The sequence below is a fragment of the Pseudomonas sp. Marseille-Q0931 genome (genome assembly GCF_940789645.1).
Taxonomy (GTDB): domain Bacteria; phylum Pseudomonadota; class Gammaproteobacteria; order Pseudomonadales; family Pseudomonadaceae; genus Aquipseudomonas.
This window is the reverse complement of sequence record NZ_CALNWT010000002.1, coordinates 170,952-581,467: the sequence shown is the minus strand read 5'-3', so window position 1 is coordinate 581,467 and position 410,516 is coordinate 170,952. Positions and strand designations below refer to the sequence as shown.

The following is a 410,516-nucleotide window of genomic DNA, read 5'->3' as shown; positions in this document are numbered from 1 at the left end:
CCGCCGCCACCATCGCCCCCGCCGCCCGAGTCGAAGCCCCCGTCACCGTATCCGGGGCTGGAATCCTGCCCGCTCAGGCCGCTTCTCCTGCTTTTACCCGCGCGTGACTTGGGCCTCGAGCGTTGCCACGAATAGATGCAGAACACCACGAATGCGATAGCGATCAGCGGCAGAATATCCATGCGTATTTCTCTCCATTGCGTGGCGATGGTCCTGGCGGCACTGGCCTGCTGATCTCGGACGCCTATCCAGCTAGAACCTCGCCGCTAGAGAGGCGTCCGAGTCGCCTACAGCGCACTTTCCGCAAGCGCCGGCACGGTGAACTGAAACTCCGAGCCCTTGCCCAGTTCGCTCTGGACGCCAATATGCCCGCCGTGGGCTTCCACGATGCCTTGGGTAATGTACAAACCAAGACCCGTCCCGGTGGGATTGCCATCCTTTGCCGTCCAGTAACGGTCGAACACATGAGGCAGGTGCTCCGTGGGGATGCCCTCGCCGGTATCGCGCACGGTGAATACGATGTCATCGCCGACAGATTTCGCGCGGACTCCGACCTGGCCCTGTCGCGGGGTGAACTTGATCGCATTGCCGATCAGGTTCGAGAGCACCTGAAACAGCCGCTCTGGATCAGCGTGAATGCGCAGATCAGGATCAGCCTCGAAGGAAATACTGATGTCCTTATCCAGCGCGAGTGGTGCGAGCAGCGATTGCGCTTCTTCGAACATGTGTCCGACATCGAGCTTTTGCGGGGTGATGGTATAGCGCCCGGCGTCGATCTTCGACGTATCGAGCAAATCCTCGAGCAGCGTATTCATCCGTCCGGCGGCCTGCTGCATGGTGTCGAGCGCGGTAGCGATGCGTCGCGACGTGTGCGGGCCGTCGGAGCTAAAGGTCTTTTGCATCATGCCGCAGAGCATCGAAATCACCGTCATGGGGTTTCTCAGGTCATGCGAGACCACGGCAACCAACTCGTCACGGGCACGCACCGCCTCCTGCTCGCGGCGTACTTGCCGGGCGAGGTCATGCTCCAGCGCCGAGCGGCGCAGGTCGTTGGCCGCAAACAAATCTCCCTGGCTCCATTTGGTTGAGATGCCGGCCATCTCGACCTTCCAAATTTCGAACGATGTGCGAGGCCGCAAGCGCAGGCCAGCATCGGAATTTTCCAGATCCATGGGTTTTCGCGGATCGCCGCTCCAGTTGATGCTTTCCTTCACCTCCGGCCGAAACCACAGAACGCCGTTATCCACCGGTTTGGGCAGGCTCATCGCCAATAGGCCGCTAGCCACTTGCGGATACTGCGCGGCGGGCGGATAGACAGCAGAAAGGCGATGACTGGAAAACACCGGCTCGCCCCTGTCCTGCAACCATTGGTACAACGCACGGATTTCCTGAGGCTCCGGGCAGTTGCCGTATCGGCGTAGCTGCTTGTCTTCGATGACTGCGACACCGCCAGCCCCCGTCAGCGCCATCAGCACCTCAGGTTGCGCTGCCAACCCATCGAAAACAGTCTGCGAAGAATCGATCATGGCCTGATTGAGCAGCCTCAGCGCATCGATCTTCGCTTCACGCTGACTGCTGATCTCCAGCGACTCCATGGCGCTGATCTGCAGCGACAGTACCTGGCCGATAGTCTGGCAGGCGCTACGCAGTTCATGCGGTACGTGCAACGGCTGTCGATTGCCGCAGCTGATCAGGCCCCAGAGTTTGTCGTCCTTGAGCAGGGAGATACTCATCGACGACAGCACCCCCATGTTCTTCATGTATTGGCAGTGAATCGGGGAAACGCTGCGCAGCGTGGCGAAGCTCAGGTCCAGCGGAGTCTGCGTATCGGGTCGCAGCTTCGGCACCAGTGGCACCGGTTGGTAATCGGCGTTGGGGATGATTCGCAGCCAATTGGTGCGATACAGCTCGCGAGCCTGTTCGGGGATGTCCGAGGCGGGGAAGAACAGGCCATTGAAGAGCTCCATCGACGGAGCGGAGGCTTCAGCGATTACCTGACCATGGCCCTCTTCCTCGAAGCGATAGATGAGCACCCGGTCATAACCGGTCATCGCCTGAATTTCCTTGACACTGATGTCGTACAGCTCCTGCAGCGTGCTCGCTTGTTGCAGGCGCTGGAGCATGCGTCCCAGGTTGGTGTTGAGCCCCGCGACGTTTCGCGGCTGGAAATTTTCCACGTGGATTTCCAGCTCCAGGATCAACACGCCCTGATGCCGATGCAGCAAGCCCTCGAATGTCGTGCCATTGATGTGAAAGTGAAGTGGCCCGGCGTCGGCGAACGCTGGCCGCATCAACGCCTCGCGTACTGCTTCGGCGTGGGCCTGGCCAATCAGCTTGTGTAACGGTTGGCCGATCAGTTCTTGCGGCGTGTGCGCCAGCAATGTTTCGACATTGGCGCTGATCTGGATGATCTCGAGATCCGGTTCGCTGAGTGTCAGCAGCAATCCATGAGGCTGGATCGCCCCGGGGAAGCGGATTGGCTCGTCGGCGCAGTTGGCCAGCAGTTCTTCGAAGGCCTCTTTGTTCTGCGGGGTCATATCAGTACCTCTCTGCGTTCGAGCCAGCGCTCGAAACAGGCGAATGTGGTCTGGGCCGCCATGACAACGGCTTCGCGCTCGTCCGTATCCAGGGATCGACTTCCCAGATACGTAATAAAACTGCGCCAGCGTCGCCCGGTTTCCGCGCCATAGATATCGAGGAACGCCGCTCCGTTGTCGGCGTTCAGGCCCAGTCGTGAAGCCATTTCCCGACGCAGGATTTGTCCACCGAGCGTGGCCCCTTCGAGCACATACAGAACGCCCAGGCAGGCAGGCCTGCAGCTTATTGCAGGCAATCTCTGGCAGATCGGCAAACGCTCGATGGCCTCGGCTGACAGGCCTAGGGCATGCAGGTCCTTGCACAGGGTCGGTGCCTTGAGGCGCGACACCAGGTCGAAATCGGCAGGTATCACGTCGCTATCGAGTAAGGCATTTTCAAGCGGCAGGTAGAAGCCGTAGTAGGCCTGCATCAGCCGTTGAAAGGCGTTTTTGTCGAGAAGGTCAGAGAAAAAGGGAAGCTGTTTTTCCAGACCGATGTGCAGTTTTGCAGTACCGGCCCGCAGATCCTGTAGCACCGGCAGCACAGGAACTTCGCGTGCCTTGGCTTGCATTTGGGACGCTCTTGTGAGGGCCGCGTGCGGCGGCCAATTTTAAGGAGAGCAGGGACTAACCCTATCACGCGAGGTGCCATACCCAAGCTAAAAACGGTTTATTCCAGATAAGCGGGGTGCTGGGTGGCCGAAGGCCAGCGCAGGTGTAAGCGCCATTGTGAGGTACAGCGACTGGCTGCAGAGTGGGTTCGAACGTCAGCCCACTGCTATCCGGACCGTTAAGCCGCGTAATGAGCCTAATTTCCGAGAGTCCTATATAAGCACGTCGTCGCACCGTGTGCTCAAGCGTGATTTCGCCGTGTGCGCCGGGCGCTGAGAATGAATGCACCAAGCGCCTGTTGGAAGAACCTAGTCCTTGCATCAGGCCTTGGTTCGAAGCGGGCATTCGCCCTCTCATATCCATGAGACAGCACCCATCGAAAAAAAGGGCCGAGGTTTTCACCTAGGCCCTTGTTTTCTATCTGGCGCATCCGGCGGGATTCGAACCCACGACCCCTGCCTTCGGAGGGCAGTACTCTATCCAGCTGAGCTACGGATGCGTTGCGGGGCGCAATCATACCCATGTCGGCGGTTAGCGTCCATTCTGCATGATCGTGCGTTATTTCGAACGAGCTTTACACTTTTTGACCCTTCGCAGCTGAGTCTCGCCAGTTTTTTAACGCTTCTTTCGTCAATTTTACCCTTTCGACTATTGCCCTTTAGCGTTGCCGCTCCTAGGATTCGTTTGAGATTTCAAACGGTGCGTTCGGTCATTCTGAACCCCCGCACGTTCAACGGCTCTGAATCCATTACCCAGGCTTCGCAAGGCCCGCCTTTCCAGCCTTGTGGGCTCTGCCCGTGACTTCAACGACTTTACCCCGGCGCCCGGGCGCCGGACTGAAGGAGACTGCCATGCAACTGAAAGACTCCCAGCTGCTGCGCCAACAGGCTTATATCGATGGCCAGTGGCTGGACGCCGACAGCGGTCAGACCATTGCCGTGAACAACCCGGCCACCGGTGAAATCATCGGCCATGTACCGAAGATGGGCCGCGCCGAAACCCGCCGCGCTATCGAAGCCGCCGATAAGGCGCTGCCGGCCTGGCGTGCGCTGACTGCCAAGGAGCGCGCCAACAAGCTGCGTCGCTGGTTCGAGTTGCTGATGGAGAACCAGGATGACCTCGGTCGCCTGATGACTCTGGAACAGGGCAAGCCGCTGGCCGAAGCCAAGGGCGAGATCGCCTATGCCGCCTCCTTTATCGAGTGGTTCGCCGAAGAAGCCAAGCGCGTCTACGGCGACGTGATTCCCGGCCACCAGCCGGACAAGCGCCTGTTCGTGATCAAGCAGCCGATCGGCGTCACCGCGGCCATCACCCCGTGGAACTTCCCCGCCGCGATGATCACCCGCAAGGCCGGCCCGGCACTGGCCGCCGGTTGCACCATGGTGATCAAGCCGGCTTCGCAGACGCCGTTCTCTGCCCTGGCCCTGGTCGAGCTGGCCGAGCGCGCGGGCATTCCGAAAGGTGTGCTGAGCGTGGTCACCGGCAGCGCCGGCGAGGTGGGTGGCGAGCTGACCAGCAACCCCATCGTGCGCAAGCTGTCCTTCACCGGCTCGACCGAGATCGGTCGCCAACTGATGGCCGAATGCGCCCAGGACATCAAGAAGGTGTCGCTGGAGTTGGGCGGTAACGCGCCGTTCATCGTCTTCGATGACGCCGACCTGGATGCCGCCGTCGAAGGTGCGCTGATCTCCAAGTACCGCAACAACGGCCAGACCTGCGTCTGCGCCAACCGTATCTACGTGCAGGATGGCGTCTACGATGCCTTCGCCGAGAAGCTGATCGCCGCTGTATCCAAGCTGAAGATCGGCAACGGTCTGGAAGATGGCACCACCACCGGTCCGCTGATCGACGAGAAGGCCGTGGCCAAGGTGCAGGAGCACATCGCCGACGCGGTGAACAAGGGCGCCAAACTGGCCCTGGGCGGCAAGCCGCATGCCCTGGGTGGCACCTTCTTCGAACCGACCATCCTGGTGGACGTGCCGAAAACCGCTGCCGTGGCCAAGGAAGAGACCTTCGGCCCGCTGGCGCCTCTGTTCCGCTTCAAGGACGAGGCCGAGGTGATTGCCATGGCCAACGATACCGAGTTCGGCCTGGCTTCCTATTTCTATGCCCGCGATCTGGGCCGCGTGTTCCGCGTGGCCGAGGCGCTGGAGTACGGCATGGTGGGCATCAACACCGGCCTGATCTCCAACGAAGTCGCGCCGTTCGGCGGTGTGAAGGCTTCCGGCCTGGGCCGCGAAGGCTCCAAGTACGGGATCGAGGACTACCTCGAGATCAAGTACATGTGCCTGGGCGGCATCTGATGCCAAGACGGGGCAAGGTGCGAAAGAGCGTGCGGCGTCCCGGTTGTAAGTCGTAAACCTATTGAGTTCCTTGCGGGCTCGGTTCAGTCGATCATCGCATGCTGGGCCGACCTCCCGCCGGGGACGACCTGAGGACACCATGAGCAAGACCAACGAATCTCTGCTGCAACGCCGTGCTGCCGCCGTACCGCGCGGCGTCGGCCAGATCCACCCGATCGTCGCCGAGCGCGCCGAGAACGCCACCGTATGGGACGTCGAAGGCCGCGAGTACATCGACTTCGCCGGTGGTATCGCCGTACTGAACACCGGCCACCTGCACCCGAAGGTGGTCGCTGCCGTTCAGGAGCAGTTGAGCAAGCTGACCCATACCTGCTTCCAGGTGCTGGCCTACGAGCCCTATATCGAGCTGTGCGAAGAAATCGCCAAGCGCGTACCGGGCGACTTCGCCAAGAAGACCCTGCTGGTCACCTCCGGCTCCGAAGCTGTCGAGAACGCCGTGAAGATCGCCCGCGCTGCTACCGGCCGTGCCGGCGTGATCGCCTTCACTGGCGCCTACCACGGCCGCACCATGATGACCCTGTCGCTGACCGGCAAGGTGTTACCGTACTCTGCCGGCATGGGCCTGATGCCGGCTGGCGTGTACCGCGCCCAGGCGCCGTGCCCGCTGCACGGCGTGAGCGAGGACGAGTCCATCGCCAGCATCGAGCGCATCTTCAAGAACGACGCGCAGCCGCAGGACATCGCCGCCATCATCATCGAGCCGGTGCAGGGCGAGGGTGGTTTCTACGTCAACTCTCCGGCCTTCATGCAGCGCCTGCGCGCCCTGTGCGACCAGCACGGCATCCTCCTGATCGCCGACGAAGTGCAGACCGGCGCCGGCCGTACCGGCAGCTTCTTCGCTACCGAGCAACTGGGCGTGGTGCCGGACCTGACCACCTTCGCCAAGTCCGTTGGCGGCGGCTTCCCGATCTCCGGCGTGTGCGGCAAGGCCGAGATCATGGACACCATCGCCCCCGGTGGCCTGGGCGGCACCTACGCCGGCAGCCCGATCGCCTGCGCCGCGGCCCTGGCCGTACTCAAGGTGTTCGACGAAGAGAACCTCCTGCAGCGCTCCAACGCCGTCGGCGAGACGCTCAAGGCGGGCCTCAAGACCATCGCCGAGAAGCACAAGGTGATCGGTGACGTGCGTGGCCTGGGTTCGATGGTCGCCATCGAGCTGTTCGAAGGCGGCGACCACAACAAGCCGGCTGCCGAGCTGGTGGGCAAGATCGTCGCCCGTGCGCGCGAGAAGGGCCTGATCCTGCTGTCGTGCGGCACCTACTACAACGTCATCCGCTTCCTGATGCCCGTCACCATTCCGGACGCGCAACTGGAAAAAGGCATCGCCATCGTCGCCGAGTGCTTCGACGAGCTGGCCTGAGCCGGACGCTAAGCACGTCTCGGCGTGCTGATAGAAAGACCCGCCCTGTGCGGTAATGCTGTTCAATTGTGCGCGATCAGTCCCCTCGCCCCTCTGGGGAGAGGGTTAGGGCGGGCCGCGTTCGGCGAGGGGTGCTGGCAGACTTGCGGCGTTTTCAGCCCTCTCCCCCAGCCCCTCTCCCATAAATGGGAGAGGGGAGCAAAGCGCGCACAACCTTAAGTGAACAGCATTACGCCCTGTGCGGGTCTTTTTTGCCTGAGCATTTATGATTGGTTGACGAGGTAAAATGATCGTTTTACCTTGGCCTTATGAATGTCGACGCCAAGCTTATATCCGTGGCCGAAGAGCTGTTCGACCGGCACGGCTTCAACGCAACCGGCATGGATCGCCTGGCGCAGGCGGCCGGGATGTCCAGCCGCACGTTGTACAAGCACGCGGGCAGCAAGAACGAGCTGATCGCGGCCGTGCTGATGACGCGTGGGCAGCGCTTCCTGCAGCGTCTGGAGTTGGACAACGTCGAGGCGTTGTTCGATGCACTGGCCAGCTGGATGGGCGAGGAGGGTGCGCGAGGCTGCCTGTTCCTGCGTGCTCAGGGCGAACTCGGCACGGCCCTGCCGGAGGTCACCGAGGTCGTGGCGGCGTACAAGGCGCGCTTCAGCGAGACGGTGCGGCGGATTCTCGCCCGTCAGTTGGGCACCAGCGCCGATGAGGAATTGGTCGAGCAGGTGGTCATTCTCTTCGAAGGCGCCACGGCCGCGGCCAGCTACCGCGGCCTGGCGGCTGTGGTCACGGCGGGTCGCGCGGCGACGCTGCTGGTCCTGCGGGGGCGGGTATGACCCGCGAATGGCGCCTCGGTGTCACGGGCTTCGGCCTGATAGCGGTGTGCTACGGCTTCGCCCGTTTCGCTTTCGGCCTGTTCCTGCCGCAGATCGATGCTGATCTCGACCTGCCGGACGCCGTTGGCGGCCTGATCGCCGGTGGCTCCTTTCTTGGCTACTGCCTCGCCATCGTCGTCGCTGCACAACTGACCGAGCGACTCGGCGCGCGTACCGTCGCCTTCGTTGCCGCATCGATCGCCATGCTCGGTATGCTCGGCATCGCCCTCGCACCATCGGCGTTGTGGCTCGCCGCTGCGGTGTTGCTCGCCGGTATGAGCACCGGCTTGGCTTCACCGCCCATGTCCGCCGCGGTGGCTGCGGTCGTCGAGCCGCAGCGCCAGGACAGCGCGAATACCCTGATCAATGCCGGCACCAGTGCAGGCGTGATTCTGTCCGGCCCGGTCGCACTGATGTTCGGCGCCGAGTGGCGGCTGGCCTACGGCGTGTTCGCAGCCGCGGCATGCGTGCTGGCGGTGCTGGCGGTTTTGCATGTGCCGCGTACCTCCGCGCCGCCTGTGCAGGCTCACGCGGGGGCGGCACTGTTCAGCGCCACCTTGAAGCGACTGGTAGTGGCGTCCCTGCTGATGGGCGCGGCCAGCACGGCCTTGTGGTCGTTCGGCAGCGAGATCGTGGCGCAGCGTCTGGGGTGGCAGAGCGCTGGGGCCGGATTGCTTTGGGTGGTGATCGGTGCCGCCGGGATCGCCGGTGCCGGGGCTGGGGCTCTGGTCGCCAGACTGGGCATCGACTGGGCGCACCGTCTGTGCCTGGCCGCGCTGGCGGCGGCCATCGTCCTGGTCGGTCTGGGGAGCGCGCCGGCCCTGACGCTGCTGGGCGGCGCAATGTTCGGCGCGGCTTACATCACCCTGAGCGGTATCTATCTGGTCTGGGGCGTGGCCGCATTGTCCGAGCGCCCCGCTACCGGGCTGACCATCGCCTTTCTCGGCATCGCCGTTGGCCAGACATTGGGCGCGCCGGTGTTCGGCGCTCTGGCGAGCTGGCTGAGCATGACGCATGCCGTCGTGCTATTTGCGCTGCTGGCATTGGCGGCGGGCGGCGTGCGTTCGGCTGTGGTCGAGAAGGTGTCAGTGCGCTGAAGCCCCCGCCGCGCAGAAAAAGACCCGCACAAGGCGGGTCGAAGGGTGACAAGCAACAACAGGATTCGGTGAGCCCGGAACCAGTCCGTAGGGCGAGGGGTCAGGTGCTTACTTGGGCTCGAAGATCACGTAGACCTTGCGGCAGGTTTCCAGCACTTCCCAGGTGCCGGAGAACCCGGCGGGAATCACGAAGCGGTCGCCGGCGCGTACGGTCTTGGCGTTGCCATCGGCATCACGCAGCACGGACACGCCCTGGAGGATTTCGCAGTACTCATGCTCGGTGTAGTTCACCGTCCACTGGCCCACTGCACCTTCCCAGATGCCGGTGCTGAACTGGCCGCAGGGGCTGCTGTAGTGGTTGCGTACGCTCTGCTCGGGGTCACCCTTGAGCACTTTCTCCGCTGCGGGGCAATAGTGTTCGGCGGCCGTGCCGGCCTGGGCGAAGTCGACGATCTGCTCGATGTTCATCTGGCTGTTCCGTGGGGCGGTGGCGTTGATCACGCGGCCAGCGGGGGCCGCGACGGTAGAGTCGTGGCGGCAGTCTATGTTTAAAAAAACGAACATGACAAGGGCTTTTCCCCGTCTATGTCAAAAATATTGAAAAGCCACAGCCCACTGGTTTAGTGTGGCGAGCAGGATTTGGCCAGCTAGCTGGCCTTGCAGAATTATTGACAGCGCGCGTCCCTGCGGGCGCCGCTTCCACCCATTGAGAGGATGCCGGAATGACTAGCCTGACTCGTAGCGACTGGGAACAGCGTGCCAAGACCCTGACCATCGAAACCCGTGCCTTCATCCACGGCGAATACCGCGCCGCCGAGTCCGGCGCCACCTTCGAGTGCATCAGCCCGGTCGACGGGCGTCTGCTCGGCCTGGTGGCCAGCTGTGATCAGGCCGACGCCGAGCTGGCGGTCAAGGACGCCCGCGCCGCCTTCGACTCCGGTGCGTGGTCACGTATGGCGCCGGCCCTGCGCAAGAAGGTCATGATCCGTTTCGCCGAGTTGATCGAGGAGCATGGACAGGAGCTGGCTCTGCTGGAAACCCTGGACATGGGCAAGCCGATCAGCGATTCGCTGAGCATCGACGTGAACAGCGCGGCCAATGCCATTCGCTGGAGCGGCGAGGCCATCGACAAGATCTATGACGAAGTCGCCGCCACGCCTCACGATCAGCTCGGTCTGGTCACCCGTGAGCCGGTGGGCGTGGTCGCCGCCATCGTGCCGTGGAATTTCCCGCTGCTGATGTCCTGCTGGAAGCTTGGCCCGGCGTTGGCCACCGGTAACTCGATCATCCTCAAGCCCTCCGAAAAGTCGCCGCTGACCGGCATCCGCATCGCCGAGCTGGCCATCGAGGCCGGCATCCCGGCCGGCGTGTTCAACGTGCTGCCGGGCTTCGGCCACACTGTGGGCAAGGCCCTGGCCCTGCACATGGACGTCGACACTCTGGTGTTCACCGGCTCGACCAAGATCGCCAAGCAACTGATGGTCTATGCCGGCGAGTCGAACATGAAGCGCGTCTGGCTGGAGGCTGGCGGCAAGAGCCCGAACATCGTCTTCGCTGACGCACCGGACCTGCAGGCCGCTGCCGAATCTGCCGCCAGTGCCATCGCTTTCAACCAGGGCGAGGTCTGCACCGCCGGTTCGCGCCTGCTTGTGGAGAACTCCATCAAGGACAAGTTCGTGCCCATGGTGGTCGAGGCGATCAAGGCCTGGAAGCCGGGCAACCCGCTGGACCCGGAGACCAACGTCGGTGCGCTGGTCGACACCACGCAGATGAACAATGTGCTGAATTACATCCAGGCCGGCCATGACGACGGCGCCAAGCTGGTGGCCGGTGGCAAGCGGGTGATGGAAGAGACTGGCGGCACCTACGTCGAGCCGACCATCTTCGACGGCGTGAGCAACGCCATGCGCATCGCCCAGGAAGAAATCTTCGGCCCGGTGCTGTCGGTGATCGGCTTCGATGATCAGGACGAGGCCATCGCCATCGCCAACGACACCGTCTACGGCCTGGCCGCTGCGGTGTGGACCGGCAACCTGTCGCGCGCCCACCTGGTGGGCAAGGCGCTGCGCGCCGGCAGCGTGTGGATCAATCAGTACGACGGCGGCGACATGACCGCGCCGTTCGGCGGCTTCAAGCAGTCCGGCAACGGTCGCGACAAGTCGCTGCACGCGTTCGACAAGTACACCGAGCTGAAGTCCACCTGGATCAAACTTTAAAGGTAGCGGGGCGATCTTCTGGTCGTCGGCCAGGTAATCGGCTCCCCTCTCCCATTTATGGGAGAGGGCTGGGGGAGAGGGCCGAGAACGCAACGAAACTGCCGGCTATCTCGCTCCCGAAACCTACGGCCGGGTTCCCGAGGAACCCGGCCGTTGTCTTTGCAGCGGCTCGTCAGCCAAGGAATTCATCAATGCGTTGGGGCACCTACTTCGCCGTCTGTGCGGCGGTCATCAGCATCGGCCTGGCGCTGGGCGTGACCATGCCGCTGGTGTCGCTGCGCCTGGAAAGCTGGGGCTACGACTCCTTCGCCATCGGCGTGATGGCCGCGACTCCAGCCGTCGGGGTGCTGCTCGGTGCCTTGCTGGCGGGACGCCTGGCGGCGCGCTTCGGCACCACGGTGCTGATGCAGCTATGCCTGCTGCTTGGCGCAGTGTCGGTGGCCGGGCTGGCGCTGGTACAGAACTATGCGGTCTGGGTGGGCCTACGCCTTTTCATCGGTGTGGCGCTGACCGTGGTGTTCATCCTGGGCGAAAGCTGGATCAACCAACTCGCCGTGGAGAAATGGCGCGGCCGTTTGGTGGCCCTGTACGGCACCGGCTATGCCCTCAGCCAGCTCAGCGGCCCCCTGCTGCTGACGGCGCTCGGCACGGCGACCGACCGGGGTTTCTGGACGGGCGTGTGCCTGCTGATCGGCGGCTCGCTGATCCTGATCGGGCGCAGCGGCGCGCCGCAGGTGGATGCACACAGCGCCTCCGGGCGCGGGCTGCTGGTGTTCTGCCGCAAGCTGCCGGCGATCGCCTGGGCAGTGATGCTGTTTGCCGCCTTCGAAGCGATGATGCTGACCCTGTTGCCGATCTACGGCCTGCGCCAGGGCTTCACTCAGGAAGTGGCGTTGTTCATGGTCAGCGTGGTGGTGGTCGGCGACGCGGTGCTGCAGCTGCCCATCGGCTGGCTGGCCGACCGCATGTCGCGGCAGTTGTTGTTCCGCGCCTGTGGCGTCGTGCTGCTGGTGTCCAGCCTGGCGATTCCACCGTTGCTGCAGACACCGATGATCTGGCCAGTGCTGGTGGCCTTTGGTGCCAGTGCCGGTGGCCTGTTCACCTTGTCGCTGATCATGATCGGCGAGCGTTATCGTGATGACGAACTGGTGCGCGCCAATGCCCATGTCGCTCAGTTGTGGGGGCTGGGCTGCCTGATCGGGCCACTCACCACAGGTGCCGTCAGCCAGTGGCTCAGCGGCCATGCGCTGCCGCTGATGATGGCTACTGGCGCTTTCGTGTTCATCATCCTGGCGAGCAAGCGCGGTGCCTTCAGCGAGATGGAAGCGGCGCGTTCCTGAACCGGCTCAGCGCCACTGCCCGAGATCCTGCGTGTGCTGCAGGTCAGCCTCTTCGATCAGCTCGGCGATGGTCGCACCGATCTGCTTCACCGCCGCTTCGATGGTCGTGCTCGGCGGTTCGGCGTAGTTCAGGCGGATGCAGTTACGGTACTTGCCGGCCGCCGAAAAGATGCTGCCCGGCGCGATCTGGATCTTGTGCGGCAGCAGCGCGCGATTGAGCTTCTGGCTGTCGAAGCCCTGCGGCATCTCCACCCATAGCATGAAGCTGCCCTGCGGTCGGCTGACCCGGGTGCCGGCCGGGAAATAGCGGCTGACCCAGTCCACCATCAGGTCGCGGCTGCGCAGGTACTGCGCGCGCATGCGTCTTAGGTGCGGTTCGTAATGCCCGTCCTTGAGGTATTCGGCCAGCGCCAGTTGCGGCAGCTGCGCGGTGCTGCCAGTGCCCAGGTACTTCATGTGCACCACCTGCTCCAGGTAGCGTCCCGGGGCGATCCAGCCGACCCGCAGACCCGGCGCCAGAGTCTTGGAGAAAGAGCTGCAGAACAGCACCCGACCATCCTCGTCGAACGACTTGATGCTGCGCGGTCGTGGGTAGCTGTAGGCGAGGTCGGCGTAGACGTCGTCCTCGATGATGGCTACATCGAAGCGCTGCGCCAGGGCCACCAGGGCGCGCTTGTTGGCGTCGGGCATGATGTAGCCAAGCGGGTTGTTGCAGTTCGGTGTGAGCTGGATGGCCTTGATCGGCCATTGCTCCAGAGCCATCTCCAGGGCATCGAGGCTGATCCCGGTGAGCGGGTCGGTAGGCAGTTCCAGCGCCTTCATGCCGAAGCCCTTGAGCGCCTGCATGACGCCATGGAAGCTCGGCGAGTCGACCGCGACGATGTCGCCGGGCTGGCAGATGGCGCGCACGGCAGCCGACAGGGCTTCGTGGCAACCAGTGGTGACCACCAGGTCTTCAGCAGCCACTCGGCAGCCGGAGTCGAGCATCAGCCGGGCGATCTGTTCGCGCAGGCGAATATCGCCGCGAATGCCGCCATAGGTGAGTACGTCCGGGTCCTGCCGGCGCGCCTGGCGCGACAGGTTGCGCAGCAGTGGCTTGAGCGTCGAGCCGCTGATGTCCGGACGGCCGCGGCCCAGCTGCAGCATGTCGTGCTGTGGCGAGCTGCTGATCAGTTCCAGCACGTGATCCCACTGCGAGACTTCCACGGGACGCTGTGCGGCTCGACTGATCTGCGGCAGGGCGGGCATTTGCCGGCCCACCGGCACGAAGTATCCGGACTTCGGTCGCGGCGCGGCCAGCCCCATGTCTTCGAGGTGGCGGTAGGCCTGCTGCACGGTGCTCAGGCTGACGCCGTGTTCCTGGCTCAGGCTGCGTATCGACGGCAGACGGTCGCCTGGGCGGTACAGTCCCTGCTCGATACGGGTGCCAAGCAGTTCGGCCAGATTCAAATAGAGCGTCATGACGGTCGTCCGCTTTGGTGCAGGGTGGGTTTGAACCAGTACAGTTCGCCTTGAGAAATCCCATTCAGGGGAAAAAACGGCGAATCTGTATGGAGTAAATAAGGATTTTTTGAATCTGTCATGTGTTTTCTAACTACGGCATGCTGACGTCCCATGACAGAAGGTAAGAGGGAGGCAGCCATGAGCGGATTCAGCAAGACAGATTTCGCGGCGGTGGGCGAGGATGTACAGGTAGCGCCACACAAGGATGAGGCCCGCTACTTCGGTCGCAACTGGCCGGCCTTCTGGCGGCGCCTGAGTACGCGCCGCGCGCTGCTCAAGCTCAGCGACCAGCAGCTGCGCGACATAGGCCTGAGCCGCGCCCAGGCCGAGCGCGAGGCGAGCCTGCCGTTCTGGAAGTTATAAGGACAGCTTCGCCGCGCGGCGCGCCCGTAGGAGCGGCTTCAGCCGCGATTTGTAGGCTTACAGCAACTCTTTAAGCCGGTGCCAGGCCATCCCCAGTGCTAGCAGCGGCGAGCGCAGGTGCTTGCCGCCGGGGAAGGTCATGTGCGGGACCTGGGCGAACAGGTCGAAGCCGCGGCTTGCCTGACCGGCGATGGCCTCGGCGAGCAGCTTGCCGGCCAGGTGCGTAGCATTGACGCCGTGCCCGGCATAGGCCTGGGCGTGGAACACGTTGGGCTGGTCCTTGAGTCGGCCGATCTGTGGCAGGCGGTTGGCACCGATGCCGATCATCCCGCCCCACTGGAAGTCGATACGCACGTTGGCCAGTTGCGGGAACACCTTGAGCATCTTCGGCCGCATGTAGGCGGCGATGTCGGCCGGATCGCGCCCGGAATAGTGGCAGGCACCACCGAACAGCAGGCGACGGTCGGCCGAGAGACGGTAGTAGTCGACGGTCACGCGCTGGTCGCACAGCGCCATGTTCTGCGGAATCAGCTGGCGCGCCTGCTCTTCGGAAAGGGGTTCGGTGGCGATGATGTAGCTGCCAGCCGGCAGCACCTTGCCACTCAGCGTCGGGTTGAGGCCGTTGATATAGGCATTGCAGGCCAGCACCAGGTACTTGGCGCGCACCTGGCCGTTGGCGGTATGTACGCGCACTTCGCTGCCATAGTCGATGCCGGTCACCGGTGAGTCTTCGAACAGCTGCACGCCCAGCGACTGGGCGGCTGCGGCTTCGCCGAGCGCCAGGTTGAGTGGGTGCAGGTGGCCCGAGCCCATGTCGATCATGGCGCCGTGGTAATTGTCGGAGCCGACCACCTCATGGATGCGCTCCTGCGGCACCATGCGCAGTTCGTGGCGATAACCGAGGCTTTCCAGCTCGGCCTTGTCCTCGGCGAAGCCGTCCATGTGCGCCGGCTTGTTGGCCAGGTCGCAATAGCCCCAGGTCAGGTCGCAGTCGATGCGAAACTGCTCGACGCGGCTGCGCACGATCTCCACGGCCTCCAGGCCCATCAGCTTGAACTGGCGCACGCCGTCCTTGCCGACCACCGATTCGAACTGCTCGACACCATGGCCGACGCCGCGAATCAGCTGCCCGCCGTTACGGCCGCTGGCGCCCCAGCCGATCTTGCGCGCCTCCAGTAACGCCACCAAGAGGCCCTTCTGGGCCAGCTCGATGGCCGTATTCAGGCCGCTGAACCCGCCACCGACGATGCACACATCCACCTGCCGTTCGCCGTCCAGCGGTGGGTAGGCCAACCCGCGATTGACGCTGGCGGCGTAATAGGAAACGGCATGCTGTGGACTGTGGACGGGCTGGTGAACGCGGGCGTTCATGTGCGAAATCCTGATTTTGTTGTGTGGAAAATTAAACGCAGCATAAGCGCGTGATTGTTATCACGCCAAGAGACAGGCAGAAAAAAAGCAGGCTGTCTTTTCTCATGGGGCTTTGGCCTGTTGCCGCTGAAGCGCCTCCCACAGTGCTGGGCCCTGGTGGGAGGGGCTTAGCCGCGACTTGAGGTGTCTGAGCGAATGACATTGCGGCGCCTGGCAGTAAACTTGCCGCCATCACCTAAGGATACCCAACGATGAGCTGCACCGACCGCAAGATCGACCATCTGCGCCGGCAGATTCCGCGCTTCGACTGTGTGCCCGGCTGCCACGACTGCTGCGGGCCGGTCACCGCGTCTTCGGAAGAATTGGCGCGCCTGCCGGTCAAGAGCGATGCCGAACATGACTCGGCGCTGGCCGAGTACAACTGCGTGCATCTGGGGCCGAACGGCTGTGAGGTGTATGACCAGCGCCCGCTGATCTGCCGCCTGTTCGGTACCACGCCGAACTTGCCATGTCCGCATGGTCGCGGACCGGAGCAGCCGATCGAGCCGGCAGTCGAACGTCAGGTACACCGCCTGATCGCCACGACGCGGCAGCGCTTGGTGTAGACGCAGCGGCATCTTCTGTGGGAGCGAATTCATTCGCGATCCTGGATGGTATGGCCCCGTTCAATCGCGAATAAATTCGCTCCTACAACGGCAATAGCTCACTTCGGCCCGGTAGGGCCTGGCTCTTCTTGATACCCCATGTGTCAGCGCTCGTCAGCTTGCAGGCGGAGCGTGGAGCGACCCTGTAGGAGCGATTTATTCGCGAATGAGGTTGGTACGGTATTGCGGCTGATCGCGAATAAATTCGCTCCCACAAATGGCAGTCGCTCATTCGGGCGCCGATAGGGCCTGGCTCGTCTTGATAGCCCATGTGTCAGCGTTCGTCAGCTTGCAGGCGGAGCGTGGAGCGACCCTGTAGGAGCGAATTCATTCGCGAATGAGGTTCGTACGGTACTGCGGCTGATCGCGAATAAATTCGCTCCTACAAATGGCATTCGCTCATTCGCTCATTCGGGCGCCGGTAGGGCCTGGCTCTTCTTGATAGCCCATGTGTCAGCGCTCGTCAGCTTGCAGGCGGAGCGTGGAGCGGCCCTGTAGGAGCGAATTTATTCGCGAATGAGGTTGGTACGGTATTGCGGCTGATCGCGAATAAATTCGCTCCTACAAATGGCATTCGCTCATTCGGGCGCCGGTAGGGCCTGGCTCTTCTTGATAGCCCATGTGTCAGCGCTCGTCAGCTTGCAGGCGGAGCGTGGAGCGACCCTGTGGGAGCGAATTCATTCGCGAATGAGGTTGGTACGGTGCTGCGGCTGATCGCGAGTGAATTCGCTCCTATGCGCACGGCATGCGCTTCACTCCGGCACCGGCAGCGCCAGGCTCTCCTTCACCTCTTCCATGACGATATAGCTCTTCGATTCGCGCACGTGCGGCAGCTTGAGCAGGATGTCGCCGAGCAGCTTGCGATAGCTGGCCATTTCGTTGATGCGCGCCTTCACCAGGTAGTCGAAGTCGCCGGACACCAGGTGGCATTCCAGCACGTGCGGCAGCTTGAGCACGGCGCGGCGGAATTCCTCGAAGGTATCGCCGGACTTGTAGTCCAGGCTGATTTCGACGAACACCAGCAGGCTGGCCTTGAGGTGCTGGGGGTTGAGGCGGGCGTGGTAGCCCATGATGATGCCTTCGCGCTCCAGGCGGCGTACGCGCTCGGTGCACGGCGTGGTCGATAGCCCCACGCGCTCGCCCAGTTCGGTGAAGCTGATGCGCCCATCCTCCTGCAGGATACGGAGGATGTTGCGGTCGATCTTGTCCAGTTCACGACGGCTTTGATGCTGGGTTCTCATGGGGAATCCGCCTCTGCAAAACGGCTTTTTGCCAAGAATTCTCGCCAAATATAGCCGTGTATATGGTGAAAAGCACTGCACGGCTCTTCCTATACTGCGCCCATCGACAACAATGGCCTGTAACGCACGCGCCTTGGGCGCGGCGGGGAGAAAAACATGCGTGTTCTGGTTCTCGGCAGCGGTGTGATTGGTACCGCCAGTGCTTACTACCTCGCCCGTCAGGGCTTCGAGGTGGTGGTGGTCGACCGCCAGGACGGCCCCGCCTTGGAAACCAGCTTCGCCAACGCCGGTCAGGTTTCCCCCGGCTATGCCTCGCCCTGGGCCGCCCCGGGCGTGCCGCTGAAAGCCATCAAGTGGCTTCTGCAGAAGCACGCTCCGCTGGCGATCAAGGCCACCGGTGACGTCGATCAGTACCTGTGGATGGCGCAGATGCTGCGCAACTGCACCGCCAGCCGCTACGCGATCAACAAGGAGCGCATGGTGCGCCTGTCCGAGTACAGCCGCGACTGCCTCGACGAGCTACGCGCGGAAACCGGCATCAGTTATGAAGGCCGTCAGCTCGGCACCACCCAGCTGTTCCGCACCCAGGCCCAGGTCGATGCTGCCGCCAAGGACATCGCCGTGCTGGAAGCCTCCGGCGTGCCGTTCGAGCTGCTCGACCGCGACGGCATTGCCCGCGTCGAGCCGGCCCTGGCCGGGGTCAAACACAAGCTGGCCGGTGCCCTGCGCCTGCCTAACGACCAGACTGGCGACTGCCAGATGTTCACCACCAAGCTGGCTGACATGGCCAAGGCGCTCGGTGTCGAGTTCCGTTTCGGCCAGAAGATCCAGCGTCTGGACGCCGTGGGCGACCGCATCAACGGCGTGTGGATCGACGGCAAGCTGGAAACCGCTGATCGCTACGTGCTCGCCCTCGGTAGCTACAGCCCGCAGCTGCTCAAGCCGCTGGGCGTGCGCGCGCCGGTATACCCGCTCAAGGGCTACTCGCTGACCGTACCGATCACCAACGTCGACATGGCGCCGACTTCGACCATTCTCGACGAGACCTACAAGGTCGCCATCACCCGGTTCGACGGCCGTATCCGCGTCGGCGGTATGGCCGAGATCGCCGGTTTCGATCTGTCGCTCAACCCGCGTCGTCGCGAAACCCTGGAGATGATCACTGCCGATCTTTACCCGCAAGGCGGCGATCTGCAGCGCGCCGATTTCTGGACTGGCTTGCGCCCGGCCACGCCCGACGGCACCCCGATCGTCGGCGCCACCGCTTTCCGCAACCTGTTCCTCAATACCGGCCACGGCACACTGGGCTGGACCATGGCCTGCGGTTCCGGACGTCTGCTCGCCGACCTGATGGCCAACAAGCGTCCGCAGATCAGCGCCGATGGCCTGGATATCTCGCGTTATTCGCGCAAGGCTCGCGAGGTGCACAGCGCACCGCAGCCGCTGCGCACCTGATAGGCTGCGCGGCCCGGAAAATCAAAGGAGATTCGCAGCATGTCGATCCAGCGCCTGCATGTGGCCAAACGCTACAGCGAAGTGGTGATCCACAACGGCACGATTTACCTAGCCGGCCAGTTGGCCGACGACTTCGGCGGTGACATCCGCGAGCAGACCCGCCAGACCCTGGCCAACATCGACAAGATGCTGGCCGAGGGTGGCAGCGACAAGAGCAAGATCCTCTCGCTGACCATCTTCCTCAAGGACATGGCCGACTACGATGGCCTCAACGCCGAGTACGACGCCTGGGTCGCCGACGGCCATGCACCGGCCCGCGCCTGCGTCGAGGCGAAGATGTACAAGCCCGAAGTGCTGGTGGAAATGTGCGTGGTGGCTGCCGTCTGAGGCAGTCACCGCAGTGAACAATTTTTGCGGCCCGCTATCCCTGGCGGCCGCCCTTACGGGCTGTCGCGGGGCGACGTCAAAATTTGTTCCAGACAATTTTTGTGTTGGCTTCTCGCCCGGCTCCCCCGCCGGGCTTTTTTTACACGTAGCCCGGATGCAATCCGGGGCTTTGGTAACGAGTCATCCCCGAATTCATCCTGGCTACGAAAAAACGATCGCCTCAGCGAAACGATTGAGAGATTACGAACCATGCGTCCTGCCCGTGCCCTTATCGACCTCGACGCCCTGCGTCACAACTACCAACTGGCCCGCGAGCTGAGCGGCGCCCGCGCCCTGGCCGTGGTCAAGGCCGATGCCTACGGGCATGGCGCGGTGCGTTGCGCGCAGGCGCTGGAGAGCGAGGCCGACGGCTTTGCCGTTGCCTGCATCGAAGAGGCGCTGGCGCTGCGCGAGGCCGGCATCCGGGCGCCGATCCTGCTGCTCGAAGGCTTTTTCGACGCCGACGAGCTGCCACTGATCGACCAGCATGATCTGTGGTGCGTGATTCACGCGCAGTGGCAGATCGAGGCCGTCGAGCAAGCCCGGTTGAGCAAGCCGCTGACCGTGTGGCTCAAGCTCGATAGCGGTATGCACCGCGTTGGCCTGCACCCGGGCGAGTACCAGGATGCCTACCGCCGCCTGCTGGCCAGCGGCAAGGTCAGCAAGATCGTGCTGATGAGCCACTTCGCACGTGCCGACGAACCCGAGTGCGCGCGTACCGCCGAGCAGCTGGCCGTGTTCCAGCAGGCGCGCGAAGGCCTGGCCGCCGAGGTCAGCTTGCGCAATTCGCCGGCCGTGCTCGGCTGGCCACAGCTATTTGAAAAGCAGGGGGCAAGCGACTGGGTGCGCCCCGGCATCCTGCTGTATGGCGCTACGCCTTTCGAGCAGGTTCAGGAGCAGGCCGCGCGTCTGCGTCCGGTGATGACCCTGGAGTCGAAGGTGATCAGCGTCCGCGAACTGCCGCCCGGCGAGCCCGTGGGCTACGGCGCGCGCTTCGTCTCCGAGCGGCCGACTCGCGTCGGTGTGGTCGCCATGGGCTATGCCGACGGCTATCCGCGCCACGCGCCGACCGGCACTCCGGTGATGGTCGACGGCCAGCCGACTCGCCTGATCGGCCGTGTGTCGATGGACATGCTCACCGTCGACCTCACCGATCTGCCACAGGCGGGCCTGGGCAGCCGTGTCGAGCTGTGGGGCAAGGAGGTGCTGGCGAGCGACGTGGCCATGGCTGCGGGCAGCATCCCCTATCAGATTTTCTGCAACCTGCGGCGGGTACCGCTGCTCTATCTCGGAGGTTGATTCGACCGGCTGTAGAAGAGCATGAACGCAAGTGTTGTAAATTCCGAACGCTATGCCATGATACGGACACTTTCCGTATCACTCCCAAAGGGGGACTCCAGCATTGGACGTCGGCGTTCGACTGCAATCGATTCGTAAGCTCAAAGGTCTTTCCCAGCGTGAACTCGCCAAGCGGGCGGGCGTTACCAACAGCACCATTTCCATGATCGAGAAGAACAGCGTGAGCCCCTCGATCAGCTCGCTGAAAAAAGTGCTGAGCGGTATTCCCATGTCACTGGTGGAATTCTTCTCCCTCGACATGGAGCAGGAGAACCAGATTCAGGTGGTCTACCGGGCCTCCGAGCTGACCGATATCTGCAGTGGCGCCATCACCATGAAGCTGATCGGCAAGGCTCATCCGAGTCGCGCCATTTCCTTCCTTGACGAGACCTACCCGGCCGGCACCGACACCGGTGACGAGATGTACGCCCATGAGGGCGAGGAGGCCGGCATGTTGGTCGAAGGCAGGCTGGAGCTGACCGTGGGCAACGAGGTGTTCATCCTCGAGCCGGGCGACAGCTACTACTTCGAGAGCAGCAAGCCGCACCGCTTTCGCAACCCGTTCGATGTACCGGCGCGCCTGATCAGCGCCACCACGCCGGCGAACTTCTGATCAATAACCCTGCGACAATATGGGTTGTTTCGGTGGGGCGCGCTTGCCGTTATACTGTCGCCCGCTCGCGAAACCGTGGCCGCGGGCGTGACTAGCCACGAAGAGGGTGTACCGTGAATCTGATGAAGAAAATGCTGGCAGTACCGGCTGCCGTATTGGCCCTGTGGGCAGTGACTGCTCAGGCCACGACCGATGAAGCCATTGCCGAGCGCCTCAAGCCTGTGGGCGAAGTGTGCATCATGGGTGAAGAGTGCAAGGGCGTCGAAGCCGTTGCCGCTACCGCCGGTGGTGGTGCACGTACCGCTGATGACATCATCGCCAAGCACTGCAACGCCTGCCATGGCGCTGGCGTACTGGGTGCACCGAAAATCGGTGACACCGCTGCCTGGAAAGAGCGCGCCGATCACCAGGGCGGTCTCGACGGCATCCTCGCCGCTGCCATCTCCGGTATCAACGCCATGCCGCCGAAAGGCACCTGCGCTGATTGCACCGATGAAGAGCTGCGCGAAGCCATCCAGAAGATGTCCGGTCTGTAAGACCCGCCGCTTCCTGAAAAACCGCCCTCCGGGCGGTTTTTTCGTTTAGAGCCTGTTCACGATCTCGCGAGCTAGAGCCATACAAGGCAAAAATAGGCGAGGAACGCTCGGAGTCGCGCTCGACTTTACGAGCTATAAATGAGCATTCCGAGCCTGTTTTTAACGCAGCAGGGCCGACGCGCAGCAGATCGTGAGCAGGCTCTTAAGGCGATGGCATGCAACCATGCCGGCATCCACGCAGTCCAAGCAGCATTCGTCACGGATGCCGCAAGGAGCGCCAGATGCCGCAGACCTGCACCATCGAGCAAGCCGTCGAACTCGTCCTGAGTGAAATCGACGGGCCGATTCACCTGGGCCTGCCGCTCGGCCTGGGCAAGCCCAATCGCTGGGTCAATGCGCTGTATGAGCGCGTGCGCAACCTGCCTGAGCGGCAACTGACCATCTACACCGCGCTGTGCCTGGCGCGCCCGCGTGCCGATCAGGATCTACAGCGGCGCTTTCTCGAGCCCTTCGTCGACCGGGTCTACGGCGATTACCCCGAGCTGGAATTTCTCGCCGACCTGCAGGCCGGCAGCCTGCCGGCCAACGTGCGTGTCGAGCAGTTCTTCTTCCAGCCCGGCAGCCTGCTCGAATGTGCGCCGGCGCAGCAGGATTACATCAGCAGCAACTACAGCCATGTCGCCCGCGACCTCAATACCAAGGGCCTGAACGTGGTCGCCCAGTACGTGGCGGCTGACACACGGCGGCCGGAGCATTTCAGCCTGAGCTGCAACCCGGACGTGACCCTGGACCTGCTGCCGCTGCTGGAGCGACGTCGCGCGGCGGGCGAAACCGTGCTCGGCATCGCCCAGATTCACAGCGACCTTCCGTACATGGTCGGCGATGCCCAGGTGCCACGCGACACCTTCGATATCCAGCTGCTCGAAGACGAGCGCAGCACGCTGTTCTCCACGCCGAACATGCCGGTGACGGTGCAGGATCACTGCATCGGCCTGTTCGCCAGTGCGCTGGTGCGCGATGGCGGCACCCTGCAGATCGGTATCGGTGCGATGGGCGATGCCCTGAGTGCTGCGCTGATCACTCGCCAGGCGGATAACGCCGGCTACCAGGCCCTGCTGCAGTCCCTGCATGGCGACGCCGGCTCGCTGCAGGCCAGCGCCGAGATTGGCGGTGTACTGCCGTTGCGCGAAGGGCTGTACGGCTGCAGTGAAATGTTCGTCAACGGTCTGCTGGCGCTGGCCGAAGCCGGCCTGGTGCGGCGCGCGGTCTACCCCGACGTCGAGGTGCAGCGCCTGGCCCTGGCCGGTGGTCTGGATGGGCAGGGCCGGCCGCACAGCATCCAGGCTCTGCTCGATGCCGGGCTGGCGCCACGGCTCGATGAGCACGGCCTGCAATGGTTGCAGCAGAGCGGTCTGCTGGCCGAGGAGGTGCGTTTCGAGAAGGGACTGCTGCGCCTGCCGGACGGCAGCCTGTTCGATGCCGATCTGGGCAATGCGCAGCTCCAGGCGAGCCTGCACCCCTTTCTTGGCAAGGCCCTGGGCGGCGCGGTGCTGCATGGCGGTTTCTTCCTCGGCCCGGCGGCCTTCTATGCGCGCCTGCGTGAGCTGGACGAGGCAATCAGGCAGCGCTTCGCCATGACCGGTATCCGCTACATCAATGAGCTGCATGGTCAGGAAGCGCTCAAGCGCCTGCAGCGCCGCGACGCGCGTTTCGTCAACACGGTGTTCACCATGACCCTGCTCGGCGCCGGGGTGGCCGATCAGTTGGAAGATGGTCGCGTACTGAGCGGTGTCGGCGGGCAGTACAACTTCGTCGCCCAGGCCCATGCGCTGGAGGATGCGCGCTCCATTCTGCTGTTGCGCAGCTGGCGCGAGTCGGGTGGGGAGGTCAGTTCCAACATCGTCTGGGAATATGGCCATACCACCATTCCCCGGCATCTGCGCGACATCGTGGTGACCGAATATGGCGTCGCCGACCTGCGCGGCAAGACCGATGCCCAGGTGATCGAGGCGCTGCTTGGCATCTGCGACTCGCGCTTTCAGGACGAGTTGATCGAGCAGGCGCAGCAGGCTGGCAAACTGCCGGCCGATTTTCGCCTCGATCAGCGCTTTGCCAACAACCTGCCCGAGCGTCTGCAGTTATTGCGCGAGCAGCATGCTGCATTGTTCGCCGAATACCCGTTGGGCAGCGATTTCAGCGCGGTGGAGCAGGACCTGGTGCGTGCGCTGAGCTGGCTCAAGAGCAAGCTGCGCCTGACCGAGGCGCTGGAGCTGGGTAAGGCCACGCTCGATGCGCCGGAGCCGGGTGCGTATCCCGAACACTTGCGGCGCATGAACCTGGAAGCGCCGGATGGCGTACGCGAGATCCTTTACCAGCGCTTGCTACTGGCGGGCCTGCAGGCCACCGCCGCGCCCTGAAGCGCGCGAGGCCGTGCACAGCCTTTAATCGAGGAAGCGCACCTGGCCGTTCTCCAGAGCGGCGACACGGGCCAGCGATTCGACGCGGTAGCCTTCGCTCTGCAGCAGGTTGCGGCCTTCCTGGAAGGACTTTTCGATGACGATGCCGATACCGGCAACCTGGGCGCCGGCCTGCTGGATCAGGTCGATCAGCGCCTTGGCGGCGTGGCCGTTGGCGAGGAAGTCGTCGATCACCAGCACCTTGTCAGCGGCGGTCAGGTGGCGGGCGGAAATGGCGATGGTGCTTTCGGTCTGCTTGGTGAAGGAGAACACCTTGGAAATCAGCAGATCGTCCTTGAGCGTCAGCGACTGGAACTTGCGCGCGAAGATCACCGGGATGCCCAGCTCCAGGCCGGCCATCACTGCCGGGGCGATGCCCGAGGCTTCGATGGTGACGATCTTGGTGATGCCCTGGCCGGCGAAACGCTGGGCGAACTCGTGGCCGATCTCCTGCATCAGGCGTGGATCGATCTGGTGGTTGAGAAAGGCGTCCACCTTGAGTACGTGCTCGGACAGCACGATGCCTTCGCTGCGAATCTTCTGTTTCAACGACTCCACGGTCGATCCTCTGGTTGAGCAGAAAAGCTGCGGATTTTCGCTCAAAACACCCCGGATTGTGTAGTGAAACCGGAGCCTGCCCGACAGTCGTAGCCAGTTGACCGCTCAGACAGGTTGTTGGCGCCGTAGCCCGGATGCAATCCGGGGGCGCTCAGCATGATTCCAGTGACAGGTATTGGGCGTGCCCGCTCATGCGCTCTTGTTCAGCCGCCGCAGAATGTCCCTGGGGATGCCGCAGGTATCCAGTGGCAGCTTCTCCGGCGCGGGCTCCAGGCCCAGCTCGTAGAGCCAGTTGAGGGCGTACTCGCGTAGCTGCTTGAGTTCGTAGGCCTGCCACTGCTGGCGAATCGGCGCGAAGGCTTCGATCTCGTAATCGAACGCGCGCAACGGTTTGCGCCCGGTCAGCGCGGCACTGAGCAGCGGGTGCGCATGCAGGTCGTCGAGGGTGAACAGGAACGACTCGCGCATGGCGATGCGCTGCGGTATGTCAAGGTTGGGCACCTGGCTGTAGCGGTCGGGATCGAGTTCGATCTGCTGGCGCTGTTCGCTGTGCTGATCCTCTGGCGACAGGCTCAGGACGCTGCCGCTTTCCAGGTCCAGCCAGTGTTCCTGCTGTTCGCGGCCATTGATCAGCTGTATCAGGGCATCGAGGTCGAGGGTGAAGGTACGCATGGTTGCAGCCCCTGTTTCTGAACGTGGTGTTCTTCTGACTGGCAAATATGAAGAGGGTGCCGGTGCCGAGTGCAAAGGGATAAGGTAACCGCCAAAACCAACTCCAGTGGGAGCGGACTTGTCCGCGAAGCTATTTCGGAGGAGCTGGTTGTTGAGTGTGGTCATTTTTCTATGGGGCAGGGTGGAAACCTTTTTCGCGGACAAGTCCGCTCCCACACAAGTCCGCTCCCACCCAAGCTCGCTCCACCCCAGCTCCCTCTCACACAAGTCCTTACCCACACAAATCTTCTGCTGTACCAGCCCAGCCCCGCCCCCTGCTTGGGAAGTGGGGTGTCTACAGCGAGCTGAGTCAGCGCTTGAGCATGGCGCGCATATTGGCCAGGGCGTCGTTGCCGCGTGCGGTCTTGACCTCCACGGGCGCCTCCTCCTGACCTTCCCAGACCAGGTCCTCCGGCGGCAGCTCGTCGAGGAAGCGACTCGGCGAGCATTCGATGATCTCGCCGTACTGCTTGCGCTTGGCGGCGAAGGTCAGCGCCAGGTTGCGCTTGGCGCGGGTGATGCCGACGTAGGCCAGGCGCCGCTCCTCCTCGATGGTGTCGGCCTCGATGCTGGAACGGTGCGGGAGGATCTCCTCCTCGAAGCCGATGATATACACCGAGGGGAATTCCAGGCCCTTGGAGGCGTGCATGGTCATCATCTGCACGCCCTCGGCGCCTTCTTCCTCTTCCTGCTGGCGCTCGAGCATGTCGCGCAGCACCAGCTTGCCGATGGCGTCCTCGATGGTCATGTCGCCGTCTTCGTCGCGCTCCAGGGTGCTTTTCAGCGCCTCGACGAGGAACCACACGTTGCCCATGCGCGCCTCGGCCACCTTATCGCTGGAGGCGTTCTGGCGCAGCCAGTTCTCGTAGTCGATGTCCATGACCATGCTGCGAATGGCGGCGATCGGGTCGTTCTGCGCGCACTCCTGGCGTACGCGATCCATCCATTTGGTGAAGCGCTGCAGGCGTTCGGTGAAGCGCGCGTCGAGGTGTTCGCCGAGGCCGATTTCGCCGGCAGCGGCGTACATGCTGATCTTGCGCTCGCTGGCGTAGTTGCCGAGCTTTTCCAGGGTGGTGGAGCCGATCTCGCGGCGCGGTACGTTGATCACCCGCAGGAAGGCGTTGTCATCGTCCGGGTTGACCAGCAGGCGGAAGTAGCTCATCAGGTCCTTCACTTCCTGACGGGCGAAGAAGCTGGTGCCGCCGGAGAGGCGATAGGGAATCTGGTGGTGCTGCAATTTCAGCTCCATCAGCTTGGCCTGGTAGTTGCCCCGATAGAGAATGGCGAAGTCGCTGTACGGGCGCTGGGTGCGCAGGTGTTCGGTGAGGATCTCCAGCGCCACGCGTTCGCACTCGGCGTCTTCGTTGCGGGTGCGGATCACACGAATCTCGTCGCCATGGCCCATCTCCGACCACAGCTGCTTTTCGAACACGTGCGGGTTGTTGGCGATCAGCACGTTGGCGCATTTGAGGATGCGGCTGGTGGAGCGGTAGTTCTGCTCCAGCATCACCACCTTCAGCGAGGGATAGTCCTCCTTCAGCAGCATCAGGTTTTCCGGGCGCGCGCCGCGCCAGGCGTAGATCGACTGGTCGTCGTCGCCGACCACGGTGAACTGGTTGCGCATGCCCACCAGCATTTTCACCAGCAGATACTGGCTGGCGTTGGTGTCCTGGTATTCGTCGACCAGCAGGTAGCGGATGCGGTTCTGCCACTTCTCCAGAATGTCCTGATGCTCCTGGAACAGCTTCACCGGCAGCAGGATCAGGTCGTTGAAGTCCACTGCGTTGTACGCCTTGAGCGTGCGTTGGTAGTGCAGGTAGACGATGGCTGCGGTCTGCTCCTTCGGCCCACGGGCATTGGCCAGCGCCTCGTCCGGCAGAATCAGGTCGTTCTTCCAGCTGTCGATCAGGTTCTTGATCTCGTCGGCACCGTCGTCGCCGGCGTACTCCTTCTGCATGATGTCGGTGAGCAGCGCTTTGATGTCGCCGTCATCGAAGATCGAGAAGCCGGGCTTGTAGCCCAGGCGCGCGTACTCCTTGCGGATGATGTTCATGCCCAGGTTGTGGAAGGTGGACACGGTCAGGCCGCGCGCTTCGCTGCCCTTGAGCAGCGTGCCGACGCGCTCCTTCATCTCGCGCGCGGCCTTGTTGGTGAAGGTCATGGCGACGATGTGCTGGGCGCGGATACCGCAGTTCTGCACCAGATGGGCGATCTTGCGCGTGATCACGCTGGTCTTGCCGGAGCCTGCGCCGGCGAGCACCAGAAGTGGGCCGCCGACATAGTTCACGGCCTCTTGTTGCCGGGGGTTCAGTCGGGACATGGGTTCGATCACAGAAAAATGGCCGCGCATTTTAACAGGCCTGGCAGCTTCTGCCGCGACCGTCCGGAACTGTGGCCTGGCGCACGTAATTGAAGCGTGGCGCGCTGGGTTATTCGAACGGATGCAGTACTCTGGTTCCACTTGCCGGTTTTTTGGCTATACCTCAGGATGTGCGTTCACTTTCACCCGGATGTGATTGATTAGACGTCGGTTAAGACGCGGGCAGGCGACACGATTCGCCATTATTCTTGATCATTTGGGGGAGGTCGCTTGTCCACGCTCGTCGAACCCATGCGCCTGGTTCTGCTGGCGGATTCGCCTGGCTGGGCCGAATCATTGCGCGAGCACCTGGCTGCCCTTGGCAGCTCCTCTGCGTTGATCACCGCACCGTCCTGGGAAGCGGCCAGCAACCTGTTCGATGATCACTCCAGTGGCCTGCTGCTGGCCACGCCTGAGCGCATCCCCGAGGCCGGTCAATGTCCGCTGCCGATGGTATTGCTGCTCGAAGACGAGCCCAGCGAGGAGCCGGCCGGTGTCAGCGACTGGTTGGTGCGTAGCAGTCTCAACCTCGATGTGTTGCGCCGCTGCCTGCGCTACGCGCGTGAGCAGGGCAATCTCAAGCACACCCTGCAACGTCTCGCCGAGCAGGACCCGCTGACCGGCATCGCCAACCGCCAGGGTTTCCAGACCCTGCTCGCTGCGCGCCTGGCCGAATGCGGTGGCCGCGGCCTGGTGCTGGGGCACCTCGACCTGGACAACTTCCGCCATGCCAACGATGCGCTGGGCTACCAGGGCGGTGATCGCCTGATCCTGCAGGTGGTGGCGCGCCTCAAGGGGCTGCTGCAGCCCTGCGACCAACTGGCCCGCCTGGGCAGCGACGAATTTGCCCTGCTGCTGGACGTACGCCGCGACCCGCAGCGCGTCGAGCGCCTGGCCGAGCGCGTCACCGAAGTGCTGGGCGAGCCCTACTGGGTCGACGGCGAGAGCCTGCTGATCGGTTGCAGCCTGGGGCTGGCCCATGCCCGCGCCGGGGAGGGCGCCGATCCGCTGCTGTGGCACGCACATATCGCCATGCAGCAGGCCAAGAGTCAGCAGGGCTGCGTGTTTCACGTCTATGACGAGCGCCTCAACCGCGGTGCGCGCAGCCAGGCCGATCTGGAGAGCGAGCTACGCCGCGCGCTGCGTCGGGACGAGCTGGAATTGCATTACCAGCCGCGGCTGTGCCTGGAAAGCGGGCGCATCGTCGGCCTGGAGGCGCTGGTGCGCTGGCAGCACGGCGAGCGCGGGCTGCTCTCGCCCAGTGAGTTCGTGCCGCTGGCCGAGGAAACCGGGCTGATCGTGCCGCTCGGTTACTGGGTCATCTCCCGCGCCTTGCGCGACATGCAGTGGCTGCGCGGGCGTGGCCTGCCGGCGCTGCATATGGCGATCAACCTGTCGTTCCGCCAGTTCCAGGACAGCCAGCTGCTGCCGACGCTCAGCCGCCTGATCGAAGAGCGTGGCATCGATGCGCAGTGGCTGGAATTCGAGCTGACCGAAACCGCAGTGATGCGCCGCAGCGATCAGGTGCAGCAGACCATGCTGGCGCTGGGACGGCTTGGCGTGCGTTTTTCGCTGGACGACTTCGGCACCGGTTTCTCGTCCTTCGTCCACCTCAACAGCCTGCCGATCACCCTGCTGAAAATCGACAAGAGTTTCGTTGGCGGCATGGGCGAACGGCCCGAGAACCGCCAACTGGTGCGGGCGATGATCAACCTGGCGCACAACCTCAACCTGGAAGTGGTGGCCGAGGGGGTTGAGAATATCGAGCAGCTCGACATGCTGCGCCAGTTCGGCTGCGATCAGGCGCAGGGTTATCTGATCAGCAAGGCCGTGCCGCTCACCGAGCTGGCGCGTTTTCTGGTGTTCGGCATGCGCCAGCCGCTGCTCGGCGGATCGTAACCCGTAGCCCGGATTGTATCCGGGCTACGACAGGCAGACCTCGCCCTCTACCCTGTTCGGCCGCTGCAGACGTGCCGTCTTCCATTGGAAACCCAGCACTAGACCGCTGGCCGTCGCCGCCAGGCCCGCGGCCAGCCCCCACCAGACGCCATGCGCGCCCCAACCCAGCGGGAAGGCCAGTAGCCAGGCCAGCGGCGCGCCGATGCACCAGTAGCCGGTCAGGCCGATCACCAGGGTGGTGCGGCCGTCGTTGAGCCCGCGGATCGCACCCATGGCGATGCTTTGCAGGCCGTCGAACAGCTCGAACCAGGCGGCGATCGCTAGCAGGCTCACGGCCAGGGTGACGATATCGGCGAACGCCGGGTCATGCTGATCGAGGAACAGGCCGATGATCCATTCCGGCAGCAGCCAGAACAGCAGGGCGAACAACAGCATCAGTGCTGCGCCCAGGCCCATGCCAAGGTGCCCGGCCAGGCGCGACAGGTGCAGGCGGTCGGCGCCGTAGTGCAAGCCGACGCGAAAGGTCACCGCGTAGGACAGGCCCTGCGGCACGATGAATGCCAGGGCAACCGTCTGCATGGCGATCTGATGGGCTGCCAGTTGCACGCTGCCCAGCGCACCCATGCACAGCGTGGCGAAGGTGAACAGCCCCTGCTCGGCGGCGTAGGTGCCGCCAATCGGCAGGCCTAAACGCAGCAGGGCGCGCATCTCGTCCCGCTGTGGGCGACCCAGGCCGCCTCGAAGCTTGTAAGCCTGGTAGGTCGGCGAGATCAGGATGTACAGCGCCAGAGCCAGGGCCATGGCGCTGCTGACCAGCGCGGTGGTCATGCCAATGCCGCTCAGGCCGAGGCTGGGCAGGCCGAACCAGCCCTTGATCAGCGCATAATTGATGACGAAGTTGGCGACCGTGCCGATGATGCTGATGGTCATCACCGGGCCGGGATGGCCGATGGCGCTGGTGAAGCCGCGCAGGGCCATGAAGCACAGGTAGCCAGGCAAGGCCAGCGACAGCGGGCGCAGAAATGCCATGGCCTGGCTGGCCGCTGTCGGGTCCTGGCCCAGGTGCGGCAGCAGCGGGCCCAGGCCGTTGAGGCACAGCGCGCTGACAACGCCCAGCAGCATCGCCAGCCACAGGCCATTGCGCAGCAGGCGGGTGACGCCGCTCGGGTCACCGGCACCATGGCGAATGGCGACCAGGCTGCCTACCGCGGCGATCACGCCGGTGCAGAAGATCGAGAAGATGAAATAGCAGGTGGCACCCAGCGCGCCGCCGGCCAACTGCTGCGGGCCGAGCATGGCCATCATCAGCGTGTCGGTGAAAATCATCAGCGCATGGGCCAGCTGTGCGGAGACCAGCGGGCCGGCCAGGCGCAGCAGCGCACCCAGCTCGTGACCAGGGGAGTTCTTCATGATGAGTAAAACTTCGGCAGGGTAAGCATCCCCGGGCTGTCGGGGGACGAGCAATGGCAGCTATTCTCTGGTTTGCAGCGACCATTCACAAAAGGAAAATAGCCATGCCAGGTATGACAAAAACTCATGGAATTGGACTGTGACCCGTCGCTTGCCGCCGCTGTACGCCCTGCGGGCCTTCGAGGCCGCTGCGCGCCATTCGTCCTTCACCCGCGCCGCCGAGGAACTGGCCATCACCCAAAGTGCGGTGAGCCGGCATATCCGCACGCTGGAGGATTACTTTGCCTGCCGCCTGTTCGAGCGCCGCGGCCGCAGCCTGCAACTGACCGATCCGGGCCGGGCCTTGCTGCCGGGGCTGAGCGATGGCTTCGATGCACTGGAGCGGGCCAGCGCCGCCCTGCGCGCCGACGATCAGGTGCTGCGCCTGAAGGCACCGTCGACCCTGACCATGCGCTGGCTGCTGGCGCGCCTGTCGCACTTTCGCCTGAGCAATGCGGACAGCGAAGTGCAACTGACCAGCGCCTGGATGGATGTGGACAAGGTCGACTTCCGCCACGAGCCCTTCGACTGCGCGGTGCTGCTTTCCGATGGCCAGTTTCCGGAAGATTGGGAAAGCGTGCTGCTGTTCGAGGAATGGCTGATCCCGGTCTGCGCAGCAGCCGATATCGCAGCCGGCCCCTGGTCTCTGGCACGTTTGCGGGCCGCCGAGCAACTGCACCCGACGCCGGACCGCCGCGACTGGCGGCGCTGGTTGCAGGCCACCGGCCTGGGGGAGCAGGTGCCACTGAAGACCGGCCAGCTGTTCGACATGCTCGAACTGGGCATCGTCGCCGCCGCCCGCGGATACGGCGTGTCCATCGGCGATCTGCTGATGGTGGCCGAGGACGTCAACGCCGGCCGGCTCGGTCTGCCCTGGCGCACCGCCGTCAGCAGCGGTGAGGGCTACTATCTGGTGTGGCCGCGCGGGCATCGTGCCGCCAGTCGTATCAACCGATTGTCGGATTACCTGCAGGATGAAGTCGCGCGGATGTGCCTGCCTGAGGTGTCAAGAGCTTGATTTTTTTCGGGTTTCACCGAGCGGTCGGTCACAGGTTGCAACCAGTGCCATCATTTTGAAATTGACCTAGAGATTTTGTCGGGTATCCTGCCGCGCCTCCTACTAAAGTCGTAGGACAACCCCCACAATTTCGCCGCCAGTTTAAGGGTGGCTCGAGGCTCTCCCATGCAATCGCCCCGGTCACGTATTGCCTTGCAACTGGCCACCGCGCTGGCCGTCGTGCTGGTCCTGCTTATCAGCGCCAGCACGCTGTTCGCCCTGCGTTCGCTGAACAACGCCAACCTTGTTACCCGCGAAGAACACCTGGCCAGCGAGGCGCGCTTGCTGGCCGACCAGCTGGACACCTTCCACAGCAGCCTGCGCGACAGTACCCAGCGCCTGGCGGGTCTGTTCGAGCGCCGTTTCTCCAGCGGCCTGAATGTCAGCAGCCAGCGCGTTGCGGTGGCGGGCGTGCAGGCGCCGGTGCTGTCCCTGGGTTCGGCGGCGTTGAACAACGACTTCACCCAGGTGGACGAGTTTCATGACCTGACTGCAGGCGTGGCGACCGTCTTCGTACGTGACGGCGACGATTTCATCCGTATCAGCACCTCTGTAACCAAGCCGGACGGCAGCCGCGCCATCGGTACCGTGCTGGACCGCAACGGCCCGGCCTACCCGAAGGTGGTCAGCGGCGACAGTTATGTGGGGCGCGCGTTTCTCTTCGGCCGTTTCTACATGACTCAGTACACCCCGGTGCGCGATGCCAGTGGCCGGGTTTTCGCGGTGCTGTTCGTCGGCTTCGACTACACCGACGCGCAGAACGCTCAGTTCGACAACCTCAAGCGCTTCCGCATCGGTGAAACCGGCTCCCTGGCTCTGCTCGACGATCAGGGATCCTGGCTGGTGCCGCCGGCCGGTGCTCGTCAGCCGGAGCAGGTCGCCGGCAAGCTGGCCAATGTGCTCGACGAGCCGGGCCGCGGCACCTTCTGGAGCGACGGTGTCGAGGAGTTCTTCAGCGTGGCCATGCCGTTCAGCGGCGGCCCCTGGCAGGTAGTGGCGAGCATGCCGCGCACGGAAATCCAGGCGGTGACCTGGCGCGTCGGCAGCCAACTGGCGGTCGGCAGCGCCATCACCCTGCTGTTGGCGGTGATCGCCGTGGTCTGGCTGCTGCGGCGCAAACTGCGCCCGCTGGGTGATCTGGTGCAGCAGGCGCAGGCGCTCGGCGCCGGCCATCTCGGCGCGCGCATGGCGCAGTCCAGCAACGATGAGATAGGCGAGCTGGCGGGCAGCTTCAACCGCATGGGCGAAGCGCTGGCGAGCATGGTGGCGGGCATTCGCAGCGCTGCCCAGGATGTCAGCGCCCGTTCGCAGGCCATGTCGACGCTGTCGCGTGATGCCTATCAGGGTATCGATCAGCAGTCCGGCGAGATCACCAGCATGGCCGGCGCGGTGGAGGAATTCAGCGCCACCTCACAGAACATCGCCGACAACATGCGCAGCACCGAGCGCCTGGCCAGCGACAACGCCCAGCAGACCCGCATCGGGCGCACTTCGATGGATCAGGCCTCCGAAGCGCTGGTGCAGATCGCCGAAGCCCTGGAGCAGACCTCGAGCGCAATCAACGGCCTCGGCCAGCGCTCCCAGGAAATCGGCGGCATCGTCAGCGTGATCACCTCGATTGCCGATCAGACCAACCTGCTGGCGCTCAACGCCGCCATCGAAGCCGCGCGTGCCGGTGAGCAGGGCCGCGGTTTCGCTGTGGTCGCCGACGAGGTACGTAACCTCGCCGGGCGTACTCGCGAGGCGACCAACGAGATTTCGACGATGATCGGCAGCATCCAGAGCGAGACCAGCAGCGCCATCGCCACCATGGAGCAGGGGCGCCAGCTGATGCAGGACGGCCTGGAGCGCAACGCCAAGGTGGCGGCTGCACTGGCGCAGATCAGCGAGCAGAGCGAGGCGGCGGGCGAGCAGTTCGCTGCGATCACCACCGCCACCAGCGAGCAGAGCAGCACTGCGACCGTGCTCAGCGCCAACCTGCAGAGCATCGCCCAGGCCAATGGCGAGCAGCGCGAAGTGGTGGCCAACCTGGCCGACACCGCCCTCGAGCTGGATCGCCTTGCCGCTCAGTTGCGCCAGGAAGTCGAGCGCTTTCGCTGATTCAGCCCGCGGCGGGGCGATACTGCAGCGCCTCGGCCAGATGCTCGCGGCTGATCGCCTGCTGCTCCGCCAGGTCGGCCAGTGTCCGCGCGACCTTGAGCACGCGGTGCGCGGCTCGTAGGGAAAGGCCCAGGCGTTCGCAGGCGTTTTCCAGCCACTGGCGATCGATATCGCTCAGGGCGCAGTGCTGGCGCAGGCCGGGCAGGTCGAGAAAGGCGTTGGCCACACCCTGGCGGCGCAACTGCCGCTCACGTGCCCGCGCCACCTTGGCTGCCGCCTGCGCAGTGCTCTCGCCATCCTGCGGCGGGGCATTCAAGGCTGTCGTTTCGCGGGCAACCGTCAGGTGCAGGTCTATACGGTCCAGCAGCGGCCCGGACAGCTTGGCGCGGTAGCGCTGGATCTGCTCTGGCGTACAGCGGCAGCGGTTGCTCGGGTCGCCGAGGTAACCGCACGGGCAGGGATTCATTGCCGCGACCAGCTGGAAACGCGCCGGGAAGCGCACCTTGTCACGCGCCCGGGCAATGACGATATGGCCACTTTCCAGCGGCTCGCGCAGCACCTCCAGTACCTTCCTGTCGAATTCCGGCAGCTCGTCCAAGAACAGCACGCCCTGGTGCGCCAGGGTGATTTCGCCGGGCTGTGGGCGGCTGCCGCCGCCGACCAGTGCCGGCCCGGAAGCGCTGTGGTGCGGGGTGCGAAAGGGCCTCTGCGGCCAGTGCTGCAGCGGCGTATGACTGGCCACCGAGTGGATTGCCGCGACCTGCAGCGCTTCGCGTTCGTCGAGCGGCGGCAGCAGGCCGGGAAGGCGGCTGGCCAGCAGCGTCTTGCCGGTGCCGGGCGGACCGCTGAGCAGCAGGTTATGCGAGCCCGCAGCGGCCACCAGCAGGGCGCGTTTGGCGGCCAGCTGACCCTGAACTTCGGCCAGGTCCGGGTAAGGCAGGCTCTGTCTGAGCAATCCCTGTGCAGCATAGGGTTCGAGTGGTGCGCTGCCGTTGAGGTGCGCAGCGATCTGCAGCAGATGCTCGACGGCGATCACCTTGAGCCCGGAGGCGAGGCTGGCCTCCTCGGCATTGGCCTGTGGCACCAACAGGGTGCGTCCGGCTTCACGCGCAGCCAGTGCGGCCGGCAGAACGCCCTGCACCGGACGTACAGCGCCGGATAGCGCCAGCTCACCCAGGCATTCGTATTCATCGAGCGACTGAGCCGGCACCTGACCGCTGGCGGCAAGAACGCCCAAGGCGATGGCGAGATCGAAACGGCCGCCGTCTTTCGGCAGGTCGGCCGGCGCCAGATTCAGGGTGATGCGCTTGCTAGGGAATTCGAAGGCGGCATTGAGGATGGCGCTGCGCACGCGGTCCTTGCTTTCCTTGACCGCGGTCTCGGGCAGGCCCACCAGCGTCAGCGAGGGCAGGCCGTTGGCCAGGTGCGCCTCGACGGTGACGGCCGGTGCTTCGACGCCGACCTGGGCGCGGCTGTGGACGATGGCCAGGGACATGATCTCTCCTTGATCAAGTAGGGTGCAGCGCCTGTAGGAACGGCTTCAGCCATGAAGCCTGTTCGCGGCTGAAGCCGCTCCTACAACATAACCTTAGTCTGCGGCGGTGAGCTTGGCTTCCAGTTCGGCGACCTTGGCTTCCAGCGCTTCCAGGCGGGCGCGGGTACGGGCCAATACCACCATCTGGCTGTCGAACTCTTCGCGGCTGACCAGCTCCAGCTTGCTGAAACCGCTTTGCAGCAGGGCTTTGAACTGGGCTTCCAGTTCGGCGCGCGGCAGCGGGCTGTCGCCGCTGAACAGGCGCGAGGCGTGGCTACTGAGGGTGTCGAGCAGGGCTTTCGGCGGCAGCATGATCAGGTTCCGTAAACAGACGGTCGGCAGTGTAGCACGCGACCTGAGGCGGGACGCCCCAGGCCAGGTTGCACGATTTTTGAGCATGACCCGAGGCGCTGCTGCACCAATCTTGTGCGGTTAGGGTGTGGGAATCGCCACGCGATATCGCGGGGCATGGGTAAGAGCTTGATAGGCAGTGCTTTTCCGGGAGATGGCAAGCTTTCTGCTTAGACCTCAACGACGCATGCACCGATGCAGTACCGGTGCGGCAGGCGAAGCGGGGAAGTGTTTCGTCGAGGGCGGTTGGTGGGTATCGACCAGGCCAGGCTGGAACGGTCGGTGCATTACAAAAGCCAGACACTGCGCTTAGACTTGAGCCGGGTTCGTAATTCCTGGGGCAAGTCCACCTTACACGGGAGAAAGTTTCATGAAGCTAGTCACTGCCATCATCAAGCCGTTCAAGCTCGACGACGTGCGCGAGTCGCTGTCGGAGATCGGCGTGCAGGGCATTACCGTCACCGAGGTCAAGGGCTTCGGCCGCCAGAAAGGCCATACCGAGCTGTATCGCGGTGCCGAGTACGTGGTCGACTTCCTGCCCAAGGTGAAGATCGACGTGGCCATCGCTGACGACCAGCTGGACCGCGTGATCGAGGCCATCACCAAGGCTGCCAACACCGGCAAGATCGGCGACGGCAAGATTTTCGTAGTCAACCTGGAACAGGCAATTCGTATCCGTACCGGCGAAACCGATACCGACGCGATCTAAGCAGCCTCCGAACCCCACGCCCCAGGAGTAAACCCCATGACTCTGCGAACTTTCGCAGGGCTAGGAGCCCTTTTGCCCTCGAATTCTGGCCATGCGCTGTATTCGAGGGCGAATGCCGGAGCTGGCGAGTCCTTCGCCGCTCTGCTGTGCCAGACCCTCTTCAGGTCTAGCGCTCGGCCTAGTGATGGGAATGCCTGGTCGCCTTACGGCGCAGGGGTTCCGGTGATCCAGAGCGAGCGTGGCAACGACCTGTAAAGCATGCGGAACGCGCCCAGAGCCAACCTGGACGTTTCAACCGAACAGCGCACAACGAAAGCGCCGGCAAGAGGTGAAAAATGGATAACACAGCATTGACTGCATTGCAGTACGGCTTCGATACGTTCTACTTTCTGATCTGTGGTGCCCTGGTGATGTGGATGGCAGCGGGCTTCGCCATGCTCGAATCCGGCCTGGTGCGCGCCAAGAACACCACCGAGATCCTGACCAAGAACATCGCCCTGTATGCCATCGCCAGCGTGATGTACCTGGTGATCGGCTACCACATCATGTACTCCAGCCCCGAGGGCGGCATCCTGCCGAGCCTGGGCTTCCTGATCGGCGACGAGAACAGCGTCGATGCGGTGCTCGCTGGCGGTGACGATGCGCCCTATTACTCGGCGCGCTCGGACTTCTTCTTCCAGATCGTCTTCGCTGCGACCTGCATGTCGGTGGTTTCCGGTGCGGTAGCCGAGCGCATGAAGCTGTGGGCCTTCCTCGCTTTCGCCGTGGTCATGACCGGCTTCATCTACCCGGTTCAGGGCTTCTGGAAATGGGGCTCGGGCTTCCTCAACGAAGCCGGTTTCCTCGACTTCGCCGGTTCCGGCGTGGTGCACATGGCGGGTGCTGCCGCTGCTCTGGCTGGCGTACTGCTGCTGGGCGCGCGCAAGGGTAAGTACGGCGCCAATGGCCAGGTCAACGCCATTCCGGGCGCCAACCTGCCACTGGCAACGCTCGGTACCTTCATCCTGTGGATGGGCTGGTTCGGCTTCAACGGTGGCTCGCAACTGAAGATGAGCACCATCGAGGATGCCAACGCCGTCGCCCAGGTGTTCGTCAATACCAACATGGCTGCCGCCGGTGGTCTGATCGCCGCGCTGGTTACCGCGCGTATCCTGTTCGGCAAGGCTGACCTGACCATGGCGCTCAACGGCGCGCTGGCCGGCCTGGTCGCCATCACTGCCGAACCGCTGACCCCGAGCGCCCTGCAGGCGACCCTGATCGGTGGCGTGGGCGGTGTGCTGGTGGTCTTCGCGATCCTCGGCCTGGACAAGATCAAGATCGACGACCCGGTCGGCGCCATCTCCGTGCACGGCGTGGTCGGTATCTGGGGCCTGTTGGCCGTGTGCCTGACCAATGGCGATGCCTCGCTGGGCGCCCAGCTGCTGGGTATCGTCTGCATCTTCGCCTGGGTGTTCATCGCCAGCCTGATCGTCTGGAGCATCATCAAGGCGGTGATCGGTCTACGCGTCAGCGAAGAAGAGGAATACGAGGGTGTGGATATCGCCGAGTGCGGTATGGAAGCCTACCCGGAGTTCACCGGCAAGAAGTAAGCTTCGCCGGAATGACAAGGGCGCCTTTTGGCGCCCTTTGTTTTTTCTGACAGCACGCTAGAATGCGCGCGCTGGAGCCATCGAGAGTGAGAAACGGCATGTGGCAGCAACGCATCATCAGCTTGCGTCCGCGTGAGCGAGGTTTTCATCTGGTGACCGAAGAGGTGCTGGCGAAATTGCCGGAACTGGCGCAGATGCGCGTCGGTCTGTTGCATCTGTGGCTGCAGCACACCTCGGCATCGTTGACGGTGAACGAGAACGCCGACCCCGCGGTGCGCCGCGATTTCGAGCGTTTCTTCAACCGCCTGGTGCCGCAGGGTGAAGCGGGATACGAACATGATTACGAAGGGCCGGACGATTTGCCGGCGCACTTCAAGGGCAGTTTGCTGGGCTTTCAGCTACAGCTGCCGATACAGCAGGGACGGCTGGCGCTGGGGACCTGGCAGGGTATCTATCTGGGCGAGCACCGCGATCATGGCGGCGCTCGGCAAGTGGTGGCGACCCTGCACGGCGAAACAATATGAATTTTTCCGGACGTGCGGTTGCACTTCGTACGGCTGGGCTATAACTAACCTGCTTTTCGCAAGTCATGAGGTTGAACATGAGCGACGAAGACCTGGAACAAGATGATCTGGAAGGGGCCGACGAGGACGATGGCGAGGAGCTGGCTGCCGCCGATGACGGTGACAGCAGCGATGACGAAGGCGGTGGCGAAGCCGTAACCAGCGGCAAGAAGAGCAAGGCCAAAGCCGTTGAAGTCGACGAGATGCCCAGCGTCGAAGCCAAGCAGAAAGAGCGCGATGCGCTGGCCAAGGCCATGGAAGAGTTCCTCTCCCGTGGCGGCAAGGTGCAGGAGGTGGAACCCAACGTGGTCGCCGACCCACCCAAGAAGCCCGACAGCAAATACGGCAGCCGCCCCATCTGAGGACGGCTCGCCGCAAGGAACCCGCCCCAGTGGCGGGTTTTTTGTGCCCGCCATCTCCGGCGGCGATTCGTACGTGCCGTCCGAGGTTCTTCCGGCAGCGACGAGGGGGCCGGCTGTTCAGTTAAGGTCGTGCGCTTCGCTTTGCTCCCCTCTCCCATTTATTGGGGGCACGCCTAGTGGAGAGGGGCTGGGGGAGAGGGTCGAACACCGCGCCAATCTGCCGGCTATCCGATCACTGAACAGCGAGTTGTGTCGTGAGTACCGACGCTGTACGCGGCTTGTACTCAGACCACTCTGCGAGTCAGCGTGTCCAGCTGCCCAGCAATGCCGGCAGCTCGGCCAGGCTGGCGATCTGCGCATCCGGCGTGGTTTCGCCCTTCCAGGGACGCCCTTGCGGGTTGAACCAGATCGCGCGCATGCCGGCCGCCTGCGCGCCGGCGATATCGTCGCTGGGGTGATCGCCAATATGCACGGCGCGCTCGGCGGCAATGCCACCGGCGCGGCTGAGCGCCTCGCGGAAGGGTTTCGGGTCAGGCTTGCCAACCCCAAGCTCTTCGGCGCACAGGGCGAAGCGAAAATACTCGGACAGACCGAGACGGCGTACATCGGCATTGCCATTGGTGATCACGCCGAGCATGAAGCGCTCAGCCAGTGCCTCCAGCGTCGGGTGCACCTCGGTGAACAGCGCCACCTGATGGCGGGCGCCGAGAAACACCTGGAATCCGGCCTCGGCCAGCGTTTGCGCCTCGCCGTGCGGGTAGCCGGCATCCTCCAGGGCGTGGAACAGAATGCGCCGGCGCAGCTCGCTGAGACGATGCTTGAGCATCGGTTCGGCTTCGAGCAGGCGGCTGCGCACGGCCCACAGGTGTTCCACCGGCACCGCGCCCAGGCGCGGCGCGTGCAGGGCCAGCCAGTTGCGCAGCGCCGCCTCGGCGTCCTGCATCACCGGCGTGACGTCCCACAGCGTGTCGTCGAGGTCGAAGGTGATCAGTTCAATGCTCATTCGGAACCGCCTTTGCGTTTGGCCCTGGGGTGGGCCTGGTCATAGACATGGGCCAGGTGCTGGAAATCCAGGTGGGTGTAGATCTGCGTGGTGGCGATGTCGGCGTGGCCGAGCAACTCCTGCACGGCGCGCAGGTCCTGCGAGGACTCCAGCATATGGCTGGCGAAGCTGTGGCGCAGCATGTGCGGATGCAGGTGCTGGCCAAGCTCGCGTACACCGGCCTGGCGCACGCGCAGCTGCACCGCACGCGGCCCGAGGCGGCGGCCCTGCTGGCTGATGAACACTGCCCCGTCGCCGGGGTTGGCCAGCTTGCGCAGGGGTAGCCACTGCTCCAGCGCCTGGCGCGCCAGGCTGCCGACCGGCAACTCGCGCACCTTGTTGCCTTTGCCGCGTACGCGCACCAGGCCGGCAGGCAGGTCAAGGCCATCGAGATCGAGCCCGACCAGCTCCGACAGGCGCAGCCCGGAGGAATAAAATAGCTCGAGCATGGCCTGATCGCGGCGGGCGATGAAGTCATCCTCGACCGCGCCGTCGAGCAGCTGCGCGCTGCGATCGGCGTCCAGCGTGCGCGGCAGGCGGCGTTCGCGTTTCGGCGGGCTGAGGCCGGTGGCCGGGTCGTGGCGGCACAGGCCTTCACGCAACAGATATTGATAGAGGCCGCGGGTGGCCGAGAGCAGGCGTGCCAGGCTGCGGCTGGACAGGCCCTGCTGATGCAGTCGGGCAACCAGGCGGCGCAGGTTGCGCGTATCCAGCTCGGCCCAGTCACTCAGGCCTTCGGCTTCGCAGAACGCCAGCACCTTGCCGAGATCACGGCGATAGCCGTCGAGGGTATGCACCGACACCTGGCGCTCGCGGCGCAGGTGTTCGAGGTAGGCATCGAGAGCAGCGGCAAGCTTCAAGCTTCAAGCTCCAAGTAAAAGCGTTCGGTCTGCCTGTTCTTGCGGCTTGTAGCTTGAAGCTTGTAGCTGCTTCTAACGTACCGACCGCAGCGGCGTGGCGAAGCTGGGCAGCACGCGCGCCAGGACTTCGGCGATATAGCCGAGGAACAGCGTACCGAGCGAGCTCTTGTAGTGCTGCGGATCGGCGCTGCCGATGGCGAGAACGCCGTGCAGGCCCTGATGGGTGAGGCTGACCACGGCCGCGGAACCGACTTGCGCCGCGTCGTCCTTGCCGAACAGGAACTCCAGCTCATGCGGGCGCAGCACGCCGCAGATGGTCTTGCCGCCGCTGAGCAGGCCGCCGACCTGTTGATGCGCTTCGGCCGAGCTGACCGAGCGACCGACCGGCAGCTTGTTGTCGCTGAACAGGATCAGGCCGACGAAGGGCACCTGGAACTCGTGGCGCAGGCTGTCTTCGACCACGCCGACCACTTCCTCGAGGCTGCCGGCATCGAGCAGGTCGAGCACCAGGCGGCGGGTCTTGTCGAATAGGCGGTCGTTGTCGCGAGCCACGTCCATCAACTGGCCGAGGCGGTGGCGCATCTCGATGTTGCGCTCGCGCAGCAGCTTGACCTGGCGCTCGACCAGCGACACGGCGTTGCCGGGCTGGTGCGGAATGCGCAGTTCGGGGATCAGTTCTTCATGGTCGATGAAGAACTCCGGGTGCAGGCGCAGATAGGCTGCGACCGTTTCCGAATCGAGCGGTTTGGGCGAATCCTGCTGGTCGGTCATAGGCGAACCTGTCCTTCGTATACGCGGGCAGCGGGCCCGGTCATCATAACCGGCTGACCTTCGCCTGCCCATTCGATGGACAGTTTGCCGCCCGGCAGCTCCAGTTGCACGGGCGAATCCATCCAGCCCTGGCGAATCGCCGCGACTGCTGCGGCGCAGGCGCCGGTGCCGCAGGCCTGGGTTTCCCCAGCGCCGCGCTCCCACACGCGCAGGCGCGCATGCTTGCGGTCGAGCACCTGAAGGAAGCCGACATTGACCCGCTGCGGGAAGCGCGGGTGATGTTCCAGCTTCGGCCCGAGCGTATGCACCGGGGCGTTGTCGACGCTGTCGACGCGCAGCACGGCGTGCGGGTTGCCCATCGACAGCGCGGCCAGTTCGACGCTCTGGCCGTCGACGTCGACGCGATAGCTCAGCGCGGCCTGTTCGGCCTGGAACGGCACCTGTTCCGGCTGCAGACGCGGGGCCCCCATGTCGACGCAGACCTGGCCGTCGTTCTGCACGCGCAGCTCGATGATGCCGCTCTTGGTCTCGACGCGAATGATCTTCTTGGTGGTCAGGCGCTTGTCCAGCACGAAGCGGGCGAAGCAGCGCGCACCGTTGCCGCATTGCTCCACTTCCGAACCGTCGGAATTGAAAATGCGGTAGCGGAAGTCGATATCCGGGTGGTTCGGTGGCTCGACGATCAAAAGCTGATCGAAACCGACGCCGGTGTGGCGATCGCCCCACTGCTTGGCGTGCTTGGGCTGCACGTGGGCATGCTGACTGATCAGGTCGAGGACCATGAAGTCATTACCCAGCCCGTGCATCTTGGTAAAGCGCAATAGCATGGCGTCGCCCTCAGGCCGGCAGCAGGCTTTCGCCGGCATAGAGCTCTTGGACGGTTTCGCGACGACGCACCTCGAAGGCCTGCTCGCCGTCCACCAGCACCTCGGCGGCGCGGCCGCGGGTGTTGTAGTTGGAGCTCATGACGAAACCGTAGGCACCGGCCGAGCGCACGGCCAGCAGGTCGCCTTCTTCCAGCACCAGCTGACGATCCTTGGCCAGGAAATCACCGGTTTCGCAGATCGGCCCGACCAGGTCGTAGTTGCGTGCTTCGCCTTCACGGGGCTGCACCGGCGACACCTCCATCCAGGCCTGGTACAGGGCCGGGCGGATCAGGTCGTTCATCGCCGCATCGATGATGGCGAAGTCCTTGTGTTCGGTGTGCTTGAGGTATTCCACCTGGGTCAGCAGCACGCCGCCATTGGCAACGATGAAGCGACCCGGCTCGAACACCAGCGACAGGTCGCGACCTGCCAGGCGCTTGCGCACGGCGGCGATGTAGTCGCCGGCCAACGGAGGTTGCTCGTCGCGGTATTGCACGCCGAGGCCGCCGCCCAGATCCAGATGCTTGATGACGATGCCGCGCGCGGCCAGCTTGTCGACCAGCAGCAACAGGCGATCGAGCGCATCGAGGAAGGGCTCGAGGGTGGTCAGCTGCGAGCCGATATGGCAGTCGACGCCGATCACTTCCAGGTTCGGCAGCTCGGCAGCGCGGGCGTAGACCGCCTCGGCCTGCTCGATGTCGATGCCGAACTTGTTTTCCTTGAGCCCGGTGGAAATGTACGGGTGAGTGCCGGCGTCCACGTCCGGGTTGACCCGCAGCGACACGGGCGCCTTGACGCCCAGTTCGGCGGCGACCTTCTGCAGGCGCTCCAGCTCGACGCTGGACTCGACGTTGAAGCAGTGCACGCCGACTTCCAGCGCGCGGCGCATGTCATCGCGGCTCTTGCCGACGCCGGAGAAGACGATACGGCTCGGCTCGCCACCGGCGGCCAGCACGCGCTCCAGCTCACCGCTGGAAACGATATCGAAGCCGGCACCGAGACGCGCCAGCACGTTGAGCACGCCGAGGTTGGAGTTGGCCTTGACCGCGAAGCAGACCAGGTGCGGCATGCCCGCCAGGGCGTCGGCATAGGCGCGGTACTGCCCTTCGATATGGGCGCGCGAATAGACGTAGGTGGGCGTGCCGAAGCGCTGGGCCAGCGCAGACAAGGCAACGCCTTCCGCGAACAGCTCGCCGTCGCGGTAGTTGAAGGCTTCCATGGGGCAGCTCCTGTCAGAGTTCGAAACGGTCTCGGCTGTTGCCAGCGTTTTCGTCGCCCGGCAGGTACAGCGGGCCTTTCTGACCGCAGCCGGCCAGCAGGCATACGGCGGCGAGGAGCGCGAGGGTCAGTCGCTTCATGGGACGGTCCTTGAAAATAAGCATGATTGCGCCGGAGTATACCGACCCCCCGCCACCTTGCCTATGCGCCCGGCGCCCGCCTGGCGGGGCGCCGGCTCGATTTGCGTCTGCATCTGGCGCGTGCGCCGAAGGCATTCGCGCCGGCTTGGGTTAGCATGCGCTGAGCAACGAGGAGCCAAGATGGACAATCCCGCGATTCTGGCCGGCTCGGTCTCGGTCGCCTACCTGCAAGGCCTGATCGAACACCTGCAGCGACAAGGGGTGGCCACCGAGGCGCTGCTCGCCCATATCCAGCTCAGCCCTGAAGCCTTGAGCCAGCGCGATCAACGCATTGCTGCCAGTGCCTATCTGACCTTGCTGGGTGAGGGTGTGCGCTTGACCGGCGATCAATATCTGGGCCTGCATCTGGGCGAGTCGGTGCGCCCGGGCTATTACGGCGTGCTCGGCTCCCTGATCATGAGCTGCGCCACCCTGGCCGACGCCCTGCATCGCCAGGCGCGCTACGCTTCGCTGGTCGGCAGTCTGGGGCGGGTCATACTCGATGACGAGCCCGTACGGCCCGGCTGCGAGCCGCTGGTCGCCCATCGCTGGGAGCCGTTGCTGGCGCAGCAGCAGCGTCAACTGAGTGAGGAAACCCTGGCCGGCTGGGTGAGCTTCGGGCGCTGGATCAGCGGCCTGGATATCTCCCCAACCGAGGTGCGCTTCCAGCATCCGGCGCCAGCCGATACCACGGAGCACGCGCGCATCTTCCGCTGCCCGGTGCTGTTCGATCAGCTCGACAATGCCCTGATCTTTCCCAGGCGTCTGCTGAGCGTGCCGCTGAACCAGGCGGATGCGCAGGTACGCGGGATGCTCGATGCCTACGCCGATCGCCTGCTCGCCGAACTCAACCAGGGCAGCAGCGTGCTCGACCGCGCGCGCCTGGAACTGGCGCGTCAGTTGCCGGAGCAGGGGCCGGATCTGGAGGCCATCGCCGCCGCCCTGGCCTTGAGCCCGCGGACCTTGCAACGGCGTCTGCGTGAGGGCGGGCTGTCGTTCAGCCAACTGGTCGACGAGACGCGCCAGCAACTGGTGCTGCATTACCTGCGCGACCCTGCGCTGGAACTGGCGGAGATCGCCTTTCTGGTGGGCTTCAGCGAGCCGGGCTCGCTGGCACGTGCATTTCGTCGCTGGACGGGAACGAGTCCGGGCGAGTACCGTCGCCACCTTTGTGCCCAGGCCGGTTAACCTGGCCTGGCATCTACCGCTAATTTCCATGCAGTCGCTGCATCTAGTGAGGACACCCCGATGAGCCTGAGCGAAGCCCGCTTTCACGACCTGGTCGATGCCACCCAGCAGGCGGTGGAGGACATCTTCGACGACAGCGGTCTGGACGTCGACCTGGAGAATAGCGCTGGTGTGCTGACGGTGCGTTTCGACAACGGCAGCCAGCTGATCTTCAGCCGCCAGGAGCCGATTCGTCAGCTGTGGCTAGCGGCCCGTTCCGGTGGCTTCCACTTCGATTACGACGAAGCCGAGGGTCGCTGGATCTGTGACACCAGCGACGAGCAACTGGGCGAGATGCTGGTGCGCATCACCCTCGAGCAGTGCGGCACCGAGCTGGAGTTCGATGAGCTCTGAGCCGAGCGAGGCGCCGCTGGCCTCGCCGTGCCGGCGCCAGTGCTGCCTGGACGAGCGCGACCAGTGTATGGGCTGCGGTCGCACCCTGCAGGAGATTCTTGACTGGGGCGCGGCCGATAATGCGCGGCGCCGCTCGATCTGCCAGGCCGCGCAGCAGCGTTTGCAACAACGCCAGCAAGGCCATTGACCCGCCAGTCTTGTTTATTTGTCCGGCTGTGTTAGGGTCGGTAAGACATTCAGTCGAACCCTGCCTTCGGGCGGGGTTTTGCTTTTTTATGGCTTACGCGAGGAGACCGCCCGGCATCATGAACAGCGCACCTACCATCACCATTACCCGCCTCGATCTGCAGCGTCTGGAGCGCCTGCTCGACAGCCTGGACGAGTTCGGGCCGGGCGCCGAGGCGCTGCAGGCCGAGCTGGATCGTGCCGAAGTGGTGGGGCACGACGAGGTGCCGGCAGGAGTGGTGACCATGAATTCGCGCGTGCACTGCCGCGAAGAGAGCAGCGGCAAGGATTACCACCTGACCCTGGTCTACCCGCAGGACGCCGGCGGCGATGGCAAGGTCAGCATCCTCGCGCCGGTCGGCAGCGCCCTGCTCGGCCTGTCTGTCGGCCAGCACATCGATTGGCCGGTTCCGGGCGGCAAGCAACTCAAGCTGACCCTGCTCGAAGTCGAATACCAGCCGGAAGCGGCCGGCGAATACGACCGCTAAACGGCCGTTCAGGCCGGCAGCGGCTCAGTTTTTGCCGGCCGGCATGCCGCCCCGCACTCCTGCAGATCGATGCTGCGCTCGAACAGGCGCTGCACCGCCGGTTGGTGGCTGACCGCGATCAGCGTGCAGTTCGGCAGGCGTTGGCGCAGCCGTTCGAGGAGTTGGCAGGCGGCCTTGTCATCGAGCTGGTTGGTGGCCTCGTCGAGGTAAAGCGTATCGGGCCGGTAGAGCAGGGCGCGGGCCAGCGCCAGGCGCTGCTGTTCGCCACCGGAGAGCTCCCGGCCCCATTCGGCTTCCCTGTCGAGCTTGTCGATCAGATGCTCGAGGCCCACATCCTTCAACACGCCGATCAGCTTGAGGCTGTTCGGGACCTGCGCTGCCGGATAGGCCAGCGCCTCGTCCAGACGGCCACTAGCCAGGTACGGCTTCTGCGGCAGCAACAGGCTGCGCCCTCCCGGTAACTGCCAGGTGCCACGGTGATGAGGCCAAAGGCCCATCAAAGTGCGAAGCAGCGTGGATTTGCCCAGCCCGCTGGCGCCGGCCAGGCGCAGCCATTCGCCGGGTTGCGCGTGCAGCGTCAGGCCGCACAGCAGCGCTTCGCCATTGGGGCGTAGGACGTCCAGGCCGCAGGTGTTGAGCGTGTCGCCACGGCTGAGTTCGACGGGTTCGAGCCGCTCCATGGCCTGCTGGAACTGGCCAAGGCGCTCCACCGTGGCGCTCCATTCCATCAGCGTGCGGTAGGAGAAGATGAACCAGCTCAGTGATTCGTATACCGCGCCGAAAGCCGTGCGGATCTGCATCAGCCCGCCAAGGGTGATGGTCTTGGCGAGAAAGGCCGGCAGCGCGATGAACACCGGAACGATCAATCTGACGCGTTCGTAGCCGACGGTGAATGTGCCGAGCTTCAGCTCCCGTTGCATCAGGCTCCGCCAGTTGTTGGCAATGGCGGAGAAACGCAGCCGCAGACCTTGCTGCTCGGCTTCCTCACCGCCATACAGGGCGATCTGTTCGGCATGGTCGCGCTTTCGCAGCAGATCGGTACGGAAGGCGGCTTCGCTGCGCTGTCGTTCATAGTTGAGACCATGCAGCGGACGGCCCAGCCAGTGCGTGACCAGGGTGCCAATCAGGGTGTAGATCACCACGGCCCAGACCAGGTAGCCATCGAGGGTCACGCTGTAATCGCCAAGCGTGAAGGTCTGCGTGCCGGAAAGCTGCCAGAGAACGCTGACGAACGCGCCGATCTGCATGGTGTTGATGAACAGCGAGACGACCAGGCCGACGGTCTTGTCCGACAGCAGATACGCGTCCTCGGCGATACGCTGATCGGGGTGGTCCGGTTCGCCGCTGAGGCCTAGGCGGTAGTAGCGGCGCTCACCAAGCCAGCGTTCGAGCAGGTAGTCGTTGAGGTGCTGGCGCCAGCGCAGGATGAGCGCCTTGGTGAGCCAGTTCTTCGAAACGATGACGGCGATCAGCGCCGCGATGGCCAGTGAGTAATCACCCATCAGGGTGAGCAAAGCGCCGCCATCGAAAGTCGCCAGGGTGTCGTAGAAACGCTTGCTCCAGGCGTTGATGTAGACATTGGCCTGGACGATGCCGATGCCCATGGCGAACACCAGGCCAAGCAGCGCCCAGCCCGGCCAGCCGGCGCGGCTGCCCCAGAATGGCCTGGCCAGCATGAAGAACATCCGCAGGGTTTTCACGAGTCGGCATCCTTGGGCAGCACCTGCATGCGCACTTCATTGGCCCGCGGGAACAGCTGGCGCGCCAGACGCTGCATGGGTTCGGGCTCTAGCGCGGCAGGCAATTGCCCTTGCTCGCTGAGGTAGCGCGGATCGCCCCAGGCGCGTTCGCTGAGAATCAGGCGGTGCAACTGGGTGGCGGGGTCTTTGCGGCGTTCGGCTTCCTTGCGCGCCAGGTCGTTGCGCAGGCCGGCAACGCGTTGCGCGGTTACCGCCTCCGGCAATGTGGCCAGGGTTTCCTGTGCCAGTTGCCAGAGTTCATCGGCTCGTTGTGGCGAGCTGCTGAAGTGCAGTTCGCTGTCGATGCGCTGATGATCGGCGCTCAATTCGGCCTCGAAGCGCAGGCGATAAATGCCGGTAGCGTCGCCGCGCAGGCGCTGCTTGAGCTGGGCATTGGCGATTTCACGCAGGGCTTTGATGCGCGCGGCATCGGCCGGGTTCCAGGCGTGGGGTTGGAAGCTGCTGGCATAGAGGGCCGCACGCGGCTCCATCGCGATAGCCAGCGTGGCCTGGCGCCGGCCCGGCTGGCGGGGAAGACTGGCATCGGGCAGCGGTTCGCCGCGCGGAATCGCGGCCAGGTACTGGCTGACCAGGGCGGTTAGTTCGGCTTCGCTCAGCTCGCCCATCAGGTAGTAGGTGACCGGGGCTGCAGCCTGACGCTGCCAGTCCGCTTCCACCTGCTCGCGTTTGAGCGTGGCCAGGGCCTGCGCGGTTGGCTGCTGCCAGTCGTTCTCACCTTGCTTGAGACGCCGCCAGGTGGCGTCCTGCTCGCTGCGCACATGGTCGCGCTGGCGCGACAGTTGGTCCCGCAGCGCCTCGATGCTTTCGCCATAGGCCTGGTCATCCAGGCTGCTGCGAACCTGACGTGCCTGATACAGCGCCAGCAGGCTGCGCACGTTTTTTACCTCAGCGCTGCCCTGAGCTTCCAGGCGGCTGGCGCCTTGCGCGAAGGACAGTTGCACACCCTCGCGTTTTTGCCAGGCGCTGAACTGTTCGTCGCTCCAGCCCTGCGGTGGGGTCTGCAACGCCAGCTGGTTGGCGATCTGCGCGCGCCAGGGCACGGCGCCTTCGTGCAGGAAGCCGGCAGTGGAGTCGACCCGCAGTTGTACCTTGCCGTCGGCCCCTGGGCGGCGCAACCACACCAGGCGGTCACCGTTGCTCAACTGCCAGTGCTCCACCTGCTCGGCGGCGAAGCTGCGCCGCTGCAGCACACGGCCGCCTGGCAGATCGCTGGTCAGCCGCGGAATTTCCACCTCGGCCTGAGCGACAGGCGGCAGCGGTGCAGCCAAATCCGCCCGCGCCATGGCCTGCCATTGCTGCAGCACAGTATCGGCGGTGGGCAGGTTCAGCTCCGTACCGCCAGGTGCACTGAGCTGCAACACCCGGTCCGGGCTGGCCAGCCAGCTGCGGATGCGCTGCTGCAGATCGTTCGCGCTGATGCTGTCCAGGCTGTCCAGGGCATTGCGGGCGATCACCGCGGGGTCCTGCAACACCCGCTCGGCAATGGTTGCATCGTTGAGTTGGCGTACCCAGCCATCGAAATCACGCGGGGCGGGATCATTCAGCATGCGTTCGGCGATCTGGCGAACGTCGTCTTTAGCCGTCTGCACATCTTGCTCATGCAGGGCGTGACGGTTGATCCGCTGCAGTTCACGCAGCAGGGTTTCCAGCGCTTGCGGGTGATGCTGGCCCTTGACCGAGGCGGCCACGGCCAGCACGCCGGTGCGCCGGCCGATCTGGGTCTTCACGGCGGTGAGGCTGCTGGCGGTATTCTCGTCCAGCGGCTGGCGGCGCAACTGGCGCGACAGCACGCTGAGGGCCAGGCGGTCGATCAGGCGTTCACGGCCGCCGGCCACGGTCTGCTCGCGGCTGTCGAGTTGCTGGAAGCGAAACAGCAGGGCCATCTGGTTGCTGCCGCTCTGACTGTCCTGCACGCGAAACACCTTGAGCTTGTCGTCCAGCGGCAGTTCCAGATACTCGCGGCTCGGCACCTGGCCGCGCTGAAACTTGGCGAAAGCCTGTTCGATCTGCGCGATCATCTGTTGCGGCTCGAAGTCGCCGACCACGTTAAGCACCATGTTGCCCGGCAGATACCAGCGTTGCTGGAAGGCCTGCAACGCGCTCAGCTGCGCCTGTTCGATGGCCTGGCGGTTGCCGATGGTGCGGTGCGCCGGGTAACGCGAACCGGTGCGTTGGGCCGCGGTGCGCTTGGCGTTCATACGCTGCGCCACGCCGAGGCCGCCGCGCCATTCCTCGATGACGATGGGGCGCTCGCGCTGCAGATCATCCGCTGTGAAGTCGGCGGCGAAAGCCATGGTCGCCAGGGTCTGCAGTGCCAGCTCCGTACTCTTGACGCCATTGGGCGGGCTGAGCAGGTACTGGGTTCGCTCGTAACTGGTCACCGCATTGAAGTGACGGCCTTGCTGCCACCCCGCCTTCAACAGGCGCTGGCGCGCGTCCAGCGTGTCGCCGCCATGGCTGTAGAACGCCAGGTGTTCGAGCATGTGGGCGACGCCGACCTGGTCGTCGGCCTCGTCCACCGAGCCGGCATGTACCGTCAGGCGCACATCCAGACGGCCCTTTTGTTCATCGAGGCGTATCAGGTTGTAGCGCAGGCCGTTGGGCAGCTCGCCGCGCGTGACGATGGGATGCCATTGCAGCGGCGCGTCGCCGTCGGGCAGGGAGGTGCAGGCACCGAGCAGCAGCGCTGCCAGTGCCGTGATCAGGATTTTCACGGGATGCATGGGCGCGCGCCTTATTAGAATTGGTAGCCGACTTCGAGCCAGTACTGGCGGCCGGTCTCGTAGCTGATGGTGCCGGCTCTGTCGCTGACGATGGTGTTGATCTTGTCGGTGACGTTGGTGATGTCGACCGCTACATAGGTCGACTGGGTGCCGCCAAGCGGCAGTGTCCACTTGATTCTGGTATCCCAGGTTGGCGCGGCGGGTACGCTGCCGACTTCGTAGTTCTCGTAGTCGGCGCCATCGATGGTGATGGTATCCGGGCTGGCGCGGAAAATCTGATCGTAGGGGCCGCGGTAGCGCAGGAAGTTGGTCCAGGTCAGGTTCAGCGCCGGGATGCTGGTCACCGTATTCAGGCGCACGGTCCACGGGCGGTTGAAGTTGTCGGCCGGCAGTTCGCTATAAGGCATGAGGCTGCCGTCGAAATAGACGTCGTCGTCCGCCAGGCGGCTTTCGTTGAGAGTGTTCTCGTAGCTGTTCTGCGCGCTGCGTGTGCGGTTCCAGTCCAGGCCCAACAGAAAGCTGGTCTGGGTGCCTGCGAACCTCAGGTTTTGCAGCGGGTTGACCGTCAGGGTGACGGTCTCGTTGCGGCTTTTTCCGGCATTGGTGTAGGTGTAGTAGTTGGCGATGCTGTCTGTGCCATCGCCCGCTTCCAGGCCAAGATAACTGGCACGGCTGCGCACTACCTGATCCTTGCCGTCGCGGTGCACGTACTTGAGTTCGAACTGCATGCCCAGCGCTTGCTGGGCGAAGCCGATCATCCATTCGTCGTCGTAGGGAATGTCGATCTTGCGGAAGCTGCTCTCATCGACGCCAAAGTTGGTCCAGGGGCCGAAGTCGCGGATGGTGTCGGTATTGGAGTTCAGGCGCGTGGCCCGCCAGCGCAGAGACTCACGGCCATCGGCGAGGCGGTATTTGAACAGGTTGCGCCCGTAGTAACGATTGGCGCCGACGGTCAGCACGCTGCGCTCGTCGCCGAAGAAGTCGTAGCTGGCCGCGAAGCGCGGCGCGATGGTCTTCCTGTCCATGTAGTTATCGGCGTCGAAGCGTACGCCAGGGCGCAGTTTGAGATTGCCGATCTGGATGTCGTCCTGCAGGTAGAGCGCATAGTCGATCTGTTCGGCTTCCACCTTTCCCGCTCTGACGTTGTTCAGCAGGCCAAAGTACTGGCGCTCGGGCTTGCCGGTGGCATCGACACTGACCGAGCAGTACTCCGTATCGAGCGTGCCACTGGCGGTGACGCAGCTGGTGCCAGCGGTCGCCGTGGTGCGCCTGAGCACCGAAGCGCCAAAGGCATCTTCCATCACTTCGTAAGATGCCTTCTGCCTGCGTACTTCCAGGCCAAACCCCAGCGTATGGGTCGCGGCCGCGAAGTTGAACGGATTGGCTACTATGTCCAGGTTGTACTCGAAGCCGGTTTGCCGCTGTTCGAGATCGCCCATGCCGCCTTCGACACTCGTGGAGCCAGCACCGCGCAGCGGGTTGCCCCAGTTCTTGTCCTGCGACCAGCGCCACTGCTTGTGAACGTTGCTGTCGGTGTCGCGCGAGCTTTGCACCATCTTGTAGGCGAGCTGATGGGTGTAGGTGAAGGTGTCGCCCGTCCAGACGGTTTTGAGGGCAGCGGTCTGGCCCCCCTGGTCGATTCGAAAACCGGAGTTTTTCTGGTTGTTCTTGAAAAAGGTGTTTTCAGCCGGCGCATCGACCAGGGTCAACGTCATGTCCAGACGGTCATGGGGCGTCCAGAATGCCTTGATCATCTTGTTGTCGATGTTGCGCTTCTGGTCCTTCTTGACCTGGTCGCCCGTGCTTTCAAAGCCTCCGTCGTAGGTATACAGCGGAATCTCGGAGTTCTTGCGCACGAAGCTGCCGAGCAGCCCGAAGTTATCGGTGACATGGCCTTCGAGCAGAACTCGGGTGGTGAGCTTCTTGAATTCCGGCTGGTTGGAGTAAGTGCTGGACTTGGCGAATTCCTCTTCGCTCATCTCGTCATGGTTGATGTGGTATTCGGTCCAGTCGGACTTGGTCATCTGCGCGGAAATCTTGCCATGGAAGTCGTGCGTCGGTCGGCGGGTGATCGCGTCGATGACGCCGCCGTTGAAGCGCCCGTACTTGGCCGAGACGTTGGAGTCGTAGACCCGCACCTCTTCAAGCAGGTCGGCGTCCAGAGCGATGCCGAAGGCGTTGCTGGGCAGGCCATAAGCGTTGTTTATGTCGTTACGCGAGCCACTGCTTGCCCCTGGGTCCAAGTCGTTGTTGATGCTGACGCCATCGACCATGAAGTTGTTCTGGTAGAACTTGGCCCCGTTGATGCTGATGTCCGCCGGGTTGATTTCGCCGGGTGTATTGGAGCTTTGCTGGGTGGTATCGAAGCGCACGCTGGGGTGCATCTTGAGCATGGTGGTCATGTCGCCATTGGCACCGGCGAAGTTCTCGATGGCGCGGCGGTCGATGACGGCTTCGCCCTGGTAGGCACTGTCTGATCTGCCCATCACCACCGAGTTGCTCAGTTCCAGCACATCGCTTTGTCTGTCGAGCTGATGGAAGCTCAGCAGCCCTTGCTCAAAGCTCCAGCCGATGTTGCTGCCGGTAAGCATTCGTTGCAGGGCCTGCTCAGCGCTCATCTGCCCTTTGACCTGGTTGCCATGCCGGCGTGCGAGCAGGTAAGGGTCGGCGCTGATCTGAATGCCACTTTGCTGGGCGAAGGCGATCAGCGCGTCGCCCAGGGGTTGGGCGGAAATGTCGAAGACATGCTGTTGCTGCAGCTGGACGCTCACGCTGTCATTGGCCAGCGCATGGCTGGTCGCCATAGGCAGGGCGCCACACTGGACCAGAATGCCCAGGCTGATGGCCCGAACCAGTTTCTGACGATGGATGGCGGGAGTTCCTTGCCGCTGCAACTGCTTGTCCATGTTTTCCCCGAACAGGCCAGAGGCCCAAATGAAAGCTAATGCGAATCTGTATCGATTCGAGTTCGAGGCAATGACGTTCCGGCGCGGGAAATTTTCAGAAATTTTTCAATTATTTTCGTATGAACGAAAAAGACGCCGCACGGAGCGGCTCAGGGCTGGCCTTCGACGATGCGCAACCAGCCGGTCCAGGTGCTGACCCGGCCCTGATAGGGTTGCACCACGGCGCGCAGGGCCGCGTCCGGATCGTTCAGGTCGTAGACGCCGGTAATGCGTTTCTCGCCGAGGGTTTCGTTGCGCAGAACCAGCTTGCCGGGTAGGTGAGGGCGCAGTTCGTCGAGCACGTCGGCAATCCGTGCATCGCGCGCTACCAGCTTGCCGTGCTGCCAGGCGGCGATCTGGCTGACCGGGAGCTTGTCGAGGCTCACTTCGTCATCGCTGCGCCAGCGTAACCGCTGTCCCGACTGCAGCGATTCCGCTATCAGGCTATCGTCCTGCGCGACGCGCACCGAGCCGTGCTGCACCGCCACGGCCAACTTACCGGGACGGATGGCGACGTTGAAGGCGGTGCCGGTGACGGTGATCTGCAACTGATCGGCATCGACGGTGAAGGGGCGGCTCTTGTCCGGCGCCACTTCGAAGAACGCCTGGCCGCTGAGCAGGCGGACTTCACGTCGATTGCCGTCGAACTCGACGGCAATTGCCGATTGGCTGTCCAGTTGTATGCGGCTGCCGTCGTCCAGCTCGATGCTGCGCTGCTCGCCGAGACCGGTGCGGTAGTCACTTTGGTAACTCAGGTAGGCGTCCGGCGCGATGAATACCACCAGGCAAGCAGCCAGCGAACCTGCGAGCAGGGCGGGCCAGCGGCGGCGACGCGAACGCAGCGGGCGCGCCGCCCGCGGGATTGCCGTTACTGGTGGCGCGACATCGGCAGGCACTTCGGTAGCTGCAGACTGAGCCATGCCGGTCAGCCGCCAGACCCGCTCGGCCTTGCGGTAGGCCTCGACATGGTTGGCATCGCTGGCCAGCCAGGCGGCCAGCTCGCTGCGCAACGCGGCATCCTCCGGGCGCTGCTGGATGCGCAGCAGCCAGTCCAGAGCGATGTGTCTGAGGTTGCCGGTCATGGTCGTTCCGGGGTGTCCTGAAAAGTGGGCAAGGGTCGCACAGTGGCGGCCATACGAGCAAAAGACGGATCAGCGCAGCGGATTTTCAGATCAGCCATTGGCCTGCTCCAGGCGGTCGGCGCAATGACACAGCGCCTGGTGCACCAACTGATGCGCCAGGCCGACTGAAATGTTCAGTGTCGCGGCGATGTGCTGCAAGGTGTGGCCTTCCAGGCGGTGCATTTCGAAGGCGCGCCGCACGCGTTCCGGCAGTTCGGCCAGGGCCGCATTGACGATGCGCAGCTCGTCGCTGCTGGCAGCCTGCTGCTCCGGCCCGGGCGTGTGGTCTGACAGTTCTTCGAGCAGGCGTTCGCCATCGGCCTGCTGGCGCTCGCTGGTCACCCGGCGGATCAGGTCGAAGGCGAGATTGCGAACGATGCGATAGAGATAACCGACCGGCTGGTTGATCGCTGCCTCTTGGTCGGCGCGGCCGTTGAAGCGCAGCCAGGCTTCCTGAACGACATCTTCGGCCTGGGCGCGGCAGCCGAGTATGGGGGCGGCGTAGTCTACCAATGCATTGCGATGGGCGAGGTAGAGGTCGAGTTTCGAGTTGGGTGATGAGGACACGATACGGGCTGCCGGCGGCTGCGGACATCGGGAGCGTCACAGCGAGCCGGCATCATATCTCTAATGAGAATCCTTATCAATAATGCATCTAAAGGGTTCGCAGCGCCTGGTTCAGAGCTTCTTCCAGGCTGGTCTTGAAGCGTAGGTAGTTCACCACCGAGGGGTGGCGGTCGCCTTGTACGGCGGACAGATCGAGGTCGGTGATGTAGCACGGGTAGCGCTCTTCGTCGCGGCGCTGGGCGAGGATATGGCGTGCCACGCTGGCGAACAGCGAGTCGCCGTATTCCAGTTCGGAAAACTCGCGATGGTTGCAGTACAGCGTGACATGGCGCTGGCGGCCGTCGCCCGGCTCGACGATGGCCTGCACATCGTAGAAGGGATGGCTGACCTGGGACTCGGGCGCCGGCCTTCGCTCGAGGCGCTGGGCGCGCAACGGCGCAGCCGGAAGCAACTGATAGTAAAGGATTTCCAGTGCCGGCGGGTTGTCGCTGCCATCGAGCGGCAGCATGGCGTTGCGCCGATACAGCAGCGACTGCAGAAAGCGCTGCAGCGGCGTGAGCAGGCTTTGCTCGTCACGAAACGGCAGGCGTCGGCGCCACAGGGCGTTGTGCTCGTCGAGCAGGGTCAGCTCGGCTTCGCCGCTGGTTTCGTGCAGGCGGTAGAACACCTGGATGCACTGTGGACGCCCCATGGGCAGGATCAGTGCCAAGTCGTCGCTATCGAGCGCATGGCGGTCCAGGCGCAGCGGGCTGTAGATGTCCTGTTCGGCGCCTAGGTGATCGAGCAGTGCGGGCAGATCGCCCAGCGCGGCATGGCTGACCTGGCCGGGCTTCAGTTGCAGCACGTGGTAATGCTGGCGCACCTGCACCAGGTAGCGCGATTGGCGACCTTCGGCGTAGCTTTCGAGCAGATCGCGCAGCAGCTCTTCGACCCGCTCGGCGATGGCCTGGGCACGATTGCGGCAATAGCAGCGCACGACCACCTTGGGTTGCGGGCCGCCCAGCGGCAGGCTGTTGAGCAGGTCGCGCAGGCAGTCGAGCAGCGCGTCCTGGCCGTCGTAGCGGCTGACCTGCAACTCGTTCCAGCTGTTGAGCACGATCTGGTCGAGGGTCAGCACCAGGTTCTCGCGGACTCCGGAATATCCCAGCGCATCGGTGCGCCCGGTGGTCATGTGCACGTTCATCTGGCTGTGCTGTTTGAGCGGGTCGACGCCGACATTGACCAGCAACAGCACTTCGCCGGGCACGCTGGCGCGCAGGAGGGCCGCCTCTTCCACGCTGGGCAGGGGCAACGGGAAGCTCTGCTGCAGGCTGCCGATCAGGTTGGACAGCTCGTACTCGGTGAGGTCGCTGGTGCCCGGGTGCAGCGACAGGCGCGTGCTGCTATCGATCACGCCGTTGCGATGGCACCAGGCAAGCAGCTCGATCAGTTCGCGCGAGCGCTTCAGCGGCGCGAAATCGGCCCACTCCTGAGCGCCCAGGCTGCCATTGAACAGCGCCCAGAGGTTTTCGTTCGGCGCCTCGGGGCTGGGATACTGGACCAGGGTCAGGGTGTCTTCGGCCAGGTCCGGGGCGATGCCGGGGTTGATGAACTCAACCTTGCCGGCCTTGCGCTCGAATGCGGCGTACAGACGTCTGCCCAGTACATTCAGGTCGCGATTGTTCAGCGAGCTGCCGGCCTGGGCGCTGCGGGCGAACTGCGAGAGGAAGCGGTAGCTGTAGGTCAGCTCGTTGACCAGCACACGCCGTTCGGCGGCGACCTGGCGCACCTTCCACTGGCTGCGGCTGTCGAGCACGCTGAGCTGGCGAGTCTGCCAGCCCCACTCGTCGGTCAGGCGTTCCAGTAACAGGCGCTGCCAGCTCTTGGTGCGACCGCGGGTCGGCGGGCGGCTGATCTTCTTGTTCACCTTGAGGTACAGGCAGCGGCGGATCAGCTCGAGCCTTTCCCGGTCGTCCCGTGCGCTGAGATATTCCTCCAGGCGGCGGTAGACGACGATATAGGGGTCGAGTTCGTCGAGGTCCAGGCGGCCTTCGAACACCGCCTGCTTGAAGCGCAGCGCCAGGCATTCGACCTTCGGGTGTTCGCTGGCGTAGACCTCGGTGAGCAGCAGCTTGAGCGCGGACTTGTAGGGCGACTCGATGCCCTTGTACAGCTGCCACATGCCCGCGCCGATGAATTCTTCCGGCGGGATGTGCGCCAGATGGCCAAGGTCGAGTACGTCTTCGGCGCGCACGAAACGCTTGCTCAGCAGAGTGCGGCAGTAGTCGTGATAGCGCGCCTCCTCGTAAACCGGCACCAGCCACCAGATCGGCGTGCGTCCGCCGAGCCAGATCGCGGTGCGGTAGAACTCGTCGAGCAGCAAGTAGTGTTGGGTGGTGCCGCAGTCGTCCGAGGTCAGCTGCGCCTCACGTGCGCCCTGGGTGAAGCGTTGCGGGTCGACCAGAAAGACATGCACTTCGGCGCCCTGGGTGGCGGCCCAGCTTTCCAGCTGGTCGCATTTTTTGCGCAGGTCCTGCAGCTCCTGCGCGGTGAGGTTGGGCGAGTGGCACAGCCACAGGTCCATGTCACTCTGCTCGGCTTGGGCCACGGTGCCCAGGCTGCCCATCAGGAACAGTCCATGCAACGGCGCAGCACCCTGGCCGCGACGCGGCTTGTAGACGAAGGAGCGGGTCAGGCGCTGCACTTCGGCCAGGCTCTCGTCGTCCGGCTCGAAACCGCTGAGGCCGGCCGGTGTGCTGGCCGAAACATAGCCGGGCAGCAGCGGATGGTTGACGTGCAACAGCAGCGGCAACAGCTTGAGAACCAGCTGCTGACGCGTGGACAGCGCTTCCATGGCCCGTTGCAGACGGCCTTGGTTGATCTGCAGAAAGCGCGCACGCAACTGTGCCAGCACCTTGCGGTCGATGCCGTCATCGATATCGGGGCGTATTTCCTGCGTGCGCGTCATGCTCGAACTCTACTGCGGGTGCGGCAAGCCTATCAGCGGCGTGCTCGCCAGTGCAGTGCCTTGACGCTATATCGCCCGCCGCGCCTTCCCCTTGAGGGCGGCCGGCGGGCAACCGAAATTAAGCGGAGGTGGTCTTGCGGGCCGAAAGAATGGTCAGCAGCGCCTGTGCATGTTCGGCAGCGTCGATGCCCAGGCTGGTCAGGTAGCCGCCATCGGCCTGGCTCACCAGGCCTTTTTCGTAGAGGCGAGTAATGGCGCCCTGTGCCTTGAATGAGGCGTTGTTGTGCACCTTGAGCCCTTCCTGATGGTTGTCCAGGTTGTACAGGGCGAGGATTTCCAGCTCGTCGATCAGGTCAGCGTCGAATGACTTCATGGTGACTCCGTCTTGTCGTTATGGCGCTCTTGCAGTGTAGAACCCTGTGGCGCGCTCTGCCTATCGGCGAGTTGCCTGGTTCAGCTTTCTTCCGGCAGCTCCGGTAGAGCGCGCAGGGCCTGTTCATACCAGGCGCCATCGAAGGGGCGATCCTCGCACAGCATGGCGTCGACTTCATGAGCCAGCACCAGCGCCATCAGCTCGAGAATCTCCTCGCGCTGGTAACCGACCAGCGTCAGCGTGTTGTACACCGCCTTGGCGGCAGCCGGTTCGCCACTTTCCAGCTGGTTCTCGATCGCCTGGATCAGGGTGGCTTCGGCGAAGTCTTCGTCTTCTTGCTCGTCGACAGTGCTCAAGGTGCAAATCCATGTCTTTGGAAAGAGTGTTCAGTTTGACAGCGTGGTTGCGTACTGGCCATGCGGAATACCTTGTGAATTATTGACTCCTATAATGTGGGAGTTGGTTTCGCATGTTGAGAATTATAAAAAAGCCGATTAGAGTCCATCGTCAGGAGAGACCTATGTCCCATAAAAACAACAACCAAGCACCCACTGGTGCCCAGGCGCTTTTCAGAGGGCTGGCTGTGATCGACGCCGTTGCCCAGGGGGCCAGCAGCCTCGCCGACATCGGTGCAATCATTGGCTGTACGCGCAGCACCACTCATCGCCTGATCACCGCTCTGGTGCAGGCAGGTCATTTGCGCGCCATTGGCGGTAGCGCTGGTGGCTATCAGCTTGGCCCAAAACTCATCGAACTCGGCTACAAGGCCCGCGCGCAGATGCCGCTGGCGAATGTGGCGCGCCCTCATCTGGAGGCCTTGGCACGGTTAACCCAGGACACCGTGCACCTGGGCGTGCGTGAGGACGGCGATGTGCTCTACATCGAGAAGCTACCGAGCAGTCGCGGTCTAGAAATGCGCTCGCGAATCGGCCTGCGCATGCCCCTGGCGCTGACGGGAATTGGTAAGTCGCTGATGCTCGACCTGACGGAAACGCAGTGGTTGGAGCTATACGAACAGGGCCTGCGACGTCGAGCCGGGCAGTCTGGCTTGCGTGAGGTTTTTACGCCTTGGGATGAGTTTCGCGAGCTGATGAACGGCTATGCCAAGGGCGGTTTCAGCCTCGACTTAGAAGAAAACGAGCTGGGCGTGCGCTGTGTCGCCGCGCCAGTTCGCGATGCCAGCGGGCAAATTGTCGCTGCGCTGAGTGTTGCCGGTGCCATCCCTTATATGCCGGAAGCACGTCTGCACGAATTGCGCCCGGACGTAACGGCTTGTGCCGTCGCCATTTCCCGAGAATTGGGTTGGAGTGCCTCATGACTGAACGCCACTCGCCGACGCTGATCGCCCTCGACTGGGGTACCTCATCGCTACGCGCTTATCTGCTCGGCGAAGACGGCCGGGTGCTGGCTTCGCAGAGTCGGCCGTGGGGCGTACAGCACACACCAGATGGCGATTTTGCCCGCGCTTATGAAGAGTTGATAGGTGACTGGCATCGCCAATGGCCTGAGCTGCCTGCGCTGGCGTGCGGCATGATTGGCAGCCGCCAGGGCTGGCGCGAGGTGCCCTACGCCGTATGCCCGGCTACGGCGAGCGACCTGGTGGATGGGTTGCTGGCTTTGCATACTGCCTGCGGCACGCTGCATCTGGTGCCCGGGGTGCTCGATGCAGGCGCGCTACCCGACGTGATTCGAGGTGAAGAAACCCAGGTCTTCGGTGCTTTGCAACTGGCCCCTGAACTAGGTGACGACGCCTTGCTGGTTTTGCCGGGTACCCACAGCAAATGGGTCACGGTGCGCGACGGCGCGATCAGCCACTTCGCGACCTATATGACAGGCGAGTTGTTCGCGGTCTTGCGTGACCATTCGATTCTTGGTCGCCCGGCCCGTGAGCAGGGAAGCGAGCGCAGCGACGCGGCTTTCATTGGCGGGCTCGATGCCGCTCGGCAGAGCGGCGCCGAAGGTATTTCCGGTCGTCTGTTCAGCACCCGCAGTCTTTTGCTCACCGACCGCCTGAGCGCGGGAGAGAGTTTGGATTATCTCTCTGGACTGCTGATTGGCGAGGAGCTGCGAAGCGTGCTCGCCAGTCTTGAGGGTGGCGCCTGTCCGCCGCTGGTGCTGATTGGCGATGCCCACCTGTGTGAGCGCTATCGATTGGCCCTGGCTCGCTTTGGCGTGGACTCCGTACGCATCCTGGAAAACGCCGGGGTCGTGGGGCTCTGGAACCTGGCCTGTGCCGCCTCTCTTGTCATCGCACCGCCTGTCGACGCTTCGAGGAGTGCCCAGCATGGATGATTCCTACCTGCAGCAATTGCCGCTGATCGCCATTCTGCGCGGTGTCACCCTTAAGGAGATCGTCCCCATAGGCTTGGCGCTCTATGAGGCAGGCTTTCGCTTGATCGAGATTCCACTGAATTCGCCGCAGCCATTGCAGAGCATCGGCTTGCTGGCGGCTGAACTGGGTGATCGCGCACTGATCGGAGCAGGCACCGTGCTCAGCACAGGGCAGGTGGAAGAGGTGGCGCAGGCTGGTGGGCGCTTGATCGTGTCGCCCAACTGCAACCCTGAAGTGATTCGCGCCACACGCCGCGCCGGGCTGTTCAGCTCGCCTGGGGTGGCCACACCGAGTGAAGGCTTCGCCGCGCTGGAGGCCGGTGCCCAGGTGCTCAAGCTGTTTCCCGCCGAGCAATTCAACCCGTCGATCATCAAAGCCTGGCGCGCGGTGTTCTCTCGTGACATCGCCCTGCTGCCGGTCGGCGGTATTACGCCAGCGGGTATGGCCGCGTACGTCCAAGCGGGTGCCAGCGGTTTCGGTCTTGGTTCGGCGTTGTACAAGCCGGGAATGAGCGTGGCCGAGGTCGGCGAGAACGCGGCAGCCTTCGTGTCGGCCTGGAGGGCAACGCAAAACTGATATTCGCTGCACCCAATCACCATGACAGCTGTACTCGACAATAATAAAAGGAGAGCTCGTTATGCTCATTAATCATGCACCCCGCATGTCACAGTCTTTCACCCTCGGCAAATTGCTGAGCCGCGCCGGTTGCAAACTGGCCGCACTCACCCTTGCACTGGGCTTGGCCATACCAGCGATGGCCGCCGAATGGCCAAGTCGTCCGGTGAGCATTATTGTGCCGGCTGGTGCTGGAGGCGGTTCCGATGGAACCGCGCGGATCCTGTCCAAGTACCTCAAACAGGAGCTGGGCCAGCAGTTCAATGTCATCAACCTGGGCCAGGGTGGTGGTGTGGTTGGCATTCAGAAGATCATCAGCTCCAAGGCCGACGGCTACACCTTGGGGATCCTGTTCAACTATGCCCACTACAAGGAGATGGGCCAGGCCGACTTCAAGGCTAGCGACTTCACGCCCATCGGCCAGTACAACTTCGACCTGGCCGGCTTCCAGGTCAAAACCGATTCGCCCTTCACCAACCTGCGCCAAGCGCTCGATGCGCTGAAGGCGGACCCCGCCAAATACACCATCGCCTGCGCCGGCGGTTGCGGAGGTTCCTGGCCGATGGCCGTGGCCGGGCTGCTGGATGCCTGGCAGGTCGACATGCAAAAAGTGCGCATGATTCCCGGCCAGGGCGCCGCTGCGGCGATGCAGGATCTGGCTGCTGGCGGTGTCGACTTTGTACCGTGCTCGTTACCCGAGGCCGACGCGCTGCTGCGCTCGGAAAAAGTACGCAGTCTCGCTGTATTCGGCTCCGAGCGTCAGGCCGCCTACCCGAATGTGCCGACCCTGAAAGAGGAAACTGGCCTGGATCTGGAACTGGGTTCGTTCCGTGCACTGGTGGCGCCTGCCGGCCTACCAGACGACATCAAGATCAGGCTCGAGACGACCCTGGAAAAAATCTACAACGACCCCGAATGGCGTAAGGAAATGGAAGATCGTGGCTTCCGTCCGCAGTGGCGCAACGCTGAGGCCTTCGGAGAGTACCTGGAACAGCACACCCGCGACGTTCAGTCTCTGATCGGCAAGCTCAATCCTTAACCGACACAGTGGCCGCCTATGCCTGTTAGGGGCCATTGCCGATCGACAGGAGCGCACAGTATGAAATTCAGCGATATCACTCTTGGGGTGAGCTTCACCCTGCTCGGGTTGGTTGTGTTGGTACACGGTCAGCAGATGAAAACTTCGCCGTTCTTCCAGTACGGCGCCGGCTTCTTTCCTTCGATCATCGGCAGCCTGTTGGCGGTCTGTGGGGTGATCCTGCTGATCAAGGGCATCCGCCTGACGCTGGTTCAGCAAGGCGGTTTCTGGCTGGTACAGGCCGGCCCCTGGATGTGTGATCGCGAGCGAGTGATCAATGTCGTGCTGGTGCCGCTGCTGGTGGTGGCGTTCATCGCGGCTATCGAAAGCGTCGGTTTTCCGCTGTGTAGCGTGTCGTTGGTGGGGTTGCTCTGTCAGCGCTTCAGCGGTCGTCCGTTGCTGTCCTGGGTGACCGCGGTGCTGGTTACGGTGTTTCTCTACCTGTTTTTCCAGCAGCTGATGAGCGTGCAATTGCCCATGGGCGTTCTCGCCAACTACCAGGGGCGCTGAGCGTGGACGCGATAATCAATGCTTTCGGTATGGTCATGACCTTCGAGGTCCTGGTGGTGATGATGATTGCCGCCTTGTACGGCCTTTTTGTCGGCGCCATTCCTGGGCTCACTGCCAGCATGGCGGTAGCGCTGATGGTGCCGGTGACCTTCTTCATGGACCCAGTGCCAGCGATTGCCGCCATCGTCACCATGGCCGCCATGGCGATCTTCTCCGGCGACCTTCCCGCCGTGTACATGCGCATGCCCGGTACGCCGGCATCCGCGGCCTACACCGAGCCCTGCCATGGCCTGTCGCAGCGAGGCCTGGGTGAGTATGCGCTAAGCATGAGTGCGGTCAGCTCGGCCATCGGCGGCAGCGTCGGCGTACTGGCGCTAGTCCTGTTCGCGCCATCCCTGGCCGAGTTCGCCCTCAACTTCAGTTCGTTCGAATATTTCTGGCTGGCCTGCATGGGCCTGACCGCCGCCATTGCGGTGTCTGACAGCTCGCCAGTCAAAGGTGCAGTGTCGCTGCTGCTCGGATTGCTGGTGGCAAGCGTGGGACTGGACCCTGTTTCCGGTGAGGCGCGGTTTACCTTCGGCAATGCTGACCTGCTCGGCGGTTTGGGTTTCATCCCGGTGATCATCGGTATGTTCGCCGTGGCGGAGATCCTGCGCTTCTGCACCCGTAACAGCCGCGCGGGCAACTCCCGGCAGGCCGCCCTGGTGCCTCAAAAGCCGATGCTGCTGCAGGCGCTGCGCGACATCTTCAAGTACAAGCTGGGTGTCGCCCGGGGGTCGTTCGTCGGTGTGCTGGTGGGCATTCTGCCTGGGGCCGGCGCCGACGTGGCGGCGTACATTTCCTATGCAATGTCCAAGCGCGCAGCGGCCCGGCGCACCACCTCGGATGAGATCAACATGGCCAAGATTGTTCCGGCTACCGCAGCTAACAACGCGGCAGTTGGTGGCAGTTTCATCCCGGCCACGGTGTTCGGGATTCCCGGAGATTCGCTGACCGCCATCGTCATCGGCGTGCTGTTCATGAAGGGCCTGAGTCCGGGCCCAACTATCTTTACCGAGAACGCCGACATGATCAGCGCGGTGTTCCTGGCGTTCCTGCTCGCCAACCTCATGCTGATTCCTTTCGGTTTTCTCGCCATCAAGCTGTTCAAGCGCGTGCTGCAGGTGCCGCAGAGCATCCTCATGCCGGTGATCCTGGCGTTCTCTATCGTCGGTGCCTTCGCCGTGGAAAACACCCTGTTCGCCATCGTCATCATTCTCGCCTTCGGCATCATCGGCTTCGTCATGGAAGAAAACGGTTTTCCACTGGCGCCAATGATCCTCGGCATCGTCCTCGGGCCGATGCTCGAGGAAACCTTCATCACCTCGATGATGCGCGCCCAAGGCGACCTGATGGTGTTCTTCGAACGCCCGGTGTCGCTGGCGCTCGCCATCATTACCCTGTCTCTGTGGCTGCTGCCGCTGCTGTTGCGCTTACTCAAACACCGCGCAGGCATTGCCCCGGAATCCCCTGCTCACCGTAAAGAGGAATGCACCCAATGACCTTCAACGACCTGCGCGGCAAGCGCGTTCTGATCACCGGCTCCACACAGGGTATCGGCTTAGCTACTGCGCGCGCCTTCGCCAAGCTTGGCGCCAACGTCGGCATCACCGCACGCAACTCGCCGGCCAACCTCGATTCGCTGCTCAGTGAGTTGTCAGCCGATGGCGGCCAGGCGGCGTTCTTCGCTGGCGATCTCGGTAAGACTGAAGCCTGCGTTGCCACGGTTGCGGCATTCGTCGAGCGTTTCGGCGGTATCGATGTATTGATCAACAACGCTGGGGCACTGCTGGAGCGCCGTGGCCTGGAGAGCATCGATGACGCCTTCTTCGATGCCATGACCGACGTCAACCTGCGTTCGGCGCTGATGTTCACCCGTGAGGCCATTCCCCATCTGCGCGCCTCGGCCAAAGCCAGCGGACAGAGCGCCGCAGTGATCACCACCGGCTCGATCGCCGCGCATGGCGGCGGTGGCCCCGGCGCTAGCCTCTATGCTGCGGCCAAAGCCTGGTTGCACAACATTCAGCGCAACTGGGTACGTGAATTTACCCCGGTCAATATCCGGTTCAACATCGTTTCGCCTGGCACCGTGGACACTGCCTTCCACGCCGATAAGGATGAGGCTGCGCGCGCAGCGGTCAGCACCACCATCCCGATGGGCCGCTTTGGCACCCCGGAGGAAATGGCGCCGTCTTATCTGTTCCTCGCTTCACACGCCTGCAGCGGCTACATCACCGGGCAGGTGCTCGATGTCAACGGTGGGCAGGCAATGCCATGAGTGCATCAGACCGATTCGCTCCCGGTGTACTGAGCTATGGCGCTCCTGTCGATTTGCAGCAGGCGCGACATATTGCTGCAGCGGCTGAGCGTGAAGCGTTGGCCAACGGCTGGCCGATGGTGATTGCAGTGGCTGACAGCGGTGGAAACCTGGTGCTGTTGCACAAACTCGATGAAGCGGCCCTGGGCAGCGTCGATATAGCGATCAAGAAGGCGTCCACTGCGGCGCTGTTCAAGCGCTCGACTAAGGGCTTCGAGGAAACTCTGGCAACTGGCGGCGCGGCACTACGCTTGCTGTCGATGCACAATGCCATTCTGCTTGAGGGTGGTGTGCCGCTGGTTCGGGATGGCGAGGTCATCGGCGCTATAGGCGTGTCAGGCATGCACCCGACCCAGGACGGGCAGGTGGCGCTGGCCGGCGCTGCAGCGCTGGGCTAATCACAGAGCCCGCGTGTACTACGCGGGCGTGTTTGCCCAGCAACGGTTGGCAATTGCCTGCAGATTTTCGTGGCTATTGAACAGCGCGGTCATCAGCTCGCAACAGATACGCGTGCCGATCAGGCCCTCGCCGGCCAGGCGGTAGCCGGCGTGCTCGCTCTGCAGGCGGGCTGAAGTGTTCGTAGAAGTCGATAGCCGCGGTGTTCCAATCCAGCACTGACTATTCAAGGCGGCCACCGCCAGTTAATGCAGCAGCGCGCCTTGCTGCTTCTGAAGCAGGCTCATTCGCAGGGTGCGCCGACGCCTTTCAGGCTGACTTCAAAATTGCAGGCGAAAACCTGAGTTAGCAGCTCGACTGCAAAGATTCGTATTGAGGGTGCGGTATTCTGCGATGAAGATCGGTTCGCCCTGGCTGCACATGTATCACCTTAGGCCAGAGGTGTTGCCCTAGCCAGACGCTGGCTTTCTCAGCCTGCGGCGAAGTCCAGCAAGGCCTGGCCGGTGAGGCGATAGGTGGTCCATTCGCTTTGCGGGCGGGCGCCGAAGGACTCGTAAAAGTCGATGGCGGGCGTATTCCAATCCAGCACCGACCATTCGAAGCGGCCGCAGCCGCGCACCACGGCCAATTGCGCCAGGTGGCGTAGCAACGTTTTGCCGGCGCCTAGGCCCCGTGCTTCGGGGCTGACGTAAAGATCTTCCAGATACAGACCGTGCTTGCCCAGCCAGGTGGAGTAGTTGAAGAAGTACACGGCGTAACCGATCGGCTCGCCGTTCAGTTCACAGATCAGCCCATGAGCAGTGCTGCCATCGGCAAACAGGCTGTCGCGGATCCCTGCGGCATCGGTCTTCACTTCGTGCTCGGCCTTTTCGTAGATGGCCAGGTCAGTGATGAAGCGCAGGATCAGCTCGGCGTCGTCAGGGGTGGCGGGGCGGATGTCTATAGGCATGGAAATGTCTCGTGGCAGCGTTCAGCTGTAAGTGACGGTCAGCCACGTCAGGGGCAGGCCAACCAGGCAGAGGAAGCCGAACGTTGCGACCCAGGCGCTGCGCGAACCCGAAGGGTCGGTCACGCGCAGCGGCAGATTCGGGTAGCGGCCCAGCGTCAAAAGTCGTAGTGCCAGCCAGCCGCTGGTGTAGAAGACGTAGCCGATTATGATTTCAAGCATGATCTCGGCGAGTAGCGCCAAGCCGCGCAACAATAATTCAGGCATGGGAACTCCTTTTCCCGTTTCTCGCCGAGCCGTGCTTAGCGGCTGGCCAGCAGTTCCCGGCCGCGTGCCACCGCCGCACGCACCTGAGCCGGTGCGGTGCCGCCGATGTGGTTGCGGGCGTTAACCGAGCCTTCCAGGGTCAGCACGGCGAACACGTCCTGCTCGATCTGGTCGCTGAACTGGCGCAGCTCGTCCAGGCTCATCTCGGCCAGGTCCTTGCCGCTGTCGACGCCGTACTTCACCGCGTGGCCAACGATTTCGTGGCAGTCGCGGAACGGCAGGCCTTTGCGCACCAGGTAGTCGGCCAGGTCGGTGGCGGTGGAGAAACCGCGCAGCGCCGCTTCACGCATGATGGCGTGCTTGGGTTTGATCGCCGGGATCATGTCGGCGAAGGCGCGCAGCGAATCGCGCAGGGTGTCGGCTGCGTCGAACAGCGGTTCCTTGTCTTCCTGGTTGTCCTTGTTGTAGGCCAGCGGCTGGCCTTTCATCAGGGTCAGCAGGCCGGTCAGGGCGCCGAACACGCGGCCGGTCTTGCCGCGCACCAGCTCGGGTACGTCGGGGTTCTTCTTCTGCGGCATGATCGAGCTGCCGGTGCAGAAACGATCCGGGAGGTCGATGAACTGGAACTGGGCGCTGGTCCACAGCACCAGTTCTTCGGAGAAGCGCGACAGGTGCATCATCGCCAGCGAGGCGGCGGCGCAGAATTCGATGGCGAAGTCGCGATCCGATACGCCGTCCAGGGAGTTGCCGCCCACGGCGTCGAAGCCCAGCAGTTCGGCAGTGATTTCACGCTGAATCGGGTAGGTGGTGCCGGCCAGCGCAGCGCTGCCCAGCGGCATGCGGTTGGTGCGCTTGCGGCAGTCGACCAGGCGCTCGTAGTCGCGCGACAGCATCTCGAACCAGGCCAGCAGATGGTGGCCGAAGGTCACCGGCTGGGCTGTCTGCAGGTGGGTGAAGCCGGGCATGATGGTCTCGGCTTCGCGCTCGGCCTGTTCCAGCAAGCCCTGCTGCAGGCGGGTGATTTCCGCCAGGATCAGGTCGATCTCGTCACGCAGCCACAGGCGGATGTCGGTGGCTACCTGATCGTTGCGCGAGCGGCCGGTGTGCAGCTTCTTGCCGGTCACGCCGATGCGGTCGGTCAGGCGCGCTTCGATGTTCATGTGCACGTCTTCCAGGTCGACGCGCCAGTCGAAGGTGCCAGCTTCGATCTCGCCCTGAATCTGCTTCAGGCCATCGATGATCGCATCGCGCTCGGCGTCGCTGAGCACGCCGACCTTGGCCAGCATGGTGGCGTGGGCGATGGAGCCCATGATGTCGTGGCGGTACAGGCGCTTGTCGAATTCGACCGAGGCGGTGAAGCGGGCGACGAAGGCGTCGACGGGCTCGCTGAAGCGGCCGCCCCAGGATTGGTTGGTTTTTTCGCTGCTCATGGTTCGGGCTCTGGATCGGGCTGACCTAATTGCTGGCCAGCATGGCGGACAAAGTGGGTCGATAATAGCAGGGTCGGCGGACGTTTCGCCGGGCCGCGTTCGCCGTCGGGCGGTCGCTGGCGTTGTCGGTTGCTTCACAATTTTGCGCTGAAGGCGGCATTTCGGTGCTTTATTTCGTCCGGCTGGAGCCGTCTCGCTTGCCGGCCCGCAAGGCGACACGGAAACTGCGTCGATGCACACACAATCGCTTGCCAAGAATAAATCCAACACCGCCATCGACGACTTTTTCGTCCCGGAACTGTGCCAGCCGGAAGCCCTGCTGAGCATGGTGCTGCTGGCCGAGCTGCTGGTACTGGTGCTGGTGCTCGCCGAACCGATGACGCCGGGCTTCGACTGGGTGCGCCTGGCCCTGACCTCGCTGTTCGTGCAATGGATCGTGCTGCTCTCGGCGGCCGTGCTATGTCGCCTGCGGCCGCTGCTGGCGCGTCTGCGTCCGGCGCTGGCGGGCGGCCTGTGCTGCGCTCTGGTGGTGCTGCTGACCCTGGGTTGCACGGCGGTGGCCGACTATTACGAACTCGGCGGGCCGCTGCCGCGCGCCGGCGAGGTGAATCTTTACCTGCGCCATGCGCTGATCAGCCTGATCATGTCCGCACTGCTGCTACGCTATTTTTATCTGCAGAGCCAATGGCGGCGGCAGGAGCAGGCCGAACTGCGCGCGCGCATCGAATCGTTGCAGGCGCGGATTCGTCCGCATTTCCTGTTCAACAGCCTCAACAGCATCGCCAGCCTGGTCACGCTCGACCCGTACAAGGCCGAGCAGGCGGTGCTGGATTTGTCCGATCTGTTTCGCGCCAGCCTGGCCAAGCCCGGCACGCTGGTTGCGTGGAAGGAGGAACTGGAACTGGCGAAACGTTATCTATCTATCGAGCACTATCGGCTCGGTGAGCGACTACAGTTGCAGTGGGAGGTCGAGGGTGTGCCGGAGGATCTGCCGATTCCCCAGCTGACCCTGCAGCCTCTTTTGGAGAATGCGCTGATCTATGGCATCGCGCCACGTATCGAAGGTGGCCTGGTGCGGGTTGAAGCGCATTACCAGGATGGTGTGTTCAGCTTGTGTGTCAGCAATCCGTATGAAGAGCGGGGCGAGCAGCACCCGTCGCGGGGAACGCAGCAAGCGCTGAGTAATATCGATGCGCGTCTGGCGGCACTTTTTGGCCCCCGCGCGAGTCTCAGCGTGGAGCGCCGTGACGGCCGTCACTACAGCTGTCTACGCTATCCTTGTGCGAGACTCACGCAGGAAGCCAGAGCAATATGAATGTCCTGATCGTCGATGACGAACCCCTTGCCCGTGAGCGCCTGAGCCGCATGGTCGGTGAGCTCGAGGGCTACCGGGTCCTGGAGCCCGCCGCCAGCAATGGCGAGGAAGCCCTGACCCTGATTGATAGCCTCAAGCCGGATGTGGTCCTGCTGGATATCCGCATGCCCGGGCTCGACGGCCTGCAGGTCGCCGCGAAACTCTGCGAGCGCGAAGCGCCGCCTGCGGTGATCTTCTGCACGGCGCACGACGAGTTCGCCCTGGAGGCCTTCCAGGTCAGCGCCGTTGGCTATCTGGTCAAACCGGTGCGGCCCGAGAGCCTCAACGAGGCCTTGAAAAAGGCCGAGCGGCCCAACCGCGTGCAACTGGCCGCCTTGACCCGCCCAGCCGCCGAGACCGGCGGTGGGCCGCGCACCCATATCAGCGCCCGCACCCGCAAGGGCATCGAGCTGATTCCGCTGGATCACGTGGTCTATTTCATCGCCGATCACAAGTACGTGACCCTGCGCCACGAGGGCGGCGAAGTGCTGCTGGACGAACCGCTCAAGGCGCTGGAAGACGAGTTCGGTGACCGTTTCGTGCGCATCCATCGCAATGCGCTGGTGGCGCGCGAGCGTATCGAACGCCTGCAGCGCACCCCGCTCGGGCATTTCCAGCTGTTCCTCAAGGGGCTGGAAGGCGATTCGCTGGTGGTCAGCCGCCGCCATGTGGCCGGCGTACGCAAGTTGATGCAGGCACTCTGACACTCTGAGCTGCGCGCCAGGGCGTCATCGCCTTCGCAGTGACCGACAAACCTGCGGCCTATGGCCGCCTGGCAGCGCCCGTAATGGGCGAGCCTGTTATGATTCGCGGCAATCCGTTTTCTGGAATTGCCCCATGTCCCGCGAAATCCGCATCGCCACCCGTAAGAGCGCCCTGGCCCTGTGGCAGGCCGAGTATGTCAAAGCCCGACTGGAACAGGCCCACCCTGGCCTGAAGGTCAGCCTGGTGCCCATGGTCAGCCGCGGCGACAAGTTGCTCGACGCGCCGCTGGCGAAAATTGGTGGCAAGGGGCTGTTCGTCAAGGAACTGGAAACCGCGTTGCTGGAAAACGAGGCCGACATCGCCGTGCACTCGATGAAAGACGTGCCGATGGATTTCCCCGAGGGGCTGGGCCTGTACTGCATCTGCGAGCGTGAAGACCCGCGTGACGCCTTCGTCTCCAACACCTACGACAGCCTCGATGCACTGCCGGCCGGCAGCGTGGTCGGCACCTCCAGCCTGCGTCGCCAGGCCCAGTTGCTGGCGCGCCGGCCCGATCTGAAAATCCAGTTCCTGCGCGGCAACGTCAACACCCGTCTGGCCAAGCTCGATGCCGGCGAATACGACGCCATCATCCTCGCCGCTGCCGGTCTGATCCGCCTGGGTTTCGAAGATCGCATCCGCAGCTCGATCAGCGCCGAAGACAGCCTGCCGGCCGGCGGCCAGGGCGCCGTGGGCATTGAGTGCCGCAGCGCCGACAGCGACGTGCATGCCCTGCTGGCGCCTCTGCATCACCGTGAGACTGCATTGCGCGTCACCGCCGAGCGGGCGCTGAACAAACACCTCAATGGCGGCTGCCAGGTGCCTATCGCCTGCTATGCCCTGCTCGAGAACGACCAGCTGTGGCTGCGCGGCCTGGTTGGCCAACCCGACGGAGGTCTGTTGCTGCGCGCCGAAGAGCGCGCCGCCAGCAGCGATGCCGAAGCGCTGGGCGTACGCGTGGCTGAGGCGCTCCTGGCGCAGGGTGCCGAGGCCATTCTCAAGGCCGTTTACGGTGAGGCCGGTCACCCTTGAGCGCCTGGCGCCTGTTGCTGACGCGTCCTGCCGAGGACTGTGCGGCGCTGGCGCAGACCCTGGCCGCCCAGGGAGTCGCCAGTCACTGCATGCCGCTGCTGGCCATCGAGGCGTTGGCCGAAACCGCTGAGCAGCGCAGCACCTTTGCCGAGCTGCAGCGCTATTGCGCGGTGATCGTGGTCAGCAAACCGGCCGCCAGGATTGGTCTGCAGCTATTGGCGCGACATGCGGCAGCAGTCGACCTGCCCTGGTTCAGTGTCGGCGCCGCCACTGCTGCGGTGCTCGCCGAGCAGGGCTTGCGTGTGTATTTTCCCGACTCTGGCGATGACAGCGAAGCGCTGCTCGCACTGCCGGCGCTGCACCAGGCTATCGCCACGACAGCTGCGCCGCGCGTACTGATCCTGCGTGGCGAAGGTGGCCGAGAATTTCTCGCCGAGCGCTTGCGCGGCCAAGGCGTGGCGGTCGACTATCTGCCACTGTATCGCCGTGTGCTGCCGCAGTACGCGCCGGGCGAGCTCGGCCTGTGCGTGCGAGCGGAACGCCTGAACGGCCTGGTTGTCAGCAGTGGACAGGGTTTCGAACATCTGCTGCAGCTGGCCGGCGATGACTGGCCGGCGTTGGCTCGGCTACCCTTGTTCGTACCCAGCCCGCGCGTTGCCGAGCAGGCGCGCCATGCGGGTGCGGAAATCGTTGTGGACTGTCGCGGCGCCAGTGCCGCGGCCTTGCAGGCAGCGCTGGAGCAGTTTCCGGCTGCCGCCCTCTAAAAGGACGGATACGTGAGCGAAGCATCCACCCCGAAGACGCCAGAAGAAAAACCGGCCAGCGAAGCCGTGAAAAGCACGCCAACAGCTCAACCTGCTCAGGCATCCCGCAGTGGCGGGGGCAGCGGCGTTGCCGCCTTGGCCTTGTTGATCGGCCTGGCAGGCGCTGGTGCTGGTGGCTGGAGCCTCTGGCAACTGCACGAAATGCAGGGCAGGGACCAGCAGCAGGCCGATGCTCTGCAGAGTACCCGCGACGACACTACGAAGAATTTGAAGGATCTGGGCCAGCGCCTGGATTCGCGTTTGGCTGACCTGCCCAGTGCAACCGAACTGGAGGAGCGCCGCCGCTTGCTGGCCAACCTGCAGAGCGACCAGCAGCGTTTGAGCCAGCGCCTGGAAAGCGTGCTTGATGGCAGCCGCCAGGATTGGCGCCTGGATGAGGCCGAGCACCTGCTGCGTCTGGCGACCTTGCGCTTGTCGGCGTTGCAGGATGTGGCCAGTGCCGAGGCGCTGGTGCTGGCGGCTGACGATATCCTCCGCGATCAGGACGATCCCGCCGCCTTCGCTGCCCGCGAGCAGCTCAGCCGCAGCCTGGAAGCGCTGCGCACTACGGAGCGACCGGATCGCGTCGGCCTATTCCTGCAACTGGGCGCCCTGCGTGAGCAGGCCGCCACGCTCAACCCGCTGGCGCCGACCCTCGAAGGGCAGGGCGACGTGCTCTCCGAGCTGGCGGCCGAGGGCGATGGCAGCGCCTGGTGGAGCGAGTGGGCGAAGAAGCTTTCCGACTACTTCCGTATCGAATTCGATGCCGATCGCAACGTGCGTCCGCTGCTCTCCGGGCAAAGCCTGTCGCAGGTTCGCCTGAGCCTGTCGCTGGCCCTGGAGCAGGCGCAGTGGGCCGCGCTGCATGGTCAGACCGGTGTGTACAAGCAGTCGCTGAAGCAGGCCGAGGACATTCTCGACGCGCACTTCAATCTGGATAATCCGGACAGTCGCGCCCTGCGCCAGCGCTTCAGCGAGCTGGCCGATGCCAGTATCGAGGTCAAGGTGCCGGATCTGAGCGAGTCGCTCGATGCATTGCAGGCCTACCTGCAACGCAAGCAGGCGCAACGTCGGCAGGGGGCCGCCGCGGCCGGGGAGGCGCAATGAAACGCCTGATCTGGCTTCTGTTATTGCTGGCCATCGCTGTCGGGCTCTACCTGCTCAGCCTGGCCATCGAGGCTGACCGCGGCTACGTGCTGTTCGCCTACAAGGGCTTCCGCTACCAGTCCGGCCTGTGGGCATTCCTGGGCCTGCTGGTGGTCGTGGTGGTGCTCTACTACCTGATCAAGTGGACGTTGCGTCTGTTGCTCAGCTCGACGCGGATGGCCAACCCCTGGTCGCGACTGCACCGCACTCGCCGTGTGCGCCAGGCCTCCGAGCAGGGCATGCTGGATCTCGCCGAAGGCCGCTGGGCACGCGCCCAACGCCAGCTGACCCGCGCCGCCGAGGCCGATAGCCAGCCGCTGATGTACTACCTTGGCGCTGCTCGGGCAGCCGGCAAGCTTGGTGAGCACGAACAGAGCGACGCACTGCTCGAGCGGGCGCTGAACAGGCAGCCGCAGGCCGAGCTGGCGATTGCCCTGACCCACGCCGAGCTGCAGCGCAAGCGCGGCGACAGCGACGCGGCGCTGGAAACCCTGCAGGCCATGCGTGAGCGCCATCCGGGCCATCATCTGGTGCTGCGCCAGTTGCAGCGTTTGTATCTGCAGCGCCAGGACTGGTCGGCGCTGCTCGGCCTGCTGCCGGAGTTGCGTAAGGAAAAGGCGCTACCCGCCGCAGAGCTCGACGAGCTGGAGCGCGAAACCTGGCGTGGGCGCCTGGCCGAAGTCGGCGAGCTTGGCTTGGCGCAGGGAGAAACTGCCCTGCAGCCCCTGAGCAAGGCCTGGAGCCAACTGTCGGCCAGCCTGCGCAACGAGCCTGAGCTGATCGCCACCTATGTTGAGCAGCTGCGCCGCCTGGGCGCACAGGAAGAAGCTGAGGAAGTGCTGCGCGGCGCGCTCAAACGAGGCTATGACAGCCGCCTGGCGCGTTTCTATGGCGTGCTGCGTGGCGCCGATCCGGCGCGTCAGCTGCAGACAGCCGAGCTCTGGCTCAAGCAGCATCCACAGGACCCGGCCCTGCTGCTGACCCTGGGCCGCCTGTGCCTGCAAAACCAGCTGTGGGGCAAGGCGCGCGACTACTTCGAGACCAGCCTCAAGCTCGAGCGTCACCCGGAAACCTGCGCCGAACTGGCGCGCCTGCTGGCGCAGTTGGGTGAACTGGAACGCAGCAACCAACTGCTGCTGGAAAGTCTCGGCCTGTTGCACCAGGGCCTGCCGTCGCTGCCGCAACCGCAGGGTGTCGCGGTCTGAATGGATGCGGCCGATTGCCGCGCTTGGCCATCCGTGCGGACGGAGGGGCGTTCCGGCATGATGAACAGCCTGTTATGAGCCGTGGGGCGCCTTGAAAGGCGCCCTCGCTTTCCTCTACCGTACGCCCTCGATTTCCCTTACGGAGCCACCATGCAATTGGCCAGTCCGCGTCCCCTGTTTTTCCTGGCATTCATCGGCTGCGTACTGCTGATGGCGGCTGCGCTGTACCTGGAGCATGTCGTCGGCCTGGAACCCTGCCCGATGTGCGTACTGCAGCGCATCTGCGTGATCCTGTTCGGCGTGGTCTGTCTGATCGCGGCGATCCATGGCCCAGGGCGTCTCGGTCGACGCATCTACGCCGTGGTGGCCTTGCTGTTCGCTGGCGCCGGTGCCGCCACCGCAGGTCGGCAGATCTGGCTGCAGAGCGTGCCTGCCGATCAGCTCGAAGCCTGTCTGCCGAGCCTCGAGTTCATGATGGAAGCCCTGCCCATGCAGGACATCGTGCGTCTGGTGTTCCAGGGCAGCGCAGACTGCGCCGAAGTGAAGTGGACGCTGTTCGGCATGAGCATTCCCGAGTGGAGCCTGCTCGGCTTCATCGGCATGCTGCTGTTCTGCCTGTTCCAGCTATTGCGCCGCAATTGAGCGTGTGAATCGCATGAAGCCACGGAGTTCGTGGCTTCTCGATTAAACGCCCGTATGAAAGTTTCTCGCGCCTATGCCTTGATGGTGTCTGCCAGCGGGCATAATCTGGCTCGCACGCACCGTCGGAAAAACGCCATTTTGCGGTTGCCTTTCCAAGAGCAAGCTTCGATTGACGGAAAATCGTCAGGAATGACTTTTAGCGTCGCGCAGCCAATGGTTCGAGGGATGGTCGCCAGGGATGGGGCCCTTAAAGAAAACGTCTCGGGAACGGGCGTATAACAGGCATTATCGATAAGGGAAACGAGGTTCATCATGCTCGAGAGTTGTCGGAACGCACAGGAACGTTGGGGCGGGGTTCACCAACTGATCGATCGCTGGCTGGGTGAGCGCCGCGAACTGGTGCTGGCCTATACCGCTCTGAATAAGGCGCCGCAGGCTCCAGCCATCAATTGCGAGTCGTTGCAGGGCTTCTGCGAGCTGCTGGTGGACTACGTCTCGGCCGGCCACTTCGAGGTCTACGAGCAGTTGACCAGCGAGGCCAAGGCCTTCAACGACCAGCGCGGCCTGGAACTGGCCAAGCAGATCTACCCGCGCATCGAAGCCATCACCGAGGTCGCGCTGGCCTTCAACGACCGCTGTGACAACGGCGACAGTCGTGACAACGCCTCGCTGGTGGTCGAGCTCAACCGCCTGGGACAGCTGTTGCACGAACGTTTCGAGCTGGAAGACTGCCTGATCGAGGTGCTGCACAACGCCCATCAGGAACAGGCTGCCGAAGCGATCTGACCGCTCGATGTCAAAAAGCCCGGTCTGAGTCCGTAATGCTGTTCAATTAAGGTTGCACACGATTGGCTCCCCTCTCCCATTTATGGGAGAGGGGCTGGGGGAGAGGGCAGAAGACTCCGCAAACTGCCAGTTTCCCCCCTCTCCCTAAGCATCTCCCTGGAGGGGCGAGGGGACTGATCGAGCTAGACCGTTTCTTAAGTGAACAGCATTCCGGATCTGAGTCCGGGCTTTTCATTGTGGATCAGGGCGGCGCTCAGTCGGCTACGTCCAGCAGGCGCAGGTCGAAGACCAGAGGCGCATGGGGCGGTATCAGATCGCCCGCGCCGTCTTCCCCATACGCCTGAGCTGATGGAATCACCAGGCGCCAGTGAGCGCCCTTCGGCATCTGCAGCAGTGCGCTGCGCCAGCCGGCGATCAGGCTGTCCAGACGAAACCACTGCGGTGTGCTGCTCTCGTCGAAGACGCTGCCATCGGCCAGCTCGCCGCGATAACTCACCTGCACTCGGCTGCGGGCAGTGGGCTTGGCTCCGCTGCCAGGTTTCAATTCGGTCACCAGCACGCCGTTGGCCAGCGCCCGCACGTTGGCGCGGCGACTCTCCTCGGCGAGAAAGCGCTGCTCGGCTTCGATGGCCTTGGCATGGCGTTGCGGCGAGGCTTCGATACGGGCTTCATGCTCATCGAGCAGTTGCTCGATACGGCTGGCTTCGAGCCGCAGCGGCTTACCCTCATAGGCCTGGCGCAAGCCTTCGAGCAGTTCGCTCAGCGGCAGGTCGGGCACCTCTTCATGCAGGCGTTCGCCGAGGCGCACACCGAGGCTATAAGCCAGGTCCTGCTGGTGCTGGTCGGCCTGCACACCCAGGCTGCAGCACAGCGCGAGTGTGGCGAGTACGGCGCGGCTCATGACGATCTCTCCCGATGAATGTGCCAGCGATTATGCCAGGCGCGCGATGCCCGTGCTGCGATCGCCAAAAGGCCTATGGCGGGGCGTCTCGCCTGCGTCTAGTATGGGCGCATCCACATCCGCCTGGAGGCGCGCCATGTCGGCCAAGAAGAAGTCCGTGACCACCCCGCTGCACCTGTTGCACCAACTGTCTGCCAGTCTGCTCGAACATCTGGAGAATGCTTGCTCGCAAGCGCTGATCGACGCCGAGAAACTGCTCGCCAAACTGGAGAAGCAGCGCGGCAAGGCTCAGGAGAAACTGCACAAGGCGCGCAGCAAGCTGCAGGACGCCGCCGTTGCCGGCAAGGCCAAGGCGCAAGCCAAGGCCAAGAATGCCGTCGCCGAGCTGGAGGAGCTGCTCGATGGGCTCAAGGCCAGCCAGAGCGAAACCCGTACCTACATCGCCCAGCTCAAGCGCGATGCTCAGGAAAGCCTGAAGCTGGCGCAGGGCGTTGGCAAAGTGAAGGAAGCCGCCGGCAAGGCGCTGGACGCACGTGAAGCCAAGGCCGCAGCGCCGGCAGCCAAGTCTGCCAGCAAGCCGGCCGTTGCAAAGAAACCCGCTGTCGCAAAAGCACCGGTGAACAAGGCCCCGACCAAACCCGCTACTGCCAAACCGGCCAGCAAACCAGCCGCCAAGCCGGTAGCGGCCAGCAAGTCGGCTGCCAAACCCGCGGTCGCCAGCAAGCCAGCGGCTAAACCTGCTGCCCGCAAGCCTGCAGCGGCTAAAACGGCCGCGCCCAAGGCTGCCGCCAAACCTGCTGCCGCCAAGCCGGCGGTCAAGCCTGCCGCAAAGCCAGCCGCCGCGAAAACGCCGGCGAAGCCAGCAGCGGCCAGTAAGCCAGCAGCCAAGCCAGCTACCACCAAACCCGTAGCGGCTAAACCTGCTGCGAAGCCCGCCGCCAAAGCCACGCCTGCCAAGCCTGCTGCTGCGAAGAAACCGGCTGCAGCGAAGAAGGCTCCGGCCAAGCCTGTAGCAGCCAAGCCAACTGCCGCGCCGGCAGCGCCAGCAGCTCCGGCTGCCCCGGCGACGCCCGCTGCGCCTACCGTAAGCAGCGGCAGCATCACCCCGAGCGCCTCCTAAGGCGGATTGACGGCGCCGCGCAGCACCTGCAGCGCGGCGCTGTCGTTTTCGGCCAGGCGAATCAGCCAGTCGTCTCTACCCGCCTCGCCAGGCCAGCTCTCGGTCACCGTCTGCAGCCGTTCGAGCAATACCCGCTCGGCCTGCAATTCCAGTTTCTTGATCTGTTCGCGCAAGGCCGCCAGCTCGGCATCTTCGCCTGCTGCCGTGCGCCAGTGGCGGCGTGTCTGGCGCAAGGGCGAGATCACCTCGCGCTGCCAGGGCGCGGCCACGTCCGTCAGGGCACGCAGACGTTCCTCCAGGCAGCGCACGCCGCGCTGCTGTAGCCAGGCGCCAGTCAGTAGCAGGCAAACGTCGCTGCCCGCGTCCTGCAGTTCCAGGCAGGCCTTTTCCACGCCTGGTCTGGCATAGAGTTCGAGGGCGAAATTCCACAGATCCTGCACGCGGCCTCCGGGGCGATTTGATAGACTCCGCGGCCATTATGATCCGACTCCAGAACCTCACTCTACAGCGTGGTCCGCAACGCCTGCTCGAAGGCGCCGAGCTGACCCTGCACGCCGGTCACAAGGCCGGTCTGATCGGTGCCAACGGCGCCGGTAAATCCAGCCTGTTCGCCCTGTTGCGCGGTGAGCTGACACCGGATGCCGGCGATTGCCTGCTGCCCGGCGACTGGCGTATCGCCCATATGCGCCAGGAGGTCGACAACCTCGAGCGGCTGGCCGTTGACTACGTGCTCGACGGCGATCACAACCTGCGCCGCGTGCAGGCCGAGTTGGCCGCAGCCGAGCAGAGCCACGACGGCGCCGCCATTGCCCGCCTGCACAGTGAACTGGACAGCGCCGACGGTTATACCGCCGATGCCCGCGCGCGCAAGCTGCTGGCTGGCCTGGGCTTCGAGAACGCGCAGATGGATCGCCGCGTCGGCGACTTCTCCGGTGGCTGGCGTATGCGCCTGAACCTGGCCCAGGCGTTGATGTGCCCGTCCGACCTGCTGCTGCTCGACGAGCCAACCAACCACCTGGATCTGGACGCGATTCTCTGGCTCGAAGGCTGGCTGCAGAGCTACCCGGGCACCTTGCTGCTGATCTCCCACGACCGTGATTTTCTCGACGCCGTGGTTGACCATGTTGCCCATGTCGAGCAGCGCAAGCTGAACCTGTATCGCGGCGGCTACACGGCCTTCGAACGCACTCGCGCCGAACGCCTGGCCCAGCAGCAACAGGCCTACGAAAAGCAGCAGGCGCAGCGCGCGCACATGAAAAAGTACATTGCCCGCTTCAAGGCTCAGGCGACCAAGGCCCGCCAGGCGCAGAGCCGGATCAAGGCGCTGGAGCGCATGGAAGAGTTGAGTGCGGCGCACGTCGACTCGCCCTTCGACTTCGTCTTCCGCGAGGCCGACAAGATATCCACGCCGCTGCTCAGCCTCAGCGAAGGCCGCCTCGGTTACGGTGACAAGACCATCCTGCAGCAGGTCAAGCTGAGCCTGGTGCCCGGCGCGCGCATTGGCCTGCTCGGCCCCAACGGCGCGGGCAAGTCGACGCTGATCAAGAACCTCTCGGCCGAGCTGCAGCCGCTGGCCGGCAGCCTGACCCGCGGCGAGAACCTAGTGATCGGCTATTTCGCCCAGCACCAGCTCGATGCCCTGGACGATAAGGCCAGCCCGCTGCTGCACCTGCAACGTATCGCACCGACCGAGCGTGAGCAGACACTGCGCGACTTTCTCGGTGGCTTCGATTTCCGTGGCGCACGTTGTGACGAGCCGGTGGTGAATTTCTCCGGTGGCGAAAAAGCGCGCCTGGCCCTGGCATTGATCGCCTGGGGCAAACCCAATCTGCTGCTGCTCGATGAACCGACCAACCACCTCGACCTGGAAATGCGCCTGGCGCTGACCATGGCCCTGCAGGAGTTCGCCGGCGCGGTGGTGGTGGTCTCGCACGACCGCCATCTGCTCAAGAGCACCACCGACGAATTCCTGCTGGTCGCCGATGGCCGTGTGGCGCCGTTCGACGGTGATCTCGATGATTACGCCCGCTGGCTGGTGGATTACCGTCAGCGCCAGGCACCGCCCAGCGCACCGGCCGAAGGCGCTGCGGACAAGACCGACAAGCGTGCCCAACGTCAGGCCGCCGCCGCGCTGCGCCAGCAACTTGCGCCGCACAAGAGGCAGGCCGAGAAGCTCGAGCAGGAGCTGGGCAAGGTGCAGGAAAAGCTCGCCGCGGTGGAAACCCAGTTGGGCGACAGCGGCCTGTACGAAGCCGCGCGCAAGGACGAACTGCGCCAGCGCCTGGCCGAACAGGCGCAGCTCAAGGCGCATGAAACCGAGTTGGAAGAGGCCTGGCTGCTGGCGCTGGAAACCCTGGAGGCGTTGCAGCAGCAACTGGAGGAAGCCGAGTAATGGAACAGATGGAACTGCTGATGGCCTGGCGCGAGCCGCTGATTCGTGCTGGCCAGGTACTGCTGATCATCCTGCTGGCATGGATCGCTCAGCGCATTCTCACTCGCGCCATCAGCCGCCTTGGCGCGCGCTACAGCCTGTTGCCGGCAGAAGTGTTGCAGCCGCTGCGCGGCCTGGTGCGCTGGCTGATCATGGGCAGCGCACTGCTCATGGTGCTGGAGCGCCTGGGCGTATCGGCGAACGTGCTGTGGACGGCGCTGACCGGGTTCACCGCTGTCGCCGCGGTGGCGTTCTTCGCCATCTGGAGCGTGCTGTCGAACATGTTCTGCGCGCTGCTGATCTTCACCATGGGCCCGTTTCGCCTGGGCGATACCGTCGAGGTCATCGACAGCGCCGACAAGCCGGGGGTGAAAGGGCGGGTGATCGCCATCAACCTGTTCTACACCACCTTGCAGGACCTCGACGAAAACGCCGCCGGCGCATTGTTGCAGGTGCCCAACAGCCTGTTCTTCCAGAAGTCGGTGCGCCGCTGGCGCTGAACGCGGGGGCAGGAGTAGGCTGTAGCGCTCTCTCCCTGATTTCCGCTTTTCGAGGTACGCATCATGGCACTGGAAACCTGGCTCGCTTTCTTCGTCGCCTGCTGGGTGATCAGTCTGTCGCCAGGTGCCGGTGCCGTGGCCTCGATGTCAGCCGGCATGCAGTACGGCTTCTGGCGCGGCTACTGGAACGCGCTCGGCCTGCAGCTCGGTCTGGCCCTGCAGATCGCCATCGTCGCTGCGGGTGTGGGCGCGATCCTGGCCACCTCGGCCCTGGCCTTCAGCCTGATCAAATGGTTCGGCGTGGCCTACCTGATGTTTCTCGCCTACAAGCAGTGGGTCGCCCTGCCCAGCGATCTGGATACCGGCGCGGCCGAGCGCCCCATTGGTCGGCCACTGACCCTGGTGCTGCGTGGTTTCCTGGTCAATTTCAGCAACCCCAAGGCGATCGTCTTCATGCTTGCGGTGCTGCCGCAGTTCATCAACCCGCATGCGCCGCTGGTGGGGCAGTACCTGGTGATGGGCGTGACCATGATCGCCGTGGATCTGATCGTCATGGCCGGCTACACCGGCCTCGCCTCACGCGTACTGCGCCTGCTGCGCACGCCGCGCCAGCAGCGGGTGATGAATCGCAGTTTCGCTGCGCTGTTCGCCGCCGCTGCCGGCCTGCTGGCCACGGTCAAGCGCGCCGCCGTCTGACACCCCGCGCTTGCCTAATCCCTTAGGAAACGGGCGGCGTTCTGCTTTATTCGCGTTTCGAGCCGGGCATGGAGCAGGCCTGATCGCGAATAAATTCGCTCCTACAAGGGCAAGATCTGCAGTGCGGAAGCGGGCTGGTAAGTTTGTTACCAAATATTTCATATTTTTCTTGTCTGTGCGGGCTCGTCCGGCAACAATTTAATGCCACCCATTCTCGTTTGGGATGCATTAATGATCCGCTTCCGTTCCCCCCTTTCCTGGCTGATGCTGCCACTGCTGGCCTGCCTCAGCTTTCTCGCCGTCGGCGAGCCCCTGGATGGCGCCGCCCAGGCGCTGCACCTGATTGGTTATATCGGTGCTGACTACCCTGCCACCGTTGCGGGCGGTCAGGTCGTCGATGCTGGCGAATACCAGGAGCAATTGGAGTTTCTCGATGTGCTGCAGGGCTTGATCGTCGCCCTGCCGGCTCAGGCCGGACGTGCCGAGCTGGAGCAGGGCGTGGCCGATCTGCGCCAGGCCGTTACCCTGCGCAGGCCCGGCGAAGAGGTTTCCAGCTCGGCACGCCAACTCGGCGCACGCCTGGCCGATCTTTATCAGGTGTCACTGGCGCCGGTACTGACGCCGGACCCTGAGCGTGGTGCGCCGCTCTACGCCCAGCACTGCTCGGTTTGCCATGGCGATAGCGGCCTGGGCGACGGGCCGGCCGGCATCGGTCTGGAGCCGCCACCGGCCAATCTGCGCGACGCCGCGCGCCTGGACCGGCTGAGCCTTTACGATCTCTACAACACCCTCGGCCTGGGCATCGAGGGCACCGATATGCCGGCCTTCGCTGACCAGCTTGACGACCGTCAGCGCTGGGATCTGGCTGTCTATATCGCCGGCTTCACCGCTGTGCCGGCGCAGGGCAAGGCACGTTTCGCCATGAGCGAGCTGGCCGGCCGCACGCCTGCCGAAATCGCCGCTGCTGGTGGCGATGTCGCCGCGTTCCGCGCCCAGCGCGCGCATCCGGTGCTGGAGCAGCGTGGCCCGCAACAGTTGATCGGCTACACCCGCGAAACCCTAGAGCGCAGCCTGCAGGCCTACCGCGATGGTGACCGCGAGCAGGCCTACGACCTTTCCGTCGGCGCCTACCTGGAAGGTTTCGAGTTGGTCGAAAGCGCCCTCGACAACCTCGATGCGGTGCAGCGCAAGACCACCGAGCGAGCCCTGATGGCCTACCGCCAGGCGCTGCAGGATAGCGCCGGCGTCGCGCAGGCGGCTCAGGCGCTGGAGCTAGCCAAGGTCGAGCTGGACGAGTCCGCCGCGCTGCTCGCCGATGGTGCCATGGACGGTAGCCTGAGTTTCTTCGCCAGCCTGCTGATTCTGCTGCGGGAGGGCCTGGAAGCCATTCTCGTGCTGGCGGCGATCCTTGCCTTTCTGCGTAACACCGGGCAGCAGCAGGCGGTGCGCAGCGTGCACATCGGCTGGGGCCTGGCGCTGCTCGCCGGGGTCGGCACCTGGGCGGTGGCAGCGTACGTGATCGACGTCAGCGGCGCCCAGCGTGAACTGCTCGAAGGTATCACCGCGCTGTTCGCCAGCGTGGTGCTGCTGTGGGTCGGCGTGTGGATGCACGACCGCCGCCATGCCGCGGCCTGGCAGGACTACATCAAGAGCAGCCTGGTCGGCGGCGGTGGCCGATTCGGCTTTGCCGTGCTGGCGTTCTTCTCGGTCTATCGCGAGCTGTTTGAAGTCATCCTGTTCTACGAAACCCTCTGGCTGCAGGCCGGCCCTGCCGGACACGGTGCCGTGCTGGCCGGCGCTGCCGCCGCGCTGGTGCTGCTGATCGGCCTGGCCTGGGTGATCCTGCGCGGCTCGCGCAAGCTGCCGCTGGCCACCTTCTTCGGCATCAATGCGGTGTTGCTGTGCGTGTTGTCCGTGGTCTTCGCCGGCCATGGCGTGGCCGCGCTGCAGGAAGCCGGCGTGCTCGGCACGCGTCCGGTGGCGTTCTTCGAGTTCGACTGGCTGGGCATTCACGCCGACGCCTGGAGCTTGTCCGCTCAGGGCCTGGCACTGGCTGGCATCGCGCTGCTGTATGGGCGCAGCCTGCTGGGCGAGCGTCGGCGTCTGGCTGAACAGGGCTGAAAGGGTGATTCGAGGGCGGTTTCACCGCCCTCGTTGCCTCATAGCGTGAACCGCTGCCACGACAGCGAGTCTCAGTGCACCTAGGCTGGTTCCAATTTCTTTGCCGAGTGCACGCATGTCTTCCTCGATCCATTCCACTCATTACGCCGACAGCCCTGATCTGGCGTTGGCTGCTCTGCGTCATCCCTCTCTGGAGCAGGCGCTGTCGGCAGCCTGCGCTCAACTGGCCGTGCGCGAAGCCTTTCTCGCGGCATTGCGCGACCCGGCCATCGGTCCGCAGCCAAGGTTGCTGCTGGCGGTTTCCGGTGCCGACCTGCAAGGTCAGCGGCGTTTGGCTGCGTTGGTCGCCGAGCTGCTGCCGGACGAGGTGGAGCTGGACCTGATCGAGCTGGCCGACGACAACCTGTCGCGTGCCGTACGCGAGCGCTGCGAGCCGTTCTATAAGTCCTGAGGCGTCCGCCTGCTGGCATACTGCACGCTGGTTTTTCTGCGGAAGTTGCTGCATGCGCGTATGGATCGACGCCGATGCCTGCCCTCGGGCGGCGCGGGATCAGGTGGTCAAGTTCGCCCTCAAGCGGGGTTTCGAGGTGGTGCTGGTGGCCGGGCAGGCCGTGGCCCGGCCGAATTTCGCCTGCGTGAAACTGATCGTGGTGCCCAGCGGGCCGGATGCGGCGGACGATCATCTGGTCGAGCATGCCGTGCCCGGTGAACTGGTGATCTGCAGTGACGTGCCGCTGGCCGACCGTCTGGTGAAGAAGGGTGTTGCCGCGCTCGACCCGCGTGGCCGCGAGTTCGACGAGCGCAACATGGGCGAGCGCCTGGCGGTACGCAACCTGTTCACCGACCTGCGCGAGCAGGGCCAGGTCGGCGGCGGTCAGGCGCCCTACTCGGAGAAGGATCGCCAGGCCTTCGCCAATGCGCTGGACCGCATCCTTACGCGTTTGAGTCGCTAGCCAGGCTACGCACCGCTTATGTGGGAGGCCCTTTAGCGGCGATCAAGGTGGCGCCAGTCGCGGCTGAAGCCCCTCCCACAATGTGCGTTGCCACTACCCGCACAGATAGGTGCCGGTGCCCACGGCCACCAGCACGTCTTCATCGTTATGCAGCTCCATGCGGATCACCGCCACCTTGTTGCCGGCGCGCAGCGGCATGGCCGTGGCGGTGAAGCGCTGGCCGCGTCCGGGGCGCAGGTAGTCGATGCGCAGGTCGATGGTGCCGAGTTTGGACAGCTTGCTCATGCGCTCGGCTGCCGGCAGGTGCTGGTGGTTGGCGAACGCGCCGATCAGCGCCATGGCGCCGCCGCATACATCGAGCAGGGAGGAGATCACGCCGCCGTGCAGGATGCCGTGGACGAAGTTGCCGATCAGCTCGGGTTTCATCGGCAGCTGCATGGTCACCTGCGCCTCGCTCAGTTCGGCGATCTCGATGCCGAGCAACTGGTTGAACGGGATGCGCTGGAAGAAGGCAGTCACCGCCTGTTGCAGGTCGGTGTCCAGGGTGAAGGGGGCTGACATGCGTGGTGGCTCCGTCGATCGGTACCTGTCACGCTGACGCAGCTTGAAAGCTTTGGCCAGAGGCAATGCCGGACTGCCTTGAGCAATGTCCGGATCGGCCTGTCACGTCGCTTTTTGTAGGCGCGAATTCATTCGCGATGTGCCTGGCATGACGCCTGCGACCTTCGCGGATGAATCCGCTCCTACCTCCCGCCTCGACTCAGTGGTGCGTCAGCTCCAGCACGCGGTCGACCATCTTGTTGATGCCCGATGCCGCTTCGGCGATGGATTTGGCGAGCATGTAGGCGGGCGTGGTCACCAGCTTGCGCTCGCTGTCTTCGATGATCTCGCTGACCTCGCACTCATGGTGCTCGGCGCCCATCTGGGTCAGGGCGGCGGCGGTGTCATGATCGCTGCCGATGGTGCAGACCACGCCGGCACCGAAGATCTTCGCCGCCAGTACCGGGGCGATGCACATCAGGCCGACCGGCTTGCCGGCATCGACGAACGCCTTGCAAGCCGCCAGCACGTCAGGCTGCACGGTGCAGCCGGCGCCGCTGGTGGCGAAGTCGGAGAGGTTCTTCGCTACGCCGAAGCCGCCGGGCAGGATCAGCGCGTCGAACTCTGCCATGTGCAGCAGCTTGACGTCCTTGATCTGGCCGCGGGCGATGCGCGCCGATTCCACCAGCACGTTGCGTGTTTCGTTCATCTCGTCGCCGCTGTAGTGATCGACCACGTGCAGCTGCGGCACGTTAGGGGCGAAACACTGGACTTCGGCACCACGCTGGTCGAGGCGCAGCAGGGTGATCACGCTTTCATGGATCTCGGCGCCATCGTAGACGCCACAGCCGGACAGAATCACTGCCACTTTCTTGCTCATGCTCGACTCCTGGTGAGGAAAGACGCGACCTTGAAACGGGCGCGGGTATTACCAATGCTGGGGTTGTCGCCAAATGCCACTCGGACTGTCATTTGCCGCCGCGAAGCCTGACGAAGCTGCGCATAGGATGAATAACAGCTCATTCCCGACACAAGTACAACGATATGGTGCAGTCATGAATTACGTTCTTTACGCAATGCCCTTCTTCTTCCTGCTGATCGGCCTGGAATTGCTCGCTGACCGCTGGCGCGGCATGCGCACCTATCGCCTGGCCGATGCCCTTAGCAGCATCAGTGCCGGCGTACTGTCCCAGGCCGCCGGGATTCTCACCAAGGTGGTCGTCCTGCTGACCTACGCCTTCGCCTGGGAGCAGCTGGCGCTGTTCGAGTTGTCCGAAAGCAGTCTCTGGGTATGGCTCTTCGCCTTCGTCTTCTACGATTTCTGCTACTACTGGAACCACCGCCTGGGCCATGAGCGCAATGTGCTCTGGGCCGCCCATGCGGTGCACCACCAGAGCGAGGACTACAACCTCTCCACCGCGTTACGGCAAACCAGCACCGGTTTCATCTTCGGCTGGATCTTCTATCTGCCGATGGCCGTGGTCGGTGTACCGCCGCTGGTCTTCCTCAGCGTTGCCGCCCTGAACCTGCTGTATCAGTTCTGGGTGCATACCCGGCATATCCCCAAACTGGGCTGGTTCGAGTGGCTGTTCATCACCCCGTCCAACCACCGCGTGCATCATGCACAGAATCCTATCTACATGGATCGCAATTACGGCGGTGTGTTCATTGTCTGGGATCGAATTTTTGGCACCTTCCAGGAGGAGCTCGACGAAGAACCGGTGGTCTTCGGCGTGACCGTGCCGCTGGCCAGCTGGAACCCGCTGTGGGCCAACCTGCAGGTCTACGCCGGGCTATGGAGTGATGCCAGGCGCGCCAGTTCCTGGTGGGACAAGCTGCGCATCTGGTTCATGCCTACCGGTTGGCGCCCGGCCGACGTCGCGGCGCGTTACCCGCAGGCCAAGGCGGACCTGAGCCATTTCCGCAAGTTCGAGGTACCGCTGGGGCGCGGCGCGCAGGTCTACGCGCTGCTGCAGTTCGTCTGCTACCTGCTGGCCGTCGTGTGGCTGCTGGCGCAGGGCGATGCGCTGGCCACCGGCGCCGTGCTGCTGGCCTGTCTGTGGATGGCCCTGGGCCTGTACAGCATCGGCATGTGGCTGGAGAACCGCAGCCATGCCTGGCGTCTGGAGTGCCTGCGTCTGGCGATCAACCTGCCGGCATTCTGGCTGGCCGGCGAACTCGGCATGCTGACGTTGGATGCCACCGCCTGGGCCTGGCTGATCGGCTACAGCCTAGTCAGCATGCTTGGATTGTGGCTGGTGCCGCGCGTAGGGCGGACCGGAACGCCGGCCGCTCGTAGCGAAGCGAACAGTCCGCACATTGGCGCATGACCTGATATCCACATGAGTCGTGAAGCTGCAGCGGCGTACTGCCTGCGGCGAGCGGATCGCCGCCCGGTACGCCCTACGCGCTGATGGGTATCTGGCTGGCGCGCGGCTCAGCCGCGCCGGCGCTGACGCCACCGGTATAGCCAGGCGAGGGAAAGCAGCAGCACCACGGCCGCGAGCAGGATGACCTGGTAGTTGCGCAGTTCTTCAAGCAGGCCGCCCATGGCATTGCCCAGGCTGTAGGCCAGCAGGCTGATGCCGCCGGCCCAGACACCGGCGCCGATGGCGTCGAGCAGCAGGTAGCGGCGCCAGGAATAGCCGGACAGGCCGATGGTGAGCGGCATCACCGTGCGCAGGCCGTAGAGAAAGCGAAAGCACAGCACCCACAGATCCGGGTAACGCTTGATAAGCGCGCTGGCACGTTCGCCCAGCGGTTGCCAGCGCGGTTTGCGTTCTAGCAGCGCGCGGCCGTGACGGCGGCCAAGGTAGTACCACAGCTGATCGCTGGCGAAGGTGCCGAGGAAGGCGCACAGCGCCACCCATTCGATCTCCAGTACGTTGCGCACGGCCATGTAGGCGGCCAGCAGCAGGGATACCTCACCTTCGAGGAAGGTGCCCAGTACCAATGCTGGGTAGCCGAACTGGCGGATCAGGTCTTGGAGCATACCGTGCGCCCGATGAGGAGGTGCTGAAGACTACTCTGTCCGCGAGGAAGCCGGAAGGTGGCGCGTCATGCCACAATGTGCGACTGGCTGTGCGACGTGCCGTCGCACGCGGTCATTTGATTGTCATCATTTGGTCATAATGCCCGCTTATAACCGTCACACTGGCCCGCCCGTGCGGGCTCTGGAGTCTGCCGTGAGCGTTACCCCCGCCAATCGTCTGTTCCCTGCCACCCGTCTGCGTCGCAATCGCCGCGATGATTTCTCTCGCCGCCTGGTGCGTGAGAATCGCCTGAGCGTCGATGATCTGATTCTGCCGGTGTTCGTCCTCGACGGCGAAAACCGCCGTGAAACCGTGCCGTCGATGCCGGGCGTCGAGCGCCTGTCCATCGACCTGCTACTCAAGGAAGCCGAGCACTGGGTCGAACTGGGCATTCCGGCGCTGGCGCTGTTCCCGGTCACGCCGCTGGAGAAGAAATCCCTCGACGGCGCCGAGGCCTGGAACCCGGACGGTATCGCCCAGCGCGCGATCCGCGCCCTGCGTGAGAAATTCCCCGAACTAGGGGTGATCAGTGACGTGGCGCTCGACCCCTTCACCACCCACGGTCAGGACGGCATCCTCGACGAATCCGGCTACGTGCAGAACGACATCACCGTCGATGCGCTGGTCAAGCAGGCGCTGTCGCATGCCGAGGCCGGTGCCCAGGTGGTGGCGCCGTCGGACATGATGGATGGCCGTGTGCAGGCGATCCGCGAGGCGCTGGAACTGGCCGACCACGTCAACGTGCGCATCATGGCCTACTCGGCCAAGTACGCCAGCGCCTACTACGGCCCGTTCCGCGATGCGGTGGGTTCGGCGGCCAACCTCGGCAAGGGCAACAAGCTCGGCTACCAGATGGACCCGGCCAACGGCAGCGAGGCGCTGCATGAAGTGGCGGCCGACCTGGCCGAAGGCGCCGACATGGTCATGGTCAAGCCCGGCATGCCCTATCTGGACATCCTCTGGCGGGTCAAGGATGCCTACAAGGTGCCGACCTTCGTCTATCAGGTCAGTGGCGAGTACGCCATGCACATGGCGGCGATCCAGAACGGCTGGCTGAGTGAGGCGGTCATACTGGAGTCACTCACCGCCTTCAAACGTGCCGGTGCCGATGGCATCCTCACCTATTTCGCCGTACGGGCGGCAGAACTGCTAAAACAAGAGCGATGACGCTCTCAGGAACCCAGCGATGAACAGCGAAGGACTCAACAGCGAAGTGCTCGACAATAACCCGCCTCCGGCCGAGGTGGTCGCCGAGACGCCAGTGGTGGAAACCCCGCCGCCGGCGCCGATTCCCAGCCTGGATGACAGCAGCCTGTACATCCACCGTGAACTGTCGCAGCTGCAGTTCAATATCCGGGTGCTGGAGCAGGCGCTGGACGAGTCCTATCCGCTGCTCGAACGCCTGAAGTTCCTGCTGATCTTCTCCAGCAACCTCGACGAGTTCTTCGAGATTCGCGTCGCCGGCCTGAAGAAACAGATCAATTTCGCCCGTGAACAGGCCGGCGCGGATGGCCTGCAGCCGCACCAGGCGCTGGCGCGCATCAGCGAGCTGGTGCACGAGCAGGTCGAGCGGCAGTACGCCATCCTCAATGACACCCTGTTCCCGGCGCTAGCCAAGCACAACATCAACTTCATCCGCCGGCGGTTCTGGACCACCAAGCTCAAGGCCTGGGTGCGCCGTTATTTCCGCGACGAGATCGCGCCGATCATCACCCCCATCGGCCTCGACCCGACGCACCCCTTCCCGCTGCTGGTGAACAAGAGCCTGAACTTCATCGTCGAGCTGGAAGGCGTCGATGCCTTCGGTCGCGATTCCGGTCTGGCCATCATCCCGGCGCCACGCCTGCTGCCGCGTATCATCAAGGTCCCGGAAGACGTCGGCGGCCCCGGCGACAACTACGTGTTCCTGTCGTCGATGATCCACGCCCACGCCGATGACCTGTTCCAGGGCATGAAGGTCAAGGGCTGCTACCAGTTCCGCCTGACCCGTAACGCCGACCTGTCGGTGGATACCGAGGACGTCGAAGACCTGGCCCGCGCCCTGCGCGGCGAGCTGTTCAGCCGTCGCTATGGCGATGCGGTGCGCCTGGAGGTGGTCGACACCTGCCCGAAACACCTACGCGATCACCTGCTCAAGCAATTCGGCCTGACCGAGAGCGAGTTGTACCAGGTCAACGGCCCGGTCAACCTGACCCGGCTGTTCAGCATCACCGGCCTGGATAACCACCCGGAGCTGCAGTACGCGCCGTTCACTCCGGTGATCCCCAAGCTGCTGCAGAACGCCGAGAACATCTTCAGCGTGGTCAGTAAGCAGGACATCCTCCTGCTGCACCCCTTCGAGTCCTTCACCCCGGTGGTCGACCTGTTGCGCCAGGCGGCGAAAGACCCGCACGTGCTGGCGATCAAGCAGACCCTGTATCGCTCCGGTGCCAACTCGGAGATCGTCGACGCGCTGGTGGAAGCCGCGCGTAACGGCAAGGAAGTCACCGCGGTGATCGAGCTGCGTGCGCGCTTCGACGAAGAGTCCAACCTGGCCCTGGCCAGCCGTCTGCAGGCTGCCGGTGCGGTGGTGATTTATGGCGTGGTTGGCTTCAAGACTCACGCCAAGATGATGCTGATCCTGCGCCGCGAGAACGGCGAGATCGTCCGCTATGCGCATTTGGGCACCGGCAACTACCACGCCGGCAACGCCAAGCTGTACACCGACTACAGCCTGCTCACCGCCGACGTGGCTCTGGGCGAGGACGTGTCGAAGCTGTTCAGCCAGCTGATTGGCATGGGCAAGACCCTGCGCATGAAGAAACTGCTGCACGCGCCCTTCACCCTGAAGAAGACCCTGCTCGACCTGATCGCCAAGGAAACCGCAGCTGCAGCCGAAGGCAAGCCGGCGCACATCATCGCCAAGTTCAACTCGCTGACTGACGCCAAGGTGATCCGCGCGCTGTACAAGGCCAGCCAGACCGGGGTGAAGATCGACCTCGTGGTGCGCGGCATGTGCTGCCTGCGTCCGGGCATCGCCGGGGTATCGCACAATATCCAGGTGCGTTCGATCATCGGCCGCTTCCTCGAGCACACGCGGGTGTTCTACTTCCTCAATGGCGGTGACGAGAAAATCTACCTGTCCAGCGCCGACTGGATGGAGCGCAACCTCGACAAGCGCGTGGAGACCTGCTTCCCGGTGGAGGGCAAGAAGCTCATCACCCGGGTGAAGAAGGAGCTGGAAAGCTACCTGACCGACAACACCCAGGCCTGGGTACTGCAGCCGGACGGCCGCTACCTGCGTCAGCAGCCCACCGGCAACCAGAACCCGCGCAGCGCACAGTCCGGCTTGCTGGAAAAGCTCACCGCCCCGGTCGTCGTTGCTCGTTAAAAGCGGCCGCTTGCGGCCTTCTGATGACCCTCTCCCGCTTGCGGGAGAGGGTGGCCGAAGGCCGGGAGAGGGTTGAGGCCGCGTGTTGAAGCTTTTGAAGACACTGCTTCCTGCGCCGATGAACGCCTGATCACTGGCGATCGGGCCGGGGCGCGGAGCGGGTGCCCGAAGGCCGGAAGAGGGCTGGGAAGGCCGCGGGCGATAGTTTGGATAACTGCTCCTGCGCCGTTGAGGGCTTGATCGCTAGCCCTCTCCCCCGGCCCCTCTCCCGCAAGCGGGAGAGGGGAGAAAGCAGCCCGGCCGCATGTTTCGTAGGGTGCGCTGCCCCCTACACCGATGTGCGGCCGCAGCCCCTTACCTCTCCAGGCACAGGGGTAACTGACAGCTTTGCGGTGTTCTCAGCCCTCTCCCGTGAATGGGAGAGGAGCAAGACCAGAGCCTTGCCTTCCGCCTTTTCCCGGATTGCATCCGGGCTACGCTATCCCTACAACCTTGCCCGCACCTGCTTCGGGCTGATGCCGAACGCACGCTTGAACGCCGTGGAGAAGTTGGCGGCGCTGCTGTAGCCGGCGATCCAGGCGGCCTGGCCGACACTCACGCCCTGACGCTCCAGCGCCTCGCGTGCCTGTTGCAGCTTGCGCTGGCGCTGATACTCGAACAGCGAGGTGCCCTTGGCCGCCTGGAACTGACGCTGCAGGGTGCTGGCGCAGCAGCCGACCTCGTGGGCGATATCTTCCAGTGACCAGCCATCGGCCTCGCCGCTGTGCAGCAGTTCCAGGGTGCGGCGGATGCGCTGGTGCTCGTGCGGGCGCAGATTCGGCACTGCCTGAGTCGGCTGCCGGGTCATCAGGCTCAGCGCTTCGCCGGCGATCTCCAGAGCACGGCTTTCCAGGTAAAGATTTTCCAGCAGGCGATTGCCGCAGCCGGGATGCAGTACCTGTTCGGCCAGCGTCAGCAGGCGTGGCGACGGTTGCCAGCGCAGTACATTGAGTGGCCGGTAATTGCCCTGCAGCAACGCCTTCAGCTGCGCCTGGCCATCGAAGCCGCTCGATTCGAACCACTCCGGCGCCAGGCTCACCGAGACCTTGCGGATACGTTGGCCGCGGCGCGCGCGACGGGCAAACAGCATCGGCTCGTTGAGCGCGATGGTCACTCCCTCGCCGGCAGCGCCGGATGCTCCGAAGGTGAAGGGCCGACCGTCGTAGCTGACCTCGCTGCGCCCCTGCAGGAAGAGGATGAAATTCAGGTGCGGGCGCGCTTCGGTCTGGGTGGCGAAGTCCTGCAGCTCCTGGCAGTCCGAGCAATGCAGCGACAGGCCGCTGCGCAGCCTGCGCCAGCTCAGGTGACCCTGGAACAGACGGTCACGCGTGCGCTCGCCGTCCACCAGGCGAATGCGTTCATCGGCCAGGTTGGCCAGTTCTGCGGCGCGGACGATGGGAGCGTGGCTGGTCATCGATGACACCTCTGCATGCCTCTGGCGCAAAGAACAAATCCCTGCGCACAAACCTCTTGTTACAAACAGGGTGGCAGACTACGCCTCGCTATTTATTGATGCAAATCATTCGCATTGAATGTTGTGCCGGCGCATCATGCCGTGCACATCGGGGAGGGGGCATGTACCTGCAAACGCGTCATCATTCACTCAAACCCTTGGCCATCGCCATGCTGCTGGTTGTGCCGGCATTGGCGGCGGCTGCCGAGGAGCCGTTGCAACTGCAGGCCACCGAGGTGCTTGGCACCGCGCAGGAGGAGCTCAAGCAGGCGCTCGGCGTATCGGTGATCACCGCCGAGGACATCCAGAAAGCACCACCGGCGAACGACATCGCCGAGATCATCCGCAAGCAGCCGGGCGTCAACCTGACCGGCAACAGCGGTTCAGGCGCGCGTGGCAACAACCGCCAGATCGATATCCGTGGCATGGGCCCGGAGAACACCCTGATCCTGATCGATGGTAAGCCGGTGAGTTCACGCAATGCCGTGCGCTATGGCTGGCGCGGTGACCGCGACACCCGCGGCGACACCAACTGGGTGCCGGCCGAGCAGATCGAGCGTATCGAAGTGCTGCGCGGCCCGGCCGCTGCGCGCTATGGCAGCGGCGCTGCGGGTGGTGTGGTCAACATCATCACCAAGCAGGCCGGCCTGGAGCATCACGGCAACCTCAGCCTGTACGCCAACATGCCGCAGCACAGCGAGGAAGGCGCCACCCGGCGTTTCAACTTCGGCCTCAGCGGCCCGCTGGCGGAGAACATTTCCTATCGCGTCTACGGCAACCTGAACAAGACCGACTCGGACGACGCGGACATCAACGAAGGCCGCGCCGTCAGCACCAGCAACGCCGCGCTGGCGGGCCGCGAAGGTGTGCGCAACCGCGATGTCGACGGCACTTTGAGCTGGCGCCTGGACGAATCGCAGACCCTCGACCTGCAGGCCGGCTTCAGTCGCCAGGGCAACATCTACACCGGCGACAGCATGAACAACCTGAGCAGCAACGCGGGGATCAACAGCGCGCGCGCCGATTGGATCGGCCGTGAAACCAATCGCATGCTGCGCAACACCTACGCCATCACCCATCACGGCGACTGGGACTTCGGTAGCACGCTGAACTACCTGCAATACGAGCGCACGCGCAACAACCGCCTCAAGGAAGGCCTGGCCGGCGGTCCCGAAGGTGCTATCAATGGTAACGAGTTCGGCACCATCGAACTGCAAAGTCTGACCGCGCACAGTGAAGTCAGCCTGCCGCTGACAGCCCTGTTCGAGCAGGTGTTGACCCTCGGCGCCGAGTGGAACGAGCAACGCATGGAGGATGGCGTGTCCGATCTCGCTGCGATCCAGAGCATCGGCTATCCGACTCGTTTCGCCGGCAACATCGCCATGCGCACCGCATCGCTGTTCGTCGAGGACAATATCGAACTGCGCCCGGGCACCATGCTCACGCCAGGGCTGCGCTACGACCACAACAGCATCAGCGGCAGCAACTGGAGCCCATCGCTCAACCTGTCGCATCGCCTGGACGATAACTTCACCCTCAAGGCCGGTATCGCCCGCGCCTACAAGGTACCCAACCTGTATCAGAGCAACCCGTCCTATGCGCTCTACAGTAACGGCATCGGTTGCTGGGATTTCGTCGCCGGAGGCCCGGGCTGCTTCCTGGTGGGCAACGAGAATCTTGAGGCGGAAACCAGCGTCAACAAGGAGCTTGGTCTGGAGTTCGAGTCTGGTGAATATCAGGCCAGCCTGACCTGGTTCCGCAACGATTACCGCGACAAGGTCGAGGCCGGCCGCGTTCCGGTCGGTACGGTGGACTTCACGCAGGGCAGCGCTACCCGAGTGGCCAACGTGTTCCAGTGGAGCAACATTCCGCGTGCGGTGGTCGAGGGCTTCGAGGGCAACCTGAAGATGCCGCTGGCAAGCAGCCTGAGCTGGAACACCAACTTCACCTGGATGCTGCAATCGAAGAACAAGGAGACCGGCGAGCCGCTGTCGATCATCCCCGAGTTCACCGTCAACTCGACGCTGGACTGGCAGGTCAGCGACCCGCTGTCGTTGCAGACCACAGTGACCTGGTATGGCCGGCAGACGCCGGGCAAGTACGACTATCAGGGCAACTTGCTGACGGGCGACGCGCGCCGCGAAATTTCGCCCTACGCCCTGGTCGGCATCGGTGGCAACTATGCCATCGACAAGAACTGGAGCCTCGGTGCCGGCATCAGCAACCTGTTCGACAAGCGCCTGTACCGCGAGGGCAATAGCCGCGAGGCCGGCGCCTACACCTACAACGAACCGGGGCGCACCTTTTACGCCAGCATCAGCACCAGCTTCTGAGAAGCTATTCACGATCAGCTGCGCGTCGGCGCTGCTGCGTTAAAAACAGGGCTCGGAATGCTCATGTGCTACAGCACAGTCGCCCGCGACTCCGACCGTTCCTCGCCTGTTTTTACGGGCCGCCGTCGGTATTGCATCGCTCTAGCTCGCAAGATCGTGAACAGCTTCTGAGCGGACGAGGGAGTGGTTCAAGCCACTCCCTCGCCCTTGCGACAACCACGACAAAAGCGGGCCCACCCGCCACCACCTGATGAGCCTTACTGCATGATTCGATTTCAAGGTAGCGCGAGCACCGCTTCGGCCTCGCTGTACATGACCAAGCTGTGCAAGCACTTTCGCCACAAGATCGCCGTGGAGTTCGACGAGCGCAGTGCCGATGCGCAATTTCCCTTTGGCCGCTGCCTGATGCACGCCGAAGCCGATGCGCTGCATTTCGACTGTCAGGCCGACGATGCCGAGGCTGCCGCGCGCATCCGTTTCGTCCTCGACGATCATCTGGTGCGTTTCGCCCGCAAGGAGGGCCTGGCGATCATATGGAGAGAAGAGGCCGACGATGAAAGCTAGCGTTGCCCTGTTCGTCCTGGCGCTGTGCGCGTCGCTCGGCGTAGCCGCCGAAAGCTGGCAGCCGGCGACGCTGGTGCAGGCCGAGATGCGCGAGCTGCAGTCGCGGCACACCGGGCGCAGCTATCGACTGTATCTGTCGAAACCACAAGGTGAGGCGCCGGCGCAGGGTTACCCGGTGGTCTATGTGCTCGATGCCGAGCTGTTCTTCCCGCTGCTGGCGCAGCAGGCGCTGATGTATACGCCGCACGCGGCGCGTGACGGGCGCGAGGCGGTGCTGGTGGTTGGCATCGGCTATCCGGGGGATGCGCCTTTCGACATTCCGGCGCGGGCCGAGGACTACACGCCGCCAGCGCCGAACCTCGGCGATAGCCATGCCCGCGAGGGCGGCGCCGAACGGTTTCTGGACTTCATCGAGGGTGAGGTCAAACCCCTGGTGGCGTCACACTACAAGATCGATACACGGCGCCAGACCCTGTTCGGCCACTCCTATGGCGGCCTGTTCACGCTCTACACCTTGCTGTCACGGCCACAGGCGTTCCAGCGCTACGTTGCTGCCAGCCCGTCGTTGTGGTGGCACCGGCGCTACGCCTTCGATCTGCTGGAGACCTTCGCCAGTCAGGAGCCGCGTCCAAACGTTCGCCTGATGCTCAGCGTCGGTGCGGCCGAGCAGCCGGCGGCCGATGCGCCGCTGCTTGATGCGCGACAAAAACACCTGGCCGAGCGGCGCATGGTCGATAACACTCGGGAATTTCAGCAGCGCCTCGGCGCGCTGGGCGTGAACGCGCAATTGCTGCTGACGCCTGGCGAGGATCACGCCGGCAACGCCTTCGTCAGCAGCCTGCAGGTGCTGGATTTCGCGCTGCAGCGCTAGGGCGGGTGATGGTCGGTTTCACCCGCCCTACGGTACTCCCGATCAACGCACGCTCAATGTCAGCCGGTAGGGTGCGCCGTGCGCACCGCCTGATCAGCGCACGCTCAGTGTCAGGTCGATGCGCTTGAGCCACTCGGCCTCGGCTTCGAAATCCGCCTGGGTCAGCGGGTTGGCCGCCAGCCAGCCTTCGGGGAAGACGATCTCCAGACTGTCGTCGCCGGCCTTGAACTGCACCTGTGGCATGTCCTGCGTACCGCGGATGTGATGGAACAGGATGGCGAAGCGCAGCAGCACGCACAGGCGCATCAGCTTGATGCCTTCCTCGCCGAAGTCGGCGAACTTGTCCTTGGGAATGTTGCGCCGGTGGCCGCGCACCAGCAGGGCGAGCATCTGCTGATCCTGGCGCGAGAAGCCGGCCAGGTCGGAGTGCTCGATCAGGTAGGCACCGTGCTTGTGGTACTGGTAGTGAGCGATATCCAGGCCCACCTCGTGCACCTTGGCGCCCCAGCTCAGCAGTTCGCGGTGCCAGATGTCGGTCAGCCCCCAGTCGCTGGCGACCTTGTCCAGTGCCGACAGCGCCTTGGCCTCGACCCGGGCGGCCTGGTCGGTATCGACGTGGTAGCGCTCCATGAACGCGGCGAGGGTGCGCTCGCGCACGTCCTCGTGCTGGTGACGGCCGAGCAGGTCGTATAGCACGCCTTCGCGTAGCGCGCCTTCGGAGTGGCTCATGCGCTGGATGTCGCAGGCATCGAAGATGGCTTCGAGAATCGCCAGGCCGGCGGGGAAGATGCTGCGACGGTCCGGCTTGATACCGTCGAGGTCGAGCTTGTCCACCTCGCCGAGCTTGAACAGCTTGCGCTTGAGCCAGGCCAGGCCCTCGACCGTGACCTCGCCATTGCCCAGGCCGGCGGCCTTGGTCGCCAGACCGATGGCCTTGATGGTGCCGGAGGCGCCGACGGCGTCCTCCCAGCCGAGACGGCGCAGGCCCTGTTCGATGCCCATCAGTTCCAGGCGGGCGGCGGTATAGGCCTGGGCATAACGCGCCGGGGTGATCTTGCCGTCCTTGAAGTAACGCTGGGTGAAACTGACGCAGCCCATCTGCAGGCTCTCGCGCAGCAGCGGCTCGAAGCGTTGGCCGATGATGAACTCGGTGCTGCCGCCGCCAATGTCGGCAACCAGGCGCTTGCCGGGGGTGTCAGCGATGCTGTGGGAGACGCCCAAGTAGATAAGGCGTGCTTCCTCGCGGCCGGAGATCACCTCGACCTGGTGGCCGAGAATCTCCTCGGCACGGCGGATGAACACCGCGCGATTGCGCGCTTCGCGCAGGGCGTTGGTGCCGACGATGCGCACAGCGCCTTCCGGCAGGCTGTTGCTGAACTGGGCGAAGCGGCGCAGACAGTCCAGGCCGCGTTGCATCGCTTCCTCGCTGAGCTGGCGCTCGTCATCCAGGCCTGCCGCCAGCTGGACCTTGTCGCCGATGCGCTCGAGAATGCGGATCTCGTGATTGTCGGCCTTGGCCAGCACCATATGGAAACTGTTCGAGCCCAGGTCGATGGCGGCGATCAGGGGAAAACTCTCGGCAGGGGCTTGGGGCATGATTGCGGCATCTCGTTCGATTTCCGCGCATCCTGCCACGACTGAGCGCATGAGCCAACGCATTCGGATGTCGCATGAAACTGGTCTAGACCTGTGGTTATCGCAGGTTCAGCACGCTCAGCGGCTGTTTCAGAGGCTGTTCGTCGCAGTTGTGACCCTCGCCGCCGCGGTCCACCACCAGGAAGCGTCCTGGGTGTTGCAGGCACAGCAGCGGGTGGTGCCAGGTGCCGCGGGCGTAGTTCACGCCCTGGTCTGGCGCACTGATGAACGCACGTATTTTCGACTCGTCCAGCTCACCGGGCGAAGCGACGACGATCAGCATGCGCCCGCCGTCCACCGGATAGAACGCCTGGCTTCCCAGCGGGTGGCGTTCGAGCATGCGGATGGCGATGGGCGCGTGCCAGGCCTTGCCCTCGAACAGGTTGACCAGGGTGCGCGGCGCCTCGCCGGCCAACTCCACCTGCGCCAGGTCGTGGTAGCGCGTGGTGGTCCCGGCGTTGATCGCGAAGGCTTCGGCGCCGGCCGTTTCGATTACCTCACCGAAGGGCGCGAAGGCCTCGCGGGTCAGCGGCTCGACCTGCAGCGGCAGCGGGGCTGGCGCGTTCACTGGTTCACCGAGCCGATGAAGTTGCGCAGCTCTTCGGTCTGCGGGGCAGCGAACAGGGCCTTCGGATCGCCGATCTCGTGCACCTTGCCCTGGTGCATGAACACCAGCTTGTCGCCGACTTCGCGGGCGAAGCGCATCTCGTGGGTGACCATGATCAGGGTCATGCCCTCGCTGGCCAGTTGCTTGACTACCGCCAGCACCTCGTTGACCAATTCCGGGTCGAGCGCCGAGGTGATCTCGTCGCACAGCAGCACCCTGGGCGACATGGCCAGGGCGCGGGCGATGGCCACGCGTTGCTGCTGGCCGCCGGACAGGCGCTCGGGGTAGGCGTCGAACTTCTCCGCCAGGCCGACGCGCTCGAGCATCTGCCGGGCGATCCGCTCGGCCTCGGCACGCGGGGTCTTCTTCACTACCTGCGGCGCGAGCATGACGTTCTCGCCGACGGTCAGGTGCGGGAACAGGTTGAACTGCTGGAACACCATGCCGACCTTCTGCCGCAGGCTGCGCAGGTCGGCGCGGGCGGCGTCGATGTACTCGCCGTCGACTTCGATCACGCCGTCGTTGATCGACTCCAGTCCGTTCAGGGTGCGCAGGAAGGTGCTCTTGCCCGAGCCGCTGCGGCCGATGATGGCGACCACTTCGCCTTCCTCGACCTTGAGGTCGATGCCCTTGAGCACATGGTTGTCGCCGTAATACTTGTGCAGGGCGGTGACGTTAAGCAGTGACATTCAGCCTCCTTTCCAGGCGGTATGCAGCGAGCGAGAGCGGGTAGCAGAGCAGGAAGTAACCGAGGGCGACGAAGCCGTAGACCATGAACGGCTCGAAGGTGGCGTTGGCCAGCATGCTGCCGGTCTTGGTCAGCTCGGTGAAACCGATGATCGAGGTCACTGCGGTGCCCTTGACCACCTGCACCGAGAAGCCGACGGTGGGCGCCACGGCGATGCGCAGCGCCTGTGGCAGCACCACATGGCGCAGGGTTTCCAGGCGGCTCATGGCCAGGCTCTCGGATGCCTCCCACTGGCCACGGCTGATCGACTCGACACAACCACGCCAGATTTCGGCGAGAAAGGCGCTGGTGAACAGCGTCAGCGCAGTGGCCGCAGCCAGCCAGGGCGACACGTCCACCCCGAGCAGGGCGATGCCGAAGAAAACCAGGAACAGCTGCATCAATAGCGGCGTGCCCTGGAACAGTTCGATATAGCCGCGGGCGAGCATGCGCGGCGCCGACAGTTGCGACAGTCGCGCCAGCAACACCAGCAAGCCGGTGATGCCGCCACAGACGAAGGCCACCAGCGACAGCAGCAGCGTCCACTGCAGGCCGGTGAGCAGATTGCGCAGGATGTCCCAGAGGGTGAAGTCCATCAGCGAGCCCCCATGATGAAGCGGCGGCCAATCCAGGCCAGCAGTTGGCGAACCAGGATGGCCATGAGCAGATACAGCGCCGTGGTCAGCAGGTAGGTCTCGAAGGCGCGGAAATTGCGCGACTGGATGAAGTTGGCGGCGAACGACAGCTCCTCGGTGGAGATCTGCGAGCACACTGCCGAACCCAGCATGACGATGATGATCTGGCTCGACAGCGCCGGCCACACCTTGCCCAGTGCCGGGCGCAGCACCACGTGGCGGAAGGTCTCGAAGCGGCTCATGGCCAGTGCGCTGGCGGCTTCGAGCTGGCCGTGCGGGATGGCCTGGATGCCGGCGCGGATGATCTCCGTGGAGTAGGCGCCGAGGTTGATCACCATGGCCAGCACCGCCGCTTCCCACTCGCTCAGGCGTACGCCGAGCGAGGGCAGGCCGAAGAAGATGAAGAACAGCTGAACGATGAACGGTGTGTTGCGGATCAGCTCCACATAGACGCCAAAAATCCGGTCGAACGGGCGGATGCGCCAGGCGCGCAGTATCGCCCCGACGATGCCGAGACCGACCCCCAGCAGGGTGCCGATCGCCGTCAGCGCGAGGGTGAAGGCCGCGCCCTGCAGCAGCAGGTCGCTGTGCTGCAGGACTGCGGCGAAATCGAACTGGTATGCCATGGCTCAGTTCCCCGCGCGGCTCAGAGGTCGGCCGGCAGCGGTTGCTTCAGCCACTTCTGGCTCAGTGCCTCGAGGCTGCCATCGGCCTTGGCGTCGGTAATGATGGCGTTGACCTTGTCCCGCAGCGCGGCCTGGTTCTTGTTCACGCCAACGTAAACCGGCGAATCCTTGAGCTTGATCTTCATGTTCGGCACACGCTTGGGGTTCTTCTCGGCGATGGCCACCATCACCACGTTGCCGCTGGCGATCAATTCGACCTGGCCGGAGAGGTAGGCGGCGATGGTCGAGTTGTTGTCCTCGAAGCGCTTGATGGTGGCGCCTTTCGGCGCGACGTTGCTCAGTTCGATGTCTTCGATGGAGCCGCGGGTGACGCTGATCGTCTTGCCGGCGAGGTCGTCGAGGCTGGCGATGGCGGCGTCTTCCGGGCCGAACACGCCGAGGTAGAAGGGCGCGTAGGCCGCGGCGAAATCAATCACCGCCTCACGCTCGGGGTTCTTGCCGAGGCTGGAGATCACCAGATCGACCTTGCCGGTGGTGAGGAAGGGGATGCGGTTGGTGCTGTTGACCGGGGTCAGCTCCAGTTTCACCGCCAGCTTGTCGGCCAGCAGCTGCGCGGTGTCGATATCCAGGCCGCGCGGTTTCATGTCCGGGCCGACCGAGCCGAACGGCGGGAAATCCTGCGGTACGGCAACTTTCAGTACGCCGGCCTTGCCGATGTCCTCCAGTGCATCGGCGTGAACGGTGCTGGCGCCGAAGGCCAGGGCGGCGAAGAGGGTACCTAGCAAGGTGCGGTGAAAGGTGCGCATGTCGAACTCCCGATCGATGAAGGAAAACTCAAGTGTTTTGCTTGGCTCATGCACTGCATCGCCTGTGCCAGGTTCAGGGAATTCAGGGCTCTCATCGCTACAGGCGAGTGACGATAAGGTCTTACTGGTCTGAACAGTTGGCATTGCTGACCAAATGGTCAGAAGCGCTCCTGTGCCATCTCGGTGCGTTCTCTGGTGAGCTGTGCCACAAGGGGGCGTCGCTTGCCTGGAGCGCTATTCAGGCCTTACAAAGGCGGCTTCACTGGACTGACCGGCCCGAACAGCCATGAATGCTTCTGCTCCCCGCGCGGTACCCGAGTACGCCCTGCAGGCGATCCGCCGTCTGATCGAGGAGGAAGGCTATCGTCCTGGCGATGCGCTGCCTTCGCAGCGCGATCTGTCCGAGCGCCTGGGTGTCAGCCGTGCCTCGCTGCGCGAGGCGCTGTCATCGCTTAGCGCGCTGGGCCTGGTCAGCGTGCAGGCCGGCAAGGGCGTATTCGTCCAGCAGGCGCCGAAAGTGGAGGGGGCCGGCGGTTTCGTCTGGCCGTTCGCCGCGCAGGTGTCGGCCGCCGATACCTTTCAGTTGCGCTTCGCTCTGGAGGGATTCGCCTGTGGCCTGGCTGCCGGGGTGATGACCGCCGAGGAGCTGGACATTCTCGAAGACAACGTCGAGCAGATGCGCCGTGAGCTGCGCGCTGGCGATTTCGCCCAGGCGACGCGCCTGGACTTCGAGTTCCACCAGCGCATCCTAGCTGCCAGCGGCAACCAGGCGATGTTCGCCCTGGTGACCTCCAGTGCGGACATCTTCCTGGAAAGCCAGAAGCTGCCGTTCATCCGACCGGAGCGGGCGATGGAAACCTGGCAGGAGCACCGCAAGATTCTCAAAGCCCTGGCCCGGCACGCCGCCGGCCCGGCGCAGAAGGCCATGCAGCAGCATATCCGCGCCGCTGCGCTGCGCACCGGCATCGCATTCGCCACACTTGGCGATTGAGGCGTACATTAGCGGCTATTGAAAGGCTCAATCGTCAGCGCCTTTCGGTGTCACTCAAGCCGGGCTATGATGGCGCCACTTTTTTTGCTTCCGAATATACGGAGACTCCTCATGAGCGAATTCATCACCAACGTCAGCGACGCCAGCTTCGACCAGGACGTCATCCAGGCTGAGGGTCCGGTTCTGGTCGACTACTGGGCTGAATGGTGCGGCCCGTGCAAGATGATTGCACCGGTGCTCGACGAGATCGCCAAGGAATACCAAGGCAAACTCAAGGTGTGCAAACTCAACATCGACGAGAATCAGGAAACCCCGCCGAAGTACGGCGTACGCGGTATCCCGACCCTGATGCTGTTCAAGAACGGCAATGTCGAAGCGACCAAGGTCGGCGCACTGTCCAAGTCGCAGCTGGCTGCATTCCTCGACAGCAACATCTGAGTCGAGTCGCACTGGAGAAGCCCCGCTAAATTGCGGGGTTTTTTCATTTTCGGGGCTAGACGCTGTTTTTTCACGGTGTTAAATTCGGCCTCGCTGCATCCTCCATGCAGCTCTCTGCATGCCGTCGCCGATTCATTCCTATACGAACTCGTTCGCGATCCTGTCGCCTTCTCTGCGGCGCGGCTTCTCAAGCTAACAGCTTTCTTCTCCTCTCGATGATCACGTCATTCCTATGAATCTGACCGAACTCAAGCAAAAGCCGATTGCCGAACTGCTGGACATGGCCGAACAGATGGGCCTGGAAAACATGGCCCGTTCGCGCAAGCAGGACATCATCTTCGCCCTGCTGAAAAAGCATGCCAAAAGCGGCGAGGAAATTTCCGGTGACGGCGTGCTGGAGATCCTCCAGGACGGTTTCGGCTTCCTGCGTAGCGCCGACTCCTCCTACCTGGCGGGCCCTGATGACATTTACGTCTCGCCCAGCCAGATCCGCCGTTTCAACCTGCGTACCGGTGACACCATCGTCGGCAAGATCCGTCCGCCGAAGGAAGGCGAGCGTTACTTCGCCCTGCTCAAGGTCGACAGCATCAACTTCGACCGCCCGGAAAACGCCAAGAACAAGATCCTGTTCGAGAACCTCACGCCGCTGTTCCCGAATCAGCGCCTGACCATGGAGGCCGGCAACGGCTCCACCGAGGACATCACCGGCCGTGTGATCGACCTCTGCGCGCCGATCGGCAAGGGCCAGCGCGGCCTGATCGTCGCCCCGCCGAAAGCGGGCAAGACCATCATGCTGCAGAACATCGCCTCGAACATCACGCGTAACAACCCGGAAGTGCACCTGATCGTTCTGCTGATCGACGAGCGCCCGGAAGAAGTGACCGAGATGCAGCGCACCGTGCGCGGCGAAGTGGTCGCCTCCACCTTCGACGAGCCGCCGACCCGCCACGTGCAGGTCGCCGAAATGGTGATCGAGAAGGCCAAGCGCCTGGTCGAGCACAAGAAGGATGTGGTCATTCTGCTCGACTCCATCACCCGTCTGGCGCGCGCCTACAACACCGTGATCCCGAGCTCCGGCAAGGTGCTCACCGGTGGTGTCGACGCCCACGCCCTGGAGAAGCCCAAGCGCTTCTTCGGCGCCGCGCGTAACATCGAGGAAGGCGGCAGCCTGACCATCCTCGCCACCGCGCTGATCGAAACCGGCTCGAAGATGGACGAGGTGATCTACGAGGAATTCAAGGGCACCGGCAACATGGAGCTGATCCTGGATCGCCGCGTGGCCGAGAAGCGCACCTTCCCAGCGATCAACATCAACAAGTCCGGCACCCGCCGCGAAGAGTTGCTGACCGGTGAGGAAGAGCTGTCGCGCATGTGGATTCTGCGCAAGCTGCTGCACCCGATGGATGAAATCGCGGCGATCGAGTTCCTGATCGACAAGCTGAAAGCGACCAAGACTAACGATGAGTTCTTCCTGTCGATGAAGCGCAAGTAAGACGTTGCGCTGTGCCACAAGGCCGGGGACACCCGTAATGTTGTTCACGTAAGAAAAGGTCGAACGCGATCAGTCCCCTCGCCCCTCCGGGGAGAGGGTTAGGGAGAGGGGAAAGCTGGCTGTTTTGCGGTGTTTCCGGCCCTCTCCCCCAGCCCCTCTCCCATACATGGGAGAGGGGAGCTAAATGCGTACAGCCTTAAGTGAACAGCATTCCGGGGAAACCCGGCCTTGTCGTTTCTGCGGCTTTCAAGCCTTCTGAAAGCCCGACTTCGGCGCTAAACTTTGCGGCCGACTCCTGCCTGTCCGACACGAGGCTCCTGCATGCAGTATCGCGACCTGCGCGACTTCATCCGTGAACTGGAAAAGCGCGGCGAACTCAAGCGCATCCAGACCCCGGTATCGCCCGTTCTGGAAATGACCGAAATCTGCGACCGCACCCTGCGCAAGGGCGGCCCGGCGCTGCTGTTCGAAAAACCAAGCGGCTTCGATGTGCCGGTACTCGGCAACCTGTTCGGCACGCCCAAGCGCGTGGCGCTGGGTATGGGCGCCGAGGATGTGTCCGAGCTGCGCGAGATCGGCAAGCTGCTGGCCTTTCTCAAGGAGCCGGAGCCGCCGAAGGGCCTCAAGGACGCCTGGAGCAAGCTGCCGATCTTCAAGAAGGTCATCTCCATGGCGCCCAAGGTGGTCAAGGACGCGCCCTGCCATGAAGTGATCGAGGAGGGCGATGATGTCGACCTGACCAAGCTGCCGATCCAGCATTGCTGGCCGGGCGACGTGGCGCCGCTGATCACCTGGGGCCTGACCATCACCAAGGGCCCTAACAAGGAGCGGCAGAACCTTGGCATCTATCGCCAGCAGGTGATCGGCCGCAACAAGGTGATCATGCGCTGGCTCAGCCATCGCGGCGGCGCGCTGGATTACCGCGAGTGGTGCCAGAAGCATCCGGACAAGCCTTACCCGGTGTGCGTCGCGCTGGGTGCTGACCCAGCGACCATTCTCGGCGCTGTGACGCCAGTGCCCGATACCCTCTCCGAATATGCCTTTGCCGGCCTGCTGCGTGGTCATCGCACCGAGCTGATCAAGGCTCGCGGCAGCGACCTGCAGGTGCCGGCCAGTGCCGAGATCGTCCTCGAGGGCGTGATCCATCCGGGCGAGACCGCGCCGGAAGGCCCCTACGGCGACCACACCGGCTACTACAACGAGGTCGACACCTTCCCGGTGTTCACCGTCGAGCGCATCACCCGGCGCCGCGATCCGATCTATCACAGCACCTACACCGGCCGCCCGCCGGATGAGCCGGCGATCCTCGGCGTGGCGCTGAACGAAGTGTTCGTGCCGATCCTGCAGAAGCAATTCCCCGAGATCACCGACTTCTATCTGCCGCCGGAAGGCTGCTCCTACCGCATGGCGGTGGTGACCATGAAGAAACAGTACCCGGGCCACGCCAAGCGCGTAATGCTCGGTGTCTGGTCGTTCCTGCGACAGTTCATGTACACCAAGTTCGTTATCGTCACCGACGACGATATCAACGCACGGGATTGGAATGACGTGATCTGGGCGATTACCACGCGCATGGACCCCAAGCGCGACACGGTGATGATCGACAACACACCGATCGACTACCTCGACTTCGCCTCGCCGATTTCCGGCCTGGGCTCGAAGATGGGCCTGGACGCCACCCACAAGTGGCCCGGCGAGACCAAGCGCGAGTGGGGCCGCGCCATCGAGAAGGATCCGGCCGTGGTGGCGCGTGTCGACGAGCTGTGGAGCGAGCTGGGAATCGATTGATGAATGTCACCCTGCAACCCTCCGGCATCACTCTCGCTTTGCAACCCGGCGAACGTATCCTCGATGGCGCCCGCCGTCTGGGCTACGACTGCCCGCAAAGCTGCCGCAATGGCAACTGCCATATCTGCGCCGCCTTGCTGGTAGAGGGACGGGTGCGGCAGAACGAGGTGGAACTGGATCATGGCGAGCTGTTCACCTGCCTCGCCGAGCCGCTGGAGGATTGCGTGCTGCACTGGGATGGCGTGCTGGCTCCGGGCGAGCTGCCGGTGCGCGAACTGAGCTGCCAGGTGATCGAATGCCTGGAGGTAGGTGGCGACGTATTCCGCGTGCGCCTGCGTACGCCTGCGGGCAAGGCGCCTCGCTACCATGCCGGGCAATACCTGCTGCTGCAGCGCCCCGATGGCGAGATGGCGGCCTTTTCCCTGGCCTCGGCGCCGCATGCCGGGCGTGAGCTGGAGCTGCATATCCTCGCCCGCGAGGACAGCAGCATCGCCCTGCTGGAGCAACTGCGCAGCACAGGCATCGCCCGGGTGCAAATGCCTTACGGGGACACCCACCTCGCCGACCTACCCAATGGCCCGCTGGTTCTGATCGCCGCCGGTACCGGCATGGGCCAGATGCACAGCCTGATCGAGCACTGCCGCGCTGCCGGTTTCGCCCACCCGGTACACCTGTACTGGGGCGCGCGTCGTCCTGAAGACTTCTATGAACTGCCGCATTGGGCCGAGTGGCAGCAGCTGGACAACCTGCACCTGCACCAGGTGGTCAGCGACCAGTGTGGCTGGCAGGGCCGTTGCGGCCTGCTGCACGAAGCGGTGCACGAAGACTTCCCCAACCTCAAGTCCCTGCACGTCTATACCAGTGGTTCACCGGCCATGGTCTACGCCACGCTCGATGCGCTGGTCGAAGCCGGGATGGACGCCCACCAGATGCGCGCCGACGTATTCGCCTACGCGCCGCGAGGCTGAATGAAAAAGCCGCCCTCGGGCGGCTTTTTCATATCGATCCGACGCTTATCCCGTGTCGGCTTCGGTCAGCTGCCCGGCAAAGGCTTGCAGCGCTGGTAGCCCCTGCACATCGGCCGCGAGCAGCGGAAGCTGCTGCACCGGCAGATGGCCCAGGGCCTGGCGCAACTCGTCCAGGTAGCGTTCCTCCTGCTCACGGCGCTCGGCCAGAAAGGCACCGGCATCGGCTGGCGAGCGCTTGTTGATCACCAGGCCTGCGACGTTCACCCCACTGCGCTGCAACTGACCATGCAGTTCGATGCTCTCCAGCACCGGCAGGCGCTCGGCTGCCAGCACGATGACGAAGGCGCAGCGTTCGGCATCGCCAAGCACTTCGCGCAACTGGCTGAAACGATGCCGACGGCGATCCAGCAGTCGGCGTACCTGGCTGTCGCGATCATCCGGCGAATCGCCTGGCTCGCGGCCCAGCAGCGACTCGCCAAAGCCGCGGTCGTCGCCACCCAGGTTGCGCAACACTGCGCCAAAGCCGGCACTGCGCTCACGGCGACGCATCAGGCCTTCGGTCCAGGCTGACATCATCTCCGGCAGTGCCATCAGGCGTGCGGTATGCCCCGAAGGGGCGGTGTCGAAAACCACCAGGTCATAGTCGTGCAGGCCGCTGTCGACCGTTTCGGCGATGCGCTCCAGCAATGCGGCCTCGTGCATGCCCGGCGCGTCGCGCGACAGGCTCATGTGCCTGTCCACTTCGCCGGCCAGGTGCGCGGGCATCAGCTTGCGCAGCGCGGCGCCCACCTCGTTCAGGTGCTGCTCGACACTGGCCTGCGGGTCCAGCTCCATGCCATCGAGACCGTCGGCCAGCGCCACCGGGCGCGGGCCGACTGATTGGCCCCAGAGGTGACCCAGGTTGTGCGCGGGGTCGGTGGACACCAACAGCACGCGGCGTCCGCTGCGGGCCTGGGCCAGTGCGGTCGCCGCCGATACGGTGGTCTTGCCGACGCCGCCCTTGCCGCCGATGAACAGCACGCGGCGTTTTTCAGCCAGTTCTAGCAGCATCCGATGTGATCCAGTGGTGAGCGCTCCATGCCCATGCGTCGATGCCACTCGTGAAAGCGCTCGTACAGCACCGGCATCAGTTCCAAGGTGTAATAGGCCGCCGGGTTGGGCACGCCGAGGGTTTCGCTGAACACCAGCAGCATGAACAGATCGTCCTCGTCGCGCCGGGCGCGGGCGAAGGTTCGCCGGTACGGCGCGACGTAGAATTCGCGCAGCCCGGCGGATACCCGTTGCAGCAATGGCGCCTGGCGCTCGCTCACTCGCGTGCCTCGCCCTGCGCGTCAGCCTCGACTGGGTCGCGACCCTGGCGCATGGCGATGAACGATTCCAGGGTCACCCACAGCGCGGCGATCAGGATCACCACGTCCATGCCCAGCAGCAGCCAGTTTTCGGCGCGGTAGAACTGGCCCATCTGCACCAGCAGGGCGAAGATCGACATCGCCAGCAGGAACACCAGCGGCACCAGGGTGTAGATCGCCGGGCGGCCCTTCTTGATCAGGATCACGGTGATGATCGCCAGAGTCAGGCCGGCCAACAGCTGGTTGGTGGTGCCGAACAGCGGCCAGATGATCATGCCACCGCTGCCATCGGCGCCGGCGCCGAAGGCCAGGGTCATGCACACGCCCACGGCCAGCACGGTACCGACCAGGGTGTTGACCTTGATTCCGGCCAGCTCGCCGGCTTCCTGGATGACGAAGCGCTGCAGGCGCAGGCCGGTATCCATGGTGGTGCCGGCGAACAGGATGGCCATCACCGCCAGGATGGTCGCGCCGAGATCCGCCGGCAGGCCCAGGCCGTTGGCCAGCAGGCTACCGCCGCCGGCCACGAAGGCGTTGACGCCGCCGGTGCCGAATGCGGTGTACACCGCCTGCCAGTCCACCAGGGTGGCGAAGCCGGCGGTGCAGCAGATGATCGCTGCCAGCGACAGCATGCCTTCGCCTACTGCACCGAAGTAGCCAACGAAGCGCGCGTCGGTTTCCTTGTCCAGCTGCTTGGAGGTGGTACCCGAGGCGACCAGACCGTGGAAGCCAGAGATGGCGCCACAGGCGATGGTCACGAACAGCAGCGGCACGATGCTCGGGGTGTTGGCCGGCAGTGCATCGTTGAACGCGGGGGCGACGATTTCCGGTGCGCCGAACAGCACCGCCGTGTACAGCAGGCCGAGGCCGACGAACAGCTGCAGGCCGTTGATGTAGTCGCGCGGCTGCAGCAGCACCCATACCGGCAGCAGCGAGGCGATGGCCGCGTAGGCGAACAGCAGCAGGATCCACACCGACTTGGCCGACAGGCCCAGCACGGTTTCCGGCAGCACCACCGGCACCGCGTTACCCAGCAGGATCAGCGCATAGAGCACTGCCACGCCAATGATCGACGGCCACAGCAGACCGACCTTGTAGCGATAGATCGCCTGGCCGATGAGCAGTGCCACGATGATCGCGCCCCATACCGGGATCACCGAGGTCGGCGTCGACACCAGCAGGTTGGAGATGACCGCAGCGAAGGCGCCATTGACCATCAGCAGCACCAGGAAGATCACTACCAGGAACAGGCTGCGTCCGCGTGCGCCGATCAGCTTCCCGCTGAGCATGCCGATCGACTGGCCGCGATTGCGCGCGCTGGCCCACAGGGCGCCGAAGTCATGTACGCCGGCGAAGAAGATGGTGCCCAGCGTCACCCACAGGAAGGCCGGCACCCAGCCCCAGATCACGGCGATCGCCGGCCCGACGATGGGCGCAGCGCCCGCCACCGAGGTGAAGTGATGGCCCCACAGCACGAAGCGATTGGTCGGCACGTAGTCGACCCCATCGCCCATGGTATGGGCTGGCGTGCGGTAGTTGGGATCGAGGCGGTAGATCCGCTCGGCGATGAACTTCGAGTAGAACAGATAGCCCAGCGACATGGCGCTCAGACCGACCAGCATCAGCAGGATAGAACTCATCGTTGCGTTCCTTCGACTGCGCCCCGCTTTCGGGCATGCGCGCATGCCAGCCGCGGAATCTGGCCCGCGCGTCAGAGCAGGCAGGGCGTCATTTTTTATCAAGCGGCCCCAGGCCGCACGCACGCTCAACGGCGCAGCCCGAACTTACCGGCACAAGCCGCTGGGGTAAACCCTGAATTGCCCGCCAGGGCGCTGACGGCGCAGCGAAGGACGCTAATGGCATGACCATACCCAAGCGTTTCGTGAACGGTATCGGCTGATGGCGGCTTGGCTCATGGCGCTGCGCATATCCATCGCGCGCCGCTGCAAAGCAGGCCTGCCCGGCGCTCGCTGATGCAAAAGTTGGCACTTTCCGCTGCGCTGCCTGGTCGTAAAAGGTGAGGGAAGGGCAATGTGCCGAAGGCACCGCCAGACGCCAGCTTCACCGCAGCGTCATGCCCTGCATCCGAACGGCAGCCTGAACCGGGTAGCCGTTTCCAGGCGTGCCGCGTCATGTGGTCCGCCATCGACATGCGAGGAGATCGTCATGGGCTTGGGAACCATACTGCTGATCATTCTGATCCTGTTGCTGATCGGTGCCATTCCGGCGTGGCCGCATAGCCGCAGCTGGGGCTACGGGCCTACCGGAGGTCTGGGGCTGGTGCTGGTGATCGTACTGGTACTGCTACTGCTGGGTTACATATAAGCCTGCGTCGGCGACGCGGGCGCTGAACCGTCAGCGATCCGTGGTCACTGACGGTGAGCGTCGGGGCGGCAGCTTTGCAGTTCGTTGTGCCAGCCGCCCCACGTGCCTCAACGAACCTGCACCACCACCTTGCCCACGGCCTTGCGTTGACCAAGGGCATCGATCGCCTCGCCACCACGCTCCAGCGGGAAGGTCTGTGATACCAGCGGCTTGAGTTTGCCTTCGGCATGCCAGGCGAACAGTTGCTGGAAGTTGTCGGCGTTGTCCTGCGGCTGGCGCTGGGCGAACGAGCCCCAGAACACGCCGACCAGGGAGGCGCCCTTGAGCAGCGGCAGATTGGCCGGCAGGGCCGGGATGCCGCCGCCGGCAGCGAACCCCACCACCAGGAAGCGACCATTCCAGGCGATGCTGCGGAAGGCTTCTTCGAACAGCGCGCCCCCAACCGGATCGTAGATCACGTCCACGCCCTGGCCACCGGTAAGCTTCTTCACTTCGTCCTTAAGGCTCTGCTCGCTGTAGTTGATCAGCTCGTCGGCGCCGGCATTGCGCGCGACTTCCAGCTTCTCGGCGCTACTCGCAGCGGCGATCACCTTCGCGCCCATGGCCTTACCGATTTCCACTGCAGCGAGGCCGACGCCACCGGAGGCGCCGAGCACCAGCAAGGTTTCACCCGGTTGCAGATTGGCCCGCTGTTTTAGGGCGTGCATCGAGGTGCCATAGGTCATGCCAAAGGCCGCTGCTGTGGTCAGGTCCATGCTCTTGGGCACCGGCAGCACGTTGTAGGCCGGCACCGCGACCTCTTCGGCGAAGCCGCCCCAGCCGGTCAGTGCCATGACCCGGTCACCGGCGCGCAGGTGGCTGACCTTCTCGCCGACGGCCTTGACCACGCCCGCTACCTCACCACCCGGCGAGAAAGGGAAGGGCGGTTTGAACTGGTACTTGCCTTCGATGATCAGCGTGTCGGGGAAGTTGACCCCGGCAGCCTGCACCTCTATCAGCACCTCGTTCTTTTTCAGTTCGGGGCTTGGCAGGTCTTCCAGTACCAGGGTGTCGGCGGGGCCGAAGGCTTTGCACAGCAGGGCTTTCATGCAGGTCATTCCTCTTGCAGGGTGCCTTGCAGTGTAGAAAGCGCCCGCCGAGGGTCAACGAGCATGCCGCAGCCTGATAGGCCGGCATAAGCGCCGGGCTTGGGTGCAGGCCTGTGGATGGCTATGCTAGGCACATCCCCGATGGAGTGCCGAACGTGAAACTGTTGACCGCCCTGCTGCTGAGCCTGTCGATCTGTCTGCCTGCCCTGGCCTCTTCGGAGAAGAAAGAAGAGGCGCCGACGACGCTCTACTACAACCTGACGCCAGCCTTGATCGGCAATCTGGCCGACCAGGGCAACCGCCTCAAGTTTTTCAAGGCCGATGTGTCGCTGCGCGTGACCGGCACCGAGGCCGAGGAGAAGCTCAAACAGCATGAGCCGCTTATCCGTCATCAGATGGTGATGCTGTTCTCGGCGCAAACCAGCGAGACCATCAACGCGCCCGATGGCCGCGAGACCCTGCGTCAGCAGGCACTCAAGCAGGTGCAGGATGCGATCAATGGCGAAGAAGGCAAGCCCATCGTCGAGGATCTGCTGTTCAACAACCTGATCATTCAGTAGCCAGGCGCTTCGGCACCGATCCGGTGCCGGCAGTCGGCGCAAGCAGCATGTCCCGCATCGCTGTTCAACGCATGGCGAGAATCGCCTTCCATTCGGCTTCGCCAACCGGCATCACCGACAGGCGACTGCCGCGTTGCACCAGGGCCAGGTCGGCCAGCAGCGGGTTGTTCTTCAGGTGCTGCAGCGCCAGCACCTCGTCGAAAGCTTCGACGAGTTCCACGTCCAGGGCGCTCCAGGGATTCTTCTCGGCACTGGCCTTGGGGTCGTGATAGTGGCTTTGCGGGTCCAGCGCGGTTGGGTCCGGGTAGACCTCGCCGGCAATGCGCGCGATGCCGGCAATGCCCGGTTGCGGGCAACTGGAGTGGTAGAAGAAGAACAGATCGCCCGGTTTCATCGCGCGCATGAAGTTGCGCGCCTGGTAATTGCGCACGCCGTCCCAGCGGGTTTTGCCCAGGCGTTGCAGGTCGAGAATGGACAATTCATCGGGTTCGGACTTCATCAGCCAATGAGGCATGAACTTTGCTCCTGCAGGTCTGTCCGTAGGCGGACGCTCGTTTGAGAGAAGTCTCCGACGGCCGGTTGGCGTCGGAAATTGCACCGCGACTTGCGCTGGCGGAAAATGCTCGGCTAAACGCCTGGCGCCGTCATGTTGCATACAACAATAACGCGCGACCAACGCGCGCATTGCCTTGAAGGGGGAGGCAATAAATGAAACGCAAGCCAGATCTTTTGTGGGTTCTCGTCGTACTGTTCAGCCTGGGCGTGGTTACCACGGGTTACACCCAGAGCCTGTGGGAGCGCCAGAGCGAAGCTTCCATCAATGTAACGCAGCAGCCCTGATTCGCGGACTGCCAGCGTAAGCGCCGCAGGGAATGCGGCGCCGCATCGCTCGAATCAATACCACGCCCTGTCCGTCACCGTTGCCTGCAAGGGCACATCCCAACTGGCCATCGCCAGTTCGTCCACTCGCTGACATTCATGCGCCAAGCCCAATAGCGTCGGCATGTGCCAATTTTTGCGCCTGTGCAGATAGGCCAGGCTGCGGTCGTAGAAGCCGCCGCCCATGCCCAGGCGCCCGCCGCGATCATCGAAGCCCACCAGCGGCAGCAGCACCAGGTCCAGTGCCCAGACCTTGCGCTGGCGTTTCGCTTGCGGGCGCGGTTCGAGGATACGGAAGCGGTTGCCCGACAGTTTCTCGTGCCGGCTCACGTGCTGGAACACCATCTTGGTGCGTGGCCAGGCGCTGAGTACCGGCAGGTAGGTGCGTTTGCCACGTTTCTGTGCGGCAGCCAGCAGCGGCCTGGGATCAATTTCGCCGTCATTGGGCAGATACAGGGCGATATGCCGGGCGCGGCGAAACTGCGGGCTCTGCACCAATTGGCGATACAGGCTGCGTGCGGCAGTGCGTTGCTGGCTGCGGCTGAGTGCGCGACGGCGCTGGCGCAGCACGCGACGAAGTTGCGGGCGGCTGAGTGGCGCGGACATGGTCATGGGATAAGGATGGAGCGAGACAGGTAGCTGCAGCTACCGGGGGAAATGATGACTTCCCAGCGTGCCGCTGTCGGTTTAGCCCTTGAACCCGAAAGTTCAAGGTGGAGGTTGCAGGAGGCGTTAAGGCTTTCCGTCAGGCGGACATGCACACCGGCCCCAACGTGCAACCCCCGTGGTTGTGCGTATCGGCTCAGGGACATCACCGACTGGCGCACACCCCAGGAAGTTGCGCCCAGTATACCCGAATAGACGGCTTGCGGGGCGGCCTGCGACGAACAGGCGGACATGCCGGAGCTCAGGACGCCGAGTCGTCGGTCAGCGCCTGGTCGACGCGGTCGAGCAGGTCGCGCACCTGCTGGCGGGTGGAACTGGCGTCCTGATCCAGGCGCTGCTGTTTGTGCAGCAGGTCGTGGGTGATGTTCAGCGCGGCCATCACGGCCACGCGGTCGGCACCGATCACCTTGCCGCTGGTGCGGATCTCGCGCATCTTGCCGTCCAGGTAGCGGGCGGCGCTTTCCAGGTTGGCGCGTTCATCCTGCGGGCAGGCGATGCAATATTCTTTGTCCAGAATGTGGACGGTTACGGTGTTCGACTGGGTCATGAGTCCTGCTCCAGGGCTTTGAGGCGCGAAATCATCGATTCGACCTTGTGCCGGGCCATTTCGTTCTTTTCGATCAGATGGGCGCGTTCCTCGCGCCAGGCCTGTTCATTCGCCAGCAGGAGTCGGTTGTGAGCCTTCAGCTGCTCGACACGCTGGATCAGCAACTCCAGCTTGGCGGTCAATGCGTGCAGTTCGGCGTCTTCCATGGGCTCTCGCTATGGGGAGGGAATGGCTGGACTATATAGGCCTGTCCCGGTTTCGGGTCAAACCCAGATGGCAGTGGTGTGATGCAGATGACGGCATCACCCCGGCGGCCTCGGATGGTCTTGGCGCGCCTGCCGGTGCTAGGATACGAGGCCTCCATTCTAGAGATTGCGCCGTCTGGCGCCTAGCTATCTATGTCGATTCCAAGCTCTCCCTACGCCGCCTTCGCCGCTTTGTTGAACAGCGCCGGGCATTCCGTTTCCCCAGCCGAACTGCACGGCCTGCTGCTCGGTCGCAGTTGCGCGGGTGCCGGCTTCGACGCCGATGCCTGGCTGGTCGACGCCACCGAGCTGCTCGGCGACGAGCCGCAGGACAACGTGCGCCAGGCGCTGATCGGTCTGCAGGAAATGGTCAAGGGTGAGCTGTGCAGCGAGGACGTCACCGTGGTCCTGCTGTTGCCGGATGACGATACCCCGCTGGCGCAGCGCGCAGCCGCTCTGGGGCAGTGGTGTCAGGGCTTTCTCGGCGGCTTCGGCCTGACGGCCCGCGATGGCGCACTGAGCGCCGAGGCCATGGAAGTGTTGCAGGATCTCTCCGCCATCGCCCAGGTGCAGAGCGCCCTGGAAGAATCCGAAGATGGCGAGAGCGATTACATGGAGGTGATGGAGTACCTGCGTGTGGCGCCCCTGCTGCTGTTCGCCGAATGCGCCAAGCCCGAGGCGCCTGCCGCCAAACCCTCCCTGCACTGATTGTCCGCCGGAGCCTGCCTTGATCAGCATCCCCAAGTCCGAATATGCCCGTCGGCGCAAGGCGCTGATGGCGCAGATGGAACCCAACAGCATCGCCATCCTGCCGGCGGCGCCGATGTACATCCGCAACCGCGACGTGGAGCACGTCTACCGCCAGGACAGCGACTTCCAGTACCTCACCGGCTTCCCCGAGCCGGAGGCGGTGATGGCGCTGATCCCCGGGCGTGAGCATGGCGAGTACGTGCTGTTCTGCCGCGAGCGTGATCCCGAGCGAGAGCTGTGGGACGGCTTGCGCGCCGGCCAGGACGGTGCGATCAGCAAGTTCGGCGCCGACGATGCGTTCCCCATTGGCGATATCGACGACATTCTCCCCGGGCTGATCGAAGGCCGCGAACGCGTCTACTACGCCATCGGCTTCAATCAGGAGTTCGACCATCGGCTGATGGAGTGGGTCAAGCACATCCGCGCCAAGGCGCGTCAGGGCGCCACGCCGCCGAACGAGTTCGTCGCCCTCGATCATCTGCTGCACGACATGCGCCTGTACAAATCGGCCGCCGAGGTGAAGGTGATGAAGGAGGCCGCCGAGATCAGTGCGCGCGCCCATGTGCGGGCCATGCAGGCAAGCCGTGCCGGTCTGTACGAATACCATCTGGAAGCCGAGCTGGATTACGAATTCCGCAAGGGCGGGGCGAAGATGCCGGCCTACGGCAGCATCGTCGCCGCCGGCAGGAACGCCTGCATCCTGCACTACCGCGAGAACGATGCGCCGCTCAAGGACGGCGATCTGGTACTGATCGACGCCGGCTGCGAGATCGACTGCTACGCCAGCGACATCACCCGTACCTTCCCCGTCAGCGGCAAGTTCTCCCCCGAGCAGAAGGCGATCTACGAGCTGGTGTTGGCCTCGCAGGAGGCGGCCTTCAAGGAGATCGCTCCGGGCAAACACTGGAACGAAGCCCACGAGGCCACCGTGCGCGTGATCACCGCCGGGCTGGTGGAGCTGGGGCTGCTAAGCGGCGATGTCGACGAGCTGATCGCCAGTGAGGCCTACAAGCCTTTCTATATGCACCGCGCCGGCCACTGGCTGGGCATGGATGTGCACGATGTCGGCGACTACAAGGTTGGCGGTGAATGGCGAGTGCTGGAGCCGGGCATGGCGATGACCGTCGAGCCGGGCATCTATATCGCCGCCGACAACGACAAGGTCGCCAAGAAATGGCGCGGCATCGGCGTGCGCATCGAGGATGACGTGGTGGTGACCAAAAAGGGCTGCGAGATTCTCACCGGCGGCGTGCCCAAGACCGTCGCCGAGATCGAGGCACTGATGGCTGCCGCGCGCACCGAGGCGGCCTGAGCCCATGTCCCGTGTGAACCTGGCGATCATCGGTGGTGGTCTGGTGGGCGCCAGCCTGGCGCTGGCCCTGCAGGACACTGCGCGTCAGCGCGGCTGGCGCATCGCCCTGATCGAGCCCTTCGCCCCGGGCAGCGAATACCAGCCCAGCTATGATGCCCGCTCCACCGCGCTCTCCTACGGCAGCCGGCTGATCTACGAGCGCCTCGGCCTGTGGCAGAGCATCGCTCAGCGGGCCGAGCCGATTCAGCAGATTCATGTGTCCGACCGCGGCCGCTTCGGCGCCACGCGTCTGCAGGCCATCGAGGAAGGCGTCCCGGCGCTCGGCTACGTGGTGGAGAACGCCTGGATCGGCCATTGCCTGTGGCAGGCGCTGGATCAGGATGTGATCGAATGGCGTTGCCCGGCCGAAGTGGTCGGCATGCAGCGTCTCGATGACGGTTACCGCCTGACCCTGAACGATGAAACCTGCCTTGACTGCGATCTGGCGATTCTTGCCGATGGCGGGCGTTCCGGCTTGCGTGAGCAGCTCGGTATCGGCGTTAGCATCAAGCCCTACGGGCAGAGTGCGCTGATCGCCAACGTCAGCCCGCTGGAGGCGCATCGCGGTCAGGCTTTCGAGCGTTTCACCGATGACGGCCCGATGGCCATGCTGCCGTTGGAAGGCAATCGTTGCGCATTGGTCTGGACGCGTACCAACGCCGATGCCGAGCGCTTGCTGCGGGTCAGCGAAACAGACTTTCTCGGGGAATTGCAGCAGGCCTTCGGTTACCGACTGGGCGCCTTGCAGCAGGTCGGCGCGCGGCATCTTTATCCGCTCAATCTGGTCGAGGCGCAGGAGCAGGTGCGGGCGCATCTGGTGGTGCTGGGCAATGCCGCGCACAGCCTGCACCCCATCGCCGGCCAGGGTTACAACCTGTCGCTGCGCGATACGCTGGCGCTGGCTGAAGTGCTGATCGGCAGCGAAGCGCCACTGGGTGATTTCGCCACGCTGCAGCGCTACCGGCAGCGCCAGCAGCTCGATCAACAAATGACCGTCGGCTTCTCGGACCAGGTAACGCGTCTGTTCAGCAACGCGCAACCACTGCTGACCGCAGGTCGCAACCTCGGCTTGCTGGGCCTAGACCTGCTGCCGCCGGCCAAGCGCTGGTTCGCTCGCCAGGCCATGGGCATGGGAACCCGCAGCCTGTGACAGCCAGGTGGCAGCGGTTCGTGAGCATGGTCGCCCTTATCGAGAACAAGGCAACCGACTGATTCAGTGGTGAACCAATTACTGTGGGAGCGGACTTGTCCGCGAGTTTTTATCTGGAAACGTTCGCGGACAAGTCCGCTCCCACCTATGTTTGCGAACAGGCAGCGCGTCGTCTGGACTGCGGGGCCGCTCCTACAGCGAAACACTAAGGAATGGATATGCGCGCGGATCTGATCATCGTCGGTGCCGGTATGGTCGGCAGCACCCTGGCCCTGGCGCTCGAGCACAGCGGCCTGGACATCCTGATCGTCGATGGCAGCCCACTCAGCGTTTCGCCGTTCGCTGCGCAGGCGCCGTTCGAGCCGCGCGTCAGTGCGCTGTCGATGGCCAGCCAGCGCATTCTCGAACGCCTGGGCGCCTGGCCAGGCATCGCCGCCCGGCGTGCCTGCCCCTATGGCGAGATGCGCGTGTGGGACGGCTCCGGTACCGGCAGCATCCACTTCTCTGCCGCCAGCGTGCATGCCGAGACGCTCGGGCATATCGTCGAGAATCGGGTGGTGCAGGACGCTCTGCTCGAACGCTTGCATGACAGCCAGATCGGCCTGCTGCCCGGCGCACGGCTGGAGCAGTTGCGCCGCAGTGGTGACGACTGGCTGCTGACCCTCACCGATGGTCGCCAGCTGCGCGGGCCATTGCTGGTGGCCGCAGATGGCGCCAACTCCGCAGTGCGCCGTCTGGCCGGCTGCGCCACCCGTGAATGGGATTATCTGCATCACGCCATCGTCACCAGCGTGCGTTGCGAGCGCCCGCACCAGGCCACCGCCTGGCAGCGCTTCACCGACGATGGCCCGCTGGCCTTCCTGCCGCTGGCGGGGCCAGCCGGCGAGCACTGGTGCTCGATCGTCTGGTCCACCGTGCCGGACGAGGCCGAGCGCCTGATGGCGCTGGAAGATGAAGCCTTCTGCGCCGAGCTGAGCAAGGCCTTCGAACATCGCCTCGGCAAGGTGCTGCACGCCGACCGCCGGCTGTGCATCCCGCTGCGCCAGCGTCATGCCAAACGATATGTGGAACCGGGGCTGGCGCTGATCGGCGATGCTGCGCACACCATCCATCCGCTGGCGGGGCAGGGCGTCAACCTGGGCTTGCTCGACGCCGCGGTGCTCGCCGAGGTGTTGCAGCATGCCGGCGAGCGTGGCGAGAGCCTGAGCGAGGAGCGGGTGCTGAGCCGTTTCGAGCGTCGGCGCATGCCGCACAATCTGGCGATGATGGCGGCGATGGAAGGCTTCCAGCGCCTGTTCCAGGCCGACCCGCTGCCGTTGCGCCTGCTGCGCAACGTTGGTCTCGATCTGGTCGATGGCCAGGCCGAAGCCAAGGCGCTGTTCGTGCGCCAGGCGCTGGGTTTGTCTGGCGACCTGCCGGAGTTGGCGCGGGCCTGAGGCGTTAGCGGGAATGGGGCGCTGCTGGCCATGGCTCCATTTGGCCAGCGAGATGACTGCCCGAATTTCCCGCCATGGCCATTCGCGGACAAGTCCGCTCCCACGGTTCAGCGTTGCCTAGTCGCAGAGCGCTCCGTGTGGGAGCGGGCTTGTCCGCGATCTTTTGGCTGTCGATACCTGCAACGCACGGCAAGCTGAGCGTCCCTACCCCACGATCGATTTTCTAGCTATGACGCCATCCTGGCTCGGCAGTATGAACGGGAGCGTAAGCGAGCACTGATAGCAGAGCGGTCCGTATCGTCACTTGCACGGATTGCCATGTCTGTAGAGAATGAGACAGATTATCATTTGCCTCGTTCGGCCTACGACATGACCGCTCCGGATTCTCGCGCCCTGCATCTTCTCTACACCGAGCACAACAGCTGGTTGCAGGGCTGGTTGCGCAGCAGGCTCGGTAACTCCAGCGATGCTGCTGACCTGGCGCAGGACACCTTCATGCGTGTGTTGGTGGCGCGCAACGTGGCAGCCATTAGAGAACCGCGCTCCTACCTCAGCTCCATCGCCCGTGCGCTGCTGATCGACCGCTTCCGCCGTCGCGCGGTTGAGGATGCCTACCTGGCTGCACTGGCAGCGCGTCCCGAGCCGCTGGATATTTCCCCGGAAACTCGCCTGAGCATCCTCGAAACACTGACCGCCATCGACAGTATGCTCGATGGGCTGGGCGAGCGTACTCGGCGTATTTTCCTCGCCGTGCAGCTGGAGGGGCTGAGCTATGTTGCGGTCAGTGAGCGCCTGGGGGTTTCGGTGACGACAGTGAAGAATCACCTGATACGCGCCATGACCCACTTCCTGCTGTTGGTCGAAGATTGAGTGTGCTCGACCGCCAGGTGCTAGAAGCCGCTGCCACCTGGTATGTACAGCTTAACGGCGCCCCACCCAGTGAGGCCGAATGTCAGGCCTGGCGCGCCTGGGTCGAGCAGCATCCCGCACACGCCGCGGCATGGGCACGGGTAGAGAAACTGCAGCAGCAACTGGGCAGCGTGCCGCAGGACGTTGCCCTGCCGACTCTGGCCGGCGTGCGTGCCCGCCGCCGCGCCGTGCTCAAGACACTGACGATACTGCTTGCTGCTGGCGGCCTGGGAGTCGCCGCTCGCGAGCCTGCGCAAGGTTGGATGGCCGAGCACCGTACCGCAAAAGGGGAGCGCCGAACGTTACGTCTGGTCGATGGCAGTCGACTGGACCTGAACACCGACAGCGCGGTGGATCTGGCTTTTGGCAGCGAGCTGCGCGAAGTGCTGTTGCGCCACGGTGAAATCCTCGTTGAAACGTCAGCGGATACGGCACGACGGCCGTTTATCGTCCATCTGCCGCAGGGCAGCGTGCGGGCACTGGGTTCGCGTTTCAGCGTACGCAGTGAAGGTGGACGGGCGCGGGTGGCTGTGTTCGAACATGCGGTGGAGGTGCGCCCGCAGCACTGGCAGGGCGTGCCGCGTCGCCTAGAAGCCGGACAGACGCTGAGCTTTGACGCGCAAGACATGGGCGCGCCGCAGCTGTTGGCAGCGGGTGAGGGCGCCTGGCGTCAGGGCATGCTCAGTGTGGTCAATGAGCGTCTGGCGGATGTCGTCGCCGAGCTGGCGCGTTATCGGCTTGGCTATCTGCAATGCGCGGCGGAAGTGGCCGACATGCGCCTGTCCGGCGCATTCTCCGTCGACGATACCGAGCTGGCGCTGGAGAACCTCAGCGCCTCGCTGCCAGTGCGCGTGCGTTACCTGACTCGTTACTGGGCACGTGTCGAACCCGTTTGACTGTTCATATCCTGTGGGGAGGGGCTTTAGCCGCGACTGGCGAGTAACAGCTCGCCGCTAAAGCGCCTCCTACAAAATGCGACGAACGATAAAATTTTCACTTATGGGTTGCCGATTTTCATTCTCATCCGGCCAAGCAGGTGAAGTGGCGTTTCCAGCCGCATGTCTGCCCCGCCAACGATAAGGAAAACCGCATGCCCCGATTCACTCCCGCCGCCCGGCCGCTGCTGCGCGCCGTGCAACTGGCCCTGTTCGGTCTGCCCCTGGCGCCGCTCGTTTTGCTGTCCGCTCCGGCTTATGCGCAGGAGCAGGGTGCTTTCGAATACAACATCGCTGCCGGCCCGCTCGATGCTGCACTGAGCCAGTTCGCTACGGCAGCCGGTGTGACGCTGTCGTTCGCCAGCACGCAGGTCAGCGGCTTGCAATCGCCGGGCTTGCAGGGGCGTTATGGTGTCGAGGAGGGATTGGTCTATCTGCTCGCCGGTAGTGGCTTGCAGGCGCAGCGCCAGGCCAATGGTGGCTATGTGCTGGTGAGTGCGGTGCCTGCCGGAGCTGTGGAACTGACGCTGATGACCATTTCCGGCAAGGCGCCTGGCTCGACTACCGAGGGCACCGGCTCCTATACCACCGAGTCCTCCAGTAGCTCGACGCGCCTCAATCTGTCGCTCAAGGAGACGCCGCAATCCGTCACCGTGCTGACTCGCCAGCGCATGGAAGATCAGAAACTCGACAACATCACCGATGCGCTGGACGCTACCACGGGAATCACGGTGATCCGGGAAAGCCTGGGGGCTGACAGCACCGTTTATCTGTCGCGCGGTTTTCCGGTTAACAACTTCGAGATCGATGGCGTACCGACCTCGTCGCGTATGGATAACTACACCCAGAATACGGCGATGTACGACCGTGTAGAGATCGTGCGCGGCGCCACTGGCCTGATCAGTGGCCTGGGCAATCCTTCGGCGACCATCAATCTGATTCGCAAGCGACCCTCCATCGAGCCTCGGGTACAGCTTTCGACCGAGGCTGGCAGTTGGGATCGTTACGGTCTGGGCGTGGACGTTGGTGGTGCGCTGAATGAAAACGGCACGGTACGGGCGCGTTTGGTGCTCGACCACAAGGACCAGCATGCCTGGCTGGATCGCTTCAGCCAGGAGGTGACCACTGGCTATGGGATAAGCGAGTTCGACCTGTCGGATGCGACGCTGCTGACGCTGGGCTTCAGCCATCAGGTCACTCATAGCACGGCGCCGATGCGTACCGGTTTTCCGTTGTTCACCACCGACGGTGGGCTTACGGACATCAAGCGCTCTTTTAATACGGCACCAGATTGGAGCTACTACGACCGCCAGCAGAGCACGCTCTTCACGTCGATCGAGCAACACTTCGGCGACAACTGGAGCGCCAAGCTGGAATACAGCTTCATGCGTAACGACTACGACACTGTAGTCACCTACATGGACGGTGAGATCGATGCAGCGACCGGTGAAGGCGCTTACATCATGCCGACGCGCTGGCAGGCCAAGCCCGAGCAGCACAACCTCGACGGTTATCTGACCGGTTCCTTCTCGCTATTCGGGCGCGAGCACGAGCTGATCAGCGGCGTCACGCTGTCGCGTCTCGAGGAGCGCGGCACGCCGAACTACGGCGGCTGGCAGACCTCCTGGGCAGGCTTCAGTGGCGATATCGACAATATCTACGCCTGGGACGGCAATATCCCCAAGCCGACTTTCACCAAGCGCGGCGATAGCGACCTGACCGAAACTCAGAACGCGGCTTACTTGGCGTCCCGCTGGCGATTGAGCGATCGCGCCAGCCTGATTCTCGGCTCTCGTGTGGTGGATTGGCAGCGTGACAGCGAGAGTCGGATCTACGGCGGGGCGACTACCAAAACCCGTCGTACCGAGACTGGCATCGTCATTCCCTACGCCGGCTTCGTCTATGACCTCAACGACGTATGGACGGCATATGCCAGCTATACGCAGATCTTCAACCCGCAATCGGCTTCGGTGCGTGATGTCAACGGCTCGCCGCTCGATCCGCTGGAGGGCACCGGCTATGAACTGGGTTTGAAGGCCGATTTCTACGACGGGCGCCTCAATACCAGCCTGGCGCTATTCAAGGTCGAGCAGGACAACCTGGCAGTTGCCGACGGTAACCGACTGCAGCCCAATGGTTTCCAGGCTTACCGGCTGGAAAGCGGCACCACCAGCGAAGGTGTGGAACTGGAAATCAATGGTGAGGTCAGCGAGGGCTGGCAGCTCACCGGAGGCTATTCCTACAGCGTCAGCCGCAACTCCGATGATCGCCGCATCGTTACCGAGATTCCGCGTAACAGCGTGAAGATCTTCACCACCTATCGTCTGTCCGGGGCTTTGGACAAGCTCACTGTCGGTGGTGGGGTGAACTGGCAGAGCCGGGTCGGTTACGACCTCAGCTATGCCACCACGCAAAGCAGTTATGCACTGGTTGGCTTGATGGCGCGCTATCAGCTCACGCCCGAGCTATCGGCCGCGGTGAACGTCAACAACCTGTTCGACAAGGAGTACTACACCACCACAGCGGCAGGGCTGTACGGTGCTCCGCGCAATTTCATGACCTCTCTTAAATACAGCTTCTGAAGCGTGTCGTGAGTTGGCGCCTTTCACCGGGCGCTGGCTCGCAGCAGTTGTTTCAGCTTCTGAAACAACTGCTGACTTTTATGGCTGCTTTTACATTGAGAAGGCAAATAGCATTCACTAGTATTCAGCCACTTTGCTTATCCACAAGAGGCTGGTCCCATGAAGGCTCGCAACGCGCTGCTCGCTGCATTCACCCTCAGTACCCTGGCAACTGCCGTCCAGGCCGCCGACGAGGTGGTGGTCTACTCGTCGCGCATCGATGAACTGATCAAGCCGGTGTTCGATGCCTACACCGCCAAGACCGGGGTGCAGGTCAAGTTCATCACCGACAAGGAAGCGCCGCTGATGCAGCGGATCAAGGCCGAGGGCGAGAACGCCGTAGCCGACATGCTGATCACCGTCGATGCCGGCAACCTCTGGCAGGCCGAGCAGATGGGCATCCTGCAGCCGACCCAGTCCGATGTGATCAAGGCCAACATCCCCGCCCAGTATCGCTCCAGCACCGACAGCTGGACCGGCCTGTCGCTGCGTGCGCGGACCATCTTCTACTCCACCGAGCGCGTCAAGCCGGAAGAACTGTCCACCTACGAGGCGCTGGCCGACAAGAACTGGGAAGGCCGTCTGTGCCTGCGCACCAGCAAGAAGGTCTACAACCAGTCGCTGACCGCCACCCTGATCGAAACCCACGGCGCCGAGAAGACCGAGGAACTCATCAAGGGCTGGGTCAACAACCTGGCCACCGACGTGTTCCCGGACGACACCGCGCTGCTGCAGGCCATTGATGCCGGCCAGTGCGATGTGGGCATCACCAACACCTACTACTACGGCCGCCTGCACAAGGAGCAGCCGGACCTGAAGGTCAAGCCCTTCTGGCCGAACCAGAACGACCGTGGCGTGCACGTCAACCTGGCCGGTGCCGGTGTGACCAAGCATGCACCGCACGCCGAGCAGGCCAAGAAGCTGCTGGAGTGGATGACCACCCCGGAAGCGCAAAGCATCTTCGCTGGCGTCAACCAGGAGTTCCCGGCCAACCCGGCGGTCGCTCCGTCTGACGAAGTGGCCGCCTGGGGTACCTTCAAGGCTGACTCCATCGCCACCGAAGTGGCGGGCAAGCGCCAGGCCGAAGCGACCATGCTGATGGATCGCGCCGGCTGGCAGTAAGACCGTATCTGCTTGATCGTGCCCACGCTCCGGCATGGGTACGTCGCCAGTGACGCACCGCGTCACGCCTGCCGGCTTCTGACGCTGGAGCGTCGAGAGCTGCATTCCCACGCGGAGCGCGGGAACGATCATCGATAGCTCGCGAGATCGTACCTTCAGTGGTTCACGCCGCTGCCGTTATACTGCGACGCCCCGCCTAGCCGGGGCGTTGTCTTTTCCGGAATCGAGGAATCCGCGTGCCGCATCCCGTCCAGCGTCGCTGGTATCCCATCGTCCTTGCCGTCGCCGCCCTGGTGCTGATGCCGCTGTCGGTCTTGCTGCTGAGCTGGCATGAGGTCGACCAGCAGATCTGGACGCACTTGTGGCAGACGCAGATGGCGCGGCTGATCGGCAACACGCTGACCCTGGTGCTTGGTGTTGGTGTGGGCGTGACGCTGCTGGGCGTCAGCCTGGCCTGGCTAACCAGTCTCTGCGAATTCCCCGGTCGGCGCTGGCTGGACTGGGCATTGATGCTGCCTTTCGCCATTCCCGCCTACGTGCTGGCGTTCGTCTTCGTCGGCCTGCTGGATTTCGCCGGTCCGGTGCAGACGCTGCTGCGTGAGTGGTTCGGCAGCGGCCTGCGTCTGCCGCGGGTACGCTCCACTGGCGGGGTGATCATCGTGCTGGTGCTGGTGTTCTACCCCTACGTCTACCTGCTCGCCCGTGGCGCCTTCCTGGCTCAGGGCAAGGGCCTGATGGAGGCGGCGCGGGTGCTCGGGCAGAGCCCCTGGCAAGCCTTCTGGCGCGTGGCGTTGCCGATGGCGCGCCCGGCCATCGGTGCCGGTCTGGCGCTGGCGATCATGGAAACGCTGGCCGACTTCGGCGCGGTATCGGTGTTCAACTTCGATACCTTCACCACGGCGATTTACAAGACCTGGTACAGCTTCTATAGCCTGACCAGCGCGACCCAGCTGGCCAGCCTGCTGCTGCTGGCCGTGGCTCTGGTGCTCTACGGCGAGCGTCGCGCGCGCGGCGCAGCGCGGCCGGCCAACGAACGCCCGCGCGGCAAGGCGCTGTATCACCTGCAGGGCTGGAAGGCCTTCGCCGCCAGCGCCTGGTGCGGCCTGGTGTTCGCCTGTGCCTTCGTCATTCCGCTGCTGCAGTTGCTGGTCTGGTTCTGGCAGCGCGGTCGCTTCGATCTCGACGAGCGCTACGCCGGGCTGATCCTGCATACCCTCTACCTGGGCGGTATCGCTGCGCTGATCACGGTCAGCGTGGCCATGCTGCTGGCCTTTGCCCGTCGCCAGGCGCCGACTCGCGGCGTGCGCGTCGGTGTGGCGCTGGGCAATCTGGGCTATGCCTTGCCGGGTTCGGTGCTGGCGGTGGCGATCATGCTGGCGTTCAGCTTTCTCGATCGCGAGCTGGTGATTCCGCTATCCAGTGCATTGGGTGGCGCCGGCAAGCCGCTGCTGTTGGGCAGCCTGTCGGCGCTGCTGGTGGCCTATCTGATCCGCTTCATGGCGGTGGCCTACGGGCCGCTGGAAACCAGCTTGGCGCGCATCCGCCCGTCGCTGCCGGAGGCCTCGCGCAGTCTTGGTGTTGGCGGCTTCGGCCTGTTCTTCAAGGTCTACCTGCCGCTGCTGCTGCCGGGCACCCTGTCGGCCGCGCTGCTGGTGTTCGTCGACGTGCTCAAGGAGATGCCGGCGACCCTGCTGATGCGTCCGTTCGGCTGGGACACCCTGTCGGTGCGCGTATTCGAAATGACCAGCGAAGGCGAATGGGCACGCGCTGCGTTGCCGGCCCTGACCCTGGTGCTGGTCGGCCTGTTGCCAGTGATTCTGCTGATCCGCCGCTCGGCTCGCAGTTTCGGTTGAAAGCCTCTGGTTCCGGCTCTGGACTGACACAGATCAAGGCTAGGAGCACTGCGCGACCTTTGGTCAGATGACCCCCGCAGACCTTGCGGCTACAATGCGCGCCATTCGCGAGTCGGGGTAACCCGGCAAGATTCATCTAGAAGCGTTGCCGAGGCCGCCAGTGCAAGGCGCGGGCAAGCGAGAAACGCCCGGGGTCGCGCCCGACTGTGCTTTTGCACATGAGCATTTCGAGCTTGCCTGTAACGCAGCAATGGCAACGCAGGTAGCTTCTAGGGGTCTGAATCGCTTCGCCAAGCCCGGAAGGAGATTTACCCATGGGACAGCGCACCCCCCTCTATGATCTGCACGTGGCGCTGGGGGCCAAGATGGTGGACTTCGGCGGCTGGGACATGCCGCTGCACTACGGTTCGCAAGTGGAGGAGCATCATCAGGTGCGCCGCGACTGCGGCGTGTTCGACGTCTCGCACATGTGCGTGGTGGACCTGAGCGGCAGCCAGGCGCAAGCCTACCTGCAGCGTCTGCTGGCCAACGACGTGGCTCGTCTGCAAAGCCCGGGTAAGGCGCTGTACAGCGCGATGCTCAACGAGCAGGGCGGGGTGATCGACGATCTGATCGTTTACCTCACCGGCTCTTCTTCCCAGGAGCAGGGCTACCGCCTGGTGGTCAACGCCGGTACCCGTGACAAGGACCTGGCGTGGATGCACGCCCAGGCTGGCGACTTCGATGTACAGCTGCGCGAGCGTCGCGATCTGGCCATGCTCGCCATTCAGGGGCCGAAGGCCCGGGCGCGGGTCTCCGAGCTGCTGACCCAGGCGCGTGCGGCGCTGATCCACGAACTCAAGCCGTTCCAGGGCCTGCCCGAGGGCGACTGGTTCATCGCCCGTACCGGTTATACCGGCGAAGATGGCCTGGAGATCGTGCTGCCGGTGGCCGAGGCGGTGTCCTTCCTCAACGAGCTGGTCGGGGCGGGTATTTCGCCTATCGGCCTAGGCGCCCGCGACACCCTGCGCCTTGAGGCGGGCATGAACCTCTACGGCCAGGACATGGACGAGCAGGTCAGCCCGCTGGCGGCCAACATGGCCTGGACCATCGCCTGGGAGCCAGCCGCGCGTGACTTCATCGGCCGCCCGGCGCTGGAGGCGCAACGCGCCGCCGGTTGCCCGAGCAAACTGGTGGGCCTGGTGCTGGAAGAGCGTGGCGTGCTGCGCGCGCATCAGGTCGTGCGCGTCGAAGGCCTCGGCGAGGGTGAGATCACCAGTGGCAGCTTCTCGCCGACGCTGAACAAATCCATCGCTCTGGCACGGGTGCCGTCACAGACCGGGGATCGGGCCGAGGTGGAGATTCGCGGCAAGTGGTACCCGGTACGGGTAGTCAAGCCGAGCTTCGTGCGTCACGGCAAAACGCTAATTTGAATGATCGGGCCGCGGCGCTGGCTTTCCCTTCTGCCGCGGCCTGCTAAATTGTCCTGACGGCCCGCTTGCCGTCATCGCTTACGAGGAAAGACACATGAGCAATATCCCCGCCGATCTGCGTTATGCCGCCAGCCATGAGTGGGCTCGTCTGGAAGCTGACGGTAGCGTGACCGTGGGCATTTCCGACCACGCCCAGGAAGCCCTTGGCGACGTGGTGTTCATCGAGCTGCCGGAAGTCGGCAAGCAACTGAACGCTGGCCAGGAAGCTGGTGTGGTGGAGTCGGTCAAGGCTGCATCCGATATCTACGCGCCGGTTGGCGGCGAGGTGATCGCGATCAACGAAGCGCTGGCCGACAGCCCGGAAAGCGTCAACAGCGACCCCTACGGCAGCTGGTTCTTCAAACTCAAGCCGAGCGATGCCGGCGAGCTGGACAAGCTGCTGGACGCCGCGGCTTATGAGGCTGCCGCGGACGCCGACGCCTGATCGGCGCGATGTTGAAAGAACCCGCTGCGGCGGGTTTTTTCGTTCTTGCGGCAAGGCTAGATCCGCCGGCTGCAGGCTCCGCGAGCGCAGCGGTGCGCCGAAACGCGCCTTGCCAGGCGGACCTGCTAAATGAAATGAAACAAATCGAATAAGCCGGAAGCATGGGCGACTTGATGCAGATCAAGCCGCACCGGGTTGGCGCTGGGCATGGTCGAGGCATAACCAGATCAGCCAATACCTGAGGAGATACCCACATGCGCACTCTGAGCCTGATGGCCGGGTTGTGCCTGGGCGCCAGCGCCTGGGCCACCGTACCAGCCGACGAACCCGTCCAGCCCATCGCCCCCGCCGAGATCACCGATCCGGCCAAGGTGGAACTCGGCAAGCAATTGTTCTTCGACCCGCGCCTGTCGCGCTCGGGGTTCATTTCCTGCAACTCCTGCCACAACCTGTCGATGGGCGGCAGCGACAACCTGCCCAGCTCCATCGGCCATGCCTGGCAGCAGGGGCCGATCAACTCGCCCACCGTGCTCAACTCCAGCCTCAACCTGGCGCAGTTCTGGGATGGCCGCGCCGCCGACCTCAAGGAGCAGGCCGCCGGGCCCATCGCCAACCCGATGGAAATGGCCTTCACCCACATTCTCGCCCTCGACGTGCTGCGCTCGATCCCGCAGTACCGGGAGTCGTTCAAGGCCGTGTACAAGCACGACGAGATCACCCTCGACGAAGTGACCGATGCCATCGCCGAGTTCGAGAAGACCCTGGTCACGCCCAACTCCCGCTTCGACCTGTGGCTCAAGGGCGATGCCAACGCCATCACCCAGACCGAGCGGGAGGGCTACGAGCTGTTCAAGTCCATTGGCTGCGTGGCCTGCCATAACGGCCCGGCGCTGGGTGGCAACTCATTCCAGAAGATGGGCCTGGTCGAGCCCTATGAAACCAGCAACCCGGCCGAAGGCGTGGCCGGCCTGACCGGCAAGGATGCCGACCGCTTCAAGTTCAAGGTGCCGACCCTGCGCAACGTCGAGCTGACCTATCCCTACTTCCACGACGGTGCCTACTGGAAGCTGGAGGAGTCGGTGGACATCATGGCGCGCCTGCAGCTCGGGCGTAAGCTGAGCGAAGGCGAGATCGGCAAGATCACCGCCTTCCTCAAGACCCTGACGGGCGAGCAGCCGAGCTTCGCCCTGCCGATCCTGCCGCCGTCGAACAACGATACGCCGCGGCCACAGCCGTTCGACTGATCAGTTGTCTTCCAGCGCCTCGGCGAACTGGCGCACGGCATCGACCACCTGCCGTGCGCCCCTCTGGATCTGCTCGATGACATCGCCGGCCTGGTTGACCAGGCCCACACCCTGATCGACCTTGTGCTGGCTCGATTGCATGTTGTTCACCGCGTCTTGCGCCAGGTCGTGGTTGCGCTTGACCACCTCGACGATTTCCACCGTCGCCTGCGCGGTACGCGCTGCCAGGCTGCGCACTTCATCGGCGACCACGGCAAAGCCGCGGCCCTGTTCGCCTGCCCGCGCCGCTTCGATGGCCGCGTTGAGGGCGAGCAGGTTGGTTTGTTCGGCGATGCCGCGGATGGTCTGCACGATGCTGCTGATCGTCTCCGACTGCTGGCTGACTGCGCTGATGCCCTCGGCGGCCCGGGACAATTCGTCGGCAATGCCGCGCACCACCGCCACCGTCTCGCTGATCACCTGGGCGCCATGCCGGGCACTGTCGTCGGTACGCTGGGATACCTCGTAGGCGAGCTTGGCGGCATCGGACTCGGTTTGTTGCTGGTGGACCTGGGCGGTGATGTCACGCGCGAACTTCACCACTTTGTAGAGGTTGCCGCTGGCATCGAAGACCGGGTTGTAAGTCGCACTGAGCCAGACGATATCGCCGTGGCGGTTGATTCTCTGGTAACGACCCGAGAAGAACTCGCCACTGTTGAGTCGCTCCCAGAAGCTCCGGTAAGCCGCTGACTCCGCCTCCTCGCGCGTACAGAACATGCGGTGATGCTTGCCACGAATCTCATCGAGGCGATAACCCATGGTCTGCTCGAAGTTCTCGTTGGCTTCCAGCACCTCACCCTTGAGGTTGAAGGCAATGACCGCCATGGAACGGCTGATGGCCTGCACCATGCTGTTCTGTTCCTGCTCACGAGTGACCTGGGCGGTAATGTCGGTAGCCAGCTTGAGCACGCCTTCGACACGACCGTCTGCGCCCCGGATCGGGTTGTAGCTGGCTTCCAGCCAGACTTCCCGACCCTGTTTGTTGCGGCGGCGGAAGCGTTCGCGGATGTACTCGCCCGCGGCCAGGCGTTGCCAGAAGCGACGGTACTCGGCGCTGGCCTGGTACTCGGGAAAGCAGAACATGCTGTGGTGTTTGCCGATGATCTCTTCCAGCCGATAGCCCATGGTGGCCAGAAGATTGTCGTTGGCACTGACGATGGTGCCGTCAGGTTTGAACTCGATCATGGCCGTCGAGCGATCGACGGCAGCCAACCTCGCGAGGGCGGACTGCAACTGCTGATGAGAGGCTTCCAGGTCGCGTTTGAGGGCTTTATTGAACATGGCATGCTCTTCGAGGTAACGGGCTGCTCCCAACCAAGCCTATCGGCTCGGTCAGGATCAACTTGAAGCCCTCTCAGAACAATTTTCAGCCGTTTTGCGGCGCCGGTTGTTGCTGAGTGATGCAATGGATATTGCCGCCACCGAGGAGAATCTCGCGGCCGGGCACCATCACCACACGATGCTCGGGGAACACGCGCTGCAGGATGGCGCGGGCTTCCTCGTCCTTCGGATCATCGAAGCTCGGCGCGACGATGCCGCCGTTGACGATCAGGAAGTTGACGTAGGAGCCGGCCAGGCGCACCTCGGGGCTGCGCTCCTGGCTGCCATCGACGATGTCGACGCCGGCGCATTCTTCGACAGTGGCGTGGAGCGGGCCGGGGATCGGCATCTTGTGCACGGTCAGCTGGCGGCCCTTGGCATCGCGAACGCTCTCCAGCACGCGCATGGCGGCCTGGCAACGCGGATAGTTGGGATCGTTCGCATCCTCGGTCCAGGCCAGCAGCACCTCGCCGGGGCGCACGTAGCAGCAGAAGTTGTCGACGTGGCCGTCGGTCTCGTCGTTGTACAGGCCGTCCGGCAGCCAGATCACCGTATCGATGGCCAGGTGCCCGCGCAGCACCGCCTCGATCTCTTCGCGCGACAGGTGCGGGTTGCGGTTCTTGTTCAGCAGGCACTCTTCGGTGGTGATCAGGGTGCCTTCGCCGTCGACATGGATCGAACCGCCTTCGAGGACGAAACCCTCGGTGCGGTAGCGCTTGCAGCCTTCGATCTCGAGAATCTTGCGCGCCACCTGGTCGTCACGCAGCCAGGGCGAGTACAGGCCGCCATCGAAGCCGCCCCAGGCGTTGAAGGCCCAGTCCACGCCGCGCACTTCGCCGCTGGCGTTGGTGACGAAGGTCGGCCCGGTATCGCGGACCCAGGCGTCATCGGTGGTGATTTCCACCAGGCGAATGTTGTCGTCGTCCAGACGCGCGCGGGCGTTTTCGTATTGCGCGGCGGAGGCGCAGACGGTTACCGGCTCGAACTGGGCGATGGCCTTGGCCACGGCGGTGAAGGCGGCCTGCGCCGGTTTGCCGCCGTTACGCCAGTTGTCCGGGCGCTCGGGCCAGACCATCCAGGTCTTGCTGTGCGGTGCCCACTCGGCGGGCATATGGAAACCATCGGCGCGTGGTGTGGTGTTGAGGGTGGTCATGTTTCACCTGTAGCCCGGATGCAATCCGGGGAGTCGTGAGAAAAAGCCCCGGATTGCATCCGGGCTACGTTCATTCGGATGGGGTTTCGCCATCGAGCGTGGAAAGTGGCCAGTATAGGTTCGGCCGGCGGTCGCGGAACACACCCCAGGCGCTGCGCGTCTTCTCCAGCGCGTCCAGATCGAAGGCGTGCACCAGGATGCCCTCTTCGGTCTGGTTCAGCTCCTTGACCTTCTCGCCATATTGGTCAGCGATGAACGAGCTGCCATAGAAGGTGATGGCGTAGCCGTCCTGTTCTTCGCGGCCGATGCGGTTGCTGGCCACCAGCGGCATCAGGTTGGCCCCGGCATGCCCCTGCTGCACGCGCTGCCAGTGTTCGCGCGAGCTGATGCTGGCGTCGTGAGGCTCACTGCCGATGGCGGTGGGGTAGAAGAGAATTTCCGCACCCATCAGCGCCATGCTACGCGCGCACTCCGGGAACCACTGGTCCCAGCAAATGCCCACGCCGATACGTGCATAGGCGGTATCCCAGACCTTGAAGCCGGTATCGCCCGGATTGAAGTAGTACTTCTCGTGATATCCAGGGCCGTCGGGGATATGGCTTTTCCGATAAATCCCGAGATTCGTGCCGTCGGCATCGATGATGGCGATGCTGTTGAATCGCGCGCGGCCGGCGCGCTCGAAGAAGCTGATCGGTAGCACCACCTTCAGCTCTGCAGCGACTTTGCGAAAATGCGCGATGGCGAGGTTTTCCTCGACCGTGGTGGCCAGCTGGATGTAATCGGCGTTGGGCTTCTGGCAGAAGTAGGGCGTCTCGAACAGCTCCTGGATCAGAATGATCTGCGCGCCCTGAGCGGCTGCCTGGCGCACCAGCTGTTCGGCGTTGGCCATATTCGCGGCGGTATCCCAGGAGCAGGCCATCTGGGTCGCGGCAACGGTAACGATACGGGACATAAGGCACCTCGTAGCAGGAGTGCGGTCAGCCGAACCCGGTACTGACCTGTGGTGGCCCACGGGTCAAATCATCAGGGCCTTTTTTCGATTTATATCCGATAAATATCGGTATTAGAAGATGTGATTGGTCGGTTCTCGATAAAATTGCAGATTTTTATCGATCCTGATCGGGTGTGTGCTTGTGGGAGCGGACTTGTCCGCGAAAGGGGGCGCGGTGTTTTTTCGCGGACAAGTCCGCTCCCACAGAGGCTCCCAGGCTCCCAGGCACAGAGGCACGGGCTTGGGGGCGTGGCGATAGACCGGTCAGGCCAGCGGCGTGGCCCGTTTCGGCAGCGCAGCCGGCAGGTACAGGCCCAGGTAGGCGTCGAACACACGCATGCCTTCCTCGGCCAGGCGTGGCGCGATTTCACCGTACAGCTGCACTGCGTGGGCGTAGACGCGGTCGCCCAGCGACATGGCCAGGCTGAAGACCTCGATATCCGTCGGCAATTGCGGCAGGGGGAAGTGGCGGTCGAACAGCGCGCGCATCAGTCGGCCCAGCTCCAGGTCGTGCTGGTGATCGGCCTGGGTGATTTCCGCTAGGCCGTGCTGGGCGAGGATCAGCTGGCGCGCGGCGGCATCGGCTGCGTAGATGGCCAGCATGCGTTGCTCGACCAGGCGCGACAGATCGTGCCAGCTGCGCAGTGCGGCGTGGTCGACCGGCTCCAGCAGGCTGGCGCGAAAGGCCGCGTGCACGTCGGCAGTCAGCCCTTCGAGCAGGGCGGGCACGCTGGCGAAGAAGTGATACACCGAAGAAGGCGGAATACCCGCGCGCTCGGCCACCGTATAGATCGACAGGTTGGCCATGCCCTGTTCGGCCAACAGCTCGCGGGCTGCCGCGAGAATCACGGCGATACGGGCCTGGCTGCTGGCGCGCGGCTTGCGGGTGCTGGCTGGGCGCGACATGGCGGGCTCCTCGATGAACGAGGCGCTATTGGACGTCAGGCAAGGTCACTTGGGCAAGCATGCTCAGCCGCCCGCACCTGGGTGCGGGCGGCCTACGGTTTACACGGTGTGCAGGTACCAGTTGTACTCGAGGTCGGAGATGGTGGTCTCGAACTCCTGCAGCTCGGCTTCCTTGCATGCGACGAAGATGTCGATGTACTTCGGGTCGATGTACTTGTTCAGCACTTCGCTGTCGTCCAGCTCACGCAGGGCATCGCGCAGGTTGTTCGGCAGGCTGGGTTCGAGCTGATCGTAGGCGTTGCCTTCGATCGGCTCACCCGGTTCGATATGGTTGGTCAGGCCGTGGTGGATACCGGCGAGGATCGACGCCAGCATCAGGTAGGGGTTGGCGTCGGCGCCGGCCACACGGTGTTCGATACGTACTGCATCGGCGCTGCCGGTCGGTACACGCACGGCCACGGTACGGTTGTCCAGTGCCCAGCTTGGCGCGTTGGGCACGTAGAACTGCGCGCCGAAGCGACGGTAGGAGTTGACGTTGGGGCAGAGGAAGGCCATCGACGCGGCCATGGTATCGAGGATGCCGCCGACGGCATGACGCAGCGAGGTGTTCTCCAGCGGATCTTCGGCGGCGAAGATGTTCTTGCCGGTCTTCTTGTCCAGCAGCGAGATGTGCACGTGCAGGCCGTTGCCCGCCTGGCCCGGGTAGGGCTTGGCCATGAAGGTGGAATCCATCTCATGGTCGTAGGCGATGTTCTTGATCAGGCGCTTGAGCAGCAGCGCGTAGTCGCAGGCCTTGATGGCATCTTCGACGTGGTGCAGGTTGACCTCGAACTGCGCCGGGGCGCTTTCCTTGACGATGGCGTCGGCCGGGATGTCCTGCTCCTTGGCGGCTTCGAGCATGTCCTGCAGGCAGTCGACGTACTCGTCGAGGTCATCGATCAGATAGACCTGGGTGGAATGCGGGCGCTTGCCGGAGATCGGCGAACGCGGCGGCTGCGGACGGCCGTTCACGTTCTCCTGGTCGATCAGATAGAACTCCAGTTCGAAGGCTGCACAGATACGCAGGCCCAGTTCGTCGAACTTCTGTACCACCTGGCGCAATACCTCGCGCGGGTCGGCGAAGAAAGGCGTGCCGTCCAGCTCGTGCATGGTCATCAGCAGCTGCGCGGTCGGGCGCTTCTGCCAGGGCTCGTTGCACAGGGTATTGGGGATGGGGAAGCAGATACGGTCGGCGTCGCCGATGTCCAGGCCGAGGCCGGTGCTCTCGACGGTGGAGCCGTTGATGTCGAGGGCGAAGAGCGAGGCGGGCAGGTTGATGCCTTTCTCGTACACCTTGTGAAGGGCGTTCCGGTCGATGCGCTTGCCGCGCACCACACCATTCATATCTGCAATAAGAAGGTCGACGAACTGGACCTCGGGATGTTCCTTGAGGAACGCGTTCGCTTCGTTAAGCTGAACGGCACGCGGGGGTACCGACATGATGCAACACCTTTTTGTTAAATATATCAATCATGCGACTGCATGGGTGTGAGTCAATCCGAAACGCACTTTACTGTCAAGCAGGCTGCATAGTGCCCTGTAGTGGGGCGTGATGGCCATTTTTGGGGCGTTTCAAGGCCTTTCAGCCTGCCCCAAACGCTGATCTTTCAGGGTGCTCAGTGGGGTGTGTTCAATTTTTTACAGGGCTATTGTGTAAAAAAATGAACAAGGCTAAGCTCGGTTCAAACCCATAACAGCAATAATACGGGTGTCTCATGTTTTGCCTGCCGGCCATCGGCGTCAGCGCTTGTACCAGGACCATCGGTCACGCTACCTCCTCGCGCATCAGCGAGGCGAGTCTGCACATCATGCGGGCTCGCATGACCGCTGCAATGCGGCAACCTCCTTCCTCTGCGGCCTGCGTGCCGCGCGACCTGTCACGTCAGGTTCTTCGTCCACCCTATATTCTGCACGATAGCGTACGCGGCCAAGCACCGCTGCCTGGCATGCGCCTTGGCCCGCGTCATGCAATGTACGACCCGCTCGCCGGCTTCGCAGGTTTCGCGCAAGGCCGCGAGATAGACAGTCCGGCGCCTGCAGGCGAGGGCGAACAATTTTGTTTCGGTGGAGTGAAATGCAAGGTGTCGGAGGTGCCGCACCCCTAGTAGCATCCACACGAATATCTCGCCTTCTTCCAGGCCTTTGGTGAGGCTTGCAGGGAGAGGGCGGGGCAACGCTGAACCCGCTATAACGCAAGCAGGTTCTACAACCCTGAGGTCTCTATGAGTACCAAGTTAGACCAGCTCACGAGCTGGCTGAAAGAACGCAAAATCACCGAAGTCGAATGCCTGATCAGCGACCTGACCGGCATTGCCCGCGGCAAGATCTCGCCGACCAACAAGTTCCTCGACGAGAAGGGCATGCGCCTCCCCGAGAGCGTGCTGCTGCAGACCGTGACCGGCGACTATGTCGAGGACGACATCTATTACGACCTGCTGGACGAGGCGGACATCGACATGTTCTGCCGTCCAGACCCCAATGCGGTATTCGTCGTGCCCTGGGCCATCGAGCCCACCGCCATGGTGATTCACGACACCTTCGACAAGCAGGGCAACCCCATCGAGCTGTCGCCGCGCAACATCCTCAAGAAAGTGTTGCAGATGTATGCCGACAAAGGCTGGAAGCCCATCGTCGCACCTGAGATGGAGTTCTACCTGACCAAGCGCAATAGCGACCCGGACTTCCCGCTGGTCGCGCCGGTAGGGCGCTCCGGCCGGCCGGAAACCGGTCGCCAGAGCTTCTCCATCGACGCGGCGAACGAATTCGACCCGCTGTTCGAAGACATGTACGACTGGTGCGAGCTGCAAGGCCTGGATCTGGACACCCTGATCCACGAAGAAGGCCCGGCGCAGATGGAAATCAACTTCCGCCATGGCGACGCGCTGCACCTGGCCGACCAGATTCTGGTGTTCAAGCGCACCATGCGCGAAGCCGCGCTCAAGCATGACGTGGCGGCCACCTTCATGGCCAAGCCGATCACCGATGAGCCCGGCAGCGCCATGCACATCCACCAGAGCGTGGTGGACATCAAGACTGGCAAGAACATCTTCTCCAACGAAGACGGCACGATGAGCGAGCTGTTCATGCATCACATCGGCGGATTGCAGAAATACATCCCCGAGCTGCTGCCGCTGTTCGCGCCGAACGTCAATTCCTTCCGCCGCTTCCTGCCCGATACCTCGGCGCCAGTGAACGTGGAGTGGGGCGAGGAAAACCGCACCGTCGGCCTGCGTGTGCCGGAGGCCAGCCCGCAGAACCGCCGCGTGGAAAACCGCCTGGCCGGCGCCGATGCCAACCCCTACCTGGTGCTGGCGGCGACGCTGCTGTGCGGCTACATGGGCATGGTCGGCGGCGTTAACCCCGGCGCGCCGGTCAAAGGCCGTGGTTACGAGCGGCGCAACCTGCGTCTGCCGGTGACCATCGAAAGCGCTCTGGAGCGTATGGAAGCCTGCAAGGACGCTGAAAAGTTTCTCGGCGAGAAGTTCATCCGTGGCTATGTCGCGGTCAAGCGTGCCGAGCACGAGAACTTCAAGCGCGTGATCAGTTCCTGGGAGCGTGAGTTCCTGCTGCTGTCGGTATAGAGCGCCGTGGGAGGGGCTTCAGCCGCGACAGTCGCCGCTAAAGCGCCTCCCACGGGAGCTCCGGATAAGGTGTGGTAATGAACAAGCAAGCGAGCAATCCCAAGACTGCCCAGTGGCAGGCCCTGAGCCAGGCTCATCACCTGGCGCCGTTCAGTGATTACAAGCAGTTGGCCGAAAAGGGCCCGCGCATCATCACTGAGGCCAAGGGCGTGCACCTGTGGGACAGCGAGGGCAACAAGATCCTCGATGGCATGGCCGGTCTGTGGTGCGTGGCCGTGGGCTATGGCCGCGAGGAACTGGTCGAAGCTGCGGCTACGCAGATGCGCCAGTTGCCGTTCTACAACACCTTCTTCCAGACCGCCCACCCGCCGGTGCTGGAGCTGGCCCATGCCATCTCGCAACTGGCGCCGGCCGGTATGAACCACGTGTTCTTCACCGGCTCGGGCTCGGAAGGCAACGACACCATGCTGCGTCTGGTACGCCACTACTGGGCGTGCAAAGGCCAGCCGAACAAGAAAATCGTTATTGGTCGCGATAACGGTTACCACGGCTCCACCGTGGCCGGCGCCAGCCTCGGCGGCATGAAGTTCATGCACGAGCAGGGTGATCTGCCGATCCCCGGCATCGCCCATATTCCGCAGCCGTACTGGTTCGGCGAGGGCGGCGACCAGTCGCCGGAAGAATTCGGCATTTGGGCCGCCGACCAGCTGGAGAAGAAGATTCTCGAGCTGGGCGTGGACAATGTCGCCGCCTTTATCGCCGAGCCGATCCAGGGTGCCGGTGGGGTGATCATCCCGCCGGAAACCTACTGGCCGCGGATCAAGGAAATCCTCGCCAAGTACGACATCCTGTTCGTTGCCGATGAAGTGATTTGCGGTTTCGGCCGGACCGGCGAGTGGTTCGGCAGCCAGTACTACGACCTCAAGCCTGACCTGATGACCATCGCCAAGGGTTTGACCTCGGGCTACGTGCCGATGGGCGGGTTGATCGTCAGCGACAAGGTGTTCGAAGTGATCGAGGCGCATGGCGACTTCAACCACGGCTTCACCTATTCCGGTCACCCGGTAGCGGCGGCGGTGGGCTTGGAGAACCTGCGCATCCTCAAGGAAGAAGGCATCGTTGAACGCGTGAAAGCGGAAACGGCACCGTATTTGCAGCGTCGTCTGCGTGAACTGGCGGATCATCCGCTGGTGGGCGAAGTGCGCGGCGTCGGCATGCTCGGCGCCATCGAACTGGTGCAGGAGAAGGCGACGCGTAAGCGCTTCTCTGGCGATGTGGGCGTGGGCATGGTTTGCCGTGGGCACTGCTTCAACAATGGCCTGATCATGCGCGCGGTGGGCGACACCATGATCATCGCGCCGCCGCTGGTGATCAGCTTTGCCGAGATCGACGAACTGGTGGAAAAGGCACGCAAGTGTCTGGACCTGACGCTGGAACAGGTGGCGAGCTGAGTCGCTGTGAATACACAGCGTGCAGTCGGTTACCACGGGAAAGTTGTATCACCGCGATGACCTTGCCAGACTGCGCCAGAGTGCGCGGGCCGGCCAGACCGGAAGTACTTGCGCTCGATCGCAAAACGACAAAACAACAGGAGCTGTTCGCATGAAAATTTTCGGCAAGACTCTTCTTGCGTTGTCCCTGACCGCAGCCGTGGCTGGCGCTGCGCAGGCTGATAGCAAGGTACTGCATGTCTACAACTGGAGCGATTACATCGCCGAAGACACCATTGCCAATTTCGAGAAGGAAAGCGGCATCAAGGTGGTCTACGACGTCTTCGACAGCAACGAGACGCTGGAAGCCAAGCTCTTCGCGGGCAAGTCCGGTTACGACATCGTCGTGCCCTCGAACAACTTCCTGGCCAAGCACATCAAGGCCAAGGTCTACCAGCCGCTGGACAAGTCCAAGCTGACCTGGGACAACCTGGACAAGAACCTGCTCAAGACCGTCGAAGTCAGCGACCCGGGCAACCAGTACGCCTTCCCCTACATGTGGGGTTCGATCGGCATCGGCTTCAACCCGGAGAAGGTCAAGGCCGTGCTGGGTGAAAACGCCCCGGTGGACTCCTGGGACCTGCTGTTCAAGCCGGAAAACATCGAGAAGCTGAAGTCCTGCGGTGTGTCCTTCCTCGACTCGCCCACCGAGATCCTGCCGATCGCTCTGCAGTACCTCGGCCATGAGCCGACCAGCACCGACTCCAAGCAACTCAAGGAAGCCGAGGATCTGTTCATGAAGATCCGTCCTTCGGTGACCTACTTCCACTCTTCCAAGTACATCTCCGACCTGGCCAACGGCAACCTCTGCGTGGCCGTGGGTTATTCGGGCGACATTTACCAGGCCAAGTCCCGTGCCGAAGAGGCCGGCGGCAAGGTCGAGGTGGCCTACAACATTCCGAAGGAAGGTGCCGGCACCTTCTTCGACATGCTGGCCATTCCGGCGGATGCCGAGAACGTCGATGCGGCCTACACCTTCCTGAACTACCTGCTCAAGCCGGAAGTGATGGCGCAGATCACCAACGAAGTGCAGTTCCCCAACGGCAACGCCAAGGCCACCGAACTGGTCGACGAGGCGATCCGCAAGGACCCGGGCATCTACCCGAGCGAGGACGTGATGGCCAAGCTGTACGCCTTCCCTGACCTACCGGCCCCGGCACAACGTGCGATGACCCGCAGCTGGACCAAGATCAAATCCGGTCGCTGATCGAAGCAGTGCATGACCTGGCGGGCACGCCTGCCAGGTCACGCAGCAACACTTAAAAGGATCACGATAAAAGGGCCGGGATGGCCATCGTTTTGCGCCTGTTTGGGCTGAGAGCCTTGGGAAGTGGCGGTGCGGCCTGATCCGACTCCGGCGGTCGCTGATTCCTGACGCGTTTTCCTATAAAGTGCCGCGCTTTTTTAGCGGCGCACCAAAGCGAGGATGAAACTGTGCGAGTAACCCTGCCCAAGACTCTGATCGCCCTGGCAGCCGCTAGCCTGAGTGGAGCCGCTCTGGCCCAGCAGACGGTGCATATCTACAACTGGAGCGACTACATCGGCGAAGAGACGCTGGCCGAGTTCGAACAGGCCACTGGCATCAAGCCGGTCTACGACGTCTTCGATTCCAATGAAACGCTGGAAGGCAAGCTGCTCGCCGGTCGTACCGGTTATGACGTGGTGGTGCCGTCCAATCATTTCCTCGGCAAGCAGATCAAGGCCGGCGCGTTCCAGCCGCTGGACCGTACCAAGCTGCCGAACTGGAGCAACCTCGATCCGGCGCTGCTCAAGCAGCTCGAAGCCAACGATCCGGGCAACCAGTACGCCGTGCCCTATCTGTGGGGCACCAACGGCATCGGCTACAACGTCGAGAAGGTCAAGGCGGCGCTGGGTGTCGAAAAGATCGACTCCTGGGCCGTATTGTTCGAGCCGGAGAACATGAAGAAGCTCGCCAGCTGTGGCGTGTCCTTCATGGATTCGGCCGACGAGATGATTCCCTCGGTGCTCAACTACCTTGGCCTGGATCCGAACAGCCAGAGTGCCGATGACTACGCCAAGGCCGAAGCCAAGTTGATGGAAGTGCGTCCCTACGTGAGCTACTTCCACTCTTCGAAATACATCTCCGATCTGGCCAACGGCAACATCTGCGTGGCGTTCGGTTATTCGGGGGACGTTCTGCAGGCGGCCGACCGCGCCGAAGAGGCCGGAAAGGGCATCGAAATCGCCTATGCGATTCCCAAGGAAGGCGCCAACCTGTGGTTCGACATGCTGGCCATCCCCAAGGATGCCCGCAACCTCGAGCAAGCCCATGCCTTCATCAACTACCTCCTCGATCCCAAGGTGATCGCCGGCGTCAGCGACTATGTCGGCTATGCCAACCCCAACATCAATGCGGGGGAAATCATGGACCAGGAGATTCGTCAGGACGAGTCGGTGTATCCACCACAGGCCGTGCTGGACAAGTTGTACGTGATGGCCGAACTGCCGCCCAAGGCGCAGCGTCTGATGACCCGCAGCTGGACCAAGATCAAGTCGGGTCAGTAACCGTTTCAGCCCGGCCGGCATGGCCGGGCGCTATCTTCCGGGAGTTTCCGAATGGCTGTTGCCTCCAGCGCCTATAAAAAAGCCCTCGAAGGGGACCAGAAACCGAAAGAGGTGCTGGTCAAGATCGATCGGGTGACGAAGAAGTTCGACGAAACCGTAGCAGTCGACGATGTATCGCTGACCATCAACAAGGGCGAAATCTTCGCCCTGCTCGGTGGCTCGGGCTCCGGTAAATCCACGCTGCTGCGCATGCTCGCCGGTTTCGAGCGGCCGACCGAAGGGCGCATCATCCTCGATGGCGTCGACATCACTGACATGCCGCCGTACCAGCGGCCGATCAACATGATGTTCCAGTCCTACGCGCTGTTCCCGCACATGACCGTGGCGCAGAACATCGCCTTCGGTTTGCAGCAGGACAAGCTGCCCAAGGCCGAGATCGACGAGCGCGTGGCCGAGATGCTCAAACTGGTGCACATGACCCAGTATGCCAAGCGCAAGCCGCACCAGCTCTCCGGTGGCCAGCGCCAGCGTGTGGCCCTGGCCCGCTCCCTGGCCAAGCGTCCCAAGCTGCTGCTGCTCGACGAGCCGATGGGCGCGCTGGACAAGAAACTGCGTTCGCAGATGCAGCTGGAACTGGTGGAAATCATCGAGCGCGTCGGCGTGACCTGCGTGATGGTGACCCATGACCAGGAAGAGGCCATGACCATGGCCCAGCGCATCGCCATCATGCACCTGGGCTGGATCGCCCAGACCGGCAGCCCGGTGGACATCTACGAGACGCCGACCAGCCGCCTGGTGTGCGAATTCATCGGCAACGTCAACCTGTTCGACGGGCAGATCACGACCGACGAAGTCGACCACGCGATCATAGATTGCCCGCAACTGGACAAGCCGATCTACATCGGTCACGGCGTCAGCACCCGCGCCGAGGACAAGAAAGTCAGCTACGCACTGCGCCCCGAGAAGTTGCTGATGGCCACCGCGCTGCCGGACGATCACGAGCACCCGCAATACAACTGGAGCCATGGCCACGTGCATGACATCGCCTACCTCGGCGGTCATTCGGTCTACTACGTCAAGCTCACCTCCGGGCAGGTCGTACAGTGCTTCATCGCCAACGCCGAGCGCCGCGGCAAGCGTCCGACCTGGGACGATCCGGTGGTGGTGTACTGGGAAGACGACAGCGGCGTGGTACTGCAATCATGAAAATGAGCAAACTGGCGCGGTATCTGCCCAGTGGGCGGCATGCCGTGATCGGCATTCCGTTCCTCTGGCTGTTCATGTTCTTCCTGCTGCCGTTCATCATCGTGCTGAAGATCAGCTTCGCCGAGGCGGACGTGGCGATCCCGCCGTACACGGAGATCTACGAGTGGGCGGACAACAAGCTGACGCTGTTGCTGAACTTCGGCAACTACATCTTCCTCACCGAGGATGCCCTGTACTTGGCCGCCTACCTGGGGTCGTTGAAGGTGGCTTTCTTCAGTACCCTGCTGTGCTTGGTGATCGGCTACCCGATGGCCTACGCCATTGCCAGGGCTCCGAAGTCGCAGCAAACCGTGCTGCTGCTGCTGATCATGATGCCGACCTGGACTGCGATCCTGATTCGCGTCTACGCCTGGATGGGCATCCTCGGCAATAACGGCCTGCTCAACAGCCTGCTGATGGGCATCGGCCTGATCGACTCGCCGCTGCAGATTCTCAATACCAACACCGCGGTCTACATCGGCGTGGTCTATTCGTACCTGCCGTTCATGATCCTGCCGCTCTACGCCAACCTGGTGAAGCACGACCTCAGCCTGCTGGAGGCCGCCTCCGACCTGGGTTCGAGCAACTTCAACAACTTCTGGAAGATCACCGTACCGCTGTCGAAGAACGGCATCATTGCCGGCTCGATGCTGGTGTTCATCCCGGTGGTCGGTGAGTTCGTCATCCCCGAACTGCTCGGCGGTCCGGAGACCCTGATGATCGGCAAGGTGCTGTGGCAGGAGTTCTTCAACAACCGCGACTGGCCGGTAGCCTCCGCTCTGGCGGTGGTGATGCTGGCGATCCTGATCGTGCCGATCATCCTGTTCAACCGTAACCAAGCCAAAGAGCTGGAGGGCCGCCCATGAAGCGTTTCAGTTTCTCCAGCCTCATGCTCTGGGTCGGTTTGGTCTTCATCTACCTGCCCATGGTCATCCTGGTCATTTACTCGTTCAACGCCTCGCGGCTGGTAACGGTCTGGGGCGGCTGGTCGGTCAAGTGGTACGTCGGCCTGCTGGACAACTCCCAACTGATGAACGCGGTGATGCGCTCGCTGGAAATCGCCTGCTATACCGCGATTGCAGCGGTGGCGCTGGGCACCCTGGCGGCCTTCGTGCTGACCCGCATCACCCACTTCAAGGGGCGCACGCTGTTCGGTGGTCTGGTCACCGCACCGCTGGTGATGCCGGAAGTGATCACCGGCCTGTCCCTGCTGCTGTTGTTCGTGCTGATGGCGCAGCTGATCGGCTGGCCAATGCAGCGCGGCATGGCCACCATCTGGATCGCCCACACCACCTTCTGCTCGGCCTACGTGGCGGTAGTGGTGTCGTCGCGCCTGCGTGAACTGGACATGTCCATCGAAGAGGCCGCCATGGACCTGGGTGCTCGGCCGTGGAAGGTGTTCTTCCTGATCACCGTGCCGATGATCGCGCCGTCGCTGGCAGCGGGCGCCATGATGTCCTTCGCCCTGTCGCTGGACGACCTGGTTCTGGCCAGCTTCGTATCCGGTCCGGGCTCGACCACCCTGCCGATGGAGATCTTCTCCGCCGTGCGCCTGGGGGTTAAGCCGGAGATCAACGCGGTGGCCAGCCTGATCCTGCTGGCGGTGTCGTTCGCCACCTTCCTGGCCTGGTTCTTCGCCCATCGTGCCGAGGAAAAACGCAAGAAAGCCATGCAGCAGGCGATGGACGAGACCACCAATCCATCCTGGCAGCCGGCCAGCGGTCAAAGCAGCAGTCACTGAGCTGCAGGCTGAAACCAAAACGGGCCCCGCAGGGCCCTTTTTTTTGTTGCGCTGGGTAGGGCGGTGTCTGCCATCCCTTAGATGCTTCGCGGACAAGTCCGCTCCCACAGATCGGGAAGGGCCTTCAAGCCTCTTTGTGGGAGCGGACTTGTCCGCGAAGTTGTTGCTGCATCCAGCGTGCAGTCGCCCCCTACACCAGCGCCTTCCACGCCTTGAGGCTGCTCACGATCTGCGCCTGGGTCGCGCGCAACTGACGCTGCTCGTCGTCCAGTTTCTGCTGCGCCAGGTCATACAGCTTGTTCAGCTCGCCATACAGACGGTCGACCTCGGGCACCTCCAGCACGCCGCGCGCCAGGCGCAGCCAGACCAGCAGGCGCTCCAGGCGCGGCATCTGTTCAGCCAGGTCTTCCGGCTGCTGCTGGTAGCGGCGTAGCTGCAGGGCAGTGCCTTCTTCGCCCAGCAAGGTCGGCAGCCAGTTGCCAAGCGCGGCGTTGCCCTGGCGGGTGCCACGGTTGTTGCGCTCTGTTGCCCAGCTACGTAGCAGCAGCCAGTGCGACAGCTTTAGCGACAGCAGGCCCCAGCGGCAGCCATCCAGTTCGGCGGCAAACAGCGCCGGAGCGTTGCGCCGCATGCTGTCGTCGTCCTGGCCAGCCGCCAGGCGCGGACGCCAGTCATCGAGCAGCGCGTCGAGCGCTTCGCGCAGCTCACGCGAGCTGGCGCGGGGCGCGGCCTGACCGAGGCTGGCTAGGAGGGCGCGCAGGTCGATCAGTTGCTCCAGCCATTGCTGCAGCAGGCTCCAGTGACCGTTCCAGCGATACTGCTCGGCCAGGCGCTGGCTGGCGCCGAGCAGATGCCAGGCGAGCGCGGCGAAGGCGTCGTCCAGGCTCATTTCGCCATTCAGGGCAGGAGCGGGCAGGCTCAGGCTGTAGCTGCCGGCATCGAACAGTCGATAGCCGCGCTCGGCCTTGCTGATGTCGCAGGGCATCAGCGGCAGGTCCGCCGCCAGCTCGCAGGCCAGCTCCAGCAGCGCCGCCGGTTCGCCCTGGCGCAGCTCCAGCTCAAGTTCGCAGATCTCTTCTTCACCCTCGCCGGCAACGACCTTGCCCAGATCCAGTGCGGCCTCGATGACCACCTTGGCCTTGCCGCGACCCCAGGCGATTTCGGCCTTCTCGCGGACGAAATCGGTGGTGAACAGCGGTTGCAGGGTTTTCTTGTCCAGATCGGCCAGGCTGGCCGGCCAGCAGCTGTCGTCGAGCTTTTTCAGGTCCAGCTTGGCCTTGCTCAGGTGCCAGTCCCATTCGTTGCGCTCGGACAGGCCGGCGACGCTCTGGCCGCGGCTTTTCAGCGTCTGGATGAACTGCTCGCCGTCACGGCGCAGACGCAGGGCGACCTTGGCATTGGCCAGTTCGCGGTCTGCGGTGTCGTAGTACTGATTGAACAGCTCGCCGCGCTGCCAACCGCTCTTGTTGCGCTTCTTCAACAGCGTGTGCTCGCGCAGGGCTGCCAGGGTGGCGCGGCTGACGCGCAGTTTGATTTCGGTTTCTTTGGCCATGATGGAGAGCTAGAACGCCTTTTATGAAAATGTGACAGACCGATGACGCGTGCTGGCGAATGACGAAACCGGTCCCTATACTTGCGGCCTTCTCAAAACGGGGGCTTACCCTATGCCTATCAATCCCTTTGTCAGCCTGTTCGGCCGTTCACCTATCGGCCCCATGCAACAGCATATCGCCAAGGCCCACGAGTGCGCGGCGAACCTGATGCCTTTCTTCGAGGCCGTAATGGCCGAGGATTGGGCCAAGGTGGAACAGGTACAACAGGAGATGTCCCGGCTGGAGCACGAGGCTGACAAGCTGAAGAAAAGCGTGCGCCTGCACCTGCCCAAGAGCCTGTTCCTGCCGGTGCCGCGTTCGGACCTGCTGGAGCTGCTCAGTGTACAGGACAAAGTCGCCAACCGTGCCAAGGACATCGCCGGCCTGATGCTCGGCCGGCAGATGGCCATTCCGCAGCCGCTGCAGCCGCTGATGCGGACCTACGTGCAGCGTAGCGTGGACGCCAGCGCCCAGGCGCTGAAGGCGATGAACGAGCTGGACGAGCTGCTCGAGACCGGTTTCGCCGGTCGTGAGGCCGAGCTGGTGGAAACCCTCATCGAGGAGCTCGGTTCGATCGAGAACGATACCGATCGCCTGCAGATCGAGGTCCGTCGCCACCTGTTCAAGCTGGAGAAGGATCTTCCCCCGGTCGATGTGATGTTCCTCTATCAGATCATCGACTGGATCGGCGATGTCGCCGACCGTGCCCAACGAGTGGGCAACCGACTGGAACAACTGCTGGCGCGCTAAGCGCCAGTGTCCTTTCTGGGATCTACGGAAACTAATTTATGTCTCTGATTGCGGACTACGGGCTGGTTCTGCTCGTTCTTGCCTGCCTTTTCGGTTTTTTCATGGCCTGGGGTGTTGGAGCCAACGATGTAGCCAATGCTATGGGCACATCCGTTGGCTCGCGTGCACTGACCATCAAGCAGGCGATCATCATCGCCATGGTCTTCGAATTCGCCGGTGCCTATCTGGCCGGCGGCGAGGTGACCGAAACCATCAAGAACGGCATCGTCGATGCCAATCTGATCAGCCCTAATCTGATGGTGCTGGGCATGATGTCGGCATTGCTGGCTGCCGGCACCTGGCTTCTGGTGGCCTCGACGCGTGGCTGGCCGGTGTCCACCACCCACACCATCGTCGGCGCAGTGATCGGTTTCGCTGCGGTCGGCGTGTCGATGGACGCGGTGCACTGGGGCGGTGTCGGCCCCATCGTCGCCAGCTGGGTGGTCACGCCGATGCTGGCCGGGATCATCTCCTTCTGCCTGTTCGTCAGCGTGCAGAAGCTGATCATCGATACCGACAACCCGTTCATGAACGCCAAGCGCTACGTGCCGCTGTACATGTTCATCACCGGCTTCATGATTTCACTGATGACCATGACCAAGGGCCTCAAGCATGTCGGCCTGAACCTCTCCAGCACCGAGGGCTTCCTGCTCTCGATCGGCATCGGTGTGCTGGTCATGCTGATTGGTATCGCTCTGCTCAGCCGCATTCACGTCGATGCCGAAGCCGACAAGGCTTTCCACTTCTCCAGCGTGGAGAAGGTGTTCGCCATCCTGATGATCTTCACCGCCTGCTCCATGGCCTTCGCTCATGGCTCCAATGATGTGGCCAACGCGGTCGGCCCGCTGGCCGCCATCGTCGGTGTGATCCAGAGTGGCGGCGAGCTTGCCGCTGGGCAGAAGTCGCTGGTACCGGGCTGGATCCTGCTGCTGGGCGCGCTGGGCATCGTGGTCGGTCTGGCCACCTACGGCTATAAGGTCATCGCCACCATCGGCAAGGAAATCACCGAGCTGACCCCCAGCCGTGGCTTCGCCGCCGAACTGGCTGCCGCCACTACCGTGGTCAGCGCCTCCGGCCTGGGCCTGCCGGTATCCACCACCCACACCCTGGTCGGCGCCATTCTCGGTGTCGGCCTGGCGCGCGGCATCGGTGCGCTGAACCTGGGCATGATCGGCAAGATCTTCCTGTCCTGGATCATCACCCTGCCAGCTGGCGCGATCCTGTCGATCGTCTTCTTCTTCATTCTGCGCGCGCTGTTCGGCGGGGTCTGATTCCATCCCGGCGGTTTCACCGACAAGGCGATGCCCCTATGATGGGGCACCGTCCGAGGAGATCGCCGATGCCCCTGCCATCCTTCCGAGAGCAGTTCGCCGCGCTGATCGCAGCGCCATCGGTGAGCTGTACCCAGCCCAACTGGGACCAGACCAATGCGCCGGTCATCGAGCTGCTTGCCGCCTGGCTCGGTGATCTGGGTTTTACCTGCGAAACCCAGCAGATTGCCCCCGGCAAGTTCAACCTGCTCGCCAGCTATGGCTCCGGCCCTGGCGGCCTGGTGCTGGCCGGACACAGCGATACCGTGCCCTTCGACGCCGCCCTGTGGCAGACCGACCCGCTCAAGCTGAGCGAAGTGGGCGACCGCTGGGTGGGCCTCGGCAGTTGCGACATGAAGGGCTTCTTCGCCCTGGCCATCGAAGCCGTGCGGCCGCTTCTCGACCAGCCCTTCAAGCAACCTTTGCTGATTCTCGCCACCTGCGACGAGGAAAGCTCCATGGCTGGCGCCCGGGCCCTGGCCGATGCCGGGCGGCCGCTGGGCCGTGCGGCCGTGATTGGCGAGCCCACCGGCCTCAAGCCGATCCGCCTGCACAAGGGCATAATGATGGAGCGCATCGATATCCTCGGGCGCAGCGGCCACTCCTCTGATCCCGCGCTCGGCCACAGTGCGCTGGAGGCCATGCAGGACGTGATGGGCGAGCTGCGCGGCCTGCGCGCGCAATGGCAACGCGAGTTCAACAACCCCCAGTTCAGCGTGCCGCAGCCGACGCTGAACCTCGGCTGCATCCACGGCGGCGACAATCCCAATCGCATCTGCGGTCAGTGTGCGCTGGAGTTCGACCTGCGGCCGTTGCCGGGCATGGACGCGGAGCAGCTGCGTGAGGCCATTCGCGGCAAGCTGCAGCCGCTGGCGCTCAAGCATCAGGTGCGCATCGACTATGGTCCGCTGTTCCCGGAAGTGCCGCCGTTCGAACAGCGCGCCGATGCCGAGCTGGTGCGTCTGGCCGAGCGCCTCACCGGGCACAGCGCGCAGGCGGTGGCGTTCGGTACCGAGGCGCCTTATCTTCAGCAGCTGGGCTGCGAGACCCTGGTGCTCGGCCCCGGCGACATCGATTGCGCGCACCAGCCAGGGGAACACCTGGAACTGGCCCGCATCGAACCTACCGTGGCGCTGTTGCGCCAACTGATCCAACACTATTGCCTGAGCCGGAGCGAAGACGTGCAGCGACGATGAGACCGACCTTCTGACCGAACATGACGGCCATGCCGTCCTAAGTCTCTACGTTAATGGATTGCTCATGCACGACTACGTCAATTGGCTACGCCACGCTTCGCCCTACATCAACGCCCACCGCGACCGCACCTTCGTGGTCATGCTGCCGGGCGAGGGCGTGGCTCACCCGAACTTCGCCAATATCGTCCACGACCTGGTGCTGCTGCACAGCCTTGGCGTGCGCCTGGTGCTGGTGCATGGTTCGCGCCCGCAGATCGAGGCACGCCTTGCCGCGCGTGGCCTGACCCCGCACTACCATCGCGACCTGCGCATCACCGATGCACCGACCCTGGAATGCGTGATCGATGCCGTCGGCCAGCTGCGCATCGCCATCGAGGCGCGCCTGTCGATGGACATGGCCGCCTCGCCGATGCAGGGCTCGCGCCTGCGCCTGACCAGCGGCAACTTCGTCACCGCACGGCCAATCGGCGTGCTCGACGGCATCGACTACCACCACACCGGCGAAGTGCGGCGCATCGACCGCAAGGGTATCAACCGCCAGCTCGACGAGCGCAGCATCGTGCTGCTGTCGCCACTGGGTTATTCGCCCACCGGAGAAATCTTCAACCTGGCCTGCGAGGACGTCGCCACCCGCGCCGCCATCGACCTGGGCGCGGACAAACTGCTGCTGTTCGGCGCCGAGGACGGCCTGCTCGACGACAATGGCAAGCTGGTGCGCGAACTGCGTCCGCAACAGGTGCCGGCGCATCTGGCGCGCCTGGGCAGCAACTACCAGGGCGAACTGCTCGATGCCGCCGCCGAGGCCTGCCGGGGTGGCGTGAAACGCAGCCATATCGTCAGCTACGCCACCGACGGCGCGCTGCTCAGCGAGCTGTTCACCCGTACCGGTAACGGCACCCTGGTGGCCCAGGAGCAGTTCGAATCCCTGCGCGAGGCGAGCATCGAGGATGTCGGCGGCCTGATCGAGCTGATCAGCCCGCTGGAAGAGCAGGGCATTCTGGTACGACGTTCGCGCGAGGTGCTGGAGCGCGAGATCGAGCAATTTAGCATCGTCGAGCGCGAAGGGCTGATCATTGCCTGCGCGGCGCTGTATCCGATCGCCGATTCCGATTGTGGCGAGCTGGCCTGCCTGGCGGTCAACCCCGATTACCGCCACGGCGGCCGTGGCGACGAATTGCTCGAGCGTATCGAGGCCAGGGCGCGGGCGCAGGGGATCAAGACCCTGTTCGTGCTCACCACCCGCACCGCCCACTGGTTCCGCGAGCGCGGCTTCGAGCCGAGCAGCGTCGAGCGCATGCCTACCGCGCGGGCATCGCTGTACAACTACCAGCGCAATTCCAAGGTGTTCGAGAAGGTGTTATAGGCGGGCTAGAGCAGGCCGGGTCTGTAGGAGCGGATTTATCCGCGAGCTTCGCGGCTGAGGCCGCTCCTACACTTGGAGCGATGCGGAAGGCCAAGGCCGAGCATGTAGCCCGGATGCAATCCGGGACAGCGAGCCAGAATACCCCCGGATTTCATCCGGACTACATCTCCACCAGCGCAATCCCAGGTGTGCGAGAAGGCGTTGTAGGCGGGGCGAGAACAGGCCGGAACTGTAGGAGCGGATTTATCCGCGAGCTTCGCGGCTGAAGCCGCTCCTACGCTTGGAGCGATGCAGGAGGCCAAAGCCCCTTCCGCGGTGCGTTCAGAGATTCAGGCGCTGCGCTGCTGCAGGCGCAGCTGTTCGGAGCCATCGTCCCAGCCGGCCTCCCAGGCTGCCGCAGGGATTTCCTCAGGGTAGGGCTGGCGGGTTCGGGCCTGGCCGGTGAGACCGGCCATATAGCCTTGCTGGTAGGCCTTGGTCAGGCTCTCCAGGCTCCATTGCGGCGTGGCGTCTTCGGCCATGGGCGCTGCTCGTCTATCGTCCTTTACCCGGCAATGCTAGCTTGCCTGGCGGCCCCGGGAGTGCCCGCCCATCCCGGGTTTTGCTCCGCTGGTTGGCTTTGTGACGCAGTCGACGCTTCGTCGTCTTACACGGCCAAAGCCAGAATGCTCGCCTGATAGGCCGCGACGAAGGCGTCGAAGTCGCCCTTGGGCTGCGCTTCCAGCTCCGCCTGCTCGGCCAGCGACTGGTGAGCGGCCTTCTCGAAAGCCTGCTGTTGTTCGGCGCTCAGCGGCTGTGCGCGGAAGTACTCGGCGTGGCGCAGGCTCTGCTGCAGGGCGAAGTCGGTGAAGCTCTGGCCCTGACGCAGAATCGCCAGGACCTGCGCCGATGGCGTCATCTCCACGTCGGCGACCTTGGCCTGCTGTTGCGCCAGGGCCTCGATATGCAGGTTGCTGCCTTGGCTGCGGTCGAGCAGCTCGGCCAGCGGCAGGATGCGTTCGAGCAGCTCGCCGGCCCAGACCTTGAGCTCCACCTGCTGGCTGCCCTTTTGCAGATGCAGACCGGGACGACGGCCTTCCTTGACCACCTTGAGGAAGTTGCTGGTGCAACTGTTGCATTCGCCGTTTTCCAGCAGCGGGCTGTCTTCCAACGCGCAGAACAGCAGGAAGGCGTCGATGAAGCGCGCCTGCGCCACGTCGATGCCCAACGGCAGGAAGGGGTTGATATCCAGGCAGCGCACTTCCACGTACTGCACGCCGCGGCTCATCAGTGCCTGGATTGGCCGCTCGCCGCTATGGGTTACGCGTTTCGGGCGGATGCTCGAGTAGTACTCGTTCTCGATCTGCAGGATGTTGGTATTGAGTTGCAGCCACTCGTCGCCGCGCTTGGTGCCAGCCTCGACATAAGCCGGATAGGGCGTGCCGACGGCCAGGCGCAGGCTGTCGGTGTAGCTGGCCAGGTCGTTGTAACAGGGGGTCAGGCCGGCCTGCGCGTTGCTCTGGTAGCCCAGGTCGCTCATGCGCAGGCTGGTGGCATATGGCAGGTACAGGGTGCTGGCGTCCAGCTCCTGCAACTGGTGCGGGCGGCCGCGCATGAAGCCTTTGTCCAGCGCCGGCGAGGCGCCGAACAGGTACATCAGCAGCCAGCTGTAGCGGCGGAAATTGCGGATCAGCGAGATATAGCGGGCCGACTGGTAGTCGCGCGCGCTCTGCTCGCTGCCTTCGCTGCGCTGCTGCAGTTGCCACAGCTCCTCGGGCAGGGAGAAGTTGTAGTGGATGCCGGCGATGCACTGCATGGTCTTGCCGTAACGCAGCGCCAGGCCCTTGCGGTACACGTACTTGAGGCGGCCGATGTTGGAGCTGCCGTAGCGGGCGATGGGGATGGTCTCTTCGTCCGGCAGGGCGCAGGGCATCGACGGGCTCCACAGCAGTTCGCCATCGAGCTTGTCGTAGGCGAAGCGGTGGATGTTCTCCAGTTCGGCGAGGGTGGCGGCCGGATCGTTGGCGGTGCCGGTGATGAACTCCAGCAGCGACTCGGAGTAGTCGGTGGTGATCTGCGCATGGGTCAGCGCCGAGCCCAGCGCCTGCGGATGCGGGGTCAGGGCCAGCTGGCCGTCGCGGTCGACGCGCAGGCATTCGCGCTCGATACCATGCAGACATTCACCCAGCAGGGACAGGTTGGCCGGCTCGCCGAGCTGGGCCAGGCGGCGGGAGAGAAGATCGCTCAAGATGCAATTCCTAACTGGGCAGTCGCCACAATATGAGGACTGCAGCAGCAAGCTTCAAGCTGCAAGCCACAAGTAAGGGCGCGTGGGCATTTCCCGACAGCTTATGGCGTGCAGCTTGCCGCTGCTTATATGCAGGCGAAGGTGCCTTGTGCCTTGGCGACCAGCTTGTCGCCCTGCAGCACTTCGGCTTCGACCACCTGAGTACGACGCCCGGCATGCAGCACCTTGGCGTGGCACAGCACGCTGCCCTCGGACACCGGGCGGATGTAGTTGATCTTGCACTCCAGGGTCACGCTGCTCGGGCCGCCATCGCCCAGGCTGTGGCTGGCCTGGCCCATGGCGGTGTCGATCAGCGAGAACAGCGCACCGCCGTGCAGCTTGCCGTGCAGGTTGCGCAGTTCGTCGGTGAGGGTCAGGCGCACGCGCGCCTCGCCACCGCCGACCTGGAGAATCTCCAGGCCGAGCAGGCGGGAAAAGGCGCTGCTGGCGCCGACGTTGCCTTCCGTACTCATTTCTTCAACTGCTTGGCGTTGGCGAACAGGGCGGCCATGCCGCCGGTGGCGGGAGCCGGTTTGTCCTGGCTGGAGTGGCGCTCGCTGCGCGGCGTATTGCCGCCGCGGTTGCCGGTGCCGCGTTGCCCGCCGCGCGCGCCCTCGACTTTCTCGCCGGGGGTGTCGCCCATGCGCATGGACAGGGCGATGCGGTTACGCGGGATGTCCACTTCCATCACCTTGACCTTGACCACGTCGCCGGCCTTGACCGCCTCGTGCGGGTCCTTGATGAACTTCTCCGACAGCGCGCTGATGTGCACCAGACCGTCCTGGTGCACGCCGATATCGACGAAGGCGCCGAAGTTGGTGACGTTGGTGACCACGCCTTCGAGCACCATGCCCAGCTTGAGATCGTTCAGCGTTTCCACGCCTTCCTGGAACTCGGCGGTCTTGAACTCCGGGCGCGGGTCGCGGCCGGGCTTGTCCAGTTCCTTGAGGATGTCGCCGACGGTCACCAGGCCGAAGCGCTCGTCGGTGAACTTGGCCGGATCGAGGCGCTTGAGAAAGCCGGAGTCGCCGATCAGCGAGCGGATATCGCGGCCGGTGTCCTGGGCGATACGCTCGACCAGCGGGTAGGTTTCCGGGTGCACCGCGGAAGCGTCCAGCGGGTTGTCGCCGCTCATCACGCGCAAGAAGCCGGCGGCCTGTTCGAAAGTCTTCTCGCCCAGGCGCGGCACCTTCTTCAGTTCGGCGCGCGAGGCGAAGGCGCCGTTGGCGTCGCGGTACTGCACGATGTTCTGCGCCAGGGTCGCGTTGAGGCCAGAGATGCGCGCCAGCAGGGCCGCGGAGGCGGTGTTCACATCCACGCCGACGGCGTTCACGCAGTCTTCGACCACGGCGTCCAGGCTGCGCGCCAGCTTGAGCTGCGACACGTCATGTTGGTACTGGCCGACGCCGATGGATTTCGGGTCGATCTTCACCAACTCGGCCAGCGGGTCCTGCAGGCGACGGGCGATGCTGACCGCGCCGCGCAGCGATACGTCGAGATCAGGGAATTCGCGGGCGGCCAGTTCCGAGGCCGAGTACACCGAGGCGCCGGCCTCGGAGACCATCACCTTGGTCAGCTTGAGGCCCGGTACTTTCTTGATCAGTTCGGCGGCCAGTTTGTCGGTCTCGCGGCTGGCGGTGCCGTTGCCGATAGAAATCAGGTCGACGCCATGCTTGGCGCACAGCTTGGCGAGGATCGCCAGGGTGCCGTCCCAGTCGTTGCGCGGGGCGTGCGGATAAACAGTGGCGGTTTCCAGCACCTTGCCGGTGGCATCGACCACCGCCACCTTGCAGCCGGTACGCAGGCCCGGATCCAGCGCCAAGGTGGCGCGCGGGCCGGCCGGGGCGGCCAGCAGCAGGTCGTGCAGGTTACGGGCGAAGACGCTGATCGCCTCGTCCTCGGCCTTCTCGCGCAGCTCGCCGAGCAGGTCGGTTTCCAGGTGGTTGTACAGCTTGACCTTCCAGGTCCAGCGCACCACCTCGGCCAGCCACTTGTCGGCTGCGCGGCCTTTGTTCTCCAGGCCGAAGCGCTCGCCGATCATCAGCTCGCACGGGTGCAGGGTGCCGGGCAGCTCCTCGCCCACTTTCAGGCTGGCGCTGAGAATGCCCTCGTTACGCCCACGGAAGATCGCCAGTGCACGGTGCGACGGCACGCCCTTGAGCGCTTCGTCATGCTCGAAGTAGTCGCTGAACTTGGCGCCTTCGTTTTCCTTGCCCGGCACCAGGCGGGCGCTGAGGGTGGCGTTGTCCTTGAGGAAGCTGCGCAGCTTGTCGAGCAGCGCGGCGTCTTCGGCGAAGCGCTCCATGAGGATGTACTTGGCGCCTTCGAGCACGGCCTTGGTATCGGCGAAGCCTTTCTCGGCATCGATGAAGCGCTCGGCTTCCTGTTCCGGTGTCAGGCTCGGGTCGGCGAACAGCGCATCGGCCAGCTCGCCGAGGCCGGCTTCGAGGGCAATCTGACCCTTGGTGCGGCGCTTCTGCTTGTACGGCAAATACAAGTCTTCGAGGCGCGTCTTGGTGTCGGCCAGGTCGATCTCGCGCTTTAGCTCGGGGGTCAGCTTGCCCTGCTCCTCGATGCTGGCGAGGATCGCCCCGCGGCGCTCGTCCAGCTCGCGCAGGTAGCGCAGGCGCTCTTCCAGGTGGCGCAGCTGGGTATCGTCGAGGCTGCCGGTCACTTCTTTGCGGTAACGGGCGATGAAGGGCACGGTGGAGCCTTCGTCGAGCAGGGCCACGGCGGCGGCAACCTGTTGCGGGCGCACGCCCAGTTCATCGGCGATGCGATTGTTGATGCTGTCCATATGAAAACTACCCACTGAAGCGACAGGGCGGCCGTAAAGATGCCGGCCAGATACGAAAGCGGCGCATTATAAACACCGCATTCATAAGTACTGGGCACCGTTGGGGAAAAATCTGCTAACAATGGCTAAAGCGCCCACCGGTGCGCCTGAGCGATAATGCCGCCACTTGCCGTCCACAGTACGGCTGTCCAAGGAGACGCCATGACCCAGTCCGCTGCCCCTGCCGCCGCCGAAGGCGAGAAGATTCTCATCGTCGATGACGACGCCCGTCTGCGCCGCCTGCTCGAGCGTTTCTTCGATGAGCAGGGCTACCGGGTGCGTGCGGTGGAGAACGTCGAGCAGATGGACCGTCTGCTGGCCCGCGAGCTGTTCAATCTGGTGGTGCTCGACCTGATGCTGCCTGGCGAAGACGGCCTGTCCGCCTGCCGCCGCCTGCGTGAATCGAACAACCAGATCCCGATCATCATGCTCACCGCCAAGGGCGATGAGTCCAGCCGTATCCAGGGCCTGGAACTGGGCGCCGACGATTACCTGGCCAAGCCTTTCAACCCGCGAGAGCTGCTCGCCCGCATCAAGGCCGTGCTGCGCCGCCAGGCGCCGGTGGTGCCGGGTGCGCCGGGCGCCGAGGATGAAAGCGTCAGCTTCGGCGACTACGAGCTGTCCTTGGCCACGCGTGAGCTGAGGAAGGGCGAGGAAGTGCACATGCTCACCACCGGCGAGTTCGCCGTGCTCAAGGCCCTGGTGCAGCATGCGCGGGAGCCGCTGACCCGCGACAAACTGATGAACCTGGCCCGCGGTCGCGAGTGGGATGCGCTGGAGCGCTCCATCGACGTGCAGATCAGCCGCCTGCGCCGCCTGATCGAGCCGGACCCGTCCAAGCCGCGCTATATCCAGACCGTCTGGGGCGTTGGTTACGTCTTCGTTCCTGACGGCAACAAGTGACGCGTAGGAGCGAGCTCAGCTCGCGAATTGAAGCCACGTTTTCGCGAGCAGAGCTCGCTCCTACGGTTCTGCGCTGATGAAAGCCCCCTACTGGTTCCCGCAAAGCTTCTTCGCCCGCACCCTCTGGCTGGTGCTCGTCGTCGTGCTGTTCTCCAAGGCACTGACGCTGGTGTACCTGATGATGAATGAGGATGTGCTGGTCGACCGCCAGTACAGCCACGGTGCGGCGCTTACCTTGCGGGCCTACTGGGCGGCCAACCCCGATGACCGCGACCATATCGCCCAGGCCGCCGGGCTCAAGCGCATCCCGCGCGACAAAGTGCCGGCCAGCGAGCAGCACTGGCCCTACAGCGAAATCTTCCAGCGGCAGATGCAGACCGAGCTCGGCCCCGATACCGAAACCCACGTGCGAGCGACCACTCCACCGGCGCTCTGGGTGCATGCGCCGAGCCTTGGCGACGGCTGGGTGCGGGTGCCGATGTATCCGCACCCGCTGCGTGGCCAGCGGATCTGGAGCGTGCTTGGCTGGTTCCTCGGCATTGGCCTGCTGTCCACTGCCGCGGCCTGGATCTTCGTGCGTCAGCTCAATGCGCCGCTCAAACGTTTGGTCTTCGCCGCCCGCCAGCTTGGCCAGGGGCGCAGCGTGCGCCTGCCGGTGAGCGATACGCCGAGTGAAATGACCGAGGTGTACCGCGCCTTCAACCAGATGGCCGAGGACGTCGAGCAGGCCGGCCGCGAGCGGGAACTGATGCTGGCCGGCGTCTCCCATGATCTGCGCACGCCGCTGACGCGCCTGCGTCTGGCGCTGGAGTTCATGGACAACGATTCCGAGCTGACCGAGGACATGGTGCGCGATATCGAGGACATGGACGCCATCCTCGATCAGTTCCTCGCCTTCATCCGCGACGGCCGCGACGAGCCGGTGGAGGAGGCCGACTTCCCCGAGCTGGTGCGCGAAACCCTGGCGCCCTACAACCAGGGCGGCGAGCGCGTGCGCCTGTGCCTTGAAGCCATTCCACCGTTTCCGCTGCGCCGGGTATCGACCAAGCGCCTGCTTACCAACTTGGTGGAGAATGCGCTCAACCATGGCGGTGGTGATGCCGTCGAGGTGGTCGCCAGCCTGGCCGGTGATCACAGCGCGCCCTATGTGGTATTGAGCGTGCTGGACCGTGGCAATGGTATCGATCCGGCTGAGCTGGACAGTATCTTCAATCCCTTCATTCGCGGTGATCGTGCCCGTGGCGGGCGCGGCACCGGTCTGGGCCTGGCCATCGTCAAGCGCATCGCGGCGCTGCACGGCGGCAGCGTCGAGCTGCGCAACCGTAGTGGCGGCGGCCTGGAGGCGCGGGTGCGGTTGCCGCTGGGGCTGTTGTTGCCGCGCGACGCGGTGTAACCGGCCGTCCACTCGCGGCGCCCAAGTGCTGGCAATATGCTGCCAAGCGCTTTGGCGCTGGGCTATGCTGTGCCAGCGCATCACTTCGAGGCCTGCATGCCCGCCGCCTTCCCCGACCGCTTGCCCAGCTGGACCTGGTGGCTACCGCTGCCGATCTTCCACCTGGCAACCTGGATTTCCCTGGCGACCCGTCTGAACGACGGGATAGCGCTGTGCTACCTGCCCATGGTGCTCGGCCTGGCATTCTGCCTGTGGTGGGGCCCGCGCGTGTTGCCGGCGCTTTACCTCAACGCCTTGCTCAGCGTGCCGCTTTGGGACCTGCCCTGGCAGTGGGCGCCGCTCTATGCGCTGCCGGAAACCGCCGCGGTGGCCCTGGGTTGGGGGTTGTTGCGGCGCCAGTCGTTCGACCCGGCCCTGGGGCGCCTGAGCGATGTGCTGCGATTCCTCGCCTTCGCCGTGCTGATGCCGGCCACCCTGGTGGCCCTCTGGCTGCAGAGCAACCTCTGGCTTACCGGCTTTCAGGCCGGCGATCAATGGGCACGGGCGAGCCTGACGGTGTGGTTGAGCGACACCATCAACCTGCTGGCGCTGACGGCTCCCTTGTTGACCTTCGGCACGCCGCTGCTGCGCAGTCGCGGCTGGCTGCGCGAGCGAAGCCACGTCACCGCTCCTGCGCTGCCGATCAGCCGCTGGCCCGGTGGCTGGCCGCTGGCGTTGGGCGTATTTCTGCTGTTGATGCTGCTCGGTGCCAGCCTGCCGGCCCAACTCGCCTTGCCGCTGCTGGGGCTCTGTACGCTGGTACTGGCATTGCGTCACGCTTTCGCGGGGGCGTTATATGGCGTGCTGCTGGTGTTCGTTGTCACCCTGCCATTACCGCTCTGGCGCGGCAGTTCAAGTTTCACCGAGTTGGATCTGCAGCGCGATCAGCTGCATTTCGTCGTTCTGCTGCTGATGGGCGCCACGCTGGTGGTGGGGCGTGCGCTCAGTGACCTGCGCCAGGCGCTGGCGCGCAGCGCGCAGATGCAGGAGCAACTGGCCCGGGCCAACCTGGCGATGGAGGCCAGCCCGCTGGGCGTGACCATCGCCGACGCGCGCCAGGCCGATCTGCCGCTGGTCTACTGCAATGCTGCGTTCAGCCAGATAACCGGTTATTACGCCGAAGAGGTGCTGGGGCGCAATTGCCGTTTCCTGCTCGGCAGGGATCGCACCCAGCTGGAGCTGCAACCCTTGCGCGCCGCCCTGCGCGACGGCCGCAGCGGCCATGCCGTGGTGCGCAACTATCGCAAGGACGGCCGACCGTTCTGGAACGAGGTGGTACTGGCGCCGATGCGCGACGAGCAGGGCATCAGTCATTTCGTCGGTCTGCAGCACGATGTCACCGAGCGCGTGGAGCTGGCAGCCAAGGTCGAGCAGCAGCGCTCGCAGCTGCTGCGCCAGAGTCACCTGTTCAGCCAGACCGAAGACATCGCCAACCTCGGTGGCTGGGTGCTCGAAGTCGGCGACTACAGCATGTTCTGGAGTGATGGCTGCTACCGCATCGTCGAGCGTGACATCCACCTTGGGCCACCCCGTTTCGAGCAGGCGCTGCACTACTTCGACACGCCGAGCCAGGCGCTGATAATGCAGACCCTGCAGGCTGCGCTGGTCGGACTCGACGAGATCGACCTCGAACTGCATCTTGCGGCGCGCCTCGGCGGGCGCCTGGTACGCGTGCGCGGTATGGCCGAGCGCGATGAGGATGGCAGCCTGATGCGCATCTACGGCGTGGTGCAGGACATCAGCGAGCGCAAGCGCACCGAGTCGCAACTGCGCGAGCGCGACGAGCGCCTGCGTCTGTTCTTCGAGGCGCCGCTGATCGGCATGGCGCTGACCAGTCAGAGTTTCGGCTGGGAAGAGATCAACCAGAAACTGTGCAGCATTCTGGGGCGCAGCCGCGATGAAATGCTGGCCAGCAGCTGGCAGCAACTTTCGCACCCGGACGATCTGCCGGCCGAGCAGGCCAGTGTCGAGCAGGTACTGCTCGGCAACAGCGAAGGTTTCGAGATGGACAAGCGCTTCCTGCGCGCCGACGGCCAGGTGGTGTTCACCCGCGTCAGCCTGCGTGCGGTGCGTGGTAGCAGTGGGCGGCAGAGCGTATTCCTGCTGCTGGTCGAGGACATCAGCGCACGTCACCAGGCCGAGGCGCGCTATCGCACCCTGGTCGAGCATGCGCCCGAGGCGATTCTGTTGTTCAACCCCGATGGCGGCATCGTCGAGTGCAACGAGAACGCGCTGCGGCTGTTCCGTTATCGCCGCGAAGAGCTGCTCGGCCGGTCGATCCAGAGCATCAGCCCGTTGCGCCAGGCTGATGGCCGCCTGTCCTCCCGTGCCGGCAAGGCGTTCATGCGCCAGGCCGTGGCCGGTGAGGCGCCGGTGTTCGAGTGGACGCACCGCGACAGTGCCGGGCGCCAGCTGCCGTGCGAGGTGCGTCTGGTGCGCATGCCGGGCGAGGGATTGTTGATCCGCGCCAGCGTCACCGATATTTCCGAGCGCCAGCGCTACCAGCGCGAGATCGAGCGCCTGGCCTACAGCGACGAGCTGACCGGTCTGCCCAATCGCCGTCTGCTGCTCGATCGTCTGCAACACGCCATGGACCGGGAGAATCGCGAGGGCAGCCTGGGCGCGCTGCTGTTCATCGACCTGGATCATTTCAAGACGGTCAACGACAGTCTGGGCCATCTGGTCGGCGATGCCCTGCTGGTGGAAGTGACCACGCGCCTGGCCCGCGAGCTGCGCACCGAGGACACCCTGGCGCGACTGGGTGGAGACGAGTTCGTGGTGCTGCTCGAAGCCTTGGGCGGCGAGGCGCAGGCGGTGGCCGAGCATGCTGCCGCAGTGGGGGAGAAGCTGTTGCGCGGGCTGCAGGGCAGTTGCCTGATCGACGGGCACGAGCTGGCAATCAGCGCCAGTATCGGCATCGCCCTGCACCCGATGGGGCTGCAACATGCCTCGGACATTCTCAAGCAGGCTGACACCGCCATGTATCGGGCCAAGCACGCCGGGCGCAACGCCCTGCATTTCTTCGCGCCGGAGATGCAGGCGGCCATCGATCAGCGCCTGCAGTTGCAGGGCGAACTGCGCCAGGCCATCGCCCGCCAGCAGTTGCAGCTGGTGTTCCAGCCGCAGTTGATGCTGGCCGATGACTCGCTGGCCGGTGCCGAGGTGCTGCTGCGCTGGATGCACCCCGAGCGCGGCGAGATCGCGCCGGATCAGTTCATCCCGCTGGCGGAGGAAACCGGGCTGATCCAGGACATCGGCCGGTGGGTGCTGGAACAGGCCTGCGCGGCCCTGGCGCGCTGGCAGGCGCAGTGGCCGCAGCTGGTGCTGGCGGTCAACCTCAGCCCGCGCGAGTTGCGCCAGGCCGGCTGCGTCGAGCGGGTCGAGCAGTGCCTGCGTGATCACGGGGTACCGGCGCATGCTCTGGAGCTGGAAATCACCGAGGGCGTGCTGCTCGAAGACGTCGAACGCTGCATCGGCAACATGCAGCGACTCAAGGCGCAGGGCGTGCGCTTCGCCATCGACGACTTCGGCACCGGCTACTCGTCGCTCACCTACCTCAAGCGTCTGCCGCTGGACCGGCTGAAGATCGACCGCAGCTTCGTCGCCGATCTGGACGGCGCAGCGAGCGGGCGCATGCTGGTGCAGACCATCCTGATGATCGCACGCAACCTGGATCTGGAATGCGTGGCCGAAGGCATCGAGCAGGACAGCCAGCTGGCATTTCTGCGTGAGCAGGGTTGCGCGATGGGCCAGGGCTATCTGTTCGGCCGGCCGATGAAGGAGGCCGAGTTTCTCGCCTGGATGCAGGCGCGCCAGCGCTGAGGTGCGCTACCAGCTCAGGCTGTTGTCGCCGATCCGCGCCTGCTGGCCGTAGGGCCAGGGGAAATTGCTGTCGCCATGGCCGCTGGGCAGGTCGCCATAGAGCGGCACGCCCAGAGGTGCCAGGTATTCGCCGATGATCTGCTCCAGGCTGTGTTGCACCCCGCGCCGTGGGCAGTCGGTGAAGCTGCCCAGGCACACCGCGCGCGGCTTTCTCCCGGCGAAGCTGTGCAGCAGTTGCCAGAAGCTACGCTCCAGTCGGTAGTAAGGCTCGCCGACGTCTTCCAGGATCAGGATCGAATCCTCGGCCAGACGCATTTCGGCGCCTGTGCCGCAGGCGCTGGCCAGGGCCGTGAGGTTGCCGCCCTGCAGGGTGCCTGCGATGGCATGTCGCGGGCCGCTGATATGCCGCAGCGGCAGTTGGCGATGTTCGCCCTCGAGCATGCTCCAGAGCGCCTGCATCGAGGCCAGCCGTTCACGCTGGCCGGTGGGCGCCGACAGCATCTGATGGCCGAGCGCCGTGGCCACCGGGCCATGAATGGCCGGTAAGCCCTGCTGGGCAAAGGCTTCGAGCAGAATCGACAGATCGGAGAAGCCGATCAGCGGGCGCGCACTGGCCTGGCGCAGCAGCGCCCAATCGATTTCCGCCACCAGTTGCGCGCAGCCGTAACCGCCACGCAGGCACCAGACGGCGGCAATATCGGGCAGGGTAAAGGCCTGGTGCAGGTCCTCCAGGCGCTGCTCCGGCGTACCGGCGAGGTAGCGGTGGCGGGCGCGCACGTGCCGGCCCAGGTGGTAGCGCACGCCCAGCACGTCGAGCTGTGCCAGGGTCGCTTCCAGTACATCTTCGGCAACGGCCGCCGCGGGGGCGATCAGCGCCAGGCGACCGGCGAACGTTCGGTTCATCCGCGGCCCTTGGTGCGGGTCTGGCCGGGCTCGGCGTGCTTTTCCAGATGCTGGATGATCATGCCGGCGACGTCCTTGGCGGTGGTGGTCTCGATGCCTTCCAGGCCCGGCGAGGAATTGACCTCCATCACCAGCGGCCCGTGGTTGGAGCGCAGGATATCGACCCCGGCGACGTTCAGGCCCATCACCTTGGCCGCGCGCACCGCGGTCATGCGTTCTTCCGGGGTGATCTTGATCAGGCTGGCGCTGCCGCCGCGGTGCAGGTTGGAGCGAAATTCGCCTGCCTTGGCCTGGCGCTTCATCGCCGCGATCACCTTGTCGCCGACCACGAAGCAGCGAATGTCGGCACCGCCGGCCTCCTGGATGTATTCCTGGACCATGATGTCCTGCTTGAGGCCGAGGAAGGCCTCGATTACCGACTCGGCCGCCTTGGTCGTCTCGGCCAGCACCACGCCCATGCCCTGGGTGCCTTCCAGCACCTTGATCACCAGCGGCGCGCCGCCGACCATCTGAATCAGGTCGGGAATGTCGTCGGGGGAGTGGGCGAAGCCGGTCACCGGCTGGCCGATGCCCTTGCGCGACAGCAGCTGCAGGGCGCGCAGCTTGTCGCGCGAGCGGCTGATGGCCACCGACTCGTTGAGCGGGTAGACGCCCATCATCTCGAACTGGCGCAACACCGCGCAGCCATAGAAGGTCACCGAGGCGCCGATGCGCGGAATCACCGCATCGAAACCCTCCAGTGGCTGGCCGCGGTAGTGGATCTGTGGCTTGTGACTGGCGATGTTCATATAGGCGCGCAGGGTGTCGATCACCACCATTTCATGGCCCCGCTGCTGCCCGGCCTCTACCAGGCGGCGGGTGGAATACAGACGCGGGTTGCGCGACAGCACGGCGATCTTCATTGGGCACCTGGAAGGGCAGAGGAGAGTGAGGGTTTGTCCTGCACGTAGCTGAGCGCAGGATTGACCACCAGTTGGCCGGTGATCAGCGCCTTGGAGCCGAGTAATACGCGATAACGCATGGTCTTGCGACAGGCCAGGGTGAATTCCACCGGCCACAGGCGATCGCCCAGGGCCAGGTTAGTACGGATCACATAGCGGCTCTGCGCCTGGCCGTTGGAGCTCTTGATACGCTTGACTGATACCAGCGGCGCCTCGCAGCGATGACGGCGCTGCACCTGGGTGCCGAGGTAGGCGGTGAAGCGCACCCAGTCCTCGCCGTCACGCTGGAATGGCTGGATATCGCTGGCGTGCAGGCTGGAGGTACTGGCGCCGGTGTCGATCTTGGCGCGCAGGCCGATGATGCCGAGCTCGGGCAGATTGATCCACTCACGCAGGCCGATCACGCTGAGCTGGTCGAAGGTCTTCAAGGTGAGAGTGTCCCCTGAGGCGTACAACGCCTATGATTCCGCGCATTCTAGTTGTGTCGTGTGACAACTGCATCCGCCGCGCGTGCGAATGCCCAACCCCTTTCAGAGTGTGAGATGAGCGAAAAAGACGACGACAAGGTGCGCCTGGATAAATGGCTGTGGGCGGCGCGCTTCTACAAGACCCGGGCCCTGGCCAAGGCGGCTATAGAAGGTGGCAAGGTGCATCACCGCGGCGACCGCTGCAAGCCGGGCAAGGAGCCGAAGGTCGGCGACGAGTATGTACTGCGCACCGGCTTCGATGAACGCACGGTGGTCGTGCTGGCGCTCTCCAGCGTTCGCCGTGGCGCGCCCGAGGCGCAGCTGCTGTATCGCGAAACCGAAGAGAGCATTGCCCGCCGCGAACAGGCTGCAGCGATGCGTAAAGCCGGCGCTATGGGCGTGCAGACCGATGGCCGGCCGAGCAAGAAGCAGCGCCGGCAGATCCACCAGTTCAACGAGCATCAGGAGGGTGGCATGCGCCATCCCTGGGCCGACGAGGAATAGCAGCGTCGGAAGAGCTGTGGGAGCGGACTTGTCCGCGAATGTGGCGGCGCGGTTGTCAGGCTGTGCTGAAGAGCAGCTTCAACGCAGCATGCCCCATCGACCGAATCAGTGGTCTGGGCTACCAGCATAGCGGGCTCTTGTGGGAGCGGACTTGTCCGCGAATATGGCGGCGCGGTTGTCTCAGGCTGTGCTGAAAAGCGGCTTCAACGCAGCAGCCCATCGACCGAATCAGTGGTCGGGGCTACCAGGATAGCGAGCTCTTGTGGGAGCGGACTTGTCCGCGAATATGGGGGCGCGGTTGTCGGGCTGTGCTAAAAAGCAGCGTCAACGCAGCAGCCCATCGATCGAATCAGTGGTCGGGGCTACCAGGATAGCGAGCTCTTGTGGGAGCGGACTTGTCCGCGAATATGGCAGCGCGGTTGTCTCAGACTGTGCTGAAAAGCAGCGTCAACGCAGCATGGGCGTCGACCAGGGCAATGGTGGTGCTACCGGAAAGCTTCGCGGACAAGTCCGCTCCCACAGGTAGGCGCTGGGCCGAGGCCCGTAGTCGCATCGCCCACTACCACCCGGACGACCCAGGGTGGCAGTGAGGCCAGCCCCTCAGTGACCGCTGACGATGCTCATGCGGCCCAGTAGCGGCAGCTTGGCCAGGCGTGAGGTGATCGGCAGGGTGATCTTCTCCAGCCATTCGCTGGCGTGATAACCCAGCGGGGTGTAGCAGCTCCAGGCCAGGGCCAGCAGGCTGAGGAGCACGCCACCGACGAAGGCGTCCGCCCCCCAATGAGCACCGGCCACCAGGCGCGGGAGAATGCCGATCACGCTAATTGCCCAGACCAGCGCCAGACGCCAGCCGCGGGCGAAGAAACTCATGAAGTAGGCCCAGATCAGCAGCACGGAAGCGTGATCGCCGGGGAAGCTGCGGCTGGCGCTGTCCTTCAGGTCCCAGCGTTCTTCCCAGGCCGGGAACATTTCCGTCAGGCGCGCACTGCCTTCCACCACCAGCGACGGGCTGGCGTGCTGCCAGCCCATGTATTCGACCAGGTCGGCGAACAGCACGCGCATCAGCAGCATCACCGTCAGGGCGACGAGGAAGGCGAACAGCGCGCGGCGCACCTGGACACCGGTGAAGATCAGGTCCGCTTTGAGCATCACTGCCAGCATCACCACGCCGACCCCGGCGTCGACCGGGCGCATGCTGCCGATGGCCCAGATATGCGCCCACAGGCCGCCAGCATGCACCGGGTCGTTGAGCAGCTTGAACAGCCACAGGTCGAAGCCGTTCCACAGCTCGCGCGTGGGCTGCCACAACCAGCTGGCGAGCAGCACGAGGGCCACGATATGGCAGACCAGCATGGCGCGGGGATGCCATTGGCGATTGATGAACGTGCTCGACATGGGGATGTCCCTTTGCAGATATGTAACAGGCGTACTCAGGCGCGCGGATGATAGGCAGGGCTGACGCCAGCACAAGGGCAGCAGCGCAATCGTTCAGTCGAGGTTCAGGGGGCGGGATTGGTCACGAGAGCCACATCACATGACGTTCGGGCCTTGGTTGTGTCGGCATTTGTGCATAAAATCGCCAGCCTTTCAGACCCTGGGCCAGCCGCTATGAACGACTTCAGTCAACGTTTCCTGTTCGACGACACCGATGTGCGTGGGGAGATGGTCGCGCTACGCGAGAGCTATGCCCATGTGCTGGCCAAGCACGCCTACCCGCAGCCGGTGGCGCAGCTGCTCGGCGAAATGATGGCCGCCGCCGCGTTGCTGGTCGGTACGCTGAAGTTCGACGGCCTGCTGGTGCTGCAGGCCCGCGCTGAAGGCCCGCTGTCGCTGTTGATGGTGGAATGTTCCAGCGCCCGTGAGCTGCGCGGCATCGCCCGCTACGAGGCCGAGCAGATCGGCGCCGATGCCGACCTGCAAAGCCTGATGCCCAATGGCGTGCTGGCCATCACCATCGACCCGAGCCACGGTCAGCGTTACCAGGGCATCGTCGACCTGGAGGGAGTGGACCTGGCTGAGTGCCTGTCCAACTACTTCGCCAGCTCCGAGCAACTGCCGACCCGCTTCTGGCTCAAGGCCGACGGCCAGCGCGCCCGTGGCCTGCTGCTGCAACAGCTGCCGGCGCATCACCAGACCGAGGCCGAGGAACGTGCCGAGAGCTGGAACCATGTGCTGACCCTGGCCGACACCCTGACCGCCGAAGAACTGCTCGGTCTGGACAACCCGACCCTGCTGCATCGTCTTTACCACGAAGAAAACGTTCGCCTGTTCGATGAGCAGCCGCTGCAGTTCCGCTGCAGCTGTTCGCGCGAGCGCTCCGCCAGTGCCCTGGCCAGCCTCGGCCAGGCCGATGCCGAACTGCTGCTGGCCGAGCAGGGCGGCAGCGTGGTGATCGATTGCCAGTTCTGCAACGAGCGCTATGCCTTCGACGCCGCCGATATCGCTCAGCTGTTCGCCGGTGCCGGTAGCGAAGCGCCGTCGCAGACCCGCCATTGATGAACTTTTCTGATCGATAGCCGTTCTCTATCGGAGCGGAGGCTGCCAAGCAGTTCGCTTTTCTGGCATACTCCCGCGACTTTTTTACCGTGTAGTGCAGTTGCCCCTGCACTACACAACGTTCGGAAGACTCGGCCAGCGGCCGACGGGGACCCTCATGACGCAAGCCAACAACGCCGTGTACACCGACATCAGCGCCGCGCAACTGGTCGAAGAAGCCATTCGCCGCGGTGAAGGGGAACTGGCCGCCAACGGCGCGCTGGTCGTACGCACCGGTCATCGCACTGGCCGCTCGCCGGCTGATCGTTTCATCGTTCAGGAGCCGAGCACCGAGGCGCAGATCGCCTGGGGCAACATCAACCGTCCGTTCCCGGCCGACAAGTTCGATGCCCTGTGGGATCGCGTCGCCGCCTTCAACGATGCCCAGGAACACTTCGTTTCCCACGTGCATGTTGGCTCCGCCGAAGAGCACTACCTGCCGGTGAAAATGACCACTGCCACCGCCTGGCAGAACCTGTTCGGCCGTCAGCTGTTCATCAACCCGAGCGCCTACAACCCGTCGGCCAAGGCCGAGTGGCAGATCCTCAACGTCGCCAACTTCGAGTGCGTGCCTGAGCGTGACGGCACCAATTCCGATGGCTGCGTGATCATCAACTTCGCTGCCAAGAAAGTGCTGATCGCCGGCATGCGTTACGCCGGTGAAATGAAGAAGGCCATGTTCTCCGTGCAGAACTTCCTGCTGCCGGAAAAAGACGTGCTGCCGATGCACTGCGCCGCCAACATCGGCGAAGAAGGCGACGTGACCCTGTTCTTCGGCCTGTCCGGCACCGGCAAGACCACCCTGTCCGCCGACGAGTCGCGTTACCTGATCGGTGACGACGAACATGGTTGGGGCGAAGGCGTGGTGTTCAACATCGAAGGCGGCTGCTACGCCAAGTGCATCGACCTGTCCGAGAAGAACGAGCCGGTGATCTGGAAAGCCATCCAGTTCGGCACCGTGCTGGAAAACGTCGTGCTCGACGACGCCCGCACCCCGGATTACGCCGACGACAGCCTGACCCAGAACAGCCGCGCGGCCTACCCGCTGGAGTACGTCGAGAAGCGCAGCGAGAAGAACCTGGGCGGCGAGCCGAACGCCGTTATCTTCCTGACCTGCGACCTGACTGGCGTACTGCCGCCGGTGTCGATCCTCAACAACGAGCAGGCGGCCTACCACTTCCTGTCCGGCTACACCGCGCTGGTCGGTTCCACCGAAATGGGTTCGGGCGGCGGCATCAAGTCGACCTTCTCCACCTGCTTCGGCGCACCGTTCTTCCCGCGTCCGGCTGGCGTTTACGCCGAGCTGCTGATCAAGCGCATCAACGCCTTCGGCTCCAAGGTCTACCTGGTCAACACCGGCTGGACCGGCGGTGGCTACGGCGTCGGCAAGCGTTTCAACATCCCCACCACCCGTGGTGTGATCGCTGCCATCCAGAGCGGCGCGCTGATCGGTGCCGAGACCGAGCACCTGCCGATCATCAACCTGGACGTGCCGAAGGCCGTTCCGGGCGTCGAGACCAACCTGCTCAACCCGCGTAACACCTGGGCTGACAAGAACGCCTACGACGAAGCCGCCAAGGGCCTGGCCAAGCTGTTCATCGACAACTTCCAGAAGTTCGATGTCAGCGAAGCGATCAAGAACGCCGGCCCGCAGCTGTAAGCTGAGCCGCGTTCTCTGACAAAGCCGCCTTCGGGCGGCTTTGTCGTTGGTGGGCCATGAGCAGGCGTAGGGCGGGTGAAACCCGCCATGGCCGGAGCGGCGGGTTGCACCCGCCCTACGAGACTGCGGTCACGCTCTTGTAGGAGCGAATTTATTCGCGATCATCCTGCGGGCACGGCGCCGGGCTCTTTCGCGGATAAATCCGCTCCTACAGGCCAGGCGCAGGCTGCGTGAAGCTCTTGTAGGAGCGAATTTATTCGCGATCATCCTGCGGGCACGGCGTCGGGCTCTTTCGCGGATAAATCCGCTCCTACAGGCTGGGCGCAGGCTGCGTGAAGCTCTTGTAGGAGCGAATTTATTCGCGATCCTCCTGCGAGCACGGCGCGCGCCCTTTTCGCGGATAAATCCGCCCCCTACGGCCAGGCGTACCGATGCGAACGAGCCCCGGACTCCATCCGGGCTACGACTTTCCTCACTTTGCCGTTATGGTGAGGGCTCATTCGGCGGTCAACGGAGTGACAGCGCATGTCTACCCTCAAACGCGTCTTCGGTTTCGATCAGCTGCGCCCCGGACAGGAAACGGTGATCAGCGCCGTGCTCGCCGGTCGCTCGGCGGCGGCGATCTTTCCTACCGGCTCGGGCAAGTCGCTGTGCTATCAGCTGCCGGCCCTGCACCTGCCGCATCTGACCCTGGTGATCTCACCGCTACTGGCGTTGATGCAGGATCAACTGGCGTTCCTGCATGCCCATGGCATCGCAGCGGCCAGCATCGATTCGGCGCAAAGTCGCGAGCAGGCGGCCGAGGTCATGAACCGCGCGCGCAGCGGTGAGCTGAAGATCCTGATGATCTCGGTGGAGCGCCTGAAGAACGAGCGCTTTCGCAATTTCATCGCCCAGGTGCCGATCTCCCTGTTGGTGGTCGACGAGGCGCACTGCATCTCCGAGTGGGGTCATAACTTCCGCCCGGACTACCTCAAGCTGCCCGACTATCAACGCCAGTTCGGCATCGATCAGGTGCTGCTGCTCACCGCCACGGCGACGCCCAAGGTAATCGCCGACATGCGTGAGAAATTCGCCATCGCCGAGGCCGATGTGGTCACCACCGGCTTCTACCGGCCCAACCTCAACCTGCTGGTCGAACCGGTGCCTGGCGGCGCCAAGATGCAGCGCCTGCAGCAATGGCTGGCGCCGCGACGCGGCCAGGCGAGCATCGTCTACGTCACCCAGCAGAAAACTGCCGAGCAGGTCGCCGAGCGCCTGGCGCAAGACGGTCTGGCAGTCAGCGCCTACCACGCCGGTATGGCCCATGAGGTTCGCGAGTCGATCCAGCGCCGCTTCATGGCCGGTGAACTGGAGTGCATCGTCGCCACCATCGCCTTCGGCATGGGCATCGACAAGCGCGATATTCGCAACGTGGTGCACTTCGACCTGCCCAAGTCGGTGGAGAACTACAGCCAGGAAATCGGCCGTGCCGGACGCGACGGCCAGGCCTCGGACTGTTTGGTGCTGGCCAGCCGCGACGGCCTCAGCGTGCTGGAGAACTTCGTCTACGGCGATACCCCGGAACTCGCCGGCATTCGCGTCGTGCTCGACGACCTGCGTGCGGTCGGCACGGGCGGGCAGTGGGAGCTGATGCTCGGGCAGCTGTCCGAGCAGAGCAATGTCCGCGCGCTGCCGCTCAAGACCCTGCTGGTGCAGCTGGAGCTGCGCGGCATCATCGCGCCGCGCTATGCCTACTTCGCTGAGTATCGCTTCAAGCTGTCGCTGGATGACGAGGCCTTGCTGGCGCAGTTCGAGGGCGAGCGGCGCCAGTTCGTCGAGGCGATTCTGGCGTGCTCGAAACGGGCGCGTACCTGGTCGACGCTGGACTTCGACGCGCTGTACCAGCAGTACGGCGCCGAGCGCGCGCGTGTGGTCAAGGCGCTGGATTACTTTCAGGAAAAGGGCTGGCTGGAGCTGGAAAGCAAACAGATGACCGAGGTCTATGCCGTGCTCGACGGCGGTTTTGATCTGGAGACACTGGCCAACGATCTGCACGCGCACTTTCGCGCCCACGAGGCCAGCGAGATTGCCCGTATCCAGGCCATGCTCGCGCTGTTCGAAAGCAACGAGTGCCTGAGCCGCCGCCTGGCGCTGTATTTCGGCGACGATCAGGCGCCCGAGCGTTGTGGTCATTGTTCGGTGTGTCGCGGACAGGTCGCCACCTTGCCGCAACCGCCCGAACTGCCACCTCTGAGCGGACGGGATGCACAGGCGCTGTGCGCCGCTTTCATCGAGAAGCATCGGCAGTACGCCGGGCACGAACCGAGCCACGAGTGCCTGACGCGTTTTCTCTGTGGCGTGACCACGCCTCTGCTCACCAGGCTGAAGGCGCGCCAGTTGGCCGGTTTCGCTGCGCTGGAAGACTACCCCTACGCCGAGGTGCGCGACTGGTTGCGGGGCGTTTAGCCAGAGAGTGCAGATTTTGGGGCGGGGCTGCTGCGACGCTAGCGCGGTAGCGATCAGCGCCGCGCCGTCGCCGCTGAAGCGCCTCCCACGGAGCAAGGTTTGTCCACCCGTCAATCAGCGGCTGCGCTGTCCTTCGGCCAGCGTCCAGTTCACCAACTCACCGGCCAGGCGATCGCCGGCCTGGCCGAACGCCGCCACCACCGCAGTCATCGCGGTGTCGCTCGCCGCCTGGCTGGCGCTGAAGCGGCGGCTGGCGATGATCTGCTGGCTACGCGTATCGACCAGGCTGACCTCGAGGCGGATCAGCGCGTGGGGGACGCCGTCTCGGTATTCGCTGTGGAAGCTGCGCAGGTCGCTGACCAGTTCCAGGTCGGCTTGCAGGCGCTGGTCCTCGTTGCTCAGCGCCTGAATCCGGCCGTCATCCTGAAACGCGTCGAGCAGGCGGCTGCGCAGCAACTGCGGCGTGCGCTCGCTCCAGCGTACGCCCTGGTAGGTGTTGACCAGGCCAGGCTCGGGCAGCACGACGATGCGCGTGCCGTCGAGCAACTGGCTGCTGACCGGGCTGTTCACCCGCAATGACCAGTCGACGCGCTGTGTCTGGGCCGGCAGCGCGCTGCCCGGCAACAGGTAGATATCCAGCGGTTCGCTCTGCGGCAGAAGCGAGCAGGCGCTGAGCAGGGCGGCAGCCAGCAACAGGGTGAGGTGCTTCATGGTTGGAACTCCTTGATGCTGTCGCTGCGCAGCAGGTAACCGCTGGGGTCCTGTTCCAGGCGGCGAGAGAAACCGCGCAGGGCGCCGAGGGTTTCGCGCAGCTCGCTGATCGTCGGGCCCAGATTGCCAAGGCCCTGCATGCCGCTGTCCAGCGCGCCGCGGTTGTTCTGCAGCAATTGCTCGATATTGCGGCTGCTGCGCTCCAGCGAGGCCATCAGGCGTTCGGCGTTCTCCAGCACCTGGCTGCCCTGATCGTCGAGCAGGCGATTGGCTGTGCGCATCAGTTCGGCGGCTTCCTGGGTGGCAACGCCGACCTGCTGCAGGGCGGCGCTGAGTTCGTCACGCTGCCCGGCGATGCCGGCGGTGACCTGCTCGAGGTTCTCCAGGGTGCGTGACACGCGCTCGGCGTTCTCGCGCGAGAGCATGCGGTTGGCGCGGTTGAGCAGACGGGAGATGTTGCTGACCAGGTCTTCGCCGTTGGCCATCAGCCGGGAAAGCGGCGAGCGGTCGGCGATGATGATCCCGGGCTGGCCATCCTTGCCCTCCAACGGCGGGCTCTCGGGACTGCCGCCGTGCAGCTGGATGACCGCGAGGCCGGTGATGCCGGTGATCGCCAGGCGTGCGCGGGTATCTTCCTTGATCGGTGTCTGGCCGACGACACGGATGCGTGCGCGTACGGTGCGCGGGTCATCGGGATCGAGGCCGAGGCTGATCACATCGCCAATCTTGATGCCGCTGTATTGCACCGCGCTGCCCTGTGACAGGCCGGTGACTGCCTCGTTGAAGATCACCTCATAATCAGTCACGGCGCTGTCCGCCCCGGCCCTGTTCAGCCACAGGCCGAACAACAGCGCAGCGCCGACCGTGAGCACGGTGAACAGGCCGATCAGTACGTGATGGGCTCTGGGTTCCATTCATTGACTCCCTGCCGCCGTAGCGGCCTGTGCGGCCGCGCGTCCGCGCGGGCCGTGAAAATATTCCTGGATCCACGCATCGTCGGTGGCAGCCACCACGTCCAGGCGGTCGGCCACCAGCACCTTTTTCTGCGCTAGCACCGCGACGCGATCGCAGATGCTGTAGAGCGTGTCCAGGTCGTGGGTCACCAGAAATACACTCAGACCCAGGCTGTCGCTGAGGGTGCGGATCAATTGGTCGAAGGCCGCCGCGCCAATTGGGTCGAGGCCGGCGGTGGGCTCGTCGAGGAACAGGATGTCCGGGTCGAGCGCCAGGGCGCGGGCCAGCGCAGCACGTTTGACCATGCCGCCGGACAGCGAACTGGGGTATTTGCTGCCGGCATCCTGGGGCAGGCCGGCCAGCGCGATCTTGACCCGCGCCAGGCGCTCGGCCGCGGCGCGCGACAGACCGGCATGCTCGATCAACGGCAGGGCGATGTTCTCGCTGACCGTCAGCGAGGAAAACAGCGCACCGCGCTGGTACAGCACGCCGAAGCGCCGCTCCAATTGCGAGCGGCGTTCGGCCGGCAGGTTCAGCAGCTCCTCGCCGAACACCCGCACGGTCCCCGCGTTGGGCCGGCGCAAACCGACGATGCTGCGCAGCAGCACCGACTTGCCGGTCCCCGAGCCGCCGACCACGCCGAGAATCTCGCCGCGATACAGATCGAAATCCAGATGTTCGTGTACTACCTGGCTGCCGAAGCGGTTGCTCAGATCGCGTACCTCGATGATCTTGTCCCGGCTCACCAGCCCATCTCCATCAGAAACAGTGCGGCCAGGGCGTCGAGCAGGATGACCACGAAGATCGACTGCACCACCGCCGAGGTGGTGTGTTCACCCACCGACTGTGCGCTGCCGCTGACCTTGAAGCCTTCCAGGCAGCCGATCAGGGCGATCAGGAAGGCGAAAATCGGCGCCTTGAGCAGGCCGACCAGGAAATGCCGCAGCAGGTCGCTGTCCTGCAGGATCGACAGGTACATGGCCGTCGGAATATCCAGGGCTACCGCGCACACCAGACCGCCGCCGAGTATGCCGCTGAGCATGGCGATGAAGGTCAGGATCGGCAGGGCGATGAGCATGGCGAACACGCGCGGCAGCACCAGCAGTTCGACGGGGCTCAGGCCCAGGGTGCGAATGGCGTCGATTTCCTCGTTGGCCTTCATCGAGCCGATCTGCGCGGTGAAGGCGCTGGCGGTGCGCCCGGCCATCAGAATCGCGGTCAGCAGTACGCCGAATTCGCGCAGGAAGGAAAAGGCCACCAGGTTCACTGTGTAGATGGTGGCGCCGAAGTCGGCGAGGATGGTGGCGCCGAGGAAGGCCACCACGGCACCGACCAGAAAGGTCAGCAGGGCGACGATGGGCACGGCATTCAGCCCGCACTGTTCCAGATGCGCGGCCAGCGAAGTCAGGCGCCAGCGCGTGGGGCGCACCAGGATCGCCAGCATGCTGACCAGGGTCAGGCCCATGAAGCCGAGCAGCGCCCGGCCCTGGTGCCACATGCTCTCGACGACTTCGCCGATGTGGCCGAGCACTTCACGCAGTACGGATGGCTCCGGCGCGGGCTGCGCTTGTGCGCTTTCGGCCATGGCGTTGGCCACCGTCAGCAGCAAGGCGCGGCGTTGCTCGCAGATATCGGCCTGCTGCGTGAGCTGATGCAGGCGCTCACTGCCGAACAGCTCCACCAGCAGCGCCGCACCGGCTGTATCCAGCGCGGTCAGTTCGCCGAGGTCGACGTTCTCCTCGCCGCGCAGGCGTTCGCGCAGCGCCAGCACCTGGGGTTCGAGCTGGCTGTAGTGGGCCAGCGTCCAGTCGCCACCGAGCCGCAGACCGCTGGCGGCGTCCGTGCTGCTGGTGTGCTGCGAGGTCAGGTAGGGTGTGGTCATCGCCACAGCTTAGCGCCGCACGGGCGTGTCAGGCCAGTCATGCCGCTCGGGGATGTGAGTGGCGCGGCGAATCGGCCGCCTGACCCCGGCGAAGATCGAATGGCAGCCACATAGGCTAAGGTGATGCTCATTGTCCCAAGCCGAGCGAGGCTGAGTCATGTCCGTCAAACATCTGGATGTCCTGATCATCGGTGCCGGCCTGTCCGGTATCGGCGCCGCCTGCCACCTCAAGCGGCTGTGCCCGGCCAAGCGTTTCGCCATTCTTGAAGGGCGCGAGGCCATGGGCGGCACCTGGGATCTGTTCCGTTATCCGGGCATCCGCTCCGACTCGGACATGTACACCCTCGGCTATAACTTCAAGCCCTGGAGCGACCCGCAGGCCATCGCCGACGGGCCGTCGATACGCCGTTACATTCAGGAAACCGCGGCCGAACATGGCATCGACCGCTCGATTCGCTATCGGCACAAGGTGCTCGAGGCCAATTGGTGCAGTGCCAGCGCCACCTGGCAGTTGCGGGTGCAGCGCGGCGAGGAAGACGAGCCGCTGCGCATCAGCTGCCAGTTTCTGATGATGTGCACCGGTTACTACCGCTACGAGGCTGGCTATACCCCCGAGTTCGCCGGTCGCGAGGACTATCAGGGCGCCTTCATCCATCCGCAGTTGTGGCCCGAAGGCTTCGACTACAGCGGCAAGCGCGTGCTGGTGATCGGCAGCGGCGCCACGGCGGTGACCCTGGTGCCGGCTTTGGCCGAGCGCGCGGCGCAGGTGACCATGCTGCAACGTTCGCCCAGCTACGTGATCAACCTGCCGCAACGTGATGGGCTGTCCAATGCGCTGCGCCGGGTTTTGCCGGAGACGTGGGTGTATCGCCTGGCGCGCGGGCGCAACGTGACCCTGCAGCTGGCTTTTTACAAGCTGGCCAAGCGCTTCCCCAACCTGGTGCGGCGGATACTCTTGGGGCTGGTGCGGCGCCAATTGGGCGAGCGCGTCGACCTGCGCCACTTCAGCCCCCGCTACAAGCCCTGGGACCAGCGCGTCTGCGCAGTGCCGGACGGCGATCTGTTCCGCGTGCTGCGCCAGGGCAAGGCGCAGGTGGTCACTGCCGAGATCGAGCGTTTCACTGTCCAGGGCGTTCGGCTCAAGGGCGGCGAAGAGCTGGCTGCAGATGTCATCGTCAGTGCCACCGGCCTGCAGTTGCAGCTGTTCGGCGGTATCGCCGTGCAGGTCGATGGTGTGCCCTTCGAAGCGCCGAAGAGCATGGGTTACCGCGGCATCATGCTGCGCGACCTGCCCAACCTGGCGGTGGTGATGGGCTACACCAATGCCAGCTGGACGCTCAAGGCCGATCTTTCCAGCGAGTACTTCTGCCGCCTGATCAATCATCTGGACGCCATCGGCATGCGCCAGGTAACTCCGTGCGACAGTACCGGCAGCGTCCGCCCGGAGCCGTTCCTCGACCTGCAGTCAGGCTATATCGAGCGGGCCTCGCACCTGTTGCCGGCGCAGGGCGACCGGGTGCCGTGGAAGCTGCATCAGAACTATCTGCTCGACCTGGCACTGCTGCGCTACGGCAAGCTGGAAGACGGCCATCTGGTTTTCTCTGCGCCTCGGCAAGTGCCGCAAGCGGCGTTGGTGCAGCCCTGATTCGTCGCGGCCTATAGCGAATGTCCTACAAAATATTACACAATCGCGCCGCTTACTTTCCTGGCAGAGCGCCACTACACTTTTGCGAGCTGCATCACGGAAGAACAACAAGGCGCCAAGCGCCCCAACAACTAGAGGTCGGCCATGAAGGAACAGCGCCATCTACCCGCACTGCGTGCTCACATCGAGCAACTTCTGAACAAGGGCTGGATCATTTCCAGTCGCAGCCCTTTGATGCTGCAGAACGGCCATCGCTGTTACCTCGTCTCCCACGGCATGCTGATCAGCGAGTCTGCCTCGCACGCAGCCTGAGCGCTTTCCCGACCGCTGCGTCCCAACCCCGCTTGGCGCAGCGGTATTTTGGTTACCGGATATTGCCTCCGCGTCTTGCCTATTTTCTTCTCTTCGCCCCGTGATAAACGGGCTGTCGCCGTCAGTCCGGCCTCTCATCGCGCCTCCGCCCGGAACCCGCTACGGATGTAACGCCTTGGTCTGCGTGTGGTCAGTGCCTATAACCAACCGGTCACTGTGAGAGGAGCCACGCCATGCCCAGTCGTCGTCGAATCCTGCAAGGCAGCGCCAGCCTGACGGCGCTAGCCGCCCTGATGCCCTGGTTGCCATCGTCCGCCTTCGCCTCCGGCACCCTGCAGAGTCGGGCGATTCCCAGCAGCGGAGAGCTGCTACCGGTGGTCGGCCTGGGCACCTCGCGTACCCATGACGTGGCGATGAGCGATGAGGCGCTACAGCCCCTGCGCGAGGTCATGCAGACGCTGGTCAATGGTGGCGCCAGCCTAGTGGATACCGCGCCCAGCTATGGGCGGGCCGAGGCGGTTTGCGGGGCGTTGGCCGCCGAGGACGGCATGCGCAAACGCCTGTTCCTGGCCAGCAAGGTTTCCTCTTCCGGGCGTGCCGCCGGTGAGCGTCAGGTCGAGGCCAGCTTCGCCGCACTGCGCACCGATACCATCGATCTGATGCAGGTGCACAACCTGCAGGACACCAGTACCCAGCTCGGCCTGTTGCGCGAGTTGAAGGGGCAGGGCCGGGTGCGCTACATCGGCGTTACCCATTATCTGGATTCCGCTCATGAGCGCCTGCTCGAGGTGCTGCGCAACGAGCCGGTGGATTTCGTCCAGTTCAACTACTCCATCGGTGAACGCAATGCCGAGCGCGAGCTATTGCCCTACTGCGCCGACAAGGGCATCGCGGTGCTGATCAACCGGCCGTTCCAGCGCTCGGCGCTGTTCGACCGGGTCAAAGGACAAAACCTGCCCGATTGGGCGGCTATCGAGCTGGATGTCACCTCCTGGGCGCAGTTGATGCTCAAGTTCATCCTCGCTAATCCAGCAGTGAATGCGGTGATTCCGGCCACCTCCAACCCGCGTTACATGGCTGAAAACCTTATTGCCGGTCAGGGTCGCCTGCCTGACGCGGCGCAGCGCAAGCGCATCATCGAGCTGTTCGCCTGAGATGCAGGCGCTCTCGCGGCGCCTGGCGCGGGCAATCAATGCCGAGGCCGAGGAGCTGGCGGCGGTGTTGGCCGGCTTTGCCCTGTTCTTCTGCCTGTTCGCTGGTTACTTCATGCTGCGGCCGATCCGCGAGGCGATGGGTATCACGGGTGGGGTGCACAACCTGCAGTGGCTGTTCACCGCCACCTTCGTCGTCATGCTGCTGGCGGTGCCGCTGTTCGCCTGGCTCAACTCGAAAGTTCCGCGCATCCATTTCATCGACTGGGTATACGGCTTCTTCTGCCTCAACCTGCTGGCCTTCGTTCTGCTGTTTCGCCTCGATCATTACAGCGTCTGGCTGGCGCGGGTGTTCTACGTGTGGATCTCGGTCTACAACCTGTTCGTCGTTTCTGTGGCCTGGAGCCTGATGGCCGATGTGTTCGACGGCGCCCAGGCGCGCCGTCTGTTCGCCTTCATCGCCGCGGGGGCCAGCGTCGGCGGATTGTGCGGGCCGCTGTTGAGCGCTGCCTTGATCGGTGTGGCGGGCGAGTCCGGGCTGATGTTGATGGCCGCGGTGCTGCTCGGTGCGGCCTTGGCACTCAAGCGCTACCTGATGGTCTGGCGGGAACGCCAGGGCGCCGGCCGACCTGGCGCGATGGCCAATGAGAATCCGCGCAGGCCAGTGCCGGGCAACCCATTTAGCGGCCTGACGCGCATGCTCGGCTCGCGTTATCTGTTGGGCATTGGTGCCTTCATCCTGCTGCTGACCTCGGTCAGCACCTTTCTTTACTTCGAGCAGGCGCGCCTGGTGGCCGAGCTGTTCCCGGATCGCGCCGCGCAGGTGCGGGTGTTCGGCATCATCGACTTCGTCGTGCAGGCCGGCGCCCTGACGACGCAGCTGTTCATCACCGGGCGGGTGGCGCAGAAGCTCGGCGTGCGGGTGCTGCTATCGCTAGTGCCGGCGCTGGTCTGCCTGGGCTTTATCGGCCTGGCGCTGGCGCCGACTTTCGTCATGCTGGCGGGGTTGATGATCGTGCGGCGCATCGGAGAGTACGCCTTCGTCCGGCCGGGGCGGGAAATGCTCTTCGCCCCGCTCGATGCCGAGAGCAAGTACAAGGCGAAGAACTTTCTCGACACCGTGGTCTATCGCGGCGGCGATGCCCTCAGCGGCTGGGCCAAGGCCGGGCTGGACATGCTCGGCCACGGCGCCTGGCTGGTGGCGATGGTCGGGGCGCTGTGCGCCGCGCTGTGGGGCGTGCTCGGCTGGTACCTGGGCGGCCGCGCGGATCGGCAGGCGCAAGGGTGATCGTCGGGTTGGCGGGTTGCACCCGCCCTACGCAGCCCGTGGCGCAATTCGATTTGGGTAGTCAGGCAAAGTTTTCCCGGATTGCATCCGGGCTACGGGGCGTGCGCACGGCGCAGCGCAGGACTGGCGGGTTGCACCCGCCCTACGCAGCCCGTTGCCGCAATTCGATTTGGATAGTCAGGCAAAGTTTTCCCGGATTGCATCCGGGCTACGGGACGTCCGTACGGGGCAGCGCAGGTAGGGCGGGTGTAACCCGCCGTTGTCGGATTGCGTCCGGCCTGCGGGTATCTTTCAGACGTCGTGAACCACCGCGACGATCTCCTCGACCAGCCATTGCAGTGCGGTGTCGCGCTGACGTTGCGCCAGGCTGACCACCTCCAGGTGGAAAGGCCCGAGGCTGAAGGGCAGATCGAACAACTGCAGTGGCAGCAGCGTGGCGAAATGCCGGGCCAGGGCGGTGGGCAGCACCGCCGCCAGCTCGCTGCCGGCGACGATATGCGCTGCCTGCAGGTAGTTCGGCGTGGTGTAGAAGATCTGCCGCGACAGCCCCTGTTCGCCCAGCCACTGGTCGACCATGCCGCGCGTCTGCCCGCCGTGCACCCAGAGGTGACGCAGGCGCAGGAAGGCGTCCAGATCCAGATTGCCCCGGCGCAGCAGCGGGTGTTCGCGGCGCACCGCCAGCTTGAGCGTCTCGCTCATCCAGTGGCGCCGGGCGAAACGCGCCGGCAACTCGTCGAAGCGGCCCAGCACCAGGTCCAGCTCGCCCTTGTCCAGCGCTTCCATCGGCAGGCTGGGGCTGAGGTGGCGGATGTCGATGCCGATGCCCGGTGCCTTATGGCTGAGGCGGTCGAGCAGGCGCGGCATGCACACCAGCTCGACGTAATCGGTGACGGCGATGCGAAAGCGTTGACGGCTTTCGCCTGGCTCGAAGGCCTCGCCAGCGCTCAGGCTCTGTTCCAGCTGACGCAGCGCGCTGCGGATCGGCGCCTCCAGGGCCAGCGCCCGCGGTGTCGGCTGCATGCGCCGGCCTACGCGCACCAACAGCGGATCGCCGAGCAGTTCGCGCAGGCGATTGAGTGCATTGCTCACCGCCGGCTGGCTCAGCGCGAGGCGCTCGGCAGCGCGCGAGACGTTCTGTTCGCGCAGCAGGGCATCGAGTACACGCAGCAGGTTGAGGTCGAAATTGCTGAAATTCATCTACTGAATATGTCGTATCACAAGACTAAATTTCAAAAATAGTAGCGGCTTGCTTATCGTGACCCAAGCTTTTCCGTTTGTGCACGAGAGGAACAACAATGAACAAACTCGTCTCGCCGCTTCGCTGTGCTGCCGTGATCGGTGCCGGCACCATGGGCCGCGGTATCGTCATCAGCCTGGCCAATGCCGGCCTGCAGGTGCTGTGGCTGGACAACAACCCGCAGATGGTCGAGCAGGGCCTGGCCATGGCCGAGGAAACCTGGGCGCAGAACGTCGCCAAGGGCCGTATCGATGAGGCCGAAGCCACGGCGCGACGTGCGCGAATCGAGGCGGTGGACGGCTATGCGGCGCTGGCCGATGCCGATCTGGTGATCGAGGCGGTATACGAAAACCTCGAGCTCAAGCAAAACATCTTTCGCGAGTTGGATGCGGCGATGAAGCCTGGCGCCATCCTCGCCAGCAACACCTCGGCGCTGGATATCGACGCCATCGCGGCCGTCACCTCGAGGCCGGAAGCCGTCCTGGGCCTGCACTTCTTCAGCCCGGCGCACATCATGAAGCTGCTGGAGATCGTCCGCGGTGCGAAGACTGCACCGGCCGTGCTGCAAGCTACCCAGGAACTGGGCGCGCGCATGGGCAAGGTGGCGGTGGTCGCTGGCAACTGCCACGGCTTCATCGGCAACCGCATGCTGCACACCTACGTGCGCGAGGCGCGCATGCTGCTGCTCGAAGGCGCCTGGCCGCACCAGGTGGACGCGGCGCTGCAGGGCTTCGGCTTCGCTATGGGGCCGTTCCGCATGTACGACGTGGTCGGCATCGACCTGGAATGGCGTGCCCGTGAGCTGGCCGGCAAGGGTCAGGACGATCCGGCGGTGCAGGTGGACAACCGCCTGTGCGAGCTCGGTCGCTTCGGCCAGAAGAGCGGCAAGGGCTACTACCTCTATGCGCCCGGCAGTCGCCAGGCCGAGCATGACCCGGTTGTCGACGGGCTGGTGCAGATGCAATCGGAGCGCCTCGGCTTCACCCGCCGTGAGATCGGCAACGAGGAGATTCTCGAGCGCTGCCTGCTGGCACTGGTCAACGAGGGGGCGAAGATTCTCGAGGAGAACATCGCCGCCAACAGCCACGATATCGATCTGGTCTATCTCAACGGCTACGGCTTTCCCGCCGAGCGTGGCGGCCCCATGGCCTGGGCCGACGGCGAAGGTGTCGGCGCGATTCGCCGACGGCTGCAGCAACTGGCCGAGCGCTTCGGCGCGCACTGGCAACCGGCGGCGCTGATCGAGCGCCTGGCTGAACAGAACAAGCGTTTCGCTGACGTACAGGAGGGCAGGGTATGACTTATCAGGCGCCATTGCGCGACATGCGCTTCGTGCTGCACGAGCTGTTCGATGCAGCCGCCCATTGCGAGCGCCTGGGCAACGGCCTGGATCGCGAGCTGATCGACGGCGTGCTGGAGGAGGCCGCGGCCTTCGCGGCCGGCGAGGTCGCGCCGCTCAATCGCAATAGCGACGAGGAGGGCTGCCACCTGGAAAACGGCCAGGTCATTACGCCCAAGGGCTTTGCCGAGGCCTACCGGCAATATGTGGACAACGGCTGGGCGAGCATGACCGGCCCGGTGGAATATGGCGGCCAGGGCTTCCCACAACTAGTGGCCTTCGCCTTCCACGAGATGCTGATGGGCGCCTCGCTGTCTTTCCGCGTCTACTCCGGGTTGACCGAGGGCGCCGTGCTGGCACTGCACAAGCACGGTAGCGAAACGCTCAAGCAGCAATACCTGGGCAAGCTGGTCAGCGGCCAGTGGACGGGCACCATGTGCCTGACCGAGCCGCAGGCCGGTACCGACCTGGCGCTGCTGCGCACCCGCGCCGAACCGCAGGCCGATGGCAGCTACAAGGTCAGCGGCAGCAAGATATTCATCAGCGGGGGCGAGCAGGATCTCTCCGAGAACATCGTCCATCTGGTGCTGGCGCGTCTGCCGGATGCCCCGGCGGGCGTGAAGGGCATCAGCCTGCTGCTGGTGCCAAAGTTCATCGCCGCTGCCGATGGCACGCCGGGCGAACGAAACAGCCTGTCGTGCGGGGCCATCGAGCACAAGATGGGCATCAAGGGCGCCTCCACCTGTGTGATGAATTACGACGGCGCCACCGGTTGGCTGGTGGGCGAAGCCAACCAGGGCCTGGCCTGCATGTTCACCATGATGAACGACGCGCGCTTTCAGGTCGGTCTGCAGGGCCTCGGTATCGGCGAGGCGGCCTTCCAGGGCGCGCTGCGTTATGCCCGTGAGCGTTTGCAGTCGCGTGGCCTGACTGGCGTGCAGGCAGCGGACAAACCAGCGGACCCGATCATCGTGCATCCCGATGTACGGCGCATGCTGCTGACGCAGAAGACATTGGTGGAAGGCAGTCGCATGCTTGCCGCCTACACTGCGCGCCAACTGGACCTGGAGCACGGCGCCGAGTCGGCCGAGGCACGCAAGGCAGCCGGCAAGCGCGCGGCGCTGCTGATTCCCATCGTCAAGGCGTTCTTCACCGACATGGGCCAGGAAGTGGCCAGCCATGGCGTGCAGGTCTACGGCGGGCACGGTTTCATCCGCGAATGGGGCATGGAGCAGCTGATGCGCGACAGTCGCATCACCCAGCTCTACGAGGGCACCAACGGTATCCAGGCGCTGGACTATATCCGTCGCAAGCTGCTCGGCGACGGCGGCGCCGAACTGTCTGCGCTGCAGGCTGAGTTCAGTGCGCTGTGCGATGCCCAGGCCACGCGACCGGCGCTGAAGGAGATGGCGGCCGTCTTGCAGGCCCGCCTGGGCGAATGGCGCGAGCTAAGCGCAGAAGTGATCGCCGCCTGCCAGCGCGATCCGCAGGAGATCGGTGCTACCTCGGTGGATTTCCTCCAGTACTCGGCCTATCTGCTGCTCGCCGGCTTCTGGCTGCAAGCCGCGGCGCGGGCGCAGGATGCGCTGGAGGCCGGCAGCGGCGAGGCCGCGTTCTACCAGGCCAAGCTGCACAGCGCGGAGTTCTACCTGCGCCGCGTATTGCCGCGCGCCAGTGCACACCGCGAAGCCCTGCTGGGCGGCGCGGATTGTTTGATGGCCATGGACGAGGGCAGTTTCGCCTTTTAGAACCCTATCCCCCAGCCCCCGCTTTGCGACTCTGCTCTTCGCAGAGCTCAGGGCGCACCAGCGGGCGAAGCGGTGTTTCGCTCTTTCCGCTCACGCCCCGCAAGCGGGAGAGGGGAGCTATAACGCCTTATTCGGGTCTACCTCGGACCGCTCCCTCTCCCATTTATGGGAGAGGGCTGGGGAGATGGATCGTAGCCCGGATGCAATCCGGGGAAATTTTGCCTGACCGATCCCGGATTGCATCCGGCATTACAACAAGAGGAGCACAGCATGCATCCCTTCAGCTTCGCCACCACCGCGCAGATCCTCTGCGAATCCGGCGCCAGCCTGCGCCTAGCCGAACTGTGCCGCGAGCGCGGCGCCCAGCGCGTGTTGATCGTCACCGACCCCGGCATCACCCGTCTCGGCCTGCTCGAGCCGCTGCTGCCGGGCTTCACCCGTGCCGGCATGAGCGTGCAGGTTTTCGACCAGGTGCTGGCCGACCCGCCCGAGGCCGTGGTGCTGGCGGCCGTGTCCCAGGCTCGCGAGATGCGGGCCGAGCTGGTGGTCGGCTTCGGTGGCGGCAGTTCGATGGACGTGGCCAAGCTGGTGGCCTTGCTGGCGCATCCCGACTGCGGCCAGGCCCTGAGCGAGATATACGGCGTGGGCAATGCCCGCGGACGGCGCTTGCCGCTGATCCAGGTGCCGACCACCGCAGGCACCGGTTCCGAGGTGACGCCGATCGCCATCGTCACCACTGGCGAGACCACCAAGATGGGCGTGGTTTCGCCGCTGCTGCTGCCGGATCTGGCCCTGCTCGATGCCGACCTGACCCTTGGCCTGCCGGCGGCGGTGACCGCCGCCACCGGCATCGACGCCATGGTGCATGCCATCGAGGCCTACACCAGCGCGCTGAAGAAGAACCCGCTGTCCGACTTGCTGGCGCGCGAAGCGCTGCGCCTGCTGGCGGCCAACCTCGATGAGGTGGTGCAAAACGGCAGCAACCGCGAGGCGCGTCAGGCCATGCTGCTCGGCGCCTGCCTGGCCGGGCAGGCCTTCGCCAACGCGCCGGTGGCGGCAGTGCATGCGCTGGCCTACCCACTGGGCGGGCATTTCCACATTCCCCACGGGCTGTCCAACGCCCTGGTGCTGCCGCAGGTGCTGGCGTTCAACGCGCCGGTGGCCGCGCCGCTGTACGCCGAGCTGGCGCCGCTGGTATTGGGCGAGCGTTTGCGTGCGGGCAATGCCGCAGCGCAGACCGAGCAACTGATCGAGGCGCTGGCAGCGTTCAGTCAGCGCAGCGGCCTGCCGACGCGGCTGCGCGACGCCGGGGTTGGTGAGGCGATGTTGCCCACACTGGCGGCGGACGCCATGCTGCAGCAGCGCCTGCTGGTGAACAATCCGCGTGAGATGAACGAGCAACAGGCGCTGGCCATTTACCAAGCCGCTTACTGATTCAGGTCGCGGCTAAAGCCCCTCCCACAAGAGCGCCGCAGCCTGTGGGAGGGGCTTTAGCCGCGACGCCAATCCAAGGACCATCATGAGCCAACCCCAACACCTGCGTGGCGACTACCGCCACTTCCAGCCGATCACCACGCGCTGGCACGACAATGACATCTACGGCCACGTCAACAACGTGACCTACTACAGCTACTTCGACAGCGCGGTGAATGCCTACCTGATCGCCGAGGGCGGGCTGGATATTCATGGCGGCGAAGTGGTCGGCTTCGTGGTCAGCTCCAGCTGCGACTACTTCGCCTCCATCGCTTTCCCTGACGCTATCGAAGTCGGCCTGCGCGTCGGCAAGCTGGGCAACAGTTCGGTGCAGTACGAGCTGGCGATCTTCAGGGCCGGCGAGGAACAGGCCTGCGCCGCCGGGCGTTTCGTTCATGTGTTCGTCGATCGGGCGAGTAATCGTCCGGTGAGCATCCCCGAGCCGCTGCGCTCGGCGCTGGAGCGTCTGCTGGCCGCCTGAGGCGTGCTAGGCTGTGGCGATTCATGCCGCCAGGGAGTGCCCATGTCCGATCTGCAACGCGAGCAGGCGCAACGCCGTGCCGAGCGCATCGCTGCGTTTCGTGCCGAACTGGCCGAGCTGCGCCGCGAACAGGTGTTGCAGTTGAGCGCTGAGCAGGAGCAGGGCCTGGCTGCCTACCACCAGCAGTTGCTGGCGCATTATCGACAGACCCTGGATATCGACGCCGATGCCCGCGCGCGCCAGCTGTCGCTGGGCATGCGCCTGGCCTCGCTGGTCGGTGCGCTGGCCCTGGCGGCCGGGTTGTTCTTCCTCTTCTACCAGTTCTGGGGCCTGTTCGATGCCGGTGTGCAGGTCGCTGTGCTGATCGGCAGCTCGCTGGGCAGCTTGCTGCTGTGCTTCTGGCTGCAGGCGCGCGACGCCTCCGGTTACTACGCCAAACTGGCTGCGGTGCTGGCATTCGTCTGCTTCGTGCTCAACCTGTCGATGCTCGGGCAGATCTTCAATATCACGCCCTCGGACAAAGCACTGCTGCCCTGGGGCGCGCTGGCATTGCTGCTGGCCTACCAATGCCGTCAGCGCCTGCTGCTGGTCACCGCGTTGCTGTGCTTCGGCCTGTTCCTCGCTGCGCGGTTGAACGACTGGACGGGCTTGTACTGGTGGTCGCTGGATGACCACCCGGAGAACTTCCTGCCTGCCGCCCTGCTGTTTGTGCTGCCGCAGTTCATCGATCAGACGCGTCGGGTTGGTTTCACCGCCTGCTATCGGGTGGTCGGCTTGCTGTACCTGTTCGGGCCGATCCTGATCCTTAGCTACTGGGGCCAGGGCAGCTACCTGGAATGGCCGGCGCGCTGGGTGGAGGCCTTCTACCAGACGCTGGGCTTCGTCCTCGCGGGGCTGGTGATCTGGCTGGGCGTACGCCGCGGTTGGGCCGAGGTGGTCAATACCGGGCTGGGCTTCGCTCTGGTGCTGCTGTTCAGCAAGCTGTTCGACTGGTGGTGGGCGCTGCTGCCGCGCTACCTGTTCTTCCTCCTGCTCGGGCTGATCGCGCTGTTGTTGCTGGTCATGCTGCAGCGCTGGCGCCGTGGAGGTGCGGCATGAACCATGCACTTTGGCTCGGTCTCGGGCTGATCCTGACGAGCAATGCCGTGGCCCTTGCGGGCGTCTGGTACAACCGCAGCGGTGAGCCGCAGGCGCAACTGCAATTGAGCGAACGGGAAATTCAGCTGCCCTACGACAGCTGGCTGCGCGGCGAGGAAAACAGCGGTCTGCGTCTGCAACTGGCCTGGCGCCAGGCGGATGCCGACTGGTCCTGGCTGGACGAAGCCAAGCTGCGGGAGCTTGGCTTTGCGCCGAACGACCTGGGCCGCAGTGCGGAGCGCCCGCTGTGGTTGGTGCTGGAACTGGACGGGCCTAGCTATCGAAAGCAGGTCGAGCGCGCCAAGGCCGCGTTGGCCAGTGCGCAGACGGCGCTCGCTGCAATACCGCAAGACGAGACCTTGCGCCAGCAGCGCGATCAGCGCCAGCTTGAGCTGCGGCATGAGCAAGAGCAGGCCACGCGTCTGTTGCTGGTGGACGCCGGCCTTGATGCCGGGGCTCTACGTAAAGCCTGGCCGGATCGTCAGGCCCAGGTCATCCTGGCCGGCCGCCTGACGCCCTATCGCTACGGCGACACGCCCCACTACAGTGCCAGCGTTGCGCTGGAAGGGGATCGCATCAGCGTGCCCAGACGCTACCGGGAGGCCTTCGGCCAATGGCGGCAATACCGCTACGACGAAAAAAGGCCCAAGGTGCAGGTCGAAGTCGCCTTCGGCCAGCGCCATGAGCCTTGGTTGATTAGCGTCGATCAGTGACGGCGCCAGTGCTTGTGGTGCTTCTTGTGCTTCTTGCCGTGGTAGTGGCGACGCTTGTCGCGACGGTCATCGTCGTAGCTGGCATTGCCCATGTAGTTGCCCAGCGCGCCACCGGCGCCGCCACCTACCGCTGCGCCAACCACCCCGCCGGTGCTGCCGCCGACCTGCTGACCGACAACGTTGCCGCCTGCCGCGCCTAGCGCGCCGCCAATGGCCGCTTCGGTACGGCTGCGACGATCAGCACCGACCATGCTGCCGGCCGCACCGCCGAGACCGGCGCCGACCGCTGCGCCAGTGCTACCACCAACCTGCCCACCAACCATTGCGCCCACCGCGCCGCCGAGGGCGCCGCCCAAACCCGCTTCGGTATTGCCGGCAAAGGCGAAACCGCCGCTGGTCAGGCCAAGAGAAAGGAAGAGCAATTATAGAGATTTCATAGACTTCTCGATCACGGAGCCGCTTTGCGGCGGGAACTGCTCCATTGACCGAAGCGGCTCGCCCGTGGTTCCCGCCTTCCGTCGGCAGGCGCTCGGCGGAGGGCTTATAGCACGCTCTCGCGCCCCCATTGCTCCAGCGCCTGGGCCAGGGGCAGTACCTCGCCGGGGCGGCTCAGGGCGTAGCCGGGCAACTGAGCGATACGCGCTTGGAACTCCGGGTTCTGCAGCACCCGCAACAGCGCGGTCATCGCTGGCAGCTCGAGGCTGTCTTCGCGGCACAGCAGGCAATAGTGCTCACGTGCCATGGGGATGAAGTCCAGGCCGAACTGGCGCGCCGCCGCTTCTACACCGAAGCCGACATCGGCCATGCCGCTGGCGACATAGGCCGCTACGGCTGCGTGGGTGAACTCCTCGTTGTGGAAACCCTTGATGGCAGTGCTGTCCAGGCTCTCGCGCTGCAGCAGGTCCTGCAGCAGCAGGCGTGTCCCCGAACCGTGCTCGCGATTGACGAAGCGCAGCGTGCCGCCGGCCAGATCCGCCAGGCCTTGCACGCCGTGCGGGTTGCCGGGGGCGAGCATCAAGCCCTGGGTGCGCACGACGAAGGTTATCACCCGTTGATCGGGGCGCAGCCAGGGCTGGATGCGGTTCATGCTCAACGTGCCGAGCGGTCCGGCCGGCACATGCAAGCCGGCCACCTCGCAGTCGTGGCGCTGCAGGGCGATCATCGCCTCGCTGCCGCTGCGAAACTGCACGTCCCACTGCCAGCCTGGGTCGCGCTCCAGCCACTCGCGCAGCGCCGCGACGGCGAAACCGTGGCTGGCATGGATGCGCAGGCCCGGGTTGCTGGCCTGCAGCACCCGGTTCAGCTCCAGCTCCAGCTCGCCGGCCAGGTTGTCCAGTTGCGGCGAAAGGCGTGCGCGGATGCGCTGGTCGGCCCACAGCAATTTTTCTCCCAGCGGTGCCAGCCGCGCCCCCTTGCCGCGCTCCAGCTCGATCAGCGGGCTGCCGAAGAACGCCTGCCACTTGCCCAGCAGGTTCCAGGCGTGGCGGTAGGAATAGCCGACGCGGGCAGCGGCCTCGGTCAGCTTGCCGGTGTCGTGTACGGCCTGCAGCAACTCCAGACCCTGCGGGTCGAGGCTACTGCCGTCGCGTTGGTGAAAGCGCCAACGCGGTTGAATATCGATACGGATCATATGCTCAGTACTTCATATTTGTTCGGCCGATTCCCCATGTTAATTTGCGGCACATGGGCGCTTTGTGACCCAGTATAAGAACTTTACTTCATATGTGGCGAGCCTTGCGGCTGCGCCTGGGATAAGCCGACCGGCAGCCGTGACTGGCCGGGTTATCTCCTGACAGTACCGGTATAGCCGCCGGCTGGAGCATCGAACATGGCCCTTCTTCCCCAGCGCTTCGCCCCCGAGCAGTGCGAGGCCGTCGCCCGTGAGGTGCTCGCCGCCCACCGCGGCCAGCCCGGCGCCTTGCTACCCATCCTCCACGACATTCAGGACCGGCTCGGTGCCGTACCGCCCGAGCTGTTGCCGTTGATCGCCGAGGACCTCTGCCTGTCGCGCGCCGAGGTGCACGGGGTGGTCAGTTTCTATCACGATTTTCGCGCCACGCCGCCCGGTCGCCAGGTGCTCAAGCTGTGTCAGGCCGAGGCTTGCCAGTCGATGGGGGTCAAGGCGCTGACCGCTGCGCTGGAAAACAAGCTCGGCCTGCCGCTGGGCGAGACCCGCGAGGACGGCAGCCTCAGTTTCGAGCCGGTGTACTGCCTGGGTAACTGCGCCTGCGCACCGAGCATGATGCTCAATGGCGAACTGCACGGTCGTGTCGACGCCGATGAAGTGCTGGCGCTGCTGGCGGAACAGGAGACCCAGGTATGAGCGAGTCCATTACCGTTTTCGTCCCGCGCGATGCCACCGCGCTCAGCCTGGGCGCCGACAAGGTGGCCCGCGCCATCGTCGCCGAGGCTGCGGCGCGCGGTATCGAAGTGAAGCTGGTGCGTAACGGCTCTCGCGGGCTGATCTGGCTCGAGCCGCTGGTCGAGGTCGCCACGCCGGCCGGTCGTGTCGCCTATGGGCCGGTCAAGGCACGCGACGTCGCCGGCCTGTTCGACGCTGGTTTCCTCGAGGGCAAGGCACATGCGCTGGGCCACGGCCTGACCGATGAAATCGAATACCTCAAGCGCCAGGAGCGCCTGACCTTCGCCCGTGCCGGCATCACCGACCCGCTGTCGCTGGAGGACTACATCGCCCACGACGGCTATCGCGGCCTCAAACGCGCCCTCGGCATGACGCCCGAGGCGATCGTCGCCGAGGTCACCGAATCCGGCCTGCGTGGCCGTGGCGGCGCGGCGTTCCCCACCGGCATCAAGTGGCGCACCGTGCTCGGTTGCCAGGCCGAGCAGAAGTACATCGTCTGCAACGCCGACGAAGGCGACTCCGGCACCTTCTCCGACCGCATGGTGATGGAAGACGACCCCTACGTGCTGATCGAGGGCATGACCATCGCCGGTCTCGCAGTGGGAGCTACGCGCGGCTATATCTACCTGCGTTCGGAGTACCCGCACGCCGAGGCGGTGCTGCTCGAAACCATCGCCCGCGCCACGGCCGCCGGCTATCTGGGGGACGACGTGCTCGGCAGCGGTAAGGCCTTCCACCTGGAGCTGCGCCGCGGCGCCGGCGCCTATATCTGCGGCGAGGAAACCGCCCTGCTGGAAAGCATCGAGGGCAAGCGCGGCACCGTGCGGCCGAAGCCGCCGCTGCCGGCCATCGAGGGCCTGTTCGGCAAACCGACGGTGATCAACAACGTGATCTCGCTGGCGTCGGTGCCGATCATCCTCGACAAGGGCGGCGCCTACTACAAGGACTACGGCATGGGCCGCTCGCTCGGCACCCTGCCGATCCAGCTGACCGGCAACATCGCCCGTGGCGGTCTGATCGAGAAGGCTTTCGGTATCACCCTGCGCGAGTTGCTCTACGAATATGGCGGCGGATCGGCCAGTGGCCGGCCGATCCGCGCGGTGCAGGTCGGCGGCCCGCTCGGCGCCTATCTGCCCGAGTCGCAGTTCGACACGCCGCTGGATTACGAGTCGTTCGCTGCTCTTGGTGCGGTGCTCGGCCACGGCGGCATCGTGGTATTCGACGACACCGTCGATATGGCCGACATGGCGCGCTACGCCATGGAGTTCTGCGCGGTGGAATCCTGCGGCAAGTGCACGCCCTGCCGGATCGGCTCGACCCGTGGCGAGGAGCTGCTGTCGCAGATCATCGTGGCCCGTTCCGAAGGCCCGCAGCCGGGGCGCATCGAGCTGCTCAAGAGCCTCTGCGACACCATGCTCGGCGCCTCGCTTTGCGCCCTTGGCGGCATGACACCCTATCCGGTGATGAGCGCCATCAACCACTTTCCCGAGGACTTCGGCGTGTCGCAAGACAGCGCCGAAGCCCGCTGATCCGGAGGCGTCCCCATGGCCCTGTATCGTGAACTCGACTATGGCACCCCTGCTCGCAGCGGTGCTCCGGTAACCCTGGAAATCGACGGCAACGCCGTCACCGTGCCGGCCGGCACCTCGCTGATGCGCGCGGCCCAGGAGGCCGGCATCGCCGTGCCCAAGCTGTGCGCCAGCGACAGCCTGGAGCCGTTCGGCTCGTGCCGCCTGTGCATGGTGGAAATCGAAGGCCGCCGTGGCTTCCCGGCGTCCTGTACCACCCCGGTTGAGTCGGGCATGGTGGTGCGCACGCAGAGCCCGAAACTGGCCGAACTGCGTCGCGGCACCATGGAGCTGTACATCTCCGACCATCCGCTGGACTGCCTGACCTGCTCGGCCAACGGCAATTGCGAGCTGCAGGACATGGCCGGTGTGGTCGGCTTGCGTGAAGTGCGCTACGACCCAGTGAAGACTCACCTGGCCGAGGCCAAGGACGAGTCCAACCCCTATTTCAGCTACGACCCGTCCAAGTGCATCGTCTGCAACCGCTGCGTGCGCGCCTGTGAGGAAGTGCAGGGCACCTTCGCCCTGACCATCGACGGCCGTGGCTTCGACTCGCGCGTGGCCGCCGGCCAGGACGAGGATTTCCTCGACTCCGAATGCGTGTCCTGCGGCGCCTGCGTCAACGCCTGCCCGACTGCCACGCTGATGGAAAAATCGGTGATCGAGCTGGGCCAGGCCGAGCGCAGCGTCACCACCACCTGCGCCTACTGCGGCGTCGGCTGCTCGTTCAACGCCGAGGTCAAGGGCAACACCGTGGTGCGCATGGTGCCGAACAAGAACGGCCACGCCAACCACGGCCACGCCTGCGTCAAGGGCCGCTTCGCCTGGGGCTACGCGACCCACCCGGACCGCATCAAGACCCCCATGATCCGCGACAGCATCCACGAGCCGTGGCGCTCGGTGAGCTGGGACGAGGCCATCGGCTACGCCGCCCGGCGTTTCAAGGAGATCCAGGCGCAGTACGGCCGCAATGCGGTCGGCGGGCTGACCTCGTCGCGCTGCACCAACGAGGAAACCTACCTGGTGCAGAAGCTGGTGCGCGCCGCCTTCGGCAACAACAACGTCGATACCTGCGCACGCGTCTGCCACTCGCCGACGGGTTACGGTCTGAAGGTGACCCTCGGCGAGTCCGCCGGTACCCAGGACTTCGACTCGGTACTGTCCGCCGACGTGGTGCTGGTGATCGGTGCCAACCCCACCGACGGCCACCCGGTATTCGGCTCGCAGCTCAAGCGCCGCCTGCGCCAGGGCGCCAAGCTGATCGTTGCAGACCCACGTGGTATCGACCTGGTGCGCAGCCCGCACATCCGTGCCGAGCACCACCTGCAACTGCGTCCCGGCAGCAACGTTGCTCTGCTCAACAGCCTGGGCCACGTGATCGTCACCGAGGGCTTGGTCAACGAAGCCTTCGTCGCCGAGCGCTGCGAGGCAGAAGGCTTCGAGCAATGGCGCACCTTCGTCAGTGAACAACGCAACAGCCCCGAGGCCATGGAAGCCCTGACCGGCGTCCCGGCCGCCTCGGTGCGCGCGGCTGCGCGGCTGTATGCCACTGGCGGTAACGCGGCGATCTACTACGGCCTGGGCGTCACCGAGCACAGCCAGGGCTCGTCCACCGTGATGGCGATCGCCAACCTGGCCATGGCCACCGGCAACATCGGCCGTCCGGGTGTCGGCGTGAACCCGCTGCGCGGACAGAACAACGTGCAGGGCTCCTGCGACATGGGCTCCTTCCCCCACGAGCTGCCGGGCTACCGTCACGTTTCCGACCCGGTGGCGCGGCCGCAATTCGAGGCCGCCTGGGGCGTCAAGCTGCTCGACGAACCGGGCCTGCGCATCCCCAATATGCTGGCTGCGGCCCATGCCGGTACCTTCAAGGGCATGTACATCCAGGGCGAGGACCCGGCGCAGTCCGACCCCGACACCCAGCACGTCACCGATGCGCTCAAGGCCATGGAATGCGTGGTGATCCAGGACCTGTTCCTCAACGAAACCGCCAAGTACGCCCACGTATTCCTGCCTGGCGCCTCCTTCCTGGAGAAGAACGGCACCTTCACCAACGCCGAGCGCCGCATCTCCCCGGTGCGCAAGGTGATGCCGGCACTGGCCGGCAAGGAAGACTGGGAAGTGACCGTGGCGCTTTCCAACGCCCTCGGCTATCCGATGAACTACAAGCATCCGTCCGAGATCATGGACGAGATCGCCGCGCTGACGCCGACGTTCACCGGTGTCAGCTACGCCAAGCTCGAGCGCATGGGCAGCATCCAGTGGCCGTGCAACGACGAGGCGCCGGAAGGCACGCCGATCATGCACGAGGACGCCTTCGTGCGTGGCAAGGGGCGCTTCGTGGTTACCGAGTTTATTCCGACCGAGGAGCGCACCTCGCGCAAGCGGCCGCTGGTGCTGACCACCGGGCGCATCCTTTCGCAGTACAACGTCGGCGCGCAGACCCGGCGTACCGCCAACAAGGCCTGGCACGCCGAGGACATCCTCGAACTGCACCCGGTGGACGCCGAGGATCGCGGCATCAAGGATGGCGACTGGGTCGGCATCAACAGCCGTGCCGGCGAGACGGTGATGCGCGCCAAGGTCACCGAGCGCATGCAGCCGGGGGTGGTGTACACCACCTTCCACCACCCGGAATCCGGCGCCAACGTGATCACCACGGACAACTCCGACTGGGCCACCAACTGCCCGGAATACAAGGTCACGGCGGTGCAGGTGCGCAAGGTCGAGACGCCGTCCGACTGGCAGCAGGAGTTCGATAGCTTCACCCGCGAGCAGGTCAGCCTGCTGCCGGTGGTGCAGCTATGAAACCTCTGATCGCTAGGGTGCGCCGTGCGCACCCGCACTGCGCCAACCTGTACCGTCCCATTCGCGGAGCACAGCCATGGGCATGAACGCCACGCAACTGATCAAGATGGCCAACCAGATCGGCGCCTTTTTCGCTTCCCAGCCCGACCAGGAGCAGGCGCGTAGCGAGTACGCTCAGCATCTGCGACGCCAGTGGGACCCGCAGATGCGCACGGCGCTTTACGCTCACCTGGACGCCAGCGGCGGCGAAGGCCTGAGCGAGTTTGCGTTGCGGGTGCTATGTGATTCGCGCGGGCAGATCGCGCCGCAGGCTGTTACTGTCTGAGTGCTGCAATCCGGCTGTTTCGCACGGCGCCGCCAGGCGTCCTGCGATCATCGCGAGGAATCCGCATCACATGACTCATCGTGTTCCACGTTCACCTGCTGATGAAATCGCCAGCCCAACACCGGGCGGCTACGCCTATGCCGAACTGGACGAGACCGCCAGCGTGGGGCATGCGGTGCTGGCCGAGGAATGTGCGCTGGCTATCGCCTACAACGGCATCAACCATGCGGTGATGATGGTATCGCCCAGTGCGCTGGAGGATTTCGTCGTCGGCTTCAGCCTGACGTCTGCAGTCGTGGCGGCGGCCGAGGATATCTACGACATCCAGCTCAAGCGCGCGGGTGAGGCATTCAGCGCCGACGTTGAGATTGCCAGTCGTGCCTTCTGGGCGCTCAAGCAGCAGCGGCGCACTCTGGCCGGTACCAGTGGTTGTGGCCTGTGCGGTGTCGAAGCGCTGGAGCAGGCGCTGCCGCAACTCGACACCCTGAGCGTCAACCCGCTGCCACCGGCCGCGCACCTGGCCGACCTGCGTACGCGCATCGGCCTGGTGCAGAAGCTGGCGCGCCAGAGCGGCGCGCTGCACGCTGCGCTGTTCGTCGACGAGTCAGGTGAGATCGTCCTGTGCCGCGAAGACATTGGCCGGCACAACGCGCTGGACAAGCTGATCGGCGCGCTAAACCGTGAAAGCCGCGACGCCCGCCGCGGCTTTGCCGTGGTCACCAGCCGCTGCAGCCTGGAACTGATCCACAAGGCGGTACGCGCCGGCTTCGCCAGCCTGGTCAGCCTGTCGGCGCCGACCGAACTGTGCGTGCGCTGGGCGCGTCGGCACCGTCTCAACCTCATCCACCTGCCGCACCACAGCGCGCCACGCGTCTACAGCCCGGCGCCCTAGGCTCCCTCTTGGTAGCCAGATGCAACCCGGGAAAATCCTCGAAGAGCGTCCCTAATGCTGTTCACTTAAAAAACGGTCAAACACGATCAGTCCCCTCGCCCCTTTGGGGAGAGGGTTAGGGCGGGCCGCGTTCGGAGAGGGGGAAACCGGCGGTTTCGCGGTGTTTTCGGCCCTCTCCCCCAGCCCCTCTCCCATGAATGGGAGAGGGGAGCAAAACGTGTGCAACCTTAAGTGAACAGTATTACGAAGAGCGTCCCCGGATTTCATCCGGGCTACAGATTCAGCAGCAGCTCGCGGTAATCCTCCACCGCGTCGAATTCTTCGGTGTCCTTGGGCCCGGCCTGGCTGTCCGGCTGACGAACGGCAAGCAGGTGGGCGACACCGAACTGGCCAGCGCTGCGCAGAATCGGCAGGCTATCGTCGATGAAAAGGCTGCGAGCGGGATCGAACCCGACGTCCTGGCGCAGGGCGAACCAGAACTGCTGGTTCTCCTTGGGGAAACCATAGTCGTGAGAGCTGATCAGCCGCTCGAACCAGGGAGCCAGTTCGACCCGTTCCATCTTCAACGACAGCGAGTCGCGGTGCGCGTTGGTGATCAGCACCACACGCTTGCCGGCCTCGCGCAGGGCGCGTAGGAACAGTTCGGCACCCGCGCGCAGGGCGATCAGGTCGGCGACCTCGCGCTTGAGCTCGCGGATCGACAGTTTCAGCTCGCGGCTCCAGAAGTCCGTGCAGTACCAGTTCAGCGTGCCGGCGTGCTGGCGAAACAGCGGCAGCAGCTCGGCCTCGGCCAGCGCCAGGCTGATGCCATGATGCTCGGCATAACGCTGCGGCAGGTGCTTGAGCCAGAAGTGATTGTCGAAGTGCAGATCGAGCAGGGTGCCGTCCATGTCCAGCAGGACAGTGTCGATCTGGTGCCAGGTGAGTGAAGGCATGGGCGCGCCAGGTAATGAAAGTCGTGAATCTGCCGGCGCGCGTCGCGATCGCGCAATCTGCGCCGGGGATAATCGCAAAAGCCGCTGTATGATAACCGACCAGGTCTCGCCAAGGAGTCGCCCCATGCGTCAAAAACCCACGGTTCTCGCCCGCGAGATCGTCGCCAGCAGCCGCCTGTTCTGTGTCGAGGAGGTGCAGTTGCGTTTTTCCAACGGTACCGAGCGCACCTACGAGCGATTGGTCGGCAAGGGCGCCGGTTATGGTGCGGTGATGGTGGTGGCGATGCTCGACGCCGAGCACGCCGTGCTGATCGAGGAATACTGCGGCGGCACCGATGACTATCAGCTGTCGCTGCCCAAGGGGCTGATCGAGCCGGGTGAAGACGTGCTGGTGGCGGCCAATCGCGAGCTCAAGGAGGAGGCGGGGTTCGGTGCGCATCAACTGGAGTACATCACCGAGCTGAGCCTGTCGCCCGGTTACATGAGCCAGAAGATCCAGGTAGTGCTGGCGCGCGATCTGTACGAGGAGCGCCTGCCCGGCGACGAGCCCGAGCCGATGCGGGTCGACCGCATCAGCCTGCGCGAGCTGTCCAGCCTGGCCCAGCACGAGCAATTCAGCGAGGGGCGCGCCCTGGCCGCGCTTTATCTGGTACGTGACCTGCTCACTCAGCGCGGGGAGTACCGCCCGTGAGCCATCCCAATATCCCCAAGGTAATCGAACTGGTACGTGCCGCCGGCGCGGCGACCCTGCCGTACTGGCGCAGCGATGTGGCGGTAACGGAAAAGGCCGATGCCTCGCCGGTAACGGCCGCCGACCTGGCCGCGCACCATATCCTGCTCGATGGCCTGCAGGCGCTGGCGCCGGATATTCCGGTGCTGTCGGAAGAGGCCGCCGACATTGCGCTGGCCGAGCGCGCCGCCTGGACCCGCTGGTGGCTGGTCGATCCGCTCGACGGCACCAAGGAGTTCATCGCCGGATCAGAGGAGTTCACTGTCAACGTCGCGCTGATCGAGCGCGGCCGCGTGGTCTTCGGTGTGGTCGGCATCCCGGCCAGCGGCCGTTGCTATTACGGCGGCGCCGGTCTGGGCGCCTGGCGCAGCGAAGCGCCGGGTGAGGAGCAGTCGATCAGCGTGCGTCTGGCGCCGGCGCAAGGCTTTACCCTGGTGGCCAGCAAGCGCCACTCGAGCCCGGCGCAGGAAACCCTGCTGGCAGGGCTCGCCGAGCGTTTTGGCGAGCCGGTGCTGGCCAATATCGGCAGTTCGCTGAAGTTCTGTCTGTTGGCCGAAGGCAATGCCGATTGCTACCCACGCCTGGCGCCTACGTCGCAGTGGGACACCGCTGCGGCGCAGGGAGTGCTGGAAGGGGCGGGCGGCGAAGTGCTGGATCTGGCTGGCGAGGCGCTGACCTATGAGGCGCGTGAATCCTTCCTCAATCCGTCTTTCCTGGCGCTGCCGGCTGACGCCGAGTGGCGTGGCGCGTTGATCGAGCTGGCGCGGGCACTCTAATTGTAGGGCGGGTGAAACCCGCCACATCGCCCATGGCGGGTTGCACCCGCCCTACGGCTCAATCGAGCATATCGCCGTAGCGCTCGTCCTTCCTGAACACCAGCGGCTGGTCGAAGCCCGGCACCTTCACTTCTTCGGTGGTGATGGAGATCGCCTGGTCGTCGATCATGTCGTTGCCGAAGTTGTAGATGATGTCCAGCTTGCCCTGCAGCGCCTGCTGGTCGTAGGCGGCTGCGGCGGCGCGGGTGCCCTCGCGGCGGGCCAGGTAGGCGTTGAAGGCAGCCTGGCCGTGGCGCTTGCGCAGCATGCGCTCGGTCACGTGCGGGGCCAGTACCAGGGCGCTGGCATTGTTGCCGCCGAAACCCTTGGAGTTGATGAAGGCCACGTCCAGCGCGTGCTCACCCACCTTACGGTCTTCGGTGGACAGGCTCAGGTGATCCTGATGCACGTCGCCAGCGACGGCGTCGATGGTCTTGATCCCCGGCACGATGCCGTACTTGAAGGCGCCGAGGGCGCCGATGACCTGATCGCCGCTGGCGGTGGCCAGGGAGTGGCCGACGAAGGCCTTCACCGCCGTTACCGGCCATTGCTCGATACCGAAAGCAGCCGCGACGCGATCGAGAATCTCCGACTCGGTGACGCGGTTGGCTGGGGTGCTGGAACCATGGGCGTGGACGAAGCTGCGATTGCGTACGGCATCCAGACCGAGCAGCTGCGCGGCGCTGGCCACGGCCTTGGCCACGGTCAGGTAATTGCCCGGGCCGGGGGCGGAAATGGATTTCTTGAAACCATCGGCGTTGATAAATACGTCCGGCACCGCACCGTGGATATCGGCACCCAGCTCCAGGGCCAGCTCGTCGTCCATCAGCACCACGAACTGACAGGCCTCGGCCAGGGTGAAGCCGCAGTTGTCGCCGAACGGGCGGCTGGCGCGGCGGAAGTCCACCTCGCTCTTGCCCTCGATCTGGCGCAGGCCTTCTTCGGTGGCCAGCGCACCCATGGCGCCGTAGCCCTCGATGCATTCCTGGTTGATCGGCGCTTCGCTGCTGCCGACGATGACCACGCGTGCCTTGCCGGAGGCGATCTGCTCGATGCCCTTCTGCAGGTTGTAGAGGAAGGTGGCGCAGGCGCCGGTGATGCTGCCGGTGGTGCCGACGCTGCCGAGCACGTAGGCGTTGATAAAGTCCGCCGGCATGGTGTTCAGCCCCAGGGCCAGCTGCTTGGCGGTGACGCGGCCGCCCTTGAGGCGCGACTGCATCATGCCGCCGAAGCCGTTCTCGTCGAGCTGGCTCATGATGCAGCTGGCGAACACGGCGATCTCGTCCGGGGCGACGTGCTGGACGATGCGCTGCCAGTCGATGCCAACCGAGCGCAGAGCATCGGTGACGCCGACCACGGTCATGGTCAGGCCACGTGGGTGAAAGCGGGCGTTATACAGTTCGCTCGGCTCGAAACCGGTGGGCAGTTGGCCGGCGGACTTCACTGCCAACGGGCGATAGCTGTCGACCTTGAATTCGCAGCTGTCATGCAGGGTGACACGTACTTCGTTGCCCTCGAGCTCTTTGATCGACCAGTTGGCCGGCAGCGGCTCGGGCAGTTGCTTGCGCTGGGTGATGAAGCTCAGGTTGGCGCCATTGGCGGGGGCGACGCCGATGCTTTTCTGCCAGTGGGCGGCGTCCGGGTCCAGGTGCTGCTTCTCGATGCGGCGCACCAGGGTGCCGGCGAGGATTTGCTTGGCGTAGCGGCTTTCGATCTCTGCCAGGCTCAGCGGCTGGCCGTCCTGATCCTGATACTGGCCATCGACCACACGTACCAGCTTCATCATCTGCGCCAGCCCGGCCAGGGTTTCCTGGCGCGCCTGAGGTTCCAGCGACTCCTGCACGGTACGACGGAAACCATGGTGGAAGGAGCTGCGCCCGGCTGCGTTGTAACCCCCAAAACCCACGATCACAGGTAAGCGCGACATAACTCAAAAGCTCCTGAACAAGGCCAGCGCGACGCCAGGCCGGCGCCAGTGGGCGCGGGCGGGGTCATAGGGCGGTGGCATTTGGAAAATTTCGGCTGCTAACCTGACGTGGATCATGACCGTCGAGTCACTCATTCGTCCAATGTCGTGGCGAGTGCGGCGCGTGTCGCGGATGGGATGGGGCGTCTTCAGGGCGCAGGGTGCGCTTGGCGCACCCACGAAAAACGAGCCCGCCAGACGGCGGGCTTGGATGGCTCAGCTCTGGTAGCTGATATGCCCGTCGACCAGCGTGTAGCGCACCGCGCCGGGCAGGCAATGGCCGATAAACGGGCAGTTGCTGCCCTTGGAATACCACTGTTCGCCGGCGACGGTGGAAGCCTGCGCATCGAACAGCACGACATCGGCGGCGCCGCCGACGCTCAGCTTGCCGGCCGGCAGGCGCAGTGCGGCAGCCGGGCCGCTGGATAGGCGCGCCAGCAGCGTGGGCAGATCGAGCAGGCCGTCCTGCACCAGGCTCATGGCCAGCGGCAGCAGCAACTGCACGCTGCTGATGCCCGGTTCGGTGGCGGCGAAGGGCGCCAGCTTGGCATCGCGCTCGTGCGGCTGGTGGTGGCTGGCAATGGCCGAGATCACCCCGGCTTTCAACGCCTCGCGCAGGCCGTCGCGGTCGGCGCGCGAGCGCAGCGGCGGCTGCACGTGGTAGAGGCTGGAGAAATCGATCAGCGCCTCGTCGGTGAGGATCAGCTGGTACAGCGCGACATCGGCGGTCACTGGCAGGCCGCGAGCCTGGGCGCCTGCGATCAGCTCGGCGCCACGGGCGCTGGTGATCTGGCTGAAGTGCGCGCGCACGCCGCTCTGTTCCACCAGCAACAGGTCGCGGGCCAGGGCCACGGTCTCGGCGGTTTCCGGAATGCCGGCCAGGCCGAGGAAGCTAGCGGTCGGGCCTTCGTGGGCCAGGCCGCCTTCGGCCAGGTCGGCGTCCTGCGAGTGGAAGATCACCTGCAGGTCGAAGGTGGCTGCATATTCCAGCGCGCGGCGCAGGGTACGGCTGCTGCGGAAGTTGTCCAGGCCGTTGCCAAAGGCCACGCAGCCGGCATCGCGCAGCGCAACGAGCTCGGCAAGTTGTTCGCCGGCCAGGCCCTTGCTCAGCGCGCCGATGGGGAAGACCTTGGTGTGCCCGGCTTCGCGGGCGCGGTCGAGGATCAGCTCGGCCACGGCCGAGGTATCCAGCACCGGCTTGGTGAACGGTGGGCAGCACAGGCTGGTGACGCCGCCGGCCGCAGCGGCCAGGGTTTCCGTGGCGATGCTGCCCTTGCGGCTGTAGCCCGGCTCGCGCAGGGCCACGGACAGGTCGACCAGGCCGGGCGCGGCTATCAGGCCTTGGGCCTGGAGCGTCTTGTCGGCAGTGAAACCGGCCGGCGCCTGGCCGATGGCGGCCAGCTTGCCGCCGTCGATAAAGAGGTCGCTGACCTGATCCAGACCACTGGCAGGGTCTATCAGGCGGGCGCCGAGGATTGCGGTACGCATCAGTTGGTCTCCTCGGCGTTGAGTTGACGTTGGGCGTTCTGCCCGCTCATGGCCATCGACAGCACGGCCATGCGGATGGCGATGCCGTAGGTGACCTGGTTGAGGATCACCGATTGCGGGCCGTCGGCCACGGCCGACTCAATCTCCACGCCGCGGTTGATCGGGCCCGGGTGCATCACCAGGGCATCGGGCTTGGCCAGTTTCAGACGCTGCTCGGTGAGGCCGAACAGGCGGTAGAACTCGCCCTCGCTGGGCAGCAGGCCGCCCTGCATGCGCTCGCGCTGCAGGCGCAGCATGATCACCACGTCGACGTCCTTGAGGCCTTCGTTGGCGTCGCTGAACACGCGCACGCCGTAGCTTTCCTCCAGGCCGATGGGCAGCAGGGTCTTCGGCGCGATCACGCGGATGTCCGGGCAGCCCAGGGTCTTCAGCGCCAGCATGTTCGAGCGCGCCACTCGCGAGTGCAGGATATCGCCGACGATGGCCACCGAGAGGTTCTCGAAGTCGCCCTTGTGACGGCGGATGGTGAGCATGTCGAGCATGCCCTGAGTCGGGTGCGCGTGGCGGCCGTCGCCACCGTTGATGATCGCCAGATTCGGGCACACGTGCTCGGCGATGAAGTGCGCGGCGCCGGAGTCGGCATGGCGCACGACGAAGATGTCGGCGGCCATGGCCTCGAGGTTGCGCAGGGTGTCGAACAGCGTCTCGCCCTTGCTGGTGGAGCTGGTCGACACGTTCAGGCTGATGACATCGGCCGACAGGCGCTGGGCGGCCAGCTCGAAGGTGGTGCGGGTGCGCGTGGAGTTCTCGAAGAACACGTTGCACACGGTCTTGCCGCGCAGCAGCGGGACTTTCTTCACCGCCCGCGCGCCGACTTCGAGAAAGGAGTCGGCGGTGTCGAGGATTTCGGTCAACAGCTCGCGGGGCAGGCCGTCGAGTGAGAGGAAGTGACGCAGCTGACCTTGGTCGTTCAGCTGCAGCGGGCGCTTGGCGGCGAGTGGCGTCATCGCGGGGAGTCTCAGTTGGCGAGCGTCTGGAGTTCGAGGTTCAGCGGCATGGGGCCGGACAATTTTACCCGCTCGTTGGTCGCCAGCGACAGGGTGGCGCCGACCACGTCCGGGCGGATCGGCAGCTCGCGGGCGTTGAGGTCGAGCAGGCTGACCAGGGTCACGCTGGCCGGGCGGCCGTAGTCGAACAGTTCGTTCAGCGCGGCGCGGATGGTGCGCCCGCTCATCAGCACGTCGTCGATCAGCACCAGATGCTGGCCCTCGATCTCGAACGGCAACTCGGACGGTTGAACCTGTGGGTGCAGACCGTTCTGGGTGAAGTCGTCGCGGTAGAAGGACACGTCGAGGATGCCAAGGGCGTCATCACGGCCCAGCGCCTGCAGCAGGGCCTGGGCGACCCAGACGCCGCCGGTGCGGATGCCGATAAAGCGCGGTTCGCTGATCTGGCGCTGGTTGAGGTGCTGGGTCAGCGCACTGGCCATGGCCGGCAGCAGGTCGTTGGGGTTCGGTAGCATGGCGAAACTCCTTGGTGCGGGCCGACTCGCTCAGCCCGTGCAGTTTTCCTCTAGCCAGCCCTGTAGCAACAAGGCTGCGGCAATGGCATCGACCGGGCGCTCGCGGTAGCCGCCGCTCTGGCCTTCGCGCAGGCGCTGGCCCTTGGCCTCGAAGGTGGTCAGGCGCTCGTCGTGGGTGTAGGCGGGCAGGTTGAAGCGGCCATTGAGGCGGCGGGCGAATTTCTCGGCGCGGGCGCTCATCTCGCTGGGCGTGCCGTCCATGTTCAGCGGCAGGCCGACTACCACGGCGTCCGGCTGCCACTCCTTGATCAGCGCTTCGACGCGGTTCCAGTCCGGCACGCCGTTCTGCGCCTTGAGCACGCACAGCTCACGGGCCTGGCCTGTGATCACCTGGCCGACGGCGACACCGATCTGCTTGGTGCCATAGTCGAAGCCCAGCAGCAGGCGCAGTGGCTTGTCACTCATCAGGCGTGCCCGACCTGCGAGGTCAGCAGGCTGAGGTTGACTCCCAGGCGTGCTGCAGCGGCATCGAGGCGCTGGTCGTAGGGCATGTCGAAGAGAATGCTGCTGTCGGCGGGGCAGGTCAGCCAGGCGTTGTCGGCCAGCTCCGCTTCCAGTTGCCCGGCTTCCCAGCCGGCGTAGCCGAGCGTGATCAGGTAGCGATCCGGGCCGCTGCCGTCGGCGATGGCGAACAGCACGTCCTGCGAGGTCGAAAGGCCCAGCTCGCCCAGCTCCAGGGTCGCCTGGAACTGCGGGCCAGCCGGATGCAGGACGAAGCCGCGGTCGGTCTGTACCGGGCCGCCGGCGAAGATCGGCAGGCTGTGGCACAGCGCTGCGGGCTCCTCGTCAGGGCGTAATTGCTCCAGCACTTCGGCCAGGTTGAGGCCGTTGGGCTTGTTGATCACCAGGCCCATCGCCCCCTGCTCGTTGTGTTCGACCAGGTAGGTGACGGTTTGCGCGAAGTTCGGATCGGCCATGTGCGGCATGGCGATCAAGAAATGGTGCTTGAGCGAGGTGGGGGCTGAATTCTTCATGGCGCCTAGTTTGAAGCTGCAAGCTGCAAGGGACAAGCTGCAAGTAAAGGCGAAAAGCCTGGGTGAGACAGGAGGGCGTGAGTGGCCTTCTTGAGGCTCGCAGCTTGAAGCTTGCAGCTGCCCTATCAGTTGCTCGACAGCCGGTCGCCGCGGTCGAAGCGCCAGGTGCGGATGATTTCCAGGCGGTCGATATCGGCCAGGTCGCCGGTGAAGGGCGCATAGGGCGCGGCCAGGCGCACGATGCGTTGCGCGGCCTGGTCGAGTACGGCCTGGCCCGAGGACTCCAGCACCTGCACTTCGTACAGCGAGCCATCGCGGTTGATCGACACCAGCAGGCGCAGGCTACCGTAGATGCGCTGGCGGCGGGCGTCGTCCGGGTAATTGAGGTTGCCGATGCGCTCGACCTTCTTGCGCCATTCGTCCTTGTACCAGGCGCCCTTGTCGCGCATGGTCGAGGCGGCGTTGAGGCGGTGGATCTTCGGGCGCTTGGCGTAGGCTTGAACTTCCTGCGCCAGTTCGGCTTCCAGGCTGGCGATTTCCGCCGAGAGCTGGGCGGAGTCGAATACCGGTGCCGGGCGCGTTTCCGGGACCGGTTTGGCTTCTTCGCGTTTGACCGGTGTTTTCTGCTGCTGTGGTGCGCGCGTGGCGACGGCGGCCTTGGGCGCTTCTGGCTTGCTGGCAGGTTGCTGCGGGGCGGCAGGTGGTGTGACCTTGCGCACCTCGCTGTCCTGGAAGGGAGCCTGCTCGGTGGTTTTCGGTGCAGCGGCATGTTCCAGCGTACCGCTGCCTTGCTGGTTGTCCTGGGCGAGGAAGTCGGCCTCCTTGGGCTTCTCTTCGCTCTTGAATGTGGACAGGGTAATTTCCAGCGTCTTGCTGATCTCTGGTGGCGACTCCAGGGTGAAGCCGACGCCAAGAATCAGCGCCACATGCAGGGCTGCGGCGAGAAACAGGGTGAACCCCAGGCGATCCGCCGGACGGACGGTGGCGGAGGAAGCGGTGGTTGGGGTGGCGGCTGCGTTCATCGCGTATCGGGTCTGCTTTCGAATGTCGCGCAGTCTGCGGCGCGACGCTTCAGGCTGCAAGCCTGAAGCGCCAGGCTGTTAGCTGGTTCAAGCTTGTGGCGTTTATGTGATGCTGGCGTAGGGCGGGTGCAACCCGCCGGCCAGGCAGTGGCGGGTTGCACCCGCCTTACGATCCGCGCTTTGCCGCGATGCAGTCCATCAGGCGCTCGCCGATACGGGTATCGAAGGCAGCGTCGATCTCGCGGATGCAGGTCGGGCTGGTAACGTTGATTTCCGTCAGGTGGTCGCCGATTACATCGAGTCCGACGAAAATCAGCCCTTTTTCACGCAGGGTAGGGCCGACTGCTGCGGCGATCTCGCGGTCGCGTTCGGTCAGCGGCCTGGCTTCGCCACGTCCGCCTGCAGCCAGGTTGCCACGGGTTTCTCCGGCAGCCGGAATGCGCGCCAGGCAGTAGGGCACCGGTTCGCCATCTATCATCAGGATGCGCTTGTCGCCATCCTTGATGGCAGGCAGGTAGGCCTGCACCATGATCTGCTGCTGGCCGTGCAGGGTCAGGGTTTCCAGAATCACCGAGAGGTTGGGGTCGCCTGCGCGGTGGCGAAAGATCTGCGAACCGCCCATGCCATCAAGGGGTTTGAGAATGATGTCACGGTGCTCATCGGCAAACTGGCGCACAATATCGGCGCGTCGACTGACCAGGGTCGGTGGCGTGTATTGGGGAAACTGGGTGGCGAAGAACTTTTCATTGCAGTCGCGCAGGCTCTGCGGCCGATTGACCACCAGTACGCCGTCGCGCTCCGCCTGCTCGAGCAGGTAGGTGGAGTAGACGAATTCGTTATCGAAGGGCGGGTCCTTGCGCATCAGGATCACGTCCAACTCGGCGAGCGGCGTGTCCTGTTCCATGCCAAGGGTGAACCAGCGCTGCGGGTCATTGAACACTTCCAGCGGGCGCAGGCGGGCACGAGCCTGACCGCGAACCTGGTAGAGATCCTGCTGCTCCATGTAGAACAGCGACCAGCCGCGTGCTTGAGCGGCCAGCAACATGGCCAGCGAGCTGTCCTTCTTGAAGGAAATGCTGGCAATCGGATCCATGACGATCCCGAGACGAAGGCTCATGGGGGTAACTCTCCGCGAGGTAGAGGGTAGAGGCCGGGTTGGCCATGCCGTGAAAGGCTGTCAGGGTGGCGTTGGCCGGGGCCTTGGTCAAGGGCTGGTGCTGCCCCGGCAGGCTTATAGATTGCATCTGGAGAGTGTGCTAAAAAGGCCCGACGATTGGGTCAAGCCCCATCGGCGACTGGGCCTCAGGCATACTGATAACGCGAATATAACGACTCACCGAGGCGATGGTAGGGCGAACATGGAACAGCATTCCGAGGGTTTGAAAGTGATGGTGATCGACGACTCGAAGACGATTCGTCGCACCGCCGAAACTCTGCTGAAAAAAGTGGGTTGTGACGTCATCACCGCGGTCGATGGCTTCGATGCCCTGGCCAAGATTGCCGACACTCACCCCAGTATCATCTTTGTCGACATCATGATGCCGCGTCTCGATGGGTATCAGACCTGTGCCCTGATCAAGAACAACAGTGCCTTCAAATCCACCCCGGTGATCATGCTGTCCTCCAAGGATGGCCTGTTCGACAAGGCCAAGGGCCGCATCGTCGGCTCCGATCAATACCTGACCAAGCCCTTCAGCAAGGAAGAGCTGCTCGGTGCGATCAAAGCCCATGTGCCGGACTTCACCCCGGTGGAACAAGCCTCCTGACGCACCGGCCTCGCGGCCCCTGCGTCTCTTCTGCATTGGGAAACACCATGGCTCGAATTCTGATTGTTGATGACTCCCCGACCGAGATGTACAAGCTGACCGCCATGCTGGAAAAGCACGGCCATCAGGTACTGAAGGCGGAAAACGGCGCCGACGGCGTGGCCCTGGCTCGCCAGGAGAAGCCGGACGCGGTCCTGATGGACATCGTCATGCCCGGCCTCAATGGCTTCCAGGCGACTCGTCAACTGACCAAGGACGCCGAAACCAGCCACATCCCGGTGATCATCGTCACCACCAAGGATCAGGAAACCGACAAGGTCTGGGGCAAGCGCCAGGGCGCGAAGGACTACCTGACCAAACCGGTCGATGAAGACACCTTGCTGAAAACTCTCAATGCGGTACTGGCCGGCTGATGCCGTGCCGTCCGTTGACTGAATAAGAAGAAGGCCACGGCTGGCATGTCGGACGCGCAGACTCCTTTCCAGATTCTCCTCGAGATCGACCAGCGTTGCCGGGCCCTGGCGGCCGGCCTGCCGTCGCAACAGGCGGCGGTGCAGACCTGGAGCGGTATCGGCTTTCGCATGGGCGAACGATTCTTCGTCGCGCCGATGGGGGAAGTGGGCGAGGTCCTGCACGAGCCGCGCTACACCCTGCTGCCGGGTGTGAAGAGCTGGGTCAAAGGGGTGGCCAACGTGCGTGGCCGCCTGTTGCCGATCATGGACCTGTGCGGGTTCTTCGGCAGTGAACTGTCGCCGCTGCGCAAGCTGCGGCGAATCCTGGTGGTCGACCATCAGGAAATCTTCGCCGGCCTCACGGTCGACGAAGTCTTCGGTATGCAGCATTTCCCCGTGGATGCCTTCTCAGAACAACTGCCGCCTCTCGAGGCGAGCATTGCGCCGTTCATCCACGGTGTTTTCCAACGGGAACAGCCCTGGTTGGTGTTCAGCCCTCATGCGCTGACGGCCGATCCGGGCTTTCTCGACGTGTCCTATCAGTAGATTTCGGTTGGGCCGGCTCTGCCGGCTCTTTGGCGTTACATGGGAACCCTAGTGCGGTCGGTCCAGGCGGGGGCCAGATAATGAAAAAACTAAATGCAGGCAATTTGTTGGCGGGGGCACGCAGCAGTACGCTGATCGCAGCGCTGTTCGTCGTGCTTATCGTTTCCATCGTGCTGTTGTTCGCGAACTTCGCCTACATCAACACCCAGTCCAACTACGATACCGAGTACATCAGCCACTCCGGTGAGCTGCGCGTACTGTCCCAGCGTATCGCCAAGAACGCCACGGAAGCGGCGGCGGGTACTGCCGAAGCCTTCGGTCTGTTGCGCGACGCGCGTAACGACTTCCAGCAGCGCTGGGGCTACCTGACTGATGGCGATGCCAGCAGCGGTTTGCCGCCGGCGCCCGAGTCGGTGCAGACGCAGATGGCTGCGGTACAGCAGGACTGGGATAGCCTGCGGCAGAACACCGACGCCATTCTCGCCAGCGAGCAGACTGTACTGTCGCTGCACCAAGTAGCCGCCACCCTGGCGGAAACCATCCCGCAGCTGCAGGTCGAGTACGAGGAAGTGGTCGACATCCTGCTGGAAAGTGGCGCGCCGGCCGCCCAGGTTTCCGTGGCCCAGCGTCAGTCGCTGCTGGCTGAACGTATCCTCGGTTCGGTGAACAAGGTACTGGCCGGTGACGAAGACTCGGTGCAGGCCGCCGACATGTTCGGCCGTGACGCCAGCCTGTTCGGTCGTGTACTGGCGGCGATGCTCGAAGGCAACGCCGCGATGGAAATCAGCCAGGTGACCGACGAGGAAGCCCTCGAGCGTCTGGCCGAGATTTCCGAGCTGTTCGAATTCGTATCCGGTTCGGTGGACGAGATTCTTGAGACCTCGCCGGAACTGTTCCAGGTGCGTGAGTCGGCGAACTCGATCTTCACCGTGTCGCAGACCCTGCTGGACAAGGCGTCCGAGTTGGCCGCCGGCTTCGAAGACCTCGCCGACGGCCGTGCCATCAACACCCTGTTCGGTTACGTGCTGGGTGGTCTGGCGCTGGGCTCGATCATTCTCATCGGCCTGGTGATGGTGCGTGAAACCAACCGCCGTCTGGCTGAAACCGCCGAGAAGAACGAACGTAACCAGGCGGCGATTCTGCGTCTGCTCGACGAAATCGCCGACCTCGCCGACGGTGACCTGACCGTGGCCGCGACGGTAACCGAAGACTTCACCGGTGCCATCGCCGACTCCATCAACTACTCCATCGACCAGCTGCGCGACCTGGTAGCCACCATCAACCTGACCGCCGTTCAGGTAGCTGGCGCGGCCCAGGAAACCCAGGCCACGGCGATGCACCTGGCCGAGGCTTCCGAGCACCAGGCGCAGGAAATTGCCGGCGCCTCCGCGGCGATCAACGAAATGGCCGTGTCGATTGACCAGGTATCGGCGAACGCCTCGGAATCCTCCGCGGTAGCGGAACGTTCCGTAGCCATCGCCAACAAGGGCAACGAAGTCGTACACAACACCATCACCGGCATGGATAACATCCGTGAGCAGATCCAGGACACCTCGAAGCGGATCAAGCGCCTCGGTGAATCGTCCCAGGAGATCGGTGACATCGTTAGCCTGATTAACGACATTGCCGACCAGACCAACATCCTCGCACTGAACGCCGCGATCCAGGCGTCCATGGCCGGTGATGCGGGCCGCGGCTTCGCCGTGGTAGCGGACGAAGTACAACGCCTCGCAGAACGTTCCTCTGCGGCGACCAAGCAGATCGAGGCGCTGGTAAAAACCATTCAGACCGACACCAACGAAGCCGTTATCTCCATGGAACAGACGACTTCCGAAGTGGTGCGCGGTGCCCGCCTGGCGCAGGACGCCGGTGTGGCACTGGAAGAGATCGAGAAGGTATCGAAGACCCTCGCGGCCCTCATCCAGAACATTTCCAACGCCGCTCGCCAGCAGGCCTCTTCGGCCGGCCACATTTCCAACACCATGAACGTGATCCAGGAGATCACCTCGCAGACGTCCTCGGGTACCACCGCCACCGCCAAGAGCATTGGTAACCTGGCCAAGATGGCCAGCGAGATGCGCAAGTCGGTGTCCGGCTTCACCCTGCCAGACGCCTGATAAAGGAGCGCGGAGGCTGGCTGCAGCCTCCGCATCACAGCCATGACCCAGGGCGAAGGTATGCAGTCAGCGGGCGTTTGGGCATTGCGCCCGGTGACCGATATGTCGCAAGCCGATTTCCACGACTGGCAGACGCTACTTGAGGCGCGTACCGGTGTGGTGATCAGCGAGCAGCGGCGCGCGTTCCTGCAGACCAACCTGAGTGCGCGCATGCGCGAATTGGGCGTCGAGGATTACGCCAGCTACTACCGTCAGGTTACCGATGGTCCGCGTGGCGCGGTGGAGTGGTCGACCCTGTTGGATCGGCTGACCGTGCAGGAAACCCGTTTCTTCCGTCATCCGCCTTCCTTCGAGGTGCTCTCGCAGTACCTGCAGGAGCGCCTGGCGGCAGGGCTGGGCAAGCCCTGGGAACTGTGGAGCGTGGGTTGCTCCAGTGGTGAGGAGCCTTATTCGCTGGCGATCATGGCCGCCGAAGCCCTGCAGGGCAGCGAGCTGCCCGAACACTTTGCGGTGACCGGTACGGATATCAGTCAAGGTGCACTGAGCAAGGCGCGTGAGGCGTGCTACTCGGCGCGGCGCCTGGAGCAGGTGAGTGACGAACTGCGCGAGCGCTACTTTCTCGCTCAGGCCGATGGACGTTTCAAGGTGGTACCGAGTCTGGCGGCGCGCGTATGCAGCGCCCGGCTCAATGTGCTGGAACTGGCCAAGGCGCCGATGTCCGGCATGGATGTGATTTTCTGTCAGAACTTGCTGATCTATTTCCGCCGCTGGCGTCGCCGCGACATCCTCAACCGCCTGGCTGAGAGCCTGGCGCCGGGTGGCCTGCTGGTCGTGGGCGTGGGCGAAGTAGCCGGTTGGCAGCACCCGCAACTGGTGCCGGTGGCCGACGAGCGAGTTCTGGCGTTTACCCGCAAGGGATAAGGCCAAGTTTATGAGTGGAGTGGCTATGGGTGATCGGCATGATTATGTCGCCCTGGAGTGGGTCAAAGGCGAGATCGGGGAAACCCTGAAGCAGGCGCGGCAGGCCCTGGAGGCGTTCGTCGAGAACCCGCAGGACCCCACGCGCATGCGCTTTTGCCTGACCTACGTGCACCAGGTTCACGGCACCTTGCAGATGGTCGAGTTCTACGGCGCAGCATTGCTCGCCGAAGAAATGGAACAGCTGGCCAAGGCGCTGATGGAAGGTCGCGTGGCCAACCAGGGCGAAGCCCTGGAAGTGCTGATGCAGGCCATCCTGCAATTGCCGGTGTACCTCGACCGTATTCAGACCGCTCGCCGCGACCTGCCGATGGTCGTGCTGCCGCTGCTCAACGACCTGCGCGCCGCCCGCGGCGAAAAGCTGCTGTCGGAAACCAGCCTGTTCTCCCCGGACATGTCCGCACGTCTGCCGGCGCTGCCCTCGGACAGCCTGGCGCGCTTGCGTACTGCCGAGCTGCCGGTTCTGTTGCGCAAGCTGCGGCAGATGCTGCAAATGGCGTTGGTCGGTGTGATCCGTGGCCAGGACCTGGCCACCAACCTCGGCTACATGGCGCGTGTGTTCGCTCGTCTGGAAAGCCTGTGCAAGGACGCCCCGCTGGGCGGCCTGTGGCAGATCGCCTCCGGCCTGATCGAAGGCCTGGCCAATGGCAGCGTGGTCAATGGCACCTCGGTGCGCACGCTGCTGCGCCAGGTCGACAAGGAGCTCAAGCGCCTGGTCGAGCAGGGCGCCGACGGCATCAACCAGCCCGCCCCAGACGAACTGACCAAGAACCTGCTGTTCTACGTGGCCAAGGCGCCAGCGCAGTCGCCGCGTATCCGTAGCCTCAAGGAACAATACCGTCTCGACGACGCACTGCCCGACAACGAGGTGGTGGACGAAGAGCGCGCCCGCCTGGCGGGTCCTGACCGTGATGCCATGCGCTCGGTGGTTGCCGCGCTGTGTGAGGAGCTGGTGCGGGTCAAGGACAGTCTCGACCTGTTCGTGCGCAGTGATCGCAGCCATCCCGGCGAGCTCGACGCCCTGCTGGCGCCGCTCAAGCAGATCGCCGATACCCTCGCGGTGCTGGGCTTCGGTCAGCCGCGCAAGGTGATTCTCGACCAGATCGACGTGGTCCATAGTCTGTCCCTTGGCCAGCGCGAGCCCAACGACGCCGTATTGATGGACGTCGCCGGTGCGCTGCTCTACGTCGAGGCGACCCTGGCCGGCATGGTCGGCCCGAGCGACGACAGCCCGAACGAGCAGAGTCACCTGCCGACCACCGATGTGGCGCAGATCCACCAGCTTGTCATTAAAGAGGCGCGCAACGGCCTGGAGCAGGCCAAGGACGCGATCATCGAGTTCATCGCCTCGCAGTGGAACCACGAGCATCTGGCCCGTGTGCCCGAGCTGCTGACCCAGGTCCGTGGTGGTCTGGCGATGATCCCGCTGCAGCGCGCCGCCGACCTGCTCAACGCCTGCAACCGCTACATCCAGGAACAGCTGCTGGCGCGCAAGGCCGTGCCCAACTGGCAGAGCCTGGACACCCTGGCCGATGCCATCACCAGCGTCGAGTACTACCTCGAACGCCTGGCCGAGGACCATGGCTCTCAGGGCGACCTGATACTCGATGTCGCCGAGGAGAGCCTGGAGACCCTGGGCTACCCGCTCAATGAAAAGCCATCGATCCTCGACCGCGTCGAACCGCAGGAAGAGAGCCTGGCGCCGCTGGCCGACCCGTTGCAGGAAATCGAGCTGCTGGGCGCCGAAGATGAACAACTCGAAGAGCCTCTGGCCGAGCTCGAACCGGCGTTCGAGCTGGACGAGCCTGCTGACGATGTTGTTGCCGAACTGCCAGCGCTGGACGACGAGCCCGAGCTGCCGAGCGCCAACGAAACGGTCGATACCTTCACTTTTGAACTGGATGAACTCGAAGAACTGCCCGCGCTACAGAGCGAGGAGACCGTCGCCGCGCCGTTGCTCGATGCCGAGCCCGAATCTGCGCTGGAACTCGAAGAGCTGAGCCTGGAGCAACTGGCCGAGACGCCGCAGTGGGACGAACTGGAACTGGCGGACCTGGAACTGCCGGAAGTCGAGCTGCCCAGCGCACCCGAGGTCACGCCCGAGGTTGACTCGCCGGCATTGGAGAAACCGCTGTCGATGGCCGATGTGATGGCTGCCCCGGTGCAGGCAATCAACCCGCCCGCCGCCGATGTGCCGCCGAGCCTGCTGCCGCCGCCTGCCGATGAAGAACCGGTGGACGAAGAACTGCTGGAAGTCTTCATCGAAGAAGCCGGTGAGGTGCTGGAAACCATCGCCGAGTACCTGCCGCAGTGGCAGGCCGATACCGCCAACAAGGACGCGCTGATCGAAGTCCGCCGCGCCTTCCATACCCTCAAGGGCAGTGGGCGCATGGTGCGTGCGCTGATCATCGGCGAACTGGCCTGGTCCATCGAGAACCTGCTCAACCGCGTGCTGGATCGCAGCATCGAGCCGGGCGAGTCGGTGCAACAGGTGGTGCTCGACGTCGTGGCGCTGATGCCGGCACTGGTCGAGGAGTTCGCCGCCAAGGCGCAGCGCCAGCGTGATGACGTCGACCTGTTGGCCGCCACCGCGCATGCGCTGGCCAAGGGGCAGACGCCCCCAAAATCTGACGCCCCGGCCGCCCAGCAGGTAGCCGAGCCCGCGGGCGTTGACCAAGCTACCGAGGTCGCCGGGCCGGTCGCCTCAAGCGACAACCAAGCGCTCGAAGGCGAGCCTGTCGATGGCGAGCCCCTCGACCCGCAGTTGCTGGAGATCTTCCGTAACGAGGCGGAAACCCATCTGGACACCCTGGTGGGCTTTCTCGCCGACTGCGCGCAGGAACTGCCGCAACCGGTGACCGATGACCTGCAGCGCGCCCTGCACACCCTCAAGGGCAGCGCGTACATGGCCGGTATCCTGCCGGTGGCGGAAATTGCCGCGCCGCTGGAGAAGCTGGTCAAGGAGTTCAAGACCAACCTGATTCAGGTCGATCTGGCGGCCGCCGAATTGCTCAGCAGCGCCGAGGGCCTGTTCCGCACCGGTCTCGATAACCTGGAAAGCCAGCCGTTGGCGCCGATTCCCGGTGCCGAGGCGTTTCTGGCACGAGTGCAGGCGCTGCATCAGGAGCGTCTGGCCAATGCCGAAAACGAGCGTATGGCGCAAAGCGGCGAGAGCCGTGATCCGCAGCTGATCAGCATCTTCCTCGCTGAAGGCATGGACATCCTGCTCGATGCCGAGGACCTGCTGCGCAAATGGCGTGAGCACCCGTCCGAGCGCCAGGAGTTGTCTGCACTGCTGGAAGAGCTGACCACCCTCGGCCGTGGTGCCGAGATGGCCGAGCTGCCGCAGATCGACGAGCTGTGCGAAGCCCTGCTGGACCTTTACGGCGCCGTCGAAGAAGGCAGCCTGGCCGTCAGCGAGCGCTTCTTTGATGAGGCGGAAAAGGCTCACGAAGCGCTGATCGGCATGATGGATCAGGTCGCCGCCGCCTTGCAGGTCAGCCCGCAACCCGAGCGGGTACAAGCGCTGCGCGAGCTGCTCAGCGAAGCCATCGATCCCAATACCCTGGCCTTGCTGACGCCTGGCGCCGAGGGGCTGGAAATCACCGAGCTCGATCAGGCCATGGTTGAGCTGGAGCAGGCCGATAGCGAGCCGCAGAGCCTGGATGAGCAGGTTGCCGAGGCGGAGTTCATCGAGGAGACGGTCGAAGCGCCGCAGGCCGAAGCGCAGGTCGAAGATGACCCGAGCGCGGCCGATGCCGAACTCGACGAGGAAATGGTGGAAATCTTCCTCGAAGAGGCGGTGGACATTCTGGAGAGTGCCGGTCAGGCGCTGGAGCGCTGGCTCGGCGAGCCGGACAATACCCTGCCGTTGTCCTCGCTGCAGCGCGACCTGCACACCCTCAAAGGCGGTGCGCGCATGGCCGCGATTCGCCCGATCGGTGACCTGGGCCACGAGCTGGAGTCGCTCTACGAAGGCCTGGTCGACCGCCGTTACAACCACTCGCCGGAGCTGGGCAGTCTGCTGCAGCAAAGCCATGACCGCCTGGCGCAGATGCTCGACCAGTTGCAGGCGCGCCGGCCGCTGGTCTCGGGCGACGACCTGAACCAGGCGATCCGGCAGTTCCGTCAGGGCGGCACGCCGCAAAGCCTGTCGGCCGCCGTTGCTCAGATCGAGCCTGAGGCGGATGACGAGCCAGCCGAGGCGCAGGCGGAAAGCTTCGAGCTGCCGCCCCTGGCGCTGGTCGAAGACGAGATCGTGTTCGATGACGAGCCACAAGCCGGGCCTGAGGCCGAGTTGCCGCTGATCGACGAGGTCGAGCTCGTTCTGCCCGAAGACGAGCTGCCGCCGAGCGAAGCTGTTGCCGAGCCCGAGCCCGAGCCCGAGCCCGAGGCGCAGGATGCAGCGCTGGCCAACTGGCACGACGAGCGTGATCCCGAGCTGGTGGAGATTTTCCTCGAAGAAGGTTTCGACATCATCGATAGCGCCGGCGCCGCGCTGCAGCGCTGGATGGCCGATGTCGACAACAGCCTGGAGCTGGAAGCCCTGCAGCGCGACCTGCACACGCTCAAGGGCGGGGCGCGCATGGCCGAGATTCGCGAGATCGGCGATCTGGCTCACGAACTGGAATTCCTCTACGAAGGCCTCGGCGCCGGTCGCCTGCGCGCCAGCCCGGAACTGTTCAGCCTGCTGCAGGCTTGCCACGACCGTCTGGCCGAGATGCTCGAAGCCGTGCGCGGTCAGCGCGCGGTGCCGCAGGGCGATGCCCTGATCGAGACCATCAAGCGCTTCCGGGCCAACCCTGACGAGCAGCTCAGCATGCCGTCGGCGGTGCAGCTCAAGGCGGTGGTCGAGCGCGACGAAGCCGAAGAAGCGGATAGTGACATCCTCGATATCTTCCTCGAAGAAGGCGACGACCTGCTCGAGGCGATGGAAACCGCCGTCGGCCGCTGGGAAGAACAGCGCGACGACAGCAATGCCATCGACGAGATGCTGCGCATCCTGCACACCCTCAAGGGCGGTGCACGCCTGGCTGGGCAGAAGCGTCTTGGCGACCTGAGTCACGACCTGGAACAGCATCTGAGCGAAGCGCTGCAACAGGGCGCGCCCTGGCCTGACAGCCTGTTGCTGGACGTGCAGTCCGGTTTCGAAGGGCTGCAGCAGGAACTCGACCTGCTGCGCCAGCGCCTCAGCGCCAGCCTTGCCGATGAAGCGGTGGCTGCGCCTGTCATCGAGGCGGAGCCTGAGCCAACGGTCACCACGCTGCGCAACCCGATCGTCGCCGCCAGCGAAGTGCCGGCTCAGGTGCAGGCGCCGAAGGTGCTGCCGTTCGTACAGCGCGCCCAGGCGGCCGCTCAGGAAGCCGCTGCCCGTCGCGCCCCGCAGGAGCTGGTCAAGGTGCCGGCCGAGCTGCTCGAGGGTCTGGTCAACCTGGCGGGTGAGACCTCGATCTTCCGCGGTCGTGTCGAGCAGCAGGTCAGCGATGTCAGCTTCACCCTGAGCGAGATGGAAGCGACCATCGACCGGGTGCGCGACCAGTTGCGCCGTCTCGATACCGAGACCCAGGCGCAGATTCTCAGCCGTTACCAGGCCGAGGCCGAGCGCGCCGGCTACGAAGACTTCGACCCGCTGGAGATGGATCGTCACTCGCAACTGCAGCAGCTCTCGCGTGCGCTGTTCGAGTCCGCCTCCGACTTGCTCGATCTCAAGGAAACCCTGGCGGCGAAGAACCGCGACGCCGAGACCCTGCTGCTGCAACAGGCGCGGGTGAACACCGAGCTGCAGGAAGGCTTGATGCGCACGCGCATGGTGCCGTTCGACCGCCTGGTGCCGCGCCTGCGCCGTATCGTCCGCCAGGTGGCCGGCGAGCTGGGCAAGCAGGTCGAGTTCGTCGTCGGCAACGCCGAAGGGGAAATGGACCGTACCGTGCTCGAGCGCATCGTCGCGCCGCTGGAGCACATGCTGCGTAATGCCGTCGATCATGGTATCGAGTTGGCCGAGGTGCGCCGCGCCGCCGGCAAGCCGGACACCGGCACCATCCGCCTCAATCTTGGCCGCGAGGGCGGCGACATCGTCCTCACCCTGGACGATGACGGTGGCGGCATCCGTCTGGAGGCCGTGCGCCGCAAGGCCATCGAGCGTGGCCTGATGGATGCCGACAGCGACCTCAGCGACCACGAGGTGCTGCAATTCATCCTCGAGGCCGGTTTCTCCACGGCAGAGAAGGTCACGCAGATTTCCGGGCGTGGCGTCGGCATGGACGTGGTGCATTCGGAGGTCAAGCAGCTCGGTGGTTCGATGAGCATCGACTCGAGCCTGGGCCAGGGCACGCGCTTCACCATTCGCCTGCCGTTCACCGTGTCGGTCAACCGCGCGCTGATGGTGTACTCCGGCGAAGACCTGTATGCCATCCCGCTCAACACCATCGAAGGTATCGTGCGCGTCTCGCCCTACGAGCTGGAGGCCTACTACGCCCCCGATGCGCCGCGCTTCGAATACGCCGGCCAGGCGTACGAGCTGAAGTACCTGGGCGACCTGCTGAACAACGGCCAGCAACCCAAGCTGGTAGGTCAGAGCCTGCCGCTGCCGGTGATCCTGGTGCGCTCCAGCGAGCACGCCGTGGCGGTGCAGGTGGACAGCCTGGCTGGCTCGCGCGAGATCGTGGTGAAGAGCCTCGGCCCGCAGTTCGCCGGAGTGCATGGGATTTCCGGTGCGACCATCCTCGGTGACGGCCGCGTGGTGGTGATCCTCGATCTGCTGGCGACCATTCGTGTGCTGCACGCGCATCTGCAGAATCAGCTGACGCCGCGCCTGGCCTCGCGTCAGGCCGCAGCCAACGAGGACGTGGAAGTCGACCGTCCGACGTTGGTCATGGTGGTGGACGACTCGGTCACCGTGCGCAAGGTTACCAGCCGCCTGCTCGAGCGTAACGGCATGAACGTGGTCACCGCCAAGGACGGTGTGGACGCCATCGCCCAGCTGCAGGAGCATAAGCCCGACATCATGCTGCTGGACATCGAGATGCCGCGCATGGACGGCTTCGAGGTGGCCACCCTGGTGCGTCACGACGAGCGCCTGAAGGACCTGCCGATCATCATGATCACCTCGCGGACCGGCGAGAAGCACCGCGAGCGGGCCATGGCCATCGGCGTCAATCAGTACCTCGGCAAGCCTTATCAGGAATCCTTGCTGCTCGACACCATTGCACAGTTGGTGGATAGCCACCGGGTCAAACGGACATGACAGACAAATCCTCCGCGCGTATCGCAGTAATCGCCGACACCTCGCTGCAGCGCCATGTGCTGCAGCAGGCATTGGCCGGTGGCGGCTACCAGGTGGTACTCAACAGCGACCCGGCACGCCTCGACGAGCAAGCGCTGGCGGCCTGTGAGACCGACCTGTGGCTGGTGGACCTTGCGCAATCGGAAGATTCTCCGCTGGTCGACAGCCTGCTGGAGCGCGCCAGCGCCCCGGTGCTGTTCGGCGAGGGCCACGCGCCCGAGCGCCATTCGGAAAACTACCCGCGCTGGGAGCGCAGCCTGTTCAGCAAGCTCAAGCGCCTGGTCGGTGACCCGACCCAGGCGGTCGGCCCCAGCCTGCAGGCGCTGCTCGACGAGGCGCAGCGCCCGGCGCGGCTGGAGCTGCCGCAGGTGCTGGCCAACACGCCGCTGAAAGCCGGTGAGCCAGCACGCCAGGTCTGGCTGCTGGCGGCTTCGCTGGGCGGCCCGGCGGCGGTCAAGGCCTTCCTCGATGCGTTGCCGGGTGGCCTGCCCATCGGTTTCATCTATGCCCAGCACATCGACGCCAGTTTCGAGGCGACATTGCCGCAGGCAGTCGGGCGCCACAGCCAGTGGCACGTCAACGCGGCGCGGCATGGCGACCCGGTGCGCTGTGGCGAGGTGGTGGTGGCGCCGATCACTCGCGAGCTGGGCTTTGCCGAAGACGGCGCGATGCAGATTGCCGAGCGCGGCTGGCCCGAACCCTACAGCCCCTCTATCGATCAGATGATGCTCAACCTGGCGCAGCAGTTCGGTGCCCAGTGCGGCGTGATCGCCTTCAGCGGCATGGGCAGCGACGGCAGTGCTGCCGCCGCCTACGTCAAGCGCCAGGGCGGGGTGATCTGGACCCAGCGCGCCGACAGCTGCGCCAGCCCGAGCATGCCTGACAGCCTGCGTGAGGGCGGCTACAGCAGCTTCAGCGCCGACCCGCGCGAGCTGGCCGTGGCGCTGGTCAATCACCTCGCCGAACATTGCAGTTGAGGACGTTTCAATGAGCCAAGCCGTCGCCACCCAGAACAGCGCCGCCGGTCTTACCGGCCTGCTGGTGCCCCTGGTCGACCGCACCCTGCTGCTGCCCAACGTGGCGGTGGCCGAGCTGATTCCCTATCGCGCGCCGCAGGTCAGCGAGGGCACGCCCGACTGGTTTCTCGGGCAGGTCGCCTGGCGTGACCTGCGCTTGCCGTTGCTGTCCTTCGAAGCCGCCAGCGGTGCCCAGGCGCCGGTCGCCAGCGGTGCCCGCGTGGCGGTGATCAACGCCCTGGGCGGGCGGCCCAAGGTCAAGTTCATCGCTCTGCTGGTGCAGGGCATTCCGCGCTCGCTGAAGGTCGGTAGCGACCTGCCGGCAGCCGATGTCGAGCTGGCGCCGCTGGAGCTGGGCGCCGCGCGCGTCGGTGACGACGTGGTGCGCATTCCGGATCTGGCCGCGCTGGAGCAACTGCTTGCCGATGCCGGCCTGATCTGAAGTTAGCCCGCGCTAAGGCGAGCGCCCATGAAAAAGCCCCGGCACTGGCCGGGGCTTTTCATTACTGCGGTAGGCTGATCAGCGCTGCGGTTGCTGCGCTTCGGTCTTGTCCGCAGTCCGGTTGTCTTCCGAGGTCCAGTAGTCAGCATTGGTGATGCCGAGTTTCTCCGGGTTGAATACCGGGTCCTTACCCTCGTCCAGCTGCTGCTCGTAGTCCTTCAGGCACTTGTAGGCGACCTTGTGCATGAGCAGGATGGCGATGATGTTCAGCCAGGCCATCAGGCCTACACCGAGGTCACCCAGGTCCCAGGCGAAGGTGGCGGTGTGCACGGTGCCGTAAACGGTAGCCGCGATGATGCCGAACTTCAGCAGCAGGGTGAGGATGGGACGCTTCACCTTGCGGTTGATATAGGCAATGTTGGTTTCGGCGATGTAGTAGTACGCCAGGATGGTGGTGAAGGCGAAGAAGAACAGGGCAATGGCGACGAAGGCATTGCCGAAGCCCGGCATCATGTTCTCCATCGCGGTCTGCACGTAGCCCGGACCGGCAGCGACACCGGCGATACCGGTGAACATCGCGCTGCCATCGGGCGCCTGCACGTTGTACTGACCGGTGATCAGCAGCATGAAGGCGGTAGCGGAGCAGACGAACAGGGTGTCGATGTAGACCGAGAAGCCCTGAACCAGGCCCTGCTTGGCCGGGTGGCTGACGGCAGCAGCCGACGAAGCATGCGGGCCAGTACCCTGACCGGCTTCGTTGGAGTACACGCCGCGCTTGACGCCCCACTGGATGGCCAGGCCGACAATGGCGCCGAAGCCGGCCTCAAGGCCGAAGGCGCTCTTGACGATCAGCATCACGACTTCCGGCAGCTGAGAGATGTTCAGCAGGATGATCACCATCGCGACCAGGATGTAGCCCAGCGCCATGAATGGCACGACCACCTGAGTGAAGTGGGCGATGCGCTTGACGCCACCGAAGATGATCAGACCGATCAGCACGGCCAGTACGGCGGCGGTGACGTTCGGGTCGATACCGAAGGCGGTGTTCACGCTGGAGGCGATGGAGTTGGCCTGTACGCCCGGCAGCAGCAGGCCGCAGGCGAACACGGTAACGATGGCGAACAGCCAGGCGTACCACTTCAGACCCAGGCCACGTTCGATGTAGAAGGCCGGGCCACCACGGTATTCACCGTTGAGCTTTTCCTTGTACACCTGGCCGAGGGTGGACTCGACGAACGCCGAGCTGGCGCCGAGGAAGGCCACCATCCACATCCAGAACACGGCACCTGGACCACCGAAGGTGATCGCGGTGGCCACACCGGCGATGTTGCCGGTACCGACGCGACCGGCGAGGGTCATGGTCAGGGCTTGGAAGGAGGTGATGCCATGTTCATCGGTCTTGCCGGTGAACATCAGGCGAATCATTTCTTTGAAGTGGCGAACCTGGAGAAAGCGGCCGCGTAGGGAGAAGTAGAGACCAACGCCGAGACACAGATAGATCAGCGCCGGGCTCCAGACCAGACCGTTTAGGGTCGAGACCAGTTCGTTCATGCAATGCTCCTGGGCATGCGGCCGCCTTTTGGGCGGTGCCGAGGCCCGTTGTTTGTTATTGGAAGAGAACGACGCTGCGGGGCGCCGGCCTCGGCCGCGCGCGGGTCGCTGGTGAGCGGGTCGCGCGTGCGGCGCGCAGAGCATGACAAAGACTGCCGGACTTGCAATCTCTTGAGGTCACATTTTGTTACGGCAAGGCGACATTTTGCGCCTAGAGGTCGCCCCAGAGCTGCTGAGCGACACTCAAGGCCACCACGGGGGCCGTTTCCGTGCGCAAAACCCGTGGTCCGAGGCGGGCGGCATGGAAGCCGGAGCCTCTGGCCTGGTCGACTTCGGCATCGCTCAAACCGCCTTCCGGGCCGATCAGAAATGCCAGCGAGCGCGGCGGGGTATGGCCGACCCAGGGCTCTGCGACCGGGTGCAGTACCAGCTTCAGGTCGGCTTCGATCTGCTGCAGCCAGGCGTCCAGCTCCAGCGGCGGATGGATCAGCGGCAGCACCGAGCGGCCGCATTGCTCGCAGGCGCTGATCGCCACCTGGCGCCAGTGCGCCATACGCTTGTCGGCGCGCTCGTCCTTCAGGCGTACCTCGCAGCGCGCCGAGACGATCGGGGTGATTTCGCTGACACCGAGCTCGGTGGCTTTCTGGATCGCCCAATCCATGCGCTCGCCGCGCGACAGGCCCTGGCCCAGATGGATGCGCAGCGGAGATTCGCTGAGCCCGGCGACAGATTCGCGCAGCTCGACGCGCACGCTTTTCTTGCCCACCTCGATCAGCTCGCCCAGGTATTCCTGGCCGCTGCCGTCGAACAGCTGCACGGCATCGCCCACGGCATGGCGCAGCACACGACCGATGTAGTGGGCCTGTGCCTCGGGCAGTTCGTGCTGGCCAAGGGAGAGCGGGGCGTCGATGAAGAAACGGGATAGGCGCATAAGGACAGCTGCAGGCGGCAAGTGGAAAACCGCAAGTGTAAAGCAACGGCGCTGGCTTTTACTTGCAGCTTGGGGCTTGCGGTTGCTTCTAGCCCGGATCGCGATGATCCGGATAGTGGCTGTTGTCCACCGCCACGCTGACCGATTCGCGCGTGGCGATATCGATGCCTTCGCTGGCCACCTCGGCGAGGAAATCGATCTCCTCCGGGCTAATCACGTACGGCGGCAGGAAATACACCACGCTGCCCAGCGGGCGCAGCAGCGCGCCACGCTCCAGTGCATGCTGATACACGCGCAGGCCGCGGCGCTCCTGCCAGGGATAGGCGGTCTTGGCGGCCTTGTCCTGCACCATCTCGATGGCCAGGGCCATGCCGGTCTGGCGCACTTCGGCGACATGCGGGTGATCGGCCAGGTGCGCTGTGGCGCTGGCCATGCGCGCTGCCAGGGCCTTGTTGCGTTCGATCACATCGTCATCGCGGAAGATGTCCAGGGTCGCCAGCGCGGCGGCACAGGCCAGCGGGTTGCCGGTGTAGGTGTGCGAGTGAAGGAAGGCACGCAGCGTGGCGTAGTCGTCGTAGAAGGCGCCATAGACGTCATCGGTGGTCAGCACCGCGGCCATCGGCAGGTAGCCGCCGGTCAAAGCCTTGGACAGCACCAGGAAGTCCGGGGTGATGCCGGCCTGCTCACAGGCGAACATGGTGCCGGTGCGGCCGAAGCCGACGGCGATCTCGTCATGGATCAGGTGCACGCCGTAGCGGTCGCAGGCCTCGCGCAACAGCTTGAGGTAGATCGGGTGGTACATGCGCATGCCGCCGGCGCCCTGGATCAGCGGCTCGACGATCACTGCGGCGACTTCGTGGTGATGCTCGGCCAGCGTCTGCTCCATGTGCGCGAACATGACACGCGAGTGTTCCTCCCAGCTCACGCCTTCTGGGCGCAGGTAGCAGTCCGGGCTGGGCACCTTGATCGTGTCGAGCAGCAGCGCCTTGTAGGTATCGGTGAACAGCGACACGTCGCCCACCGACATCGCCGCCACGGTTTCGCCGTGATAACTGTTGCTCAGGGTGACGAAGCGCTTCTTGTCGGCCTGGCCCTTGTTGAGCCAGTAGTGAAAGCTCATTTTCAAGGCCACCTCGATGCCCGAGGAGCCGTTGTCGGCATAGAACACCTTGTTCAGACCGGCCGGAGTGATCTGCACCAGACGTTCGGACAACTCGATCACCGGCTGATGGGTGAAGCCAGCCAGCATCACGTGTTCGAGGCTTTCCAGCTGCTCGCGGATGCGCGCATTGATGCGTGGGTTGGCATGGCCGAAGACGTTCACCCACCAGGAGCTGACCGCATCCAGATAGCGCTTGCCATCGAAGTCTTCCAGCCAGACACCGGTGGCCTTGCGAATCGCCACCAGCGGCAGGCGCTCGTGATCCTTCATCTGGGTGCAGGGGTGCCACAACACGTCGAGATCGCGTTGCATCCAGTGATCGTTCAGGCTCATGAGCTATCTCCCAATGTTCGGCGGCACAGCCTACCAGAAGCCGCCGCAGGGGCGTGGCCGCTGCCGTCGGTCCGGTGTTACGTACCGTCGGCGCTGCTGGCGATGAACTTTGCGCCGAGCACTGGGCACCAAGCGGGTCGGTACTCAGGCGTTCGAAGCCAGATATCGCATTTCTCGATGTTTCATAGCGAAAAATTCCGCTTTAAATCGATATATTTGCCGTTAGTCTTGCTCGGAATCTGAATCAGGAAAGCCCCCATGCAATGGCGCAACACCTCTGCTCGTTATGGTCTGGTCAGCGTGCTGCTGCACTGGCTGGTCGCGTTGGCCGTATTCGGTCTGTTCGGCCTTGGCTTCTGGATGGTGGGGCTTAGCTATTACGACCCGTGGCGGCAGAGCGCGCCCGACCTGCACAAAAGCATCGGCATCCTGTTGTTCGCCGTCATGCTGCTGCGTGTGCTGTGGCGCCTGCTCAATCCGGCGCCGGCTGCTCTGGCCAGCCACGGCCAGCTCACTCGCCTGGCCTCCAAGCTGGGGCATGGTGTGCTCTATCTCGGCCTGTTTGGCGTGATGATCTCCGGTTACCTGATCTCCACCGCCGATGGCCGTGGTATCGAGTTATTCGGACTGTTCAGCGTGCCGGCCACCGTGACCGGTATCCCGCAACAGGAAGACATCGCAGGCGCCATCCACGAATACCTGGCCTGGGGCCTGGTGATCTTCGCCGGCCTGCATGGCCTGGCTGCACTCAAACACCATTTCATCGACCGCGACAGCACCCTGCTGCGGATGTTCGGGCGCTGAAGCATTTCATAACCGGGCCCATGCCCACCTAGATCGACAACCTCGCAAGGAGAACTCCCACATGTTGAAGAACGCCCTCGCTGTACTGGTACTCGGCTCCGCTCTGATCGGCGGTCAGGCCATGGCGGCCGATTACGTCATCGACAAGCAAGGCCAGCACGCTTTCGTCAACTTCAAGATCAGCCACCTGGGTTACAGCTGGCTGTATGGCACCTTCAAGGACTTCGACGGCAAGTTCAGCTTCGACGCCGCCAAGCCCGAAGAGAGCAAGGTCAGCGTGAACCTGAAGACCGCCAGCGTCGACACCAACCATGCCGAGCGCGACAAGCACATCCGCAGCGCCGACTTCCTCAACGCCAGCAAGCACGACACCGCGACCTTCGAGTCCACTTCGGTCAAGTCCACTGGCGAAGGCACCGCTGACATTACCGGTAACCTGACCCTAAACGGCGTGACCAAACCGGTCGTCATCGCGGCCAAATTCATCGGCGAAGGCAAGGACCCGTGGGGCGGCTACCGCGCCGGCTTCGAAGGCACCACCACCCTGAAGCTGAAGGATTTTGACATCGCCATGGACCTCGGCCCGGCTTCGGAAACCGTCGAGCTGATCATCTCGGTCGAAGGTATTCGTCAGTAAAGAAAGCGGCCGCTTGCGGCCAGCTGATTTGCCCAAAGGACGGGAGAGGGCTGGTTCTCCAGTGGCCTCTCCCCCCTAAACAAAAACGCCGCCCATTGGGCGGCGTTTTCGTTTGCGCGTCAGCTTACTCGTCGCGATTACGCGTGAGCAGCGCCGGCTTCTCGCCACGCGGACGGCTGTTGTTGCTCAGCTCGTCGAGTTGCTCGGCAGTGGGGAAGCGATCCAGGCGCGAGCCCTTGTGCATGATGACCGGCTGCTTCTCGCGCGGGTTACGCACGGCCGCATCGGAGCGTGGCAGCTCGTCGCGGTCGAGCGAGGTGATCCGGCCGTCACTGGCTGGGCGACCACGGCCACGATTGGCACCGTTACGCCCCTGACCACCCTGGCCGGCCTGGCCGCCACCCTGGCGACGGTTCTTGCCTGCACCGTTGCCGCCGCCGCCGTTGTTGCGCGGCCCCTTGCCGTTCTGGCGCGGCTGCCCCTGCGGCGCGCCATTGGCCGGTGCGCCACCGGAGCGACGGCCACGACCCTGCTGCTTGTTCTGGTTCGGGCTGACGTAGTCGACGCGGTTACCGAAGTTGTCGATATCGTCGTCGAGGAATTCTTCCGGATCACGATCCGGCGGCAGCGCCGGGATGGCTGCCGCGGCCTGACCCTGGCCGCCGTTGCGCTGGCCCTGGCCACGACGGCCCTGGCCTTGCGGCTTGGCCTTCTGCTCCTTGCCGCCGTCCTTACCCTTGTCCTTGCGGCCGCCGCTGTGGCGCTCGCCCTTGGGCTTGTCGCCGCCTTCGGCCTTCTGCTTCTTCTGGCCGGCATTGCGCGGTTGGCGCGGCTCGCGCACTTCCGGGCGCTCCGCTTCAACGGCGCTGGCATCGAAGCCCATCAGATCGCCATCGGGGATCTTCTGCTTGGTCATGCGCTCGATGCTTTTCAGCAGCTTCTCTTCGTCCGGGGCGACCAGCGAGATGGCCTCGCCGCTACGGCCTGCGCGGCCGGTACGGCCGATACGGTGGACGTAGTCTTCCTCGACATTGGGCAGCTCGAAGTTGACCACATGCGGCAGCTGGTCGATATCCAGGCCGCGGGCGGCGATATCGGTGGCAACGAGGATGCGCACCTGGTTCGCCTTGAAGTCGGCCAGGGCCTTGGTGCGCGCGTTCTGGCTCTTGTTGCCGTGGATCGCGGCAGCCGGCAGGCCGTGCTTGTCGAGGTACTCGGCGAGGCGGTTGGCGCCGTGCTTGGTGCGGGTGAACACCAGCACCTGTTCCCAGGCACCCTGAGTGATCAGGTGGGCGAGCAGGGCGCGCTTGTGGCTGGCAGCCAGGCGGAACACGCGCTGCTCGATACGCTCGACCGTGGTGTTCGGCGGGGTGACCTCGATGCGCTCGGGGTTATGCAGCAGCTTGCCGGCCAGGTCGGTGATGTCCTTGGAAAAGGTCGCCGAGAACAGTAGGTTCTGGCGCTTGGCCGGGAGGCGGGCGAGGACCTTTTTCACGTCATGGATGAAGCCCATGTCGAGCATGCGGTCGGCTTCGTCCAGCACGAGGATTTCCACGTGGGACAGGTCGACGCTGCCTTGCCCGGCCAGGTCGAGCAGACGGCCCGGGCAGGCGACGAGTACGTCGACACCCTTGGCCAATGCCTGGACCTGCGGGTTCATGCCGACACCGCCGAAGATGCAGGCGCTGACGAATTTAAGGTCACGTGCGTAGATCTTGAAGCTGTCGTGGACCTGGGCGGCCAGCTCGCGGGTGGGCGTCAGCACCAGCACGCGCGGTTGTTTCGGGCCGTGGCGCTGTTCGCGGTCCGGGTGGCCGGCGGGGAACAGACGCTCGAGAATCGGCAGGGCGAAACCTGCGGTCTTGCCCGTGCCCGTTTGCGCCGCCACCATGAGGTCGCGACCTTGCAACACGGCGGGAATGGCCCGCTGTTGCACCGGAGTGGGCTGGGTGTAGCCGGCGGATTCGATCGCACGGACTAGAGCCTCGGAGAGACCGAGGGAAGCAAAGGACATGGGCAATCCTGTACGTAGTGAGGGCGTGGCCCTATGGGGTGATATTGCCTGGCTTGAATCATGCGTGGGGCGCGTGATCCCGTCCGGTACTGCTGGCTTCTGGGAGCTAGCATCCGGGCGCAAGCCTGGCGGGAAGTCCCGAGTATAACAGAGCCGGAGGGCTGTGCAGCTACCAGCCTGTCGGTTGGTTCACGACCTGATGCGTTCGGGGTGTGGCGTAGCGCCGCTGCAACTCGGCGTAGGCAGGCTCGCGCTTGAAGCGGCGCAGCTCACGGGCGAAGTCGACGGCCAGACGTTCGAAGGCCGGTTCCTTGCGCAAGGCCAGGTACAGACGATCATGGCCGACGGCCTTGCGGTTGTAATCGATCTGCTCGAGCAGGCCCAGTTGTGCGCCCAGGTAGAGACCGGCGCGGCGATCGCTGACCACCAGATCGACCCGGTGGCGAATCAGTTTGCCCAGATTGGCTTCGTGGGTCGGCGCCTCCTCGCGGCTGAACAGGGGCGACGTACGGAAGCTTTCATTGGCGTACCAATACCCGGGCGAGATGCCGATCACCAGATCACGCAGGTCTTCCAGGCGTTCATAGGGATAGGGGCGATTGCGCGCGTGAAACAGCACGAATTCGACGTCGCTCAGCGGCTCTTCGACGAAGCGCATGCTCGCTTCACGTTCGGGCAGATGGAAAATGTCCAGAATGCCGTCTGCCATACCCTGTTCAAGGGCCAGCAGGCAGCGCTTCCAGGGCAGGAACTGCAAGTCCAGCTTCATGCCCAGGCGGTGCAGCACTTCACGGGTGATCTCGTAGTCGAGGCCGGCCGCCTGGCCATTTTCTTCATAGACATACGGCGCCCACGCCTCCGTAACCAGGCGCAGCGTTTCGCCGCGAGCGGCGAACGCGATGCAGCCTAGCAGCAGGAAAGCGATGAGTTGGCGCTGAATTGATGGCATTTAGCCAGGTTAGCGGCTTTGGCCGCGCCCCGGAAGCCCATCCATACTTTAGTCCACCACCCGATAGCAGGGCTCGTAGGCACTGCCGCCCGGCAGCTTCATGCGGTGCTGTTCGACGAAGGCCTGTAGCAGGCGATCCAGCGGGCGCATGATGGTGGTTTCGCCACGGATGACGTAGGGGCCGTGTTCCTCGATCAGGCGGATGCCGTTCTCCTTGACGTTGCCGGCGACGATGCCGGAGAAGGCGCGGCGCAGGTTGGCGGCCAGGTGATGCAGTGGCTGCTCGCGGGTCAGGTTGAGGCTGGCCATGGCCTCATGGGTCGGTTCGAACGGGTGCTGGAAGCTTTCGTCGATCTTCAGTAGCCAGTTGAAGTGGAAGGCGTCGTTGCGCTCGCGACGGAACTGGCGCACGGCCTTGATGCCGACGGCCATTTCGCGGGCCACCTCGCCCGGGTCGTTGACGATCATGCTGTAGCGCTGCTGCGCCGCCTCGCCCAGGGTGGCGCCGATGAAGTCATGCAGCTGCTGCAGATAAGGGCCGGCGCTCTTCGGCCCGGTGAGAATGACCGGGAAGGGCAGGTCCTGGTTGTCCGGGTGGGTGAGGATGCCCAGCAGGTAGAGGAACTCTTCGGCCGTGCCGGCGCCGCCCGGGAAGATGATGATGCCGTGGCCGACGCGAACGAAGGCTTCCAGGCGCTTCTCGATGTCCGGCAGGATCACCAGTTCGTTGACGATCGGGTTCGGCGCTTCGGCGGCGATGATGCCCGGTTCGGTCAGACCCAGGTAGCGGCCGGTGAGGTTGCGCTGCTTGGCGTGGCTGATGGTGGCGCCCTTCATCGGCCCCTTCATCACGCCCGGCCCGCAGCCGGTGCAGATGTCCAGGCCGCGCAGGCCCAGCTCGTGGCCGACCTTCTTGGTGTACTTGTACTCCTCGGTGCTGATCGAGTGGCCGCCCCAGCACACCACTATCTTCGGCTCGACGCCGCTGCGCAGGGTCTGGGCGTTGCGCAGCAGGTGGAAGACGTAGTCGGTGATGCCTTCGGAGCTGTCCAGGTCGATGCGCTTGTTCTCCAGCTCGCTCTGCGTGTAGACGATGTCGCGCAGGGCGCTGAACAGCATCTCGCGGGTGCTGGCGATCATCTCGCCGTCTACGAAGGCATCGGCCGGCGCGTTGATCAGTTCCAGGCGGATGCCGCGGTCCTGCTGGTGGATCTTCACTTCGAAGTCCGGGTAGGCCTCGAGAATGGTCTTGGCGTTGTCGCTGTGCGAGCCGGTATTGAGGATTGCCAGGGCGCATTGGCGGAACAGGCGGTAGACGCTGCCCGAGCCGGTTTCGCGCAGTTGCTGCACTTCGCGCTGGGAGAGGGTTTCCAGGCTGCCCTTGGGGCTGACGGAGGCGTTGATCGTGGAGCGTTTGAGCATGAAATGTGATCCCGGTGGCAGGCTCGCGCCGAGGTCGGCGCGGAGGCGTTCGAATAGGTTGTCGCAGCGAATGTTGCGGTCGTCGGTGGCTGGCGCTCAGGGTGTGTTGGCTGGCGTAGTGGTTGCGGCTTCGCTCGGGTTCAGCAGAAATACCACATAGCCGCGGAACCAGGGACTGCTTTGCAGGTAATCCGGCGCCTGCCATTCGCCGTTTTGTATCAGGCCGATGCGAAACGGCAGTTGCAGTCGCGCGATGCTCGGCAGGTAGCGCGAGTAACCGGGGATGCTGTGGTGGCCCTGGTAGGTCTGCATCACCACTTCATCGACCACCCCGGCGAGACGGTTGAGCGCCGCCGGGTCGGCGTTGCCGGCCCAGTCGAGCAGGCCGGTGATGCTCAGGCGGTACTGCTGCGGCAGGCGCTGGCGCAGGTCTTCGAGGAAGGCGGCATAGCGATCCAGGCGCAGGGTCTGCGCGTCGAAGTCGATCTGCACCCCGGTGACCCGGTTGCCGGCGCGTTGCCAGCGCTGCAACTGACTCAGCAGCAGGGCGAACACCTCCTCGTCCCAGTCCAGGGTATGCGCGCGATACACCACCCAGAGCTCGACGTTCTTCGACAGCCTGGGCGTGGCCGGGTTCTGTGCCTGCATGCGCGCGGGTGGATCGCCGGCGCGGCGCGGGCCGTCGATCTGCCCCTGCAACACGTACAGGGTGTCGGCCTGGGCCAGTACCGGTTGTGGCGTGACGCCGGCCCACAGCCAGAACGCCTGATAATCGGCGGCGTCGACGCGCGCGGCCTGCGCCGGCAGGCCCACCGCCAGCAGGAGCAGGCCTACCAGTAGTACTTGAGTCGCTGCGCCCACTGGGTGTCCGCGTAGCTGCGTTTGAGGGTCTGGAACCACTGCTTGCGCTGGTCCTTGGCGATGTCCTGACGGTCGCAGCTGTTGTAGCCGCTGGGGGCATAGCAGTTGATCGCGCGGAACAGGGCGTAGGCCTTGTCCTCGCGACTAACCTGCGGCGCAGCGAGCAGCATCTGGTAGCCGGCCAGGCGCGAAAAGGACGCGCCCTGGAACTGGCTCGGTACGCTACCCAGCTCGCCGGCGGCTGGCGGCCGGTTCAGCCAGTGATCGTCGAGGCCATGGACGCGGATGAAGTCGCCCAGGCACAGCATGCCCTGGGCATCCTTTGCATCGGCTGCAAGGCGCTCGGCGATCTTGACCAGGCTCGGGCAGGCATAGCCGGCGTCGTTGCCGCCGTTCCAAGCGAACAGACTCGGATCGAGGCGCTGCGCGGGCTGCGTCGATGTGTAGGGGAACTGCGCGTAATCGCCGAGAAAGTCGGTGTAGCGACCGTAATCCAGGTCGCGATAGAGCAGGGTGTACAAGGCGGTTGCCCGCTCGCCCGCAGGTATCTGCTTGTCACCGGCCTGCTGGCGCAGCAGCTCGGGGCCGGTGCCATGGGCCAGCAGGCGCTCGCGGATCGGCGCGGTGGTGATCGGCGAGTCGGCGGCGAACACCTTGTCCAGCTCGCCAATACGCTCGTAGCTCAAGGCCAGGGCCAGTTGCAGCTGGGCCTGCTGCAGCGGGTCTTGGCTGCGTGCCAGCAGCGCCTGCCAGTGCTGCAGTGCCGCAGTCGTCTCACCCCTGGCCTCCAGCGCCAGGCCGCGCAGGGTTTCCTGGCTGAAGGCGAGGGCATTCAGCGGCCCGGCACCGGTATCCGGCAGGGCGGCGAGAGTCTGCTGGGCATCGCCGCCGCGGTAGAAGTGCCAGGCAGCGACCAGGTAGGCATGCAGGCCGGGCTGGCTGGCGAAGCGCGGTTGCTGCGCCTGCAGTTGCTCGAGGCTGAGGCGCGGCTCGCTGTTGCTGCCGGGATCGCGCAGCTGGATCAGGTCGACCATGGCCAGCAGCAGCGGGTTGTCGATGGCATCCGGGGCGAGGCTGGGCAGCAGCTTGCCGTCCAGTTCCTCGATCAGCGCGGGCATGTCGACCTGCTGCGCGCCACGCTCGAATTGTCGGGCAAAGGCCTCGGCAAATCGCCGGGTGTCACCGGCAAGCCAGTACACGCGGCGCTGCAGGCCGCGCGCCGAGTCGCTGTAGAGCCCCTGCGGGTAGTTCTCCAGGTACTGCTCGAAGGCCTTCGCACTGGCATCGAGGCTGGTCTTATCGACCTGCTCGGGGCTGAAGAAGCCGTACTCGTCGAAGGCGTTCAACTGCGCCTGGTTCAGCGCCACGCGGCCGAGCAGGTACTGGGCGGTTTCGCGCAGCCAGGGCTGCTCGCTGCCGGCCAGTTCGGCGAAGCGCTCGCGCGCCTGGTCGAAGTCGCCGCGATAGAACGCGTCGGCGCCGCGCAGGTAGTTGCCGAAGGCCTGGGCAGCGGGCGACTGCAGTTGCGCCGCCTGCGGCAAGACGTCCTGCGTTTGCGGATCGCCTTCGCCACACAGGCTCAGCAGGCTGCGCCGCGAACGGGCCAGCGCCTGCGCTTCGCTCGCGGCCAGCGCTGGCGTGGCGCTGAGAGCGTCGACGAAGCCGCGCATGGCCTGCAGGTCATTGCTGCGGCAGCGATTGCCCTCGCCTTCGGCGAAACGGTGCACGGCGAAGGCGTCCGCTTCGCTGTCGACGCCCAGGCGCTGCAGGGCCTGGGTCAGGTACGCCACGTCCGGGTCGACCCTTTGCTCGTCTGCCTCGGCCGCTTCGCTGCGAGCGCGGCTCGGGTCGAGCATGCCGAGGCTGAACGGCACCAGGCCGTAGCCGTATTCGTAACCTTCGAGTGCCAGCGGTTCGCGCGTGAGTTTCAGGTGGCCGGCGTCGTCGAGCAGCAGTTGCAGGTTGACGCGGCTGTCGTTGCCGGGGCTGAGAAAGGCCAGGTTGTTGCACGCCGAGAGCTCGTCGGAAATCAGCTTCCAGCTCGGTGTGCAGGTCATGTCGGAGCTGGCCAGTGCAGCGGGCGCGTGCAGGCCGGCGAGCAAGGCGAAGGGGAAGAGGTGCTTGATTGTCATAGGGCTCATCCTTGAGCGTGGGAGCCGCTGTGCGGCTCCCTGCCCGTCAACGTTTGAGGTCGAGGTTGTTCCAGATGGCCAGGCTGGGGCCGGCCAGGTTCATGCTGTAGAAGTGCAGGCCCGGCGCACCACCCTGCAGCAGGCGTTCGCACATCTCGGTGATCACCTGCTCGCCGAAGGCGCGAATGCTGTCGCTGTCGTCGCCATAGGCTTCCAGCTGCTTGCGCACCCAGCGCGGAATCTCGGCACCACAGGCGTCGGAGAAACGTGCCAGCTTACTGTAGTTGGTGATCGGCATGATGCCCGGCACCACCGGGATATCCACGCCCAGCTTGCGCACGCGCTCGACGAAGTAGAAGTAGCTGTCGGCGTTGAAGAAGTACTGGGTGATGGCGCTGTCGGCACCGGCCTTGGCCTTGCGCACGAAGTTGGCGATGTCGCTCTCGAAGTTGCGCGCCTGCGGGTGCATCTCCGGGTAGGCGGCCACTTCGATGTGGAAGTGATCGCCGGTTTCGTTGCGGATGAACTCGACCAGCTCGTTGGCGTAGCGCAGCTCGCCGCTGGCCATGCCCATACCGGACGGCAGGTCGCCGCGCAGCGCGACGATGCGCTTGATGCCGGCATTCTTGTACAGGTTGAGCAGCTCACGCAGCTCGGCCTTGCTGTCGCCGACGCAGGACAGGTGCGGTGCGGTGGGCACCTTCACTTCGCCATCGAGTTGCAGCACGGTGTTGAGTGTACGGTCGCGGGTCGAGCCTCCGGCACCATAGGTGCAGGAGAAGAAATCGGGCTTGTAGGCCGCCAGCTGACGCGCCACGTCCATCAGTTTTTCATGCCCGGCTTCGGTCTTGGTGGGGAAGAACTCGAAGCTGTAGCGGCGTTCTTGAGTCATGGAGAAGGTTCTCTTCTCAGCGGCAAGCTACAAGCCACAAGCTGCAAACAGAGCGGTTCGGCGCCTGCTTGCAGCTTGCAGCTTTGCAGCTTGTGGCTGCTGTTAGTAGCGGTAGGTATCGGGCTTGAACGGACCGTCGACGGTCACGCCGATGTAGTCGGCCTGCTGCTTGGTCAGCTGGGTGACCACGCCACCGAAGCCCTTGACCATTTCCAGGGCGACTTCTTCGTCCAGCTTCTTCGGCAGCACTTCCACGGTCAGGCGCTGGGCCTTGTGCTCGGGCAGCATGTCGGCGAACTTCTGCTCGAACAGGAAGATCTGCGCCAGCACCTGATTGGCGAAGGAACCGTCCATGATGCGGCTCGGGTGGCCGGTGGCGTTGCCCAGGTTCACCAGGCGGCCTTCGGCCAGCAGGATCAGGTAGTCGTCGTTGGCCGGATCGAATTGACCGGCGCCGGTGCGGTGGATCTTGTGCACCTGCGGCTTGACCTCTTCCCACGCCCAGTTCTTGCGCATGAAGGCGGTGTCGATCTCGTTGTCGAAGTGACCGATGTTGCAGACCACGGCGCGCTTCTTCAGGGCCTTGAGCATGCCGGCGTCGCAGACGTTGGCGTTGCCGGTGGTGGTGACGATCAGGTCGATCTTGCCCAGCAGCGCCTTGTCGATGCAGGCGTCGGTGCCGTCATTACGGCCGTCGATGTACGGCGATACGAGCTCGTAGCCATCCATGCAGGCCTGCATGGCGCAGATCGGGTCGATCTCGGAAACCTTGACGATCATGCCTTCCTGACGCAGCGAGGCGGCCGAGCCCTTGCCCACGTCACCGTAGCCGATGACCAGCGCCTGCTTGCCCGACAGCAGGTGGTCGGTGCCGCGCTTGATGGCGTCGTTGAGGCTGTGACGGCAGCCGTACTTGTTGTCGTTCTTGCTCTTGGTGACCGCGTCGTTGACGTTGATCGCCGGGACTTTCAGGGTGCCGGCCTTGAGCATGTCGAGCAGACGGTGCACACCGGTGGTGGTTTCTTCGGTGACGCCGTGGATGCGCTCGAGCATCTGCGGGTATTTCTTGTGCAGGATTTCGGTCAGGTCACCGCCGTCGTCCAGCACCATGTTGGCGTCCCACGGCTGGCCGTCCTTGAGGATGGTCTGCTCGATGCACCACTCGTATTCCTCTTCGGTCTCGCCCTTCCAGGCGAATACCGGGATGCCGGCGGCGGCGATGGCGGCGGCGGCCTGATCCTGGGTGGAGAAGATGTTGCAGGAGGACCAACGCACTTCGGCACCCAGGGCGGTCAGCGTCTCGATCAGCACGCCGGTCTGGATGGTCATGTGGATGCAGCCGAGGATCTTCGCGCCCTTGAGCGGCTGGCTGGCGGCGTACTTGCGGCGCAGGCCCATCAGCGCCGGCATCTCGGATTCGGCGATGATCAGCTCGCGGCGGCCCCAATCGGCCAGGGAAATATCGGCGACCTTGTAGTCGTTGAAAGCGCTCATTAAAGCTCTCCATTCGTTGTCTGCGAATGGGCGCCGTTGATGCGTTTGGATAACGCCCCGGGCGAGCCTGACAGCCTTTCAGGCTGCTGCAGCGCCCCTCGACCGGGTGGCGGGAGCGACCGGAGCTGTGCCGGTCGTTTGAAACTGGCGGATTATAGCTGCGTGCGGCGTGCAGCCCAAGGCTTTCCGTCGCTCCGTTACCATCGCAGGTGGTAGCCTTGGCAGGTCTAGTCGCAACGGATCGGCCATGGCCAACCACAAAATCGAAATTCGCCGCCGCAACGTCAAGAAGATCCTCCTGGCCGCCGAAAAGGTCTTCGCCGAGAAAGGCTATGGCGGCACCGCCATGGCCGATATCGCCGAGCTGGCTGAATTGCCGCGCTCGAACCTGCACTACTATTTCAGCACCAAGGACGAGCTGTACCGTGCCGTGCTGCTCGACCTGCTCGAAGTCTGGAAACAGGACGCCCAGTGCTTCGAGGTGTTCGATGATCCGCGCGTGGTTCTGAGCAGCTACATTCGCGCCAAGATGAACCACTCGCGCAGCCGGCCGTATGGCTCAAAGGTCTGGGCCAACGAGATTATCCACGGCGCGCCGGTGCTCGGCGTCACCCTCGACGAGGGCCTTTACGACTGGGCGAAGATGAAGGAGGCGAAGATCCGTCAGTGGGTCGAGACGGGGCGCATCGTGGCTGTCGAGCCCTCGGCGCTGCTCTATATGATCTGGGCCTCGACCCAGCATTACGCCGACTTCAGCCATCAGGTGACGGTACTCAACGAGCACCGGTTGCTATCCGACATGCAATTCGAACGAGCGGTGCAGACCGTGACCAGCGTGATCTTGCGCGGTATAGGCCTGGAGCCGTAACCGCGTGGCGGGGTGCGTCGTGCCCAGCGAAGCCGCGCAAAGGCTTCCTGGGCACGGCGCACTTGCCGGTCACGAGGCCGCGCGATAGGGATTGCGCGGGTCGTGGTTCCAGTCAAGGAAGGGCTTGCCGCTATCCTGCGGCACCATCTCGATACAGTCCGTCACCGGGCAGGTGATCTGGCACAGATTGCAGCCCACACATTCTGCGTCGATCACTTCGTACTTATGCGTGCCGTCGGCCTGGGCCAGGCTGGCGATGGCCTGGTGCGAGGTGTCTTCGCAGGCGATGTGACAGCGGCCGCAGCCAATGCAGGCGTCTTGGTCGATTCGGGCGATGACCTGATAGTTGATGTCCAGGTACTTCCAGTCGGTGGTATTGCCCACCGCGCGCCCGGAGAAGTCCGCAAGGCTTGCATGGCCCTGGCTGTCCATCCAGCGCGAGAGGCCGTCTTTCATTTCCTCGACGATGCGAAAACCATGCAGCATGGCCGCCGTGCATACCTGCACGGCGCCGCAGCCCAGCGCCACGAATTCCGCCGCGTCGCGCCAGCTGCCGATGCCGCCGATACCGCAGATCGGCAGGCCGCGGGTCTCGGGGTCGCGGGCGATTTCGGCAACCATGTTCAGCGCAATGGGTTTGACTGCCGAGCCGCAGTAGCCGCCGTGGGTGCTCTGCGTGCCGACTATGGGGTGGGCGACCATGCGCTCGAGATCGACGCTGGTGATGGAGTTGATGGTGTTGATCAGCGACACGGCGTCGGCGCCACCGCGATGGGCCGCGCGTGCGGAGGTGCGGATGTCGGTGATGTTCGGCGTCAGTTTGACGATCACCGGCAGTGAGCAATAGGTCTTGCACCAGCGCGTGACCATCTCCACGTATTCCGGCACCTGGCCGACGGCCGCGCCCATGCCGCGCTCGGGCATGCCGTGCGGGCAGCCGAAGTTCAGCTCGATGCCGTCGCAGCCGGTGGCTTCCACCAGCGGCAGGATGGCTTTCCAGGATTCTTCGACGCAGGGCACCATCAGCGAAACGATCAGCGCGCGATCCGGCCAGTCCTTTTTCACCTGGGTGATTTCGCGCAGGTTGATTTCCAGCGAACGGTCGGTGATCAGCTCAATATTGTTGATGCCCTGCACCTGGCGGTTGGGGCCGAAGTGCGCGGAGTAGCGCGATGACACGTTGACTGCCGCAGGGTCTTCGCCAAGGGTTTTCCAGACCACACCGCCCCAGCCGGCCTCGAAAGCACGGACGACGTTGTAGGCCTTGTCGGTGGGCGGCGCGCTGGCCAGCCAGAAGGGGTTGGGTGCCTTGATTCCGGCGAAATCGATGGATAGATCGGCCATTTACGCGGCCTCCACATTGAGCATCAGATAAGAGTGGATGGCCTCGGCGGCCAGCTTGCCGTGTTGCACGGCCTGAACGGTGAGGTCCTGGTCTAGGGCGATGCAGTCGCCTCCGGCATACACGCCGGGCACGCTGGTGCGTAGCTGGGCATCGACCCAGATACGCTCGCCCTCGCGTTTCAGCTCGCGGGCCAGTGGGTCGCTCAGCGCCTGGCCGGCGAAGGCCTGGCCGATGGCGGTGAAGATGGCATCGGCGGGCAGCTCGAAGGTCTGCCCGGTGCTGTGCAGGCGACCGTTCTCCACGCGAGTGCGGGCAAAGCGCATGCCGCGCACCTGCCCCTGGTCGTTCAGCAGCACCGCGTCCGGCTGTGCCCAGGTCAGCAGCCGTACCTGGTTGGCCTTGGCGATGTCCTGTTCGTGCTCGGTGGCACCCATCTCCTCGAAGCCGCGGCGATAGACCAGATTGACGTCGCGAGCGCCGAGCTTGCTCATCTGCACCGCCATGTCGATGGCGGTGTTGCCGGCGCCAAGAATGATGCAGCGCTCTGCCACGGGCAGCTGGGTCAGGTCATCGCTTTGGCGCAGTTCACGGATGTATTCGGTGGCCGCGAGCAGGCCCGGCGCCTCTTCGTCCGCCAGTCCGAGGCGTTTGCTGGCGGCCAGACCGATGCCGAGGAACACCGCGTCGAACTGCTGATGCAAGGCGCTCAGGCTGAGGTCATCGCCCAGCCGGTGACCGTGGCGGATCTCGATGCCGCCGATCTGCAGAAGGAACGCCACCTCGCGCTGGGCGAAATCGTCGACCAGCTTGTAGGCAGCGATGCCGTATTCGTTGAGGCCGCCGGCTTTCTCGCGCGCCTCGAAGATCACCACCTCATGGCCATGCATGGCCAGGCGGTGGGCGCAGGACAGGCCAGCCGGGCCGGCGCCGACCACAGCGATGCGTTTGCCACTGGCGGGGGCGCGCTGGAACGGATGTTCGCTGAACTGCGCGTTGTCGATGGCGTACCGTTGCAGCAGGCCGATCAGCACCGGTGCGCATTCCTGGGCGTTGTTGCGCACGCAGGCCTGCTGGCAAAGAATTTCCGTCGGGCAGACGCGGGCGCAACTGCCGCCGAGGATATTGGCCGAGAGAATCTTCTCGGCCGCGCCCTGGATGTTCTCATGGCTGATATTGCGGATGAACGAGGGGATGTCGATCTCGCTGGGGCAGGCGTTGATGCAGGGCGCATCGTAGCAATACAGGCAGCGGGCACTTTCCAGGGCGGCCTGGCGTGCGTTGAGCGGCGGGGCCAGATCGCTGAAACGATCGGCCAGTTCGGCCGCCCCGGCATCCGGGCGCGGCAAATGGCTTAGGGTGTCTATCACGGTTATTGCCTCACGGTTTTGTGGCTTTTATTCGGCAGTTAACAGCGGATAAGCGGCCGTCCGGCCTCTATGGGCCGGTGTGGCTAAGTCATCTATGGTGGGCGTTACGCGCGGCCTAGCGCTCGACGGCAGTTGGTCGGCTGTGCTCGGCGCGCTTGCTCAATAGGTCGAACACCGCCGGGTAGGCCGGTCGCTCGACATAGCGGCCGGCGCCGCGTTCGGCACGCAGCTCGCCATCGATCCAGACCAGCTTGCCGGCGCTGATGGTATGGCTGGGCACGCCGCGGACGGTCTTGCCTTCGAAGATGTTGAAGTCGACCTGCTGGTGATGGGTCTTGGCTGAGATGGTCCGGGTGCCTTGCGGGTCCCAGAGCACCAGGTCGGCATCGGCACCGACTTGCAGCGCGCCTTTGCGCGGGAACAGATTGAAGATTTTCGCGGTGTTGGTGCTGGTCAGCGCAACGAAGTCATTCATCGACAGCTTGCCGCTGTTCACCCCTTCATCCCAGAGCACCGCCATGCGGTCCTCGATTCCTGCCGTTCCGTTGGGAATCTTGCTGAAGTCGTTGCGGCCGGCGGCCTTCTGTTCGGCACAGAAGCAGCAGTGATCGGTGGCGGTGGTGTGCAGGTTGCCCGATTGCAGGCCGCGCCACAGCGCCTGCTGATGCCCGCGCGGGCGGAACGGTGGGCTCATCACATAGCCGGCAGCGGTTTGCCAGTCGGGGTGGCGATAGACGCTGTCGTCCAGCAGCAGATGGCCGGCGAGCACTTCCCCGTATACCGGTTGGCCCTTGGCTCGAGCGTAGGTGATTTCGTCCAGGGCTTCCTGAGTCGAGACGTGCACGAGGTACAGCGGCGTACCCAGTGTTTCAGCGATACGGATGGCGCGGCTGGCAGCCTCGCCCTCGACCTGCGAGGGCCGCGACAGCGGGTGCGCCTCTGGTCCGGTCAGGCCCTGAGCGAGGAGCTTCTGTTGCAGGTGGTAGACCAGCTCGCCATTTTCCGCGTGCACAGTGGGCACTGCACCTAGCTCAAGGCAGCGCTCGAAGCTGGCCACCAGGGTGTCGTCAGCGGCCATGATGGCATTCTTGTAGGCCATGAAGTGCTTGAAACTGTTGACCCCATGCTTCGTTACCAGCTCGCCCATCTCGGTGGCTACCTGCTCGCTCCACCAGGTGATAGCGACATGGAAACCATAGTCGGACGCGGACTTCTCTGCCCAGCCACGCCAGGTGTGGAAGGCTTCGAGCAGTGATTGCTGCGGATTGGGAATGACGAAATCGATGATCGAGGTAGTACCGCCGGCGAGGCCGGCAGCGGTGCCGCTGAAGAAGTCCTCGCTGGCCACCGTACCCATGAAGGGCAGTTGCATGTGGGTGTGCGGGTCGATGCCGCCGGGCATCAGGTACTGGCCGCTGCCGTCGAGCACCTGGCAGCCGGCCGGGGCATCGAGGTTGTCGCCAATGGCCTGGATCAGGCCATCTGCACAGAGCAGATCGGCGCGGTAGCTTCGCTCATGGGTAACCAGGGTGGCGCCACGGATCAACAGCGACATGATGGATTCCTCGCAGGCTGGCCGATGGGTGTCGGCTCTTGGCTTTCTGATGCTGACGAGGACAGTTTTTTATTCCTGTCAGCAGTGACAGGAATTGAATCTAGTTGCAGTAAATGGATTGGGCAAGATTATTTTTTGAACAATTGTAATCTTAGTAAATTATTGAAAAATAAAGGAAATAATTAAAAATCACCAAAATGGTGAGGCCTCTCACCATTTTGACGCACTTGACAGAATGACAATATCGTCAAGATTTCTCATGGAAAATCAGCCGCTTGTGCCAAGGCGTCGAGTGGCCTTGGGGCGGCGAAAAAAATTCGCCTGCACCAGTTTGAAACCTGACTGACAGGACAGGCTGCTCCGAGGATCGCAAGGGGATTGTGCAGGCGAAGTCGGTGGCTTCAGATAAAGCGTTTTCAGATCAGTTGTTTAGTGTCTTCAAGCAGAGAGGATGCAGGCCCGGCGGGGAAATGCGGCACGCTTATTGAGTGGTGCTGCCTCCGTGCTGGCCGGTTCCTGAACTCCGGCCATCGAATTAGCCCGATGCGCTAACAATCAGAAAAATACTGGAGAGGCCCATGCAGCAGAACAGATCGGAAGTGACCGAGCGGGAGGGCTTGTATGAGCTGAACGCTGGCAGCGACGTACTGGACAGCCCGCGCTACAACCACGACATCGCCCCGACCAAGGTGCATCAGCGAACCTGGAACAAGTGGCATATCACCGCGTTGTGGGTCGGCATGTCGATCTGCGTGCCCACCTACACCCTGGGTGGCGTGCTCACCGCGTATTTCGGCCTGTCGGTGGGCGAGGCGCTGCTGGCGATTCTGCTGGCCAACGTGGTGGTGCTGATCCCGCTGACCCTCAATGCCTTCGCCGGCACCAAGTACGGCATCCCGTTCCCGGTATTGCTGCGCTCCTCGTTCGGCATACTCGGCTCCAACGTGCCTTGCCTGATCCGCGCCGTAGTGGCCTGCGGCTGGTTCGGCATCCAGACCATGTTCGGAGGCCTGGCCATTCACCTGTTGCTGGGCTCGATCTTCGACGGTTGGAAAGCGCTCGGCGGTACCGGCGAAGTGATCGGCTTCATGATCTTCTGGGTACTCAACCTATGGATCGTGCTGCGTGGCGCCGAGTCGATCAAATGGCTGGAAACCCTGTCGGCGCCGTTGCTGGTGCTGGTTGGGGCGGGGCTGTTGGTATGGGCACTGCCCAATGTGTCGATGAGCGAGCTGCTGGCGCGGCCGGCCAATCGCCCGGAAGGCGCCAGCGTCATCGGCTACTTCCTCGCCGGGCTGACCGCCATGGTCGGTTTCTGGGCCACCCTGTCGCTGAACATTCCGGATTTCAGCCGCTACGCGAAGAGCCAGAAAGACCAGATTCTCGGGCAGATCTTTGGCCTGCCGCTGACCATGTTCCTTTTCGCTGCGCTCGGCGTGGTGATGACCGCCGCTTCGGAATCGCTGGTGGGGCAGACGGTAGCCGATCCCGTCAGTCTGATCGGGCATATCCAGAGCCCTGGCTGGGTCGCCCTGGCGATGGCGCTGATCATCGTCGCGACCTTGTCGACCAATACTGCGGCGAACATCGTTTCACCGACCAACGACTTCCAGAACATCGCGCCCAAGCTGATCGATCGCACCAAGGCGGTGATCCTCACCGGCCTGATCGGTCTCGGCCTGATGGCCCATGAACTGCTGAAGAAACTTGGCCTGCTGGTTTCCGAGCTGAGCCTGGAGAGCGTGTATTCCAACTGGCTGCTGGGTTACTCCAGCCTACTGGGGCCGATTGCCGGGATCATGGTGGTCGACTACTTCCTGATCAAGAAGCAACAGCTGGACCTGGCTGGCCTTTACCACGATGACGTTTATCCGGCGTGGAACTGGACGGGCTTCGCCGCTTTCGCCGTGCCGGTCGCGCTGACCCTGCTGTCGCTCGGCAGCAGCTCGTTCAGCTGGTTCTACGACTACGGCTGGTTTACCGGCTCCTTCCTGGGCGGCTTGATCTATTTCGGCTTGTGCAGCCTGCGTAGCACAAGGCCGGTGGTAGCCAAGGCGCCGGTTTAAGGCAACAGCAGCGTGACCCGGAGGACGCGCCCTGATGCGCGTCTCAGACAACCAGAGAGGCCGAGGAAATGACCATGAACACTGCCACCGAGGTTCTGCAATCCAGCCAGTCGCACATTAACGGCGAGCGGCTGTGGCAATCACTGATGGAGCTTGCGCAGCTCGGGGCCACCGTCAAGGGCGGGGTATGTCGCCTGGCGCTGACCGACCTCGATCGCCAGGCGCGCGACCTGTTCGTACGCTGGTGTGAGGACGCAGGCTGCAGCGTAACGGTGGACGGCGTCGGCAACATCTTCGCTCGTCGCCCCGGGCGCAACTCCGCCCTGCCACCGGTGATGACCGGCAGCCATATCGATACCCAGCCCACCGGTGGCAAGTTCGACGGTTGCTTTGGCGTGCTGGCCGGCGTCGAGGTGCTGCGTACCCTGAATGACCTGGGCGTGCAGACCGAAGCGCCGCTGGAAGTCGTGGTGTGGACCAATGAGGAAGGCTCGCGCTTCGCCCCCTGCATGATGGGCTCGGGGGTCTTCGCTGAAAAATTCACCTTGGAAGAAACCCTGGCCAAGCGTGACGCGGAAGGCGTCAGCGTCGGCGAGGCACTCAATGCCATTGGCTACGCCGGCCCGCGGGCGGTGAGCGGTCATCCCGTGGGCGCCTACTTCGAAGCGCACATCGAGCAGGGGCCGATTCTCGAAGATCAAGAAAAGACCATCGGCGTGGTGCTTGGCGCGCTCGGGCAGAAGTGGTTCGACCTCAGCCTGAAGGGTGTCGAAGCCCACGCCGGGCCGACCCCGATGCACCTGCGCAAGGATGCCCTGGTCGGCGCTGCGGCCGTGGTCGCGGCGGTCAATCGGGTGGCGCTCGAGCATCAACCGCATGCTTGCGGCACCGTCGGTTGCCTGCAGGCGTACCCTGGCTCGCGCAATGTGATTCCCGGCGAGGTACGCATGACGCTGGACTTCCGCCATCTCGAGCCGGCGCGCCTGGATTCGATGATCGCGCAGGTGCGCGGCGTGATCGAGGCGACCTGCGCCAAGCATGGGCTCAGCTTCGAACTGACGCCGACTGCAGACTTTCCACCGCTGTATTTCGATCAGGGTTGCGTCGAGGCAGTGCGCAGCGCGGCGGCGGGACTGGGCTTGTCGCATATGGACATCGTCAGTGGCGCCGGACACGACGCGATCTTCGTCGCCGAGCTGGGCCCGGCCGGGATGATCTTCGTGCCGTGCGAAGGAGGCATCAGCCACAACGAAATCGAGAACGCCGCTCCGGCTGACCTCGCCGCAGGCTGCGCAGTGCTACTACGCGCCATGCTCGCGGCCTCCATGGCATTGGCGGAGGGAAGGCTGGCGGCCTGACTGGCGAATCAGCAGCGGCTGCCGCCCTCGTTAGGGAGAGGCTGCGCACCCCTTTACCGGCTGCGGAGCCTCCATGGTCCGCGCCTGCGGGTGCGTCCTGGTTCCTATCCGGAGCGGCGACTGCCAGTTTCCTCGGTTCAACAGTCAGTTGGGGCGTTTCCGTACCTGAACCCTGGCTGACCGAAGGACGCGAAAGACAGCCGTTGTGACAAGAGGTCGCTTGGCCCGACCGGAGCGAGCCGCGATACTGGCGGCCCCTTGTCACCCTGGGAAGTCGTTCGATGGTCCTAAAGAAACTCCTCCTCACCTGCGTCTGCGTGACATTGGCCGCGTGTGGCGGGGTCGATCCCGAGTCGCCGTTGGGTAAGCGCCAGGCGTTGTTCAAGCAGATGCTCAAGGTCAGCGAAGACCTCGGCGGCATGCTGCGCAATCGCATTCCCTACGACGAAGCTGCCTTCATCAGCGGCGCTGCCGAGCTCGATAGGCTGTCGCGCGAGCCCTGGCAGCATTTCCCCTCGGTGGCCGACGACGAGCGCAGCAAGGCCAGCCCGGACGTCTGGCAGCGCCAGGAGCAGTTTCAGAAAATGGCGCGCGATCTGGAGCAGGCCACCGCTGCACTGGTGCAGGCGACGACCACGCCGCCGCTACGCCGCTCCGAGTTGGAGCCTGCGGTACAGGCCGTCGAGGATAGCTGCGAGGCCTGCCACAAGGCGTTCCGCGCTTACTGATCGACGCTCGCTTCGGCTTTGGCCTGCTGCAGTTCGGCGCGCGCTTCGGCCAGCTTGGCCTGACGCTTGGCGATCTTCTCCTGATCGCCCGTGCCCATGGCTTCGCGCAGATCCTTTTCGCGCTCCTGCACTTCCTCACGCGCTTCCTTGACGCTAGCCAGGCGCTCCTCATGCAGCGAAGCGTCTTCGCAATGGGCATCGACGTTGCCCAGTGCTCGCCGCAGCCCATCCAGTTCTCTGGTATTGCCGCTCTGCTGCGCGGCGTCGATCTTCTCCTGAAGCACTTGGCGTTTGACGGCGCAGCCACCTTCGCCGTCGGCGGCGAGCAACGGCATGGCATTCAGATTGGCGGCCAGCAGCAGGCCGAACAAAGCGGTATGACGGATCATGATCTTTCTCCTTGGGTCTCTTTCGAAGTGACCTTGACGGTCGCGCGAGGTTCGACCCGATTGAGCCATTGCCTGACCTGGATCAACTGCGCGGTGGATGTGGCGCTGGCTCGAAGCCGGCAACGCCGGCCCGCTGCAATCGCTCGCCAAGGCGCTGCACCTCCGGATGGCTGAAAAAGGCTTGCAGGCGCTCGGCGCTCTTCGGGCCGACGCCCGGATGTTGCAGCCAGTCCTCCTGGCTGCGAGACAGCAGCGCTGGCCAGTCATCCTCCTCGCGTAACTGCAGACCCGGCGGCACGCCAAGTGCCAGCAGCCACTGCTGCATCGAGCGTTGCTGGGCTTTGGCAAAGGCCTGCTGCAACTGCGCGGCGCGCCGTGGGCCGATCCCCGGCAGTAGCTGCAGTTGCTGACTGTCGAGCTCCAGCCAGTCGAGCAGGCCATGCAGTTGCTCGCCGGCCAGCAACGTATTCCAGGTGCCCGGTCCGACGCCTGGCAGGTTAAGACCCCGTTTGCCGGCGAGCCAGTTCAGTCGGGCATGAAACTGCTGCTGACATTCAGCGCTCAGTCGCCAGCAGCTCAGGGCGTGGTAGCGGCCAGGATCGGGCGCGTGCACCTCTGCGCGCTCAGGGCTGCGCCAGATCACCTGGTCGAGGCGTGGAATGGTCAGGCCCGCCAGGCGTATCGACACTTGATCGCCCGGGCGTATGTCCAAGTTCTCCCAGGCTTGCAGCGAACCCAGGGCCACGCGGCTGATGCGTCGTTCATCGAGGTCGACCGGCTGCAGGCGCAGGATCGGCGTGATGCGCCCCGTGCGGCCGATGCTGAAGTCCACCGCCTGGACCACGGCCAGCGCCTGGCTGGCCGGGTATTTCCAGGCGATTGCCCAATGCGGCGCCTCGGCCTGCCAGCGTTCGCCAGAGGGGCGCGCGCCCTGGCGCAGCACCACGCCGTCGCTGGCGAATGGCAGCGGCTGATCGAACCAGCGTCGGCGCCAGTGGCTGGCCTGGTCCGGGCTCTGCAACGCCTGCGTGTAATGCGGGCTGTCGCTGAAGCCGAGCCTGTGCAGGGCTCGCAGGCGCTCGGGCATCTGCTCGGGGCCGTCCGGCCAGTCCCAGACGAACAGGCCGACGGCGTCAGTCTCGTGCTCGTCCAGGGTCTGTCGCGCCATCAGGCCGGCAACCTTGCCCCGCGCACCAGCGCCACCGTCACGGCTTTGCACGTGATCGTCCAGGCGCCAGTAAAGCTCGCCATGCAGCACGGCGTCGAGTGGCTCCGGCAATTGACTCGGTACACCTGGCAATTGCCGGGCGCGGGCCGTCCAGTCCTGTCCCTGGCGTCCGTCACCGCGGCTAATGGCTTGCTGAAGCAGGCCGTTGCGGTAGACCAGCGTGACTGCGACGCCATCGACTTTGGGCTGAATCCACAGGTCATCGCGGCTGGCGATCCATTCGGCTACCGCCGCGTCGTTCAGCTTGCGCAGACCGGTTTGTGCCACCGGGTGAGCGAGCTTGCCCGTGCTGCCCGCCAGCGGTTCCGGCAGGGGGTCGAGAGCGCCTGGAAAACACTGGTGCCAGGATTGCAGGCGCTCGCGAGCCTGATCATAGATCTCATCGGCGACCAGCGAGCGGCCCTGGTTGTGGTAGGCGTCGTCCCATTCGGCGATCTGCTGGCCAAGGGCAAAGAGTTCGGTCTTGGCGCGGCTGGCCGGCCAGTCGGGGCAGAGGGACGCCTGGGCGGTGAATGGGAACAGCAGCAGCGCGATCCAGCGTTTCATGGCAAGCATCCGTGCTTGGGGAGGTAAACTTCAGACTAGACCAATTCGTCGCCTGCGTCGGTTCCGCTTCGGCAATGAAAAAGCCCCGTACACTCAGGCGCGGGTGAAGCGCTCTGATTGGGCGGAGCTGAGCAACTGTGGTAGCGGCCTTGGCCGCGTTGTTTTTCCATCCCGTTCGCGGACAAGTCCGCTCCCACAAGAACTGCTGCTTTTGCCATCAGTGGTTAGGGGGAACCAGTCGCGTAGCCCGGATGCAATCCGGGCTGCGAACGGTGGGGGAGGCTTGGCTGCGATGTTTCTTCTTCACCCCTTTCGCGGACAAGTCCGCTCCCACAAGAGCGGTAGCCTCTTCCCCGGCCCTCTCCCATAGTGGGAGAGGAGGCGCCAAGCGCGTGCTGCCTTGAATGAGCAGCGTTACCGCGCTGGGCGGGGCTTCGAGTGACGCCTGAGGGTCTTACAGGCCGGCAGCGGCGCGCAGGTCGGCAGCCTTGTCGGTGCGTTCCCAGGTGAAAGTGGTGAAGCTGTCGTTGCCGACGGTCCTGGACTCGGGCGTGCGGCCGAAGTGGCCGTAGGCGGCGGTGTCCTGATACATCGGGTGCAGCAGGTCGAGCATGCGGGTGATGGCGTAGGGACGCAGGTCGAACACTTCACGCACCAGCTGAATGATCTTCTCTTCGGCGATCTTGTGGGTGCCGAAGGTGTTGATCGAGATGGAGGTCGGCTGGGCCACGCCGATGGCGTAGGACACCTGGATCTCGCAGCGCTCGGCCAGGCCGGCGGCAACGATGTTCTTGGCCACGTAGCGGCCGGCGTAGGCGGCGCTGCGGTCGACCTTGGACGGGTCCTTGCCGGAGAAGGCGCCGCCGCCGTGACGGGCCATGCCGCCGTAGCTGTCGACGATGATCTTGCGCCCGGTCAGGCCGCAGTCGCCCACCGGGCCGCCGATGATGAACTGGCCGGTCGGGTTGATGTGGAACTGGGTGTCCTTGTGCAGCAGCTCGGCCGGCAGCACGTGCTTGACGATCAGTTCCATCACGCCGTCGCGCAGGTCGTCGTATTTCACTTCCGGGTTGTGCTGGGTGGACAGCACGACCGCGTCGATGGCCGCGACCTTGCCGTTTTCGTAGCGGCAGGTGACCTGGGACTTGGCATCCGGACGCAACCACGGCAGCAGGCCGGACTTGCGCGCCTCGGCCTGACGCTCGACCAGGCGGTGCGAGAAGCAGATCGGTGCCGGCATCAGTACGTCGGTCTCGTTGCTGGCGTAACCGAACATCAGGCCCTGGTCGCCAGCGCCCTGGTCTTCCGGCTTGGCGCGGTCGACGCCCTGGTTGATGTCCGGGGACTGCTTGCCAATGATGTTGAGTACGCCGCAGGTGGCGCCGTCGAAGCCGACATCGCTGCTGGTGTAGCCGATATCGCAGATCACGTCGCGGACGATCTGCTCCAGGTCGACCCAGGCGCTGGTGGTCACTTCACCGGCGACGATGGCCACGCCGGTCTTGACCAGGGTTTCCACGGCCACGCGGGCGTGCTTGTCCTGGGCGATGATGGCGTCGAGCACCGCATCGGAGATCTGGTCGGCGATCTTGTCCGGATGCCCCTCGGACACGGACTCGGAGGTAAACAGGGAATATTCGCTCATCTATCGGTTCCTTTCTTGCCGGAGGCTGAAGGCGCTGTGCGCGTCGGGTTTGGCAAAGTGCCGTAATTGAATCTGAAAGCCGTTTTTCAGGCCGATGTACAGGCTTTCGCCGGGCGTCAGGCCGGCGGCCGTCGCCCAGCGCGCCAGGTCTTCCTGTTCGAAGCCGAGCCACAGATCGCCACAGGCTTCGCGGGCCCAGCTCTGGTCATGGCTGCACAGCTCGCTGAGCAGCAGGCTGCCACCTGGGGCGACCAGCCCGGCCAGCTTGCGAAAGGCCTCGGCCGGCGTGGCGAAGTGATGCAGCACCATGTTCAGCACCACGCAGTCTGCCGGCCGTTGTTCGTCCTGTAGCGCATCGGCCAGCTTCAGCTCGACGTTATGCAGGTTTTCGGCAGCGCAACGCTGGCTGGCCAGTTCGAGCATAGCCGGGCTGTTGTCCAGCGCCGTGACCTGGGCGAAACGCCGCGCCAGCTCGGGTAGGAAGGCGCCGTCGCCCGGGCCGATTTCCAGCGCCGTGGCGCTCGGCGTGAAATGCAGGGCATCGAGCAGGGCCAGCAGGCTGTCGCGGTACTGCGGCAGGCCGGCGATCAGGTCCTGCTGGGCCTGGAAACTGGCGGCCATGCGTGCGAAGAAGTCGCGGCTGACGGTGGCGCGCTGCTGATGCACGGTGGCAATGCGCGCCTGCACGTCGCCGGGCAGCGGCAGTTCGTCGATGTCCTCCAGCAGGGCAGCGTGTAGGCGGCCGTTGGGCAGGGCGCGACGGTAGAAGACGGCGTTGCCTTCGCGGCGCGTGGCCACCAGTCCAGCCTGGGCCAACACCTTGAGGTGGTGGCTCATGCCCGACTGGCCGATGGCGAAGATTTGCGCCAACTCCAGCACACCGAACGAGTCGTTGCTCAGCGCGCGCAGCACGTTCAGCCGCAGTGCATCACCGCCGGCCTTGCACAGGGCGGCGAGTTCATCGCAAGGGTCGAATTCCAGTTGAGGTGCGCGCAGGGTCATGCGGCGCAGTCTAGTCGGTCATTTTTCATACAGCAATACCAATATCAAAAAGTTTTGATATTGGCTCGGGGTGGGTTGGCGCCCAGGCGTTACAGTGCACGCCGGTCATGCTGGCACGGGGCGGCGGTGGGCCTGGCAAACAGCCTTGCGCAGAGTGTTCCAAGCGAAACAGGCGGGCTGATTTCGGCTCTACGACCATCTGTCATTGCTCCGCGGGGCCCGGCTGGGCGAAAATACACGCCTTTTTTCGCCCCCTTCATTCAGAAGCAGCCCCCGTAGGAGATTCAGCGATGCCCAGCCGTCGTGAGCGAGCCAATGCCATTCGTGCCCTCAGCATGGATGCTGTGCAGAAAGCCAACAGCGGCCACCCCGGTGCCCCCATGGGCATGGCGGACATCGCCGAAGTGCTGTGGCGCGACTACCTGAAGCACAATCCGGCCAACCCGAACTTCGCTGATCGTGACCGCTTCGTGCTGTCCAACGGCCACGGCTCGATGCTGATCTACTCGCTGCTGCACCTGACCGGCTACGACCTGTCGATCGACGACCTGAAGAACTTCCGCCAGCTGCACAGCAAGACCCCGGGCCACCCGGAGTTCGGCTATGCGCCAGGCGTCGAGACCACCACCGGCCCGCTCGGCCAGGGCATCGCCAACGCCGTGGGCTTCGCCCTGGCGGAAAAGATCATGGCGGCGCAGTTCAACCGCGACGGCCACAACATCGTCGATCACCACACCTACGTGTTCCTCGGCGACGGCTGCATGATGGAAGGTATCAGCCATGAAGTCTGCTCGCTGGCCGGCACCCTGGGCCTGGGCAAGCTGATCGCCTTCTACGACGACAACGGCATCTCCATCGACGGCGAAGTGCACGGCTGGTTCACCGATGACACCCCGGCACGCTTCGAAGCCTACGGTTGGCAGGTGATCCGCAACGTCGACGGCCATGATGCCGACGAAATCAAGATGGCCATCGACACCGCGCGCAAGTCCAGCGACCGTCCGACGCTGATCTGCTGCAAGACCATCATCGGCTTCGGTTCGCCGAACAAGCAGGGCAAGGAAGAATCCCACGGCGCCGCTCTGGGCCACGACGAAATCGCCCTGACCCGCGCTGCCCTGAACTGGAACCACGCGCCGTTCGAAATCCCGGCCGACATCTATGCCGAGTGGGATGCCAAGGAAGCCGGTCTGGCTGCCGAAGCCGAGTGGGATCAGCGCTTCGCTGCCTACTCCGCCGCCTACCCTGAGCTGGCCAACGAATTCGTGCGCCGTATGGCAGGCGAGCTGCCAGCCGATTTCTCCGAAAAGGCCAGCGAGTTCATCCGCGCCGTCGCCGAGAAGGGCGAAACCATCGCCAGCCGCAAGGCCAGCCAGAACTGCCTGAACGCCTTTGGCCCGCTGCTGCCGGAGCTGCTGGGTGGCTCGGCTGACCTGGCCGGTTCCAACCTGACCCTGTGGAAGGGCTGCAAGCCGGTGGTCGCCGAAGATGCCTCGGGCAACTACATGTACTACGGCGTACGCGAATTCGGCATGAGCGCGATCATGAACGGCATCGCCCTGCACGGCGGCCTGATCCCCTACGGCGCGACCTTCCTGATGTTCATGGAATACGCGCGCAACGCGGTGCGCATGTCGGCGCTGATGAAGCAGCGCGTGCTCTACGTGTTCACCCACGACTCCATCGGCCTCGGTGAAGACGGCCCGACCCACCAGCCGGTCGAGCAACTGACCAGCCTGCGCACCACGCCGAACCTGGACACCTGGCGCCCGGCGGATACCGTCGAAGCCGCGGTGGCCTGGAAACACTCGGTCGAGCGCAAGGACGGCCCGAGCGCGCTGATCTTCTCGCGCCAGAACCTGCCGCATAACCTGCGCGACCATGAAACCGAAGCGGCCATCAGTCGCGGCGGCTACGTGCTCAAGGACTGCGCCGGCGAGCCGGAGCTGATCCTGATCGCCACCGGCTCGGAAGTCGGCCTGGCCATCCAGGCCGCCGACAAGCTGAGCGAGCAGGGTCGCCAGGTGCGCGTGGTGTCGATGCCGTCGACCAACGTCTTCGACCAGCAGGACGCCGCCTACAAGCAGTCCGTACTGCCGCTGCAGGTCACCGCGCGGATCGCCATCGAAGCCGCCCACGCTGACTTCTGGTACAAGTACGTCGGCCTCGAAGGTTGCATCATCGGCATGGACACCTACGGCGAGTCGGCGCCTGCCGGTCAGCTGTTCGAGCATTTCGGCTTCACCGTCGAGAACATCATCGGCACTGCCGAAGAGCTGCTCGACGCCTAAGCACCGTTCTTGGAAGCGAGCACTGCGCGGAACCTCTGGTCTCGCACAGGGCTCGCCGGCCAGGTTTCTCTTTCCTTGTGAGCGCCTATGCCACGCCATCGCCCCTATCGCGTTGCCCTCAACGGCTATGGCCGTATTGGCCGTTGCGTGCTGCGCGCGTTGCACGAGCGTGGTAATGCCGCGAGCCTGGAAATCGTCGCGCTCAACGACCTGGCCGACCAGGCCAGCATCGAATACCTGACCCGCTTCGACTCCACCCACGGGCGCTTTCCTGGCGAGGTGAAGGTCGATGGCGACTGCCTGCACATCAACGGCGACTGCGTGAAGGTGTTGCGTCAGAGCGAGCCGGAGGCCGTCGACTGGGCGGCGCTGGATATCGACCTGCTGCTCGAATGCTCGGGGCAGTACACCACGCGTGCCGACGCCGAGCGTTTCCTCGATGCCGGCGCACCGCGCGTACTGCTGTCGCAGCCGATGGCGAGCGAGGCGGATATCGACGCCACCGTCGTCTTCGGCGTCAATCAGCAGTGCCTGAGCGGCGCCGAGCGCCTGGTGTCGAACGCCTCCTGTACCACCAACTGCGGCGTACCGCTGTTGAAACTTCTCGATGAGGTGGTGGGTCTGGAATACGTCTCCATTACCACCATCCACTCGGCGATGAACGACCAGCCCGTAATCGATGCCTATCACCACGAAGACCTGCGCCGCACGCGCTCGGCCTTCCAGTCGGTGATCCCGGTATCCACCGGGCTGGCCCGTGGTATCGAGCGCCTGCTGCCAGAGCTGGCCGGGCGCATCCAGGCCAAGGCCATCCGCGTGCCGACGGTCAACGTCTCCTGCCTGGACATTACCCTGCAGACCGCGCGCGACACCTCGGCAGAAGAGATCAACCGTGTGCTGCGCCTGGCAGCGGAAAGCGGCCCGCTCAAGGGACTGCTGGCCTACACCGAATTGCCGCATGCCAGCTGCGACTTCAACCATGACCCGCACTCGGCCATCGTCGACGGCAGCCAGACCCGCGTGTCCGGCCCGCGCCTGGTCAATCTGCTGGCCTGGTTCGACAACGAGTGGGGCTTCGCCAACCGCATGCTCGATGTCGCCGAACATTTTCTCGCTGTATCCACTTCCCCCTTGCAACCAGCCTTTGTGAAGGACTGATCCATGACCGTTCTGAAGATGACCGACCTCGACCTCAACGGTAAGCGCGTGCTGATCCGCGAAGACCTCAACGTCCCGGTGAAGGACGGTGTGGTCAAGAGCGACGCGCGTATCCTCGCCTCGCTGCCGACCATCAAGCTGGCGCTGGAAAAAGGCGCGGCCGTACTGGTTTGCTCGCACCTCGGGCGCCCGGAAGAAGGTGTCTACAGCGAGGAAGACAGCCTGGCGCCCGTCGCCGCTTACCTGAGCAAGGCCCTCGGCCGCGAAGTACCGCTGGTCAAGGACTACCTCGGTGGTGTCGAGGTCAAGGCCGGTGAGCTGGTGCTGCTGGAGAACGTGCGTTTCAACAAGGGCGAGAAGAAGAACAGCGACGAGCTGGCCCAGCAGTACGCCGCCCTGTGCGACGTGTTCGTGATGGACGCCTTCGGTACTGCCCACCGCGCCCAGGGCTCGACCCACGGCGTGGCCAAGTTCGCCAAGGTCGCCTGCGCCGGCCCGCTGCTGGCTGCCGAGCTGGACGCCCTGGGCAAGGCCTTGGACAAGCCGGCCCGGCCGATGCTGGCCATCGTCGCCGGCTCCAAGGTGTCGACCAAGCTCGACGTGCTCAACTCGCTGGCGGACATCTGCGATTCGCTGATCGTCGGTGGCGGCATCGCCAACACCTTCCTCGCTGCTGCCGGCCTGCCGGTGGGCAAGTCGCTGTATGAGGCCGATCTGGTCGACACCGCCAAGGCCATCGCGGCCAAGGTCAGCGTACCGCTGCCGGTCGATGTGGTGGTGGCCAAGGCCTTCGCCGAAGACGCCGAAGCCACCGTCAAGTCGGTTCAGGACGTCGCTGAAGACGACATGATCCTCGACATCGGCCCGCAGACTGCCAAACAGTTCGCCGAGATGCTCAAGGCCTCGCAGACCATTCTGTGGAACGGCCCGGTCGGCGTGTTCGAGTTCGACCAGTTCGGCAACGGCACCAAGGCCCTGGCCCTGGCCATTGCCGAGAGCCCGGCGTTCTCCATCGCTGGCGGTGGCGACACCCTGGCGGCCATCGACAAGTACGGCGTGGGCGAGAAGATTTCCTACATTTCCACCGGTGGCGGTGCGTTCCTCGAGTTCGTCGAGGGCAAGGTACTGCCGGCCGTGGAAGTGCTGGAGCAGCGCGCACAATAAAGGCGAGCCAGGGTGATGGGTGTCACCCAGCGCCCCGGCTGATTAAACCCTGACGCGAACGGGTGGTCTGTAGAAAACCGGATCATCGTACAAGGAGTCGTGTCATGGACAAGTTAGCCGCATTGAGCGTGATTGGTATGTTGCTGGCCGGTTGTGCCGGCGGTGGTCGGGAGGCGGCCTGCGAGGTCTTCAGCCCTGCGCAGATCGAAACCCCGACCACTCAGGATGATCAGCGTGTCGAGCAAAGCACTGGCCAGCCTACTGGCCCGGCGCCGGAACAGCGTTGCTGACGAGGAGAGGTAATTGAGCGGGATCAAACTGGCGGGGCTCGCTGCCATCGCCCTGCTGCTGGCAGCCTGCAGCAACCAGCCGGCCGCGCCGGATCAGTGGAATCGCTGGGTGTGCGACAGCCAGGCCGAAGTCCAGTGGCGCTTCGCCAATGGCAGCTTCGATCAGGTGGACGTGCGCCTGGGCGGTGACGACATCGTCTATCGCCTGACTCAGGAGCCGGCCGCCTCCGGCGCGCTGTACAGCGATGGGCGTCTATCCTTCCACACCAAGGGTGAGGAAGGTCTGGTCTACTGGACGGCCACCGATGACCTGATAGGCCGCGGCTGCAAGGCTCCGTAACATCCTCGGTGATGCCGAGGCGAGAGCGGCGGGCGTGTCCCAGCTTCACGAAACTTGAACAACGCCTGCCCCTGCGGCAGGCTTGCACGATTAACGACCTCCAAACCGGGAGACAGAAACACCATGGCACTTATCAGCATGCGCCAGATGCTCGACCACGCCGCCGAATTCGGCTACGGCGTGCCGGCCTTCAACGTCAACAACCTCGAGCAGATGCGCGCCATCATGGAAGCCGCCGACAAGACCGATTCGCCGGTCATCGTCCAGGCCTCCGCTGGTGCCCGCAAGTACGCCGGTGCGCCGTTCCTGCGCCACCTGATCCTGGCTGCCATCGAAGAATTCCCGCACATTCCGGTGTGCATGCACCAGGACCACGGCACCAGCCCTGACGTGTGCCAGCGCTCCATCCAGCTGGGCTTTTCCTCGGTCATGATGGACGGCTCGCTGAAGGAAGACGGCAAGACCCCGGCCGACTACGACTACAACGTCCGCGTGACCCAGCAGACCGTGGCGTTCGCCCACGCCTGTGGCGTTTCGGTGGAAGGCGAGCTGGGCTGCCTGGGTAGCCTGGAAACCGGCATGGCCGGTGAGGAAGACGGCGTCGGCGCCGAAGGCGTGCTGGATCACAGCCAACTACTGACCGACCCGGAAGAAGCCGCCGACTTCGTCAAGAAGACTCAGGTCGATGCCCTGGCCATCGCCATCGGCACCAGCCACGGCGCCTACAAGTTCACCAAGCCGCCAACCGGCGACGTGCTCTCCATCGAGCGCATCAAGGAAATTCACAAGCGCATCCCCAATACCCACCTGGTGATGCACGGCTCCTCCTCCGTTCCGCAGGAATGGCTGAAGGTGATCAACGAATTCGGCGGCGACATCAAGGAAACCTACGGTGTGCCGGTCGAGGAAATCGTCGAAGGCATCAAGCACGGCGTGCGTAAGGTCAACATCGACACCGACCTGCGTCTGGCTTCCACCGGCGCCATCCGCCGCATGATGGCCGAGCACCCGAGCGAGTTCGACCCGCGCAAGTTCTTCGCCAAGACCATCGTCGCCATGCGTGACATCTGCATCGCCCGCTACGAAGCCTTCGGCACCGCTGGCAATGCCTCCAAGATCAAGCCGATCTCCCTGGAAGGCATGTTCCAGCGCTACGCCAGCGGCGAGCTGAACGCCAAGGTCAACTAAGCCCGGCGCGTTGCATGCAAACGCCGCGGTTCCTCACGGAGCCGCGGCGTTTTTTTATGGCGTGCGTTCAGGTCGCGTCAGTTCGCGGCACCCACCAGCGAGCGGTGTTCGATCTTGAGCAGATCGAAGCGCGCGGCGCCGGCTTCGGTTTCATACCCGGTGTTGTCCTGGGTGTAGACCCCGGCCTTGAAGTAAAGCGGTTTGATCGCCCAGGTCGGCTCCACTCGGGTGTTCCAGTTGATGCTGTTGAGGCTGATGGCCAGGGTGCCGTCGGGTTTCAGGTTGATAACGTAGCGAAACGGCTGGTTCAGACGGATGCCGCTGGCGATGTTCACCACCTGAATCTCCGACGTTGGCGTTACACGGACCTTGGCGACGATATTGCCGTCGGCGGTTTTGGTCTTGTACTGGTACTCCAGCTTGAGTAGCGGCTCGGAACTTTTCAGCGCGTGGATCTGGCCGATGACGATCTTGCCGGTGGACGGCACCTGGCTGACGCTCAGTGACGCACGCAGGAAATTGTCCGCCTCCGGGTAGGTCCAGTTGCGCAGACGGCCGTCGGCGAAGGTTTCGCGCAGTTCGGTGCGGGGGTATTTCGCGCTCTCGGTCGTGGTGCCATTGACCGGCGCCCAGAAAAAGATGGCGCCTTCCTTGGACTGGAAATAGTGATCCTGGTAACCACCAGTCAAAACGCGGGTCTCGATGGTGGTCGCGGGGACGCCGACTGGAACGCTGAGATTCCACATGGCGAGTTCGATCATGTTCAAAAGCTCCTGAAAAAGGAAACTTCAGTCGGGGGCACATCTCATCCAGGAGTCAGTAACGGCTTACTTGGCGTTCCAGCCGGTGACGCGCGAGCTAGAAGGGTGGCAGGGCTGCCTTCACGGGCGGCGAGTGCGCTCGTGGCGCGCTTTATAACGGAAACCGGGGCAAAAGCGTGATAGCCGTCCATCGTCTTATTGGCGCCAATATAAAGTCATTATCATTGGCACTTCGATCCGTCGTGCCGCCGCTCAAAAGCGAGGGTGGAGGCGACACCCGGCACAGGTAAAACCCTGTAAAACACCCAGGGAATAACGGTCGGTGGGGTGCGCCATAATTCGCGCACTGTCGTTCCGGGAACCGTCATCCATGTCCAGCAAGCCGCGCCTGTTGTTCGCCTTTCTCCTCGCCGTGTTGCTGGCTTCGCTGCTTGCCTCGATCTTCCAGACCCAGACCAACCTTGCCGCCCTGCAGGCTCTGGGGGCGCCGGTGCCAATGGATGTGCGCGTTGGCACCACCTGCCTCGACCTGCTTGGTTTCGCCCCCACCTTTATCCTGCTCAGTGCGCTGGGCTTTCTCGTCGCCCTACCGTTGGCCATGTGGTGTGCGCGACGTATGCCGATGCTGCGCTGGCTGATCTTCGTTCTGGCGGGCGCGCTGGCCATCTGGTCGGCACTGGCGCTGGCCAACGCCGTTGCGCCGATGCCAACGCTGATCGCCGCTGATCGCAGCCCGTACGGCACGCTCGGGCTAATGGCCTGCGGCAGCGTCGGCGCATTGCTGTTCGGCCTGCTGGGCCGGCGTGTGCGCTACCGGACGCGCCCGACCCCTTCCGACTCCCTGTGACAAGGCGTTGCCTATGTTGAGAAGTACCCGCGCGCTATTGCTCGGCGCCCTGTTCGTCAGTGCGCCCGTGCTGGCGCTGGATTACCGCATCGAGACCTTCAGCGAAGGCCTGGAGAATCCATGGGCGATGGCCTTCCTGCCGGATGGGCGCATGCTGGTCACCGAGCGCGTCGGGCGCCTGCGCATCATCGAGGCCGACGGCAGTGTCGACTCGGAACCTGTCGCGGGCCTGCCCGAGGCGTTCATCGCGGCCCAGGCCGGGCTGATGGAGGTGGCGCTGGACCCGGACTACGGCGAAAACCGCTGGCTGTACCTGACCTACGCGCACGGCTCGCTGGAGGCTAACAACACGCGCCTGGCCCGTGCCCGCCTGGTGGACGACGAGCTGCATGACTTCGAGGTGCTGTTCACCGCCCAGCCGCTCAAGGCCGGAGCTTCGCACTATGGCGGGCGTATCGCCTTTCTCGCTGACAAGACCCTGGTGCTGACCCTGGGCGACGGCTTCGACTGGCGTGAGGAGGCGCAGAACCCGGCCAATCACCTGGGCAAAGTCGTGCGCCTGAACCGCGACGGCAGCGTGCCGCAGGACAATCCACTTGTGGAGCAAGAAGGGGCCGCGCCGGAGATCTACAGCCTCGGCCACCGCAACGTCCAGGGTATCTTCTTCGACGCCGAGAGTGGCCGCCTGTACAGCCACGAGCACGGCCCGCGCGGGGGAGACGAGCTCAACCTGATCGAGGCTGGCAGCAACTACGGTTGGCCGCTGGCGACCTTCGGCATCGATTACACCGGCGCGCGGATCAGCCCCTACACCGAGTTGCCGGGGCTGACCGCCCCCCTGCTGCACTGGACGCCGTCGGTCGCGCCGTCGAGCCTGACGCTGTATCGCGGCGAGCTGTTCCCCGAGTGGCAGGGCGATCTGTTCGCCGCCACCCTGGCCGAGCGCAGCGTGCGCCGCATTCGTGTGCGCGACGGCATGCTGGCCGGTGAGGAGGTGCTGTTCGAAGAGCTGGACGAGCGTATTCGTGACGTGCGCAGTGGGCCGGACGGCGCCCTCTACCTGCTCACCGATAACCCGCAGGGGCGTCTGTTGCGTGTGGTTCCCAGCGAGTGATGCGCCATCCGGTACACTGACGGTCCAGATGAAAGCGGGATCGTATCGTTGAAGTATCTACAGGGTTATCCGGTTGCCGTGCAGCAGCAGGTTCGCCAGCTGATCGCCGATGATCGGTTGGGCGGTTACCTGGCGCAGCGTTATCCGGGGCGACACGAAGTGCAGAGCGACAAGGCGCTGTACGGCTATGTGATGGCGCTCAAGCAGGAACACCTGAAGAACGCACCGGCTATCGACAAGGTGCTCTACGACAATCGCCTCGACCTCACCCATCGCGCCTTGGGGCTGCACACGGCGATCTCGCGCGTGCAGGGCGGCAAGCTCAAGGCCAAGAAGGAGATTCGCGTCGCCTCGCTGTTTCGCGACGCCGCGCCGGCCTTTCTGCAAATGATCGTGGTGCACGAGCTGGCGCACCTGAAGGAGGCCGAGCACAACAAGGCCTTCTACAAGCTTTGCGACCATATGCTGCCGGGCTACGCGCAGATCGAATTCGACCTGCGCATGTTCCTGACCTGGCGCGAGATGACGGCGGCTAACTGAGCCGCCGGTGCGCTGCCCCGCGAGCTCAGCTGTGCAGGCGCACGTTGAGCTGGTCGACCACTGGCGCCCAGTCGGCGTCCTCGAGAATCTCGTCGCGCAGCAGCGCGGCCTGCGCAGGCGTCCAGAACGGGGCTTCGGACAGCTTGCAGGCGTCCGGTAGCGGCGAATGGGTGCTGATGAAGGCGTTGATACTGGCGGCATCGTCGGGCAGGCCGAGCTGCTTGAACAGCGCGGGCAGGCTGTGCACGGGGTTTTCCATGACGAACTCTCCAAACGTAAGGGTCATCGATAATTACCCTGCTTTGGCCCGGATAGTTCCGCTCACTCGACCATCACGACCTCGAAGGTCTGCAGCCGCTGGCCCATCGGCAGGGTGATTTCGTCGCCGGGGTGCTTGCCGAGTAGCAGGCGCCCCAGCGGCGCAGCATTGCCCAGTACCTGGATGCTCTGCCCGGCATGCTGCAGCTTCATGCTAGCGCCCTGCGGGCCGAGAAACAGCCACTGCTGGTGATCGTCTTCGCTGGCAAGCAGAATCAGCGCACCCAGTTCGATGCCTTGCGCCTCGTCGAATGGCCGCGGGCGCAACTGGCGCCAGGTGATCAGGGTCTGGCGCAGTTCTTCGACTCGGCGTGCCTGGCCGCTGGCCAAATAAGCGGCCTCCAGGCCCAGGGTGTCGTACTTGTTCTCGGCGACGTTCTCTTCATGGGTGGCCGCTTCATGGGCGGTGAGGGCAGCGAGGCTGGCCTGCTCGAGGTCGGCCTGCAGATGGGTGAGCACGTCTTGCAGCAGCAGATTCTTGTCCATGGAGCGTTATCGGTTCGGGTGAGGCGATGGGCCATGCCCATCTTCAAGGATTTTGGGTAGCCAGTTGTACACGGTTGCGCCCTTCGGCCTTGGCCCGGTACATGGCCGCGTCGGCCAGGCGAATCAGCGTGGTGGCATCGTCGCCGCCGCGGGTCAGGGCGATGCCGATGCTGGCACCGACGCGTACGGCACGATCTTCTAGATACATCGGCGTGTCCAGCCCTTCCAGCAAGCGCTTGGCCAGGTCCTGGGCATCCTCGGCCGACTGCACGTTCTCGCAGATCACCACGAACTCGTCGCCGCCCAGGCGCGCCGGCAGGTCGGCGTCGCGGATGTACTGGCGCAGGCGTCTGGCGATCTCGGCCAGCACCTGGTCGCCAAAGCCGTGGCCGTGCTGATCGTTGATCGGCTTGAAGCCATCGAGGTCGATCAGCATCACGGCGAGCAGTTCGTCACGGCGCAGGCTGCGTGCCAGGGCCTGTTCCAGGTGCTGCTGCAGCGCGGTGCGATTGGCCAGGCCGGTCAGCGGGTCCTGCAGCGCCAGTTCGCTGAGGCGCTGGTTGGCCTGCTGCAGCGCCAGGGTGCGTTCGGTGACGCGCTTGGCCAGGACCTGCTCATTGAGTTGCAACGCCGCCTCGCGCTGGCGCTTGAGTTCGTTGAAGCGCGCGGCCAGGGCGAAGGACAGCAGGATCATCTCCAGCCCCGAACCGATCTGCATGGCGTACAGGGTTAGAAAGTTCGACGGGATCAAGGCGAAGTTGCGCAGCGCCAGCAGCACAGCGCCGGTCAGTAGCATCAGCCAGGCCAGGGCGAACAGGCGCGCACCGGGCACCCGGTAGCCGACGCAGACGAAGCTGGTGACCAGCAACGTCAGGGTGGCGACCAGCCCGGTCAGCGACATCAGCTGCAACGCGCGCTGTACCGGCAGTAGCACTGTCGCCACCACGGCGGCGCCGATAGCGATGCACAGTATCAGCAGGCCTCTGTCCCAGCGCGGCAGCCACTGACGGGTATCGAGGAAGCTGCGGGCGAAGATCACCGACAGCAGGGCCGCCGACGTCAGGCTGACCGGCAGCATGCGGTTGCTCCAGGGCGCAGCCTCGGACCACAGATACTGCGCGCCAAGGCCGTTGAGCGAGAGCACGCTGAGGGCGAAGGCGCACATGAACAGCACGTAGTTGAGGAAGGGTCGTTCGCGCAGGGCGAGAAACAGCAGCAGGTTGTACAGGCCCAGCGCGATCAGGACGCCGAAGTAGATGGCATGCACCAGGTAACCGTTCTGGCTGTGCTGCTCGAAATCGCGCGCGGGCATCAGCGCGCCGCTGAGGGTCATGCTGCCGCGCGAATCGACGCGCAGGTACAGCGTGCGCAGCTCGCCAGGTTGCAGGGTGACCTCGAATACCGGATAGCGATGACCGACGGCGCGCTCGGCGTAGGGCACGGTATCGCCGCTGCGTGACTCGCGCACGCCATCGGCGCCAACGTCGTACAGGCGCACTTCATCCAGCGAGGCGTAGTTCAACTCCAGGCGCCAGGCGCGTGTCTGCTGGGCGTCCGATTGCAGTGCCAGGCGCAGCCAGATCACCCCCGGCACATAACCGAAGCTCAGATCGCGGCGCTTCAGTGAGGACTCAAATGGCGCGTCGGCGGCGCGAACGTCGTCCAGGCTCAGGGTGCCCTGAGGATCGGCGAGAAAATCCACCAGGCCATGAAGATCCTGCGCCGCGCTGGCGTCGCCCAGACGCGTGGCAGCGAAGGAGAGCTGGCTGGCCAGCAGCAGGCAGCACACCAGCAGCAGACCCGGCAACGAGACCGGAAAGGCAGGGGCGGTGTGTCGGTTGGCTGGCATGGGCAAGGCCTGGGAAATAGGCGTCGTCAGATAGTGGCAGAAAGCCCCATGAGCCTGCTAGTGGCGATCCTTCTGCAGGTGCGCCGCCAGGGTGCGCAGCGGCGCGAGCTGGCGGCAGATCAGCGCCAACTGCGTTTGCACCAGACGCTGGCGTTCGTCGACGTCATCGGCGATCTGCTCCAGGCTTTGCGCCAGGGCCTGTTCCTCGTCGCTGTGAATGGCCAGCGGTTGCTCCCCGCGCAGGCCAGTGGCGATTTCATCGAGACTGCTCGCCAGCGCTTCGGCCTGTTCCAGCAGCTGTGCCTGGGCCGCCTGCGGCAACTGCTCGCCGCGATGTGCGCCGAGTGCGGAGAGGTAGCTGAGCAGGGTGTGCGACAGCACCAGGAAGCGAAAGCCGAGGTCGGCGTCCTTACGGAAGTGGCCCGGCTCCATCAGCATGTTGCCGAGGGTGGTGGACAGCGCCGCGTCGGCGTTGTGCGCGTTGCGTCGGGCCAGGCGGTAGCCGAGGTCGTCACGCTTGCCGCGTGCGTACTGGGCGATGATCTGCCTCAGGTAGGCACTGTTGCAGCTCAGCGTGCCGGCGAGCATGCGGCCCAGGCGCCGGCCTTGCCAGTCCGGCAGGATCAGGAACACTGCCAGCCCGGCGATCATGCCGCCGAGCAGGGTGTCGACCAGGCGCGGCAGGAACAGGCCATAGCCATCGCCGACCTGGTTGAAGCAGAACAGCACCAGCAGGGTGATCGCCGTCGTGGCCAGGGTGTAGCGGGTGGCGCGTGTGGCGAAGAAGGCGACCCCGGCGACCACGGCGAACAGCGCCTGGATACGCGGATCGGGGAACAGGTCGAACAGCGCCCAGCCTATCCCCAGGCCGAGCAGGGTGCCGACGATGCGCTGCACCAGCTTCAGGCGCGTGGCGCCGTAGTTCGGCTGGCAGACGAACAGGGTGGTCAGCAGAATCCAGTAGCCCTGGGTCGGATGAATCAGGTGCAGCAGGCCGTAACCGGCGGCCAGGGCGATGGACAGGCGCAGCGCGTGGCGAAACAGCAGCGAGGTGGGTGTCAGCTGCTGGCCGATGCGCTCGGCCACTTCACGCAGTGAATGCGGTTCGCGATCGAGCAGGCTGCTGTCCTGTTCGTCGGCCAGGGCATCGGGGTTGCTGGCATTGCCCAGCAGCAGGTCGAGGCTGGCGAGGTTGCCGGCCAGTGCGCCGAGCGAGCGTAGCAGGCGGCGCCAGGCCGGGTTGCTCTGCAGATGCAGATGGTCGAGCGAGGCATGCAGATCTTCCAGCGCCTGGCTGCACAGCTCGCGGTATTCGAAGGGCTGGCGCAGTTCGATGGCGCTGCCCAGGCGTTCGCAGGCTTCGCCGTGTAGGCGCAGCAGGCGCTGGCAGCGAAACAGCACGTCGCTGTGGAAGAAGGCCTCGGCCAGCTCGTTGTAAGGGTAGTGCGAGGAGCTGGCGCGTTCGTGAATGTCCTGGGCGAGAAAGTACAGCTTCAGGTAGCGATTGACCTTGGGCCCGGGACGGCCATTGCCGACCCGGTGCAGGATGATCTCCTTGGCCGCGTTGAGCGCCGATACCACGCGCCCGTTCTGCTGCGCCAGTTCCAGGCGGCGCTGCTCGACGTCCAGCTGGCGCACCGGTTCGAACAATGCCGCCTTGAGCTTGAGGTACTTGCCCAGCTCGCGAAACAGCCTGGCCAGGCTCTGCTGCACCGGCTGATGGGCGAACAGGCCATGCCAGATCACCGACAGCAGGCCGTACCAGGCCGCGCCAGCGACCAGCAGCAACGGCTCCAGCCATAGACCGGCGACACCGCCGCGTTGCTCGACGCCGATCATGCTGTACACGGCGAGGATCAGCGTGCCGGAGCCGAGCGTGGCGAAACGCTCGCCCAGGGCGCCAAGCAGCGTCAGGCAGAACGCCGACAGTGCCAGGGCGATGACGAACAACCAGGGGTAGGGAAAGAGAAACTCCACAGCGTAGGCCGCTGCACTGAAGCAGCCCAACGTGACCAGCACCGCGCCGAGGCGGCCCTGCCAGCTGTCGTCGGTCTCGGTCAGCGCACTGGCGATAATGCCGAGAAAGAGCGGGATCAGCCCGTGCGTCCAGCCCTGCCACCAGCACAACGCGAGGGCGCCGGCCAGGGCGATGAATACCCGCAGGCTGGCACTGAACTTGTCCAGCGCCCAGAGACGGCGCAGCGAGTGGCGAAGGCGAGAGCGGGGCATAGGTGACCTGGTGGAAGTAGACGCGAGCAGCCTACCGGAACTGCATGACCGCTGGGTATCCGTCTGCACCCAATAGCCATGCCTGGCGCCTCGCTTCACCCGCTCGTACATGCCCTGTAGCACATCCGCTCGCCCGGTCGAGGGAGTCGCAGAAGGGCCTGGACTATGCTCAGTCAGGTCCCGCTGCCACATCTTCGGTACCACCGCGGGCCTGGGAGTCGAACGTGTCACCTGGCTGGTTGCGTCTGTGTCTGTGCGCTCTGATCCTCTGCGGATCGGCGGGGGTGAGTGCGGCGCCGGGCGCAGTGGTGCGCTTGCAGGTGGATGGCGTGATCGGCCCGGCCAGTGCCGATTATCTGGTGCGCGGCTTGGCCAGGGCGGTGGACGAAGGCGCGCAGTTGGTGGTGATCGAAATCGACACCCCCGGCGGCCTGGACAGCTCCATGCGCGCCATCATCAAGGCGATTCTCGCCAGCCCCGTTCCGGTCGCAACGCATGTCGCACCCGGTGGCGCGCGGGCGGCCAGCGCCGGTACCTACATCCTCTACGCCAGCCATGTGGCCGCCATGGCGCCGGGGACCAATCTCGGCGCCGCCACGCCAGTGGCCATCGGCATGCCGGGCTCGCCCGAGGGAGACGGCAAGAGCGAGTCGAACAAACCGACACAAGACCAAAGAGGCTCGGACGACGCCATGACCGCCAAGCAGGTCAACGACGCCGCGGCCTACATTCGCGGGCTGGCCAATATGCGCGGACGCAACGCCGAATGGGCCGAGCAGGCGGTGCGCGAAGCCGTCAGCCTGTCTGCCGAGGAGGCGCTGGAACGCAAGGTGATCGACTATCTGTCCGGCGATACCAGCGATCTGCTGCGCCAGCTAGATGGCAAGACCCTGCAGGCGGCAGGCGTCGAGCAGACCCTGGCCACGGCCGGCGCGCCGCTGATCAGCCACGCACCGGACTGGCGCACTCGCCTGCTGGCGGTGATCACCAACCCCAGCGTGGCGCTGATCCTGATGATGATCGGCATCTACGGGCTGTTCTTCGAATTCGCCAACCCCGGCAGTGGCGTTGGCGGCGTGCTCGGCGGCATCAGTCTGGTGCTCGCGCTCTACGCCCTGCAATTGCTGCCGGTGAACTACGCCGGCGTGGCGCTGATTCTGCTCGGCATTGCCTTCATCACCGCCGAGGCCTTCCTGCCCAGCTTCGGCGTGCTCGGCATCGGCGGGGTGGTGGCGTTCGTATTCGGCGGGCTGATCCTGATCGATACCGATGTGCCGGGCTTCGGTATTCCGCTGGCGCTGATCGTCACCCTGGCGCTGATCAGCGCTGCGCTGGTCCTGGCCATCGTCGGCATGGCGCTCAGGGCTAGACGCCGTCAGCAGGTGGCCGGTGCCAGCGGTGTGGTGGGCAGCCTGGTGGCGGTCGCTGCGGTGCGCGACGACGATCCGCACGCCGGTTGGGTAGCGCTGCAGGGCGAACGCTGGCAGGTGCAAGGCACCGCGCCGTTGCGCCCCGGGCAACGGGTACGAGTCACTGCGCGCGACGGCGTGCATCTGCAGGTCAGCGCGGTGGATGAGCCACCGCCTCAAGGAGGTCACTGATGGGTTTCGAATTGAGCTTCATTGCACTGGCGATCATCGTTCTGGGGTTGCTCGTCTCTTCCTTTCGCATCCTGCGCGAATACGAGCGCGGCGTGGTGTTCCAGCTCGGCCGTTTCTGGCGGGTCAAGGGCCCGGGGCTGATCCTGATCATCCCCGGCCTGCAACAGATGGTGCGGGTCGACCTGCGCACCATCGTTCTCGACGTACCGCCGCAGGATGTGATCTCCCGCGACAACGTCTCGGTCAAGGTCAACGCGGTGATCTACTTCCGCGTGCTCGACCCCCAGAACGCGATCATCCAGGTCGAGGATTACATGGTCGCCACCAGCCAGCTGGCGCAGACCACGCTGCGCGCGGTGCTCGGCAAGCACGACCTGGACCAGATGCTCGCCGAGCGCGAACAGCTCAACTCCGATATCCAGCAGGTGCTGGATGCGCAGACCGACGCCTGGGGCATCAAGGTCGCCAATGTCGAGATCAAGCACGTCGACATCAACGAATCGATGGTGCGCGCCATCGCCCGCCAGGCCGAAGCCGAACGCGAGCGGCGAGCCAAGGTGATTCACGCCGAAGGCGAGCTGCAGGCCTCGGAGAAACTGATGCAGGCCGCCGAGATACTCGGCCGGCAGAGTGGCGCCATGCAACTGCGCTACATGCAGACGCTGAGCAACATCGCCAGCGACAAGAACTCGACCATCGTCTTCCCGCTGCCGGTGGAGCTGCTGCGCGGTATTGTCGACTTGAAGGAGCCCAAAGCTTGAGTTTTGAACCGTTCGGTTCTAAATTGCGCGCATGACGACGACACGTGGACGCCCCAAGAGCTTCTGCCCGGACCGGGCCCTGGAGAACGCCATGCAGCTGTTCTGGCAGCGTGGCTATGAGGCCGCATCGCTGCAGGACCTGCAGGCGGCCACCGGGCTGTCCAAGAGCAGCCTGTATCAGACCTACCCGAGCAAGCAGGCCTGGTTCGTCGCTGCGTTCAGCCGCTACGTAGCGCAGCGCCGCGCTTTGCTGCTGGAGCAGTTACAGGCCAGCGCCTCGCCGCTTGCCTTCATCCGCGAGCGCCTGCTCAGCGTGCTCGAAGATGACGGTCCAGACGGCGTGCCGCGGGGCTGCATGCTGGTCAATGTGGCCAACGAGTTTTCTCTTTCGGAACCGGCGCTGGTACCGGTGCTGCAGCAGGCCACGGCGGGTGTCTGCCGGGTGTTCGAAGAGGCGCTGTCGCGCGCCGTGGCCTGCGGAGAACTGCGCAACGGTCAGGACCTCGTCGCCCGAGCCGGCTACCTGCAGTGCGTGATGAGCGGGCTGCGCACTCAAGTGAAATCCGCGGTGCCGGCGGACTCGATTCGCGCCACCGTGGCCGTGGTGATGGCCAGCCTGGATTGCCAGTGAGCAATCCTGCGTTGGTTTTTCTTCGCTTTATTTTGGACCGAATGGTCTTTAAAGGAGGTGATATGCGGGAGTTGTTCGAACTGTGCGGCGCTGATCGCGAGCTGCTGTTCTCGCCCTACTGCTGGCGCGTGCGTCTGGCACTGGCGCACAAGGGGTTGGACTGGCAGAGCCGGCCGATACGTTTCACCGACAAGGAACTGATCGCCTTTTCCGGGCAGAAGCTGGTGCCGGTGCTCACCGACGACGGCGAAACGCTGCACGACAGCCTGGCGATCTTCGCCTACCTGGACCAGCGCTACCCGCAATGCCCGCTGCTCGGTGACGGGCTGGCGGCCGAGCGCGCCCGCCTGGTCGAGCGCCTGAGCTTTCACATGGTGCGTGTGCCGCTGTTGAAAATACTGATCCCGCGCGTCTTGCAGGTGATCGACCCGGCCGACCGCGAGTACTTCCGCAGCAGCCGTGAGAAGGTGCTGGGTATGAGCCTGGAAGCCTTCGCCGATCCGGAAGGTGGCGAGCGCCTGTTCCGCGAGGGCGTGGCGCCGCTGGAGATGTGGCTGCGCGAACAACCCTTCCTCGAAGGCCAGGCACCTGGCGGCTGCGACTACCTGCTGGCCGGCATGCTGCTCTGGGCCTGGTGTCTGGGTGCGCAGCCCTGGGCCGACGATTCGGCCTTGGGCGCCTGGTTCGCGCGTATCGTGCAGGCTTACGAATCCACCCACGGCCCGGTCAAACGGGCCGAGATTCGGATGGAGGCGGGCAGATGATCGACCTCTATTACTGGACCACGCCGAACGGCCACAAGGTCAGCATCTTCCTCGAAGAGGCCGGGCTGGAGTACCGCATCGTCCCGGTGCATATCGGCAAGGGCGAGCAGTTCTCCCCTGCGTTTCTCAAGATCGCACCGAACAACCGGATTCCCGCTATCGTCGATCATGCGCCGGCCGATGGCGGCGAGGCCATCGCCCTGTTCGAATCCGGGGCGATACTCGAGTATCTGGCCGACAAGAGCGGGCAGTTTCTGCCGCGAGAGACGCGAGCACGCTTCAGCGTGCTGCAGTGGCTGTATTGGCAGATGGGCGGCCTCGGCCCGATGGCCGGGCAGAACCATCACTTCCTGCGCTACGCGCCGGAGCCAATCCCCTATGCCATCGACCGCTACGTGAAGGAAACCGCGCGTCTCTACGGCGTGCTGGATCGCCAGTTGGCCGGGCGCGAGTACGTGGCGGGCGACTATTCCATCGCCGACATGGCCATCTATCCCTGGGCCCGGGGCTGGCAGATGCAGCAGCAGAAGCTGGAGGATTTTCCCAACATGGCCGCCTGGCTCGAACGCATCGAGGCGCGGCCGGCCGTGCAGCGCGCCTACGCGCTGGTGGAGAAGGTCAATGCCGACCCGCAGGCGCTGCTCAGCGCCGAAGCGCGGCGGCTATTGTTCGGGCAGTGACGGACGGACAGCTTTTCTCACGGATTTCCCGGTAAGGCGCGTGGCCCTTTCCTAGACTTCAGGGTGTTGATCCTGAACGCTGGGAGAGAGTCATGCGAATCGGCGTACCCAAGGAAATCAAGAATCACGAGTACCGTGTCGGCCTCACGCCGCAGTCCGTGGCCGAACTGACCGCGCTGGGGCACGAGGTATGGATCGAGACCCAGGCCGGCGCCGCCATCGGTTTTGCCGACGAGGACTATCGCGAGGCCGGGGCGCAGATCGCCCAGAGTGCTGGCGAGGTGTTCCAGCAGGCGCAGCTGATAGTCAAGGTCAAGGAGCCGCTGGCGGTGGAGCGGGCCAAGCTGCGCGAGCAGCACACGCTGTTCACCTACCTGCACCTGGCGCCGGACCGGTCGCAGACCGAGGAGCTGATAGCTGGCGGTGCCACCTGCATCGCCTACGAGACGGTGACCGATGCGCAGGGCCGCCTGCCGTTGCTGGCGCCGATGTCGGAGGTGGCCGGGCGTATGTCGATTCAGGCCGGTGCCGGCTGCCTGGAAAAGGCCCGCGGCGGCCGCGGCGTGCTGCTCGGCGGCGTGCCTGGGGTGGCGCCGGGCAAGGTGGTGATTCTCGGCGGCGGGGTGGTCGGCAGCCATGCCCTGGCCATGGCCGTTGGCCTGGGCGCCGATGTCACCGTGCTGGACAAGAGCGTCGATGCCTTGCGCCGGCTCGATGCGCAGTACGGAAACCGCATCACCACGCTGTACTCCACGCGTGCGGCGGTACGCGAGCAGGTGCTGGCGGCCGATCTGGTCGTCGGCGGTGTGCTGATTCCCGGGGCGGCTGCGCCCAAGCTCATCACTGCCGACATGGTGCGGCAGATGAAGACCGGCGCGGTGCTGGTGGATGTCGCCATCGACCAGGGCGGCTGCGCCGAAACCTCGCGTGCTACCACTCATGCCGAACCTACCTACGTGGTCGACGACGTGGTGCATTACTGCGTGGCCAACATGCCCGGTGCGGTGGCCCGTACCTCGACCCTGGCGCTGAACAACGCCACGCTGCCATTCGTCGTCGCGCTGGCGCAGAAGGGCACGCGCCGAGCGCTGGAAGAGGATCCGCATCTGCTGGCCGGCCTCAACGTCGCGCGTGGCGTCATCACCTGTGCCAGCGTTGCCGAGGCCCACGGGCTGCGTTTCCAGGCGCCGGACGGCTTGCTCGAGCAACTCTAGGCAGTGAATGGTTGTGGCCTCTTTTCCCCACCTTTACAGCGGCCACACCCAAAGCAGCAGGGGCACGCTGATCAGTACCACGAGTATTTCCAGCGGCAGGCCCAGGCGCCAGTAGTCGCCGAAGCGAAAGCCGCCGGGGCTGAGGATCAGCGTGTTGTTCTGGTGGCCGATGGGTGTGAGGAACGAGCAGGAGGCGCCGATGGCCACTGCCATCAGCAACGCGTCCGGGCTGACGCCCAGCTGGCTGGCGGCGCTCAGGGCGATGGGGCACATCACCGCGGCGGTCGCCGCGTTGTTCATGAAGTCCGACAGGGTCATTGTGACGATCAGCAGCAGGGTCAGGGTGATGATGGCGTTGCCCTGCGCCAGGTGTTCCATCAGCACCCTTGCCAGCAGGTCAGCAGCACCGGTCGATGACATCGCTCCGGCCACCGGGATCAGGGCGCCGAGCAGTACGATCACCGGCCAGTCGATGGACTCGTAGACGGCGCGCAGCGGCACCAGACGCAGCAGCATGTAAGCCAGCACGCCGCTGGCGAAGGCGATCGCTGCCGAGAGCAGGCCGAAGGCGGCCGCAGCGATGGCCAGCAGCATGATGCCGAGCGCGAGATTGGCCTGGCTAGGGTCGGGAATGTTGATCGCCCGCGCGGCCAGCGGCACGCAGTCATAATCGTTGGCGAACTCGCCGATATCCTCGGCGCTGCCCTGCATCAGCAACACGTCGCCGCCCTGGAACTGGGTCGAACGCAGGCGCTTGATGGAGCGATGGCTCTGCCGGGAGATGGCCAGCAGGTTGATCGAGTAGCGGCTGCGCAGGCGCGTGCTGCTGGCGGAGCGGCCGATCAGCGAGGAGTCGGGTTTGACCAGCAGCTCGAGCATGGCGCGCTCCTCGCTGTTGCTGACCTTCTTCTCCGTTTCGCCATCCTTGTCTTCCTTCTGTTCGGCTTCCTCGGCCTCGCGCTCGGCCTCCAGCAGCAGGTCGAGCTGGCCGAGCACCTCGCCCAGCTCCTTTGGGTCGGCCTCGATCACCAGCACGTCGTCGGCCTGCAGCACGCGCCGCGGGTTTGGCGCGGTCAGGCGCAGCTTGTTGCGCACCATGGCCACCACCTGGGCGTCGGCTTCGTCGAGCAGTTGCTCGATCTCGCGCAGGGTCTTGCCCTGCGCCTTGCCGCCTTCCTTGACCCGCGCCTCGGTCAGGTAGTGGCCGGTGTCGAAGCTGGCGGCGTTGCCCACCTCGCGTTTCGGCACCAGTCGCCAGCCGAGCAGGGCGATGAACAGTACGCCGGCCAGGGCCACGGCCACGCCGACCGGGCTGAAGTCGAACATGGCGAAGGGGCCACCGCCATGCTGGGCGCGGAAGCTGGAAACGATCAGGTTCGGCGGTGTGCCAATCAGGGTGGTCATGCCGCCGAGAATGGTGCCGAAGGCCAGCGGCATCAGTACGCGCCCCGGTGGCAACTCCAGGCGGGCGGCAATCTGCAAGGCGATGGGCATCAGCAGGGCGAGGGCGCCGACGTTGTTCATGAATGCCGAGAGCAGCGCGCCAAGGCCGGTCAGCGCGGCGATGGACAGCAGCACGCCGGCGCCGCTGGGCAGCAAGCGTTGCGCCAGCCGGCTGACCGCGCCGGTGCGTTGCAGGCCGTGGCTGAGCACCAGCACGCAGGCCACGGTGATCACCGCCGGGTGGCCGAAGCCGGTGAAGGCTTCGCGTTCGGGCACCAGACCGACGATCACGCAGGCCAGCAGGGCGCCGAGCGCCACCACGTCATGGCGCCAGCGGCCCCAGATGAACAGGCCCATGCTGGCCAGGAGGATGATGAAAATCTGACCTTGTTCGAGGTTCATGCGTGGGACTGTCCCTGTGGTACCCAACTTCGCGTCTGCTGTTCATAGCAGAGTCTGCGCCGCGCTGGCAGTTCCCGTCGCGCCAGCGGATGGAGCGCAATATTTCGCGCCTCAGACGTATTGCGCGGCGGCGTACCCCGAAGCCCAGGCCCACTGGAAATTGAAGCCGCCGAGGTGGCCGGTGACGTCCAGCACTTCGCCAATGAAATACAGCCCCGGCACCTTGAGCGACTCCAGGGTTTTCGACGACACCTCGTCGGTGTTCACCCCGCCCAGGGTCACCTCGGCGGTGCGATAGCCCTCGGTGCCGGCCGGCACCAGCTGCCAATCGGACAGGCGCTCGGCAATCGCCTTGAGTTCGCTCGGCGTGTACTGCTTCAGTGGTTTGTTGGTGAACCAGCTGTCCACCAGCAGCGTCGCCATCTTCTTGGTGAACAGCTCGGCCAGCAGGGTTTTCAGCTCGCTGTTGCCGCGCTCACGCTGCTGGGTGGCCAGCCACTCGGGCAGGTCGATATGCGGCAGCAGGTCGATATGCACGGTGTCGCCCGGCTGCCAGTAGGATGAAATCTGCAGGATCGCCGGTCCGGACAGGCCACGGTGGGTGAACAGTATGTTCTCGACGAAGCTCTGGCCGTTGCAGCTCACCCGGCAGTCTTCCACCGAGGTGCCGGACAGCTCCGTGCACAGCGCCTTCAGCTGTGGGTCGGTGATGGTGAAGGGCACCAGGCCTGCACGGGTCGGCAGCAGTTCGTGACCGAACTGGCTGGCCACCTGATAACCGAAGCCGGTAGCGCCGAGTGTGGGAATCGACAGCCCGCCGGTGGCGATGACCAGAGACTGGCAGGTTATCTGGCCAAGGTCGCTGTGCAGCAGAAAACCGCCGTCGCGCTTCTCGATGCGCTGTACCGCCGTGTCCAGGCGTATCTGCGCGCCAGCCTCGGCGCATTCGGCCAGCAGCAACTCGAGGATGTCGCTGGACTTGTTATCGCAGAACAGTTGGCCGAGCTTCTTCTCGTGGTAGGGCACGCCATGCTTGGCCACCAACCCGATAAAGTCCCATTGGGTGAAGCGCGCCAGGGCGGACTTGCAGAAGTGCGGGTTGCCGGAGAGGAAGTTGCCCGGCTCGCAGTACATATTGGTGAAATTGCAGCGACCGCCACCGGACATGAGGATTTTCTTGCCGGCCTTGTTGGCGTGGTCGAGCACCAGCACCCGGCGGCCACGGGCGGCGGCCGTGGCAGCACACATGAGGCCGGCGGCGCCTGCGCCGATGATCAGTACGTCGGTTTGCAACACGAGAGGCCCTCGGGTGGATCGCAGGCAGGGACGGGCTGCGCGAAAACCGGCGAAGTTTACCCGAAGCGACCCTCGTCCGCCGGTCTGCCTGCACTCTTTACGTGAACCATCAACGCCTGGTTGGTTGTCTCAAACTGGAAACAGTGACGGGTAAGGCTGAGCCTGCTATCACTACACCGAATAATTCCAATGGGTCGTCGCCAATGCCCGCTGTACGCGTCTGGCTTTTTCTCCTGCTGCTGTCCTCGGCGCTGGCTTCAGCCGAGTCGTTACGTCTGGTGGCCGACCCATGGCCGCCCTTCACCGATCAGCGGCTACCGGGCAAAGGCCTGGCCAGCGACCTGGTTGAGCAGGCGTTCAAGCGCGCCGGCTACCGTACCAGCTACGTGGAAGTGCCCTGGGAGCGTGCGGTGCGGGGACTCAAGCGGGGCGACTACGATGTGCTGATCAACGCCTGGTACAGTCCCGAGCGCGCCGAATACGGGTACTACTCCAAACCTTATCTGTTCAATCGCATCCGCTTGCTGCAGCGCAAGGGCGGCAACATCCATTTCGAACGCCTGGCCGATCTTTACCCGCACAGCATTGCGGTGGTCAGGGGGTATGCCTATTTCAGGGAGTTCGACAACGACCCGCATTTGCGCAAGGTCGGTGTCGGCAGCTTCGAGATCGCTGCGCGTATGCTGCATGCCGGGCGGGTGCCCCTGGCGCTGGAGGACGAACTGGTGGCGCGCTACCACCTGGGTCGAGAGCTGAGTTCGATGCGCGACGAGCTGGAATTCCTGCCGCTGCCGCTGAGTGAAAACGGGCTTTATGTCCTGATCAGCCGCAGCCGTAGCGACTACGGCGAGATCGCCAGCCGCTTCGACCAGGCGATCCAGGCCATGAAGGACGATGGCAGCTACGCCACCACGCTGCAGCGGCACAGTCCCTGATCAGGCCACGACCGTACGCGCGCGGCCCTGCTGCTTGGCCCGATACAGGCGGATATCGGCTTCATGCAGCAGGCTTTCCAGGTCTTCCGGTTCGCCCTGATAGAGCCCGGCGCTGAACGACAGCGGCGGGGCGCCTACCGTGTAGTGCAGCCCGGCGCACTGGCGACGCAATCTCTCCAATGCCTGCGCGACGTGCTCTGCGCCATGCAGGGTGAGCAGGGCGAATTCCTCGCCGCCCAGGCGGCCGAGCAGCATGTCGGGGAAGGCATTGCTCATTGCCCTGGCGAACACCACCAGGGCGCTGTCGCCGCTGGCATGGCCGAAGCCATCGTTGATCTGCTTGAAGTGATCGAGGTCGAGCATCGCCACGCTGACTTCGCGACTTTCCCGTTGCGCCTGCTGCAGCATCTGCAGGCCCTGTTCGTAGAAGGCGCGGCGGTTGTTCAGGCCGGTCAGGGCGTCGAACTGCGCCGCCTTCTTCAGCGCGCGCAACAGGTCACGACGCTCCAGGGTGGACATCACCCGGCAGTTCAACTCTTCCGGGCAGAACGGCTTGCGCAGGAAATCGTCGGCACCGTGCTTGATGAACTGGGCGCTGAGCGAGCCTTTGGGGTCGGCGGAAACGCCGATGATGATCAGGTCATTGAGGCGCAGCTTTTGTCTTAGCAGCTTGACCAGCTCGAAGCCGCTGACGCCGGGCATAGCATGGTCGAGCACCAGCAGGTCGAGGTCGGGGTGTTCGTTCAGCTGGCGCAGGGTTTCCTTGCCATCGCTGGCTTCGATGAGCTGATAGTGATGCGGTTCGAGAATATGGCGGATGTAATGACGCTGCGCCGCGGAGTCGTCAGCGATGAGAATCTTGATGTGGCTGTTCTGATCGAGCCGGTGCAGCAGGCGAAAGGCGTACTCGTAGGAGTGCTGGCTTTCCTTGAGCACGTAGTCGACCACGCCTTTCATCAGCAGATCATCGCGCCGCTGCTCGTTGTAGCTGCCACTGAGCACGATGCACGGCAGTTGATAGCGCATCACCAGATCGACGCTTTCGCCGTCCGGTGCGTCCGGCAGGTGCAGGTCGACGATGGCAGCGAAGAACAGCGAAGCGGAGGTCTCCAGCATCACCTCGGCCTCAGCCAGCGAGGCGCAGAAAATTGGCTCCAGATCGGTTTCCTGGCGGAACAGATGCTCGAGGATCTTCAGGACCAGCGGGCTGTCTTCGATGACCAGAATATTGCGCATGGGTAACTCCGGCCCAGGCCGTTTGATCCTTTATATCAGCCCCGGAAGTCGTGCGCGATCTTGCGAGGCAGAGCGAGTGCGCTCGATCACGAGCAACTTCTTATAACAGACGTACGCGCAGCGTTCTGCCCTTGATCTTGCCTTCGCTCAGGCGTTTCAGAGCCTGGCGCGCCACGTCACGCTGCACGGCAACCAGGGCTTGGTAATCGAACAGGGCGATCTTGCCGACCTGATCGCCGGGGATGCCGGCATCGCCGGTCAGGGCTCCGAGAATGTCGCCGGGGCGCAGTTTCTCCTTGCGTCCGGCACCGATGCACAGCGTATGCATCGGTGGCAGCAACGGTTCGCCAGCAGACTTGGCGGCAGGCAGCGGATACCAGGCCAGTTCCTTGTCCTGCAGGGTTTCGATGGCCTGGGCTCGACCGGCTTCGGCTGGTGCTACCAGGCTGAGCGCCAGGCCTTTGTCACCGGCGCGTCCGCTGCGGCCGATGCGGTGAATATGAACTTCGGCATCGCGCGACAGCTCGACGTTGATCACCATCTCCAGCCCGGCGATATCCAGGCCACGGGCAGCGACGTCGGTGGCCACCAGTACGCTCAGGCTGCGGTTGGCGAATAGGGCGAGGATCTGGTCGCGCTCGCGTTGCTCCAGGTCGCCGTGCAGGGCCGCGGCGGAAATCTTCTCGGCCTCCAGTTGTGCCGCCAGCTCGTCGCACTGCTGGCGGGTGGCGCAGAAGGCCACCACCGGCTGCTTGCGAAAATGCCGCAGCAGGGTGCTGACCGCCTGCATGCGCTGGTCGGAGGCTATTTCGTAGAAGCGTTGCTCGATCTGATCATCGTCGTGCAGCGCCTCGACTTCGACCCGCTCGGGCGTGCGCAGGAAGCGCGCGGCGAGTTGCTCGATGCCGGCTGGGTAGGTGGCGGAGAACAGCAGGGTCTGCCTGCGCGCCGGGGTCTGCTCGATGATCTCGCTGATGCTGTCGACGAAGCCCATGTCGAGCATGCGGTCGGCCTCGTCGAGCACCAGGGTGTTGAGGCCGTCGACCTTCAGCGTGCCCTTGCGCAGGTGCTCCTGCACCCGGCCCGGTGTGCCGACGATGACGTGGGCACCATGCTCCAGCGAGCCGATCTGCGGGCCGAAGGGCACACCGCCACATAGGGTCAGTACCTTGATGTTGTCGGCGGCGCGCGCCAGGCGGCGGATTTCCTTGGCCACCTGGTCGGCCAGCTCACGTGTCGGGCAAAGCACCAGCGCCTGGCAACCGAAGTAGCGCGGGTTGAGCGGGTGCAGCAGGCCGATGCCAAAGGCGGCGGTCTTGCCGCTGCCGGTCTTGGCCTGGGCGATCAGATCCCGGCCCTGGAGAATCAGCGGCAGGCTGGCGGCCTGAATCGGCGTCATCTCGGCATAGCCGATGGCGGCGAGGTTGGCCTGCATGGCGGCGGAAAGGGGCAGGCTGGCGAAGGCGTTGGCGGTCACGGCAGGAGCTCGGGCATGGAGAAACAGGCCGGCAGTGTAGCAGGCCCGCTCATTCGTCCGCTGAAACCTCGATGCTGCGCCCGCCTCGACCCTCTTTCGCGTCCAGTTGCAGAAAGATCGCAGCGGCCAGCATCGACAGCAGGCCGACGCACAGGTAGGTGGCCTGGAACGCCTGCAGCACGTGCTCGCTGCCGCCCAGCTCACGGCTGAAACCACTGAGCAGCGCCGCCGCCGAGGCGACGCCAAGGCCCATCGCCAGTTGCACCACTACCGACAGCAGGCTGTTGCCGCTGCTGGCGTCACGGTTGTCCAGGTCGATCAGGGTCACGGTGTTCATTGCGGTGAACTGCAGTGAGTTGCAGGCACCGATCAGGCTCAGCTGGATGATCAACTGCAGCGTCGAGGTGTCGCCGTCGACTAGCGCCAGGCTGGCGATCAGTGCACCGAGCAGCAGGGTGTTGCTGGTGAGGATGTTGCGGTAGCCGAGGCGTTCGATCAGCGGCCTGGCCAGCGGTTTGGCCGCCATCGCTGCCAGCGCCAGCGGGATCAGGCTCATGCCGGCCTGGGCGGGTGAATAGCCCATCGCCAGTTGCAGCAGCAGCGGTGTGAGAAAGGGCAGCGCGCCGCTGCCGAGGCGGGCGAACAGGTTGCCGATGATGCCCACGGCGAAGCTGCGGGTATGGAACAGCCTGGGCGCGAACAAGGGGTGTTCGATGCGCCCGGCGCGCAGCCAGTAGGCGGCCAGGCAGGCCATGCCGCCGAGCAACAGCAATACCACGCGCATGGTCGGCAGGTGCAGCTCGCCCAGACCTTCCAGGGCCACGGTGATCAGCAGCATGGCGGCGCCGAACAGCAAAAAACCGGCGGTATCGAAGCGGCTGCGTTCCGGCCCGCGCAGGTCGGGCATATGCCGCAGCGCCGCCCAGCAGCCGAGCAGCCCCACCGGCAGGTTGATCAGGAAGATCCAGTGCCAGCTCGCCACTTCCGCCAGCCAGCCGCCAAGGGTGGGGCCGATCAGCGGGCCGAGCAGGCCGGGCAGGGTGATGAAACTCATAATCCGCACCAGCTCCGAGCGCGGATAGGCGCGCAGTACCACCAGCCGTCCGACCGGCATCATCAGCGCGCCGCCCAGGCCTTGGATGACTCGTGCGCCGATCAGCATGCTCAGCGATTCCGATATCGCACAGAGCAGCGAGCCGAGGCTGAACAGGGCGATGGCACCGAAGAAGATGCGCCGGGTACCGAAGCGGTCGGCGATCCAGCCCGAGGTGGGGATCAGCAGGGCGACGGTGAGCATGTAGGCGATCACCACCGACTGCATGCGCAGCGGGTCTTCGTTGAGATCGGCGGCCATGGCCGGTAGCGCGGTGTTGAGGATGGTGCCGTCCAGCGTCTGCATGAAGAAGGCGATGGCGACTATCCATGGCAGCAGGCGGGCGGTGCGAGGGTCGAGTTGGCTGAGCATGGGTTGCATGAGGCGTCCGGCAGTGAAGGGCGGCAGGGGCCGCTCCGCCATTATCGCGGGAAGTGCTCCCGTTCGACGGCGCTGGCACGAATAAATTCGATCCGACATGCATGCGCAGTCCGGCTGGGACCCAGTATGGTCGGGCATCGATCGGTAGGAGCGGATTTATCCGCGATAGGGTGTGGCTCCGATGCTGCGAGGATCGCGAATAAATTCGCTCCTACAGGCGGGAGCGGCGGCTGGCACTGCGTAGGGTTGGACCATGATCGGTAGGAGCGGATTTATCCGCGATAGGGTGTGGCACCGATGCTACGAGGATCGCGAATGAATTCGCTCCTACAGGCGAGATTGGAGGCTGGCACTGCTTAGGGTTGGATCACGATCGGTAGGAGCGGATTTATCCGCGATAGGGTGTGGCTCCGATGCTGCGAGGATCGCGAATGAATTCGCTCCTACAGGCGAGATCGGAGGTTGGCACTGCGTAGGGTTGGACGGTGATCGGTAGGAGCGGATTTATCCGCGATAGGGTGTGGTACCGATGCTGCGAGGATCGCGAATGAATTCGCTCCTACAGGCGAGATCGGAGGCTGGCACTGCGTAGGGTTGGACCACGATCGGTAGGAGCGGATTTATCCGCGATAGGGTGTGGCTCCGATGCTGTGAGGATCGCGAATGAATTCGCTCCTACAGGGTGGGGCTTGCGGGGGCGACCGTTCTGGTCGCCATGTCGGCGGGGCTGGTCTAGGGTGTTACGAACGAAGGATCAGGAGGCAAAGGAATGCCGGACGATATCTACCCTCATGCGCGCAGCTTGCGCGTCGGCCGCTTTTCCGAGGCCGGGCGCAGCTACATGATTACCACCGTGACGGCCGGGCGCCGCCCGCTCTTCCTGGATTTCGTCACGTCCCGCCTGTTGATTCAGCAGATGCGCCATTGCGAGGCGGAGGGGCTGGCCCGCTCGTTGGCCTGGGTGGTCATGCCGGATCATCTGCACTGGTTGGTGACTCTGGATCACGGCGGATTGGCCCGCCTGGTCAAGCACCTGAAGGCGCGCAGTGCTCAGGCGATCAACCGCGAGCATGCCGTGCAGGGTCGGGTATGGCAGCCGGGCTATCACGACCGGGCGGTTCGCCAGGAAGACGACGTGCGCGCCCTGGCACGCTACATGGTGGCCAATCCGCTCAGGGCCGGATTGGCGCAACACGTGGCGGACTATCCGCATTGGGATGCGATTTGGTTGTAGGGCACGGATCGCGAATAAATTCCTTCCTATCGCCCTGCCCCAGGGACACGAAATACTAGCGGCATGAGCCCTGCGTGTAGGAGCGAATTTATTCGCGATAGGGGCCGCAGGCCCCTCCGATGTTGGATGTCAGGCCGCCGAGGCCGCCCGCTGCGGTTGCCCGCGCACGGGTCGCTCGCCGGCGACGAAGTAGGGCGCGGTGCTGCGCGGCAGCGCCTGGCGCCCGCGAATCCGATCGGCGATCTTTTCGGCCATCATGATGGTGGTGGCGTTGAGGTTGCCGGTGATGATCTCCGGCATGATCGAGGCATCCACCACACGCAGTCCCTGCAAACCGTGCACGCGACCCTGGCCGTCGACCACCGCCATGTCGTCCTCGCCCATCTTGCACGAGCAGGACGGGTGGAAGGCGGTTTCCGCATGTTCGCGAATGAAGGCATCGAGCTCTGCGTCGGTCTGCACGTGGGCGCCGGGGCTGATCTCACGGCCGCGGTACGGATCGAGTGCCGGCTGGCTCATGATCTCGCGGGTGATGCGGATGGCGTCGCGGAATTCCTGCCAGTCCTGATCAGCGCTCATGTAGTTGAACAGGATGCTAGGGTGCTGGCGCGGGTCCTTCGACTTGAGCTGGATACGCCCGCGGCTGGGCGAGCGCATGGAGCCGACGTGGGCCTGGAAGCCGTGCTCGTTCACCGCGTTGCTGCCGTTGTAGTTGATCGCCACCGGCAGGAAGTGAAACTGGATGTTGGGCCAGGCGAACTCCGGGCGGGTGCGGATGAAACCACCAGCCTCGAACTGGTTGCTGGCGCCGATGCCGTGGCCGGTGAATAGCCACTGCGCGCCGATGCCCGGCTGGTTGAGCAGCTTGAGCGCAGGGTACAGCGACACCGGCTGGGTGCAGGCGTACTGCAGATACATCTCCAGGTGATCCTGCAGGTTCTCGCCGACGCCCGGCAGTTCGTGCACGACATCAATGTCCAGGCTGCGCAGCAGCTCGCCCGGGCCGACGCCGGAACGCTGCAGGATCTGCGGCGAGGCGATGGCGCCGGCACACAGCAGTACTTCGTGACGGGCACGGGCCACGGTGGCGTCATTGGCGTTGCCGATCAGGTAGCTGACGCCGCTGGCGCGCTTGCCGTCGAACAGAATGCGGTCGGTGGTGGCATGGGTGACGATGGTCAGGTTGGGCCGTCCCCGCGCCTGATCCAGATAGCCACGGGCGGTGCTGGCGCGACGACCTTCGGGGGTCACGGTGCGATCCATCGGGCCAAAGCCTTCCTGCTGGTAGCCGTTGAGGTCGTCGGTACGCGGATAACCGGCCTGCACCCCGGCCTCGACCATGGCGTGGAACAGCGGGTTGTTGCCGACCTTGGGCGTGGTCACGCTGACCGGGCCGTCGCCGCCGTGGTAGTCGTTGGGGCCGATGTCGCGGGTTTCCGCCTTGCGGAAGTAGGGCAGGCAGTCGTGGTAGGTCCAGTCTTCCAGGCCCTTGGCCTTGGCCCAGTTGTCGAAGTCCAGCGCGTTGCCGCGGATGTAGCACATGCCATTGATCAGCGACGAGCCGCCCAGGCCCTTGCCGCGTCCGCACTCCATGCGGCGGTTGTTCATGTGCGGCTCGGGGTCGGTCTCGTAGGCCCAGTTGTAGCGCCGGCCCTGCAGGGGGAAGGCCAGGGCGGCGGGCATTTGGGTGCGGAAATCGAGGCGGTAGTCGGGGCCGCCGGCTTCGAGCAGCAGCACGCTGACGTCTGCATCCTCGGTCAGGCGGGTGGCCAGAACATTACCGGCCGAGCCGGCGCCGATGATGATGTAGTCGAATTCCTGAGTCATGGCTCCTCCTGCTGCCCGGTTGCGATCCGGGAAAACACGGTGACTATTCCCGGATTGCATCCGGGCTACGCGGCGGCGTTTTTTTGTAGGAGCGGATTTATCCGCGAGAGGCATCGCGGATGAATCCACCCCTACATGGTGTGGCGTTGACGATCAGAACACCGAGGCGTAGTCGCCCATTTCCAGCTGCACCGACTTGATGCGGGTGTAGTGGCCGAGGGTGACCAGACCGTTCTCGCGCCCGACGCCGGACTGCTTGTAGCCGCCCACTGGCATCTCGGCTGGCGATTCGCCCCAGGTGTTGATCCAGCAGATACCGGCTTCCAGCTTGTGGATCACCCGGTGCGCACGGTTGAGGTCGCGGGTCACCACGCCGGCGGCGAGGCCGTAATCGGTGTCGTTGGCGCGGCGGATCACTTCATCTTCGTCGTCGTAGATAAGGATGCTCATCACCGGGCCGAAGATTTCCTCGCGCACGATGGTCATGTCGTCTCGGCAATCGGTGAACACGGTCGGCGCAACGTAGGCGCCATTGGCGTACTCGCCGTCGGTCACGCGCGCACCGCCGATCAGCAGGCGTGCGCCTTCGCTGCGGCCTTTGTCGATATAGCCGAGCACGCTTTCCATGTGCGCGTAGCTGACCAGCGGGCCGAAGTTGGTGGCGTCATCCAGCGGATCGCCAAGGCGGATGCGCTTGACCCGATCAAGCACCTTGGCCTCGAAGCGTGCCTGCAGCATGCGCGGCACGAACACGCGAGTGCCGTTGGTGCAGACCTGGCCGGAGCTGTAGAAGTTGGCCATCACCGCGATGTCGGCGGCGCGATCCAGATCGGCGTCCTCGAACACGATCAAGGGCGACTTGCCGCCCAGCTCCATGGTCACTTCCTTGAGGCTGGAACTGGAGGCGCTGGCCATCACCTTCTTGCCGGTGACGGTGCCGCCGGTGAAGGAGATTTTCTCGATGCCCGGATGCTCGGTCAGCCACTGGCCGACTTCGCGGCCGCTGCCGGTAAGCACGTTGAACACGCCGGCGGGCAGGCCGGCCTCGGTGTAAATCTCGGCCAGCTTCAGCGCGGTCAGCGAGGTGACCTCGCTGGGCTTGAAGATCATCGCGTTGCCGGCAGCCAGGGCCGGGGCGGATTTCCACAGGGCGATCTGGATCGGGTAGTTCCACGCGCCGATGCCGGCGACCACGCCCAGTGGCTCGCGACGGGTGTAGACGAAAGAGGTCTCGCGCAGCGGGATCTGCTCGCCTTCGATGGCCGGGATCAGGCCCGCGTAGTACTCCAGCACGTCGGCACCGGTAACGATATCGACGTAGCGGGTTTCGGAAAGCGGCTTGCCGGTGTCGAGGGTTTCCAGCTCGGCCAGCTCGTCGTTGCGCTCACGGAGAATATCCACCGCCTTGCGCAGAATGCGCGAGCGCTGCATGGCCGTCATCGCCGCCCATACCTTCTGCCCTTCGGCGGCGCTGGCCACGGCACGATCCACGTCCGCCTGGCTGGCGCGCTGCACCTTGGCCAGCACCTCACCGGTAGCCGGGTTGATGCTGTCGAAGGTTTCTCCACTGCTGGCGGCGACGTACTGGCCGCCGATGTAGAGCTGCTGTTCGGCGAAACGGGGCATGGGCTGTCCTCTGAACTCGGTCAATCTGCTTAGAGGACAGCCTATTTTATTTAAATTGAACGATCAATCAATAAAAACGACAAGGCGCAGCCAAACGCGACATACCAAGTGAGCAACCCACGCAGCCGTAGGGTGGGCTTTAGCCCACCAGGGTCAGGAAGGATCGAGCTTCTGAGGTCTCGCCGCCGGCAAACCCTAACGGGCCTTGGCCAGCTGCAGGTCGAGGTAGTCGTAGGCGATGCGGCGCGCCTGGTCGGTGTCGAAGGCTTCGCCGGAGAGCGCACCGCGCAGCCACAGGCCATCGATCAACGAAGCCAGGCCGCGAGCGGCAAGGCGCGCCTGGTCTTGCTCCAGGGCGCGATGGAACTGGCCGCAGAGGTTGGAATACAGGCGGTGGTCATTGACCCGCTGCAAGCGCTGCAGGGCCGGCTGGTGCATGCTGCTGGCCCAGAACGCCAGCCAGGTTTTCATCGCCGGGCCGCTGACCTGACTGTCATCGAAGTTGCCATCGATCATCGCCTTCAGGTGCGCGCGCGGGCTGTCGTCGTCCAGCGCCTGGCGCCTCTGGGCGACGGCATCACGCAACGCCTGCATCAGGTGGCGCATGGTGGCTTCGAGCAGACCGTTCTTGTCCTTGAAGTAGTGGCTGATGATGCCGTTGGAAACACCGGCCAGGCGGGCGATATAGGCGATGCTGGCGTCGGCCATGCCGACCTGGTCTACGGCTTCCAGGGTGGCGGCGATCAGTTGCGAACGGCGAATGGGCTGCATGCCGACCTTGGGCATGGGGTTCTCCATGAGGGGCAAGGAGCCGAAGTCTAGGCAGTTTTTGACTGAGCGATCAATCAATGCGTGCTGCGGTGTCTGCAGTCAGCGGCCTGTAAGCAGAAGATGTGGCAGAAACAGGGCGGTGCTTAGGCCCAGGCCCTGCAACAGGTGGCTGAAGAAGAGCCTGGTAACACTACGTGCGTCCCCGACGTACAGCACGCCAGTCAGCGTACGCTCGTTGCAACGAATGGAATACAGGGCGACCGTCAGGCAAATGGACATGCCAAACGCGCCGGCACCAATTCCCCAAAGGCCCCAGGAAGCTGGCGCAAGCCAGGCAGGAAGATAGGGCAGAAGCAGCAGCTTATAGCCCTCCGGCCGGTTGGTAACGGCCTGTATCCAGCGCTCCAGTTCGTTACGAGCCGGCCGCCTGTGAAGGTGTCGGAGCTTCTTGCTCATACCGCGTCGATCAAGGCTGTTGAGACTCCTCGGCGGCTTCCGAGGGCAGGGCGGTGCATTCGATCAGCGCGGCGACGTACAACAGTCCGACCGCCATAACGGTATACAGATCGAAACCGAACAGAAACTGGGTGATCAGTGCCGTAAGCAGCAGGACGGCGATAGCCAGCTTCGAGGTACCGGGCTTGCCGGCCGCTAGCAGAGCCGCCCCGAAGATGGCTGCGATCATCAGCCCGGCGCAGATGGCCAGATAACGGTAGGTCTTTGCGTCCCAGATCAGGAAAATGTTGATCGAGCTGGTGTAGACGAACAGGAACGTCAGCAGGGTAAGACAGCCAATAGTGGCGAAGACGACGGCGGTACTTTTCATTGCGTTCTCGGTCTGTTCGTTTTCGGGGGGCGAGAGTCTAGAGGGCATGCCGTCGATGTCCCAGTCGAGATGTCCGAAAACTTGAACTCGGACTCGGCAGAAACGACAAAGCGGGCCGAAGCCCGCTTTGTGCTGGTGCAGGACCAGCGTCTTACTTCAGCCAGCTGTCGACGCGATCCGGGTTCTTGGCGATCCAGTCCTTGGCGGCCTCATCCGGCTTGGCGCCTTCACGAATGGCCAGCATCACCGAACCGACTTCTTCGCCGCTCCAGGAAATCTTGCTGAGGAAGGCGGCAGCGTCGCCGGCCTTGCCCTTGAGCTGCGGGTTGGCCACGGTGTCGACGCGCTCGTCGTCGCCGAAGACCTTCTTCGGATCTTCGAGGAAGCGCAGTTTCCATTTGGCGAACATCCAGTGCGGAATCCAGCCGGTGACCACGATCGGCTTCTGCGCCTTCTCGGCACGGGTCAGGGCGGTGGCCATGGCCGGGCCGGAGCTTGGCATCAACTTGATGCTGGCCAGGTTGTATTCCTTGATGGCGTCCTCGGTGCGGCGCATCACGCCGGCACCGGCGTCGATACCGGTGATCTTGCCGTCGAAGTCCTTGGCGTATTTCTCCAGGTCTTCGATGGTCTTGGCCTGAACGTAGTCCGGCACGATCAGGCCGATCTTGGCGCCGGAATAATTGGTGCCGAGGATCTCGACCTTGTCCTTGAGCTTCTCGTAGTACTCGCCGTGGGTGGCTGGCAGCCAGGCGGAAAGGGTGGCGTCGAGGTCGCCGCGGGCGACGCCCTGCCACATGATGGCGGGTTCGACCGGTTTCAGCTCGACCGTGTAGCCGAGGCGGCTTTGCAGGATTTCACCTGCGACATGGGTAACGGCAACGCTGTCGTCCCAGCCGTTGACGTAGCCGATCTTCAGGGTGGGTTTGTCGGCGGCCAGGGCGCTGCCCATGCCGATGGCCAGGGCGGCGGCGCCGAGGCAGAGGTGTTTGAGTACGCGCATGTTATTAGTGCTCCGTCAGTTGAGAGCAAGGCTACAAACTTCTGCGCTCGGCCATGCCGCGTTGGAAATCAGCCTCAAAATGCTCATGTACGGCTCGTACATTGCGCCTTCTCGGCCCATTTCGCCTTGCCTGGCCATCGCTCGCTAGGTTTGTAACCTCCTCTAGAGTGGCAGTTGCAAAGTGTTGACTGGCTCGTTCTCATTGCGGGCCTTGCGAACCGTGTTGCGTTGCAGATTGCCGGTTCGCGGGCAAAGCCTCGCCGTCACGGCCAAATTGGCCGCTATCGTTCAGCGAGGAGGTTTCCAGGCCCGAACCGCGAGGTTCGAGCCCGAATCGAGTCGGGTGCGGTTACAGCCCGACGTGTTTCTTCACGGCAGCGACGCCGTCCTGGCCGTCGAAGGTGGTCACGCCGCTTAGCCACTGGTCGAGGATCGCCGGGTTGGCCTTGATCCACTCCTTGGCGACGTTCTGCGGGTTTTCCTTCTCGAGTACCTTTTCCATCAGCTGGCTTTCGATATCGACGGTGAACTGCAGGTTGTTCAGCAGTTTGCCGACGTTCTCGCAGCGCGCCTCGTAATCCGGCGGTACCACGGTGTAGACCTTGGCTGCGCCATAGTCGGGGCCGAACACGTCGTCACCACCGGACAGGTAGGTGATGTCGTGCTGAGTGTTCATCGGGTGCGGCGCCCAGCCGAGGAAGACCACCGGCTCCTTCTTCTTGATGGCGCGCGACACCTGTACCAGCATGCCGGCTTCGCTGGACTCGACCATACGGAAGTCGCCTAGGTCGAACTGGTTGTTCTTGATCATGCCGTCGATCAGCAGGTTGCCGTCGTTACCCGGTTCGATGCCGTAGATCTTGCCGCCCAGCTGATCCTTGAACTTGGCGATGTCCTGGAAACTCTTCAGGCCGGCTTCGGCCGCGTAGGTCGGTACGGCCAGGGTGTACTTGGCGCCTTCGAGGTTGGCCTTGGGCAACACCTTGACACCGTCGCCCTTGAGGAACGGCTCGATCACCGAATCCATCGAGGGCGCCCAGTAGCCTAGGAATACATCGACCTGCCCGCTCTTCACGCCAGTGAATGCGATCGGTACCGACGCCATGACCTTGCGCGGCTGGTAGCCCAGGCCTTCGACCAGGGTCATGGCCACGCCGGTGGTGGCGGCGATGTCGGCCCAGCCGATCTCGGCGAAACGCACCTGTTTGCAGCTCGCCGGCTCCGCGGCCATGGCGCCCTGCATCAATGCGCAGGACAGCAGGCCAATGGCGGCGGTGGTCTTGAACGATTTCATCTGCGGTTCCCTGTGAAGTGAAAAAGTAGTTACTGGCGCTGCAGTTTGCCGCTGAACCAGGCGAACACGCCGCGCTTGGCAGTCTGTTTGGTGCCGAAGCTTTCGGTGATGCGATCGAGGATGATCGCCAGCAACACCACGGCCATGCCGCTTTCGAAGCCTAGACCGATATCCAGGCGCTGGATACTCGCCAGCACGTCGTTACCCAGGCCGCCTGCACCGACCATCGAGGCGATGATCACCATCGACAGGGCCATCATGATGGTCTGGTTGACCCCGGCCATGATCGACGGCATGGCGTTGGGCAGTTGCACCTTGAACAGCAGCTGGCGGCTGGTGCAGCCGAACGACTGACCGGCCTCGACGATTTCCTTGTTCACCTGGCGAATACCCAGGCTGGTCAGGCGCACTGCCGGTGGCATGGCGAAGATCACCGTGGCGATGATGCCGGGCACGCGACCCAGGCCGAAGAGCATCGCCGCCGGGATCAGGTAGACGAACGCCGGCATAGTCTGCATGAAGTCGAGAATCGGCCGGATGATGGTCGCCACGCGCTCGCTGCGTGCGGCCCAGATACCCAGCGGGATGCCCAGCAGCAGGCTGATCAATGTCGAGGAGAAGGTCAGACCGAGGGTGACCACGGTCTGCTCCCAGAAGCCGGTCAGGACGATGAGGATGAACGCCACCGCCGTGAAGATCGCGAAGCGTACGCCGATGCGCCAGAGGCCGAGGCCGACGAAGATGGCGATGAGCAGCCAGGCCGGCGGCAGCATCAGCAGGTTCTCGATGCCCTCGGAGAAACCGCTGACCAGTTGGCCGATGCTGTCGAACACACCGCTGTAGTTGTCCAGCAGGTGCTGGACCACGTCGTTGACCCAGCTGCCCAGGTCGAGTTTCTTGTCACTCATTGGATTCCCCCTGCAGGCGGGTCAGCAGACGCCCCTTGCTGATGGCGCCGCAATAATGACCTTCGGCATCCACCACCGGGATCGGCCCTTCGTTGTCCACCAGACGGGTGATGACGTCTTCCAGTGGCATGTTTTCAGGAACCGGAACCACCTGCTTGAGCGCATCGGAATTCAGCGGCCGAGGCTCGTCGCCGTCGACCATCAGGGCGATCTTCTCGAGGCTGATCGAGCCCTGGAAGTTGTTCTGCTCGTCGACGATGAAGGCGTAGTGTTTGTCCAGCGCCTGCAGCTCTTTGCAGATCTTCGCCGCGTCCGGCGCCTTGCCGTTGTGCACGTAGGTCGGCACGCTGTCGGCCTTGAGCTGGCCGGCGGTGAGATAGCGGCTGGTGTCGACGGTGTCGAAGAAGTTGCGCACGTAGTCGTTGGCCGGCTTCTCTATCAGTTCCTGCGGGGTGCCGACCTGGACCAGCTTGCCGCCTTCCATGATGCCGATGCGGGTACCGATGCGCATGGCCTCTTCGATGTCGTGGGAGACGAAGATGATGGTGCGGCGGTGGGTTTTCTGCAGCTCCAGCAGCACGTCCTGCATCTCGCGGCGCTTGAGCGGGTCGAGGGCGGAGAAGGCCTCGTCCATGATGATCATCGACGGGTTCACCGCCAGGGCACGGGCCAGGCCGACGCGTTGCTGCATGCCGCCGGAGAGCTCGTGCGGATACTTGCTGGCGAAGGGGGCGAGGCCGACCTGTTCGAGCACTTCCATCGCACGCTGCTCGCGCTCCTTGCGCCCGACGCCAGCGACTTCCAGGCCGAAGGCGGCATTGTCCAGCACGCTGCGCGAGGGCATCAGGGCGAAGGACTGGAAGACCATGCTCATGTCGCGACGGCGTAGTTCGATCAGCTGCGATTGCGGCAGCTTGGCCACGTTCTGGCCGTCGATGTAGACATCACCGGCGCTGGGCTCGACCAGGCGGTTGATCAGACGAATCAGGGTGGATTTGCCGGAGCCGGAAAGGCCCATGAGGACGAAGATCTCGCCCTCCTCGACGCTGAACGACACGTCGCTGACTCCGATTACCGCGCCTTTCTCGGCGAGGATCCTTTCCTTGCTCCAGCCTTCCTTGAGTAAGCCAATGGCTTCTTGTGGGTTTGAGCCGAAAACCTTGTACAGGTGTTCGACCACGATCTTTCCAGACTGCATGGGACATTTCCCCTTCAATCGGCATCCAGTGGGCGCTGGCACGGCTGGGTACGCATCATCGAAGCGTAGAACCGCGGTGACAGACCTCTGATATCTGTGGGTGTTTTCTGAAAGTCGAGGTTGGCGAACGTTTCGCTGCGCTGGCAGGAGCCTGAACTCGGGCACGTTCAGACGAAACGCAGGCGGTTGTCATAGACCGTCGCGCCGTTGAATCGTGTAGAAGAGTGATCGTTGCCTTGCCGTGCTGCAAACCGCTTTCCAAACCCTCTGGCAGTGTTTCGAAATCCAGTCCCTTGGGGGTTCATGCTCCGTCCTGGAGCATGCGTACATCCGAAATTTCTTGTTGGGCCGGCGCCCGTGGAGGTGGGCCAGCGCTTATCTGTTCTTCGGTCCGGGGTTGTGGGGCCCCAGTCTGCCGCTCCTCTGAGGAGTCGGCAGCGACGTCATCGGCTGACTCAACGATATAGCCTTGGAGGCTGCGCAATTATCGGTTTGCGACTCTGACATGTTGGGCGACGACATGGCGCTGTCCGCTGCGTGTTTAGCGATTTTCCACATGCTATCGAGCTGGCGGTGTGGGATAAGTCCACGATTTTTAATCCCTCCCTTGGTGAGGTTTCGAATGAGTGGTGCGGCACACGCGTTAAAAACCTTAACAGACTTTTTTACCCTCAGGCCAACCCTGAAACCCGCGTACGGCGCGGTTTCCCGCTCGCTGATCGGGCTGCAGGCGCCATAGGACGGGGGCTGCGCTTGTGTTGAAAAAAATTGACAGCGGCAAGTTGAAAAAGATCATTTTGCGTCGAAAAGGTTCGTGCGCGGCCCGATGATTACTGGCAGCCGATGCAATCACCACAACAGGAGGGAAACGATCGCCTCGAGTTTTGTATGAACGAGCAATATGCCGATTTTTTATCGTCTTTAACCGGATTTTTACGGATTTTTTAATGCATTTCTCAGGGGCGTCTGCTTACGCCGACGAGCCAGCCGTTGACCAATTCGGGATTCTTGTCCATCCACTGTTTGGCCACGCGCCGTCGGTTGGTATTGCCTTCGAGTACGCCACTCATCAACTGGTTTTCCGCTGCGATGGTGAAAACCATGTTGCGAAACAGCTGGGCCACGTTCGGACACTCGTTGGCGAAGCCGCCGCGTGTGACGGTATTGACCTGCGCCGCGCCATAATCAGGGCCAAAATACTCATCGCCGCCGGACAGGTAGAACATGCGTAGTTGATCGTTCATCGGGTGCGGCTCCCAGCCGAGAAATACCGCGGAGCGACCCATCTGCTGGGCGCGTTCGACATGGTTGAGCATGCCCTTCTCGCTGCTTTCCACCAAGGTGAAATCACGCAGACCGAAGACGTTCTCACGAATCATGGTCTTGACCATTTCGTTGCCTTCGTTGCCAGGTTCGATGCCGTAGATCTGGCCACGCAGCTCGTCCTTGAAGCGATGGATATCGGCGAAGTCCTTCAGGCCTGCTTCATGCGCAGGCTGCAGTACCGCGAGGGTGTAGCGCACGCTGGGCAGGTTGGTTTGCAGCTTTTCTATGCGTCCGCTTTGCAGATGGGACTCTGCCAATTGGCCTTGTGCCGGCATCCAGCTGCCGAGAAAGACATCGACGTTGCCGTCGGCGAGCGCCTGATAGGTCTCGGGCAGCGACAGCCGCTTTACCTGGGTGCGATAGCCGAGATCGGTCAGTACCAGGCGGGCGACGGCTGTGGTCATGGTGATATCGGTCCAGCCGACATCGGCGAGGGTGATCAGCTCACAGCGTTCGGCCTCGGCGGCCTGCAGGCCGGAGCCGTAGAACAGGCCGAATGCGATTAGCCAATGAGCGAGTTTGTTCATGGATCACACCTGCCTGTTCGAAAGAGGGATTCAGTTGCTGACTAAAAAGCAAATGGCGGGCCGCCTGCATGGTGAAAAACGACCTCCGCATACCCAGCATGGCCGCTTGCCATTCTTTATCTGTTACCTCTGCGGATGGGGTGGGAACGCAGCGGGCACGGAAAGAAAATTGCCGATCGTTTACGGCGCCACTTTCCATCCGTGAATGTACGGATGCCGGGGTTGCGAATCGCCCATTTCGAGGCAAACCGCATTTGAGCCGGGCTGGGGCGAATGCGGTGTTTCTCGCCAGCTTTTGGTGCGTTCCAATCCGGTCTGGAACGACCGTCTCAGGGGGCTGTTACCGCCCATCCGTTACTCCCTATGAACCTCTGTGTGGAGGTTATCCTCGTAGTGCTACCGAAATGCACAGAGGCCCTTGAGAACGGGCTTCCCGGCTCATTTGCAGGTGCAGTGTCGAGCCTTGGAAAGCCCGGTTGGCGAGGGCATGTTTTTTTATTGAAGGCTTGATCAATTTCGGCATGGGCTTTGCCTGATTTATATGACCAGCTGGTCTCGAATCAGCACATAACAAAACTACGGTCCGCCACTGTCGGACCGATACCGTGCTTAGCGTGAGGGTTTCATCGATGTCGCAGTCCAGCCAAGGGGCGCAACCCCAGAATCGTGCCGTCCAGTCCATTGGCTTCCTGCTCCTGGATAATTTCACTCTGATTTCCCTTGCCTCGGCGGTGGAGCCCCTGCGCATGGCCAACCAGCTCTCCGGCAAGGAGCTGTATCGCTGGCACACGCTCACGCTCGACGGCCTGCCCGTCAGCGCCAGTGACGGCCTGCAGATCACCCCGGATGCCGCCATGCAGAATGCTCCGGCACTGGATGCGGTGATCGTCTGCGGCGGTGTGGACATCCAGCACAGCGTCAAGCGTGAGCATGTCAGCTGGCTGCAATTGCAGGCACGCCAGGGCCGTCAGGTTGGCGCCGTATGCACCGGCAGTTGGGCGCTGGCCAAGGCCGGGCTGCTCGATGGTTACGATTGCAGCGTGCACTGGGAGTGTCTCGCTTCGATGCAGGAAGCCTTCCCGCGCGCGGCCATCACCACCCGCCTGTTCTCCATCGACCGCAATCGCAACACCTCGTCCGGCGGTACCGCGCCGATGGACATGATGCTGCACCTGATCGGCCAGCAGCACGGGCGTGAACTGGCTGCCGGCATTTCCGAGATGTTCATCTACGAACGTATTCGCAACGAGCAGGATCATCAGCGCGTACCGCTCAAGCACATGCTCGGCAGCAATCAGCCGAAGCTGCAGGAGATCGTCGCCCTGATGGAGGCCAACCTAGAGGAGCCGATCGACCTCGACGAGCTGGCCTGTTTCGTCGACATTTCCCGTCGCCAGCTCGAGCGTCTGTTCCAGAAGTACCTGCACTGCTCGCCGTCGCGCTACTACCTCAAGCTGCGTCTGATTCGTGCGCGTCAGTTGCTCAAGCAGACCAGCATGTCGATCATCGAAGTGGCCTCGGTATGCGGCTTCGTTTCCACTCCGCACTTCTCCAAGTGCTACCGCGAATACTTCGGCATTCCGCCGCGCGACGAGCGTGCCGGCCAGCAGGGACACAACCTGGTGGTGCTGCTGCCGATTCCCGAACAGCAGCAGATAAACTCCAGTGCGGTATTGGCGTTGAGTCGCGCCCAGGGCGAATCGACCTTCGCCAGTGTGCGGATCTGAGCCGAGCGGCAATGAAAAACGGGGCGCCACTGGCGCCCCGTTTCGTTTTGAGTGGTGTTCTGTGTTGGCTGTTTGTGGTGGGCTGAAGCGGATCGCTGCCCGGCCCACCCAGCGCGGTGCATTGTAGTCGTCGTAGGGTGGGCTTCAGCCCACCGATCTAAGTCAGGCCTGCTTCGGTACCAGTGCTGGCAGCAGGTGCCGGCTGATGGCTTCGCGCACATTGGGCAGCAGCGTGGCGTTGCCGCCGAGCAACTCTTCCACCAGGCGGCGCAGGGCTACGGCACGCTCCGGGCTGAGGCCGCTGACGGCCAGCTCGCAGGATTGCTCTGGCGTGGCGCCCGAGGGAATGCTAAGCCCCAGTGCAACCAGGCGTTCGCGGAAATCTTCCTGGTCGATCAGGTCGGCGTGCATCATGGTCATGACTCCTTGTGGCAAAGCTGGTTTTAACAGCGTAGGCGAAGCGGCAAGGCAGACGGTTTTCCAACCGCCCGTTAGCGCAGGACGCCTTCTTCGATCAACAGCTTGAAGATAGCCTCCGCGCCGTCCTGTGGCGAGACATCCTTGAGCACCTGACCGCCGCCGCCACTGGCTTTGGCCGTCGCCGCCTTCATCCGTTCGGCGCCAGTCTTGGCCTTGATCACCTTCAGGCGTTTTGGCCGCGGCTTGGCTGGCTGCAGGCTGGCCTCAGCCAGCAGCGGATCGTCGATCACCGTGACTTCGTGGGCTTCGACCTGGCCACGGCGAGCCGGGCCGAAGGCGCTCTGGCGTGCGACCGGGGCCGCATTATCGACGCTGGCGACACACGGCAGGCGTACCTTGAGGCGACGGCGCTGGCCACGTGGCAGGGCTTGCAGCACCTGGGCCACGCCGTTCTCGACCTTCTCCACTTCGGCCAGGCCGACCACCATCGGCCAGCCCAGACGTTCGGCCAGCAGGAACGGCAGCATGCCCGAACCTTCGCCGGTTTCCGCCTGGCTGCCGGTGAGTACCAACTGCGTGCGACTGCCTTGCAGGTAGTCGACCAGCAGCGGCAGGGCGTCTGCGCCTTCCGGCTGTTCCAGCACGTCGAGCTGTTCCAGGCCCATGCCTAGGTAACCGCGCAACGCTTCGGCCTGCGGGTCGCCGGCATGCAGCAATTGCAGATTCTGCCCGGCCAGGCGCAGGCCGAGTTCCACCGCGCGGGCATCCTGCTCGGCGCGGCGTGCGCGGGCTGAGGTCGGATGGGCGCCGACCGACACCAGGGCGACGATATTCAGATCAGTCATTTGGGCAACCTCGAACAGTGGGGGCAGCTTTAGCCGCGATATGGCCATACGCGCGATCTGTCGCGGCTGAAGGCCCTCCCACGAGAGAGTATTCGTGAGGATTAGGCCGCTTCACGCTTGCCCTCCTGGCGCCAGGCGGCGACACGCTCCATCAGCGCGCGCAGGATCGCCGCTGAGTCGCCGATCACCGAGAGATCGGCACGTTTAATCATGTCGCAGCCGGGATCCATGTTCACCGCCACCACCTTGTCGCAGGCGCCGATGCCTTGCAGGTGCTGGATGGCGCCGGAAATACCGACGGCCAGGTAGACGCGAGCGGTGACCCAGGTCCCCGTGGCACCGACCTGACGATCACGCGGCATGAAGCCATCGTCGACCGCCACGCGCGAGGCGCCTTCGGTTGCTCCAAGGGCGACGGCAGCTTGGTGGAACAGGTCCCAGTCCTTCACGCCGTTGCCGCCGGAAAGAATGAATTCGGCCTCGGCCATGGGAATCTGCGCCGGGTCCACGGCCACCGGGCCCAGGTCCTCGATGCGCGGCAGGCTGTGGGCGACCTTTCCGGCCAGCTCCAGCGGACGGACTTCATGGCGGGTCTCACTGACCGGCTCGGCGCATTCGGCCGCGGCCAGAATCAGGCGTGGCAGCGCGCGCTGGAGATCCTGCTGACCACTGCCGGCACGGCCGATGGCCTGTTCGCCGGCAACCTGCCAGACGCGCGTTGCAGGGCGCTCACCGAGCTTGGCAGCCAGGCGCCGGCCCAGTTCTCCGCCGCCGGTGCGGCTGTCTGGCAGCAGCCAGTGACGCGGCGCCAGTTGGCTTTCCACAGCGCTCAGCGCCAGTCCGCGGGCTTCCGGCGCGTAGCCGTCGAAGGTGTCGCCGACGATACGCAGCAAACGGTCGACGCCGGCCGTGTCGAAGGCGCTTTCCTTGTCCTCGCCGAACACGATCGCCACCACCGCGCCGCTATCGCCAGCCAGTTTGCGGGCCAGGCCGAGCAGGTCCTTGTCATGGCTGGACAGACGGCCGCCGACCATGTCCGGCACCACGCAGATGTGGAATGCCGGTTGCTCGACGACGTGCAGCGGCAATTGCACCTCGACGCTGGCGCTGCTGCGTTTGCCGGCCGTGCCCTGCTGGGCGCCGCTGCGGTCGATACGCTTGAGCCCGGCCGGGCCGATGAAACCGGCGGCGATGGCGTGCGGGTTCTTGCGGATGATGCCGTTGGGGCCCATCCAGCTGGTTTCGGCCTTCTGCATCGACGCATGCAACGGGTGCAGGCGGTTGCGGGCGATCCACTCGGCGCGTGGGTCACGGCGGATGATGTCGCTCATTCCAAGGCCTCCAGGCTGTGTGTAGGGCGGGTACAACCCGCCGGGCAGATGCTGGCGGGTTGCACCCGCCCTACGTCGGTCGCGTTCACTGCACCTCCGCCGCTTCGCGCTTGGTGTTCGGGCGCTTGGCCGGTACTTCGGTGGCTTCGATCAACACTTCGGCAACCAGCTCGGCGATGTCCTTGATTTCCGGACGCGGGGCGACCACGCCTTCGAGCATCGCGGTGCACTGTGGGCAGCCCACGGCCACCAGTTCGGCGCCGGTTTCCTTGATGTCGACCATGCGCATGTCGGGAATACGTTGCTTGCCGGGGATATCGGTGATCGGCGCGCCGCCGCCGCCGCCGCAGCAGCGTGAACGGAAGCCTGAACGTTCCATCTCCTTGACCTCGATGCCGATGGCCTTGAGTACCGCGCGCGGCGCTTCGTACTCGCCGTTGTAACGGCCGAGGTAGCAGGGGTCGTGGTAGGTGACGCTGGCGGCCTTGCTCTGGCCGAGATTCAGCGAGCCCTTGCGCACCAGCTCTTCGATGAAGGTGCTGTGGTGCAGAACCTGGTAGTTGCCGCCGAGTGCGCCGTATTCGTTTTTCAGCACGTGGAAGCTGTGCGGGTCGCAGCTGACGATGCGCTTGAAGCGATACTTGGCCAGGGTGGCGATGTTGCGCTTGGCCAGGTTCTGGAAGGTCGCTTCGTCACCCAGGCGGCGCGCCACGTCGCCGCTGTCGCGTTCTTCCAGGCCGAGTACGGCGAAGTCCACGTCGGCAGCCTTGAGGATCTTCACAAAGGCCCTCAGCGTTCTTTGATTGCGCATGTCGAAGGCGCCGTCACCGACCCAGAACAGCACGTCGGTCTCTTGCTTGTCGGCGAGCAGCGGCAGGTTCAGGTCGGCGGCCCAGTTCAGGCGACCGCCGGGATTGAAGCCGCCGGGGTTATCGGTGGCGATCAGGTTGTCCAGCACCTCGGCACCCTTGTTCGGGGTGGCGCCCTTTTCCAGAGTCAGGTGGCGGCGCATATCGACGATGGCATCGACGTGCTCGATCATCATCGGACACTCCTCGACGCAGGCGCGGCAGGTGGTGCACGACCAGAGGGTCTCGGCATCCACCAGCGCCTTGCCCTGCAGCGACACGATCGGCTGATGCGGACCGCCGCTGTGTTCGCCGAGCGGTTTGCCGGGGTAGGGCGAACCGGCGAACTTGGCGTCATTGCCACCGGCCAGGCCGATGACCATGTCTTGGATCAGCTTCTTCGGGTTCAGCGGCTGGCCGGCGGCGAAGGCCGGGCACATGGCCTCGCACTTGCCGCACTGCACGCAGGCGTCGAAGCCGAGTAGCTGGTTCCAGGTGAAGTCGGTGGGCTTTTCCACGCCCAGCGGGGCTTTCGGATTGTCCAGGTCGAGGGCTTTCAGGCCAGTCGAACGACCGCCGCCGAAGCGCTCGGCGCGGCGGTGCCATGCCAGGTGCAGGGCGCCGGCGAAGGCGTGCTTCATCGGGCCGCCCCAGGTCATGCCGAAGAACAGCTCGGACACGCCCCAGGCCACGCCAACGGCGAGGATCGCCGCCAGCACCCAGCCGCCAAAGTCCGCGGGCAGAATCCCGGCAACCGGCAGCGTGGCGATGAAGAAGCTGGCCGCGAACATCAGCAAGCTCTTGGGCAGACGCATCCACGGGCCTTTCGACAGGCGCGAGGGCGGATCCAGACGACGCTTGGCGACGAACAGGGCGCCGACGAACATCAGCACCGTGGCGCCCAGCAAGGCGAAGCCGAGGATACGGTTATGCAGACCGAAACCGTGCACGATAATGGCCAGCACGGCCGCAAGAACGAAACCACCGGCGGTGGCCACGTGGGTCTTGGACATGTACTTGTCGCGCTCGACCACGTGGTGCAGATCCACCAGGTAGCGGCGCGGCATCTTCAGTAGGCCGCCGATCCAGTCGACCTTGGCAGGACGACCGCGGCGCCACATGAAAAATCGCTTCAGCGCGCCCAGCACGGCCAGTGCCAGGGCAGCGAAGAGCAGGATGGGAAGAATGGTATTCAGCATGAGAGCCCCCGAGGGGCAGCTACAAGCTTCAAGCTGCAAGCCTCAAGCTAAAGGCGACGGGCGCCCCTGCTTACAGCTTGCAGCTTGCGGCTTGCGGCTGCTTAAAAGTCCTTGCACAGGCGCAGGGCGTCGTAGATCGCCGCGTGGGTGTTGCGCTGGGCCACGCAGTCGCCGATGCGGAACAGCAGATAGCCATCGCCCGGCTCGGACAGGCAAGGCTGCGGCTTGATCGCGAACAGCGCCTCCACGTCAATTTGACCCTTGTTGCGCGAACCCTGCTTGAGTGCGTAGTAGATGCTTTCGTCCGGACGGACGCCGTTCTCCACCACCACCTGGTCGACCACGCGCTCTTCCTTGGCGCCGGTGTATTCGTTCTCCAGCACGGCGACCAGCTTGTCGCCCTCGCGGTAGACCTTCTCCAGCATCAGGTCCCCGGTCATGATCACTTCTTTCGGGTACAGGCTGCGGTAGTAGGTCGGGAAGCTGGTACCACCGATGGCTACGCCCGGCTTGATATCGTCGGTGACGATCTCCACCTGCGCGCCCTTGTCGGCCAGGAAGTCGGCCACGGACATGCCGGTGAATTCGCAGATGGTGTCGTACACCAGCACGTTCTTGCCCGGTGCAACCTTGCCCGAGAGCACGTCCCAGCTGCTCACTACCAGGCCTTCGTCAGCGCCCCAGTGTTCGTTCTGCTCGAGGAATGGATGGCCGCCGTTGGCCAGCACCACGATGTCCGGACGCAGGTCGAGGATGCTCGCCGCGTCAGCGCCGGTGCCCAGGCGCAGGTCGATGCCCAGACGCGCCAGCTCCAGCTGGTACCAGCGGGTAATCCCGGCGATCTGATCGCGCTGCGGAGCCTTGGAGGCCAGGGTGATCTGCCCGCCCAGTTGTTCCTGCTTCTCGAACAGGGTCACGTCGTGGCCACGTTCGGCGGCTACGCGCGCGGCCTCCATACCGGCCGGGCCACCGCCGACGATCACCACCTTGCGCTTGGCGCCGGTGGTCTTCTCGATGATGTGCGGCACGCCCATGTATTCACGGCTGGTCGCGGCGTTCTGGATGCACAGCACGTCCAGGCCCTGGTACTGGCGGTCGATGCAGTAGTTGGCGCCGACGCACTGCTTGATCTGGTCGATCTGGCCCATCTTGATCTTGGCGATCAGGTGCGGGTCGGCCATGTGCGCGCGGGTCATGCCGACCATGTCGACGTAGCCGCCTTCGAGAATGCGCGTGGCCTGGTTCGGGTCCTTGATGTTCTGCGCGTGCAGCACCGGCACCTTGACCACTTCCTTGATACCGGCCGCCAGGTGCAGGAAGGGTTCCGGCGGAAAGCTCATGTTCGGAATGACGTTGGCCAGCGTGTTGTGGGTGTCACAGCCCGAGCCGACTACGCCGATGAAGTCGAGCATGCCGGTGGCGTCGTAGTACGCCGCGATCTGCTTCATGTCCTCATGCGACAGACCGTCCGGGTGGAATTCGTCACCGGTGATGCGCATGCCGACGCAGAAGTCGTCGCCGACTTCCTTGCGCACGGCCTTGAGCACTTCCAGGCCGAACTTCATGCGGCCTTCGAAGGTGCCGCCCCATTCGTCGGTACGCTTGTTCACGCGCGGCGACCAGAACTGGTCGATCAGGTGCTGGTGCACGGCGGACAGCTCGACGCCGTCCAGGCCGCCCTCTTTGGCGCGACGTGCGGCTTGCGCGTAGTTGTCGATGATGCGCCAGATTTCCTCGATCTCGATGGTCTTGCAGGTGGCGCGGTGTACGGGTTCACGGATGCCAGACGGCGACATCAGGGTCGGCCAGTTGAAACCGTCCCAGCGCGAGCGACGACCCATGTGGGTAATCTGGATCATGATCTTGGCGCCGTGCTTGTGCATGGCGTCAGCAAGATTCTGGAAGTGCGGAATGATACGATCGGTGGACAGGTTGACCGAACTCCACCACTCCTGCGGGCTGTCGATGGCGACCACGGACGAACCGCCGCAAATGGCCAGGCCGATGCCGCCCTTGGCTTTCTCTTCGTAGTATTTGACGTAGCGCTCGGTGGTCATGCCGCCGTCGGTGGCGTAGACCTCGGCGTGCGCAGTGGAGAGCACGCGGTTGCGGATGGTCAGTTTGCCGATCTGGATCGGCTGGAACATTGCTTCAAAAGCCATTGCGGCACCCTCACGGAAAGCGGCCTGGGGTCTCTGGTCGGAGGTGCTTCAGTGGCGTGAAGCCCTCCCTCCTGTCGTTATTGTTTAGAGCGGTTTGACGCGGAACAGGCCGTGGTCGTGGCCTTCCTGCGAGGCACCGTAGACCTGCTCGGCGACGGTGCGAATGCTGCTGCCCTGAGCCTGGAGGATCTGATCCATGGCGCCGGCGAACCAGCCGGTGAACATGTAGTCGACAGGGCGCCCGCACTTGCCGTAGACGTAGACGAAGGCCGAGTGATCCAGGCGCACTTCGCAGGTACCGGCGTCGAGGTCGATCGACTCAATCTTGAACAGGCCCCAGCCACGCTGCGACAGGCGCTTCATGTAGTGCTCGAATACCGCTACGCCGGACAGGCCATGGCACTCGGCTTCCTTCTCGCACCAGTGCCAGGCGGACTTGTAGCCGGCCTTGTAGAGAATCTCGGCGTACTTCTCGGCGCCGAGCACTTCCTCGATGCCGATATGGTTGTTGACGAAGAAATGCCGCGGCACGTAGAGCATCGGCAGGGCGTCGGTGGTCCAGACGCCGGTTTCGTCGTCGACCAGGATGGGCATTTCGGGGGCGTGGGTGGCCATGTGTTTTTAGCTCCAGAATTCGTTGGTTGTTTGCCCTCTCCCCCGGCCCCTCTCCCATAAATGGGAGAGGGGAGCAGAGCCACTGCGGTGCTCTGTGGGCCAGTCCCCTCTCCCGCTTGCGGGAGAGGGTTAGGGAGAGGGGCTGTTAAAAAGGCTTACTCGCCCCAGACGTCGGCTAGTACGCGCACCCAGTTCTCGCCCATGATCTTGCGCACCACGCGCTCGGAGTGGCCGCGTTTGAGCAGGGTTTCGGTGAGGTTGGGGAACTCGCCCACGGTGCGGATGCCCAGCGGGTTGATGATCTTGCCGAAGTTGGTCAGGCGACGGGCGTAGCCCTTGTCGTGGGTCAGGTATTCGAAGAATTCCTTGCCGTGACCCTGGGTGAAGTCGGTGCCGATACCGATGGCGTCTTCACCGACGATGTTCATCACGTACTCGATGGCTTCGGCGTAGTCGTCGATGGTCGAGTCGATGCCCTTGGCCAGGAACGGCGCGAACATGGTCACGCCGACGAAGCCGCCATGGTCGGCGATGAACTTCAGCTCCTCGTCGGACTTGTTGCGCGGATGCTCTTTCAGGCCGGAAGGCAGGCAGTGGGAGTAGGTCACCGGCTTCTTCGACTCGAGGATGACCTCCTCGGAAGTCTTCGAGCCGACGTGCGACAGGTCGCACATGATGCCCACGCGGTTCATCTCGGCGACGATCTCGCGACCGAAGCCGGACAGGCCGCCGTCACGCTCGTAGCAGCCGGTGCCGATCAGGTTCTGGGTGTTGTAGCACATCTGCACGATGCCCACGCCGAGCTGCTTGAACACCTCGACGTAGCCGATCTGGTCTTCGAACGCATGGGCGTTCTGGAAGCCGTAGATGATGCCGGTCTTGCCCAGCTCCTTGGCCTTGCGGATGTCGGCGGTGGTGCGTACCGGCATCACCAGATCGCTGTTCTCGCGAATCAGCTTGCTGCTGGCAGCGATGCTGTTGACGGTGGCCTGAAACCCTTCCCATACCGACACGGTGCAGTTGGCCGCGGTCAGGCCGCCCTTGCGCATGTCTTCGAACAGTTCGCGGTTCCATTTGGCGATGATCAGACCGTCGATGACGATGCTGTCGGCGTGCAATTCGGCTGGGCTCATCAGGCTTGTCCCCTAATACTGATGCGCCGAGACGGCTGTCGGCGCTTTGGGGAGAGCTTATCCCTGGGGGGCTGGCCGACCCGGTACAAAAACGACTGGGGGTTTGCCGAAAGCGTCAAGCCGAGGTCGCGGACGGATATGTTCGCCCTGCGCACCTCGTCACCTGTAGGAGCGGCTTCAGCCGCGATGTCGCGACTGCAAGCTTCGCGGCTGAAGCCGCTCCTACGGGCAGCTGTGCATTCAGTCCAGCCGCTCGCGGCGATCCTGGCTGGGGCTGGCGGCGAAGCGCCTGCGGTAGCAGCGCGAGAAGTACGAGGCCGAGTCGAAGCCGCACGCCAGGCCCACCTCCAGCACGCTGAGGTCGCTCTGGCGCAACAACTGGCGCGCCTTGTCCAGGCGCAGGTCGAGGTAGAAGGCCGATGGCGTGGTGCCCAGGTGATGGCGAAACAGGCGCTCCAGCTGACGTACGCTGATGCCTACCTGCTCGGCCAGCGCCTCACTGGACAGTGGTTGCTCGCACTGGCGTTCCATCTCGCCGATCACCCGCACCAGCTTCTTGTTGTGCAGGTCGTAGCGGCTGGCCACCTGCATGCGCTGGTGATCCAGGCGCGTGCGGATACGGCTGACCACGAACTGTTCCGAGACCTGCACCGCAAGCGTCTCGCCGTGTTCCTGGCCGATCAGCCCCAGCATCAGATCCAGGCTGCTGGTACCGCCTGCACTGGTGATGCGCTTGCCGTCGATCTCGAACAGCTCCTGGGTCACCAGTAGCGCCGGGTAGCGCTCGCGAAAGGCATCGATGGCTTCCCAATGCAGGGTCAGGCGCTGGTGCTGGAACAGCCCGGCCTCGGCCAGCACGAAGCTGCCCGTGTCGATGCCGCCAAGCACAGCCAGCTCCGGCTCGCGCCGTTGCAGCCAGTGCGCCAGGTGGTGGTCGTAGTGCGCCAATGGCTCGAAACCGGCCACCACGAACAGCGCCCGGGTTGCCTCCGGCAGTTCCAGCGCACCGTCGACGTTCAGCGACATGCCATTGCTCGCCTGCACGGCGTTACCGTCCTGGCTGAGCAAACGCCAGCGATACAGCTCGCCGCGAAAGCGATTGGCCACGCGCAGCGGCTCGATGGCCGACATCAGGCCCATCATGGAAAAGCCGGGCAGCAGCAGGAAGCAGAAGGTCTGGGGCATGTAGGTGGCGAACAGGGTTGCTGGTAGCCCGGATGCAATCCGGGATGGATTTCGCAGGGCATGCGGACTCCGACGAAATCACAGCCTAGCAACCGAATAGCGTGCTGTGAAAAAAATAGTCGGTATGGGTCAATTAACGGTCGGCAGAGTGCGGGTAATACAGCGTGTCCCGGCGTAAGGTGACGTCATCGGGCGACTACGAACCCGAGCACGGTGGGGGCCGTCATGGCCTCTAGAAAAACGAAATAAAACCGCTGTGACACGATAAGGAGCACCCAGATGAAAGGTCTTACCGCACTGGCCGCGTGCTGCACCCTGAGCCTGTTCAGTACCTCCCTGCTGGCCGACGATGCCAGTTGCAAGAACGTTCGCATTGGCGCCGTCGGCTGGACCGACGTGGTCGCCACCACCGCCGTCGCCAGCGAGTTGCTGCAGGGTCTCGGTTACGAAACCAAGCAGACCCAGGCTTCGCAACAGATCATCTTCGCCGGTATCCAGAAGGGCCAGATCGACGCCTTTCTCGGTTACTGGAAGCCGATCATGGACGACAACATCAAACCCTTCCTCGATGCCGGCGCGGTCAAGGTCGCGGCCGAGCCGTCGCTGGATGATGCCGTGGCCGTGCTCGCCGTGCCCAGATACACCGCAGACAAGGGCCTGAAAACCCTGGCCGACATCGCCAAGTTCAAGGATGAACTGGACGGCAAGATCTACGGCATCGAGGCCGGCTCAGGCGCCAATACGGCGATCCAGAAGATGATCGACTCCAACCAGTTCGGCCTTGGCGGCTTCAAACTGGTGGAGTCCAGCGAAGCCGGCATGCTCGCCGCCGTTGGCCGTGCCGTGCGCAATGAGAAACCCGTGGTGTTCTTTGGCTGGAAACCACACCCGATGAACCTGTCGATGCAGATCACCTATCTGACCGGCACCGAGGACGTGTTCGGCCCCAACGATGGTGCCGCCACGGTTTCCACCGTTACCGCGCCGGACTACGCCGAGCGCTGTCCCAACGCCAACCGGCTGCTGACCAGCCTGCGCTTCACCAGCGCGCAGGAAGCCGAGCTGATGCAGCCGATCATGGATCGCAAGCAGCCTGCGCAGGTGGCGCGCGACTGGATCAAGGCCAATCCGCAGGTGGTCGAGGCCTGGCTCGATGGCGTCACCACCCTGGACGGCAAGCCCGCCAGCGCGTCGCTGGTCGCCGGCAACTGATACACGAGCGCCGGTTTAACCGGCGCTGATTTCCCTATTTGCTCAACGCCTGCGGCCCTGCCGTCGGCTTCCGTTCGCCCCCGGAAAGGACAGTCGAAAATGAACTACGAGGTTATCGTCACCTGCGCGGTGACCGGCGCTGGCGACACCGTCGGCAAGCACCCGGCGATCCCGGTCACGCCCAAGGAAATCGCGGCGGCTGCCATCGAGGCGGCCAAGGCCGGCGCCACCGTCGCCCACTGTCATGTGCGTGATCCACAGACCGGCAAGCCGAGCCGCGATGTGGCGCTGTACCGCGAGGTGGTCGAGCGCATCCGCGAAAGCGACACCGACGTGATCATCAACCTCACTGCCGGCATGGGTGGTGATCTGGAGATCGGCCAGGGCGAGCAGCCGTTGGAATTCGGCGCCGGCACTGACCTGGTCGGGCCGATCACCCGCCTGGCGCATGTCGAGGAACTGCTGCCGGAAATCTGCACGCTGGACTGCGGCACGCTGAATTTCGGTGACGGCGACTTCATCTACGTCTCCACCCCGGCGCAACTGCGCGCCGGCGCCAAGCGCATTACCGAGCTGGGGGTGAAGGCCGAACTGGAAATCTTCGACACCGGCCACCTGTGGTTCGCCAAGCAAATGATCAAGGAAGGCTTGCTGGACGATCCGCTGATCCAGCTGTGCCTGGGCATCCCATGGGGCGCGCCGGCCGACACCACGACCATGAAGGCCATGGCCGACAACCTGCCGCCGGGCGTCACCTGGGCCGGCTTCGGCATCGGCCGCATGCAGATGCCCATGGTCGCCCAGGCCATGCTGCTCGGCGGCAACGTGCGGGTCGGCCTGGAGGACAACATCTGGCTGGATCGCGGCGTGCACGCCAGCAACGGCCAGCTGGTCGAGCGCGCCATCGAGATCATCGAGCGCCTCGGCGGCCGCGCCCTGACCCCGGCCGAGGGGCGGGAAAGGATGAAGCTCAAGGCCAGGCTGTAGGAGCGAATTTATTCGCGATTGTGCCGCGATTTTCGCGAATAAATTCGCTCCTACACAGCCCCGTAGCCCGGATGAAATCCGGGAAAACTTTACCTGCCATGCCCCGGATTGCATCCGGGCTACCGGAGTTCAACCATGACCTTCGTTACCGATATCAAGACTTTCGCCGCACTCGGCACCGGGGTGATCGGCGCCGGCTGGATTGCCCGCGCCCTGGCCCATGGCCTCGACGTGATCGCCTGGGACCCGGCGCCCGGTGCCGAGGCTGCGTTGCGTACCCGTCTGGCCAATGCCTGGCCGGCGCTGGAGAAAAAGGGCCTGGCGGCAGTTGCCTCGCTGGAGCGCCTGCGCTTCGTCGACAGCATCAAGGACTGCGTACGCGATGCCGACTTCATCCAGGAGAGCGCCCCCGAGCGCCTCGAACTCAAGTGCGAACTGCACGCGAAGATCAGCGCCGCCGCGCGCCCGAACGTGCTGATTGGCTCCAGCACCTCGGGCCTGCTACCCAGCGAATTCTACGAGGGTGCCACGCACCCTGAGCGTTGCGTGGTCGGCCATCCATTCAATCCGGTGTACCTGTTGCCGCTGGTGGAGGTGGTGGGCGGGGCAAAGAGCGCGCCCGAGGCGGTGCAGGCCGCCATGCAGGTCTACCAATCTCTGGGCATGCGCCCCTTGCACGTGCGCAAGGAGGTGCCGGGCTTTATCGCCGACCGCCTGCTCGAAGCGCTATGGCGCGAGGCGCTGCATCTGGTCAACGACGGCGTGGCGACCACCGGCGAGATCGACGATGCGATCCGTTTCGGTGCCGGCTTGCGCTGGTCGTTCATGGGCAGCTTCCTGACCTACACCCTGGCCGGCGGCCCGGCCGGCATGCGCCATTTCATGGCCCAATTCGGGCCGGCGCTGAAACTGCCCTGGACATATCTGGAGGCGCCGGAGCTTACCGAGGAGCTGATCGACGCGGTGGTCGAAGGCACGGCGGAGCAGCAGGGCGAACGCAGCCTGAATGCCCTGGAGCGCTACCGCGACGACTGCCTGCTGGCGGTGCTGGAGGCGATTCGCCAGACCAAGGCCAAGCACGGTTTTGCGTTCGCCGACTGAGTGTCGAAGTTTTGAGGCTATCGAGCTGTTTGTGGGAGCGGACTTGTCCGCGAAAAAGACCTGGCACAGTGCCAAACCATTCGCGGACAAGTCCGCTCCCACAGGTCCGCTCCCACCAGTTCGAAACCGAGTTCCTCCGATACAGATCAAACTGCCCAGCGGGCCGGACCACGGGAGACAGAGCATGTCCCTTGTCACTTACCAAACCAGCATCCAGAACGACTGGGTCGACTACAACGGCCACCTGCGCGATGCCTTCTATCTGCTGATCTTCAGTCACGCCACCGATGCGCTGATGGACGTGCTGGGCCTGGACGAAGCCGGTCGTGCCCGTACTGGACACACGCTCTACACCCTGGAGTGTCACCTCAACTTCCTGGCGGAAGTGAAGGAGGGCGAGCGGGTGGAAGTGCGCACGCAATTATTGGCGCATGACGGCAAACGCCTGCATATCCACCACGCACTGTATCGACCTGGCGAGAACGCCAGCCTCGCGGAGAGCGAGCAGATGCTGATGAACATCGACAGCGCTGCCGGCCGCGCGGCGCCGTTCGACGCGCAAGTGGCAGGCAAGGTCGCGCACCTGGCCAGCGAGCATCAGGGATTGCCTCAGCCGGCCTGCGTTGGCCGGGTCATTGGCCTGCGCCGCGGTTCTTAGGATAGATCCGCGTCGCAACCCTTATTTCGGTTTGTATGCGCAATACCCCGGCCGCGGGCCGACCTTGGGATGATGACGGCAGGTGTCCGGGCGCTTGTCGTAGACGGTGCACAGGCGCGTCTTGCGATCGAGAAACAGGCAGTCGTTGTTGGACATGCGCGTCAGGGTGAAGATGCCCGACTTCTGGTTGAAGCGTTCGACCACTCCATCCTTCTGCAGGCGCTTGGCGATGTTCTTCGGTGGCTCGCTGCGTTCGAACTCGTCCACCAGTTCCAGGCGGATCAGATCGTTCAGGCGCACTTCTACCGGCAGGGTGCAGCAGCTGGAGATGCAGCTGTGGCACATGTCGGCCGTATATTTGGCCCAGGTTTCCAGGCGGTCGATCTCGGCGGCGGCTATCAGGCGGGGCTTCATCATGGTTGGCTATCGTGCGGTCTGCGCCGCTGCTGTCACGGGGCGGCGATAATAGCGGGCGCGTAGCGTTTGTGAAGCACCGGCTGGCGGCTGATTGCGATGCGTTGTGCCTGTGAACGGCTTGGCAGTCGTCTCTCTGGGTGTTGGTCGATGCGGCTCCTATACTGTGTGCCCGTCTCGGGCGGCAGGAACGCGAGGCGACCTTTTCTCTGGATCGGAACATAACGCATGCAATGGATCTTCATGCTGGTCGGTTTGGTGCTCGGCATGGGCGCCAGCGAATCGGCCACGGGCGCAATTCTTGGCGGTTTGATGGGGCTCAGTCTGGGCCAGGCGCTGCGCCTGCAAGGGCTGGAGTCGCGCAACGCGCAGTTGGCCGCGCAGCTCAAGGACTTCGCCGAGCGCTTCGACCGCGGTACCCGCGCGATCCACGAACGCCTGGTCAAGGTGGAGCAGGGCGAGCGCAGCGAGCCGGAACCTTCCCCGGCCGCAGCACCTGCCGAAGCCGAAGCCCCGTCCGAGCCGGAGGTGCAGCCTGAGCCGGTCGTTGCCGAAGAGCCCGTGCCGGAGCTGGACTGGACGCTACCGGAGTTGGAGGCGCTCCCAGCCGAGCAACCTGTCCAGCTTGCTGCACAGGTCATCCCCGAGCCGCAGCCGGCTTCCCAGCAAAGCCCTTGGCGTGAACAGGCGCTGCGTGAACCGAATCTGATCGAGCGTGGCATCGCCGCCGCCAAGGCCTGGTTGTTTGGTGGCAACACCGTGTTGCGGATCGGCGTGGTGCTGCTGTTCCTCGGCCTGGCCTTCCTGCTGCGCTACGCCACCGAGGGCGTCGAGGTGCCGGTAGAGCTGCGTTACATGGGCGTTGCGGCCAGTGCCCTGGCCTTGCTCGGCCTGGGCTGGTGGCTGCGTCGGCGTAACCGCAACTACGCCCTGGTGCTGCAGGGCACCGGTATCGCTGTGCTGTACCTGACGGTCTTCGCCGCCATGCGCCTGCATCCGCTGCTCGACCCTGGCATGGCGCTGGGGCTGTTGGTCGCGGTCACACTGTTCTCGGCCATTCTTTCGGTGCAGCAGAATGCCCTTGGCCTGGCTGCTGCGGCGGCTCTGGGTGGCTTTGCCGCGCCGATCCTCACAGCGACTGGTAGCGGCAGCCATGTCGCGCTGTTCTCCTATTTCGCGCTGCTCAATGCCGGCATCTTCGCCATCGCCTGGTTCAAGGCCTGGCGCTTGCTCAACCTGATCGGTTTCGTCGGCACCTTCGGTATCGGCTTCGCCTGGGGCCTGCGTTCCTACACGCCAGAGCTGCTGTGGAGCACCCAGCCCTTCCTGATCCTGTTCTTCCTGATGTACGTGGCCATCGGCCTGCTGTTCGCTCGCCGCACCCTGCGTGACGCAGCGGATGCGCCCGAGGCGCGGGACGAGCTGCTGCGCTGGTCGCTGCGCCGTGGCGACTATGTCGATGCCACTACGCTGTTCGGCCCGCCGCTGGTCGGCTTCGGCCTGCAAGTGGCGTTGGTCAGCCATATCGAGTTCGCTGCGGCGTTCAGCGCCCTTGGTCTTGGCTTGTTCTATCTGTTGCTGGCGCGCGTACTCAAGGCGCGCGCCGGCGAACGAGCGTTGCTGCTGGTGGAAACCTGCCTGGCGCTCGGCGTGGTATTCGCCAGCCTGGCCATCCCGCTGGGTCTGGATACGCGCTGGACGAGCGCTGCCTGGGCGGTGGAAGGCGCCGGTATCTACTGGCTCGGTCTGCGTCAGGGCAGGCCGCTGGCGCGTGCCTTCGCTCTGTTGTTGCAGGTGGGCGCGGCGTTGGCTTTCCTCAGTGGTTTGGATTTCGGCTACAGCAGCCTGCTCGACGGTTCGCCGCTGGGCGCACTGATGCTCGGTATGGCCTTGCTGTTCAGCTACTGGCAACTGCGCCAGGCGCCGCAACTCGCCAATGCCTGGGAGAACCGACTGCTGCCCTGGCTTGGCCTGGCCGGTCTGGCATTCCTCTATCTGATTGCGCCGCTGCTGTTCGAGGCGCCCGGTACGGCGATTGCCTGGGCGCTGGCCGGGCTGGCGACCTTGTTCGTCGGGCTGCGTATTGCCGCGCCGAGCTTCGTCTACAGCGCCTTCGCCATCCAGTTGCTCGGTGGCCTGCTGTTCCTCGGCCAGATGGCGCTGGATTCGCTATCTGGCACTGGTGGTTTCAGCGCCGGATGGTTCGGCTTGCTGGCTGCATCCTTGGTCGGTTTCAGTCTGATTGCCGGCATGCTGCTGGCGGCGCGTGATCCGCACATCCGCGAGAACCGCCGGCTGCTCGGCGCACTGTCGGCGATCATGCTGGTGGGCCTGGTGTTCATCAATCTGGCCGTGCTGTTCGTTCTGCCCTGGGTCGCAGCCGCGGCGGTATGGGGCGGTACGGGGCTGCTGATTCTCTGGCTGGGGCTGTATCTGAAGCAGCGTGCGGCCTTCCTGTTCAGCCTGGTGCTGCAGGTATTCGCCGGCCTGGCCTTTCTTGCTGCGGGGCCGCTGTTGTTGGCGGGGATCAGCGGCGAAGGCTTGTCGCCGCTAGCGCATACCGGCTTCTGGACGCCTGCCGTGCTGGGTCTCGCCGCGCAAGTCGGTGCCTGGCGCCTGCATAGCCTGGCGCGCGGCGGTCGTGAGACGGGCATCGATGGCGTCAGCCTGCAGCGCCTGGGCCAGCTGCTGCTGGCCTGGGGCGCTAGTTGGTGGGCACTGGCGGTGAGCAGCGAAGTGCTGCGCTTCGTGGCGCCGGATCTGCAAGCCAGCGCGTTGCTGGTGCTGGCGGCACTGTCGGTGCTGATCTGGATGCTGCTGGCCCTGCGCACCCGCTGGCGCGAGTTGGCGGTGCTGTGCAGCCTGCTGGCCCCGGTAGCCGGGTTGATCCTGATTTATGCCTGGCATCCGCTTTACCATCCGGGCGCGAACTTTGGCTGGCTGGGGTGGACTGCCGTGATCGCGGTGCATCTGCTGGCACTGCGGCGCCTGACCGATCTGCTGCCGAGCCAGGTGGCCAGTGTCGCCCATGTGCTTGGCTGCTGGCTGCTGATCGGCGTGCTGGCTTTGGAACTGCGTTACCTGCTGCTGAGCCTAGCCGATCACTACAATGCCTGGCGCTGGCTGGGCTGGGCGCTGCTGCCGACGGCCTATCTCTGGGTCATGGCGCAGGCGCGTCGCCTGCCCTGGCCGGTGGCCGGCTTCGAGCGCGAATACCGCCTGTGGGCAGCGGCGCCGCTGGCCGCGCTGATGCTCGTCTGGTTCTGGCTGGCCAACGCCAACAGTGCCGGCGACAGCGACCCGCTGCCCTATCTGCCGCTGTTCAACCCGCTGGAGCTGGGGCTGCTGTTGTGCCTGGGCGCGCTGGTCGTATGGGGGCGATTCGCCCTGCCGCGTTTCGGCCTGGAATCTGCGCGTGCACTGCAGATCACGCAGGGTGTGGCGGGACTGTCGCTGTTTGCCCTGCTGACGGTGATGGTGATGCGTACCGCTCATCACTGGGGCGGTGTCGCCTGGGACAGCCCGGCGCTGTTCGATTCGATGCTGGTGCAGGCCGGCTTGTCCATTGTCTGGACCCTGATCGCCCTGGCGCTGATGCTGTTCGGCCACCTCCGCGTGCGTCGCGAGCTGTGGCTGGTCGGCGCCGCGCTGATCGCTCTGGTGGTGGCCAAGCTGTTCTTCATCGAGCTGGGCAATCGTGGCGGGCTGGAGCGCATCGTGTCGTTCATCGGTGTCGGCGTGTTGCTCCTGGTGGTGGGCTATTTTGCCCCGCTACCGCCGCGCAAGACCGATGAAACCCCTGCGAACAAGGAGTCGTTGTCTTGAGAATCATCGCTGCCTGTCTGGCCCTTGGCCTGTCGCTGATCGCCTGCGTACAGGCCGAGGAGCGCCCGCAGGACTATCGCCAGTTGCTGCCGCTGACGCTGGATGGGGCAGGCCCCTGGTATCGGGTCGAGCTGCCGATGGCCGTGCACTACGCCGCTCGGCATGCTGATCTGCGTGACCTGCGTATCTTCAATGGCGCCGGTCAGGCCCAGGCCTACGCGCTGTTGCCAGGCCAAAGCGAATCGCGCGACGAGGAACAGGAGCACGGCGTGCGCTGGTTCCCGTTGCACGCCGATGCACAGCAGAGCGATGTGCCGCGCCTGCGCGTGCAACGCAGCACCGACGGTACCCTGATCGAATTGACTGGCGACGAGCCGGCGCCCGCGCAGCGCCAGTTGCGCGGCTGGTTGCTCGACGCCAGCGCCATCGATGCGCCGCTGGTGCGCCTCGACCTGAGCTGGAGTGGCGGCGAGGAGGGCTTTCAGCATTTCGCCATCGAGGCCAGCGACGACCTGCAGCAATGGCGCAGCTGGGGCGAGGGGCAGGTGGCGCGCCTGAGCTTCGCAGGCGACAGGATCGATCAGCGCCAGGTGGAACTGCCCGCTCGCTCGGCACGCTACATCCGGCTGCTCTGGGACAGCCCGCGGCAGGCGCCGGAGCTGGACGCGGTGACGCTGCGCAGTCGCCGCCAGGCGAGCAGCCCGGCGCCGCTGGTCTGGTCCGAACCGATGCAGGCGCAGGCCATGAACGATGGGCATTACCAATGGCAATTGCCGCAAGCGCTGCCCCTCCAGCGCCTGCGCATCAACCTGGACGAGCCCAACACCCTGGCCCCAGCCTCGTTCGAGGCGCGCGTGCTGGAGAAGGATCCCTGGCGGCCGCTTGCCCGTGGTGTGCTCTATCGGCTGCGGCAGGATGGTCACGAGGTACTTCAGGATGAATTGGCCTTACCGGCCTGGCCGGTGCGCCATCTGCGCATGAAGATCGACGCGCGTGGCGGCGGCCTGGGCGATCAGGCACCGACCGCGGCCTTCGCTGTCCGCGCCACCCAGCTGGTGTTCCTGGCGCGCGGCGAGCCGCCCTACCGACTCGCGGTAGGAAGGGGCGATGTCACATCGGCCGCGCTTCCCGTCAGCACCCTGATCCCCGGATATTCGGATGAGCGTCTGGCTTCGCTGGCTGTGGCACAGGTCGATGTCGCTGCCGTGCAGTCGACTGAGGTGGATGTACCGACGACTGCGGCGATGGACTGGAAGCGTTGGGGACTTTGGGCTGTACTGTTGCTCGGCGTGGCATTGTTGGCTGCGATGGCGGCGAGCCTCCTGCGGCGCCCCGACAAAGGCTGAGTGCTATGGTCGGGAATGCATGTCATTACTGTTCAAGCCATGCTTTTGCAGTATCGTAAGCAGCGTTCACGGTTTCTTCGGTTGGGAAGTATCGCCGCGTTGTGAGTCGTGAGCAGTTTCGGGCGCCAGCGCCCTCTACTCTGGTCAGGAAGGCCCGCTTGCGTATCTCGACTTGCTTCATCGTTCCCTCCGTAAAAGGCTTTTGCCAACGGAGGCCCGGTTGATGCAGGCCTGCCTGGCGCCGGGCTGGTCACCGTCGCCCCCGGTTCTCGTCACTCTGCTAGTGTGCTTTGGCGTCATCCTGCTGGCGCACTGGATGACCCGCCAGCGCGATTTTCCAGGACGCGACAGCTTCATACTGCTGCACCTTTCCAGCCTCTGGTGGATGGCCTGCGCATCACTCGAACTGAGCGTGATGTCGGCAGAGTGCAAGATGTTCCTCTCCGGCCTCGCCTGGCTCGGCATCCTGTTCACGCCCACGTTCTGGGCGGTATTTCTCTGGCAGTACGTCAACAGTGTGCGCACACCGGTGCCGCGTGCCGGGGTGCTGGCGCTGAGCCTGATGCCCGTGCTGGTCTGGATCATTGCGCTGAGCAACCCCTGGCACAACCTGTTCTACCTAGCCAGCACCGGCCCGATCAACGACAGCCCCGGGGCTCCGGTGCTTTATCGGCATGGTCCGCTGTTCTACGCCACCGCGGCTTATGTCTACCTATTGATGGCGTTCTGCATGGGCGTGGTGGTGCGTGCAGCGGTGCTCAGCCACGGGTTGCATCGGCGACATTATCTGGGTTTCGTTCTGGTCACGGCAGCGCCCTGGACAGCCAACATCGCTTACTTGGTGTTCGGCTGGACGGTGTTTGGCGTCGACCCCACGCCGTTCTGCTTCGCCTTTACCCTGGTCGCCTTCGCCTGGCTGATTCACGGCGTGCGCCTGTTCGACCTGCTGCCGGTGGCGCGGCACCTGCTGCTCGAAGCGCTGATCGATCCGGTGCTGGTGGTCGACCCGCGTGGGCGGGTGATCGAGGCAAACCCGGCAGCGCTCAAACTGGCAGGGCTGCAACAGGGCTGGCAAGGTCAAGCGCTGGCCGACTGGCCGGTATTCGGCGCCGACCTGCAGCGCTTGCTCGAACAGCACGAGGGCGAGGCGAGCGAGCAGATGCTCAGCCTGACCAGCGCCGCGCGCTACTACGAAGTGCGTGTACGCGGGATCGAGCGCACGACGCGCAACGGCCCGGTTCTGCTTGGGCGCATGCTTTATGTGCGTGATGTCACGCAGCGCCATCTCGCCGAGCTCAAGCTGGCCGAGGCCCTGGCCGTCAGCGAGGAGCGCTTGCGCACCATTTCCGTTTTGCACGAGCAACTGCGTGAGCAGGCGTTGTGCGACCCGCTGACCGGACTCTACAACCGTCGCTATCTGGATGAGTTCTTCGACCGTGAACTGGCCAGGGCGCAGCGCGAAAATCTGCCATTGGCACTGGCGCTTATCGATCTCGACCATTTCAAGCAGCTCAACGACGAGTACGGTCACCTGGTAGGCGACGACGTGCTCAAGTCCGTGGCACAGCACCTCTTGGACAACCTGCGCAGCACCGACGCGGTATTCCGTATCGGTGGCGAGGAATTTCTGCTGATTCTGTCGGGGTTGAATGCGCAGGCTGCGCACGCTCGACTCGAATCGCTGCGCATGCAGCTGGCGAGCGTGGAGCACCCGACGCGCATGGGTACGATGCCTGTGACCTTGTCCGCTGGCATTGCGGTATGGCCGGCCAATGGTGGACAACTCGATGCGCTGCTGCATGCGGCAGACATAGCACTGTATGCGGCCAAACGCGGCGGGAGGAATCGTATAGCTTTGGCTTCATAGAGTGAATATCGCAGCCAACTGGATGTTTTTCAGCGCAGGAGCCGCTACATTTGTTGAGAAGTTCATTCCAACAACAATAAGGACTTGCCATGAAACGTCTGCTCAAACCGCTGGCGGCTGCCTGTTTGCTGGCTAGCGCCCATCCTCTTTACGCCGCCCCCTACAGTGCATTGCACGTATTTGGTGACAGCCTCAGTGATGCAGGCTGGTTTACTGATGCTGACGGCCCTGCCGGTGCTACTACCCGTTTCACCAATCGAGTTGGCCCTACCTATCAGGACGGCAGTGGCGAAGCTTTCGGCCCGGTGGCGCCCATGCTGCTTGGCGATGCCCTTGGTTTGGGTGGAGCAGGCCTGGGGCCGGCGAATTCGGTTGAGGGTGGCAACAACTGGGCGGTTGGTGGCTATCGTACCGACGAGATCCTCAACACCATCAGCGGTCCAGGCGGGTACCTGGCCTCCAGCGGCGGGCGTGCCGATCCCAACGCGTTGTATTACCTCACCGGTGGTGGGAATGATTTTCTTCAGTTTCGTGTAATCGATACCGCCAGCGCTCAAGCGGCTGGCGGTAGGCTGGTCGACAGCGTCGAGGTTCTGCAGCAGGCAGGCGCGCGCTACATCATGGTGTGGCTGCTGCCGGATATCGGTCTCACACCGAATTTCTACGGTGGCGGACTGCAGGACTTCCTTTCCGGGCTGGGAAGCGACTTCAACCAGGAGGTGGTAAGTCAGTTGGCAACCGTCAATGCCAATGTGATCCCGCTGAATATCCCGCTCAATCTTTCGGAAACACTGGCTGATCCCGGCCGTTACGGCCTGGTCGATGACCGTGACGCGGTAATCGGCAGCTGTTTCGATGACTGCACCAACCAACACCCGGTTTACGGGGTCAATGGCACCAATCCTGACCCGACCAAGCTACTGTTCAACGACAGCGTTCATCCGACAATCGCCGGGCAGCGTATCATTGCCGACTATGCCTACTCGCTTCTCGCGGCGCCCTGGGAAATCACGCTTCTGCCGGAAATGGCATTGGGTACGCTGCGTGGCCACCAGGACCAGTTGCGCGCTCAGTGGCTTGCTGACTGGGAAGCCTGGCAAGGGGTAGGGCAGTGGCGTGCCTTCATCAACACCGGCGGCCAGCGCCTGGATTACGATCTGCACGATGGCGATGCCGATGGCAATGGCTACAGCCTCAACTTCGGGACCAGTTATCGAGTCAGTGATGCCTGGCGCCTGGGTCTGGCCGCCGGGCTTTACCAGCAGAGCCTGGAAGCAGGTGCTGCAGATTCCGATTACGATCTGCGCAGCTACCTGGGCACTGCGTTCGCGCAGTATCAGCACAATCGCTGGTGGGGCGATTTGTCCGCCAGTATCGGTCGTCTCGACTACGACGACCTCAAGCGCAAGTTCGCTATCGGTCCTGCCACCAACTCGGAAAAGGGCGATACCGACGGTGATCTGTGGGCCTTCAGCGGCCGCTTCGGCTACGACATCGCTCAGCCTGGCAGCCAGTGGCACCTGAGCCCTTTCCTGAGCGCCGACTATGCGCGGATCGAAGTGGACGGCTATGCCGAGGATGGTCAACGCTCCACGGCCCTGAGCTACGGAGATCAGGTGCGCAAATCCAAGCGTCTCGGTGCCGGCCTGCAGGGGCTTTACGACCTCACGCCACAGACCCGTCTCTTCGCTGAGCTGGCGATGGAGCGGGAATATGAAGACGATCCAAGCGAAGTGCGCATGGCTCTTAACAGCCTGCCGGGGATCGGTTTCGAACTGCCTGGCTATCAACCCGACGATCGTATGTGGCGCGGTCATGTCGGTGTCAGCCATAACCTGGGGAACGGTTTGTCGCTACGCGGCAGCTATAGCTACCGGCATGCCGACGATGAAGCCCAGCATGGTTTGAATCTTTCCCTGTCACTGGAGCTCTAAGAGTCGTTCCGACGCCAGCGTACTTCCTCTGAAGAGCGCTGGCAGCCGGTCCGAAGCGCGCTTCGTCATTTTCTCCTGCTCGTCGTGGCCTCAGGGAGGCGGCCATGGCGGGAACGGGTTAAACTGCGCGCGATTTTTCCCCTTTCCGGAGCCGTCCATGTCCCGCGTCACCCTGAGCCGCTACCTGATCGAGCAGACTCGCAGCCATAACACCCCGGCCGACCTGCGTTTCCTTATCGAAGTCGTAGCACGGGCCTGCAAGGCGATCAGCCACCAGGTTTCCAAGGGCGCCCTCGGCGGCGTACTGGGCAGCCTGGACAGCGAGAACGTACAGGGCGAGGTACAGAAGAAGCTCGATGTGATCTCCAACGAGATCCTGCTCGAAGCCAACGAATGGGGTGGCCACCTGGCCGGTATGGCGTCCGAGGAAATGGACAATGCCTACCAGATCCCCGGCAAGTATCCGAAAGGCGCCTACCTGCTGGTATTCGACCCGCTGGACGGCTCCAGCAACATCGATGTCAACGTTTCGGTCGGCACCATCTTCTCGGTGCTGCGTTGCCCCGAGCGCAACGGCGAGACCGGTGACCTGGGCGAGGAGGCTTTCCTCCAGCCGGGCACGCAGCAGGTTGCGGCCGGCTACGCCATCTACGGTCCGCAGACCATGCTGATGCTGACCCTTGGCGACGGCGTCAAGGGCTTCACCCTGGATCGCGAACTGGGCAGCTTCGTGCTCACCCACGACAATATCAAGGTGCCGGAGTCGACCAAGGAATTCGCCATCAACATGTCCAACCAGCGTCACTGGGAAGCGCCGGTGCAGCGTTACGTGTCCGAGCTGCTGGCCGGCGAGACCGGGCCGCTGGGGCGCAACTACAACATGCGCTGGATCGCCTCGATGGTGGCCGACGTGCATCGCATCCTTACCCGTGGCGGCGTGTTCATGTACCCGCGTGACGCTCGCGAGCCCGAGAAGCCGGGCAAGCTGCGCCTGATGTACGAAGCCAACCCGATGTCGATGATCATCGAGCAGGCTGGCGGCGCTGCCACCGACGGTAGCCAGCGCATTCTCGATATCCAGCCCACCTCGCTGCACCAGCGCGTGCCGGTCTTCCTCGGCTCCAAGGAAGAAGTGTTGCGCGTTACCGCCTATCACCGTAGCTGATGCACGCCTGGCAGCTGTTGCTCGACTGGTGGTTCGGTGCCGATCACGGCACCGCCACCGAAGTGGCGGCGGCGCGCCACGGTTTGTGGTTCGGCAAGCGTGACAGCCAGGATCGCGAGGCCGAGGTGCGTTTCGGCGCATTGGTCGAGCGGGCCCTTGCCGGCGAGCTGCAAGGCTGGGCGGATGACCCACAGGGCTGGCTGGCGCAACTGATTCTTCTCGATCAGTTGCCGCGTATGATCTTCCGCGATACGCCCCGGGCCTTCGCCGGTGACCGCCTAGCTCGCCCGCTGTTGCAAGCAGGGTTGGATCGCGATTGGGATCGCAGGCTGGCACCCATCCAGCGGGTGTTTGCCTATCTGGTGTTCGAGCATGCCGAAGACCTGCCCTTGCAGAACCGCGCTGTCGAGCTGTTCGCCAGCCTGGTGAACGAAGCCGCCGCCGACGAGCAGACGTTATTCGCCGACTTCCTCGATTTCGCCGAGCGCCACCAGCGGATTATCGCCCGTTTCGGGCGCTTCCCCCATCGCAACGCGATTCTGGGGCGCGCCTGCACTGACGAAGAACAGGCCTTCCTGCGGGAACCCGGCTCGCGTTTCTGAACTCCAATCGGGCAAGTCGTCGCCGGCTATGCCAAGCTTGCCGGCACCTTCCCATCTGGAGCTTTATCCATGTCGATGCGTATCGTCGCGTTGCTCGCCTGCTGCCTGCTTGCCGCCTGCAGCAAGATCAATCAGGAAAACTACTCCAAACTCGAAGCCGGCATGAGCAAGCAGGAGGTTGAAAGCCTGCTCGGTACGCCGGCCGAGTGTGCCGGTGCGCTGGGGATGACCAGCTGTACCTGGGGCGACGACAAGGCCTATATCAGCGTCCAGTACGCCGGGAACAAAGTCATGCTGTTTTCCGGCAAGGGACTCAAGTAAACAGGAGCTTCCATGCGTTCGATCCTAATCGCCAGCGCCATTCTCGCCCTCGCCGGCTGTGCCAACTCCGGTACCGGCAGCATTCAGAAGCCGCCGCCGCAGACCATGCAGGTCGACTTGCAGCGCTACCAGGGCACCTGGTACGAGCTGGCGCGCCTGCCGATGTTCTTCCAGCGCAACTGCGTGCAGTCCGAGGCGCATTATGGTCTGCGTGACGATGGCCGCATCGACGTGACCAACCGCTGCCGCGACAAGGATGGCGAGTGGATCGAGGCCAAGGGCGTGGCCGAGCCTCAGGTCGAAGGCAAGACCGACAAGCTCTGGGTCACCTTCGATAACTGGGCCAGCAAGCTGCTGCCGATCAAGGGCGACTACTGGGTGATCTACCACGACGAGGACTACCGCGTGGCGCTGGTCGGCCACCCGGAGCACAAGTACCTGTGGCTGCTGTCGCGCACTCCGGAAATCGACCAGGAAACCCGCAACAAGCTGCTCGACATCGCGCGCGAGCAGGGTTACGTGACCTCGGAGCTGATCTGGCGCAAGGCCGACTGATATCCCTGTAGCCCGGATGCAATCCGGGGATGTTTTTCCGGACTGTCACGGATTGCATTCGGGCTACGCCTTCACTCCCAATCCAGGCGCGCGAGCTTCCATTCGCCGTCGTCGAGCCACCACTCCAGTTTCACCGAATAGTGCCGCGCACTGTCGGGAATCAATCCTTCGGCGCCGCTCAGGCCCACCTGCGCCTCGGTGTAACCCTTGCTGCTGATGGCCTTGTCGATCCAGCTATTCTTGCCCAGGGCGAGCACCTTGATGTTCTTGTGGCGCAGAAACAGCAGGGTCATGGTGCGCTTGGCCCATTCGCGATCAAGCTCCTGGCGGGCCAGGAAATCGCCATGCAACTGGTCCATTACCGCACCGGTGCTCTTGGCTTCGATATTGTCCTGCAACTGCTGAACAGCGGCTTCCAGTGCAGCCTGCGGGTCGTCCCGGCCGCCGCAGCCGGCGAGCAGGAGGGTGATAGTCATGAACAGCGACCAGGATAGATGACGCATCGACATGCTGAACTTCCTTTTCATGGTTATGATGCCGGGCAGAGCGGACACGGCAGTTGTAGCCCAGCGAACAGGAGCCAACCATGCAGACTTTGTATCCGGAGATCAAACCCTACGCACGCCATGAGCTGGCGGTCGAGGCGCCGCACGTGCTGTACGTCGACGAGAGCGGCTCGGAGGACGGGTTGCCGGTGTTGTTCATCCATGGCGGCCCGGGCGCCGGCTGTGATTCTGCCAGCCGCCGCTATTTCGACCCTGCCCTGTATCGCATCGTTACCTTCGACCAGCGCGGCTGTGGTCGTTCCATGCCGCACGCGAGCCTGGAGAACAACACCACCCAGGCGCTGATCGGTGATATCGAGCGTATTCGCGAGCACCTGGGGATCGACAGGTTCGTGCTGTTCGGCGGCTCCTGGGGTTTCACCTTGGCGCTGGCCTACGCGCAAGCGCATCCGCAGCGGGTGCTCGGGCTGATTCTACGCGGCATCTTCCTGTGCCGGCCGCAGGAGTTCAGCTGGTTCTATCAGGAGGGCGCCAGCCGCCTGTTCCCCGATTACTGGGAAGACTATATCGCGCCGATTCCGCCAGAGGAGCGCGGCGATCTGATACAGGCCTTTTACAAGCGCCTGACCGGTGCCGACCAGATCGCCCAGATGCACGCGGCCAAGGCCTGGTCGACCTGGGAAGGGCGTACCGCCACGTTGCGCCCGAACACCCAGGTGGTCGAGCGCTTCAGCGAGGCGCATCGAGCGCTGTCCATTGCCCGTATCGAGTGCCACTACTTCGTCAATGATGCCTTTCTCGAGCCGAACCAGCTTCTGCGCGACATGCCGAAAATCGCCCACCTGCCGGGCATCATCGTGCACGGCCGCTATGACGCCATCTGCCCGCTGGACAACGCCTGGGCACTGCACCAGGCTTGGCCCAACAGCGAGCTGCAGATCATCCGCGACGCCGGCCACTCGGCGGCGGAACCCGGTATCACCGATGCGCTGATCCGCGCCACCGAGCAGATGGCCCGCCGCCTGCTCGACCTGCCGCCGGAGGACGCATGAAGCTGCTGATCCAGCGCGTCAGCGCAGCGAAGGTCGAGGTCGACGGCGAGGTGGTAGGCAGCATCGATCAGGGCCTGCTGGCACTGGTCGGCATCGAGCCGCAGGACGATCAGGCCAGCCTCGCCCGCGCCCTGCACAAACTGCTGAACTACCGCGTATTCAGCGACGAGGCGGGCAAGATGAACCGCTCGCTGACGGACGTGCAGGGAGGTCTCCTGCTGGTCTCGCAATTCACCCTGGCCGCCGATACCAAGAGCGGCATGCGCCCCAGCTTTTCCAGCGCAGCGCCGCCTGCGCAGGGCGCTGCACTATTCGATGCCTTGGTCGAGATGGCCAAGGCCCAGCACCCTCAGGTCGGCACCGGACGTTTCGGCGCCAATATGCAGGTGCACCTGGTCAACGATGGGCCGGTAACCTTCCTGCTCGAGGTATAGCGCTCGCTCCTACAGATTGGTCGTTCTCGTTCAGAACAACCGGGCCAGTAACGCTGGCACCGCCGTCTCCACCCGTAGAATGCGCTCGCCCAACTGCACCGGTTGCAGGCCTGCGGCTTCGCGCAGTAGCTCGACTTCGTAGGGAATCCAGCCACCTTCCGGGCCGATGGCCAGGGTCACCGGCTGCTGCACCGCGCGCGGGCAGGCCGGGTAGTCGCCCGGGTGGCCGATCAGACCCAGCGTGCCGGTTGTCAACGCCGGCAGGCGATCCTCGACGAAGGGCTTGAAGCGCTTCTCGATGCTCACCTCGGGCAGCACCGTATCCCGCGCTTGTTCCAGGCCGAGAATCAGCTGTTCGCGAATCGCCTCGGCCTCCAGGAATGGCGTCTGCCAGAAGCTCTTTTCCACCCGGTAGCTGTTGACCAGCACCAGACGCGGTACGCCCATCGCGCTGACCGTCTGCAGCACACGCTTGAGCATCTTCGGGCGGGGCAGGGCGAGGACCAGGGTCAGCGGCAGCTTGGCCGGTGGCGGCTGGTCGAAGCTGACCTGCAGCTCTGCATGTTCGGTATCCAGGGCGAGTAGATGCCCCTCGCCCATCATCCCGCCAAGGCGGCCGACGCGCAGACGATCACCCGCTTCGGCGCGATGCACCTCATGCAGATGCTTCAGGCGCCTGCCAGTGAGGCGAACTCGATCGACGCCGACGAAATCGGCGTCTTCCAGCAGCAGCAGGTTCACGACAGCGGCGCGGGGGGCTGGTCTTCGGGCTCGGCCTGTTCTTCGCCCTGTTCCTCGTCGCGCTTGCGCTTGACCAGCGCGCCGGCCAGCAGGCCGCTTTCGAACAACAGCCACATCGGCAGGGCCAGCAAGGTTTGCGAGAACACGTCCGGCGGCGTCAGCACCATGCCGACCACGAAGCAGCCGACAATCACGTACGGGCGGCTCTTGCGCAAGGTTGCGACATCGACCAGTCCGACCCAGATCACCAGGAAGGTGGCGATGGGAATCTCGAAGGCCACACCGAAAGCGAAGAACAGCGTCAGGACGAAGTCCAGGTACTGGCCAATGTCGGTCATCATCGCCACCCCTTGCGGGGTCACGCTGGCGAAGAAGCCGAACATGATCGGGAACACCACGAAGTAGGCGAAGGCCATGCCGGCGTAGAACAGGAAGATACTGGAGATCAGCAGCGGCACCGCGATGCGTCGCTCGTGGGTGTACAACCCCGGGGCGATGAAGCCCCAGGCCTGGTGCAGGATCACCGGCATGCCGAGGAACAGCGCGCACATCAGGGTCAGCTTGAACGGCGTGAGGAAGGGCGAGGCGACGCCGGTGGCGATCATCGTCGCACCTTCCGGCAGATAGGCGCGCAGCGGCGCCGCCACCAGGGCGTAGATATCCTGAGCGAAGTAAAACAGCCCGCCGAAGATCAGCAGGATGATCACCACGCAGCGCAACAGACGCGTGCGCAGCTCGGTCAGGTGCGAGACCAAGGGCATTTCCTGGTCGGCGTCCGGCAGTTTGCTCATGGCTGGGGATTCTTGTCCTGGGCGGCGGGCGGGGTCGGCTCGGCGGCGCTTTTGCTGGTCTCGCTACCCGGGTTGAGGCTGGTGGTGTCGAGGATGTCCTGCTTCATCGCCTTCATTTCCCGCTCCAGCTCGAGAATCCGCTCGTTGTGCAGCTGGCGGCGGATTTCGTCGGCGCCGATCTCCCGCTCCACCTCGGCCTTGATCGAATTGAAGCTGCGCTTGATCCGGCCGATCCACAGGCCGGTGGTGCGCACGGCGCCGGGCAGGCGCTCGGGGCCGAGCACCACCAGGGCCACCAGACCGACCAGCAGCAGTTCGGTAAAACCGATGTCGAACATGGCTTAGTCTTTCTTCGCCGGCTCTTCGACCTTGCGTGCCTGGGCGTCGATGGTCTGGCCCTTGGGTTCTTCCACGGCCGGCTTGTCGGCCTCACCGTTGTCCATCGACTTGCGGAAGCCCTTGATCGCGTCGCCCAGGTCTGAGCCCAGGTTCTTCAGGCGCTTGGTGCCGAACAGCATGACCACGATGAGCAGGACGATCAGGAGTTGCCAGATGCTGATACCGCCGAATCCCATGATGAGTACTCCGTTGTAAAAGTTATTCCGATTGCGGTCGCGCGGCTTTTTCCGCGTGGCCGGAGAGGCCGAAACGGCGATCCAGTTCATCCAGCACGGCCTGTGGATGCTGGCCGAGGGCGGCAAGCATGACCAGGCTGTGGAACCACAGATCGGCGGTTTCGTAGATCAGGTCCTTGCAGTCACCGCTGGCGGCGGCGTCCTTGGCGGCGAGGATGGTTTCCACCGATTCCTCACCGACCTTTTCCAGAATCTTGTTCAGGCCCTTGTGATACAGGCTGGCGACATAGGAGCTGTCCGGCGCTGCGCCTTTGCGCGCTTCCAGTACTTCGGCCAGGCGGCTCAGGGTGTCACTCATGGCTGTGTCCTGCATAGATGGCGTGCGGATCTTTCAGCACGGCGTCGACGGTTTTCCAGCCGCCATTCTCATAAACGCGATAGAAGCAGCTCTCACGCCCGGTGTGGCAGGCGATGCCGCCCAGTTGCTCGACCATCAGCACGATGACGTCTGCGTCGCAGTCCAGGCGCAGCTCGTGCAGCTTCTGTACATGGCCGGATTCCTCGCCCTTGCGCCACAGCTTGCCGCGCGAGCGCGACCAGTAGATGGCGCGCTGTTCGCTGATGGTAAGGGCGAGGGATTCGCGGTTCATCCAGGCCATCATCAGGATGCGGCCGGTCTGGTGTTCCTGGGCGATGGCCGGCACCAGGCCGTCTTCGTTCCAGTGGATTTCGTCGAGCCAATCGTTCATCGGTGTTCCAAGTCTGCCGGGGCTGCCGGACTGTCAATTCGCCAAGTGTGCCAGCGCCGTGGCTAGCTGGCTATCGGCGCAGCACCAGATAGAGTCCACCGCCGACCATCAGCCAGGCGGGCCAGGCGGCCAGCAGCGGTGCCAGGCCTTGAATGGTGCCGGCGCCGATCAGCGCGGCGCCGAGCAGGCGCAGTGGCCAGCGATCATTGTCCGGACGTTGTTCTTCCCGTTGCTGCGAGCGCTGCAGGCGCTCCAGGGTGTCGCGCGCGATCTGCGACAGGTGCGGCACCTGCTCGGCCTGTTGCTGCAGGTTGCGCAGCAGATGCAGCGGGCTGATGCGCTCGCGCATCCAGCGTTCGAGGTAAGGCTGGGCAGTGCTCCACAGGTCCAGATCCGGATACAGCTGGCGGCCCAGGCCTTCGATATTGAGCAGGGTCTTCTGCAGCAGCACGAGTTGGGGCTGCACTTCCATGTTGAAGCGACGGGCGGTCTGGAACAGGCGCAGCAGCAACTGGCCGAAGGAGATGTCCTTAAGCGGCTTTTCGAAGATCGGCTCGCACACGGTGCGGATAGCGGCCTCGAACTCGTTGACCTTGGTTTCTGCCGGTACCCAGCCCGAGTCGATGTGCAGCTGCGCCACCTTGCGGTAGTCGCGCTTGAAGAAGGCCAGCAGGTTGCGCGCCAGGTAGTCCTGGTCCTCGTCGGTGAGGCTGCCGACGATGCCGCAGTCGATGGCGATGTACTGCGGGCTCCAGGGCGTGCGGGTGCTGACGAAGATATTGCCGGGGTGCATGTCGGCGTGGAAGAAGCTGTCGCGGAACACCTGGGTGAAGAAGATCTCCACGCCGCGCTCGGCCAGCAGCTTCATGTCGGTGCGCTGGTCGGCCAGGGTGGCCAGGTCGGTCACCGGAATGCCGTAGATGCGCTCCATCACCAGCACCTGGTGACGGCACAGGTCCCAGTAGACCTGCGGCACGTAGAGCAGTGGCGAACCTTCGAAGTTGCGCCGCAGCTGGCTGGCGTTGGCCGCCTCGCGCAGCAGGTCGAGTTCGTCGTAGATGGTCTTCTCGTAGTCGCTGACCACCTCCACCGGGTGCAGGCGGCGAGCATCGGCCGAGGCCTTCTCGGCGATGCGGGCGATCAGAAACAGCCAGGCCAGGTCCTGGCGGATCACTGGCTTGAGGCCCGGGCGTACTACCTTGACCACCACTTCCTCGCCGGTCTTGAGCTGCGCGGCATGTACCTGGGCCACCGAGGCCGAGGCCAGCGGCTGGCTGTCGAAGCGGGCGAACAGCTCGCTCACCGGCGCGCCGAGCTGGCGCTCGATCAGTGCGATGGCCTGATCCTCGGGGAACGGCGGCACTCGGTCCTGCAGATGCGTCAGCTCGTCGGCGATGTCCGGCGGAAGCAGGTCACGACGGGTGGACAGCAACTGGCCGAACTTGATGAAGATCGGCCCCAGGTCCTCTAGCGCCAGGCGCAGGCGCGCGCCGCGCGACAGCGCCAGCGGCTTGCGTGGCAGCCAGCGCCAGGGCAGCAGGCAGGACAAGGTGCGCAGCCAGAACGGCAGCGGCAGCTCGAAGAGCATCTCGTCCAGTTGATAGCGGATCACTACGCGCTGGATGCGCAACAGACGGCGAACGGCAAGCAGCTTCATGCGTCGGGCTTATTGGCAGAAGTGAGGCGCTCGATGCGTGCTTCCAGGCGGTCGAGGGCGAGTTTGAGTTGGTCCAGCTCGGCGAAGCGCACATCGGCTTCGCGCTGTCCCACCAGGGTTCGGGATTCTTCGGCCAGGTAGTCGGCCAAGTCCTGCTTGAGGCTGGCGGCGCCGTTGCTGGCCAGGTTCACCCGGCTGCGCAAATGGCCGGCGAGCAGGGTAGTGGCCACCGGGCCGAGCCAGCGCGAGATTTCGTATTCCCAGTCCAGCTCCAGGTCCTGCAGGACGCCTGCCAGTTGCAGCAGCACGGCGCTGTCGCCATCGAGCGAGACTTCCGGGCGATGCAGCACGGCAGTCTTCTCGCGGCTCAGGGCCAGGCGCGCCAGGCTGGCAGCCGGTGCGGTGAGGGTGCAGTCGGCGGGCGCGTGCCATTGTGAGGCCAACTGCAGACCGTCGCCGCTGGGCAGGATGAACAGCTCCAGCGCCGGGCTTTGGCAATGCACGGCGATAACCTTGCCGCTGAGCGCCTGCAGGCGTGGCAAGGCCGTACCATCGAGGCGCAGGACGCGATTGAGGCCCGTCTCGACGCCGGCCAGCAAACCCGTGATGAGCATTAAGGCTTGATGCCTCTGTGCAGGGCGACGATGCCGCCGGTCATGTTGTGGTAGGTGACGCGCTCGAAACCGGCGTCGACCATCATCGCCTTGAGGGTCTCCTGATCCGGGTGCATGCGGATCGACTCGGCGAGGTAGCGGTAGCTGTCCGAATCATTGGTGATCAGCTTGCCGGCCAGCGGCATGAAGCTGAACGAGTAGGTATCGTAGGCCTTGGCCAGCAACGGGTTGCCGGGCTTGGAGAACTCCAGCACCAGCAGTCGCCCGCCCGGCTTGAGCACGCGCAGCATGGAGCGCAGGGCGTCTTCCTTGTGCGTTACGTTGCGCAGGCCGAAGGCGATGGTGACCACGTCGAAGTGGTTGTCCGGGAAGGGCAGCTTCTCGGCATCGGCTTGGACGAACTGCACGTTGCCGGCCACGCCCTTGTCCAGCAGGCGATCACGGCCGACCTTGAGCATCGAGTCGTTGATATCGGCCAGCACCACTTCGCCGGTCGGACCGACAATGCTGGCGAACTTGCGGGTCAGGTCACCGGTACCGCCGGCGATATCCAGCACGCGATTGCCCGGGCGTACGCCTGACAACTCGATGGTGAAGCGCTTCCACAGGCGGTGCAGACCGCCGGACAGCACGTCGTTCATCAGGTCGTACTTGGCCGCCACCGAGTGGAATACTTCGGCTACCTTCTCCGCCTTCTGGCTTTCCGGCACATCCTGGAAACCGAAGTGAGTGGTGGGTTCCTGCTCCTGGGCCTTGCGTGGATCGCTCATGTCGCTCTCACCGGATAGAAAACCGCATCATTCTAAAGCTGCGGGCAGTCTTTGTCTTGCTCGGGTGCCCGGCCGCGCGGTGGGCTGGTAGAGTGATGTGACCTCATGCCGCAGCCTTGCGGCGCGCTGCCAGTTCAAGGAGTTGCCATGTCCCGCATTCGTGTCGAACGAACCCATTCCCTTGGTCGCGAGGGCGCCCGTGAAAAGGCCGAGCGTCTGGCCGAACGCCTGGCCAGCGAGTACGACGTGCGCTATCGCTGGAACGGCGACACCCTGGAGTTCAAGCGCAGCGGCGCCGACGGCGCCATTACGGTCGGTGAAGATACCGTGCGTGTGGAGCTCAAGCTCGGGCTGCTGCTGTCGCCCATGGGCGGCATGATCCAGCGCGAGATCGAGCAGGTGCTGGACAAGTCGCTTGCTTGAACCTGTAGGAGCGGGACTCTTAGCGCGTAGGGTGGATGTCGCTTTTTACATCCACCGGGTTGGTGGATCGGTGAAGCGTGATCCACCCTACGGGTTGTGGCTAGCAGCTGCTCTTAGTATGTGATTTCTAATTTTTCTCCCTAGGGTGTACCCAAGCCTGCATTTCCGTGGGCGTTTCCGCTAACTGTAAAGCGCGTGAGGTGCACCATGTCGAAAGTCGCCGTGAAGAAAAAAGTCGAAGCCGTGGTCGAAGACAAGGCCGGTCTGTTCGACGACGTGAAGGGCTATGCCCGCAAGATCTACCTCGCTGGCCTGGGCGCTTATGCCAAGGCGGGTGTCGAGGGGGCTGAATACTTCAAGGAACTGGTCAAGGCCGGTGAAGGTGTCGAGAACAAAGGCAAGAAGCTGGTCGACGAACAGGTCGAGGCCGCCAACAGCCAGATCGAATCGGTCAGGCAGTCGGTCAATTCCAATGTCACCAGCGTTAAAGGCAAGGTCGAAGTTCGACTCGACAAGATCGAGAAGGCTTTCGATACTCGTGTGGCTTCCGCTCTGAACCGCATCGGCATTCCGTCCAAGCAGGACGTCGAAACACTCTCTGCTAAGCTGGATGAGCTGAGCGCGTTGCTCGAGCACGTCGCGCGTACCAAATAAGGAGATCAGGATGGCTGTTAAGAAGAAAACCGAGAAACAGACCAGCTCCTGGATCGGCGAGGTCGAGAAATACTCGCGCCAGATCTGGTTGGCAGGCTTGGGCGCTTATTCCAAGGTCAGCAAGGACGGCACCAAGCTGTTCGATACTCTGGTCAAGGACGGCGAGAAAGCCGAGAAGCAGGCCAAGAGCGAAGTCGACAAGCAGGTTGACGCGGTGAAGTCCGGCGTCGGCAGCAAGGTCGGTTCTGCCAAGTCCAAGGTCGATGAAGTCCGGGGCAAGGCGATCGGCAAGTGGGGCGAGTTGGAAGAGGCTTTCGACAAGCGTCTGAACAATGCCATCTCGCGTCTGGGCGTACCCAGCCGCAATGAGGTCAAGGCATTGAACGACAAGGTCGACAGCCTGACCAAGCAGCTGGAGAAAATCACCGGCGTGTCGGCCAAGTCGGTCGCCAAGCCAGCTGCCAAAGCAGCGCCCAAACCTGCTGCCAAGGCCGCTGCGAAACCTGCTGCGAAGCCGGCCGCCAAGCCAGCTGCCAAAGCTGCAGCCAAGCCAGCCGCGAAACCAGCCGCTTCGAAAGCTGCGGCTGCAAAACCGGCAGCCAAACCTGCGGCCAAGCCCGCGGCGAAGCCGGCAGCCAAGGCCGCAGCGAAACCCGCCGCCAAGCCAGCCGCTGCAGCAAAACCTGCGACCGCCGCCAAGCCGGCAGCTGCCAAGCCTGCGGCCAAACCGGCTGCCGCGAAGAAGCCGGCGGCGAAAAAGCCTGCCGCGCCCAAGGCGACTGCGGCGAAACTGGCAGCACCGACTCCGGCCCCGACGACCGCTGCAACTCCGGCAGCTACACCGGCTCCGGCTGCCGCTCCGGCGACTCCCGCCGCCTCGTCCTGAGTTTTTCGGGATCGCAAACGCCCGGCCTAGTGCCGGGCGTTTTCATTTCAGGCTTCCAGATAACGTTCTGCCAACTGCTCGACCGTGCCGCGTGAAGGCGGGTTCAGGTGCGGTGCGACCAGCATCATGATCTGGTACACCACCAGGCGTACTTCTGCGTCCTGATCGAGGATGCGCTGGTAGTCGAGGGAGAACAGCAGGGTCAGGGTGATCTGCTCGACCAGTTGGCCAAGTGCCTGGGTACCGCTGTTCAGCTGTCCATCGGCCATCAGGCGGGCGAGCAGGGCGGCCAGGGTGCGTTTCAGCGCGTTCAGCCAGTGGCGAATGCCACGCGCCAGTTTCGGCAGGCGTCCGGCCAGGTTGGACATGTCCTGAAAGAGAAAGCGGTACTGCGACAGGCGCTCGACGATCAGGTGCAGAAACAGCCAGTAGTCTTCGACATCCAGTTCGGCCTCGGCAGGCGGGTCGAGCAGCGGCGCCATCTCGCTCTGGAAGCGTTCGAACAGCTCCAGCACCAGCGGCTCCTTGCCGTGGAAGTGGTAGTAGAGATTACCCGGGCTGATGTCCAGTTCGTTGGCGATCTCCAGAGTGGAGACGTTGGGCTCGCCCTGCTCATTGAACAGCTGCAGGGCGGCTTGCAGAATGCGTTCGCGGGTTTTCATCCTTGGCTTCTTGTTCGACTGAGCGCGAAGAGCTGACGATAACCGGCCGCTGCGCTGCCGGCCATTGCTTTCAACGGATATGCACGTAGGTGCCCGGTGCCGCCTCCATGGCCGGATGGTTCTGGTTGCCCAGCGCCATCAGGGTTTCCCGCTGCTCGCCGGAACGCGCCTGAATCCACTCCAGCCACTGTGGCCACCAACTGCCCAGTTGATGCTGAGCCTCGTGGTACCAGGCGCGCGGGTCGGAGGTGAGCTTGGTGTTCTCGTAGTAGTTGGCCTTGGGGTTGCCCGGCGGGTTGAGAATGCTCTGGATATGGCCGCTGTTGGAGAGGATGAAACGGCGGTTGCCGCCAAGCAGCAGGGTCGAGCGATAGACCGCATCCCAGGGCGTGATGTGATCGTTGATGCCGGCCACGCTGAAGCTGTCGACGTTGACCTTGGCCAGGTCGACCGGTGTACCGCAGACCTCCAGCCCGCCGGCACGGCGCAGCGGGTTGTGCTTGAAGAAGTCGATCAGGTCGCCATGCAGGGCAGCGGGCAGGCGGGTGTTGTCGTTGTTCCAGTAGAGGATGTCGAACGCCGGTGGCTGCTTGCCGAGCAGGTAATTGTTGATCCAGTAGTTCCAGATCAGGTCGTTGGGACGCATCCAGGCGAACACCCTGGCCATGTCGCGGCCATCGAGTACGCCTTGCTGGTAGGAGCGGCGCTTGGCCGACTCGAGGGTTTCCTCATCGGCGAAGAGCATCGCCGGGCTGTCGATCTGGCTGTCGAGCAGGCTGACCATGTAGGTGGCGCTGGAGACTTTACGCAACTGCCGACGTGCCTGTAGATGGCCTTGCAGGGCGGCGATGGTGAGGCCGCCGGCGCAGGCGCCGAGCAGGTTGACGTCCTTGCCGCCGGTGATGGCGCGGCAGGCATCGACGGCTTCCTCGACCGCCTGCACATAGCTCGACAGGCCCCACTCGCGGTGGCGCGGATCCGGGTTGCGCCAGCTGATCATGAAGGTCTGCAAGCCGTTTTTCAGCGCGTATTGGACGAAGCTCTTGTCGTTGGACAGATCGAATATGTAGTACTTGTTGATCTGCGGCGGCACGATCAGCAGCGGCCGCAGGTACTGCTTTTCGCTCATCGGCTTGTACTGGATCAGCTCCAGCAGCTCGTTGCGAAACACCACGGCGCCGGGTGTGCAGGCCAGATTACGGCCGACCTCGAAGGCGTGCTTGCTGACCTGGCTGGGCAGGCCGTCGTTATGCAGCAGGTCGTCGAGCAGGTGGCGCAAACCCTTGAAGGCACTGCTACCGCCGGTGTTGAACAGCTCCTTTACCGCCTGCGGATTGAGCGGGCTGTTGGACGGCGACAGCGCGTCGCTCATCAGCGAGGCGAGAAAGCGTGCGCGGGCGCGATCATCGGCCGACAGATCGCTATCGTCGATCCACGCCGCCAGCTGTTTCTGCCAGGCCAGATAGGCCTGCAGGCTGCGTCGATAGAAGGGATTGAGGTGCCAGGTCGGGTCGGCGAAACGCGCATCCTGCGGGTTGACCTTGTGCAGGGTATCGCCGAGCAGCACGCGGCCCAGCTGGCCGCCGAAGGCCAGCAGATGCCGGCCGCTGCGTACTGGGTTCTTCAGGCTCTGGGCGGCCAGCAGGCGCATGGTCGATAACAGATCGCGCCCGCGTACGCCCACTACTGCGCTTTGGGCATTCATGAAAGTGGCAGGTGCCGGCAGTGAGGCCGGGTTCGACTTGTCTCGCATGGTGTAACACTCCATCGTCAAACCGCCTGGCAGATCGTTGCAACGACCTGCAAGAGACTTTCATGGCGCGGACTGCCTGACGCGCGCCTTGTACTTGTGCCGGGTGTGCAGCAAGCCCTGTACCAGGCGCACGGGAAGTGCATTGCAGAGCGCCTGTGGAAAATCGAAGGGGCCGTGATCGGCCCCTTTGTAGAGCATGCAGAACATTGCGCACCAAACCGGTGCCGTCAATGCTGGCGTACGGGGGTGGGCTGCGGGTGCATCACCGCACGGTGCCGCTCCTCCTCGAGGAATTTCATGATGATCGGCGCCACCGCTTCGGCGCGGGTCACTAGAAACAGGTGACCGTCGTCGATGATGTGCAGCTCCGAGTTGGGGATGCGCCAGGCCAGCAGGCGCATGTTGATCAAGGGAATCAGCGGGTCGTCGTCGCCGGCCATGATCAGCGTGGGTTGGCGAATCTTGTGCAGCCAGTGGATGCTGGTCCAGCCGAGGCCGGCAAACAGTTGCCAGTAGTAGCCCATCTTGCCGCCCGAGCGCACCTTGCTCGCGTGCGCCATGGCCAGCTTGGGATCGCGACGGAAGGCGCCGCCATAGATGTCAGGAGCGATACGCACGCCATAGGAGGGCTGCACGTAACGCCGTGGACTGGCCATGCGCCAGAGTACCTTGGGCTTGCCTGGCACCATCACCGCACCGGCCGAGGTGGCGGCAAGGATCAGCTTCTTGCAGCGCTCGGGGTAATCATGGGCGAATTGCTGCGCCAGGGCGCCGCCCCAGGACACGCCGATGGCGTTGACCTGGCCGTAGTCGAGGTAATCGAGCATGCGCGCTGCCAGCTTGGCCAGGCCCGGGAAGCGATAGGGTGTGGCCGGGGTCGATGAACCGCCGACGCCGGGTACGTCGAAGGCAATGATTTCCAGCTGCGGATCCAGGGCGGCGACGAAGGGCATCACCAGCTCGAGGTTGGCGCCGATGCCGTTGAAGATCAGCAATGGCACCAGTTGGCTGTTGCCCGGTCGCACCGCGGTGCGGATGGTCTGCCCATCGAGATCAATGGTGCGAAATACGAATGGTTGCGGCATCGGCGCAGCCCCTGTGGAGTTGAGCGCTGGAGACGGCCGTCCGGGCTGCCTCCAGGATTACCAGGATGAACCTGGTTAGCCACGCCCTGGCTGGCGCGTGGCGTGCGGCACTTCCCGGTGCCGCGGCGGTTGAAGCTGACGATCAGCGTTCGTGTACATAGGTGCCCGGAGCGGCTTCGCCTGCCGGGAATTTCTTGTTGCCCAGCGCTCTGGGCGCGTTTTTGGTTTCGCCCGAGCGTTCGGCCAGCCAGCTCTGCCAGTGCAGCCACCAGGAGTCGGCATGCTTGGTCGAGCTTTCCTGCCAGGCTTTCGGATCCAGTGGCATCTCGCTATTGGTCATGTAGCGCGCCTTGGGGTTGCCCGGCGGGTTGAGAATGCTCTGGATATGGCCGCTGTTGGACAGGACGAATTCGCACTTGCCGCCGAACAGATGAGCCGACTTGTAGCAGGAGTCCCACGGCGTGATGTGGTCGGTGGTGCCGGCGACGACGAAGAAGTCGCAGGTGACCTGCTTTAGGTCGATCGGCGTGCCGCAGACTTCCAGCGCGCCCGGGCGGGTCAGCGGGTTGGTCTGGAACATCTCGATGAACTCGCCGTGTAGCGCAGCCGGCAGGCGCGTGGTGTCGTTGTTCCAGTAGAGGATGTCGAACACCGGCGGCTCGTTGCCGAGCAGGTAATTGTTGACCCAGTAGTTCCAGATCAGGTCGTTGGGGCGCATCCAGGCGAACACCTTGGCCATGTCGCTGCCTTCCAGCACGCCGGCCTGGTAGGAACGGCGCTTGGCCGCTTCCAGAGTCTTCTCGTCGGCGAACAGCGCCACCTGTGTGTCGAGCTGGGTGTCGAGCACGCTGACCAGCAGGGTCAGCGCATTGACCTTGGGCTGGCCGAGGGCGGCGTAATGGCCGAGCAGCGACGCGGTGGTCAGGCCACCGGAGCAGGCGCCGAGCATGTTGATGTCCTTGCTGCCGGTGATGGCGCAGATGACGTCGATGGCTTCCTTGAGCGCCTCGATGTACGTGGACAGGCCCCACTCGCGCTGAGCCTTGGTCGGGTTGCGCCAGCTGACCACGAAGGTCTGTACCTGGCTGCGCAGGAGGAAGCGCGCCAGGCTCTTGTCCGGCGACAAGTCGAAGACGTAGAACTTGTTGATCTGCGGCGGCACGACAAGCAGCGGGCGCTCGTGCACGCTTTCGGTGATCGGCTTGTACTGGATCAGCTCCAGCACGTCATTGCGAAACACCACGGCGCCGTCGGTGGTGGCCAGGTTCTTGCCGACCTCGAAGGCCTCCATGTTCACCTGGCTGGGCATGCCGCCGTTGTGCACCATGTCCTTGGCCAGATGAGAGAGACCATCGAGCAGGCTCTTGCCGCCGGTCTCGAAGAAGCGTTTGACCGCCGCCGGGTTGGCCATGCTGTTGGAGGGCGCCATGGCTTCGGTCATCAGATTGATGACGAAATGACCGCGGCTGGCGTCCTGCTCGGACAGCGAGCTGTGCTCGACCCAGTCGTGCAGTTCCTTGCGCCAGGCCAGGTAGGTCTGCAGGTAGCGGCGATAGAGCGGGTTCTGGCTCCATGCCGGATCGGCGAAGCGGCGGTCGCCATCCTCGGGTTTGAGCGCGGACTGGCCGAGCACGACGTTCTTCAGTTCGAGGCCGAAATGGGCGACGTGCTTGGCGCTGTGGAAGGGTTGCTTGAGTGCCTGGGCGAGCACCATGCGGGCAGAGGTCAGGAGGTCCTTGCCGCGGATGCCGATCACCGGGTTGAGACCCAGGGTGTTTTCCGAGGCCTGGCGTTTCAGGTCTTCGTTATTCTTGTCACTCATCTACGACGCTCCAATGTCCTGAGTCGCGCACCGGCCGTGCTCGCGGCGAAACAAGGGCCAGGTACTGCTCGGGTTGCCGGGGGCGGATCGAGTCCGCGTCATGCATTGCATCTGGCTGGGCCAAATGCAGGGAACCTGCCAGTTCCTTGGTTACCCGAGTTTTTGCCGTTAGGCAAGCTGATCGATGGAGCAGGAGTATGCCGCGATAGTTTAGAAAAATCGTTCTAACTACCGGGTAATGAGCGGGGAGACGGGGCGGACGCTCTGCAACGGGGGCTTGCGCCTAAGGTCAGAGCATCAGACGTACGACGGACTCGTTGGGGTCGCGGGATTTGCCGGCGGCGCTGAGCTGCGCCAGGTAATCGGCCCAGAGCTGGTCATGCCGGGTGGCCAGCTCGTGCAGATAGTCCCAGGTGAACAGGCCGCTGTCATGGCCGTCGTCGAAGCACAGTTTCAGTGCGTAGTTGCCGGCCGGTTCGATGCGTTCGAGGCCGACATGGAGCTTGCCGGTCTGCAGGATCGGCTTGCCATGCCCCTGCACCTCGGCAGACGGCGAATGCACGCGCAGGAACTCGGCGCTGAGCGAGTAACGCTGTTCGCCGTAACGCAACTCCAGCGTTTTCGACGCCTTGTGCAGTTTGATCGCGCTGGGGATGGGCATGAGGCAGCTCCAAGTTGCAAGCCTCAAGCTACAAGTTCAAGCGGATATGCTTGCGGTTTGTAGCTTGCAGCTTGCGGCGGTTTTCAGAGGATATAGCGCGACAGGTCTTCGTCCTGCGCCAATTCGCCGAGGTGGCCGTTGACGTAGGCGGCATCGATGCGGATCGGTTCGCCGTTCTGCTGGCCAGCCAGATCGCCAGCGCTGAAGGAAACCTCTTCCAGCAGGCGTTCAAGCAGGGTGTGCAGGCGACGGGCGCCGATGTTCTCGGTCTTTTCGTTGACCTGCCAGGCGATCTCCGCCAGGCGCTTGATGCCGTCTTCGGTGAATTCGATATCCAGCCCTTCGGTCTTCAGCAGAGCACTGTATTGCTCGGTGAGCGAAGCGTGCGGTTCACTGAGGATGCGTTCGAAGTCCTGCGGGCTCAGGGCCTTGAGCTCGACCCGGATCGGCAGGCGGCCCTGCAGCTCAGGCACCAGGTCGCTCGGTTTGGACAGATGGAAGGCGCCCGAGGCGATGAACAGGATGTGGTCGGTCTTGACCATGCCCAACTTGGTGTTGACCGTACAGCCTTCGATCAGCGGTAGCAGGTCGCGCTGCACGCCTTCGCGCGAGACGTCGGCGCCGCCGGCATTGGCACGCTTGGCCACCTTGTCGATCTCGTCGATGAAGACGATGCCGTGCTGTTCGACGGCTTCCAGCGCGCGGGCCTTGAGCTCTTCCTCGTTGACCAAGCGCGCAGCTTCCTCGTCACGCACCAGTTTCATGGCATCGACGACCTTGAGCTTGCGGCTCTTCTTCTTGCCCTTGCCCATGCTGGAGAACAGGTTCTGCAGCTGGTTGGTCATCTCCTCCATGCCTGGCGGCGTCATGATCTCCACGCCCATGGGCGAGTCGGCCACTTCGATGTCGATTTCCTTGTCGTTCAACTGACCTTCGCGCAGGCGCTTGCGGAACAGCTGACGGGTGTTGGAATCCTCGCTGCGCGCCGGCTCGTCGCCGAAGCCCTGGCGCGCAGGCGGCAGCAGCGCGTCGAGGATGCGCTCCTCGGCGGCATCTTCGGCGCGGTGGCGAACCTTGGTCATTTCCTGTTCACGCAGCATCTTCACTGCGGCATCGGCCAGGTCACGAATGATCGATTCGACGTCGCGGCCGACGTAGCCGACCTCGGTGAACTTGGTGGCTTCCACTTTCAGGAAAGGCGCACTGGCCAGCTTGGCCAGGCGACGGGCGATCTCGGTCTTGCCGACGCCGGTCGGGCCGATCATCAGGATGTTCTTCGGCGTGACTTCCTGACGCAGCTCGGCCGGCAATTGCATGCGCCGCCAACGGTTGCGCAGGGCGATGGCGACGGCGCGCTTGGCGTCGTCCTGGCCGATGATGTGGCGGTTGAGTTCGTGGACGATCTCGCGGGGCGTCATGGACATGGAATTGGGCTCGCAATAAACGGAAAGCGGTGAGGCAGTGGACGCTACTCGGCGGCGTCCAGTTCCTCTATTGTCTGGTGGTGGTTGGTGAACACGCAGATGTCGCCGGCGATGCCGAGCGCGGTTTGCGCCACTTCGAGAGCGGAGAGGTCCGTCTTCATCAACAGCGCACGCGCGGCGGCCTGGGCGAAGTTGCCGCCGGAGCCCATGGCGATCAGGCCTTCCTCGGGTTCGACTACGTCACCGTTGCCGGTGATGATCAAGGATGCGTCCTTGTTAGCGACTGCCAGCATGGCCTCAAGGCGGCTCAGGCTACGGTCGGTGCGCCAGTCCTTAGCCAGCTCGACGGCGGCTCGCACCAGGTGGCCCTGATGTTTTTCCAGTTGGCCTTCGAAGCGTTCGAACAGGGTGAAGGCATCGGCGGTGGCGCCGGCGAAGCCGGCCAGCACCTGGCCGTGGTACAGGCGGCGAACCTTCTTGGCGTTGCCCTTCATAACGGTGTTGCCGAGCGATACCTGGCCGTCGCCAGCCATCACGACCTTGCCGTGGCGGCGCACTGAAACGATGGTGGTCAAGGGTGAATCTCCACGCTGCGGGGCGAACTTGCCCGAATGGAAACTCAGATGGGGTGCGCGCCGCGGCTTTTCAACCAGCGGCGGGTGAATCGACGATCAGCGGACCTGGCGCTGCTGTAACAGCAGATTGCTGTAGCCGTTGCCGGCCAGGGTCTTCTGCGCTGTCGCCAGTTGCTCACGACTGGCGAAGGGGCCGACCAGTACGCGGTGCCAGGTTTCCTCACGCACCTTGCCGGTTTCCACCCGTACATTCTGGCCGAGCAGGATGATCTGCGCGCGCAGGGTATCGGCGTCGTCACGCTTGCGGAAAGAGCCGGCCTGGAGGAAGAACTGCGTGGTGACCGGCGCGCTGGCCAGCACCGGCGGCGGGGGCGGCGGCACTTCGCCTTTGAGCGCAGCTTCGGCGCGGGCGGTGTCGATCTTCGCGGCTTCTTCCGGGGTGACCGGTTTTTGCTCCGGTGCAGGCGGCGGCGTTTCCTCCAGGGCCTGCGGCAGGATCACTTCCGACTCCGGCAGCAGGGTGTAGAAGTCGTACTTGGGCCTGGCCGGCTCGGGCTGCGTCGGCTTGGGCTCGGGTTTGCTGCTGCGCACCTGCTCGCCCTTGTCGCGCTTGATCTCGTCACGGCCCGGTTCGAGGCTGAACAGGAACATGAAGAACCCGCCAACCACCAGGCCGCAGGCCAGCCAGATCCAGCCCGGTACGGGCTTTTTCGCCGGGGCCTGATAGCGACTGGCGCCGCGTTTCGGCGCCGGCTTCTTGCGCGCTGCCATTTACATCCGCTCCAGAGTTTCCAGGCCGAGCAGCTCCAGGCCTTGCTTGAGGGTACGGCCAGTGAGGGCGGTCAGGCGCAGACGGCTGTTGCGCGTGGCTTCGTCCTCGGCAGTCAGGATCGGGCAGTTTTCGTAGAAGCTGGAGAACAGCCCGGCCAGGTCGTACAGGTAGCTGCACAGCATGTGCGGCGTGCCCTTCTCGGCGACGCTGCCCAGCAGCTCGCCAAACTGCGCCAGTTTGGCGGCCAGGGCCTGCTCATGCTCGGCGACCAGGGTAATCTGTCCGCCGATCTCGTCCACGCCCTTGCCGAGTTTGCGGAACACGCCCGCGACGCGGGTGTAGGCATACAGCAGGTACGGCGCAGTGTTGCCCTCGAAGCTCAGCATCAGGTCGAAGTTGAAGCTGTAGTCGCTGGTGCGGTGCTTGGACAGGTCGGCGTACTTCACCGAGGCGATGCCGACCACGCGGGCGATCTGGCGCAGCTCGTCTTCAGCCAGCTCCGGGTTCTTGTCCTTGACCAGGGCGTAGGCGCGCTGCTCGGCCTCGTCGAGCAGTTGCACCAGCTTCACGGTGCCGCCGTCGCGGGTCTTGAACGGGCGACCATCCGGGCCATTCATGGTGCCGAAGCCCATGTGTTCCATGTCCATGCTGGCCGGTACGAAGCCGGCCAGGCGCGCGCAGGCGAAGACCATCTGGAAGTGCAGGGCCTGGCGCTGGTCGACGAAGTACAGCACGCGATCGGCCTTGAGCGTGCCGGCGCGGTAGCGGGTGGCTGCCAGGTCGGTGGTGGCGTACAGGTAGCCGCCGCCGGCCTTCTGCACGATCAGCGGCAGCGGGTTGCCTTCGGCGTTCTTGAATTCGTCCATGAAGACGCACTGCGCACCGTTGTCTTCGGTCAGCAGACCCTTGGCGGCGAGGTCTGCGACCACCTGCGGCAGGTCGTGGTTATAGGCGCTCTCGCCCTTGACGTCAGCCATGGAGAGCTTGACGCCGAGGCGGTCGTACAGCGCCTGACAGTGCGACAGGGAGATGTCGTTGAAGCGGTGCCACAGGCGCAGGCACTCGGCGTCGCCGGCCTGCAGCTGGACCACCAGCTCGCGGGCGCGGTCGGCGAACTCGGGCGATTCGTCGAAGCGCTTCTTGGCCGCGCGGTAGAAACCTTCCAGGTCGGCCAGCTCGCTTTCGGCAGCCGCCGGATTTTCCTGCATGTAGGCCAGCAGCATGCCGAACTGGGTGCCCCAATCGCCGACGTGGTTCTGGCGGATCACGCTGTCGCCGAGGAACTCCAGCACGCGCGCCACGCCGTCGCCGATGATGGTCGAACGCAGGTGGCCGACGTGCATCTCCTTGGCCAGGTTGGGCGCGGACAGGTCGACCACCACGCGCTGCACCGGGCCGTTCTTGCGTACGCCGAGTTTGGCATCGGCCAGTGCCGCTTCCAGGCGCTGTGCCAGGGCATCGCTGTTCTGGAAGAAATTGAGGAAGCCGGGGCCGGCGATTTCCACCTTGGTGATCTGCTCGTCGGCCGGCAGGGCAGCGATCAGCTTCTCGGCCAGGTCGCGCGGCTTCATGCCGGCTGGTTTGGCCAGCATCATGGCGATGTTGCTGGCGAAATCGCCGTGGCTCTTGTCCTTGGTGTTCTCCACCTGGATGGCCGGCGTCAGGCCCGCAGGCAGCACGCCTTCGGCGGTCAGGCGGTCGAGGGCTTGCTGGATCAGGTGGCGAATGCTGTCTTTCATGTTCGGCTCGGGTTGCCTTGGGGCTTTGGTCGAAAACTGCGCATTATAAGAGCAGCGACAAGCTGCAAGCCACAAGCGGCAAGGAAAAGCGTGCCGCGTTTTTCTTCGCCGCCGCGTTTGCGTGGGTAGGGTGGGTTTCAGCCCACCAAGGGTGACCGCTGTTGGTGGGCTGAAGCGGATCGCCGCCCGGCCCACGCTACGCTAGAACAGGTCAATCGGGTCCACGTCCAGCGACCAGCGCACCGCGCGGCCGCTGGGCATCTGCTCCAGCGCATGCAGCCAGCGATTGAGCAGGCGGTGCAGCGGGGCGCGGGCATTGCCCTGCAGCAGCAACTGCGCACGGAAACGCCCGGCGCGACGCTCCATCGGCGCCGGTACCGGGCCGAGCAGTTCGATACCGGACAAGTCCAGCTCACCCAGCAGATGCTCGGCCTCGCTGCAGGCTTCATCGAGGAAGCTCTCGGCCTGGCCAGGCTTGTGCGCTTCGGCGCGCAGCAGGGCCAGGTGGCAGAACGGCGGCAGGCCGGCGCTGCGCCGCTCGCTCAACGCCTGCTCGGCGAAGGCGAAGTAGCCCTGTTCGGTCAGTTGCACCAGCAGCGGATGGTCGGCCAGGTGGCTCTGGATGATCACCTTGCCCGGTTCCTCGGCGCGCCCGGCGCGCCCGGCCACCTGTACGATCAACTGCGCCATGCGCTCGCTGGCGCGAAAGTCAGCCGAGAACAGGCCACCGTCGGCATCGAGAATCGACACCAGCGTCACTCGCGGGAAGTGGTGACCCTTGGCAAGCATTTGCGTGCCGACCAGGATGCACGGCTCGCCCTTGTTGATGGTGGCGAACAGGCGATCCATCGCGCCTTTGCGCGAGGTGCTGTCGCGATCGATGCGTAGCACCGGGTAATCAGGGAACAGCACCGCCAGGCGCTCTTCGGCGCGCTCGGTGCCCGCGCCGACCGGGCGCAGGTCGACGTGCTGGCATTTCGGGCAGTTGCTCGGCTGTCGCTCGACATGGCCGCAGTGATGGCAGCGCAGCTCCTGATAACGCTGGTGCACGGTCATGCGCGCGTCGCAGCGTGGGCACTCCGATAGCCAGCCGCAATCATGGCAGAGCAGGGTTGGGGCGAAGCCGCGGCGGTTGAGGAACACCAGCACCTGCTGGCCGGCTGCGAGGGTCTGGGCGATGGCCTGCTGCATCGGCCCGGAAATGCCCGAGTCCAGTGGCCGGCTCTTCACGTCCAGACGCAGGAAGCGCGGCTGGCTGGCGCCGCCGGCGCGCTGGGTCAGCTTGAGCAGGGCGTAGCGGCCGCTGTGGGCGTTGTGCAGGCTTTCCAGCGAGGGTGTGGCTGAGCCGAGGACGATCGGTACGTCTTCCTGACGCGCGCGAACCAACGCCAGGTCGCGGGCGTGGTAGCGCAGGCCTTCCTGCTGTTTATAGGAAGCATCGTGTTCTTCGTCGACGATGATCAGCCCCGGATTCTTCATCGGCGTGAACAGCGCCGAGCGGGTGCCAATGATGATGTCGGCCTCGCCATCGCGCGCCGCCAACCAGGCGTCAAGACGATCGCGGTCGTTCACCGCCGAGTGCAGCAGGGCGATGCGTGCGTTGAAGCGGCGGGCGAAACGGTCGAAGGTCTGTGGGCCAAGGTTGATCTCGGGGATCAGCACCAGCGCCTGCTTGCCGGCCTCCAGGCATTGGTGGATAAGCTGCAGGTACACCTCGGTCTTGCCGCTGCCGGTGACGCCCGCGAGCAGAAACGCATTGAACTGGTCCCAACCTGACGCCACGGCATTCACCGCGGCCCGTTGCTCGGCGTTCAGCGGCAGTTCCGGTTGTGCCAGCCAGTGTGCGGGCTTGGCGTGAGGCTGAGTGCGGCGCACCTCTACCCGTACCAGGCCCTTCTCATGCAGCAACTGCAGGCTGTCGCGGTTGAGTTGCAGCTGGCTGAGCAGGCTGTGGGCCACACCGTGCGGATGTTGCGCCAGTGCCTTGAGTGCGTCGCGCTGGCGCGGAGCGCGGGCCAGCCGTGGGTCGTCGACGCTGGCGCCCTTGCTGGCCAGCCAGTAACGCTCCTGGCGGGTTTCGGCCGGCTCGCCCTGGCGCAGCAGCACCGGCAAGGCCCAGCTCAGGGTGTCGCCGAGGCTGTGCTGGTAATACTGTGCCGTCCACAGACACAGTTTGAACAGCGGCGCCGGCAACGGTGGGCGGGCGTCGAGCAGCTCCAGGGCGGGCTTGAGCTTGTCGAGTGGAACTTCGCTCTGGCTGTCGACTTCCACCAGCACGCCAATCATCTCGCGACGGCCGAAGGGTACGCGCAGGCGCACGCCAGGCTGCAAGGCGCTGCGCGACACGCCAGCGGGGGCGAGGTAGTCGAACAGGCGGCGCAGCGGCGAGGGCAGGGCGAGGCGCAGGATCAAGTCGGGCAAGCCAGGAGCTCCGTTGACAGGCTGGCGATCTTAGCACGCGACGACCGGCGCCTTGCGCGGCTTGCATCGACTCGCGCGTCTGGTAAGATGCGCGGCCTATTTCTGTGCGGTGCCTGACATTGGTCGGGTGGCGGCACGACTACCCCGAGGAAAGCACCATGAAAGCCGATATCCATCCGAACTACGTTGAAATCGACGCCACCTGCTCCTGCGGCAACGTGATCAAGACCCGCTCCACCCTGGGCAAGAACCTGAGCCTGGACGTTTGCTCCGAGTGCCACCCGTTCTACACCGGTAAGCAGAAAGTGCTGGACACCGGCGGCCGTATCGATCGCTTCAAGCAGCGCTTCGGCGTATTCGGCGCCAAGTAAGCGGCCGAATCGAAACGGAATCTGGCATGCGCCACTCCGTGCTACTGAAAAAGGCGTCCCTGGTGGGCGCCTTTTTCGTTTCTCTGCTTTGCGTCGATCTGGCGCAGGCCTTCTGTCCGCTGCGCGCCGATCTGGCTCCGGTCGCCGTGCGCCAGGTGGTCGACGGCGATACCGTGCGCCTGGCCGACGGCCGCAGCATTCGCCTGATCGGCATCAATACGCCGGAACTGGGGCGCAAGGGGCGCAGCGACGAGCCTTATGCCGTGCAGGCCAAGCGTCGTCTGCAGGCGCTGGTCGATGCCAGCGATGGCCGCGTCGGCCTGCTCTACGGCAAGCAGCGCAAGGACCGCTACGGCCGCACCCTGGCCCATCTTTACGACCGCCAGGGGCGTAATCTCGAAGCGCAATTGCTCGGCGAAGGCCTCGGTTTCATGGTTGCGGTGGCGCCCAATGCTGCGCTGGCGACCTGCCAGGCACAGGCCGAGCGCCAGGCGCGCAGCAAGCGCCTCGGCGTGTGGCGTGACGAGCAGGTGAAGACGGCTGGCCAGTTGCAGGGAGGCGGCTTCGCCCTGCTCGGCGGCCGGGTTGTCGGCGTGCAGCGCAATCGTGGCGGCCTGTGGCTCGATCTCGATGGCGGTCGGGTCCTGCGCGTGTCGCCCGAACTGCTCGGCGAGTTCGACGTGCCTGCCTTGCAGAAACTCAAGGGGCGGCGAGTGGAGGCGCGGGGTTGGGTCATCGACCGGCAGAGCCGCGGTGGCTTGAAATCCGGGCAGGCGCGCTGGATGCTGCCGCTTACCCATTCGGCGATGCTGGAGGTGTTGCCATGATTCGTGCATTGATGCTGTGTCTGTTGTGCAGCTGGTTGGCGGGTTGCGCGGTCAATCCCGCGACCGGTCGCACCGATTTCGTGATGATGAGCGAACGCCAGGAGCTGGACCTCGGTGCGCGCTACAACCAGGAAATTCTCAAGCAATACCCGCGCTACGAGGATGCCAAGCTGCAGGCCTATATCCAGCGTGTCGGCGAGCGGGTGGCGCGCAGCAGCCATCGCAATCAGCTCAACTACGTCTTCACCTTGGTCGACAGTCCGGACGTCAACGCCTTCGCGCTGCCGGGTGGCTACATCTATATCCATCGTGGCCTGCTGGCCTACCTCAACTCGGAGGCGGAGCTGGCCGCCGTGCTGGGCCATGAGGTCGGTCACGTGACGGCCCGTCACAGCGTGCGCCAGCAGAGCCAGTCCACGGCCTGGGGGCTGCTCGGCCAGGCCGCGGCCATCGGCACCGGTGTGGGCGCGGTGGGCGATCTGACCAGTGCCATGGGCAACGCCTTCGTGCGCGGCTACGGCCGCGACATGGAGCTGGAGGCCGATGGCCTGGGCGCGCAATACCTGGCGCGCGGGGGCTATGACCCGCAGGCAATGATCGAAGTGGTCAAGGTGCTCAAGGGGCAGGAGGATTTCGCCCGCGAGCAGGCCGCCAGGCGCGGCGAAGCCCCGGCAGCGGGCAGCTATCACGGCTTGTTCGACACCCACCCGGACAACGATCGTCGTCTGCAGGAAGTGATCGGCCCGGCGCGGGCGCTGGTCGGCAGTAACCAGGAAGTGGGTCGGGACAATTTTCTGCAGATGCTCGACGGCCTGGTGTTCGGCGATTCGGCCGCCAGCGGAATTCGCCGCGGACGCAATTTCTATCACGGTGAACTGGATTTCACCCTGAGCTATCCGCAGGGCTGGCAGCTGGTCAATCGTCCCGATGTGCTGATCGGTCACACCCCGGATGAGCAAGCCTTTATCGCAATGACCCTGGAGGCGGCGGACAAGCAGCTTTCGCCTGCCGAATTCCTGCGCAAGCGCGCTGGCAATCAGCGCCTGGTTGCTGGCGAAGAACTGCGCCTGGGGGCACTGCAAGGCTATACAGCGGTGTTGCAGGGGCAGTCGGCGCGGCGTGTTGCGGTGATCTATCGAGGCGACAATGCGTACCTGTTCGTGGCAGCGGTAAAAGGGCGCGCTTCGCTGGAAACCGAGGATCAGCGCTTCCTCGACGTCATCCGCAGTTACCGGCCGCTGAAGGCGAGAGAACGCAAGCTGGCCGAGCCGGTGCGCCTGCATCTGGTGAAGGCCAAGGCGGGACAGAGCCTCTCCGCTCTGGCCAAGGATTTGCCGCTGTCGACCGATGGCGAGGCCCAGTTGCGACTGCTCAACGGGCTCTACCCAAGCGGCGAACCGCGCCCTGGCGAGTGGCTGAAAACGCTGCGCTAGCGCGGCGCTTCAATCGCGACCGAACGGTCTTGTGCAGGTGTATACAACTTGCGTATCCTCGGCCGCCTGCCCGTTCAACAGCCAACAAAAGCGGAAATGCCACTATGTCAGATCTAAAAACTGCCGCTCTCGAATATCACGCCCAGCCCCGCCCCGGTAAGCTGAGCGTCGAGTTGACCAAAGCCACGGCCACTGCCCGCGACCTGTCGCTGGCCTACAGCCCGGGCGTTGCCGAGCCGGTACGCGAAATCGCGCGTGACGCCGAGCTGGCCTACCGTTACACCGGTAAAGGCAACCTGGTCGCCGTTATCTCCGACGGTACCGCCATTCTCGGTCTGGGTAACCTCGGCCCGCTGGCTTCCAAGCCGGTGATGGAAGGTAAAGGCGTGCTGTTCAAGCGTTTCGCCGGTATCGACGTGTTCGATATCGAAGTCGATTCGGAAAGTCCGCAGGCTTTCATCGACACCGTAAAACGCATCTCCATCACCTTCGGCGGCATCAACTTGGAAGATATCAAGGCCCCCGAGTGCTTCGAGATCGAGCGCGCGCTGATCGAACAGTGCGACATCCCGGTATTCCACGATGACCAGCATGGCACCGCGATCGTGACCGCCGCCGGCATGCTCAACGCCTTGGAAATCGCCGGCAAGACCCTGGAAGCGGCGAAGATCGTATGCCTGGGCGCCGGTGCAGCCGCCATCTCCTGCATGAAGCTGCTGGTGAGCATGGGTGCCAAGGTCGAGAACATCTTCATGATCGACCGCAAGGGCGTGATCCATGCCGGTCGCGATGACCTGAACCAGTACAAGGCCGTGTTCGCCACCGAGACCGACAAGCGCACTCTGTCCGACGCTCTCGATGGTGCTGACGTGTTCGTCGGTCTGTCCGGTGCCAACCTGCTGAGCCCGGAAGACCTCAACCGCATGGCGGCCAACCCGATCGTCTTCGCCTGCTCCAACCCGGACCCGGAAATCAAGCCGGAGCTGGCGCACGAGACCCGCGGCGACGTGATCATGGCCACCGGTCGTTCCGACTACCCGAACCAGGTCAACAACGTGCTGGGCTTCCCCTTCATCTTCCGCGGTGCTCTGGACGTTCGCGCCACTCGCATCAACGAAGAGATGAAGATCGCCGCTGCCCTGGCGCTGCGCGACCTGGCCAAGTTGCCGGTGCCGCAGGACGTCTGCGACGCTTACGGCGGTATCGAGCTGTCGTTCGGCCGTGAGTACATCATTCCAAAGCCGATGGATCAGCGTCTGATCACTGTGGTTTGCGATGCCGTGGCCAAGGCCGCCATCGAATCCGGTGTGGCGACCCTGCCCTATCCGAAGCACTATCCGCTGAAGTCGGTGGATGACGTGTTCAACGGCTAAGCCGTTCGGATGGAAATAAAAAAACCCGCTTCGGCGGGTTTTTTTATTGAGCCTCATGCTGCCAGCAAGAGAAAAATCGCCGCCGGCGCATGATCGTAGCGCCGGTATCCCAAGTGCTCCCCGCGCCGCTTCTACTTGGCGCCTGAGGCTTGCAGCTTGTGGCTGCTTCTCTAGAACAGATCGATCGGCGCCATCTCGTCAGCCGGCAGCGGGCTGCCAGGAGCGCCCATGCCCGGTTCGAACTCGCTCATGGGTGGCGGTGAATCTTCGCTCTTGAACAGTTCGAAGTAGGCGTCCGGTGTGCCGGGCACGGCGGCGCGACCGCTGACCGGATCGACGCGCAGGGTCAGCAGGCCCTTGGGTTCCTTGGGCAGATGGCTTGGACGATCCTTGAGTACCGGGCCCATGTAGTTCATCCAGATAGGCAGGGCCACGGTGCCGCCGTATTCATGGCGTCCCAGGCTCTCCGGCTGATCGAAGCCGGCCCAGACGGTGGTCACGTAGTCGGCGTTGTAGCCGGAAAACCAGCTGTCCTTGGACTCGTTGGTGGTGCCGGTCTTGCCTGCCAGGTCGTTGCGTCCCAGCGCCAGGGCGCGGCGGCCGGTACCGCGCTTGATCACGTCCTGCAGCATGCTGGTCATGATGTAGGCCGTGCGCTCGTCAATGATCTGTTCGGCGACCTTGGGATCTTCCTGGGGCAGGTCGTCAACCGCGTTCACCGCCAGGTTGGCGTTCTCCTCTGTCGGCTCGCTGCCAGGGACGCGCGCCGGGTTGGCGCGGAACAGCGGCTTGCCGTTGCGGTCGTCGATGCGTTCGATCAGGTAGGGCTCGATCTTGTAGCCACCATTGGCAAAGGTGGCCCAGCCTTCGGCGATTTCCATCGGCGTCAGGCTTGCAGTGCCGAGGGCCAGCGACAGGTTGCGTGGTAGGTCCTGCGGAGCGAAGCCAAAGCGTTCGATGTAGCGCAGGCTGCGGTCGATGCCCATATCCTGCAGCAGGCGGATCGACACCAGGTTGCGCGACTTGTACAGCGCCTCGCGCATGCGGATCGGGCCGAGGAACGTGTTGTTGTCGTTCTTCGGCCGCCACTTTTGCGACAGGTAGTCGTCAGAGAGGATGATCGGCGCATCGTTGACCAGGGTTGCCGCGGTATAGCCGCTATCGAGTGCCGCACTATAAATGAAGGGTTTGAAGCTGGAGCCTGGCTGACGCTTGGCCTGCACGGCGCGGTTGTAGTTGCTCTGGTCGAAGGAGAAGCCGCCGACCAGGGCCTGAATGGCGCCGCTGTAAGGATCGAGGGAAACCAGCGCGCTTTGCGCCGCCGGCACCTGGGTAAAGAACAGGCTGCCATCCTCCTGGCGTTGCACGCGCACGATATCGCCGACCTTGGCGACATCGCCGGGCTGCTGCGGGCGCGGGCCCAGGCTGTTGGTATTGAGGAAGGGGCGCGCCCATTTCATGCTGTCCCAGGACACGGCCTGCTCTTCGCCGTCGCGGGTCAGCACGAGGATGCCGCTCTTCTCGACCTGGGTCACCACTGCAGGCTCCAGGCCACCGATGCTGCGGAACTTGCCCAGTTCGCTGAGCCAGGTTTCGCGGGTCATGCCCGGTAGGCGGCTTTCGGGGCCGCGATAGCCGTGGCGCTGGTCGTAGGCGATCAGCCCATCACGCAACGCGGTGTCGGCCACTTCCTGCAGGTGGCTGGGCACCGTAGTGGTGACGTTGAAGCCCTCTGTGTAGGCCTCGCTGCCATAGCGCCCGACCATCTCCGCCCGTGCCATCTCTGCTATATAAGGCGCGCTGAGTTCGGGGGTCGGTACGTGGTAGCGTGCGTCGACTTCTTCGGCCAGCGCTTGCTCATAGCTGGCCTGATCGATACGGCCGAGGCGATACAGGCGGCCGAGGATCCAGTCGCGGCGCTCCTTGGCGCGCGTCGGGTTGACCAGTGGGTTGTAGCGCGAAGGCGCTTTCGGCAGGCCGGCGATCATCGCCATCTGCGCCAGGTTCAGATCGCGGATCGACTTGCCGTAATACACCTGCGCGGCGGCTTCGATGCCATAGGCGCGGTGGCCGAGATAGATTTTGTTGACGTAGAGCTCGAGGATCTCGTCCTTGCTCAGCTCACGTTCGATCTGCAGCGCTAGGAGAATCTCGGTGGCTTTGCGCGAGAAGCTGCGCTCGCTGGTGAGGAAGAAGTTCTTCGCCACCTGCATGGTGATGGTGCTGCCGCCGCTCTGAATCTGACCGCTTTTCAATAATTGCGTGGCAGCGCGCATCAGGCTGGTCACATCGACGCCATAATGATTGGCGAAATTATCGTCTTCTGCTGCCAGCAGGGCGCTGATGAATTCCTTGGGGATTTCGTCGAAGCGAATGGGCGAGCGACGCATCTCGCCAAACTCGGCGATCAGCTTGGCATCGCTGCTGTAGACGCGCAGGGGGATCTGCAGCTGAACCTGGCGCAGCGATTCGACGGAAGGAAGCGTCGGGCTAAGATAAAGGAACGCGCCGCTGAAACTGAGCAGCAGCCCACAAAAAACGGCAACGCAAGACCACCAGATGAACTTCAGCAGGCGTATCAAAATGTTCGGAATTCCAAGTAAAAGAATGAGTTAAGCAGGAGTCGTGGCTCAAAGGGAAAAGCTGATCACATTATAAGCGTTTTTTTTCCCGGGGAGCCATTTGCGCTTCTGTCAAGACTGATATTTAATGTGGAAAAACATAAATAGTCCGTAAGTCGCGGATGCCAATAGGAAAACGGTCGTGCTAGGGCTCTTCACTAAGAAAGCGAATACGCTGCTGGGGATCGATATCAGCTCGACTTCGGTCAAGCTCCTCGAACTGAGTCGCTCGGGAAGCCGCTACAAGGTAGAGGCATACGCAGTCGAGCCACTCCCGGCAAATGCAGTGGTCGAGAAGAACATCGCCGAGCTGGAGGGGGTCGGTCAGGCGCTCTCCCGCGTGTTGGCCAAGGCCAAGAGCGGCGTCAAGACAGCGGCCGTTGCCGTTGCCGGTTCGGCCGTCATCACCAAAACCATCGAAATGGAAGCCGGGCTCTCCGAGGATGACCTGGAAAACCAGCTGAAGATCGAGGCCGACCAGTACATCCCTTATCCGCTGGAAGAAGTCGCCATCGATTTCGAGGTGCAGGGCCCGGCGCCGCGCAACCCCGAGCGGGTCGAGGTGTTGCTGGCTGCGTGCCGCAAGGAAAACGTCGAAGTCCGTGAGGCGGCGCTGGCGCTCGCCGGTCTGACTGCGAAGGTGGTCGATGTCGAGGCCTACGCGCTGGAGCGCGCCTACGGTCTGCTGGAGGCGCAGCTGGGCGGTGGGCATGACGAACTGACGGTCGCGGTGGTCGATATTGGTGCCACCATGACCACGCTCAGCGTTCTGCACAACGGTCGTACCATCTATACCCGTGAACAGCTTTTCGGCGGTCGACAACTGACCGAGGAAATCCAACGTCGCTATGGTCTGTCAGTCGAAGAAGCTGGCCTTGCCAAGAAGCAGGGTGGTCTTCCAGACGACTATGACAGTGAAGTGTTGCAACCGTTCAAAGAGGCTGTGGTTCAGCAGGTTTCGCGCTCGCTGCAGTTCTTCTTCGCCGCTGGGCAGTTCAACGATGTCGACTACATCCTCCTGGCTGGCGGTACCGCGTCCATCCCCGATCTTGATCGGCTGATCCAGCAAAAGATCGGTACGCAGACGCTAGTGGCCAATCCCTTTGCCGATATGGCGCTCAGCAGCAAGGTCAACGCCGGCGCGTTGGCCAGTGATGCGCCGGCACTGATGATTGCCTGTGGTCTGGCGATGAGGAGTTTCGACTGATGGCGCGGATTAACCTACTCCCCTGGCGCGAACAGCTGCGCGAAGAACGCAAGCAGCGGTTTCTGGTAAGTCTTGCCGGGGTTTTCATCGTTGCAGCTGGCCTGGTGTTTCTTGGCGATCAGTGGCTTAACGCTGCGATCAGTAATCAGAGCGCCCGCAATGATTTCATCAAAAAAGAAATTGCCGTTCTGGATGCGCGTATCAAGGAAATCAGTGAGCTGAAAACTCGCCGCCAGCAATTGTTGGAACGTATGAAGATTATTCAGGATCTTCAGGGCAATCGCCCGATCATTGGCCGTGTCTTCGATCAGTTGGTTCGGACATTGCCCGATGGCGTGTATTTCACCAATGTCAAAATGACCGGTAAGAACATTGCGATTGTCGGCGCTGCCGAATCCAACAATCGGGTTTCAAACCTTATGCGCAATCTGGACGGCTCCGAGTGGCTGGCCGCTCCAAATCTGACAGAAGTGAAGGCTGTCACGGCGGGGGCTCTGGATCAGGCGAACGTATTTCAGTTGACGGTTCAGCAAACGCAGCCTGATCAGGAAAAAGCGGAGGCGGCGCAATGAGTATCAAAACTTCTCTGGACAGCCTGCGCAGCATTGATGTCAATGACCTCGATATGAATAACGTCGGCTCTTGGCCGGCTGCCGTCAAGTTTATTGCTGGTCTGTTATTACTGATTATCGTTTTGGTGCTGGGCTACCAATTCCATCTCAAGGACCTGCAAAGCATTTTGGAGCAGCGTCAGCGGGAAGAGGTAACGCTAAAGGAACAGTTCACCAGTAAAGCTTTCCAGGCCGCTAATCTGGAAGCTTACAAAGAGCAAATGCAAGAAATGGAGGTGTCGTTCGGCGCCCTGTTGCGTCAGTTGCCGAGCGATACCGAGGTGCCGGGTTTGCTGGAAGACATTACCAGAACTGGTTTGGGTAGCGGGTTGGAGTTTGAAGAAATCAAACTTCTACCTGAAGTGGCTCAGCAGTTTTATATCGAGTTGCCTATCCAGATAAAGGTCACAGGTGGGTATCACGATCTCGCAACCTTCGTCAGTGGCGTTGCCAGTCTGCCGCGGATTGTTACGCTGCATGACTTCCAGTTGGCGCCTGCTAGTGCAGAAAGTTCGAGTCGACTGAATATGCAAATTATGGCCAAGACCTATCGCTATAATGATAAGGGGGCTCAATAATGAGTTTCTCTCGTTCAGCTCTGGTGGTGGGGCTTTTGCTTTTGGCGGGATGTGGCGGGAGCGGGGATTTTTCCGATTTGCGCGCTTATATGGATGATGCGCGGGCAAAACCTAAAGGCGCTATCGAACCGCTACCAACTTTTCAGCCTTATGAGAGCTTTACCTATCGGGCAGCCTCATTGCGTAGTCCGTTTCAGCCCCCGGTCAAGATTGATGTGGTTACCCGACAAAAAGGTGCTCCAGAGATCAAACCGGATGAGAGTCGTGTCAAACAGTTCCTCGAAGGTTTCAACATCGAAACTTTCGAGATGGTCGGTATCTTGAGGAACGATCGTGAATTGTTTGCGCTGGTTAGCGGTGCGGGGGGCGTTCACCGTGTCAAAGTGGGCGATTATCTGGGCCGCAATCACGGCAAGATACTTGTGATCGATGAGTCCAAGATCGATGTGATGGAAATTGTGCCGGATGGCGAAGGTGGCTGGCTTGAGCGACCACGCAGCCTTTCCTTGAAGGAGCGCTCCTGACGGGGTGATGTGAAAAATGAATACAAATAATCTGTCTGCCAAACGGGATACGAAAATGAATGGCTCTCTTTCGCGTCTTAGCGTCGCCCTGATGGCGGTGTTGCTGTCGCCCGCACTATTGGCGGCCAATCTACAAGATCTGGATGTAGCCAGTTTGCCTGGTGACCGGGTGGAGCTGAAGCTGTCCTTTGACGAGCCGGTAACTGCCCCGCGGGGATATACGATTGAGCAGCCTGCGCGCATTGCCCTGGACCTGCCCGGCGTGTCGAACAGGCTGGGCTCCAAGAACAGGGAACTGGGGGTCGGTAATGCGCGCAGCGTGACCATTGTCGAAGCCAAGGACCGCACCCGGCTGATTGTCAATCTGACCAATCTGGCACCTTATAGCACCCGAGTCGAAGGCAATGACTTGTTTGTTCTGGTCGGCGACACTTCCGCGGCTGCTTCGCGTCCGGCTGCTGCGCCTGCCGTCGCCAGCTCTGCGCCAGCGAAGAAAACCTACGGTCCGCAGCCTAAGGCCATTAGCAATATCGATTTTCAGCGTGGTGAGCAGGGCGAAGGCAATGTTGTGATCACGCTTTCCGACAAGTCAGTTGCGCCGGACATTCAGGAGCAGGGCGGCAAGATTCGACTCGACTTTGCAAAGACCGAATTGCCCGAGTCTTTGCGGGTTCGTCTTGATGTTAAGGATTTCGCGACGCCAGTTCAGTTCGTCAGTGCGACAGGCGGTGCGGATAAAACCAGCATCGTGATCGAGCCGGTCGGCTTGTACGATTACTTGGCTTATCAGACCGAAAACAAGTTGACCCTCAGTGTAAAGCCGCTCAGCCAGGACGATGCAGAGCGTCGTAATGCTGAGCGATTTGCATATACCGGTGAAAAGCTGTCGCTTAACTTTCAGGATATCGACGTGCGGTCCGTGCTGCAGTTGATTGCTGACTTTACCGATTTGAACCTGGTCGCCAGCGATACTGTGGCTGGCAACATCACATTGCGTTTGCAGAATGTGCCTTGGGACCAAGCGCTGGACTTGGTATTGAAGACCAAGGGGCTCGATAAGCGTCAGATTGGTAACGTTCTCCTGGTTGCGCCAGCCGATGAAATTGCCGCGCGTGAGCGTCAGGAGCTTGAGTCGCAGAAGCAAATCGCCGAGCTGGCTCCGCTACGTCGTGAATTGATTCAGGTTAACTATGCCAAAGCGACCGATATGGCCAAGCTCTTTCAATCGGTCACCAGCGCTGATGGTTCGCCTGACAGTCGTGGCTCTATCACGGTCGATGATCGTACCAACAGCATCATCGCGTATCAGACTCAGGAGCGTCTGGATGAGTTGCGTCGGATCGTTGCTCAACTCGATATTCCGGTGCGCCAGGTCATGATCGAGGCACGCATCGTTGAGGCCAACGTTGATTACGACAAGGCACTTGGTGTGCGCTGGGGGGGCTCGGTGCGTAATGGCCGTTGGGATGTAAGTGGCAAGGATGGCGTGCAGGGGTTTGACGAGGATACCGGGGCGAGGGCGCCATTCGTCGGCACTGACACAGTCGGAAATACTACCTTGGAGGATGGTTTGGCTCGGCTGCCATTCGTAGATATGGGCGTCCAAAACAGTACTTCTGGTATCGCTATTGGTTACTTAGGCAGTAATGTCGTGCTGGATTTGCAATTGTCCGCCATGGAAAAAACCGGGAATGGTGAGATCGTTTCCCAGCCCAAGGTGGTTACTTCCGACAAGGAGACGGCGAAGATCCTGAAAGGGCAAGAGGTTCCCTATCAAGAGGCGAGTTCGAGCGGCGCGACCAGTACGTCTTTCAAAGAGGCTGCTTTGGCCTTGGAGGTAACTCCGCAGATTACGCCGGATAACCGCATTATCATGGAAGTTAAGGTTACTAAGGATGCTCCTGATTTCGCCAATCTGGTCAACGGTGTGCCGCCGCTCAACAAGAACGAGGTTAACGCCAAGGTTCTGGTCAATGATGGTGAGACGATCGTAATTGGTGGTGTGTTCTCCAATACTCAGACGAGTGCGGTTGAGAAAGTGCCATTCCTGGGTGACCTTCCCTTCCTGGGGCGTGTGTTCCGTCGTGACATCATCCGGGATAACAAGGCCGAGTTGCTGGTTTTCATTACTCCGCGCATCATGAACAACCAAGCCATTGCCGTGAATCGATGACCTAAGTGCGGAATGTAATCCTCGTAGGCCCGATGGGAGCTGGAAAGAGCACCATCGGGCGTTTGCTTGCCAAAGAGCTGCGTTTGCCTTTCAAGGACTCCGATAAGGAGATTGAGCAGCGTACCGGTGCTGATATTCCCTGGATCTTCGATGTCGAGGGGGAGCAAGGCTTTCGTGAGCGGGAGCAGGCGGTGATCGCCGAGCTTTCGATGCAGGACGGCCTTGTATTGGCCACTGGCGGCGGGGCGGTCATGCGTTCAGAAAACCGTCGGGCTCTGCATGCTGGGGGGCGAGTCGTCTATCTGCATACCTCTGTGGAGCAGCAGATCGACCGTACCTCGCGTGATCGTAATCGTCCGTTGTTGCGCGCGGCCAATCCGGCTCAGGTGCTTCGGGACCTGATGGCCATGCGTGATCCTCTTTACCGAGAGGTCGCCGATATCGTCATCGAGACGGACGAGCGTCCGCCGCGTATGGTGGTTCAGGAAATTCTCTCGCGTCTGGAAGCCTTGTCGCCCCGTTAAAGCGCGGGGCGAACTGCGCTATCCTAGAGGCCTTTTTATTCTGGGGGCCTCATGCAGACTCTTCACGTTGATCTCGGCGAGCGCAGCTATCCCATTTATATCGGGGATGGCCTGCTGGCACGCCCCGAGTTGCTCACGCGTCATGTCGCCGGGCGGCAGGTGGCAGTGGTTACCAATGAAACCGTTGCGCCTCTGTATCTGGAAGCGCTGATGCGCTCCCTGGAAGGCCTCAAGGTCGCCTCGGTCGTATTGCCGGACGGCGAGGCATTCAAGAACTGGGAAACCCTGCAGTTGATCTTCGACGGTCTGCTGAAGGCCCGGCATGATCGACGCACGACCGTTATCGCTTTGGGCGGCGGTGTGATTGGTGATATGGCAGGCTTCGCGGCCGCCTGTTACCAGCGTGGTGTGGATTTCATCCAGGTGCCGACGACGCTGCTGTCGCAGGTGGACTCCTCGGTGGGTGGCAAGACCGGGATCAATCATCCGCTGGGCAAGAACATGGTCGGTGCCTTCTATCAGCCCAAGGCCGTGCTGATCGATACCGCTAGCTTGCATACTTTGCCTCAGCGCGAGCTGTCCGCCGGTTTGGCCGAGGTCATCAAGTACGGCTTGATCTGTGACGAGCCTTTCTTGGCTTGGCTCGAGGAAAACATGGCTGCCTTGCGCGCCCTGGATGGTGCTGCGCTGACCTATGCCATCGAACGCTCATGTGCGGCCAAGGCACGAGTGGTGGGCGCCGATGAGCGTGAGTCGGGTGTGCGAGCTACCTTGAACCTGGGGCACACCTTCGGTCACGCCATCGAGACCGAGCAGGGCTATGGCGTGTGGCTGCACGGTGAGGCTGTTGCCGCCGGAACGGTGATGGCGCTGGAGATGTCCCATCGCCTTGGTTGGTTGTCCGTGGCGGATCGGGACCGTGGCGTGCGCCTGTTGCAGTCTGCCGGTCTGCCAGTGGTGCCACCGCAGGATATGTCGCCCGAGCAGTTCCTGGAGCATATGGCGGTGGACAAGAAGGTTCTCGATGGCCAGTTGCGCCTCGTGTTGCTCAAGCGTCTGGGGGAGGCGGTGGTGACCGCGGATTACCCGCGCGAAATTCTCGACGCCACGTTGCGTACTGACTACGCCGCGTTGGCCCAGTCGTTCAACTCTTGAAGAGTGAATCATGACCAGTTTGCATGCTGACGAAGCTTTCCTGGCCCATTACCAGTTCAGCCACGATCCCTTCGCGCCACGAGTGCCTGGCTTCAAGTTCTTCCCGGCGCAACGCAAGCCGGTGTTGGGGCAGTTACATCACCTTGCGCGCTACAGCCAGCTCCTGCTGGCGGTGGTGGGGCCTGAAGGTAGCGGCAAGACGCTGTTGCGTCAGGCGTTGGTTGCGAGTACCAACAAGCAGGCGGTGCAGAGCATCGTCATTGCGCAGGGTGTCGCGGATAGCGAGTCGCTGCTGCGCCAAGTGGCGCAGGGCTTGTCCATCGCTCAGGCTGATGTGCGCTCGATCCTGGCTCAGGTTGGACAGTTGGCGCTGACCGGTCAGGAGGTTTACCTGCTGATCGATGATGCGGATCAGCTGGATGATGTTGCGCTGAAGAATCTGCTGGTACTCGCTGCAGGGGGCGACGAAGGGCGTCCGCACGTCTTTCTGTTTGCCGAGCACGAATTGTTGGCTCGGCTGGAAGCTCTGGCGGGCGGCGAAGAGTGCTATCACGCCATCGAGCTTCAGCCCTATGCCGAGGACGAAACGCGCGAATATCTTGCGCTGCGGCTGGAAGGGGCTGGGCAGGACATCGGGCTGTTGGCCGATGAGCAGATCGAGGATATTCACGCGCGCTCCCAGGGTTGGCCGGGTGCGATCAATCAGGAGGCGCGTGAATTGCTGGTCGAGCAGATGCTTGCGCAGCGGGCTGCCGGGCGTGGCGCTGCAGGCGGTGGTTTCGCTTTGCCGAAAAAACATCTGTTGGCGCTAGCGGTCGTTCTGGTTGGCGTCGCTGCCGCCTGGTTCATGCAGGGGCGCGAATCTTCCACTCCTGAGCCGGTAGCCAGTAATACGTCTCTGCCCTTGCAATCTTCCACTCCGGCAGTCGAGGCTGAAGAGCCCGCGCAGGAGCCTGCGTCGGAGAGTCGCACGCCGGCCATCGAGTTCGCGGGTGCCAGCCAGCCACTGCCCCTGCCGCTGGTGGGTGAATCGCAGACCGTGATTCGCCAGCCGTTGGCCGAAGCAGCCGGTGAGGAGTTGGATAACTTCGAGCCGCCGGCCTCGCCTGAGCCCTCGACAGTGACACTGCCATCGACTCCAATCCCTGCTGCACCTGCACCTGCACCTGCACCTGCACCTGCACCTGCACCTGCACCTGCGAAGCAGCCTGAGCCGGCGGCGCCCAAGCCCGCGGCTCCTGCTCCTGCTCCGGCTCCGGTGCCTGCGGCCAAGCCCGCGCCTGCTTCAACAGCCGCGCCTGCTGCAGCCTCGGGTGGCTGGTATGCGCAGCAGCCGGCGTCCCGCTATGCCTTGCAGGTCGTCGGGTCGCGTTCGGAGGCCAACATTCAGGCGCTGGTGCGTGAGGGGGGCAGCGAGTACCGCTATTTCAAGAAGATCCACCAGGGGCAGCCGCTGTATGTGCTGACCTATGGTAGCTTCTCCAGTCGCGATGCCGCGCAGGCGGCCGTGAAGACTCTCCCTGCCACGCTGCAGGCCGGCAAGCCCTGGCCTCGTACTCTGGGCAGCATCCAGCAGGAAATGAGCCGCTAAGCGCTCTGTCCCAAGATGACCGCTTGGTCGCTAGCACGACCTTGCGGTCTTATCCTTCGGTTTTGCGACATTAATTTTCACCCCCTCGTCACGAAAATTTGTGACGCCTTGGGTGGATATGTACAATGACCTCCCTTTTGCCCAGAGCAAAGCTGGCCCGTGCCCGCTATTCGGGTTTAAGTAATTGAATTAGAAAGTAATTTGCCTGAGGTCTAGGCAGCCTGGTGAGAGTTTCCCCTATGAAAGCAGGTTTGTACCGTCCTGATGAGTTCAAGGATAACTGCGGCTTCGGCTTGATCGCCCATATGCAAGGTGAGGCTAGCCATCACCTGCTCAAGACCGCTATTGAGGCCCTCACCTGCATGACCCACCGCGGCGGTATCAACGCCGACGGCAAGACCGGTGATGGCTGCGGCCTGTTGATCCAGAAGCCCGATCAATTCCTGCGCGCCATCGCCCAGGAGCAATTCGGCGTCGAACTGCCTGGGCAATATGCCGTGGGCATGGTGTTCTTCAATCAGGATTCGGCCAAGGCCGAAGCCGCGCGCGAGAACATGAACCGCGAAATCCTGGCGGCCGGCCTGCAACTGGTGGGCTGGCGCAAGGTGCCGATCGACACCAGCGTGCTGGGCAGGCTGGCACTGGAGCGCCTGCCGCAGATCGAGCAGGTGTTCATCGGCGGTGATGGTTTGTCCGACCAGGAATTCGCCATCAAGCTGTTCAGCGCCCGCCGTCGTTCCTCGGTGGCCAACGCCGACGACAGCGATCACTACATCTGCAGCTTTTCGCACAAGACCATCATCTATAAAGGCCTGATGATGCCTGCGGACCTGCAGCAGTTCTACCCGGATCTGGGTGACGAGCGCCTGCAGACCGCCATCGCGGTCTTCCACCAGCGCTTTTCCACCAACACGCTGCCGAAGTGGCCGCTGGCGCAGCCGTTCCGCTATCTCGCGCACAACGGCGAGATCAACACCATCACCGGCAACCGCAACTGGGCGCAGGCTCGGCGTACCAAGTTTGCCAACGAGCTGATCCCCGATCTCGATGAGTTGGGTCCGCTGGTCAACCGCGTTGGTTCCGACTCCTCGAGCATGGACAACATGCTCGAGCTGATGGTCACCGGCGGCATCGACCTGTTCCGCGGCCTGCGCATGATCATTCCGCCGGCCTGGCAGAACGTCGAGACCATGGACGCCGACCTGCGCGCGTTCTACGAATACAACTCCATGCACATGGAGCCCTGGGATGGCCCGGCCGGCGTGGTGCTGACCGATGGGCGCCATGCCGTGTGCCTGCTCGACCGTAACGGTCTGCGCCCGGCGCGTTGGGTTACCACCAAGAACGGCTACATCACCCTGGCATCGGAAATCGGCGTGTGGGATTACCAGCCCGAGGACGTCATCGCCAAGGGGCGTGTCGGCCCGGGGCAGATCCTCGCCGTCGACACCGAGACCGGCCAGGTGCTGGATACCGAGTCCATCGACAGCCGCCTGAAGTCGCGCCACCCCTACAAGCTGTGGCTGCGCAAGCATGCCCAGCGCATCAAGGCGACGCTGGAAGACCGCGACCATGGTTCGGCCTTCTACGACCCGGACCAGCTCAAGCAGTACATGAAGATGTTCCAGGTCACCTTCGAGGAGCGTGATCAAGTCCTGCGCCCACTCGGTGAGCAGGGCCAGGAAGCCGTCGGCTCCATGGGCGATGACACGCCGATGGCGGTGCTTAGCCAGCGCGTACGTTCGCCCTACGACTACTTCCGCCAGCAGTTCGCGCAGGTCACCAACCCGCCGATCGACCCGCTGCGTGAAGCGATCGTCATGTCCCTGGAAATCTGCCTGGGCGCCGAGCGCAATATCTTCAGCGAGTCGCCTGAGCACGCCACCCGCGTGATCCTCAGCAGCCCGGTGATCTCGCCGGCCAAGTGGCGCGCGCTGATGAACCTGGATCGCCCGGGCTTTGACCGTCATGTCATCGACATGAACTACGACGAGTCGCTGGGACTGGAAGCGGCCGTGCGCAATATGGCCGACCAGGCCGAGGAAGCCGTGCGTGCCGGCAAGGTGTTGTTGGTACTGAGCGACCGTCACATCGCCCCGGGCAAGCTGCCGGCGCATGCCGCGCTGGTCACCGGTGCCGTGCATCACCGCCTGACCGAGAAAGGTCTGCGCTGCGACTGCAACATCCTGGTAGAAACCGCCACCGCGCGTGACCCGCACCACTACGCCGTGCTGCTGGGCTTCGGCGCCTCGGCGGTCTACCCGTTCCTGGCCTACGAAGTGCTGGGCGACCTGATCCGCACCGGCGAAGTGCTGGGCGATCTGTACGAAGTCTTCAAGTACTACCGCAAGGGCATCTCCAAGGGCCTGCTGAAGATCCTGTCGAAGATGGGCATCTCCACGGTCGCGTCCTACCGCGGGGCGCAACTGTTCGAGGCCGTCGGCCTGGCCGATGAAGTCACCGAGCTGTGCTTCCGGGGTGTGGCCAGCCGCATCCAGGGCGCGCGCTTCGTCGATATCGAAAGCGAGCAGAAGCTGCTGTCCTTCGAGGCCTGGAACAATCGCAAGCCGATCCAGCAGGGCGGTCTGCTCAAGTTCGTCTACGGCGGCGAGTACCACGCCTACAACCCGGACGTGGTGCGCACGCTGCAGGAAGCCGTGCAGCAGGGCAACTACGCCAAGTACAAGGAATACTCGACGCTGGTCGACACCCGTCCGGTGTCGATGATCCGCGACCTGCTCAAGGTCAAGGAGTCCGCCACGCCGATCACTCTCGACCAGGTCGAGCCGCTGGAGTCGATCTTCAAGCGTTTCGACGCCGCCGGCATCTCCCTCGGCGCGCTGTCGCCGGAGGCGCACGAGGCGCTGGCCGAGGCGATGAACCGTCTGGGTGGTCGTTCCAACTCCGGCGAGGGCGGCGAAGACCCGGCCCGCTACGGCACCATCAAGAGCTCGAAGATCAAGCAGGTGGCCACCGGCCGTTTTGGCGTGACCCCGGAATACCTGGTCAACGCCGAAGTGCTGCAGATCAAGGTGGCCCAGGGCGCCAAGCCCGGTGAGGGCGGCCAGTTGCCGGGCGGCAAGGTCAATGGCCTGATCGCCAAGCTGCGCTACGCGGTGCCGGGCGTGACCCTGATCTCGCCGCCGCCGCACCACGATATCTACTCGATCGAAGACCTGGCGCAGCTGATCTATGACCTCAAGCAGGTCAACCCGAAGGCGCTGGTGTCGGTCAAGCTGGTGGCGGAAGCCGGCGTCGGCACCATCGCTGCCGGTGTGGCCAAGGCCTACGCCGACCTGATCACCATTTCCGGTTACGACGGTGGTACCGGCGCATCGCCGCTGACTTCCATCCGCTATGCCGGCGCGCCCTGGGAACTGGGCCTGGCCGAAACCCACCAGACCCTGCGCGGCAACGACCTGCGCGGCAAGGTGCGGGTGCAGACCGACGGTGGTCTGAAAACCGGTCTCGACGTGATCAAGGCAGCCATCCTCGGCGCCGAGAGCTTCGGCTTCGGTACTGCGCCGATGGTGGCCCTGGGCTGCAAGTACCTGCGCATCTGCCATCTGAACAACTGCGCCACCGGCGTGGCCACGCAGAACGACAAGCTGCGCAAGGATCACTTCATCGGCACCGTCGAGATGGTGATGAACTTCTTCACCTACGTCGCCGAGGAAACTCGCGAGTGGCTGGCCAAGCTGGGCGTGCGCAGCCTGGAAGAGCTGATCGGGCGTACCGACCTGCTCGAGATGCTGCCGGGCGAAACCGCCAAGCAGGGCAACCTGGATCTGTCTCCGCTGCTGGCCAGCGCACATATCCCGGCTGACAAACCGCAGTTCTGCCAGGTGCCGAAGAACCCGCCGTTCGACGAAGGCCTGCTGGCCGAGAAGATGGTGGAAATGGCCAAGGACGCCATCGCCGGCAAGACCGGTGGTGAGTTCGAGCTGAACATCGGCAACTGCGACCGCTCCATCGGTGCGCGCATTTCCGGTGAGATCGCCCGTGTGCATGGCAACCAGGGCATGAACGGCGCGCCGATCACCTTCCGCTTCAAGGGCACTGCCGGTCAGAGCTTCGGCGTATGGAACGCTGGTGGCCTGCACCTGCGCCTGGAAGGCGACGCCAACGACTACGTGGGCAAGGGCATGACGGCGGGCAAGATCGTCATCACTCCGCCTGCCGGCAGCCCGTTCGCCACCGAGGACAGCGCCATCATCGGCAACACCTGCCTGTACGGCGCCACTGGCGGCAAGCTGTTCGCCACCGGTACCGCGGGTGAGCGTTTCGCCGTGCGTAACTCCGGCGCCCACGCCGTGGTGGAAGGCACTGGCGACCACTGCTGCGAGTACATGACTGGCGGTTTCGTCTGCGTGCTGGGCAAGACCGGCTACAACTTCGGCTCCGGCATGACCGGCGGCTTCGCCTATGTGCTCGACATGGACAACGGCTTCTACGACCGCGTCAACCACGAGCTGGTGGAAATCCAACGCATCAACAACGAAGCGATGGAGGCCTACCGCAGCCACCTGGAAAGCGTGCTGGCCGAGTATGTCGAGGAAACCGGCAGCGAGTGGGGGCAGAACCTACTGGAGAACCTGGACGATTACCTGCGCAAGTTCTGGCTGGTGAAACCGAAAGCGGCCAGTCTGAAGTCGCTGTTGTCCAGCACCCGTGCCAATCCGCAGTAAAGCTGCAAGCGGCAAGCCCCAGGCTGCAAGTCAGACGCAGCCACGGGCTTGCCGATCCAACGTGATTGTCTTGCAGCTTGCAGCTTGATGCTTGCCGCTGCTGTTATGAGGTAATGCAATGACTGAACGTCTGAACAACGACTTCCAGTTCATCGAAGTCGGGCGCAAAGACCCGAAGAAGAAACTGCTGCGTCAGCGCAAGAAGGAATTCGTCGAGATCTACGACAACTTCAAGCCGGCGCAGGCCTCCGACCAGGCGCATCGCTGCCTGGGCTGCGGCAACCCGTATTGCGAGTGGAAGTGCCCTGTGCACAACTTCATTCCGAACTGGCTCAAGCTGGTCTCCGAGGGCAACATCCTCGCTGCCGCCGAACTGTCGCACCAGACCAACACCCTGCCGGAAGTCTGCGGCCGCGTGTGCCCGCAGGATCGTCTTTGCGAAGGTGCCTGCACCCTCAATGACGGCTTCGGCGCAGTGACCATCGGTTCGGTGGAGAAGTACATCACCGACACCGCCTTCGCCATGGGCTGGCGCCCGGACATGTCGCGGGTTGTGCCGACTGGCAAGCGTGTCGCGGTGATCGGTGCCGGCCCGGCTGGCCTGGGCTGCGCCGACGTGCTGGTGCGCAACGGCGTGACCCCGGTGGTGTTCGACAAGAACCCGGAAATCGGTGGCCTGCTGACCTTCGGTATTCCCGAGTTCAAGCTGGAAAAGACCGTGCTCAGCCGCCGCCGTGAAGTCTTCACCGGCATGGGCATCGAGTTCCGCCTGAATACCGAGATCGGCAAGGACGTGACCATGCAGCAATTGCTGGATGAGTACGATGCCGTATTTATGGGCATGGGCACCTACACCTACATGAAGGGTGGCTTCCCGGGCGAGGACCTGCCGGGCGTCTATGACGCGCTGGACTTCCTCATCGCCAACGTCAACCGCAACCTCGGTTTCGAGAAGTCGCCGGAAGACTTCATCGACATGAAGGGCAAGCGCGTCGTGGTACTGGGCGGCGGCGACACCGCGATGGACTGCAACCGCACCTCGATTCGTCAGGGCGCCAAGGCCGTGACCTGTGCCTATCGCCGTGACGAAGAGAACATGCCCGGCTCGCGCAAGGAAGTGAAGAACGCCAAGGAAGAGGGCGTGAAGTTCCTCTTCAACCGCCAGCCCATCGCCATCGTCGGTGAAGACAAGGTGGAAGGCATCAAGGTGGTCGAGACCCGTCTCGGCGAGCCGGACGCCCGTGGCCGTCGCAGCCCCGAGCCGATCCCGGGCTCCGAGGAGATCATCCCGGCCGAAGCCGTGCTGATCGCCTTCGGCTTCCGCCCGAGCCCAGCGCCCTGGTTCGAGCAGTTCGAGATCCAGACCGACAGCCAGGGCCGCGTCGTCGCGCCCGAGCAGTCGCAGTTCAAGCACCAGACCAGCAACCCGAAAGTCTTCGCCGGTGGCGACATGGTGCGTGGTTCCGACCTGGTGGTGACGGCGATTTTCGAAGGCCGCAACGCTGCCGAGGGTATCCTAGACTACCTCGGCGTCTGATTCGTCTCGTACCCGCGCGGCTGAGACCTCCCTGGTCTATAGTCGCGCGGGTCGATGGCGAAGCTCTCCAGGCGTGAGCGCAGGGTCGTTGGCTTCAGCTCCAGCAACCGCGCCGCGCCGTCCTTCCCCGATATTCGGCCTGCGCAGGCCGTCAGCGCCGCGATCAGGTTTTCACGCATCTGCCGGCGTTGTTCGCCCTGGGTGAAAATCCGCATTTCCTGTTCGGCCGGTGGCTGTGACGGTACCTCGTTGCCGTTGTCGTTGGGCAAGTCCAAACGTAGCCGGGTGCCGGGAGAAATGATCACCGCGCGCTCGATCAGGTTCTCCAGTTCACGAATGTTGCCCGGCCAGGAATAGGCCTGCAGGCGTTGGATGTCGGCTAGTCGCAGGCTGGGCTCAGGGCGATTGAGCTGGCGACAGGCGCGGCTTAGAAAGTGTTGGGCCAGGGGCGGAATATCTTCCGGGCGCTGACGCAACGGTGCTGACTCGATGGGGAAGACGTTGAGACGAAAATATAGGTCTTCACGGAAGCGGCCGGCACGCACTTCCTGGCGCAGGTCGCGGTTGGTGGCGGCGATCACGCGTACATCCACCTGACGGGTACGGTTGTCGCCAACCCGTTCCAGCTGCTGTTCCTGCAGCACGCGCAGCAGCTTGCTCTGGAGCTCTAGGGGAATTTCGCCGACTTCGTCGAGAAACAGCGTGCCGCCATCGGCCAGTTCGAAGCGCCCGACACGGTCGTTCAATGCGCCGGTAAATGCGCCGCGGATATGGCCGAAGAATTCGCTCTCGAACAGTTCGCGCGGTACTGCCGCGCAGTTTACTCGTATCAACGGGCGGCGGCTGCGTCCGCTGTTGTCGTGAATGGCGCGGGCGATCAGCTCCTTGCCGGTGCCTGACTCGCCGGTGATCAGTACGTTGGCGCCGGTCGGTGCGACCAGCTCGATCTGGTGGATTACCTGCTGCATGGCGGCGCTACGTCCGACCAGGTCGTGCTGGGCGTACTCGCCACGAATTTCCTCCTGCAGGTAGGCATTCTCCAGCTCCAGGCGTTGCTTGAGCTGCTGCACCTCACTCAGGGCCTGGCGCAGGCGGCGCTCGGTTTCCAGGCGCTCGCTGATGTCGCGAAACACCACTACGGCGCCGACCAGTTCGCCGTCATCGCGCAGCGGCGTGCTGGTGTAATCAACCGGGATCGGCTTGCCGTCCTTGTTCCAGAACACCTCGTCGGCCACCTGATGCACCTCGCCGTCGTTGAAGGCGGCGTATATCGGGCAGGTGTGGCCGTCGTAGGTGCTGCCGTCGGGATGGTGGTGGTGAATCAGGTCGTGAATGTTGTGGCCGATAAGGTCGTCGGCACGCCAGCCGAGAATGCGCTCGGCTGCCGGGTTGACGAAGGTGGTCTCGCCGTTACGGTTGACGCCATAAATGCCCTCGCCAGCGGCACCGAGGATCAGCTGATTCTGCCGCTCGAACTGGCGGAAGATGCGTTCCACGCCCTGCCATTCGAGCAGCCCCTGGCGTTGATAGCGCTCGGCTTCGGCCAGCCCGCGCAGGGCATCCAGGCGACGGCGCTGCTGGATCAGCAGGCCGAGCAGGCTAGCGCCGTCATGTTCCAGCCGGCTGCCGTCGATTTCCACCTCCAGGCGCTCGCCATCGCGATGCAGCAGTCCGAGGCCGTCGCGCCAGGCATTGCCGCGCACCTGCACTTCCTCGGTGAAAGTGACCAGTGCTCCCAGGTCATGCGCCCAGAGACTGCTGGCGCGCTGTGCGAGCAGTTCATCCAGCGGCCAGCCGAGCAGGGCGCAACAGGCTGGATTGGCATGCAGGGTGCGGTCGTGGATTGGATCGATGACCAGGCTGGCGCTCTGCATGTGTTGCAGCAGCAATTGGCTGGCGGCATTTGGATCAGGCATCTCGGGCCTCGCGGGATTGAGCTTGTGTCTTGTTATCCAAAGGCCGTGCCATTTGACGAAATATCGTTTCTAGCGATGACGAAATCTCGTTAATGACGAAATATCGTTTTTAAGGGATTTGATTAAAGTCTTTATTTTTCAATTGCTTAATTTGTTTTTTTGAGCTGGTACAGCTCCTGCAATAGCTGACATGAACCGGCCAGCAATGGCTCAGCCCAATCAGCGCCCGCCTCACCAATCTGGGGCAGGCCATCGCAGGAGTGATCACGATGAGCGTCAACAGTCTGGACGATCCATTCAGCCCCGACAGCGAGCTTTCCCATGCCGCCGGGTGTGCTTGCCAGCGTTGCACGCCGAGTGCCGCTGCGCTGCCCGATAGCAGCGAAGCCATGCTCGATCGCGCGGTGGAGAACGCCATCGTGCGTGGCGTGTTCGGCCACAACGATTTCTCCCGACGCAGTTTCATGGGGATGATCGGTGGCGGCGTCGCGGCGGCGATTCTGGGCAGCATGATCCCGCTGGATGCGGTCAAGGCGGCGGTCAAGGACAGCCTTGGCCCGCTGGAAAAGACCAAGCTGAAGATCGGCTTCGTGCCCATCACCTGCGCCACGCCGATCATCATGGCCGAGCCGATGGGCTTCTACGCCAAGTACGGGCTGGAGGTGGAAACGGTGAAGACCGCCGGCTGGGCGGTGGCGCGCGACAAGTCGCTGGCCGGCGAATACGACGCCTCGCACATGCTCTCGCCGATGCCACTGGCCATCAGCCAGGGGCTGGGTTCGACGCAGACGCCCTTCGTCATGCCAGCATTGGAAAACGTCAACGGCCAGGCCATCGTGCTCGGCATGCAGCACCAGGACAAACGCGACCCGAAGCTGTGGAAAGGCATGCGCTTCGGGGTGCCGTTCGAATACTCGATGCACAACTTCCTGCTGCGTTATTACGTCGCCGAGCACGGCCTGGACCCGGATCGCGACATCCAGATTCGTGTGGTGCCGCCACCGGAGATGGTCGCCAACCTGCGCGCCGGCAACCTCGATGGCTTCCTTTCGCCGGATCCGTTCAACCAGCGCGCGGTATGGGAAAAGGTCGGTTTCATCCATCTGTTGACCAAGGAGCTGTGGCCGGGCCATCCGTGCTGCGCCTTCGCCTGCAGTCAGCGCTTCGCCAGCGAAAATCCCAATACCTATGGCGCGCTGCTGCATGCGCTGATCGACGCCACGCAATACTCCTCCAAGGCCGAGAATCGCAAGGCGGTGGCCGAGGCGATCTCCACCCGCAACTACCTCAACCAACCGGTACCAGTGGTGCAGCAGGTGCTCAGCGGACGTTATGCCGATGGTCTGGGCAACATCCATGATGAGCCGCAGCGTATCGACTTCGATCCGTTCCCCTGGCAGTCGATGGCGGTGTGGATCCTCACCCAGATGAAACGCTGGGGCTATCTGCAAGGCGATGTCGACTACCGCAACATCGCCGAGCGGGTGTTCCTCGCGGCTGACGCCAGCAAGGTGATGAACGACCTTGGCCTGCCGGTGCCGGCCGACACCTACAAATCCTTCAGCGTAATGGGCAAGCCGTTCGATCCGGCTGATCCGGACGGTTACCTGGCCAGCTTCGCCATGCGGAGGTCGTGATGAAAGCGTCCAGTTCCCTGCGTGCGGCGATCCTTTCCGTTTTGCTGCTGGTTCTACTGCTGGTGGTCTGGGAGGTGCTCTGCCGCGTGCCCGCCAGCGCGGCAGTCAGTGCCGATGACGAATATGCCCTGCTCATGGGCGAGGCCGAGCAGGAGGCCCGCGTGCCGCCGCCCTCGGTGGTGCTGGCGCATGCCTACACCGAGCTGAGCCAGCCGTTCTATGACAACGGACCCAACGACAAGGGCATCGGCATCCAGCTTGCGCACTCGTTGTACCGGGTGCTGACCGGCTACCTGCTGGCGGCGCTGGTGGCGATCCCCATCGGCTTCGTCATCGGCATGTCGCCGCTGATGTACCGCGCACTCAACCCCTTCATCCAGATTCTGCGGCCAATTTCACCGCTGGCCTGGATGCCGCTGGCGCTGTTCGTGATCAAGGATTCGCAGACCTCGGCGATCTTCGTGATCTTCATCTGCTCGATATGGCCGATGCTGCTCAACACCGCATTCGGCGTCGCCGGCGTGCGCCGCGACTGGATCAACGTCGCCCGCACCCATGAGCTGAGCCCGCTGCGTACGGCATTCAGCGTGATCCTGCCCGCGGCCATGCCGACCATCCTTACCGGTATGCGTATCTCGGTCGGTATCGCCTGGCTGGTGATAGTCGCCGCTGAGATGCTCGTCGGTGGCACCGGTATTGGCTACTACGTGTGGAACGAGTGGAACAACCTCAACCTGGCCAGCGTGATCTTCTCGATTCTGATGATCGGCGTGGTCGGCATGCTGCTCGACCTTCTGCTGGGCAGCGTCGCCCGTCTCGTCAGCTATCAGGAGTGATGTCATGTCCCGCTATTTTCTCGATGCCCGCCGCCTGGCTAAGCGTTTCCCGCAACCCGGCAGCGAGCCGCTGACAGTCTTCGAGGACGTCAGCTTCGGCCTCGACCAAGGCGAGTTCGTCTGCATCATCGGCCACTCCGGCTGCGGCAAGTCGACCATCCTCAATGCGCTGGCCGGGCTCGACAGTTTCAGCGAAGGCACGCTGGAAATGGCCGGCAAGGAAGTCGCCGGACCCAGCCTCGAACGCGGCGTGGTGTTCCAGAATTACAGCCTGCTGCCTTGGCTCAGCGCGCTGGAAAACGTCGAGTTCGGCGTACGCGCCCGTTTTCCCCAGTGGTCGAAGGAACAGCGCCGTGCGCATAGCCGCAAGTACCTGGAGATGGTCGGCCTGGGCGGTTCCGAGGCGCGCAAGCCGGCGCAGCTGTCCGGTGGCATGCGCCAGCGCGTCAGCATCGCGCGCGCCTTTGCCACTCAGCCGCAATTGCTGCTGCTCGATGAGCCTTTCGGCGCGCTGGATGCCCTGACCCGTGGGGTGATCCAGGACGAGCTGATCAAGATCTGGAGCGCCACCAAGCAGACGGTGTTCATGATCACTCATGACGTCGACGAGGCGATCCTGCTTTCCGACCGGATCCTGTTGATGACCAACGGCCCGCAGGCGCGTATCGCCGAGTCGGTGCGCATCGATCTGCCTCGGCCGCGCCAGCGCGACCAGGTGATTCACCACCCGGCGTACTACCGCATCCGCAATCACCTCGTGGACTTTCTGGTGAATCGCTCGCACGAGCTGCGCGGCCGCACCGTGGCCGACGAGCAAGGCTTCCCGCCCGATATCAACCCCGCCCTGGACGAGCCGGCACCTGCCGCCAGGGTCGTACCTCTGACCCCCGTGAAGGAGTTTCACCATGGATAAGCAACAGATGCGCAGCACCATCACCGCCGCCAAGGAGCGCCTGGGCCTGGACTGGGCGGAAATCGGCAAGGGCATCGGCATGTCGCCGGTGTGGACCACTTCGGCCTGCCTGGGCATGAACAGCATGCCCAAGGAGAACGCCGACGCCCTGTGCGAGACCCTCGAGCTGCCGGAGGAAGTCTCCGCTGCGCTGCAGAAATTCCCACACAAGCACTGGGACAAGGCCGTCCCCACCGATCCGCTGATCTATCGCTTCTACGAGATGATCAACGTCTATGGCGAGACCATCAAGGAACTGATCCACGAAGAGTTCGGCGACGGCATCATGAGCGCCATCGACTTCAGCATGGATATTTCCCGCGTCGCCGACCCCAAGGGTGACCGCGTGCAGATCGTGCTCAACGGCAAGTTTTTGCCCTATCGCAGTTGGTGAGTTGTCGCGGCATATCGTCGCGATGGACAAAAGGCACGGCACCCGTCGTGCCTTTTGTTATGCGCTCTGCGAAAATGCCCGCACTTTTTTCGCTGGATGCTGCCATGACTGCCCTGAAGAACGACCGTTTCCTCCGTGCCCTGCTCAAGCAACCCGTGGATGTCACGCCGATCTGGATGATGCGCCAGGCCGGCCGCTATCTGCCGGAGTACCGCGCGACCCGGGCCAAGGCCGGCGACTTCGTGAGCCTGATGAAGAATCCGGAGTTGGCTTGCGAGGTCACCATCCAGCCGCTGGATCGCTACCCGCAGCTGGATGCGGCGATTCTGTTCTCCGACATCCTCACCATCCCCGATGCCATGGGCCAAGGTCTGTACTTCGAGACCGGCGAAGGTCCGCGTTTCAAGAAGGTGATCAGCAGTCTGGCCGACATCGAGGCGTTGCCGGTGACGGATGCCGAGAAGGATCTGGGCTATGTGATGGACGCCGTGCGTACCATCCGCCGCGAGCTGAACGGCCGCGTACCGCTGATCGGCTTCTCCGGCAGTCCGTGGACGCTGGCCACCTACATGGTCGAAGGGGGCTCGTCGAAGGATTTCCGCAAGACCAAGGCCATGCTCTACGACAACCCGCAAGCCCTGCACGCGCTGCTCGACAAGCTGGCGCAGTCGGTCACCGCTTATCTGAACGGGCAGATCATGGCGGGTGCGCAGGCGGTGCAGATCTTCGATTCCTGGGGCGGCGCGCTCTCGGCGGCTGCTTATCAGGAGTTCTCCCTGGCCTACATGCAGAAGATCGTCGACGGTCTGATTCGCGAGCATGACGGGCGCCGCGTGCCGGTGATCCTGTTCACCAAGGGCGGTGGCCTGTGGCTCGAGTCCATGGCTGACACCGGTGCGGAAGCTCTCGGCCTGGACTGGACGTGCGACATCGGCAGCGCCCGCGCCCGTGTCGGCGACAAAGTCGCCCTGCAGGGTAATATGGACCCGGCAGTGCTGTACGCCAAGCCCGAGGCGATTCGCGCCGAGGTGGCGCGTATCCTGGCAGCCTACGGTGCCGGCGGCGGCCACGTGTTCAACCTCGGCCATGGCATCACTCCGGAAGTCGACCCGGCTCACGCTGGCGCCTTCTTCGAGGCCGTGCACGAGTTGTCGGCGCAGTATCATCAGTGACGCAATAAAAAGCCCGGCAATGCCGGGCTTTTTTTCAGAAGCCTGCTCGATACCTGGTATCGACCTTGCGCTTCTCCAGTGTGTATTGGGCGAGATCAAGCTGGCCACTACCTAGTTGGTTATCCAGCTCCTGCAGGTCCCGCTCGTGCAACTTGGCGACATGGGCCTTGGTTACGTTGTAGTTGATTGCGCGTGATGCATCGTAGCCGCTGATAGGGTCCCAAAGGATGGACAGCGGCCAGAACAGCAGGTTGACCACGCCGTATCCGTATTCGCGCCCGTAGAACGAACCGCCGCCAGGGAGCAGCCCTAGCGCGGCTCCGGTGCCAGGGCTCTTTTCCTGAACGGCTAGGCCACGGGCTTCGTAGGAGTCAAGTTCAGCTTTCTGTACGGAATTGAGTCCGTTGGCGCAGCCGGTGGTAATGACCAGAAGACCGCCAATCAATAGTGTGCGCAGGTACGGCATTGCATATCCTTGATTTATAAGTGCTTTCCTGATGCGCTTTATAGCGCGGGCGCAAGCTATCACGGGTAGTGGCGTTTGGCGATCATTTGCGGGGTTCTTTCGACGCCTCGCGCTTGTCACAGCCTTTGCATAGAATCCGAGGTCATTCAGCTCAGGGAGGTGTGCGATGCGACGTGTGGTGTTCAACCAGAAGGGCGGTGTAGGCAAATCCAGCATTGCCTGCAATCTCGCGGCGGTGAGTGCGGCGCAGGGTTATCGCACACTGTTGATCGACCTGGATGCCCAGGCCAATTCGACTCATTACCTCACCGGGCTGACCGGCGAGGAAATCCCCATGGGGATCGCTGATTTTTTCAAGCAGATCCTCTCGTCCGGGCCGTTTTCCAAGAAGGGCAAGGTCGACATCTATGAGACGCCGTTCGACAACCTGCATGTGGTCACCGCCACCGCCGAACTGGCCGAATTGCAGCCCAAGCTGGAGCAGAAGCACAAGATCAACAAGCTGCGCAAACTGCTCGACGAATTGGCCGAAGATTATGATCACATCTACATGGACACACCGCCGGCGCTGAACTTTTATACGGTATCCGCGTTGATTGCCGCCGACCGTGTGTTGATCCCCTTCGACTGCGACAGCTTCTCGCGCAACGCCCTGTACGGCCTGCTGGCCGAGATCGAGGAGCTCAAGGAGGATCACAACGAGGCGCTGGAGGTGGAGGGCATCGTGGTCAATCAGTTCCAGCCGCGTGCCACTCTGCCGCAGCAGCTGCTCGATGAGCTGATTGCCGAAGGGCTGCCGGTGCTGCCGGTCAATCTGATGAGTTCGGTGAAGATGCGCGAGTCGCACCAGGCCTGCACGCCGCTGATCCATCTCGATGCACGGCATAAGCTGACGCAGCAGTTCGTCGAGCTGCACGACCTACTCAACGCCGGTTGAGCATGAGCAAGGCGCCCGGAGGCGCCTTTTTCTTGGACCGCAGCCTCTAGCGCACCACGAATACGTCGCAAGGCGCCTTGTGCAGGAAATGCTGTGCCAGGCTGCCCAGCAGCGCCTGGGAAAAGGCGCTGCGGCCATGGCTGCCGAGCACCAGCAGTTCACCACGGCGGGTCTTGATCTGCTCCTGCAGGCTGCGCAGGATGCCGCCCTGGAGCACTTCGTGGCTCAGCTTAGGCCCGTCGGCCGGAAGCTTCTGCGCCTCGTCATGCAGCAATTGATCAATCAGTCCCTGCTGGGTCTGCAGCTGCAGTTCGACCTGCTGCGGCGTGCCCTTGTCCGGCTCGAACACATGCAGGGCATGCAGCTCGGCCTTGCCAGGCAAAAGGAGGTAGGCCTGTCCCAGAGCGCTGCAGGCGCACAGTGAGAAGTCGATGGCGGCCAGCGCCCGTTGATAGGGCTGGAAGTCGTTGCGTGCTACCAGTAGCAGCGGCACGGTGCAGCGACGGGCGATACGGTCGAGGCTGGTGCCGGAGAAGAAGTCGTGACGTTTCTGATGCCCGCCCAGTACCAGCAGGTCGCAACCGCTGTCCTGAACCTGTTGCAGCACCACGTCCGATGGCTTGCCGCTGAGCATGCGCAGCTCGGTACCGGGCGGGGCGTATTGGGTCAGGCTGCGGTCCAGTGCCTGGCGTGCCTTTTCGTGTTGCTCACTGCTCTGACTCGGGTCCAGCACATGCAGGAGGGTCAGGCGGGCACCGTGCTGGCGTGCCAGCTGGGTGGCACGACATAGCGCCATGTCGGCGGTGTCGCGCAGGTCATGAGCGATGAGGATGTGATTGAACATGGTGGCGGCTCTCCTGCCGATACCCGTCGGCAATTTTATTGTGCCTGTTCAGATAGCCGCTCTTTTGACCTGTGGCAAGGTCGGGGACCGTTAACGATTGCGAATCCGCTAGCGACGCCATTCAGCGTAAACGCAATTGATAGTGACCGCGACTTTCTGCGACGACTTCACCGCTGCCGTCGGTCAGTTGCAGTTCCAGCAGGTAGTCGGCCTTGCCCTGCTGGCTCGCCTGTTCTTCGAGACGGGCGATTTCCTCTGCCGAGAGACGCGCCTCCACCTGGATATCGCCCATGGCCGGACGACGAAAGCGCAGGTTCATTTCCTTGATGATGGGATAGAAACGCTGGGCGTCGAAGCTGGTCAGAAACAGCGCGCCGCCGGGAATTTCCGCGAGGGTGAAGAGGGCGCCGGCATACATGCTGCCGATATGGTTCTGGTTGCCTTGCAGGGGCATGCGCAGGCGTACGAAACCGGGTTCGAGTACCTCGGCCTTGAGGCCGCTGCGTTTGACGAAGGCGATCTGCTCTTCGGTAAGTTGGCGGGCAATTTCCGTGGGCAGCGGCATGGCGAGACTCCTTTGGCGGGCGCTTCGCCAGACTAAGGCTTGCTCCCTGCGCTGCAATTGACCGCAGCGCCCGTGCTGACTGACCGAAGCGCTCAGGCCGTAGTCTGAATGCAATCCGGGAAATTACATGTCGGCCATCCCCGAATTGCATTCGGGCTACTGCGCGCTAGATACCCTGCTGGCGCAGCCAGGCCTGCAGCTGCGGCAGCGGCGTGGCCCCGCTCTGGCGGGCAACTTCGACGCCGTCCTTGAACAGGATCAGGCTGGGAATGGAACGGATGCCCAGTTGCCCGGCCAGGCTGGGGTTGGCTTCGCTATCGAGCTTGCCCAGGCGGCAGCGTCCTTGCAGTTGCGCAGCAGCCTGCTGGAAGGTCGGGGCGAAGGCCTGGCAGGGGCCGCACCAGCTGGCCCAGACGTCCACCAGCAGCGGCAGGTCGCCCTTGAGCTGGCTGGCGAAGTTGCCTTGCGTCAGGGTGATGGGGGCCGCGGGCAGTACGTCGCTCTTGCAGCGGCCGCAGCGCGGGGCATCGCTGACGCGCTCGGCGGGGATGCGATTGAGCCCGTTGCAATGCGGGCAGGGAATCAGCAGGGGATCGGGCATGGCGACGAAACTCCGTGGGACTTACGCCTCAGATGGAGTCGCCGCGGCCTCATATCAAGTCAGATCGGCGTCAGCGGGAAAAACCAGGGGATGACCAGCGAGGCGACGCCCCACAACAGCAGATTCAGCGGAATACCGATTTTCATGAAATCGGTGAAGCGATAGCCGCCGGCGTTGTAGACGAAGGTGTTGGTCTGGTAGCCGATGGGCGTGGCGAAGCTGGCGCTGGCGGCGAACATCACCGCGACCACGAAGGCGCGCGGATCGACACCCAGGTGCTGGGCCATGCCGATGGCGATGGGCGTCACCAGCACCGCCACCGCGTTGTTCGACAGCATCTCGGTGAGGATCGAGGTGAACAGGTAGATGAAGCTCAGCATCAACAGCGGGCCGGCCCAGGGCAGCCAGCCCATGACGTTCTCCACCAGCAGCCTGACCAGGCCGACCTTGTCCATGGCGATGCTGATGGCCAGCATACCGAAGATCAGGCTAAGGATTTTCCAGTCCACCGCCTTGTAGGCGTCTTCCACATCCAGGCAGCGGGTGGCCAGCACCGTCACGGCGCCGATAATTGCCAGGCCCTCGATGGGCATCACGCCAAAGGCGGCCAGCAGCATCACGGCCAGGGTCGCGAGAATGGCGATGGGCGCCTTGTCGCGGCGAAAGGCGCGCTCCTGCACGGCGTTGAGGCTGATCAGCTCACCGTTGTCGGCGAAGCGCTTGATCTGCGCCGGGGTGCCTTCGACCAGCATCACGTCGCCGAATTGCAGCTCGAACTCGTCGAGGTTGCCCTGCACGTTCTCGTCCTGGCGGTGCACCGCGAGCACAGCGATGCCGTAGCGCGCGGTGAGGTCGAGGTCGCGCATCGGCCGGTGGCTGTAGCGCGAATTACGCCCGACGATGGCCTCGGCGAGGATCACATCGTGGCTGCTGATGGTTTCGAAGGCATCGCCACGGTTGAAGCTCAGGTGGCCGCTTTCGCGCAGCTCCACCACATCCTTGACCTGGCCATGCAGCACCAGACGGTCGCCGCTGGCGAGCTGGGTTTCGGCGTCGGGCTCGGTCAGCTCCTGTTCGTCGCGAAACAGCTTGAGCACTTGCAGGCCGCTACCACCGTTGAGGTTGGCCTCGTGCAGGCTCTTGCCGATCATCGGCGAGTCGTGCGGCACCAGCAGTTCGGTCATGAAGGTACGCGACAGGTCCGGGCGCAACTGGCGCGACAGGGTCTCGCGCTCCGGCAGCAGGTGGCGGCCGATGGTCAGCAGATAGAGCATGCCGCAAGCAGCCATGACCAGGCCGACGCCGGTGATTTCGAAGATACCGAAGGGCGCCAGACCGGCCTTGCGTGCCACGCCGTCGACCAGGATGTTGGTCGAGGTGCCGATCATGGTCAGGGTGCCGCCGAGGATGGTGGCGTACGACAGCGGAATCAGCAGCTTGGAAGGCAGGGTGCCGGCGCGGCGTGCCAGGGCGATCGCCACCGGGGTGAGGATGGCCACAACCGGTGTGTTGTTCAGGCAGGCAGACACCACCAGTGCGGTCACGGTCAGGCCGGTAAGCACGCGAATCGGGCTGGTACCAACCAGATCCCCCAGCCAGTTGCCGAGGGCGTCGATGCAGCCAGTGCGCTCCAGCGCGGCGGACAGCACGAACATGCAGGCGATGGTGACCGGTGCGGAGTTCGACAGCACGCTGAGCACTTCGCCCGGCGTCAGCAACTGGCTGACCAGCAAGGCGGCTACGGCGATGGCGGCGACGATGTCCGGGCTCCACTTTTCCCGAATGAAGGCATAGAGCACCCAGATCAGCAGGGCGCCGACGAAGAAGAGGGGCAGGGAATCCCAGAGCATGAAAATCCTTAGAACCGGCCTCTGATCCGCAAGGCGCCTGACTGTTTGGGCAGTAGGGTCTCAACTGGCGGGGCGGCAGGCAGGTTCTTTTGCGTCGAATCTCGTGTGAGGTATCGGGCACGCACTGGGCGGCCTGGATGGGCGCCAAGATAGAGAGGTTCTCTTAGATAGTCTAAGAATGTTTGGATAGATTGATATGCCTTTTCGGTTTAACAGATAAGCGACCGAGCGAGCCGAGCCGAACCTCAGGACGAACAACTGATCTCCAGGTGCTTGCCCCATTCAGGCGGCCGTTCGGCATAGCGTTCCTTGCCCAGCTGCTCGTCGAACGGGCGGGACAACACCGCGTGCAGTTCGCGCACCGGACCATAGTCACCAGCCTCGGCCGCTTCGATGGCCTGCTGCGCCAGATAATTGCGCAGGATGAACTTGGGATTGACCGCGTGCATGCGCGCCCGGCGTTCGCTTTGCTCGCCGCCTTCCAGTGCGTAGCGCGCCAGGTAGTCCTGGCCCCAGGCATCGAAACCGGCGAGGTCGACGAAGTCCTCGCGTACGACCTTCAGCGCCTCGGCGGGCGCCTGTTCGCCCAGATGGCGGAAGAACAGCGTGTAGTCGGTGGCCTTGCCCTGCTGCATCAGTTGCAAAAGACGTTGGACCAGCGCTTCGTCATCGGCCTCGGCGCTAGTGAAGCCCAGGCGCTTGCGCATCAGATCGAGGTAGTGCGCCTGGTACAGCGGCAGGAACAGATCCAGCGCCTCGCGCAGGCGCTCCACGGAGGCGAAGGGCGTCAGTGCCTGGGCCAGGGCCGCAAGGTTCCAGTGTGCGATCGGCACCTGGTTACTGAAGCTGTAGCGACCGGTGTCGTCGGAGTGGTTGCAGATGTGGTTGGCGTCAAAGTCGTCGAGGAAGGCGTAGGGGCCGTAGTCGAAGGTGATGCCGAGGATCGACATGTTGTCGGTGTTCATCACGCCGTGGCAGAAACCGTAGGCCTGCCAGTGGGCGATCATCGCTGCGGTGCGCTCGATCACCTCGCGCAGTAGCGCCAGCCAGGGCTCGTCCTGTTCCAGGCAAGCCAGGAAGTGGCAGGCCATGACGTGCTCGCCGAGGGTTTTCAGCTGCTCGTGCTGGCGGGTGTAGTAGAAGTATTCGAAGTGGCCGAAGCGCACATGACTCTGCGCCAGACGCAGCACCATCGCCGCGCTTTCCTTCTTCTCGCGCCACACGGGCGTGTCCGAGCCGGTGACACACAGCGCGCGCGAGCTGGGAATGCCGAGCGCATGCAGATGTTCGCTGGCAAGGAACTCGCGGATCGAACTACGCAGCACCGCACGGCCATCGCCCATGCGCGAGTAGGGCGTCATGCCGGCGCCTTTGAGGTGCAGGTCCCAGTGCTCGCCAGCGGCGTTGACCACCTCGCCGAGCAGCAGGCCGCGACCATCGCCGAGGCGCGGCGTATAGCCGCCGAACTGGTGGCCGGAGTACACCATGGCGCGCGGCTCGGCCTCTTCCCACAGCTTGTGCCCGGCGAACAGCTCGGCGAACTCAGTGCGTTGCGCTTCGTCAGGGGCGAGATCGAGCAGGGCCATGGCCGACTCGCTCGCCACCACCAGGCGCGGCTGCTCGATGGGCTCGGGCAGCACCTCGGTGGAGAAGGCATCGCCGAGACGGGCGAAGCGGTTGTCGAAGGCTAGCTGGTCGAGGCTTTTCACGGGAGGTTCCTACCTGCTCAGGACGCTGCGGGCGGTTGGGGTGGTTGCTGCACGCTGGCGGCACCGGCTGCTGCAGCTTTGGCCAGACTCTTCTGATCCAGCTTCTGCTCGCCATGTTCCAGGTTTTTCACGTACACCTCGACCTGGCGGAAGGCGATGTTGATGCCGTTCTTCGGGAATTCGCGGTCGATAAAGCGATTGATCTCGTCGGTGGCCGGGTTGCGGTCGCCGAGGTCGCGTACGTGGATGCGCAACTCGTGGTCGAGCGTGCTTTCGCCGAAGTTGAGGAAATACACCAGCGGTGCCGGCTCCTTCAGCACGCGTGAGTTTTCCTGCGCCGCCTGCAGCAGCAGCTTGCGTACCAGATCGAGGTCCGAACCATAGCCGACGCCGACCTTGAGGGTGACGCGAGTGACCGTATCGGTCAGCGACCAGTTGATCAACTGGCCGGTGATGAAGGTCTTGTTCGGAACGATGATTTCCTTGTGATCGAAATCGGTGATGGTGGTGGCGCGGATACGGATCTTGCTCACCGTGCCGGACAGGTTGCCGATGGTCACCACGTCGCCGATGCGCACCGGGCGCTCGAACAGGATGATCAGACCGGAGATGAAGTTGGCGAAGATTTCCTGCAGGCCGAAACCGAGGCCGACCGACAGCGCCGCCACCAGCCACTGCAACTTGTCCCAGCTGACGCCCAGCGTCGATAGCGTGGTGACGATGCCGATGGTCACCAGCGCATAGGACAGCAAGGTGGTAGTGGCGTAGGCACTGCCCTGCGCCAGGCGCATGCGCGACAGCACCAGGACCTCGAGCAGGCCGGGCAGGTTGCGCGCCAGCGCCACGGTGATGGCGACGATGATCAGCGCGCCGATCACGTCCATCAGGCTGATGGGCACCAGCGTCGTGTTGTCGCCGGTGCCGCTGCTGTATTCGTATAGATTGACGGTGTCGAGGTAGGTGAACACACCAATCAGATCGGCCCAAACCGCGTACAGGCAGACCAGGAAGCCGCCGAGCAGGGCCAGACGAATCAGGCGCAGGGACTGCTGGTTGACCTGCTCGATGTCCAGCGTGGGCTCTTCCACCGGTGATTCGCCATCCAGGCTTTCCTTGCTCTGCGCCTGACGCTTGGCCAGGGCGCGCTGGTAGGCCAGGCGCCGTGCCGCCACGCTCAGGCCGCGCACCAGGGTGGCCTCGACGAGCAGCAGAATGATCAGCAGGTAAAGGGTGTCGATCAGCCGGTCGGTGAGCTTGAGCGCGGTGTAGTAGTAGCCGAAGGCGACCGCGCCGATCAGAGCCAGCGGCAGCAGGTTGAACAGCACGCCGACGGTGGTACGCAGGGCCGAGGTGTTCTCGCGCAGCGGTGCGCTGAACAGCAGGTGGAACAGCAGCCAGGCCATCAGGGCATAGCAGCTCAGCACCACGGCGATGCCGATCACATCGTTGGCCAGGCTCGCCGGCTGGTGCTCGGCGATGCTCACCACGGCTACCAGAGCCATGACCACCAGGCCCAGGCGTCGCAGATGCTGGCGGAAGAAGGCCACGTTGGCCGGTGGCCAGTGGAAGTGCAGGATGGCCACCCCATCGGGTGACAGGATGCGGTGCAGGGTATAGAACACCAGCCAGGCCTCCGCCATCTCGTAGAGTGCGGCGCCCAGGTACAGGTTCTGCCCGCGCGCATCGTGCAGCAGGGCGTAGCCGCACAATGCCAGGAACAGCGTGACCGGCAACGCCAGGATCACGTTAAGCCCCAATGCCATTGGCGTGTGCAGCTGGCTGTCGTGCTTGTAATGACCGATGTCGCCATGCAGCGCGCCGAGCTTGTCGAGCAGGTACTGGCGACGCCATAGGATCAGGGCGCAGAGCAGAATCAGCGGCAGGAACACCAGTGGCCGCTCGATCAGGCCCGCGCCCAGTTCGCTGATGGCCATGCCCCAGGGCATGTCGGCCAGCTGCTGCTGGAAATGACGCGGCGCCGTTTTCAGCCATTCGAGGTCGAGCGGCTTGTTGCTGGGAATCCAGAACATCTGCTCGTCGATGGTGGCGCGCAGGCTGCTGGCGGTGCTTTCCAGCTCCTTCTGGTTGAGCTGCAGGGTAATCGATTCGTTGAGCAGCGCGTTCAGCGAGCGGTTCAGGCGGTCGAGCAATTCACGCCGGGTAGTGAGTTGCTCGCGCAGTGCGTTGCGCAGCTCCGGGGTGACTTCTTCGCTTGGCTGGTCGCTGAGCAGGTTCTGCAGATAGCGGGCGGGATCGCTGATCTCCTCGCGCTGCTTGTTCAGCTCGAACTGATAGAGGCGAATGTCGGCGATCTCGTCGGCCAGCGAGCCGTCTTCGAGCGCCAGCTTCGGCAGCGCCTGCTTCTGCTGGTAGAGGATCCTCGACAGCAGCAGGCTGCCTTGCAGCACCCGGATCTGCTCGTCCAGCGCCTGGTTGGCCTGGTTGAGGTTATCCAGTTGCTGGCGGGTTTGCAGGTTCTGCTCGGTCAGGCCATTGAGGCGCTCGGTCGCGCGCAGCAGGTAGTCGGAAAGCTTGAGGTTGAGCGCGCTTTCCCTGGCCAGCAGCTTGTCGGAGCTGGCACGTTCGGCCTCGCGCGACTGCTCGGCGACGGTTTGTTCCGACTCTGCGCGGCGTCGTTCGTTGATCAGGCTCTGCAGGGCCTGGCGCTCCTGCTCGGCGCGGTTGATGCGCTCCTCGAGCAACGCACGCTGGGCACCGCCGAGATCCTGCAGCAGGCTGTTGCCGGCCAGTTCCTGGCGCCGCAGCTGGGTTTGCGCGACGAGTAACGACAGCTCGGCGTTGAGCTGATTGCGCCGTTCCTGGTTCAGCGCCTTGCCCTCGTAGCGGCCGCTCTTGAGCGCGTCGTTGATCAGTTGGCTGCGCGCCTGGTTCTGGCTGATCTCCGCCTGCGCGCGTTCCGGACGGGTCTGCGCGGTGATCACCAGGCTGTTGGCCTCAATGATCGCCTTGTTCCATTCGCTGATCTGGCTGGAGCGTTCGCTGAGCAATTGCTCAAGCTGAGCGAGCGGGGTGCGCGCATGGCGCGTCGCGACCTGTTGTTCGGCACTGGCCTTGAGCCTATCCAGTTCGCGCTGGGCTTCGCTGATCAGACGCGGCGCATCGTCCAGCTGCGTGCGCAGGTCGTTGAGGCGTTGCTCGGCACTCTGCCGGTCCTGCAGCATGCGCAGCGTCTGCTCGAGGGTCTGCTTGAGCGCCAGTTGTTCGGCCTCCGGCAGCTTGCGGTCAGCCAGGCCGTCCAGGCTCTGCTGCACGTTTTCAGCCGTCGGCGGCTCCGCGGCGGCGAACACCTGTGGGATGCCGAGACACAAGACGAACAGAACGGCAGGTAGGGAAAAGCGCGACAGATGCATGGTCGATTGATCTACTGAGTGGACGGTTGCGATTGAAATGCCCGCGGCACAACGAAGGCGCGGGCCTGATGGCCCGCGCATGATGCTGGTGCTGATGCTAGCAGAGTCCCTGCCAGGCGTATTAACCGCCTGCTAGAAGTGCAGCCCAGGGCCCGGACGTGTGCCCTCGGGGAATCTGACGCCGACTTTGCGCACCTTGTTCCCTTCCATGGCCGCCACCGTCCAGGTCAGGCCCTGCCACTCCACCTGGTCGCCGACGACCGGCTCGCCACCGATTTCATGGGCGATGAAGCGGCCCAGCGGCTGATTGCCTTCCAGGTCGTCGAGCTTCAGGCCGTAGAGCGCCGCGACAGCGCTCAGTTCGGCGTCCCCTTCCAGCACGAAATCACCGAAGAAGCGCAGGTCCTGGCCGCGTTTTGGCGCCTGGCTGAACAGCTTGCCGAGTGCCGGCAGGTCGTGTTCGTGGCCGATCACGCAGAGCAGGTCGCCGGCTTGCAGGCGTGTACTGCCCGAAGGGTGGAGCAACTCGTGGCCACGGAACAGCGCGGCGATACGGGTGCCATCCGGCATATTCAGCTCGCGCAGGGCGGCGCCGATGCACCATTTCTCTGCGCCCAGTCGATAGACGAACAGCTCCCATTGACTGGTCGGGTGCACTTCCAGGCCGGCGCGCGACACCGGCGCCGGCTCCGGCGGCACGGTGACCCGCATCAGCTTGGCGGCCAGCGGCAGGCTGGTGCCCTGCAGCAGCAGGGAGATGATCACGATGAAGAAGGCCACGTTGAAGAACAGCTGCGCATTGGGCAGGCCGGCCATCAGCGGGAACACCGCGAGAATGATCGGCACGGCGCCACGCAGACCAACCCAGGCGATGAAGATACGCTCGCGGTCGTGGAAGGCACGAAACGGCAGCAGGCCGAGGAAGATCGACAGCGGTCGGGCGAAGAGAATCATCCACAGTGCCAGGGCCAGTGCCGGCAGGGCGATGGGCAGCAGCTCGTGCGGGGTGACCAGCAGGCCGAGGACCAGGAACATGCCGATCTGCGCCAGCCAGGTCAGGCCGTCGAGCATGTGCAGGATGCCGTGGCGCGAGCGGATCGGTCGGTTACCCAGCAACAGGCCACACAGGTAAATGGCAAGGATGCCGCTGCCACCGACTGCGGTGGTGATGGCGAAGATGATCAGGCCGCCGCTGACCACCAGCAGGGGATACAGGCCGGTGGCTAGCTCCATGCGGTTGATCAGCTTGAGCAGCAGCCAGCCGCCACCCAGACCCATCAGGGCGCCAAGGCCGAACTGCTGCACCAGTTGGATCGGCAGATCCCAGCTGAAGCCGGTCTGACCGCTGGCGAGCATGGCGATCAGGGTCACGGTGAGGAACACCGCCATCGGGTCGTTGCTACCCGACTCGATTTCCAGCGTGGAGCTGACCCGTTCGTTGAGGCCGCGGCCGCCAAGCAGAGAGAACACCGCCGCGGCATCGGTGGAGCCGACGATGGCGCCGATCAGCAGGCCTTCGAGCAGGGTCAGGTTGAACAGCCAGGCGGCGGCCAGACCGGTCAGGCCGGCCGTTATCACCACGCCCACCGTGGCCAGTGACAAGGAAGGCCACAAGGCCACACGGAAGCTGGAGACCCGCGTGCGCATGCCGCCGTCGAGCAGGATCACCGCCAGCGCCAGGTTGCCGACCAGATAGGCCAGGGGGTAATTGTTGAAGACGATGCCGCCGGGGCCGTCGGTGCCGGCCAGCATGCCGACGCCGAGGAAGATCACCAGGATGGGGATGCCGAAACGTGTGCCGAACGCGCTGACCAGAATACTGGCCGCCACTAGCATGGCGCCGATCAAGAACAGATTGTTGATGGCGCTGGCATCCAACTGCGCGTACTCCTGGCTGGGGGAATCGAAGCGCCGTTATGCATGGCGCGTGCCAGGGATTCTAACCGTAGCCTTCGTACCGCTGTCAAAAAGGTTATTACATTTTTCTAAAATGCCCCGAAGCGTCCCGCATGGCGCCGCTCCGGTGCGTTTGGTCGAACTTCAGAACCAGGCGTCCTGCATGCCCAGACAGGTGTCGTCGCGCGCTTCGAGAATCGCCAGATCATGGTGGCAGGCCGGTACTTCCCAGGTCAGGAAGTAGCGCGCCGCTTGCAGCTTGCCGCGATAGAAGGCCTGCTCGTCGGCGTTGTCCGTCTTTGCCAGGCCCTGTTCGGCGCGAATCGCCTGCTCCAGCCAGCGCCAGCCGATCACCGTGTGGCCGAACACTTTCAGGTACAGCGCCGAGTTGGCCAGGCACTGGTTGACTTTGCCGCTCATCAGATCGCCGAGCAGCGCCAGGGTGACCGCCTGCAGGCGGGCCAGCAATTGTTCGAGTGGTTGACGCAGGGCGGTCAGCGACTCGTGCTCGCTGGCGCGCTGGCAGCAGTCGTTGATCAGCTTGAGTAGCTGCTTGAGCGCGGCGCCACCGTTCTGCGAGACCTTGCGCCCGAGCAGGTCGAGCGACTGGATGCCGTGGGTGCCCTCGTGAATCGGATTGAGGCGGTTGTCGCGGTAGTACTGCTCCACCGGGTATTCACGGGTATAGCCGTGGCCGCCGAGAATCTGGATGGCCAGCTCGTTGGCCTTGAGGCAGAACTCCGACGGCCAGGATTTGACGATGGGTGTGAGCAGGTCGAGTAGCTCCAGGGCGCGGGTGCGATCTTCGGCGGTTTCCAGCGTATGGGTGTCGTCGAACAGTCGCGCCGCGTACAGGCCAAGGTCGAAGGCGCCTTCGACGTAGGCTTTCTGCGTCAGCAGCATGCGCCGTACGTCGGCGTGCTCGACGATGGAAATCTGCGGGCTGCTCGGGTCCTTGCCATCCGGCTGGCGCCCCTGCGGACGGTTACGCGCGTAGTCCAGCGAATACAGGTAGCCGGCGTAGCCGAGCATGATCGCGCCCATGCCGACGCCGATGCGCGCCTCGTTCATCATCTGGAACATGTAGGACAGACCCGCATGCGGTTTGCCCACCAGATAGCCCACACATTCGCCGTTGTCGCCGAAGTTCAGCGCCGTGGACGTGGTACCGCGCCAACCCATCTTGTGGAACAGCCCGGCCAGGGTGACGTCGTTGCGTGCGCCCAGGCTGCCGTCGTCATTGACGTGGAACTTGGGCACCAGGAACAGGCTGATGCCCTTCACACCGGGCGGCGCGTCCGGCAGCTTGGCCAGGACCATGTGCACGATGTTCTCGGAGATCGGCTGGTCGCCGCCGGAGATGAAGATCTTGTTGCCCTTGATCCGGTAACTGCCGTCGGCATGCGGTTCGGCACGGGTGCGCAGGTCCGACAGCGACGAGCCTGCGTGCGGTTCGGTCAGCGCCATGGTGCCGAAGAAGCGGCCGTCGATGATCGGCTGCAGGTAGCGGGATTTTTGCTCCTCGCTGCCGAAGGCCTCGATCAGGTTGGCCACGCCCATGGTCAGCATCGAGTAGGAGCTGGTAGCGATATTGGCCGACTGGAAGTGGGCGAAGCAGGCCTGCGACAGCAGGTTGGGCAGTTGCATGCCGCCGTGCTCGAAGTCGCGGGTGGCATTGAGAAAGCCCGCCTCGTGGAAGGCGCGCAGGGCGGGCTCGACCTCGGGGATGAGCACCGCGCCGCCGTCGACGTACTGCGGCTCGTGCTCGTCGTTCTTGCGGTTGTGCGGGGCGAACAGCTCCTCGGCGATGCCGCGTGCGGTGTCGATCGCCGCGTCGAAGGTCTCGCGGTTGTGATCGGCGAAGCGCGGGCGCTGGGTCAGGGCTTCGGCGTCGAGTACTTCATAGAGTTCGAACGCCAGGTTGCGGGAGCTGAGCAGTGTCTCGGACATGGAACGGGCCTCCAGATGATCGACCGAGTCTAGGCAGCCAGTCGCCCAACTGCCCAGTATCATCATTCGCCGTGATAGTCACAGGTTGGTGTTTGTAGGGCGGGTGCAACCCGCCGTCTCGGTTATGGCGGGTTGCACCCGCCCTACGAGGTCATACCAGGCTGTCAGGCGAAGCCGCGTGCCAGCTCAAGAGTCAATTCCGTCGCCGGCATCGGCCGACAACTGGCGACGTTCTGCCCGGCCCACAGCGGCGAGAAATCGCCGCTGCCCTGTGCCTCGGCCGCTGCGCGCAGCGGTGCGATAGCTGCAGTGGCCAACGGGAATTCCGGTGCGTGGGTGCTGAGCGGCCCCTGCTCGCGCATCAGGCGGTTGACGATGCCGCGTGCCGGCCGCCCGCTGAACAGGTTGGTCAGCGCCGTATGGCGCGCCGCCGGGCTTTGCAGGGCGGCGCGATGCAGGGCACTGGTGTTGGCCTCCGGGCACAGCAGGTAGGCGCTGCCGACCTGCACGCCGGCGGCGCCCAGCGCCATGGCCGCTGCAACACCGCGCGTGTCGCTGATACCACCAGCGGCGATCACCGGCACCGAGAGGGAATCGACCAGCTGCGGCAGCAGGGCGAAGGTGCCGAGTTGGCGACTCAGATCGTGCTCAAGAAAATGCCCGCGATGACCGCCGGCTTCCAGGCCCTGGGCGATCACCGCGTCGACGCCGCGTTCCTGTAGCCAGAGCGCTTCGTCCAGTGTGGTGGCGCTGGAGAGAATCTTTGCTCCGCTGCGCCGTACGCGCTGCAAAAGCGCCTCGTCCGGCAGGCCGAAGTGGAAGCTGACCACCGCCGGGCGGAACTCTTCTACCAGTTCGGCGGCTTCGTCGTTGAACGGCAGGCGCCCCGGCCCGCTGGCGATGCTCGCCGGGTCCGCGCCCAGCTCGGTATAGTAGGGCGCCAGGGCTTCACGCCAGGCGGCGTCGCGCGTCGTATCCGGCGCGGGCGGCACGTGGCTGAAGAAGTTGAGGTTGAACGGGCGCTCGGTCAGGCCTCGCATGGCCACCAGTTCCTGGCGCAAGGCTGCCGGGGCGAGCATCGCGCAGGGAATCGAGCCAAGGCCGCCGGCCTCACATACGGCGGCAGCCAGGCGGTGATCCTGCGAGCCGGCCATCGGTGCCTGGATCAGGGGGAGTTCGCTGCCGAGCAAGCGTTGCAAAGACATGGCGGGTTCTCGCTGTCCATTGAGGAGCAGGCAGCCTAGGCCTTGCAGGCACCGTCGAGCAAGCCGCAATGCACGGCTTCGGCCTGTTAAACTGCGCGCCTGATTCGAGGATTCGCGCATGAACTACCGCCACGCCTTCCATGCCGGCAACCACGCCGATGTGCTCAAACACCTGGTGCTGACCCGACTGCTCGCCCTGCTGTCGAAGAAGGAGGCGCCGTTCGCCTACCTCGATAGCCACGCCGGCCTCGGCCTCTACGATCTGCAGGGCGATCAGGCCAGCCGTACCGGCGAGTACCTGGAAGGCATTGGCCGCCTGTGGCAGGCCACTCAGCTGCCGGACGCGGTGGAGGCTTACCTGGAGGTAGTACGGGCGATGAACCCGGACGGCGAGCTGCGTTACTACCCTGGCTCGCCGGAGCTGGCGCGGCTGCTCAGCCGCGAGCAGGATCGCCTGCAACTCAACGAGAAACATCCCGAGGACGGCCGACTGCTCAAAGACAACATGCGCGGTGATCGCCGTGTGGCCGTGCACCTGGGCGAGGGCTGGCATGTGCCGCGAGCCTTGATGCCGACTCGCGAGAAGCGCGTGCTGCTGCTGATCGATCCGCCGTTCGAGAAGGCGGACGAGTTGCAGCGCTGCATCGAAGCGCTGAACGAAGCGCACGGCCGCATGCGTCAGGCCATCGTGGCGATCTGGTATCCGATCAAGGATGAGCGCCAGCTGGCGCGCTTCTACCGCGATCTGCAAAAGAGCGCTGCGCCCAAGCTGCTGCGCGCCGAGCTATATGTGCACGCGCCCGACGATGCGACGCGCCTGAGCGGTTCCGGCCTGGTGATCAGCAACCCGCCATGGGGGTTGGAGGACGAGCTCAGGCAATTGCTGCCGTGGCTGGCCGATACGCTGGGTCAGAGCCTGGGTGACTGGCGCCTGGACTGGCTGATAGACGAAGCCGCAAGCGGCAAGCCATAAGAGCGCAGCCCGGATGAAATCCGGGAGCCGTGGCCCCTGATTCCCGGATTGCATCCGGGCTACAACGGCTCAACCCGGCTTGTGATTGGGCTCGATGTGATAGCTCAGGTTGCGCCGCGGGCTGAGGTATTCCAGCACCTCCAGCGGTAGCTGCGAAGGGCGCAGGCTACGGGCGATGGCCAGCTTCGGCTCCTGCGCGAGATCGAGGATCAGCGCCTCCTGCTTGGGTATATCGGCGTCGTAGAGAATCAGCGTTGGCTTCAGCGCGTGAGTCGGGTTCATGCCCAGTACCAGCGCATAGCGCTCGTCCTCCAGTTGCACCAGGCTGCCCGGTGGGTAGACGCCCATGACGCGAATGAAGGCCTTCAACGCCACGTCGTCGAAGCGCTCGCGCTGCTGCTTGAACATCAGCGCCAGAGCCTCGTGCGGGCTCAGCGCCTGGCGTGGGTCGAGCGGGTTGCACAGGCCGTCGAAATGGTTGGTGATGGCCACCAGGCGGCTCAGACGGCCGATGGCGGCCTCGCGCAGGCCACGCGGGTAGCCGCTGCCGTCGCAATGCTCGTGGTGCTCGTGGATGATGCGCAGCACCTCGTCATCGAGCATCAGCTTTTGCCCCATGCGCAGGCCGAAGTCGGTGTGCATCTGCAGCAGCTGCTGTTCCGGCCGCGTCAGTGGCTCGGGTTTGAGCAGCACCTTGCTCGGCACTTCCAGCTTGCCGATATCGTGCAGCAGTGCGCCGAGCCCGAGGCTATGGCAGGCCTCGCTGTCGAGGCCGAGCTGGCGCCCGAGCAGCAGGGACAGCGCGGTGACGTTGAGGGCGTGGAAGTAGCTGTCCTCGGCGGCCTTGCCGGTGATGCTGTGCAGTACCACGCCGGAGGCGCCGAGCAGCGTCTCGACCATTTCGCCGACGATGGCACCAGCTTGCCGCATGGCATCTTCCGGACGGCTGCGCAGGGTCTGGTTGAGTGCTTTGATGCGTTGGCTGGCCTCGATGAAGCGCCGGTCCACGTCGGCCAGGCGGCTACGCAGGTGGCGCAGTTTCTGTGCGCGTTCCTGACGCTCCTGGGCTTGCGGGTCGACGGGCGGTTCGATGGGAGCGGGCGCCGGTACGTCTTCGGCGAGTTCCAGAGGCGCGCAGTCGCTGCGTGCCGGGTCGTAGCGCAGTTGCTTCAGCTTCAGCGCACGCAGCGCGCGAATCTGCGCTTCGTCCTTGATCTTGAAGTTGCTGAAGGCGAAATCATGCTCCCACCAGCTCAGGTCCAGATGGACGTAGAGGCCGACGCACAGCTGATCGGGAGTGATGGTGGGCAGAGTGGCGGGCATGCCGGGCTCGTCGTTTGATGGCTAATTGCCCGCAGTTTAGTCCGGCTCAAGACGAGAGGGCAGTAGTTCTTCAAGCCATCACGTCGATGCTGTTGCCCAGATGTGGCGGGTTGCTGGAGGCGCTGGCCGGTGCAGCCGACTGCACCAGCCCGCTGATGTTGGCAGCCTGCAGCTCCAGCGTCTTGCGCAGCAGCAGGAGCGACATCTGCGCTGCAATCTGCGTCGATGCCTGACTCGATACCTGGCTGGAAATGCTGCTTAGCTCCACGACCCTTTACCCGTGTTCAGATCTCAGGGGGTAGACATACGCCTGTTCCGCCCAGGCCGCAATAGCCATTGGGGTTCTTCGCCAGGTATTGCTGGTGATAGGTCTCGGCGTAGTAGAAGATCGGCGCTTCGAGGATTTCGGTGGTGATGGTGCCCAGGCCGGCCTTGTCGAGCTCGGCCTGGAAGCGCGCCTGGCTGGCTTTTGCCGCGCTCAATTGAGCTTCGTCGTGGCAGTAGATCGCCGAGCGGTACTGGGTGCCCTGGTCGTTACCCTGGCGCATGCCCTGGGTGGGGTTGTGCACTTCCCAGAACACCTTGAGCAATGCCTCGAAACTGGTCTGCTGCGGGTCGAACACCACGAGTACGACCTCGGTGTGCCCGGTCAGGCCGGAGCAGACTTCCTCGTAGGTGGGGTTGGGGGTCATGCCGCCGGCATAGCCGACCGCCGTGCTGAACACGCCCGGCTGCTGCCAGAAGCGGCGCTCGGCACCCCAGAAACAGCCCAGACCGAACACGGCCTGCTGCAGGCCGGCAGGGAAGGGCGCCTTGATCGGATTGCCGTTGACATAGTGGGTGTCGGCCACCGGTAGCGGCTCGGCACGACCGGGCAGGGCCTGTTCGGCAGTCGGAAGGGCGTTCTTGTTGACGAGAATCTGGGAGCGCAGAACCATGGCGGTCTCCTGAATGTGAGTGATGTGTGGACTACGCGCGGTGCTGCGTATTACGTCCGTTGGTCGGCCTGTGGCCTGCAGGGATAGCGGCGCAGGCTGTCGATGAGCTCGCGGCCGGGAATCGGTTTGTCGAACAGATAGCCCTGGCCGACGTCGCAACGCTGGCGACGAAGAAAGCCAAGCTGGGCGCCGGTCTCGATGCCTTCGGCGACCACCTTCAGCTTGAGGTTGTGTGCCATGGCAATCACCGCCGAGGTGATCTCCATGTCGTCCTGATTGTCAGGGATGTCCTTGATGAAGCTGCGATCGATCTTGATCACGTCGATGGGGAATTTCTTCAGGTAGCTGAGCGAGGAATAACCGGTGCCGAAGTCGTCCATGGCCAAGGTCAGGCCAAGGCTCTTGAGGCGGCCGAGCTGGTGGCGGGTGTCGTCGGTGGCTTCCAGCAGCAGGCTTTCGGTCAGTTCCAGTTCCAGCAGGCGCGGGTCGAGCTGCTCTTCGTGAAGGATCGCGGCGATGGAGCCGACCAGATCGGGGTCGGAGAACTGCTTGGGCGACAGGTTGATCGCCACCTGCAGTTCGCCCATGCCAATGGCGGCGATCTGCTTGCTCATACGACATGCCTGGCGTACCACCCACTTGCCGATGGGGATGATCAGGCCGGTTTCCTCGGCGACGCCGATGAACTGGTCGGGGCGGATCATGCCCTTCTCCGGATGCTGCCAGCGCAGCAGCGCCTCCATGCCCAGCAGTTGGCCACTCTTGAGGCACAGCTTGGGCTGGTAGAAGACCTCCAGCTCGTTCTGGGTCAGGGCGCGGCGCAGGTTGTTCTCGACGAACAGCTTGTAGTTGGCCTCGGCATTGAGCACTTCGGTGAACAGTTGCACCTGGTGCTTGCCGTTGGCCTTGGCCTTGTGCAGGGCGAGGCCGGCGTGCTTCATCAGGGTCTGCGGGTCGTCGCCGTGTTCCGGGGCGATGGCCAGCCCCACCGAGCCGGTGATGCTGATCAGCTGATTGTCGACGAACAGCGGCTTGTCCAGGGTCTGCAGCACCTGCTGCGCGACGCGCAGGCCGTTGTCCTGATCGCAGCCATCGAGCAGGATGGCGAATTCGTTGCTGGCGAAGCGCGCCAGGGTTCCCTTGGCACCGAGGCTGTTGCGCAGGCGCCGGGCCAGCGCCGAGAGCAGCTTGTCGCCGGTCTGGTGGCCAAGGCTGTCGTTGATGCGCTTGAAGTTGTCGATGTCCACCAGCAGCAGCCCCAGCGATTGCTGAGTGTGGCGTGCAAAACGCTCTTCGAGGCTGCGGATGAACGAAGGACGGTTGCCCAGGTTGGTCAGGTTGTCGGTGTAGGCCAGGCGCTCGATGCGTTGCTGCGCCAGCTTGGCCTCGGTGATGTCTTCGTAAATACCGATGTAATGGGTCAGCTCGCCATCGTCGCCATACACCTTGGAGATCGACAGGTGGCCCCAGTACGGCTCCTGGTTCTTGCGGCGGCTGCGAAATTCGCCCTGCCAGCTGCTGTGCTCGGCCAGGCTCGAGTCGGTATCGAACAGCAGGTCGCTGAGGTTGGCCAGGGCCGGCAGTTCCGACAGGCGATGGCCGCAGACCTCGTCGCTGCTGTACAGGGTGATGGCGGTGAAGCTGGGGTTGACGTATTCCACCCGGCCGTCGCGGTCGACCAGCAGGAAGGCGCTGGCGCTCTGCTCGACGGCGCGCTGGAATAGGTACAGCGCATGGGTGACCGAGCGCTTTTCCTGATTGATCAGCACCTGGGCGAACTGATCGGCTAGTTCGCCGGCGAAGGCGATCTCGTCGGCCTGCCAGATGCGCTTGGGGCCGATGTGTTCGAGGCAGAGGATGCCCACCACTTCCCCTTCGATACGAATGCTGGCATCGAGCATCGAGGTGATGCCCAGCGTCTCCAGGTAGCCGGGAGCCAGCTCGCGAGTGCGCAGATCGTGTTGCGCGTCGTGAGCGTCGATTGCCCGGCCGCTGTGCAGCGCCTCCAGGTAATGCGGAAAACTGCCGGCGTCGATAGACGGCAGTTGCTCGTGACGGTCCAGGTCGCGGCGGTACAACGAGATGGAATCGAGACTCTGACTGCCCAGGTGCCAGATCCCCGCGCGGGCCACGCCGTAGACCTCGCAGGCCGCCTGGGTGATCAGTTCGGCAGCTTCCCTGCCGCGGGTCGCTGGAGACGTAGCGCTGGCGCGACAGGCGCACGATCAGTTGCTGCTGGGTATGTGAGCGGGCCAGGTGTTGCAGGTGGTTGTCCTGCGTACGCTGATACTGCTGCAGCGACGTGCGCAGGTTCTGATTCTGTGTGTGCAGGTCCAGCTCGCCAGGAGAAAAGGCATCGAAGCTGCCATCGGCGATCAGCAGATAGCCGCGCAGCAACTGGCGGTTGCGCTGTTTGAAGGGTTCGCCGATCTCCAGCAGATTCAGTGCTCCCTGTGGCGTATGCAGGGTATAGCGCACCAGGTAATGCGCACTCTGGAGCAGTTGCTGCTGGATGGCATCGTGCAGGCGATAGCGTGCTTCCGGCTCCATCAGGCTGGCGTAGGGCGCATCCACCAATGCGCAAAGATCGGCGGCGCTGATGCCGAGTTTGAGTTCGCAGGCCGGATCGAGAAAAAGCAGGGCCCAGCTTGGCTCGTTCAAGCGCTCGAAACGCAACATGCCGAGCCGCGAGGGCACTGGCAACTGCGTCACAACCTCGGCTGCCGAGCGGGTGCCGGCATCGGGATGGCTTTTCATTGGGCGTTGGGCTTCCAGTATGCTGACCAGGCGAGGCTTCCGTTCTCTGCACAAAACCACTGCTATCAGGGCGCAGCGGTGTGGACGGAGGCTAGGGCTCAGGCCTACTTCACTATAGCGTTCGGCAAGGGTGCATCATGCAAGCAAGACTGACAAGGAAACTGATGGCCATGCTAGTGGCCATAGCGCTTTTCACAACGTTACCGGCCCTCGCCGATACCGCTGACAAGGGTGCATTGCAGGGCGCTGAACAGGAAGCTTATCTGGACGAACTCAAGCGCCTTTATCTGACCGACAACGAGCGCCAGGCACTGCTGGCGCACAACAACGCACTGCTGGAAACCTACGCCCTGCGCGCCGGCTACCAGGTTGGCCAGGCGCAGCGGCAGGACCTGCTGTACCGTTTCGCTGTCGGCGATGCCGGCGAGCTGATCCTGCGTGAGGAGAGCCGGGGCATGCAGGGCACCGCCATCTCCGTGCGCAACCAGCGTGTTCCGGTGTTTGGTATCGATCCGTTCATCCGCTACGAATGTCCGACCGGCGGTATCCGCTGTGCACTGCTCAACCCGGTCGACGGCAGCCAACTGCTGAGCATCGTGCGCGATCACCAGGGCGCGAGTGAGCTGGCCAAGGCGCTGAGCTTCCTGATTCGCAACGTGCAAAAAGGCTGACCCCTCCGGGCGGCTCGGCATCACAGCTGCAGCAGGAACATGGCCTTGGCCAGGAACAGGATGGCCAGCATCTGCAGCAGCACGCTCAGGTGAATGCGCCGCGAGCGCGCCGCTGTCATGCGGCCGCTGCGCATCAGGAACACCACCAGCAGAAAATGCCCGAGGATGCTCAGGGCCAGGGTGATTTTCAGGCTGAGCAGGATGCCGAAGCTGCTGGCCAGAGGTGCATGTAGCGCCGCGCGGTAGTGCCAGGCCAGGCCCAGGCCGGCGCCGTAAAGCGCCAGCACGACCCAGTGCATGACCTGTCGCGCGCGCCGTCCAAGGGCGCGTGAGAAGCCCGCTTTGGCCTCGTCCGGAAGCTCGCGCGTGGCACGGCTGAGGATCATCACTTCGAAGAATACGCCGCCGATGAAGAAGGCGGCGGCAGTCAGGTGGACGAACTTCAGAAACAGATAGAGCATGGGGATGCGCCGGAACAATATCGATGGCTCGATCATGGCGGCTGCGGCGGTAAATGCCATGACCGGGATCAAGTCCCGCGTGGCTTTGGGCAGGCAAAAAAAACCCCACCCAGATTGGGCGGGGTTGAGGATGCGAGCGTGGCGAGCTCGAAACGATTTACAGCAGGATGGTGCGGATGTCGGCCAGTAGCTGCGACAGGCGCTGAGTGAAGCGCGCGGCAGCCGCGCCATTGATCACGCGGTGATCGTAGGACAGCGACAGCGGCAGCATCAGCTTGGGCTGGAAGGCCTTGCCGTCCCAGACCGGCTGCATGGTCGCCTTGCTCACACCGAGGATCGCCACTTCCGGCGCGTTGACGATCGGCGTGAAGCCGGTACCGCCAATGTGGCCGAGGCTGGAGATGGTGAAGCAGGCGCCCTGCATGTCGTCAGCCGAGAGCTTCTTCTTGCGCGCCTTGTCGGCCAGCTCGGCCGCTTCGCCAGCCAGTTGCAGCAGGCTCTTCTGATCGACGTTCTTGATCACCGGTACCAGCAGGCCGTCCGGCGTATCGACGGCGAAGCCGATGTGCACGTACTTCTTGCGGATGATCGCCTTGCCGCTCGGCGCCAGCGAACTGTTGAAGTCCGGCAGCTCCTTGAGCAGGTGGGCACAGGCCTTGAGCAACAGCGGCAGCACGGTCAGCTTGACGCCGGCCTTTTCCGCCACGGCCTTCTGCGCGACGCGGAAGGCTTCCAGGTCGGTGATGTCGGCCGAGTCGAACTGGGTCACGTGCGGCACGTTGAGCCAGCTGCGGTGCAGGTTGGCGGCGCCGACCTGCATCAGGCGGGTCATCGCCACTTCTTCGATTTCACCGAACTTGCTGAAGTCCACGGCCGGGATCGGCGGAATGCCGGCGCCGCCGGTAGCGGCTGCAGCAGTCGCCTGCGGTGCGGCCTTGGCCTTCTGCATCATGCCCTTGACGTAAGCCTGCACGTCTTCCTTGAGGATGCGACCTTTCGGGCCGGTGCCGGCGATATCCGCCAGCTCCACGCCGAAATCGCGAGCCAGCTGACGCACGGCCGGGCCGGCATGCACCTTGGCGCCATCGCGCTTGGGTGCGTTGGCCACTTCGGCGGCAGCCGCCGACAGCGAGGCGATGGCGCGCACTTCGGCGGCCACTTCCGGCGCTGCACCTTCCGGTACGCGGTGTACTTCCTGGCTTGCCCCTGCCGGAGCCGCAGCCTGCGCTGCGCCAGCGACCTTGAGCTTGAGGATCAGGTCGCCAGTGCCGATTTCGTCATCGAGCTTGACCAGCACTTCTTCCACCACGCCGGCAGCCGGCGAGGGAATTTCCATGGAGGCCTTGTCGGACTCCAGGGTCAGCAGGCTCTGGTCGGCTTCGATGCTGTCGCCGGCCTTGACCATGATCTCGATGACCTTGCCCTTGGCACTGGAGCCGATGTCCGGCACGTGCACGTCCTGCACGCTGCTGCCGGTCGGCGCGGCGGCCGGAGCTGGTGCAGCGGCGGGAGCGGCTTCTGCCTTCGGCGCTGCCGCTTGAGCCGGAGCGGCAGCCGGAGCAGCCCCTTCGACTTTCAGCTTGAGAATCAGGTCGCCGGTGCCGACTTCGGCATCCAGCTTGACCAGCACTTCTTCCACCACGCCGGCAGCCGGCGCGGGAATTTCCATGGAGGCCTTGTCGGACTCCAGGGTGATCAGCGACTGATCGGCTTCGATGCGGTCGCCGACCTTGACCATCACTTCGATGACCTTGACCTTGCCGTCGGTGCCGATATCCGGCACGTGCACGTCCTGCACGCTGCTGGTGGCAGCGGCGGCCGGCGCAGCTGCCGGAGCGGCCGCTTTCGGGGCTTCGGCAGGCGCAGCTTCGGCTTTCGCTGCAGGCGCCGCTTCAGCGGCATCTTCGACTTCCAGCACCAGCAGCTCGTCGCCTTCCTTCAGACGGTCGCCGATCTTGACCTTCAGTTCCTTGACCACGCCGGCCTTGGGCGAGGGCACTTCCATGGAAGCCTTGTCGGACTCCAGGGTCAGTACGCTCTGCTCGGCTTCGACACGGTCGCCGACCTTGACCAGCAGTTCAATCACCTCGCCTTCACCGCCGAGGTCGGGTACGCGAATCAACTCACTCATCGCTACGCTCCTTAGCAGTCCAGGGGGTTGGCTTTGTCGGCGTCGATGCCGAACTTGGTGATGGCGTCAGCCAGCACCTTGGCCTCGATCTCGCCGCGGTCGACCAGGGCTTCCAGCGTGGCCAGCACGACCCAGTTGCGATCCACTTCGAAGAAGTGACGCAGCTGCTTGCGGCTGTCGCTGCGGCCGAAGCCGTCGGTGCCCAGCACCTTGTATTCCTTGCTCGGTACCCACTGACGAACCTGTTCGGCGAACAGCTTCATGTAGTCGGTGGAAGCGATGACCGGGCCCTTGCGACCGCCCAGGCACTGCTCGATGTAGGTCTGCTGCGGCTTCTGACCCGGGTGCAGACGGTTGCGGCGCTCCACGGCCAGGCCGTCGCGACGCAGTTCGTTGAAGCTGGTGACGCTCCAGACATCGGCAGCGATGTTGTACTCGTCGCGCAGGATCTTCGCCGCTTCGCGGACTTCGCGCAGGATGGTGCCGGAACCCAGCAGTTGCACGTGGTGCGCGGCTTCCTTCTTGTCTTCCTCGAGCAGGTACATGCCCTTGATGATGCCGTCTTCCACGCCTTCCGGCATGGCCGGCTGCTGGTACGACTCGTTCATCACGGTGATGTAGTAGAAGATGTCCTGCTGCTCTTCGGCCATCTGGCGAATGCCTTCGCGGATGATCACGGCGAGCTCGTAGCCGTAGGTCGGGTCGTAGGTGCGGCAGTTGGGGATGGTCGCTGCCAACATGTGGCTATGACCGTCTTCGTGCTGCAGGCCTTCACCGTTGAGGGTGGTACGGCCGGCGGTACCGCCGATCAGGAAGCCGCGGGTGCGGCTGTCGCCAGCGGCCCAGGCCAGATCACCGATACGCTGGAAGCCGAACATCGAGTAGAAGATGTAGAACGGCAGCATCGGCTGGTTGTGGCAGGAGTACGAAGTACCGGCGGCGATGAAGGAGCTCATGGCGCCCGCTTCGTTGATGCCTTCCTCGAGGATCTGACCTTTCTTGTCCTCTTTGTAGAACATCACCTGGTCTTTATCGACCGGCTCGTACAGCTGGCCGACCGAAGAGTAGATGCCGAGCTGACGGAACATGCCTTCCATACCGAAGGTACGGGCTTCGTCCGGAATGATCGGGACGATGCGCTGGCCGAGTTCCTTGTCCTTGACCAGCTGCGCGAGGATACGCACGAAGGCCATGGTGGTGGAGATTTCGCGGTCGCCCGAGCCGTCGAGGATGGCCTTGAGGGTATCCAGCGGCGGGGTGGGGATGCTGAAGCTCTGCTGGCGACGCTGCGGTACGAAGCCACCCAGCGCGTTGCGGCGCTCGTGCAGGTACTTGTACTCCGGGCTGCCCGGCTCCGGGCGCACGAACGGCAGGTTTTCCAGGTCCTCGTCCTTGACCGGGATATCGAAGCGGTCGCGGAACTGACGCAGGCTGTCGACATCGACCTTCTTGGTGTTGTGCGCGGTGTTCTTCGCTTCACCGGCGCCAGTGCCGTAGCCCTTGATGGTCTTGGCCAGGATCACGGTCGGCTGGCCGCTATGGTTCACGGCCTGGTGGTAGGCCGCGTAGACCTTGTACGGGTCGTGGCCGCCACGGTTGAGTTTCCAGATCTCGTCGTCGGAGAGGTCCTTGACCATCTCCTTGAGCTCCGGGCTGTTGAAGAAGTTTTCGCGAACGTAGGCGCCGTCTTTGGCCTTGTAGTTCTGGTATTCACCGTCGACCACTTCGTCCATGCGACGCTGCAGGGCGCCGTCCTTGTCCTTGGCGAACAGCGGATCCCAGAAGCGTCCCCAAACGACCTTGTTGACGTTCCACTGGGCACCGCGGAACACGCCTTCGAGTTCCTGGATGATCTTGCCGTTGCCGCGTACCGGGCCGTCGAGGCGCTGCAGGTTGCAGTTGATGACGAAGATCAGGTTGTCCAGCTTCTCGCGACCAGCCAGGGAGATGGCGCCGAGGGATTCCGGCTCGTCGCACTCGCCGTCGCCCATGAAGCACCAGACTTTCTGCTTGCCGGCCGGAATGAAGCCGCGCGCTTCCAGGTACTTCATGAAGCGCGCCTGGTAGATCGCCTGGATCGGACCGAGGCCCATGGATACGGTCGGGAACTGCCAGAAATCCGGCATCAGCCACGGGTGCGGGTAGGACGACAGGCCCTTGCCGTCGACTTCGCGGCGGAAGTTCTTCATCTGGTCTTCGCTGAGGCGACCTTCCATGAAGGCGCGGGCGTAGACGCCAGGGCTCGCATGACCCTGATAGAACACCAGGTCGCCGCCGTGTTCTTCGGTCGGGGCCTGGAAGAAGTAGTTGAAGCCGATGTCATACAGCGTCGCGGAGGAGGCGAAGCTGGAAATGTGGCCGCCCAGGTCCGGGTCGTCCAGGTTGGTGCGCATCACCATGGCCAGGGCGTTCCAGCGCACCAGCGAACGGATGCGGCGTTCCATGAACAGGTCGCCGGGCATGCGAGCTTCATGGGTAACCGGGATGCTGTTGCGGTAGGGCGTGGTGATCGCGTAGGGCAGTTGCGCACCGCTACGGGTGGCCAGCTCGCCCAGACGGGTCATCAGGTAATGGGCACGGTCTTCACCCTCACGGTCGAGGACGGATTCAAGGGCGTCCAGCCATTCCTGGGTTTCGATCGGATCGAGGTCTTGCATGGCTTGCTCCAGGGCGGAAAGGCTTCCAGAATCGGAGGCCAGTTGAGTCTCGCCGGCTTTTTGGGCGGGCGAGTTGAAATTCTTGGATTTACCGGGGGTAGGACCGGCCGTATGTAGTTTTACTACATTTCGACGGCGGATTCAGCCCTCTGGATACAATTCTTTCGTAGTAAAACTACAATCCGCGGCACCGCCGGCCGCACGTGCCCCGCAGGAACGGGGCTCCGGGCATTTGCGCCATGCGTCCGGCAGTCCGCCAAAAAGGATAGACCATGAGCCTGCCGTCGCTGGTCGAGTTGCCCCCTTCCCTGATCCCCCTGGCCGAGCGAGCCGAACACTCACTACAAGGAGCGTTGGTCGAGCATGAGGGGCTGGCCGATAGCGTTGCCGTCTGGCCGCAGGCACGACGCGATGCCTGGCGGCAGGTGACGGCCCTGAGCGATTTCGTTGCCGAGCAGGCTCAGCGTGACCCGCAGATGTTCGTCGCGCTGGCCGAGTCGGGCGAGCTGGAGCGCAGCCTGGCGCCAGGCGAACTGCGTCAGCAGTTGGAGGCGCAGCTGGCCGAGTGTGGCGACGAAGACGCGCTGGGCCGCTGTCTGCGGCGTTTCCGCAACCGTCAGCAGTTGCGCATCATCTGGCGCGACTTCAGTCGCCAGGCGGCGTTGGCGGAAACCTGTCGCGATCTCTCTGATCTCGCTGATGCCTGTATCGACCTGGCCTATCACTGGCTCTATCCACGCCACTGCACGCAGTTCGGCACGCCGGTCGGGCGACGAACTGGCCAGGCGCAGCACATGGTCATTCTCGGCATGGGCAAGCTCGGCGCGCACGAGCTCAATCTGTCTTCGGATATCGACCTCATCTTCGGTTATCCCGAGGGCGGCGAGACCGAGGGCGTCAAGCGCCCGCTGGATAATCAGGAGTTCTTCATCCGCCTTGGGCAGAAACTGATCAAGGCGCTGGATGCGATCACCGTGGATGGGTTCGTGTTCCGCACCGACATGCGTTTGCGCCCTTACGGCTCCAGCGGTGCGCTGGTATTCAGCTTCAATGCGCTGGAGCAGTACTACCAGGACCAGGGGCGCGACTGGGAGCGCTACGCGATGATCAAGGCGCGCGTGGTGGGCGGCGACCAGGAGGCCGGCGCCGAGCTGCTGGAAATGCTGCGGCCCTTCGTCTATCGCCGCTATCTGGATTTTTCCGCCATCGAGGCGCTGCGCGCGATGAAGCTGCTGATCCAGCAGGAAGTGCGGCGCAAAGGCATGAGCGAGAACATCAAGCTCGGTGCCGGCGGTATCCGCGAGATCGAGTTCATCGCCCAGGCGTTTCAGCTGATCCACGGCGGGCGCGACCTCAGCCTGCAGCAGCGGCCGCTGCTCAAGGTGCTGGCGACCCTGGAAGGGCAGGGCTACCTGCCGCCAACAGTGGTCGCGGAGATGAAGGAAGGTTACGAGTTCCTGCGTTACGCCGAGCATGCCCTGCAGGGCATCGGTGACCGGCAGACGCAGATGCTGCCGGCCGATCCGCAGGATCAGGCGCGGGTGGCGGCGATCATGGGCTTTGCCGACTGGACGAGCTTTCACGAGCGCCTGATGCATTGGCGTGGCCGCATCGAATGGCATTTTCAGCAGGTGATCGCCGATCCTGACGAGGATGAGTCGCAGGCAGGCGAGGCCTGCGTCGGCGCCGAATGGTTGCCTTTGTGGCAAGGTGCACTGGACGAGGAGGCCGCCGCGCTGCAGTTGCAGGAGGCGGGCTTCGCCGACGCAGTCACGGCCAGTCGGCGTCTCGCCGATCTGCGCAACGGGCCGCAGGTTCGTGCCATGCAGCGTCTGGGGCGCGAGCGTCTGGATGCCTTCATTCCGCGTCTGCTGGCGCAGACGGTGGAGCACGACGCGCCGGACCTGGTGCTTGAGCGGGTGCTGCCGTTGGTGGAAAAGGTGGCGCGGCGCTCGGCTTATCTGGTGCTTCTGACCGAAAATCCGGGGGCGCTGGAACGATTGATCACGCTTTGCGCCGCCAGCCCCTGGATCGCCGAGCAGATCGCCCGCTACCCGCTGTTGCTCGATGAGCTACTCAACGAGGGGCGCCTTTATTCGCCGCCGCTGGCGCCGGAGCTGGCGGCCGAGTTGCGCGAGCGGCTGGTGCGCATTCCCGAGGAGGACCTGGAGCAGCAGATGGAGGCGCTGCGTCATTTCAAGCTGGCGCACAGCCTGCGCGTCGCCGCCTCGGAGATCGCCGGCACGCTGCCCTTGATGAAAGTGTCGGATTACCTGACCTGGCTGGCCGAGGCGATTCTCGACCAGGTGCTGGCGCTGGCCTGGCAGCATACGGTGCAGCGTCATGGTCGGCCCTTCCGTGCAGACGGTACGCCGTGCGACCCGGACTTCATCATCGTCGGCTACGGCAAGGTTGGCGGCCTGGAGTTCGGCCACGGCTCGGACCTGGATCTGGTGTTCATCCATGACGGCGATCCGCAGGCCGAGACCGATGGTGCCAAACCCATCGACGGTGCGCAGTTCTTCACCCGCCTGGGCCAACGCATCATCCATCTGCTAACCACCCAGACCACTTCCGGCGCCTTGTACGAGGTGGATATGCGCCTGCGACCATCGGGCGCAGCCGGGCTGCTGGTCAGCTCGCTTGGCGCCTTCCAGCGCTATCAGGAGAGCGGGGCCTGGACCTGGGAGCATCAGGCGTTGGTGCGCGCGCGGGTGCTGGTGGGATGCTCGCGTCTGGCCGGCGAGTTCGCCCGGGTGCGCGCTGAAGTGCTGGGGCGCCAGCGTGATGTCGAGGCGCTGCGCGTCGAGGTCAGCGAGATGCGCGCGAAGATGCGCGACAACCTTGGCAACAAGAAGACCGCGGCCGGAACGGCGCCGAATGCCTTCGAAGCCTCGTCCTCCTTCGATCTGAAGCAGGACGCCGGTGGTATCGTCGATATCGAATTTATGGTGCAATACGCGGCCCTGGCCTGGTCGTGGCAACACCCGCAGCTACTCGAGTTCACCGATAACATCCGCATTCTAGAAGGTCTGGAGCGGGTCGGTCTGATGAGCGCTGAGGACGCCGCGTTGCTGCGAGAGGTCTACAAGAATTACCGCTCGGCGGCCCATCGCCAGGCGCTGCAGAAGCAGCCTGGAATGGTGCCCGGAGATCAGTTCCAGGATGAACGCCGCGCTGTGATGCGCCTGTGGCGCGAGTTGGGACTGAGTTGAATGACGGGGCTGCGGCCCCATCTTATTTGTGCGAACCGTGAAGCGAATTTGAGGAGCAGGCAAGATGTCGATGTCCGACCGTGATGGCGTGATCTGGTACGACGGCAAACTGGTGCCGTGGCGCGAAGCCAACACCCATGTGCTGACCCACACCCTGCACTACGGCATGGGCGTGTTCGAGGGTGTGCGTGCCTACAACACCCCGGACGGCACCGCGATCTTCCGCCTGCAGGCGCACACCGATCGCCTGTTCGACTCCGCGCATATCTTCAACATGCAGATTCCTTTCTCCAAGGAAGAGATCAACGAAGCCCAGCGCGCCGCCGTACGCGAGAACGGTCTGGAAAGCGCCTACCTGCGCCCGATGGTGTTCTTCGGCAGCGAAGGCATGGGCCTGCGCGCCGCCGGCTTGAAGGTGCACGTGATCGTCGCCGCCTGGCACTGGGGCGCCTACATGGGCGAAGAGGCGCTGGAAGCCGGCATCAAGGTGCGCACCAGTTCCTACACCCGCCACCACGTCAACATCGCCATGACCCGCGCCAAGGCCAACGGCAACTACATCAACTCGATGCTGGCCCTGCAGGAAGCCATCTCCGGCGGCGCCGACGAGGCCATGCTGCTGGACCCGGAAGGCTATGTGGCCGAGGGTTCGGGCGAGAACATCTTCCTGGTCAAGGACGGCGTCGTGTACACCCCGGAGGTGACCTCCTGCCTCAACGGCATCACCCGCAGCACCATCCTGACCCTGGCCGAAGAGCACGGCATCAAGGTGGTCGAGAAGCGCATCACCCGTGACGAGGTGTACATCGCTGACGAGGCGTTCTTCACCGGCACCGCCGCCGAAGTTACGCCGATCCGCGAAGTCGATGGCCGCAAGATCGGCGCCGGCCGCCGTGGCCCGGTGACCGAAAAGCTGCAGAAGGCCTACTTCGACCTGGTCACCGGCAAGACCAGCGGCCACGCCGAATGGCGTACGCTGGTCAAGTAAGCGAATCCTCGAAGGCTCGACGGGGAGGCCTCAAGAGTCTGCCGGCAATCTTGCGAGCTAGAGTCAGGCTAGGCGCAACAGGGGCGAGGGCGTGAGTTTACTGCGGTAAATGAACGCCCGAGGCCCTTTTGCAACGACGCATGACCGACGCGCAGAGGATTGCAGGTGGGCTCTGAGCCTCCCCGGTTGTTTTTGGATAAGGCATGAAAATACTGATCATCGGCCCTAGCTGGGTGGGCGACATGGTGATGGCGCAGACACTGTTCCAGTGCCTGAAACAGCGCCATCCCGAGTGCGAGATCGACGTGCTGGCGCCGGACTGGAGTCGGCCGATCCTTGAGCGCATGCCCGAGGTGCGCGCCGCGCTGAGCCTGCCGCTCGGCCATGGCGTTCTCGATCTGGCCACGCGCCGGCGTATCGGCAAGTCGCTGGCCGGTCAGTACGATCAGGCCATCCTGCTGCCCAACTCGCTGAAGTCCGCGCTGGTGCCCTGGTTCGCCGGTATTCCCAAGCGCACCGGCTGGAAGGGCGAGATGCGCTACGGCCTGCTCAACGACATCCGCACGTTGGACAAAGAACGCTACCCGCTGATGATCGAACGCTTCATGGCGCTTGCCTATGAGCCCGGTGCTCTGTTGCCGCAGCCTTATCCACAGCCGCGTTTGCAGATCGATGAGTCCAGCCGTGCGGCTGCCTTGGCCAAGTTCGGCCTGCAGCTGGATCGTCCGGTGCTCGCGTTGTGCCCTGGCGCGGAGTTCGGCGAGGCCAAACGCTGGCCGGCCGAGCACTATGCCAAGGTCGCCGAGATCAAGATTCGCGAGGGTTGGCAGGTCTGGCTGTTCGGCTCGAAGAACGACCATGCCGGCGGTGAAGACATTCGTATGCGCCTGATTCCGGGCCTGCGCGAGGAAGTCAGCAACCTGTCCGGGCAGACCAGTCTGGCCGAGGCCATCGACCTGATGTCGGCGGCCACCGCCGTTGTTTCCAACGACTCCGGGCTGATGCACGTGGCGGCGGCGCTGAATCGACCGCTGGTGGCAGTCTACGGCTCCACTTCGCCGGGCTTCACCCCGCCGCTGGCCGACCGCGTCGAGATTGTTCGCCTGGGGCTGGAGTGCAGCCCCTGTTTCGAGCGCACCTGCCGTTTTGGTCACTACAACTGTCTGCGCGAGCTCAAGCCGCGCCCGGTGATCGAAGCGCTGGATCGGCTGGTCGGCGAGACCTTGACCCTGGTCGAGGGCGACTGATTTGCGGGTGCTGATCATCAAGACCTCGTCGCTCGGTGACGTGGTGCATACCCTGCCGGCACTGACCGATGCCGCGCGTGCCATTCCCGGCATCCGCTTCGACTGGGTGGTGGAAGAAGGCTTCGCCGAGATTCCCGCCTGGCATCCGGCGGTGTCCCAGGTGATTCCGGTGGCTATCCGCCGTTGGCGCAAGCATCCGCTGCGCACCTGGCGCATTGGCGAATGGGCGCGCTTCAAGCAGCGTCTGCGCGAAACCCGCTACGACCTGGTGATCGACGCCCAGGGCCTGCTCAAGAGTGCCTGGCTGACGCGTTACGTGTCGGCGCCAGTGGCCGGTCTGGATCGTGATTCGGCGCGTGAGCCGCTGGCCAGTCGCTTCTATGATCGCCGCTATGCGGTGCCCAGGGATCAGCACGCCCTGGAGCGCGTACGTCAGCTGTTCGCCAAGGCGTTGGGATATACGCTGCCGTCCGGTAGCGGTGACTACGGACTGAACCGTGCGGCGATGATGGACGCTAGCGCGCAGCCCTATCTGGTGTTCCTGCATGGCACCACCTGGGCCAGCAAGCACTGGCCGGAATCCGACTGGCGTGCGCTGGCCGAGCGCATGGACAAGCTGGGCTGGGCCGTGCGCCTGCCTTGGGGCAATGAGACGGAGAAGGCGCGCGCCGAGCGCATCGCTGCCGGCCTGACGCATGCCGCCGTGCTGCCGAAGCTGAGCCTGGCCGGTGTGGCCAAGGTGATTGCCGGTGCCAGCGCCTGCGTCTCCGTCGACACCGGGCTCGGCCACTTGGCCGCGGCGCTGGATGTACCGAACATTTCCCTCTACGGCCCGACCTTGCCCGGCAAGGTGGGCGCCTACGGCCGTAGCCAGATTCATCTGTGTGCCAGTGGCCCGGGCGCCGGCAGCGGTGACCGTGACAAGCCCTGCTTCGATGGCCTCGGCGCCGAGCGCGTCGGTCTGGAACTGGAGGCGCTGTTGCTTGCGCCTCCCGGCACCCTTTAAGGAGCGGCTATGCAACTGGCCTTCGTTCTCTACAAATACTTCCCGTTTGGTGGGCTGCAGCGCGATTTCATGCGCATCGCCCTGGAATGCCAGGCGCGTGGCCACGCCATTCGCGTCTACACGCCGATCTGGGAAGGGGAAAACCCCGGCGGCTTCGATGTACGCGTGGCGCCGGTGCGTGCGCTGTTCAACCACCGTCGCAATGAGAAATTCAGCGCCTGGCTGCAAGCCGATCTGAAGCGCGACCCGGTCGACCGGGTAATCGGCTTCAACAAGATGCCGGGCCTGGACGTCTACTACGCCGCCGACGGCTGCTTCGAGGACAAGGCGCAGACCCTGCGCAACCCGATCTACCGTCGCTGGGGGCGCTACAAGCATTTCGCCGAGTACGAGCGCGCGGTGTTCGCGCCGGAGTCGAAGACCGAGATCCTGATGATTTCCGAAGTGCAGCAGCCACTGTTCATCAAGCACTACAAGACTCCGCTGCAGCGCTTCCATCTGCTGCCGCCAGGCATCGCTCAGGACCGGCGCGCGCTGGCCAATGCTGGCGAGATTCGCGCCGAGTTCCGCCGTGAGTTCAAGCTGAGTGATGATGACCTGCTGCTGGTGCAGATCGGCTCCGGCTTCAAGACCAAGGGCCTGGATCGCAGCCTCAAGGCCCTGGCATCCCTGCCGCGTGAGCTGCGCAAGCGCACCCGGCTGATCGCCATCGGCCAGGACGATCCCAAGCCCTTTCTTCTGCAGGTCAAGGCGCTGGGCTTGAGCGACCAGGTGCAGATTCTCAAGGGGCGCAGTGACATTCCGCGCTTCTTGCTCGGCGCCGATCTGCTGATCCACCCGGCCTACAACGAAAACACCGGCACCGTGCTGCTGGAGGCGCTGGTTTCCGGCCTGCCGGTGCTGGTCACCGACGTCTGCGGCTACGCCCACTACATCGCCGATGCCGATTGCGGCAGAGTCCTGCCCGGCCCCTTCGAGCAGGAGCAACTCAACCGCACCCTGGCCGATATGCTCGCCGACCCGCAGCGTCGTGCGCTCTGGGGGCGCAACGGCCTGGCCTATGCCGACAGTGCCGACCTGTATTCGATGCCGAAGAAGGCCGCCGACGTGATCCTGGCGGAGAAGCGCGCGTGAGCATGTTAGCTACTGCGGGTGGTATCGACCATTTGGGCGCACCCTTCTCGGTGCGAGGCAACGGTGGTCGCTCCGCCCGACTTGCGCTGTTTGCCGTATTCATCATGAGGGCGCAGCGCCTACAGGGAGGCTTATGCAGCTGATTCTTGCTGAACCATTCAAGTCCCTATGGGCCGGCAAGGATGCCTTTGAGGAAGTCGAGGGCCTGCAGGGGCAGGTCTACCGCGAGCTTGAGGCGCGCCGAACGCTGCGCACCGAGGTGGACGGCAAAGGCTACTTCGTCAAAATTCATCGAGGGATTGGCTGGGGTGAAATTCTCAAGAACCTGGTCACGGCCCGACTGCCAGTTCTGGGCGCTGGTCAGGAGTGGAAGGCCATCCAGCGTCTGAGCGAAGCGGGTGTGTCGACCATGACTGCGGTGGCCTATGGCGAGCGTGGCAGCAATCCGGCGCAGCAACATTCCTTCATCGTCACCGAAGAGCTGGCGCCCACTGTCGATCTTGAGCAGTTAACGCTGAACTGGCACGCTCAGCCGCCAGCACCCGGGTTGAAACGGGCGCTCATCCGCCGGGTCGCGCAAATGACCGGACGCATGCATGCCGCCGGCGTGAATCACCGGGACTGTTATATATGTCATTTTCTCCTGCATACCGACAAACCCTTCGACGCTGATGATTTCCGGCTGTCGATAATCGATCTGCATCGGGCGCAGGTGCGTGATGCCGTGCCGCGACGCTGGCGCGACAAGGACCTGGCCGGGCTGTATTTCTCCGCGTTGGGCATTGGCCTGACCCGGCGCGATCTGCTGCGCTTTCTCAAGGGTTATTTCGGCGTCGTCGACAGCCGCCCATTGCGCCAGATCCTGCAGGACGAGGCCGCGTTGCTGCGCTGGCTGCAGGGCAAGGCCGACCGGCTGCGCGCGCGTTATGTACGCAAGTACGAAAAAGAAGGTGAAGCATGAGTCAGTGGCGCGTCACCGCCTTGACTACACCCGAGGCAGCCAGGGCATTCGCGTCGCTGGATGCGGTCTTCGCTTTGCAGGGCGAGGCCATCACCCATGACCCGCTATCGGACGTCATTCGCGTCGAGCTCGGTGGGCTGCGTTATTACGTCAAGCGCTACCACGGTGCCGGCAAGGGCGCCCGGCGCTTCATCGGCCGGCCGCGGGTCAAGGCCGAGTGGCAGAATCTCAAGCACTTCGCGGCCTGGGGTATTCCTACCGCGCCCATTGCCGCCTATGGGTTGGAGCGTAAGGGCGCGGCCTTTCACCGGGGCGCGCTGATTACTCAGGAGTTGGTCGATACCTCAGACATGTGGCGGCTCGCCTCCTCTGGCGATGCGCGTCTGCGTGATCGGGCCTGGGTTGAGGATGTCAGCTCTCAGCTGGCTCGCGCCACGCGCATCCTGCATGATCACCATTTCGCCCATAACGACCTGAAGTGGCGCAATTTGCTGGTCGATGAGCATCGCCGTCTGTATTTGATCGACTGCCCGACCGGGGCGTTCTGGTGGGGGCCTTTTTTGCGCCGACGCATCGTCAAGGACCTTGCCTGCCTCGATAAAGTGGCCAAGTATCATCTGTCACATACGCAGCGCCTGCGCTTCTACCTGCAGTATCGAGGTCGCGACCGGCTCAGCGACAGCGACAAGCAACGTATCAGGCAGATCGTGCGGTACTTCGAGGGAAGAGAATGAAGGACTTCATCGACAGCGATGATCAAACGCTGCTCGAGCGTCATGGACTGGCCAGTTTCGAGGCGCTCTGGGCGCTCGAACTGCATGCGGTCGACGAACCCAACAAGGCGCCGCGCGGCGGCTGGAGCACGGTCTATCGGCTCGACCTCGAAGGCCATGGCTATTACCTCAAGCGCCAGAGCAATTACCTGACCCACAGCCTGGAGCGCCCCTGGGGTGAGCCGACCCTGGCGCGAGAGCTTCGCAACATTCGCCGCTATCAGCGCCTGGGTATCCCGGCCATGAGCGCCGCGTTCTACGCCGAGCGGCGCATAAATGGTGAGCGCCGAGCCGTGCTGCTGACCCGTGCCCTGGATGGCTGGCGCGACCTTGACAGCTGGCTGCCCGAGTGGCGCCAGCTCGCAGCCGAGCAGCGCCAGGCGATCGTCAGCGCCTGTGGTCTGCTGGCTCGCCGGGTGCACGAAAAGGGTCAGGTGCATGGCTGTTTCTATCCCAAGCACATCTTCCTGCAGCCACGAGATGATGGTTTTGCGGCGCAACTGATCGACCTGGAAAAGACCCGGCCGCTGTTTCTCGGCGAGCGGGACAGGGTCAAGGATCTCGAACCGTTGCTACGCCGCGCCAATCCCTGGAATGAAGCGGATCACCTGGGCTTCCTGACCGCCTATCTGGGCAGTGGGCAGCATCTTGATCATTGGTCGCAGCGTCTTGCGGCGCGTTTGAAGGACAAGGCCCAACGCCAATGAAACTGGTTCTCCTCAACGAGGCGGGGCGTAATCCTGCGCTGCCGCTGTCGATCGATCTGCCGGGCGGTGAGTCACTCCAGTTGCACAGTCTGCTGCGTGTGTTGCCGGGGCAGCGTTATGTCGGCGAGGCGCAATGGCAAGGGCGCAACGTGCTCGCCAAGTTATTGGTTGGCAGCAAGGCTGAGCGACATTTTGCGCGGGAGCTGCAAGGTGCCCAGTTGTTGGCGGAGCAGGGGTTGTGCACGCCGTTGCTGCTCGATCACGGTGTCGCAGCAGGCGGCGGCTGGCTGCTGTTCGAGTTCCTGGAGGGCGCGCGTAGCCTGGCGGATGACTGGCAGGCCGTCGCCGACGAAGCCTGGCTGAGCGATGCGCAGCAGCAGGTACTGGGTGAGGCGCTTGGCGTTATCGGTGAGCTGCATCGTCGAGGCTTGTGGCAGGAGGACCTGCACCTGGACAACCTGCTGCGCCATGACGGCCGACTGCTTCTCATCGATGGCGGCGGTATTCGCGCCGAGACGCCCGGGCAGGCCCTCTCCCGAGACCGCGTGCTGGAAAACCTGGGGTTGTTCTTCGCGCTGTTTCCCCGAGCCATCGATGACTTTATCGAGGAGTTGTTGGTGCACTACCTGCTGGTCAACGGCGAACATGCACTGCCACTTGAGGCTCTGCTCAAGGCGGTGGCCAAGGCACGTGGGCTGCGCCTGCATACTTTCATGGCCAAGATTCAGCGAGAGTGCACGGCTTTTCGTGTCTGGCGCGGCCCGTCGCGTCTGCAAGTAGTGAGGCGTGAAGAGGACGCGGCGCTGGCGCCCATCCTGGCCGATCCCGATGCGGCGATAGAGGCTGGCGAGCCGCTCAAGCTGGGCGGCTCCTCGACCGTTGCGCGCATTGAGCAGGGCGGCCGGCAACTAGTCATCAAACGTTACAACATCAAGGGCTTCAGTCATTGGCTACGACGCTTCTGGCGGCCTAGTCGCGCCTGGCACAGCTGGTGCGAGGGTAATCGCCTGGATTTCCTCGGTATCGCCACGCCCAGACCGCTGGCCGTGCTCGAACGACGTACCCTGTGGCTGCGCCGCCAGGCCTATCTGATTACCGAACACGCGCCGGGTATGGATATAATCGCCCGTTTCGCGCCCTGCGGGGCGGACGGGCTGCCGCCCGAGGCGGATTTGCAGGCCCTGGAGGCCTTGTTTGCGGCCCTGCTGCGCGAGCGCATCAGCCATGGTGACTGCAAAGGTAGCAATATCCTCTGGCAGGACGGCCGCTGGGCGCTGATCGATCTGGATGCCATGCAGTACCATGGCCAGGCCAGCAGCTTCAAGGCTGCCTATGCACGTGACCGTGCGCGCCTGCTGCGCAACTGGTCGGCCGACAGCGCTCTTTACCGTGAGCTCGATCGGCGCCTGCCAACACTTATTTGAGCCCTCCGACGGAGGCTCAGCGAAATCAAACCGTATCGGCTGTCGAGTCAGACAGCCGCGTTAAGAGGCTTTATCCGTGGCATTGACGATTCTTGGCCTGTCCGGCGCCCTCAGTCATGACCCTTCCGCGGCGTTGTACATCGACGGCAAGTTGATTGCAGCGGCGGAAGAAGAGCGCTTCGTGCGTGACAAGCACGCGAAGAATCGCATGCCCTACGAGTCGGCCAAGTTCTGCCTGGAGCAGGCCGGTATCAAGCCCTCCGACGTCGACGTGGTAGCGATCCCCTTCGCCCCCATCAGCCTGTTTGGCAAGGCGCGTTGGCACTACGCCAAGCGCTACTGGTACGCACCGGATCGCGCCCTCGACGCCATTCTCATGGGTAACCGTCGTTACAAGCGCTATCGTAAGAAGATCGTCTGGTGCCTGGAGCAACTGGGTTTCGACGCCAAGAAGGTCAAGATCGAGCCGGTCGAGCATCACCTGGCCCACGCCGCCAGCGCCTACCACTGCTCGGGCTTCACCGAGAAGACCGCCATCCTCGGGATCGACGGCAAGGGCGAGTACGCCACCACCTTCTTCGGTTATGGCGAAAACGGTCGCATCCACAAGATCAAGGAATTCTACGACCCGGATTCCCTGGGCGGCCTGTATGGCGCGGTCACCGAGTTCCTCGGTTTCGAAATGCTCGATGGCGAGTTCAAGGTCATGGGCATGGCGCCCTATGGCGATGCCAGCAAGTACGATTTTTCCCGCCTGGCCAAGTTCGAGAACGGCGAGCTGGTGATCAACACCGACTACGCCAACGTCATCGGCCTGCGCCGCCACAAGGAAAAGGGCAAGGGCTTCTACTTCTCGCCCAAACTGATCGAGTGGCTGGGGCCCAAGCGTGAAGGCGATATCGCCGACGATCCCTACATCCACTACGCCGCCAGCATGCAGGCGCTGTTCGAGAAACTGGCGCTGGAGATGATGGATTACTACCTGGGTGACATCATCCGCGAAACTGGCAAGATCGCCTTCGCGGGTGGTTGTGCGCTGAACGTCAAGCTCAACCAGAAGATCATCGCCCGGCCCGAGGTCAAGGAGCTTTTCGTTCAACCTGCCTCGGGTGATGCCGGTACTTCGGTTGGTGCCGCTGCCTACGTGTCCCACAAGCGCGGCGTGCCGGTGGAGAAAATGGAGCACGTCTACCTAGGCCCGGCATATTCCAATGAAGACGTGATTGCCGCTTGCGCGCGCCACCCTAATGCGCCGAAATGGCAGAAGATCGACGACATGCCGCAGCGCATCGCGCAGATCATGGTCGATGGCAACCCCGTAGCCTGGTTCCAGGGCCGCATGGAATTCGGTCCGCGCGCCCTGGGCGGTCGTTCGATCATTGGGTGCCCGAGCATCCCCGGCGTGGCCGACCGCATCAACGAACAGATCAAGTTCCGCGAGCGCTGGAGACCCTTCTGCCCGTCGATGCTCGACA

At 64.0% G+C, this 410,516-nt stretch carries 354 protein-coding genes, 1 tRNA gene, 1 other RNA gene, 2 pseudogenes and 1 riboswitch (1 of these 359 only partly in view); of the genes and pseudogenes, 191 read left to right on the top strand and 167 right to left on the bottom strand.

Going from position 1 to position 410,516, the window contains the following annotated elements; translation table 11 throughout:
* The 4 genes and pseudogenes from P3C50_RS08885 to P3C50_RS08870 form a co-directional block, all read right to left on the bottom strand.
* Positions 1-182 (bottom strand): annotated as a pseudogene (locus P3C50_RS08885) (hypothetical protein); the annotation flags it as partial.
* 105 nt (positions 183-287) lie between these two features.
* Positions 288-2,537 carry an ATP-binding protein gene (locus P3C50_RS08880; RefSeq protein WP_275545710.1) on the bottom strand — a complete coding sequence of 750 codons (2,250 nt, stop codon included), beginning with the start codon at positions 2,535-2,537 and terminating at the stop codon, positions 288-290.
* Positions 2,534-3,148 (bottom strand): biliverdin-producing heme oxygenase, encoded by a 615-nt coding sequence (locus tag P3C50_RS08875; RefSeq protein WP_275545709.1) that lies wholly within the window; start codon positions 3,146-3,148, stop codon positions 2,534-2,536. The genes P3C50_RS08880 and P3C50_RS08875 overlap by 4 nt, the downstream gene beginning before the upstream one ends.
* 462 nt (positions 3,149-3,610) lie before the next feature.
* Positions 3,611-3,687 (bottom strand) — tRNA-Arg (locus P3C50_RS08870).
* A gap of 352 nt (positions 3,688-4,039) precedes the next feature.
* On the opposite strand from P3C50_RS08870, the gene gabD reads away from it, so the two are divergent.
* From gabD to P3C50_RS08850, 4 genes are all read left to right on the top strand, one after another.
* Positions 4,040-5,491 (top strand): NADP-dependent succinate-semialdehyde dehydrogenase, encoded by a 1,452-nt coding sequence (gene gabD, locus P3C50_RS08865; protein ID WP_275545708.1) that lies wholly within the window; start codon positions 4,040-4,042, stop codon positions 5,489-5,491.
* 139 nt (positions 5,492-5,630) lie between these two features.
* Entirely contained in the window at positions 5,631-6,911 is a 1,281-nt protein-coding gene (gabT, locus tag P3C50_RS08860) for a 4-aminobutyrate--2-oxoglutarate transaminase (RefSeq protein WP_275545707.1), read from the top strand.
* 308 nt (positions 6,912-7,219) lie between these two features.
* Positions 7,220-7,747 (top strand): TetR/AcrR family transcriptional regulator, encoded by a 528-nt coding sequence (locus P3C50_RS08855; protein ID WP_275545706.1) that lies wholly within the window; start codon positions 7,220-7,222, stop codon positions 7,745-7,747.
* Positions 7,744-8,883: an MFS transporter gene (locus P3C50_RS08850; RefSeq protein ID WP_275545705.1), complete on the top strand. Its 1,140-nt coding sequence runs from the start codon at positions 7,744-7,746 to the stop codon at positions 8,881-8,883. Before P3C50_RS08855 ends, P3C50_RS08850 begins: the two co-directional genes overlap by 4 nt.
* A 108-nt stretch (positions 8,884-8,991) precedes the next feature.
* Here the strand turns inward: P3C50_RS08850 and P3C50_RS08845 are convergent, their stop codons facing one another.
* Positions 8,992-9,351 carry a cupin domain-containing protein gene (locus tag P3C50_RS08845; RefSeq protein WP_275545704.1) on the bottom strand — a complete coding sequence of 120 codons (360 nt, stop codon included), beginning with the start codon at positions 9,349-9,351 and terminating at the stop codon, positions 8,992-8,994.
* 254 nt (positions 9,352-9,605) lie between these two features.
* Between P3C50_RS08845 and P3C50_RS08840 the strand changes: the two genes are divergently transcribed.
* Both P3C50_RS08840 and P3C50_RS08835 read left to right on the top strand, forming a co-directional pair.
* A complete protein-coding gene (locus P3C50_RS08840) occupies positions 9,606-11,099 on the top strand; it encodes an aldehyde dehydrogenase (RefSeq protein ID WP_275545703.1) in 1,494 nt (497 codons plus the stop codon).
* A 53-nt stretch (positions 11,100-11,152) separates the two neighbouring features.
* On the top strand, positions 11,153-12,439 hold the full coding sequence (locus P3C50_RS08835) for an MFS transporter (RefSeq protein ID WP_343252189.1): 1,287 nt from the start codon (positions 11,153-11,155) through the stop codon (positions 12,437-12,439).
* Between the two features lie 6 nt (positions 12,440-12,445).
* On the opposite strand, the gene P3C50_RS08830 is transcribed toward P3C50_RS08835, so the two are convergent.
* Positions 12,446-13,900, bottom strand: a complete 1,455-nt coding sequence (locus P3C50_RS08830) for a PLP-dependent aminotransferase family protein (RefSeq protein WP_275545701.1) — start codon at positions 13,898-13,900, stop codon at positions 12,446-12,448.
* A gap of 180 nt (positions 13,901-14,080) precedes the next feature.
* Between P3C50_RS08830 and P3C50_RS08825 the strand changes: the two genes are divergently transcribed.
* The gene (locus P3C50_RS08825; protein WP_275545700.1) at positions 14,081-14,305 is read left to right on the top strand and encodes a DUF1127 domain-containing protein; all 225 of its coding nucleotides are present in this window, start codon (positions 14,081-14,083) and stop codon (positions 14,303-14,305) included.
* 57 nt (positions 14,306-14,362) lie between these two features.
* On the opposite strand, the gene P3C50_RS08820 is transcribed toward P3C50_RS08825, so the two are convergent.
* Entirely contained in the window at positions 14,363-15,676 is a 1,314-nt protein-coding gene (locus tag P3C50_RS08820; RefSeq protein WP_275545699.1) for an NAD(P)/FAD-dependent oxidoreductase, read from the bottom strand.
* A gap of 251 nt (positions 15,677-15,927) precedes the next feature.
* Here P3C50_RS08820 and P3C50_RS08815 point away from each other — a divergent pair, with 251 nt between their 5' ends.
* A complete protein-coding gene (locus P3C50_RS08815) occupies positions 15,928-16,281 on the top strand; it encodes a YkgJ family cysteine cluster protein (protein ID WP_275545698.1) in 354 nt (117 codons plus the stop codon).
* Positions 16,282-17,072: 791 nt separating this feature from the next.
* On the opposite strand, the gene dadR is transcribed toward P3C50_RS08815, so the two are convergent.
* A complete protein-coding gene (gene dadR / locus P3C50_RS08810; RefSeq protein WP_197857795.1) occupies positions 17,073-17,561 on the bottom strand; it encodes a transcriptional regulator DadR in 489 nt (162 codons plus the stop codon).
* Positions 17,562-17,717: 156 nt separating this feature from the next.
* Here dadR and dadA point away from each other — a divergent pair, with 156 nt between their 5' ends.
* The 6 genes from dadA (at position 17,718) to P3C50_RS08780 (ending at position 24,346) form a co-directional block, all read left to right on the top strand.
* The gene (gene dadA / locus P3C50_RS08805) at positions 17,718-19,016 is read left to right on the top strand and encodes a D-amino acid dehydrogenase (RefSeq protein ID WP_275545697.1); all 1,299 of its coding nucleotides are present in this window, start codon (positions 17,718-17,720) and stop codon (positions 19,014-19,016) included.
* A gap of 39 nt (positions 19,017-19,055) precedes the next feature.
* Positions 19,056-19,403, top strand: coding sequence for a RidA family protein (locus P3C50_RS08800; protein WP_021487631.1), 348 nt, complete (start codon positions 19,056-19,058; stop codon positions 19,401-19,403).
* A 249-nt stretch (positions 19,404-19,652) separates the two neighbouring features.
* On the top strand, positions 19,653-20,741 hold the full coding sequence (gene alr, locus P3C50_RS08795) for an alanine racemase (RefSeq protein ID WP_275545696.1): 1,089 nt from the start codon (positions 19,653-19,655) through the stop codon (positions 20,739-20,741).
* Positions 20,742-20,844: 103 nt separating this feature from the next.
* A complete protein-coding gene (locus P3C50_RS08790) occupies positions 20,845-21,393 on the top strand; it encodes a cupin domain-containing protein (RefSeq protein ID WP_197857798.1) in 549 nt (182 codons plus the stop codon).
* Positions 21,394-21,506: 113 nt separating this feature from the next.
* Positions 21,507-21,929, top strand: a complete 423-nt coding sequence (locus P3C50_RS08785; RefSeq protein ID WP_197857799.1) for a c-type cytochrome — start codon at positions 21,507-21,509, stop codon at positions 21,927-21,929.
* Positions 21,930-22,210: 281 nt separating this feature from the next.
* Positions 22,211-24,346, top strand: coding sequence for an acetyl-CoA hydrolase/transferase C-terminal domain-containing protein (locus P3C50_RS08780; RefSeq protein ID WP_275545695.1), 2,136 nt, complete (start codon positions 22,211-22,213; stop codon positions 24,344-24,346).
* Between the two features lie 24 nt (positions 24,347-24,370).
* Here P3C50_RS08780 and P3C50_RS08775 read toward each other — a convergent pair whose 3' ends face one another.
* The 3 genes from P3C50_RS08775 to rep all read right to left on the bottom strand — a co-directional run bounded on the left by P3C50_RS08775 (position 24,371) and on the right by rep (position 27,974).
* Entirely contained in the window at positions 24,371-24,943 is a 573-nt protein-coding gene (locus P3C50_RS08775; RefSeq protein WP_275545694.1) for a xanthine phosphoribosyltransferase, read from the bottom strand.
* Between the two features lie 189 nt (positions 24,944-25,132).
* Positions 25,133-25,615 (bottom strand): UPF0158 family protein, encoded by a 483-nt coding sequence (locus tag P3C50_RS08770; RefSeq protein WP_275545693.1) that lies wholly within the window; start codon positions 25,613-25,615, stop codon positions 25,133-25,135.
* A gap of 349 nt (positions 25,616-25,964) precedes the next feature.
* Positions 25,965-27,974, bottom strand: a complete 2,010-nt coding sequence (rep, locus tag P3C50_RS08765) for a DNA helicase Rep (RefSeq protein WP_275545692.1) — start codon at positions 27,972-27,974, stop codon at positions 25,965-25,967.
* A 270-nt stretch (positions 27,975-28,244) separates the two neighbouring features.
* Between rep and P3C50_RS08760 the strand changes: the two genes are divergently transcribed.
* On the top strand, positions 28,245-29,912 hold the full coding sequence (locus P3C50_RS08760; protein WP_275545691.1) for a putative bifunctional diguanylate cyclase/phosphodiesterase: 1,668 nt from the start codon (positions 28,245-28,247) through the stop codon (positions 29,910-29,912).
* Positions 29,913-29,936: 24 nt separating this feature from the next.
* Here P3C50_RS08760 and P3C50_RS08755 read toward each other — a convergent pair whose 3' ends face one another.
* Positions 29,937-31,322: a NorM family multidrug efflux MATE transporter gene (locus P3C50_RS08755; protein WP_275545690.1), complete on the bottom strand. Its 1,386-nt coding sequence runs from the start codon at positions 31,320-31,322 to the stop codon at positions 29,937-29,939.
* A 139-nt stretch (positions 31,323-31,461) separates the two neighbouring features.
* On the opposite strand from P3C50_RS08755, the gene P3C50_RS08750 reads away from it, so the two are divergent.
* Positions 31,462-32,379, top strand: coding sequence for a LysR substrate-binding domain-containing protein (locus P3C50_RS08750; protein ID WP_275545689.1), 918 nt, complete (start codon positions 31,462-31,464; stop codon positions 32,377-32,379).
* A gap of 165 nt (positions 32,380-32,544) precedes the next feature.
* On the top strand, positions 32,545-34,518 hold the full coding sequence (locus tag P3C50_RS08745; protein ID WP_275545688.1) for a methyl-accepting chemotaxis protein: 1,974 nt from the start codon (positions 32,545-32,547) through the stop codon (positions 34,516-34,518).
* A 1-nt stretch (position 34,519) separates the two neighbouring features.
* On the opposite strand, the gene P3C50_RS08740 is transcribed toward P3C50_RS08745, so the two are convergent.
* The gene (locus P3C50_RS08740) at positions 34,520-36,013 is read right to left on the bottom strand and encodes a YifB family Mg chelatase-like AAA ATPase (protein WP_275545687.1); all 1,494 of its coding nucleotides are present in this window, start codon (positions 36,011-36,013) and stop codon (positions 34,520-34,522) included.
* Between the two features lie 93 nt (positions 36,014-36,106).
* On the bottom strand, positions 36,107-36,364 hold the full coding sequence (locus P3C50_RS08735; protein WP_017361208.1) for an accessory factor UbiK family protein: 258 nt from the start codon (positions 36,362-36,364) through the stop codon (positions 36,107-36,109).
* Positions 36,365-36,773: 409 nt separating this feature from the next.
* Between P3C50_RS08735 and glnK the strand changes: the two genes are divergently transcribed.
* The 4 genes from glnK (at position 36,774) to sutA (ending at position 39,626) form a co-directional block, all read left to right on the top strand.
* Positions 36,774-37,112 carry a P-II family nitrogen regulator gene (glnK, locus tag P3C50_RS08730; RefSeq protein ID WP_003096476.1) on the top strand — a complete coding sequence of 113 codons (339 nt, stop codon included), beginning with the start codon at positions 36,774-36,776 and terminating at the stop codon, positions 37,110-37,112.
* Positions 37,113-37,447: 335 nt separating this feature from the next.
* Positions 37,448-38,701 carry an ammonium transporter gene (locus tag P3C50_RS08725; protein ID WP_275545686.1) on the top strand — a complete coding sequence of 418 codons (1,254 nt, stop codon included), beginning with the start codon at positions 37,448-37,450 and terminating at the stop codon, positions 38,699-38,701.
* A 98-nt stretch (positions 38,702-38,799) separates the two neighbouring features.
* Positions 38,800-39,225: a secondary thiamine-phosphate synthase enzyme YjbQ gene (locus P3C50_RS08720; RefSeq protein ID WP_197858991.1), complete on the top strand. Its 426-nt coding sequence runs from the start codon at positions 38,800-38,802 to the stop codon at positions 39,223-39,225.
* Positions 39,226-39,302: 77 nt separating this feature from the next.
* A complete protein-coding gene (gene sutA, locus P3C50_RS08715; RefSeq protein ID WP_197858992.1) occupies positions 39,303-39,626 on the top strand; it encodes a transcriptional regulator SutA in 324 nt (107 codons plus the stop codon).
* A gap of 301 nt (positions 39,627-39,927) precedes the next feature.
* Here the strand turns inward: sutA and P3C50_RS08710 are convergent, their stop codons facing one another.
* The 6 genes from P3C50_RS08710 to P3C50_RS08685 form a co-directional block, all read right to left on the bottom strand.
* Positions 39,928-40,629, bottom strand: a complete 702-nt coding sequence (locus P3C50_RS08710; protein ID WP_275545685.1) for an HAD family hydrolase — start codon at positions 40,627-40,629, stop codon at positions 39,928-39,930.
* Positions 40,626-41,528, bottom strand: a complete 903-nt coding sequence (gene xerC / locus P3C50_RS08705; protein WP_275545684.1) for a tyrosine recombinase XerC — start codon at positions 41,526-41,528, stop codon at positions 40,626-40,628. Before xerC ends, P3C50_RS08710 begins: the two co-directional genes overlap by 4 nt.
* A gap of 72 nt (positions 41,529-41,600) precedes the next feature.
* Complete coding sequence (locus P3C50_RS08700) at positions 41,601-42,299, bottom strand: DUF484 family protein (protein ID WP_275545683.1); 699 nt, start codon at positions 42,297-42,299, stop codon at positions 41,601-41,603.
* On the bottom strand, positions 42,296-43,126 hold the full coding sequence (dapF, locus tag P3C50_RS08695; protein WP_275545682.1) for a diaminopimelate epimerase: 831 nt from the start codon (positions 43,124-43,126) through the stop codon (positions 42,296-42,298). The genes P3C50_RS08700 and dapF overlap by 4 nt, the downstream gene beginning before the upstream one ends.
* A 10-nt stretch (positions 43,127-43,136) precedes the next feature.
* Entirely contained in the window at positions 43,137-44,384 is a 1,248-nt protein-coding gene (lysA, locus tag P3C50_RS08690) for a diaminopimelate decarboxylase (RefSeq protein WP_275545681.1), read from the bottom strand.
* Positions 44,385-44,397: 13 nt separating this feature from the next.
* Positions 44,398-44,523 (bottom strand): LPS translocon maturation chaperone LptM, encoded by a 126-nt coding sequence (locus P3C50_RS08685; RefSeq protein ID WP_003242379.1) that lies wholly within the window; start codon positions 44,521-44,523, stop codon positions 44,398-44,400.
* Positions 44,524-44,703: 180 nt separating this feature from the next.
* Here P3C50_RS08685 and P3C50_RS08680 point away from each other — a divergent pair, with 180 nt between their 5' ends.
* From P3C50_RS08680 to rnk, 4 genes are all read left to right on the top strand, one after another.
* Positions 44,704-45,750 carry an AraC family transcriptional regulator gene (locus P3C50_RS08680; RefSeq protein ID WP_275545680.1) on the top strand — a complete coding sequence of 349 codons (1,047 nt, stop codon included), beginning with the start codon at positions 44,704-44,706 and terminating at the stop codon, positions 45,748-45,750.
* 60 nt (positions 45,751-45,810) lie between these two features.
* The gene (gene cyaY / locus P3C50_RS08675; RefSeq protein WP_003458550.1) at positions 45,811-46,143 is read left to right on the top strand and encodes an iron donor protein CyaY; all 333 of its coding nucleotides are present in this window, start codon (positions 45,811-45,813) and stop codon (positions 46,141-46,143) included.
* The gene (locus P3C50_RS08670) at positions 46,133-46,330 is read left to right on the top strand and encodes a DUF1289 domain-containing protein (protein WP_275545679.1); all 198 of its coding nucleotides are present in this window, start codon (positions 46,133-46,135) and stop codon (positions 46,328-46,330) included. The genes cyaY and P3C50_RS08670 overlap by 11 nt, the downstream gene beginning before the upstream one ends.
* 118 nt (positions 46,331-46,448) lie before the next feature.
* Positions 46,449-46,856, top strand: coding sequence for a nucleoside diphosphate kinase regulator (gene rnk, locus P3C50_RS08665; protein WP_197859000.1), 408 nt, complete (start codon positions 46,449-46,451; stop codon positions 46,854-46,856).
* Between the two features lie 8 nt (positions 46,857-46,864).
* On the opposite strand, the gene P3C50_RS08660 is transcribed toward rnk, so the two are convergent.
* From P3C50_RS08660 to P3C50_RS08625, 8 genes are all read right to left on the bottom strand, one after another.
* Positions 46,865-48,556: an ABC transporter ATP-binding protein/permease gene (locus P3C50_RS08660; RefSeq protein ID WP_275545678.1), complete on the bottom strand. Its 1,692-nt coding sequence runs from the start codon at positions 48,554-48,556 to the stop codon at positions 46,865-46,867.
* Positions 48,553-51,339, bottom strand: a complete 2,787-nt coding sequence (locus P3C50_RS08655; RefSeq protein ID WP_275545677.1) for a M16 family metallopeptidase — start codon at positions 51,337-51,339, stop codon at positions 48,553-48,555. Before P3C50_RS08655 ends, P3C50_RS08660 begins: the two co-directional genes overlap by 4 nt.
* A gap of 14 nt (positions 51,340-51,353) precedes the next feature.
* Positions 51,354-54,245, bottom strand: coding sequence for a TonB-dependent receptor (locus P3C50_RS08650; RefSeq protein ID WP_275545676.1), 2,892 nt, complete (start codon positions 54,243-54,245; stop codon positions 51,354-51,356).
* 149 nt (positions 54,246-54,394) lie between these two features.
* Positions 54,395-55,366, bottom strand: a complete 972-nt coding sequence (locus P3C50_RS08645; RefSeq protein WP_275545675.1) for a FecR family protein — start codon at positions 55,364-55,366, stop codon at positions 54,395-54,397.
* Positions 55,367-55,456: 90 nt separating this feature from the next.
* Positions 55,457-55,972 carry a sigma-70 family RNA polymerase sigma factor gene (locus tag P3C50_RS08640; protein ID WP_275545674.1) on the bottom strand — a complete coding sequence of 172 codons (516 nt, stop codon included), beginning with the start codon at positions 55,970-55,972 and terminating at the stop codon, positions 55,457-55,459.
* Between the two features lie 88 nt (positions 55,973-56,060).
* Positions 56,061-58,919 (bottom strand): class I adenylate cyclase, encoded by a 2,859-nt coding sequence (locus P3C50_RS08635; protein ID WP_275545673.1) that lies wholly within the window; start codon positions 58,917-58,919, stop codon positions 56,061-56,063.
* A 118-nt stretch (positions 58,920-59,037) separates the two neighbouring features.
* Entirely contained in the window at positions 59,038-59,292 is a 255-nt protein-coding gene (locus P3C50_RS08630) for a TIGR02647 family protein (RefSeq protein WP_275545672.1), read from the bottom strand.
* Between the two features lie 80 nt (positions 59,293-59,372).
* On the bottom strand, positions 59,373-59,657 hold the full coding sequence (locus tag P3C50_RS08625; RefSeq protein ID WP_275545721.1) for a hypothetical protein: 285 nt from the start codon (positions 59,655-59,657) through the stop codon (positions 59,373-59,375).
* 155 nt (positions 59,658-59,812) lie between these two features.
* Here P3C50_RS08625 and P3C50_RS08620 point away from each other — a divergent pair, with 155 nt between their 5' ends.
* The 8 genes from P3C50_RS08620 to P3C50_RS08585 all read left to right on the top strand — a co-directional run bounded on the left by P3C50_RS08620 (position 59,813) and on the right by P3C50_RS08585 (position 66,581).
* Complete coding sequence (locus tag P3C50_RS08620) at positions 59,813-60,610, top strand: IclR family transcriptional regulator (protein ID WP_275545671.1); 798 nt, start codon at positions 59,813-59,815, stop codon at positions 60,608-60,610.
* Positions 60,607-61,584 carry a 2-dehydro-3-deoxygalactonokinase gene (locus P3C50_RS08615; RefSeq protein ID WP_275545670.1) on the top strand — a complete coding sequence of 326 codons (978 nt, stop codon included), beginning with the start codon at positions 60,607-60,609 and terminating at the stop codon, positions 61,582-61,584. Before P3C50_RS08620 ends, P3C50_RS08615 begins: the two co-directional genes overlap by 4 nt.
* A complete protein-coding gene (locus P3C50_RS08610) occupies positions 61,577-62,200 on the top strand; it encodes a 2-dehydro-3-deoxy-6-phosphogalactonate aldolase (protein WP_275545669.1) in 624 nt (207 codons plus the stop codon). The genes P3C50_RS08615 and P3C50_RS08610 overlap by 8 nt, the downstream gene beginning before the upstream one ends.
* 85 nt (positions 62,201-62,285) lie before the next feature.
* The gene (locus P3C50_RS08605; RefSeq protein WP_275545668.1) at positions 62,286-63,278 is read left to right on the top strand and encodes a Bug family tripartite tricarboxylate transporter substrate binding protein; all 993 of its coding nucleotides are present in this window, start codon (positions 62,286-62,288) and stop codon (positions 63,276-63,278) included.
* Between the two features lie 60 nt (positions 63,279-63,338).
* On the top strand, positions 63,339-63,827 hold the full coding sequence (locus tag P3C50_RS08600; protein WP_275545667.1) for a tripartite tricarboxylate transporter TctB family protein: 489 nt from the start codon (positions 63,339-63,341) through the stop codon (positions 63,825-63,827).
* 35 nt (positions 63,828-63,862) lie between these two features.
* Positions 63,863-65,368, top strand: coding sequence for a tripartite tricarboxylate transporter permease (locus tag P3C50_RS08595; RefSeq protein WP_275545666.1), 1,506 nt, complete (start codon positions 63,863-63,865; stop codon positions 65,366-65,368).
* Entirely contained in the window at positions 65,365-66,144 is a 780-nt protein-coding gene (locus tag P3C50_RS08590; protein ID WP_275545665.1) for an SDR family NAD(P)-dependent oxidoreductase, read from the top strand. The genes P3C50_RS08595 and P3C50_RS08590 overlap by 4 nt, the downstream gene beginning before the upstream one ends.
* On the top strand, positions 66,141-66,581 hold the full coding sequence (locus tag P3C50_RS08585; protein ID WP_275545664.1) for a heme-binding protein: 441 nt from the start codon (positions 66,141-66,143) through the stop codon (positions 66,579-66,581). Before P3C50_RS08590 ends, P3C50_RS08585 begins: the two co-directional genes overlap by 4 nt.
* A 467-nt stretch (positions 66,582-67,048) precedes the next feature.
* On the opposite strand, the gene P3C50_RS08580 is transcribed toward P3C50_RS08585, so the two are convergent.
* The 3 genes from P3C50_RS08580 to argH are packed head-to-tail and all read right to left on the bottom strand — an operon-like array spanning position 67,049 to position 69,222.
* The gene (locus tag P3C50_RS08580) at positions 67,049-67,528 is read right to left on the bottom strand and encodes a GNAT family N-acetyltransferase (RefSeq protein ID WP_275545663.1); all 480 of its coding nucleotides are present in this window, start codon (positions 67,526-67,528) and stop codon (positions 67,049-67,051) included.
* Positions 67,529-67,549: 21 nt separating this feature from the next.
* Positions 67,550-67,792 (bottom strand): hypothetical protein, encoded by a 243-nt coding sequence (locus P3C50_RS08575; RefSeq protein ID WP_275545662.1) that lies wholly within the window; start codon positions 67,790-67,792, stop codon positions 67,550-67,552.
* A gap of 35 nt (positions 67,793-67,827) precedes the next feature.
* Entirely contained in the window at positions 67,828-69,222 is a 1,395-nt protein-coding gene (gene argH, locus P3C50_RS08570) for an argininosuccinate lyase (RefSeq protein WP_041976060.1), read from the bottom strand.
* 232 nt (positions 69,223-69,454) lie between these two features.
* On the opposite strand from argH, the gene P3C50_RS08565 reads away from it, so the two are divergent.
* From P3C50_RS08565 to P3C50_RS08530, 8 genes are all read left to right on the top strand, one after another.
* The gene (locus P3C50_RS08565; RefSeq protein ID WP_275545661.1) at positions 69,455-70,537 is read left to right on the top strand and encodes a sensor histidine kinase; all 1,083 of its coding nucleotides are present in this window, start codon (positions 69,455-69,457) and stop codon (positions 70,535-70,537) included.
* On the top strand, positions 70,534-71,280 hold the full coding sequence (locus P3C50_RS08560; protein ID WP_197859013.1) for a LytR/AlgR family response regulator transcription factor: 747 nt from the start codon (positions 70,534-70,536) through the stop codon (positions 71,278-71,280). Before P3C50_RS08565 ends, P3C50_RS08560 begins: the two co-directional genes overlap by 4 nt.
* Before the next feature lie 133 nt (positions 71,281-71,413).
* Positions 71,414-72,352 carry a hydroxymethylbilane synthase gene (gene hemC / locus P3C50_RS08555; RefSeq protein ID WP_275545660.1) on the top strand — a complete coding sequence of 313 codons (939 nt, stop codon included), beginning with the start codon at positions 71,414-71,416 and terminating at the stop codon, positions 72,350-72,352.
* Positions 72,349-73,116, top strand: a complete 768-nt coding sequence (locus P3C50_RS08550; RefSeq protein WP_197859015.1) for a uroporphyrinogen-III synthase — start codon at positions 72,349-72,351, stop codon at positions 73,114-73,116. Before hemC ends, P3C50_RS08550 begins: the two co-directional genes overlap by 4 nt.
* Before the next feature lie 12 nt (positions 73,117-73,128).
* Positions 73,129-74,262: a uroporphyrinogen-III C-methyltransferase gene (locus tag P3C50_RS08545; RefSeq protein ID WP_275545659.1), complete on the top strand. Its 1,134-nt coding sequence runs from the start codon at positions 73,129-73,131 to the stop codon at positions 74,260-74,262.
* A complete protein-coding gene (locus tag P3C50_RS08540) occupies positions 74,259-75,506 on the top strand; it encodes a heme biosynthesis HemY N-terminal domain-containing protein (protein ID WP_275545658.1) in 1,248 nt (415 codons plus the stop codon). The genes P3C50_RS08545 and P3C50_RS08540 overlap by 4 nt, the downstream gene beginning before the upstream one ends.
* 150 nt (positions 75,507-75,656) lie before the next feature.
* A complete protein-coding gene (locus P3C50_RS08535) occupies positions 75,657-76,148 on the top strand; it encodes a disulfide bond formation protein B (protein ID WP_017361228.1) in 492 nt (163 codons plus the stop codon).
* A 312-nt stretch (positions 76,149-76,460) separates the two neighbouring features.
* A complete protein-coding gene (locus P3C50_RS08530; protein WP_017361229.1) occupies positions 76,461-76,934 on the top strand; it encodes an Rsd/AlgQ family anti-sigma factor in 474 nt (157 codons plus the stop codon).
* A 253-nt stretch (positions 76,935-77,187) separates the two neighbouring features.
* Here P3C50_RS08530 and P3C50_RS08525 read toward each other — a convergent pair whose 3' ends face one another.
* A complete protein-coding gene (locus P3C50_RS08525) occupies positions 77,188-77,835 on the bottom strand; it encodes an FKBP-type peptidyl-prolyl cis-trans isomerase (RefSeq protein WP_275545657.1) in 648 nt (215 codons plus the stop codon).
* Between the two features lie 136 nt (positions 77,836-77,971).
* Here P3C50_RS08525 and P3C50_RS08520 point away from each other — a divergent pair, with 136 nt between their 5' ends.
* Positions 77,972-78,955, top strand: a complete 984-nt coding sequence (locus tag P3C50_RS08520; RefSeq protein WP_275545656.1) for an AlgP family protein — start codon at positions 77,972-77,974, stop codon at positions 78,953-78,955.
* On the opposite strand, the gene P3C50_RS08515 is transcribed toward P3C50_RS08520, so the two are convergent.
* Positions 78,952-79,395 carry a TIGR02444 family protein gene (locus P3C50_RS08515; protein WP_275545655.1) on the bottom strand — a complete coding sequence of 148 codons (444 nt, stop codon included), beginning with the start codon at positions 79,393-79,395 and terminating at the stop codon, positions 78,952-78,954. The genes P3C50_RS08520 and P3C50_RS08515 overlap by 4 nt on opposite strands.
* Before the next feature lie 38 nt (positions 79,396-79,433).
* On the opposite strand from P3C50_RS08515, the gene P3C50_RS08510 reads away from it, so the two are divergent.
* The 6 genes from P3C50_RS08510 to P3C50_RS08485 all read left to right on the top strand — a co-directional run bounded on the left by P3C50_RS08510 (position 79,434) and on the right by P3C50_RS08485 (position 85,656).
* Complete coding sequence (locus P3C50_RS08510) at positions 79,434-81,347, top strand: ATP-binding cassette domain-containing protein (RefSeq protein ID WP_275545654.1); 1,914 nt, start codon at positions 79,434-79,436, stop codon at positions 81,345-81,347.
* The gene (locus P3C50_RS08505; RefSeq protein WP_275545653.1) at positions 81,347-81,886 is read left to right on the top strand and encodes a mechanosensitive ion channel family protein; all 540 of its coding nucleotides are present in this window, start codon (positions 81,347-81,349) and stop codon (positions 81,884-81,886) included. Before P3C50_RS08510 ends, P3C50_RS08505 begins: the two co-directional genes overlap by 1 nt.
* A 63-nt stretch (positions 81,887-81,949) precedes the next feature.
* Complete coding sequence (locus P3C50_RS08500) at positions 81,950-82,582, top strand: LysE family transporter (protein ID WP_275545652.1); 633 nt, start codon at positions 81,950-81,952, stop codon at positions 82,580-82,582.
* 234 nt (positions 82,583-82,816) lie between these two features.
* Positions 82,817-84,703: a cytochrome c/FTR1 family iron permease gene (locus tag P3C50_RS08495; protein WP_343252188.1), complete on the top strand. Its 1,887-nt coding sequence runs from the start codon at positions 82,817-82,819 to the stop codon at positions 84,701-84,703.
* A 115-nt stretch (positions 84,704-84,818) separates the two neighbouring features.
* Complete coding sequence (locus P3C50_RS08490) at positions 84,819-85,154, top strand: enhanced serine sensitivity protein SseB C-terminal domain-containing protein (RefSeq protein WP_197859024.1); 336 nt, start codon at positions 84,819-84,821, stop codon at positions 85,152-85,154.
* Positions 85,155-85,206: 52 nt separating this feature from the next.
* Positions 85,207-85,656, top strand: a complete 450-nt coding sequence (locus tag P3C50_RS08485) for a YaiI/YqxD family protein (protein WP_004373364.1) — start codon at positions 85,207-85,209, stop codon at positions 85,654-85,656.
* 93 nt (positions 85,657-85,749) lie between these two features.
* On the opposite strand, the gene P3C50_RS08480 is transcribed toward P3C50_RS08485, so the two are convergent.
* Positions 85,750-86,217, bottom strand: coding sequence for a thioesterase family protein (locus P3C50_RS08480; protein ID WP_275545650.1), 468 nt, complete (start codon positions 86,215-86,217; stop codon positions 85,750-85,752).
* 199 nt (positions 86,218-86,416) lie between these two features.
* The gene (gene elbB / locus P3C50_RS08475) at positions 86,417-87,076 is read right to left on the bottom strand and encodes an isoprenoid biosynthesis glyoxalase ElbB (protein ID WP_275545649.1); all 660 of its coding nucleotides are present in this window, start codon (positions 87,074-87,076) and stop codon (positions 86,417-86,419) included.
* Between the two features lie 175 nt (positions 87,077-87,251).
* Here elbB and P3C50_RS08470 point away from each other — a divergent pair, with 175 nt between their 5' ends.
* A complete protein-coding gene (locus P3C50_RS08470; protein WP_257597889.1) occupies positions 87,252-88,526 on the top strand; it encodes a sterol desaturase family protein in 1,275 nt (424 codons plus the stop codon).
* A 107-nt stretch (positions 88,527-88,633) separates the two neighbouring features.
* On the opposite strand, the gene P3C50_RS08465 is transcribed toward P3C50_RS08470, so the two are convergent.
* Positions 88,634-89,188, bottom strand: a complete 555-nt coding sequence (locus P3C50_RS08465) for a DedA family protein (protein ID WP_003458614.1) — start codon at positions 89,186-89,188, stop codon at positions 88,634-88,636.
* Positions 89,189-89,381: 193 nt separating this feature from the next.
* On the opposite strand from P3C50_RS08465, the gene hemB reads away from it, so the two are divergent.
* On the top strand, positions 89,382-90,395 hold the full coding sequence (gene hemB / locus P3C50_RS08460; RefSeq protein WP_104728513.1) for a porphobilinogen synthase: 1,014 nt from the start codon (positions 89,382-89,384) through the stop codon (positions 90,393-90,395).
* A gap of 19 nt (positions 90,396-90,414) precedes the next feature.
* Complete coding sequence (ppk1, locus tag P3C50_RS08455; protein ID WP_275545648.1) at positions 90,415-92,598, top strand: polyphosphate kinase 1; 2,184 nt, start codon at positions 90,415-90,417, stop codon at positions 92,596-92,598.
* Positions 92,599-93,082: 484 nt separating this feature from the next.
* On the opposite strand, the gene P3C50_RS08450 is transcribed toward ppk1, so the two are convergent.
* On the bottom strand, positions 93,083-94,051 hold the full coding sequence (locus tag P3C50_RS08450; protein ID WP_017363863.1) for a helix-turn-helix transcriptional regulator: 969 nt from the start codon (positions 94,049-94,051) through the stop codon (positions 93,083-93,085).
* A 161-nt stretch (positions 94,052-94,212) separates the two neighbouring features.
* Here P3C50_RS08450 and P3C50_RS08445 point away from each other — a divergent pair, with 161 nt between their 5' ends.
* The 3 genes from P3C50_RS08445 (at position 94,213) to P3C50_RS08435 (ending at position 97,858) form a co-directional block, all read left to right on the top strand.
* Positions 94,213-96,423 carry a TonB-dependent siderophore receptor gene (locus P3C50_RS08445; protein ID WP_275545647.1) on the top strand — a complete coding sequence of 737 codons (2,211 nt, stop codon included), beginning with the start codon at positions 94,213-94,215 and terminating at the stop codon, positions 96,421-96,423.
* A 264-nt stretch (positions 96,424-96,687) separates the two neighbouring features.
* Positions 96,688-96,987 carry a DUF2218 domain-containing protein gene (locus tag P3C50_RS08440; protein WP_197859031.1) on the top strand — a complete coding sequence of 100 codons (300 nt, stop codon included), beginning with the start codon at positions 96,688-96,690 and terminating at the stop codon, positions 96,985-96,987.
* Entirely contained in the window at positions 96,977-97,858 is an 882-nt protein-coding gene (locus P3C50_RS08435) for an alpha/beta hydrolase (RefSeq protein ID WP_197859032.1), read from the top strand. Before P3C50_RS08440 ends, P3C50_RS08435 begins: the two co-directional genes overlap by 11 nt.
* Positions 97,859-97,951: 93 nt before the next feature.
* On the opposite strand, the gene ppx is transcribed toward P3C50_RS08435, so the two are convergent.
* The 6 genes from ppx to P3C50_RS08405 form a co-directional block, all read right to left on the bottom strand.
* Positions 97,952-99,454, bottom strand: a complete 1,503-nt coding sequence (gene ppx, locus P3C50_RS08430; protein WP_197859033.1) for an exopolyphosphatase — start codon at positions 99,452-99,454, stop codon at positions 97,952-97,954.
* A gap of 97 nt (positions 99,455-99,551) precedes the next feature.
* Positions 99,552-100,061 carry an ureidoglycolate lyase gene (locus tag P3C50_RS08425; protein WP_197859034.1) on the bottom strand — a complete coding sequence of 170 codons (510 nt, stop codon included), beginning with the start codon at positions 100,059-100,061 and terminating at the stop codon, positions 99,552-99,554.
* A complete protein-coding gene (locus P3C50_RS08420) occupies positions 100,058-100,789 on the bottom strand; it encodes an amino acid ABC transporter ATP-binding protein (RefSeq protein WP_197859035.1) in 732 nt (243 codons plus the stop codon). The genes P3C50_RS08425 and P3C50_RS08420 overlap by 4 nt, the downstream gene beginning before the upstream one ends.
* Positions 100,776-101,426: an amino acid ABC transporter permease gene (locus P3C50_RS08415; RefSeq protein WP_197859066.1), complete on the bottom strand. Its 651-nt coding sequence runs from the start codon at positions 101,424-101,426 to the stop codon at positions 100,776-100,778. The genes P3C50_RS08420 and P3C50_RS08415 overlap by 14 nt, the downstream gene beginning before the upstream one ends.
* Positions 101,423-102,088 carry an amino acid ABC transporter permease gene (locus tag P3C50_RS08410; protein ID WP_197859036.1) on the bottom strand — a complete coding sequence of 222 codons (666 nt, stop codon included), beginning with the start codon at positions 102,086-102,088 and terminating at the stop codon, positions 101,423-101,425. Before P3C50_RS08410 ends, P3C50_RS08415 begins: the two co-directional genes overlap by 4 nt.
* A gap of 20 nt (positions 102,089-102,108) precedes the next feature.
* On the bottom strand, positions 102,109-102,894 hold the full coding sequence (locus P3C50_RS08405; RefSeq protein ID WP_197859037.1) for a transporter substrate-binding domain-containing protein: 786 nt from the start codon (positions 102,892-102,894) through the stop codon (positions 102,109-102,111).
* Positions 102,895-103,180: 286 nt separating this feature from the next.
* On the opposite strand from P3C50_RS08405, the gene P3C50_RS08400 reads away from it, so the two are divergent.
* From P3C50_RS08400 to P3C50_RS08380, 5 genes are all read left to right on the top strand, one after another.
* Positions 103,181-103,885, top strand: coding sequence for a FadR/GntR family transcriptional regulator (locus tag P3C50_RS08400; protein ID WP_197859038.1), 705 nt, complete (start codon positions 103,181-103,183; stop codon positions 103,883-103,885).
* Positions 103,886-103,996: 111 nt separating this feature from the next.
* The gene (gene trxA, locus P3C50_RS08395; RefSeq protein WP_037052882.1) at positions 103,997-104,323 is read left to right on the top strand and encodes a thioredoxin TrxA; all 327 of its coding nucleotides are present in this window, start codon (positions 103,997-103,999) and stop codon (positions 104,321-104,323) included.
* A 232-nt stretch (positions 104,324-104,555) separates the two neighbouring features.
* Entirely contained in the window at positions 104,556-105,815 is a 1,260-nt protein-coding gene (gene rho, locus P3C50_RS08390; RefSeq protein WP_013713520.1) for a transcription termination factor Rho, read from the top strand.
* A 321-nt stretch (positions 105,816-106,136) separates the two neighbouring features.
* Positions 106,137-107,603 carry a 4-hydroxy-3-polyprenylbenzoate decarboxylase gene (ubiD, locus tag P3C50_RS08385; RefSeq protein ID WP_275545646.1) on the top strand — a complete coding sequence of 489 codons (1,467 nt, stop codon included), beginning with the start codon at positions 106,137-106,139 and terminating at the stop codon, positions 107,601-107,603.
* Entirely contained in the window at positions 107,603-108,571 is a 969-nt protein-coding gene (locus tag P3C50_RS08380; protein WP_197859040.1) for a CDP-6-deoxy-delta-3,4-glucoseen reductase, read from the top strand. Before ubiD ends, P3C50_RS08380 begins: the two co-directional genes overlap by 1 nt.
* Positions 108,572-108,616: 45 nt before the next feature.
* Here P3C50_RS08380 and P3C50_RS08375 read toward each other — a convergent pair whose 3' ends face one another.
* Genes P3C50_RS08375 through P3C50_RS08365 form a run of 3 tightly spaced genes read right to left on the bottom strand, consistent with a single transcriptional unit; the run spans position 108,617 to position 111,560 of the window.
* Entirely contained in the window at positions 108,617-109,621 is a 1,005-nt protein-coding gene (locus P3C50_RS08375; RefSeq protein ID WP_275545645.1) for an ArsA family ATPase, read from the bottom strand.
* On the bottom strand, positions 109,612-109,881 hold the full coding sequence (locus P3C50_RS08370; protein ID WP_275545644.1) for a cory-CC-star protein: 270 nt from the start codon (positions 109,879-109,881) through the stop codon (positions 109,612-109,614). Before P3C50_RS08370 ends, P3C50_RS08375 begins: the two co-directional genes overlap by 10 nt.
* The gene (locus tag P3C50_RS08365; protein WP_275545643.1) at positions 109,878-111,560 is read right to left on the bottom strand and encodes a carbon starvation protein A; all 1,683 of its coding nucleotides are present in this window, start codon (positions 111,558-111,560) and stop codon (positions 109,878-109,880) included. Before P3C50_RS08365 ends, P3C50_RS08370 begins: the two co-directional genes overlap by 4 nt.
* A 526-nt stretch (positions 111,561-112,086) precedes the next feature.
* On the opposite strand from P3C50_RS08365, the gene P3C50_RS08360 reads away from it, so the two are divergent.
* Positions 112,087-112,245 (top strand): DUF3309 family protein, encoded by a 159-nt coding sequence (locus P3C50_RS08360; protein ID WP_161865703.1) that lies wholly within the window; start codon positions 112,087-112,089, stop codon positions 112,243-112,245.
* 107 nt (positions 112,246-112,352) lie between these two features.
* Here P3C50_RS08360 and P3C50_RS08355 read toward each other — a convergent pair whose 3' ends face one another.
* Positions 112,353-113,333: an NADPH:quinone oxidoreductase family protein gene (locus P3C50_RS08355; RefSeq protein WP_275545642.1), complete on the bottom strand. Its 981-nt coding sequence runs from the start codon at positions 113,331-113,333 to the stop codon at positions 112,353-112,355.
* Positions 113,334-113,488: 155 nt separating this feature from the next.
* On the opposite strand from P3C50_RS08355, the gene P3C50_RS08350 reads away from it, so the two are divergent.
* Positions 113,489-113,893, top strand: a complete 405-nt coding sequence (locus P3C50_RS08350) for a flagellar basal body-associated protein FliL (protein WP_197859045.1) — start codon at positions 113,489-113,491, stop codon at positions 113,891-113,893.
* 64 nt (positions 113,894-113,957) lie between these two features.
* Here the strand turns inward: P3C50_RS08350 and P3C50_RS08345 are convergent, their stop codons facing one another.
* Positions 113,958-114,407 (bottom strand): EVE domain-containing protein, encoded by a 450-nt coding sequence (locus tag P3C50_RS08345; protein WP_275545641.1) that lies wholly within the window; start codon positions 114,405-114,407, stop codon positions 113,958-113,960.
* A 194-nt stretch (positions 114,408-114,601) separates the two neighbouring features.
* Here P3C50_RS08345 and P3C50_RS08340 point away from each other — a divergent pair, with 194 nt between their 5' ends.
* The gene (locus P3C50_RS08340; protein ID WP_269476145.1) at positions 114,602-114,733 is read left to right on the top strand and encodes a hypothetical protein; all 132 of its coding nucleotides are present in this window, start codon (positions 114,602-114,604) and stop codon (positions 114,731-114,733) included.
* Positions 114,734-114,787: 54 nt separating this feature from the next.
* Here P3C50_RS08340 and P3C50_RS08335 read toward each other — a convergent pair whose 3' ends face one another.
* The 4 genes from P3C50_RS08335 to P3C50_RS08320 all read right to left on the bottom strand — a co-directional run bounded on the left by P3C50_RS08335 (position 114,788) and on the right by P3C50_RS08320 (position 116,191).
* A complete protein-coding gene (locus P3C50_RS08335) occupies positions 114,788-115,384 on the bottom strand; it encodes a 5-formyltetrahydrofolate cyclo-ligase (RefSeq protein WP_275545640.1) in 597 nt (198 codons plus the stop codon).
* A 49-nt stretch (positions 115,385-115,433) separates the two neighbouring features.
* Positions 115,434-115,612, bottom strand: a non-coding RNA gene (ssrS, locus tag P3C50_RS08330) — 6S RNA.
* A gap of 67 nt (positions 115,613-115,679) precedes the next feature.
* Entirely contained in the window at positions 115,680-115,985 is a 306-nt protein-coding gene (locus P3C50_RS08325) for a cell division protein ZapA (protein ID WP_197859048.1), read from the bottom strand.
* Positions 115,982-116,191: a TIGR02449 family protein gene (locus P3C50_RS08320; protein ID WP_197859049.1), complete on the bottom strand. Its 210-nt coding sequence runs from the start codon at positions 116,189-116,191 to the stop codon at positions 115,982-115,984. Before P3C50_RS08320 ends, P3C50_RS08325 begins: the two co-directional genes overlap by 4 nt.
* A gap of 192 nt (positions 116,192-116,383) precedes the next feature.
* On the opposite strand from P3C50_RS08320, the gene P3C50_RS08315 reads away from it, so the two are divergent.
* The 12 genes from P3C50_RS08315 to P3C50_RS08260 all read left to right on the top strand — a co-directional run bounded on the left by P3C50_RS08315 (position 116,384) and on the right by P3C50_RS08260 (position 131,497).
* Positions 116,384-116,938 (top strand): YecA family protein, encoded by a 555-nt coding sequence (locus P3C50_RS08315; protein ID WP_275545639.1) that lies wholly within the window; start codon positions 116,384-116,386, stop codon positions 116,936-116,938.
* Between the two features lie 19 nt (positions 116,939-116,957).
* The gene (gene pepP, locus P3C50_RS08310; RefSeq protein WP_275545638.1) at positions 116,958-118,292 is read left to right on the top strand and encodes a Xaa-Pro aminopeptidase; all 1,335 of its coding nucleotides are present in this window, start codon (positions 116,958-116,960) and stop codon (positions 118,290-118,292) included.
* A 4-nt stretch (positions 118,293-118,296) separates the two neighbouring features.
* Positions 118,297-119,481: a 2-octaprenyl-6-methoxyphenyl hydroxylase gene (gene ubiH, locus P3C50_RS08305; protein ID WP_275545637.1), complete on the top strand. Its 1,185-nt coding sequence runs from the start codon at positions 118,297-118,299 to the stop codon at positions 119,479-119,481.
* A gap of 218 nt (positions 119,482-119,699) precedes the next feature.
* The gene (locus P3C50_RS08300) at positions 119,700-120,917 is read left to right on the top strand and encodes a 2-octaprenyl-3-methyl-6-methoxy-1,4-benzoquinol hydroxylase (protein WP_275545636.1); all 1,218 of its coding nucleotides are present in this window, start codon (positions 119,700-119,702) and stop codon (positions 120,915-120,917) included.
* A 369-nt stretch (positions 120,918-121,286) separates the two neighbouring features.
* The gene (locus tag P3C50_RS08295) at positions 121,287-121,787 is read left to right on the top strand and encodes a sigma-70 family RNA polymerase sigma factor (protein ID WP_275545720.1); all 501 of its coding nucleotides are present in this window, start codon (positions 121,287-121,289) and stop codon (positions 121,785-121,787) included.
* A 2-nt stretch (positions 121,788-121,789) separates the two neighbouring features.
* The gene (locus P3C50_RS08290; protein WP_275545719.1) at positions 121,790-122,722 is read left to right on the top strand and encodes a FecR domain-containing protein; all 933 of its coding nucleotides are present in this window, start codon (positions 121,790-121,792) and stop codon (positions 122,720-122,722) included.
* 194 nt (positions 122,723-122,916) lie between these two features.
* Positions 122,917-125,343, top strand: a complete 2,427-nt coding sequence (locus tag P3C50_RS08285) for a TonB-dependent receptor (RefSeq protein ID WP_275545635.1) — start codon at positions 122,917-122,919, stop codon at positions 125,341-125,343.
* A 159-nt stretch (positions 125,344-125,502) separates the two neighbouring features.
* Entirely contained in the window at positions 125,503-126,504 is a 1,002-nt protein-coding gene (locus P3C50_RS08280) for an extracellular solute-binding protein (RefSeq protein ID WP_275545634.1), read from the top strand.
* 236 nt (positions 126,505-126,740) lie between these two features.
* Positions 126,741-128,357, top strand: coding sequence for an ABC transporter permease (locus tag P3C50_RS08275; protein ID WP_275545633.1), 1,617 nt, complete (start codon positions 126,741-126,743; stop codon positions 128,355-128,357).
* 314 nt (positions 128,358-128,671) lie between these two features.
* A complete protein-coding gene (gene gcvT, locus P3C50_RS08270) occupies positions 128,672-129,769 on the top strand; it encodes a glycine cleavage system aminomethyltransferase GcvT (RefSeq protein ID WP_275545632.1) in 1,098 nt (365 codons plus the stop codon).
* A gap of 94 nt (positions 129,770-129,863) precedes the next feature.
* Positions 129,864-130,253 carry a glycine cleavage system protein GcvH gene (gcvH, locus tag P3C50_RS08265; protein WP_161865714.1) on the top strand — a complete coding sequence of 130 codons (390 nt, stop codon included), beginning with the start codon at positions 129,864-129,866 and terminating at the stop codon, positions 130,251-130,253.
* 254 nt (positions 130,254-130,507) lie between these two features.
* Positions 130,508-131,497, top strand: coding sequence for a cytochrome-c peroxidase (locus P3C50_RS08260; protein WP_275545631.1), 990 nt, complete (start codon positions 130,508-130,510; stop codon positions 131,495-131,497).
* Here P3C50_RS08260 and P3C50_RS08255 read toward each other — a convergent pair whose 3' ends face one another.
* From P3C50_RS08255 to P3C50_RS08235, 5 genes are all read right to left on the bottom strand, one after another.
* A complete protein-coding gene (locus P3C50_RS08255; RefSeq protein WP_275545630.1) occupies positions 131,498-132,817 on the bottom strand; it encodes a methyl-accepting chemotaxis protein in 1,320 nt (439 codons plus the stop codon). It abuts the gene before it with no gap.
* A gap of 85 nt (positions 132,818-132,902) precedes the next feature.
* Positions 132,903-134,009, bottom strand: a complete 1,107-nt coding sequence (aguA, locus tag P3C50_RS08250) for an agmatine deiminase (protein WP_275545629.1) — start codon at positions 134,007-134,009, stop codon at positions 132,903-132,905.
* Between the two features lie 70 nt (positions 134,010-134,079).
* On the bottom strand, positions 134,080-134,961 hold the full coding sequence (gene aguB / locus P3C50_RS08245; RefSeq protein WP_275545628.1) for an N-carbamoylputrescine amidase: 882 nt from the start codon (positions 134,959-134,961) through the stop codon (positions 134,080-134,082).
* Positions 134,962-135,264: 303 nt separating this feature from the next.
* Positions 135,265-135,906 carry a TetR/AcrR family transcriptional regulator gene (locus P3C50_RS08240; protein ID WP_275545627.1) on the bottom strand — a complete coding sequence of 214 codons (642 nt, stop codon included), beginning with the start codon at positions 135,904-135,906 and terminating at the stop codon, positions 135,265-135,267.
* Between the two features lie 99 nt (positions 135,907-136,005).
* A complete protein-coding gene (locus tag P3C50_RS08235; protein ID WP_275545626.1) occupies positions 136,006-137,385 on the bottom strand; it encodes a glutamine synthetase family protein in 1,380 nt (459 codons plus the stop codon).
* Between the two features lie 782 nt (positions 137,386-138,167).
* Here P3C50_RS08235 and P3C50_RS08230 point away from each other — a divergent pair.
* From P3C50_RS08230 to P3C50_RS08200, 7 genes are all read left to right on the top strand, one after another.
* Positions 138,168-139,526 carry a glutamine synthetase family protein gene (locus P3C50_RS08230; RefSeq protein WP_197858116.1) on the top strand — a complete coding sequence of 453 codons (1,359 nt, stop codon included), beginning with the start codon at positions 138,168-138,170 and terminating at the stop codon, positions 139,524-139,526.
* A 77-nt stretch (positions 139,527-139,603) separates the two neighbouring features.
* Entirely contained in the window at positions 139,604-140,977 is a 1,374-nt protein-coding gene (locus tag P3C50_RS08225) for an aspartate aminotransferase family protein (protein WP_275545625.1), read from the top strand.
* 151 nt (positions 140,978-141,128) lie between these two features.
* A complete protein-coding gene (locus tag P3C50_RS08220) occupies positions 141,129-142,223 on the top strand; it encodes a polyamine ABC transporter substrate-binding protein (RefSeq protein WP_275545624.1) in 1,095 nt (364 codons plus the stop codon).
* Between the two features lie 227 nt (positions 142,224-142,450).
* Positions 142,451-143,542, top strand: a complete 1,092-nt coding sequence (locus tag P3C50_RS08215) for a polyamine ABC transporter substrate-binding protein (RefSeq protein WP_197858113.1) — start codon at positions 142,451-142,453, stop codon at positions 143,540-143,542.
* 51 nt (positions 143,543-143,593) lie between these two features.
* Positions 143,594-144,748, top strand: a complete 1,155-nt coding sequence (gene potA, locus P3C50_RS08210; protein WP_197858112.1) for a polyamine ABC transporter ATP-binding protein — start codon at positions 143,594-143,596, stop codon at positions 144,746-144,748.
* 23 nt (positions 144,749-144,771) lie between these two features.
* Entirely contained in the window at positions 144,772-145,653 is an 882-nt protein-coding gene (locus P3C50_RS08205) for an ABC transporter permease subunit (protein ID WP_275545718.1), read from the top strand.
* Positions 145,650-146,528: an ABC transporter permease subunit gene (locus tag P3C50_RS08200; RefSeq protein WP_275545623.1), complete on the top strand. Its 879-nt coding sequence runs from the start codon at positions 145,650-145,652 to the stop codon at positions 146,526-146,528. Before P3C50_RS08205 ends, P3C50_RS08200 begins: the two co-directional genes overlap by 4 nt.
* A 190-nt stretch (positions 146,529-146,718) precedes the next feature.
* Here P3C50_RS08200 and P3C50_RS08195 read toward each other — a convergent pair whose 3' ends face one another.
* Positions 146,719-148,080 (bottom strand): inorganic triphosphatase, encoded by a 1,362-nt coding sequence (locus P3C50_RS08195; protein ID WP_275545622.1) that lies wholly within the window; start codon positions 148,078-148,080, stop codon positions 146,719-146,721.
* Between the two features lie 112 nt (positions 148,081-148,192).
* Between P3C50_RS08195 and P3C50_RS08190 the strand changes: the two genes are divergently transcribed.
* The 4 genes from P3C50_RS08190 to argA all read left to right on the top strand — a co-directional run bounded on the left by P3C50_RS08190 (position 148,193) and on the right by argA (position 152,778).
* Positions 148,193-148,870: a TIGR00153 family protein gene (locus tag P3C50_RS08190; protein WP_197858109.1), complete on the top strand. Its 678-nt coding sequence runs from the start codon at positions 148,193-148,195 to the stop codon at positions 148,868-148,870.
* Positions 148,871-148,908: 38 nt separating this feature from the next.
* Positions 148,909-150,180: an inorganic phosphate transporter gene (locus P3C50_RS08185; protein ID WP_275545621.1), complete on the top strand. Its 1,272-nt coding sequence runs from the start codon at positions 148,909-148,911 to the stop codon at positions 150,178-150,180.
* A 68-nt stretch (positions 150,181-150,248) separates the two neighbouring features.
* A complete protein-coding gene (gene argE, locus P3C50_RS08180; protein WP_275545620.1) occupies positions 150,249-151,415 on the top strand; it encodes an acetylornithine deacetylase in 1,167 nt (388 codons plus the stop codon).
* A gap of 64 nt (positions 151,416-151,479) precedes the next feature.
* Positions 151,480-152,778 carry an amino-acid N-acetyltransferase gene (gene argA, locus P3C50_RS08175; RefSeq protein WP_275545619.1) on the top strand — a complete coding sequence of 433 codons (1,299 nt, stop codon included), beginning with the start codon at positions 151,480-151,482 and terminating at the stop codon, positions 152,776-152,778.
* 329 nt (positions 152,779-153,107) lie between these two features.
* Here argA and P3C50_RS08170 read toward each other — a convergent pair whose 3' ends face one another.
* The 4 genes from P3C50_RS08170 to P3C50_RS08155 form a co-directional block, all read right to left on the bottom strand.
* Positions 153,108-153,299, bottom strand: a complete 192-nt coding sequence (locus P3C50_RS08170; protein ID WP_275545618.1) for a ribosome modulation factor — start codon at positions 153,297-153,299, stop codon at positions 153,108-153,110.
* Positions 153,300-153,424: 125 nt separating this feature from the next.
* Positions 153,425-155,005: a glutamate--cysteine ligase gene (gene gshA / locus P3C50_RS08165; protein ID WP_275545617.1), complete on the bottom strand. Its 1,581-nt coding sequence runs from the start codon at positions 155,003-155,005 to the stop codon at positions 153,425-153,427.
* A 125-nt stretch (positions 155,006-155,130) separates the two neighbouring features.
* A complete protein-coding gene (locus P3C50_RS08160; RefSeq protein WP_275545616.1) occupies positions 155,131-155,517 on the bottom strand; it encodes a PaaI family thioesterase in 387 nt (128 codons plus the stop codon).
* Positions 155,514-157,841 (bottom strand): Tex family protein, encoded by a 2,328-nt coding sequence (locus P3C50_RS08155; RefSeq protein ID WP_275545615.1) that lies wholly within the window; start codon positions 157,839-157,841, stop codon positions 155,514-155,516. Before P3C50_RS08155 ends, P3C50_RS08160 begins: the two co-directional genes overlap by 4 nt.
* 201 nt (positions 157,842-158,042) lie before the next feature.
* Here P3C50_RS08155 and ompR point away from each other — a divergent pair, with 201 nt between their 5' ends.
* The 3 genes from ompR (at position 158,043) to P3C50_RS08140 (ending at position 164,037) form a co-directional block, all read left to right on the top strand.
* The gene (ompR, locus tag P3C50_RS08150) at positions 158,043-158,783 is read left to right on the top strand and encodes a two-component system response regulator OmpR (RefSeq protein ID WP_275545614.1); all 741 of its coding nucleotides are present in this window, start codon (positions 158,043-158,045) and stop codon (positions 158,781-158,783) included.
* Between the two features lie 76 nt (positions 158,784-158,859).
* Positions 158,860-160,176, top strand: coding sequence for an ATP-binding protein (locus P3C50_RS08145; protein ID WP_275545613.1), 1,317 nt, complete (start codon positions 158,860-158,862; stop codon positions 160,174-160,176).
* Positions 160,177-160,272: 96 nt separating this feature from the next.
* The gene (locus P3C50_RS08140) at positions 160,273-164,037 is read left to right on the top strand and encodes an EAL domain-containing protein (protein WP_275545612.1); all 3,765 of its coding nucleotides are present in this window, start codon (positions 160,273-160,275) and stop codon (positions 164,035-164,037) included.
* A gap of 6 nt (positions 164,038-164,043) precedes the next feature.
* Here the strand turns inward: P3C50_RS08140 and P3C50_RS08135 are convergent, their stop codons facing one another.
* Genes P3C50_RS08135 through P3C50_RS08125 form a run of 3 tightly spaced genes read right to left on the bottom strand, consistent with a single transcriptional unit; the run spans position 164,044 to position 166,276 of the window.
* Entirely contained in the window at positions 164,044-164,940 is an 897-nt protein-coding gene (locus tag P3C50_RS08135) for a S66 peptidase family protein (RefSeq protein WP_275545611.1), read from the bottom strand.
* On the bottom strand, positions 164,937-165,842 hold the full coding sequence (rimK, locus tag P3C50_RS08130; RefSeq protein ID WP_275545610.1) for a 30S ribosomal protein S6--L-glutamate ligase: 906 nt from the start codon (positions 165,840-165,842) through the stop codon (positions 164,937-164,939). The genes P3C50_RS08135 and rimK overlap by 4 nt, the downstream gene beginning before the upstream one ends.
* The gene (locus P3C50_RS08125) at positions 165,839-166,276 is read right to left on the bottom strand and encodes an ATP-dependent zinc protease (protein ID WP_197858122.1); all 438 of its coding nucleotides are present in this window, start codon (positions 166,274-166,276) and stop codon (positions 165,839-165,841) included. Before P3C50_RS08125 ends, rimK begins: the two co-directional genes overlap by 4 nt.
* A 147-nt stretch (positions 166,277-166,423) precedes the next feature.
* Here P3C50_RS08125 and P3C50_RS08120 point away from each other — a divergent pair, with 147 nt between their 5' ends.
* Positions 166,424-166,852 (top strand): RNA-binding S4 domain-containing protein, encoded by a 429-nt coding sequence (locus P3C50_RS08120; protein ID WP_275545609.1) that lies wholly within the window; start codon positions 166,424-166,426, stop codon positions 166,850-166,852.
* 600 nt (positions 166,853-167,452) lie between these two features.
* Here the strand turns inward: P3C50_RS08120 and P3C50_RS08115 are convergent.
* Entirely contained in the window at positions 167,453-168,247 is a 795-nt protein-coding gene (locus P3C50_RS08115) for a phosphatase PAP2 family protein (RefSeq protein WP_275545608.1), read from the bottom strand.
* 213 nt (positions 168,248-168,460) lie between these two features.
* Between P3C50_RS08115 and hslO the strand changes: the two genes are divergently transcribed.
* The 3 genes from hslO (at position 168,461) to P3C50_RS08100 (ending at position 173,495) form a co-directional block, all read left to right on the top strand.
* On the top strand, positions 168,461-169,348 hold the full coding sequence (gene hslO, locus P3C50_RS08110; protein ID WP_275545607.1) for an Hsp33 family molecular chaperone HslO: 888 nt from the start codon (positions 168,461-168,463) through the stop codon (positions 169,346-169,348).
* Between the two features lie 157 nt (positions 169,349-169,505).
* Entirely contained in the window at positions 169,506-171,047 is a 1,542-nt protein-coding gene (locus tag P3C50_RS08105; RefSeq protein ID WP_275545606.1) for a phosphoenolpyruvate carboxykinase, read from the top strand.
* Between the two features lie 525 nt (positions 171,048-171,572).
* The gene (locus P3C50_RS08100; RefSeq protein WP_275545605.1) at positions 171,573-173,495 is read left to right on the top strand and encodes a RecQ family ATP-dependent DNA helicase; all 1,923 of its coding nucleotides are present in this window, start codon (positions 171,573-171,575) and stop codon (positions 173,493-173,495) included.
* 114 nt (positions 173,496-173,609) lie between these two features.
* Here P3C50_RS08100 and P3C50_RS08095 read toward each other — a convergent pair whose 3' ends face one another.
* Genes P3C50_RS08095 through P3C50_RS08080 form a run of 4 tightly spaced genes read right to left on the bottom strand, consistent with a single transcriptional unit; the run spans position 173,610 to position 177,042 of the window.
* Positions 173,610-174,206, bottom strand: a complete 597-nt coding sequence (locus P3C50_RS08095) for an ABC-type transport auxiliary lipoprotein family protein (RefSeq protein ID WP_275545604.1) — start codon at positions 174,204-174,206, stop codon at positions 173,610-173,612.
* On the bottom strand, positions 174,203-175,120 hold the full coding sequence (locus P3C50_RS08090; protein WP_275545603.1) for an MlaD family protein: 918 nt from the start codon (positions 175,118-175,120) through the stop codon (positions 174,203-174,205). Before P3C50_RS08090 ends, P3C50_RS08095 begins: the two co-directional genes overlap by 4 nt.
* Complete coding sequence (locus P3C50_RS08085; RefSeq protein ID WP_197858089.1) at positions 175,121-175,906, bottom strand: ABC transporter ATP-binding protein; 786 nt, start codon at positions 175,904-175,906, stop codon at positions 175,121-175,123.
* Entirely contained in the window at positions 175,903-177,042 is a 1,140-nt protein-coding gene (locus P3C50_RS08080) for an MlaE family ABC transporter permease (RefSeq protein WP_197858088.1), read from the bottom strand. Before P3C50_RS08080 ends, P3C50_RS08085 begins: the two co-directional genes overlap by 4 nt.
* Positions 177,043-177,199: 157 nt before the next feature.
* Between P3C50_RS08080 and P3C50_RS08075 the strand changes: the two genes are divergently transcribed.
* The 4 genes from P3C50_RS08075 to P3C50_RS08060 all read left to right on the top strand — a co-directional run bounded on the left by P3C50_RS08075 (position 177,200) and on the right by P3C50_RS08060 (position 181,438).
* Entirely contained in the window at positions 177,200-178,687 is a 1,488-nt protein-coding gene (locus P3C50_RS08075) for a flavin-containing monooxygenase (RefSeq protein WP_197858087.1), read from the top strand.
* A gap of 144 nt (positions 178,688-178,831) precedes the next feature.
* Positions 178,832-178,999 carry a hypothetical protein gene (locus P3C50_RS08070; protein WP_197858086.1) on the top strand — a complete coding sequence of 56 codons (168 nt, stop codon included), beginning with the start codon at positions 178,832-178,834 and terminating at the stop codon, positions 178,997-178,999.
* Between the two features lie 233 nt (positions 179,000-179,232).
* Positions 179,233-180,153 carry an aldo/keto reductase gene (locus P3C50_RS08065; protein WP_275545602.1) on the top strand — a complete coding sequence of 307 codons (921 nt, stop codon included), beginning with the start codon at positions 179,233-179,235 and terminating at the stop codon, positions 180,151-180,153.
* A 1-nt stretch (position 180,154) separates the two neighbouring features.
* On the top strand, positions 180,155-181,438 hold the full coding sequence (locus P3C50_RS08060; RefSeq protein WP_275545601.1) for an NTP/NDP exchange transporter: 1,284 nt from the start codon (positions 180,155-180,157) through the stop codon (positions 181,436-181,438).
* A gap of 291 nt (positions 181,439-181,729) precedes the next feature.
* Here P3C50_RS08060 and P3C50_RS08055 read toward each other — a convergent pair whose 3' ends face one another.
* On the bottom strand, positions 181,730-182,635 hold the full coding sequence (locus P3C50_RS08055) for a LysR family transcriptional regulator (protein WP_197858083.1): 906 nt from the start codon (positions 182,633-182,635) through the stop codon (positions 181,730-181,732).
* 98 nt (positions 182,636-182,733) lie between these two features.
* Between P3C50_RS08055 and P3C50_RS08050 the strand changes: the two genes are divergently transcribed.
* The 6 genes from P3C50_RS08050 to P3C50_RS08025 all read left to right on the top strand — a co-directional run bounded on the left by P3C50_RS08050 (position 182,734) and on the right by P3C50_RS08025 (position 189,566).
* Positions 182,734-183,975: a 3-hydroxyacyl-CoA dehydrogenase gene (locus tag P3C50_RS08050; RefSeq protein ID WP_275545600.1), complete on the top strand. Its 1,242-nt coding sequence runs from the start codon at positions 182,734-182,736 to the stop codon at positions 183,973-183,975.
* Positions 183,972-185,762: an acyl-CoA dehydrogenase C-terminal domain-containing protein gene (locus P3C50_RS08045; protein WP_275545599.1), complete on the top strand. Its 1,791-nt coding sequence runs from the start codon at positions 183,972-183,974 to the stop codon at positions 185,760-185,762. Before P3C50_RS08050 ends, P3C50_RS08045 begins: the two co-directional genes overlap by 4 nt.
* A gap of 270 nt (positions 185,763-186,032) precedes the next feature.
* Entirely contained in the window at positions 186,033-187,196 is a 1,164-nt protein-coding gene (locus P3C50_RS08040; RefSeq protein WP_275545598.1) for an iron-containing alcohol dehydrogenase, read from the top strand.
* An 85-nt stretch (positions 187,197-187,281) separates the two neighbouring features.
* Entirely contained in the window at positions 187,282-187,716 is a 435-nt protein-coding gene (locus P3C50_RS08035) for an acyl-CoA thioesterase (protein ID WP_090430043.1), read from the top strand.
* A gap of 42 nt (positions 187,717-187,758) precedes the next feature.
* The gene (locus tag P3C50_RS08030; RefSeq protein ID WP_275545597.1) at positions 187,759-188,814 is read left to right on the top strand and encodes a DUF2157 domain-containing protein; all 1,056 of its coding nucleotides are present in this window, start codon (positions 187,759-187,761) and stop codon (positions 188,812-188,814) included.
* Positions 188,811-189,566 carry a DUF4824 family protein gene (locus P3C50_RS08025; protein ID WP_275545596.1) on the top strand — a complete coding sequence of 252 codons (756 nt, stop codon included), beginning with the start codon at positions 188,811-188,813 and terminating at the stop codon, positions 189,564-189,566. Before P3C50_RS08030 ends, P3C50_RS08025 begins: the two co-directional genes overlap by 4 nt.
* Here the strand turns inward: P3C50_RS08025 and P3C50_RS08020 are convergent.
* Together P3C50_RS08020 and P3C50_RS08015 are read right to left on the bottom strand one after the other, a co-directional pair.
* On the bottom strand, positions 189,560-189,988 hold the full coding sequence (locus P3C50_RS08020; RefSeq protein ID WP_275545595.1) for a YMGG-like glycine zipper-containing protein: 429 nt from the start codon (positions 189,986-189,988) through the stop codon (positions 189,560-189,562). The two genes, P3C50_RS08025 and P3C50_RS08020, sit on opposite strands and share 7 nt — an antisense overlap.
* 119 nt (positions 189,989-190,107) lie before the next feature.
* The gene (locus P3C50_RS08015) at positions 190,108-191,196 is read right to left on the bottom strand and encodes a substrate-binding domain-containing protein (RefSeq protein WP_275545594.1); all 1,089 of its coding nucleotides are present in this window, start codon (positions 191,194-191,196) and stop codon (positions 190,108-190,110) included.
* A gap of 198 nt (positions 191,197-191,394) precedes the next feature.
* On the opposite strand from P3C50_RS08015, the gene P3C50_RS08010 reads away from it, so the two are divergent.
* The 5 genes from P3C50_RS08010 (at position 191,395) to fdhD (ending at position 197,524) form a co-directional block, all read left to right on the top strand.
* Positions 191,395-191,889: a formate dehydrogenase subunit gamma gene (locus tag P3C50_RS08010; protein WP_275545593.1), complete on the top strand. Its 495-nt coding sequence runs from the start codon at positions 191,395-191,397 to the stop codon at positions 191,887-191,889.
* Positions 191,886-193,457, top strand: a complete 1,572-nt coding sequence (locus tag P3C50_RS08005; protein WP_275545592.1) for a formate dehydrogenase beta subunit — start codon at positions 191,886-191,888, stop codon at positions 193,455-193,457. The genes P3C50_RS08010 and P3C50_RS08005 overlap by 4 nt, the downstream gene beginning before the upstream one ends.
* A 15-nt stretch (positions 193,458-193,472) precedes the next feature.
* The gene (fdhF, locus tag P3C50_RS08000; protein ID WP_275545591.1) at positions 193,473-196,307 is read left to right on the top strand and encodes a formate dehydrogenase subunit alpha; all 2,835 of its coding nucleotides are present in this window, start codon (positions 193,473-193,475) and stop codon (positions 196,305-196,307) included.
* Positions 196,308-196,383: 76 nt separating this feature from the next.
* Entirely contained in the window at positions 196,384-196,632 is a 249-nt protein-coding gene (locus tag P3C50_RS07995) for a formate dehydrogenase subunit delta (RefSeq protein WP_275545590.1), read from the top strand.
* Between the two features lie 70 nt (positions 196,633-196,702).
* Positions 196,703-197,524: a formate dehydrogenase accessory sulfurtransferase FdhD gene (gene fdhD / locus P3C50_RS07990; RefSeq protein ID WP_275545589.1), complete on the top strand. Its 822-nt coding sequence runs from the start codon at positions 196,703-196,705 to the stop codon at positions 197,522-197,524.
* 272 nt (positions 197,525-197,796) lie between these two features.
* Here fdhD and yrfG read toward each other — a convergent pair whose 3' ends face one another.
* Entirely contained in the window at positions 197,797-198,459 is a 663-nt protein-coding gene (gene yrfG / locus P3C50_RS07985) for a GMP/IMP nucleotidase (protein ID WP_275545588.1), read from the bottom strand.
* A gap of 124 nt (positions 198,460-198,583) precedes the next feature.
* On the opposite strand from yrfG, the gene nudE reads away from it, so the two are divergent.
* Positions 198,584-199,150 (top strand): ADP compounds hydrolase NudE, encoded by a 567-nt coding sequence (gene nudE, locus P3C50_RS07980; RefSeq protein ID WP_197858068.1) that lies wholly within the window; start codon positions 198,584-198,586, stop codon positions 199,148-199,150.
* Complete coding sequence (gene cysQ / locus P3C50_RS07975) at positions 199,147-199,965, top strand: 3'(2'),5'-bisphosphate nucleotidase CysQ (RefSeq protein ID WP_275545587.1); 819 nt, start codon at positions 199,147-199,149, stop codon at positions 199,963-199,965. The genes nudE and cysQ overlap by 4 nt, the downstream gene beginning before the upstream one ends.
* A gap of 58 nt (positions 199,966-200,023) precedes the next feature.
* Here the strand turns inward: cysQ and P3C50_RS07970 are convergent, their stop codons facing one another.
* The 8 genes from P3C50_RS07970 to gshB all read right to left on the bottom strand — a co-directional run bounded on the left by P3C50_RS07970 (position 200,024) and on the right by gshB (position 208,153).
* A complete protein-coding gene (locus P3C50_RS07970; protein ID WP_275545586.1) occupies positions 200,024-201,931 on the bottom strand; it encodes a beta-ketoacyl synthase in 1,908 nt (635 codons plus the stop codon).
* A gap of 255 nt (positions 201,932-202,186) precedes the next feature.
* A complete protein-coding gene (locus P3C50_RS07965) occupies positions 202,187-203,458 on the bottom strand; it encodes a dihydroorotase (protein WP_275545585.1) in 1,272 nt (423 codons plus the stop codon).
* On the bottom strand, positions 203,458-204,465 hold the full coding sequence (locus tag P3C50_RS07960) for an aspartate carbamoyltransferase catalytic subunit (RefSeq protein WP_275545584.1): 1,008 nt from the start codon (positions 204,463-204,465) through the stop codon (positions 203,458-203,460). Before P3C50_RS07960 ends, P3C50_RS07965 begins: the two co-directional genes overlap by 1 nt.
* 11 nt (positions 204,466-204,476) lie before the next feature.
* Positions 204,477-204,980: a bifunctional pyr operon transcriptional regulator/uracil phosphoribosyltransferase PyrR gene (gene pyrR / locus P3C50_RS07955; protein WP_275545583.1), complete on the bottom strand. Its 504-nt coding sequence runs from the start codon at positions 204,978-204,980 to the stop codon at positions 204,477-204,479.
* A gap of 30 nt (positions 204,981-205,010) precedes the next feature.
* Positions 205,011-205,448 (bottom strand): Holliday junction resolvase RuvX, encoded by a 438-nt coding sequence (gene ruvX / locus P3C50_RS07950; RefSeq protein ID WP_024306524.1) that lies wholly within the window; start codon positions 205,446-205,448, stop codon positions 205,011-205,013.
* Positions 205,445-206,014 carry a YqgE/AlgH family protein gene (locus P3C50_RS07945; protein ID WP_197858063.1) on the bottom strand — a complete coding sequence of 190 codons (570 nt, stop codon included), beginning with the start codon at positions 206,012-206,014 and terminating at the stop codon, positions 205,445-205,447. The genes ruvX and P3C50_RS07945 overlap by 4 nt, the downstream gene beginning before the upstream one ends.
* 125 nt (positions 206,015-206,139) lie before the next feature.
* The gene (locus P3C50_RS07940) at positions 206,140-207,036 is read right to left on the bottom strand and encodes an energy transducer TonB (protein WP_197858062.1); all 897 of its coding nucleotides are present in this window, start codon (positions 207,034-207,036) and stop codon (positions 206,140-206,142) included.
* 166 nt (positions 207,037-207,202) lie between these two features.
* On the bottom strand, positions 207,203-208,153 hold the full coding sequence (gshB, locus tag P3C50_RS07935) for a glutathione synthase (RefSeq protein ID WP_197858061.1): 951 nt from the start codon (positions 208,151-208,153) through the stop codon (positions 207,203-207,205).
* Positions 208,154-208,394: 241 nt separating this feature from the next.
* Between gshB and pilG the strand changes: the two genes are divergently transcribed.
* The 8 genes from pilG (at position 208,395) to P3C50_RS07895 (ending at position 221,635) form a co-directional block, all read left to right on the top strand.
* Positions 208,395-208,802 (top strand): twitching motility response regulator PilG, encoded by a 408-nt coding sequence (gene pilG / locus P3C50_RS07930; protein ID WP_003458788.1) that lies wholly within the window; start codon positions 208,395-208,397, stop codon positions 208,800-208,802.
* A 47-nt stretch (positions 208,803-208,849) separates the two neighbouring features.
* Positions 208,850-209,215: a twitching motility response regulator PilH gene (gene pilH / locus P3C50_RS07925; protein ID WP_013713612.1), complete on the top strand. Its 366-nt coding sequence runs from the start codon at positions 208,850-208,852 to the stop codon at positions 209,213-209,215.
* A gap of 45 nt (positions 209,216-209,260) precedes the next feature.
* Positions 209,261-209,800 carry a chemotaxis protein CheW gene (locus P3C50_RS07920; RefSeq protein WP_275545582.1) on the top strand — a complete coding sequence of 180 codons (540 nt, stop codon included), beginning with the start codon at positions 209,261-209,263 and terminating at the stop codon, positions 209,798-209,800.
* Between the two features lie 80 nt (positions 209,801-209,880).
* Positions 209,881-211,917, top strand: a complete 2,037-nt coding sequence (locus P3C50_RS07915; protein ID WP_275545581.1) for a methyl-accepting chemotaxis protein — start codon at positions 209,881-209,883, stop codon at positions 211,915-211,917.
* A gap of 60 nt (positions 211,918-211,977) precedes the next feature.
* Positions 211,978-212,838 carry a protein-glutamate O-methyltransferase gene (locus P3C50_RS07910; RefSeq protein WP_197858121.1) on the top strand — a complete coding sequence of 287 codons (861 nt, stop codon included), beginning with the start codon at positions 211,978-211,980 and terminating at the stop codon, positions 212,836-212,838.
* Between the two features lie 25 nt (positions 212,839-212,863).
* A complete protein-coding gene (locus tag P3C50_RS07905; protein WP_275545580.1) occupies positions 212,864-220,138 on the top strand; it encodes an Hpt domain-containing protein in 7,275 nt (2,424 codons plus the stop codon).
* Complete coding sequence (locus P3C50_RS07900) at positions 220,135-221,154, top strand: chemotaxis protein CheB (RefSeq protein WP_275545579.1); 1,020 nt, start codon at positions 220,135-220,137, stop codon at positions 221,152-221,154. Before P3C50_RS07905 ends, P3C50_RS07900 begins: the two co-directional genes overlap by 4 nt.
* Before the next feature lie 10 nt (positions 221,155-221,164).
* Positions 221,165-221,635, top strand: coding sequence for a chemotaxis protein CheW (locus P3C50_RS07895; RefSeq protein WP_275545578.1), 471 nt, complete (start codon positions 221,165-221,167; stop codon positions 221,633-221,635).
* A 78-nt stretch (positions 221,636-221,713) separates the two neighbouring features.
* On the opposite strand, the gene P3C50_RS07890 is transcribed toward P3C50_RS07895, so the two are convergent.
* The 3 genes from P3C50_RS07890 to P3C50_RS07880 all read right to left on the bottom strand — a co-directional run bounded on the left by P3C50_RS07890 (position 221,714) and on the right by P3C50_RS07880 (position 225,612).
* Positions 221,714-223,186, bottom strand: coding sequence for an alanine/glycine:cation symporter family protein (locus P3C50_RS07890; RefSeq protein ID WP_197858057.1), 1,473 nt, complete (start codon positions 223,184-223,186; stop codon positions 221,714-221,716).
* A gap of 211 nt (positions 223,187-223,397) precedes the next feature.
* On the bottom strand, positions 223,398-224,117 hold the full coding sequence (locus P3C50_RS07885) for a 16S rRNA (uracil(1498)-N(3))-methyltransferase (RefSeq protein WP_275545577.1): 720 nt from the start codon (positions 224,115-224,117) through the stop codon (positions 223,398-223,400).
* A gap of 88 nt (positions 224,118-224,205) precedes the next feature.
* Positions 224,206-225,612 (bottom strand): adenosylmethionine--8-amino-7-oxononanoate transaminase, encoded by a 1,407-nt coding sequence (locus tag P3C50_RS07880; protein WP_275545576.1) that lies wholly within the window; start codon positions 225,610-225,612, stop codon positions 224,206-224,208.
* Between the two features lie 258 nt (positions 225,613-225,870).
* Here P3C50_RS07880 and P3C50_RS07875 point away from each other — a divergent pair, with 258 nt between their 5' ends.
* Positions 225,871-226,416: a cytochrome b gene (locus P3C50_RS07875; protein WP_275545575.1), complete on the top strand. Its 546-nt coding sequence runs from the start codon at positions 225,871-225,873 to the stop codon at positions 226,414-226,416.
* Between the two features lie 61 nt (positions 226,417-226,477).
* The gene (locus P3C50_RS07870; protein ID WP_275545574.1) at positions 226,478-227,053 is read left to right on the top strand and encodes a YceI family protein; all 576 of its coding nucleotides are present in this window, start codon (positions 226,478-226,480) and stop codon (positions 227,051-227,053) included.
* A gap of 124 nt (positions 227,054-227,177) precedes the next feature.
* Here the strand turns inward: P3C50_RS07870 and P3C50_RS07865 are convergent, their stop codons facing one another.
* From P3C50_RS07865 to ahcY, 7 genes are all read right to left on the bottom strand, one after another.
* The gene (locus tag P3C50_RS07865) at positions 227,178-229,067 is read right to left on the bottom strand and encodes a DEAD/DEAH box helicase (protein ID WP_275545573.1); all 1,890 of its coding nucleotides are present in this window, start codon (positions 229,065-229,067) and stop codon (positions 227,178-227,180) included.
* A 169-nt stretch (positions 229,068-229,236) separates the two neighbouring features.
* On the bottom strand, positions 229,237-230,016 hold the full coding sequence (locus tag P3C50_RS07860) for a substrate-binding periplasmic protein (protein ID WP_275545572.1): 780 nt from the start codon (positions 230,014-230,016) through the stop codon (positions 229,237-229,239).
* A 48-nt stretch (positions 230,017-230,064) separates the two neighbouring features.
* Positions 230,065-231,438, bottom strand: coding sequence for a nucleotide 5'-monophosphate nucleosidase PpnN (gene ppnN, locus P3C50_RS07855; RefSeq protein WP_197858051.1), 1,374 nt, complete (start codon positions 231,436-231,438; stop codon positions 230,065-230,067).
* 96 nt (positions 231,439-231,534) lie between these two features.
* On the bottom strand, positions 231,535-232,299 hold the full coding sequence (locus tag P3C50_RS07850) for a DUF3142 domain-containing protein (protein ID WP_275545571.1): 765 nt from the start codon (positions 232,297-232,299) through the stop codon (positions 231,535-231,537).
* The gene (locus tag P3C50_RS07845; protein ID WP_275545570.1) at positions 232,269-234,431 is read right to left on the bottom strand and encodes a hypothetical protein; all 2,163 of its coding nucleotides are present in this window, start codon (positions 234,429-234,431) and stop codon (positions 232,269-232,271) included. Before P3C50_RS07845 ends, P3C50_RS07850 begins: the two co-directional genes overlap by 31 nt.
* A gap of 46 nt (positions 234,432-234,477) precedes the next feature.
* Positions 234,478-235,323 (bottom strand): methylenetetrahydrofolate reductase [NAD(P)H], encoded by an 846-nt coding sequence (metF, locus tag P3C50_RS07840; protein ID WP_275545569.1) that lies wholly within the window; start codon positions 235,321-235,323, stop codon positions 234,478-234,480.
* Between the two features lie 102 nt (positions 235,324-235,425).
* Positions 235,426-236,817, bottom strand: coding sequence for an adenosylhomocysteinase (gene ahcY, locus P3C50_RS07835; RefSeq protein ID WP_275545568.1), 1,392 nt, complete (start codon positions 236,815-236,817; stop codon positions 235,426-235,428).
* Positions 236,818-236,838: 21 nt separating this feature from the next.
* Positions 236,839-236,923: riboswitch (S-adenosyl-L-homocysteine riboswitch) on the bottom strand.
* A gap of 141 nt (positions 236,924-237,064) precedes the next feature.
* Here ahcY and P3C50_RS07830 point away from each other — a divergent pair.
* Positions 237,065-237,685, top strand: a complete 621-nt coding sequence (locus P3C50_RS07830) for a TetR/AcrR family transcriptional regulator (RefSeq protein WP_275545567.1) — start codon at positions 237,065-237,067, stop codon at positions 237,683-237,685.
* A gap of 69 nt (positions 237,686-237,754) precedes the next feature.
* Here the strand turns inward: P3C50_RS07830 and preA are convergent, their stop codons facing one another.
* From preA to hydA, 3 genes are all read right to left on the bottom strand, one after another.
* Entirely contained in the window at positions 237,755-239,029 is a 1,275-nt protein-coding gene (gene preA, locus P3C50_RS07825; protein WP_197858045.1) for an NAD-dependent dihydropyrimidine dehydrogenase subunit PreA, read from the bottom strand.
* Positions 239,030-240,397 carry an NAD(P)-dependent oxidoreductase gene (locus P3C50_RS07820; RefSeq protein ID WP_275545566.1) on the bottom strand — a complete coding sequence of 456 codons (1,368 nt, stop codon included), beginning with the start codon at positions 240,395-240,397 and terminating at the stop codon, positions 239,030-239,032.
* A 115-nt stretch (positions 240,398-240,512) separates the two neighbouring features.
* Positions 240,513-241,952, bottom strand: a complete 1,440-nt coding sequence (gene hydA, locus P3C50_RS07815; RefSeq protein WP_275545565.1) for a dihydropyrimidinase — start codon at positions 241,950-241,952, stop codon at positions 240,513-240,515.
* A gap of 578 nt (positions 241,953-242,530) precedes the next feature.
* On the opposite strand from hydA, the gene P3C50_RS07810 reads away from it, so the two are divergent.
* The 3 genes from P3C50_RS07810 (at position 242,531) to P3C50_RS07800 (ending at position 246,104) form a co-directional block, all read left to right on the top strand.
* Entirely contained in the window at positions 242,531-244,018 is a 1,488-nt protein-coding gene (locus P3C50_RS07810; protein WP_197858042.1) for an NCS1 family nucleobase:cation symporter-1, read from the top strand.
* A gap of 74 nt (positions 244,019-244,092) precedes the next feature.
* Positions 244,093-245,376 (top strand): Zn-dependent hydrolase, encoded by a 1,284-nt coding sequence (locus P3C50_RS07805; RefSeq protein ID WP_197858041.1) that lies wholly within the window; start codon positions 244,093-244,095, stop codon positions 245,374-245,376.
* A 281-nt stretch (positions 245,377-245,657) separates the two neighbouring features.
* Positions 245,658-246,104 carry a c-type cytochrome gene (locus tag P3C50_RS07800; RefSeq protein WP_275545564.1) on the top strand — a complete coding sequence of 149 codons (447 nt, stop codon included), beginning with the start codon at positions 245,658-245,660 and terminating at the stop codon, positions 246,102-246,104.
* Here P3C50_RS07800 and P3C50_RS07795 read toward each other — a convergent pair.
* From P3C50_RS07795 to P3C50_RS07780, 4 genes are all read right to left on the bottom strand, one after another.
* Positions 246,098-246,493, bottom strand: coding sequence for a DUF1090 domain-containing protein (locus P3C50_RS07795; RefSeq protein WP_275545563.1), 396 nt, complete (start codon positions 246,491-246,493; stop codon positions 246,098-246,100). The two genes, P3C50_RS07800 and P3C50_RS07795, sit on opposite strands and share 7 nt — an antisense overlap.
* 82 nt (positions 246,494-246,575) lie before the next feature.
* Positions 246,576-248,267, bottom strand: a complete 1,692-nt coding sequence (ligB, locus tag P3C50_RS07790; protein WP_275545562.1) for an NAD-dependent DNA ligase LigB — start codon at positions 248,265-248,267, stop codon at positions 246,576-246,578.
* 454 nt (positions 248,268-248,721) lie between these two features.
* Positions 248,722-249,912 (bottom strand): methionine adenosyltransferase, encoded by a 1,191-nt coding sequence (metK, locus tag P3C50_RS07785; protein WP_275545561.1) that lies wholly within the window; start codon positions 249,910-249,912, stop codon positions 248,722-248,724.
* Positions 249,913-250,914 (bottom strand): metalloregulator ArsR/SmtB family transcription factor, encoded by a 1,002-nt coding sequence (locus tag P3C50_RS07780; RefSeq protein ID WP_275545560.1) that lies wholly within the window; start codon positions 250,912-250,914, stop codon positions 249,913-249,915.
* Positions 250,915-251,204: 290 nt separating this feature from the next.
* Here P3C50_RS07780 and tkt point away from each other — a divergent pair, with 290 nt between their 5' ends.
* From tkt to fba, 6 genes are all read left to right on the top strand, one after another.
* On the top strand, positions 251,205-253,205 hold the full coding sequence (tkt, locus tag P3C50_RS07775) for a transketolase (protein ID WP_275545559.1): 2,001 nt from the start codon (positions 251,205-251,207) through the stop codon (positions 253,203-253,205).
* A gap of 87 nt (positions 253,206-253,292) precedes the next feature.
* Positions 253,293-254,363 carry an erythrose-4-phosphate dehydrogenase gene (epd, locus tag P3C50_RS07770; protein WP_275545558.1) on the top strand — a complete coding sequence of 357 codons (1,071 nt, stop codon included), beginning with the start codon at positions 253,293-253,295 and terminating at the stop codon, positions 254,361-254,363.
* A gap of 3 nt (positions 254,364-254,366) precedes the next feature.
* Positions 254,367-255,527: a phosphoglycerate kinase gene (locus P3C50_RS07765; protein WP_275545557.1), complete on the top strand. Its 1,161-nt coding sequence runs from the start codon at positions 254,367-254,369 to the stop codon at positions 255,525-255,527.
* Between the two features lie 104 nt (positions 255,528-255,631).
* Positions 255,632-255,817, top strand: coding sequence for a hypothetical protein (locus tag P3C50_RS07760; protein WP_275545556.1), 186 nt, complete (start codon positions 255,632-255,634; stop codon positions 255,815-255,817).
* Positions 255,818-255,845: 28 nt separating this feature from the next.
* The gene (locus P3C50_RS07755; RefSeq protein WP_178101821.1) at positions 255,846-256,157 is read left to right on the top strand and encodes an MliC family protein; all 312 of its coding nucleotides are present in this window, start codon (positions 255,846-255,848) and stop codon (positions 256,155-256,157) included.
* A gap of 123 nt (positions 256,158-256,280) precedes the next feature.
* Positions 256,281-257,345: a class II fructose-bisphosphate aldolase gene (gene fba / locus P3C50_RS07750; RefSeq protein WP_275545555.1), complete on the top strand. Its 1,065-nt coding sequence runs from the start codon at positions 256,281-256,283 to the stop codon at positions 257,343-257,345.
* A 77-nt stretch (positions 257,346-257,422) separates the two neighbouring features.
* Here fba and P3C50_RS07745 read toward each other — a convergent pair whose 3' ends face one another.
* Positions 257,423-258,106, bottom strand: coding sequence for a polysaccharide lyase family 7 protein (locus P3C50_RS07745; protein ID WP_275545554.1), 684 nt, complete (start codon positions 258,104-258,106; stop codon positions 257,423-257,425).
* 370 nt (positions 258,107-258,476) lie between these two features.
* On the opposite strand from P3C50_RS07745, the gene P3C50_RS07740 reads away from it, so the two are divergent.
* The 3 genes from P3C50_RS07740 to P3C50_RS07730 are packed head-to-tail and all read left to right on the top strand — an operon-like array spanning position 258,477 to position 260,607.
* The gene (locus P3C50_RS07740) at positions 258,477-258,953 is read left to right on the top strand and encodes a hypothetical protein (RefSeq protein WP_275545553.1); all 477 of its coding nucleotides are present in this window, start codon (positions 258,477-258,479) and stop codon (positions 258,951-258,953) included.
* A 13-nt stretch (positions 258,954-258,966) separates the two neighbouring features.
* Positions 258,967-260,067 (top strand): PQQ-dependent sugar dehydrogenase, encoded by a 1,101-nt coding sequence (locus P3C50_RS07735; RefSeq protein WP_275545552.1) that lies wholly within the window; start codon positions 258,967-258,969, stop codon positions 260,065-260,067.
* Between the two features lie 39 nt (positions 260,068-260,106).
* Complete coding sequence (locus P3C50_RS07730; RefSeq protein ID WP_197858119.1) at positions 260,107-260,607, top strand: YgjP-like metallopeptidase domain-containing protein; 501 nt, start codon at positions 260,107-260,109, stop codon at positions 260,605-260,607.
* Between the two features lie 25 nt (positions 260,608-260,632).
* Here P3C50_RS07730 and P3C50_RS07725 read toward each other — a convergent pair whose 3' ends face one another.
* The 4 genes from P3C50_RS07725 to yccS form a co-directional block, all read right to left on the bottom strand.
* The gene (locus tag P3C50_RS07725) at positions 260,633-260,866 is read right to left on the bottom strand and encodes a DUF2789 domain-containing protein (protein WP_275545717.1); all 234 of its coding nucleotides are present in this window, start codon (positions 260,864-260,866) and stop codon (positions 260,633-260,635) included.
* 62 nt (positions 260,867-260,928) lie between these two features.
* Entirely contained in the window at positions 260,929-261,411 is a 483-nt protein-coding gene (locus P3C50_RS07720; RefSeq protein WP_275545551.1) for a transcription elongation factor GreAB, read from the bottom strand.
* A 43-nt stretch (positions 261,412-261,454) separates the two neighbouring features.
* Positions 261,455-263,260: a diguanylate cyclase gene (locus P3C50_RS07715; protein WP_275545550.1), complete on the bottom strand. Its 1,806-nt coding sequence runs from the start codon at positions 263,258-263,260 to the stop codon at positions 261,455-261,457.
* A 57-nt stretch (positions 263,261-263,317) separates the two neighbouring features.
* Positions 263,318-265,489: a YccS family putative transporter gene (yccS, locus tag P3C50_RS07710; RefSeq protein ID WP_275545549.1), complete on the bottom strand. Its 2,172-nt coding sequence runs from the start codon at positions 265,487-265,489 to the stop codon at positions 263,318-263,320.
* 284 nt (positions 265,490-265,773) lie between these two features.
* Here yccS and P3C50_RS07705 point away from each other — a divergent pair, with 284 nt between their 5' ends.
* From P3C50_RS07705 to ald, 6 genes are all read left to right on the top strand, one after another.
* On the top strand, positions 265,774-267,090 hold the full coding sequence (locus P3C50_RS07705; RefSeq protein ID WP_275545716.1) for an NfeD family protein: 1,317 nt from the start codon (positions 265,774-265,776) through the stop codon (positions 267,088-267,090).
* Complete coding sequence (locus P3C50_RS07700) at positions 267,090-267,851, top strand: slipin family protein (RefSeq protein ID WP_197858025.1); 762 nt, start codon at positions 267,090-267,092, stop codon at positions 267,849-267,851. The genes P3C50_RS07705 and P3C50_RS07700 overlap by 1 nt, the downstream gene beginning before the upstream one ends.
* A 91-nt stretch (positions 267,852-267,942) precedes the next feature.
* Positions 267,943-268,482, top strand: coding sequence for a TetR/AcrR family transcriptional regulator (locus P3C50_RS07695; RefSeq protein WP_275545548.1), 540 nt, complete (start codon positions 267,943-267,945; stop codon positions 268,480-268,482).
* 62 nt (positions 268,483-268,544) lie between these two features.
* A complete protein-coding gene (locus P3C50_RS07690; RefSeq protein ID WP_275545547.1) occupies positions 268,545-269,246 on the top strand; it encodes a glutathione S-transferase family protein in 702 nt (233 codons plus the stop codon).
* Entirely contained in the window at positions 269,243-269,926 is a 684-nt protein-coding gene (locus P3C50_RS07685; protein WP_275545546.1) for a glutathione S-transferase N-terminal domain-containing protein, read from the top strand. The genes P3C50_RS07690 and P3C50_RS07685 overlap by 4 nt, the downstream gene beginning before the upstream one ends.
* A 92-nt stretch (positions 269,927-270,018) precedes the next feature.
* Positions 270,019-271,140, top strand: coding sequence for an alanine dehydrogenase (gene ald, locus P3C50_RS07680; protein ID WP_275545545.1), 1,122 nt, complete (start codon positions 270,019-270,021; stop codon positions 271,138-271,140).
* A gap of 33 nt (positions 271,141-271,173) precedes the next feature.
* On the opposite strand, the gene P3C50_RS07675 is transcribed toward ald, so the two are convergent.
* Entirely contained in the window at positions 271,174-272,985 is a 1,812-nt protein-coding gene (locus tag P3C50_RS07675) for an SLC13 family permease (protein ID WP_275545544.1), read from the bottom strand.
* Between the two features lie 111 nt (positions 272,986-273,096).
* Positions 273,097-274,281: an NAD(P)/FAD-dependent oxidoreductase gene (locus P3C50_RS07670; RefSeq protein WP_275545543.1), complete on the bottom strand. Its 1,185-nt coding sequence runs from the start codon at positions 274,279-274,281 to the stop codon at positions 273,097-273,099.
* 203 nt (positions 274,282-274,484) lie between these two features.
* On the opposite strand from P3C50_RS07670, the gene P3C50_RS07665 reads away from it, so the two are divergent.
* Positions 274,485-275,216, top strand: a complete 732-nt coding sequence (locus P3C50_RS07665; protein ID WP_275545542.1) for a substrate-binding periplasmic protein — start codon at positions 274,485-274,487, stop codon at positions 275,214-275,216.
* On the opposite strand, the gene P3C50_RS07660 is transcribed toward P3C50_RS07665, so the two are convergent.
* The 3 genes from P3C50_RS07660 to mdtD all read right to left on the bottom strand — a co-directional run bounded on the left by P3C50_RS07660 (position 275,217) and on the right by mdtD (position 279,403).
* A complete protein-coding gene (locus tag P3C50_RS07660; protein ID WP_275545541.1) occupies positions 275,217-276,452 on the bottom strand; it encodes a diguanylate cyclase domain-containing protein in 1,236 nt (411 codons plus the stop codon).
* 100 nt (positions 276,453-276,552) lie between these two features.
* Positions 276,553-277,929, bottom strand: a complete 1,377-nt coding sequence (gene dbpA / locus P3C50_RS07655) for an ATP-dependent RNA helicase DbpA (protein ID WP_275545540.1) — start codon at positions 277,927-277,929, stop codon at positions 276,553-276,555.
* 49 nt (positions 277,930-277,978) lie between these two features.
* Entirely contained in the window at positions 277,979-279,403 is a 1,425-nt protein-coding gene (gene mdtD, locus P3C50_RS07650) for a multidrug transporter subunit MdtD (RefSeq protein WP_275545539.1), read from the bottom strand.
* A 769-nt stretch (positions 279,404-280,172) separates the two neighbouring features.
* Here mdtD and P3C50_RS07645 point away from each other — a divergent pair.
* Positions 280,173-280,637 (top strand): REP-associated tyrosine transposase, encoded by a 465-nt coding sequence (locus tag P3C50_RS07645; protein WP_275545538.1) that lies wholly within the window; start codon positions 280,173-280,175, stop codon positions 280,635-280,637.
* 129 nt (positions 280,638-280,766) lie between these two features.
* Here the strand turns inward: P3C50_RS07645 and betA are convergent, their stop codons facing one another.
* The 10 genes from betA to P3C50_RS07595 form a co-directional block, all read right to left on the bottom strand.
* Positions 280,767-282,464 (bottom strand): choline dehydrogenase, encoded by a 1,698-nt coding sequence (gene betA, locus P3C50_RS07640; protein ID WP_275545537.1) that lies wholly within the window; start codon positions 282,462-282,464, stop codon positions 280,767-280,769.
* Between the two features lie 153 nt (positions 282,465-282,617).
* Entirely contained in the window at positions 282,618-284,090 is a 1,473-nt protein-coding gene (gene betB / locus P3C50_RS07635; RefSeq protein WP_275545536.1) for a betaine-aldehyde dehydrogenase, read from the bottom strand.
* 195 nt (positions 284,091-284,285) lie between these two features.
* A complete protein-coding gene (gene betI, locus P3C50_RS07630) occupies positions 284,286-284,876 on the bottom strand; it encodes a transcriptional regulator BetI (protein ID WP_275545535.1) in 591 nt (196 codons plus the stop codon).
* Positions 284,877-284,960: 84 nt separating this feature from the next.
* A complete protein-coding gene (locus P3C50_RS07625) occupies positions 284,961-285,317 on the bottom strand; it encodes a hypothetical protein (RefSeq protein ID WP_275545534.1) in 357 nt (118 codons plus the stop codon).
* Between the two features lie 10 nt (positions 285,318-285,327).
* Entirely contained in the window at positions 285,328-285,687 is a 360-nt protein-coding gene (locus tag P3C50_RS07620; protein WP_275545533.1) for a hypothetical protein, read from the bottom strand.
* Positions 285,688-285,838: 151 nt separating this feature from the next.
* Positions 285,839-286,690: a glycine betaine ABC transporter substrate-binding protein gene (locus tag P3C50_RS07615; RefSeq protein WP_197858009.1), complete on the bottom strand. Its 852-nt coding sequence runs from the start codon at positions 286,688-286,690 to the stop codon at positions 285,839-285,841.
* A gap of 349 nt (positions 286,691-287,039) precedes the next feature.
* Positions 287,040-287,984, bottom strand: coding sequence for a choline ABC transporter substrate-binding protein (locus P3C50_RS07610; protein ID WP_275545532.1), 945 nt, complete (start codon positions 287,982-287,984; stop codon positions 287,040-287,042).
* Positions 287,985-288,013: 29 nt separating this feature from the next.
* Complete coding sequence (locus tag P3C50_RS07605) at positions 288,014-288,892, bottom strand: ABC transporter permease (protein ID WP_197858007.1); 879 nt, start codon at positions 288,890-288,892, stop codon at positions 288,014-288,016.
* Positions 288,885-290,090: a quaternary amine ABC transporter ATP-binding protein gene (locus P3C50_RS07600; protein ID WP_275545531.1), complete on the bottom strand. Its 1,206-nt coding sequence runs from the start codon at positions 290,088-290,090 to the stop codon at positions 288,885-288,887. The genes P3C50_RS07605 and P3C50_RS07600 overlap by 8 nt, the downstream gene beginning before the upstream one ends.
* A gap of 956 nt (positions 290,091-291,046) precedes the next feature.
* Positions 291,047-291,943 carry a glycine betaine ABC transporter substrate-binding protein gene (locus P3C50_RS07595; RefSeq protein ID WP_275545530.1) on the bottom strand — a complete coding sequence of 299 codons (897 nt, stop codon included), beginning with the start codon at positions 291,941-291,943 and terminating at the stop codon, positions 291,047-291,049.
* Between P3C50_RS07595 and P3C50_RS07590 the strand changes: the two genes are divergently transcribed.
* Positions 291,942-292,148: a hypothetical protein gene (locus tag P3C50_RS07590; protein ID WP_275545529.1), complete on the top strand. Its 207-nt coding sequence runs from the start codon at positions 291,942-291,944 to the stop codon at positions 292,146-292,148. The two genes, P3C50_RS07595 and P3C50_RS07590, sit on opposite strands and share 2 nt — an antisense overlap.
* Before the next feature lie 424 nt (positions 292,149-292,572).
* Complete coding sequence (locus P3C50_RS07585; RefSeq protein ID WP_197858004.1) at positions 292,573-293,670, top strand: GlxA family transcriptional regulator; 1,098 nt, start codon at positions 292,573-292,575, stop codon at positions 293,668-293,670.
* 162 nt (positions 293,671-293,832) lie between these two features.
* Here the strand turns inward: P3C50_RS07585 and P3C50_RS07580 are convergent, their stop codons facing one another.
* The 8 genes from P3C50_RS07580 to P3C50_RS07545 form a co-directional block, all read right to left on the bottom strand.
* Positions 293,833-294,084 carry a hypothetical protein gene (locus P3C50_RS07580; protein WP_275545528.1) on the bottom strand — a complete coding sequence of 84 codons (252 nt, stop codon included), beginning with the start codon at positions 294,082-294,084 and terminating at the stop codon, positions 293,833-293,835.
* Positions 294,085-294,161: 77 nt separating this feature from the next.
* Positions 294,162-294,935: an electron transfer flavoprotein subunit beta gene (locus tag P3C50_RS07575; protein WP_275545527.1), complete on the bottom strand. Its 774-nt coding sequence runs from the start codon at positions 294,933-294,935 to the stop codon at positions 294,162-294,164.
* Between the two features lie 101 nt (positions 294,936-295,036).
* Positions 295,037-296,266, bottom strand: a complete 1,230-nt coding sequence (locus P3C50_RS07570; protein WP_275545526.1) for an electron transfer flavoprotein subunit alpha/FixB family protein — start codon at positions 296,264-296,266, stop codon at positions 295,037-295,039.
* Positions 296,267-296,351: 85 nt separating this feature from the next.
* The gene (gene dgcB, locus P3C50_RS07565; protein ID WP_275545525.1) at positions 296,352-298,313 is read right to left on the bottom strand and encodes a dimethylglycine demethylation protein DgcB; all 1,962 of its coding nucleotides are present in this window, start codon (positions 298,311-298,313) and stop codon (positions 296,352-296,354) included.
* A 101-nt stretch (positions 298,314-298,414) separates the two neighbouring features.
* On the bottom strand, positions 298,415-300,475 hold the full coding sequence (gene dgcA, locus P3C50_RS07560; RefSeq protein ID WP_275545524.1) for a dimethylglycine demethylation protein DgcA: 2,061 nt from the start codon (positions 300,473-300,475) through the stop codon (positions 298,415-298,417).
* Positions 300,476-300,559: 84 nt separating this feature from the next.
* Complete coding sequence (locus P3C50_RS07555; RefSeq protein ID WP_197857998.1) at positions 300,560-301,090, bottom strand: 4-vinyl reductase; 531 nt, start codon at positions 301,088-301,090, stop codon at positions 300,560-300,562.
* A 155-nt stretch (positions 301,091-301,245) separates the two neighbouring features.
* Positions 301,246-302,223, bottom strand: a complete 978-nt coding sequence (locus P3C50_RS07550; RefSeq protein ID WP_013713683.1) for a dipeptidase — start codon at positions 302,221-302,223, stop codon at positions 301,246-301,248.
* A 240-nt stretch (positions 302,224-302,463) separates the two neighbouring features.
* The gene (locus P3C50_RS07545) at positions 302,464-303,408 is read right to left on the bottom strand and encodes a GlxA family transcriptional regulator (protein WP_275545523.1); all 945 of its coding nucleotides are present in this window, start codon (positions 303,406-303,408) and stop codon (positions 302,464-302,466) included.
* 279 nt (positions 303,409-303,687) lie between these two features.
* Between P3C50_RS07545 and choX the strand changes: the two genes are divergently transcribed.
* From choX to P3C50_RS07525, 4 genes are all read left to right on the top strand, one after another.
* Positions 303,688-304,620: a choline ABC transporter substrate-binding protein gene (gene choX / locus P3C50_RS07540; RefSeq protein ID WP_275545522.1), complete on the top strand. Its 933-nt coding sequence runs from the start codon at positions 303,688-303,690 to the stop codon at positions 304,618-304,620.
* A gap of 99 nt (positions 304,621-304,719) precedes the next feature.
* Positions 304,720-305,607 (top strand): 3-keto-5-aminohexanoate cleavage protein, encoded by an 888-nt coding sequence (locus tag P3C50_RS07535; protein ID WP_275545521.1) that lies wholly within the window; start codon positions 304,720-304,722, stop codon positions 305,605-305,607.
* A gap of 135 nt (positions 305,608-305,742) precedes the next feature.
* The gene (locus tag P3C50_RS07530) at positions 305,743-306,708 is read left to right on the top strand and encodes an L-carnitine dehydrogenase (RefSeq protein ID WP_275545520.1); all 966 of its coding nucleotides are present in this window, start codon (positions 305,743-305,745) and stop codon (positions 306,706-306,708) included.
* Positions 306,709-306,892: 184 nt separating this feature from the next.
* Positions 306,893-307,366, top strand: a complete 474-nt coding sequence (locus P3C50_RS07525; RefSeq protein WP_275545519.1) for a thioesterase family protein — start codon at positions 306,893-306,895, stop codon at positions 307,364-307,366.
* Between the two features lie 21 nt (positions 307,367-307,387).
* On the opposite strand, the gene P3C50_RS07520 is transcribed toward P3C50_RS07525, so the two are convergent.
* Positions 307,388-307,783: a YkgJ family cysteine cluster protein gene (locus P3C50_RS07520; protein WP_011920733.1), complete on the bottom strand. Its 396-nt coding sequence runs from the start codon at positions 307,781-307,783 to the stop codon at positions 307,388-307,390.
* A 225-nt stretch (positions 307,784-308,008) separates the two neighbouring features.
* Here P3C50_RS07520 and P3C50_RS07515 point away from each other — a divergent pair, with 225 nt between their 5' ends.
* The 8 genes from P3C50_RS07515 (at position 308,009) to P3C50_RS07480 (ending at position 319,395) form a co-directional block, all read left to right on the top strand.
* Positions 308,009-311,605 carry a DUF2339 domain-containing protein gene (locus tag P3C50_RS07515; RefSeq protein ID WP_275545518.1) on the top strand — a complete coding sequence of 1,199 codons (3,597 nt, stop codon included), beginning with the start codon at positions 308,009-308,011 and terminating at the stop codon, positions 311,603-311,605.
* On the top strand, positions 311,602-312,951 hold the full coding sequence (locus P3C50_RS07510) for a DUF3999 domain-containing protein (protein ID WP_275545517.1): 1,350 nt from the start codon (positions 311,602-311,604) through the stop codon (positions 312,949-312,951). Before P3C50_RS07515 ends, P3C50_RS07510 begins: the two co-directional genes overlap by 4 nt.
* Before the next feature lie 223 nt (positions 312,952-313,174).
* Complete coding sequence (locus P3C50_RS07505; RefSeq protein WP_275545516.1) at positions 313,175-314,818, top strand: histidine kinase N-terminal 7TM domain-containing protein; 1,644 nt, start codon at positions 313,175-313,177, stop codon at positions 314,816-314,818.
* 89 nt (positions 314,819-314,907) lie between these two features.
* Positions 314,908-316,752 carry an esterase EstP gene (estP, locus tag P3C50_RS07500; RefSeq protein ID WP_275545515.1) on the top strand — a complete coding sequence of 615 codons (1,845 nt, stop codon included), beginning with the start codon at positions 314,908-314,910 and terminating at the stop codon, positions 316,750-316,752.
* A gap of 157 nt (positions 316,753-316,909) precedes the next feature.
* A complete protein-coding gene (locus P3C50_RS07495; RefSeq protein ID WP_197857987.1) occupies positions 316,910-317,917 on the top strand; it encodes a class 1 fructose-bisphosphatase in 1,008 nt (335 codons plus the stop codon).
* Positions 317,917-318,519, top strand: a complete 603-nt coding sequence (locus P3C50_RS07490) for a DUF924 family protein (protein WP_275545514.1) — start codon at positions 317,917-317,919, stop codon at positions 318,517-318,519. Before P3C50_RS07495 ends, P3C50_RS07490 begins: the two co-directional genes overlap by 1 nt.
* 69 nt (positions 318,520-318,588) lie before the next feature.
* Complete coding sequence (gene bamE / locus P3C50_RS07485; protein ID WP_275545513.1) at positions 318,589-318,840, top strand: outer membrane protein assembly factor BamE domain-containing protein; 252 nt, start codon at positions 318,589-318,591, stop codon at positions 318,838-318,840.
* Between the two features lie 12 nt (positions 318,841-318,852).
* Positions 318,853-319,395 (top strand): lipocalin family protein, encoded by a 543-nt coding sequence (locus P3C50_RS07480; RefSeq protein WP_275545512.1) that lies wholly within the window; start codon positions 318,853-318,855, stop codon positions 319,393-319,395.
* Between the two features lie 71 nt (positions 319,396-319,466).
* Here P3C50_RS07480 and P3C50_RS07475 read toward each other — a convergent pair whose 3' ends face one another.
* Positions 319,467-319,904 carry a hypothetical protein gene (locus tag P3C50_RS07475; protein WP_275545511.1) on the bottom strand — a complete coding sequence of 146 codons (438 nt, stop codon included), beginning with the start codon at positions 319,902-319,904 and terminating at the stop codon, positions 319,467-319,469.
* A gap of 77 nt (positions 319,905-319,981) precedes the next feature.
* Between P3C50_RS07475 and pip the strand changes: the two genes are divergently transcribed.
* Together pip and dtd are read left to right on the top strand one after the other, a co-directional pair.
* Positions 319,982-320,953, top strand: a complete 972-nt coding sequence (gene pip, locus P3C50_RS07470) for a prolyl aminopeptidase (protein WP_275545510.1) — start codon at positions 319,982-319,984, stop codon at positions 320,951-320,953.
* Positions 320,950-321,387, top strand: coding sequence for a D-aminoacyl-tRNA deacylase (gene dtd, locus P3C50_RS07465; RefSeq protein ID WP_275545509.1), 438 nt, complete (start codon positions 320,950-320,952; stop codon positions 321,385-321,387). Before pip ends, dtd begins: the two co-directional genes overlap by 4 nt.
* 30 nt (positions 321,388-321,417) lie before the next feature.
* On the opposite strand, the gene P3C50_RS07460 is transcribed toward dtd, so the two are convergent.
* The 9 genes from P3C50_RS07460 to ubiE form a co-directional block, all read right to left on the bottom strand.
* Positions 321,418-322,128, bottom strand: coding sequence for a 16S rRNA (uracil(1498)-N(3))-methyltransferase (locus P3C50_RS07460; RefSeq protein WP_197857980.1), 711 nt, complete (start codon positions 322,126-322,128; stop codon positions 321,418-321,420).
* A complete protein-coding gene (gene tatC / locus P3C50_RS07455) occupies positions 322,125-322,919 on the bottom strand; it encodes a twin-arginine translocase subunit TatC (RefSeq protein WP_197857979.1) in 795 nt (264 codons plus the stop codon). The genes P3C50_RS07460 and tatC overlap by 4 nt, the downstream gene beginning before the upstream one ends.
* A complete protein-coding gene (gene tatB / locus P3C50_RS07450) occupies positions 322,916-323,257 on the bottom strand; it encodes a Sec-independent protein translocase protein TatB (protein WP_275545508.1) in 342 nt (113 codons plus the stop codon). Before tatB ends, tatC begins: the two co-directional genes overlap by 4 nt.
* A gap of 3 nt (positions 323,258-323,260) precedes the next feature.
* A complete protein-coding gene (gene tatA, locus P3C50_RS07445) occupies positions 323,261-323,494 on the bottom strand; it encodes a twin-arginine translocase TatA/TatE family subunit (RefSeq protein ID WP_197857977.1) in 234 nt (77 codons plus the stop codon).
* 22 nt (positions 323,495-323,516) lie between these two features.
* Positions 323,517-323,852, bottom strand: coding sequence for a phosphoribosyl-ATP diphosphatase (locus P3C50_RS07440; protein WP_011920745.1), 336 nt, complete (start codon positions 323,850-323,852; stop codon positions 323,517-323,519).
* The gene (hisI, locus tag P3C50_RS07435; RefSeq protein ID WP_275545507.1) at positions 323,845-324,243 is read right to left on the bottom strand and encodes a phosphoribosyl-AMP cyclohydrolase; all 399 of its coding nucleotides are present in this window, start codon (positions 324,241-324,243) and stop codon (positions 323,845-323,847) included. Before hisI ends, P3C50_RS07440 begins: the two co-directional genes overlap by 8 nt.
* A gap of 70 nt (positions 324,244-324,313) precedes the next feature.
* Positions 324,314-325,900: a ubiquinone biosynthesis regulatory protein kinase UbiB gene (gene ubiB, locus P3C50_RS07430; protein ID WP_197857976.1), complete on the bottom strand. Its 1,587-nt coding sequence runs from the start codon at positions 325,898-325,900 to the stop codon at positions 324,314-324,316.
* Positions 325,897-326,514 (bottom strand): ubiquinone biosynthesis accessory factor UbiJ, encoded by a 618-nt coding sequence (locus P3C50_RS07425; RefSeq protein ID WP_275545506.1) that lies wholly within the window; start codon positions 326,512-326,514, stop codon positions 325,897-325,899. Before P3C50_RS07425 ends, ubiB begins: the two co-directional genes overlap by 4 nt.
* Positions 326,514-327,284 (bottom strand): bifunctional demethylmenaquinone methyltransferase/2-methoxy-6-polyprenyl-1,4-benzoquinol methylase UbiE, encoded by a 771-nt coding sequence (gene ubiE / locus P3C50_RS07420; RefSeq protein ID WP_275545505.1) that lies wholly within the window; start codon positions 327,282-327,284, stop codon positions 326,514-326,516. The genes P3C50_RS07425 and ubiE overlap by 1 nt, the downstream gene beginning before the upstream one ends.
* Before the next feature lie 147 nt (positions 327,285-327,431).
* On the opposite strand from ubiE, the gene P3C50_RS07415 reads away from it, so the two are divergent.
* From P3C50_RS07415 to P3C50_RS07405, 3 genes are all read left to right on the top strand, one after another.
* Positions 327,432-327,707, top strand: a complete 276-nt coding sequence (locus P3C50_RS07415; protein ID WP_275545504.1) for a polyhydroxyalkanoic acid system family protein — start codon at positions 327,432-327,434, stop codon at positions 327,705-327,707.
* 207 nt (positions 327,708-327,914) lie between these two features.
* On the top strand, positions 327,915-328,361 hold the full coding sequence (locus P3C50_RS07410) for a phasin family protein (protein WP_197856955.1): 447 nt from the start codon (positions 327,915-327,917) through the stop codon (positions 328,359-328,361).
* A 10-nt stretch (positions 328,362-328,371) separates the two neighbouring features.
* On the top strand, positions 328,372-329,247 hold the full coding sequence (locus tag P3C50_RS07405; protein WP_275545503.1) for a phasin family protein: 876 nt from the start codon (positions 328,372-328,374) through the stop codon (positions 329,245-329,247).
* A gap of 47 nt (positions 329,248-329,294) precedes the next feature.
* On the opposite strand, the gene P3C50_RS07400 is transcribed toward P3C50_RS07405, so the two are convergent.
* The 10 genes from P3C50_RS07400 to P3C50_RS07355 form a co-directional block, all read right to left on the bottom strand.
* The gene (locus tag P3C50_RS07400) at positions 329,295-329,909 is read right to left on the bottom strand and encodes a TetR/AcrR family transcriptional regulator (protein WP_275545502.1); all 615 of its coding nucleotides are present in this window, start codon (positions 329,907-329,909) and stop codon (positions 329,295-329,297) included.
* Positions 329,910-329,979: 70 nt separating this feature from the next.
* Positions 329,980-331,662 (bottom strand): class II poly(R)-hydroxyalkanoic acid synthase, encoded by a 1,683-nt coding sequence (gene phaC, locus P3C50_RS07395; protein WP_275545501.1) that lies wholly within the window; start codon positions 331,660-331,662, stop codon positions 329,980-329,982.
* Positions 331,663-331,889: 227 nt separating this feature from the next.
* Positions 331,890-332,747, bottom strand: a complete 858-nt coding sequence (gene phaZ, locus P3C50_RS07390; RefSeq protein WP_197856959.1) for a poly(3-hydroxyalkanoate) depolymerase — start codon at positions 332,745-332,747, stop codon at positions 331,890-331,892.
* 142 nt (positions 332,748-332,889) lie between these two features.
* Positions 332,890-334,569, bottom strand: coding sequence for a class II poly(R)-hydroxyalkanoic acid synthase (gene phaC, locus P3C50_RS07385; RefSeq protein WP_275545500.1), 1,680 nt, complete (start codon positions 334,567-334,569; stop codon positions 332,890-332,892).
* Positions 334,570-334,858: 289 nt separating this feature from the next.
* Positions 334,859-335,230, bottom strand: a complete 372-nt coding sequence (locus P3C50_RS07380) for a gamma-butyrobetaine hydroxylase-like domain-containing protein (protein WP_197856961.1) — start codon at positions 335,228-335,230, stop codon at positions 334,859-334,861.
* Positions 335,231-335,313: 83 nt separating this feature from the next.
* Entirely contained in the window at positions 335,314-336,654 is a 1,341-nt protein-coding gene (gene hslU / locus P3C50_RS07375) for an HslU--HslV peptidase ATPase subunit (protein WP_275545499.1), read from the bottom strand.
* 44 nt (positions 336,655-336,698) lie between these two features.
* Positions 336,699-337,229: an ATP-dependent protease subunit HslV gene (hslV, locus tag P3C50_RS07370; protein WP_004372920.1), complete on the bottom strand. Its 531-nt coding sequence runs from the start codon at positions 337,227-337,229 to the stop codon at positions 336,699-336,701.
* Between the two features lie 96 nt (positions 337,230-337,325).
* Positions 337,326-338,000: an SPOR domain-containing protein gene (locus tag P3C50_RS07365; protein WP_275545498.1), complete on the bottom strand. Its 675-nt coding sequence runs from the start codon at positions 337,998-338,000 to the stop codon at positions 337,326-337,328.
* On the bottom strand, positions 338,001-339,740 hold the full coding sequence (argS, locus tag P3C50_RS07360) for an arginine--tRNA ligase (RefSeq protein WP_275545497.1): 1,740 nt from the start codon (positions 339,738-339,740) through the stop codon (positions 338,001-338,003). It abuts the gene before it with no gap.
* Positions 339,741-339,941: 201 nt separating this feature from the next.
* The gene (locus P3C50_RS07355) at positions 339,942-342,161 is read right to left on the bottom strand and encodes a primosomal protein N' (RefSeq protein ID WP_197856966.1); all 2,220 of its coding nucleotides are present in this window, start codon (positions 342,159-342,161) and stop codon (positions 339,942-339,944) included.
* Positions 342,162-342,319: 158 nt separating this feature from the next.
* Here P3C50_RS07355 and rpmE point away from each other — a divergent pair, with 158 nt between their 5' ends.
* The 4 genes from rpmE to P3C50_RS07335 all read left to right on the top strand — a co-directional run bounded on the left by rpmE (position 342,320) and on the right by P3C50_RS07335 (position 346,165).
* Positions 342,320-342,532: a 50S ribosomal protein L31 gene (gene rpmE, locus P3C50_RS07350; protein ID WP_003459015.1), complete on the top strand. Its 213-nt coding sequence runs from the start codon at positions 342,320-342,322 to the stop codon at positions 342,530-342,532.
* Between the two features lie 26 nt (positions 342,533-342,558).
* Complete coding sequence (locus tag P3C50_RS07345) at positions 342,559-343,359, top strand: thermonuclease family protein (protein WP_197856967.1); 801 nt, start codon at positions 342,559-342,561, stop codon at positions 343,357-343,359.
* Positions 343,356-344,792 (top strand): M48 family metalloprotease, encoded by a 1,437-nt coding sequence (locus P3C50_RS07340; protein WP_275545496.1) that lies wholly within the window; start codon positions 343,356-343,358, stop codon positions 344,790-344,792. The genes P3C50_RS07345 and P3C50_RS07340 overlap by 4 nt, the downstream gene beginning before the upstream one ends.
* Positions 344,793-344,896: 104 nt before the next feature.
* Positions 344,897-346,165 carry a malic enzyme-like NAD(P)-binding protein gene (locus tag P3C50_RS07335; protein ID WP_197856969.1) on the top strand — a complete coding sequence of 423 codons (1,269 nt, stop codon included), beginning with the start codon at positions 344,897-344,899 and terminating at the stop codon, positions 346,163-346,165.
* Between the two features lie 170 nt (positions 346,166-346,335).
* On the opposite strand, the gene P3C50_RS07330 is transcribed toward P3C50_RS07335, so the two are convergent.
* Positions 346,336-348,747: a penicillin-binding protein 1A gene (locus tag P3C50_RS07330; RefSeq protein WP_275545495.1), complete on the bottom strand. Its 2,412-nt coding sequence runs from the start codon at positions 348,745-348,747 to the stop codon at positions 346,336-346,338.
* Between the two features lie 181 nt (positions 348,748-348,928).
* Between P3C50_RS07330 and P3C50_RS07325 the strand changes: the two genes are divergently transcribed.
* The 10 genes from P3C50_RS07325 (at position 348,929) to P3C50_RS07280 (ending at position 363,374) form a co-directional block, all read left to right on the top strand.
* Positions 348,929-349,993, top strand: a complete 1,065-nt coding sequence (locus P3C50_RS07325; protein WP_197856971.1) for a pilus assembly protein PilM — start codon at positions 348,929-348,931, stop codon at positions 349,991-349,993.
* Positions 349,993-350,565 (top strand): type 4a pilus biogenesis protein PilN, encoded by a 573-nt coding sequence (gene pilN / locus P3C50_RS07320; protein WP_275545494.1) that lies wholly within the window; start codon positions 349,993-349,995, stop codon positions 350,563-350,565. Before P3C50_RS07325 ends, pilN begins: the two co-directional genes overlap by 1 nt.
* Complete coding sequence (gene pilO / locus P3C50_RS07315) at positions 350,562-351,182, top strand: type 4a pilus biogenesis protein PilO (protein ID WP_275545493.1); 621 nt, start codon at positions 350,562-350,564, stop codon at positions 351,180-351,182. The genes pilN and pilO overlap by 4 nt, the downstream gene beginning before the upstream one ends.
* Complete coding sequence (gene pilP, locus P3C50_RS07310) at positions 351,182-351,706, top strand: type 4a pilus biogenesis lipoprotein PilP (RefSeq protein WP_275545492.1); 525 nt, start codon at positions 351,182-351,184, stop codon at positions 351,704-351,706. Before pilO ends, pilP begins: the two co-directional genes overlap by 1 nt.
* A gap of 55 nt (positions 351,707-351,761) precedes the next feature.
* Positions 351,762-353,879, top strand: a complete 2,118-nt coding sequence (pilQ, locus tag P3C50_RS07305) for a type IV pilus secretin PilQ (protein WP_275545491.1) — start codon at positions 351,762-351,764, stop codon at positions 353,877-353,879.
* Between the two features lie 5 nt (positions 353,880-353,884).
* The gene (gene aroK, locus P3C50_RS07300) at positions 353,885-354,403 is read left to right on the top strand and encodes a shikimate kinase AroK (protein WP_197856975.1); all 519 of its coding nucleotides are present in this window, start codon (positions 353,885-353,887) and stop codon (positions 354,401-354,403) included.
* Positions 354,404-354,454: 51 nt separating this feature from the next.
* Positions 354,455-355,558: a 3-dehydroquinate synthase gene (gene aroB / locus P3C50_RS07295; RefSeq protein WP_275545490.1), complete on the top strand. Its 1,104-nt coding sequence runs from the start codon at positions 354,455-354,457 to the stop codon at positions 355,556-355,558.
* Positions 355,559-355,568: 10 nt separating this feature from the next.
* Positions 355,569-357,149: an AAA family ATPase gene (locus tag P3C50_RS07290; protein ID WP_275545489.1), complete on the top strand. Its 1,581-nt coding sequence runs from the start codon at positions 355,569-355,571 to the stop codon at positions 357,147-357,149.
* 239 nt (positions 357,150-357,388) lie between these two features.
* Positions 357,389-361,837 carry a glutamate synthase large subunit gene (gene gltB / locus P3C50_RS07285; RefSeq protein WP_197856978.1) on the top strand — a complete coding sequence of 1,483 codons (4,449 nt, stop codon included), beginning with the start codon at positions 357,389-357,391 and terminating at the stop codon, positions 361,835-361,837.
* 118 nt (positions 361,838-361,955) lie between these two features.
* Entirely contained in the window at positions 361,956-363,374 is a 1,419-nt protein-coding gene (locus P3C50_RS07280) for an FAD-dependent oxidoreductase (RefSeq protein WP_275545488.1), read from the top strand.
* Here the strand turns inward: P3C50_RS07280 and P3C50_RS07275 are convergent.
* Positions 363,359-365,290, bottom strand: a complete 1,932-nt coding sequence (locus tag P3C50_RS07275; protein WP_275545487.1) for a sigma 54-interacting transcriptional regulator — start codon at positions 365,288-365,290, stop codon at positions 363,359-363,361. The two genes, P3C50_RS07280 and P3C50_RS07275, sit on opposite strands and share 16 nt — an antisense overlap.
* A 269-nt stretch (positions 365,291-365,559) precedes the next feature.
* Between P3C50_RS07275 and P3C50_RS07270 the strand changes: the two genes are divergently transcribed.
* From P3C50_RS07270 to hemE, 5 genes are all read left to right on the top strand, one after another.
* On the top strand, positions 365,560-366,927 hold the full coding sequence (locus tag P3C50_RS07270) for a CmpA/NrtA family ABC transporter substrate-binding protein (RefSeq protein WP_275545486.1): 1,368 nt from the start codon (positions 365,560-365,562) through the stop codon (positions 366,925-366,927).
* Positions 366,927-367,763, top strand: coding sequence for a nitrate ABC transporter permease (gene ntrB / locus P3C50_RS07265; protein WP_275545485.1), 837 nt, complete (start codon positions 366,927-366,929; stop codon positions 367,761-367,763). The genes P3C50_RS07270 and ntrB overlap by 1 nt, the downstream gene beginning before the upstream one ends.
* Positions 367,764-367,767: 4 nt before the next feature.
* Positions 367,768-368,676: an ABC transporter ATP-binding protein gene (locus P3C50_RS07260; protein WP_275545484.1), complete on the top strand. Its 909-nt coding sequence runs from the start codon at positions 367,768-367,770 to the stop codon at positions 368,674-368,676.
* Positions 368,669-369,109, top strand: a complete 441-nt coding sequence (gene cynS / locus P3C50_RS07255) for a cyanase (RefSeq protein WP_275545483.1) — start codon at positions 368,669-368,671, stop codon at positions 369,107-369,109. The genes P3C50_RS07260 and cynS overlap by 8 nt, the downstream gene beginning before the upstream one ends.
* A gap of 104 nt (positions 369,110-369,213) precedes the next feature.
* On the top strand, positions 369,214-370,281 hold the full coding sequence (hemE, locus tag P3C50_RS07250; RefSeq protein ID WP_197856980.1) for a uroporphyrinogen decarboxylase: 1,068 nt from the start codon (positions 369,214-369,216) through the stop codon (positions 370,279-370,281).
* A gap of 34 nt (positions 370,282-370,315) precedes the next feature.
* On the opposite strand, the gene P3C50_RS07245 is transcribed toward hemE, so the two are convergent.
* Positions 370,316-370,747, bottom strand: a complete 432-nt coding sequence (locus P3C50_RS07245; protein ID WP_197856981.1) for a hypothetical protein — start codon at positions 370,745-370,747, stop codon at positions 370,316-370,318.
* 166 nt (positions 370,748-370,913) lie between these two features.
* On the opposite strand from P3C50_RS07245, the gene P3C50_RS07240 reads away from it, so the two are divergent.
* A complete protein-coding gene (locus P3C50_RS07240) occupies positions 370,914-371,684 on the top strand; it encodes a ParA family protein (RefSeq protein ID WP_275545482.1) in 771 nt (256 codons plus the stop codon).
* 46 nt (positions 371,685-371,730) lie between these two features.
* Here the strand turns inward: P3C50_RS07240 and P3C50_RS07235 are convergent, their stop codons facing one another.
* The 9 genes from P3C50_RS07235 to P3C50_RS07195 form a co-directional block, all read right to left on the bottom strand.
* Positions 371,731-372,528 carry a universal stress protein gene (locus P3C50_RS07235; RefSeq protein WP_197856983.1) on the bottom strand — a complete coding sequence of 266 codons (798 nt, stop codon included), beginning with the start codon at positions 372,526-372,528 and terminating at the stop codon, positions 371,731-371,733.
* Positions 372,529-372,649: 121 nt separating this feature from the next.
* On the bottom strand, positions 372,650-373,093 hold the full coding sequence (locus tag P3C50_RS07230) for a YiiD C-terminal domain-containing protein (protein ID WP_197856984.1): 444 nt from the start codon (positions 373,091-373,093) through the stop codon (positions 372,650-372,652).
* A 166-nt stretch (positions 373,094-373,259) separates the two neighbouring features.
* A complete protein-coding gene (gene trxC / locus P3C50_RS07225) occupies positions 373,260-373,694 on the bottom strand; it encodes a thioredoxin TrxC (protein ID WP_197856985.1) in 435 nt (144 codons plus the stop codon).
* A gap of 59 nt (positions 373,695-373,753) precedes the next feature.
* Positions 373,754-375,544, bottom strand: a complete 1,791-nt coding sequence (locus tag P3C50_RS07220) for an SLC13 family permease (protein WP_197856986.1) — start codon at positions 375,542-375,544, stop codon at positions 373,754-373,756.
* A 245-nt stretch (positions 375,545-375,789) separates the two neighbouring features.
* Positions 375,790-377,253, bottom strand: coding sequence for a protein adenylyltransferase SelO (locus P3C50_RS07215; RefSeq protein ID WP_275545481.1), 1,464 nt, complete (start codon positions 377,251-377,253; stop codon positions 375,790-375,792).
* Positions 377,254-377,270: 17 nt separating this feature from the next.
* Positions 377,271-380,624 carry a mechanosensitive channel MscK gene (mscK, locus tag P3C50_RS07210; protein ID WP_275545480.1) on the bottom strand — a complete coding sequence of 1,118 codons (3,354 nt, stop codon included), beginning with the start codon at positions 380,622-380,624 and terminating at the stop codon, positions 377,271-377,273.
* Positions 380,625-380,756: 132 nt separating this feature from the next.
* Positions 380,757-382,502, bottom strand: a complete 1,746-nt coding sequence (locus P3C50_RS07205; protein ID WP_275545479.1) for a potassium/proton antiporter — start codon at positions 382,500-382,502, stop codon at positions 380,757-380,759.
* 162 nt (positions 382,503-382,664) lie between these two features.
* Complete coding sequence (locus P3C50_RS07200; protein WP_275545478.1) at positions 382,665-384,470, bottom strand: acyl-CoA dehydrogenase; 1,806 nt, start codon at positions 384,468-384,470, stop codon at positions 382,665-382,667.
* Positions 384,471-384,634: 164 nt separating this feature from the next.
* Positions 384,635-385,675 (bottom strand): NAD(P)H-dependent flavin oxidoreductase, encoded by a 1,041-nt coding sequence (locus P3C50_RS07195; protein ID WP_275545477.1) that lies wholly within the window; start codon positions 385,673-385,675, stop codon positions 384,635-384,637.
* A gap of 118 nt (positions 385,676-385,793) precedes the next feature.
* Here P3C50_RS07195 and rlmJ point away from each other — a divergent pair, with 118 nt between their 5' ends.
* Positions 385,794-386,648 carry a 23S rRNA (adenine(2030)-N(6))-methyltransferase RlmJ gene (rlmJ, locus tag P3C50_RS07190; RefSeq protein WP_197856992.1) on the top strand — a complete coding sequence of 285 codons (855 nt, stop codon included), beginning with the start codon at positions 385,794-385,796 and terminating at the stop codon, positions 386,646-386,648.
* 69 nt (positions 386,649-386,717) lie between these two features.
* On the opposite strand, the gene P3C50_RS07185 is transcribed toward rlmJ, so the two are convergent.
* The 4 genes and pseudogenes from P3C50_RS07185 to P3C50_RS07170 all read right to left on the bottom strand — a co-directional run bounded on the left by P3C50_RS07185 (position 386,718) and on the right by P3C50_RS07170 (position 391,666).
* On the bottom strand, positions 386,718-387,971 hold the full coding sequence (locus P3C50_RS07185; RefSeq protein ID WP_197856993.1) for an HD-GYP domain-containing protein: 1,254 nt from the start codon (positions 387,969-387,971) through the stop codon (positions 386,718-386,720).
* Positions 387,972-388,041: 70 nt separating this feature from the next.
* Positions 388,042-388,239 carry a putative motility protein gene (locus tag P3C50_RS07180; protein ID WP_017363348.1) on the bottom strand — a complete coding sequence of 66 codons (198 nt, stop codon included), beginning with the start codon at positions 388,237-388,239 and terminating at the stop codon, positions 388,042-388,044.
* Between the two features lie 16 nt (positions 388,240-388,255).
* A complete protein-coding gene (msrA, locus tag P3C50_RS07175; RefSeq protein ID WP_181563643.1) occupies positions 388,256-388,909 on the bottom strand; it encodes a peptide-methionine (S)-S-oxide reductase MsrA in 654 nt (217 codons plus the stop codon).
* A 50-nt stretch (positions 388,910-388,959) separates the two neighbouring features.
* Positions 388,960-391,666 (bottom strand): annotated as a pseudogene (locus P3C50_RS07170) (EAL domain-containing protein).
* Positions 391,667-391,830: 164 nt separating this feature from the next.
* On the opposite strand from P3C50_RS07170, the gene P3C50_RS07165 reads away from it, so the two are divergent.
* The gene (locus P3C50_RS07165) at positions 391,831-392,337 is read left to right on the top strand and encodes a hypothetical protein (RefSeq protein ID WP_275545476.1); all 507 of its coding nucleotides are present in this window, start codon (positions 391,831-391,833) and stop codon (positions 392,335-392,337) included.
* A 20-nt stretch (positions 392,338-392,357) separates the two neighbouring features.
* Here the strand turns inward: P3C50_RS07165 and P3C50_RS07160 are convergent, their stop codons facing one another.
* The 3 genes from P3C50_RS07160 to aceE all read right to left on the bottom strand — a co-directional run bounded on the left by P3C50_RS07160 (position 392,358) and on the right by aceE (position 397,586).
* Positions 392,358-392,798 carry a CopD family copper resistance protein gene (locus tag P3C50_RS07160; protein ID WP_275545715.1) on the bottom strand — a complete coding sequence of 147 codons (441 nt, stop codon included), beginning with the start codon at positions 392,796-392,798 and terminating at the stop codon, positions 392,358-392,360.
* A gap of 157 nt (positions 392,799-392,955) precedes the next feature.
* Positions 392,956-394,929: a dihydrolipoyllysine-residue acetyltransferase gene (gene aceF, locus P3C50_RS07155; protein ID WP_275545475.1), complete on the bottom strand. Its 1,974-nt coding sequence runs from the start codon at positions 394,927-394,929 to the stop codon at positions 392,956-392,958.
* Between the two features lie 11 nt (positions 394,930-394,940).
* Positions 394,941-397,586 carry a pyruvate dehydrogenase (acetyl-transferring), homodimeric type gene (gene aceE, locus P3C50_RS07150; RefSeq protein WP_197856999.1) on the bottom strand — a complete coding sequence of 882 codons (2,646 nt, stop codon included), beginning with the start codon at positions 397,584-397,586 and terminating at the stop codon, positions 394,941-394,943.
* Between the two features lie 272 nt (positions 397,587-397,858).
* Here aceE and glnE point away from each other — a divergent pair, with 272 nt between their 5' ends.
* The 10 genes from glnE to P3C50_RS07100 form a co-directional block, all read left to right on the top strand.
* Positions 397,859-400,801, top strand: coding sequence for a bifunctional [glutamate--ammonia ligase]-adenylyl-L-tyrosine phosphorylase/[glutamate--ammonia-ligase] adenylyltransferase (gene glnE / locus P3C50_RS07145; protein ID WP_275545474.1), 2,943 nt, complete (start codon positions 397,859-397,861; stop codon positions 400,799-400,801).
* A gap of 64 nt (positions 400,802-400,865) precedes the next feature.
* Positions 400,866-401,789: a branched-chain amino acid transaminase gene (locus tag P3C50_RS07140; protein WP_013713797.1), complete on the top strand. Its 924-nt coding sequence runs from the start codon at positions 400,866-400,868 to the stop codon at positions 401,787-401,789.
* Between the two features lie 203 nt (positions 401,790-401,992).
* Complete coding sequence (waaF, locus tag P3C50_RS07135) at positions 401,993-403,036, top strand: lipopolysaccharide heptosyltransferase II (RefSeq protein WP_275545473.1); 1,044 nt, start codon at positions 401,993-401,995, stop codon at positions 403,034-403,036.
* 1 nt (position 403,037) lies between these two features.
* On the top strand, positions 403,038-404,042 hold the full coding sequence (gene rfaC / locus P3C50_RS07130) for a lipopolysaccharide heptosyltransferase RfaC (protein WP_275545472.1): 1,005 nt from the start codon (positions 403,038-403,040) through the stop codon (positions 404,040-404,042).
* 9 nt (positions 404,043-404,051) lie between these two features.
* Entirely contained in the window at positions 404,052-405,176 is a 1,125-nt protein-coding gene (locus P3C50_RS07125; protein WP_275545471.1) for a glycosyltransferase family 4 protein, read from the top strand.
* A gap of 133 nt (positions 405,177-405,309) precedes the next feature.
* Positions 405,310-406,137, top strand: coding sequence for a lipopolysaccharide core heptose(I) kinase RfaP (gene rfaP / locus P3C50_RS07120; RefSeq protein WP_275545470.1), 828 nt, complete (start codon positions 405,310-405,312; stop codon positions 406,135-406,137).
* Complete coding sequence (locus tag P3C50_RS07115) at positions 406,134-406,871, top strand: lipopolysaccharide kinase InaA family protein (RefSeq protein WP_275545469.1); 738 nt, start codon at positions 406,134-406,136, stop codon at positions 406,869-406,871. Before rfaP ends, P3C50_RS07115 begins: the two co-directional genes overlap by 4 nt.
* Positions 406,868-407,617 carry a lipopolysaccharide kinase InaA family protein gene (locus P3C50_RS07110; protein WP_275545468.1) on the top strand — a complete coding sequence of 250 codons (750 nt, stop codon included), beginning with the start codon at positions 406,868-406,870 and terminating at the stop codon, positions 407,615-407,617. The genes P3C50_RS07115 and P3C50_RS07110 overlap by 4 nt, the downstream gene beginning before the upstream one ends.
* A complete protein-coding gene (locus P3C50_RS07105; RefSeq protein ID WP_275545467.1) occupies positions 407,614-409,041 on the top strand; it encodes a lipopolysaccharide kinase InaA family protein in 1,428 nt (475 codons plus the stop codon). Before P3C50_RS07110 ends, P3C50_RS07105 begins: the two co-directional genes overlap by 4 nt.
* A gap of 76 nt (positions 409,042-409,117) precedes the next feature.
* Positions 409,118-410,516, top strand: the 5' portion of a protein-coding gene (locus P3C50_RS07100; protein ID WP_275545466.1) for a carbamoyltransferase. Its footprint extends 377 nt past the window's final position; 1,399 of the gene's 1,776 nt are visible here — the first part of the coding sequence; it begins with the start codon at positions 409,118-409,120; its stop codon lies beyond the right edge, outside the window.

Coding starts and splice junctions, on each gene's coding strand:
- P3C50_RS08880 (WP_275545710.1), bottom strand. CDS start 2,537: ATGACCCCGCAGAACAAAGAGGCCTTCGAAGAACTGCTGGCCAACTGC.
- P3C50_RS08875 (WP_275545709.1), bottom strand. CDS start 3,148: ATGCAAGCCAAGGCACGCGAAGTTCCTGTGCTGCCGGTGCTACAGGAT.
- gabD (WP_275545708.1), top strand. CDS start 4,040: ATGCAACTGAAAGACTCCCAGCTGCTGCGCCAACAGGCTTATATCGAT.
- gabT (WP_275545707.1), top strand. CDS start 5,631: ATGAGCAAGACCAACGAATCTCTGCTGCAACGCCGTGCTGCCGCCGTA.
- P3C50_RS08855 (WP_275545706.1), top strand. CDS start 7,220: ATGAATGTCGACGCCAAGCTTATATCCGTGGCCGAAGAGCTGTTCGAC.
- P3C50_RS08850 (WP_275545705.1), top strand. CDS start 7,744: ATGACCCGCGAATGGCGCCTCGGTGTCACGGGCTTCGGCCTGATAGCG.
- P3C50_RS08845 (WP_275545704.1), bottom strand. CDS start 9,351: ATGAACATCGAGCAGATCGTCGACTTCGCCCAGGCCGGCACGGCCGCC.
- P3C50_RS08840 (WP_275545703.1), top strand. CDS start 9,606: ATGACTAGCCTGACTCGTAGCGACTGGGAACAGCGTGCCAAGACCCTG.
- P3C50_RS08830 (WP_275545701.1), bottom strand. CDS start 13,900: ATGACGCTCTATTTGAATCTGGCCGAACTGCTTGGCACCCGTATCGAG.
- P3C50_RS08825 (WP_275545700.1), top strand. CDS start 14,081: ATGAGCGGATTCAGCAAGACAGATTTCGCGGCGGTGGGCGAGGATGTA.
- P3C50_RS08820 (WP_275545699.1), bottom strand. CDS start 15,676: ATGAACGCCCGCGTTCACCAGCCCGTCCACAGTCCACAGCATGCCGTT.
- P3C50_RS08815 (WP_275545698.1), top strand. CDS start 15,928: ATGAGCTGCACCGACCGCAAGATCGACCATCTGCGCCGGCAGATTCCG.
- dadR (WP_197857795.1), bottom strand. CDS start 17,561: ATGAGAACCCAGCATCAAAGCCGTCGTGAACTGGACAAGATCGACCGC.
- dadA (WP_275545697.1), top strand. CDS start 17,718: ATGCGTGTTCTGGTTCTCGGCAGCGGTGTGATTGGTACCGCCAGTGCT.
- P3C50_RS08800 (WP_021487631.1), top strand. CDS start 19,056: ATGTCGATCCAGCGCCTGCATGTGGCCAAACGCTACAGCGAAGTGGTG.
- alr (WP_275545696.1), top strand. CDS start 19,653: ATGCGTCCTGCCCGTGCCCTTATCGACCTCGACGCCCTGCGTCACAAC.
- P3C50_RS08780 (WP_275545695.1), top strand. CDS start 22,211: ATGCCGCAGACCTGCACCATCGAGCAAGCCGTCGAACTCGTCCTGAGT.
- P3C50_RS08770 (WP_275545693.1), bottom strand. CDS start 25,615: ATGCGTACCTTCACCCTCGACCTCGATGCCCTGATACAGCTGATCAAT.
- rep (WP_275545692.1), bottom strand. CDS start 27,974: ATGTCCCGACTGAACCCCCGGCAACAAGAGGCCGTGAACTATGTCGGC.
- P3C50_RS08755 (WP_275545690.1), bottom strand. CDS start 31,322: ATGAAGAACTCCCCTGGTCACGAGCTGGGTGCGCTGCTGCGCCTGGCC.
- P3C50_RS08745 (WP_275545688.1), top strand. CDS start 32,545: ATGCAATCGCCCCGGTCACGTATTGCCTTGCAACTGGCCACCGCGCTG.
- P3C50_RS08740 (WP_275545687.1), bottom strand. CDS start 36,013: ATGTCCCTGGCCATCGTCCACAGCCGCGCCCAGGTCGGCGTCGAAGCA.
- P3C50_RS08735 (WP_017361208.1), bottom strand. CDS start 36,364: ATGCTGCCGCCGAAAGCCCTGCTCGACACCCTCAGTAGCCACGCCTCG.
- glnK (WP_003096476.1), top strand. CDS start 36,774: ATGAAGCTAGTCACTGCCATCATCAAGCCGTTCAAGCTCGACGACGTG.
- P3C50_RS08725 (WP_275545686.1), top strand. CDS start 37,448: ATGGATAACACAGCATTGACTGCATTGCAGTACGGCTTCGATACGTTC.
- P3C50_RS08720 (WP_197858991.1), top strand. CDS start 38,800: ATGTGGCAGCAACGCATCATCAGCTTGCGTCCGCGTGAGCGAGGTTTT.
- sutA (WP_197858992.1), top strand. CDS start 39,303: ATGAGCGACGAAGACCTGGAACAAGATGATCTGGAAGGGGCCGACGAG.
- P3C50_RS08710 (WP_275545685.1), bottom strand. CDS start 40,629: ATGAGCATTGAACTGATCACCTTCGACCTCGACGACACGCTGTGGGAC.
- P3C50_RS08700 (WP_275545683.1), bottom strand. CDS start 42,299: ATGACCGACCAGCAGGATTCGCCCAAACCGCTCGATTCGGAAACGGTC.
- dapF (WP_275545682.1), bottom strand. CDS start 43,126: ATGCTATTGCGCTTTACCAAGATGCACGGGCTGGGTAATGACTTCATG.
- lysA (WP_275545681.1), bottom strand. CDS start 44,384: ATGGAAGCCTTCAACTACCGCGACGGCGAGCTGTTCGCGGAAGGCGTT.
- P3C50_RS08685 (WP_003242379.1), bottom strand. CDS start 44,523: ATGAAGCGACTGACCCTCGCGCTCCTCGCCGCCGTATGCCTGCTGGCC.
- P3C50_RS08680 (WP_275545680.1), top strand. CDS start 44,704: ATGGACAATCCCGCGATTCTGGCCGGCTCGGTCTCGGTCGCCTACCTG.
- cyaY (WP_003458550.1), top strand. CDS start 45,811: ATGAGCCTGAGCGAAGCCCGCTTTCACGACCTGGTCGATGCCACCCAG.
- P3C50_RS08670 (WP_275545679.1), top strand. CDS start 46,133: ATGAGCTCTGAGCCGAGCGAGGCGCCGCTGGCCTCGCCGTGCCGGCGC.
- rnk (WP_197859000.1), top strand. CDS start 46,449: ATGAACAGCGCACCTACCATCACCATTACCCGCCTCGATCTGCAGCGT.
- P3C50_RS08655 (WP_275545677.1), bottom strand. CDS start 51,339: ATGCATCCCGTGAAAATCCTGATCACGGCACTGGCAGCGCTGCTGCTC.
- P3C50_RS08650 (WP_275545676.1), bottom strand. CDS start 54,245: ATGGACAAGCAGTTGCAGCGGCAAGGAACTCCCGCCATCCATCGTCAG.
- P3C50_RS08645 (WP_275545675.1), bottom strand. CDS start 55,366: ATGACCGGCAACCTCAGACACATCGCTCTGGACTGGCTGCTGCGCATC.
- P3C50_RS08635 (WP_275545673.1), bottom strand. CDS start 58,919: ATGACGCGCACGCAGGAAATACGCCCCGATATCGATGACGGCATCGAC.
- P3C50_RS08630 (WP_275545672.1), bottom strand. CDS start 59,292: ATGAAGTCATTCGACGCTGACCTGATCGACGAGCTGGAAATCCTCGCC.
- P3C50_RS08620 (WP_275545671.1), top strand. CDS start 59,813: ATGTCCCATAAAAACAACAACCAAGCACCCACTGGTGCCCAGGCGCTT.
- P3C50_RS08615 (WP_275545670.1), top strand. CDS start 60,607: ATGACTGAACGCCACTCGCCGACGCTGATCGCCCTCGACTGGGGTACC.
- P3C50_RS08610 (WP_275545669.1), top strand. CDS start 61,577: ATGGATGATTCCTACCTGCAGCAATTGCCGCTGATCGCCATTCTGCGC.
- P3C50_RS08605 (WP_275545668.1), top strand. CDS start 62,286: ATGTCACAGTCTTTCACCCTCGGCAAATTGCTGAGCCGCGCCGGTTGC.
- P3C50_RS08600 (WP_275545667.1), top strand. CDS start 63,339: ATGAAATTCAGCGATATCACTCTTGGGGTGAGCTTCACCCTGCTCGGG.
- P3C50_RS08595 (WP_275545666.1), top strand. CDS start 63,863: ATGACCTTCGAGGTCCTGGTGGTGATGATGATTGCCGCCTTGTACGGC.
- P3C50_RS08590 (WP_275545665.1), top strand. CDS start 65,365: ATGACCTTCAACGACCTGCGCGGCAAGCGCGTTCTGATCACCGGCTCC.
- P3C50_RS08585 (WP_275545664.1), top strand. CDS start 66,141: ATGAGTGCATCAGACCGATTCGCTCCCGGTGTACTGAGCTATGGCGCT.
- P3C50_RS08580 (WP_275545663.1), bottom strand. CDS start 67,528: ATGCCTATAGACATCCGCCCCGCCACCCCTGACGACGCCGAGCTGATC.
- P3C50_RS08575 (WP_275545662.1), bottom strand. CDS start 67,792: ATGCCTGAATTATTGTTGCGCGGCTTGGCGCTACTCGCCGAGATCATG.
- argH (WP_041976060.1), bottom strand. CDS start 69,222: ATGAGCAGCGAAAAAACCAACCAATCCTGGGGCGGCCGCTTCAGCGAG.
- P3C50_RS08565 (WP_275545661.1), top strand. CDS start 69,455: ATGCACACACAATCGCTTGCCAAGAATAAATCCAACACCGCCATCGAC.
- P3C50_RS08560 (WP_197859013.1), top strand. CDS start 70,534: ATGAATGTCCTGATCGTCGATGACGAACCCCTTGCCCGTGAGCGCCTG.
- hemC (WP_275545660.1), top strand. CDS start 71,414: ATGTCCCGCGAAATCCGCATCGCCACCCGTAAGAGCGCCCTGGCCCTG.
- P3C50_RS08540 (WP_275545658.1), top strand. CDS start 74,259: ATGAAACGCCTGATCTGGCTTCTGTTATTGCTGGCCATCGCTGTCGGG.
- P3C50_RS08535 (WP_017361228.1), top strand. CDS start 75,657: ATGCAATTGGCCAGTCCGCGTCCCCTGTTTTTCCTGGCATTCATCGGC.
- P3C50_RS08530 (WP_017361229.1), top strand. CDS start 76,461: ATGCTCGAGAGTTGTCGGAACGCACAGGAACGTTGGGGCGGGGTTCAC.
- P3C50_RS08525 (WP_275545657.1), bottom strand. CDS start 77,835: ATGAGCCGCGCCGTACTCGCCACACTCGCGCTGTGCTGCAGCCTGGGT.
- P3C50_RS08520 (WP_275545656.1), top strand. CDS start 77,972: ATGTCGGCCAAGAAGAAGTCCGTGACCACCCCGCTGCACCTGTTGCAC.
- P3C50_RS08510 (WP_275545654.1), top strand. CDS start 79,434: ATGATCCGACTCCAGAACCTCACTCTACAGCGTGGTCCGCAACGCCTG.
- P3C50_RS08505 (WP_275545653.1), top strand. CDS start 81,347: ATGGAACAGATGGAACTGCTGATGGCCTGGCGCGAGCCGCTGATTCGT.
- P3C50_RS08500 (WP_275545652.1), top strand. CDS start 81,950: ATGGCACTGGAAACCTGGCTCGCTTTCTTCGTCGCCTGCTGGGTGATC.
- P3C50_RS08490 (WP_197859024.1), top strand. CDS start 84,819: ATGTCTTCCTCGATCCATTCCACTCATTACGCCGACAGCCCTGATCTG.
- P3C50_RS08485 (WP_004373364.1), top strand. CDS start 85,207: ATGCGCGTATGGATCGACGCCGATGCCTGCCCTCGGGCGGCGCGGGAT.
- P3C50_RS08480 (WP_275545650.1), bottom strand. CDS start 86,217: ATGTCAGCCCCCTTCACCCTGGACACCGACCTGCAACAGGCGGTGACT.
- elbB (WP_275545649.1), bottom strand. CDS start 87,076: ATGAGCAAGAAAGTGGCAGTGATTCTGTCCGGCTGTGGCGTCTACGAT.
- P3C50_RS08470 (WP_257597889.1), top strand. CDS start 87,252: ATGAATTACGTTCTTTACGCAATGCCCTTCTTCTTCCTGCTGATCGGC.
- P3C50_RS08465 (WP_003458614.1), bottom strand. CDS start 89,188: ATGCTCCAAGACCTGATCCGCCAGTTCGGCTACCCAGCATTGGTACTG.
- ppk1 (WP_275545648.1), top strand. CDS start 90,415: ATGAACAGCGAAGGACTCAACAGCGAAGTGCTCGACAATAACCCGCCT.
- P3C50_RS08450 (WP_017363863.1), bottom strand. CDS start 94,051: ATGACCAGCCACGCTCCCATCGTCCGCGCCGCAGAACTGGCCAACCTG.
- P3C50_RS08445 (WP_275545647.1), top strand. CDS start 94,213: ATGTACCTGCAAACGCGTCATCATTCACTCAAACCCTTGGCCATCGCC.
- P3C50_RS08440 (WP_197859031.1), top strand. CDS start 96,688: ATGATTCGATTTCAAGGTAGCGCGAGCACCGCTTCGGCCTCGCTGTAC.
- P3C50_RS08435 (WP_197859032.1), top strand. CDS start 96,977: ATGAAAGCTAGCGTTGCCCTGTTCGTCCTGGCGCTGTGCGCGTCGCTC.
- ppx (WP_197859033.1), bottom strand. CDS start 99,454: ATGCCCCAAGCCCCTGCCGAGAGTTTTCCCCTGATCGCCGCCATCGAC.
- P3C50_RS08420 (WP_197859035.1), bottom strand. CDS start 100,789: ATGTCACTGCTTAACGTCACCGCCCTGCACAAGTATTACGGCGACAAC.
- P3C50_RS08410 (WP_197859036.1), bottom strand. CDS start 102,088: ATGGCATACCAGTTCGATTTCGCCGCAGTCCTGCAGCACAGCGACCTG.
- P3C50_RS08405 (WP_197859037.1), bottom strand. CDS start 102,894: ATGCGCACCTTTCACCGCACCTTGCTAGGTACCCTCTTCGCCGCCCTG.
- P3C50_RS08400 (WP_197859038.1), top strand. CDS start 103,181: ATGAATGCTTCTGCTCCCCGCGCGGTACCCGAGTACGCCCTGCAGGCG.
- trxA (WP_037052882.1), top strand. CDS start 103,997: ATGAGCGAATTCATCACCAACGTCAGCGACGCCAGCTTCGACCAGGAC.
- rho (WP_013713520.1), top strand. CDS start 104,556: ATGAATCTGACCGAACTCAAGCAAAAGCCGATTGCCGAACTGCTGGAC.
- ubiD (WP_275545646.1), top strand. CDS start 106,137: ATGCAGTATCGCGACCTGCGCGACTTCATCCGTGAACTGGAAAAGCGC.
- P3C50_RS08380 (WP_197859040.1), top strand. CDS start 107,603: ATGAATGTCACCCTGCAACCCTCCGGCATCACTCTCGCTTTGCAACCC.
- P3C50_RS08375 (WP_275545645.1), bottom strand. CDS start 109,621: ATGCTGCTAGAACTGGCTGAAAAACGCCGCGTGCTGTTCATCGGCGGC.
- P3C50_RS08365 (WP_275545643.1), bottom strand. CDS start 111,560: ATGAGTTCTATCCTGCTGATGCTGGTCGGTCTGAGCGCCATGTCGCTG.
- P3C50_RS08360 (WP_161865703.1), top strand. CDS start 112,087: ATGGGCTTGGGAACCATACTGCTGATCATTCTGATCCTGTTGCTGATC.
- P3C50_RS08355 (WP_275545642.1), bottom strand. CDS start 113,333: ATGAAAGCCCTGCTGTGCAAAGCCTTCGGCCCCGCCGACACCCTGGTA.
- P3C50_RS08345 (WP_275545641.1), bottom strand. CDS start 114,407: ATGCCTCATTGGCTGATGAAGTCCGAACCCGATGAATTGTCCATTCTC.
- P3C50_RS08340 (WP_269476145.1), top strand. CDS start 114,602: ATGAAACGCAAGCCAGATCTTTTGTGGGTTCTCGTCGTACTGTTCAGC.
- P3C50_RS08335 (WP_275545640.1), bottom strand. CDS start 115,384: ATGACCATGTCCGCGCCACTCAGCCGCCCGCAACTTCGTCGCGTGCTG.
- P3C50_RS08325 (WP_197859048.1), bottom strand. CDS start 115,985: ATGACCCAGTCGAACACCGTAACCGTCCACATTCTGGACAAAGAATAT.
- P3C50_RS08320 (WP_197859049.1), bottom strand. CDS start 116,191: ATGGAAGACGCCGAACTGCACGCATTGACCGCCAAGCTGGAGTTGCTG.
- P3C50_RS08315 (WP_275545639.1), top strand. CDS start 116,384: ATGTCGATTCCAAGCTCTCCCTACGCCGCCTTCGCCGCTTTGTTGAAC.
- ubiH (WP_275545637.1), top strand. CDS start 118,297: ATGTCCCGTGTGAACCTGGCGATCATCGGTGGTGGTCTGGTGGGCGCC.
- P3C50_RS08300 (WP_275545636.1), top strand. CDS start 119,700: ATGCGCGCGGATCTGATCATCGTCGGTGCCGGTATGGTCGGCAGCACC.
- P3C50_RS08295 (WP_275545720.1), top strand. CDS start 121,287: ATGACCGCTCCGGATTCTCGCGCCCTGCATCTTCTCTACACCGAGCAC.
- P3C50_RS08285 (WP_275545635.1), top strand. CDS start 122,917: ATGCCCCGATTCACTCCCGCCGCCCGGCCGCTGCTGCGCGCCGTGCAA.
- P3C50_RS08280 (WP_275545634.1), top strand. CDS start 125,503: ATGAAGGCTCGCAACGCGCTGCTCGCTGCATTCACCCTCAGTACCCTG.
- gcvT (WP_275545632.1), top strand. CDS start 128,672: ATGGGACAGCGCACCCCCCTCTATGATCTGCACGTGGCGCTGGGGGCC.
- gcvH (WP_161865714.1), top strand. CDS start 129,864: ATGAGCAATATCCCCGCCGATCTGCGTTATGCCGCCAGCCATGAGTGG.
- P3C50_RS08260 (WP_275545631.1), top strand. CDS start 130,508: ATGCGCACTCTGAGCCTGATGGCCGGGTTGTGCCTGGGCGCCAGCGCC.
- P3C50_RS08255 (WP_275545630.1), bottom strand. CDS start 132,817: ATGTTCAATAAAGCCCTCAAACGCGACCTGGAAGCCTCTCATCAGCAG.
- aguA (WP_275545629.1), bottom strand. CDS start 134,009: ATGACCACCCTCAACACCACACCACGCGCCGATGGTTTCCATATGCCC.
- aguB (WP_275545628.1), bottom strand. CDS start 134,961: ATGTCCCGTATCGTTACCGTTGCCGCGACCCAGATGGCCTGCTCCTGG.
- P3C50_RS08240 (WP_275545627.1), bottom strand. CDS start 135,906: ATGTCGCGCCCAGCCAGCACCCGCAAGCCGCGCGCCAGCAGCCAGGCC.
- P3C50_RS08235 (WP_275545626.1), bottom strand. CDS start 137,385: ATGTCGGTACCCCCGCGTGCCGTTCAGCTTAACGAAGCGAACGCGTTC.
- P3C50_RS08230 (WP_197858116.1), top strand. CDS start 138,168: ATGAGTACCAAGTTAGACCAGCTCACGAGCTGGCTGAAAGAACGCAAA.
- P3C50_RS08225 (WP_275545625.1), top strand. CDS start 139,604: ATGAACAAGCAAGCGAGCAATCCCAAGACTGCCCAGTGGCAGGCCCTG.
- P3C50_RS08220 (WP_275545624.1), top strand. CDS start 141,129: ATGAAAATTTTCGGCAAGACTCTTCTTGCGTTGTCCCTGACCGCAGCC.
- potA (WP_197858112.1), top strand. CDS start 143,594: ATGGCTGTTGCCTCCAGCGCCTATAAAAAAGCCCTCGAAGGGGACCAG.
- P3C50_RS08200 (WP_275545623.1), top strand. CDS start 145,650: ATGAAGCGTTTCAGTTTCTCCAGCCTCATGCTCTGGGTCGGTTTGGTC.
- P3C50_RS08195 (WP_275545622.1), bottom strand. CDS start 148,080: ATGGCCAAAGAAACCGAAATCAAACTGCGCGTCAGCCGCGCCACCCTG.
- P3C50_RS08190 (WP_197858109.1), top strand. CDS start 148,193: ATGCCTATCAATCCCTTTGTCAGCCTGTTCGGCCGTTCACCTATCGGC.
- P3C50_RS08185 (WP_275545621.1), top strand. CDS start 148,909: ATGTCTCTGATTGCGGACTACGGGCTGGTTCTGCTCGTTCTTGCCTGC.
- argE (WP_275545620.1), top strand. CDS start 150,249: ATGCCCCTGCCATCCTTCCGAGAGCAGTTCGCCGCGCTGATCGCAGCG.
- argA (WP_275545619.1), top strand. CDS start 151,480: ATGCACGACTACGTCAATTGGCTACGCCACGCTTCGCCCTACATCAAC.
- P3C50_RS08170 (WP_275545618.1), bottom strand. CDS start 153,299: ATGGCCGAAGACGCCACGCCGCAATGGAGCCTGGAGAGCCTGACCAAG.
- P3C50_RS08160 (WP_275545616.1), bottom strand. CDS start 155,517: ATGAGTACGGAAGGCAACGTCGGCGCCAGCAGCGCCTTTTCCCGCCTG.
- P3C50_RS08155 (WP_275545615.1), bottom strand. CDS start 157,841: ATGGACAGCATCAACAATCGCATCGCCGATGAACTGGGCGTGCGCCCG.
- ompR (WP_275545614.1), top strand. CDS start 158,043: ATGACCCAGTCCGCTGCCCCTGCCGCCGCCGAAGGCGAGAAGATTCTC.
- P3C50_RS08145 (WP_275545613.1), top strand. CDS start 158,860: ATGAAAGCCCCCTACTGGTTCCCGCAAAGCTTCTTCGCCCGCACCCTC.
- P3C50_RS08140 (WP_275545612.1), top strand. CDS start 160,273: ATGCCCGCCGCCTTCCCCGACCGCTTGCCCAGCTGGACCTGGTGGCTA.
- P3C50_RS08135 (WP_275545611.1), bottom strand. CDS start 164,940: ATGAACCGAACGTTCGCCGGTCGCCTGGCGCTGATCGCCCCCGCGGCG.
- rimK (WP_275545610.1), bottom strand. CDS start 165,842: ATGAAGATCGCCGTGCTGTCGCGCAACCCGCGTCTGTATTCCACCCGC.
- P3C50_RS08120 (WP_275545609.1), top strand. CDS start 166,424: ATGAGCGAAAAAGACGACGACAAGGTGCGCCTGGATAAATGGCTGTGG.
- P3C50_RS08115 (WP_275545608.1), bottom strand. CDS start 168,247: ATGTCGAGCACGTTCATCAATCGCCAATGGCATCCCCGCGCCATGCTG.
- hslO (WP_275545607.1), top strand. CDS start 168,461: ATGAACGACTTCAGTCAACGTTTCCTGTTCGACGACACCGATGTGCGT.
- P3C50_RS08105 (WP_275545606.1), top strand. CDS start 169,506: ATGACGCAAGCCAACAACGCCGTGTACACCGACATCAGCGCCGCGCAA.
- P3C50_RS08100 (WP_275545605.1), top strand. CDS start 171,573: ATGTCTACCCTCAAACGCGTCTTCGGTTTCGATCAGCTGCGCCCCGGA.
- P3C50_RS08095 (WP_275545604.1), bottom strand. CDS start 174,206: ATGAAGCACCTCACCCTGTTGCTGGCTGCCGCCCTGCTCAGCGCCTGC.
- P3C50_RS08090 (WP_275545603.1), bottom strand. CDS start 175,120: ATGGAACCCAGAGCCCATCACGTACTGATCGGCCTGTTCACCGTGCTC.
- P3C50_RS08080 (WP_197858088.1), bottom strand. CDS start 177,042: ATGACCACACCCTACCTGACCTCGCAGCACACCAGCAGCACGGACGCC.
- P3C50_RS08075 (WP_197858087.1), top strand. CDS start 177,200: ATGTCCGTCAAACATCTGGATGTCCTGATCATCGGTGCCGGCCTGTCC.
- P3C50_RS08070 (WP_197858086.1), top strand. CDS start 178,832: ATGAAGGAACAGCGCCATCTACCCGCACTGCGTGCTCACATCGAGCAA.
- P3C50_RS08065 (WP_275545602.1), top strand. CDS start 179,233: ATGCCCAGTCGTCGTCGAATCCTGCAAGGCAGCGCCAGCCTGACGGCG.
- P3C50_RS08060 (WP_275545601.1), top strand. CDS start 180,155: ATGCAGGCGCTCTCGCGGCGCCTGGCGCGGGCAATCAATGCCGAGGCC.
- P3C50_RS08055 (WP_197858083.1), bottom strand. CDS start 182,635: ATGAATTTCAGCAATTTCGACCTCAACCTGCTGCGTGTACTCGATGCC.
- P3C50_RS08050 (WP_275545600.1), top strand. CDS start 182,734: ATGAACAAACTCGTCTCGCCGCTTCGCTGTGCTGCCGTGATCGGTGCC.
- P3C50_RS08045 (WP_275545599.1), top strand. CDS start 183,972: ATGACTTATCAGGCGCCATTGCGCGACATGCGCTTCGTGCTGCACGAG.
- P3C50_RS08040 (WP_275545598.1), top strand. CDS start 186,033: ATGCATCCCTTCAGCTTCGCCACCACCGCGCAGATCCTCTGCGAATCC.
- P3C50_RS08035 (WP_090430043.1), top strand. CDS start 187,282: ATGAGCCAACCCCAACACCTGCGTGGCGACTACCGCCACTTCCAGCCG.
- P3C50_RS08030 (WP_275545597.1), top strand. CDS start 187,759: ATGTCCGATCTGCAACGCGAGCAGGCGCAACGCCGTGCCGAGCGCATC.
- P3C50_RS08025 (WP_275545596.1), top strand. CDS start 188,811: ATGAACCATGCACTTTGGCTCGGTCTCGGGCTGATCCTGACGAGCAAT.
- P3C50_RS08015 (WP_275545594.1), bottom strand. CDS start 191,196: ATGATCCGTATCGATATTCAACCGCGTTGGCGCTTTCACCAACGCGAC.
- P3C50_RS08010 (WP_275545593.1), top strand. CDS start 191,395: ATGGCCCTTCTTCCCCAGCGCTTCGCCCCCGAGCAGTGCGAGGCCGTC.
- P3C50_RS08005 (WP_275545592.1), top strand. CDS start 191,886: ATGAGCGAGTCCATTACCGTTTTCGTCCCGCGCGATGCCACCGCGCTC.
- fdhF (WP_275545591.1), top strand. CDS start 193,473: ATGGCCCTGTATCGTGAACTCGACTATGGCACCCCTGCTCGCAGCGGT.
- P3C50_RS07995 (WP_275545590.1), top strand. CDS start 196,384: ATGGGCATGAACGCCACGCAACTGATCAAGATGGCCAACCAGATCGGC.
- fdhD (WP_275545589.1), top strand. CDS start 196,703: ATGACTCATCGTGTTCCACGTTCACCTGCTGATGAAATCGCCAGCCCA.
- yrfG (WP_275545588.1), bottom strand. CDS start 198,459: ATGCCTTCACTCACCTGGCACCAGATCGACACTGTCCTGCTGGACATG.
- nudE (WP_197858068.1), top strand. CDS start 198,584: ATGCGTCAAAAACCCACGGTTCTCGCCCGCGAGATCGTCGCCAGCAGC.
- P3C50_RS07970 (WP_275545586.1), bottom strand. CDS start 201,931: ATGTCGCGCTTACCTGTGATCGTGGGTTTTGGGGGTTACAACGCAGCC.
- P3C50_RS07965 (WP_275545585.1), bottom strand. CDS start 203,458: ATGCGTACCGCAATCCTCGGCGCCCGCCTGATAGACCCTGCCAGTGGT.
- P3C50_RS07960 (WP_275545584.1), bottom strand. CDS start 204,465: ATGACGCCACTCGCCGCCAAGCGCCCGCTGCAGCTGAACGACCAAGGT.
- pyrR (WP_275545583.1), bottom strand. CDS start 204,980: ATGCTACCGAACCCCAACGACCTGCTGCCGGCCATGGCCAGTGCGCTG.
- P3C50_RS07945 (WP_197858063.1), bottom strand. CDS start 206,014: ATGAAGAATTCAGCCCCCACCTCGCTCAAGCACCATTTCTTGATCGCC.
- P3C50_RS07940 (WP_197858062.1), bottom strand. CDS start 207,036: ATGAACGCAGCCGCCACCCCAACCACCGCTTCCTCCGCCACCGTCCGT.
- gshB (WP_197858061.1), bottom strand. CDS start 208,153: ATGAGCCTTCGTCTCGGGATCGTCATGGATCCGATTGCCAGCATTTCC.
- pilG (WP_003458788.1), top strand. CDS start 208,395: ATGGAACAGCATTCCGAGGGTTTGAAAGTGATGGTGATCGACGACTCG.
- pilH (WP_013713612.1), top strand. CDS start 208,850: ATGGCTCGAATTCTGATTGTTGATGACTCCCCGACCGAGATGTACAAG.
- P3C50_RS07920 (WP_275545582.1), top strand. CDS start 209,261: ATGTCGGACGCGCAGACTCCTTTCCAGATTCTCCTCGAGATCGACCAG.
- P3C50_RS07915 (WP_275545581.1), top strand. CDS start 209,881: ATGAAAAAACTAAATGCAGGCAATTTGTTGGCGGGGGCACGCAGCAGT.
- P3C50_RS07910 (WP_197858121.1), top strand. CDS start 211,978: ATGCAGTCAGCGGGCGTTTGGGCATTGCGCCCGGTGACCGATATGTCG.
- P3C50_RS07905 (WP_275545580.1), top strand. CDS start 212,864: ATGGGTGATCGGCATGATTATGTCGCCCTGGAGTGGGTCAAAGGCGAG.
- P3C50_RS07900 (WP_275545579.1), top strand. CDS start 220,135: ATGACAGACAAATCCTCCGCGCGTATCGCAGTAATCGCCGACACCTCG.
- P3C50_RS07895 (WP_275545578.1), top strand. CDS start 221,165: ATGAGCCAAGCCGTCGCCACCCAGAACAGCGCCGCCGGTCTTACCGGC.
- P3C50_RS07890 (WP_197858057.1), bottom strand. CDS start 223,186: ATGAACGAACTGGTCTCGACCCTAAACGGTCTGGTCTGGAGCCCGGCG.
- P3C50_RS07885 (WP_275545577.1), bottom strand. CDS start 224,117: ATGCGCCTATCCCGTTTCTTCATCGACGCCCCGCTCTCCCTTGGCCAG.
- P3C50_RS07880 (WP_275545576.1), bottom strand. CDS start 225,612: ATGAGCCTGAACGATCACTGGATGCAACGCGATCTCGACGTGTTGTGG.
- P3C50_RS07875 (WP_275545575.1), top strand. CDS start 225,871: ATGCAATGGCGCAACACCTCTGCTCGTTATGGTCTGGTCAGCGTGCTG.
- P3C50_RS07870 (WP_275545574.1), top strand. CDS start 226,478: ATGTTGAAGAACGCCCTCGCTGTACTGGTACTCGGCTCCGCTCTGATC.
- P3C50_RS07865 (WP_275545573.1), bottom strand. CDS start 229,067: ATGTCCTTTGCTTCCCTCGGTCTCTCCGAGGCTCTAGTCCGTGCGATC.
- P3C50_RS07860 (WP_275545572.1), bottom strand. CDS start 230,016: ATGCCATCAATTCAGCGCCAACTCATCGCTTTCCTGCTGCTAGGCTGC.
- ppnN (WP_197858051.1), bottom strand. CDS start 231,438: ATGCTCAAACGCTCCACGATCAACGCCTCCGTCAGCCCCAAGGGCAGC.
- P3C50_RS07845 (WP_275545570.1), bottom strand. CDS start 234,431: ATGACAATCAAGCACCTCTTCCCCTTCGCCTTGCTCGCCGGCCTGCAC.
- metF (WP_275545569.1), bottom strand. CDS start 235,323: ATGACTCAAGAACGCCGCTACAGCTTCGAGTTCTTCCCCACCAAGACC.
- ahcY (WP_275545568.1), bottom strand. CDS start 236,817: ATGAGCGCTTTCAACGACTACAAGGTCGCCGATATTTCCCTGGCCGAT.
- P3C50_RS07830 (WP_275545567.1), top strand. CDS start 237,065: ATGGCCAACCACAAAATCGAAATTCGCCGCCGCAACGTCAAGAAGATC.
- preA (WP_197858045.1), bottom strand. CDS start 239,029: ATGGCCGATCTATCCATCGATTTCGCCGGAATCAAGGCACCCAACCCC.
- hydA (WP_275545565.1), bottom strand. CDS start 241,952: ATGTCGCTGTTGATCCGTGGCGCCACCCTGGTTACCCATGAGCGAAGC.
- P3C50_RS07810 (WP_197858042.1), top strand. CDS start 242,531: ATGCAGCAGAACAGATCGGAAGTGACCGAGCGGGAGGGCTTGTATGAG.
- P3C50_RS07805 (WP_197858041.1), top strand. CDS start 244,093: ATGAACACTGCCACCGAGGTTCTGCAATCCAGCCAGTCGCACATTAAC.
- P3C50_RS07800 (WP_275545564.1), top strand. CDS start 245,658: ATGGTCCTAAAGAAACTCCTCCTCACCTGCGTCTGCGTGACATTGGCC.
- P3C50_RS07795 (WP_275545563.1), bottom strand. CDS start 246,493: ATGATCCGTCATACCGCTTTGTTCGGCCTGCTGCTGGCCGCCAATCTG.
- ligB (WP_275545562.1), bottom strand. CDS start 248,267: ATGAAACGCTGGATCGCGCTGCTGCTGTTCCCATTCACCGCCCAGGCG.
- metK (WP_275545561.1), bottom strand. CDS start 249,912: ATGAGCGAATATTCCCTGTTTACCTCCGAGTCCGTGTCCGAGGGGCAT.
- P3C50_RS07780 (WP_275545560.1), bottom strand. CDS start 250,914: ATGACCCTGCGCGCACCTCAACTGGAATTCGACCCTTGCGATGAACTC.
- tkt (WP_275545559.1), top strand. CDS start 251,205: ATGCCCAGCCGTCGTGAGCGAGCCAATGCCATTCGTGCCCTCAGCATG.
- epd (WP_275545558.1), top strand. CDS start 253,293: ATGCCACGCCATCGCCCCTATCGCGTTGCCCTCAACGGCTATGGCCGT.
- P3C50_RS07765 (WP_275545557.1), top strand. CDS start 254,367: ATGACCGTTCTGAAGATGACCGACCTCGACCTCAACGGTAAGCGCGTG.
- P3C50_RS07760 (WP_275545556.1), top strand. CDS start 255,632: ATGGACAAGTTAGCCGCATTGAGCGTGATTGGTATGTTGCTGGCCGGT.
- fba (WP_275545555.1), top strand. CDS start 256,281: ATGGCACTTATCAGCATGCGCCAGATGCTCGACCACGCCGCCGAATTC.
- P3C50_RS07745 (WP_275545554.1), bottom strand. CDS start 258,106: ATGATCGAACTCGCCATGTGGAATCTCAGCGTTCCAGTCGGCGTCCCC.
- P3C50_RS07740 (WP_275545553.1), top strand. CDS start 258,477: ATGTCCAGCAAGCCGCGCCTGTTGTTCGCCTTTCTCCTCGCCGTGTTG.
- P3C50_RS07735 (WP_275545552.1), top strand. CDS start 258,967: ATGTTGAGAAGTACCCGCGCGCTATTGCTCGGCGCCCTGTTCGTCAGT.
- P3C50_RS07725 (WP_275545717.1), bottom strand. CDS start 260,866: ATGGAAAACCCCGTGCACAGCCTGCCCGCGCTGTTCAAGCAGCTCGGC.
- P3C50_RS07720 (WP_275545551.1), bottom strand. CDS start 261,411: ATGGACAAGAATCTGCTGCTGCAAGACGTGCTCACCCATCTGCAGGCC.
- P3C50_RS07715 (WP_275545550.1), bottom strand. CDS start 263,260: ATGCCAGCCAACCGACACACCGCCCCTGCCTTTCCGGTCTCGTTGCCG.
- yccS (WP_275545549.1), bottom strand. CDS start 265,489: ATGCCCCGCTCTCGCCTTCGCCACTCGCTGCGCCGTCTCTGGGCGCTG.
- P3C50_RS07700 (WP_197858025.1), top strand. CDS start 267,090: ATGGGTTTCGAATTGAGCTTCATTGCACTGGCGATCATCGTTCTGGGG.
- P3C50_RS07695 (WP_275545548.1), top strand. CDS start 267,943: ATGCAGCTGTTCTGGCAGCGTGGCTATGAGGCCGCATCGCTGCAGGAC.
- P3C50_RS07690 (WP_275545547.1), top strand. CDS start 268,545: ATGCGGGAGTTGTTCGAACTGTGCGGCGCTGATCGCGAGCTGCTGTTC.
- P3C50_RS07685 (WP_275545546.1), top strand. CDS start 269,243: ATGATCGACCTCTATTACTGGACCACGCCGAACGGCCACAAGGTCAGC.
- ald (WP_275545545.1), top strand. CDS start 270,019: ATGCGAATCGGCGTACCCAAGGAAATCAAGAATCACGAGTACCGTGTC.
- P3C50_RS07675 (WP_275545544.1), bottom strand. CDS start 272,985: ATGAACCTCGAACAAGGTCAGATTTTCATCATCCTCCTGGCCAGCATG.
- P3C50_RS07665 (WP_275545542.1), top strand. CDS start 274,485: ATGCCCGCTGTACGCGTCTGGCTTTTTCTCCTGCTGCTGTCCTCGGCG.
- P3C50_RS07660 (WP_275545541.1), bottom strand. CDS start 276,452: ATGCGCAATATTCTGGTCATCGAAGACAGCCCGCTGGTCCTGAAGATC.
- mdtD (WP_275545539.1), bottom strand. CDS start 279,403: ATGCAACCCATGCTCAGCCAACTCGACCCTCGCACCGCCCGCCTGCTG.
- P3C50_RS07645 (WP_275545538.1), top strand. CDS start 280,173: ATGCCGGACGATATCTACCCTCATGCGCGCAGCTTGCGCGTCGGCCGC.
- betA (WP_275545537.1), bottom strand. CDS start 282,464: ATGACTCAGGAATTCGACTACATCATCATCGGCGCCGGCTCGGCCGGT.
- betB (WP_275545536.1), bottom strand. CDS start 284,090: ATGCCCCGTTTCGCCGAACAGCAGCTCTACATCGGCGGCCAGTACGTC.
- betI (WP_275545535.1), bottom strand. CDS start 284,876: ATGCCCAAGGTCGGCATGCAGCCCATTCGCCGTTCGCAACTGATCGCC.
- P3C50_RS07625 (WP_275545534.1), bottom strand. CDS start 285,317: ATGAGCAAGAAGCTCCGACACCTTCACAGGCGGCCGGCTCGTAACGAA.
- P3C50_RS07620 (WP_275545533.1), bottom strand. CDS start 285,687: ATGAAAAGTACCGCCGTCGTCTTCGCCACTATTGGCTGTCTTACCCTG.
- P3C50_RS07615 (WP_197858009.1), bottom strand. CDS start 286,690: ATGCGCGTACTCAAACACCTCTGCCTCGGCGCCGCCGCCCTGGCCATC.
- P3C50_RS07610 (WP_275545532.1), bottom strand. CDS start 287,984: ATGAAATCGTTCAAGACCACCGCCGCCATTGGCCTGCTGTCCTGCGCA.
- P3C50_RS07605 (WP_197858007.1), bottom strand. CDS start 288,892: ATGAGTGACAAGAAACTCGACCTGGGCAGCTGGGTCAACGACGTGGTC.
- P3C50_RS07600 (WP_275545531.1), bottom strand. CDS start 290,090: ATGCAGTCTGGAAAGATCGTGGTCGAACACCTGTACAAGGTTTTCGGC.
- P3C50_RS07590 (WP_275545529.1), top strand. CDS start 291,942: ATGGATCACACCTGCCTGTTCGAAAGAGGGATTCAGTTGCTGACTAAA.
- P3C50_RS07595 (WP_275545530.1), bottom strand. CDS start 291,943: ATGAACAAACTCGCTCATTGGCTAATCGCATTCGGCCTGTTCTACGGC.
- P3C50_RS07585 (WP_197858004.1), top strand. CDS start 292,573: ATGTCGCAGTCCAGCCAAGGGGCGCAACCCCAGAATCGTGCCGTCCAG.
- P3C50_RS07580 (WP_275545528.1), bottom strand. CDS start 294,084: ATGATGCACGCCGACCTGATCGACCAGGAAGATTTCCGCGAACGCCTG.
- P3C50_RS07575 (WP_275545527.1), bottom strand. CDS start 294,935: ATGACTGATCTGAATATCGTCGCCCTGGTGTCGGTCGGCGCCCATCCG.
- P3C50_RS07570 (WP_275545526.1), bottom strand. CDS start 296,266: ATGAGCGACATCATCCGCCGTGACCCACGCGCCGAGTGGATCGCCCGC.
- dgcB (WP_275545525.1), bottom strand. CDS start 298,313: ATGCTGAATACCATTCTTCCCATCCTGCTCTTCGCTGCCCTGGCACTG.
- dgcA (WP_275545524.1), bottom strand. CDS start 300,475: ATGGCTTTTGAAGCAATGTTCCAGCCGATCCAGATCGGCAAACTGACC.
- P3C50_RS07555 (WP_197857998.1), bottom strand. CDS start 301,090: ATGGCCACCCACGCCCCCGAAATGCCCATCCTGGTCGACGACGAAACC.
- P3C50_RS07550 (WP_013713683.1), bottom strand. CDS start 302,223: ATGAGCCCAGCCGAATTGCACGCCGACAGCATCGTCATCGACGGTCTG.
- P3C50_RS07545 (WP_275545523.1), bottom strand. CDS start 303,408: ATGCCCCAGACCTTCTGCTTCCTGCTGCTGCCCGGCTTTTCCATGATG.
- choX (WP_275545522.1), top strand. CDS start 303,688: ATGAAAGGTCTTACCGCACTGGCCGCGTGCTGCACCCTGAGCCTGTTC.
- P3C50_RS07535 (WP_275545521.1), top strand. CDS start 304,720: ATGAACTACGAGGTTATCGTCACCTGCGCGGTGACCGGCGCTGGCGAC.
- P3C50_RS07530 (WP_275545520.1), top strand. CDS start 305,743: ATGACCTTCGTTACCGATATCAAGACTTTCGCCGCACTCGGCACCGGG.
- P3C50_RS07525 (WP_275545519.1), top strand. CDS start 306,893: ATGTCCCTTGTCACTTACCAAACCAGCATCCAGAACGACTGGGTCGAC.
- P3C50_RS07520 (WP_011920733.1), bottom strand. CDS start 307,783: ATGATGAAGCCCCGCCTGATAGCCGCCGCCGAGATCGACCGCCTGGAA.
- P3C50_RS07515 (WP_275545518.1), top strand. CDS start 308,009: ATGCAATGGATCTTCATGCTGGTCGGTTTGGTGCTCGGCATGGGCGCC.
- P3C50_RS07505 (WP_275545516.1), top strand. CDS start 313,175: ATGCAGGCCTGCCTGGCGCCGGGCTGGTCACCGTCGCCCCCGGTTCTC.
- estP (WP_275545515.1), top strand. CDS start 314,908: ATGAAACGTCTGCTCAAACCGCTGGCGGCTGCCTGTTTGCTGGCTAGC.
- P3C50_RS07495 (WP_197857987.1), top strand. CDS start 316,910: ATGTCCCGCGTCACCCTGAGCCGCTACCTGATCGAGCAGACTCGCAGC.
- P3C50_RS07490 (WP_275545514.1), top strand. CDS start 317,917: ATGCACGCCTGGCAGCTGTTGCTCGACTGGTGGTTCGGTGCCGATCAC.
- bamE (WP_275545513.1), top strand. CDS start 318,589: ATGTCGATGCGTATCGTCGCGTTGCTCGCCTGCTGCCTGCTTGCCGCC.
- P3C50_RS07480 (WP_275545512.1), top strand. CDS start 318,853: ATGCGTTCGATCCTAATCGCCAGCGCCATTCTCGCCCTCGCCGGCTGT.
- P3C50_RS07475 (WP_275545511.1), bottom strand. CDS start 319,904: ATGTCGATGCGTCATCTATCCTGGTCGCTGTTCATGACTATCACCCTC.
- pip (WP_275545510.1), top strand. CDS start 319,982: ATGCAGACTTTGTATCCGGAGATCAAACCCTACGCACGCCATGAGCTG.
- dtd (WP_275545509.1), top strand. CDS start 320,950: ATGAAGCTGCTGATCCAGCGCGTCAGCGCAGCGAAGGTCGAGGTCGAC.
- tatC (WP_197857979.1), bottom strand. CDS start 322,919: ATGAGCAAACTGCCGGACGCCGACCAGGAAATGCCCTTGGTCTCGCAC.
- tatB (WP_275545508.1), bottom strand. CDS start 323,257: ATGTTCGACATCGGTTTTACCGAACTGCTGCTGGTCGGTCTGGTGGCC.
- tatA (WP_197857977.1), bottom strand. CDS start 323,494: ATGGGATTCGGCGGTATCAGCATCTGGCAACTCCTGATCGTCCTGCTC.
- P3C50_RS07440 (WP_011920745.1), bottom strand. CDS start 323,852: ATGAGTGACACCCTGAGCCGCCTGGCCGAAGTACTGGAAGCGCGCAAA.
- hisI (WP_275545507.1), bottom strand. CDS start 324,243: ATGAACGATTGGCTCGACGAAATCCACTGGAACGAAGACGGCCTGGTG.
- ubiB (WP_197857976.1), bottom strand. CDS start 325,900: ATGAAGCTGCTTGCCGTTCGCCGTCTGTTGCGCATCCAGCGCGTAGTG.
- P3C50_RS07425 (WP_275545506.1), bottom strand. CDS start 326,514: ATGCTCATCACGGGTTTGCTGGCCGGCGTCGAGACGGGCCTCAATCGC.
- ubiE (WP_275545505.1), bottom strand. CDS start 327,284: ATGAGCGATCCACGCAAGGCCCAGGAGCAGGAACCCACCACTCACTTC.
- P3C50_RS07415 (WP_275545504.1), top strand. CDS start 327,432: ATGTCCCGCATTCGTGTCGAACGAACCCATTCCCTTGGTCGCGAGGGC.
- P3C50_RS07410 (WP_197856955.1), top strand. CDS start 327,915: ATGTCGAAAGTCGCCGTGAAGAAAAAAGTCGAAGCCGTGGTCGAAGAC.
- P3C50_RS07405 (WP_275545503.1), top strand. CDS start 328,372: ATGGCTGTTAAGAAGAAAACCGAGAAACAGACCAGCTCCTGGATCGGC.
- P3C50_RS07400 (WP_275545502.1), bottom strand. CDS start 329,909: ATGAAAACCCGCGAACGCATTCTGCAAGCCGCCCTGCAGCTGTTCAAT.
- phaC (WP_275545501.1), bottom strand. CDS start 331,662: ATGCGAGACAAGTCGAACCCGGCCTCACTGCCGGCACCTGCCACTTTC.
- phaZ (WP_197856959.1), bottom strand. CDS start 332,747: ATGCCGCAACCATTCGTATTTCGCACCATTGATCTCGATGGGCAGACC.
- phaC (WP_275545500.1), bottom strand. CDS start 334,569: ATGAGTGACAAGAATAACGAAGACCTGAAACGCCAGGCCTCGGAAAAC.
- P3C50_RS07380 (WP_197856961.1), bottom strand. CDS start 335,230: ATGCCCATCCCCAGCGCGATCAAACTGCACAAGGCGTCGAAAACGCTG.
- hslU (WP_275545499.1), bottom strand. CDS start 336,654: ATGTCCATGACGCCCCGCGAGATCGTCCACGAACTCAACCGCCACATC.
- P3C50_RS07365 (WP_275545498.1), bottom strand. CDS start 338,000: ATGGCAGCGCGCAAGAAGCCGGCGCCGAAACGCGGCGCCAGTCGCTAT.
- argS (WP_275545497.1), bottom strand. CDS start 339,740: ATGAAAGACAGCATTCGCCACCTGATCCAGCAAGCCCTCGACCGCCTG.
- rpmE (WP_003459015.1), top strand. CDS start 342,320: ATGAAAGCCGATATCCATCCGAACTACGTTGAAATCGACGCCACCTGC.
- P3C50_RS07345 (WP_197856967.1), top strand. CDS start 342,559: ATGCGCCACTCCGTGCTACTGAAAAAGGCGTCCCTGGTGGGCGCCTTT.
- P3C50_RS07340 (WP_275545496.1), top strand. CDS start 343,356: ATGATTCGTGCATTGATGCTGTGTCTGTTGTGCAGCTGGTTGGCGGGT.
- P3C50_RS07335 (WP_197856969.1), top strand. CDS start 344,897: ATGTCAGATCTAAAAACTGCCGCTCTCGAATATCACGCCCAGCCCCGC.
- pilN (WP_275545494.1), top strand. CDS start 349,993: ATGGCGCGGATTAACCTACTCCCCTGGCGCGAACAGCTGCGCGAAGAA.
- pilO (WP_275545493.1), top strand. CDS start 350,562: ATGAGTATCAAAACTTCTCTGGACAGCCTGCGCAGCATTGATGTCAAT.
- pilP (WP_275545492.1), top strand. CDS start 351,182: ATGAGTTTCTCTCGTTCAGCTCTGGTGGTGGGGCTTTTGCTTTTGGCG.
- pilQ (WP_275545491.1), top strand. CDS start 351,762: ATGAATGGCTCTCTTTCGCGTCTTAGCGTCGCCCTGATGGCGGTGTTG.
- aroB (WP_275545490.1), top strand. CDS start 354,455: ATGCAGACTCTTCACGTTGATCTCGGCGAGCGCAGCTATCCCATTTAT.
- P3C50_RS07290 (WP_275545489.1), top strand. CDS start 355,569: ATGACCAGTTTGCATGCTGACGAAGCTTTCCTGGCCCATTACCAGTTC.
- gltB (WP_197856978.1), top strand. CDS start 357,389: ATGAAAGCAGGTTTGTACCGTCCTGATGAGTTCAAGGATAACTGCGGC.
- P3C50_RS07280 (WP_275545488.1), top strand. CDS start 361,956: ATGACTGAACGTCTGAACAACGACTTCCAGTTCATCGAAGTCGGGCGC.
- P3C50_RS07275 (WP_275545487.1), bottom strand. CDS start 365,290: ATGCCTGATCCAAATGCCGCCAGCCAATTGCTGCTGCAACACATGCAG.
- P3C50_RS07270 (WP_275545486.1), top strand. CDS start 365,560: ATGAGCGTCAACAGTCTGGACGATCCATTCAGCCCCGACAGCGAGCTT.
- ntrB (WP_275545485.1), top strand. CDS start 366,927: ATGAAAGCGTCCAGTTCCCTGCGTGCGGCGATCCTTTCCGTTTTGCTG.
- P3C50_RS07260 (WP_275545484.1), top strand. CDS start 367,768: ATGTCCCGCTATTTTCTCGATGCCCGCCGCCTGGCTAAGCGTTTCCCG.
- cynS (WP_275545483.1), top strand. CDS start 368,669: ATGGATAAGCAACAGATGCGCAGCACCATCACCGCCGCCAAGGAGCGC.
- hemE (WP_197856980.1), top strand. CDS start 369,214: ATGACTGCCCTGAAGAACGACCGTTTCCTCCGTGCCCTGCTCAAGCAA.
- P3C50_RS07245 (WP_197856981.1), bottom strand. CDS start 370,747: ATGCCGTACCTGCGCACACTATTGATTGGCGGTCTTCTGGTCATTACC.
- P3C50_RS07240 (WP_275545482.1), top strand. CDS start 370,914: ATGCGACGTGTGGTGTTCAACCAGAAGGGCGGTGTAGGCAAATCCAGC.
- P3C50_RS07235 (WP_197856983.1), bottom strand. CDS start 372,528: ATGTTCAATCACATCCTCATCGCTCATGACCTGCGCGACACCGCCGAC.
- P3C50_RS07230 (WP_197856984.1), bottom strand. CDS start 373,093: ATGCCGCTGCCCACGGAAATTGCCCGCCAACTTACCGAAGAGCAGATC.
- trxC (WP_197856985.1), bottom strand. CDS start 373,694: ATGCCCGATCCCCTGCTGATTCCCTGCCCGCATTGCAACGGGCTCAAT.
- P3C50_RS07220 (WP_197856986.1), bottom strand. CDS start 375,544: ATGCTCTGGGATTCCCTGCCCCTCTTCTTCGTCGGCGCCCTGCTGATC.
- mscK (WP_275545480.1), bottom strand. CDS start 380,624: ATGCATCTGTCGCGCTTTTCCCTACCTGCCGTTCTGTTCGTCTTGTGT.
- P3C50_RS07200 (WP_275545478.1), bottom strand. CDS start 384,470: ATGTCCGAGACACTGCTCAGCTCCCGCAACCTGGCGTTCGAACTCTAT.
- P3C50_RS07195 (WP_275545477.1), bottom strand. CDS start 385,675: ATGTCTTTGCAACGCTTGCTCGGCAGCGAACTCCCCCTGATCCAGGCA.
- rlmJ (WP_197856992.1), top strand. CDS start 385,794: ATGAACTACCGCCACGCCTTCCATGCCGGCAACCACGCCGATGTGCTC.
- P3C50_RS07185 (WP_197856993.1), bottom strand. CDS start 387,971: ATGCCCGCCACTCTGCCCACCATCACTCCCGATCAGCTGTGCGTCGGC.
- msrA (WP_181563643.1), bottom strand. CDS start 388,909: ATGGTTCTGCGCTCCCAGATTCTCGTCAACAAGAACGCCCTTCCGACT.
- P3C50_RS07165 (WP_275545476.1), top strand. CDS start 391,831: ATGGCCATGCTAGTGGCCATAGCGCTTTTCACAACGTTACCGGCCCTC.
- P3C50_RS07160 (WP_275545715.1), bottom strand. CDS start 392,798: ATGCTCTATCTGTTTCTGAAGTTCGTCCACCTGACTGCCGCCGCCTTC.
- aceF (WP_275545475.1), bottom strand. CDS start 394,929: ATGAGTGAGTTGATTCGCGTACCCGACCTCGGCGGTGAAGGCGAGGTG.
- aceE (WP_197856999.1), bottom strand. CDS start 397,586: ATGCAAGACCTCGATCCGATCGAAACCCAGGAATGGCTGGACGCCCTT.
- glnE (WP_275545474.1), top strand. CDS start 397,859: ATGAGCCTGCCGTCGCTGGTCGAGTTGCCCCCTTCCCTGATCCCCCTG.
- P3C50_RS07140 (WP_013713797.1), top strand. CDS start 400,866: ATGTCGATGTCCGACCGTGATGGCGTGATCTGGTACGACGGCAAACTG.
- waaF (WP_275545473.1), top strand. CDS start 401,993: ATGAAAATACTGATCATCGGCCCTAGCTGGGTGGGCGACATGGTGATG.
- P3C50_RS07125 (WP_275545471.1), top strand. CDS start 404,052: ATGCAACTGGCCTTCGTTCTCTACAAATACTTCCCGTTTGGTGGGCTG.
- rfaP (WP_275545470.1), top strand. CDS start 405,310: ATGCAGCTGATTCTTGCTGAACCATTCAAGTCCCTATGGGCCGGCAAG.
- P3C50_RS07115 (WP_275545469.1), top strand. CDS start 406,134: ATGAGTCAGTGGCGCGTCACCGCCTTGACTACACCCGAGGCAGCCAGG.
- P3C50_RS07110 (WP_275545468.1), top strand. CDS start 406,868: ATGAAGGACTTCATCGACAGCGATGATCAAACGCTGCTCGAGCGTCAT.
- P3C50_RS07105 (WP_275545467.1), top strand. CDS start 407,614: ATGAAACTGGTTCTCCTCAACGAGGCGGGGCGTAATCCTGCGCTGCCG.